General features: G+C 70.4%; 455 protein-coding genes, 7 tRNA genes and 2 pseudogenes (2 of these 464 only partly in view). 240 read left to right on the top strand and 224 right to left on the bottom strand.

What is annotated here, in order from left to right; translation table 11 throughout:
* From QRN49_RS07615 to QRN49_RS07590, 6 genes are all read right to left on the bottom strand, one after another.
* On the bottom strand, positions 1-536 hold the start of the coding sequence (locus tag QRN49_RS07615; protein ID WP_017887899.1) for an ABC transporter ATP-binding protein. 736 nt of this gene lie to the left of the window's left edge; only the first 536 of its 1,272 coding nucleotides appear in the window; its start codon is at positions 534-536; the stop codon falls past the left edge of the window.
* Positions 523-1,170, bottom strand: coding sequence for an ABC transporter permease (locus QRN49_RS07610; RefSeq protein ID WP_284754978.1), 648 nt, complete (start codon positions 1,168-1,170; stop codon positions 523-525). The genes QRN49_RS07615 and QRN49_RS07610 overlap by 14 nt, the downstream gene beginning before the upstream one ends.
* Before the next feature lie 208 nt (positions 1,171-1,378).
* The gene (locus tag QRN49_RS07605) at positions 1,379-2,122 is read right to left on the bottom strand and encodes a DinB family protein (protein ID WP_284754976.1); all 744 of its coding nucleotides are present in this window, start codon (positions 2,120-2,122) and stop codon (positions 1,379-1,381) included.
* Entirely contained in the window at positions 2,119-2,721 is a 603-nt protein-coding gene (locus tag QRN49_RS07600; protein ID WP_194653194.1) for a DUF6197 family protein, read from the bottom strand. Before QRN49_RS07600 ends, QRN49_RS07605 begins: the two co-directional genes overlap by 4 nt.
* Positions 2,722-2,779: 58 nt before the next feature.
* A complete protein-coding gene (locus QRN49_RS07595; protein ID WP_284754973.1) occupies positions 2,780-3,655 on the bottom strand; it encodes an aminoglycoside phosphotransferase family protein in 876 nt (291 codons plus the stop codon).
* A gap of 117 nt (positions 3,656-3,772) precedes the next feature.
* Positions 3,773-4,423 (bottom strand): ScbR family autoregulator-binding transcription factor, encoded by a 651-nt coding sequence (locus tag QRN49_RS07590; RefSeq protein WP_284754971.1) that lies wholly within the window; start codon positions 4,421-4,423, stop codon positions 3,773-3,775.
* Between the two features lie 90 nt (positions 4,424-4,513).
* Here QRN49_RS07590 and QRN49_RS07585 point away from each other — a divergent pair, with 90 nt between their 5' ends.
* Entirely contained in the window at positions 4,514-4,957 is a 444-nt protein-coding gene (locus QRN49_RS07585; RefSeq protein ID WP_111028891.1) for a disulfide bond formation protein B, read from the top strand.
* 18 nt (positions 4,958-4,975) lie between these two features.
* On the opposite strand, the gene QRN49_RS07580 is transcribed toward QRN49_RS07585, so the two are convergent.
* Both QRN49_RS07580 and QRN49_RS07575 read right to left on the bottom strand, forming a co-directional pair.
* Positions 4,976-6,133 carry a GAF domain-containing protein gene (locus QRN49_RS07580; protein ID WP_213201477.1) on the bottom strand — a complete coding sequence of 386 codons (1,158 nt, stop codon included), beginning with the start codon at positions 6,131-6,133 and terminating at the stop codon, positions 4,976-4,978.
* The gene (locus QRN49_RS07575) at positions 6,130-6,906 is read right to left on the bottom strand and encodes a ThuA domain-containing protein (protein WP_027466841.1); all 777 of its coding nucleotides are present in this window, start codon (positions 6,904-6,906) and stop codon (positions 6,130-6,132) included. The genes QRN49_RS07580 and QRN49_RS07575 overlap by 4 nt, the downstream gene beginning before the upstream one ends.
* Before the next feature lie 140 nt (positions 6,907-7,046).
* On the opposite strand from QRN49_RS07575, the gene QRN49_RS07570 reads away from it, so the two are divergent.
* Positions 7,047-8,486, top strand: a complete 1,440-nt coding sequence (locus QRN49_RS07570) for a DUF4832 domain-containing protein (protein ID WP_284754967.1) — start codon at positions 7,047-7,049, stop codon at positions 8,484-8,486.
* Positions 8,487-8,565: 79 nt separating this feature from the next.
* Positions 8,566-9,021 carry a DUF3817 domain-containing protein gene (locus QRN49_RS07565; RefSeq protein WP_163342975.1) on the top strand — a complete coding sequence of 152 codons (456 nt, stop codon included), beginning with the start codon at positions 8,566-8,568 and terminating at the stop codon, positions 9,019-9,021.
* A 163-nt stretch (positions 9,022-9,184) separates the two neighbouring features.
* On the opposite strand, the gene QRN49_RS07560 is transcribed toward QRN49_RS07565, so the two are convergent.
* Positions 9,185-11,395, bottom strand: a complete 2,211-nt coding sequence (locus tag QRN49_RS07560) for an NADP-dependent isocitrate dehydrogenase (RefSeq protein WP_284754964.1) — start codon at positions 11,393-11,395, stop codon at positions 9,185-9,187.
* A 193-nt stretch (positions 11,396-11,588) separates the two neighbouring features.
* Between QRN49_RS07560 and QRN49_RS07555 the strand changes: the two genes are divergently transcribed.
* On the top strand, positions 11,589-11,954 hold the full coding sequence (locus QRN49_RS07555; RefSeq protein WP_284754962.1) for a hypothetical protein: 366 nt from the start codon (positions 11,589-11,591) through the stop codon (positions 11,952-11,954).
* 3 nt (positions 11,955-11,957) lie between these two features.
* On the opposite strand, the gene QRN49_RS07550 is transcribed toward QRN49_RS07555, so the two are convergent.
* Positions 11,958-12,452: a hypothetical protein gene (locus QRN49_RS07550; RefSeq protein WP_284754960.1), complete on the bottom strand. Its 495-nt coding sequence runs from the start codon at positions 12,450-12,452 to the stop codon at positions 11,958-11,960.
* Positions 12,453-12,614: 162 nt separating this feature from the next.
* On the opposite strand from QRN49_RS07550, the gene QRN49_RS07545 reads away from it, so the two are divergent.
* The 5 genes from QRN49_RS07545 (at position 12,615) to QRN49_RS07525 (ending at position 17,732) form a co-directional block, all read left to right on the top strand.
* On the top strand, positions 12,615-13,727 hold the full coding sequence (locus QRN49_RS07545; RefSeq protein WP_284754959.1) for a M23 family metallopeptidase: 1,113 nt from the start codon (positions 12,615-12,617) through the stop codon (positions 13,725-13,727).
* A gap of 160 nt (positions 13,728-13,887) precedes the next feature.
* Positions 13,888-15,162 (top strand): hemolysin family protein, encoded by a 1,275-nt coding sequence (locus tag QRN49_RS07540; RefSeq protein WP_284754957.1) that lies wholly within the window; start codon positions 13,888-13,890, stop codon positions 15,160-15,162.
* A gap of 235 nt (positions 15,163-15,397) precedes the next feature.
* Entirely contained in the window at positions 15,398-16,309 is a 912-nt protein-coding gene (locus QRN49_RS07535; protein WP_071406260.1) for a helix-turn-helix transcriptional regulator, read from the top strand.
* Positions 16,310-16,340: 31 nt separating this feature from the next.
* Entirely contained in the window at positions 16,341-17,081 is a 741-nt protein-coding gene (locus tag QRN49_RS07530; protein WP_284754952.1) for a class I SAM-dependent methyltransferase, read from the top strand.
* 168 nt (positions 17,082-17,249) lie between these two features.
* Positions 17,250-17,732, top strand: a complete 483-nt coding sequence (locus QRN49_RS07525; protein ID WP_194653185.1) for an FBP domain-containing protein — start codon at positions 17,250-17,252, stop codon at positions 17,730-17,732.
* 92 nt (positions 17,733-17,824) lie between these two features.
* Here the strand turns inward: QRN49_RS07525 and QRN49_RS07520 are convergent, their stop codons facing one another.
* Positions 17,825-18,811, bottom strand: coding sequence for an aldo/keto reductase (locus QRN49_RS07520; RefSeq protein ID WP_284754949.1), 987 nt, complete (start codon positions 18,809-18,811; stop codon positions 17,825-17,827).
* A gap of 111 nt (positions 18,812-18,922) precedes the next feature.
* On the opposite strand from QRN49_RS07520, the gene QRN49_RS07515 reads away from it, so the two are divergent.
* From QRN49_RS07515 to QRN49_RS07480, 8 genes are all read left to right on the top strand, one after another.
* Positions 18,923-19,159 carry a hypothetical protein gene (locus QRN49_RS07515; protein ID WP_194622571.1) on the top strand — a complete coding sequence of 79 codons (237 nt, stop codon included), beginning with the start codon at positions 18,923-18,925 and terminating at the stop codon, positions 19,157-19,159.
* Between the two features lie 127 nt (positions 19,160-19,286).
* Positions 19,287-19,832, top strand: a complete 546-nt coding sequence (locus tag QRN49_RS07510) for an acyl-CoA thioesterase (RefSeq protein ID WP_284754947.1) — start codon at positions 19,287-19,289, stop codon at positions 19,830-19,832.
* A 32-nt stretch (positions 19,833-19,864) separates the two neighbouring features.
* Positions 19,865-20,452: a YdeI/OmpD-associated family protein gene (locus QRN49_RS07505; protein WP_111045763.1), complete on the top strand. Its 588-nt coding sequence runs from the start codon at positions 19,865-19,867 to the stop codon at positions 20,450-20,452.
* 74 nt (positions 20,453-20,526) lie between these two features.
* Positions 20,527-21,414 (top strand): aldo/keto reductase, encoded by an 888-nt coding sequence (locus QRN49_RS07500; RefSeq protein ID WP_284754945.1) that lies wholly within the window; start codon positions 20,527-20,529, stop codon positions 21,412-21,414.
* A 178-nt stretch (positions 21,415-21,592) separates the two neighbouring features.
* On the top strand, positions 21,593-22,189 hold the full coding sequence (locus tag QRN49_RS07495; protein ID WP_284754943.1) for a PadR family transcriptional regulator: 597 nt from the start codon (positions 21,593-21,595) through the stop codon (positions 22,187-22,189).
* Positions 22,186-22,914 (top strand): ABC transporter ATP-binding protein, encoded by a 729-nt coding sequence (locus tag QRN49_RS07490; protein WP_111023418.1) that lies wholly within the window; start codon positions 22,186-22,188, stop codon positions 22,912-22,914. Before QRN49_RS07495 ends, QRN49_RS07490 begins: the two co-directional genes overlap by 4 nt.
* On the top strand, positions 22,911-25,733 hold the full coding sequence (locus QRN49_RS07485) for an ABC transporter permease (RefSeq protein ID WP_284754940.1): 2,823 nt from the start codon (positions 22,911-22,913) through the stop codon (positions 25,731-25,733). The genes QRN49_RS07490 and QRN49_RS07485 overlap by 4 nt, the downstream gene beginning before the upstream one ends.
* Positions 25,734-25,831: 98 nt before the next feature.
* On the top strand, positions 25,832-26,377 hold the full coding sequence (locus tag QRN49_RS07480; RefSeq protein WP_284754938.1) for a hypothetical protein: 546 nt from the start codon (positions 25,832-25,834) through the stop codon (positions 26,375-26,377).
* Positions 26,378-26,489: 112 nt separating this feature from the next.
* Here QRN49_RS07480 and QRN49_RS07475 read toward each other — a convergent pair whose 3' ends face one another.
* Positions 26,490-27,161 carry an SDR family NAD(P)-dependent oxidoreductase gene (locus tag QRN49_RS07475; protein WP_027466861.1) on the bottom strand — a complete coding sequence of 224 codons (672 nt, stop codon included), beginning with the start codon at positions 27,159-27,161 and terminating at the stop codon, positions 26,490-26,492.
* Entirely contained in the window at positions 27,158-27,556 is a 399-nt protein-coding gene (locus QRN49_RS07470; RefSeq protein ID WP_071248546.1) for a (R)-mandelonitrile lyase, read from the bottom strand. The genes QRN49_RS07475 and QRN49_RS07470 overlap by 4 nt, the downstream gene beginning before the upstream one ends.
* 110 nt (positions 27,557-27,666) lie before the next feature.
* On the opposite strand from QRN49_RS07470, the gene QRN49_RS07465 reads away from it, so the two are divergent.
* From QRN49_RS07465 to QRN49_RS07440, 6 genes are all read left to right on the top strand, one after another.
* Positions 27,667-28,824, top strand: coding sequence for a PQQ-dependent sugar dehydrogenase (locus QRN49_RS07465; protein ID WP_284754935.1), 1,158 nt, complete (start codon positions 27,667-27,669; stop codon positions 28,822-28,824).
* A 55-nt stretch (positions 28,825-28,879) separates the two neighbouring features.
* The gene (locus QRN49_RS07460) at positions 28,880-29,758 is read left to right on the top strand and encodes a helix-turn-helix transcriptional regulator (RefSeq protein ID WP_111223387.1); all 879 of its coding nucleotides are present in this window, start codon (positions 28,880-28,882) and stop codon (positions 29,756-29,758) included.
* Positions 29,759-29,959: 201 nt separating this feature from the next.
* Positions 29,960-30,889: a helix-turn-helix transcriptional regulator gene (locus QRN49_RS07455; protein WP_284754932.1), complete on the top strand. Its 930-nt coding sequence runs from the start codon at positions 29,960-29,962 to the stop codon at positions 30,887-30,889.
* Positions 30,886-31,089, top strand: a complete 204-nt coding sequence (locus tag QRN49_RS07450) for a hypothetical protein (RefSeq protein ID WP_284754930.1) — start codon at positions 30,886-30,888, stop codon at positions 31,087-31,089. Before QRN49_RS07455 ends, QRN49_RS07450 begins: the two co-directional genes overlap by 4 nt.
* A 60-nt stretch (positions 31,090-31,149) precedes the next feature.
* Complete coding sequence (locus QRN49_RS07445; RefSeq protein WP_284754928.1) at positions 31,150-31,848, top strand: carboxymuconolactone decarboxylase family protein; 699 nt, start codon at positions 31,150-31,152, stop codon at positions 31,846-31,848.
* Positions 31,845-33,038 (top strand): MFS transporter, encoded by a 1,194-nt coding sequence (locus QRN49_RS07440; RefSeq protein WP_284754926.1) that lies wholly within the window; start codon positions 31,845-31,847, stop codon positions 33,036-33,038. The genes QRN49_RS07445 and QRN49_RS07440 overlap by 4 nt, the downstream gene beginning before the upstream one ends.
* Before the next feature lie 9 nt (positions 33,039-33,047).
* Here the strand turns inward: QRN49_RS07440 and QRN49_RS07435 are convergent, their stop codons facing one another.
* Together QRN49_RS07435 and QRN49_RS07430 are read right to left on the bottom strand one after the other, a co-directional pair.
* Positions 33,048-34,019, bottom strand: coding sequence for an NAD-dependent epimerase/dehydratase family protein (locus QRN49_RS07435; protein WP_209080798.1), 972 nt, complete (start codon positions 34,017-34,019; stop codon positions 33,048-33,050).
* Between the two features lie 148 nt (positions 34,020-34,167).
* Positions 34,168-34,653 (bottom strand): DUF4126 family protein, encoded by a 486-nt coding sequence (locus tag QRN49_RS07430; RefSeq protein WP_284754922.1) that lies wholly within the window; start codon positions 34,651-34,653, stop codon positions 34,168-34,170.
* A gap of 136 nt (positions 34,654-34,789) precedes the next feature.
* Here QRN49_RS07430 and QRN49_RS07425 point away from each other — a divergent pair, with 136 nt between their 5' ends.
* Positions 34,790-35,440 carry an NAD(P)H-binding protein gene (locus QRN49_RS07425; protein ID WP_259514506.1) on the top strand — a complete coding sequence of 217 codons (651 nt, stop codon included), beginning with the start codon at positions 34,790-34,792 and terminating at the stop codon, positions 35,438-35,440.
* 116 nt (positions 35,441-35,556) lie between these two features.
* On the opposite strand, the gene QRN49_RS07420 is transcribed toward QRN49_RS07425, so the two are convergent.
* Positions 35,557-36,543 carry a matrixin family metalloprotease gene (locus tag QRN49_RS07420; RefSeq protein ID WP_111045734.1) on the bottom strand — a complete coding sequence of 329 codons (987 nt, stop codon included), beginning with the start codon at positions 36,541-36,543 and terminating at the stop codon, positions 35,557-35,559.
* 121 nt (positions 36,544-36,664) lie between these two features.
* Positions 36,665-37,366 (bottom strand): SDR family oxidoreductase, encoded by a 702-nt coding sequence (locus tag QRN49_RS07415; RefSeq protein WP_284754917.1) that lies wholly within the window; start codon positions 37,364-37,366, stop codon positions 36,665-36,667.
* 95 nt (positions 37,367-37,461) lie between these two features.
* Between QRN49_RS07415 and QRN49_RS07410 the strand changes: the two genes are divergently transcribed.
* Positions 37,462-37,857, top strand: coding sequence for a MerR family transcriptional regulator (locus QRN49_RS07410; RefSeq protein ID WP_071404104.1), 396 nt, complete (start codon positions 37,462-37,464; stop codon positions 37,855-37,857).
* A gap of 59 nt (positions 37,858-37,916) precedes the next feature.
* On the opposite strand, the gene QRN49_RS07405 is transcribed toward QRN49_RS07410, so the two are convergent.
* The 9 genes from QRN49_RS07405 to QRN49_RS07365 all read right to left on the bottom strand — a co-directional run bounded on the left by QRN49_RS07405 (position 37,917) and on the right by QRN49_RS07365 (position 47,297).
* Positions 37,917-39,194, bottom strand: a complete 1,278-nt coding sequence (locus QRN49_RS07405; RefSeq protein WP_284754915.1) for a family 1 glycosylhydrolase — start codon at positions 39,192-39,194, stop codon at positions 37,917-37,919.
* Positions 39,195-39,247: 53 nt separating this feature from the next.
* A complete protein-coding gene (locus QRN49_RS07400) occupies positions 39,248-40,120 on the bottom strand; it encodes a carbohydrate ABC transporter permease (RefSeq protein WP_282819609.1) in 873 nt (290 codons plus the stop codon).
* The gene (locus tag QRN49_RS07395; protein WP_111032137.1) at positions 40,117-41,070 is read right to left on the bottom strand and encodes a carbohydrate ABC transporter permease; all 954 of its coding nucleotides are present in this window, start codon (positions 41,068-41,070) and stop codon (positions 40,117-40,119) included. Before QRN49_RS07395 ends, QRN49_RS07400 begins: the two co-directional genes overlap by 4 nt.
* 25 nt (positions 41,071-41,095) lie before the next feature.
* Positions 41,096-42,361 (bottom strand): ABC transporter substrate-binding protein, encoded by a 1,266-nt coding sequence (locus QRN49_RS07390; protein ID WP_194653169.1) that lies wholly within the window; start codon positions 42,359-42,361, stop codon positions 41,096-41,098.
* 134 nt (positions 42,362-42,495) lie between these two features.
* Positions 42,496-43,536, bottom strand: coding sequence for a LacI family DNA-binding transcriptional regulator (locus QRN49_RS07385; RefSeq protein WP_246520928.1), 1,041 nt, complete (start codon positions 43,534-43,536; stop codon positions 42,496-42,498).
* 134 nt (positions 43,537-43,670) lie between these two features.
* A complete protein-coding gene (locus tag QRN49_RS07380; RefSeq protein WP_071248572.1) occupies positions 43,671-44,315 on the bottom strand; it encodes a response regulator transcription factor in 645 nt (214 codons plus the stop codon).
* Positions 44,312-45,655: a sensor histidine kinase gene (locus tag QRN49_RS07375; RefSeq protein WP_071248575.1), complete on the bottom strand. Its 1,344-nt coding sequence runs from the start codon at positions 45,653-45,655 to the stop codon at positions 44,312-44,314. Before QRN49_RS07375 ends, QRN49_RS07380 begins: the two co-directional genes overlap by 4 nt.
* Positions 45,656-45,784: 129 nt before the next feature.
* Positions 45,785-46,477: a DUF6766 family protein gene (locus QRN49_RS07370; RefSeq protein WP_284754906.1), complete on the bottom strand. Its 693-nt coding sequence runs from the start codon at positions 46,475-46,477 to the stop codon at positions 45,785-45,787.
* 97 nt (positions 46,478-46,574) lie between these two features.
* Entirely contained in the window at positions 46,575-47,297 is a 723-nt protein-coding gene (locus tag QRN49_RS07365; protein WP_284754905.1) for an SDR family NAD(P)-dependent oxidoreductase, read from the bottom strand.
* A 138-nt stretch (positions 47,298-47,435) separates the two neighbouring features.
* Here QRN49_RS07365 and QRN49_RS07360 point away from each other — a divergent pair, with 138 nt between their 5' ends.
* Both QRN49_RS07360 and QRN49_RS07355 read left to right on the top strand, forming a co-directional pair.
* On the top strand, positions 47,436-48,842 hold the full coding sequence (locus QRN49_RS07360) for a hypothetical protein (protein ID WP_284754903.1): 1,407 nt from the start codon (positions 47,436-47,438) through the stop codon (positions 48,840-48,842).
* A gap of 97 nt (positions 48,843-48,939) precedes the next feature.
* Entirely contained in the window at positions 48,940-49,272 is a 333-nt protein-coding gene (locus QRN49_RS07355) for a DUF4190 domain-containing protein (RefSeq protein WP_128780356.1), read from the top strand.
* Between the two features lie 81 nt (positions 49,273-49,353).
* On the opposite strand, the gene QRN49_RS07350 is transcribed toward QRN49_RS07355, so the two are convergent.
* The 4 genes from QRN49_RS07350 to QRN49_RS07335 form a co-directional block, all read right to left on the bottom strand.
* Positions 49,354-49,923, bottom strand: coding sequence for a manganese efflux pump MntP (locus QRN49_RS07350; protein ID WP_027466883.1), 570 nt, complete (start codon positions 49,921-49,923; stop codon positions 49,354-49,356).
* Positions 49,924-50,154: 231 nt separating this feature from the next.
* Positions 50,155-51,009, bottom strand: a complete 855-nt coding sequence (locus QRN49_RS07345; RefSeq protein ID WP_194622622.1) for a LamG domain-containing protein — start codon at positions 51,007-51,009, stop codon at positions 50,155-50,157.
* The gene (locus tag QRN49_RS07340) at positions 51,006-51,890 is read right to left on the bottom strand and encodes a S26 family signal peptidase (RefSeq protein WP_209080785.1); all 885 of its coding nucleotides are present in this window, start codon (positions 51,888-51,890) and stop codon (positions 51,006-51,008) included. Before QRN49_RS07340 ends, QRN49_RS07345 begins: the two co-directional genes overlap by 4 nt.
* Positions 51,891-51,986: 96 nt before the next feature.
* Positions 51,987-52,640: a COG1361 family protein gene (locus QRN49_RS07335; protein ID WP_027466885.1), complete on the bottom strand. Its 654-nt coding sequence runs from the start codon at positions 52,638-52,640 to the stop codon at positions 51,987-51,989.
* Positions 52,641-52,816: 176 nt separating this feature from the next.
* On the opposite strand from QRN49_RS07335, the gene QRN49_RS07330 reads away from it, so the two are divergent.
* Entirely contained in the window at positions 52,817-53,263 is a 447-nt protein-coding gene (locus tag QRN49_RS07330; RefSeq protein WP_071248606.1) for a MarR family winged helix-turn-helix transcriptional regulator, read from the top strand.
* Positions 53,264-53,286: 23 nt separating this feature from the next.
* On the opposite strand, the gene QRN49_RS07325 is transcribed toward QRN49_RS07330, so the two are convergent.
* From QRN49_RS07325 to QRN49_RS07310, 4 genes are all read right to left on the bottom strand, one after another.
* The gene (locus QRN49_RS07325) at positions 53,287-54,243 is read right to left on the bottom strand and encodes an NAD-dependent epimerase/dehydratase family protein (RefSeq protein WP_284754897.1); all 957 of its coding nucleotides are present in this window, start codon (positions 54,241-54,243) and stop codon (positions 53,287-53,289) included.
* 11 nt (positions 54,244-54,254) lie between these two features.
* The gene (locus tag QRN49_RS07320) at positions 54,255-54,815 is read right to left on the bottom strand and encodes an MOSC domain-containing protein (protein WP_282818428.1); all 561 of its coding nucleotides are present in this window, start codon (positions 54,813-54,815) and stop codon (positions 54,255-54,257) included.
* 71 nt (positions 54,816-54,886) lie between these two features.
* Complete coding sequence (locus QRN49_RS07315) at positions 54,887-55,306, bottom strand: DoxX family protein (RefSeq protein WP_027466888.1); 420 nt, start codon at positions 55,304-55,306, stop codon at positions 54,887-54,889.
* A gap of 54 nt (positions 55,307-55,360) precedes the next feature.
* Entirely contained in the window at positions 55,361-55,825 is a 465-nt protein-coding gene (locus tag QRN49_RS07310; RefSeq protein WP_282818429.1) for a hypothetical protein, read from the bottom strand.
* Positions 55,826-55,900: 75 nt separating this feature from the next.
* Between QRN49_RS07310 and QRN49_RS07305 the strand changes: the two genes are divergently transcribed.
* The 3 genes from QRN49_RS07305 (at position 55,901) to QRN49_RS07295 (ending at position 58,821) form a co-directional block, all read left to right on the top strand.
* A complete protein-coding gene (locus QRN49_RS07305; RefSeq protein WP_282818430.1) occupies positions 55,901-57,343 on the top strand; it encodes an ArnT family glycosyltransferase in 1,443 nt (480 codons plus the stop codon).
* A gap of 480 nt (positions 57,344-57,823) precedes the next feature.
* A complete protein-coding gene (locus QRN49_RS07300; protein WP_055964593.1) occupies positions 57,824-58,174 on the top strand; it encodes a putative quinol monooxygenase in 351 nt (116 codons plus the stop codon).
* Positions 58,175-58,239: 65 nt separating this feature from the next.
* Positions 58,240-58,821: a TetR/AcrR family transcriptional regulator gene (locus tag QRN49_RS07295; protein WP_055964596.1), complete on the top strand. Its 582-nt coding sequence runs from the start codon at positions 58,240-58,242 to the stop codon at positions 58,819-58,821.
* Positions 58,822-58,975: 154 nt separating this feature from the next.
* On the opposite strand, the gene QRN49_RS07290 is transcribed toward QRN49_RS07295, so the two are convergent.
* Positions 58,976-59,836, bottom strand: a complete 861-nt coding sequence (locus tag QRN49_RS07290; RefSeq protein ID WP_284754891.1) for a hypothetical protein — start codon at positions 59,834-59,836, stop codon at positions 58,976-58,978.
* Between the two features lie 80 nt (positions 59,837-59,916).
* Positions 59,917-60,795 (bottom strand): SDR family NAD(P)-dependent oxidoreductase, encoded by an 879-nt coding sequence (locus QRN49_RS07285; RefSeq protein ID WP_056261575.1) that lies wholly within the window; start codon positions 60,793-60,795, stop codon positions 59,917-59,919.
* Between the two features lie 51 nt (positions 60,796-60,846).
* Here QRN49_RS07285 and QRN49_RS07280 point away from each other — a divergent pair, with 51 nt between their 5' ends.
* Entirely contained in the window at positions 60,847-61,473 is a 627-nt protein-coding gene (locus QRN49_RS07280) for a TetR/AcrR family transcriptional regulator (RefSeq protein ID WP_284754887.1), read from the top strand.
* A 95-nt stretch (positions 61,474-61,568) separates the two neighbouring features.
* Here QRN49_RS07280 and QRN49_RS07275 read toward each other — a convergent pair whose 3' ends face one another.
* Genes QRN49_RS07275 through QRN49_RS07265 form a run of 3 tightly spaced genes read right to left on the bottom strand, consistent with a single transcriptional unit; the run spans position 61,569 to position 63,456 of the window.
* Positions 61,569-61,775 (bottom strand): tautomerase family protein, encoded by a 207-nt coding sequence (locus QRN49_RS07275; RefSeq protein ID WP_043594869.1) that lies wholly within the window; start codon positions 61,773-61,775, stop codon positions 61,569-61,571.
* Positions 61,776-61,813: 38 nt separating this feature from the next.
* Positions 61,814-62,716 carry an SDR family oxidoreductase gene (locus QRN49_RS07270; RefSeq protein ID WP_284754880.1) on the bottom strand — a complete coding sequence of 301 codons (903 nt, stop codon included), beginning with the start codon at positions 62,714-62,716 and terminating at the stop codon, positions 61,814-61,816.
* A complete protein-coding gene (locus tag QRN49_RS07265) occupies positions 62,716-63,456 on the bottom strand; it encodes an SDR family oxidoreductase (RefSeq protein ID WP_282818434.1) in 741 nt (246 codons plus the stop codon). The genes QRN49_RS07270 and QRN49_RS07265 overlap by 1 nt, the downstream gene beginning before the upstream one ends.
* A 96-nt stretch (positions 63,457-63,552) precedes the next feature.
* Here QRN49_RS07265 and QRN49_RS07260 point away from each other — a divergent pair, with 96 nt between their 5' ends.
* From QRN49_RS07260 to QRN49_RS07240, 5 genes are all read left to right on the top strand, one after another.
* Positions 63,553-64,269 (top strand): TetR/AcrR family transcriptional regulator, encoded by a 717-nt coding sequence (locus QRN49_RS07260; protein WP_055964614.1) that lies wholly within the window; start codon positions 63,553-63,555, stop codon positions 64,267-64,269.
* A complete protein-coding gene (locus QRN49_RS07255; protein ID WP_284754875.1) occupies positions 64,266-64,766 on the top strand; it encodes a VanZ family protein in 501 nt (166 codons plus the stop codon). Before QRN49_RS07260 ends, QRN49_RS07255 begins: the two co-directional genes overlap by 4 nt.
* Positions 64,767-65,506: 740 nt before the next feature.
* Complete coding sequence (locus tag QRN49_RS07250) at positions 65,507-66,586, top strand: MFS transporter (protein WP_502868987.1); 1,080 nt, start codon at positions 65,507-65,509, stop codon at positions 66,584-66,586.
* Positions 66,587-66,643: 57 nt separating this feature from the next.
* The gene (locus tag QRN49_RS07245; RefSeq protein WP_159574035.1) at positions 66,644-67,168 is read left to right on the top strand and encodes a GNAT family N-acetyltransferase; all 525 of its coding nucleotides are present in this window, start codon (positions 66,644-66,646) and stop codon (positions 67,166-67,168) included.
* A 118-nt stretch (positions 67,169-67,286) separates the two neighbouring features.
* On the top strand, positions 67,287-67,688 hold the full coding sequence (locus QRN49_RS07240; protein WP_284754873.1) for an NUDIX domain-containing protein: 402 nt from the start codon (positions 67,287-67,289) through the stop codon (positions 67,686-67,688).
* Between the two features lie 743 nt (positions 67,689-68,431).
* Here QRN49_RS07240 and QRN49_RS07235 read toward each other — a convergent pair.
* The 8 genes from QRN49_RS07235 to QRN49_RS17950 form a co-directional block, all read right to left on the bottom strand.
* The gene (locus QRN49_RS07235) at positions 68,432-68,881 is read right to left on the bottom strand and encodes a hypothetical protein (protein ID WP_214545988.1); all 450 of its coding nucleotides are present in this window, start codon (positions 68,879-68,881) and stop codon (positions 68,432-68,434) included.
* Positions 68,878-69,315, bottom strand: a complete 438-nt coding sequence (locus QRN49_RS07230) for a helix-turn-helix domain-containing protein (RefSeq protein ID WP_214545989.1) — start codon at positions 69,313-69,315, stop codon at positions 68,878-68,880. Before QRN49_RS07230 ends, QRN49_RS07235 begins: the two co-directional genes overlap by 4 nt.
* Positions 69,316-69,349: 34 nt before the next feature.
* Entirely contained in the window at positions 69,350-69,805 is a 456-nt protein-coding gene (locus QRN49_RS07225) for a hypothetical protein (RefSeq protein WP_214545990.1), read from the bottom strand.
* A 246-nt stretch (positions 69,806-70,051) separates the two neighbouring features.
* Positions 70,052-72,136, bottom strand: a complete 2,085-nt coding sequence (locus QRN49_RS07220; RefSeq protein WP_284754870.1) for a TniQ family protein — start codon at positions 72,134-72,136, stop codon at positions 70,052-70,054.
* Entirely contained in the window at positions 72,124-73,290 is a 1,167-nt protein-coding gene (locus QRN49_RS07215; protein WP_284754868.1) for an AAA family ATPase, read from the bottom strand. The genes QRN49_RS07220 and QRN49_RS07215 overlap by 13 nt, the downstream gene beginning before the upstream one ends.
* The gene (locus QRN49_RS07210; RefSeq protein WP_284754866.1) at positions 73,287-75,362 is read right to left on the bottom strand and encodes a TnsB C-terminal domain-containing protein; all 2,076 of its coding nucleotides are present in this window, start codon (positions 75,360-75,362) and stop codon (positions 73,287-73,289) included. Before QRN49_RS07210 ends, QRN49_RS07215 begins: the two co-directional genes overlap by 4 nt.
* Positions 75,349-76,227 carry a hypothetical protein gene (locus QRN49_RS07205; RefSeq protein WP_284754864.1) on the bottom strand — a complete coding sequence of 293 codons (879 nt, stop codon included), beginning with the start codon at positions 76,225-76,227 and terminating at the stop codon, positions 75,349-75,351. Before QRN49_RS07205 ends, QRN49_RS07210 begins: the two co-directional genes overlap by 14 nt.
* 312 nt (positions 76,228-76,539) lie before the next feature.
* Positions 76,540-76,806: a helix-turn-helix domain-containing protein gene (locus tag QRN49_RS17950; protein ID WP_350309129.1), complete on the bottom strand. Its 267-nt coding sequence runs from the start codon at positions 76,804-76,806 to the stop codon at positions 76,540-76,542.
* 409 nt (positions 76,807-77,215) lie between these two features.
* Here QRN49_RS17950 and QRN49_RS07200 point away from each other — a divergent pair, with 409 nt between their 5' ends.
* Entirely contained in the window at positions 77,216-77,764 is a 549-nt protein-coding gene (locus tag QRN49_RS07200) for a hypothetical protein (RefSeq protein WP_214545996.1), read from the top strand.
* Between the two features lie 88 nt (positions 77,765-77,852).
* Complete coding sequence (locus QRN49_RS07195) at positions 77,853-78,548, top strand: hypothetical protein (protein WP_284754860.1); 696 nt, start codon at positions 77,853-77,855, stop codon at positions 78,546-78,548.
* A 255-nt stretch (positions 78,549-78,803) separates the two neighbouring features.
* On the opposite strand, the gene QRN49_RS07190 is transcribed toward QRN49_RS07195, so the two are convergent.
* From QRN49_RS07190 to QRN49_RS07165, 6 genes are read right to left on the bottom strand one after another with little or no spacing between them, the layout of a single operon-like run.
* Entirely contained in the window at positions 78,804-80,024 is a 1,221-nt protein-coding gene (locus QRN49_RS07190) for an MFS transporter (RefSeq protein WP_284754858.1), read from the bottom strand.
* A 39-nt stretch (positions 80,025-80,063) separates the two neighbouring features.
* Positions 80,064-80,459, bottom strand: a complete 396-nt coding sequence (locus QRN49_RS07185) for an arsenate-mycothiol transferase ArsC (protein ID WP_284754856.1) — start codon at positions 80,457-80,459, stop codon at positions 80,064-80,066.
* A 13-nt stretch (positions 80,460-80,472) separates the two neighbouring features.
* Positions 80,473-81,906 carry an FAD-dependent oxidoreductase gene (locus QRN49_RS07180; protein WP_284754854.1) on the bottom strand — a complete coding sequence of 478 codons (1,434 nt, stop codon included), beginning with the start codon at positions 81,904-81,906 and terminating at the stop codon, positions 80,473-80,475.
* Positions 81,907-81,926: 20 nt separating this feature from the next.
* Positions 81,927-82,343, bottom strand: a complete 417-nt coding sequence (locus QRN49_RS07175) for an arsenate reductase ArsC (protein WP_284754852.1) — start codon at positions 82,341-82,343, stop codon at positions 81,927-81,929.
* Between the two features lie 20 nt (positions 82,344-82,363).
* Positions 82,364-83,767, bottom strand: coding sequence for an arsenic transporter (locus QRN49_RS07170; protein WP_284754850.1), 1,404 nt, complete (start codon positions 83,765-83,767; stop codon positions 82,364-82,366).
* Between the two features lie 5 nt (positions 83,768-83,772).
* On the bottom strand, positions 83,773-85,173 hold the full coding sequence (locus QRN49_RS07165) for an FAD-dependent oxidoreductase (RefSeq protein WP_284754849.1): 1,401 nt from the start codon (positions 85,171-85,173) through the stop codon (positions 83,773-83,775).
* Positions 85,174-85,289: 116 nt separating this feature from the next.
* Between QRN49_RS07165 and QRN49_RS07160 the strand changes: the two genes are divergently transcribed.
* From QRN49_RS07160 to QRN49_RS07150, 3 genes are all read left to right on the top strand, one after another.
* Complete coding sequence (locus QRN49_RS07160) at positions 85,290-85,643, top strand: ArsR/SmtB family transcription factor (protein ID WP_284754848.1); 354 nt, start codon at positions 85,290-85,292, stop codon at positions 85,641-85,643.
* A 126-nt stretch (positions 85,644-85,769) separates the two neighbouring features.
* On the top strand, positions 85,770-86,123 hold the full coding sequence (cmtR, locus tag QRN49_RS07155) for a Cd(II)/Pb(II)-sensing metalloregulatory transcriptional regulator CmtR (protein ID WP_284754847.1): 354 nt from the start codon (positions 85,770-85,772) through the stop codon (positions 86,121-86,123).
* Positions 86,120-86,803: a cation diffusion facilitator family transporter gene (locus QRN49_RS07150; protein ID WP_284754846.1), complete on the top strand. Its 684-nt coding sequence runs from the start codon at positions 86,120-86,122 to the stop codon at positions 86,801-86,803. Before cmtR ends, QRN49_RS07150 begins: the two co-directional genes overlap by 4 nt.
* Positions 86,804-86,904: 101 nt before the next feature.
* Here the strand turns inward: QRN49_RS07150 and QRN49_RS07145 are convergent, their stop codons facing one another.
* The 5 genes from QRN49_RS07145 to QRN49_RS07125 all read right to left on the bottom strand — a co-directional run bounded on the left by QRN49_RS07145 (position 86,905) and on the right by QRN49_RS07125 (position 90,261).
* Positions 86,905-87,594 (bottom strand): M23 family metallopeptidase, encoded by a 690-nt coding sequence (locus QRN49_RS07145; RefSeq protein WP_284754845.1) that lies wholly within the window; start codon positions 87,592-87,594, stop codon positions 86,905-86,907.
* A gap of 369 nt (positions 87,595-87,963) precedes the next feature.
* Positions 87,964-88,569 carry a DUF305 domain-containing protein gene (locus tag QRN49_RS07140; protein ID WP_284754843.1) on the bottom strand — a complete coding sequence of 202 codons (606 nt, stop codon included), beginning with the start codon at positions 88,567-88,569 and terminating at the stop codon, positions 87,964-87,966.
* Between the two features lie 104 nt (positions 88,570-88,673).
* Positions 88,674-89,135: a hypothetical protein gene (locus tag QRN49_RS07135; protein ID WP_284754841.1), complete on the bottom strand. Its 462-nt coding sequence runs from the start codon at positions 89,133-89,135 to the stop codon at positions 88,674-88,676.
* Positions 89,136-89,230: 95 nt separating this feature from the next.
* Positions 89,231-89,545, bottom strand: coding sequence for a metal-sensitive transcriptional regulator (locus tag QRN49_RS07130; RefSeq protein WP_284754839.1), 315 nt, complete (start codon positions 89,543-89,545; stop codon positions 89,231-89,233).
* Positions 89,546-89,583: 38 nt separating this feature from the next.
* Entirely contained in the window at positions 89,584-90,261 is a 678-nt protein-coding gene (locus QRN49_RS07125; protein ID WP_284754838.1) for a hypothetical protein, read from the bottom strand.
* Positions 90,262-90,353: 92 nt separating this feature from the next.
* Here QRN49_RS07125 and QRN49_RS07120 point away from each other — a divergent pair, with 92 nt between their 5' ends.
* From QRN49_RS07120 to QRN49_RS07085, 8 genes are all read left to right on the top strand, one after another.
* Complete coding sequence (locus tag QRN49_RS07120; protein ID WP_284754837.1) at positions 90,354-90,611, top strand: heavy-metal-associated domain-containing protein; 258 nt, start codon at positions 90,354-90,356, stop codon at positions 90,609-90,611.
* Positions 90,608-92,809: a heavy metal translocating P-type ATPase gene (locus tag QRN49_RS07115; RefSeq protein WP_284754835.1), complete on the top strand. Its 2,202-nt coding sequence runs from the start codon at positions 90,608-90,610 to the stop codon at positions 92,807-92,809. The genes QRN49_RS07120 and QRN49_RS07115 overlap by 4 nt, the downstream gene beginning before the upstream one ends.
* A gap of 7 nt (positions 92,810-92,816) precedes the next feature.
* Positions 92,817-93,320 carry a DUF4396 domain-containing protein gene (locus QRN49_RS07110; RefSeq protein ID WP_185094187.1) on the top strand — a complete coding sequence of 168 codons (504 nt, stop codon included), beginning with the start codon at positions 92,817-92,819 and terminating at the stop codon, positions 93,318-93,320.
* A 110-nt stretch (positions 93,321-93,430) separates the two neighbouring features.
* A complete protein-coding gene (locus tag QRN49_RS07105; protein ID WP_284754831.1) occupies positions 93,431-93,892 on the top strand; it encodes a DUF4383 domain-containing protein in 462 nt (153 codons plus the stop codon).
* Between the two features lie 178 nt (positions 93,893-94,070).
* Positions 94,071-94,433, top strand: coding sequence for an ArsR/SmtB family transcription factor (locus QRN49_RS07100; RefSeq protein WP_284754829.1), 363 nt, complete (start codon positions 94,071-94,073; stop codon positions 94,431-94,433).
* Positions 94,434-94,597: 164 nt separating this feature from the next.
* A complete protein-coding gene (locus tag QRN49_RS07095; protein ID WP_502868995.1) occupies positions 94,598-95,458 on the top strand; it encodes a cation diffusion facilitator family transporter in 861 nt (286 codons plus the stop codon).
* A 20-nt stretch (positions 95,459-95,478) separates the two neighbouring features.
* Positions 95,479-95,766, top strand: coding sequence for an antibiotic biosynthesis monooxygenase family protein (locus QRN49_RS07090; RefSeq protein WP_284754825.1), 288 nt, complete (start codon positions 95,479-95,481; stop codon positions 95,764-95,766).
* A gap of 501 nt (positions 95,767-96,267) precedes the next feature.
* Entirely contained in the window at positions 96,268-96,495 is a 228-nt protein-coding gene (locus tag QRN49_RS07085; RefSeq protein WP_284754823.1) for a hypothetical protein, read from the top strand.
* 77 nt (positions 96,496-96,572) lie between these two features.
* On the opposite strand, the gene QRN49_RS07080 is transcribed toward QRN49_RS07085, so the two are convergent.
* Both QRN49_RS07080 and QRN49_RS07075 read right to left on the bottom strand, forming a co-directional pair.
* Positions 96,573-97,145 carry a uracil-DNA glycosylase family protein gene (locus QRN49_RS07080; protein ID WP_284754821.1) on the bottom strand — a complete coding sequence of 191 codons (573 nt, stop codon included), beginning with the start codon at positions 97,143-97,145 and terminating at the stop codon, positions 96,573-96,575.
* A complete protein-coding gene (locus QRN49_RS07075; protein WP_284754820.1) occupies positions 97,142-98,308 on the bottom strand; it encodes a TDT family transporter in 1,167 nt (388 codons plus the stop codon). The genes QRN49_RS07080 and QRN49_RS07075 overlap by 4 nt, the downstream gene beginning before the upstream one ends.
* A 63-nt stretch (positions 98,309-98,371) precedes the next feature.
* On the opposite strand from QRN49_RS07075, the pseudogene QRN49_RS07070 reads away from it, so the two are divergent.
* Positions 98,372-98,581: pseudogene (locus QRN49_RS07070) on the top strand (helix-turn-helix domain-containing protein); the annotation flags it as partial.
* 69 nt (positions 98,582-98,650) lie between these two features.
* Entirely contained in the window at positions 98,651-99,304 is a 654-nt protein-coding gene (locus tag QRN49_RS07065) for a LysR substrate-binding domain-containing protein (RefSeq protein ID WP_284755156.1), read from the top strand.
* Here QRN49_RS07065 and eno read toward each other — a convergent pair.
* The 6 genes from eno to QRN49_RS07035 form a co-directional block, all read right to left on the bottom strand.
* Entirely contained in the window at positions 99,289-100,623 is a 1,335-nt protein-coding gene (gene eno, locus QRN49_RS07060) for a phosphopyruvate hydratase (RefSeq protein WP_284754819.1), read from the bottom strand. The genes QRN49_RS07065 and eno overlap by 16 nt on opposite strands.
* A gap of 161 nt (positions 100,624-100,784) precedes the next feature.
* Positions 100,785-101,300, bottom strand: a complete 516-nt coding sequence (locus tag QRN49_RS07055) for an inorganic diphosphatase (protein WP_502868985.1) — start codon at positions 101,298-101,300, stop codon at positions 100,785-100,787.
* Positions 101,297-101,668, bottom strand: a complete 372-nt coding sequence (locus QRN49_RS07050; protein WP_055960823.1) for a fluoride efflux transporter FluC — start codon at positions 101,666-101,668, stop codon at positions 101,297-101,299. The genes QRN49_RS07055 and QRN49_RS07050 overlap by 4 nt, the downstream gene beginning before the upstream one ends.
* Positions 101,665-102,075 (bottom strand): CrcB family protein, encoded by a 411-nt coding sequence (locus tag QRN49_RS07045; protein WP_284755151.1) that lies wholly within the window; start codon positions 102,073-102,075, stop codon positions 101,665-101,667. Before QRN49_RS07045 ends, QRN49_RS07050 begins: the two co-directional genes overlap by 4 nt.
* An 89-nt stretch (positions 102,076-102,164) precedes the next feature.
* The gene (locus QRN49_RS07040; protein ID WP_284754810.1) at positions 102,165-102,908 is read right to left on the bottom strand and encodes a 2,3-bisphosphoglycerate-dependent phosphoglycerate mutase; all 744 of its coding nucleotides are present in this window, start codon (positions 102,906-102,908) and stop codon (positions 102,165-102,167) included.
* The gene (locus tag QRN49_RS07035; protein ID WP_284754808.1) at positions 102,905-103,495 is read right to left on the bottom strand and encodes a universal stress protein; all 591 of its coding nucleotides are present in this window, start codon (positions 103,493-103,495) and stop codon (positions 102,905-102,907) included. Before QRN49_RS07035 ends, QRN49_RS07040 begins: the two co-directional genes overlap by 4 nt.
* A gap of 208 nt (positions 103,496-103,703) precedes the next feature.
* Between QRN49_RS07035 and QRN49_RS07030 the strand changes: the two genes are divergently transcribed.
* Positions 103,704-104,306, top strand: a complete 603-nt coding sequence (locus tag QRN49_RS07030; protein ID WP_284754806.1) for a recombinase family protein — start codon at positions 103,704-103,706, stop codon at positions 104,304-104,306.
* 258 nt (positions 104,307-104,564) lie between these two features.
* On the opposite strand, the gene QRN49_RS07025 is transcribed toward QRN49_RS07030, so the two are convergent.
* From QRN49_RS07025 to QRN49_RS06980, 10 genes are all read right to left on the bottom strand, one after another.
* The gene (locus QRN49_RS07025) at positions 104,565-105,089 is read right to left on the bottom strand and encodes a hypothetical protein (RefSeq protein WP_284754804.1); all 525 of its coding nucleotides are present in this window, start codon (positions 105,087-105,089) and stop codon (positions 104,565-104,567) included.
* Between the two features lie 472 nt (positions 105,090-105,561).
* A complete protein-coding gene (locus QRN49_RS07020; RefSeq protein ID WP_284754803.1) occupies positions 105,562-106,272 on the bottom strand; it encodes a restriction endonuclease in 711 nt (236 codons plus the stop codon).
* Between the two features lie 162 nt (positions 106,273-106,434).
* Positions 106,435-106,716, bottom strand: coding sequence for a hypothetical protein (locus tag QRN49_RS07015; protein WP_284754802.1), 282 nt, complete (start codon positions 106,714-106,716; stop codon positions 106,435-106,437).
* Positions 106,717-106,801: 85 nt separating this feature from the next.
* Positions 106,802-106,939, bottom strand: coding sequence for a hypothetical protein (locus tag QRN49_RS07010; RefSeq protein WP_181819313.1), 138 nt, complete (start codon positions 106,937-106,939; stop codon positions 106,802-106,804).
* Between the two features lie 471 nt (positions 106,940-107,410).
* The gene (gene dnaB, locus QRN49_RS07005; protein ID WP_031260130.1) at positions 107,411-108,775 is read right to left on the bottom strand and encodes a replicative DNA helicase; all 1,365 of its coding nucleotides are present in this window, start codon (positions 108,773-108,775) and stop codon (positions 107,411-107,413) included.
* Positions 108,776-109,344: 569 nt separating this feature from the next.
* Positions 109,345-109,797 carry a 50S ribosomal protein L9 gene (gene rplI / locus QRN49_RS07000; RefSeq protein ID WP_027466901.1) on the bottom strand — a complete coding sequence of 151 codons (453 nt, stop codon included), beginning with the start codon at positions 109,795-109,797 and terminating at the stop codon, positions 109,345-109,347.
* A 14-nt stretch (positions 109,798-109,811) separates the two neighbouring features.
* Positions 109,812-110,069 (bottom strand): 30S ribosomal protein S18, encoded by a 258-nt coding sequence (rpsR, locus tag QRN49_RS06995; RefSeq protein WP_017887834.1) that lies wholly within the window; start codon positions 110,067-110,069, stop codon positions 109,812-109,814.
* Positions 110,070-110,119: 50 nt separating this feature from the next.
* On the bottom strand, positions 110,120-110,689 hold the full coding sequence (locus tag QRN49_RS06990) for a single-stranded DNA-binding protein (protein WP_027466902.1): 570 nt from the start codon (positions 110,687-110,689) through the stop codon (positions 110,120-110,122).
* A 3-nt stretch (positions 110,690-110,692) separates the two neighbouring features.
* The gene (gene rpsF / locus QRN49_RS06985) at positions 110,693-111,076 is read right to left on the bottom strand and encodes a 30S ribosomal protein S6 (RefSeq protein ID WP_027466903.1); all 384 of its coding nucleotides are present in this window, start codon (positions 111,074-111,076) and stop codon (positions 110,693-110,695) included.
* 176 nt (positions 111,077-111,252) lie between these two features.
* Positions 111,253-112,692: a CCA tRNA nucleotidyltransferase gene (locus QRN49_RS06980; RefSeq protein ID WP_284754798.1), complete on the bottom strand. Its 1,440-nt coding sequence runs from the start codon at positions 112,690-112,692 to the stop codon at positions 111,253-111,255.
* Positions 112,693-112,819: 127 nt separating this feature from the next.
* Here QRN49_RS06980 and QRN49_RS06975 point away from each other — a divergent pair, with 127 nt between their 5' ends.
* The 5 genes from QRN49_RS06975 to QRN49_RS06955 all read left to right on the top strand — a co-directional run bounded on the left by QRN49_RS06975 (position 112,820) and on the right by QRN49_RS06955 (position 120,947).
* Positions 112,820-116,983 carry a DUF6049 family protein gene (locus QRN49_RS06975; RefSeq protein ID WP_284754796.1) on the top strand — a complete coding sequence of 1,388 codons (4,164 nt, stop codon included), beginning with the start codon at positions 112,820-112,822 and terminating at the stop codon, positions 116,981-116,983.
* A 94-nt stretch (positions 116,984-117,077) separates the two neighbouring features.
* A complete protein-coding gene (gene trxB / locus QRN49_RS06970) occupies positions 117,078-118,076 on the top strand; it encodes a thioredoxin-disulfide reductase (RefSeq protein ID WP_282818453.1) in 999 nt (332 codons plus the stop codon).
* Between the two features lie 66 nt (positions 118,077-118,142).
* On the top strand, positions 118,143-118,469 hold the full coding sequence (gene trxA, locus QRN49_RS06965; protein WP_017887828.1) for a thioredoxin: 327 nt from the start codon (positions 118,143-118,145) through the stop codon (positions 118,467-118,469).
* Between the two features lie 150 nt (positions 118,470-118,619).
* On the top strand, positions 118,620-119,924 hold the full coding sequence (locus QRN49_RS06960) for an aminotransferase-like domain-containing protein (protein ID WP_284754784.1): 1,305 nt from the start codon (positions 118,620-118,622) through the stop codon (positions 119,922-119,924).
* A gap of 60 nt (positions 119,925-119,984) precedes the next feature.
* Positions 119,985-120,947 (top strand): D-alanine--D-alanine ligase family protein, encoded by a 963-nt coding sequence (locus tag QRN49_RS06955; protein WP_284754782.1) that lies wholly within the window; start codon positions 119,985-119,987, stop codon positions 120,945-120,947.
* 624 nt (positions 120,948-121,571) lie between these two features.
* Here QRN49_RS06955 and QRN49_RS06950 read toward each other — a convergent pair.
* The 8 genes from QRN49_RS06950 to rpmH all read right to left on the bottom strand — a co-directional run bounded on the left by QRN49_RS06950 (position 121,572) and on the right by rpmH (position 126,561).
* Positions 121,572-122,540 carry a ParB/RepB/Spo0J family partition protein gene (locus tag QRN49_RS06950; RefSeq protein WP_111022503.1) on the bottom strand — a complete coding sequence of 323 codons (969 nt, stop codon included), beginning with the start codon at positions 122,538-122,540 and terminating at the stop codon, positions 121,572-121,574.
* Positions 122,540-123,433, bottom strand: a complete 894-nt coding sequence (locus tag QRN49_RS06945) for a ParA family protein (RefSeq protein ID WP_269149421.1) — start codon at positions 123,431-123,433, stop codon at positions 122,540-122,542. The genes QRN49_RS06950 and QRN49_RS06945 overlap by 1 nt, the downstream gene beginning before the upstream one ends.
* A gap of 81 nt (positions 123,434-123,514) precedes the next feature.
* Positions 123,515-124,174, bottom strand: a complete 660-nt coding sequence (gene rsmG / locus QRN49_RS06940) for a 16S rRNA (guanine(527)-N(7))-methyltransferase RsmG (RefSeq protein WP_128780340.1) — start codon at positions 124,172-124,174, stop codon at positions 123,515-123,517.
* A complete protein-coding gene (locus QRN49_RS06935) occupies positions 124,171-124,671 on the bottom strand; it encodes a Jag family protein (protein WP_071248630.1) in 501 nt (166 codons plus the stop codon). The genes rsmG and QRN49_RS06935 overlap by 4 nt, the downstream gene beginning before the upstream one ends.
* A complete protein-coding gene (gene yidC, locus QRN49_RS06930; protein ID WP_111038690.1) occupies positions 124,672-125,640 on the bottom strand; it encodes a membrane protein insertase YidC in 969 nt (322 codons plus the stop codon).
* Between the two features lie 8 nt (positions 125,641-125,648).
* Positions 125,649-126,029: a membrane protein insertion efficiency factor YidD gene (yidD, locus tag QRN49_RS06925; protein WP_017887819.1), complete on the bottom strand. Its 381-nt coding sequence runs from the start codon at positions 126,027-126,029 to the stop codon at positions 125,649-125,651.
* Positions 126,026-126,376 carry a ribonuclease P protein component gene (gene rnpA, locus QRN49_RS06920; protein ID WP_284754777.1) on the bottom strand — a complete coding sequence of 117 codons (351 nt, stop codon included), beginning with the start codon at positions 126,374-126,376 and terminating at the stop codon, positions 126,026-126,028. The genes yidD and rnpA overlap by 4 nt, the downstream gene beginning before the upstream one ends.
* 47 nt (positions 126,377-126,423) lie before the next feature.
* Positions 126,424-126,561: a 50S ribosomal protein L34 gene (gene rpmH / locus QRN49_RS06915; RefSeq protein WP_022889115.1), complete on the bottom strand. Its 138-nt coding sequence runs from the start codon at positions 126,559-126,561 to the stop codon at positions 126,424-126,426.
* Between the two features lie 514 nt (positions 126,562-127,075).
* On the opposite strand from rpmH, the gene dnaA reads away from it, so the two are divergent.
* The 10 genes from dnaA to QRN49_RS06865 all read left to right on the top strand — a co-directional run bounded on the left by dnaA (position 127,076) and on the right by QRN49_RS06865 (position 138,468).
* Positions 127,076-128,530: a chromosomal replication initiator protein DnaA gene (gene dnaA / locus QRN49_RS06910; protein ID WP_071404155.1), complete on the top strand. Its 1,455-nt coding sequence runs from the start codon at positions 127,076-127,078 to the stop codon at positions 128,528-128,530.
* A 407-nt stretch (positions 128,531-128,937) separates the two neighbouring features.
* Positions 128,938-130,083 carry a DNA polymerase III subunit beta gene (dnaN, locus tag QRN49_RS06905; RefSeq protein ID WP_027466916.1) on the top strand — a complete coding sequence of 382 codons (1,146 nt, stop codon included), beginning with the start codon at positions 128,938-128,940 and terminating at the stop codon, positions 130,081-130,083.
* Between the two features lie 71 nt (positions 130,084-130,154).
* A complete protein-coding gene (gene gnd, locus QRN49_RS06900) occupies positions 130,155-131,042 on the top strand; it encodes a phosphogluconate dehydrogenase (NAD(+)-dependent, decarboxylating) (protein WP_110863683.1) in 888 nt (295 codons plus the stop codon).
* A 31-nt stretch (positions 131,043-131,073) separates the two neighbouring features.
* Positions 131,074-132,378 carry a DNA replication/repair protein RecF gene (gene recF, locus QRN49_RS06895; RefSeq protein WP_284754757.1) on the top strand — a complete coding sequence of 435 codons (1,305 nt, stop codon included), beginning with the start codon at positions 131,074-131,076 and terminating at the stop codon, positions 132,376-132,378.
* Positions 132,378-132,878, top strand: a complete 501-nt coding sequence (locus QRN49_RS06890; protein WP_027466919.1) for a DciA family protein — start codon at positions 132,378-132,380, stop codon at positions 132,876-132,878. The genes recF and QRN49_RS06890 overlap by 1 nt, the downstream gene beginning before the upstream one ends.
* Before the next feature lie 133 nt (positions 132,879-133,011).
* Positions 133,012-135,015 (top strand): DNA topoisomerase (ATP-hydrolyzing) subunit B, encoded by a 2,004-nt coding sequence (gene gyrB / locus QRN49_RS06885; RefSeq protein WP_111022498.1) that lies wholly within the window; start codon positions 133,012-133,014, stop codon positions 135,013-135,015.
* A 114-nt stretch (positions 135,016-135,129) separates the two neighbouring features.
* Positions 135,130-137,787, top strand: a complete 2,658-nt coding sequence (gyrA, locus tag QRN49_RS06880) for a DNA gyrase subunit A (protein ID WP_111022497.1) — start codon at positions 135,130-135,132, stop codon at positions 137,785-137,787.
* Positions 137,780-138,187, top strand: coding sequence for a DUF3566 domain-containing protein (locus QRN49_RS06875; protein WP_027466922.1), 408 nt, complete (start codon positions 137,780-137,782; stop codon positions 138,185-138,187). The genes gyrA and QRN49_RS06875 overlap by 8 nt, the downstream gene beginning before the upstream one ends.
* 75 nt (positions 138,188-138,262) lie before the next feature.
* Positions 138,263-138,339: transfer RNA gene (locus QRN49_RS06870), tRNA-Ile, on the top strand.
* A gap of 56 nt (positions 138,340-138,395) precedes the next feature.
* Positions 138,396-138,468, top strand: a tRNA-Ala gene (locus QRN49_RS06865).
* A 414-nt stretch (positions 138,469-138,882) separates the two neighbouring features.
* On the opposite strand, the gene QRN49_RS06860 is transcribed toward QRN49_RS06865, so the two are convergent.
* Complete coding sequence (locus QRN49_RS06860; protein WP_111022496.1) at positions 138,883-139,458, bottom strand: hypothetical protein; 576 nt, start codon at positions 139,456-139,458, stop codon at positions 138,883-138,885.
* Positions 139,459-139,573: 115 nt separating this feature from the next.
* On the opposite strand from QRN49_RS06860, the gene QRN49_RS06855 reads away from it, so the two are divergent.
* Positions 139,574-140,113, top strand: coding sequence for a peptidylprolyl isomerase (locus QRN49_RS06855; protein WP_027466924.1), 540 nt, complete (start codon positions 139,574-139,576; stop codon positions 140,111-140,113).
* A 7-nt stretch (positions 140,114-140,120) separates the two neighbouring features.
* Positions 140,121-140,975 carry a rhomboid family intramembrane serine protease gene (locus QRN49_RS06850; RefSeq protein ID WP_182064143.1) on the top strand — a complete coding sequence of 285 codons (855 nt, stop codon included), beginning with the start codon at positions 140,121-140,123 and terminating at the stop codon, positions 140,973-140,975.
* A 349-nt stretch (positions 140,976-141,324) separates the two neighbouring features.
* Here QRN49_RS06850 and QRN49_RS06845 read toward each other — a convergent pair whose 3' ends face one another.
* Positions 141,325-141,579 carry a cell division protein CrgA gene (locus tag QRN49_RS06845; protein ID WP_071404137.1) on the bottom strand — a complete coding sequence of 85 codons (255 nt, stop codon included), beginning with the start codon at positions 141,577-141,579 and terminating at the stop codon, positions 141,325-141,327.
* An 81-nt stretch (positions 141,580-141,660) separates the two neighbouring features.
* On the opposite strand from QRN49_RS06845, the gene QRN49_RS06840 reads away from it, so the two are divergent.
* The gene (locus tag QRN49_RS06840; protein WP_111022494.1) at positions 141,661-142,305 is read left to right on the top strand and encodes an anthranilate synthase component II; all 645 of its coding nucleotides are present in this window, start codon (positions 141,661-141,663) and stop codon (positions 142,303-142,305) included.
* A gap of 271 nt (positions 142,306-142,576) precedes the next feature.
* Here the strand turns inward: QRN49_RS06840 and pknB are convergent, their stop codons facing one another.
* The 7 genes from pknB to QRN49_RS06805 all read right to left on the bottom strand — a co-directional run bounded on the left by pknB (position 142,577) and on the right by QRN49_RS06805 (position 151,762).
* Positions 142,577-144,397 carry a Stk1 family PASTA domain-containing Ser/Thr kinase gene (gene pknB / locus QRN49_RS06835; protein WP_284754741.1) on the bottom strand — a complete coding sequence of 607 codons (1,821 nt, stop codon included), beginning with the start codon at positions 144,395-144,397 and terminating at the stop codon, positions 142,577-142,579.
* A gap of 121 nt (positions 144,398-144,518) precedes the next feature.
* Complete coding sequence (locus tag QRN49_RS06830) at positions 144,519-146,285, bottom strand: serine/threonine-protein kinase (RefSeq protein WP_111102790.1); 1,767 nt, start codon at positions 146,283-146,285, stop codon at positions 144,519-144,521.
* Positions 146,282-147,736, bottom strand: coding sequence for a peptidoglycan D,D-transpeptidase FtsI family protein (locus QRN49_RS06825; RefSeq protein WP_110863675.1), 1,455 nt, complete (start codon positions 147,734-147,736; stop codon positions 146,282-146,284). The genes QRN49_RS06830 and QRN49_RS06825 overlap by 4 nt, the downstream gene beginning before the upstream one ends.
* The gene (locus QRN49_RS06820) at positions 147,733-149,178 is read right to left on the bottom strand and encodes an FtsW/RodA/SpoVE family cell cycle protein (RefSeq protein ID WP_071248670.1); all 1,446 of its coding nucleotides are present in this window, start codon (positions 149,176-149,178) and stop codon (positions 147,733-147,735) included. The genes QRN49_RS06825 and QRN49_RS06820 overlap by 4 nt, the downstream gene beginning before the upstream one ends.
* Positions 149,175-150,527, bottom strand: coding sequence for a Stp1/IreP family PP2C-type Ser/Thr phosphatase (locus tag QRN49_RS06815; RefSeq protein WP_209080769.1), 1,353 nt, complete (start codon positions 150,525-150,527; stop codon positions 149,175-149,177). Before QRN49_RS06815 ends, QRN49_RS06820 begins: the two co-directional genes overlap by 4 nt.
* 6 nt (positions 150,528-150,533) lie before the next feature.
* Positions 150,534-151,085 (bottom strand): FHA domain-containing protein FhaB/FipA, encoded by a 552-nt coding sequence (locus tag QRN49_RS06810; RefSeq protein WP_111022491.1) that lies wholly within the window; start codon positions 151,083-151,085, stop codon positions 150,534-150,536.
* Positions 151,082-151,762 carry an FHA domain-containing protein gene (locus QRN49_RS06805; protein ID WP_017887797.1) on the bottom strand — a complete coding sequence of 227 codons (681 nt, stop codon included), beginning with the start codon at positions 151,760-151,762 and terminating at the stop codon, positions 151,082-151,084. The genes QRN49_RS06810 and QRN49_RS06805 overlap by 4 nt, the downstream gene beginning before the upstream one ends.
* An 86-nt stretch (positions 151,763-151,848) precedes the next feature.
* Between QRN49_RS06805 and QRN49_RS06800 the strand changes: the two genes are divergently transcribed.
* Positions 151,849-151,935: transfer RNA gene (locus QRN49_RS06800), tRNA-Leu, on the top strand.
* Between the two features lie 87 nt (positions 151,936-152,022).
* Here the strand turns inward: QRN49_RS06800 and QRN49_RS06795 are convergent.
* The gene (locus tag QRN49_RS06795) at positions 152,023-152,502 is read right to left on the bottom strand and encodes a hypothetical protein (protein ID WP_146247542.1); all 480 of its coding nucleotides are present in this window, start codon (positions 152,500-152,502) and stop codon (positions 152,023-152,025) included.
* Positions 152,503-152,592: 90 nt separating this feature from the next.
* Between QRN49_RS06795 and QRN49_RS06790 the strand changes: the two genes are divergently transcribed.
* A complete protein-coding gene (locus tag QRN49_RS06790) occupies positions 152,593-153,279 on the top strand; it encodes an NUDIX domain-containing protein (RefSeq protein ID WP_163343017.1) in 687 nt (228 codons plus the stop codon).
* On the opposite strand, the gene QRN49_RS06785 is transcribed toward QRN49_RS06790, so the two are convergent.
* Both QRN49_RS06785 and QRN49_RS06780 read right to left on the bottom strand, forming a co-directional pair.
* A complete protein-coding gene (locus QRN49_RS06785; RefSeq protein WP_194622646.1) occupies positions 153,262-153,879 on the bottom strand; it encodes a TetR/AcrR family transcriptional regulator in 618 nt (205 codons plus the stop codon). The genes QRN49_RS06790 and QRN49_RS06785 overlap by 18 nt on opposite strands.
* A gap of 20 nt (positions 153,880-153,899) precedes the next feature.
* Positions 153,900-155,435, bottom strand: coding sequence for a PucR family transcriptional regulator (locus QRN49_RS06780; RefSeq protein ID WP_209080767.1), 1,536 nt, complete (start codon positions 155,433-155,435; stop codon positions 153,900-153,902).
* Between the two features lie 92 nt (positions 155,436-155,527).
* Here QRN49_RS06780 and gabT point away from each other — a divergent pair, with 92 nt between their 5' ends.
* The 4 genes from gabT (at position 155,528) to QRN49_RS06760 (ending at position 160,031) form a co-directional block, all read left to right on the top strand.
* A complete protein-coding gene (gene gabT, locus QRN49_RS06775; protein WP_209080766.1) occupies positions 155,528-156,889 on the top strand; it encodes a 4-aminobutyrate--2-oxoglutarate transaminase in 1,362 nt (453 codons plus the stop codon).
* Between the two features lie 68 nt (positions 156,890-156,957).
* Positions 156,958-158,445, top strand: a complete 1,488-nt coding sequence (locus QRN49_RS06770) for an NAD-dependent succinate-semialdehyde dehydrogenase (protein ID WP_209081135.1) — start codon at positions 156,958-156,960, stop codon at positions 158,443-158,445.
* The gene (locus QRN49_RS06765; protein ID WP_209080765.1) at positions 158,442-159,812 is read left to right on the top strand and encodes a flavin monoamine oxidase family protein; all 1,371 of its coding nucleotides are present in this window, start codon (positions 158,442-158,444) and stop codon (positions 159,810-159,812) included. Before QRN49_RS06770 ends, QRN49_RS06765 begins: the two co-directional genes overlap by 4 nt.
* A gap of 60 nt (positions 159,813-159,872) precedes the next feature.
* Positions 159,873-160,031, top strand: coding sequence for a hypothetical protein (locus QRN49_RS06760; RefSeq protein WP_155896911.1), 159 nt, complete (start codon positions 159,873-159,875; stop codon positions 160,029-160,031).
* Between the two features lie 316 nt (positions 160,032-160,347).
* On the opposite strand, the gene QRN49_RS06755 is transcribed toward QRN49_RS06760, so the two are convergent.
* The 9 genes from QRN49_RS06755 to QRN49_RS06715 form a co-directional block, all read right to left on the bottom strand.
* The gene (locus QRN49_RS06755; RefSeq protein ID WP_209080763.1) at positions 160,348-161,712 is read right to left on the bottom strand and encodes an NAD-dependent succinate-semialdehyde dehydrogenase; all 1,365 of its coding nucleotides are present in this window, start codon (positions 161,710-161,712) and stop codon (positions 160,348-160,350) included.
* A 21-nt stretch (positions 161,713-161,733) separates the two neighbouring features.
* Positions 161,734-163,146, bottom strand: a complete 1,413-nt coding sequence (locus QRN49_RS06750; RefSeq protein ID WP_284754722.1) for an APC family permease — start codon at positions 163,144-163,146, stop codon at positions 161,734-161,736.
* A 133-nt stretch (positions 163,147-163,279) separates the two neighbouring features.
* Complete coding sequence (locus tag QRN49_RS06745) at positions 163,280-164,290, bottom strand: agmatine deiminase family protein (protein ID WP_284754721.1); 1,011 nt, start codon at positions 164,288-164,290, stop codon at positions 163,280-163,282.
* On the bottom strand, positions 164,287-165,321 hold the full coding sequence (locus QRN49_RS06740) for a nitrilase-related carbon-nitrogen hydrolase (RefSeq protein ID WP_284754719.1): 1,035 nt from the start codon (positions 165,319-165,321) through the stop codon (positions 164,287-164,289). Before QRN49_RS06740 ends, QRN49_RS06745 begins: the two co-directional genes overlap by 4 nt.
* A gap of 449 nt (positions 165,322-165,770) precedes the next feature.
* Positions 165,771-166,424 (bottom strand): DUF1345 domain-containing protein, encoded by a 654-nt coding sequence (locus QRN49_RS06735; protein ID WP_284754717.1) that lies wholly within the window; start codon positions 166,422-166,424, stop codon positions 165,771-165,773.
* On the bottom strand, positions 166,421-167,788 hold the full coding sequence (locus QRN49_RS06730; protein WP_284754715.1) for a flavin monoamine oxidase family protein: 1,368 nt from the start codon (positions 167,786-167,788) through the stop codon (positions 166,421-166,423). The genes QRN49_RS06735 and QRN49_RS06730 overlap by 4 nt, the downstream gene beginning before the upstream one ends.
* A complete protein-coding gene (locus tag QRN49_RS06725) occupies positions 167,788-169,152 on the bottom strand; it encodes an NAD(P)/FAD-dependent oxidoreductase (RefSeq protein WP_284754713.1) in 1,365 nt (454 codons plus the stop codon). The genes QRN49_RS06730 and QRN49_RS06725 overlap by 1 nt, the downstream gene beginning before the upstream one ends.
* A 2-nt stretch (positions 169,153-169,154) precedes the next feature.
* A complete protein-coding gene (locus QRN49_RS06720; protein WP_111099706.1) occupies positions 169,155-170,612 on the bottom strand; it encodes an aspartate aminotransferase family protein in 1,458 nt (485 codons plus the stop codon).
* A complete protein-coding gene (locus QRN49_RS06715) occupies positions 170,609-171,091 on the bottom strand; it encodes an Lrp/AsnC family transcriptional regulator (protein WP_035809531.1) in 483 nt (160 codons plus the stop codon). The genes QRN49_RS06720 and QRN49_RS06715 overlap by 4 nt, the downstream gene beginning before the upstream one ends.
* Positions 171,092-171,224: 133 nt before the next feature.
* On the opposite strand from QRN49_RS06715, the gene QRN49_RS06710 reads away from it, so the two are divergent.
* Genes QRN49_RS06710 through QRN49_RS06690 form a run of 5 tightly spaced genes read left to right on the top strand, consistent with a single transcriptional unit; the run spans position 171,225 to position 176,922 of the window.
* Positions 171,225-172,679 carry an aminobutyraldehyde dehydrogenase gene (locus QRN49_RS06710; RefSeq protein ID WP_284754711.1) on the top strand — a complete coding sequence of 485 codons (1,455 nt, stop codon included), beginning with the start codon at positions 171,225-171,227 and terminating at the stop codon, positions 172,677-172,679.
* 25 nt (positions 172,680-172,704) lie between these two features.
* Positions 172,705-173,892: an ABC transporter ATP-binding protein gene (locus tag QRN49_RS06705; protein ID WP_111234477.1), complete on the top strand. Its 1,188-nt coding sequence runs from the start codon at positions 172,705-172,707 to the stop codon at positions 173,890-173,892.
* Complete coding sequence (locus QRN49_RS06700) at positions 173,889-175,109, top strand: ABC transporter substrate-binding protein (protein WP_284754708.1); 1,221 nt, start codon at positions 173,889-173,891, stop codon at positions 175,107-175,109. The genes QRN49_RS06705 and QRN49_RS06700 overlap by 4 nt, the downstream gene beginning before the upstream one ends.
* On the top strand, positions 175,106-176,047 hold the full coding sequence (locus tag QRN49_RS06695) for an ABC transporter permease (RefSeq protein ID WP_282819550.1): 942 nt from the start codon (positions 175,106-175,108) through the stop codon (positions 176,045-176,047). Before QRN49_RS06700 ends, QRN49_RS06695 begins: the two co-directional genes overlap by 4 nt.
* Positions 176,044-176,922 carry an ABC transporter permease gene (locus QRN49_RS06690; RefSeq protein ID WP_209049101.1) on the top strand — a complete coding sequence of 293 codons (879 nt, stop codon included), beginning with the start codon at positions 176,044-176,046 and terminating at the stop codon, positions 176,920-176,922. The genes QRN49_RS06695 and QRN49_RS06690 overlap by 4 nt, the downstream gene beginning before the upstream one ends.
* A gap of 433 nt (positions 176,923-177,355) precedes the next feature.
* On the opposite strand, the gene QRN49_RS06685 is transcribed toward QRN49_RS06690, so the two are convergent.
* Entirely contained in the window at positions 177,356-178,645 is a 1,290-nt protein-coding gene (locus QRN49_RS06685; RefSeq protein WP_284754704.1) for a hypothetical protein, read from the bottom strand.
* Positions 178,642-179,358, bottom strand: coding sequence for an ABC transporter ATP-binding protein (locus QRN49_RS06680; RefSeq protein WP_284754701.1), 717 nt, complete (start codon positions 179,356-179,358; stop codon positions 178,642-178,644). The genes QRN49_RS06685 and QRN49_RS06680 overlap by 4 nt, the downstream gene beginning before the upstream one ends.
* Positions 179,359-179,444: 86 nt before the next feature.
* Here QRN49_RS06680 and QRN49_RS06675 point away from each other — a divergent pair, with 86 nt between their 5' ends.
* From QRN49_RS06675 to QRN49_RS06660, 4 genes are all read left to right on the top strand, one after another.
* On the top strand, positions 179,445-182,009 hold the full coding sequence (locus QRN49_RS06675) for a glutamate--cysteine ligase (RefSeq protein WP_284754699.1): 2,565 nt from the start codon (positions 179,445-179,447) through the stop codon (positions 182,007-182,009).
* On the top strand, positions 182,009-183,847 hold the full coding sequence (locus QRN49_RS06670) for an N-acetylglutaminylglutamine amidotransferase (RefSeq protein ID WP_284754697.1): 1,839 nt from the start codon (positions 182,009-182,011) through the stop codon (positions 183,845-183,847). Before QRN49_RS06675 ends, QRN49_RS06670 begins: the two co-directional genes overlap by 1 nt.
* Complete coding sequence (locus QRN49_RS06665) at positions 183,844-185,790, top strand: S9 family peptidase (RefSeq protein ID WP_284754694.1); 1,947 nt, start codon at positions 183,844-183,846, stop codon at positions 185,788-185,790. Before QRN49_RS06670 ends, QRN49_RS06665 begins: the two co-directional genes overlap by 4 nt.
* 192 nt (positions 185,791-185,982) lie before the next feature.
* Positions 185,983-186,900, top strand: coding sequence for a GNAT family N-acetyltransferase (locus QRN49_RS06660; RefSeq protein ID WP_284754693.1), 918 nt, complete (start codon positions 185,983-185,985; stop codon positions 186,898-186,900).
* 21 nt (positions 186,901-186,921) lie between these two features.
* Here the strand turns inward: QRN49_RS06660 and QRN49_RS06655 are convergent, their stop codons facing one another.
* Positions 186,922-187,797: an aminoglycoside phosphotransferase family protein gene (locus QRN49_RS06655; RefSeq protein ID WP_284754691.1), complete on the bottom strand. Its 876-nt coding sequence runs from the start codon at positions 187,795-187,797 to the stop codon at positions 186,922-186,924.
* A 120-nt stretch (positions 187,798-187,917) separates the two neighbouring features.
* On the opposite strand from QRN49_RS06655, the gene QRN49_RS06650 reads away from it, so the two are divergent.
* Together QRN49_RS06650 and QRN49_RS06645 are read left to right on the top strand one after the other, a co-directional pair.
* On the top strand, positions 187,918-188,442 hold the full coding sequence (locus QRN49_RS06650) for an NUDIX domain-containing protein (protein ID WP_284754689.1): 525 nt from the start codon (positions 187,918-187,920) through the stop codon (positions 188,440-188,442).
* 34 nt (positions 188,443-188,476) lie between these two features.
* Positions 188,477-188,845 carry a hypothetical protein gene (locus tag QRN49_RS06645; RefSeq protein WP_282820092.1) on the top strand — a complete coding sequence of 123 codons (369 nt, stop codon included), beginning with the start codon at positions 188,477-188,479 and terminating at the stop codon, positions 188,843-188,845.
* A gap of 410 nt (positions 188,846-189,255) precedes the next feature.
* Here QRN49_RS06645 and QRN49_RS06640 read toward each other — a convergent pair whose 3' ends face one another.
* Positions 189,256-189,540: a hypothetical protein gene (locus QRN49_RS06640; protein ID WP_282820093.1), complete on the bottom strand. Its 285-nt coding sequence runs from the start codon at positions 189,538-189,540 to the stop codon at positions 189,256-189,258.
* A 438-nt stretch (positions 189,541-189,978) separates the two neighbouring features.
* Here QRN49_RS06640 and QRN49_RS06635 point away from each other — a divergent pair, with 438 nt between their 5' ends.
* From QRN49_RS06635 to QRN49_RS06595, 9 genes are all read left to right on the top strand, one after another.
* Positions 189,979-192,177 (top strand): hypothetical protein, encoded by a 2,199-nt coding sequence (locus tag QRN49_RS06635; protein ID WP_282820094.1) that lies wholly within the window; start codon positions 189,979-189,981, stop codon positions 192,175-192,177.
* A 266-nt stretch (positions 192,178-192,443) separates the two neighbouring features.
* The gene (locus QRN49_RS06630; RefSeq protein ID WP_284754685.1) at positions 192,444-192,782 is read left to right on the top strand and encodes a hypothetical protein; all 339 of its coding nucleotides are present in this window, start codon (positions 192,444-192,446) and stop codon (positions 192,780-192,782) included.
* Between the two features lie 106 nt (positions 192,783-192,888).
* Positions 192,889-193,605, top strand: a complete 717-nt coding sequence (locus QRN49_RS06625; RefSeq protein ID WP_017887786.1) for a GntR family transcriptional regulator — start codon at positions 192,889-192,891, stop codon at positions 193,603-193,605.
* Between the two features lie 93 nt (positions 193,606-193,698).
* Positions 193,699-194,721, top strand: coding sequence for a sugar phosphate isomerase/epimerase family protein (locus QRN49_RS06620; protein ID WP_284754681.1), 1,023 nt, complete (start codon positions 193,699-193,701; stop codon positions 194,719-194,721).
* On the top strand, positions 194,718-195,671 hold the full coding sequence (locus QRN49_RS06615) for a 3-hydroxyacyl-CoA dehydrogenase family protein (protein WP_209080737.1): 954 nt from the start codon (positions 194,718-194,720) through the stop codon (positions 195,669-195,671). Before QRN49_RS06620 ends, QRN49_RS06615 begins: the two co-directional genes overlap by 4 nt.
* A 16-nt stretch (positions 195,672-195,687) precedes the next feature.
* A complete protein-coding gene (locus QRN49_RS06610) occupies positions 195,688-196,473 on the top strand; it encodes an SDR family NAD(P)-dependent oxidoreductase (protein ID WP_284754678.1) in 786 nt (261 codons plus the stop codon).
* Positions 196,474-196,593: 120 nt separating this feature from the next.
* On the top strand, positions 196,594-197,985 hold the full coding sequence (locus QRN49_RS06605; RefSeq protein WP_284754676.1) for an MFS transporter: 1,392 nt from the start codon (positions 196,594-196,596) through the stop codon (positions 197,983-197,985).
* Positions 197,982-199,688 (top strand): dihydroxyacetone kinase family protein, encoded by a 1,707-nt coding sequence (locus tag QRN49_RS06600; RefSeq protein ID WP_284754674.1) that lies wholly within the window; start codon positions 197,982-197,984, stop codon positions 199,686-199,688. The genes QRN49_RS06605 and QRN49_RS06600 overlap by 4 nt, the downstream gene beginning before the upstream one ends.
* The gene (locus QRN49_RS06595; protein WP_284754672.1) at positions 199,685-200,446 is read left to right on the top strand and encodes a triose-phosphate isomerase family protein; all 762 of its coding nucleotides are present in this window, start codon (positions 199,685-199,687) and stop codon (positions 200,444-200,446) included. The genes QRN49_RS06600 and QRN49_RS06595 overlap by 4 nt, the downstream gene beginning before the upstream one ends.
* On the opposite strand, the gene QRN49_RS06590 is transcribed toward QRN49_RS06595, so the two are convergent.
* On the bottom strand, positions 200,439-201,281 hold the full coding sequence (locus QRN49_RS06590; RefSeq protein ID WP_284754670.1) for an NmrA family NAD(P)-binding protein: 843 nt from the start codon (positions 201,279-201,281) through the stop codon (positions 200,439-200,441). The two genes, QRN49_RS06595 and QRN49_RS06590, sit on opposite strands and share 8 nt — an antisense overlap.
* Before the next feature lie 79 nt (positions 201,282-201,360).
* Between QRN49_RS06590 and QRN49_RS06585 the strand changes: the two genes are divergently transcribed.
* Positions 201,361-202,113 carry a TetR/AcrR family transcriptional regulator gene (locus QRN49_RS06585; protein WP_284754668.1) on the top strand — a complete coding sequence of 251 codons (753 nt, stop codon included), beginning with the start codon at positions 201,361-201,363 and terminating at the stop codon, positions 202,111-202,113.
* Here QRN49_RS06585 and QRN49_RS06580 read toward each other — a convergent pair.
* Together QRN49_RS06580 and QRN49_RS06575 are read right to left on the bottom strand one after the other, a co-directional pair.
* Positions 202,110-202,781 (bottom strand): response regulator, encoded by a 672-nt coding sequence (locus tag QRN49_RS06580; RefSeq protein WP_284754666.1) that lies wholly within the window; start codon positions 202,779-202,781, stop codon positions 202,110-202,112. The two genes, QRN49_RS06585 and QRN49_RS06580, sit on opposite strands and share 4 nt — an antisense overlap.
* Entirely contained in the window at positions 202,778-203,989 is a 1,212-nt protein-coding gene (locus QRN49_RS06575; RefSeq protein ID WP_284754664.1) for a sensor histidine kinase, read from the bottom strand. Before QRN49_RS06575 ends, QRN49_RS06580 begins: the two co-directional genes overlap by 4 nt.
* 341 nt (positions 203,990-204,330) lie before the next feature.
* On the opposite strand from QRN49_RS06575, the gene QRN49_RS06570 reads away from it, so the two are divergent.
* On the top strand, positions 204,331-205,212 hold the full coding sequence (locus tag QRN49_RS06570; RefSeq protein ID WP_284754663.1) for a manganese catalase: 882 nt from the start codon (positions 204,331-204,333) through the stop codon (positions 205,210-205,212).
* Between the two features lie 81 nt (positions 205,213-205,293).
* On the opposite strand, the gene QRN49_RS06565 is transcribed toward QRN49_RS06570, so the two are convergent.
* The 4 genes from QRN49_RS06565 to QRN49_RS06550 all read right to left on the bottom strand — a co-directional run bounded on the left by QRN49_RS06565 (position 205,294) and on the right by QRN49_RS06550 (position 208,367).
* Positions 205,294-205,620 carry a hypothetical protein gene (locus QRN49_RS06565; protein ID WP_284754661.1) on the bottom strand — a complete coding sequence of 109 codons (327 nt, stop codon included), beginning with the start codon at positions 205,618-205,620 and terminating at the stop codon, positions 205,294-205,296.
* Positions 205,621-205,631: 11 nt separating this feature from the next.
* Positions 205,632-206,090 carry an Hsp20/alpha crystallin family protein gene (locus tag QRN49_RS06560; RefSeq protein WP_284754659.1) on the bottom strand — a complete coding sequence of 153 codons (459 nt, stop codon included), beginning with the start codon at positions 206,088-206,090 and terminating at the stop codon, positions 205,632-205,634.
* Positions 206,091-206,199: 109 nt separating this feature from the next.
* On the bottom strand, positions 206,200-206,853 hold the full coding sequence (locus QRN49_RS06555) for a helix-turn-helix domain-containing protein (protein ID WP_258370710.1): 654 nt from the start codon (positions 206,851-206,853) through the stop codon (positions 206,200-206,202).
* A complete protein-coding gene (locus QRN49_RS06550; RefSeq protein WP_284754656.1) occupies positions 206,850-208,367 on the bottom strand; it encodes an APC family permease in 1,518 nt (505 codons plus the stop codon). Before QRN49_RS06550 ends, QRN49_RS06555 begins: the two co-directional genes overlap by 4 nt.
* A 193-nt stretch (positions 208,368-208,560) precedes the next feature.
* On the opposite strand from QRN49_RS06550, the gene QRN49_RS06545 reads away from it, so the two are divergent.
* From QRN49_RS06545 to QRN49_RS06535, 3 genes are read left to right on the top strand one after another with little or no spacing between them, the layout of a single operon-like run.
* Positions 208,561-210,054 (top strand): APC family permease, encoded by a 1,494-nt coding sequence (locus tag QRN49_RS06545; protein WP_259514385.1) that lies wholly within the window; start codon positions 208,561-208,563, stop codon positions 210,052-210,054.
* 49 nt (positions 210,055-210,103) lie between these two features.
* Positions 210,104-212,125, top strand: a complete 2,022-nt coding sequence (locus QRN49_RS06540; protein WP_284754654.1) for a primary-amine oxidase — start codon at positions 210,104-210,106, stop codon at positions 212,123-212,125.
* A gap of 1 nt (position 212,126) precedes the next feature.
* Positions 212,127-212,687 (top strand): hypothetical protein, encoded by a 561-nt coding sequence (locus tag QRN49_RS06535; RefSeq protein ID WP_284754652.1) that lies wholly within the window; start codon positions 212,127-212,129, stop codon positions 212,685-212,687.
* Positions 212,688-212,743: 56 nt separating this feature from the next.
* On the opposite strand, the gene QRN49_RS06530 is transcribed toward QRN49_RS06535, so the two are convergent.
* The gene (locus QRN49_RS06530; RefSeq protein ID WP_284754650.1) at positions 212,744-213,478 is read right to left on the bottom strand and encodes an alpha/beta fold hydrolase; all 735 of its coding nucleotides are present in this window, start codon (positions 213,476-213,478) and stop codon (positions 212,744-212,746) included.
* Positions 213,479-213,528: 50 nt separating this feature from the next.
* Here QRN49_RS06530 and QRN49_RS06525 point away from each other — a divergent pair, with 50 nt between their 5' ends.
* The 5 genes from QRN49_RS06525 to glgX all read left to right on the top strand — a co-directional run bounded on the left by QRN49_RS06525 (position 213,529) and on the right by glgX (position 217,625).
* Positions 213,529-213,990: a MarR family winged helix-turn-helix transcriptional regulator gene (locus QRN49_RS06525; protein ID WP_284754648.1), complete on the top strand. Its 462-nt coding sequence runs from the start codon at positions 213,529-213,531 to the stop codon at positions 213,988-213,990.
* 70 nt (positions 213,991-214,060) lie between these two features.
* Complete coding sequence (locus QRN49_RS06520) at positions 214,061-214,243, top strand: hypothetical protein (RefSeq protein ID WP_071248776.1); 183 nt, start codon at positions 214,061-214,063, stop codon at positions 214,241-214,243.
* A gap of 18 nt (positions 214,244-214,261) precedes the next feature.
* Positions 214,262-214,798, top strand: coding sequence for a MarR family winged helix-turn-helix transcriptional regulator (locus QRN49_RS06515; RefSeq protein WP_284754628.1), 537 nt, complete (start codon positions 214,262-214,264; stop codon positions 214,796-214,798).
* Positions 214,799-214,932: 134 nt separating this feature from the next.
* A complete protein-coding gene (locus QRN49_RS06510) occupies positions 214,933-215,547 on the top strand; it encodes a TetR/AcrR family transcriptional regulator (RefSeq protein WP_042538020.1) in 615 nt (204 codons plus the stop codon).
* Between the two features lie 59 nt (positions 215,548-215,606).
* A complete protein-coding gene (glgX, locus tag QRN49_RS06505) occupies positions 215,607-217,625 on the top strand; it encodes a glycogen debranching protein GlgX (RefSeq protein WP_284754625.1) in 2,019 nt (672 codons plus the stop codon).
* 134 nt (positions 217,626-217,759) lie between these two features.
* Here glgX and QRN49_RS06500 read toward each other — a convergent pair whose 3' ends face one another.
* The gene (locus QRN49_RS06500; RefSeq protein WP_027466981.1) at positions 217,760-218,875 is read right to left on the bottom strand and encodes a Gfo/Idh/MocA family protein; all 1,116 of its coding nucleotides are present in this window, start codon (positions 218,873-218,875) and stop codon (positions 217,760-217,762) included.
* Positions 218,872-219,672 carry a sugar phosphate isomerase/epimerase family protein gene (locus tag QRN49_RS06495; protein ID WP_181243003.1) on the bottom strand — a complete coding sequence of 267 codons (801 nt, stop codon included), beginning with the start codon at positions 219,670-219,672 and terminating at the stop codon, positions 218,872-218,874. The genes QRN49_RS06500 and QRN49_RS06495 overlap by 4 nt, the downstream gene beginning before the upstream one ends.
* A gap of 215 nt (positions 219,673-219,887) precedes the next feature.
* On the opposite strand from QRN49_RS06495, the gene QRN49_RS06490 reads away from it, so the two are divergent.
* The 4 genes from QRN49_RS06490 to QRN49_RS06475 all read left to right on the top strand — a co-directional run bounded on the left by QRN49_RS06490 (position 219,888) and on the right by QRN49_RS06475 (position 224,183).
* Positions 219,888-221,186, top strand: coding sequence for an MFS transporter (locus tag QRN49_RS06490; RefSeq protein ID WP_051597042.1), 1,299 nt, complete (start codon positions 219,888-219,890; stop codon positions 221,184-221,186).
* 112 nt (positions 221,187-221,298) lie between these two features.
* The gene (locus QRN49_RS06485) at positions 221,299-222,621 is read left to right on the top strand and encodes a carboxylesterase family protein (RefSeq protein ID WP_284754618.1); all 1,323 of its coding nucleotides are present in this window, start codon (positions 221,299-221,301) and stop codon (positions 222,619-222,621) included.
* A 77-nt stretch (positions 222,622-222,698) separates the two neighbouring features.
* Positions 222,699-223,289, top strand: coding sequence for a TetR/AcrR family transcriptional regulator (locus QRN49_RS06480; protein WP_209135919.1), 591 nt, complete (start codon positions 222,699-222,701; stop codon positions 223,287-223,289).
* A 453-nt stretch (positions 223,290-223,742) separates the two neighbouring features.
* The gene (locus tag QRN49_RS06475) at positions 223,743-224,183 is read left to right on the top strand and encodes an NUDIX hydrolase (RefSeq protein ID WP_111045645.1); all 441 of its coding nucleotides are present in this window, start codon (positions 223,743-223,745) and stop codon (positions 224,181-224,183) included.
* 9 nt (positions 224,184-224,192) lie between these two features.
* Here the strand turns inward: QRN49_RS06475 and QRN49_RS06470 are convergent, their stop codons facing one another.
* Positions 224,193-224,561 (bottom strand): VOC family protein, encoded by a 369-nt coding sequence (locus QRN49_RS06470; RefSeq protein ID WP_111045644.1) that lies wholly within the window; start codon positions 224,559-224,561, stop codon positions 224,193-224,195.
* Positions 224,562-224,615: 54 nt separating this feature from the next.
* Here QRN49_RS06470 and QRN49_RS06465 point away from each other — a divergent pair, with 54 nt between their 5' ends.
* Positions 224,616-225,257 carry a nucleoside/nucleotide kinase family protein gene (locus tag QRN49_RS06465; RefSeq protein WP_259514375.1) on the top strand — a complete coding sequence of 214 codons (642 nt, stop codon included), beginning with the start codon at positions 224,616-224,618 and terminating at the stop codon, positions 225,255-225,257.
* Between the two features lie 77 nt (positions 225,258-225,334).
* Positions 225,335-226,168 (top strand): SDR family oxidoreductase, encoded by an 834-nt coding sequence (locus QRN49_RS06460; RefSeq protein WP_284754613.1) that lies wholly within the window; start codon positions 225,335-225,337, stop codon positions 226,166-226,168.
* 1,353 nt (positions 226,169-227,521) lie between these two features.
* Here the strand turns inward: QRN49_RS06460 and QRN49_RS06455 are convergent.
* The 4 genes and pseudogenes from QRN49_RS06455 to nucS all read right to left on the bottom strand — a co-directional run.
* Positions 227,522-228,067: pseudogene (locus QRN49_RS06455) on the bottom strand (ArnT family glycosyltransferase); the annotation flags it as partial.
* Positions 228,068-228,381: 314 nt separating this feature from the next.
* Positions 228,382-229,662 carry an MFS transporter gene (locus QRN49_RS06450; protein WP_284754612.1) on the bottom strand — a complete coding sequence of 427 codons (1,281 nt, stop codon included), beginning with the start codon at positions 229,660-229,662 and terminating at the stop codon, positions 228,382-228,384.
* Entirely contained in the window at positions 229,659-230,333 is a 675-nt protein-coding gene (locus QRN49_RS06445) for an HAD hydrolase-like protein (RefSeq protein ID WP_284754610.1), read from the bottom strand. The genes QRN49_RS06450 and QRN49_RS06445 overlap by 4 nt, the downstream gene beginning before the upstream one ends.
* Before the next feature lie 116 nt (positions 230,334-230,449).
* Positions 230,450-231,145 (bottom strand): endonuclease NucS, encoded by a 696-nt coding sequence (nucS, locus tag QRN49_RS06440; protein WP_017887754.1) that lies wholly within the window; start codon positions 231,143-231,145, stop codon positions 230,450-230,452.
* A gap of 175 nt (positions 231,146-231,320) precedes the next feature.
* On the opposite strand from nucS, the gene QRN49_RS06435 reads away from it, so the two are divergent.
* The 6 genes from QRN49_RS06435 to QRN49_RS06410 all read left to right on the top strand — a co-directional run bounded on the left by QRN49_RS06435 (position 231,321) and on the right by QRN49_RS06410 (position 239,407).
* The gene (locus QRN49_RS06435; protein WP_259570919.1) at positions 231,321-232,709 is read left to right on the top strand and encodes a purine-cytosine permease family protein; all 1,389 of its coding nucleotides are present in this window, start codon (positions 231,321-231,323) and stop codon (positions 232,707-232,709) included.
* A 159-nt stretch (positions 232,710-232,868) separates the two neighbouring features.
* Positions 232,869-234,425: a hydantoinase/oxoprolinase N-terminal domain-containing protein gene (locus QRN49_RS06430; RefSeq protein WP_284754605.1), complete on the top strand. Its 1,557-nt coding sequence runs from the start codon at positions 232,869-232,871 to the stop codon at positions 234,423-234,425.
* Positions 234,422-235,606: an S-methyl thiohydantoin desulfurase family protein gene (locus tag QRN49_RS06425; protein WP_284754604.1), complete on the top strand. Its 1,185-nt coding sequence runs from the start codon at positions 234,422-234,424 to the stop codon at positions 235,604-235,606. The genes QRN49_RS06430 and QRN49_RS06425 overlap by 4 nt, the downstream gene beginning before the upstream one ends.
* On the top strand, positions 235,603-236,727 hold the full coding sequence (locus tag QRN49_RS06420) for an S-methyl thiohydantoin desulfurase family protein (RefSeq protein ID WP_284754602.1): 1,125 nt from the start codon (positions 235,603-235,605) through the stop codon (positions 236,725-236,727). The genes QRN49_RS06425 and QRN49_RS06420 overlap by 4 nt, the downstream gene beginning before the upstream one ends.
* A gap of 65 nt (positions 236,728-236,792) precedes the next feature.
* Complete coding sequence (locus tag QRN49_RS06415) at positions 236,793-237,887, top strand: DUF917 domain-containing protein (protein ID WP_284754601.1); 1,095 nt, start codon at positions 236,793-236,795, stop codon at positions 237,885-237,887.
* Positions 237,884-239,407 carry a helix-turn-helix domain-containing protein gene (locus tag QRN49_RS06410; RefSeq protein ID WP_284754600.1) on the top strand — a complete coding sequence of 508 codons (1,524 nt, stop codon included), beginning with the start codon at positions 237,884-237,886 and terminating at the stop codon, positions 239,405-239,407. Before QRN49_RS06415 ends, QRN49_RS06410 begins: the two co-directional genes overlap by 4 nt.
* Position 239,408: 1 nt before the next feature.
* Here QRN49_RS06410 and QRN49_RS06405 read toward each other — a convergent pair whose 3' ends face one another.
* Positions 239,409-240,692: an MFS transporter gene (locus tag QRN49_RS06405; RefSeq protein ID WP_284754599.1), complete on the bottom strand. Its 1,284-nt coding sequence runs from the start codon at positions 240,690-240,692 to the stop codon at positions 239,409-239,411.
* Positions 240,693-240,807: 115 nt separating this feature from the next.
* On the opposite strand from QRN49_RS06405, the gene QRN49_RS06400 reads away from it, so the two are divergent.
* The 4 genes from QRN49_RS06400 (at position 240,808) to QRN49_RS06385 (ending at position 245,124) form a co-directional block, all read left to right on the top strand.
* A complete protein-coding gene (locus tag QRN49_RS06400; protein WP_284754598.1) occupies positions 240,808-241,941 on the top strand; it encodes a substrate-binding domain-containing protein in 1,134 nt (377 codons plus the stop codon).
* Between the two features lie 223 nt (positions 241,942-242,164).
* Complete coding sequence (locus QRN49_RS06395) at positions 242,165-243,526, top strand: AAA family ATPase (RefSeq protein WP_284754596.1); 1,362 nt, start codon at positions 242,165-242,167, stop codon at positions 243,524-243,526.
* On the top strand, positions 243,523-244,389 hold the full coding sequence (locus QRN49_RS06390) for a DUF4435 domain-containing protein (protein ID WP_284754594.1): 867 nt from the start codon (positions 243,523-243,525) through the stop codon (positions 244,387-244,389). Before QRN49_RS06395 ends, QRN49_RS06390 begins: the two co-directional genes overlap by 4 nt.
* A gap of 279 nt (positions 244,390-244,668) precedes the next feature.
* Entirely contained in the window at positions 244,669-245,124 is a 456-nt protein-coding gene (locus QRN49_RS06385; protein WP_284754592.1) for a hypothetical protein, read from the top strand.
* A gap of 266 nt (positions 245,125-245,390) precedes the next feature.
* On the opposite strand, the gene QRN49_RS06380 is transcribed toward QRN49_RS06385, so the two are convergent.
* A complete protein-coding gene (locus tag QRN49_RS06380) occupies positions 245,391-247,037 on the bottom strand; it encodes a serine-rich family protein (RefSeq protein ID WP_284754590.1) in 1,647 nt (548 codons plus the stop codon).
* 336 nt (positions 247,038-247,373) lie between these two features.
* Between QRN49_RS06380 and QRN49_RS06375 the strand changes: the two genes are divergently transcribed.
* Positions 247,374-247,520 carry a hypothetical protein gene (locus tag QRN49_RS06375; protein WP_284754588.1) on the top strand — a complete coding sequence of 49 codons (147 nt, stop codon included), beginning with the start codon at positions 247,374-247,376 and terminating at the stop codon, positions 247,518-247,520.
* A gap of 472 nt (positions 247,521-247,992) precedes the next feature.
* On the opposite strand, the gene QRN49_RS06370 is transcribed toward QRN49_RS06375, so the two are convergent.
* The 3 genes from QRN49_RS06370 to QRN49_RS06360 all read right to left on the bottom strand — a co-directional run bounded on the left by QRN49_RS06370 (position 247,993) and on the right by QRN49_RS06360 (position 251,014).
* Positions 247,993-248,418 carry a hypothetical protein gene (locus QRN49_RS06370; protein WP_284754586.1) on the bottom strand — a complete coding sequence of 142 codons (426 nt, stop codon included), beginning with the start codon at positions 248,416-248,418 and terminating at the stop codon, positions 247,993-247,995.
* Complete coding sequence (locus QRN49_RS06365; protein ID WP_284754585.1) at positions 248,415-249,620, bottom strand: lipopolysaccharide biosynthesis protein; 1,206 nt, start codon at positions 249,618-249,620, stop codon at positions 248,415-248,417. The genes QRN49_RS06370 and QRN49_RS06365 overlap by 4 nt, the downstream gene beginning before the upstream one ends.
* Positions 249,621-249,703: 83 nt before the next feature.
* Positions 249,704-251,014 carry an MATE family efflux transporter gene (locus QRN49_RS06360; protein WP_284754583.1) on the bottom strand — a complete coding sequence of 437 codons (1,311 nt, stop codon included), beginning with the start codon at positions 251,012-251,014 and terminating at the stop codon, positions 249,704-249,706.
* 238 nt (positions 251,015-251,252) lie between these two features.
* Here QRN49_RS06360 and QRN49_RS06355 point away from each other — a divergent pair, with 238 nt between their 5' ends.
* Together QRN49_RS06355 and QRN49_RS06350 are read left to right on the top strand one after the other, a co-directional pair.
* Positions 251,253-251,828, top strand: a complete 576-nt coding sequence (locus tag QRN49_RS06355) for an RNA polymerase sigma factor (protein WP_284754581.1) — start codon at positions 251,253-251,255, stop codon at positions 251,826-251,828.
* On the top strand, positions 251,828-252,592 hold the full coding sequence (locus QRN49_RS06350) for a hypothetical protein (RefSeq protein ID WP_284754579.1): 765 nt from the start codon (positions 251,828-251,830) through the stop codon (positions 252,590-252,592). Before QRN49_RS06355 ends, QRN49_RS06350 begins: the two co-directional genes overlap by 1 nt.
* Positions 252,593-252,755: 163 nt before the next feature.
* Here QRN49_RS06350 and QRN49_RS06345 read toward each other — a convergent pair whose 3' ends face one another.
* Complete coding sequence (locus QRN49_RS06345) at positions 252,756-254,093, bottom strand: uracil-xanthine permease family protein (RefSeq protein WP_111032453.1); 1,338 nt, start codon at positions 254,091-254,093, stop codon at positions 252,756-252,758.
* A gap of 81 nt (positions 254,094-254,174) precedes the next feature.
* Between QRN49_RS06345 and QRN49_RS06340 the strand changes: the two genes are divergently transcribed.
* The gene (locus QRN49_RS06340) at positions 254,175-256,139 is read left to right on the top strand and encodes a M13 family metallopeptidase (RefSeq protein WP_284754576.1); all 1,965 of its coding nucleotides are present in this window, start codon (positions 254,175-254,177) and stop codon (positions 256,137-256,139) included.
* On the top strand, positions 256,139-257,077 hold the full coding sequence (locus QRN49_RS06335; protein WP_284754574.1) for a serine hydrolase: 939 nt from the start codon (positions 256,139-256,141) through the stop codon (positions 257,075-257,077). Before QRN49_RS06340 ends, QRN49_RS06335 begins: the two co-directional genes overlap by 1 nt.
* Before the next feature lie 81 nt (positions 257,078-257,158).
* Here the strand turns inward: QRN49_RS06335 and QRN49_RS06330 are convergent, their stop codons facing one another.
* From QRN49_RS06330 to QRN49_RS06320, 3 genes are all read right to left on the bottom strand, one after another.
* Positions 257,159-258,484: a hypothetical protein gene (locus tag QRN49_RS06330; protein WP_284754572.1), complete on the bottom strand. Its 1,326-nt coding sequence runs from the start codon at positions 258,482-258,484 to the stop codon at positions 257,159-257,161.
* Positions 258,485-258,543: 59 nt separating this feature from the next.
* Positions 258,544-258,963, bottom strand: coding sequence for a GNAT family N-acetyltransferase (locus QRN49_RS06325; RefSeq protein ID WP_502868982.1), 420 nt, complete (start codon positions 258,961-258,963; stop codon positions 258,544-258,546).
* A gap of 174 nt (positions 258,964-259,137) precedes the next feature.
* The gene (locus QRN49_RS06320; protein ID WP_111022407.1) at positions 259,138-259,332 is read right to left on the bottom strand and encodes a hypothetical protein; all 195 of its coding nucleotides are present in this window, start codon (positions 259,330-259,332) and stop codon (positions 259,138-259,140) included.
* Positions 259,333-259,461: 129 nt separating this feature from the next.
* Between QRN49_RS06320 and QRN49_RS06315 the strand changes: the two genes are divergently transcribed.
* The 3 genes from QRN49_RS06315 (at position 259,462) to QRN49_RS06305 (ending at position 263,630) form a co-directional block, all read left to right on the top strand.
* On the top strand, positions 259,462-260,628 hold the full coding sequence (locus QRN49_RS06315; protein WP_284754567.1) for a sensor histidine kinase: 1,167 nt from the start codon (positions 259,462-259,464) through the stop codon (positions 260,626-260,628).
* Positions 260,625-261,284, top strand: a complete 660-nt coding sequence (locus QRN49_RS06310; RefSeq protein ID WP_111022404.1) for a response regulator transcription factor — start codon at positions 260,625-260,627, stop codon at positions 261,282-261,284. Before QRN49_RS06315 ends, QRN49_RS06310 begins: the two co-directional genes overlap by 4 nt.
* 135 nt (positions 261,285-261,419) lie before the next feature.
* Positions 261,420-263,630, top strand: a complete 2,211-nt coding sequence (locus tag QRN49_RS06305; protein WP_284754566.1) for an MMPL family transporter — start codon at positions 261,420-261,422, stop codon at positions 263,628-263,630.
* A 114-nt stretch (positions 263,631-263,744) separates the two neighbouring features.
* Here the strand turns inward: QRN49_RS06305 and QRN49_RS06300 are convergent, their stop codons facing one another.
* Positions 263,745-264,431, bottom strand: a complete 687-nt coding sequence (locus QRN49_RS06300) for a DUF4232 domain-containing protein (protein WP_284754565.1) — start codon at positions 264,429-264,431, stop codon at positions 263,745-263,747.
* A 99-nt stretch (positions 264,432-264,530) separates the two neighbouring features.
* Between QRN49_RS06300 and QRN49_RS06295 the strand changes: the two genes are divergently transcribed.
* Both QRN49_RS06295 and QRN49_RS06290 read left to right on the top strand, forming a co-directional pair.
* A complete protein-coding gene (locus QRN49_RS06295) occupies positions 264,531-264,806 on the top strand; it encodes a hypothetical protein (protein WP_071404469.1) in 276 nt (91 codons plus the stop codon).
* A gap of 69 nt (positions 264,807-264,875) precedes the next feature.
* Complete coding sequence (locus tag QRN49_RS06290; protein WP_284754562.1) at positions 264,876-266,144, top strand: Fic family protein; 1,269 nt, start codon at positions 264,876-264,878, stop codon at positions 266,142-266,144.
* A gap of 3 nt (positions 266,145-266,147) precedes the next feature.
* Here QRN49_RS06290 and QRN49_RS06285 read toward each other — a convergent pair whose 3' ends face one another.
* Positions 266,148-266,546, bottom strand: coding sequence for an NUDIX hydrolase (locus QRN49_RS06285; protein ID WP_284754560.1), 399 nt, complete (start codon positions 266,544-266,546; stop codon positions 266,148-266,150).
* A 35-nt stretch (positions 266,547-266,581) separates the two neighbouring features.
* Positions 266,582-267,904: a glutamyl-tRNA reductase gene (locus tag QRN49_RS06280; protein WP_284754558.1), complete on the bottom strand. Its 1,323-nt coding sequence runs from the start codon at positions 267,902-267,904 to the stop codon at positions 266,582-266,584.
* Between the two features lie 38 nt (positions 267,905-267,942).
* Here QRN49_RS06280 and hemE point away from each other — a divergent pair, with 38 nt between their 5' ends.
* The 11 genes from hemE (at position 267,943) to hemL (ending at position 277,809) form a co-directional block, all read left to right on the top strand.
* Positions 267,943-269,079, top strand: a complete 1,137-nt coding sequence (gene hemE, locus QRN49_RS06275) for a uroporphyrinogen decarboxylase (RefSeq protein ID WP_284754556.1) — start codon at positions 267,943-267,945, stop codon at positions 269,077-269,079.
* Entirely contained in the window at positions 269,076-270,392 is a 1,317-nt protein-coding gene (locus QRN49_RS06270) for a protoporphyrinogen/coproporphyrinogen oxidase (RefSeq protein WP_284754554.1), read from the top strand. The genes hemE and QRN49_RS06270 overlap by 4 nt, the downstream gene beginning before the upstream one ends.
* 100 nt (positions 270,393-270,492) lie before the next feature.
* Positions 270,493-270,747: a hypothetical protein gene (locus QRN49_RS06265; protein WP_017887727.1), complete on the top strand. Its 255-nt coding sequence runs from the start codon at positions 270,493-270,495 to the stop codon at positions 270,745-270,747.
* Positions 270,744-271,202: a phage holin family protein gene (locus QRN49_RS06260; RefSeq protein WP_071404474.1), complete on the top strand. Its 459-nt coding sequence runs from the start codon at positions 270,744-270,746 to the stop codon at positions 271,200-271,202. The genes QRN49_RS06265 and QRN49_RS06260 overlap by 4 nt, the downstream gene beginning before the upstream one ends.
* Positions 271,203-271,243: 41 nt before the next feature.
* Positions 271,244-271,474 carry a DUF3618 domain-containing protein gene (locus QRN49_RS06255; RefSeq protein WP_027467026.1) on the top strand — a complete coding sequence of 77 codons (231 nt, stop codon included), beginning with the start codon at positions 271,244-271,246 and terminating at the stop codon, positions 271,472-271,474.
* Positions 271,475-271,542: 68 nt separating this feature from the next.
* Complete coding sequence (gene hemQ / locus QRN49_RS06250) at positions 271,543-272,310, top strand: hydrogen peroxide-dependent heme synthase (RefSeq protein ID WP_175330816.1); 768 nt, start codon at positions 271,543-271,545, stop codon at positions 272,308-272,310.
* Positions 272,307-273,539: a ferrochelatase gene (locus QRN49_RS06245; RefSeq protein ID WP_111022397.1), complete on the top strand. Its 1,233-nt coding sequence runs from the start codon at positions 272,307-272,309 to the stop codon at positions 273,537-273,539. The genes hemQ and QRN49_RS06245 overlap by 4 nt, the downstream gene beginning before the upstream one ends.
* Entirely contained in the window at positions 273,536-274,588 is a 1,053-nt protein-coding gene (gene hemC, locus QRN49_RS06240) for a hydroxymethylbilane synthase (RefSeq protein ID WP_284754545.1), read from the top strand. Before QRN49_RS06245 ends, hemC begins: the two co-directional genes overlap by 4 nt.
* A gap of 127 nt (positions 274,589-274,715) precedes the next feature.
* A complete protein-coding gene (locus tag QRN49_RS17945; protein WP_313900615.1) occupies positions 274,716-275,429 on the top strand; it encodes a uroporphyrinogen-III synthase in 714 nt (237 codons plus the stop codon).
* Positions 275,426-276,481: a porphobilinogen synthase gene (gene hemB, locus QRN49_RS06230; protein ID WP_284754540.1), complete on the top strand. Its 1,056-nt coding sequence runs from the start codon at positions 275,426-275,428 to the stop codon at positions 276,479-276,481. The genes QRN49_RS17945 and hemB overlap by 4 nt, the downstream gene beginning before the upstream one ends.
* Positions 276,478-277,809 (top strand): glutamate-1-semialdehyde 2,1-aminomutase, encoded by a 1,332-nt coding sequence (gene hemL, locus QRN49_RS06225; protein WP_259571016.1) that lies wholly within the window; start codon positions 276,478-276,480, stop codon positions 277,807-277,809. The genes hemB and hemL overlap by 4 nt, the downstream gene beginning before the upstream one ends.
* 48 nt (positions 277,810-277,857) lie before the next feature.
* On the opposite strand, the gene QRN49_RS06220 is transcribed toward hemL, so the two are convergent.
* The 6 genes from QRN49_RS06220 to QRN49_RS06195 form a co-directional block, all read right to left on the bottom strand.
* Positions 277,858-278,538 carry a hypothetical protein gene (locus tag QRN49_RS06220; protein WP_284754536.1) on the bottom strand — a complete coding sequence of 227 codons (681 nt, stop codon included), beginning with the start codon at positions 278,536-278,538 and terminating at the stop codon, positions 277,858-277,860.
* Between the two features lie 99 nt (positions 278,539-278,637).
* Entirely contained in the window at positions 278,638-279,435 is a 798-nt protein-coding gene (locus QRN49_RS06215; protein ID WP_284754534.1) for an ABC transporter ATP-binding protein, read from the bottom strand.
* Complete coding sequence (locus QRN49_RS06210; protein WP_284754532.1) at positions 279,432-280,754, bottom strand: GntR family transcriptional regulator; 1,323 nt, start codon at positions 280,752-280,754, stop codon at positions 279,432-279,434. The genes QRN49_RS06215 and QRN49_RS06210 overlap by 4 nt, the downstream gene beginning before the upstream one ends.
* A 3-nt stretch (positions 280,755-280,757) precedes the next feature.
* Positions 280,758-281,426 (bottom strand): GntR family transcriptional regulator, encoded by a 669-nt coding sequence (locus QRN49_RS06205; protein ID WP_209049152.1) that lies wholly within the window; start codon positions 281,424-281,426, stop codon positions 280,758-280,760.
* Between the two features lie 92 nt (positions 281,427-281,518).
* On the bottom strand, positions 281,519-282,496 hold the full coding sequence (locus tag QRN49_RS06200; protein WP_284754528.1) for an MDR family oxidoreductase: 978 nt from the start codon (positions 282,494-282,496) through the stop codon (positions 281,519-281,521).
* Between the two features lie 319 nt (positions 282,497-282,815).
* On the bottom strand, positions 282,816-283,844 hold the full coding sequence (locus QRN49_RS06195; RefSeq protein WP_111022389.1) for a 6-phosphofructokinase: 1,029 nt from the start codon (positions 283,842-283,844) through the stop codon (positions 282,816-282,818).
* A 73-nt stretch (positions 283,845-283,917) separates the two neighbouring features.
* On the opposite strand from QRN49_RS06195, the gene QRN49_RS06190 reads away from it, so the two are divergent.
* Positions 283,918-284,883, top strand: coding sequence for a DNA-3-methyladenine glycosylase family protein (locus tag QRN49_RS06190; protein ID WP_284754524.1), 966 nt, complete (start codon positions 283,918-283,920; stop codon positions 284,881-284,883).
* Positions 284,884-284,903: 20 nt separating this feature from the next.
* Here the strand turns inward: QRN49_RS06190 and QRN49_RS06185 are convergent, their stop codons facing one another.
* Positions 284,904-285,761: an NAD-dependent epimerase/dehydratase family protein gene (locus tag QRN49_RS06185; RefSeq protein WP_284754523.1), complete on the bottom strand. Its 858-nt coding sequence runs from the start codon at positions 285,759-285,761 to the stop codon at positions 284,904-284,906.
* 72 nt (positions 285,762-285,833) lie between these two features.
* Between QRN49_RS06185 and QRN49_RS06180 the strand changes: the two genes are divergently transcribed.
* The 3 genes from QRN49_RS06180 to QRN49_RS06170 all read left to right on the top strand — a co-directional run bounded on the left by QRN49_RS06180 (position 285,834) and on the right by QRN49_RS06170 (position 288,176).
* Positions 285,834-286,166 (top strand): hypothetical protein, encoded by a 333-nt coding sequence (locus tag QRN49_RS06180; RefSeq protein WP_194653033.1) that lies wholly within the window; start codon positions 285,834-285,836, stop codon positions 286,164-286,166.
* A 51-nt stretch (positions 286,167-286,217) separates the two neighbouring features.
* A complete protein-coding gene (locus tag QRN49_RS06175; RefSeq protein WP_284754520.1) occupies positions 286,218-287,582 on the top strand; it encodes a hypothetical protein in 1,365 nt (454 codons plus the stop codon).
* 66 nt (positions 287,583-287,648) lie between these two features.
* A complete protein-coding gene (locus QRN49_RS06170; RefSeq protein WP_284754518.1) occupies positions 287,649-288,176 on the top strand; it encodes an ATP-binding protein in 528 nt (175 codons plus the stop codon).
* On the opposite strand, the gene QRN49_RS06165 is transcribed toward QRN49_RS06170, so the two are convergent.
* Positions 288,165-288,836: an HAD family hydrolase gene (locus tag QRN49_RS06165; RefSeq protein ID WP_284754515.1), complete on the bottom strand. Its 672-nt coding sequence runs from the start codon at positions 288,834-288,836 to the stop codon at positions 288,165-288,167. The genes QRN49_RS06170 and QRN49_RS06165 overlap by 12 nt on opposite strands.
* A gap of 163 nt (positions 288,837-288,999) precedes the next feature.
* On the opposite strand from QRN49_RS06165, the gene QRN49_RS06160 reads away from it, so the two are divergent.
* Genes QRN49_RS06160 through QRN49_RS06145 form a run of 4 tightly spaced genes read left to right on the top strand, consistent with a single transcriptional unit; the run spans position 289,000 to position 292,009 of the window.
* On the top strand, positions 289,000-290,061 hold the full coding sequence (locus tag QRN49_RS06160) for a TerC family protein (RefSeq protein ID WP_194623457.1): 1,062 nt from the start codon (positions 289,000-289,002) through the stop codon (positions 290,059-290,061).
* A gap of 42 nt (positions 290,062-290,103) precedes the next feature.
* The gene (locus QRN49_RS06155) at positions 290,104-290,793 is read left to right on the top strand and encodes a YceI family protein (RefSeq protein ID WP_282819533.1); all 690 of its coding nucleotides are present in this window, start codon (positions 290,104-290,106) and stop codon (positions 290,791-290,793) included.
* Positions 290,790-291,305, top strand: a complete 516-nt coding sequence (locus QRN49_RS06150; RefSeq protein ID WP_071404491.1) for a sigma-70 family RNA polymerase sigma factor — start codon at positions 290,790-290,792, stop codon at positions 291,303-291,305. The genes QRN49_RS06155 and QRN49_RS06150 overlap by 4 nt, the downstream gene beginning before the upstream one ends.
* Entirely contained in the window at positions 291,302-292,009 is a 708-nt protein-coding gene (locus QRN49_RS06145; RefSeq protein WP_111111171.1) for an anti-sigma factor, read from the top strand. The genes QRN49_RS06150 and QRN49_RS06145 overlap by 4 nt, the downstream gene beginning before the upstream one ends.
* Here QRN49_RS06145 and QRN49_RS06140 read toward each other — a convergent pair.
* Positions 292,006-292,485 carry a MarR family winged helix-turn-helix transcriptional regulator gene (locus QRN49_RS06140; protein ID WP_194623459.1) on the bottom strand — a complete coding sequence of 160 codons (480 nt, stop codon included), beginning with the start codon at positions 292,483-292,485 and terminating at the stop codon, positions 292,006-292,008. The two genes, QRN49_RS06145 and QRN49_RS06140, sit on opposite strands and share 4 nt — an antisense overlap.
* Positions 292,486-292,613: 128 nt before the next feature.
* Between QRN49_RS06140 and QRN49_RS06135 the strand changes: the two genes are divergently transcribed.
* Positions 292,614-296,183, top strand: coding sequence for a proline dehydrogenase family protein (locus QRN49_RS06135; RefSeq protein ID WP_284754504.1), 3,570 nt, complete (start codon positions 292,614-292,616; stop codon positions 296,181-296,183).
* Positions 296,184-296,262: 79 nt separating this feature from the next.
* On the opposite strand, the gene QRN49_RS06130 is transcribed toward QRN49_RS06135, so the two are convergent.
* Genes QRN49_RS06130 through QRN49_RS06115 form a run of 4 tightly spaced genes read right to left on the bottom strand, consistent with a single transcriptional unit; the run spans position 296,263 to position 298,380 of the window.
* Entirely contained in the window at positions 296,263-296,460 is a 198-nt protein-coding gene (locus QRN49_RS06130; RefSeq protein WP_071404495.1) for a hypothetical protein, read from the bottom strand.
* 10 nt (positions 296,461-296,470) lie between these two features.
* Positions 296,471-297,013 (bottom strand): dihydrofolate reductase family protein, encoded by a 543-nt coding sequence (locus tag QRN49_RS06125; protein ID WP_111022379.1) that lies wholly within the window; start codon positions 297,011-297,013, stop codon positions 296,471-296,473.
* 33 nt (positions 297,014-297,046) lie between these two features.
* Positions 297,047-297,367, bottom strand: a complete 321-nt coding sequence (locus QRN49_RS06120) for a hypothetical protein (RefSeq protein WP_284754499.1) — start codon at positions 297,365-297,367, stop codon at positions 297,047-297,049.
* Between the two features lie 17 nt (positions 297,368-297,384).
* Positions 297,385-298,380, bottom strand: coding sequence for an SDR family oxidoreductase (locus QRN49_RS06115; protein ID WP_111032426.1), 996 nt, complete (start codon positions 298,378-298,380; stop codon positions 297,385-297,387).
* A 99-nt stretch (positions 298,381-298,479) separates the two neighbouring features.
* On the opposite strand from QRN49_RS06115, the gene QRN49_RS06110 reads away from it, so the two are divergent.
* The gene (locus QRN49_RS06110; RefSeq protein WP_284754497.1) at positions 298,480-299,142 is read left to right on the top strand and encodes a hypothetical protein; all 663 of its coding nucleotides are present in this window, start codon (positions 298,480-298,482) and stop codon (positions 299,140-299,142) included.
* On the opposite strand, the gene QRN49_RS06105 is transcribed toward QRN49_RS06110, so the two are convergent.
* Genes QRN49_RS06105 through QRN49_RS06090 form a run of 4 tightly spaced genes read right to left on the bottom strand, consistent with a single transcriptional unit; the run spans position 299,114 to position 301,537 of the window.
* Positions 299,114-299,875 carry a YqjF family protein gene (locus tag QRN49_RS06105; protein ID WP_259587042.1) on the bottom strand — a complete coding sequence of 254 codons (762 nt, stop codon included), beginning with the start codon at positions 299,873-299,875 and terminating at the stop codon, positions 299,114-299,116. The two genes, QRN49_RS06110 and QRN49_RS06105, sit on opposite strands and share 29 nt — an antisense overlap.
* On the bottom strand, positions 299,872-300,705 hold the full coding sequence (locus tag QRN49_RS06100; RefSeq protein WP_284754495.1) for a nitroreductase family protein: 834 nt from the start codon (positions 300,703-300,705) through the stop codon (positions 299,872-299,874). The genes QRN49_RS06105 and QRN49_RS06100 overlap by 4 nt, the downstream gene beginning before the upstream one ends.
* A 3-nt stretch (positions 300,706-300,708) precedes the next feature.
* The gene (locus tag QRN49_RS06095; protein ID WP_284754493.1) at positions 300,709-301,089 is read right to left on the bottom strand and encodes a hypothetical protein; all 381 of its coding nucleotides are present in this window, start codon (positions 301,087-301,089) and stop codon (positions 300,709-300,711) included.
* A gap of 10 nt (positions 301,090-301,099) precedes the next feature.
* Entirely contained in the window at positions 301,100-301,537 is a 438-nt protein-coding gene (locus QRN49_RS06090) for an Lrp/AsnC family transcriptional regulator (RefSeq protein ID WP_017887694.1), read from the bottom strand.
* 303 nt (positions 301,538-301,840) lie between these two features.
* Here QRN49_RS06090 and ddaH point away from each other — a divergent pair, with 303 nt between their 5' ends.
* Positions 301,841-302,749, top strand: a complete 909-nt coding sequence (gene ddaH, locus QRN49_RS06085; protein WP_071245287.1) for a dimethylargininase — start codon at positions 301,841-301,843, stop codon at positions 302,747-302,749.
* Positions 302,749-303,978, top strand: coding sequence for an ornithine--oxo-acid transaminase (gene rocD / locus QRN49_RS06080; protein WP_259475185.1), 1,230 nt, complete (start codon positions 302,749-302,751; stop codon positions 303,976-303,978). The genes ddaH and rocD overlap by 1 nt, the downstream gene beginning before the upstream one ends.
* 99 nt (positions 303,979-304,077) lie before the next feature.
* Here the strand turns inward: rocD and QRN49_RS06075 are convergent, their stop codons facing one another.
* On the bottom strand, positions 304,078-305,070 hold the full coding sequence (locus QRN49_RS06075; protein ID WP_284754484.1) for an NAD-dependent epimerase/dehydratase family protein: 993 nt from the start codon (positions 305,068-305,070) through the stop codon (positions 304,078-304,080).
* A gap of 58 nt (positions 305,071-305,128) precedes the next feature.
* Complete coding sequence (locus QRN49_RS06070) at positions 305,129-305,773, bottom strand: hypothetical protein (protein ID WP_284754482.1); 645 nt, start codon at positions 305,771-305,773, stop codon at positions 305,129-305,131.
* Positions 305,774-305,978: 205 nt separating this feature from the next.
* Here QRN49_RS06070 and QRN49_RS06065 point away from each other — a divergent pair, with 205 nt between their 5' ends.
* Positions 305,979-306,989, top strand: coding sequence for an aldo/keto reductase family protein (locus QRN49_RS06065; protein WP_194623477.1), 1,011 nt, complete (start codon positions 305,979-305,981; stop codon positions 306,987-306,989).
* 141 nt (positions 306,990-307,130) lie between these two features.
* On the opposite strand, the gene QRN49_RS06060 is transcribed toward QRN49_RS06065, so the two are convergent.
* The 3 genes from QRN49_RS06060 to QRN49_RS06050 all read right to left on the bottom strand — a co-directional run bounded on the left by QRN49_RS06060 (position 307,131) and on the right by QRN49_RS06050 (position 307,414).
* Positions 307,131-307,203: transfer RNA gene (locus QRN49_RS06060), tRNA-Phe, on the bottom strand.
* 1 nt (position 307,204) lies between these two features.
* Positions 307,205-307,281, bottom strand: a tRNA-Asp gene (locus tag QRN49_RS06055).
* 60 nt (positions 307,282-307,341) lie between these two features.
* Positions 307,342-307,414, bottom strand: a tRNA-Glu gene (locus tag QRN49_RS06050).
* 258 nt (positions 307,415-307,672) lie between these two features.
* Between QRN49_RS06050 and QRN49_RS06045 the strand changes: the two genes are divergently transcribed.
* Positions 307,673-308,950, top strand: coding sequence for a M23 family metallopeptidase (locus QRN49_RS06045; protein WP_284754479.1), 1,278 nt, complete (start codon positions 307,673-307,675; stop codon positions 308,948-308,950).
* 34 nt (positions 308,951-308,984) lie between these two features.
* Positions 308,985-310,433, top strand: coding sequence for a C40 family peptidase (locus QRN49_RS06040; RefSeq protein ID WP_284754477.1), 1,449 nt, complete (start codon positions 308,985-308,987; stop codon positions 310,431-310,433).
* Positions 310,434-310,680: 247 nt separating this feature from the next.
* Here QRN49_RS06040 and QRN49_RS06035 read toward each other — a convergent pair whose 3' ends face one another.
* Positions 310,681-311,172, bottom strand: coding sequence for an inorganic diphosphatase (locus tag QRN49_RS06035; protein ID WP_027467055.1), 492 nt, complete (start codon positions 311,170-311,172; stop codon positions 310,681-310,683).
* A 64-nt stretch (positions 311,173-311,236) separates the two neighbouring features.
* Here QRN49_RS06035 and tilS point away from each other — a divergent pair, with 64 nt between their 5' ends.
* The 15 genes from tilS (at position 311,237) to QRN49_RS05960 (ending at position 324,030) form a co-directional block, all read left to right on the top strand.
* Positions 311,237-312,256, top strand: a complete 1,020-nt coding sequence (tilS, locus tag QRN49_RS06030; protein ID WP_284754474.1) for a tRNA lysidine(34) synthetase TilS — start codon at positions 311,237-311,239, stop codon at positions 312,254-312,256.
* Positions 312,257-312,265: 9 nt separating this feature from the next.
* A complete protein-coding gene (gene hpt, locus QRN49_RS06025; RefSeq protein ID WP_017887686.1) occupies positions 312,266-312,817 on the top strand; it encodes a hypoxanthine phosphoribosyltransferase in 552 nt (183 codons plus the stop codon).
* A gap of 158 nt (positions 312,818-312,975) precedes the next feature.
* Positions 312,976-314,964, top strand: coding sequence for an ATP-dependent zinc metalloprotease FtsH (gene ftsH / locus QRN49_RS06020; protein ID WP_027467057.1), 1,989 nt, complete (start codon positions 312,976-312,978; stop codon positions 314,962-314,964).
* Between the two features lie 6 nt (positions 314,965-314,970).
* Complete coding sequence (folP, locus tag QRN49_RS06015; protein ID WP_259491098.1) at positions 314,971-315,939, top strand: dihydropteroate synthase; 969 nt, start codon at positions 314,971-314,973, stop codon at positions 315,937-315,939.
* Positions 315,936-316,325, top strand: coding sequence for a dihydroneopterin aldolase (folB, locus tag QRN49_RS06010; protein ID WP_284754465.1), 390 nt, complete (start codon positions 315,936-315,938; stop codon positions 316,323-316,325). The genes folP and folB overlap by 4 nt, the downstream gene beginning before the upstream one ends.
* Positions 316,322-316,876 (top strand): 2-amino-4-hydroxy-6-hydroxymethyldihydropteridine diphosphokinase, encoded by a 555-nt coding sequence (gene folK / locus QRN49_RS06005; protein WP_284754463.1) that lies wholly within the window; start codon positions 316,322-316,324, stop codon positions 316,874-316,876. Before folB ends, folK begins: the two co-directional genes overlap by 4 nt.
* Entirely contained in the window at positions 316,873-317,364 is a 492-nt protein-coding gene (locus tag QRN49_RS06000; RefSeq protein WP_071404509.1) for a DUF3180 domain-containing protein, read from the top strand. Before folK ends, QRN49_RS06000 begins: the two co-directional genes overlap by 4 nt.
* Before the next feature lie 24 nt (positions 317,365-317,388).
* Positions 317,389-317,910, top strand: a complete 522-nt coding sequence (locus QRN49_RS05995; protein ID WP_110863569.1) for a PH domain-containing protein — start codon at positions 317,389-317,391, stop codon at positions 317,908-317,910.
* A gap of 9 nt (positions 317,911-317,919) precedes the next feature.
* Positions 317,920-319,680 (top strand): PH domain-containing protein, encoded by a 1,761-nt coding sequence (locus QRN49_RS05990; protein ID WP_284754461.1) that lies wholly within the window; start codon positions 317,920-317,922, stop codon positions 319,678-319,680.
* Positions 319,677-320,369 (top strand): Rossmann-like and DUF2520 domain-containing protein, encoded by a 693-nt coding sequence (locus tag QRN49_RS05985; RefSeq protein WP_284754459.1) that lies wholly within the window; start codon positions 319,677-319,679, stop codon positions 320,367-320,369. Before QRN49_RS05990 ends, QRN49_RS05985 begins: the two co-directional genes overlap by 4 nt.
* Positions 320,370-320,440: 71 nt before the next feature.
* Positions 320,441-321,967, top strand: a complete 1,527-nt coding sequence (lysS, locus tag QRN49_RS05980) for a lysine--tRNA ligase (protein ID WP_110863567.1) — start codon at positions 320,441-320,443, stop codon at positions 321,965-321,967.
* A gap of 29 nt (positions 321,968-321,996) precedes the next feature.
* On the top strand, positions 321,997-322,200 hold the full coding sequence (locus QRN49_RS05975) for a hypothetical protein (RefSeq protein ID WP_071245264.1): 204 nt from the start codon (positions 321,997-321,999) through the stop codon (positions 322,198-322,200).
* 58 nt (positions 322,201-322,258) lie between these two features.
* A complete protein-coding gene (locus QRN49_RS05970) occupies positions 322,259-322,420 on the top strand; it encodes a hypothetical protein (RefSeq protein ID WP_209049177.1) in 162 nt (53 codons plus the stop codon).
* A gap of 63 nt (positions 322,421-322,483) precedes the next feature.
* Positions 322,484-322,618 carry a hypothetical protein gene (locus tag QRN49_RS05965; RefSeq protein WP_258320880.1) on the top strand — a complete coding sequence of 45 codons (135 nt, stop codon included), beginning with the start codon at positions 322,484-322,486 and terminating at the stop codon, positions 322,616-322,618.
* 353 nt (positions 322,619-322,971) lie between these two features.
* Positions 322,972-324,030, top strand: a complete 1,059-nt coding sequence (locus QRN49_RS05960; protein WP_035809350.1) for a sigma-70 family RNA polymerase sigma factor — start codon at positions 322,972-322,974, stop codon at positions 324,028-324,030.
* A 191-nt stretch (positions 324,031-324,221) separates the two neighbouring features.
* Here QRN49_RS05960 and QRN49_RS05955 read toward each other — a convergent pair whose 3' ends face one another.
* On the bottom strand, positions 324,222-325,154 hold the full coding sequence (locus QRN49_RS05955) for an NAD(+)/NADH kinase (protein ID WP_284754447.1): 933 nt from the start codon (positions 325,152-325,154) through the stop codon (positions 324,222-324,224).
* A 70-nt stretch (positions 325,155-325,224) separates the two neighbouring features.
* On the opposite strand from QRN49_RS05955, the gene QRN49_RS05950 reads away from it, so the two are divergent.
* Together QRN49_RS05950 and QRN49_RS05945 are read left to right on the top strand one after the other, a co-directional pair.
* Positions 325,225-325,701, top strand: coding sequence for a Clp protease N-terminal domain-containing protein (locus QRN49_RS05950; RefSeq protein ID WP_284754445.1), 477 nt, complete (start codon positions 325,225-325,227; stop codon positions 325,699-325,701).
* Between the two features lie 224 nt (positions 325,702-325,925).
* On the top strand, positions 325,926-328,445 hold the full coding sequence (locus QRN49_RS05945; RefSeq protein ID WP_027467068.1) for an ATP-dependent Clp protease ATP-binding subunit: 2,520 nt from the start codon (positions 325,926-325,928) through the stop codon (positions 328,443-328,445).
* A gap of 297 nt (positions 328,446-328,742) precedes the next feature.
* On the opposite strand, the gene QRN49_RS05940 is transcribed toward QRN49_RS05945, so the two are convergent.
* The 5 genes from QRN49_RS05940 to QRN49_RS05920 form a co-directional block, all read right to left on the bottom strand.
* Positions 328,743-329,762 carry an alpha/beta fold hydrolase gene (locus tag QRN49_RS05940; protein ID WP_284754442.1) on the bottom strand — a complete coding sequence of 340 codons (1,020 nt, stop codon included), beginning with the start codon at positions 329,760-329,762 and terminating at the stop codon, positions 328,743-328,745.
* A complete protein-coding gene (locus QRN49_RS05935) occupies positions 329,759-330,709 on the bottom strand; it encodes a hypothetical protein (RefSeq protein ID WP_284754439.1) in 951 nt (316 codons plus the stop codon). Before QRN49_RS05935 ends, QRN49_RS05940 begins: the two co-directional genes overlap by 4 nt.
* A 4-nt stretch (positions 330,710-330,713) precedes the next feature.
* Positions 330,714-331,169 (bottom strand): hypothetical protein, encoded by a 456-nt coding sequence (locus QRN49_RS05930; RefSeq protein ID WP_284754438.1) that lies wholly within the window; start codon positions 331,167-331,169, stop codon positions 330,714-330,716.
* Positions 331,166-331,609 (bottom strand): hypothetical protein, encoded by a 444-nt coding sequence (locus QRN49_RS05925; protein ID WP_111054751.1) that lies wholly within the window; start codon positions 331,607-331,609, stop codon positions 331,166-331,168. The genes QRN49_RS05930 and QRN49_RS05925 overlap by 4 nt, the downstream gene beginning before the upstream one ends.
* 192 nt (positions 331,610-331,801) lie before the next feature.
* Positions 331,802-332,254: an SRPBCC family protein gene (locus tag QRN49_RS05920; protein ID WP_071245255.1), complete on the bottom strand. Its 453-nt coding sequence runs from the start codon at positions 332,252-332,254 to the stop codon at positions 331,802-331,804.
* A gap of 106 nt (positions 332,255-332,360) precedes the next feature.
* Here QRN49_RS05920 and QRN49_RS05915 point away from each other — a divergent pair, with 106 nt between their 5' ends.
* Positions 332,361-332,903: an amino-acid N-acetyltransferase gene (locus QRN49_RS05915; protein ID WP_071245253.1), complete on the top strand. Its 543-nt coding sequence runs from the start codon at positions 332,361-332,363 to the stop codon at positions 332,901-332,903.
* Positions 332,904-332,967: 64 nt separating this feature from the next.
* Positions 332,968-333,660: a hypothetical protein gene (locus QRN49_RS05910; protein ID WP_111024021.1), complete on the top strand. Its 693-nt coding sequence runs from the start codon at positions 332,968-332,970 to the stop codon at positions 333,658-333,660.
* A 193-nt stretch (positions 333,661-333,853) separates the two neighbouring features.
* On the opposite strand, the gene cspE is transcribed toward QRN49_RS05910, so the two are convergent.
* Entirely contained in the window at positions 333,854-334,063 is a 210-nt protein-coding gene (gene cspE, locus QRN49_RS05905; protein WP_017887662.1) for a transcription antiterminator/RNA stability regulator CspE, read from the bottom strand.
* Positions 334,064-334,343: 280 nt separating this feature from the next.
* Between cspE and QRN49_RS05900 the strand changes: the two genes are divergently transcribed.
* Entirely contained in the window at positions 334,344-334,727 is a 384-nt protein-coding gene (locus QRN49_RS05900; RefSeq protein ID WP_017887661.1) for an SseB family protein, read from the top strand.
* Between the two features lie 4 nt (positions 334,728-334,731).
* On the opposite strand, the gene radA is transcribed toward QRN49_RS05900, so the two are convergent.
* Positions 334,732-336,093 (bottom strand): DNA repair protein RadA, encoded by a 1,362-nt coding sequence (gene radA, locus QRN49_RS05895; RefSeq protein ID WP_284754421.1) that lies wholly within the window; start codon positions 336,091-336,093, stop codon positions 334,732-334,734.
* 10 nt (positions 336,094-336,103) lie between these two features.
* Positions 336,104-337,111 (bottom strand): SGNH/GDSL hydrolase family protein, encoded by a 1,008-nt coding sequence (locus QRN49_RS05890; protein WP_284754419.1) that lies wholly within the window; start codon positions 337,109-337,111, stop codon positions 336,104-336,106.
* A gap of 143 nt (positions 337,112-337,254) precedes the next feature.
* Here QRN49_RS05890 and QRN49_RS05885 point away from each other — a divergent pair.
* Positions 337,255-337,344: transfer RNA gene (locus tag QRN49_RS05885), tRNA-Ser, on the top strand.
* Positions 337,345-337,819: 475 nt separating this feature from the next.
* Here the strand turns inward: QRN49_RS05885 and QRN49_RS05880 are convergent.
* Entirely contained in the window at positions 337,820-339,268 is a 1,449-nt protein-coding gene (locus tag QRN49_RS05880; protein ID WP_284754416.1) for a hypothetical protein, read from the bottom strand.
* 550 nt (positions 339,269-339,818) lie between these two features.
* Between QRN49_RS05880 and QRN49_RS05875 the strand changes: the two genes are divergently transcribed.
* The gene (locus QRN49_RS05875; RefSeq protein WP_284754414.1) at positions 339,819-341,522 is read left to right on the top strand and encodes an acid phosphatase; all 1,704 of its coding nucleotides are present in this window, start codon (positions 339,819-339,821) and stop codon (positions 341,520-341,522) included.
* 51 nt (positions 341,523-341,573) lie between these two features.
* Here the strand turns inward: QRN49_RS05875 and QRN49_RS05870 are convergent, their stop codons facing one another.
* Positions 341,574-342,071 (bottom strand): MarR family winged helix-turn-helix transcriptional regulator, encoded by a 498-nt coding sequence (locus tag QRN49_RS05870; protein WP_284754412.1) that lies wholly within the window; start codon positions 342,069-342,071, stop codon positions 341,574-341,576.
* A gap of 96 nt (positions 342,072-342,167) precedes the next feature.
* Between QRN49_RS05870 and QRN49_RS05865 the strand changes: the two genes are divergently transcribed.
* Entirely contained in the window at positions 342,168-343,094 is a 927-nt protein-coding gene (locus QRN49_RS05865) for an EamA family transporter (protein ID WP_284754410.1), read from the top strand.
* 4 nt (positions 343,095-343,098) lie between these two features.
* On the opposite strand, the gene QRN49_RS05860 is transcribed toward QRN49_RS05865, so the two are convergent.
* On the bottom strand, positions 343,099-343,770 hold the full coding sequence (locus QRN49_RS05860) for an HAD family hydrolase (RefSeq protein WP_194652936.1): 672 nt from the start codon (positions 343,768-343,770) through the stop codon (positions 343,099-343,101).
* Positions 343,767-344,714, bottom strand: coding sequence for an NADP-dependent oxidoreductase (locus tag QRN49_RS05855; RefSeq protein WP_284754407.1), 948 nt, complete (start codon positions 344,712-344,714; stop codon positions 343,767-343,769). The genes QRN49_RS05860 and QRN49_RS05855 overlap by 4 nt, the downstream gene beginning before the upstream one ends.
* Positions 344,715-344,920: 206 nt before the next feature.
* On the opposite strand from QRN49_RS05855, the gene QRN49_RS05850 reads away from it, so the two are divergent.
* The 9 genes from QRN49_RS05850 (at position 344,921) to QRN49_RS05810 (ending at position 352,687) form a co-directional block, all read left to right on the top strand.
* On the top strand, positions 344,921-345,511 hold the full coding sequence (locus QRN49_RS05850; RefSeq protein WP_194652935.1) for an AAA family ATPase: 591 nt from the start codon (positions 344,921-344,923) through the stop codon (positions 345,509-345,511).
* A 32-nt stretch (positions 345,512-345,543) separates the two neighbouring features.
* Positions 345,544-346,311: an ATP/GTP-binding protein gene (locus QRN49_RS05845; protein ID WP_071404743.1), complete on the top strand. Its 768-nt coding sequence runs from the start codon at positions 345,544-345,546 to the stop codon at positions 346,309-346,311.
* A gap of 37 nt (positions 346,312-346,348) precedes the next feature.
* Positions 346,349-347,827: an MFS transporter gene (locus tag QRN49_RS05840; RefSeq protein WP_111094424.1), complete on the top strand. Its 1,479-nt coding sequence runs from the start codon at positions 346,349-346,351 to the stop codon at positions 347,825-347,827.
* Positions 347,828-347,839: 12 nt separating this feature from the next.
* On the top strand, positions 347,840-348,484 hold the full coding sequence (locus QRN49_RS05835) for a thioesterase II family protein (protein WP_071404745.1): 645 nt from the start codon (positions 347,840-347,842) through the stop codon (positions 348,482-348,484).
* A 45-nt stretch (positions 348,485-348,529) separates the two neighbouring features.
* The gene (locus QRN49_RS05830) at positions 348,530-349,378 is read left to right on the top strand and encodes a helix-turn-helix transcriptional regulator (RefSeq protein WP_209080621.1); all 849 of its coding nucleotides are present in this window, start codon (positions 348,530-348,532) and stop codon (positions 349,376-349,378) included.
* On the top strand, positions 349,375-350,202 hold the full coding sequence (locus QRN49_RS05825) for an MBL fold metallo-hydrolase (protein ID WP_284754401.1): 828 nt from the start codon (positions 349,375-349,377) through the stop codon (positions 350,200-350,202). The genes QRN49_RS05830 and QRN49_RS05825 overlap by 4 nt, the downstream gene beginning before the upstream one ends.
* A gap of 130 nt (positions 350,203-350,332) precedes the next feature.
* Positions 350,333-351,304, top strand: a complete 972-nt coding sequence (locus tag QRN49_RS05820; RefSeq protein WP_194652931.1) for an AvrD family protein — start codon at positions 350,333-350,335, stop codon at positions 351,302-351,304.
* Positions 351,301-352,362 (top strand): beta-ketoacyl-ACP synthase III, encoded by a 1,062-nt coding sequence (locus QRN49_RS05815; protein WP_194652930.1) that lies wholly within the window; start codon positions 351,301-351,303, stop codon positions 352,360-352,362. Before QRN49_RS05820 ends, QRN49_RS05815 begins: the two co-directional genes overlap by 4 nt.
* A gap of 79 nt (positions 352,363-352,441) precedes the next feature.
* Entirely contained in the window at positions 352,442-352,687 is a 246-nt protein-coding gene (locus QRN49_RS05810; protein WP_284754396.1) for an acyl carrier protein, read from the top strand.
* A gap of 103 nt (positions 352,688-352,790) precedes the next feature.
* Here the strand turns inward: QRN49_RS05810 and QRN49_RS05805 are convergent, their stop codons facing one another.
* The 13 genes from QRN49_RS05805 to ppk2 form a co-directional block, all read right to left on the bottom strand.
* Positions 352,791-353,504, bottom strand: coding sequence for an NADPH-dependent F420 reductase (locus QRN49_RS05805; protein ID WP_284754394.1), 714 nt, complete (start codon positions 353,502-353,504; stop codon positions 352,791-352,793).
* Positions 353,505-353,530: 26 nt separating this feature from the next.
* Complete coding sequence (locus QRN49_RS05800) at positions 353,531-354,151, bottom strand: TetR/AcrR family transcriptional regulator (RefSeq protein WP_284754392.1); 621 nt, start codon at positions 354,149-354,151, stop codon at positions 353,531-353,533.
* Positions 354,152-354,255: 104 nt separating this feature from the next.
* On the bottom strand, positions 354,256-354,597 hold the full coding sequence (locus QRN49_RS05795; protein WP_111110199.1) for a hypothetical protein: 342 nt from the start codon (positions 354,595-354,597) through the stop codon (positions 354,256-354,258).
* A 49-nt stretch (positions 354,598-354,646) separates the two neighbouring features.
* Complete coding sequence (locus tag QRN49_RS05790) at positions 354,647-355,177, bottom strand: DUF6611 family protein (protein WP_128780237.1); 531 nt, start codon at positions 355,175-355,177, stop codon at positions 354,647-354,649.
* The gene (locus tag QRN49_RS05785; protein ID WP_284754386.1) at positions 355,174-355,755 is read right to left on the bottom strand and encodes a hypothetical protein; all 582 of its coding nucleotides are present in this window, start codon (positions 355,753-355,755) and stop codon (positions 355,174-355,176) included. Before QRN49_RS05785 ends, QRN49_RS05790 begins: the two co-directional genes overlap by 4 nt.
* 85 nt (positions 355,756-355,840) lie before the next feature.
* Positions 355,841-356,434, bottom strand: a complete 594-nt coding sequence (locus tag QRN49_RS05780) for a biotin transporter BioY (RefSeq protein ID WP_284754383.1) — start codon at positions 356,432-356,434, stop codon at positions 355,841-355,843.
* A 30-nt stretch (positions 356,435-356,464) separates the two neighbouring features.
* On the bottom strand, positions 356,465-357,157 hold the full coding sequence (locus QRN49_RS05775) for a TetR/AcrR family transcriptional regulator (protein WP_284754381.1): 693 nt from the start codon (positions 357,155-357,157) through the stop codon (positions 356,465-356,467).
* 26 nt (positions 357,158-357,183) lie between these two features.
* A complete protein-coding gene (gene atzF, locus QRN49_RS05770) occupies positions 357,184-358,935 on the bottom strand; it encodes an allophanate hydrolase (protein WP_284754379.1) in 1,752 nt (583 codons plus the stop codon).
* Entirely contained in the window at positions 358,932-362,633 is a 3,702-nt protein-coding gene (uca, locus tag QRN49_RS05765) for an urea carboxylase (RefSeq protein ID WP_502868978.1), read from the bottom strand. The genes atzF and uca overlap by 4 nt, the downstream gene beginning before the upstream one ends.
* Entirely contained in the window at positions 362,630-363,334 is a 705-nt protein-coding gene (locus tag QRN49_RS05760) for an urea amidolyase associated protein UAAP2 (RefSeq protein ID WP_071404758.1), read from the bottom strand. The genes uca and QRN49_RS05760 overlap by 4 nt, the downstream gene beginning before the upstream one ends.
* Positions 363,334-364,173 (bottom strand): urea amidolyase associated protein UAAP1, encoded by an 840-nt coding sequence (locus QRN49_RS05755; RefSeq protein ID WP_284754374.1) that lies wholly within the window; start codon positions 364,171-364,173, stop codon positions 363,334-363,336. Before QRN49_RS05755 ends, QRN49_RS05760 begins: the two co-directional genes overlap by 1 nt.
* A 15-nt stretch (positions 364,174-364,188) precedes the next feature.
* A complete protein-coding gene (locus QRN49_RS05750; RefSeq protein ID WP_284754372.1) occupies positions 364,189-365,817 on the bottom strand; it encodes an APC family permease in 1,629 nt (542 codons plus the stop codon).
* 169 nt (positions 365,818-365,986) lie between these two features.
* Positions 365,987-366,895: a polyphosphate kinase 2 gene (gene ppk2, locus QRN49_RS05745; protein ID WP_027467245.1), complete on the bottom strand. Its 909-nt coding sequence runs from the start codon at positions 366,893-366,895 to the stop codon at positions 365,987-365,989.
* A gap of 177 nt (positions 366,896-367,072) precedes the next feature.
* Here ppk2 and QRN49_RS05740 point away from each other — a divergent pair, with 177 nt between their 5' ends.
* Positions 367,073-367,432 carry a UBP-type zinc finger domain-containing protein gene (locus QRN49_RS05740; RefSeq protein WP_071404761.1) on the top strand — a complete coding sequence of 120 codons (360 nt, stop codon included), beginning with the start codon at positions 367,073-367,075 and terminating at the stop codon, positions 367,430-367,432.
* A gap of 18 nt (positions 367,433-367,450) precedes the next feature.
* On the opposite strand, the gene msrA is transcribed toward QRN49_RS05740, so the two are convergent.
* Positions 367,451-367,972: a peptide-methionine (S)-S-oxide reductase MsrA gene (gene msrA, locus QRN49_RS05735; protein WP_111024046.1), complete on the bottom strand. Its 522-nt coding sequence runs from the start codon at positions 367,970-367,972 to the stop codon at positions 367,451-367,453.
* Between the two features lie 182 nt (positions 367,973-368,154).
* On the opposite strand from msrA, the gene QRN49_RS05730 reads away from it, so the two are divergent.
* From QRN49_RS05730 to QRN49_RS05720, 3 genes are all read left to right on the top strand, one after another.
* On the top strand, positions 368,155-368,526 hold the full coding sequence (locus QRN49_RS05730) for a hypothetical protein (protein WP_284754367.1): 372 nt from the start codon (positions 368,155-368,157) through the stop codon (positions 368,524-368,526).
* 315 nt (positions 368,527-368,841) lie between these two features.
* Positions 368,842-369,936: a helix-turn-helix domain-containing protein gene (locus QRN49_RS05725; protein ID WP_282818483.1), complete on the top strand. Its 1,095-nt coding sequence runs from the start codon at positions 368,842-368,844 to the stop codon at positions 369,934-369,936.
* Positions 369,933-370,409, top strand: a complete 477-nt coding sequence (locus tag QRN49_RS05720; protein WP_284754365.1) for a DUF4411 family protein — start codon at positions 369,933-369,935, stop codon at positions 370,407-370,409. Before QRN49_RS05725 ends, QRN49_RS05720 begins: the two co-directional genes overlap by 4 nt.
* Here the strand turns inward: QRN49_RS05720 and QRN49_RS05715 are convergent.
* The gene (locus QRN49_RS05715) at positions 370,399-370,977 is read right to left on the bottom strand and encodes a GNAT family N-acetyltransferase (protein ID WP_284754363.1); all 579 of its coding nucleotides are present in this window, start codon (positions 370,975-370,977) and stop codon (positions 370,399-370,401) included. The genes QRN49_RS05720 and QRN49_RS05715 overlap by 11 nt on opposite strands.
* Before the next feature lie 206 nt (positions 370,978-371,183).
* Between QRN49_RS05715 and QRN49_RS05710 the strand changes: the two genes are divergently transcribed.
* The 5 genes from QRN49_RS05710 to QRN49_RS05690 all read left to right on the top strand — a co-directional run bounded on the left by QRN49_RS05710 (position 371,184) and on the right by QRN49_RS05690 (position 374,347).
* A complete protein-coding gene (locus QRN49_RS05710) occupies positions 371,184-371,561 on the top strand; it encodes a hypothetical protein (protein ID WP_284754361.1) in 378 nt (125 codons plus the stop codon).
* A gap of 326 nt (positions 371,562-371,887) precedes the next feature.
* Entirely contained in the window at positions 371,888-372,196 is a 309-nt protein-coding gene (locus tag QRN49_RS05705; RefSeq protein ID WP_284754360.1) for a hypothetical protein, read from the top strand.
* Between the two features lie 160 nt (positions 372,197-372,356).
* A complete protein-coding gene (locus QRN49_RS05700) occupies positions 372,357-373,025 on the top strand; it encodes a hypothetical protein (protein ID WP_111087533.1) in 669 nt (222 codons plus the stop codon).
* A gap of 393 nt (positions 373,026-373,418) precedes the next feature.
* Positions 373,419-373,943, top strand: coding sequence for a P-loop nucleotide/nucleoside kinase family protein (locus tag QRN49_RS05695; RefSeq protein WP_282818479.1), 525 nt, complete (start codon positions 373,419-373,421; stop codon positions 373,941-373,943).
* Between the two features lie 131 nt (positions 373,944-374,074).
* The gene (locus QRN49_RS05690; protein ID WP_282818478.1) at positions 374,075-374,347 is read left to right on the top strand and encodes a hypothetical protein; all 273 of its coding nucleotides are present in this window, start codon (positions 374,075-374,077) and stop codon (positions 374,345-374,347) included.
* A 3-nt stretch (positions 374,348-374,350) separates the two neighbouring features.
* On the opposite strand, the gene QRN49_RS05685 is transcribed toward QRN49_RS05690, so the two are convergent.
* The 3 genes from QRN49_RS05685 to QRN49_RS05675 all read right to left on the bottom strand — a co-directional run bounded on the left by QRN49_RS05685 (position 374,351) and on the right by QRN49_RS05675 (position 376,601).
* The gene (locus QRN49_RS05685) at positions 374,351-375,097 is read right to left on the bottom strand and encodes a M23 family metallopeptidase (RefSeq protein WP_282818477.1); all 747 of its coding nucleotides are present in this window, start codon (positions 375,095-375,097) and stop codon (positions 374,351-374,353) included.
* Between the two features lie 329 nt (positions 375,098-375,426).
* Complete coding sequence (locus QRN49_RS05680; RefSeq protein WP_282820257.1) at positions 375,427-376,026, bottom strand: DUF305 domain-containing protein; 600 nt, start codon at positions 376,024-376,026, stop codon at positions 375,427-375,429.
* A gap of 110 nt (positions 376,027-376,136) precedes the next feature.
* A complete protein-coding gene (locus tag QRN49_RS05675; protein ID WP_282820258.1) occupies positions 376,137-376,601 on the bottom strand; it encodes a hypothetical protein in 465 nt (154 codons plus the stop codon).
* A gap of 197 nt (positions 376,602-376,798) precedes the next feature.
* Between QRN49_RS05675 and QRN49_RS05670 the strand changes: the two genes are divergently transcribed.
* Entirely contained in the window at positions 376,799-377,284 is a 486-nt protein-coding gene (locus QRN49_RS05670) for a DUF4396 domain-containing protein (protein ID WP_284754348.1), read from the top strand.
* A 473-nt stretch (positions 377,285-377,757) separates the two neighbouring features.
* Here QRN49_RS05670 and QRN49_RS05665 read toward each other — a convergent pair whose 3' ends face one another.
* From QRN49_RS05665 to QRN49_RS05655, 3 genes are read right to left on the bottom strand one after another with little or no spacing between them, the layout of a single operon-like run.
* On the bottom strand, positions 377,758-378,579 hold the full coding sequence (locus QRN49_RS05665; RefSeq protein WP_284754347.1) for an aldo/keto reductase: 822 nt from the start codon (positions 378,577-378,579) through the stop codon (positions 377,758-377,760).
* Positions 378,580-378,614: 35 nt separating this feature from the next.
* A complete protein-coding gene (locus tag QRN49_RS05660) occupies positions 378,615-379,013 on the bottom strand; it encodes a hypothetical protein (protein WP_284754345.1) in 399 nt (132 codons plus the stop codon).
* 2 nt (positions 379,014-379,015) lie between these two features.
* A complete protein-coding gene (locus QRN49_RS05655; RefSeq protein WP_284754341.1) occupies positions 379,016-379,534 on the bottom strand; it encodes a hypothetical protein in 519 nt (172 codons plus the stop codon).
* 143 nt (positions 379,535-379,677) lie between these two features.
* On the opposite strand from QRN49_RS05655, the gene QRN49_RS05650 reads away from it, so the two are divergent.
* Positions 379,678-380,409, top strand: coding sequence for an OBAP family protein (locus tag QRN49_RS05650; protein WP_284754340.1), 732 nt, complete (start codon positions 379,678-379,680; stop codon positions 380,407-380,409).
* 61 nt (positions 380,410-380,470) lie between these two features.
* Here QRN49_RS05650 and QRN49_RS05645 read toward each other — a convergent pair whose 3' ends face one another.
* Both QRN49_RS05645 and QRN49_RS05640 read right to left on the bottom strand, forming a co-directional pair.
* Positions 380,471-380,932, bottom strand: coding sequence for a DUF4383 domain-containing protein (locus QRN49_RS05645; protein ID WP_111088312.1), 462 nt, complete (start codon positions 380,930-380,932; stop codon positions 380,471-380,473).
* 78 nt (positions 380,933-381,010) lie between these two features.
* The gene (locus QRN49_RS05640) at positions 381,011-381,643 is read right to left on the bottom strand and encodes a TetR family transcriptional regulator (protein ID WP_163343109.1); all 633 of its coding nucleotides are present in this window, start codon (positions 381,641-381,643) and stop codon (positions 381,011-381,013) included.
* Between the two features lie 88 nt (positions 381,644-381,731).
* On the opposite strand from QRN49_RS05640, the gene QRN49_RS05635 reads away from it, so the two are divergent.
* Together QRN49_RS05635 and QRN49_RS05630 are read left to right on the top strand one after the other, a co-directional pair.
* The gene (locus QRN49_RS05635) at positions 381,732-382,346 is read left to right on the top strand and encodes a GNAT family N-acetyltransferase (RefSeq protein ID WP_284754337.1); all 615 of its coding nucleotides are present in this window, start codon (positions 381,732-381,734) and stop codon (positions 382,344-382,346) included.
* Between the two features lie 85 nt (positions 382,347-382,431).
* On the top strand, positions 382,432-382,788 hold the full coding sequence (locus tag QRN49_RS05630) for a VOC family protein (RefSeq protein WP_027467232.1): 357 nt from the start codon (positions 382,432-382,434) through the stop codon (positions 382,786-382,788).
* An 84-nt stretch (positions 382,789-382,872) separates the two neighbouring features.
* Here QRN49_RS05630 and QRN49_RS05625 read toward each other — a convergent pair whose 3' ends face one another.
* On the bottom strand, positions 382,873-383,895 hold the full coding sequence (locus QRN49_RS05625) for a LacI family DNA-binding transcriptional regulator (protein ID WP_284754336.1): 1,023 nt from the start codon (positions 383,893-383,895) through the stop codon (positions 382,873-382,875).
* 216 nt (positions 383,896-384,111) lie between these two features.
* On the opposite strand from QRN49_RS05625, the gene QRN49_RS05620 reads away from it, so the two are divergent.
* The 4 genes from QRN49_RS05620 to QRN49_RS05605 all read left to right on the top strand — a co-directional run bounded on the left by QRN49_RS05620 (position 384,112) and on the right by QRN49_RS05605 (position 389,403).
* Complete coding sequence (locus QRN49_RS05620) at positions 384,112-386,145, top strand: beta-galactosidase (RefSeq protein ID WP_284754335.1); 2,034 nt, start codon at positions 384,112-384,114, stop codon at positions 386,143-386,145.
* Entirely contained in the window at positions 386,142-387,056 is a 915-nt protein-coding gene (locus QRN49_RS05615) for a carbohydrate ABC transporter permease (protein ID WP_027467229.1), read from the top strand. Before QRN49_RS05620 ends, QRN49_RS05615 begins: the two co-directional genes overlap by 4 nt.
* Positions 387,053-388,003, top strand: a complete 951-nt coding sequence (locus tag QRN49_RS05610) for a carbohydrate ABC transporter permease (protein ID WP_228516621.1) — start codon at positions 387,053-387,055, stop codon at positions 388,001-388,003. Before QRN49_RS05615 ends, QRN49_RS05610 begins: the two co-directional genes overlap by 4 nt.
* A gap of 62 nt (positions 388,004-388,065) precedes the next feature.
* Positions 388,066-389,403 carry an ABC transporter substrate-binding protein gene (locus tag QRN49_RS05605; protein ID WP_111028690.1) on the top strand — a complete coding sequence of 446 codons (1,338 nt, stop codon included), beginning with the start codon at positions 388,066-388,068 and terminating at the stop codon, positions 389,401-389,403.
* Between the two features lie 142 nt (positions 389,404-389,545).
* On the opposite strand, the gene QRN49_RS05600 is transcribed toward QRN49_RS05605, so the two are convergent.
* The 4 genes from QRN49_RS05600 to aztB are packed head-to-tail and all read right to left on the bottom strand — an operon-like array spanning position 389,546 to position 393,739.
* Complete coding sequence (locus QRN49_RS05600) at positions 389,546-390,724, bottom strand: hypothetical protein (RefSeq protein ID WP_284754329.1); 1,179 nt, start codon at positions 390,722-390,724, stop codon at positions 389,546-389,548.
* Positions 390,725-390,750: 26 nt separating this feature from the next.
* On the bottom strand, positions 390,751-391,653 hold the full coding sequence (locus QRN49_RS05595) for a metal ABC transporter solute-binding protein, Zn/Mn family (protein ID WP_284754328.1): 903 nt from the start codon (positions 391,651-391,653) through the stop codon (positions 390,751-390,753).
* Complete coding sequence (locus QRN49_RS05590) at positions 391,650-392,849, bottom strand: YncE family protein (protein ID WP_284754326.1); 1,200 nt, start codon at positions 392,847-392,849, stop codon at positions 391,650-391,652. Before QRN49_RS05590 ends, QRN49_RS05595 begins: the two co-directional genes overlap by 4 nt.
* Entirely contained in the window at positions 392,846-393,739 is an 894-nt protein-coding gene (aztB, locus tag QRN49_RS05585; protein ID WP_284754324.1) for a zinc ABC transporter permease AztB, read from the bottom strand. Before aztB ends, QRN49_RS05590 begins: the two co-directional genes overlap by 4 nt.
* Positions 393,740-393,789: 50 nt before the next feature.
* Between aztB and QRN49_RS05580 the strand changes: the two genes are divergently transcribed.
* A complete protein-coding gene (locus QRN49_RS05580; RefSeq protein WP_284754322.1) occupies positions 393,790-394,434 on the top strand; it encodes a metal ABC transporter ATP-binding protein in 645 nt (214 codons plus the stop codon).
* Positions 394,435-394,545: 111 nt separating this feature from the next.
* Here QRN49_RS05580 and QRN49_RS05575 read toward each other — a convergent pair whose 3' ends face one another.
* From QRN49_RS05575 to QRN49_RS05560, 4 genes are read right to left on the bottom strand one after another with little or no spacing between them, the layout of a single operon-like run.
* The gene (locus tag QRN49_RS05575; protein ID WP_194623570.1) at positions 394,546-395,778 is read right to left on the bottom strand and encodes an MFS transporter; all 1,233 of its coding nucleotides are present in this window, start codon (positions 395,776-395,778) and stop codon (positions 394,546-394,548) included.
* 53 nt (positions 395,779-395,831) lie between these two features.
* Positions 395,832-396,569, bottom strand: a complete 738-nt coding sequence (locus QRN49_RS05570; RefSeq protein ID WP_284754319.1) for a copper homeostasis protein CutC — start codon at positions 396,567-396,569, stop codon at positions 395,832-395,834.
* On the bottom strand, positions 396,566-398,122 hold the full coding sequence (locus QRN49_RS05565) for a M81 family metallopeptidase (protein WP_284754317.1): 1,557 nt from the start codon (positions 398,120-398,122) through the stop codon (positions 396,566-396,568). The genes QRN49_RS05570 and QRN49_RS05565 overlap by 4 nt, the downstream gene beginning before the upstream one ends.
* Complete coding sequence (locus QRN49_RS05560) at positions 398,115-399,299, bottom strand: ROK family protein (protein WP_083404204.1); 1,185 nt, start codon at positions 399,297-399,299, stop codon at positions 398,115-398,117. Before QRN49_RS05560 ends, QRN49_RS05565 begins: the two co-directional genes overlap by 8 nt.
* Before the next feature lie 227 nt (positions 399,300-399,526).
* Here QRN49_RS05560 and QRN49_RS05555 point away from each other — a divergent pair, with 227 nt between their 5' ends.
* The 5 genes from QRN49_RS05555 to QRN49_RS05535 all read left to right on the top strand — a co-directional run bounded on the left by QRN49_RS05555 (position 399,527) and on the right by QRN49_RS05535 (position 405,871).
* The gene (locus tag QRN49_RS05555) at positions 399,527-401,320 is read left to right on the top strand and encodes a peptide ABC transporter substrate-binding protein (RefSeq protein WP_111028682.1); all 1,794 of its coding nucleotides are present in this window, start codon (positions 399,527-399,529) and stop codon (positions 401,318-401,320) included.
* A gap of 96 nt (positions 401,321-401,416) precedes the next feature.
* A complete protein-coding gene (locus QRN49_RS05550; protein ID WP_027467218.1) occupies positions 401,417-402,376 on the top strand; it encodes an ABC transporter permease in 960 nt (319 codons plus the stop codon).
* Positions 402,373-403,266, top strand: a complete 894-nt coding sequence (locus QRN49_RS05545) for an ABC transporter permease (protein WP_111024068.1) — start codon at positions 402,373-402,375, stop codon at positions 403,264-403,266. Before QRN49_RS05550 ends, QRN49_RS05545 begins: the two co-directional genes overlap by 4 nt.
* Positions 403,266-404,951: a dipeptide ABC transporter ATP-binding protein gene (locus QRN49_RS05540; RefSeq protein ID WP_284754309.1), complete on the top strand. Its 1,686-nt coding sequence runs from the start codon at positions 403,266-403,268 to the stop codon at positions 404,949-404,951. Before QRN49_RS05545 ends, QRN49_RS05540 begins: the two co-directional genes overlap by 1 nt.
* A complete protein-coding gene (locus QRN49_RS05535; RefSeq protein WP_284754307.1) occupies positions 404,948-405,871 on the top strand; it encodes an ROK family protein in 924 nt (307 codons plus the stop codon). The genes QRN49_RS05540 and QRN49_RS05535 overlap by 4 nt, the downstream gene beginning before the upstream one ends.
* Before the next feature lie 15 nt (positions 405,872-405,886).
* Here the strand turns inward: QRN49_RS05535 and QRN49_RS05530 are convergent, their stop codons facing one another.
* Positions 405,887-406,603: a type 1 periplasmic-binding domain-containing protein gene (locus tag QRN49_RS05530; RefSeq protein WP_282819219.1), complete on the bottom strand. Its 717-nt coding sequence runs from the start codon at positions 406,601-406,603 to the stop codon at positions 405,887-405,889.
* A 122-nt stretch (positions 406,604-406,725) separates the two neighbouring features.
* Here QRN49_RS05530 and QRN49_RS05525 point away from each other — a divergent pair, with 122 nt between their 5' ends.
* From QRN49_RS05525 to QRN49_RS05505, 5 genes are all read left to right on the top strand, one after another.
* A complete protein-coding gene (locus QRN49_RS05525; RefSeq protein WP_282819218.1) occupies positions 406,726-408,012 on the top strand; it encodes a HupE/UreJ family protein in 1,287 nt (428 codons plus the stop codon).
* A 138-nt stretch (positions 408,013-408,150) separates the two neighbouring features.
* Entirely contained in the window at positions 408,151-410,283 is a 2,133-nt protein-coding gene (locus QRN49_RS05520) for an Ig-like domain repeat protein (protein ID WP_284754305.1), read from the top strand.
* A 335-nt stretch (positions 410,284-410,618) separates the two neighbouring features.
* On the top strand, positions 410,619-411,872 hold the full coding sequence (locus tag QRN49_RS05515; protein ID WP_194652901.1) for an ice-binding family protein: 1,254 nt from the start codon (positions 410,619-410,621) through the stop codon (positions 411,870-411,872).
* Between the two features lie 99 nt (positions 411,873-411,971).
* Positions 411,972-412,373, top strand: coding sequence for an HIT family protein (locus QRN49_RS05510; RefSeq protein ID WP_111094439.1), 402 nt, complete (start codon positions 411,972-411,974; stop codon positions 412,371-412,373).
* A 123-nt stretch (positions 412,374-412,496) separates the two neighbouring features.
* Positions 412,497-415,298 carry an alpha/beta hydrolase gene (locus tag QRN49_RS05505; protein WP_284754304.1) on the top strand — a complete coding sequence of 934 codons (2,802 nt, stop codon included), beginning with the start codon at positions 412,497-412,499 and terminating at the stop codon, positions 415,296-415,298.
* Positions 415,299-415,331: 33 nt separating this feature from the next.
* On the opposite strand, the gene QRN49_RS05500 is transcribed toward QRN49_RS05505, so the two are convergent.
* Positions 415,332-416,069, bottom strand: a complete 738-nt coding sequence (locus tag QRN49_RS05500) for a GAF and ANTAR domain-containing protein (RefSeq protein WP_111024077.1) — start codon at positions 416,067-416,069, stop codon at positions 415,332-415,334.
* A gap of 166 nt (positions 416,070-416,235) precedes the next feature.
* On the opposite strand from QRN49_RS05500, the gene QRN49_RS05495 reads away from it, so the two are divergent.
* The 3 genes from QRN49_RS05495 to QRN49_RS05485 are packed head-to-tail and all read left to right on the top strand — an operon-like array spanning position 416,236 to position 418,675.
* The gene (locus QRN49_RS05495; protein ID WP_284754302.1) at positions 416,236-417,387 is read left to right on the top strand and encodes a fatty acid desaturase family protein; all 1,152 of its coding nucleotides are present in this window, start codon (positions 416,236-416,238) and stop codon (positions 417,385-417,387) included.
* A gap of 57 nt (positions 417,388-417,444) precedes the next feature.
* Positions 417,445-417,621 carry a hypothetical protein gene (locus QRN49_RS05490; protein WP_284754301.1) on the top strand — a complete coding sequence of 59 codons (177 nt, stop codon included), beginning with the start codon at positions 417,445-417,447 and terminating at the stop codon, positions 417,619-417,621.
* 49 nt (positions 417,622-417,670) lie between these two features.
* Positions 417,671-418,675: a diacylglycerol/lipid kinase family protein gene (locus tag QRN49_RS05485; RefSeq protein WP_259531728.1), complete on the top strand. Its 1,005-nt coding sequence runs from the start codon at positions 417,671-417,673 to the stop codon at positions 418,673-418,675.
* Here the strand turns inward: QRN49_RS05485 and QRN49_RS05480 are convergent.
* A complete protein-coding gene (locus QRN49_RS05480) occupies positions 418,672-419,385 on the bottom strand; it encodes a GAF and ANTAR domain-containing protein (RefSeq protein WP_284754299.1) in 714 nt (237 codons plus the stop codon). The two genes, QRN49_RS05485 and QRN49_RS05480, sit on opposite strands and share 4 nt — an antisense overlap.
* 199 nt (positions 419,386-419,584) lie before the next feature.
* On the opposite strand from QRN49_RS05480, the gene QRN49_RS05475 reads away from it, so the two are divergent.
* The 5 genes from QRN49_RS05475 (at position 419,585) to QRN49_RS05455 (ending at position 422,785) form a co-directional block, all read left to right on the top strand.
* A complete protein-coding gene (locus QRN49_RS05475; RefSeq protein ID WP_284754298.1) occupies positions 419,585-420,316 on the top strand; it encodes a S1 family peptidase in 732 nt (243 codons plus the stop codon).
* Between the two features lie 145 nt (positions 420,317-420,461).
* Positions 420,462-421,349 carry an SDR family oxidoreductase gene (locus QRN49_RS05470; RefSeq protein WP_027467207.1) on the top strand — a complete coding sequence of 296 codons (888 nt, stop codon included), beginning with the start codon at positions 420,462-420,464 and terminating at the stop codon, positions 421,347-421,349.
* Positions 421,350-421,406: 57 nt separating this feature from the next.
* Entirely contained in the window at positions 421,407-421,706 is a 300-nt protein-coding gene (locus QRN49_RS05465) for a Dabb family protein (RefSeq protein WP_181435955.1), read from the top strand.
* Positions 421,707-421,913: 207 nt separating this feature from the next.
* A complete protein-coding gene (locus QRN49_RS05460) occupies positions 421,914-422,108 on the top strand; it encodes a hypothetical protein (RefSeq protein ID WP_071404793.1) in 195 nt (64 codons plus the stop codon).
* Complete coding sequence (locus tag QRN49_RS05455) at positions 422,105-422,785, top strand: hypothetical protein (protein ID WP_284754293.1); 681 nt, start codon at positions 422,105-422,107, stop codon at positions 422,783-422,785. Before QRN49_RS05460 ends, QRN49_RS05455 begins: the two co-directional genes overlap by 4 nt.
* A 7-nt stretch (positions 422,786-422,792) precedes the next feature.
* On the opposite strand, the gene QRN49_RS05450 is transcribed toward QRN49_RS05455, so the two are convergent.
* The gene (locus QRN49_RS05450) at positions 422,793-423,641 is read right to left on the bottom strand and encodes a helix-turn-helix transcriptional regulator (RefSeq protein ID WP_284754291.1); all 849 of its coding nucleotides are present in this window, start codon (positions 423,639-423,641) and stop codon (positions 422,793-422,795) included.
* Between the two features lie 86 nt (positions 423,642-423,727).
* On the opposite strand from QRN49_RS05450, the gene QRN49_RS05445 reads away from it, so the two are divergent.
* Together QRN49_RS05445 and QRN49_RS05440 are read left to right on the top strand one after the other, a co-directional pair.
* Positions 423,728-424,510 carry an SDR family NAD(P)-dependent oxidoreductase gene (locus QRN49_RS05445; protein WP_194623299.1) on the top strand — a complete coding sequence of 261 codons (783 nt, stop codon included), beginning with the start codon at positions 423,728-423,730 and terminating at the stop codon, positions 424,508-424,510.
* Positions 424,511-424,547: 37 nt separating this feature from the next.
* Positions 424,548-424,967: a Rid family hydrolase gene (locus tag QRN49_RS05440; RefSeq protein WP_284754287.1), complete on the top strand. Its 420-nt coding sequence runs from the start codon at positions 424,548-424,550 to the stop codon at positions 424,965-424,967.
* A gap of 51 nt (positions 424,968-425,018) precedes the next feature.
* Here the strand turns inward: QRN49_RS05440 and QRN49_RS05435 are convergent, their stop codons facing one another.
* From QRN49_RS05435 to QRN49_RS05425, 3 genes are all read right to left on the bottom strand, one after another.
* Positions 425,019-425,519: a hypothetical protein gene (locus tag QRN49_RS05435; protein WP_284754285.1), complete on the bottom strand. Its 501-nt coding sequence runs from the start codon at positions 425,517-425,519 to the stop codon at positions 425,019-425,021.
* 20 nt (positions 425,520-425,539) lie between these two features.
* Positions 425,540-426,337 carry an L-threonylcarbamoyladenylate synthase gene (locus QRN49_RS05430; protein WP_111054793.1) on the bottom strand — a complete coding sequence of 266 codons (798 nt, stop codon included), beginning with the start codon at positions 426,335-426,337 and terminating at the stop codon, positions 425,540-425,542.
* 269 nt (positions 426,338-426,606) lie between these two features.
* A complete protein-coding gene (locus QRN49_RS05425; protein ID WP_284754282.1) occupies positions 426,607-427,449 on the bottom strand; it encodes a helix-turn-helix transcriptional regulator in 843 nt (280 codons plus the stop codon).
* A 101-nt stretch (positions 427,450-427,550) separates the two neighbouring features.
* On the opposite strand from QRN49_RS05425, the gene QRN49_RS05420 reads away from it, so the two are divergent.
* Positions 427,551-428,234 (top strand): SDR family NAD(P)-dependent oxidoreductase, encoded by a 684-nt coding sequence (locus QRN49_RS05420; protein WP_284754280.1) that lies wholly within the window; start codon positions 427,551-427,553, stop codon positions 428,232-428,234.
* Between the two features lie 66 nt (positions 428,235-428,300).
* Here the strand turns inward: QRN49_RS05420 and poxB are convergent, their stop codons facing one another.
* Positions 428,301-430,025 carry a ubiquinone-dependent pyruvate dehydrogenase gene (gene poxB / locus QRN49_RS05415; protein ID WP_111039725.1) on the bottom strand — a complete coding sequence of 575 codons (1,725 nt, stop codon included), beginning with the start codon at positions 430,023-430,025 and terminating at the stop codon, positions 428,301-428,303.
* A 98-nt stretch (positions 430,026-430,123) separates the two neighbouring features.
* On the opposite strand from poxB, the gene QRN49_RS05410 reads away from it, so the two are divergent.
* Positions 430,124-430,831 carry a phosphatase PAP2 family protein gene (locus tag QRN49_RS05410; protein WP_284754276.1) on the top strand — a complete coding sequence of 236 codons (708 nt, stop codon included), beginning with the start codon at positions 430,124-430,126 and terminating at the stop codon, positions 430,829-430,831.
* A 145-nt stretch (positions 430,832-430,976) separates the two neighbouring features.
* On the opposite strand, the gene QRN49_RS05405 is transcribed toward QRN49_RS05410, so the two are convergent.
* Complete coding sequence (locus QRN49_RS05405; protein ID WP_284754274.1) at positions 430,977-432,230, bottom strand: multidrug effflux MFS transporter; 1,254 nt, start codon at positions 432,228-432,230, stop codon at positions 430,977-430,979.
* A 46-nt stretch (positions 432,231-432,276) separates the two neighbouring features.
* Here QRN49_RS05405 and QRN49_RS05400 point away from each other — a divergent pair, with 46 nt between their 5' ends.
* Positions 432,277-432,717, top strand: coding sequence for a MarR family winged helix-turn-helix transcriptional regulator (locus QRN49_RS05400; protein WP_216852147.1), 441 nt, complete (start codon positions 432,277-432,279; stop codon positions 432,715-432,717).
* Here the strand turns inward: QRN49_RS05400 and soxR are convergent.
* From soxR to QRN49_RS05385, 3 genes are read right to left on the bottom strand one after another with little or no spacing between them, the layout of a single operon-like run.
* A complete protein-coding gene (gene soxR / locus QRN49_RS05395) occupies positions 432,714-433,220 on the bottom strand; it encodes a redox-sensitive transcriptional activator SoxR (protein WP_284754272.1) in 507 nt (168 codons plus the stop codon). The genes QRN49_RS05400 and soxR overlap by 4 nt on opposite strands.
* A gap of 10 nt (positions 433,221-433,230) precedes the next feature.
* On the bottom strand, positions 433,231-434,274 hold the full coding sequence (locus QRN49_RS05390) for a YdcF family protein (protein ID WP_259475276.1): 1,044 nt from the start codon (positions 434,272-434,274) through the stop codon (positions 433,231-433,233).
* Between the two features lie 2 nt (positions 434,275-434,276).
* A complete protein-coding gene (locus tag QRN49_RS05385; protein WP_284754268.1) occupies positions 434,277-434,732 on the bottom strand; it encodes an iron chaperone in 456 nt (151 codons plus the stop codon).
* A gap of 90 nt (positions 434,733-434,822) precedes the next feature.
* On the opposite strand from QRN49_RS05385, the gene mgrA reads away from it, so the two are divergent.
* Together mgrA and QRN49_RS05375 are read left to right on the top strand one after the other, a co-directional pair.
* Positions 434,823-435,866, top strand: coding sequence for an L-glyceraldehyde 3-phosphate reductase (mgrA, locus tag QRN49_RS05380; protein ID WP_284754265.1), 1,044 nt, complete (start codon positions 434,823-434,825; stop codon positions 435,864-435,866).
* Between the two features lie 560 nt (positions 435,867-436,426).
* Positions 436,427-437,668, top strand: coding sequence for an MFS transporter (locus QRN49_RS05375; protein WP_284754263.1), 1,242 nt, complete (start codon positions 436,427-436,429; stop codon positions 437,666-437,668).
* A 77-nt stretch (positions 437,669-437,745) separates the two neighbouring features.
* Here the strand turns inward: QRN49_RS05375 and mnhG are convergent, their stop codons facing one another.
* From mnhG to QRN49_RS05340, 7 genes are all read right to left on the bottom strand, one after another.
* A complete protein-coding gene (gene mnhG / locus QRN49_RS05370) occupies positions 437,746-438,102 on the bottom strand; it encodes a monovalent cation/H(+) antiporter subunit G (RefSeq protein WP_071245814.1) in 357 nt (118 codons plus the stop codon).
* Complete coding sequence (locus tag QRN49_RS05365; protein ID WP_284754259.1) at positions 438,099-438,437, bottom strand: MrpF/PhaF family protein; 339 nt, start codon at positions 438,435-438,437, stop codon at positions 438,099-438,101. The genes mnhG and QRN49_RS05365 overlap by 4 nt, the downstream gene beginning before the upstream one ends.
* Positions 438,434-439,015, bottom strand: coding sequence for a Na+/H+ antiporter subunit E (locus QRN49_RS05360; protein ID WP_284754256.1), 582 nt, complete (start codon positions 439,013-439,015; stop codon positions 438,434-438,436). Before QRN49_RS05360 ends, QRN49_RS05365 begins: the two co-directional genes overlap by 4 nt.
* On the bottom strand, positions 439,012-440,703 hold the full coding sequence (locus QRN49_RS05355) for a Na+/H+ antiporter subunit D (RefSeq protein ID WP_284754255.1): 1,692 nt from the start codon (positions 440,701-440,703) through the stop codon (positions 439,012-439,014). The genes QRN49_RS05360 and QRN49_RS05355 overlap by 4 nt, the downstream gene beginning before the upstream one ends.
* Positions 440,700-441,110, bottom strand: coding sequence for a Na(+)/H(+) antiporter subunit C (locus tag QRN49_RS05350; protein WP_110865552.1), 411 nt, complete (start codon positions 441,108-441,110; stop codon positions 440,700-440,702). Before QRN49_RS05350 ends, QRN49_RS05355 begins: the two co-directional genes overlap by 4 nt.
* Complete coding sequence (locus QRN49_RS05345) at positions 441,107-444,019, bottom strand: Na+/H+ antiporter subunit A (protein ID WP_284754252.1); 2,913 nt, start codon at positions 444,017-444,019, stop codon at positions 441,107-441,109. The genes QRN49_RS05350 and QRN49_RS05345 overlap by 4 nt, the downstream gene beginning before the upstream one ends.
* A gap of 101 nt (positions 444,020-444,120) precedes the next feature.
* Positions 444,121-444,873 (bottom strand): SDR family NAD(P)-dependent oxidoreductase, encoded by a 753-nt coding sequence (locus QRN49_RS05340; protein WP_284754250.1) that lies wholly within the window; start codon positions 444,871-444,873, stop codon positions 444,121-444,123.
* 45 nt (positions 444,874-444,918) lie between these two features.
* Here QRN49_RS05340 and QRN49_RS05335 point away from each other — a divergent pair, with 45 nt between their 5' ends.
* The 6 genes from QRN49_RS05335 to QRN49_RS05310 all read left to right on the top strand — a co-directional run bounded on the left by QRN49_RS05335 (position 444,919) and on the right by QRN49_RS05310 (position 450,058).
* Entirely contained in the window at positions 444,919-445,641 is a 723-nt protein-coding gene (locus QRN49_RS05335) for an SDR family oxidoreductase (RefSeq protein WP_284754248.1), read from the top strand.
* Positions 445,638-446,297 carry a FadR/GntR family transcriptional regulator gene (locus QRN49_RS05330; RefSeq protein ID WP_284754246.1) on the top strand — a complete coding sequence of 220 codons (660 nt, stop codon included), beginning with the start codon at positions 445,638-445,640 and terminating at the stop codon, positions 446,295-446,297. The genes QRN49_RS05335 and QRN49_RS05330 overlap by 4 nt, the downstream gene beginning before the upstream one ends.
* A 67-nt stretch (positions 446,298-446,364) precedes the next feature.
* The gene (locus QRN49_RS05325) at positions 446,365-446,985 is read left to right on the top strand and encodes a DedA family protein (protein WP_071404822.1); all 621 of its coding nucleotides are present in this window, start codon (positions 446,365-446,367) and stop codon (positions 446,983-446,985) included.
* A gap of 40 nt (positions 446,986-447,025) precedes the next feature.
* Positions 447,026-447,892, top strand: coding sequence for an SMP-30/gluconolactonase/LRE family protein (locus QRN49_RS05320; RefSeq protein WP_502868994.1), 867 nt, complete (start codon positions 447,026-447,028; stop codon positions 447,890-447,892).
* 7 nt (positions 447,893-447,899) lie between these two features.
* Positions 447,900-449,051: a 23S rRNA (uracil(747)-C(5))-methyltransferase RlmC gene (rlmC, locus tag QRN49_RS05315; RefSeq protein ID WP_284754240.1), complete on the top strand. Its 1,152-nt coding sequence runs from the start codon at positions 447,900-447,902 to the stop codon at positions 449,049-449,051.
* Between the two features lie 302 nt (positions 449,052-449,353).
* Complete coding sequence (locus QRN49_RS05310; RefSeq protein ID WP_259492116.1) at positions 449,354-450,058, top strand: LysM peptidoglycan-binding domain-containing protein; 705 nt, start codon at positions 449,354-449,356, stop codon at positions 450,056-450,058.
* 74 nt (positions 450,059-450,132) lie between these two features.
* On the opposite strand, the gene QRN49_RS05305 is transcribed toward QRN49_RS05310, so the two are convergent.
* Positions 450,133-450,225, bottom strand: the end of a protein-coding gene (locus QRN49_RS05305; RefSeq protein ID WP_284754236.1) for an LCP family protein. Its footprint extends 948 nt past the window's final position; the window shows 93 of its 1,041 coding nt (coding positions 949-1,041); its start codon lies off the right edge, out of view; its stop codon occupies positions 450,133-450,135.

Raw genomic sequence — 450,225 nt, 5'->3', positions numbered from 1 at the left:
AGCAGGACGGGCGGGTCCGCCGCGAGCGCACGGGCCACGCCGACGCGCTGCTGCTGGCCACCGGAGAGTTCGCGGGGGAACCGGTCGCGGTAGGTGTCGGGGTCGAGCGAGACCAGGTCGAGCAGCTCGTCGACCCGCGCCGCGATCTTCTCCTTCGACCAGCCGAGCATCTTCGGCACGATCGCGATGTTCGCCGCGACCGTCATGTGCGGGAAGAGCCCGCCGGCCTGGATCACGTAACCCATGCGGCGACGGAGCTCGTCGCCGTCGATGCCCGTGACGTCGTCGTCGCCGACGACGATCCGGCCCTGGGTGGGCTCGATCAGGCGGTTGATCATCTTGAGGGTCGTCGTCTTGCCGCAGCCGGACGGGCCGACGAGCATGACGATCTTGCCGGCCGGGATCTCGAGCGTGATGCCGTCGACGGCGGGCTTCGACTGCCCGGGGTACCGCTTGGTGACCTCGTCGAGCAGGATGCTGCGCCCGGTGACGTCCCCGTCGGGCGCGGTGGTGGTGGCGGAGTCAGTGCTGGACACGGATACCTCTCGAGATGGTCAGGCGGCCGAGGCCGATGAGGAGCAGGTCGAGGACCAGGGCGAGCAGGACGACGCCGACCACCCCGACCACGACGGAGAACAGGGCGTTGGCGCCGCCGAGGCGGGACAGCCCGGAGAAGATGAAGCCGCCGAGCCCGGGGCCGAGCGCGTACGCGGCGATGGCGGCGATGCCCATCACCATCTGCGCGGCAACGCGGACACCGCTCAGGATGATCGGCCACGCCATCGGCAGCTCGACCTGCAGCAGGGTGCGGAACCGGCTCATGCCGATGCCGCGCGCCGACTCGACGACGGCAGGCGGGATCTCGGCGAGACCCACGACCGCGTTGCGCAGGATCGGCAGCGCGGCGAAGAAGACGACCGTCACGACCGACGGCAGGACGCCGAAGCCGAGCGGGACGATGAGCAGGCCGATGACGGCGAACGACGGCAGGGTCAGGCCGATGGCCGACACCCCGTTCGCGAACGCGGTCAGGCGCGGGCTGCGGTAGGCGAGTGTGGCGAGCACCACGGCGATGACCGTGGCGAGGACGACGCACTGGACGACCAGTGAGAAGTGCTGCCACGATGCGAACCAGATCTGGTTCCATCGCTCCACGACGTACTGGAACACGGGTGGGCGCTCCCCTTCCGGTCGGCTGAACTGCCCACAGATCGGGGCACGAGCTCGGCCAAAGCTACGCAGCAGCTGGACCGGTTGTACAACGCAACCCCACCGAGACGACGGTTTCCCTTGCAGTTGCGAGGAGGACAACCCCTGATCAGCAGGGGTTCAGCAGGGCGAGCCTGGGAGAACGGTAACGATCGGTCTGCCTGCTCGGCTATGCGCCGAGGCCGCGCAACCCCGCTCGCTCCGCGATGTCGACGAGCTGCTCGCGCCACCGGACCCATTCGTCCGGGGACTTGTCGGCCAGGTTGCCGTCACCGTCGCCGGCCAGGCCGTCGAGCATCTCGCGCACGATGTCGGCGTGACCCGCGTGCCGAGCGGTCTCGTACGCCATGTGCACCAGGATCCGGTGCAGCGTGACGTCCCGGTGCCCCTCCGGCCACCACGGCACGGTCCCGGTGGCGGTGAGGTCGAGCGCCTCGATCGTGGCGTCGGCGTGGGCGGCACTCCGGTGGTGGAAGGCCACGATGTCGGCCATGGTCTCGTCGAGCGAGGCGTACATGTCCTCGCCGTCCTCCGACTCGAGCCAGGCGGGCTGGTCCGGCAACGGCCTCCCGAACACCTCGCCGAAGTAGCCGGCCTGGACCCCGGCGACGTGCTTCACGAGCCCGAGGACGTTCGTGCCCGTCGGCGTCACCGGCCAGCGCGCCTGACGCTCGGCCAGCCCGTCGAGCTTGGCCAGCAGGGCGGCGCGGTGCTTCTGCAGGTACCGGTGCAGCGTCCGCTTCACCGCGGCGTCGGCGGCAGCGGCGTCCGCGTGCGCGCCCGCGCCGTCCGCGGCCGCCGCACCGTCGGGGTTCGGTGCTGCCCCTTCGTCCGACAGCAGGGCGTTGCCGCTCGCGGCCAGGGTGCTGGTGCTCGCGGGGTGCACCTCGGGGACCGCTTCGACGTCGCTCATGCCCCCGATCGTGCCACCCGGAGCTCCTGCAGGCGCGTCGACTCCTGCACGGCGACGCGTTCGGCCGTCAGGAGCAGCCCGGCGACCTCGGCGCCGGTGCGTGCCGGGGCGTCGTTCCAGCTCGTCAGGTCCCGTACCCGCCCCATCCGGATGTCCGGCGCGGGGCACCACAGCACGGGCTCGCCCTCGTCGCGGGCGAGGGCGTGCCACACGACGTCGAGCGCGTGCTGCACCCGGGGAGCGTGCACCGCGTGCGGCCCGCCGGCGGCGGACACGACCGCACCGACCAGGCAGGCGCCGACGAGCGGCCGGCCCTGTACGTCCATCGCGGCGGCACTGGAGGCCTTGCGCTCCCGGCCGTGCTCGTCGAGGTAGGCGAACCAGGCGTGCTGGACCCACCCGCGTTCGACGACCGCGCGGGCGTCGGAGAGCAGGTGGACGAGTTCGCCGAGTTCGCGCACCCGGTCGTCGACCCGTCGCGCGCGGGCGGCGGCGCGGCGGTCCGAGAGACGGTCGAGCAGGCCGCGGAGACCGGGTCGGACGGGGGCGGGGGAGGCGTCGGTGGCGACGTCGTGCTGGACGCGGAGCTCGAGGGTCATGGCGGCCCCTCCGATCGGCTGTGCACGGATGGTGCGGTCACGATAGCCCCGTGGGGACTCAGTCGTCCAGCACCGCGTCGATGCTCCGTCTCGCGACGCTCCGGAAGGCGCGTTCGTCGGCGGTCGCCAGCGCGGACGCGAGCGCGACCACCCACCCGCGTGCGCGCAGCCAGGTGGCGTCCGAGGCCGCGACGCGCGCCCGGAACGCGGAACGCCCCGGTACGTCGAGCGTCAGCCAGGCGGTGGCGAGGTCGACGGCGGGGTCGCCCGCGGTGACGTCCCCGAAGTCGACCACGGCCGACAGTCGGTCGACACCGTCCGACGAGTCGACGAGCAGGTTGAAGGGGTGCAGGTCGCCGTGCACCCAGACGGGAGGCCCGGCGTGCGCGGGCGCGGCGGCTGCGGTCCGCCACAGCGTGGCCAGCTCTCCGGCCCGGTGCACGCCGTGCTCGTCGAGTCGCGTCAGCACGGCGTCGCTCCGCGACACGAGCGGCACCGCACGGAACGGGTTCGCCGGGGCGTCGGCCGGGGCGGGGACGTGCAGGAGCCCGACGAACGCGGCGAGCGCCTCGGCGACGCGGACCCCGGCCGCACGTTCACCGATCGCCGTGCCGGGCAGCCACGGCACGATGCTCCACGACCACGGGTAGCCGAGGGCGGGGCGTCCGGTGCGCACCGCGGCCGGCACCGGGACGACCGATCCGACCCGGGCGGCGATGTCCGGCAACCAGCGCTGTTCGTGCTCGACGAGCCGTGCGGCCAGCTCCCGACGGGGGACCCGGACGGCCAGGTCGTCGCCCAGACGCAGCACGACGTTGTCCCAGCCGTTCGCGACGACCTCGAGCGGGAGGCGCGCCAGGTCGGGGTGCTGGTCGCGCAGCAGGGACCGGACGAGCGGGACGTCGACGTCGACCTCGGCAGCGGGTGTGGGCACCGCGTCAGGCTAGTGGGCCGCCGGACACATGCCCGCGAACTGGGGCCGGTGGCGCGACACCCTTCTCGGTAGTCTCAGAGGCGAGGTGACGTGGGTGTTTCCCTGGGGGGACCCGCGTCACTCCGGAGCGATGAGCGCGACGAGCCGCGGGATCTCCGGACGCAGCCGTTCGGTGACGAACGCGTCCAGCAGGACCGTCCAGAGTTCCCGCAGGCCCGCGAACAGGTCGGCCCGACGGGTCATCACGTCCGAGACGGTCTGCACGCCGGTGTAGGCGCGGACGACGACCCGGCCGACCAGGTCCGGGTCCCACCGCGGGTCGATCTCGCCCGCGTCGACGGCCTGCCGCGCGAAGTCGGCGACCACCGTGGTCCAGTCGGTGTACGGGTCCTGCCGGTCGACGTCGCTCGTGGCCACGTCGGTGGACAGCCGGACACCGGCGCTGACCACCACCTCGGTCGTCATCTGCACGGCCAGCCCCTGTGCCAACCACAGGATCCACTCGAGCGGGGTCGTCCCCTTCGACACCGCCGCCTCGCCGTACCGCCGGGAGATCGCGTGCTGCTCGGCGATCACGGCACCCGCCATGTCGGCCTTCGACGTGAAGTGGAAGTACAGCGCACCCTTGGTCATCCCGATGCGCTCGGCGATGCCGTCCATCGAGGCACCGACGTACCCGCGTTCGTCGAACTCCGCGGCCGCGCCCTCGATGATCGCCGTGCGGGTCGCGAGCGACCGCTGCTGCCGGGTCGGTCGGTCCTGCGCCATGGGGTCCGATCGTAGTCAGCGCACGCTGCCGCCGGGGCCGGCTGGCCGCATTCGGCATGCGTTCGGCCGGGTGCCCTACGGTCTGTCGCCATGGACGGATGGCGGAACCCTGCGCGCTGGGCACGGACGGGTCGGTGGCTGCTGCTGCCGATCGCGGTGCTGGACTGGGTCGCGCTCGCGCCGCAGACCATCGTGGTGCTCGCGTTCCTGATCGCCGTCGTCGGGCTCGCCGGCATGGGTGCGGCCCTCGTGGTGCACATGCTCCGCCGGTCCCGTGGGGCGATGGCCGGCCTCGGCGTGGTGATGCTGCTCGGCGGGCTCGTCGTGTTCGGCCTCGACCCGTTCCCGGGCTCGTTCCCGCTCATCCAGTCGTGGTGGCCGGAGTCGATCACGCAGCCGCAGCACGTCGGCAGCGCGTACTGGCAGCTCGCCGGACTGGGCATCGAGCTCGCCGGGTTCGCCCTGCTCGCCACGCTGCTCGTGGTCTCGCTGACCGGGACCCCGCGCCCACGGCAGGACCGCTTCCGCTCCTGACGCGCGCGGCATGCACGCTCAGTGCCGTGTGAGCACCACCAGCGTGACGTCGACCACGGCGTCCGTGGGGACCGCCGTGCGCACCCGTTCGACCACGGTGGCCCCGTCCGGAGCCGAGCGCACCAGCGCGGCGAGGTCGTCCAGGTGCCGGAGCCCCTCCAGCGACAGGACGCCCTGGGTGCAGATCGCCAGCCGGTCACCGGGTTGCAGGTCGAGCGCGCCGGGCGACCTGGGGATCGACGCCGGCTGCAGCCCGAGCGGTAGGTCGAGCGGGTGCAGGACGCGAGCCGGACCGTCGGCGGGGACGAGCACTGCGAGGCCGTGGCCTGCGTCGCCGAAGTCGACGTGACCCGACGTCGGGTCGAGCCGCAGGTGGAAGAGCGAGCCGACGGCGTCCGCAGCCGACAGGTCGGCGGTGACCTGCGCCTCCAGGCCGACCATCGCGTCCGACATGTCGGTGCCGGTCCGTGCCGCCACGGCACCGCGGACCGCCGCGGCGAGCAGGCCCGACGCCGGGCCGGCGGCGCTCACCCGGCCGACGGTGACGTGCAGGGCAGAGTCCGGTGCGACGCGCCAGTCGGCGACGTCACCCCCGCCGTCGTCGTGCTGGGCCACCAGGACGTCGAGGTCGTACCCCGGCACCGCGACCGGGTCCGGCACCAGGCCGTCGAGCACCCGACGGACCCGCCCGCGGTCGATGGCGACGCCGAGCTCGCGCTCCGCCCACCGGGCCAGGTCACCCAGCAGGGCGACGTCGTCCGGCGAGAACGTGCGCGGAACAGCGTCCATCAGGCACAGCGTGCCCACCCGTGTGCCGTCGACCATGGTCAACGGTGCGCCCGCGTAGAACCGGATGCCGTGCTCGGCCACCGCCGCCGTGTGCGCGAACCGGGCGTCGAGCGACGCGTCCGGGATCACCATCGGTTCGCGGGTGAGCACCGTCGACGCGCAGAACTGCTCGCTGGCGGGGACACTCGACCCCTGGTGCCAGCCGAAGGTCGACTGCGTGGTGACGAGGTCGTGGTGGACGAGGTTGAGGAAGGTCAACGGGACGTCGAACGCCTCGTGGGCCATGCGGGTGATGCGGTCGAAGCGCTCCTCGGGTCCTGATCCCAAGATGGCGAGCGCCTCGATCACCGCGGTGCGCTTGTCCGCACCGTCGAGATGGTTGGTCACCCGGCCTGTCTACCCCCATCGTCCGACAGGAACCAGTCCCGTGGGTGGGGGTCAGCCGTCAGCTCGCGGCGCTCGGACACCGGGGCGGCCCAGGCGGCGGCGTTCGACAGCACGCGCTGGATGTCCGGGTGGTGGTAGACGGGGTACTCCTGGTCGCCGGGCGAGAAGTAGAAGACCTTGCCGAGCCCCCGGCGGTACGCGACACCGGAGCGGAAGACCTCGCCGCCGGCGAAGGTCGACAGGAACACCTCTTCGTCGGGGCGCGGGATGTCGAAGTACTCGCCGTACATCTCCTGCCGGTCGATGACGATCGGGTGCGGGACCCCGGCGGCGATCGGGTGCTCGGGCGCGACGGTCCAGACGAGTTCGCGCTCGCCGTCGTTCCGCCACTTCAGCGAGCAGGTCGTGCCCATCAGGCGCTTGAACGGCTTGGAGTAGTGGCCGGAGTGCAGCACCACCAGGCCCATGCCGGCGTGCACGGCGTCGACGACCAGGTCGACGACGGCGTCGCTCACCTCGTCGTGGGCGGCGTGGCCCCACCAGAACAGCACGTCCGTGGTTGCCAGTCGTTCGGCGGTGATGCCGTGGTCGGGTTCCTGCAGGGTGGCGGTGGAGACGTCGGCCCCGGGCTGCAGCTGCCGGAGCGCCTCGGCGATCACTGTGTGCATGCCGTCGGGGTAGTGCCCGATGACCGTCGCGTCACCGCGGGTCTCGTGCACGTTCTCGTTCCAGACGACGATGTTCAGGGGACGGTTCTCGGTCGACGGCGACATGGGACCCACGATACCCGTGATCGCTTTGCGCAGGTCCTGGCGTTTTCTGATCGTTTGGCCTACCTTCAGATCACAATCGCGCAGGCGGCGGTGCCAGGGGGTGCCGGTCACCGCCCGCGCCGAGGACAGGGGCTCGTCCGATGCAGCACCGCACCATCACCACCGTCGCACTCGCGGCGGTGCTCGCACTCGCCGTACCGACCACCGCGTGGGCATCACCCACCGGTCACCACTCGAAACGGAGCACGACCACCTCGACCGTGACCTACACGGCGAGCGACGCGGTCATCCCGAACCCCTCCCGCGGGTTCGACCACACCACCGAGACGCACTACCGCGCCGACGGCACCGGGTACACGCCGCTCGACGCCGCGACACTCCGGGGCTACCGGGCCGACGGCGTCACGCAGGTCGTCCGGGTGTTCTACATGGAGGCGTTCGTCCAGCAGCGGCAACTCAGCCCGGCCTGGCTCGCGCTCGTGCAGCACGACTACGACACCGCGCGCGCAGCCGGCGTGGGTGTGATCACCCGGTTCGCGTACGTCCAGGGTGGCTCGTACCCGTACTCGGCGCCCTACGGTGACGCCGACTTGCCGACCGTGCTCGCGCACATCGAGCAGCTCACCCCGACGCTCCGCCGGAACGCCGACGTCATCCCGACCCTGCAGGGGGGATTCATCGGGCTCTGGGGCGAGGGCTACTACACCGACCACTTCGCGAGCGACCCGGCGAACCCGGGTGTGCTGACCGAGGCCGACAAGGACGCCCGACGACAGGTCCTGCAGGCCGAACTCGCCGCCCTGCCCTCCAGTCGCTCGGTCCAGGTCCGCACGATGCAGATGAAGCAGGACGCACTCCGCACGCCGTCCGGCACGGCCGGGGCGCTCACCCCGGAGCAGGCGCACGACGGATCGGCAGCGTCGCGCATCGGGCACCACAACGACTGCTTCCTCGCCTCGCCGGACGACTTCGGCACGTTCCTGAGCAACCCGCTGTCGCTCGACCAGGACTACCTGGCGGCGGAGTCGCGGTACGTCCCCGTCGGTGGTGAGACCTGCGCCGTGAACGCGCCGCGGACCGACTACCCGTCCGCCTCGGCCGAGATGGCGAAGTACCACTACAGCTACCTCAACCTCGACTACAACAAGGACGTCCTGGCGACCTGGGGCGCGGACGGCATGACCGACGCCGCGAAGAAGCTCGGCTACCGCTTCACGATGACGTCGAGCACCGCCACCTCGGGCGCGAAGCCGTCGGTGGCGGTGTCGATCCGGAACGACGGCTGGGCGGCGCCGTACAACAGCCGCCCGGTGCAGCTCGTCCTGACCGACGGCGATCGCCGGGTGACCGTGCCCGTGGCCGCCGACGCGTCGTCCTGGCAGCCGGGACGGACCGTGACCGTCCGGGCGTCGCTGGCCGACGTGCCGAACGGGCGCTGGAGCGTCGCACTCGCCCTGCCCGCGCCGGAGGCCTCGGTGGCGGCGAACCCGGCCTTCGCGATCCAGACTGCGAACACCGGCACGTGGGACGCGAGCACGGGTGTGAACCGCCTCGGCCAGACGGTGGTCGTGCGGCACTGAGCGGACCTGCAGCGCGCCCCAGGTCGGACGATCCGGGGCGTTCTGCTGTCTGTCAACCGGGTCCGCCACGATTGACGGCATGACTCCGCGCTCCCTGTTCCGCGCCGCCGCGGTCGCCGAACTCGTGACCTGGACCCTGCTCATCCTCGGGATGGTGCTCAAGTACGGCCTGGACGCCGGCGACTGGGGCGTCCGGATCGGCGGTGGGGTGCACGGCTTCGTGTTCCTGGCGTACCTGGTGGTCACGACGGTCGTCGCGGTGAACCAGCGGTGGTCGTTCGGGGCACTCGTGCTCGGCTGGGCCAGTGCCGTCGTGCCGTACGCCACGGTGCCGTTCGAGGTCGCGGTTGCCCGCCGCGGCATGCTCGAGGGCTCCTGGCGCCGCTCGCCGGACGCCCACTCGGGCTTCTGGGACCGCCTGCTGTTCTTCGTGGTGCGTCGGCCCGCCGTGGCCGTGGGCATCGGGGTCGTGGCCGTTGCCCTGGTCTTCACCGGGCTGCTCGCCGCCGGCCCGCCCGTGCCGTCCCGCGGCTGACGCGACGAGCGCCCCCGCGTCACTTCGTGAGCAGCTGTGGTCGGGTTCGTGGTGCGGACGCGACCATTCCTGCTCACGAAGCGCGGCGGTGGTCGCGACCACGGACGGACGGGAGGCCCAGTGCCAGCTGGCACCGGGCCTCCCGTCCGTCGGCTGGTCGTTGCTAGAGCGCTGCCAGCGCCGCGTTCAACGTGGCGGACGGACGCATGACCGCGCTCGTCTTGGCGTCGTCGGGGCGGTAGTAGCCGCCGATGTCGGCCGGGTGACCCTGCACCGAGACGAGCTCGTCGACGATGGTGTGCTCCTGCTCACCGAGCTTCGCCGCGAGGTCCGCGAACGACGCCGCGAGCTCGGTGTCCTGGGTCTGCGCCGCGAGCTCCTCGGCCCAGTACTTCGCCAGGTAGAAGTGGCTGCCGCGGTTGTCGATCGAGCCGAGCTTCCGACCCGGGGACTTGTCCTGCTCCAGGAACGTCCCGGTGGCACGGTCGAGGGTCTCGCCCAGGATCTTCGCCCGCTCGTTGCCCGTCACACCGGCGAGGTGCTCGAGGCTGACCGCCAGTGCGAGGAACTCGCCCAGGCTGTCCCAGCGCAGGTAGTTCTGCTGCACGAGCTGCTGCACGTGCTTCGGGGCGGAACCACCGGCACCGGTCTCGAACAGGCCGCCACCGCCCAGCAGCGGGACGACGGAGAGCATCTTCGCCGAGGTGCCGAGCTCCATGATCGGGAACAGGTCGGTCAGGTAGTCGCGCAGGACGTTGCCGGTGACCGAGATGGTGTCCTCGCCGCGGCGGATGCGCTCGAGCGAGAAGCGCATGGCGTCCTCGGGCGCGAGGATCTCGATCTGCAGGCCCTCGGTGTCGTGCTCGCCGAGGTACTGGCGGACGAGCCCGATGAGGTTCGCGTCGTGCGCACGGGTCTCGTCGAGCCAGAACACGGCCGGCGTCGCGGAGGCACGGGCGCGGGTGACGGCGAGCTTCACCCAGTCGCGGATGGCGACGTCCTTGGTCTGGCAGGCGCGCCAGATGTCACCGGGCTCGACGTCGTGCTCGATGACGACGTCGCCCGAGGCGGTCGCGACGCGGACCACACCGGCGCCGGGGAGCTCGAACGTCTTGTCGTGCGAGCCGTACTCCTCGGCCTTCTGCGCCATCAGGCCGACGTTGGGCACGGAGCCCATCGTCGACGGGTCGAAGGCGCCGTGGGCGCGGCAGTCGTCGAGCACGGCCTGGTAGATGCCGGCGTAGCTCGAGTCGGGGATGACGGCGAGGGTGTCGTGCTCGTCGCCGTCCGGGCCCCACATGTGGCCCGAGGTGCGGATCATCGCGGGCATCGAGGCGTCGACGATGACATCGCTCGGCACGTGCAGGTTCGTGATGCCCTTGTCCGAGTCGACCATGGCGAGCTCGGGGCCGTCGGCGATGCCCTGCTTGAAGGCACGCTCGATCTCGGCGCCGTTCGGCAGCGCACCGAGGCCGGCGAGGATCGAACCGAGGCCGTCGTTCGGGGTCAGGCCCGCGGCGGCGAGGTCGGCGCCGTATCGCTCGAACACCGACGGGAAGAACGCCTTGATGACGTGGCCGAAGATGATCGGGTCCGAGATCTTCATCATCGTGGCCTTGAGGTGCACGGAGAACAGGACGTCCTCGGCGGCGGCGCGCTCGATCTGCTTGCGCAGGAACGACTCGAGTGCGGCCACGTGCAGCACGGTGCCGTCGACGACCTCGCCCTGCAGCACGGGGATCGACTGCTTGAGGACCTGCTCGCTGCCGTCCTCGGCCACGAAGGTGATCGTCAGGACGTCGTCGGCGGGGGCGATCCAGGACTTCTCGTTCGACCGGAAGTCGTCGACGCCCATGGTGGTGACGTTCGTCTTCGAGTCACGCGACCAGGCGCCCATGCGGTGCGGGTGCTTTCGGGCGTAGTTCTTGACGGACAGGGGTGCGCGGCGGTCGGAGTTGCCCTCGCGCAGCACCGGGTTGACGGCGCTGCCCTGGACGCGGCCGTAGCGGGCACGGACGTCGCGCTGCTCGTCGGTCGTGGCCTCGTCCGGGTAGTCGGGCAGGTCGTAGCCCTGCGCCTGCAGTTCCTTGATCGCGACCTTGAGCTGGGGGATCGACGCCGAGATGTTCGGCAGCTTGATGATGTTCGCCTCGGGGGTCTTCGCCAGGTCGCCGAGCTCGGCGAGGGCGTCGTCCAGGCGCTGCTCGTCGGTGAGCCGCTCCGGGAACTGGGCGATGATCCGGCCGGCGAGCGAGATGTCGCGGGTCTCGACGTCGACACCCGCGGTGCCGGCGAAGGCCTGGATGACCGGGAGGAAGGAGTGGGTGGCGAGGAACGGCGCCTCGTCCGTGAGGGTGTAGATGATCTTGGCCATGCTGGCGGGTACTCCCTTGTTCGACCGTCGGTACGTCCACGGTACTCGTGGCGCAGAATGTCTCGACATCAAGATACATGGCCCCCGCTTCCGCGCGGCAGATGCTCGGCCGACACCCTGGAGGCGCACTGTCGACACATAGGAACGGTGCGTGGACTGGTCTTCCGCAGCACCAGAGCGAGGGAGAGCGCGCATGACCACCACACGGCAGACCCCGGACGACTTCGGCTGGACCGCGGAGGACCTGCGGTCCGCCTACGCCTCGGACGGCAGCGGGCCCTACCGGTACGCCCCGTACGGTTCCGGTCCGTTCTCGTACGACCCCGACGGCTCCGGTCCCTGGCTCGTCGGCCCCGAACCCCGACGGAGCACGAAGCGCTTCGCACCGCGTCAGCGTGGCAGCCGGTCGCGGTTGCGGCGAATCGGGACGGCCTGCACCGCCGGTGCGCTGGCGCTCGTGCTCGCCGTCGGCAGCGTCTCCGTCGTCGCGCACACCGCTCCTCCGCACCCGTCGGTGCAGGCGAGCGCCGCGCAGGGCTCCGGACCCGACGGAGCCTGAGCCTCAGTCGCCGATCGAGACGCGGAACACCCGGACACCGGCGGCACGGAGCCCGGCGAGCCCGAGCCGCATGCGCAGGGGCCGGAAGGGCCGACGGAACCCGGACGACGCCGACGCGGCATCGATCTGGTGCAGGACCTCGGACGTCAGGGTGCGCTCGAGCTTCGGCGCGAGCCGGGTCACCCCGGACACCGTGACGACGATGCGGACGGCGTGCGGCGCGAGCATCGGTGCGATGAGCTCGGCAGCCGCCTGCGCCCGGTGGAACGCGGGGTCGTCCCCGGGGCGACGGATCGCGATGACGGCCAACGCCGCGCCCCACGTCTCCTCGGGGTCCGGCAGGTCGTCGACTCCGATGACCCGCATTCGCGCGGCGTCGATCCCGGCGCGCACCGCCGCGGCCCGGAGCACGGGGAGGAGTTCCTGGGTACCCGCCAGCACGACGTCGGCCGACGCCAGGTCGACCGTTCCGTACCGCTCACGCGGCGATCGGGCCATGGTGCGGGTCCTTCCGTCGCTTTCCCCTGACCGTACCGATGCGGAGGGCCCGGGGGACGCTTCCGCCCGTGGTGATCAGGGGCCTCCCAGCGCACTCGGTAACGAAAAGATCACGAAAGGGCCTGTACAAAGCGACAGAGTCGTGCAGAATGGTGGGCGGCCATGACGACTGCACCCGAACTCGACCAGCACCCGGAGACCCCGGTGGTGCACCTGTCCCGTCGCGCCGCCCTCGAGGCCGAGCGTGCAGCAGCCCGCGGACCGCAGCGTCGCAGCAGGACGGCGCCGGTCGCGAAGGCTGCCAAGGCAGAGAAGCCGGCCAAGGCCGCGAAGGTCGCCAAGCCGGCGAAAGCCGCGAGGCCGGCCAAGGCGCCGAAGGCCGCGAAGGTCACCAAGCCCGTGCAGGCCGTCGTCCTCGCGTCCTCGACCACCGAGCCGGCCGGCCGCCGCTCCGCAACCGCACGCGCCACCACCGAGCACGTCGACGACCGCATCCAGCGCGTCGTCCGTCGCCCCGCGCCCAAGGTGACGCGCGTCGCCAGCGCACCCCGCGCCTCCCGGTCGGCCCGCGCCGGACGCATCACCCTCACCAGCGCCGCCGCCGCCATCGCGATGTTCGCCGCCTCGGCGATGCCCGCCCACGCGAGCGCCGGCACCTCGATGGCCACCTCGACCATCGCGCCCGTCGTGCGCACCCAGGACTACGCCGTGACCCAGGCGGTCACGGCCGCCGGGTTCGACCGTGACGGGTTCACCGTCGGCGGCGGCTCGACCGTCACCACGAAGACCGCTGGTTCCGCCGACACCGCGGCGACCGCGGGTGGCGCCGTGTCGTTCGGCGGCGCGGTCCGCTCGCCGTTCCCCGGCCCCGTGCAGATGAGCTCCGGCTTCGGGTACCGCTCGGCACCGTGCGGCGCGTGCTCGTCGCTGCACCAGGGCCTCGACTTCACCCCGGGCATGGGCACGCCGATCGGCGCCGTCGCCGCGGGCAAGGTCCGGGTCTCGGGCACGTACTTCTCGTACGGCAACGCGGTCATCATCGACCACGTGGTCGACGGCCGTCAGGTCTCCACGCTCTACGGCCACATGATCCCCGGCTCCTCGCCGCTCAAGGTCGGCGACACCGTCGCGGCCGGACAGTTCATCGGGCTCGTCGGGTCCTCCGGCGTCTCGACCGGTGCGCACCTGCACCTCGAGGTCCTGATGGACGGCGTCACGCCGATCGACCCGAAGGCGTGGCTCGAAGCCCGCATCGGTCGCTCGCTCACCCTGTAGCGACTGCCTCTGTGACGATCGCGCCCCGTCGCGAGGTCGGATCCACAGCCGCTGTCGAGCGGCAGCACGGTGATGTCCCAGTCGGCCTGTGCAGACTCACAGGCATGGACGATCCCCACAGACCGCCCGCCCGTCGTCGATCCGAGGCGGCTGCCCGCTGATGGGCGCCGACACCTGGATCGCCTTTGGGCTCGTCATCCTCTTCGTGCTCGTCGGCGGGGTCTTCGCGGCCGCCGAGATCGCACTCGTCTCCCTCCGCGAATCCCAGCTGCAGCAGCTCGAACGCCGCGGCCCTCGCGGGATGCGGGTCGCCGAGCTCGGCCGTGACCCCAACCGGTTCCTGTCCGCCGTGCAGATCGGCGTGACCGTCGCCGGGTTCTTCTCCGCCGCGTACGGTGCGTCCTCGATCGCACCCGACGTCGCACCGCTGTTCCAGGGGCTCGGCCTCGAGCAGGGCACGGCCGAAGCCGTCGCGCTGGTGCTGATGACCCTCGTCATCGCGTACCTGTCGCTCGTGTTCGGCGAGCTCGTACCGAAGCGCCTCGCCCTGCAGCGCGCCGAGGGCTTCTCGATGGCCGTCGCCCCGACCCTGGAGCGCTTCGCGGTGCTGATGCGGCCGGTGATCTGGCTGCTCTCGAAGTCCACCGACACCGTCGTGCGACTACTCGGCGGCGACCCGGACGCCCGCAGCGAGTCGATGAGCACCGAGGAGCTCCGCGGCCTGGTCGACGAGCACACCGGCGTCGACGAGCAGGGACGCCGGATCGCCCGCAGCGCCCTGGACGCCGGTGACCGCATCCTGCGCGAGTCGATGCGACCCTGGTACGACGTCTCGACGCTGGACGCCGGCCTCTCCGTCGCCGAGGCCACCGACCAGGCCATCGCGGCCGGGCACACCCGGTACCTCGTGACCTCCGGCGGGCGCGACGAGGTGCAGGGCTTCGTGCACCTCCGTGACCTGCTGCGTCCGGTCGATCCCTCGGCACCGGTCGCCACGCTCGTCCGGCCGGTGCTCGCCCTGCCCGAGACGAAGTCGCTGTCGAGCGCGATCGCGGACATGCGCACCGACGGCCACCAGATCGCCCTGGTGGTCGACGAGTACGGCGGCAGCGCCGGCATGGTCACGCTCGAGGCGCTGCTCGAGGACCTCGTCGGCCGCATCCGCGACGAGTGGGACTCCACCGAGTACGACGAGTCGGTGCTGGCGCACGACGGCGTCGACGGTGCCACGGTGCTCGAGGACCTGGCTGCGGACGGCGGCCCGGTCCTGCCGGACGGCGACTACGAGACCGTGGGTGGGCTCGTGCAGGTGCAGCTGGACCGCGTCCCCGAGGTCGGTGACGTCGTCCTGGCCGGCGGCCACCGCCTCGAGGTGACCGCCATGGACGGTCACCGCGTCGCGCGGGTGCGCATCGGGGCCGACGCCGCGCCCTGACCGCGCCCCCGCGTCGGACGGGAGGCCCGTGGCGGCCCCGCCACGGGCCTCCCGACCGGCCCTGGTCGCGTCCACCCCGTCGAAGCGACAGAATCCCGCGAACGTTCGGGCACGATCTGTCGCTTTCGCGAACCGGCCGGTAGGGCGACCCGCGAAGTGTCGCTTCTGCGCACCGGGGCTGACGGGTACCGCCCGTGCCTGCCGGACGCACGGCCCGGGCACGTACGCTCGTCGCATGGGTATCGACGTGCGCAACGAGATCCGCGACTTCCTGTCCTCCAGGCGGGCGCGGCTCACCCCCGAGCAGGTCGGCATGCCATCGTTCGGCGGCGGGGTCCGACGCGTGCCCGGGCTGCGTCGGCACGAGGTCGCCATGCTCGCCGGCGTGAGCGTCGACTACTACACGCGGCTCGAGCGCGGCTCGCTCAAGGGCGTCTCGGACAGCGTGCTCGAGGGCCTGGCGAGCGCCCTGCAGCTCGACGAGGACGAGCGTGCGCACCTGTGGGACCTCACGCGGCTGGCGAACTCCGGGGCGAAGGTCATGCACCGGAACGTGCCGACCCGCGTGCGCCCCGGGGTGCAGCGGCTGCTCGACGCCATCACCGGCGCACCGGCCTGGGTGCGGAACGAGCGCGGGGACGTCGTCGCGACGAACGAGCTCGGCCGCGCGCTCTACGCACCGCTCTTCGCCGGCCCCGGACGCCCGGTGAACACCGCACGCTTCACGTTCCTCGACCCGGCCGCCCGCGACTTCTTCCCGGACTGGGCACAGACCGCGAAGGACGCCGTGGCCGTGCTCCGGACCGCCGCGGTGTCGAACCCCTGCGAGCCGGGGCTCATCACGCTCGTCGGTGAACTCTCCACCCGGAGCGAAGAGTTCCGCGGCTGGTGGGCCGCCCACGACGTCCGGATGCAGCGCACCGGCAAGAAGCGCATCGACCACCCGATCGTGGGGGAGCTGCGGCTGTCGTACGAGGCGCTCGACCTGGTCGCCGACCCCGGCCTGACGCTGTTCTCGTACTCGGCCGAACCGGGCAGCGAGTCCGAGCGGTCGCTCGCGCTGCTCGGCAGCTGGGCCGCGACGGAGCGGGCCGAGCAGTACGCGGCCCTGCGCGAGTCGGAGTCCGAGTCCGAGTCGGTCGACTGACCCGGACCCCGCGGGTTCGGAGGGTGGGGACGTGACGAGGACGACGGACGGCTCCGCAGGGGACGCGGACCGTCGGCAGCACCGCCGGCCCGAACCCGCGTTCGCCCGTGCGGTCGCGAAGGCCCTCGGTGACGCCCGGACCGTGCTCGACATCGGTGCCGACGCTGTTTCCTACGCACCGACCGACCGCGACGTGACCGCCGTGGAACCCGCCGGAGACCTGCCCTTCGCCGACGACACCTTCGACGCCGCGATGACGACCTTCTCGCTGCACGAGTGGGACGACCTCGAGCGCGGGCTCGCCGAGGTGCGTCGGGTGACCCGGGGGCCCATCGTGATCCTGACGTTCGACCCCGACCGCATCGAGCGCTCCTGGCTCGCCGAGTACGCGCCCGAGGTGCTGTCGGCCGACGCCCGTCGCCATCCGGCACTGCCGCGGATCGCCGACGCGCTCGGCGACGACACCGTGACGAGCACCCCGTTGCCGATCCCGTTCACGTGCGTCGACGGGTTCGCCGAGGCGTACTACGCCCGCCCCGAGCGACTCCTCGACCCCGGCGTGCGCCAGGCGGACCCGGCGTGGGGCCTGGTCGACGAGTTCACCGTCCGGCGGTCGGTGGCAGCGCTCCGCACCGCGCTCGAGTCGGGGGAGTGGGACCGGCGGCACGGGTCGCTCCGCATCCGCCCGACGTACGAGGGTTCGGCCGTCCTGGTCACGGCGACGCCGAATCGGCCGCGGACGGACCGGGCCGGGCTTGACACCCGGTCGTAGGCTGGTCGGGTGAGCTTCCAGGAGGTGGTCGGCGCCCGTATCGCCGGCATCAGGGCGTGAGGCCCTCGGTCGTGCCCTCGGGTGCGGCCGCCCTCGTCGAACCCTGACCTCCTCCGCCCGGTGCGGTGTGCGTCCGCACACCCCGGGCCCGCACGAAAGCGATCACCCATGCTCCCCATCGTGGAGAAGACCCTCCGCACGTCCTTCGTCAACGCCTCGCGCAAGGAGGTGTCCGACCTCACGCTGCCCGCCGACTTCGAGACGCTCGACTGGGGCGCGCTCGACTACCTCGGCTGGCGCGATCCGAAGATCGGTCGGCGTGCGTACGCCGTCGTGCCGACCCTGGACGGCGACCTGATCGGCATCCTGTTCCGGCAGGCCGAGGCCTCGCCCCGCTCCCGTGCCCAGTGCTCGTGGTGCCAGGACGTCAAGCTGCCGAACGACGTCGCGTTCTACAGCGCCAAGCGATCCGGGCCGGCCGGACGCAACGGCAACACCGTCGGCACCCTGGTCTGCCAGGACTTCCAGTGCTCGCGGAACGTCCGGAAGCTGCCGCCGCCCGCCTACGAGGGCTACGACGTCGAGGCAGCGCGCCTCCGGCGCATCGAGGACCTGCAGGTCCGGGCCGCGTCCTTCGCCGCCGAGGTCTGAGACGGCGTCTCGCGTCCGCTGACGCGACTGACGACGGCCGGGAGGCCCGGTGCCAGCTGGCACCGGGCCTCCCGGCCGTCAACCGGTCGCGTCTACCGACCGATGGTCGACATGTCGGGGTAGCGGTCACCGGTCGGGACCGGCAGCGCCGACAGGCGCGACAGCTGGTCCGCGGTGAGGGTCAGGTCGGCTGCGCCGACGTTCTCCTCGAGGCGGGAGACCCGCTTCGTGCCGGGGATCGGGACGATGTCGTCGCCCTGGGCCAGCAGCCAGGCGAGCGACACCTGCGCCGGGGTGGCCCCGGCCTCGGTCGCGATCTCCTTGACCGCGTCGACGATGCGCATGTTCTGCGCGAACGCCTCCTGCTGGAAGCGCGGGTTCGCCAGGCGGAAGTCGTCGGAGTCCAGGTCGGACGGCTTCGTGATGGCACCCGTCAGGAACCCGCGGCCGAGCGGCGAGTACGGCACCAGGCCGATGCCGAGCTCGCGCAGGGTGTCGAGCACGTCGCCCTCGGGGTCCCGCGTCCACAGCGAGTACTCGCTCTGGAGCGCGGTGATCGGGTGGACGGCGTGGGCCTTGCGGATGGTCTCGGCACCGGCTTCGGACAGTCCGATGTGCCGGATCTTGCCCTCCTGCACGAAGCCGGCGAGCTGGCCGATGACGTCCTCGATCGGGACGGCCGGGTCGACGCGGTGCTGGTAGTAGAGGTCGATGTGATCCGTGCCCAGGCGACGGAGGGAGCCCTCGAGCGCCTCGCGCACGGACTCCGGCTGGCTGGAGAGACCGCGCTGCTGCGTCGGCGTCTCTTCACCGGCCTCGTGGCGGTACAGGCCGAACTTGGTCGCGATGACGACGTCGTCGCGGCGGCCCTCGAGCGCACGGCGCAGGAGTTCCTCGTTCGTGTAGGGGCCGTACGCCTCGGCGGTGTCGAACAGGGTGACGCCGAGGTCGATCGCGCGGTGGATGGTGCGGATCGACTCGTCGTCGTCGGTGCCGGCGCCCGTGTAGAAGGCGCTCATTCCCATGGTTCCGAGGCCGATCGGTCCGACCTCGAGGTCTGCGAGCTTGCGTGTCTGCATGCTGCAGGTCTACTCCCGGTCCCCGTGACGGCGGGAGGCACTGGCTGTACCCGCCTCGGCACCGCTACGCTGCGAGGGACGGGGCAGGCGCCCCGGGCTCGGGGGAGTGTCGTGGTCATCATCTGGATCGTCATCGCCGTGGTCGTCGTGCTCGGCGCCCTGCTGATCGTGCTCGAGGCGCAGAACCGCCGTCGTCGGCGGGCGCTCGAATCGATCGAAGACCTGTCGGATCCGCGTGACAGCGCACGCGCCGCGGCCGAAGCCGATGCGGCGCACTCCAGGACCGAGGGGCTCGCCAAGTCCGCACACCCCGGCATCACGGGCGCCGGCGGCGGCTTCCCCGGCTGAACCGCCCGACTCCGCCGCCTGCCGGTTGTCGGGAGCGGCTGGTCGTGTGTCGGCGGACGGCCGCGCGCTTCGTGAGGTTCCTCCAAGGTGCTCGCACGAGTGCTCCGCGCACTGGTGTGATCGACCCGTGAACCTGTACTTCCGACTGCTCCTGCTACAGCTGCGCTCCCGTCTGCGCGCTCGGGTCGGTGGACGCCGCCGGGCGTCGCTCTGGGACGAGGTCCGGACGCCGTTCCGGGTCGCTCCCACCGACCTCGACCCCCTGCGCCACGTCAACAACGGCAAGTACCTGTCGATGCTCGACCTCGGTCGGCTCGACCTGATGCTCCGCTCCGGGTACTGGGCAGCACTGAGCGAGCACGGCTGGTACCCCGTCGTCTCGGCGCAGACGATCACGTACAAGCGGTCGTTGACGCTCGGGCAGCGCTTCGAGCTCCGCACCCACGTGCTCGGGGTCGACGACCGTGCCGTGTACCTGGAGCAGACGTTCGTGCGACAGGGTGCCGTGATGGCCCGCGCCGTGGTGCAGGCTCGGTTCCTGCGGCGTTCCGGCGGGACGGTGCCGACCGCGGACCTGCTCGAGGCGGCGGGTGGCGCGGACCGCGACCTCACCGTGCCCGACTGGGTGCACGACTGGGCGAGCGCGACCCGGATCAGCAGCAGCGCGGCCTGACCCGCGCGGCCGCCCGGTCCTACGATGACCGCATGGACATCGTCGACCTGGTGCTGCCGGACGTCGCCGCGTGGCGTGCCTGGCTCGACGACCACGAGCACGAACCCGACGGGGTGTGGCTCGTCCTCGCCAAGAAGGGCGTCACGGAGCCGACGACCCTGACGTACGACACGGCCCTCGACGAGGCGCTCTGCTCCGGGTGGATCGACGGGCAGCGGCGCGGGCGCGACGACACGACCTACCGCCAGCGGTTCACCCCGCGCCGGAAGGCCTCGCTGTGGTCGCAGCGGAACCTCGGCCTGGTCGCGGCACTCATCGCCGAGGGGCGGATGCGGGAGCGCGGGCACGCCGAGATCGAGCGCGCCAAGGCTGACGGCCGGTGGGACCGCGCCTACGCCGGTTCGGCAACGGCCACGGTGCCCGAGGACCTGCAGGCCGCGCTCGACGCCGCCCCCGCAGCCGCCGCGCTGTTCGCCGAGCTCGACGCCACGAACCGGTACGCCGTGCTGCACCGCATCACCACCGCCCCGAACGCCACGGTGCGGACGAACCGGCTCACCAAGCTCGTCGGCGGACTCGAACGCGGCGAGACCCCGTACCCGCGGCCAACCCGTCCGTAGACCCTGCGAACCCGGAAAGCGGTCGGGGGACACCGACTCAGCGACCGGCAACGCACCGGGCGTAGACCGGGGTCATGACCACAGCCACAGGCACTGACACCACGAACCGTCCGGCCGCGTCCTCCGGCACCTTCCGCATCGGCGGCGACCTCGAGGTCAACCGGCTCGGCTACGGCACCATGCAGCTCACCGGCCCCGGCGTCTGGGGACCGCCGAAGGACCACGACGAGGCGATCCGCGTCCTCAAGCGTGCCGTAGAGCTCGGCGTGAACTTCTTCGACACCGCCGACTCGTACGGTCCCTACGTCGCCGAGGAGCTCCTCAAGGAGGCCCTGCACCCCTACGGCGACGACGTCGTCATCGCCACGAAGGCCGGCCTCACCCGCACCGGCCCGAACGTCTGGCCGCCCGTCGGCCGCCCGGAGTACCTCCGGCAAGAGGCGGAGATGAGCCTCCGCCGCCTGGGCCTCGAGCGCATCGACCTGTTCCAGCTGCACCGCATCGACCCGAAGGTCCCGCTCGAGGACCAGGTCGGCGAGCTGAAGAAGCTGCAGGACGAGGGCAAGATCCGCCACATCGGCCTGTCCGAGGTCTCCGTCGACGAGGTCAAGGCCGCGCAGGAGATCGCCACGATCGTCTCCGTGCAGAACCTCTACAACCTGCAGAAGCGTGACGCCGAGGAGCTGCTCGACTGGTCCGAGCAGCAGGGCATCGGCTTCATCCCGTGGTTCCCCCTGGCCACGGGTGGCCTGACCGGCGAGGACTCGCCGCTCACCGAGATCGCCGAGCGCAAGGGCGCCACCCCGGCGCAGCTCGCGCTCGCATGGCTGCTCAAGCGCTCCCCGGTGATGCTGCCGATCCCCGGCACGTCGAGCGTCGCGCACCTGGAGGACAACCTCGCGGGTGCCACCGTCGAGCTGACCGACGACGAGTTCGAGGAGCTGGCGAAGCTGGGTCACTGACCCTTCGGACGCGATCGCGGGTCGCGAACGCGACGACCGGTCGGACGGGAGGCGCGGTGCCAGCTGGCACCGCGCCTCCCGTCCGTTTTCCCGCCCTGTCCAGATCCGTGCTTGCGCACGCATACCGGGTATGTGCATACTCAGTATGGCCACGGTGGCCCGAGACAGGGGAAGTGTCATGAGCGTTCGGATGGGCGTACTCGCGCTGCTGGTGGGCGGACCCGGCTACGGGTACCAGCTCCGGGGGGAGTTCGAGCACCGCACCGGCGGGAGCTGGCCGCTGAACATCGGCCAGGTCTACACGACCCTGGACCGCCTGGAACGCGACGGCCTCGTGGCCCGCGGCGACGCCGACGACGACGGACACGTCGTCTACACGGCGACCGAAGCGGGTCGCGCGGAGGTGGCACGCTGGTTCAGCGAGCCCGTGCCCGCGAAGCGCGGGCGTGACGAACTGGCGATCAAGTTCGCCCTCGCCGTGACCGTGCCCGGGGTCGACGTCGCCCGGCTGGTGCAGGTGCAGCGCGGTGCCGCGATCCGGAACCTGCAGGACCTGACGCGGCTGAAACGCACGACCGACCCGTCGACGGACCTGGCGTGGTCGCTCGTGCTCGAGTCGATGGTGTTCCAGGCCGAGGCCGAGGTGCGCTGGCTCGACCACGTGGAGTCGAGTGTCGCGCGGTACCGGCCAGACGAGCACCCGGCGGCGCCTGCCAGTGCCGACGCTGCGGCTACCGCTGCCGCTGCCGCTTCCGCTCCCCGGAGCGCGCGGTGACCGCCGCACCGCTCCTGCAGCTCGACGCCGTGAGCGTGCACTACGGGTCCGGCGCGAAGGCCGTCACCGCCCTGGCCGGCATCGACCTGCGGGTCGAGCGCGGCGAGATGGTGGCGGTGATGGGCACGTCGGGCTCGGGCAAGTCGACGCTGCTCGCCTGCGCCGGCACCCTGCTGCCGCCGACGAGCGGTGAGGTGCTGATCGACGGCGCCTTCGTGTCCGACCGTCCCGCCAAGGAGCTCGCAGCGCTGCGCCGCCGGCTCATCGGGTTCGTGTTCCAGGACTTCAACCTGATCCCCTCGCTGACCGCGGTCGAGAACGTTGCACTGCCGCTCGAGCTCGACGGGTGGAAGGCCTCGCAGGCCCGCCGTGCCGCGGAACTCGCGCTGGACAACGTCGAGCTGTCGCACCGCGCCGACGCCTACCCGGACGACCTGTCCGGCGGGCAGCAGCAGCGCGTCGCGATCGCCCGCGGCGTGGTCGGCGAGCGCCGGCTCGTGCTCGCCGACGAGCCGACCGGAGCCCTCGACTCGCAGACCGGCGAGGTCGTGCTCCGCATGCTCCGTCGGCACGTCGACGCCGGAGCCGGCGCCCTCCTGGTGACCCACGACGCCCGGCACGCGGCCTGGGCGGACCGGATCGTGTTCCTGCGCGACGGTCGGGTGGTCGACGAGACCGTGTACTCGGGCGTCGAGGCCGTACTCACGGACCGGACCGCCTCGTGAGCCGGGGTCGGCGTGCCGGGACCGGCCGGACGCCGTTCGCCCTGAGACCGGCGCTCCGTCTGGGGCGTCGACTGGCGTTCGCGAAGGCGGGCCGTGCGGCACTGATCATCGCGCTCATCGGGATCCCCACCGCCGGGTTCGCCGCGGTCGCCGTCGTAGTGCAGTCCACACAGGCCACCGCAACCGAGCGGCTCGACTACGACCTCGGCCAGGCATCGGCGCAGATGCGGGTGTCCGGCCCGGACCTGCCCGGCATGGTGCAGGACCCGGTGCAGTGGGAGTTCACCGACTCGAAGCGGAACAGCCCCGTCACCAAGTCGGATGAAGACTCACCGTTCACGAACGTCCTGGCCCACGTGCCCGAGGGTGCCCTGTCGATCCCGGTGGGCAGCACGCCCGTCGTGCTCCAGGGTGCGCACGGCCCGGTCGGACTGACCGCCGTCGAGGGCAGCGTCTGGGACCCGTCGCTCGAGGGCCACTGGCACGTGCTCGACGGTTCCACGCCGACCACGCGCAGTGAGCTCATGGTCACGCCGGCGACCCTCGAACGCCTCGGGGTGCAGATCGGCGACACGGTGGACCTGACCGACCCGGTCACCAAGCGCTTCACGATCGCCGGCACCATGACCGACCTGGGCTCCGATCCGGGATCGCAGGGCATCTTCCTGCCCTGGGGCACGACGCTTTCGACGACCGACACCACCGATGACGTGGGGCTCACCGACGTCACCGTGTACCTGCCGTCGGACGCCCCGACGTGGTCGGAGATCCGCCAGCTCAACGCGCACGGCATCATCGTGCAGTCGCGTCCGGTCGTGCTCGACCCGCCGGACGCCCGGCTCCCCGGTGGGCAGCTGGGCTCGACGCTCGGCTGGTACCTCGGGGCGATGGGACTGCTCGGCGTCTTCGCGATGTTCGAGGTCGCCCTGCTCGCCGGGGCAGCGTTCCTGGTCGGCACCCGGGCGGACACCCGCTCGTACGCCATCGTCACGAGCGTCGGCGGCGACAAACGGTTCGTCCGCACGATCGTCGCCGGGTCGGGCCTGGTGCTCGGCCTCGTCGGCGCGGTCCTCGGGGTCGCCGCCGGCACCGGGATCGGCGTGCTCGCCTACCGACTGATCGACAACGGCAACGTGGCGTCGTTCCCCGGGTTGCACGTGCCGCCGCTCCTGCTGCTGTCCATCGCCGCCGCCGGGGTGCTCGCCGGACTCGTCTCCGCGCTCGTCGCCGCACGGTCGGCGACCCGGATCAACGTGCTCGCGGCCCTGCGGGGCTCGCTCCGCCCGGTGCCCGTCAGCCGTCCGGCCCGCCGTCGTCGGCGTATCTGGGGGCCGCTGCTCGTGGTCCTCGGCGCCGTGATGACGTTGGCGTGCGGTGTCGGGGTGCTCATGCTCAACGACCGTCCGGTGCAGCAGGACCGGTGGGCGTACGTCGTCGGCGCCGGCGTCGCGATCGGGCCGTGCCTGATGCAGCTCGGCATCGCCATCTGCTCACCGTGGCTGCTCGCCCTGATCACCCGGCTCACCTCACGGGCCGGTCTGTCCGCCCGGCTCGCCGCCCGCGACGCACGCCGCAACCCGGTCCGCACGGTGCCGGTGCTCGCCAGCGTGATGAGCGTCGTGTTCGTGGCCTCGGTCGTGATCACGTGGAGCGCGTCGAGCCACGCCCAGTACGTCCGCGGGTACGAGTACACGACGGCGGTCGGGGTGGCGACGGCCGAGGTGCAGACCGAGACGAAGGACGGCGGCAGTACCGGTCGCCACGACGCGGAACTGACGGCCCACGCCGCGAAGGTGGTGTCCGGGGTCTTCGACCAGGACCGCATCCGGGTGCTCGGTGTCACGCAGGAGCAGCCGGGCGACACCCCCTCGACCATCACGATCCCGCACCGCTGGAGCGCGTACGACTGCCCGGCGAACGACACGACGAGCTGCTCGTACTACCTGGACACGGCGAGCGCGTCGTCTCCGCACATCTGGACGGGCACCGTCGACGACTACGCCGTGCTCACCGGGCACCGGCCGTCCGCCGCCGTCCGGAGTGCGCTCGAGGGCGGTCGGGCCGTGTCGCTCTGGCCCGAGTACGCCCACGACGGTGCGGTCCGCGTCGACACCTTCCACGACCGGACGTGGGAGAGCGACCCCATCACCGAGCGGAGCCGACCGGCGGCCAGCGTCTCGATCCCCGCCGTGCTCGACGTGCAGACCCCGCGGATCCAGGTCGGCGTCTTCATGACGAAGGCGACCGCCGAACGGTACGGCGTGCCCGTGGTCGACGGCATGCTCGTCACGACGCTGCCCCACGACATCCAGCCGGCCCAGTGGGACGAGCTGAGCTCGGCGTGGCAGAGCTTCGGCGGCGAGGACCGTGCCCGGTGGGGCGGCCCGTCGTTCATGTACGAAGCCGGCCCGATCGACAACGAGGCGATCATCCGGGCGATCGTGCTCGCACTCGCGGCGGCCGTCACCATCGGTGCGACGGCGGTGGCGATCGGACTCGCACGGTCCGACGGCCGGCGGGACGACGAGGTGCTCGACGCCATCGGTGCCGCACCACGCCTGCGCCGAGGGGTGTCGACCTGGCAGGCGGCGATCCTGGCCACGGTCGGCTCGGTGATCGGGACACTCCTCGGACTCCTGCCGATCCGCGCCCTGACCCTGCGGTTCACCGAGAGTCCGGTCGGGGTGAACCACATGCCGTTCGTGCCGGACTGGCCGGTGCTGGCGCTGCTCGCGATCGGCCTGCCCCTCGTGGTGACGGCCGGAGCATGGCTGACCTCGCGAGGTCGGCGGCGGGTGGCGGTGCGACGGGCGCACTGACGCGCGCGCCGCCTCGCGCTGCCTCGTGCGCTCCGCTTCGTTTGGTGAGCAGAAGATGTCGAGTCGCCTGCTCGGACTCGACGTCTTCTGCTCACGAAGTGACCCGCAACGAAGACTCGGAAGCACATTGGCTACCTTTGGCGTCACAACAACCGAACGATCACAGCGCGGACGTCCTTGAGTGGCCACATCAGCAACGGATGGGTGAGATGAGCGAAATTGCACGGCTCGTCGATGCCGGAGCGATCGAAGCCGCGGTCGCTGAAGCTCAGGGGCTGGCTCCCGACCGGGTGGCCGACCTGCTCTTCGCCTCGGGCGGCTTCGCTGTGGACATGGCTCCGTACGACGCGTTCGTCCGGCGCTGGTACGAGCGCCTCGACAGCCCCTATCTGCGCGCGGCGGCGGCGGAACGATTCGGGGATGCCTACCTCACCGAACTCGCGGGGGTGCCCGGGGGCGAGGCGTTCGCGGCCGAGCTGACCGAGGCCGCACTCCGAGCCGTGATCGTGCACACCGGTCGACTGATGCGCGGGCCGGCGATCACCGAATGGGCAGAACCGCACGTCGCGGTGATGAGCACCGCCCGCGCGCGCTCCTGGCGAGACGCGTCGATGGATCTCGCGAAGGTGCACTTGCCGGAGTGACGGACTGGAGGCCCGTGGCGGCGTCGCCACGGGCCTCCAGTCCGTCATGGAGTGAGCAGAAGGCGACGGGTCGGGTTTTCGGACTCGTCGCGTTCTGCTCACTCGATGCCGCTCACGCGAGCTCGGGCAGCGCCTCCGCGTAGGTGCGGAAGTCGCCGCGCTCCGTGTGGATCGCCCACAGGCGGTCGGCGATGGACTCCCCGGAGTGCTCGGGCTGCCCGTCGTCGATGCCGAACGGGATGATGAGCTGGCCGACGTGGACGTCCTCGTCGCGGACGGCGTCGTGCAGCAGCTGCGCGTAGGCGCTCTCGGCGGCGAAGGCGACGGACGTGCCGGTGACGCGGGCTCCCGGTCGGACCGCGCTGCCGCCGTTGACGAACAGGATCGTGCCGTGGCCGATCGCGCGCATGCCGGGCAGCACCTGGCGGACGGCGTTGACCGAGCCGTAGACCGAGAACTCGATCGGGCCGACCAGGTCGTCCGCCGTGGTCTCGAGCACGGGGCGCATGTACTCCTTGGCGGGGAGCGGGCTGTACTGCAGCACCTCGATGGGGCCGAGCTGCTCCGTGGCGCGCTCGAGTGCGGTGCGCAGGGAGTCCCCGTCACGCACGTTCGCGGCGAACCCGGCTGCGGTGTGGCCGCGCTCGCGCAGCTCCGCGGCGAGGCCGTCCAGCCGGTCCTGGTTGCGGGAGATCAGGGCGACGGCGAAGCCCTCACGGGCGAAGCGCTCGGCGACGGCGAGGCCGAGGCCCTTGCCGGCCCCGACGATGGCGATGGTGGTCATGCGGTGTACTCCTCGTCGCTCACGTGCTCGAGCCAGGTGGTGGTCGTCGCCGGGTCGTCGGCGGCCTCGAGCATCGCGAGGTGTTCCATGTAGTCGGTGGGGGTCGCGCCGTGCCAGTGTTCCTCGCCGGCCGGCGTGTAGACGGTCTGTCCAGCCTGCACCTCGATGACGCGGCCGTCCCGGGTGCCCATCCGTGCGACGCCCTCGGTGACGTGCAGGGTCTGCCCCTTGGCGTGCGAGTGCCAGGCGGTGCGGGCGCCGGGCAGGAACCGGACCTTGGCGACGGTCATCGTCTGACCGGGCTCCTTCGGCGAGGCGATGGCGTCGAGGTACACGTCACCGGTGAACTGCTCGGGCGGGTTCTTGACGGTCGGCTGCTTCGGTTCGATCTGCATGCCGACGACGGTAGGCCGCCGTGCGCACCGTCGGGAGGTGCCGACAGACCCCCTCAGGGGTTTCCCGAACGCAGCGTGTGTGATCGACCCACGACCCCGGGAGGATCATCGTGGACACACCCGCCGGAAGGCCCCGCAGCCGCCGCCTCTGGTCGGTGGCCGGCCTCGCCGCCGTCGCGGCGCTGGCCCTCACCGCCTGCACGAGTAGCGACGGAGCAGAGCGCGACGGATCCGACCGGGGCGGCTCGCCGTCGGCGCGCGCGACCGCGCCCGCCGACCTGGCGGCCGGTCAGGTGGCGCTCGACGGTGACACCACCGACGTGGTCACCGGCCTGGAGGCCCCCTGGTCGGTGGTCCTGACGGGTGACGACGGCGACGCGCTGGTCAGCGAGCGTGACTCGGCCCGGGTGCTCGAGCTGCGGTCCGACGGCACCACCCGCCAGGTCGGTACGGTCGACGGTGTCAGCCACGGCGGCGAGGGCGGACTGCTCGGGCTCGCGCTGCACGACGACGACCTGTTCGTCTACTCCACGGCCGACGACGGCAACCGGATCCAGCGGTACGAGCTGACGGGGAGCACCGGGTCGTGGGGGCTCGGCGAGGCGACGACGATCATCGACGGGCTGCCGAAGAACACGTTCCACGACGGCGGCCGGATCGCGTTCGGGCCCGACGACATGCTCTACGCGAGCGTCGGGGACGCCGGCGCGAGCACGGACGCGCAGGACGAGGAGTCGCTCGCGGGCAAGATCCTGCGGCTCACCCCGGACGGCGACGTCCCCGCCGACAATCCCATCGACGGCTCGCCGGTGTGGAGCCTCGGGCACCGCAACGTGCAGGGCATGGGGTGGTCGTCGGACGGCACGATGTTCGCGTCGGAGTTCGGTGAGAACACCCACGACGAGCTCAACGTGATCGAGCCCGGGTCGAACTACGGCTGGCCCGAGATCGAGGGCACCGGCGGCGAGGACCAGGGGTTCGTCGACCCCGTGCAGCAGTGGTCCACCGACGAGGCGTCCCCGAGTGGCCTCGCCGTCGTCGACGACACGGTGTTCGTCGCGAACCTGCGGGGCGAGGTGCTCCGTGCGATCCCGGCCGGCGACCCCGGCACGGCGACCGAGTACTTCGCGGGTGACTTCGGCCGCATCCGGACGGTGCTCGAGGGCCCGTCGGACACGCTCTGGTTCGTCACGAACAACACCGACGGCCGTGGGACACCGTCGAGCGGGGACGACCGGATCGTGTCCGTCCCGTTCACGCGCACGTGAAAGGGGTTCCCGCAGCCCCTCGCTCGCGCCGGACGGGGCGAAGTACCGTGACGGCATGAACCACCGCGACGAAGCGCGCGACTTCCTCTCCAGCCGTCGCGCCCGCATCACCCCCGAGCAGGCCGGTGTCGAGACCTTCGGCACGCGGCGTCGCGTCACCGGGCTGCGTCGCGAAGAGGTCGCACGCCTGGCCGGCGTCAGCATCGACTACTACACGCGGCTCGAGCGCGGGAACCTGCAGGGGGTCTCGGACAGCGTGCTCGACGCCATCGGCCGGGCCCTGCAGCTCGACCCCGCCGAGCAGGAGCACCTGCGCGACCTGTCGCAGCACCAGAACGAGACCCCGCGTCGCGCCGGTCGTGTCGTGCCCGTCGCTGCCGTCCGGCCCGAGCTGCAGTACCTGCTCGACGTCGTCACGGACGCCCCGGCGATGATCATCAACAACCGGCAGGACATCGTCGCCGCGAACGCGCTCGGCTTCGCGATGCACTCGGACCTGGTCGCGGCACCGGCCCGGCCGATGAACTTCTCGCGCTTCATCTTCCTCGACCCGCAGGCGCGGAACTTCTACCAGGACTGGCAACGGGCTGCGCACACGAACGTCGCGATCCTGCGCCGCGAAGCGGGCCGGACGCCGAACGACAAGGACCTCGCCGCACTGATCGGCGAGCTGTCGATGCGGAGCGACGACTTCCGCGAGCTCTGGGCAGCGCACGACGTCCGCCGCCACTACGCCGGCGTGAAGTCCTTCCGGCACAGCGTCGTGGGGCCCCTCGAACTGCACTTCCAGACGCTCGAACTCGCCGAGGACCCGGGACTCTCGCTCACGATCTACCCGGCCACGCCGGGCAGTCCGACGGCTGACGCCCTGCGGGTGCTGGCCTCGTGGGCGGCGACCGAGGGCATCGCGGAGCGGGCGCGCCAACTCGCCTGACGCGGTGGTCGCGACCACCCAGGGCCTGGAGGCGCGGCGCCAGCCCGCACTGCGCCTCCCGGCCGCTCGTGGTCGCGTCAGACCTCCGGGATCACCCGGTCGAACCGGCTCGTGTCCGTCCCGTCCGGGTCCGGGCCGTTCCCTGCTGACGGGTACCAGCAACCCCTGCTTCCGGCACCCGGCCGGCCGTACCGTTGACGCATGGACACCAGAAGCGAAGTGCGCGACTTCCTCCGCACACGCCGCGAGCGCGTCACGCCGCAGCAGGTCGGTCTGCCCGACTTCGGTGGGGTCCGCCGCGTCAAGGGACTGCGGCGCGAAGAGCTCGCGCTGGTCGCGGGGATGAGCGTCGATTACTACGTCCGCCTCGAGCGCGGGAACCTGACCGGGGTCTCCGAGAGCGTCCTCGAGTCGTTGTCCCGTGCGCTGCGTCTCGACGATGCCGAGCACGCGCACCTCTTCGACCTGGCCCGTCTGCAGAACGCTTCGGGTGCCTCGCGCCGGACGATCCCGACGTCGAAGGTCCGGCCGAACGTGCAGCGGGTGCTCGACTCGATCAGCGCCCCGGCCTGGGTCCGCAACGGCCGGTTCGACTTCCTCGCCGGCAACGCGCTCGCCCGCGCGGTGTACTCGCCGCTGTTCCTGTCGCCCTCCGGCACCCCGAACACCGCGCGTTTCGCATTCCTCGACCCGCGCGGTCAGCAGTTCTGGCGAGACTGGGACTCGGTCGCCGGCGACGTGGTCGCCGCCCTGCGCGCCGAGGCGGCCCGCTCGCCGTACGACAAGGGACTGACCGACCTGATCGGGGAGCTCTCCACCCGCAGTGACGAGTTCCGGCGGCGCTGGGCCGCGCACGGCGTGATGCGGCACCGGAGCGGTGTGAAGCGCGTGCACCACCCGGACGTGGGCGACATCGACATGAGCTACGAGACGATGGAACTCGTCACGGACTCGGGGTTGACCATGGTCGTGTACGGCACCGAGCCCGGGTCGGCGTCCGAGGAACGGCTGCAGCTGCTGGCGAACCTCGCGGCGACGAGCGCGACCGGTGCGACGAGTGCGGCGGCTGCGTCGACCGCTTCCGTCGCCGGTGCTGCTGCCGCCGCCGCTGCTGCCGGGGAGGACGCGTGAACGAGACCGAGTCCGTCGAGACCGTCGTCCCGGCTCCGCCGACCGGGTTCCTCGGCCGACTGCGGTTCCGGTGGCGCGCCGAGCAGGAGATCCACGAGCTCACCCGCGACCGTGAACTCGAGAAGCGGGTCCGAGCCGAGGCAGCGGTGCGGCTCGCGCCCGGGCCGTGGCACCTGGGGGAGCTGTTCCGGCGACGGTGACGGCTGAGGGGGGAGGACAGCACCTGTCACGGCTCCGCGGTCGGCCCTAGCGTCGAGGACATGACCTTCGCCGACACCGACCCCGAGTTCGCCCGGTACCATGCCGACTTCGTGGACGAGACCCTGCGGAACGCAGCACTCAGCGAGCACGACCGCGTGGTCGTCCAGCTCGGTGCGACGATCGCGGCCGGGGCGCCGGCGGCGTTCCGCGACCTGCTGGACGAGGCCCTCGACGGCCCGCTCTCGCCCACCGAGGCGAAGGAGATCGTCTACCAGGCCGTGGCCTACGTCGGTTCCGCACGCGTCGGCGACTTCCTGACGATCACCAACACCGTACTGGTCGCCCGCGGGGTCACCCTGCCGTTGGCCGGGCAGTCGACGACCACCCCGGCGGACCGGCTCGAGCGCGGCCGAGCGGTGCAGGGCGCCGTCGTCGGTGCGGACCGCGTCGACGCCATGTACGAGAACGCCCCCGCGGACGCCGTGCACTTCCAGCGGTTCCTGTCCGGCAACTGCTTCGGGGACACCGTCGGCCGGGACGGGCTGTCGCTGCCCACCCGGGAACTCCTGACCTTCGCGCTGCTCGCGGCGCTCGGCGGGGCCGACGCCCAGGTGCAGGGGCACGTGGCCGGCAACCTGAACGTCGGGAACACCCGCCAGCAGATGCTGGACGTCCTGACCGTGCTCGTCCCGCTCATCGGCTACCCGCGCACGTTGAACGCCCTGGCCGCCGTGAACGAGGGAGCACCCGCAGCATGACCACCGACCACTCGATGTCGACGGGCCGGACGCTGCTGTTCGCCGTCGCCGGGGGAGCGGCGGTCGGCAACCTGTACTGGTCGCAGCCACTGCTCGACGACATCGCATCGTCGCTCGGCACCTCGGCGTCGCTCGCCGGGCTGCTCGTCACGCTGACCCAGGTCGGCTACGCCCTCGGCATCCTGCTCGCCGTGCCGCTCGGGGACGTCCTCGACCGCCGGCGCCTGATCCCCTGGGTGCTCGTCGCCTCCGCGGTCGCGCTGCTGCTCGCCGCGATCGCTCCGACCTTCGCGACGCTCCTGGTCGCCCTGGCACTGGTCGGGCTGACCACGGTCGCCGGGCAGCTCCTCATCCCGCTGGCCGGGGACCTCGCCGACCCCGCCCAGCGCGGACGCGTGGTCGGCACGATCGCGTCCGGGGTGCTCACCGGCATCCTGGTGTCGCGGACGATCAGCGGCCTGGTCGCGGACGCGTTCGGGTGGCGCGCGATCTACGTGCTCGCTGCCGTCGTCGCGGTGGTCCTCGCCCTGCTGCTGCGGCGCGCCATCCCGGAGCTCGAGGCCCGCGGCGGGGTGGCGTACCCGCAGCTCATCCTGTCGGTGTTCCGTGCCGTCCGGACCCACCGGACCGTGCAGGTCACGCTCGTGATCAGCTCGTCGGTGTTCGCCGTGTTCACGATGTTCTGGACCGCCCTGACGTTCCTGCTGAGCAGCGACCCCTACGACTTCTCCACCAGCAGCATCGGGCTGGTCGGCCTGGTGGGGCTCGCGGGTGCCGTGGCGGCGCAGCGGGTGGGGCGACTGCACGACCGCGGGCTGTCGGTACCCGTCACCGGGGGAGCGATCGCGCTCCTGCTCGTCTCCCTGGTCGTCGCCGGGATCGGTGCGCACTCGATCGTCGTGGTGCTGCTCGCCGTGCTGCTGCTCGACGTCGCCGTGCAGGCCGCGAACGTGCTCAACCAGACCCGGCTCTTCTCGGTGGACCCGGCCGCGCGGAGCCGGCTCAACACGGCCTTCGTCACCTCGAACTTCATCGGCGGGGCGATCGGCTCCGCGCTGGCGTCGGTGCTGTGGAACGCCGGGGGCTGGACGGCGGTCACGATCGGTGGCGCGGTGCTGACCGGGTTCGCCGCGACTGTTTGGGTCGTGCACCGGAACCGTGGGCTCGTGGTCGAGCCGGAGCGGGCCTGACCCCGGGGCTCAGCAGGCCAGGGGGTTCGTGACCTCGAGCTCACCGTGGTCGACGAGCCAGCGCACGGCGTCCAGCACGGTCTCCTCGGCGGTGAACGCCGGTGCGTAGCCGAGCAGACGACTCGCCTTCTCGGTGCTGAAGACCTGGCTGCGGGACAGGTGCTCCCAGCTGGCGTCAGCGTGCTCTGGAGCCGTGGTCTCGCGGAACCGGTCCCACGTGACGGACTCGAGCCGGGCCTCCTGGCCGAACCACGACGCTGCCAGGTGGGTGTACCCGCGCGCGGTGAGCGCCGTCGGAGCCGTGACGAAGAAGTCCTCGCCCGCCGCCGCATCGCGGTGCTCGACCGCGAGCTGGAACGCCTGCGCGACGTCGTCGGCGTGCACGTGGGCCATCGCCTCGGCGCCGAGACCGGGGACCTCGAGCGGTTCGCCGGCGGACAGCTTCGTCAGCACCGAGGTGTCGAGGTTGCCGAGCGGACCGATCGGCGTCCAGCCCGGACCGCTGATGTGACCGGGGTGCAGCGACGTCGTGTCCAAACCGCCTGATGCGGTTTCCTCCTTGAGCATCCGGGCGATGGCGTCCTTCTGGACGCCGTAGTCGCCGGACGGCGGGGTCGCGTTCTGCTCGGTGATCGGCAGCACGTGCGAGACGCCGGCGCGCCAGATCGAGCCGCAGTGCACCAGGTGCGTACCGGTGCCGCGGAGCGCGTCGACCAGCGCTGCGGCGGAGGACTCGGTGAAGCAGACGAGGTCGACGACGGCGTCGGCACCGAGCGCGGCGATGCGGCTGCCGAAGGTGCCGTCGCGGTCCTCCTGCTCGCGGTCGGCGGTGATCCGCTCGACCTGCTGCCACTCCGAGGCGTCGGCGTACGGGGTGCTCGTGCCGCGGGTGACGGCGACGACCCGGTGACCCGAGCGGACGAGACGGGGGACGAGGAACGAGCCGATGTGGCCGGTGGCTCCGATGACGACGATGTGCATGGATGCCACCGTAGGCCGAGGCGTGCGGATCGTGAGCAGGAATGGTCGGGTGCGGCGGTGCGACCCGACCGTTCCTGCTCACGAAACGCGCCCGCGGCGAGCGCGGCGCCCACGAGCGAGGCGCCCACGAGCGCCGCGCCCGGCACGCTCAGTCGGCGGTGATGACCTTCACGGAGCCGACGATGGTCGCGGCGTCCTCGGCGAGCGCGACGACGGGGTCGGGCAGGCCCGCGCCCCCGAGGGCCTTGCGCGCGCCCCAGCCGACGAAGCTGCCGACGAGGGCACCGACGCCACCGAGGATCGCGCCCTCGATGCGCAGGTCGCGCTTGCCCGTGGTGCCGAGGGCGGCACCGGCGAGGGCACCGGACGCGATCCGTCCGAGCAGTGCGGACGGGGCGATGCGGTTCGGGGTCTTCGGCAGCTTGTCGCCGATGAGCTCACCGATGGCGGAGGCCACGAGCAGCCCACGGCCGACCGGGGTGCTGAAGACCTTCCACTGCTGCCACGAGCCCTTCAGCGAGGACCGGTCGTGGTTCAGTGCGAGGACGGCGAGCGGGGTGGCGCTCCGGCCGCCGCTCATGATGCCGAGGACCAGGGTGCGGACCAGGGTGTGCTGCTCGTGCTGCTTGCTCATCGTGACTCCTGTCGTGTTGCCCCCGACGGTACGCACGGTGCCCCCGGGTGTTCCGAGCATCGCGGGCGACGGGCGGACGTCGGGCGTTCCCCGGGCGTTCCCCGGGCACGGAGCCGCCCCGAGTAGCGTCCGGCCCATGAGCAACGTCATCGTCTTCGGCGGCCACGGCAAGGTCGCACTCCTCGCCACCCGCATCCTGTCCGAGCGCGGACACACGGTCACCTCCGTCATCCGGAACGCCGACCAGTCCGACGAGATCCGGGCGCACGGCGGCGAACCGCTCGTCGCGGACATCCAGCAGCAGTCCCTGAACGACTTCGCCGAACTGATCCGCGGGCACGACGCCGTGGTGTGGTCGGCCGGTGCCGGTGGCGGGTCCGTCGACCGGACCTGGGCGATCGACCGCGACGCTGCGGTGCTGTCGATCCAGGGGGCGAAGCAGGCCGGCGTCGACCGGTACGTGATGGTGTCGTTCTCGGGCTCGCAGCTCGACCACGGCGTCCCGCAGGACCAGGACTTCTTCGCGTACGCGCAGTCGAAGATGATCGCCGACGCCGTGCTCCGCGACTCGGGGCTGCAGTGGACGATCGTCGCCCCGAGCACCCTGACCGACGACGAGCCGACCGGCTCCGTCGACTGGGACGGCTCGTCGACGCAGGTGCCGCGCGGTGACGTGGCGCACGTGGTCGCCGACGTGGTCGAGAACCCCGGCACGGCCGGCAACACGTTCCGGTTCAACACGGGGTCCACCCCGGTCGCTGAGTTCCTGCGCGCCGACGCGGCCTGACCGGGACCGACCGCGCCGACGCGGTCTGAGCAAGACCCACAGACAGACAGACAGACAGACGGGGTCGCGGCGGTTCTCCGCCTCGACCCCGTCCGTGTCCCTGCAGAGCGTCGAGCTCAGTAGAGCGTCGAGATGCCCGTCATGTCTCCACGGCCGAGCGTGCGGCCGTCGAGCTCGCAGTAGCCGCCGGACGGCTCCATGACCTGGCCGGTGCCGGTCTTCACGTGGTCGAGGCCGTACAGGTGACCCCACTCGTGCGTCGCGACGACCTGGGTGTCGAAGCGCGCACCCGAGCAGGTGGCCGTCGAGCTCCACTTGAAGCCGGTGGCGTAGCGCTGATCGGCCTCGCGGGCGTTGCCGTTGCCGTCGAACCAGACGCACGTCACGCCGAGGGTGCCGGTCGGGAGCTTGCCCCAGCCCATCACGTTGTAGCCGTTGTTCCGCGAGCAGCCGCCCTGGTCGGTGAGGTTGGGCTTCTGGGTCGCGAGACGCAGGTAGTCGTTCTTCGCCGTCGACGTGACGGTCCGGTCACACGCCGAGATCGTGCCGTTCCACGCGTTCGCCCCCTTGCGCAGGGCGTCCTTGGCGTACGTCGACTTCTGCCCGGTCTGGTTGTAGTACCACTTGACCGTGCTCGGCCAGGTGTAGCCGGACGCCTTGTACGCCGTGCTCGTGCACTTCGTGGTCGCAGCGGTCGTCGCGGCGGGGGCTGCCTGTGCCGTCGCGGCCTGGCTCTGCGCACGCTCCTGCTGGACGGCGGGGGCCGAACCGGTCCAGGCCTCGTCCACGCGGACGGCGACACCGGCGGAGCCGTTGTTCGCGATGAGGACGTCGGCGAGCTCGGGTGCCCCGGGGGCGGCCGAGCTGCTCGCCATGACGCTCTCACCCGGTGCGGGGAGCGCGAAGGTGCGGCCGTCGGGCGTCACGACCGTGCCGGAGGTCGCCGTGCAGCCGCTCTCGAGCGTCTGCACCGACAGGGTCCCGGGGGCGCAGCTCGCGCCGGCCCCCGGGGTCGCCGCCTGGGCGGGTGCTGCGGTGATGGTGAGGCCGGCGAGGATCGCGACGATCGCCCCGGTGCTCAGCGCGTTCCTGACAGGACGCATGGTTCCCTTCCAGCGGCAGGCGACGTGCCCCCCGCTCCTGATCGGGGTCCATGCTCGCCGATGACCGCGCACCGGGTCCAGGACTGCGCTGCGGGGACACGCCCCCAGTCAGGGGCGACGCTCAGGCCATCTGCGCGTAGAAGCGCTCCGGTGCATCGGCGAGCGACGCCTTCACCATGCGGCTCCAGTCATCGACGAGCACCTCCGCCGCGCCGTGCTCCACGCCGTCGAGTGCCGCTCGGGCCACGTCCGTCGGGTCGGTCTTCGGTCCGTCGTAGTCGCCCATCATGTCGGTGTCCGCCGCCCCGAGGTGCAGCCCCTGCACGCTGATCCCCTTGCCTGCGAGCTCCAACCGGACGGCGTTCGTCAGGTTCCACTCGGCGGCCTTCGCCGCCGCGTACGCGCCGGATCCCGGGTAGACGAACCAGGACAGGGCGGACAGGACGTTCACGATGCCGCCGCCACCGTTGCGCTCGATCACCGGCGCGAACGCCCGGATCATCGCGAGGTTGCCCCAGTAGTGCGTGTCCATCTCGCGGCGCGCATCGGTGAGGTCGTCGGTGAGCAGCGAGCCCGTCGTCGAGATGCCGGCGTTGTTCACGAGCAGGGTGACGTCGCCCGCGGCGGCAGCCGCCGCGTCGACCGATGCCTGGTCGGTGATGTCGAGGGGCAGCGCGACGACGCCCTCGATGTCCACGAGCTCGGGTCGACGTGCGGTCGCGTAGACCTTGGTGGCGCCGCGCTCCAGCAGCTGCAGAGCGAAGCGGCGTCCGATGCCGCGGTTCGAGCCGGTGACGAGTGCGACCGATCCAGCGATGTCCATGGTGTCTCCTCCTGCCGCACGGGTGTCTCCCGCGGCGGCTCGGCTACGCTAAGACCTCACATCCATGTCAGGGGCAAGCCCCGGATCGGAGCACCATGCGCATCGGTGACCTCGCGGCAGAGACCGGCGTCAGCGTCCGCTCGCTGCGGTACTACGAGGAGCAGGGGCTGCTCACCGCGTCGCGCACCGCGAGCGGGCAGCGGGTCTACACGGACGCCGCCGTCGAGCGGGTCCAGCTCGTGCAGCAGCTGTTCGCCGCCGGGCTCGCGAGCCGCACGATCGTGCAGCTGCTGCCCTGCGTCGACCGCGGGGAGTCGACGCCGGAGTCGTTCGCGCTGCTCATCGCGGAGCGGGACCGGATCACCGCGCAGCTGGCCGAGCTCGAGGCGGTCCGGGGGCGGCTCGACCAGGTCATCGCGATCACCGAGCACCCCACCGCCGAGCACTGCCCGGCACTGCGTGACCGGCCTGCGGAGCCGGTCGCGGCCTGAGACGCGGCACCGGGACGGACGGGAGGCGCGGGACCGACCCGCCCCGCGCCTCCAGTGGGTCACGGGGTCGCGGACAGGGCCGCTGCCACGGCCCGTTCCTGTCGGGTGTGCGCAGCGAACGCGTCGGCGACCGGGTTGCGGCGACGGTCGAGGCCGCCGGCGCCGTCCTCGACGAGGTCGAAGAGGCCCATCGTGAGCAGGTGTTCCTGGCGTGGGGCGTCGGTGTGCCGCCAGGTCCACTCGTACATGTCGAACAGCGGCCACCAGGTGTAGCCGACGACCGGCACCCCCTCGTCGCGGAGCTCCCGCACGGCCGTGACCGAGGCGTCCAGCCAGCCGATGCGCTCCTCGACCGAACCCGTGACGCACGTCTCCGTGAGCATGACCGGGGCGCCGTAGCGCTCGGCGTAGGTGGTGAGCACGTCGCGGAGCCCCTCGACGCCGGTGTCCTCGTAGGGCCGGGGGTCGGCGAACCCGCCGCCGTGGTGCACCCCCGCCTCGAAGACCTCGGTGGAGTGCAGCGGGTAGTAGTTGACGCCCATCACGTCGGGCCGGACCGCGTGCTGCCGGAACCAGTCGAGGTCGGCGTCGGTGACGCCCCCGGACCGGAGCCGACCGACCAGGGGATGGGCGTCGTCGACGCCCCCGGTGACCAGGTCCTCGACCAGGAACGTCTGGGCGCGCAGGCGGGCGACCGTGTCGCGGTGTTCCGGGGCGTTGACGTCGCCCACGTACCGGATGCCGGCGTCCACGTGCACGAAGGTGGCGGCGTCTCCGAGCTCGCGGGTGATCGCGTGCTGCGTCGAGACGAACCCCTTGGCCAGGGCGGACGCGATCCGGGCCGACCCCTCCGCGCCGGTCAGGTACGGGGGCCAGTAGCCGTACTCACCCGAGAACAGGGCGTGGATGACGGGCTCGTTGACGGGCGTGTAGTCGGTGGCGACGTCGCCGTACCGCGCCGCGAACCGGGCGGCGTACTCGGTCACGTGCGCGGGGTAGTCGGGGTGGGCGAACTGCCCGTCGAGCCAGAGCGGTGTGCCGTAGTGCAGCAGGTCGACGACGGGCCGCAGGCCGGTCTCACGGAAGCGCTGCATGACACCGTCGACCCACGACCAGTCCCACACACCGGGCTCCGGGGCGACCCGGTACCAGGGCACGCCCCAGCGGAGCAGCTCGGCGCCGACGTCGACCGCCAGCCCGAGGTCGGCGGCGTACTGCCGGTAGTGGTCGGTGAGCTCGTACTCGTCGATGGGCCGTTCACCCGGTCGGGCCTGCGGGACGAAGGTGTCCTCGATGCCCAGGGCGAAGTGCAGCCTGCCGTCGTCGGACCAGTGCATGGTGTCTCGTTTCGTGGTGGGCACGGCCGCTCCGGGCTCGTGCGGTGTCGTCGTCACTTGAGCCCGGTGCTGGCGACGCTCTCGATGAAGCGGCGTTGCACGAGCAGGAACATGACGGCGAGGGGCAGCACGGCGATCAGGGCGCCGGCCATCATCACGCCCTGCGGGATGATCCCGCCGGGTCCGGTCAGCAGGGTGAGGCCGGACGTGATGGTCCCCATGTCCTGGTCGGTGGTGAACACCAGCGGCCAGAGCAGGTCGTTCCAGTTGTTGACGAAGGTGAAGATGCCGAGGGTGAGCAGGGCGGGGACGGCGTTCGGCAGGACGACGCTCCGGAAGATCCGCCACTCCGAGGCCCCGTCGATCCGCGCCGCGTTGTCCAGGTCGCGGGGGAGCGACACGAAGAACTGGCGCAGGAAGAAGATCCCGAAGGCGTCGGCAGCCCGCGGCGCGATCAGCCCCGCGAACGTGTTCACCCACCCGAGGTCGGACACCAGTTGGTAGATCGGGATGAGCGTCGCCTGGAACGGGATCATCAGGCTGGCGACGATCACGATGAGCAGCACCTTGCTGCCCCGGAAGTCGAGCCGTGCCAGGGCGTAGGCGGCGAGCGCGTCGAACGCCAGCGCGAACACCGTCACACCGCCGGCGAAGGCGAAGCTGTTCAGGATGAGCCGCCCGAACGGCAGCTGCGTGAAGATCGCCCGGAAGTTGTCGAGCGTCCAGGTGTGCGGGAACAGCGTCGGCGGGTAGGCGTTGACCTCGCTCGCCGGTTTGAACGCGGTGAACACGATCACGAGCACGGGGAGCAGCACCGCCAGGGTCACGACGGCCACGGCTGCGAAGCCGAGCCACCGCGTCGACGGCTGTCGACGGGCCACGGTGCGACGGCGCACGGCGGTCGCGGGACGGGGGAGCGCGGTCATGATGCGGTGTCCTCTCCGCGCTTCCCGAAGAACAGGAACTGCACGAGGCTGAGCAGCAGGGTCGCGAGGAGGAGCACGTACGCCAGGGCGCTCGCGAACCCGAGGTCGAGGTCCTTGAAGCCGGACTGGTAGATCTGCATGACGATCGTCTCCGTCGACCGGTACGGACCACCGCCGGTCAGGACGTAGATCTGGTCGAACGCCTGCAGCGCGGCGATGAGGGCGACGATCACGACGAACGCCATCGTGTTGCTCAGCATCGGGAAGGTGACGTTCGCGAACCGCTGGCGGCCGTTCGCGCCGTCGAGCTGCGCGGCCTCGTACAGGCTCGTGGGGATCTCCTGCAGCCCGGCCAGGAAGATCACCATGTAGAAGCCGAAGTTCTTCCACACGGCCACGAGCACCACGGTGGGCATCGCGAGCGTCGGGTCCTGCAGCACGTTGCCGAGCCGGATGCCGACGAGCTGCAGCCAGTGGTTCAGCAGGCCGATCTGCGGGTCGAGCAGGTACGACCACGCGAACGCGGCGACGGCCAGGGACACGATGAACGGCAGGAACAACGCCGACCGGAAGAACCCGCGGAACGGCAGGGCCGGGTGGTTCAGCACGAGGGCGAGCACCAGGGCGACGACGATCGCGACGGGGGTGAAGAGCACCGAGTAGAGCGCGGTGTTGCCGATTGACCGCAGGACGTCGGGGTCGGTGAAGACCCGGACGTAGTTCGCGAACCCGATGAACGACGGGTCGCCGAACCCGCTGGCGTCGGTGAACGACAGTCGGAGCGCCGAGAGCATCGGCCAGAGCACGAACGCCCCGAGGATGACGATCGCGGGTGCGAGGAACCCGACGATGGTGGCGCGGCGGCGGAACGTGCCGTTCAGGGGCGATCGTCCGCCGAGCTGGCCCGGTGGTCGGTACCGACGGCGTCGGCCGAGTTGCTGCGTGGTCACGAGGGTCCTCCGAGGGCCGCTGCTGCTACTTCAGGGCCGACTGCACGTCGGCGTCGGCGGTGGCGAGGAGCGATCCGGGGTCCCCGCCCGCCATCGCCTTCTGGGTCGCGGTGTCCACGGCGGTGAGTACGTCAGCGCTGTCGACCACGCCGGGCAGGAGCGGGATCGTGGTGCCCGGCAGCCCGGTGAGCGTCGCGACGGTCGGGTTCTCGTCGACGTCGGCGGCGGTGACGTCGGTGCGGAGCGGCGGCCAGCCGGACCCGAGGGCCCACTTCGTCGCGACGGACTGCTCGTTGAAGTAGCGCAGGAACCGCTCGGCGGCGGCCTGCTTCGTGTCGTCGGTCTGGGCCGTCACACCGAGCGAGATGCCGATGGCCGAGGCCACCTGCGCTTCGGGGCCCGCCGGGATCGCCGCGATGCCGTAGTCGATGTCCGACGCCTCGGCGACGCCGGCCATCCAGGGGCCGCCGATCTCCATGGCGGTCTTGCCGGCCGTGAAGAGCTTGTCCGCGGCGATGCCGTCGACACCGGTCGGCGAGATCTTGTCGTCGCGCACCGCCTTCGCCCAGTACTCGAGCGTCTCGGCGTTCGCGGCGGAGTCGATGGTGGACTTCGTGCCCGCCTCGTTCGTGATCGATCCGCCGTTGCCGGCGAACAGGCTCGGCCAGATGCCGTTGCCGACGGTCTGGTGGTCCGGCAGCACGAGCCCGTACTGCTCCGGGGTGCCGTCGCCGTTCTCGTCCTTCGTGAGCTTCTTCGCGTCGGCGACCCACTCGTCCCAGGTGGTCGGGAAGGAGTCGATGCCGGCCGCTGCGAACAGCTTCTTGTTGTAGATCACGGAGAGCGGGACGAACCCGCTCGGCACGCCGTACTCCTTGCCGTCGACCCGCTCCATCGCGACGGCCTGTTCCTTCAGGTCCCCGGTGTTGTTGGCGTCGTCGGCGTAGAAGTCGCTGAGGTCGACCAGCGCCTTCTTCTGCGCGTAGACCGGCAGCCGGTCGGAGGTCATCGCGACGAGGTCCGGGCCCTTCTTCGCGGACAGGGCGGGGAGCATCGTGTCGTCGATCACGGCCCAGGTCTTCGTCTGGGTCGTGATGGTGACCTTGTCCTGCGAGGCGTTGAAGTCCTTGACGATGCCGTCCAGGACCTTGCCGTCGGCCTCGGTGTAGCCGTGCCAGAACGTCAGGTCGACGTGGCCGCCGTCACCCGACGATCCGGGGGAGCCGGCGCAACCGGCGAGGGAGAGCGACGCCGCTGCTGCGAGCGCGACGACCGCGATGTGCTTCTTCATCGAAAACCTGCCATCCGTCCGGCACGTCGGTGTGCGGACCTCGTCCATCCCGGATTTACACCGGTGTAAATGTGGACAGTAGCCGGTGCTCCACCGCCCGGTCAAGGGGTCGGGGAGCACCCGTGGTCAACGGGTCAGGCAGCAACCGGACGCAACGGTCCGGACGACGCCCGGACGACGAGTGCGTGCGGGGAGCGCAGCACCCCCGGTGTCGCCGGGGCGCCCTCCTCGAGCTGGGCGACGAGCACCCCGACCGCCGTCGCCGCGACGCGGTCCAGGTCGGCCGACACCGTGGTCAGTGCCGGGGTCGAGTACGCAGACTCCTCGATGTCGTCGAACCCGACGACCGCGACGTCGTCCGGCACGGTCCGGCCCGCGAGCTGCAGGGCACTCATCGCCCCGAGCGCCAGCGCGTCGTTGCAGCAGACGATCCCGTCGACCGGCACGCCGGCGTCGAGGAGCTGCCGTGCAGCCGCGGCACCCTCGGCCCGGTGCCACAGCGCGGTCGGCACGACCCGCTCGGGCGCGAACGGTACGCCGTGGTCGTCGAGCGCCTCGCGGTAGCCCCGCAGTCGCTCCTGCGCCGTGCGCACGGGGCCCGACGGGTCGGAGCCGATGAACGCGATCGACCGGCGGCCGGCGTCGAGCAGGTGGGCGGTCGCGTCCCGCAGCGCGTCGGCGTTCGACATCGCGATGAACGGCACGGGGGCGTCCGGGATCGGCTCACCGAGCACGACGAGGGGGAACTTCACCTCGAGTGCGGCGGCGTCGCTCGGCCGGACGGTCAGCGGGCTGTAGATGATGCCGTCGATCGAGTGCTCGCGCATCCGGGTGATCGCGTCCGCCTCGCGCACGCCGCTCGCGGTCTGCTCGATGAGCACCGTGTAGCCCACGGCTCCGGCAGCACGGATGACGGCGTCGGCGAGTTCGGCGAAGTACGCCTGCCGCAGTTCCGGCACCGCGAGCCCGAGCACCTTGGAGCGTCCGGCGCGGAAGTTCCGGGCCGAGACGTTGAGCTCGTAGCCGAGCTCGTCGACGGCGGCCATCACGCGGTCACGGGTGCGGACGGAGACGTGTTCGTAGCCGGACAGCACGTTCGAGACGGTCTTCTTCGAGACACCCGCCACGGCGGCGACGTCGCTCATCGTGGGCGGAGAGCGGTGCCCCTGCGCCATCGGGCGCCCCCTCTCACGTGCGGACTGCGTTCGGCAGGAACCTACCGCACCAGCGTGGTGCGGACCGGACGGGAGGCCCGTGGCGGGCCCGCCACGGGCCTCCCGTCCGGTCCGTCGCCCGTCCAGAGCCCCGCTCAGTCCGCCAGGAACCGCAGGACCGCGAGCACCCGCCGGTTCTCGTTCGGCGTCGCCTCGAGCCCGAGCTTGGTGAAGACGGCGGTGACGTGCTTCTCGACGGTCCCGCCGGACAGGAACAGGGTGTCCGCGATCGCGGCGTTCGACCGGCCCTCGGCCATCAGGCGCAGCACGTCGGTCTCGCGGGCGGTCAGCGAATCGAGCGGACCGCTCGTGGCACGCGGCGCCTGGACCAGTGCGGCCGCCACCTCGGGGTCGAGCACCACGTTGCCCGCTGCGACCTGGTGCAGCGAGTCGATGAAGGTGCCGACCTCGGCGACCTGGTCCTTCAGCAGGTACCCGACGCCGACGGTGGCGACGTCGAGCAGCGCCCGCGCCCACTGCGCCTCGGCGTACTGCGAGAACAGGAGCACCCCGACGTCGGGCCGGACGTCCTTCACCCGCATGGCCGCGCGGACGCCCTCGTCGGTGTGGGTCGGCGGCATCCGGATGTCCATCACCACGACGTCGACCGCGCCGTGCGCGACGGCGGCCACCGCGGCGTCGCCGTCCGACACCGGCACGACCTCGTGCCCGCGACCGCGCAGCAGGGACGTCAGCCCCTCGCGCACGATCGTGTTGTCGTCGGCGACGACGATCCTCACCGTTCGGCTCCGCTCGGCATGCGCATCCGGATGCGGGTCGGGCCGCCGGCGGGGCTGTCCACCTGCAGGTCACCGTCCACGGCGCGCAGCCGTTCGAGGACCCCGGCCAGGCCGGTGCCGTGACCGTCGGGGGTGCCGAGCGCGACGTGGGCCCCGCCGTGGCCGTCGTCCTCGACCTCGACGAGCAGGTCGGTGCCGAGCATGCCGACCCGGACGGCGGTGGCCGAGGCTCCGGCGTGCTTCGACACGTTCGTCAGCAGCTCGAGCACCCCGAAGTACGCGATGCCCTCGACGACGCGGGACGGTCGGACGGGCAGGTCCACCGACAGCGCGACGGGGAACGGGGTCCGGGAGCACGCCGAGGTCAGCGCGGCCTCGAGCCCCTCGTCGAGGACGGGCGGGTGGATGCCGCGGGCCAGGGCGCGGAGCTCGACCAGGGCCTCCTTGGTCGACGCGTGCGCCCGGTCGACCAGCGCGGTGACCGCGTCCGGGTCAGCGCCGGTCTGCAGGCGGTCGCGGGCGTCGCCGAGGGTCATCGCCAGGCCGACGAGCCGGGCCTGGGTGCCGTCGTGCAGCTCCCGCTCGATGCGGCGCAGGGTGGTGTCGGCGTCGAGCACGGCGGCGTCGCGCGAGGCCGTGACCTGGCGGAGCCGCAGGTCGCGGGCGGTGGCACCGAGCAGGGCGCGGATGACCACGCGCTGCAGTGCCGCGAGCCCGTGGTTCACCGCGGGCCAGAGGAACAGCACGATGAGCAGGCCCAGCACCGCGAACGCGACCTGCAGCGGCGGGGTGTCGACGTACACGCCGAGGAACTGCGCACCGCTGTGGAGCTCGCCGTCCGCGCCCCGCTGCGCCGGCAGGAAGTGCCCCCACGCCGCGTGGGTCATCGCGCCCAGACCGCTCACGAGCACCGCGGTCGAGACGGCGAACGTGGTCGTGGTCAGCACGAACCCCGCGAGCAGGTACGCGAACGCCCGCCAGGTCGGGCCGTCCGACAGCCGGGCGAACGCGGTGCCGAGCGGCGTCGAACCTGCACGGGGCGGTGCCGGAGCGACGACGACCTGCCCGAGCAGCGCGGCGGACATCCGGCGGGTGACCGCGGCGAACCAGTGCGACCCACCGAGCAGGAACGCGGCGACGACCAGGCCGACCCAGGTCAGCGACACCGGGATGCCGACGGCCAGCACCACGACGAACCAGGCCAGCGCGGCGATCGCGATCGGCAGGTGCGCGGCGTGGAACGCGAAGGCCCGCCAGGTGCTGCCGTCGGCGACGGCTCGGAACGGTCGGAACCGGGGGACGGTGGTGGGGGCGCCCGGGGTGGCGACGGCGGTGTACATGCGGACCTCTTCGTGTCGGTGACGAGCTTATTGCCCGACACCAGCCTCGCCGCGGGGGTCCGCCCGCACACCGGTGCTGCCCCCCGTGGTCGGTGGGGAAACCCCGCGATCATCGTCAGCCGGGTCGGCTCAGGCCCCGGTCTGCTCCGTCGGCGTGGCCACGGGCTTCGACTGGCTCGACCCTCGTTGCCGCAGGGACACGGTGGCGATCACCATCACCGAGATGACCAGGAACTCCGACTGCCAGTTCTGCATCGACTCGAACCAGAACTGGCTCGTGCCCAGGTAGCCCCACGCCGAGACCACGCTGTCGCCGTGCTCGAGCTGCTCCTCGTTGTAGGCCGCAGCGCCACCGATCACGTGCCCGACGACACTGCCGAGGAAGAGCACCGCGAACAGGATCAGCAGGGAGTTCTCGTACAGCACGAGCACGATCCCGCCCCGGCGCACCGGCCACGGGGCCTTCGGGTCGTCGGCGTACTCCCGGGGGTCCTCGTCCTGCGGGCCCTGTTCGTCCAGGGGCTCGGACTCGCTCGACCCCTTCTGGAACAGGAACACCGTGAACACGATGTACGCGCCCATCTGCAGGAACTCGCTCTCCCAGTTCTCGAAGGTCGCCTCGGCGAAGTCACCGCTCGTCAGGAAGCCCCAGAGCGACACGGCCGCCTCGCCGTGCTGGAGGGCGTCCGCCGCGGACACCCGCCACCCGGCGAACACCATGCCGACGAAGCACACGACGAAGACGGCGACGTTCGCGAGGAGCAGGCCGTGCCGTCGCACGCGCTGCCACCCGCTCGATCCGTTGTGCAGGCCGAGGGTCACCGGGTCCTCCGTTCGTCGTGTCGACGCCATCCTCGTCCGGGCGCGACGAACGCCTTCGCAGGAGCACCCGACCGGTCGCGGCGGTTCCGTCAGCGACTCAGAGCGTGATGCCGGTGGCCTCGGCGAGCGTGTCGAGCAGTTCGGTGCGGAACCGCTGGTCGGCCACCGCCGGGTGCGGTTCCTGCCGCTCCCCGTGGAACCAGTAACCGCCTGTCACGGTTTGGTCCGGGTCGGTCGCGAGCGTCTCCTGCGTGCGGTGTCCGAGCTCGAAGTCGTCCGGAGCGCCGGCCCCGCCCATCTTGGTCGCCACCCAGCCCAGGTCGACAGCGTTGCTCAGCACGCCCGGGCGTCGGAGCGGCACCTCGGCGGCGAGCGCCGTCACGAACAGCTTCGTGTCGGAGTACGATTTCGTCTCCGACGCGCCGGTCCAGTCGACGGTGTCCAGGCGCGGGCGGCCGCCCCGGTGCATCCCGCTGCTCAGGTACACGTGCCGCTCCGGCGAGCGCAGCAACGCGGTGAACAGGTACGGCGCCACGACGTTGACGGGCACCAGGGAACGGCCCGAGATCACGCCGGCGTTGTGCACGACGGCGTCGAGCGGGGTGCCGGCGTCGAGTTCCCGGGCGGTGGCGATCACGGCGTCGCGGTCCGCCAGGTCGGCGACGACGAGTTCGGCGCCGCGCTCCACCAGGTCGGCGACCGCCTCGGCGCGGGCCGTGTTGCGCGCGTGGACGACGACGTCGTGCCCGTTGCGGAGCAGCGAGTCGGCGGTTCCCCGCCCGAGGCCGTCGGTGGATCCGGTGACGAGGATGCGTGCCATCCGCCCATCATGCGCCCGACCGCTGCGGCGGGTCCGGCAGGTGGACCGGGAACGGACGGACGGGAGGCGCGGTGCCGGCCCGCCACGGGCCTCCCGGCTGTTCACGGGCCGGCCACAGGGCCGCGGTACGGTCGCTGCATGAGCAGCTTCCTCGAGCCCATCGACGCCGTCGGCGTCGGTGACGCGACGATCGTGCCGGACGCCACGCGACCGGTCGCGGCGGTCGTCACGGGCGACGACGTGCGGTGGGTGACGTGGCCGGACGCCCCGTTGCCGGACGGTGCGGTCGACGAGGTCGGGGTCCTCGGGACCGACGGGGGTGCCTGGGTCGTCTACGGATCGCGCGAGGAAGTGGGCGACGACCTCGACGAGATGTCCCGGACCGCCGTGCACGTCACGCCGACCGGGGTGACGTGCGCGGTCGACCTCGGTGATCGACGCGTGCTCGGGGCGGACGTCGAGGGGCTGTGGATCGGCGACCCACGTGACGCGTCCATGTGGATGGGCAAGGACGAGGACGAGGGCCCCGAGGATCCGGAGGACGACGAGACGGTCGAGGACGACGACGGGGACTCGGACGACCCGCTCGACGGCGTCGACCCGGAGACCCTGCCGTGGGCGCCGTCGGAGCCGTTCTGGCCGTCGCCGGAGGAGTGGGCGGCGACGCTCGCTGCCGGCGACGAGCCGGAGGACGACGAGCCCGAGCTGCTGGACGACGACGACGACGATGGGCCCCGGTACTGGAGCGTCAGCTTCGGCGGCGTCGAGGGCGGCTTCGTCCCGCCGCCTGAACCGCAGGCGGAACCCGCTCCGCCCCTGCCGACCCCGTCGACTGAACTGGTGCTCGTCCGGACCGACGGCAGCCGGACGACGATCGCCGTCGACCACCTGGTCGAGGACGTCCGCCGTACCGGCTCAGTCCTCACCATCCGGTACATGCCCACCGGACCCCGGCGCACGCCCGATCCGACGGGCGGGTTGACCTACCACTACGACGCTCGGGAGGTCGACCTCGACGTCGCTGCCGGCCTACCCAGCGCCGTCACCACCGATGACCTGCCGTCCCGCCCCGCGAGCGACGAGGACGAGACGTCGTGGGAGGACGAACAGGAACGTCTGGAAGCAGCCCTCGCACCGTGGACGGAGCGCTTCGACCTGACCGACGTCGAGGGCGCGCACTGGCCGCTGCACGACCTGGATGCTGCCGCACGGGAGCGCGCGGTCGCGGACCTCGTGGACGTGTTCGAGGCCCTCGACCAGCCCGGCATCCTGTGGACCCGCGACCACCCGGAGCCCCGCCGGTCGGCGAGTGACTACCGGGCGGTCGAGGTCACCGTCGAGGGGGAGTGGCCGGCGACCGAGCTCGTGGTGTCGTTCGAGCACCGCGCCGTGCCGTACCTGCGGCTCCGTCGGCGCTACCGGGTGTTCGACGACGCCGGGCACGTGGAGGACTGGACCTACGTCACGGTGCACCTGGAGGAGGAGATCGCCACCGGCCACATCGCTGACCGGTCGGACGCGGTGGACGGGGTGCTCGACATCTGACGGGTGCCGTCCTGCCTGATCCCACCGCCCCGTGCGGCTCGCTGGTCCTGTACGTTTCCTGTGTAGACATCCCCCTGATCAGAGAGGACGCGGCGCCATGAGTGACGGCACGCCCCAGTACAACCAGCAGAACCCGAACCCCTACGCCGCCGGGGGGCAGCCCTACGGCGCTCCGATGCAGCCGTCGTCCGACCGCTTCAACGTCATGGCGATCGTCGGGTTCGTCCTGGCCTTCGTGGTGAACATCGCCGGCCTCGTCGTGTCGATCATCGCGCTCTCGCAGATCAAGAAGACCGGGGAGCGCGGCCGCGGCCTGGCCCTCGCCGGCGTCATCATCAGCGCCCTGTCGCTCGTGTTCGGCATCATCTGGATCATCTTCGTGATCGCTGTCGTCGCGAACGCTCCGGCAGGCAGCATGGGCAGTTACTGACGCCCACCAGCACCAGACGGGAGGCCCGTGGCAGCTCGCCACGGGCCTCCCGTCTGTCCGGTGTCGGTTCCGAGCGTGGCCTCAGCCGATGACGCCGGTGTGCTCCAGCACGATGTTCAGACCGATCAGGATCAGGACGACGCCACCCGCGATCTCCGCCGGCTTGCCGAAGCGGGCACCGACACGGCGACCGACCAGGACCCCGACGAACGACAGCACCGCAGTCGTGATCCCGATGAGCAGCACCGCGCCGCCGATCGAGACGGGCAGGAACGCCAGGGTGACGCCCACCGCCAGGGCGTCGATGCTGGTCGCGACCGCCAGCACGAGGAGTTCCCGGACCGGCAGCCGATCGGTGTCCTGCTCCGTGTCCTCGTGCTTCGAGAACGCCTCCCACAGCATCTTCCCGCCGATCAGCGCGAGCAGCCCGAACGCGACCCAGTGGTCGAAGGCCGCGATGTACTGCGCGAACGCCGACCCGAGCAGCCAGCCGAGCAACGGCATCACCGCCTGGAACACCCCGAACGTCAGCGCGATCACGATCGCGTGCCGCACGTCGAAGCGCTTCATGTGCAGGCCCTTGCCGAGGGCGACGGCGAAGGCGTCCGCGGAGACGCCGAGCGCGATGAGGAAGAGGGCCCAGAAGGACATGGGGGTGGCGCCTTTCGAGACGGTCGGATGGAGACTCCGACGTCTCAGGACCTGACGATCCTGGCACGGTCCCGGGCACGAAAAGGCCTGATCAGCGGGATTCGTCGCCCCGAATCCGCGGGTTGGTGGGCCCGGTCCGCCAACCCGGCCCACGTTCTCGACGTGACCAGGGGACGGACTGGAGGCTCGTGGCGGGCACGGCCACGAGCCTCCAGTCCGGCAGTCGGTGCGTCAGGAACCGGCGGCCGCGTGCGCGGCCACCTGGCTGGCCGTCAGTTCGGTGCCGTAGACGGCGGCGTACCGCATCGACCCGGTGAAGTACGGGTTGTTCGTGGAACCCGGCCACCCGCTGACGACGTCGTAGCCGACGCGGAAGTACCCTGTGAAGTTCTCGGGGCTCTTGAAGGCCGCGTTCGACGCGACGAGCGTGCCGTCGACGTACAGGCGCATGCCGTTGGTGGGCGACATCGTCGCCACCGTGTGGTGCCAGGCGCCGTCGTTGACAGCCGCCGGCGAGGTGATGACCTGGGTGGCGCCGTTGTAGGAACCGAACGCGAGCTGGCCGGTCGTGGTCAGGTAGAGCTTCCGGTCGTGCTGGCTCGACGCTCCGGTCTGGCTGCTGCCGAAGCCGATGAGCATGCCGCCGGCGACCGTGGTGCGGAACCAGACCTCCTCGCTGAAGGTCGTGGGGTTGGCGGACGAACGCGGGGTGGAGACGTAGCTCGTGGAGCCGTTGAGCGCGTAGGCGCTGCCGCTGTCACGCGGGCAGGCGTTCGGGCTCGGCGTGGTCGCGGTCATGGTGCCCTGGTAGGTGCCGTTCGCGCCGCGACCCGACCAGTCGGTGGCCGTCTTCGAACCCGAGGCCTCGGTCAGGCGGTAGGCGAACAGGGCGTTCGCGGTGTCCGCGCCGACGGCACCCGTGCACGTGAAGTACGGGGCGGTCGCCGCCGTGTTCGCACTGTTGGTGACGCGGGCGGTGTACGCCGAGCGGGTCGGGGCGAACTGGTTCAGCAGGACGACGACGGCCAGCGCGACCACGAGCAGGACGGCGACGACGCGACCATCGCGCAGGCGACGGAGGATCACGAGGGACGCACCGCCTCGACGCGGCCGACCGCCAGGCACGCCACGAGTGGCACGAGGCAGACGGCGAACAGGGCGACCCAACCCAGGGGGTCGAGGTCGATGTTCGACATGAGCTGGTAGTGCCCGTTCTTCGTCAGCTCGTGGATGACGACCTTGCCCATCTCGCCGTCGACCAGGTGGACGCTGTTGCCGCCGTGGGCATCGACGCGGACCGGGAAGATCCCCGACGAGATCACGGTGGCCTCGACCCCGGTCGGGCTCGAGGTGTTCGTGATCGTCGTCACGTTGACGAACGGCTTGAACACGAATGCCGCGTACGAGACGGTGAGGGCGCTGCCCGCGATCCGCAGGCACGTGCGGGTCACCCGGTCGGTGAACGCGCTGGTCAGGGTCAGGATGATCAGCGTGCCGATGAGCAGGATCGGGGCGGCGCGGAGCAGCCAGCCGATGCGCGGGACCAGGAGCGCGGGGGTGCCGATCACGTCCGCCTGGGTGAGCGTCCACGGGTCGGTCGCGCCGTTGACGTCACCGCGGGTGTGGATGCCGCCGTCCGCGTCGATCGAGACGATGCGGTGCGTGTAGACGACGTCCGGGTTGGCGGAGGTCTCGAACGAGACGATGTCGCCGACGCGGAGCGTGGCGACGTCCGCCGGCAGGTCGAGCACGAGGGTGCCGACCGGGGCGGCTTCGCCCATCGAGGGGGTCTCGACGACGAACCAGCGGCCGCCGGCGGAGAGGAACAGGACGGCGGCGGTGAGGAGCAGTGCGGCGATCGCGGCGACCGACCAGGCGAGGACCGTCTCGGAGCGGGTGACCTGACGGCCGCGGAGGACCGGGCGGTCGAGCATGCCGCTGAGCGGGATCGCTGCGGTCTGGCTCATGGGCGCTGCTCCGGGGATTCAGGGGAATGGCGACGCTCGACCGGAGGGGGGTCGGCCGAGCGTCGCCGGTCTGGGGGAGGGGGATGGGGGGTTGGATCAGGCCGTGAAGGTCCAGGTCATCGGGACCGAGGCGGCGAGGCCCTGGTAGGTGTTGCCGGCCGAGGAGTCGAGGGTCACCGCGAAGTTGAACGGGACGCTCGCACCGGCGGCCGGGGCCTGCGGCATCGTGAAGGCCGACGCCGCCGCACCCTTGAAGCTGGCGAGGGTGCCGCTGAACACGGTGGTGGAGCCGGAGGTGACGACGAGGTTCATCTTGGCGCAGAGGTCGGTCGCGGTGCCGTTGGCCGAGCCGTTCGCCGACTGGGTGCACGTGGCGCCCGGGTTCAGCGTGAAGGTGCTGGCGTTCGCGGTGCCGGTGTTCTTGATCGAGATCGCGGTGTTGACCGTGTTGCCCGGGGTCATCGTCGTGCTGCCGCCGAACTTGTTGATCGTCGAGCAGGTCGCCGAGTTCGTCGAGACCGAGCCGCCGTCGGTGCTGAGGCAGGTGACGGTCGCGCCGGCGTTCTGCTCCTGCATGATCAGCGTGCCGCTGCCGGCGGTGTTGCTGCTGTTGGTGATGCTCGCGGCGAACCCGGAGAGGGTGCCGGTGAGCGAGAGGGAGAGCAGGACGGCGGCGAAGATACCCGCGAGGAGCGCCACGGGGGCGAAGCGGATCCGCTTCAGTGCGGAGGTGCGGAGCTTGGTGGACACGGGGTACCTCTTCGTTCGGTGGTGGTTGCAGGAAGTTGGGGGAAGCAAGGCATTCGGGCTGTTTTGCTTCAATGGTTAAGATAGTCACTGATTCACCAAGTTGACCACTCGTATACTTACCCCAGTGCGGGGGACGCCTCTTGTCCCCCCGGTATCCGACACGGAAGAGGGCCCTCGTGGCAGCAGCACCGAACGACGACGACGCCGCCGATCTCATGGCCGCGTTCACCGCCGTCGTGCGTGCGAACGCGAGCCTGGTGAGTCAGCTCAGCGCCCGGGCGGGCGTGCACGAGAACGCCCTCCGCGCCCTGGTGCTCATCAGTGACACCGGGTACTCCACGCCGACCGAGGTCGCCGGGTACCTGGGGCTCACCTCGGGCGCGGTGACGAACATGATCGACCGGATGAGCACCGCCGGCCTGCTCGAGCGCGCACCGAACCCGGCCGATCGCCGAGGCTCACTGCTGCGGTTGCTGCCTCCGGGCCATGTCGTCGTGTCGGACTACCAGGAGCGGTACGCAGCGATGCTCCGGGCCGTCGACGGGGCGCACAAGGGCGAACTGCACGAGGTGCTCAACGACCTGGCGACGAGTCTGTACGAGCAGGCTGCCGCAGCGTCCTGATCTCGCTCGTGCGGACCGCGCGTCTACCTGGTGGGGATCGCCCGTTCCTCGGTCGAGGTGAGGCCGGCACGGCGTTCCCGATCCGTCCCGCGGGCACGCTCGTCCTCGAGCACGCGCACGACGGTGTCCCGGAGGGGCCGGGTCACCCCGCCGGCGTCAGCGAACGCCACAGTGGATCGCTGTGCGAACCCGGCCTCCGACACCGGGATCCACAGGGGGAGTGATCGCGGTCCGGCCCAGTAGGCCACCTCGTGCGCGAGCAGGACGCCGTCGTCGACCGCGACCAGCTCGTCGTCGAACCCGGTGGCCTCGGCCACGCATCGGAAGAAGTCCTGCATCGGCACCGGAGTGCCCACGGCGTTGACCGTCCCGACGAACCCCTCGCGCCCGGCACGGACGATCCAAGCGGCGAGGTCCGCGACGTCGATCACCTGGACGAACCGCTCCGCCGTCGTCGGCACCAGCACCGGCCCACCGCGGTCGAAGCGTGCCGACCAGTACCCGAACCGGTCACTGGGGTCGCCGGGCCCGACGATCAACCCCGGGCGTGCGATGAGCAGCCGTGACCCGAGCCGGAGCCGCGTCATGCGCTCGGCGAGGACCTTCGCGTCGGCGTACTCGGACGGGTCCTTCGGCTCCACCAGCCGGGCGGACTCGTCGGCGCCCGGTTCGTCGTTGTCCGCGTACACCGAGACCGTCGACACCAGGGTCCAGTGCGCGGCCCGGTCGGCGAGGGCGTCGAGCGCCGGGGCGACGAGTTCGGGGGCGCTGGCGAGCTCGATGACCTCGTCCCAGTTCCCGCTGGCCTGTTCGTACGCGCTGGCCAGGGCTCGATCCGACTGGACGAAGCGCGCTCCCTCCGGAACGGTTCCGGTCGTGCCCCGGGCGAGGCAGGTGACGTCGGCGCCCTCGGACAGCAGCTCGTCGACGATCGTTCGCCCGAGCCAACCGGTTCCGCCGAGTACCAGGACGCGTCGCACGCGCTCGGCCATCAGACGGGCTGGAGGGGTCGTCGTTCACCGTCGGGGAGCTCGACCCGGATGCGATCGCCCGGCCGCACCGTGCCACCGGTGAGCACGACGCTCATCACCCCGCCCTTGCGCTCGACCGTGCCGTCCTCGGCGCGCCCCAACATGGCACGGAGGAGTCCCGGCTCGAAGCCGTTGATCTGCTGGCACGGGTTCCGCAGGCCCGTGACCTGCACGGAGGCGTCGTCGCCGAGGTGCAGCACTGCTCCCTCGGGCAGCCCGAGCAGGTCGATGCCACTGGTCGTGACGTTCTCGCCCATCTGTCCCGGTTCGACGCTGAACCCGGCTTCGGCGACCTCGTCGAACAGCTCGGCGTGCAGCAGGTGGACCTGGCGCAGGTTCGGCTGCGACGGGTCACGCGCGACCCGGGAGCGGTGCTGCACGGTCATGCCGGCGTGGGCATCACCCTCGATGCCCCACCCCGCCACGAGCGTCACCGCGTCGACCAACGGCTTGCTGAACCGGTGCTCGCCGTCCTTGCTCACCGCGACCACGCGCGGCTGGTCCATGTCGTCCCCGCTCATGGGGCCGATTCTGCCCCATGGTCACGGTCGCGCGCCTGCAGCGTCGGTCAGCGGCGCTCGCGCAGGCCGGTTCAGCGGCGCTTGCGCAGCGCGTTCGTCGCCCACAGTGAGACGGCGATGAGCACGGGCTGGAACAGCAGGCGGACGAAGCGCTTGGTGTCGGTGTCCAGACCGAACCCGTCGCGGTGGTGCATCCACTGCGCGATGTTGCCGGGGAAGACCGCGAGGAAGAACACCGCGACGACCCACCCGACCGTCACCTGACGCCGAGCAAGGAGCATCAGCGCAGCCCCGAGGGAGATCTCCACCACACCGGAGGCGATCACCGTGACGTCCGTCGGCAGCGGCACGAACTTCGGCACCTGCGCCTGGAACTCCTCGCGGGCCACCGTCAGGTGACTGATGCCGGCCCAGGTGAGCATCGCGCCGAACAGGATGCGGACGATGGTCCGGGGGCGGGTGGAACGGACTGCGGGGGTGCGGGTTGCCATCGGGGTGGTGCCTTTCACGGTCGTGGTGGGGTTCGGTGGAGTGGGAGGCCGAGGTCAGCGGCTGCGGAGGACGCGGCGTCGGCGTGCGGCCTCGAACGTGATCGCGGCAGCGGCGGAACCGAGCGTGAGGATCCGCGCGACCGGACGGCCGCGGGTCGAGGTGAGCAGCCGCAGCACGCCGGCGAGTGTGAGTGCGGTGGCACCGCCGGTCGTGCTCGTCACCGAGCCGTCTTCGCGGTCGATCACGAGCCGGGTCCCGCCGAGGGCTGTCACCGCGATGGCGGAGCCGGTGCCGACCAGGTCGTTCACGGATGCACGGCGAACCCCCGCGGTGGCGAGTCCGAGCCCGGACAGGACTTCCAGGCCAGGGATGCCGAGCGCGTGTGGGACGCCCGGCTCGAATCCACGTCGCTGCATCTGCCGGGCTCGAGCGCGCAGCGGGGTACGGCGAACCGTGGCGATGCCGTGCCCGGCGAGCAGGCCGCCGGTGAGGAGGTCGATCCAGCTGGTGAGTTTCACGTTGCGCTCCATTAGGTTGTGCACAACCTAACACGTCGATGCCGAAGACGGTCGAAGGGCCAGTAGGTTCGTCTGGTGCCATCACGAGTGTCCGGGTTCGCCGGCGACCTCCGCCTCCGCCTGACGATCGCCTCCCTCGTCGTGATCGCCGCGCTCTACCAGTGCTTCTGGAACCTGGCCGGCTCGAACATCACCGGCGACGAGAACATCTACCTGCAGAGCGGGTGGCAGTACGTCCACGGCGACTTCACCGCGAACCGCGAACACCCGCCGACGGCCAAGTACCTGTTCGGGCTCGTGCAGCTCCTCACCGGGCAGGGTGCGATCGGCCCGCGGGTCCTCGTCGGTGTGCTCACCTTCGCGGTCGGCGTGGTCCTGTACCTGTGGCTGCGTCGCGAGATCGGGTACTGGGGTGCCCTCCTGGCGGCGTCGCTGTGGTGGCTGACTCCGCGTGGTGGTGCGGGCGCCCGGGTCGACCGGCTCGCCCTGCTCGACCCGGTGATGACGGCCTTCGCCGTGTTCGCGATCGTCGCCGCGTGGTGGTGGATCCGCAGCGAGCGGGCCTGGTGGCTCGCTCCCGTGTCCGGCGTGCTCATGGCCGCCTCGGTCACGTCCAAGCTGTCGACCATCGTGCTGCTCCCGGCGTTCCTGCTGCTCCCGGTCCTGTTCAAGGCCTGGCGGAAGGGCCTCGTCGGCGGCGCGCTGTGGGTCGCCGCCTTCACGGTGACGTTCGTCGCCCTGTACGTCCCGATGGGCATCCGTTCCGCGATCCAGTACATGGTCGCGTTCCAGGAGGGGCAGAACACCAACGGGCACCCGATCACGATCGACGGGCAGATCTACACGTTCGCACCGTGGTGGGCGAGCTTCCGGTTCTTGCTCGACGGCACCGGCAAGGGGATGCTCGTCGTCCTCGCGATCGGTGTGCTCGCCGCCCTGGTGGTGCGGGCGGACCGCCTGGTCGCGTACGTCGGCGCATCCCTGGTGCTGCTCGTCGTGTTCTACGTCGTCGTCGCGAAGATCGCGCTGCCGACCTACTACACCGCGTGGATGCCGTTCCTGCTGGTCCTCGCCGCCATCGGCTTCACGCGACTCGCCACCGTCCCCCCGAGGGCCCTGACCGTCCCGGTCGTGCTGGTCCTCGTCGCGACGCTCGTCGTCCCCTCGTTCCGGGTGAGCCAGGCCGTCGCGCGGGCGCACCCGACCGGGATCGCGCTGTTGCCCGGGTACCTCGAGGACCACGATGTACCCGAGGGTCGGATCCTGTTCGTGTCGGCGACTCCCACGCTCTTCCTGCCGTACGTCGGCGACCACGGCACCAACCGACTCGACCGTGGCCCCTACGTCGCCATCGTCGTCGGACGCGACCAGCGGCTCCCCGCACCGGAGGCCGTGACCAACCTGCTGCAAGACGACGCCTCGTCCTTCACCACGGGCAGGCTCGACGGCCTGCGCGTGTGGGTCCCGAAGGACGGCCGCATCCGCGAGGACAACGGGGCACTCACGATCGCCCGCTAGTCGACGCGACGTCGGCGAGGCGTCGCGCGCCCATGTGTCGACAGACTCAGAACTTGTCGCCACCCCGGCTCACGGTTCTCGGCGCCGACGCCCGTGTCTCTCGATTCGACCAAACATCTTGTCGCCGTGCCTTCAGCTCTGCGGCGGTCCCGATAGACGATCGCTCAGCGACATTCGTGGTTCTCGGCGTTATTCGTCCGGTCCGGCGTGTGCGTGGGGGGCCGGTTTAGTGCGGCTGCGTCAGGGGAGGAGTCGCGCCGGCGTGCATGCGCCCCGGTCGCCAGGGATTTAGATGGTGTCGATGATTGTGTCGGCGACGGTTGCGACCTTGAAGAACAGGACGGTGTGCTAACCCTTTCTCGACGGTCACGGGAGCGAGTAGGTAGGGCGCAAAGACCGAGTTATTGACTAACTAGACAATTATCGAGGTACAGTGGCCTGCTGGCCCGGACGGTCCGTGGTCACGGAGGAGAAGGCGCCATGATCTCGCACACCAAGCACAGCCCGACCAGCAAGGTCATCAGCGCGTACTACACGGTCCACCCCGACGATCGACAGGCATTCAGCGACGCCGTGATCCCTCACCTGACCACCACTGCGCACCAAGACGGATGCACGTACTACGTCTTCGCCGAGGATCTCACGGACCCGAACACGATCCACCTCACCGAGGGCTGGCGTGACCAAGCCGCCGTCGACGCCCATATGGCTGATGAGAACTTCCTTGAGGCGGCTACAGCCGTCCTCGGGGGCATCCGCATCCTCGACTACCAGGCCGAGTACTACGACGTGGCCGCCCAGACAGCTGGCGCCCTCCCCAGCGTGAGCTGACAGCACCACTCAGCGACCTGCGGATCGTAGGCCGAGCCCGCCTTGGCCCCGCATAGGATCGCGCCATGCCCCGACCTCGCAAATTCGACGAGGACACCGTCGTCGAAAAAGCCGCCGGTGTCTTCGCTGCCGTTGGCTACGGCGGCACGACGATGGAGGAGCTGAGCCGCGCCACCGGGCTCGGTAAGCAGAGCATCTACAACACCTTTGGGGGCAAGCGAGACCTTTTTCTGCGCGCACTCGAGCGGAGCACCTCCACGCAGGTTGATCGCCTGACTGTCGAGCTCACATCGGGGACGGCCTCTCCGCTCGAGCGGATCAGAGCGCACCTGGATGCACTCGCCATCACTTTCACCTTGGAAGGGCCGTTGGATTCGCTGTTCACGAAGGCCACGGTGGAGCTGGCCGACCGCGATCCGGAGGTCGCCGAAGCCGCTCGTTGCGCCTATCGGCGCCTCGAGGACGAGTACGCCGGGTGCATCGAGCAAGCGCAGACAGCCGGGGAAGTGGACGCGGCTCTCGACGCCCGGGCCCTGGCGACGTACTTCGTGGCGGTCACTCGCGGCATGGAGGTCCTCGGCACTGCCGGCGCCGACCGGTCGGTGCTCCTCGGTGTCGGCCGAGCGGCGTTCACCCTGCTCACTTGAAGCGCGAGGCAACCCAGACCCGGTCAAGTGCTTGTAGCGACCACGCTGGAGGTGACCGACAGGAGGTGGGCCGAAACTCGACGGGAAGCCAGGGCGCTCGTCGAGCGCGACCTCGACTTCGTCCATCGGTGTGCCGTCAGGCCAGGCTCTGGAGCTACCTGTGCTGGTGACGTCTCTGCGCGGCGATGGTCATGAAGCTCATCGCAGCCAGGACGATGGTGACCCCGACTGCCGCGACGGTGATGGCGTCGGGGTGGATGACCGATTGTCCCCGCAACGCCTGCCACAGGGCGATCGCGGTGACGGCAGCGTACGTCGCTCCGGCCGCGACGACGATACGGAGCCGATCGGCCTCACTGAGCGCCCGGGGGAGCGTGATCGCGAGGATCGGCAGCACCTGCAGTGCGTGCATGCCGATGAAGTGGGACACGCGGAGATCTCCGTGGGCGGTGTTCCAGCCGAGGAAGAAGATGCCGCCGGTCGCGTCGTCACCGCCCACGGAGTGGGAGCCGTAGGTCGACGATGTCGGGTCGGCCAGCTGGGCCGCGGTGGGGATCACCATGAGGAAGCCCACGGACAGGCCGACCAGGGCGATGATCAGTCCGAGCCTCAGGGACCACGCCAGCGCCCTGTCCTCGATCCGGGAGAACATGGCCAGGAAGGCTCCGATGACCAGTGTCGCGCAGTACATGAGGGTGACCCCACCGGCCATGAGCTGGTAGAAGAGCTGGTTCGTCGGAGTCGAGACGTTGAAGTGGCTTCCCACGCCGCGAACCACTTGGATCGAGATGACGACGATCTCCAGGAGGGACGCCGCTGCGCCGACGGTTCCGGCCCACCAACCGATCCGACGCAGGACAGGCCGCTGCACCATCGAGAGCATCCACGCAAGGGTGATCGCGTAGAGCGCGAGGGAGATCGAGAACTTGAGAGGTTTGGCCCAGATCGGGTCGTCTGCCAATGTCCGCGGATCGAGGATCAGCCCGACGAGGCACACCACAGCCCAGAGGCACATCACTGTGGTGAAGGCGACGAGAGGTCGGTGCCATCCGCGTACCGCGGTCCAGAGTGCGCGGGAACGGTCCTGGACGAGGCTCACGGGCGGGTGCCCGCTGCTGTCATCCGCTCGGAGATCGACCAGAGTCTCGCTGCGGTCTCCGGGTTCCGTGCCTGCTTCGACTGGCTGATCACCTCAGCCCCGCCTCGCATGTGCATCATCCGCTGGGGTCCGACGAAGGTGCCGCCGGGGAGGTCGGCTGAGGCGGCGAGCAGCGACGGCAGCGCACCGTCTTCCGGCTCCTGCCCCAAGATCGGGACGAGCCGGTCCCAGAGGTTGGGGCGCTGACCGGCCGGCCGGTCGTAGATGGCTGTCTTGACCAACCCCGGGTGGGCGGCCAGCGCCCGCACTCGAGAGCCCGACGTCTGCAGCCGCCGGTCCAGCTCCGACGTGAACAGCAGGTTGGCGAGCTTGGAGTCCGCGTACGCCCGGCTCGCCTGGTACGGGCGTCGGTGCCAATCGAGGTCGTCGAGGTCGAGACGAGCCATCCGTTCCGCCTGGGACGCGACGGTGACGACGCGGTCGGTGATGTGCGGCAGGAGCAGCGTCGTCAGGAGGAAGTGCCCCAGGTGGTTCGTGCCGAACTGGAGCTCGTGACCGTCGGCCGTCCGCTGGAGGTCCTTCGACTCGACGCCTGCGTTGTTGACGAGGATGGCGATCGGTTCGTCGATCCGGTCTGCGAAGTCGGGCACCGTCTCAAGCCGCGCGAGGTCGAGTGGCAGGACGCGGTGCGTTCCCGGAGTGCCGGGGAGGGTCGCTGCCATGGCTTGCCCCTTCTCCTGATTCCGGACAGCGAGGATGATGCGTGATCCGGACTCGGCCAGGGCGACCGCGGTCGCTCGGCCGATGCCGCTGGTGCCGCCGGTGATGATGACGGTCTCGTTGGTCGGTGCCTGGCCTGCTCTGGTGTCGTCCATGCCCCCAATGTAGACACTGGCTACATTGTTGTCAACGTCTACACTGTTCGGATGGCACAGCAAGCACGCTCCTACCACCACGGGTCGCTGCGTGAAGAGCTCGTCCGCGAGGGGCGCGCGCTCCTGATCGAGGAGGGGCAACAGGCGGTGACGGTGCGAGAGCTCGCGCGCCGCGTGGGCGTCAGCCATGGTGCGCCGCTCCGTCACTTCCGTGACCGGGACGCCGTCCTCGCCGCGATCGCCGCGGACGGTTTCGACGAGCTGCGTCGCTATCTCGAGGCCGCGCGGCAGGTGGGCACCCTCGAGCGCCGGCTCACGGAGTACATCCGCGCTCATGCTCGCTTCGCGCAGCACAACGGCCCCCTGATGCAGCTGATGTTCGCGTCGACCGACGACGGCACGAATGCGGGGCGCGACCCCGAGGCGCAGTCCTCGGCCGAGCGCTTCTTCGCGCTGGGCGCGGAGCTGCTCGGGGAGAGAAGTCCGGAGTCGATGGGCCCGATGCCGTTCCTGGTCGCGGCGACGACAGAAGGCATCAGTGCCTTGGCCGCCACCGGCCGGCTCCCCGAGGATCGCGTGGACGAAGTCGTCGTCGCCGCGGTGCGGGCGCTCCTGCCGCAGATCGAGCAGCAGCTCGGAACGGCCGCCCAGGGACCGGTCACCGCCCCCGACGGGTGAACCGGGACCGGCGCGCTCGAGTCGCGGCAGGCTCGGTGCCGCGAACGCGATGAGGGGCCCGGTCGCCCGGGCCCCTCATCCTGTGACATGCGGTACTAGACGCGGCCGAGCATCGCTTCGTTGAGGATGGTGCCGCCGAGCATCCAGCCGCCGTCGGCGACCTCGTCGAGGATGACGAGGGTCGTCGGGCGTGCTCGTTCTCCGTAGACGTCGACGATGGCGTCCGTGACGGCGTCCTGCAGCTTCTTCTTGGACTCAGGCGTGAGGGTGTCCGCGGGGACCTTGAGGTTGGCGAAGGGCATGGTGGTTCCTTTCGGTGGTGGCCCGGACGTTCCGGGGGTCAGAGGGCGGCGTTCGAGGGCAAGAGATCCTCGATGCCGATGCGGCGGTAGAACTCGGCACGGACGCGGTCGGTGACCGCGGACACGACTTCGCTGCCATCGCGGGACGGGTCGACGTGCGACCGGAACGGGCGCGTCCCCTGGGGCAGGCCGACCAGGCGCACGATCTCGTCGGCGACGTCCTGCACGTCGGCCTCGGGCGGCACGATCGCGGCGAGGCGGTGGGTCAGCTGGCGGCGGAGCGTGCCGTACTCGGCGTCGTGGTCGGTCACCCGCGCCTCGTCCGCCGGGGTGGTGGCGTTGGTGAAGTGGTTCGTGCCCGAGGTGAACGCCCCGGGGACGACGATCGAGCTGTCGATGCCGAAGCGGATCGTCTCGGCCGCGTAGCTCTCGGCGAGGGCGTCCATGCCGGCCTTGGCGGCGAAGTACGGGGCGAGGAACGGAGGGTGCCCGCCGCGGGTGGAGGAACTGCCCACCCATACGACGAAGCCCGAGCGCTGGGAGCGCATGTGCGGCAAGACGGCGCGGGCTACCCGGTGGCCGCCGACCACGTTGACGTCGTACAGGTACGCGAACTGTTCAGGCGTGAAAGCCTCAGCGGCACCGAAGGCCATGTGGCCGGCGTTCTGCACGACGGCGTCGATGCGGCCGTACGCCCTGATGACGGTGTCGACCGCAGCGTCCACGGATCCCTGCGACTGGACGTCGAGCTCGACGCCGCCGAGCCTCAGCCCCTCACGAGAGGCGAGGTCGGCCAGGGCGTCGCGATGAGCCGCGTTCCTCCCGTCGACGGCACGCATGCCCGCCGCGACGACGTGGCCTGCGCGTGCCAGCGATTCTGCCGTGAGTCGACCGAATCCTGTGGAGGCGCCGGTGACGAGGATGACCAGCGGCACCGTCATCAGACCATGCCGCCGTTGACACGGATGGTCTGGCCGTTCACCCAGCGCCCGTCCGGCCCTGCAAGGAACGCCACCACGCCGGCGATGTCCTCCGGGGTGCCGAGGCGCTCGAGCGGCGGGACCTTGGCCAGGGCGTCGATCTGCTCCTGCGTCTTGCCGTCGAGGAACAGCTCCGTCGCGGTCGGGCCCGGAGCGACGACGTTCACCGTGACGTCCCGGCCACGGAGCTCCTTCGCCAGGATCAGCGCCATGCCCTCGACCGCGCTCTTGCTCGCGACGTAGGCGCCGTAGGTGGGGAACTGCGTTCCGACGACGGATGTCGACATGCCGACGAAGGCACCCCCGGAGCGCAGTCGACGTGCTGCCTGCTGTGCGACGACGAAGGTGCCGCGGACGTTCGTCCTGTGCAGGTCGTCGAGGGCGTCGAGGTCTTGCTCGGCGATGGTCGACAAGCCGAGGCGTCCGGCCGAGTGCACCACGACGTCGACGCCCCCGAAGTCGTTCGCGACCCTGTCGAAGATCGCCGCCACGGCGTGCTCGTCGGCGACGTCGGCCTGCACGGCGATGGCATGGCCGCCGGCGCTCGTGATCTCGTCGAGGGTCGCGGCGGCCGCGGCACCCCCGCTGGCTGATGCGACGACGACGGTGAACCCGTCACGGGAGAGTCGGGTGGAGATGGCGCGGCCGATGCCGCGGGAGCCACCCGTGACGACGGCGATGCGCTGGGGATCAGTGCTCATGATCTGCCTTTCGTTGCTATTGCTCGGCCGTTTCGCCGATACGCGAGAACTATCACAGATACGAGACGCGATAGCAAGTGCCCTAGGCTGGGGGCCATGATCCGATCCGACGACGACCTCCGGAGCGCGCTGCTCGCGGCGGCCGAGGAACAACTGGTCGCCGCGTCCGATGGCGAGATCGCCACACGAGCGGTCTGTGAGGCTGTCGGTGTGACCCAGCCGGTGCTGTATCGGCTGTTCGGCGACAAGCGGGGACTCCTCGACGCCCTGGCCGAGACGGGCCTGCAGCGCTACGCCGCCCGCAAGGCCGAGCTTGAGGCCACCGACGACCCGGCGGCGGACCTGCGCCGCGGGTGGGGTGACCACCTCGACTTCGCGAGGGAGAACCCCGCCCTCTATCGCCTGATGTTCGCGCCGCGACCCTGGGCGGGCGGTCGCGCAGCGGACGGTGTGAGGGCGCTGCTCGAGCGGACGCTCTCTCGGTGCGCGGCCGCGGGGCTTCTCCGTCTCGAAGTCGACGTCGCATCGGGGATGATCTTGGCGGCCAACGTCGGGCTCGCCCTCGACGAGATGACGACCGTGCGTCCCGCGCGACGGGCGAATGCGGTCGCCGACGCGCTCCGCGACGCCGTCCTCGGTGCCGTCCTCGTCGCGGGTTCCCCGCCGGCGTCGTTCGACGCTGCCACAGCCGCCCGGCGGCAGCTCCGTGCGCAGCTCGCTGAGGGCGGGCCTGGTGCCCTCCTCCCCGAGGAGTCCGCGCTCATGAACGTCTGGCTCACGCGCCTCGACCGAGAAAGCGACGGCCCCCGGTGATCTCCACGTTCCTCGTCGAACACGCGCCCCTCGTCCGCATCGGCTTCTGGGTCGCCGTCGCGGCCGCCACCCTGCTCGCCTGGGTCCTGCACCGGCTCCGGCTCCGGCGTGTCCTCCTCGGCCTCTCGGCTGTCGCGCTCATCGCGGTGCTCGTTCTAACCCTGGTGCCCGACGGAGCTCGGCCCGGCGGTGTCACCTGCACCGTGCAGTTCAGCGTCCCGTTCCAGGGCATCGACACGCTCGCCAACGTCGCGATGCTGCTGCCGCTCGTGCTCTTCCTCGGGACGGCGACGAACCGGCCGCTGACAATCCTCACCGGTGCGGTCGCCCTCTCCGCCGTCATCGAAGTCGTACAGGCCCTCGCGCCCGTCCTCGGTCGCCGGTGTGACACGGACGATTTGGCCATGAACACCGTCGGCGCGGTGCTGGGCGCGGTCATCGCTCTCGTCATCTGCGCGATCGACCGGCGACGTAGGGCCACCGCGTCGTCGGGATGAGTCACTGGCCGCCAGCGGTGCGCCCGACCCGCGGCCAATATGCCTACTGGCGATCAGGGCGTGATGTGCACGGGCTCATCGGCAATGGCGAGGATGGTGGTCTTCCCTCTGCAAGCGGGGGCGCTCGATGTAAGAAGCACCTAGTACGGCTCCTTGAAGGTGTCCGATAGGGGATCGGCAACCGGACGGCACCTCTGTCGCCAACGGCTCGCTAAGCTCCACCCACATCTGGAGTGGCACGACCGATCGATAGGGGTAGCAATGTTGATTCTGCAGTTGCTCGTGCCGGTAGTCCTGGTTGTCGTCGCCGTGCTCATCTTCCTCGCGGCCCGCGGGAGCATGAGTCGAAGCCCGCTGCAGGATCAGCAGGACGCCGAGTGGCGGGCGAGGCGTGACGAGCGACGTCGAGCTCGAGCCGAGCGTCGTTCCAGCGACCGGTAGACGATCGGCTACTGGGACTCGTAGCTCGTCGTCTTGACGACGTTTCACGTACGGTGCATGCATGCGTCCCGGGGTAGTGACCGTGCTCTGTCTCGTTCAGTTCGTTGACGTACTGGGTGTCACAAGCGTCGTCACGGCGATTCCGGCGATCCTGAATGGTCTCGGCGCTGATCCGGCGGCCGCCGGTCCGCTTGCAACGACGTACGCGATGTTCTTCGGGGCGATGCTGATCCTCGGCGCGCGACGGGGACCGCTACGGTCACCGGAGGATCCTTCTCGTCGGGATCGTCGTCTTTGGCGTGGTGTCGATCATCGGCGGTACCGCGCAGGCGCTCCCGCAGGTGCTCATTGCGCGCGCTGTCCAGGGAGCCGCGGCAGCTGTATCTGCTCCGTCAGCGCTCCGGCTGATCCTCCACGCAACGGCTGCTGGACCGGGCCGGTCACGAGCTCTCGCAGCTTGGAGCGCCGTCGGTGCCGCAGCCGGCGCAACCGGGTTCCTTATCGGTGGACTGCTGACGACGGTGCTCGGCTGGCCGTCGGTGTTCTGGGTCAACGCACCGGTCGCTGCTCTCCTATTCGTCGGAGTGGCCCTCGTCGTGCGGGAGGAGCCGGAGCCGGGTCGGGCCGAACGGCTTGATGTCCTCGGTGCCGTCCTCCTCGTCGCGGCCGTGATGCCGGTCATCGCAGGCACGGCCCTGCTCGAGGCACAGGCCACGCAGCCGCAGGGTGTTGGACTGATCCTCCTCAGTCTGGTGATCGCTGGGTTGTTGGCCTGGCGGCTCCGCCGCTCACGTTCACCGCTCGTGCCGCGGGATGCGTTCCGCGACACCAACCTCCGACGTGGGTCGGTGCAGTCATTCCTCAACACCGCGACCACCAGCTCATCGTCGGTGCTGGCAACACTCGTGCTCCAGGACCGCCTCGGGATACCAGCACTGCTGTCCGGGCTGGTCCTCATGGCATTCAGCCTCGCCGTCATCGGCGGATCCGTCGCAACCGGCCAAATCGCTCCCCGACTCGGACCAGACCGGTTGGCCGCAGTGGGGGCTGCAACCATCGCATGCGGTAACGCGGTCCTCGCTGTTCTAGGCCACTCGTGGCCGTGGATCGCGGCCGGCGTCGCCGTGATCGGCCTTGGCCTTGCAGCGGCTTCGGTCGCAGCGACCGGCCTCGGTACCAGCGTCCCGGCAGCCTTGGCCGGCAGCGCAGCAGGCATCGTGAACACCGGAGCGCAGCTCGGAACAGCGATCGGGACCGCCCTCATCATCCTCATCGCAACCGCATCGACCCCATCGGTCGGATGGGCGGTCGCCGCAGGAATCGCACTCATCTGCGCAGGGTGGTCCCGCCTCCGCCACCAGTCCGCCGCCACAACCTGACGACCCGCACCGACATGTCCGGTCACCGATCGGCGAGTGAGACGTTGTGATGCCGCGGTGAGCGTCCTCCAGACTGGTCTGGTGGTGAGTATCCGGCGGGCACGTGTCGATGACGCCGAAAGGGTCGGACTGTTCCAGACGCTGACGTGGGAGCAGACCTACCGTGGCATCGTCCCGGACTCCTTCCTGGACGCTCGGTCCCTCCGTCCAGCGACGGATCGCTGGGCAGAGCGCATCGGCACCGGCAGTCGACGCGTGTTCGTTGCCGAGTCACCCGAGGAACAAGTCATCGGTGTCGCGAGCACGAGTCGCAGTTCCGGCGACTCGAGCAGCTTGCCAAGCCTGGAGCTCTCGACGTTGTACGTAGATCGAGAGGCCCAGGGCACGGGAGTTGCCTCAAGCCTCCTGAATGCTGCGCTCAACGAAGAGGATGCTCACCTCCTCGTGTTCTCGTTCAACAAGCGGGCTCAGCGCTTCTACGCCAAGCACGGCTTCGAGCGCCGAGGAGATCGACAGATCGATTCAGGGACCGGGCTCTACGAAGAACGCTGGGTGCGGGAGACGGGGAGACCGTCTCGGTGAACGGACGTGCGCTCGACCGGGCGGCACCCTGCCGCCGTCTCGGATGGGGATCGTCAATCGAGGCACCTTGATACCGAACGGTGACACTCGGCCAGGCGTTTCGTGGTGAGCTAGCCGGATGCGCATCAGGTCAGCGGCCGTCGTCATCCGAGACGAGAGCCTGCTCGTCATCGATCGGTTGAAGAACGATCGTCACTACTGTGTGCTCCCTGGTGGCGGGGTCGAGGAAGGCGAGAGCCTCCGCGAAGCGTGTCAGCGCGAGCTGCGTGAGGAGACGGGCCTTGATGCGAGCATCGGCGACCTGCTCGACGTACTAGTGGATAGCGCCGTTCCCGCGGCTTACTTCGTGGCGCAAGTGCGTCCTGGTTCGTTGGTGCTGGGTGGCCCAGAGATCGAACGAGCATCAGAACTGAACCAGTACGAGCCGAGGTGGGTGGAAGTGAGTTCGCTCGCGCAGATACCGCTGGTGCCGGACGCGGCCAGGCAAGCGGTGCAGCTGGTCCTCGACGCGCGCCGGTAGCTGATCGGCTACCGGACGGCTCCCGCTGGCGTGTGTACCCACGGTCGTCAAGCGCGCGCGAACCCGCCCCGCGCCGAGCCGCAAGCAACGCCTGACCATCGTCGGGCTCGCAGTGTTGGCGATGGTGGTGGGCGCCGCGGTCCTGCAGCTCTCTCGCTGAGGGATCGGCTCCCGAGACCGCCGTGGAACCGTCGAAACCGCGACAAGATGTTCGGTCAGATCGAGAGACACGGGCGGCGTCGCCGAGACTCGTGAGCCGAGTTGGTGACGAGGAGTGAGTCCGTCGACACATGCTGTCGACGCACTCTTTACTTGTCGCCAACTGCGGCTCGCGAGACTCGCCGTCAGCCCGCCTGTCACTCGACTTGACCGAATATCTTGTCGCCGATTCGCGTGCAGCCGCTCCGGGTCTGGAAGGGCACCCGTGCACGGCGGTATAGGTGCTCAGGCCTTGTGAACGGTTGCCTGCTCGCGTCCGTTCGCGGTGCGTCCGCGCGAAAATCCTGGGCGTACCTTTAGCTGCTGATAACAGCCATCGAGCCGGCGTCATCCCCCCTCATCGCTGAGTGGCGGCCGGGGTGTCACGTCCATAGAAGATTCGCGGGGCCGGCGCGTCAGATTTCCCGCGCCGTGCCGCGACCGCGATCAAGTGAGAGGATGAGCGCTCCCAATGGTGAACCGAGCCCATACCGCTCACGCGGTTCGCCCTTCGGAACGAGCTTTCTCGCGTCGTGAAGGAGCAACTACCTTGGGTCGACGTTCACCGCGATTTGCCCACGTTCCACTGTGGGGAGCTGTAACGGCTGCCCGAACACGCGAGACGTACAGCTGGCGATCGCTTCGCGGAGATACGGAAAGACTGTCATGACACCGACTTCGTTCGTGAAGAGCTGAAGCGTGCGGACGCTGGGTTGGTGCCCGTTGAGGAGCGCGTATTCCCCAGCAACGCTGGCCGTGGCAGAGCCAACGGAGATGGCGACGTTCGCAACAAGGCGTACGCCGAAACTGTCATCGTCCCGGCGCTGTTCGACGGTGATCGACAACTCCGCATCCTCCGGCCCCTCCGACACCTTTGGGGCAGCATCGGCCCGCTGAGCGGACAGCTCGTAGTACTCGACGCTGCGCAACTCGGAGTTCGCGATGAGGTCCTTCACGGCCGCGACGTCGTCCCCGCTCAACTCATTGTCGGTCATCCGACGAGGGCGAAGTCGGTCCGCTTGCTGTTGACCCATCCCGCACCGGCCAGGTTCTTCTCCACCGGCGCGAACTCGGCATGCAGCGACGCCGGCTGGATTTCGACGTTTGACTCCCACCGCGTAGACGACGCGATCCACACGGACTGACCGATGTCGCGCGTGACACGGTGCTCAACAAGGGCTCCGACAGCGTTCGCATACTGACGCAGCGTTGACTGCTTCGGGTCGGCGTCGTAGCGCTCGAGCTTGTGTATGGCTTGCTGCGAAACGCCGACCAAGTCCGCGACCTGTTGCTGGGTCATGCCGGACTCGCGGCGCAGTCTCACGAGAGCAGCACGAAGTTCGCGGTCTTCACGGGCGAGGACCTTCGCGCGCGCACGCGTCAGGCGGAGGTTCAGCGCCGGCAAGACCCGTTCGAGGATCGAGGGCATGTCCGGAACTATAGCCGCACAACCTGGAAGTTGTTCAAGCCCCAGTTTTCGTCCAGGCTGTGGGGCGCCCGGAGTCGTAACGGTCGGCCGCGGCTTCGATCTGAGCTTGCTGGTCCGCGCTGGTCGTCTTGATATGGCGGTGCACAGCTACCAGCTGTAGCGGTAGTTCTGATGGCTCGCCGTGGTAGAACCTCAGTTTTTTCGACAACGTCGTGTGCCGCAGCTCGTAGATCTCCGGGTCCTCGCGAATCGGCTTGATAGGCGTCCGTTCGTCCCCTGAGTCCTCGAGGCCCCCCTTAGCCGCGGCATCGAAGAGGTCGTCGATCTCGCCCTCGGCAACTGCGCGGGCGAAGGGACGCAACGACCCCAACCAGTCCCGTAGATCACTGACCTCTTCATCGTTATCGTCGACGTAGTCCAACCAGGCGTACGGCGCAGCGGAGGGGTCGCAACAGCGAGACTCGGACCCTCGTCTCCAAGCTGCGCTCATGTTCTGATCGTAACTGCCAGAGACGACACTGCAGAGTCGCTCGAGCCTGACTGCTGCGCCTTTGCGTGCCGCGTAGACGAGACCACCACGTGGTGCGCGGACGAACCGTGCGCTTGGGGCTCCCGGTTGCGGCGGGGCGAAGAACACGGCTATGTGCTCGTGACTTCGCCGGGGTGCGCCGCTTTGTGACGGCAATCAACGACGAGGGGCCGTAGGTTGCCGGGCAACCAGAGCCGCAGATGAGTCTTAGTCGTAGAAGCGACGTGCATAGTCAATGCGTGAGTCCCAATCGATTACGGTGCGGGGCCGTCCACTCGGCACGGGATGCGCGGCTAGGGCCCATCGGACGTGACGTGGGCTGCGATGCAAGTCGATCGCCAGATGAGTGAGCGCATACTCGCCTGCACGGACCCGATCGTGGAGCTGAGTCAGGTCGATGTCGTCGAGTTCCGGCGAGAGCGGCGAACCGGCTGGTCTCCATCGTGGTGGCGCCCAGACAACGGGTTCGTCCTCGAACGCGCGAATGTGCCCAACCTCGGGGAACGTGCCCACCATGCGGTGTTTCGGGAGCCAGGCCGTGAGGTAGTCGTCGATCGCGGTTTGGAGCTCCGCGCTCATCGTGGTGAGGAAGCGGGTGTAGTCGGCCGCGTCTGCGGTACCGGGTTCAAACTGGAGGTGCTGCGGAAGGTCACGGGTGCCGGCGGCGGTGAGTCGTAGCCACGCGTAGCGCTGAGCGTTCAGCACCCTTCTGCCTCGGCCGGGGGCCTCTCCGACGCTGCTACTCAGCAGACGCCAGTCCGCCTCGGGGAGCAGCCCGCTCCACCTCAGGTATCGGCGCGCCACGTAGTTGATGGGCGACGGGTTGAGACGGAGCCATCCTGCTAGCTCTCCGAGTTGCCGGAGCACTGCGGTCGCCTGTTCAGGAGTCCCAAGCATCGACGGCCTGAGCTTGCGGCCGATCCCGGCGATTCGCTCGATACCGCCTTCGGCTCCGACGCCGGCGACGCGAAGCGCGTCCGCGAGTCCGCGCTGTAACGCGGAGGGGTCGGTGACGTTGTCGACGCCGAGGGGGTTTGCCCAGGTGGGCCACATCAGAGGTGGGATGAGGACGTCGGTCAGGGGTTGCTCGGTCGCCAGGGCACGGGCGTTCCACGACCATTCGGTGCGCTCGATCCGCGGGTCCGGCTCTGCAAGAGCAACGATGATTTCCGCAAAGCCGGGCGAAACGGCTGTGGCGTGAACGAGCCGTTGCATGTCGGGAAGGTCGCCGTCGAGCGCGCGGAGGACTCTTCCTCGCATGGGCGCGCCGACCCCCGGCCAGAACTCGAGGAGGTGCGATGCGCTGCCGGGGCCCGATAGCTCCTGGGTTGTGCGAACGGGTCGCGAGAACGTGATGCGCCGGATCGTCCTGCTGACCTCGGGCTCGGGGTCAGTTGCGAGGCGGTGCGCGGCGCCGATGAGGGCGCTCATTGCGAGCGCGTCGCGAGGCGGGGTGGTGCCGATCCGTTCGGTGTCCTCGAAGAGCCCCACGAGCGCGTCTCGTGGGATATCCGACAGGCTGCTCACAAGGTCGATATCTCGCGCTCCGAGAAGTGCGATAGCGATGCCGCGAAGCGTGCTCGTATCGATGACACGTCGGCGTCGATCTGTTTCAACCCAGGCCTTCGATAGCGCGATCTGGGCCCGATACGCAGGGCTCGAGTCGAGAACCGGTGCTTCAGTCCAGCCGGCGGTAAGGGTGTGACCGCAGATGCCTCCGAAGGGGAGCGCAGCGTGGCACTGGTTCGGGTTACGGCTCTCGACCTCCATGACGTTGGCTTCGATGATCGGGCTACTGCACGCGGGGCAGTCATCGCGAAGGGGCGTGTGGTGCTTCAGGCAGAGGAAGGCCCACCATGTGCGCCAGTAGGTGTAGTAGACGCCGGGTCGTTCCGCGAGACACTCTGCGCAGTACCTCGTCCCGCCGCCTCGAGTCCAGATATGTGACTGGGAAGGCTTCCCGTCCGGGCGTATCGCGACGAGGCCCGGCGCGAGGTGCGACATCACAGTTGTCTGAAGCAGCTTCGGGTCGCAGTCGAGCCCGGCCGCGATGCCTGTGGTGGCTTTCGGATGGAGCACGTTTGGCAGCCGGTCCCGGAACGTGCGGGGGAGGTCATACAAGCCGCACCAATGGGCAATGACGACCGCCGGCTGACCGTAGAAGTACCCGATCCGGCGGAAGAGGCTCGGCAACCATTCGTGCTCGAACACCGTGATCGTAGTTCCCAGTGGACGGACGTCTTCGGCGCCGATCTTGTAGGGCTGGTTCGGCGCGCGGGTCATACTGCCCATGCCGGCCAGTCGGTGGACCACGAGAGCCGGCCCGACTCCCAGAGCCGAATACGCTCATGTCGGCCCTGCGCTACGCGGTCTTCCACGCCGCCGTCATCGAGCAGCGCCCGTGTGATGCGCTGAGATGGGGTTCGCATCGCCCCGATGCAGGCGTCGGTGACGAGTGTCGCAAGAGAGTTGGCGTATCCAAGCGTGGACACCCAGAGATATTCTTCGAACTGCTGGCTGAGGACTCGTTCCCCGGGTTCGTGACCCTCGAGCCGCAGTCGGTCGTCCAGCCGGCCCAGGAGCGTTCGCCATTCCTTCACCTGTTGCGGCGTCCGGTGCTCGTACCGTGAGAAGTCGATGAACGCCCAGCGCGCCTCTGATTGCATGCGTGCGGCGTTCTGCGCTGCGGTCTTCTGCCGCCGGAACACGCTGCGCATGTTGTGGCCGCCCATCACGAGCCGGAAACCCTGGTTCTGGAGCGCTTTGAGCGCGTCGTGGAGATATCGCCCGTATTGGCCGTCGTAGTTGACCATCTGCATCTCATCAAGGAAGATCCACCGCACTCCGTGACGCTGCGCGGCCGTGGTGAAGGACGCATGCGGGTCGTCGCCGGTGGGGACGCCGAGACTCGAGCAAAGCGTTCGGAAGAGGGACTTCGGTGTGGGGTTGCCCTGCAGCGAGTGCCAGATGACCGGTCGCCAGGTTGACCGGTACGTCGGGTCGGACTCGACGACACCGTCTTCGAGATCGAGCCGACGGTTCCACGCGGACTCGGTTATGGCCCGCGTCGCGACGTGTTTCAGGAAGAAGGTCTTTCCGACGCCTGACTCACCGGTGATGAAGGGGGCTGCGAGGAGGTCGGGTGCTCGTCCCGGTTTCGGTTCGGGGAGGGCCGCGATGCGCCGTTCGGCGAGGCGGTATTGGCCGGTCCGCATGTAGGGCCATGACTGGTACCACTGCTGCATTCGGCGTTCCCGTCGGCGTCGAGCGTCAGCATCGAGGTGAAGGAAGTCGGCCCGGGTCATCCGGCCGGGGTCGGTGCCGGAGCGCAGTGCGATCTGCTCGACGAAGTCCTGATCGACCGGTGCAAGCAGTCGCCAGCTCCTCTCCGGATGTGGGTCATCGCCGAACAGGTCAACGATCTCGTCTGGCAGCGTGCTGCTCACGCGTACTCCTCGAAGAGGTCCGAGTCGAAGTCGTCAGCGCCCTCGGTCAGGAACTCCATAACGGAGTCCGGCAAGTCCGCTTCCGCGTCGGGCAAGGTTTCGATGCCATTACCTGGGGAGGTGGTGCGCTCCGACCGGACGGTGCCGTGATCAGCGGCGAGGAGCCGATCGAACTGAGCGGCGTACATCTCCTCGTTTCGGGTACTGCCTGCTCGGCGGACAGCAAGGAGGGCGTTCTGGTGGCGCCATGTGGTGACGAGTTCGATGAGCCGCTTCTGCGCTTCTCGAGGTGAGAACGAGCCCGGTTGGATGTGTGCGCGAGCGCGGTCCACGGTGAAGTCGCTGAACGGCTCGGTGTCGTCGTCGAGTCCGACCCAGGGAACTTCCCACGCGTTGCCATCGGGGTCGAAGCAGTACATCCGACGCAGGTCCGATGGGTCGTAGAACATGCGAGCGACGCCGCCTGGTGCCGCTCCGGGAACGGCGAGGAGGGTCTCAAGGATCGGGGCGTGGTAGACGAACTTCTTCCTCGTCACGCCGAACGGACTGATGGCGAGCACGTCACTGTCGAGGAAACGGATCCACTCGTTCCGCCAGGCAGGGATCTCGACGCATCCGTACTCTTCCGCGAGTTCGATCCATCGCGCGTTGGGGCTGATTCGGCGTCCGGTGAGAGCGAGGAGGCCACCGTGTACGGACGTGTTGTGCAGGTCCGTCCATTCGCCGTCGCGGTCGAAGAGCTCTTCCCAGGTCAGGCATGCTTCCCGCTCGGCTGCACTCCCGCGGGTGTCGACTGACCCGGACACGTAGCCCGGCTGTTTCGACTCAAACTTGGTCTTGTCGGTGCCGAAATGCCGCTCGAGCGCAGCCTTCATTCGAGGGTCCGTGACACGAGCTGGTTCCACGTCGATGCCAAGTCGGTGCAGCGCAGCGAGGACCAGCCGGTTGAGGAACTCTGTCCCGTTATCGGTGAGCAGTCTTCGCGGGGGGATCGGGAACCGGGTGATCGAACGAGGGATTCCGGCGAGAGCTCTCGGGTGGGGTTTCCCGTCAACGAGCACGGGTCCTTGGTCGTGGACCATGCTGCGGAAGGCGTCCGCGAGGGCAAGATTCGCAGCGAGCCCACCGACGTTGTTACTGATCGCGCGTCCGGTGATGAGCCGGGAGGCGACATCCATGGTCTTCGTCATCGTCGGGCGGAACGTAGAAGCCTTCGGGTCTGGCGCGTAGGGATCCCAGACGGTGACATTAGATGTCGTGCTGTCAATGAACCACAACTCGCCAGCGCGCTTCGGCAGGCGTCGCTGCAGGGCGGGTTTGGGGCTCTTGGACTTCGTCTGCAGCTCAGCAGTCTTACGGCGTTTCAGCCGAAGGTGCGGTTTCCGTCCGAATACCTCGCTCTGGATGCGGTCGTAGACGCTCTGACTTGGGGCGGTTTCGCCGTGCTCCATCTGCAGCCAGGCGGCGAACAGGACGTACTTGCTCTCCGATGGGAGGTACGAGCCGAACTCACCCTCGGTGAGGAACTCCTCTACCCAGTGCTCCATCCGCGGATGAACGCGGTGCCCGCGATCGGCGAACACGCGACTGTCCAGCAGATTGTCCTCACCGAGCGTCGCGTCGCTCAAGGTGCGTGAGATGTAACGCTGCGCACTTTTCAGATCGACGCCGCGCTGTCGAGCGATCTCTCCAGCGATCGCGCGCTTGCGTCGCTTCTCGTCGAACTTCGCCGGATCCCAGCTCGTTTCGATAGGGGTGTCGGCAGCATCGCCTGGGCGCCGGCCGGTCTCGATCCATGCCAGCAGATCCTTCTTGTCTTGGAAGTTTCGCTTCGCGACCTCGGACAAGTTGTCGTGGATCGCGTCAAGGCGATCGCTGACCATCGGCGGGGCCGCGTCGTCGCGCGACATGAGTGCGGCGACCTCTGCTTCGCGCATCATCGGCGGCGTCGTCCCGGCAGCGTCTCTGAGTTGCACCCATCCGCCGCTGCGCCGTTGAATGACGAGCGGTTGTCCCTCGACGACGACGGTCTCGCCGACCTCCACTGATCGGCGCCACTCAGACTTCGACATCAGCACGCCACACGATGGACATCGAGTCAAACGGGCAAAACATGTCAGTCAAGAGCGTGCGCCGCCACAACATCCGTCGGATCAGCATGAGCGCCCACTCGAGGCGGTACCCGGACGCCTCGAGACGCTCCGCGAGCACCCGCGCAGGTATGGGTTCATCGCAGAGCTCCAGTGCTGCGACGCTCCACGGACCGTACGACTCGTCCGCCACCCTCGCTTCGGTGAGAAGCTCGAGGTTCCGCCGGTACCGGCGCGACATCCCTGTCCACAGTAGGTAGCCCATACCCATTGCGTGGACAGCGGCCTCGACGTGCGGCCGCTTCGTCACCCAGTCCTCGCGGGCTGCGTCTTCGGGAGTCTTGACATCGAGGACGAGAGGGATCCTGCCGGGGCTGAGCGTCACAGCATCAGGGGTGTGGCTCCTGGCTGGTGAATTGACCGGCCAGGTGAGGGTGAACGGTTGGCCAGCGACACGGTGCACCGCAGGGTGGAAGTCGGCGACTGTCATCATGGCGCGCTCGTGGTGCGACTCGCAGCCGACATGGTGGCCGTTCGTGTGCAGCCAGGTTCCGACCGGCTTGTTCTCTTGGCCGAGACGGCGCGCAAAGTCGCGCATGGGCAGCGCAGTCCACAGCGCGCCCTGATCGAAATCGTCGAAGCGGTCGGTGATGACCAGCCGACCGTCGAACGTGTACGAGATCGTGACAACGTCCTGGACACCGACGTCTGGGTCGATCTGGAGGCGACGCCGACCCCTCGAGGGGCTTGTCATCCGCGTCTGCCGCGGATGCCATCGCTCGAAGGACGGCTGGAACACGGGCTTCGAGGTAGGGTCTCCCGCTCCAAACCAGTCTGTGAAGACCACCGTTGGGTCCACACCCTCGAACGGATCGGCGGCGTTAGCTAGATCCTTGCTCGCGGTGCGTCGGACAAGCTCCTCGCCATGATCGCCGGCCCAGTCCGGAGGCGACGAGACCGGTACAACCCGCGGGGGAAATCGGCGCCTCACCAAGGTCCGGCCCGCCCCGAAGGGCTGTCCTACACCAGAAGTAGATCTGGCGAGGCGCGCCTCTGGCTCGCTTCGTAGGTCGATGACGGCCGGTTCTTCACTGAGCGGAGGTGTCTGCACCACAGGCAGAACCTACGAGCTATGCTGTACTTTTACAAGCTACTTTTACTACTTGGTGGAGTTGCTATGACCTTGTGCCTCGCGAGCAGCTCGCACCCAGTTCGAGACCGCTGGCTGGCTCACGCCGACCGCCTCAGCGATCTTCGTCGTCGTCAGCCCAATGGCGTGCGCCTCGATGGCCAGCTCAACCCGTCGCGCTGCACTCTCGCGAAAAAGCGCCTCGGCTTGTCGGAGCTCGTCGAGGAGCTGCTCAGCGCGAGCCTCGTCGGTAACGGTCTTCCGAGGCTTGCCGGCCCGTCGTGGCGGCGTAGGCATGATCATCGCTGTGTTCCGATCTGTGAGACGAGCGTCGGAACGGCACTTGCGCAGCCTGTAGGCACGTGGGAAGATCCGACGCGAATCTCGCTCGGACCTCGGTTCCACGGTGTCAACTTGAGAGGCATGGTGTGCGACCGGCAAGTCGCGCCCAGCATGGTCAACGAAGACCGTTGCTCACCATGCTCGCAAGTCATCGTACTCAGCACCCTTCGGTCACCGACGGTCCGGACCGTCGAGTGCACCCAATGTTGTCACTTCTCCACGTCTACGAGGAGAAACCGACAAGTACCCGTTGGCGAATCACCCATGCCGAGCCGGAGGGCTCGAGTGCAACCGGGCGTTAAGCCAGACCGAAGGACGGCGTCGTTGAATCCAACGATGACCCGAGCCGATGCTGAGAACGCCCGTGGCGAGCACTGAACCGGGTTGCGACGAGGCAGACCGCCTGGCGCGCCTGAATGAGATCCGCGACGTGGCGGTACGGCTCGAGGACCAGGAACCCTCCATCGGAGCCCTTGCACCGCCAGATGCACTTCAGAGGGCCGTCGAGCGTATGGACCCGGGTCGTGCGGGCCGAGCAGACGGCGCGGCCACCCTGGACGGACGGGTAGGGCCGTTCTACGACACCGCTGTCCTACTCGAAACGCTTCAAGAGAGCAGTGTCACGCTTGATGCGCTGGTACGAACCGGCGACGTGCTCGAGGTGATCTCCTCGGACGGCTGCCCGCTCTTTCCCGCCTTCCAGTTCGGGCAGGACGCGCAGCCCCTGCCCCGGCTGCGTGATGTGCTCGCTGAGCTCGATCCGGGACAGGTCGACCCATGGGGTGACGCGGTATGGCTGAATGCACCGGCGGAAGAGCTCGAGGGCGTGAGCCCCGCGACGGCGCTGCGGGCTGGCCGAACGGAAGACGTGGTGCGTCTCGCTCGTGCTGCCGGTTCGTTCCGGTTTGGATGATGCGGCTGACGGGCGGGGCCAGCTGGACCGGAACGCACTTCATCGAGGCCCGGCCGAGGGAGGCTCCACACGAGAGAAGGCGCCCAAGATGACGGACCAACCTGCCGACAACTCGTCAGGTTATGAGGGACACAGCGTTTGTGGCAGTGATGACGTTCGTCAGCACATGCCAGCGCGCGTTTCGGATCCGATCCTCAAAGCTCTACTGCGGGCGATCCAGTCAGGCGAACTGCGGCCCTCCGAAGCGATGGACTACGCATCCGAATACATCGACCACAACCGTCCTCAAACCGCTGACCAGCCGTCGGTAACTCGAGCCGCCGCCCTGGCGGACGCTGCCCTTGGCGCCGAGGGGATCACGGTCATCGACCCCTACGCGCGGCAGCTCGCCCGGTGGGTTGCCGAGGGACGGATGAGCGGTGATGAAGCAGTGGTGTTCATCACGGTCCTGACCGACGTCGATGCCTGCCTTGTCGATCTCGATGCACCTTCCGATCCCGGCTACCAGGTGGAGACAGCGCCTTGGGGTGTTGACCTGCAGGGAGCAGTCGACCGCGGCGACACCGCGCAACTCGACGCGACAGCTCGGGCTTCCAGTGCGATGCGGTGCGACAGGGCGTTCCGACGGGCGGTCGGTGCTTCGGGTCTCGATATCAACCTGGAGCTTCGGGATCAGGCTCTCGTGGAACTCATCCGCGATGTGCTGCGTGGCAAGCGATCCGAAGACAATGCGCTCTCCGCGGGCCTTCGCCACATCCACGACGCGCACCGCACCGGTGGCTGACCAAAACGCCGGCGCCCCGGATTCAGTTGCAGGTTGGGGGGGGGCGGGCTGCCGGAACATGCAGGGCTCGAACGCCTCATCGAGCCGCGCGCTGAGCGCGCGGACGTGAAGACAGCACCACGTCCTAGAACAGTGCGTTTGGCGGGTTTCGACCGAATCGACGGACAGCCCTCGACGTTGTCTCGATAGCCGATCGGCGGTTAAGACGGAACTCAGCTAGCGCCGAACTGTGGGCAGCTTCGTTCGGTGACGTCGTTATTGGTGCGTTGGATGTCGGGTTGCGCCCCGCGGATCTCGGTGGGTGGTTGTCCCGAGGAGCAGCGCACTGCCGCCGATCGCCGCCACCGCTGCGCAGAGCAGCGCGGTGGTCGCGCCGCCCGTTACGTGGAGGAGGGCGGCGCCGACCGCTGGTGCGATCGCGGTCGCGATGGTCACCGGGGCGGCGAAGACCCCGGTGAGGTGTCCTGTGTTCGCTGTGCCCCACCGGTCGACCACGACTGAGGCCTGGATCAACGTGAGGGAGCCGCGGGCCGCGCCGGCGAGGACGGCTAAGCCGATGGCCGCGGGGAGAGCGCCGGCCCCTGCGGCGAAGCCGGCCAGCGCGATCACCGCGACCGCCGCAACCGCGGTGACGGCCGGGACGGTCGTGGTGCCGCGTCCGAACGCGAAGAACGCGCGGCCGGCGACCTGTCCGACGCCGACGAGGCCGAAGGCGGTTGCGGCGGCCGCGGCGGCAAGTCCTGCGCTGGTCAGGAGGGGCACGAGGTTGATGGTCAGGGCGTACAGCGCGAGCGCGAGGCCGGTGACGCCGACCTGCAGGAGCAGGAACGGTCTCGATCGTGCGATCCGGCGGACTCTGAACGGATCAGCGCGCGCGCCTGCCTCAGGTACGCCGTCGATGCGTGGCCACCGACGTGGGAGGACGGTGGCGTGGATCGGGCCCACGGTGACGAGCAGGACTCCGGCGAGGACCAGGAAGCTTCCACGCCATCCGAGGCCGTGCGTGAGGGCGACGGCGATGGGCGCGAAGATCGTCGATGCGAGCCCGGCAGCGAGAGTCACAACGGTCAGAGCAGTGCCACGGCGGGCGCCGAACGTGGTGTTGATGACCGTGAACGCCGCCTGGTACAGGGTCGCGGACTGGCCGAGACCGACGACGCACCATGCTGCGATGAACAGTGGAAACGAGGGTGCGACGGCGACCGCCACGAGGCCGACTGCGCCGACGACTGTCCCGACCGTCATCGTCAGGCGCGGTCCCGCCCGGTCCAGAAGCCGCCCGACCGGGATCCCCGCGGCAGCGGAGAGGATCAACCCGGCCGAGAACGCCGTGGTGATGAGGACCACGGACCATCCGGTGTCCCGCGCGATCGCGGTACTGGTGGCGGGGAGGGCGTAGTACAGCGTTCCCCAGGAGATGACCTGCGACACGGACAAGCCGATCAGCAGGAGCGGGTGCCGGGGCTGGTCAGCCACGGAGTGCTCGGTGTGATCCAGCTCCCGCCCGTACCGAGATCACTGCTGGAGGAGCTCGTGCTGGATGCGATCCGCGACGGCGTCGCGCATCGGGCGGACGTCCTCGGGCGACCAGGAGGAAGGGTCGGGGAAGGACCATTCCAGGACCGTGCCTCGCGGCGTGGCTGGCAGTTCTAGGCCGGGCTTCATTAGCACGACGATGTCGGCGGCCTGGAGGAGTTCCGCGGTGACCTTCCGGGGTGTCCGGTCGGTGATGTCGAGGCCACGTTCCCGAACGGTCGCGGCGATCGAGGGGTTCACTGCCTCGGCCGGCGTGACGCCGGCGGAGGTGGCTGTATACCGCTCGGGTGCGGCGAGCTCGAGGAGGGCTGCGCCGAGCTGGGAGCGGCCGGCGTTGTGCTTGCAGATGAACAGGACGGTGGGCTTGGTCGTCATGCGGGCGTTCCCATCAGTTGGCGCAGCACGAGCTGCTGTCAGTGGTTGTGGTGGGCTCGGGGGCTGCGCAGCACGACGCCACTTCCGGAGCTGTCACGTCCATACTCGGGGCAGCGGTGGTGAGGTTCCCTGCGCTGCTCGGGGTGGTGCAGCAGGAGGATCCGCCGAGGTCGGTGGAGCAGACCCCTGTCTCGGGGAGGACGAGTTCGACCAGGCGCGCGGCGGTGTGGTCGCCGGCGAGCTCGGCGGCGATGGAGCGGACCTGCTCGTACCCGGTGAGGAGCAGGAAGGTGGGTGCGCGGCCGTAGGACTTCATGCCGGCGATGAAGAAGTTCGGCTCCGGGTGCTCCAGCTCGGCGACGCCGTGCGGGGGAACGGAGCCGCAGGAGTGAAGGTTCGGGTCGATGAGCGGTGCGAGGGCTCGGGGTGCTTCGACGATGTCGTCGAGGCCGAGGCGGATCTCGCGGAGCATGTCGAGGTCGGGCCGGAACCCGGTCGCGTTCACGATCACGTCGACCGTCACCGTGAACGGTGCTCCGGCGCGGCGGCCGGTGACGGTGACCTGGTCGCCGTCGGGGCGGACGTCGTCGATCTCGAGCGACGCGATCTGCTGCACCTGACCGGACTCGACGAGCCCGTGGACGGTGGAGCCGAGTTGCCCGCGGGCAGCGAGGCCGTCGGCGGCGTCGGCGCCGAGCCGGGCGGTGCCGGCGTTTCGGACAGCCCACAGCACGTCGGTACCCGGGGCCGTCTTGGCGAGGCTGGCGAGCTTGATCAGGGTGTTCGCGGCGGAGTGGCCGGCACCGACGACGAGGACCCGCTTCCCCGCGAACTTGGCACGGTCGGCGCCGAGGACGTCAGGGAGTGCGTGGACGACCCGCTCGCCGAGGTCCGCGGCGGGTGCGAGCCCAGCGGCAGTGAGCGGGTTCGGTGACGTGTAGGTGCCCGAGGTGTCGACGACCGCACGCGCCGTGACGTCGTGCGTCCCGTCGGCGGTGTGGAGGCGGAGCAGGAACGGGGTGTCGGCGCGGCCGGTGGAGCGGGTGCGGTCCATGCCCTGCCGTGACACCGCCTCCACGCGAGTGCCGTACTGGATCACCGATGCGAGCTGCGGAGTCGCTGCCAGGGGTGCCAGGTACGTGTCGACGAGGTCCTGGCCGGTGGGCAGCGATGACGCCCGGGGTGCTTCCCAGCCGGTGGCTTCCAGGAGGCGCTGTGCGGCGGGGTCGATGACGTACTGCCATGGGGAGAACAGGCGGGTGTGTCCCCAGGCGCGGACGCTGGTCCCAACCGCCGGTCCCGCTTCGTAGACCACGACGGGGAGGCCGCGCTCGAGGAGGTGCGCGGCGGCGGCGAGGCCGACGGGGCCGGCACCGATGATCGCGACGGGGAGTCCGGTGAGGCGGTCCGCGTCGGTGCGGGGTGGGACGGTGAGGGTGAGCGTCATGGTCTGCGGCTTCCTGGTCGTTACGCGGTTGCTTCGGTGGGCAGCAGCTCGGCGAGGAGCGTCTGGACGCGGTACTTGATGTCGTCGCGGATGGGGCGGACGTCCTCGATGCCGCGGCCGGCGGGGTCGGTGAGTTCCCAGTCCTCGTAGCGCTTGCCGGGGAAGATCGGGCAGGCGTCGCCGCAGCCCATGGTGATGACGGCGTCGGAGTCGCGAACGGCGTCGGTGGTGAGGATCTTCGGCTGGTTGTCGGCGATGTCGATGCCGTCTTCGGCCATCGCTTGGATCGCGATCGGGTTGATCTGGTCCTTCGGCTCGCTGCCGGCGGAGCGGACCTCGACGCGGTCGCCGCCGAGTGCCTGGGCGTAGCCGGCGGCCATCTGGGAGCGTCCGGCGTTGTGGACGCAGACGAACAGGATCGTGGGCTTGTCGCTCATGGGTGTGTGTCTTTTCGGGTTCAGTGGATGAGGGTGAGCCAGCCGGCGAGGGCGGCGAGGGTGACGGCGAGGACGGGGATGGTGAGGACGATGCCGGTGCGGAAGTACTGCCCCCAGCCGATGTGGATGCCCTTCTTCTCCAGCACGTGCAACCACAGCAGCGTCGCGAGGGAGCCGATGGGGGTGATCTTCGGGCCGAGGTCGGAGCCGATGACGTTGGCGTAGACCATCACCTCGTGGGTGAGCCCGGTCGCGCCGGCACCGCCGATGGCGAGGGCGGCGATGAGGACGGTAGGCATGTTGTTCATCAGGGACGCGAGGATCGCGATGGTGAACCCGACGCCGAGCGCCGTGACGAGGACCCCGTGGTCGCCGAACACGTCAAACAGCGTCGCGAGGTGGTCAGTGAGGCCCTGGTTCTGCAGGCCGTAGACGACGAGGTACATGCCGATGGAGAACAGCACGATCTGCCACGGCGCCTCCCGGATCGTCTTCCACACCGGAATCACCCGCCCCGACGGCGCGCTCGGTCCAGCACCGCTACCACCGGTGCTGACGGTGGCAGTACCGCCGGTGGTGACGAGGACCGGCGCAGCCGCAGTGCGGGCGAAGAGGAACGCGGGCTGCCGGGCGGCGACGAGGACGATGATGACGGCTCCGACGCCGGCGACGGCCGCGAGTGAGACGCCGAGTGGGTCGGCGGCGAAGTAGCCGACCAGCAGCAGCGCCAGGACAACCCAGCCAGCGCGGAACGTCGCACGGTCCGTGATCGCGGCGGCGGGGCTGGTGAGGGCGAGGACGTCGTACCGCTTCGGGATGCTCCTGCCGAAGTAGAGCAGCAGCATGCCGAGGGAGGCCAGGACGGAGACGATGCCGACGGGGATCATGACGGCGGCGTACTCGGCGAAGCCGAGGTGGAAGTAGTCGGCGGAGACGATGTTGACCAGGTTCGACACCACCAGCGGCAAGCTGCCGGTGTCGGCGATGAACCCCGTGGCGAGGATGAACCCCAGCGCCGCCTTCTGCGGCATGTTCAACGCGCGGAGCATGCCGACGACGATCGGGGTGAGGATCAGCGCGGCCCCGTCGTTGGCGAACACCGCTGCGATGACCGCGCCGAGGCCGACGATGAGGACGAACAGCAGCCGTCCGTTGCCGCGGCCCCAGCGGGCGACGTGCAGGGCCGCCCACTCGAAGAACCCGGCCTCGTCGAGGATCAACGAGATCAGCACCACCGCGACGAACGTCAGCGTCGCGTTCCACACGATCCCGACAACGGTCGGGACGTCGGAGAGGCCGACGACGGTGGTGGCGAGGGCGATGACGGCGCCGATGAGCGCGGTGTAGCCGATCGGGAAGCCCTTGGGTTGCCAGATCACCACCACAAGCGTCGCGACGAAGATCGCCGCAGCGACCACAGCCATCACCATCAGTCGGTCGCCCCGGCCTGGTTCGCTGTGGCCTGGTTCGCGGCGGCGGTGCGTTCCCAGCCCTGCGCGGCGACCTGCACGGCGTCCCACGGGGACCCGAGCGGGGGCGTGTAGCTGAGGTCGAGGTCGATGACGTCGTCCACGGTGAGTTCCGCGTGCAGAGCGGTGGCGAACGTGTCTATGCGCTTGCTGATCTCCGCGGTGCGCTGCCCGACGATCTGCGCACCGAGGAGCCGACCGGTGGCCTGGTCGCCGGTGACGCTGATCGTCAGCGGGACGGCGCCCGGGTAGTAACGCTTGTGGTCATCCGCGACCGTCACCCGCGTCAGCGGAGACACCTCCAGAGGGCCGGTCTCGTGCTGGCGGAGGCCGGTGCGGGCGGCGACGAGGTCGAACACCTTCACCACCTGCGTGCCCACCGAGCCAGCGAAGACCTTGCTACCACCGAGCATGTTCTCCCCAGCGACCCGGCCCTGCTTGTGCGCTGTCGTCCCGAGCGGCAACCACGTCGTGCCGAGGAGGCGGTGGTGCGTCACGACGCAGTCCCCGGCCGCCCACACATGCGGCACACCGGTCCGCATGGACGCGTCGACGACGATCGCACCGGCCTGGCCCAGCTGCACGCCGGCAGCGACGGCAAGGCCCGTGACCGGGCGGACACCGACACAGACCACGACGAGCGCGAACGTGCCCTCCGCGTCACCGGACGTGGAGCTGGTGGCGACGCGCCACTGCCCACCGCCTGCCGGGGTGATCCCGGTGAGGGTGGAACCGGTCAGGACGGTGGCGCCGTGTCGGCGGACCTCGGCGGTCACGAGGGACCCGAGTTCCGAGTCGAGTGTGGAGAGCACTTCCGGTCCGCGCTGGATCAGCGTCGTGTCGAACCCGCGGGCGACGAGCCCTTCGGTCATCTCCAGGCCGATGTAGCCGGCACCGACGACCGCGACCCGGCTCCCCGCCGGCAGCAGCTCGAGCGCGTCGACGACCTGCTCGGCGTCAGTCATGGAGTGCAGCAGGTGGATGCCCGGCTCACCGAACGGCACCCCGGCCGGGCGAACCGGCTCGGCGCCAGTGCCGATCAGCAGCTCGTCGTACGCGATCTCCTCGACGCCGGCAGGGCCCGTGACAGTGAGCCGGCGGCGGTCGACGTCGACGGCGGATGCCCAGGTGGAGGAGCGGACAGTCATGCCGGCGGCCTCGAGGTCGGCGCGGGTGCGGTGCGCGAGAGACGCTTCCGTGGCGACGTCGCCGGACACCCAGTACGGGATGCCGCAGATGGAGAAGTTCGGGAACTCGTCCCCGAGCACCACCGTCACATCGGTGCTCGGGTCGAGTTCACGGGCGCGGAGCGCTGCGGCAATGCCGGCGTCGCTGCCACCGACGGCGAGGAGGTGAGTCATCAAGCTGGTCCTTCACGGATCGAGCGGGAGCCGAAAGCCGGCGCATACATCGAAGCACGTCGATATCGACGAACGCAAATATAGACGCGTGTCGAAGTCCGTGGGAGAATGAGCCCATGACGATCGAGCTGCTTCCCATCCAGGACGTCACCGCGTGCCGCTCGCCCGTCACGACGGAGGCGATGGATCAGGCGTCCGCGGAGGTCCTCGCGAAGTCGCTCAAGGCGATCGCGGACCCGGCACGGCTCCGGCTGATCTCGATGGTCGCCGCGCACGACGGCGCCGAGGCGTGCGTGTGCGACCTGCAGCAACCGCTCGGGCTGTCGCAGCCCACCGTGTCGCACCACCTCAAGGTCCTCGTCGACGCCGGGATCCTGCACCGTGAGAAGCGCGGCACGTGGGCGTACTTCTCCCTCGTCCCAGGTGCCCTCGACGCCCTCGCGGGCCTCATCACCGCACCCACGAAGTAGGCAGCGAAGGCGTTCCGGTCGATCATCGGACGGGACGTCACGCGTCGTGGCCACGTCGAGCCACTGCGCAGGACGGGATGTCGTCAGGCCATACCAATGCGTCACCGACGGCTGTATAGTCACCGCATGCTGACCATTGCGCCCCGGCTCGACGTCATGAACCGGCTCGGCCGAGCCCTTGCCGATCCGACCCGGTCGCGCATCCTGCTCCGCTTGCTCGATGGGCCGGCCTACCCGGCTCGCCTTGCGGAGGAGCTCGAGCTGACCCGGACGAACGTGTCGAACCATCTCGCGTGCCTGCGAGGCTGCGGCATCGTCGTCGCGACGCGCGAGGGCCGCAGCACCCGGTACGAGATCGCGGATCCGCACCTCGCGCGTGCGCTCGAAGCGCTTGTCGACGTCGTCCTCGCGGTCGACGACGGCGCTGTGTGCACCGATGCCGATTGTGACATCCCCCTCTGCTGCGGAGCCGTCGCATGAGCACGACCGTTCAGCTGGGAACGCCCACGACTGGTGCGAGGCGTCTACTGCTGCAGCGCCGCGTTCGTTGGATCGTCGCCGCGACCATCACCTACAACGTCATCGAGGCCATCGTCGCGATAGCCGCCGGCACCGTGGCTTCTTCGACCGCGCTCGTCGGGTTCGGGCTGGACTCGATCGTGGAGGTCCTCTCCGCCGCTGCCGTCGCGTGGCAGTTCGCCGGCCGGGACCCGGAGGCGCGAGAGCGCACCGCGCTGAAGGTCATCGCGGTCTCGTTCTTCGCCCTTGCGCTCTACGTCACCGTCGACGCCGTCCTCACGCTGACCGGGATCCGTGAGCCCGAGCACAGCGCTGTTGGAATCGTTCTCACGGCCGTCAGCCTGGCGATCATGCCGTTCCTCAGCCTGCTGGAACGGCGCGCCGGCAAGGAACTCGGTTCCGCATCCGCGATCGCCGACTCCAAGCAGACCCTGATCTGCAGCTACCTCTCCGCAGCGGTCCTCATCGGCCTCCTGCTGAACACCCTCTTCGGCTGGACCTGGGCCGACCCCGTCGCCGGCCTCGTGGTCGTCGTCTTCGCCGTCCGAGAAGGACTTGAAGCGTGGCGAGGCGACGCCTGCAAGCAACCGGTGTCCGCGCTCACGGGTGAGCGCCAGATCGACGCCTGCGACTGCTGCTGAGGTAGCGCTACGGGCAATCTTGCTTGGCGTCGTCGTTCGCCACGGTCTCCACCCTGCGACGGCGGTACTGCCGACGCCGCACGGATTGGCTGGCAGCGCGGTTACAAGGTGCGTCCGGCGTTTGCGGTGAGCCAAGCGATGGGGTCGATCGGGGTGGTGCCGCCGAGCATTACCTGCAGGTGCAGGTGCGCGCCGGTGCTGGCGCCGGTGTTGCCGACGAGGCCGACGAGCTGCCCGACGGCGACGCTCTGCCCGGCGCGCAGCGGTGAGGAGCCGAAGATCATGTGCGCGTAGAGGGTGGAGATGGTTTGCCCGTCGATCTGGTGGTCGATGATGACGTACTGGCCGTACTCCGGGTGGGTGCCCGAGATCCGGACGGTGCCGGCGGCGACGGCGCCGATGGGGGTGCCAGCGCCGGGGGTGATGTCGGCGCCCTGGTGGATCGACGAGCACGCGCCGCACGGGGCGAGGCGGGGGCCGAATGGGGAGCTGACTCGGATGCTGCCGGCGATGGGCCAGCGGATATCGCCGGCGCCGGTGTTCACGATCGTCCCTGTCGGCGCGATCGCAGCCGTGCTGCCCGCCGCTGCCGTGGCGATGTTCGTGGTGGTCTTGGTGATCACCGGCTTCACGGCGGGCTTGGTGACGGTGTAGCCGTCCCGGTTGACGGTCACGGTCAGCCCGGTCGCGGTGAAGCTCTGCCCGGTCGCGGCGGGGGCGCCGCCGGGCACGGTGACGGCGGGGCCGGTGGATGCTTGTGCGGGAAGCGCTGCGGCGGTGAACAGCGCCATCGCTGCCGCAGCTCCGGTTAGGGGGATTGCCGCCAGCGCCCGGGAACGGAGCGTCAGCGTCGGTGCCGGCGCGGTCACCGTCACGGCGGGCAGTGGCGGCCGACTCATGCCAGTGGGGGTGCGGTGGGTGCGGGGTGGCCGCGGGCCGGGAGGTGTGGCGCGTTCGGCTGAGAGGGCTTCGCGGCGCGTCAGCGGCGTTGCGGTGGGGGTGTGGGGGTGCTGCTGGGGCACAGGCAGGCTCCAAGAAAGACGGCGGACGGGGATGACCCGTGAGAAGAAACAGGGCCGCTCGGCGGGGTGCTCGAGCGGGGAAAGGCCGGTCGCGGGCCGCGGCAGGGAGGGGGACACCGCCGCGACCCGCGGCCGGGGTCACATCGACGCGAGCATGTCCTTCATCTGGTTGATCTGCTCGGTCTGACTCGACACGATCGACTTCGCCATCGCGACCGCGTCGGTGTTCTTGCCCTTGTCGACTTCGGTCCCCGCCATGTCGACGGCGCTGGTGTGGTGTTCGACCATCTGCTGCAGGAACAGCTTCCCGGCGTCCGCCGGGGAGGCGCTGTCGAGGGCGTCCATGTCGGAGTCGGACATCATTCCCGACATCGAGGAGTGGTCCATCCCGGACATGCTGGAGGCTTCGGTGGGCTCACCCCACTGCTTCAGCCAGCTGGTCAAGGACGTGATCTCCGGCCCCTGCTCCGCCTTGATCTGCTTGGCGAGGGTGACGACGTCAGCGTCCACGTCGGAGCCCTTGGCCAGGAGCATGTCGCTCATCTCAACGGCTTGCTTGTGGTGCGGCAGCATCTGCTGCGCGAACATGACGTCCTGGTCGTTGTGCGCCGACGCCGACGCCGCCGACGAAGACGAGGAGGAGCTGTCCGAGGAGCCGGCGTCGTTGGTGGAGCAGCCGGCAAGGGTGAGGCCGATGGTGAGGGCGGCGGCGGCCGCGAGGGTGCGCGTGATGGTGGTGTTCATGGATCCGTTCCCGTGAATGCGTCAGGTGTTCCGAGCAGGCGAATACCTGCCCGTGTTCTGGGCATGCGGGAGCTTCCGAAGGGAGCGCTCCCGCCGGGGATGGATCAGATACGGATGATCTGCAGCGCCGTCAGTGATGGCGGCTTGGGTGCCGCGACGCGGCGTGCAACACGGTCCCCGAGGGCGAGGAAGCGTGCGAGGACGTAGAGGACCCCACCGTTCCGAGCGCGCAGCAGCGCCCACGCGAACAGGGCGATCGTCAGCGCGCACGCCATCCCCATCAAGGAGCACATCAGCGCGCACAGGCCGCCATCGCAGCCAGCATCACTGAGCACGCTCATCACCGCGCCAGCCGGCGCGGCCGCGTGGGCACCGTGCCCGGCTGCGTCGCTGTGGGTGTGTTCGGCCGTCATGGCCGACGTGGCGGTCATGGCGTGCTCGCCGGTGGTCGCGTGGCCGAGCATGCTGTGCATCAGGACCGTGAACCCGACCAGCAGCAGCAACGCCAGCACCGCCGTGGCCTGCAGCAGCAGGCGGCGGCGCGTGGTGTTCGCGGTGGTGAGCATGCGGATCCGTACTGATGGCTGGTCGGGGTGCGGGTTCTATGGTGCAGGACGAGCGCTGAGAGGACAACCGCCCCGCCTGGTGGGCGGGGAGCTGGTTAGGCGCGCACGAGGCGGGCGATCGCGTCGGAGGCTTCCTTGAGCTTCACCGCGGCCGCGTCGCCACCTTCGGCGACGGCGTCGGTGACGCAGTGCGCGAGGTGGTCATCCAGCAGGCCGAGCGCGACGGACTGCAGCGCCTTCGTCATCGCGGACACCTGGGTGAGGATGTCGATGCAGTACTGCTCCTCATCGACCATCCGCTGCAGGCCGCGGGCTTGCCCCTCGATGCGGCGCAACCGTTTGAGGTAGTCGTCCTTCACGGTGATGTACCCGTGGTGGTGCTCTGCAGCAGGTGCGGTGGTGTCGGTCATGGACGCTCCTCGGGGTTCACCGTTTACGGTAGCGGCGCTCATGCCGCCGTCGACCAATCGAACGGGGTCGGCGCGATCGGGGTGCCGACGCCGCGGGTGATGACAATGGCGATGTCCTGCTGGTCCTGCAGTTCCAGATCCGGCAGTGGCGTGGTGGTGCGGGTGCCGTTGACGAACACGGCGACGTGCCGGTCGTTCCGCCCGTCGACGTACCCGCCGACCTGCCCGTCGCGCAAGGTCACGTTCCACTCGGTGAAGAGCTGTCCGAGGGTGAACGGCTGCACCTTCGCGGATTCGACATGCACGATGCCGGAGGTGTCGTGGGTGTGCAGTGCGGACATGCCGCCCCGCTGCACGTCGACGCCGATGTTCGCCGGCACCGCCACCGGCTCCCCGTCCACCGATACGGACAGATGCTGATGGGTGTGCAGCGCCGCACCTTCCATCCCCGCCACCTCGAGCCCGGCGGCCTTCGCCCGCGCCGGCGCATCCGCGGGGGCCGGCCACGGCGGGGCCGCCGCCACCCCAGACGCTGTCGGCGCCGTGTCGTCGCCACGGGTCAGGACGGTGACCGTGATCGTGGTGACCGCGGCGAGGACGACGACCACGGCGGCGCCCAGCAGCCACCACCGGCGGGTACGGCTGCGCTGCTGTTCCGCTCTGCGGTCAGCGGCTTTCCGCCGCGCATCTTCGCGCCGATCAGTTCTGCTCGCCATCACGTCCTCTTTCCGGGTGCCGGTTTGGCGGATTAGGAACACATCCACCCGACCGGCGTTACACTCACTACGGTACCCCCCCAGGGTATCTGATGAACGTGAACGACGAAGGGATCACCACGATGAGCGAGCAGCTGACGAACACGTACGGCATCACGGGCATGACGTGCGGGCACTGCGTAATGAGTGTCAACGAGGAACTCGTCGCCGTGCCGGGCGTCACGGACGTGACGATCGACCTCAACGTTGGCGGTGTCTCCACCGCTCGGGTGACCAGCACCCGCGACCTGCCGCAGGAGGAAGTCTCCGCCGCTGTGGAGGAGGCCGGCTACACGTTGGTCGCATCATGACCACGACCAGCACCCCGCCGGTTGAGCTGACGATCGAGGGGATGACCTGCGCGTCGTGCGCGAACCGGATCGAGCGGAAGCTGAACAAGCTGCCCGGCGTGACCGCGAGCGTGAACTACGCCACCGAAAGCGCCTCCGTGACGCTCCCCGCGGACCTCGCCGTCGACGACGCGATCCGCGCCGTTGAAGCGGCCGGCTACGGCGCACACCTGCCCGAACCGGCTGGTGCGGACACCGACGAGCTCGCGCCGCTCCGGCGACGCCTGATCGTGTCCACGGTGCTCGCCGTCCCGGTGGCGGCGCTGTCGATGATCCCGGTCCTGCAGTTCCCGGGATGGCAGTGGGCCGTCCTGGTGCTGGCACTACCGGTCGCCGTGTGGGGTGCGTGGCCGTTCCACCGTGCCGCCGCGATCAACGCCCGGCACGGGGCCGCGACGATGGACACCCTCGTCAGCGTCGGCGTCGCCGCCGCGACCGTGTGGTCCGTCTGGGCGCTGGCGTTCGGCGGCGCCGGGCACATCGGGATGCGGATGGCGTTCTCCTGGTTCCCGCACCCCGGCGCGGCTCCGGAACCGTACTTCGAAGTCGCCGCCGCGGTGACGGTGTTCCTCCTCGCCGGCCGGTACTTCGAGGCCCGCGCGAAGGACCGCTCCGGCGCCGCCCTGCAGGCGCTCCTCGCCTTGGGTGCACCGACTGCCCGGGTGCTCCGAGACGGTGCCGAAACCGAGGTGCCGACCGCAGCACTGCAAGTCGGGGACCGGTTCGTGGTCCGTCCCGGTGAACGCATCGCCACCGACGGAACCATCACCGATGGCACGAGCGCAATCGACACCAGCGTGATGACCGGCGAAGCGGTCCCCGTCGGGGTCGGCCCCGGCGACACCGTCACCGGTGCGACCGTGAACGTCGGCGGCCGACTCATCGTCGAAGCCACCCGCGTCGGTCACGACACGGAGCTTGCCCGCATCGGCCGGCTTGTCGTGTCCGCGCAGACCGGCAAGGCCGAGGTGCAGCGCCTCGCCGACCGGGTCTCCGCCGTGTTCGTTCCAATCGTCATGGGTCTGGCGGTGCTGACCCTCATCGGGTGGCTGCTGCTCACCGGCGACGTGCAAGCCGCGTTCACCGCCGCCGTTGCGACCCTGGTGATCGCCTGCCCGTGCGCCCTGGGGCTGGCAACTCCGACCGCGCTGCTCGTCGGCACCGGACGTGGCTCCCAGCTCGGGATCCTCATCCGCGGACCCCAGGTCCTCGAGGCCACCCGCCGGATCGACACCGTCGTGCTCGACAAGACCGGCACCGTCACCACCGGCAAGATGAGCGTCCACCAGGTGACCGCCGTCGGCGGGGAAACCGACACCCGGGTGCTCGCCCTCGCCGCCGCCGCGGAAGCAGGATCCGAACACCCGATCGCCCGCGCCATCACCGCAGCCGGCACCGACCACCCCACCGCGGAATCGTTCCAGTCCACCGCCGGGCTCGGCGTCCAGGCCGTCGTCGACGGCGCCCTCGTGCTCGTCGGCCGACCCGCGTGGTTGACCGACCAGTGGGCCATCACCATCCCCGAAGCGGTCACGGACGCGGTCCGGACCGCGGAACAGGGCGGCGCGACCGCGGTCGTTGTCGCATGGGACGGCGCAGCCCGCGGCGTCATCAGCGTTGCGGACACCGTCGCGCCGACCAGCCCGGACGCGATCCGTCGCCTGCACGACATGGGGCTGCGCACGATCATGCTCACCGGTGACGCTGAAGGCGTCGCCCGGACGGTCGCCGCCGAGGTCGGCATCGACGACGTCGAAGCCGAGGTGCGCCCCGAAGACAAGTACCGGACCGTCACCCGGCTGCAGCAGCAGGGCCGGTCCGTGGCGATGATCGGCGACGGCGTCAACGACGCCGCCGCTCTCGCCGCCGCGGATCTCGGGATCGCGATGGGTAGCGGCACCGACGCGGCCATGGAAGCCGCCGACATCACTCTCATCCGAGCGGACCTGAGCGCCGCCGCGGACGCGATCGCGCTCGCCCGCCGCACCCTCGGCACGATCAAGGTGAACCTGTTCTGGGCCTTCGCCTACAACGTCGCCGCGATCCCGCTCGCGATGGCCGGCCTGCTGAACCCGATGATCGCCGGCGCCGCGATGGCCCTGTCTTCGGTCTTCGTCGTCAGCAACAGCCTCCGCCTCCGCACCTTCCACACCCGATAGGAGCGACATGGACACCCATGAACACCACAGCATGACCGACCACGACAACCACCAGAACCATGGCGGCGGTCACGCGACGACGACGTGGACGATGGCCGCGCAAGCGACCCTGCACTGCCTCACCGGCTGCGCGATCGGTGAAGTCCTTGGCATGGTCATCGGCACCGCGACCGGCCTGCACAACACCGGCACGATCATCCTGTCGATCGTGCTGGCGTTCATCTTCGGCTACGCCCTCACCATGCGCGGCGTCGTCCGGTCCGGGCTGAGCTTCTCCGCCGCGTTCAAGGTCGCCCTTGCCGCAGACACGGTGTCGATCGCCGTGATGGAGATCATCGACAACACCGTCATCGTCGCGGTTCCCGGCGCCATGGACGCGCAGCTGAACGACTGGCTGTTCTGGGGCTCCCTCGCGTTCTCCCTGGTGATCGCGTTCATCGTGACCACCCCGGTGAACCGGTGGATGATCAGCCGCGGTCTCGGCCACGCCGTCGTCCACGGTCACCACTGACCAGGCCCCTTCTCCAGGGGTTCGGATCGCGCCGCAAACCAGATGCATGTTCACTCCGAACTACCCGGGAAGCACGCGCCATCACGGCACCGGTCGGAGGAGACCCCACCATGACCAGCACCGCAGTAACTGCCCGCACCGGGTACGGCCGCACCCTGACGCAGAAGGGCGCTCTCGTCTTCGGAGTCGTGTTCCTCATCGTCGGCCTCGCCGGCTTCATCCCCGGACTCACGATGGACATGGGCTCGATGTCCGTCGCCGGCCACGGCTCGATGGCGATGCTCCTCGGCCTGTTCCAGGTGTCCGTCCTGCACAACATCGTGCACCTGCTCTTCGGCATCGTCGGCCTGATCGCCGCCCGCACCGCCGTCGCAGCTCGGCTGTACCTCCTGGTCGGCGGCATCGTCTACGCCGTCCTGTTCATCTACGGCCTGTTCACCGCCGGCATGATGGGCGGCGCGAACTTCGTCCCCCTCAACAGCGCTGACAACTGGCTGCACCTGATCCTCGCCGTCGCGATGATCGTCCTTGGCATCGTGCTGCCTCGAGCCGGTGCCACCCGACGCGCCTGATCGATGCATCAGCCGGTGATGGCCGCGTCCCCGCACTGGGGACGCGGCCATTGCCCGTTCCGGAGCCGGAGCCGGAGCCTGCACAGTCCTCGGCCTGTGAGCCCGACGGGCACGACGCTCGTCGGCTCTCCAGCGCATCCGGTGGTGCGCAGCCCGCTCCTTCGCTTACTATCTTCGTGTGCACGTAGATAAGCAGCCCTGCGGGCTTGGCCCGGAGTCGGAGTACGTCGAGCTGGCGGTCGAGGTGTTCGCGATGCTCGCGGACGCGACGAGGGTGAAGATCGTCCTCGCGCTTCGCAGCGCGGAGGAGATGTCCGTGAACCACCTCGCGGACGTCGTGGACAAGAGCCCGGCCGGGGTGTCGCAGCACCTGGCGAAGCTCCGCTTGGCGCGCATGGTGTCGACCCGTCGTGAGGGCACGACGGTGTTCTACCGACTGACCGATGAGCACGCGTCGGAGCTCGTCATCGACGCCGTGAAGCAAGCCGAGCACGCGATCGGTGCGGCCCCGCACCACCGTGTTGAGGCGGCAAGCGCGTGAGCAACCACACCCATCAGCACCATAGCCACGAGCACGAGCACGAGCACGAGCACGACCACGGGCACGACCACGGGCATAGTCATCCTCATGGTGGTGTGAAGGGGTTCCTCTACGACCTGTTCGTGCCGCACACACACGACGCTGCGGACTCGATCGATGACGCGATGGAGGCCAGTACCGCTGGTGTCCGCGCGCTGAAGATCAGTCTGTTCATCCTGCTCGGCACGACCGTGCTGCAGGCCGTGATCGTCGCGTTCACGGGATCGATCGCGTTGCTGGCCGACACGATCCATAACTTCGCGGACGCGCTGACCGCGGTGCCGCTGTGGATCGCGTTCGTCCTCGGGCGCCGCGTCGCCAACAAGCGCTACGCCTACGGGTACGGGCGGGCGGAAGACCTGGCGGGCATGTTCATCGTGTTCGTCGTCGCGCTCTCCGCCGTCGTCGCAGGCTGGCAGGCCGTCGACCGGTTCATCAACCCACGCCCAGTCGAGAACCCATGGCTGCTTGTCGCCGCGGGGGTGATCGGGTTCGCCGGCAACGAGATCGTCGCGATCTACCGCATCCGCGTTGGGCAGAAGATCGGTTCCGCCGCGCTGGTCGCCGACGGTGTCCACGCCCGTCTCGACGGCTTCACCTCGCTTTCCGTCGTCCTCGGCGCGGTCGGTGTCCTTCTCGGTTTCCCGCTGGCGGATCCCATCATCGGCCTGCTGATCGCGGTCTCGATCCTGATGCTGCTCTGGGGCACAGTGAAGTCCATCGGCGCTCGACTCATGGACGCCATCGACCCGGACCTCTACTCCCGCGCCCAGCACGCACTCGAGCACGCCGACGGGGTGCAGGCGGTGCGGGACCTCCGACTCCGCTGGATCGGACACCGCCTGACCGGCTCCGCGACCATCGAGGTCGACACCACCGACCTCAACGCGGCGTCGCACGTCGCGGAGCATGCGTCCGAGCACCTGCACGAAGCGATCGGGAACGTCGACGCGTTCACGATCACTCCGACGAGCCATCACCACTGAGCATCACGAAAGGAAGCAGCATGTCCGTCGTCAAGATCAACGCGATCACCGTCCCCGAGGGCAAGGCGGCGGACCTCGAAGCCCGCTTCGTCGGTCGGAACCACGACGTGGAACAGCAGCCCGGGTTCGAGAGTTTCCAGCTGCTCCGCCCCGTGCACGGCGAGAGCCGCTACTTCGTTGTCTCTACCTGGGCAGACGAGGACGCCTACCAGGCGTGGCGGGCCGGGCAGGCCGGCGCGCACCACGGCGGCAGTAACCCGGTCGCCACCGGTGCCGAGCTGCTTGAGTTCGAGACCGTCGTCCTCTGACACGAGGTGCGCTCGGAGCACCCGGGAGAAGCGCGGCACTTTGCCTACTTCTCCCGGGGCCCGGCCGCCATCGACGCGAGCACGAGCTCCGGCGAAGTAGTACATCGGCACTCGCCAGTGCAAAGGGCTAGCCGAATGTCCGCTGGTCGTGCCAAGATGGTCCTGCGTTCATAGTGCGCGCCCACAGCCGGTCCTCTGGATCGGCTTTTTTCATGCCCGGCCGCTCCGCTATTGTGAGACCGCTCGGCACGCGTCTGCCCGGACTCGCCCGGGTGTCGCATCCGCTCTGTACGCTGACACTCAAGGCAGCACGACGCTGTCTCCGGCCGGCCCTCTCAGGACCGGCCTTTTTCATGCCCTGATCTGACTCGGGCATCCGCAGAGAGCTCTCGACGCTCCTGCCATCCGCCGCCACGCCTCGTTGCGCGCCGGCGGTCCTCATGCCCCCACTCGAGGACGGGTGGGTTCTGGCCGCACCTGGCCAACCCCGAAGGAGGCATCATGCCCATCACCGACACGGTGGACATGCTGACGGCCTCCGGTGGTACTGCTGCCCTGACTGGCGTCATCGCCTTCGTCGGCGGCGTGCTCAGTGTCGTCCTGTCTAAGCAGGTCGTCGCACTGATCCAGCACGTCATCGATGTCATCGACGACCGCACGCTGGCCAGGGATCCCGAGCGCGCTCGCATCGTCGCAGAACTGCGTCGAGCACGCCGCGGACAGAAGTAACCGCCGGTTCAAAAAGCCGTCCCTCATTCGGTGAGGAGAACTCTGTCTTCTGCACGTATCAAAAACCTTCGTATTTGTTACGTCTGTTGCGCTCGCGCGGCGAGCCGGAGTGCTTGCACGGAACGGAGGTGTTGTTCCGAGCGGTGGCGGCCGTTAGCGGGAGAGGGGTGCGGTGCTGCGATGACCGGGATGAGTCGGGGGCGCTCGTCCAGGGTGAGGTGTCGCATGACGCCGTCGAGGGCGACGGCCCCGTACGTGACGATCGCAGTGAGAGCGGGGAGGGCCGCGAGCAGTGTGGCAAGGGCATGCCGCCCCTCGTCGATGTCTGCGAGTCGCACGCGGTCGGGCAGCTCCCATGGGATGAGGTTCCAGCGGACGTACTCGCCGCGTGCGAGTCCGGACTCGATACGGGCTGCTCGGAACGCGGCCGCGGTCGGGCCCGGGTTGTCCTCGCTGCAGATCGCTGCGTGCGCTGCGGCGATGGTCTGGGGGCCGGGCGACTGCATCAGGACCAGGACGCGGCTGGATCTGCCGCCGGATCGTGGGTCGAAGCTCGGGACGAACCGTCGGCTGCCGTTGGCCGCGGTCCGCCACGTCTCCGCGAGACCGTTCAGCGATCGAACGTCAGCGAGTTCCTCGGGGGTGCTCATGCCGGCTGTGGCGGTGCCAAGAGGGTGCCACGGATGACGGAGCCGTGGAAGGTGCGGATCGCGACGATGATCCATGCTGCGACGAGGCCGGCGTAGTAGATGACGGCGAGGACGGCGACGACGGTGAGGCCTGAGTGCAGGGCGAGCCCGTTGAGTCCGGTGACGCAGGTGCCGACGGGGAACGTGAACGACCACCAGGTCAGGCTGAACGGCAGGTGTTCGCGGGCGGTCCGGACGGTGACGGCGAGGGCGATGACGGTCCACAGCAGCGCGAAGCCGAGCATCGCGAACCCGTACACCAGCGCCACGACGAGGAGCGCGTGGGCGGTGGATGTGTCGACGACGGTGGGTGCGTTCGATGCGAGGAGGTTCACCGCCGTGATGGATTGTCCGACGGGTCCGAGGACGATCCACAGGGTCGGCACCATGCCGGCGGCCCCGACCTTGTGCTGCGCGAGCCGGTTCCAGATCAGCGTGATCACGACCAGCGACGTCACGAGACTGAGCCCGAAAAAGCCGTAGCAGGACCACAGCAGCGTCTCCCGCGCCTGTCCGGCGGGAGCGTACGGCAGCAGCAGGGCGCCGGTGGAGGCGGACACCATCGGCGGGACGATCGGCATCAACCAACCGCCGAACGCGGAGTCGGGCTTGTTCTCGTGGCGGGTGAACGCCAGGTACGGCACCAGGACTGCCGTGAGCAGTCCTCCGATGGTGCCGATGGTCCACAGGACCCAGTCGATGGTCACGGCGGCGGGCAGGCCGACCCAGTCCTTGCCGAGCAGGAGTGTCCCGGCGCCGACGGTGAGGAACGCCATCGGTGGTGCGCCGTAGAAGTGCGAGATCACCGGGTTGAGGTGGTGCCCGGCTGCAGTGCTCCGGTAGCGGATCCAGTGCAGCACCGTCGCGGTCGTGAGGGCGACGAGGAGCACCGCGGCGATCGCCCACACGACCGTCGCCGCGAGGCGCAGCCCGGGGAACTGCAGCGGCAGTGACGCAGCTGCGACAGCGACGATCCCCGTGCCCATGATCGACGCGAACCAGTTCGGTGTGAGATTCGACACGATCAGGCCTGGCCGCTCCAGGTCACGGAACAACGCCGTCTGCGGCCGTTGGGGCAGCTGGTTGCCGTTCGCGGGTGCAGGGTCGGTGCGGAGCGTTGTCATGGGCCAAGCCTGCGCGAATCCTGCCTCTGGCGGTACCGGGAACCTCTTGGCGGGGCACAATCAATGATTGTGGCACTACGGCGACTCATGGACCGAACGCTCGACCTCGACACACTCGACGTGCTCGCACGCGTCGCTGAGACCGGCTCCCTCTCCGCTGCCGCTGGAGCGCTCGGCGTCACGCAACAGGCAGTGTCTGCTCGGATCCGGGTCGCCGAGCGCATGGTCGGTCACTTGTTGGTGCACCGCTCGACCACGGGGTCGGTGCTGACCGAGACCGGCCGGCTCGTCGTCGGGCTGGCCGGACCGGTCCTCGACGCGTCTCGCCACCTCGAGGCAGGAGTGGCTGCGCTGCGGGCTCCCACGGGTTCGCTCGTCGTCGCAGCGTCACAGACGATCGCGGAGCTGCTGCTGCCGGGCTGGCTGCTCGAATTTCGCCGCCGCGAACCCGACGTGCGGGTGCGTCTGATCGCGGGCAACTCCGCCGCGGTGACGGACCTCGTGCAGTCGGGTGGCGCGAACCTCGGGTTCACGGAGACCCCGGTGACGGCGGCAGGTGTGTCCGCGCAGGTGATCGCGGACGATGAGCTCGCGGTCGTCGTTGCGCCGGGCCATCCCTGGGCTCGGTCGACCGGGATCACTGCGGAGGTCCTGGCGGCGACGGCTCTGCTCCTGCGGGAAGAGGGTTCCGGGACTCGCGCGACCCTCGCCGCATGGCTCAGGGAGGCCGGTTTGAGCATGTCGGTTCCGGCCGCGGTGCTGGAGACCACGAGCATCATCCGGGCGAACGCGCAGGCTGGAATTGCACCGGCGGTGATGAGCCTTCGCACGGTCGCCGCCGACATCAACGACGGGTCGCTGGTGCGGGTCCCGCTCGCTGGGCCGCCACTTGCCCGGCCGTTGCGGGCGATCTGGTCGGGAGAGCCCCAGCCAGCTGGTTCTGCTTTCCTGCGCGTCGCCCACGAGGTGGCCGGTCGGGGTCAGCGCAGCCCGTAGGGCAGCTCCGGATTGTTCTCCGCGATCTCGGTGAGCCGGTTGTACTTGGCGACGCGTTCTCCGCGGGCGGGTGCGCCGGACTTGATCTGTCCGGTTCCGGTGCCGACGACGAGGTCCGCGATGAACGTGTCGGTGGTCTCGCCGGACCGGTGCGACACCATGCTCCGCATCCCGAGCGAGCGTGCGACGCCGATCGCGTCGAGGGTCTGGGAAACGGTGCCGATCTGGTTCGGCTTGATGAGCGCCGCGTTCGAGAGCCCGTCCTTCCCGCCATCGCGGATGCGCTGCGGATCGGTGACGTAGAGATCATCGCCGACGATCTGGAGCATGTCGCCGAGCGCGAACGACATCGCCTTCCAGCCGCCGTGGTCATCTTCGGAGAAGCCGTCTTCGATGCTCCGGATCGGATACCGGCTGATGAGGTCGCGGTAGTAGTCGACCATGCCTGCTCGGTCGAGCCGGCGGTCCACGACCCGGTAGCTACCGTCACCGAGCGCGAACTCGTTCGCCGCCGGGTCGAGTGCGATCGCGACGGTGGCCACGTCGGGCTCGTAGCCAGCGGCACTGATAGCGGCGACGAGGAGGTCGAGGGCCTCCTCGGGCGCGGCGATCGATGGGGCGAAGCCGCCTTCGTCCCCGAGACCGAGACTGCCGAACCGTTCCCGGACCAGTGCCGCCAGTGCGTGGTAGACGTCCGACCCGATCCGAACCGCGTCGGTCATGGTCTCGGCGTTCACCGGGGCGATCATGAACTCCTGGAAGTCGAGCGCGTTCGCTGCGTGCGCTCCGCCGTTGAGCACGTTGAAGTGCGGGACGGGCAGGCGGGGCGTGCTGCCGGTGACGTCTGCGATCCAACGCCAGAGCGGCAGCTCCGCTGCGGCGGCGAGAGCGCGTGCCATCGCGATCGAGGTCGCGACGACACTGTTTGCGCCGAGCCGGCGGTAGTTCGGGGTGCCGTCGAGGGCAGCGAGGGCAGCGTCGGCCTGCCCGATCGAGGTCCACGACTGGCCGGTGATCATCGGTGCGACGTCCGTCGTGATGAGGTGCAGTGCCTGGCTCACGTCGCGGCCGCCGTAGCTGCTGCCGCCGTCGCGAAGCTCGACAGCCTCATGCGCGCCAGTGGATGCGCCTGCGGGGGCGTCACCGGTGACGACGGTGCCGTCCTCGAGCTCGAGACGCACCTGGATCGTCGGGTAGCCGCGGGAGTCGAGGATCCGGGAGCCGTGCAGGCTGCTGATGGTGACGGGGCGGCTGGCGTGGGTCACGTACTCGCCCTGATGGTGGGTGGTGTGGTGGACGTTGCTGATGTAGTCGTTCATGGCGGTTGTCGCCTTTCGGGTTGGTCGTGCGGGTGTGGGCCGCGGGGAGGCGGAGGGACGACCTCCTGGCGATCACTGGGCGCCAGTTGCCTCCCCACGGCGGTTCAGGGCGCGCACTGGATGGTGTCGGGTGCGCGGGTGCGCGGGTGCGCGGGTACCGGTCAGGGGTGCGGGGTGAACCGTTCCTGTGCGGCGCGGATGATGGCTTCGGCGTCGACACGGTTCGCCCACCCGTTGGTGGTGACGTGCTTGCCGTGCTCGATCTCCTTGTAGTGGGCGAAGAAGTGCTCGATCTCCGCCAGGACCGGCTCGGCGACGTCGGAGATGTCCTGGACGTGGTCGGAGCGGACGTCTCCGGCGGGGACGGTGAGGATCTTGTCATCGCCGCCGTTCTCGTCGACCATGCGGAGCATCCCGACCGGGCGGACGTCGATGACGACGCCGGGGAACGTGGGCCGGGGCAGCAGCACGAGCGCGTCGAGGGGGTCGCCGTCATCGCCGAGAGTGTCGTCGATCGAGCCGTAGTCCTGCGGGAACACCATGCTGGTGAACACCGCCCGGTCCAGGCGGATACGTCCGGTGGCGTGGTCGACCTCGTACTTGTTGCCGCTGCCGCGGGGGATCTCGATCGTGATGTCGAAGTGCATGAGCTGTTCTTCTCCCAGTCGGATGGTCAAGTGAGGGTGCCGAGGGTGACGCCCCCGGCGGCTGCGGCGACGGAGACGACGAGCATCCCGAGCCCGTTCACGGCAGCCGCGGTGGTGCGCCCGGTGCGTGCGAGGCGGACGGTCTCGAAGCTGGCGGTGCTGAACGTGGTGTAGCCACCCATGAGCCCTGTTCCGAGCACCGCGACGGGGGTAGCGCCGAGGTGACCGGCGGCGCCGGTGATCAAGCCCAGCAGGAACGAGCCGGTGATGTTGATCGTCAGCGTCCCGACCGGGAGCCGGAACTGCCGACCCCGGTTGATCGCACCATCCACGAAGAACCGTGCGGCCGCGCCGACACCGCCAGCGACAGCGACGCTGAGGAAGGCCAGGGCGCTCATGAGGTGGCTCCGTTCGGTCGGACCAAGCCCGCGATCGCGAGGCCGCTACCGGTGGCGATCGCGCCGGCGAGGACCGTCAGGAGCCCGTACCCGGTGCCGGACAACCCGCGGCCGGCGAGGAACAACACCGCGGTGCTGGTCGCGAGGGTGCTGTAGGTGGTGAACCCGCCGAGGACACCGGTTCCCAGAAGCAGGCGCAGTGTCCGGCGGCGACCCTCGTCAGGTCCGCGATGCGCGAGGTGTTCCAGCAGCACACCGAGGAGGAGCGCGCCGGCGGTGTTGATCCAGAAGATGGCCCAGGACACTCCGTGCTGAGCGGGGAACGCGGTGCTGAGTCCGTCGCGTGCGGCGGTACCGATGGCGCCGCCGAGTGCGACGACACCGAGGTACCGCCACCGCAGATGCACTGGCCGGGCGATACGTTCCGGGTCGTTGGCGTCGATGTCCGGGTCGGGCGGGAGCTGCCCATCGGGCAGGTCCGTGTCCGTTCGGGAGGTCATGTTCCACCTTCCGCAGCGACCGCTGCCGCTGCTGCTCGTGCTGCCGGATGCAGGTACTCCCCACCCCGCGGACAGAACCCTCCGTCGCCGTCGAACCGGTAGATCAGGGGTTCGCCGGTGGGGAGGTTCAGGTCCGCGAGCTCACGGTCGGTCAGGCCGTCCATGCAGGCACACAGTGCCCGCAGTGAGTTGCCGTGTGCGACGACGAGCACTGTCTGCCCGTCGCGGAGTGCCGGGGTGATGCGGTCCGACAGGACGGGTTGGACCCGGCGGATGACGTCGGAGAGTGTTTCGGTTCGACGAACTGCCGCCCACGGCAGCCCACGAAGCGCCGGCGTCCGCCGGAGCGCCAGCCACGCGCGGATCGACATCCGTGGCGGCCGACCCGTGCGGGTCCGGCGAACAGCGAAGAACTGCTCCGCCCCCAACGCCGTTTGCGCATTCTGCTTGGACATGCCGGTGAGGGCGCCGTAGTTCCGCTCGTTCAACCGCCACGTCGACTCGATCGGCGCATCACGTCCGAGGGCGTCGGTGACGAGCTCCGCCGTGTGGAGCGCCCGCTCGAGCGTCGACGTGAGCACGAGGTCCGTTCGGATGCCGGCATGCAGAAGTAGCAACCCAGCCCGATTCGCTTCGGCGCTGCCCTGTTTGGTCAGCGCGACGTCTCGCAAGCCGGTGAAGGTGCCGGCAGCGTTCGCGGTGCTCTGTCCGTGGCGGAGCAGAACAAGCTGGCCGGTCACGGGGTGTCCCAGGGCAGTGGGGCATCGAACCCGACCGGATCAACGGGCACTACGAGCACTGAACGGTGCTGTCGATGGGTCAGCCGTGCCGCGACCGACCCCGTGAAGAACTCCGCGATTCGACCCGCTCCCGTCCTGGCCCCGACGACCAGCATCGCCGCGTCGCGGTCTTCGGCCACCTGCGACAGTGCCCGGCTCGGATCCCCGACACCCGGGACGAACGTGACGTCGACGCCGTAGGTCGTTGCGGCAGCACGTACTGCCGCCTCGTCACTGTCCGACAAGCCCTGCGGTGTCGTGTCAGCGGTATCAGGGTCGATTGGTTCCACCATCACCGACCCGTCCGAGCGCGTACCGGCATCGATGAGCGATGCATCCACGCTGACGCACACCAGCGTCGTACCGAAGCGGCGCGCGATGGACGACGCAACCTCGATGACCCCCGGCGCGAGGCCGGGTGGGACGCCGACGACGACCGGTCCGGTACCGATTGGTGCTGTCATGACACTCCCTACCTCAGGCGCGCCGAAACGCGACCAGCTGAGATAGGGACTGTTGTCGACAACTGTCGAGGTTGGGTCCGGCAAGCCCCACTACCGGGTCCGAAGACATCACCAGTATGCACCCGAACCCCCAAGTCACGCGAGCCGTCTCGCGCATCCGTGATGTCCCGACACCGAAGGAAGTGATTCCGACGACACGGAGCGAAGCTGCCCACATCTTGTTGCGAAACTCAGTCCCAGAATCTACGTCCCGTTACTGTGCCTGCCGGTCGAGTTTTGCTACGTTCTCCTCATGGGTCACCTCCTCGGGTACGCACGCGTGTCCACAACCGACCAGGACGCGTCGCTGCAGATCGACGCGCTCAACGCCGCCGGCTGTTACCGCGTGTTCGTCGACACCATGTCCGGGTCGCTTCAACTCCGGCCCGAGCTCGACAAGCTCCTCGATCAGCTCCGCCCCGGCGACACTCTCGTCATCTGGCGACTCGACCGGCTCGGCCGGTCCATCCGGCACCTCATCGATCAGCTGCACGCTCTCGCCGAGCGCGGGATCGGGTTCCGGTCGCTGCAGGAGACCATCGACACCACCTCACCCGGTGGCCGCCTCGTGTTCCACGTTTTCGCTGCGCTGGCAGAGTTCGAGCGGGACATCATCAAGGAACGCACCAATGCCGGTCTCGCCGCCGCCCGCGCCCGCGGCCGGAGCGGCGGTCGGCCGACACGGCTCTCCGCAGACCAGGTGCGCACCGCGCGCCGGCTGTATGAGCAGCGGGACATGACCGTCGCGCAGATTGGCGACGTCCTCGGCGTCAGTCGCACCACTATCTACCGGACTCTCGCCCGCCACACTGAACCAGTCGCCGCGAGGCGGTCGAAGCACTCACCGAGCTTGTAGTCAGCGCTGGAGAGAAGCGATGGCATCGACACTCGTCACGGCGATAAGGACGACACAAAGCCAAGCTGCTCACACGGAACAGGCCGTACGGCTCGCCCGTTCCTAAGCCCCCGATCGCCCATCGGACGGTGGGAGCACCAGCACGCACTGCCTCAGACATGGGCGAAGGGGACCTTTCGATATCCCAGACGGTCGCGAAGAACATCAACCAGACGTCTGTGACAGCGGGCTCCGGGACGGGACCTTGGCCAAGAAGGTCTACTCAGCGTCAGCCTCGGCTTCAACGATCAGCTTCTTCAGTACCTCGCGAGCCTCGGCGAGCCGATCGATATGCACTTCTGTTGTCGTTCGTCGGCTGAGAAACTCAGCGATTGAAGCGGAGACGGTGCCGACGAGGTGGCCGACGGGCGCGGGCGCTCGGGACCTCCCGAGCTCCGTCACGAGCCTGATCAGCGCCCGCGCGAAGCGACTGTCGTCGTTATCCATCACTCCGCTGAGAAGATGCAATTCGGCCGTTAGGGCGAGACGGGCCCGCACTGAGTCGGATCCGTCGCGAGCCTCCATTAGTCGAAGGGTCGCTTCGACGCAGCGCACTGACGCTGCACGAATGGTCTGCTCATACTCGTCGCGACGCTGCTTCCGGAGTACCCAGATGGTCACCGCCCCCGCGGCGGCAGCACCTACGAGGGTCGCAATCAGAGTGCTAACGAAACTGTTCCAGTCCCAGCCAGGCGAGTGGTTCAACGCTTCGACTGCCTCGCGAAGCTTCTCAAGTTCGGTCACGCCCCGAACGGTACCGTCCCCTTCGGACCTGGAGCGTACCCACGTCTGAGGGCTGGTGTGACTGCCGACTGGCCATAGGCCGAGATTGGTGATCTGACGTTGGAGGCACTCGTCGGCAATAGGCCCGGTGCGGAGAACGGGCCCGAGTGATGGGCGCCGAGTGAGCGACGCTTGCTACGCGTTCCCGCTCCGCGCTGCCAGCGGAGCGGTCAGTTGGAATTCAACGACTGGCTCCGAGTCGAGGCACGTACGGATCGCTCTCACGAGGACACCGCCCTCGTAGTCGGAGTGCGCTCGGCAGACCAGCGCCTTCTCTTTCCTTCAAGCCCGCCCTCACGAAAGGCCGGTCGGGGACCCTGGGAAAGACACGCTAGTCGTCAGTCGCGACGACTTCCGTTGCAAAACGACAACTTGTCGTTCACTCCACACCGTGGATTGAACTGCGGAGCGCCGCTGAGTTGACCCGAACTCGTCAGCTTCGGTCTTCAAGGTGCGGTAATCCCTCAACGACCTTCTCGATCCGGGTGAGAAGCCTGGAGGCTTCCTCAACGTACTGATCGCGCGTTGCACGCAGCAGCCGTTCGCCGTCATCGTGCCATCCAAATACGGCCGGATTATGCCCCGCTCGCGCCTGCTTGGCGCCGCGCTCCAGAACACTGAGTGAACTCACGAGGCCCAGGTGCCCTGTAGGCCATAGCTCTTTCGGTGGACTCGGCACGTGAGAAGCGAAGCCTGATTCCATGCGATGGTGACTTCCGCGAGCATGAAGTGCGGCCCGAACCGCGTCGATGCGACGACCAAGTTGTTCGAGTTCGAGTTCGCGAACCTCATCGATGCTCGCCGCGCGAAGTTCCTGCAGCGAGGTGACTAAGACATTAGTTCCAGTCGAAGCTGCCACCGCTCCTGACTGGAACCCGTTTTCGGCAAGCAAGACACCACGGTCCGCCCCAAGGTCGTCAACGATCGCACGAAGCGCGAGAACACGATCTTTCGAGACACGTCTGGCGTGGTGTTTGCACTCAACCACCCACAAGAAGTCCATTCCTGCCCTGCGGAAGGAGACAGCGACATCGACGTTGTGGCCAGTCCTCACGCCGACAAGTGAGACATCCGTATCAGCTGTCATGCCGAGGGAGCGAAAGTGTGCAGCCGCTTCCTCTTGATAAGCGCGCCACGGTTCCATCTCTAAAGCATCCCACCGACGAGCGAAGGGGGCGGCTCGGAAGAAGCGCTGGCGTCTTGGCGCCGGCCCCTCCACGGCGAGTCATCGGCTCCTCCTTTTACAGCACAAGCCGCTTGTGCTGCACCCTGGGCCGGGCGTTACTAACCCGGCCCAGGGGTCAGGTCACCAGCGAGTCTGACCCGGTCGGAAGCGGATCTGCACGCCATCGCGGATGGCTTCCGCGTACTTAGTCAGTTCCGGCTCGGTGAGCGAGCCGCCGTCCCTTTGAAATGCGCGACGAAGCGCCGGCTTGATGACCTCGACCGGCTTCCCACCGAACTCGGCCTCCAGCCGCTTCATGTCGGCGTTGCGCTCCGCCGAGATGTCCTTCACAGCGGCGTCGATCTGCTTGCCAACTGCGCGGCGGAACGCCTTCTCGTCGAACCTGAACTTCTCGCTGCTCATCGCAGCTCCTCTCCCCGCGCTACCGCGGGACGAGCAGGGGAAGCAGAGGGGGTGGCGTGCGTGGCCGCACGCCACCCCTGAAGGATTAGCCCTTCCCGAGCGTCGAGCCCGCGTTCGACTTCGCCGTCTTGGACGACCCGTCGGATGCGAGCGTCCGGCCTGCCTTCGACAGGGCCTGCTTCGACGGCTTCGCCGTCCTGCTGGGCTTCCCGGTTTTGCTCATCTGCTTACCTCCTACTGGGGTTGCGCAGAAGCACGCCGTCCGCCGATTAGCGGACTGGCGTAGAGGTCATCGAACCTCTAAGGTCGAGGAGTCTTCCCGGACACCTCAGCCCCGATCTGCGATTTGAGAGCCATTCTCGAACTAGCCGATCGGGGCTCTATTTGTACTCAGGAGTCTACCGATGACGGTCGACATCCCGAGGGTCACTGGCAGTCATCGGTCGCGCTGGAGCGCCGGCGCCGCCCGGGCCATGCCGACGCCATCCGCGTCGCACCGCTCGTTTCGAACCTCGTGTCTCCACTCGGAACGGTACGAGAAGGACCGTTGAACCGCTGGTCGGCCAGTTTGCGACTGTCGAGCCAAAAATCATCCAATCTGCAGAACCAACCCATGGAGTCTCCCCTCCGAGACACCAACCGGCGACAAGTTGCACGCGAAGGAGACAAGTTCTGTGCGTGGCGACACATGCGCCTACTGCGGCATGTCGACGAACCGCGAGAACATCCCGTGGAACGCCACGGTGATGGTGTCCGTCGGTCCGTTACGGTGCTTCGCCACGATCAGGTCCGCCTCACCCTGACGCGGGTTGTCCTTCTCGTACGCCGACTCACGGTGCAGCAGGATGACCATGTCGGCGTCCTGCTCGATGGAGCCGGATTCACGGAGGTCGGAGATCGCCGGCTTCTTGTCGGCACGCTGCTCCGGACCACGGTTCAGCTGCGACAGGGCGATGACGGGGACCTGGAGCTCCTTGGCCATCAGCTTCAGGGCACGCGAGAACTCGGAGACCTCTTGCTGGCGGCTCTCGACCTTCTTGCCCGAGGTCATCAGCTGCAGGTAGTCGATGACCACGAGCTTCAGGTTGTGCTGCTGCTTGAGTCGACGGCACTTGGCGCGGATCTCGACGAGCGTCATGTTGGGGGAGTCGTCGATGAAGAACGGGGCGTCGTTGATGCGGCCGCGGGTCTGCGCGATGGTGGTCCAGTCGCGCGAGTCCACGGTGCCCTTGCGCATGTTCTGCAGCGGCACGCTGGTCTCGGCGGAGAGCAGACGCATGGCGATCTCGGCGCGACCCATCTCGAGCGAGAAGAACGCGGCGGTCTGGTCGTGCTTGATCGCGGCGGCGCGGCACAGGTCGAGCGCCAGCGTCGACTTACCGAGGGCCGGTCGGGCAGCGACGATGATGAGCTGTCCGGGGTGGAAGCCGTTCGTCAGGCCGTCGAGCTGCGCGAACCCGGTCGGCACGCCGGTCATCTGGCCGTCGCGGCCCTTGGCGGCCTCGATCTCGTCGAGCGCGGCCGAGATGGCGTCGGTCAGCGGGACGTAGTCCTCGGTCTGCACACCACCGGCGACGTTGTAGACCTCGGCCTGCGCGCTGTTGACGAGGTCGGTGACCTCACCCTCGGACGCGTAGCCCATCTGGACGATGCGGGTGCCGGCGTCCACCAGGCGGCGGAGCACCGCCTTCTCGGCGACGATGCCGGCGTAGTAGCCGGCGTTCGCGGCGGTCGGCACCATGCTCGTGACGCTGTGCAGGTACTCGGCGCCGCCGGCGCGGGACAGCAGTCCGGTCTTGGTCAACTCGTCGGTGACGGCGATGACGTCGGTGGGCTCACCGTGCGAGTAGAGCGACAGGATGGCGTCGAAGATGACCTCGTGCTTGGGGACGTAGAAGTCCACGCCACGGGCGGTCTCGATGACGTCGGCGACGGCGTCCTTCGACAGGAGCATGCCACCGATGGTCGACTGCTCCGCGAGCATGTCGTGCGGCGGGGTGCGTTCCATGCCGCGCTCCGCGTAGTCCTGCGGTGCGGGCTCAAGATGTGCGATCGACACACGCTCTCCTCTGTTGACGACACGGACCTGGACCGGCGGGACAGCACCCACCGGCCGGAACCCGCACCCCTGTTTCTACCCCCGGCAACCGACATCCTCGAGTCGCTGGGCCAACGTACGGCCCCAGAGTTATCCCCAACAAACGGCCCTGTGGATAACTCTGTGGAGAGCCTGCGGAACACGCCGGAGCGCTGTGTGGAGAACTGTGGACGGACCTGTGGAAAAACACCCGTACGAACACACTTTCGACCGCTTGAACTGGGCTTTCCTGTTTCACACCATGTGTGGAAAAGTGGGGTTCAAGTACCCCTTGAAGGTTCCGATTTGACACGTTTCCACTGTGTAAAACGACTTGACAAGCACCCCTCCTGTGGGAAGAGTTCTCGGCCTGTTCCCAGCCAGCCCGACCCCGTCTGAACCGTAACCAGCCAACCCGAGTCGAGCCGCGCCTCCAGGCCCGTGACCATGTCAGCGACAGTCGTGGGAGAAGCCGCGCGACCGCCCCCGGAACGCAACGACGGGCGGGCCTCCCGGAGGAGACCCGCCCGTCGTGGAGCGGAACGTCAGTGCTACTTGGCAGCGACGACCTTGAGCGAGATCACGGCAGTGATGTCCTCGCGCAGGCGCACGGTGGCCTCGTGGTCACCGACGGTCTTGATGGTCGCGGGGACCTCGACCTTGCGCTTGTCGAGCGAGCCGACGCCCTGCGCCTGGACGGCGTCAGCGACGTCGCCCGGACGGACGGAGCCGAACAGACGACCGTCCTTGCCGGCCTTGACCGACAGGGTGATGGTCGCGTTCTCGAGCTTCATCTTGAGGTCCTGTGCCTCTTCGATGGTGGCGAGCTCGCGCGCGGTACGCGCGGCACGGATCGACTCGACCTGCTTCTCGCCGCCCTTGGACCACGCGACAGCGAAGCCCTGGGGGATGAGGTAGTTGCGGGCGTAGCCGTTCTTGACGTCGACGACGTCACCAGCGGAACCGAGGCCGGAGACCTCGTGGGTGAGGATGAGCTTCGACATGTGTCGACCTCCGATCAGCGGCCGGAGCCGGCGTAGGGGAGGAGCGCCATCTCACGGGCGTTCTTCACGGCACGGGCGATGAGGCGCTGCTCCTGGACGGAGACGCCGGTGATGCGACGGGCGCGGATCTTTCCACGCTCCGAGATGAACTTGCGAAGGGTCGCAACGTCCTTGTAGTCGATGACGCCGACCTTGATCGACTTCGCGGGAGCAGCGTTCTTGCCGCCCTTGCCGCGAGGCTTCCGGCGGTCGCCGGTGCTCTTTCCAGCCATAGTGATTTGTCCTTAGAAGAAAAGTTGTGTGTCCGTCGGAACGCTGAGGATCAGAACGGGGTCTCGTCGTCGAAGTTGCCGCCGGGGGTGCTCCACACGTCGTTCGACTGTGCGTTGCCGCCACCCTGCTGGCCGCCCTGGGGAGACCAGGGCGCGTCCGACTGACCGCCACCGTTGTTGTTCCAGTTGCCGCCGCCGTTGCCCGCGGGGGCGCTGGCGCCGCCGCCGACCTGGCCACGACCGCCGCCACTGCCACCCGCTGCGCGGGTGATCTGTGCGGTCGCGTAGCGGAGCGACGGGCCGATCTCGTCGACCTCGAGCTCGATGCTCGTGCGCTGCTGGCCCTCACGGTCCTGGTAGGAACGCTGACGCAGACGACCCTGCGCGATGACGCGCGAGCCCTTCGTCAGCGACCCCGCCACGTGCTCGGCGAACTCGCGCCACACACTCGCACGGAGGAACAGCGCGTCGCCGTCCTTCCACTCGTTCGCCTGACGGTCGAACGTGCGAGGAGTCGACGCGATGGTGAAGTTCGCCACGGCGAGCCCGTTCTGCGTGTAGCGCAGCTCGGGGTCCGCGGTGAGGTTGCCCACCACCGTGATGACGGTTTCGCCGGCCACGGGTTACTCGGCGCTCGCGGTCGCGGTCGCGGAGGCGTTGGCGGCCTTGCGGGCCGCGCGAGCCTCGTCACGCTGCTTCTGGGCGGCGACCTGCGCGATGCCCTCTTCAGCGCGGAGGACCTTCGTGCGGAGCACGGCCTCGGAGAGACCGAGCTGACGGTCGAGCTCCTTGGCAGCCTCGGGCGACGACGTGAAGTCGACGACGGCGTAGATGCCCTCGGACTTCTTCGCGATCTCGTAAGCGAGCCGGCGACGGCCCCAGACGTCCACGTTGTCGACGGTGCCACCCGCGTTGCGGATCACGGCCAGGAACTTGTCCAGGCTGGGAGCGACGGTGCGCTCATCGATCTCGGGGTCGAGGATCGCCATCAGTTCGTACTGGTGCATGCGGAACCCACCTCCTCTGGTCTCAGCGGCCCCGGGCGGTTCCCGGGGCAGGAGGGTTGATGCATGTGCCCCAGACCACGCAGGTGCGCGAGGGGCAACCTGGGTAGCCTACCGGACTGCCTGGAGGCGCGCCACCGGCCTGTGGAGAGCGGTTCCGCCCGGCAGGCGGTCGCGTCTCAGGCGTCGGTGTCGCCGCGGGCGCTCCACCACTCGCGCAGGCGCTCCTCGGCCGTCTCCGGCCCGAGGGGCCCTTCGTCCATCCGGGCCTCGAGCAGGGACCGGTAGGCCTCGCCCACGGCACGCCCCGGCGGGATGTCGAGGATCCGCATGATGTCGTCGCCGGTCAGGTCCGGACGGATCGACTCGAGCTCCTCCTGCTTGGACAGCACCTCGATGCGGTCCTCGAGGTCGTCGTATGCGAACGCCAGCCGGTCGGCCTTGCGGCGGTTGCGGGTGGTGACGTCCGATCGAGTGAGCTCGTGCAGCCGTTCGAGCTGCGGTCCGGCGTCGCGGACGTAGCGGCGGACGGCGGAGTCCGTCCAGGCGCCCTCGGTGTACCCGAAGAAGCGCAGGTGCAGCTCGATCAGGCGGGACACCGCGGCGATGGTGTCGTTGTCGAAGCGGAGCGCACGGAGTCGCTTCTTCGCCATCTTGGAACCGACCAGGTCGTGGTGGTGGAAGCTCACGGCGCCGCCGGGCTCGAGCTTGCGCGTCGCGGGCTTGCCGATGTCGTGCAGCAGCGCCGCGAGCCGGAGCACGGTGTCCGGGGGATCGCCGGCGTGCCGCTCGGCCTCGTACCCGATGGCCTGCTCGAGCACGGTGAGGGAGTGCTCGTAGACGTCCTTGTGGTGGTGGTGCTCGTCGACCTCGAGCCGCATCTCGGGCAGCTCCGGCAGGAACCGCTCGGCGAGGCCGGTGTCGACGAGCAGCCGGATGCCGGGGACGGGGTCGCTGGTGTTGAGGAGCTTGACGAGCTCGTCGCGCACGCGCTCGGCGGACACGATGTCGATCGACGCGACGAGCTCCTGCATCGCGGCACGCACGTCGTCGTCGACGGTGAACCCGAGCTGGGACGTGAACCGGGCCGCGCGCATCATCCGCAGGGGGTCGTCGCGGAACGAGACGACCGCGGTCTGGGGCGTCCGGAGCCGTGCGGCGAGCAGGTCCTCGACGCCGCCGTGCACGTCGACGAGTTCGCGGTCCGGCAGCCGCAGGGCCATCGCGTTGACGGTGAAGTCGCGACGGAGCAGGTCGTCCTCGATGGTGTCGCCGAACGCGACCTCGGGCTTGCGGGTCTCGCCGTCGTAGACGTCGCTGCGGTACGTGGTGATCTCGACCTGCTCGCCGGCGACCCGTGCGGCGATGGTGCCGAACTGGCGACCGACGTCCCAGGTGGCACTCGCAATGGGCTCGACGATCCGCAGGATGTCGTCCGGCCGGGCGTCGGTGGTGAAGTCCAGATCGGTCACCGGACGGCCGAGGAACGCGTCACGGACGGGGCCGCCGACGAGGGCGAGTTCGTGCCCGGCGTCGGCGAAAGCCCGAGCGAGGAGGTCGACGGGCTCGGTGGTGGCGAGTGCGTCGAGTCGTTCGACGGCCTGGGCAACGGACTGCATGACGGTGCTCATCCTCCCAGATCGAGGCCCCGAGTTCTCCACAAGCCGCGCGCGCACGGGACCTGTTCATGGTCGCGCCTCATACACTCGTGCTCGGCCCGAACCGACCCCGTGGCCCGCTCCCCGTATGCAGATGCTCCGCACCACGCTCGCCGCAGCCGCGTCGACCCTCGTCGCGCTCGGCCTGGTCGTCGCGCCCGTCGCCACCGATCACGCCTCGGCCGCCACTGTGTCCGCAGCCAAGAGCCACGTCGCCGATCCGGCCGCCGCAGACGCGGGCAAGGCGACCATCTCGATCGCCCCCGCGAACCGTGGCGTCGTCCAGCGCGACCAGGACCTCACCCTGTCGGTCACCGTCACGAACGACACCGACGCGGCGCTGCCGGCCGGCACCGCGGAGTTCGACATCTTCCGCTCGGTGAGCACGCGCGACGTCCTGGCGAGCTGGCTCAGCGACACCACCACGACCGGTTACCTCGGCGCCCCGATGGACTCCGTGGACATCCCGGCGATCCCGGCGCACCGTTCGATCACCATCGACTCGGTCGAGATCGTCTCCGGCAACGTGGCGCTCGGCGGGTACTCCTCGTTCGGCGCCCGGCGCATCGCGGCCGAGTACACGGCGGGCGACGCCTTCGCCGTCGACCGCTCTGCGATCACCTGGTACCCGGACTTCGAACAGGCCCCGGTCAGCGTCTCCGTCGCGATGCCGATCACCGTGCCGAAGTCGACCGACGGCATCCTCACCGCCCCCGTGCTGGCCGCGGCGACCTCGGTGGACGGCACGCTCACGCAGCAGCTCGACGCCGCCGAGGACCACAACGTCGCCGTGGCGGTGGACCCGCGGATCATCGCCTCGATCCGGATCCTCGGCGACAACGCCCCGTCGAGCGCGATCACCTGGCTGCAGCGTCTCGAAGCACTGCGCAACGAGACCTTCGCGCTGTCCTACGCCGACGCCGACGTCACCGGTCTGCGCCAGGCGGGGTCCGACGGCATCCTGTCGCCGATCTCCCTCGACCAGTCCGTCAAGTCCGAGAACTTCCCCGGCGCCGAGACCCCGGCACCGACACCGACGGCCACGCCGGGGCAGACCTCGTCGCCGGCCCCCACCGAGGCCTCGAGCGACGGCACCACGACCGACGACGGTGCCGACCAGGCGCAGGAGACGCTGCCGACCACGGAGTCCCTGCTCGACTTCCCGTACTCGATGGACTCGATCGCCTGGCCGACCGAGGGGACGGTGTCCTCCGCCGACCTGCCCGCCCTCGAGCGTGCCGGCACGAAGACCACCATCGTCTCGAGCGGCAACACCTCGGCCGGCGCGGACACCACCATCACCGCTTCCGAGAAGATCGGCGACGACCACGTGCTCGTCTCCGACCAGACGATGTCGTCGATGCTCCGCCGGGCCGCCGCCGCCACCGACCGGCAGACCTGGTCGTCGACGATGTCCGAGCTCACCGCGACGCTGGCCACCTCGGCCCGTGCCGCCACCGCCACGGGGCCGATCCTGCTGACCCTCGGGCGCGAGTGGCCGTCCGACTCCACCCGGCTCAGCCAGGCGTTGGACGCCCTCGAGAGCACCGCCTGGGTCGCCCCGGCCGACCTCTCCACCGCGTCGAAGGCCGTCGCCGGGTCGCTCACGCTCGCCAGCGCGTCCACCGGCGAGGCCCGGATCGACCAGCTGCAGCGACTCGTGCGGGGGGAACAGGGGCTCTCCGCGTTCGCGACGATCCTCGGCGACCCGAACCAGCTGACCGCCCCGGCCCGGCTCCGTCTGCTCGCGCTCGCCTCGAACGCGTGGCGCGACGACGACCAGGGCCTCGCCGCCGCGGTGGAGGCCCGCACGGCCGCCTGGGCGAAGAGCACCACCGAGGTCGGGATCGTCGACTCGAGCAGCCTCACCCTGCTCGGCGACCGGTCCTCCCTGCCGGTGTCCATCCGCAACAGCTCCGCCTACCCGGTCACGGTGCACCTGTCCGTGCAGCCGTCCAACTCGGCGCTGCGGGTGGTCCGGAACGACATCGTCGTCGAGATCCAGCCCGACTCCTCCACCCGTGCCACCGTCCCCGTGCAGTCGGTCGCGAACGGCAAGGTCGAGCTGACGATGTCGCTCTCGAGCCCCACCGGCGTCGCCGTGGCCCAGCCCGCGACCGTCGAGCTGAACGTGCAGGCGCAGTGGGAGACGGTCATCACCGCGGCCGCCGCGATCGCCCTGATCGGCATCTTCGGCTTCGGCATCTTCCGCAGCATCCGCAAGCGCATCCGCCGCCGCAACGGCGAACTCGACGACGAGGACGACGACGACCCGAACCGCCCCCTTGCGGTCCAGCCGACGGTCGGGGGCGCGCAGGCGTCCACCACCCGGCCTGGAGGCACGGATCACCGCTCCGGAGCGGCCCCCGCACCCAGCGTGGCCGCGTCCACGGCCGGCACGGCCACCGGAGCCGCGGCCGCGGTCCCGGCTGCAGCGCCGGCTGCAGAGACGACCACGGCGGTGGACCAGGGCCCCCTGCGGGACGCCATCGTGCGCGCCGGGGCCGAGCCGCGCCTCCCGTCCGACGCCGTACGCAACACCGTCGCGGACGACCGCGACCCCGAGGAGCCGACCATCAGCACCAGCCAGCCCCAGCCCGACGTCGACGCCGAGCCGGTCGCCGAGCGCAGCCTCGGCCGGGCGAGCGCGATGCTGGCCGCCGGCACGATGCTGTCGCGCATCCTCGGCTTCGCGAAGACCTTCGTGCTGGCGTACGCGATCGGGCAGACGCAGTCACCGGCGGCGGATGCGTTCGCGGTGTCCAACCAGCTCCCGAACAACATCTACGCGCTGATCGCGGGTGGCCTGTTGTCCGCCGTGCTCATCCCGCAGATCGTGCGTGCGATGAAGCAGCACACCGACGGTGGCACGGCCTACGTCAACAAGATCGTGACGCTCGGCGGATCCCTGTTCATCGTCATCGCCGTCGTCGCGACCCTGATCGCTCCACTGCTCGTGCAGGTGTACGCGCAGACCGCCTCGGGCGAGGGCAAGGGGTTCACGCCCGGTCAGATCGACCTCGCGGTGGCGTTCGCGTTCTGGTGCCTGCCGCAGATCCTCTTCTACGCGATGTACTCCCTGCTCGGCGAGGTCCTCAACGCGAAGCAGGTCTTCGGCCCGTTCACGTGGGCGCCGCTCATCAACAACGTCATCTCGATCGCCGGGCTCGTCGTCTTCATCGCCATGTTCGGCGGCAGGGCCGCGAACTCCGGCGTCGACGACTGGACTCCGCTCAAGATCGCCGTCCTCGCCGGTAGTGCGACCCTGGGCGTCCTCGCTCAGGCCGCCTTCCTGCCGTTCTTCTGGCGCCGGGCTGGCCTGAGCTTCCGACCTGACTTCCGCTGGCGTGGGGTCGGCCTGAAGTCGACGGGCACGGCGGCCGGCTGGCTGTTCGCGATGATCCTCGTCACCCAGCTGGCCGGCATCGTGCAGTCACGCGTCGCATCGCTGGGTTCCGGTGCCGCGGGCAACGCGGTGCTGCAGAACGCCTGGCTGCTCTTCATGCTGCCGCACTCGATCATCACGGTCTCCATCGCGACGGCGTACTTCACACGGATGAGCCACGACGCCGAACGCGGCGACCTCGACGCCGTGCGGAAGAACCTGTCGCTCTCGCTGCGGATCGTCGGACTGTTCACCGTCTTCGCCTCGATCGCGCTGATGGTCGTCGCCGTGCCGTTCGGACGCATGTTCTCCAACACCTTCGACGGCGCGCTGTCGATCGGCGCGGTCCTGCTGGCCTACATGCCGGGGCTCGTGCTCTTCAGCATGTTGTTCATCATCCAGCGCGTCTTCTGGGCGATGCACGACCACCGGACGCCGTTCCTCATGCAGTGCGTCCAGTCGGTGCTGTTCGTGATCGGTGCCCTCGCGGTCAGCACGCTCCCGAACGAGGCGATCGGCGTCGCGATCGCAGCGTGCACCACCCTCGCGGGCACCGCGCAGACGATCGTCGCCCTGGTCCTCGTCCGCAAGCGGCTCGGTGGCATCGAAGGACCCGTGGTCACCCGTTCGCACGTGCAGTTCGTCATCGCCGCGCTCATCGCGGGCGTCGTGGGACTCCTCGTCGTGAACTTCTTCGGGTCGTTCTCGGCGAGCGGCTTCGCGATGGCCGACTTCACCGGAGCGGCCATCACCCTCGTCCTCGCCGGCGCGGTGATGGCAGCCGTGTACTTCGGAGCCCTCGTCGTCGCGAAGAACGGCGAGATCGGCAACGCCGTCCGGATGCTCCGCAGCAAGCTCGGCCGCTGATCCCAGCCGCGCACCGCACGCTCTCGGGGCGTGTGGAATGCCTCGCCGGTACGATGGGTTGACCCGGTCAGACGCAACGGAAGGGCAATCAGGCATGCGCCAGCTCATCATCATCGGTTCCGGCCCGGCCGGGTTCACCGCCGGCATCTACGCAGCGCGCGCAGAGCTCAATCCGCTCATCGTCGCCTCCAGTGTCGAGACGGGCGGTGAACTCACCAAGACGACCGAGGTCGAGAACTTCCCGGGCTTCCCCGAGGGGATCCAGGGCCCCGACCTCATGATCAAGATGCAGGAACAGGCCGAGAAGTTCGGTGCCGAGGTCCTGTACGACGACGCCGTCTCCGTCGACCTCACCGGCAAGGTCAAGAAGGTCACCGTCGGCTCCGGCGAGACGTACGAGGCCCTCGCGGTCATCTACGCCACCGGCTCGGCGTACCGTCACCTCGGCCTCCCCGACGAAGAGCGCCTGTCCGGCCACGGTGTCTCGTGGTGCGCGACCTGCGACGGCTTCTTCTTCCGTCAGAAGAACATCGCCGTCGTCGGTGGTGGCGACTCCGCGATGGAAGAGGCGACGTTCCTCACCCGCTTCGCCGACAAGGTGACGGTCATCCACCGCAAGGACTCCCTGCGTGCGTCGAAGATCATGCAGGACCGCGCGATGAACGACCCGAAGATCGAGTTCGCGTGGAACAAGGAGGTCACCGGCATCACGGGTGACTCCGCGGTCGAGGGCGTCACGCTCAAGGACACCGTGACGGGCGAGGAGTCCGAGCTCGCGCTGGACGGCCTGTTCATCGCGATCGGCAACGACCCGCGCACGCACCTGATCCACGGCCAGATCGACATCGCGCCCGAGGGCACGATCGCTGTTCAGGGCCGTTCGTCGAAGACCAACCTGCCGGGTGTCTTCGCCGCCGGTGACGTCATCGACCCGTCCTACCGTCAGGCCATCACGGCTGCCGGTTCGGGCACGGTCGCCGCGCTCGACGCCGAGAAGTACCTCGCCGAGCTCGACGACGCACTGACGGACGAGGCCGAGGGCGTCGCCCCGACCGAGCCGGCCATGGTCGACGTCATCGCCGCCCGGGCCTGACCCGCCTCGGAATACCACGACGGCATCGCCGTTGTACCCCCTGAACGACTTCTCGAAGGAGCACACATGTCCAACGCCAAGGCTGTCACCGACGCCACCTTCTCGGACGAGGTCCTCAAGTCCGACAAGACGATCCTCGTCGACTTCTGGGCCGAGTGGTGTGGCCCGTGTCGCGCGGTCTCGCCGATCCTCGACCAGATCGCCGAAGAGCACGCCGGCAAGATCGAGATCGTGAAGCTCAACGTGGACGACAACCCCCAGTCGGCCATGAACTACCAGATCACGTCGATCCCGGCGATGAAGGTCTTCAAGGGCGGCGAGGTCGTCAAGACCGTCATCGGCGCCAAGCCGAAGCCCGCGCTCGAGGCCGACCTCGCCGAGTTCCTCGCGTAGGTCGCCCCACCCGAACGGCCCCGCTCTCCCCGGAGAGCGGGGCCGTTCTCGTCCGGAGCCACCGGATGACGATCGGCCCCGTCGCGGAACCCTGGTTCTCCGGGACGATGTCGTAGTGTGGCGGGAATGTCCCACTGAACGGAGCACTCGATGACGAACGGCAACAGCCTCGACCCCTGGTACGACTCCTACGCCCAGCGCACCGCCGGGCTGAGCGCCTCCGAGGTCCGAGCCCTGTTCGCCGTCGCCTCGCGCCCCGAAGTGGTCTCGCTGGCCGGCGGCATGCCGTTCGTCTCCGCGCTCCCCAGAGAGCTCGTCACGGGCTCCCTGGACCGTGTCATGAGCGAGCACTCCGCCATGGCGCTCCAGTACGGCGGCGGACAGGGCCTGCGGTCCCTCCGCGAGCACATCGTGGACGTCATGAGCCTCGAGGGCATCCGTGCCAGCGCCGAAGACGTCGTGGTCACCACGGGCTCGCAGCACGCCCTCGACCTCGTCACACGGCTGTTCATCGATCCGGGTGACGTCGTGCTCGCCGAGTCGCCGTCCTACGTCGGCGCGATCGGGGTCTTCCGGTCGTACCAGGCCGAGACGGTGCACGTGACGACGGACGAGCTCGGTCTCGTCCCTGAGGCGCTGCGCGAGGCGATCGCGAACCTCCGCACCCAGGGCAAGCGGATCAAGTTCCTCTACACGATCCCGAACTTCCACAACCCCGCCGGCGTCACCATGAGCCGCGAGCGCCGCATCGAGGTGCTCGACATCTGCCGGTCGAACAACATCCTCGTGCTCGAGGACAACCCGTACGGGCTCCTCTGGTTCGACGAGCCGGCGCCGCAGGCGATCCGATCGATCGACGAAGAGGGCGTGGTGTACCTCGGCTCCTTCTCGAAGACCCTCGCACCGGGCTTCCGCGTCGGCTGGGCACTCGCGCCGCACGCCATCCGCGAGAAGCTCGTGCTCGCCAACGAGTCGGCCGTGCTCGCGCCGAACTCCTTCGGCCAGTACGTCGTGAACGCGTACCTCGACGCTGCGGACTGGAAGGGTCAGGTCGACACCTTCCGGGGCATCTACGCCGAGCGCCGTGACGCCATGCTGTCCGCACTGGGGGAGTTCCTGCCCGACATGTGCTGGACCAAGCCGAACGGTGGCTTCTTCGTCTGGCTGACCCTGCCCGAGTCACTCGACTCCAAGGGCATGCTGCCGCGCGCGGTCAAGGAGCTCGTGGCTTACACGCCCGGCACGGCCTTCTACGCCGACGGACGCGGAGGCGGCCACATCCGTCTGTCGTTCTGCTACCCGACTCCGGAGCAGATCCGGGTGGGCGTCAAGCGACTCGCCAACGTCGTCAACGACGAACTCGAACTCATCGAGACGTTCGGCCCGACCACCCGCCCGAACACGGTGGTCCGCGAGACGTCGTCCGTCAGTGCACCGCCCCCGAACATCTCCTGATCAGCGCTTTTCCTCGGTACTGATCGCACAGCACCGCAGTTCCACACCGGAGGACCCCGCATGGCCGAGCTCACCCGTCGTCACGTCGTCGTCGTCGCCGGAGGCATCTCGCACGAACGGGATGTCTCCCTCCGCTCCGGTCGTCGGGTCGCCGACTCACTGACCGGCTACGGCTGGCAGGTCGACCTGCGCGACGCCGACGCGATGCTCCTGCCGGCTCTCACCGAATCACGCCCGGACGTCGTGTGGCCGGCCCTGCACGGCGCCTCCGGTGAGGACGGGGCCCTGCGGGGCATCCTGGAGGCCGTGGACATCCCGTTCGTCGGCTCACGTTCGACGTCGGCCCGGTTGGCATGGGACAAGCCCACGGCGTCAGCGCTGGTCGCCCGCGCCGGCGTCCGTACCCCTCGTTCGGTGACGCTCTCCCACGACGTATTCCGCGAGCTCGGCGCTGTCGGTGTCCTCGAGGCCATCGCGACCGAGCACCCGGTACCGCTCGCCGTGAAGCCGGCGCGCGGCGGAAGTGCGCAGGGCGTGACCCTCGTCGACGACGTCAAGGACCTGCCCCGGGCCATGGTCACGGCGTACACCTACTGCGACGACGTCGTGGTCGAGCAGCTCATCCGTGGCACCGAGGTCGCCGTGGGGATCATCGACACCGGAGACGGCCCTGTGGCGCTCTCCGCCGTGGAGATCGTGCCGCGCAACGGTATCTACGGCTTCGAAGCGCGCTACAACGCGGGGGAGACGACCTTCTACACCCCCGCACGACTGTCCGGCGAGTTCGCCGGAGCAGCCTCGGAGGCTGCGGTAGCCGCGCACGTAGCTCTGGGACTCCGGCATCTGTCCCGCGTCGACCTCATCATCGACGGGGCCGGCACACCCTGGTTCCTCGAGTCGAACGTGCTCCCTGGGCTCACCGAGACGTCTTTGCTGCCGCAGGCGCTGTCCGCGTCCGGTTTCGACCTCGGCTGGACCTACGCCGAGCTTGCCGAGCAGGCCATCCGGGATCACCGCGCCTGACTGCTGCTGACCGATGTTCCACGTGGAACACCGGCACGTGTTCTCTACCTGCCCCTCGAACGGGCCGTGATGTTCCACGTGGAACGGCGGCATGAGGCGACTCTCTTGCTCCGCGAGACGACGTGTTCCACGTGGAACATCTCGCCGTGACGTTCCTCACTCAGCGCCTGTGTTGGCGCTCCGCGCGCTCGGCGGGTGCCGAGGCGCCCGAACCGCGTGAACAGACAATCGGAGAGGCCTTGACCTCAATCTCCACGGGTGCGCGGCCGGACGCCCTTGTGCGCAAGCATCGAAGCGTCGACCCCCTCAACTGGCAATCCGAGATAGCGCGTCCGACCGTCCGCTCTGGACTAGCGGGCTAGCTGAACACGATACCTCGAGAGCGAACTCAGGGAACCTCGGGTCGACCGCTCGAGAGAACGTCCCTCGGATCGCTGGCATGAAGGGGGAGCCGATGGTGGTCACGACACGACCAACTCAGCTGAGTCCGATCGCGTCCGACGAAGGCGTCGTCCCGAGCGCTGCATTGCCGCAAGACCGCTCGACAGGAGTCGCTGGTCCATCAACCCCGGCCTGACCGTCGCAGGGGCTCACAGCGCCGCGCAGCGCCGCATACGGCCTGGTTCAGCCCTCGAGGTCCTCTACCCCGAGCTCACCGAGGATCCGGTTGAGGTCGTCGCCGTTCGCGAAGTCGATCGTGACGGAACTCTTGCGAGCACCGACCGCGATCTTCACCCGCGTGTTGAGGCGATCACCAAGCCGTTCAGCGAGATCGTTGAAGTGTGCCTGGCGCTTCGACGGTTCGGGCTTCGGCTTCGTGGCCGGCGTCTTGGCTGACAGCTGCTGCGCGATCGCCTCAGCAGCACGAACGGACAGGTCCTCGTTGACGATCTTCTCGGCCAGGTACTCCATCGCCTCGGCGTCCGGAGCGGCGAGGATGGCACGAGCGTGTCCGGCAGAGAGCACGCCTGCGGCCACTCGCCGCTGCACGGGGGAGGGGAGCCGCAGGAGTCGGATCGTGTTCGTGATCTGCGGGCGCGATCGACCGATGCGCTGCCCGAGCTGCTCCTGGGTGATCCCGAAGTCTGCGAGGAGCTGCTGGTACGCCGATGCCTCTTCCAAGGGGTTGAGCTGCGCCCGGTGGAGGTTCTCCAGCAGCGCGTCCCGCAGCATTGCGTCGTCGGGGGTGTCCTTCACGATCGCCGGGATCGTGCTCAGGCCGAGTTCCTTCGTGGCCCGCAGACGGCGCTCACCCATGATGAGCTCATATTGCGGCTCGGTGCCCGTCGCGCCGGGGATCGGCCGGACGACGATGGGCTGCAGGACACCGATCTCACGGATCGAGTGCACGAGCTCTTGGAGCTCCTCCTCGCGGAACTCCTTCCGCGGCTGCTGCGCGTTGGGGATCACGTCGAGCGGATTGAGGTTGGCGAGACGGGCTCCCGGCACGGCCACCAACTCGTCTGCCGTCGGAGCGGATGCCGGCGAGCCACCGGTCGGGAAGAACACGTCGACGGGACGGTCCTGCTGATCGGTCGCCGTCGGGATCAGGGCGCCGATGCCTCGGCCGAGTCCGGTTCGCTTCGGTGCCATCAGTGCTTCGCTCCTCGTGCTGCGATCTCGGCGGCCGCTTCCAGGTAGGACAGCGACCCGGTGGAGTTCACGTCGTACGCGACGACGCTCTGCCCGTAGCTCGGTGCTTCGCTCACGCGGACGGAGCGGGGGATCATCGCCTTGAGGACCTGGTCACCGAAGTGCTCCCGGACGTCGTTCGCCACCTGGTTCGCCAGGTTCGTGCGGCCGTCGTACATGGTCAGCAGGATCGTCGAGACTCGGAGGTTCGGGTTGAGGTGTCGCTCGATCAACTCGATGTTCCGCAGCAGCTGGCTCAGCCCTTCGAGCGCGTAGTACTCGCACTGGATCGGGATGAGTACCTCTTGTGCGGCAACGAAGGCGTTGATCGTCAACAAGCCCAGCGACGGCGGGCAGTCGATGAAGACGTAGTGGTACGGCTCGTCCAGCGACTGCAGGTACATGTCGAGCGCCGTCCGGAGACGCTGCTCACGTGCCACCAGTGACACGAGCTCGATCTCGGCGCCGGCGAGGTGAATGGTGGCCGGCACACACCAGAGCGTGTCCGACTCGGGGGAGGCCTGCACGGTGTCGGCCATCGGTGCTTCGTCGACGATCACGTCGTAGATGCTCGCGACCTCGGCCTGGTGATCGACACCAAGCGCGGTCGAGGCGTTGCCCTGCGGGTCCAGGTCGATGACCAGAACGCGAGCACCACCATGGGCGAGGCCCGCGGCCAGGTTGACGGTCGTGGTCGTCTTGCCGACGCCACCCTTCTGGTTCGAGACGGTGATGATCCGTGTCTCAGAAGGGAGCGGGAACTGCTGCGTGGCGATGGCACGCCGGCGACGGTTCAGGTCGGCGATCTCGCGAGCGAGCGGTGTCGACGCGTCGTAGTCGGTCGATGAACTCAACGAGTGCCTCTTCCCCGGTTCGATGTTTCACGTGGAACGCGGAGCCACTGGCGGCCGGATGACCCGGCCCGAGCCGCAGCGTCAGTCAACTGTAGCCCGGAAGACGCGGGTGGTCTCGTCGACCACACCTTCTCCGAGCTCGAGCACCTCGACATCAGAGAGGCGCTTCCGAAGGATGACCTTGCGGGCCTTCTCGATCTCTTCGTCGACCCGCGCACCCTTCATCAGGATGAGCTGGCCGCCGGAGCGGACCAGCGGCACGGTGAGGGGGATGAGCTTCGACAGGGCACTCACGGCGCGTGCGGTGACCTGGTCGACCACGACGTCGTCCGCTACGTCCTCAGCACGGCCACGGAGCACCGTGACGTTCTGCAAGCCGAGCCGGTCAGACTCAGCGCGAAGCCAATCCGTCCGGCGCTCCATCGGCTCGATGAGGACGAACTCGACATCCGGACGGGCGATCGCGAGCACGAGACCCGGCAACCCTGCACCCGAACCGACGTCGGCAACGCGACCCCGGGCCTCCAGGAGGGGCGCGAGCAACGCCGAATTGAGGATGTGTCGCGTCCAGAGGCGAGGCAACTCGAGCGGGCCGATCAGGCCCAGCTCCTCGCCCCGCCGAGCGAGCTCGTTGGTGAACGAGCGCGCAACCTCGATCTGGTCACCGAAGAGTGCTGCAGCCGCCGTGGGCTCAGCCTCGAGCACCGGTGCTGCGTCGGTCGGGACGGGTGCGTCCGTCATCGGGTGACGACCGTGTGGCGGTCCCGACCCTCACCCTCGGACTCCGAGTGGAAGCCCTTCTCAGCGACCAGGTCGTGGACGAGCTTGCGCTCGTACGACGACATCGGGGGGAGCGCAGCCGACGACGAACCGGCTTCGATGCGCTCGACAGCCGTGTCCACGAGCCGCTGGAGCTCGTCAGCACGGGCATCCCGCGAGCCACCGACGTCGAGGATGAGCCGGCTGAACTCGCCGGTCTCCGCCTGCACAGCGATCCGCGTGAGCTCCTGCAGCGCCGTCACGGTGTCGGGCTTCGACAGCACGCGGAGTGCCTCGCCGTCATCGGTGACCGACAGGTAGACGCGACCGGCGCGTTCCTCGATCTCGATGTCGCCGTCGAGGTCGCAGATGTCGAGGAGCTCCTCGATGTAGTCCGCCGCGATGTCCGCTTCGTCGCGGGCATCCTCGGTCTCGGTGTCCGTCGTCTCGACGGCCCCTGCGGTGTCCTGCTCGGTCACTTACTTCTTCCCGTTCTTCTTCTGGCGCTGCTTGCCGACCGGCTGCTGACGCTGGGTTGTGACGCGCACGGGCTCGATCTCCGTCGCACCGGCGCCGGCACCAGCTTCGGCGAGGACCGGGGTGGCGGTCCCGCGACGCTGTGCCTTCTTGGCCAGGCGGGCTTCACGAGCCAGAGCGGCTTCGGAGCCGGGGGTCGGCATGCTGCGGATGACGAAGTACTGCTGCGCCATCGTCCAGAGGTTCGAGGCCAGCCAGTAGAACATGACGCCGAGGGGGAAGCTCAGGCCGGAGATCACGAAGACCAGCGGGAGGATGTACAGCATCATCTTCTGCTGGCGGTACATCGGAGACTCCTTGGTCTCCGGCGACATGTTCTTGGCGACGAGCTGCAGCTGCGTGATGAACTGCGACGCCGTCATCACGACGATCATGAAGCCCGCGATCGCACGGACCTCCCAGCCGGAGGCGTTCGTGAACGTCTCGTGCAGGGGAGCGCCGAACAGGGCCGCGTTGCCGAACGACGCCGCGAGGTCGTTCGTGAGCAGGCCGATGCCCTTCTGGTTGATCTGGGCCTCGTGCAGCACCGAGTACAGCGAGAAGAAGATTGGCATCTGCAGCAGCAGCGGCAGGCAGGAGCTGAGCGGGTTGGTCCCGGTCTCCTTGTAGAGCGCCATCGTCTCGCGGCTCATGGCCTCACGCGAGAACTGGTCCTTCTTGCCCTTGTACTTGTCCTGGATCTTCTTGAGCTGCGGCGCGACCTCGAGCATGCGGCGCTGCGACTTGATCTGCCGGACGAAGATCGGGATCAGCGCTGCGCGGACGACGAACGTCAGGAAGATGATCGAGAGCACCCACGTGATGCCCTCGTTCGGGTCCATGCCGATGTTCTCGAAGATCCAGTGGAAGCCGACGAGGATGGCCGAGACCACCCATTTGAGCGGCCAGAGGACGAATCCGATGATGTCCATGGGGACGGCTACGCCTTTCGAGTGCGCTGGGGGAGCAGGACCGGCCGGGCCGTTCCGACCGCGGGGTGCGGCTGCTGCGGGATCGGCGCGAGGACGAACCCGAACCGGTTGACGACGAACGGGTGACGGCGTTCCTTGACGTCGTCGATGCCACCAGCAGCCCAGGGGTTGCAACGGGCGATGCGCCAGGCGCCCATGGCGGATCCGCGGACGACGCCGTACTGCTGGATCGCGTCGAGGGCGTACCGGGAGCACGACGGGTGGTAGCGGCAGACGTTGCCGTACAGCGGGGAGATCACCGCACGGTAGGCCCGGAGCACGACGACGCACGCGTTGCGTGGGAGCAACGCGATGACCCAGGCAAGCCGGGTCCACAGAGTGCGGTTCATGCTGCCTTCTCCACCCCGCGCGCGAAGGAGCGCGTGACGTCTTCGAGCAGGGTAGGCCATCCGGCCTGCGATGCGGCTGGCAGTACACGGACCACCACGTCGAAGCCCTGGGGGGTCTCGGCGAGCAGGTCGTGCGCGATCGCCTTCAGCCGCCGCCTGATCAGGTTCCGGGTCACGGCGTTCCCCACCGTCTTCGCGACGATGAAGCCGAACCGCGTCGGTCCGTTGCCGTCTGCCGGCTGACGGACCACGGACACGACGACGTGCGCCGTGGCGCTCTTGCGACCACGACGCACGACGTTCCGGTAGTCATCCCCGCGCACGATGCGGTTGGCGCTGGCCAACACTGCGACGCCGGGGTCAGACCGAGGACCGGATCAGGCGATGAGCCTGATCAGGCCGAGAGCTCGGTACGGCCCTTGGCGCGGCGCGCCGACAGGATGGCGCGGCCGGCACGCGTCCGCATGCGGAGACGGAAGCCGTGCTTCTTGGCGCGGCGGCGGTTGTTCGGCTGGAAGGTGCGCTTGCTCATGATGTTCTCCACACGGCTGCTCGCGGCGAGCCGTCACGTATGTGTAGCCGTCCGGGTGTCGAACGACGCAGATGGGCGCGACCAAAGGGCCGCACTCAACTGGTTAACGGTACGTGACAGCGGCGAGCAGGTCAAACCCCGCCCGGACCGGTTGCGACGGCGGCGTCGGGTCTGCCGTCGCTCGAGGCCATTCTCCACATTGGGGACAACTTCCGTTCGGTGGGACTCGGTCCGGTCCTTTACAGTGGTGTGATCGATCGCCCCGATGGCCGGTACGACAGGGAAGTACTCCTGTCGGACGGCTCGAGGTGGTCGTGGACAACACTGTGGACAACCCTGTGGGAACCTCCGCGGCAACGAGGCGTCGACGAAGCCCCCGGAGCCACCGACGATCCGCCGGCGACGACCTGGTCCCGAGTGCGGTCGCCGAGGACGCCACGGCATGTCCGACCCCGCAGGACGCACCCTCGTCCGGCAGCGAACGCACGACACGACCCCTGGAGACGAGCGCGACATGACGATGCCGGCCGACCCCGTCGAGGACCTCTGGTCATCCGTACTCGGACTCCTCGCCGAGGACCCCCGCATCACGCCGCAGCTCCACGGGTTCCTGAACCTGGTCGAGCCGAAGGGCGTGCTCGCCGGCACCCTGTACCTCGAGGTCCCGAACGACCTGACCCGGGGCATGCTCGAACAGCGCATCAGGATCCCGATCACCGAGGCGGTCGGCCGCATCGGTGACGACTCGGTCGCGAACTTCGCCATCACCGTCAACCCGGACATGGCGTCGGAGCCGCGGGTGGACCCGAACGTCCCCGAGTACGCCGAGCCCGTGCAGGAAGCCGTCGAGCAGAGTGCCGCTCCGCGCCAGTACATCGAGGCGCCGTTCGTCCCGAGCCAGATCGACTCTCCCGGCACCAGCGGTCGGCCCGAGTCGCGACTCAACCCGAAGTACAACTTCGACAACTTCGTCATCGGCTCGTCGAACCGGTTCGCCCACGCGGCAGCGGTCGCCGTGGCCGAGGCACCGGCCAAGGCCTACAACCCGCTCTTCATCTACGGGGACTCCGGGCTGGGCAAGACCCACCTGCTCCACGCCATCGGGCACTACGCCGAGAGCCTCTACCCGGGGATCCGCGTCCGGTACGTGTCGAGCGAGGAGTTCACCAACGACTTCATCAACTCGATCGCGAACAACCGCTCGAACCAGTTCCAGCAGCGGTACCGCGACATCGACATCCTGCTGATCGACGACATCCAGTTCCTGCAGGGGAAGGACTCCACGCAGGAGGCCTTCTTCCACACGTTCAACACGCTGCACGACCACAACAAGCAGGTCGTCATCACGTCCGACGTCGCGCCGAAGCACCTGACCGGGTTCGAGGACCGGATGCGATCGCGCTTCGAGTGGGGCCTGATCACCGACGTGCAGGCGCCCGAGCTCGAGACGCGCATCGCGATCCTCCGCAAGAAGGCACAGTCCGACCACCTGCAGGTGCCCGACGACATCCTCGAGTTCATGGCATCGAAGGTGTCGAGCAACATCCGCGAGCTCGAGGGCACCCTGATCCGGGTCACCGCGTTCGCGAGCCTGAACCGGACGGCCGTGGACATGGCCCTGGTGCAGACGGTCCTCAAGGACCTGATCACCCTCGACGAGGACAACGTCGTCGCGCCGACGGACATCATCAACCACACCGCGGAGTACTTCAAGCTCTCCGTCGACGACCTGTACGGGTCGTCCCGCTCCCAGGCGATCGCCACGGCACGACAGATCGCGATGTACCTGTGCCGTGAGCTGACGAGCCTGTCCCTGCCCAAGATCGGGCAGCTGTTCGGCAACCGCGACCACACCACGGTGATGTACGCGAACAAGAAGATCACCGAGCTGATGAAGGAGCGTCGGTCGATCTACAACCAGGTCACCGAGCTCACCAGCCGCATCAAGCAGGACCGCCGTTACCGCTGAGATCGGCCCGTTCCCGGCCCCATCCACCATCTGAGACGGTTCCATGGGCCGGACTTCTCACAGTGTGGATAGCCTGTGGATAACTGTGGAGGACACGCCGCCCGGTTGTACACAGGTGGGGGGTCACCTGTGGAGACTGGGGATGGAAGTGGATAGATGAGATTCATTCATCCCGTTAACGCTCACACACCGCTCACAAGTCACAAGCGTGTAGTTCCCTACTGCGGAGCGGGATGCACAGGGTTATCCACAGTGTGCACAGGCGTTAACACCATTACTCCTGGTTAACGATCAATCTCCGCGGGACAACCTTGTGGACGGCGGGATGACAAGAAATCCGGCCCCCGTCCGCCTGTGCCAGAATGGGGCGGCCGGACAGTCCAAGCCGATCGACAGGGGTTCCAGCTGTGAAGTTCGAGGTCAACCGGGACGTCTTCTCCGAAGCCGTCTCCTTCGCAGTGAAGCTCCTCCCGCAGCGCACGACCCTCCCGATCCTGTCGGGCGTCCTCATCCACGCCGATGGCGATCGTCTGACGCTCTCGTCGTTCGACTACGAGGTGTCCGCGCAGACGTCCATCTCGGCCCAGATCGACGAGCCGGGCACGGTCCTGGTCTCCGGTCGACTGTTGAACGACATCGCGAGCCGGCTGCCGAACGCCCCCGTGTCGTTCACCACCGAGGACGCCAAGATCTCCGTCTCCTGCGGATCTGCGCACTTCACGCTGCTGTCCATGCCGGTCGAGGAGTACCCGACGCTGCCGGAGATCGGCCCGCAGACCGGTGTGATCCCCGGCGACGCGTTCTCCGAAGCCGTGTCCCAGGTCGCCGTCGCCGCCAGCCGCGACGACGTCACCCCCGTCATCACGGGCGTGCAGCTCGAGGTCGGCGACAACGACCTCTCCCTCATCGCCACCGACCGCTACCGCGTCGCCGTCCGCACCATCGCGTGGGACTCCGGCCGAGTCGGCTCGGACCCCCTGCACGCACTGGTCCCGGCCCGCACCCTGCAGGAGGTCGGCCGCACGTTCGGTTCGGCGTCCACGGTGTCGGTGTCGATCAGCGGCAACTCCGACCGCGAGCTCATCGCGTTCCACGCCGACGACAAGACCGTGACGTCGTTGCTCATCAAGGGCAACTACCCGCCGGTCCGGCGGCTCTTCCCCGAGACCGTCAACGACCACGCGGTGATCAACACCGCGGAGCTCGTCGAGGCGGTCCGACGGGTCTCCCTCGTCCTGGAGCGCGAAGCGGCGCTCCGGTTCTCCTTCACGGTCGACGGGCTCACGCTCGAGGCGATCGGATCCGAACAAGCGCAGGCGTCAGAGTCGATCAGTGCGTTGTTGACCGGCGAGGAAACGGTGGTCTCGTTGAAGCCCGCCTTCCTCCTGGACGGGCTGAACGCGGTGCACTCCGAGTTCGTCCGCATCTCCTTCACCAAGACGGAGAACCCCAACAAGCCGGGCCCGGTGCTGATCACCGGCCAGACTTCGCAAGAGGCCGCAGCGACCGATGGATACCGGTACCTGCTGCAGCCGAACCTGCTGCTGCGATAGGCGCAACAGGCAACCTGCGCTGGCGCACACCACCGGCAGCATCAGCGCGACGACGAACAGAAGAGGAAATCATGCACATCGGTCTTGTCGGCCTTGGTCGCATGGGCAACAACATGCGTGCCCGTCTCCGCAACGCAGGGATCGAGGTCACCGGGTACGACGCCAACCCCGCCGTCTCGGACGTCGCCGACCTCGGCGCCCTCGCCGCTGCCCTCCCGGAGGGCAAGCGTCTCGTGTGGGTCATGGTCCCGCACGGCAAGATCACCGACGACGTGATCACCGACCTGGCCGGTGTCCTCGGCGAGGGCGACCTGGTCATCGACGGTGGCAACTCGAAGTGGCTGGACGACACCACGCACGCCGAGCAGCTCGCTGCGCGCGGCATCCGCTACATGGACGCCGGCGTCTCCGGTGGTGTCTGGGGCAAGGACAACGGCTACGGCCTCATGGTCGGCGGTGACGCCGCGGACGTCGAGTTCGCGATGCCCGTGTTCGACGCGCTGCGTCCCGAGGGTCCCCGTGAAGAGGGCTTCTCGCACGCCGGCCCGATCGGCGCCGGCCACTACGCGAAGATGGTCCACAACGGCATCGAGTACGCGATCATGCAGGCGTACGGCGAGGGCTACGAGCTCCTCGAGGCCAAGGACCTGATCACCGACGTTCCCGCCGTGTTCGCCGGCTGGCAGCGCGGAACGGTCGTCCGTTCCTGGCTGCTCGACCTGATGGTGCTCGCGCTGAACGAGGACCCGAAGCTCGACGAGCTCGAGGGCTACGTCGAGGACTCGGGTGAGGGCCGCTGGACGCTCGAAGAGGGCATCGAGCTCGCCGTGCCGATGCCGGCGCTCTCGGCGTCGATCTTCGCGCGCTTCGTCTCGCGCCAGGGCAGCGCCTCGCCGACCATGAAGGCCGTCGCGGCGCTCCGCAACCAGTTCGGCGGTCACGCCGTCAAGAAGTCCTAGGACTTCCCGGGGGAACCCGGACTCGGCCCGCGTGCACGTCGACCATCTCCAACTGACCGACTTCCGGAACTACCGGGAGGCGGACGTCGACCTCGCACGCGGGCCGAACCTGTTCGTCGGGCGCAACGGACAGGGCAAGACCAACCTGGTCGAGGCGATCGGGTACCTCTCGACCCTCGGCTCGCACCGCGTCCCCACCGACGCAGCGCTCGTCCGTCAAGGATGCGACGCCGCGATCGTCCGGGCTCGTCTCGCGCACGAGGACCGCAGCATCCTCGCCGAGGTGCAGATCAACCGCACCGGTGCGAACCGTGCGCAGGTGAACCGGTCGGCGATCAAGCCGCGGGAGTTGCCGCGCTACTGCACGAGCGTGCTCTTCGCCCCGGAGGACCTTGCCCTCGTGCGGGGCGAGCCGGCCGGGCGACGCCGGATGCTCGACGAGCTGCTCGGCCAGATCGCACCGCGGATGCAGGGCGTGCTCGCCGACTACGACCGCACGCTCCGCCAGCGGAACACCCTGCTCAAGTCGGCCCGTGCCGCCGGCGCGAAGGCGAACGCCCTGTCGACGCTCGACGTCTGGGACGACCGGCTCGTCGGGCTCGGCGCCGAGATCGTCGCGGCGCGTGACCACCTCACCCGGCGGCTCGCACCCTTCGTGGCCGAGGCCTACGCGACCGTCGCCGGCGAACACCACGACGCCTCGATCACCGGAGTCCTGTCGATCCGCGGTGGCGACCCCGAGTCCGCGGCGGCGACCGACCCCGTGCTCGGGACCCCCGACGAGCCCGTCACGGTCGCGTCGGCTGCCGAAGCGTTCGCGGCCGCCCTCGAGCGTCGTCGCCGTGACGAACTCGACCGCGGGCTCACCCTCGTGGGGCCGCACCGGGACGACGTTCTGTTCCAGCTCAACGGGTTACCAGCCCGCGGGTACGCGAGTCACGGCGAATCCTGGTCCTTCGCGCTGGCCATCCAGCTCGCGAGCGCCTCGATCCTGCGCGCCGAGTCGAACCTGGGCGACCCGATCATCATCCTCGACGACGTCTTCGCCGAACTCGACGAATCGCGGCGGGAACGGCTGGCGAACGCCGTCGCCGACTACGAGCAGGTGCTCATCACGGCAGCGGTCTTCGGTGACGTGCCCGGAAAGCTGGCGGCGCACACCGTGCGGATCGAGGCGGGCACGATCGTGACCGAAGAGGTGGACGCGACCCGGGCCTCCAGTCCGGCGACGGACGCGACGGACGCGACCGACGTGACCGACGAGGCGGACGCGACCGACGCGACCGAGCCGACGGATGCGGACAGCAAGACGGACCCGACCGAAGCCGACGCCTGATGCCGAAGCCCCGCAAGCCCACCGAACCCTCGCAGGTGTACCGCCACCTGCGCGCGGTGTTCGGCGACCCGTCCAAGCGCGGCACCGATGCCCGCCGCCGCCGTGCCCGCGAGTTCGACGCCGACACCGTGCCGTACGGGCGCGGCCGCGAGCCGAAGGGCCTCGCGGACATCGTCGGTTCGCTCGCTCAGGAACTCGGTTGGACCGAACCCCTCGCCCGCTCCGAGCTCTTCGTGGACTGGCCGAGCGTCGTCGGCGAGGAGCTGGCGAAGCACTCCCGACCGGTCACCATCGAGGACGGCGCACTCGTCATCCGGTGCGACTCGACGGCCTGGGCGACCCAGCTCCGATTGATGCGTGCGACGGTCACGACGACCATCGCGGAACGGCACCCAGAAGCAGGGGTCGAGTCGATCAGGGTTTCCGGCCCGGACGCCCCCACGTGGAAACGCGGCCCCAGGACGGTCCAGGGGCGCGGTCCTCGCGACACCTACGGTTGAGGCGACGAAATCATCCTGGAGTGCCAGAAAAGCCCGTCTGCGGGGCAGATGAGCCCTCGAAAGAGGGGGCTCTGCGGTAGACTGGGAGGTGCAGTGCGCGGGCGTTCCGCGCGCAGGCAGGAGCACGCTCGACATGGCAGCAGAATCTGAAGACGACCGGCAGAACCCGCTCGGTGCGGAGACCCCGCAGAGCGAACCGTCCTACGGCGCAGACCAGATTCAGGTGCTCGAGGGGCTCGAGGCCGTCCGCAAGCGCCCGGGTATGTACATCGGTTCGACCGGCCCTCGCGGCCTGCACCACCTGGTCCAGGAGATCGTCGACAACTCCGTCGACGAAGCCCTCGCCGGGTACTGCGACACCATCGACGTGAGCATCCGTGAAGACGGTGGCGTCCGCGTCGTCGACAACGGCCGTGGCATCCCGGTCGACGTCCACGCGGCCGAGGGGGTCTCGACCCTGCAGGTCGTCCTCACCGTCCTGCACGCCGGCGGCAAGTTCGGTGGTGGCGGCTACGCCGTCTCCGGTGGTCTGCACGGCGTCGGTTCGTCCGTCGTGAACGCGCTGAGCTCCGAGCTCGACGTCGAGGTCCGTCGGCAGGGCCACGTCTGGCGCCAGAGCTACACCGACGGTGTCCCCGTCGCGCCCGTCTCCAAGGACGAAGAGACCGACGAGACCGGCACGACGATCACGTTCTGGCCGAACGCCGAGATCTTCGAGTCCGTCGTCTTCGACTACGAGACCCTGCGCACGCGGTTCCAGCAGATGGCCTTCCTGAACAAGGGCCTGCGGATCAACCTCCGCGACGAGCGCGCCCCGGAAGAAGGGGAAGAGGCCCGCAACGACACGTTCATGTACGAGCGTGGTCTCGCCGACTACGTCGAGTACATCAACGCGCAGAAGAAGGCCGACCTCGTCCACCCGGACGTCATCGGCTTCGAGTCCGAGGACCCGGAGCGCAAGATCGCGCTCGAGGTCGCGATGCAGTGGAACACCTCGTACCAGGAGAGCGTCCACACCTTCGCGAACACGATCAACACGCACGAGGGCGGCACCCACGAAGAGGGCTTCCGTGCAGCGCTCACGACCCTCGTCAACCGTTACGCGCGCGACACGAAGATCATCAAGGAGAAGGACGACAACCTCACGGGTGACGACATCCGCGAAGGGCTGACGGCCGTCATCTCCGTGAAGCTCGGCGAGCCGCAGTTCGAGGGGCAGACGAAGACCAAGCTCGGCAACACCGAGGCGAAGTCGTTCGTGCAGCGCGTCGTCGGCACCGAGCTGACCCACTGGTTCGAGAGCAACCCGACGCAGGCACGCGACGTCGTCCGCAAGGCGATCCAGGCGTCGCAGGCGCGGCTCGCTGCCCGCAAGGCGCGCGAGACCACCCGCCGCAAGGGGCTGCTCGAGTCGGGCGGCATGCCCGGCAAGCTCAAGGACTGCCAGTCGAAGGACCCGACCGTGTCGGAGATCTTCATGGTCGAGGGCGACTCCGCCGGCGGTTCCGCCGTGCAGGGCCGCAACCCGATGACCCAGGCGATCCTGCCCCTGCGCGGCAAGATCCTGAACGTCGAGAAGGCCCGGCTCGACCGCGCCCTCGCCAACCAGGAGATCCAGTCGATGATCACGGCGTTCGGTGCCGGCATCGGTGAGGACTTCGACCCGGACAAGGCCCGGTACCACAAGATCGTGCTGATGGCCGATGCCGACGTCGACGGCCAGCACATCACGACACTGCTGCTCACGCTGCTGTTCCGATACATGCGTCCGCTCATCGAGCACGGCTACGTGTACCTCGCGCAGCCGCCGCTGTACCGCCTGAAGTGGTCGAACTCGGCGCACGAGTACGTGTTCAGCGACCGGGAGCGCGACGCCCTGATGCAGGCCGGCCTCGCAGCCGGCAAGCGCATCCCGAAGGACAACGGGATCCAGCGGTACAAGGGCCTCGGCGAGATGGACTACAAGGAGCTCTGGGACACCACGATGAACCCGGACACCCGCACGCTCCTGCAGGTCACGCTGGAGGACGCGGCTGCGGTCGACAGCACCTTCTCGACCCTGATGGGTGAAGACGTCGACGCACGTCGCCAGTTCATCCAGCAGAACGCCAAGGACGTCCGCTTCCTCGACATCTAACGGCCAGGAGGCGCGGCGTGAGCCGCGTCGACCAGTCCTGACCACCTGTGGTCGCGCCCGGCGCGACCAACGGAACCACAGCCTCCAGGCTGTCCAGAAAGGGAACGAAGCCACATGGCTGACGACAACGAGAACGGCGCCGACGAGCTGCCCGAGATCGTCCACGGCGACAGTGGGGACATCGTCGTCTCCGGTGACCGCATCTCGCAGGTCGACCTGCAGCTCGAGATGCAGCGCTCGTACCTCGACTACGCGATGTCGGTCATCGTCGGTCGTGCCCTGCCGGAGGTCCGCGACGGCCTCAAGCCGGTGCACCGCCGTGTGATCTACGCGATGTTCGACGGCGGGTACCGCCCGGACCGCGCGTTCTCGAAGTGCTCCCGCGTCGTCGGTGACGTGATGGGCCAGTTCCACCCGCACGGCGACTCGGCGATCTACGACGCCCTCGTCCGCCTGGTGCAGCCGTGGTCGCTCCGCTACCCGCTCGCGCTCGGGCAGGGCAACTTCGGTTCGCCGGGCAACGACGGCGCCGCCGCCCCGCGGTACACCGAGACGAAGATGGCGCCGCTCGCGCTCGAGATGGTCCGCGACATTGACGAGGACACCGTCGACTTCCAGGACAACTACGACGGCCGCACCCAGGAGCCGGCGATCCTGCCGGCCCGGTTCCCGAACCTGCTCGTCAACGGCTCGGTCGGCATCGCGGTCGGCATGGCCACGAACATCCCGCCGCACAACCTGCGCGAGGTCGCCGAGGGCGCCAAGTGGGCGCTCGACAACCCCGACGCCACCCGTGAAGAGCTGCTCGCCGCGCTCATGCAGCGCATCAAGGGCCCGGACTTCCCGACGGGTGCACAGGTGCTCGGCACCAAGGGCATCCAGGACGCCTACCGCACCGGCCGTGGCTCGATCACGATGCGTGCCGTCGTCTCGGTGGAGGAGATCCAGGGTCGCACCTGCCTCGTCGTCACCGAGCTGCCGTACCAGGTCAACCCGGACAACCTGGCGATCAAGATCGCCGAGCTGGTCAAGGACGGCAAGCTCGCAGGTGTCGCCGACATCCGTGACGAGACCTCCGGCCGTACCGGGCAGCGCCTGGTCATCGTGCTGAAGCGTGACGCCGTCGCCAAGGTCGTGCTGAACAACCTGTACAAGCACACCCAGCTGCAGGAGAACTTCGGCGCGAACATGCTCGCGATCGTCGACGGGGTGCCCCGCACCCTGCCGCTCGACGGCTTCATCTCGGCGTGGGTCGCCCACCAGGTCGACGTCATCGTCCGCCGCACGCAGTTCCGTCTGCGCGAGGCCGAGAAGCGCGCCCACATCCTGCGCGGCTACCTCGCTGCGCTCGACGCCCTCGACGAGGTCATCGCGCTCATCCGTCGCTCGCCCGACGTCGAAGAGGCCCGCACCGGCCTGATGGACCTGCTGTCCGTCGACGAGATCCAGGCGCGTGCGATCCTCGAGCTGCAGCTCCGTCGTCTCGCCGCCCTCGAGCGTCAGAAGATCCACGACGAGGCCGAAGAGCTCGAGCGCAAGATCGCCGACTTCCAGGACATCCTCGGGTCGGAGAGCCGCCAGCGCTCGATCATCCGCGACGAGCTGAGCGAGATCGTCGACCGCTTCGGCGACGACCGCCGTACCGAGATCATGTTCGGCTACGACGGCGACATGTCGATGGAAGACCTGATCCCCGAAGAGGAGATGGTCGTCACCATCACCCGCGGTGGCTACGTCAAGCGCACGCGCAGCGACCAGTACCGCTCGCAGCACCGTGGCGGCCGAGGTGTCCGCGGGGCCCAGCTCCGCGCGGACGACATCGTCGAGCACTTCTTCGTCACGACGACGCACCACTGGCTCCTGTTCCTCACCGACCAGGGCCGGGTCTACCGCGCCAAGGCGTACGAGCTGCAGGAGGCCGGCCGCGACGCGAAGGGCCAGCACGTCGCGAACCTGCTCGCGATGCAGCCCGACGAGCAGATCCAGCAGGTGCTCGACATCCGCGACTACGAGGTGGCGCAGTACCTCGTCCTCGCGACCGAGCACGGTCTGGTCAAGAAGACCGCGCTCACCGAGTACGACACGAACCGCACCGGCGGCATCATCGCGATCAACCTGCGCGACGGCGACAAGCTCCGCCAGGCGCTGCTCGTCGACGAGCACGACGACCTGCTCCTGGTGTCCCGCCAGGGCATGTCGCTCCGGTTCACGGCGACGAACGACACCCTGCGTCCGATGGGTCGCTCGACCTCGGGCGTGAAGGGCATGTCCTTCCGCGACGGCGACTCGCTGCTCGCGGCCCGGGTCGTCTCCGACGACGGCTTCGTCTGGGTGATGACCGAGGGCGGCTACGCCAAGCGCACCGCGGTCGACCAGTACCGGGTGCAGGGCCGTGGTGGTCTGGGCATCAAGGTGGCCAAGTTGGCGCTCGATCGAGGCGATCTTGTGGGCGCTCTCATCGTCGGCGAGGACGACGAGGTGCTCGTCGTGCTGCAATCGGGCAAGGTGGTAAGGTCTGCCGTGGCCGAGGTCCCTGCCAAGGGCCGTGACACGATGGGCGTCGTCTTCGCGAGGTTCGCGGAGAACGACCGGATCATCGCGGTGGCCCGGAACACCGAGCGGAACCTGGACGACCAGGACGACGCCGAGATCGAGCCCGCGGGCCCGGTGGAGACGGTCAGCCCAGCCGAAGCGGCCCCGGATTCCACTGATCCCATCGACACCGAGCCCGTCGCAGACGAGGCCGGAGAGGACCAGTCAAGCAATGAGTAGTGTCGCCGAGAAGCTCCAGAAGAAGGCGAAGCGACCCGTCGGCACCCGCCAGGTGCGGTTGCGACTGGTCTACGTCGACTTCTGGTCAATGGTGAAGCTGAGCTTCCTCATCGCCCTGGCCGGCAGCATCGTGATCGTGGTCGCCACGGCACTGGTGTGGGTCATCCTCAACCAGACGGGTGTGTTCACCCAGGTCGACGCCCTGTTGAAGGACGTCACCGGGCAGAACAGTTACTCGATCATGGACCAGTTCTCGCTGGGCCAGGTGCTCGGGTTCTCCATCGTCGTGGGCATCCTCAACGTGGTCGTCGGCACCGTGCTCGGCGCCATCGTGAGCGTGCTCTACAACCTCAGTGTTCGGATCACGGGCGGTCTGCTCGTGGGCTTCACGAACAACTGACACACCCGGGCCGGATGGGCCCACTGCTCGATTTCGTTCCGGCGGGATCGTACGGTAGGCTTTCATCCGGTCTGAGGGGCTATAGCTCAGGCGGTTAGAGCGCTTCGCTGATAACGAAGAGGTCCAAGGTTCAAGTCCTTGTAGCCCCACCAGTTCTCCGGAACAGCACGACAATTCCATCCCGTCGCCGATCACCTCGGTGACACTCGGGGCCTTAGCTCAGTTGGTAGAGCGCCTGCTTTGCAAGCAGGATGTCGGGAGTTCGATTCTCCCAGGCTCCACTCGCATCAGCCCCTGGTTGCCGACTCCGTCGTCTGCCCAGGGGCTTCGTTCTGTGCCCATGCGCGCCGCCGCCCCTGCGGCGCGATCGTCGCGGGCGGCTCGGCCCGTCAATCTGCCTGCGGCCGGCATCTTGTTGAGTGGTCGCGACATGCCGCGTGCGGTTCGCCGAGGTGGCTGGAACTGTCGTCTGCGCGTCGTCTGAGCGACAAGTTGCGACCTCTCGGTGGCTGCCCCGGGGCGTGTTGCGCAAGCGCATGGCGGACGGGAGGCGCGGGGTCAGGCCGGTCTGCGCCTCCAGGCAGGTAGGTGGGCGCGCTCCAGGCCGGTCGTCGTGCGCGGGTCTGTGGACGCCAGGCCCGGGGAACGACGAAGGGCCCCGGCAGCAGCCGGGGCCCTTCGTACGAACCGGGAGGTCAGGCGGCGGGCTTCTCCGCCGTGTCAGCGTCGTCGGCGACCCACAGGTCGTCGTCGGCGCGGAGCGTCTGGTACGCGGCGTACGCAGCACCGGCGACGGCGACGACGCCGACGATGATGAGTGCGACTCCGCCGAAGCCGAGACCCTTCTTCTGCTGCGACGGGACGTACTTCGCAGCGGCCTTCTTGGCCTTCTTGCCCTTCTTCTGGGCGTTCTTCACGATCTTCTTGACCCGGGGGTCCTTCGCGAGGTCGGTCACGCTCAGCACCGAGCCAGCGGTCGAGACGAGTCCGGGGACCACCTCGGACTGGAACTTGTGCGAAGCGCTCTGCGCTGCCGAGGTGGCAGCGTGCACGCCGGTCGCGAACGCGGGACGGATCCCGTTGTCGATCGCGTTCTGCACGCGGGGTGCGATGTCCTTGCGAGCTGCGTCCGCGGCGTTCGACCGGGCCTCAGCCAGGATCGCGTTCGCGTGCTCGAGGACCTTGCGCTGCTCGCCGAGGAGCGAGGCGGTCTGGCCCTTGAGCTTCTTGATCTGCTTCCGACGCTTTCGCGGGATCTCGATCGTCGTCATCTGGTACCTCCATCGGATCGGCGTGACCCCATCCTGCCACCACACTGCCTGACAGGTCACGGAACCGCAGCTGTGCAATCCGTCCGCGGTCAGGAGTACATGCGAGAATCGGAACATGTCTCTGCACACCGCTGTCGCAACGATCCACACCAACAAGGGCGACATCCGCGTCAACCTGTTCGGCAACCACGCACCGAAGACCGTCAAGAACTTCGTCGACCTCGCCACGGGCCAGCAGGAGTGGACCCACCCCGGCACGGGCAAGGTCTCGACCGACAAGCTCTACGACGGCGTGATCTTCCACCGCATCATCAAGGACTTCATGATCCAGGGCGGCGACCCGCTCGGCCAGGGCATCGGTGGCCCCGGGTACCGCTTCGACGACGAGATCTCCCCGGAGCTCACGTTCCAGAACCCCTACATCTTCGCCATGGCGAACGCCGGCATCCAGGGCGGCCGCGGCACCAACGGCTCGCAGTTCTTCATCACCACGGTGGCGACGCCGTGGCTGCAGGGCAAGCACACCATCTTCGGTGAGGTCGCCGACGACGAGTCCCGCGCGGTCGTCGACGCGATCGAGGGCGTCCCGACCGACGGTCGTGACAAGCCCGTCGAGGACGTCGTCATCCAGAGCATCGACGTCGAAGGCGTCTGACCCGCACGTGACCGACCAGGCGTACAACCCGAACAACACCTGCTACCGGCATCCGGACCGGCAGAGCTTCGTGCTCTGCCAGCGCTGTGGGCGGACGATCTGCCCGGAGTGCCAGACGCCGGCGGCGGTCGGGGTGCACTGCCCGGAGTGCGTGCGTGAGCAGCGCGCACAGTTCGCAGCGAACCGCCGAGCGTCCGGAGCCCCCAGCGGGTTGACGGTCGCTCGGCGGCGCTTCGCCATGCTCGACCAGAAGGGCACGACCGTCATCGTGGCGATCACGGTGGCGATCTGGTTGCTCGACCAGGTCAGCGGGCGGTTCTTCACGAGCTTGCTCGCCTACAACTCGTTCCTGCTGCCGACGCAGCCCTGGCGTGTGGTGACCTCGCTGTTCGTGCACTCGGGCATCTTCCACATCCTGTTCAACATGTGGGCGCTCTGGATCTTCGGTCGCATGCTCGAGAACATGCTCGGCACCTGGCGGTTCGTGGCTCTGTACTTCATCACGGGGATCTTCGGGTCCATGCTCGTCACCTTCCTGGCGCCGGGGACGACCGTGCTGGGTGCTTCGGGTGCGATCTTCGGGCTGTTCGCCGCGTTCTTCGTGCTGCAGCGCAGCCTGGGGAACAACGCCGTGCAGCTCCTCGTGCTCATGGGACTGAACCTGGTCATCGGGTTCCTGCCCGGCGTCAACATCTCGTGGCAGGCGCACGTCGGCGGGATCATCGGCGGCTTCCTGATGGGCTTCGTCTTCGCCCAGACGCGCAACATCCGGAAGCGTCCGCTGCAGATCGCGCTGATCATCGGCGCGGCGGTGCTCGGCATCGCGCTCACCGCTGTCGGGTACGCGGTCACGATCGGCTGACACCGCCACAACGCTCCCCGAACGCCCCGTCGCACTGCGGCGGGGCGTTCGTCGTTCCCAGGGCTGCCCGCGTCCTGCTCGTCCACAGCTGTCCACAGCGGCACTGGGAGTTATCCACAGGTGTGGAAAAGACGGTGAGTTACACCAGTGTGATTATCCCCACTGTGGAATCGGTTGTGGATAACTCCGGGGTCAGGATGTGGATGACGGTGTGGAGAGTGGGGAAAAGTGTGGAGAACGGCGGGATCCTCGAGGATGTGCGTTCCAGGAGCGCTCGAGCTTGTGGAGAACGACGACGCCCGCCGCACCTTGCGGTGCGACGGGCGTCGGGAGAACAGCGGGCTGGGGGTCAGCGCCAGCGGGTGGTCATGAGGAAGCCGACGAACATGATGCCGAAGCCGACGACGATGTTCCACGAGCCGAGGCTCGGAACCGGCAGCGTGGCGTTCGAGATGTAGAAGACGATCACCCACACCAGACCGATGAGCATGAAGCCGAACATGACCGGCTTGAACCACACCGGGTTCGGGGCGTCCCCCGCGGTGTCGACCGAGTCAGCTCGGGTCGTCCGGGCGGGCTTGGTGCGGTCCTTGTCCTTGGCCATGGCCGGTATCCTACCGTGACCACGTGTGTGGATCGGCCCGCGGACCGCCGCACACATCCCCCACGAGTACGGTGAACCGCCATGACCAGGATCCTCGTCGTCGACAACTACGACAGCTTCGTCTACACGCTCAACGGGTACGTGCAGCAGCTCGGCGCCGAGACCGACGTCGTGCGCAACGATGCCTTCCCCGAGTCCGAGATCGCCGACCGCATCGCGGAGTACGACGGTGTGCTCCTGTCGCCCGGCCCGGGAACACCGGCGGCTGCCGGCGTCTCGATCCCCACGGTGCACGCGGCCATCGCCGCCGAGACCCCCCTGCTCGGCGTCTGCCTGGGACACCAGGCCATCGCGGAGGCGCTCGGCGCCACGGTCACGCACGCCGAGGAGCTCATGCACGGCAAGACCTCCGAGGTCGACCACGACGACAGCGCGCTCTTCGCCGGCGTCCCGCACCCCTTCACGGCCACGCGGTACCACTCGCTCGCGATCGTCGACGGCACCGTCCCTGACGAGCTCACCGTGACCGCGCGGACCGAGGGCGGGGTCATCATGGGCGTCCAGCACCGCGCGCACCCCGTGTTCGGCGTGCAGTTCCACCCGGAGTCGGTCCTGACCGAGGGCGGGTACCGCATGGTCGGCAACTGGCTCGAGACCACGGGACTGTCCGGCGCAGCAGAGCGCGCGGCCGACCTCGGGCCGCTCATCGCGACGCACCGCGCCTGACGAACTCCCGCGGCGGCAGACGCCGTCGTGTCATCGAGACGCCGCCGGATCCGGCGGCGTCTCGTGCGTTCGGGGGCGTCGTGCTGACACGACGGCGTCTCGCGGGCACTGGACCGGACGGTCTGCGTGACGTGCGGTCGGTTGCGGGCGTGCGCCGTGCCTCCAGGCCGTCAGGAGCGGAGGCGACGAGCAGACGTGCCTGTGGGCACGGAGGACGGACTGGAGGCCCGTCAACCGTCCGTCAGGACGGTCCCATCAGGAGACGGTCGGCTCAGCGGCCGTCGTCACCCTGGTCGTCACCGCGATCGTTGTTCCCGCTGTTGCCGCCGCTGTCGTTGTTGTTCGACGACGGTGCCTTCGGCGGCGCCGCAGCTCGTGCGCAGTAGGTGAGCGTGACGGCACTGCCCTGGGCGACGTCTCCGGCAGGGGTGTCCTGCTGGGTGACGAGACCGCCGGTGCACGAGTAGGACGGCGCCGGGGTCACGGTGAGCCCGAGCTGCTCGACGGTGGCCTTCGCCGCCGAGTACTGCTGCTGCGTGACGTCGGGCAGCTGCACCTTCCCGTTGGAGATCGTGAGGTTGATCACGATGCCCTTGGTGTGCAGGGAACCCGACTCGGGGTCGGAGCTCAGCACGGTGCCCTCGGGGACGTCGGCCGAGTAGTCACTCGAGATCGCTCCGAGGCGGAATCCGGCGTCGTCCAGGGACTGTTGCGCAGCCGCTTGCGATTGCCCGTTGAGCTCGGGCACGGGGACGCGTTCCGGGCCGAGGGAGACCACGACGTTGACGTTCTGGTTGCGCCCGACGTTCACCCCGGAGCCCGGGTCCGTCCGGATGACGGTGCCCTTGTCGACGCTGTCGGAGTTCTCCTCGACCTTGACGGGCTTGAGGTCCTTCTTGTCGAGGGCACTGGCCGCGGCGCTGTAGGTCGAGCCCGCGACGTTCGGCACACTGACCGAGGACGACACCGGCGGCTTGCCGGGCTGCAGGTTCGCGACGAAGAACACCACGGCGACGATGACCGCGACGGTGAGCAGGATGCCGACCCAGATCCACGCGACCGGGGGACGGTTCTGCGTGCGCTGCGGTCGGTGCTCGGCGGTGTCGTCGTCGAGTTCGCGGAACGCCGATGCGGCGTTGGTCGTCGTGCGGGGGTCGACGCCGAAGAGCACGGTCGAGGCGTCGTTCGCCGCGTTCTGCTGCTGCTTCTTCGTGGACGCGGGCACCCGGCCGGCTGCGGCCTGCTGCAGGTCCGAGCGGAACTCGGCCGCGTTCTGGAACCGGCGCGTGCGGTCCTTGACCAGGGCGTGGAGGGTCACGGCGTCGAGGGCCGGGGACACGTCGGGCGAGATCGTCGACGGTGCGACCGGCTGCTCGCTGACGTGCTGGTAGGCGACCGCCACCGGGGTGTCCCCGAGGAACGGTGCGCGACCGGTGAGGAGCTCGAAGAGCACGACGCCGGTGGAGTAGAGGTCGGTGCGGGCGTCGACGGTCTCGCCGCGGGCCTGCTCCGGTGAGAAGTACGAGGCGGTGCCGAGGATCGACGTGGTCTGCGCGACCGTCGCCGAGGTGTCGGTGATGGCCCGGGCGATGCCGAAGTCCATGACCTTGACCTGGCCGGTGTGGGTGACCATGACGTTGGCGGGCTTGATGTCGCGGTGGACAACGCCCGCACGGTGCGAGTACTCGAGCGCGGTGAGGATGCCCTCGGTGATGCGCACGGCTTCGTCCGGGGCGACGGCGCCCTCCGCGATGATGTCGGAGAGCGGACGGCCCTCGACGTACTCCATGACGATGAAGGGGACCTGCACCTCGGCGCCCGACGGTTCGGAAACCGTCTCTTCGCCGGCGTCGTACACGCGGACGACGGTGGGGTGCGCCATGCGTGCAGCAGCCTGGGCTTCCTGCCGGAACCGCGTGCGGAAGGCCGGGTCGTTGGCGAGGCTCGGCTTGAGGAGCTTCACCGCGACCTTGCGGCCGAGGCGGGTGTCGTTGCCGAGGTGCACGGTCGCCATGCCGCCCCGACCGATGACGTCACCGATCTCGTAGCGATTGGCGAGGAGCGTGATCCCCGCGGTCACACCTTCTGGCACGTACTCCTCCGTCTGTTCGTCCGGGCTAGTGTACGGCAGCACCACCTGGTGAGACGCTGGTCAGGGAGGGGTCGACCGAACCGTTACCGAACGGTGTCGACAGTCCCCGTCCGGGGGTCGTTCACAGGTCGTCTTGCGGGGTCTCGGTGGGGTTGATCCCGTCGTCCGGGTTCGTCGTCTCCTGGTCCGTGGGCTCGGTCCACTCGACCTGCGCGCCCGGCGAGGACGCGGAGACCACCGAGGAATCGGACTGCGGCGACTTGCAGGTCACCTTGTACGACAGGGTCACCTTGCCGTACTGGGCGCCGGCGACGGTCACCGCGGTTCCGGAGGTGGAGCCGGAGCTGCTGCCGTTCGAGGGGACGGTGCCGTTGTCGATCGTGTACGTGTAGCTGACGTCCGAGTACCCGGCGGGGCAGCTCGTGTACGCGGGCCAGCTGAAGGTCACACGACCGGACTCGCTGACGGTCCCGCCGGTGGCACGCTCGGGTGCCGCTGCGGTCAGCACGTCGCCGAACGCCTTGACGGTGACGAGGGTGCCGGGGGCCAGGCTGCCCTCGGGGCTGAGCGACTCGACGGTGCCGACCTGGTCGGACGACGTGGCGTTCGACCCGGCGACGACCTCGGCCTGCAGGCCCCGGGCGCGGAGCTGGTTCGCGACCTGCTCCGCGTTCTGCCCCTGGTAGTCCGCCGCCGAGACCGTGACGCGGGTCTCGGTCGGCTCGGGGGACGGTGTCTGCGTGGGCGTGCGGGTCGGCTTCGGCGCGCTCGAGGACTTCGTGGGCTCGGGTTCCGGGGCGTTGTTCGCGTTCAGGGCGTACGCGGCGCCGGCGGCGATGGCGAGCACGACGATGATGCCGACGACCCACCAGATCCAGGCGCGCTTCTTCTTCGGTTCCTCGGGCTCGTCGGAGACGGGCGAGCGGGGGGTGCCCGGTCCGCCGGCCATCGCTCCGGCCTGGGTACCGAGGAGTGCGGTCGCGGCGTCGTTCCCCTGGCCCTGGGGCGGGTTGAACGCGACGGTGCCGTTCTGGGCGATCGCGGGGACGGCCACGGTGGCTGCGGCGACGTCACCACGACGGAGCGCCTGTGCGGCGCGGGCGAGGTTCGCGGCCGTCGCGGGACGGTCGGCCGGCTTCTTCGCGATGCACGAGATGACCAGGGCCGAGACGGGCTCGGGGATGTCCCCGGGCAGCGGCGGCGGCTGCTCGTTGATGTGCGCCATCGCGATCGCGACCTGCGACTCACCGGTGAACGGACGACGACCCGCCAGGGCCTCGTACGCGACGATGCCGAGCGAGTAGATGTCGGTCGACGGCGAAGCGGGGTGGCCGCTCGCCTGCTCGGGCGACAGGTACTGCACCGTGCCCATCACCTGACCGGTCGCGGTGAGCGGGACCTGGTCGGCGATGCGGGCGATGCCGAAGTCGGTGATCTTGACGCGGCCGTCGGGCGTGATGAGCAGGTTGCCGGGCTTGATGTCGCGGTGCACCAGGCCGACCGCGTGTGCGGCCTGCAGGGCGTTCGCGGTCTGCGCGACGATGTCGAGCACCTTGTCGACCGGGAGCGTGTGCTCGCGCTCGATCATGGTCGACAGGGCTTCGCCGGGGACGAGCTCCATCACGAGGTAGGCGCTGCCGTCCTCCTCGCCGTAGTCGAAGACGTTGGCGATGCCCTCGTGGTTGACGAGGGCGGCGTGCCGGGCCTCGGCGCGGAAGCGCTCGAGGAAGCCGGGGTCACCGAGGTACTCGTCCTTGAGGATCTTGAGTGCGACGGTTCGGCCGATGACGAGGTCGGTCGCCTGCCACACCTCGCCCATGCCGCCGATGGCGACCCGGGAGGAGAGCTGGTACCGCCCACCGAAGGTGAGTCCGCTGGTGGGTCTCATTTGTTCAGCACCGCCTCCATGACTTTCTTCGCGACCGGGGCCGCGACCGTGTTGCCGACTCCGGACTGCCCGAGCCCGCCGCCGTTGCCGACGACGACCGCGACAGCGACCTCCGGGTCCTTCGCGGGGGCGAACCCCGTGAACCAGAGCGTGTAGGGATCGCCGGTGCCACCTTCGGCCGTGCCGGTCTTGCCGGCGACGTCGACACCGTCGATCTTGGCATTGGTACCGGTCCCCGCGCTCACGACGCTCTGCATGGCCTCGGTGAGGTCAGCGGACTCGGAGGACGACAGCGGATCACTGTACTGCTTCGGGGAGAAGGACTCGACCGTCTTCAGGTCGCTCGTGGTGATCGAGTCGACGAGCGAGGGCTGCATGACCTTGCCGCCGTTCGCGATGCCGGCCGACACCATCGCCATCTGCAGCGGGGAGACCCGGACGCTCGCCTGGCCGAAGGCGCTCAGCATGAGCTGGGCCGTCGAGTCGACGTCGGGGTACTGGCTGGCGGTCGCCGCCATCGGGATCTCGATCGCGTCGCCGAAGCCGTACTTGTCGGCCATGCTCTTGATCGCGTCGTACCCGAGCTTCTGGCCGAGTTCGGCGAAGGGGATGTTGCACGAGTACTGGATGGCCGTGCGGAGCTTGACCTTGTCGCCGCCACCGCAGGTGCCGCCCTCGGCGTTGTTGATGTACGAGCTCGTGCCGGGCAGCTGCAGTCGCGACGGGTTCGGGAACGTGGAGTCGAGGTTGTACTTGCCGCCCTCGAGTGCCGCCGACGCCACCACGAGCTTGAACACCGATCCGGGGGTGTACAGGTCGCCGCCGATGGCACGGTTCTGCAGCGGGGCGGTGTCGGCCCCGAGCAGCGCGTCGTACTGCCGCTTGACCTCGGCCGTGTCGTGCGAGGTGAGCGAGTTCGGGTCGTAGCTCGGCTTCGACACCATCGCGAGGATCTTGCCGGTCTTCGGCTGGATCGCGACGACGGCGCCGCTGTTGGTGCCGAGCGCGTCGTACGCGGCCTGCTGCACGTCCGGGTCGATGGTCAGGTTGACGTTGTCGCCCTGGACGTCCTGGCCGGTGAGGATCGAGTTGAGGTTCTGGAAGAACGAGGCGTCCGAGTTGCCCGAGAGCACGGTGTTCTCGGCGCTCTCGATGCCGGTGTTGCCCTGCCCGATCGTGAAGTACCCGGTGACCGCGGAGTACAGGTCGCCGTTCGTGTACTTGCGCTGGTACTGGTACTGGTCGTCCACCGGGGTCGACTCGGCGATCGGGCTGCCGTCCACGAGGATCGCGCCACGCTTCGTGGAGTAACTGTCCAAGATGGTTCGGGAGTTCCGGGAGTCGGCGCGCAACGAGTCGGCCGCGAAGAACTGGATCGACGTCGTCGACACGAAGAGTGCGACGAACATGAGCACGATGACGGTCGAGACACCGCGGAGCTGTCGGTTCATCGACGACGCTCCTTCCTGGTCGCGCGCGCAGACCGCCCGTTCGCGGCGGGGATCGCGCCCTGCTGGACACGCTGTTCGGCTGGGATGGAATCGGTGAGTCGCAGCAGCATCGCGGCGATGATCCAGTTGGCGATGAGCGAGGAACCACCGGCGGCCATGAACGGCGTGGTCAGACCGGTCACCGGGATGATCCGGGTGATGCCGCCGACGACGACGAACACCTGCAGGGCGATGATGAAGCCGAAGCCGACCCCGAGCAGCTTGCCGAAGTCGTCCTGCGCCATGAACCCGACGCGGATGCCACGCGAGGCGAACACGATGAAGAGGGCGAGGATCGCGAAGACGCCGATCAGGCCGAGCTCTTCACCGAGCGACGCGACGATGTAGTCGGCGTTGGCGACCGGCGTGATGTACGGCCGGCCCTGTCCAAGTCCCGTGCCGGTGATCCCGCCGTTCGCGAAGCCGAACAGGCCCTGCACGAGCTGGTAGCTCGCCTGGGTGTCGCGGCTGAAGACCTCTTGGTTGAACGGGTCGAGCCACTGTTCGAAGCGGCCGCGGACGTACTCCAGGACGCTCTGTGCGACGAGGGCGCCACCGATGAACAGCGTGAGACCGATCGCGACCCAGCTGATCCGTGCCGTGGCCACGTAGATCATCACGAGGAACAGGCCGAAGTAGAGCAGGGCGGTGCCGAGGTCGCGCTGGAACACCAGGACGGCCATCGCGGCGCCCCACATGACGAGGATCGGGCCGAGGTCACGGGCACGCGGGAACGTCATGCCGAGGAACTTCTTGCCGACGATCGACAACGAGTCGCGGGCGGTGACGAGGTACCCGGCGAAGAACAGCGCCATGGTGATCTTCGCGAGCTCACCGGGCTGGAACGAGAACGGGCCGATCTTGATCCAGACCCGCGCGCCACCGATGTTCGTGCCGATGCCGGGCAGCATCGGCAGGAGCAGCAGGACGATGGTCAGCGCCATGAAGATGTAGCGGTACCGCTGCAGGAACCGGTGGTTCCGGACCGCGACGAGCGTGATGATCGCCAGGACCATCGCGAGCATCGTCCAGACGATCTGCTTCACGCCGATGGCGTCCCAGCCGGACAGGCCGTTGTGGACGTCGATGCGGTAGATCTCGGCGATGCCGATGCCGTTCAGGACGAGCGCGATCGGCAGGATGAACGGGTCGGCGTTCTTCGCCACGACCCGCAGCACAACGTGCATGACCAGCGCGAGGCCGAGGATGCCACCGCCGACCCAGAGCACCGACTGGTCGAACAGCCGGCCCTTGGTGCCGAGCTGCACGAGCACCATCGCACCCGCGCAGATGCCGCACGCGATGACGAGCAGGAAGAGCTCGAGGTTCCGCGCGCGGGCGGGCTCCCGGAGCTTGATCGTGATCGCCTGGGTGAAGGACTGGGCGGCCGTGGCGTTGCTCATCGCGCGCTCCGCGTGGGGCTCGGCGACGGCGAACGGGTCGGCGAGGGCGACGGGGACGAGCTGGCGTCGCCGTCCCCACCGGTGCCGGCCTGGTCCTCACCGGTCGCGGCGGCCTTGCGCAGGCGCTCGACGATGTCCCTGGCGTCGGAGAGTGACTGCGCGTTGATCGTCGAGCGGACGTTCTCGCGGGTGTAGTCCGGCAGCGACGAGACTGTGATGTCGCTGTCCTCGTACACGTCCGACAGCGCCAACGGCCCGATCGACTGCTGCACGCCCTTGTAGATCGCGACGGTGCCCCGGTCGGTGCCGACGTAGTAGTGGTCCTGCGTGATCCGCCAGCCGACGAACACCGCGCCGACGAGCACCGCGACCGCGACCACGAGCGCGACGGTCCAGGACACCCGACGACGGATGCGGCGTCGGCGGTCCTCGGCGATGAGCTCGGCGAAGAACTGGTCGGACTCGGGCTCGAAGTGCGAGTCCTCGGGGGCGGTGGTGACCTTGAGCGGGTGCAGCAGGATCGTGGGGAGGCGGATCGGCTTGCGGCCCGTCGACGCCTCGAAGGTGAGCGGTGCCGCGGCGGAGCCGACCGTGGTGGCCGCGTCGTCGTCGTCATCGGGTTCGGTGTCCGTGACGTCCATCACCACGACAGTGACGTTGTCGGGGGCGCCGTGGTCGAGTGTTTCCTTCACCAGGCGCTGCGTGACCTGGTTGGCGTCCATGTTCGAGGCCAGGGCGTGGCGGATGCGCTCTTCGGCCAGGTACGAGGACAGGCCGTCGGAGCAGAGCAGCCAGCGGTCGCCCGGCTGGATGTCCATGATCGCCGTGTCGACCTCTGGAGCAGCGTCGACGTCGCCGAGCACGCGCATCAGCACGGAGCGACGCGGGTGGACCGCGGCTTCCTCCGGTGTGATCCGGCCACTGTCGACCAGCCGCTGGACGAAGGTGTGGTCGGACGTGATCTGCTGCAGCTCACCGTCGCGGTGACGGTAGATGCGGGAGTCGCCGATGTGCGCGATCGCGATCTGCTCGCCGACGCGGATCATCGCGGACACCGTGGTGCCCATACCGGTGAGCTCCTGGTGCTCGAACACGGTCTCGGTGATCAGCTGGTTCGCCGCGATGAGCGCCGACTGCAGCGCGAACTCGGCGTCGTGCGCCGACGGGAACTCGCGGTCGACCTCGCGGATGCGTCGGATCGCGATCGCCGAGGCGACGTCACCGCCGGCGTGGCCGCCCATGCCGTCCGCCACTGCGAACAGGTGCGCCCCGGCGTAGCCGGAGTCCTGGTTGTTCGCGCGGATGCGCCCCACGTGGGACACAGCGGCGCTCAGCGTGCGAGCGGTCATGCCGGGTTACCGCCGCAGCTCGAACGTCGTCGTCCCGATCGTGATGGGCGTGCCCTCTGCCACGAGGACGGGAGCGCTCACCTTCTGACCGTTGACGAAGGTGCCGTTCGTGGACTCGAGGTCGGTGAGGAGCCAGCCGTCGGCGCGGAGGTCGAGGCGGGCGTGGTTGGTCGAGGTGTAGTCGTCACGGATCACGACGTTCGACTCGCTCGAACGCCCGATCGTGATGGGGCCGCCACCCAGCGGCATCTCCATGCCCTCACGCGCACCCTCGGTGATGACGAGTCGGGCCGCGGCCGGCGAGGCGGGCCGCTGCCCACCACCCGGTTGACCGATCACGTCGGTGAAGGCACCGCTCGAGGCGGGCCCGGGGGCCGCCGCAGCGGGGACGGTGGGGGTGCTGGGCCCGGACGGCGCCGACTTGGGATCGGTCGGGATCGTGCGGACGCGCTGGCCGAAGAGATCGCTGCGCAGGGCGAACACGATCACGAAGACGAACAGCCAGAGCACCGCGAGGAACGCGAAGCGCAGGACGAGCAGGGTCAGGCCTGTGGTCATCGAGCACCTCCGTCGTTCTCCGGGATCACCCGGAACACCATACGGGTACGACCGATCTCGATGGTGGAGTCCGGCTCAACGATCGCCTGCTGGAAGTGCTGACCGTTCAGTTTCGAGCCGTTCGTGGAGCCGAGATCGGTGGCCTGGGCGTGCTTGCCGTCCCACAGCACCTCGACGTGCTTCCGGCTCGTCCCGGTGTCCGCGATGGTGATGTCCGCGTCGCTGCCGCGCCCGATCACCGTGCGCCCGCGGTGCAGTCGGTGTCGCTGCGAGCCGATGTCGAGCACCGGGATCCAGGCCACGTCGCGCTGGACGGTGGTGGAGTCGACCTGCAGGATGCCCGTCGAGAGCGTGCCGTCCTGTTGGAGCCGGATGGTGACCGGGCCGGAGAACGAGTAGTTCTGCGCGACGGCGTGTTGGTGCACCATCTGGGTCAGTTCGTCGATGAGTGGGCGACCGACGTCGTTCATGCGCGTGCAGTCCGGCGGCGCCAGGCGCACGGTGAACTCGTTCGGCACGAGGATGCGCTCGCGCGAGACCACCGCGGCCTTCGTGTCGAGCTCACGCCGCAGGGCGCTCGAGATCTCGACGGGCTGCACCCCGGAGCGGAAGGTCTTCGCGAAGGCGCCGTTGACGGCGCGTTCCAACCCTCGCTCGAAGTTGTCCAGCAAGCCCATGCGTCTCCCGTGTCGTCGGTCGTCAACCACTGCATGGTAGTGGTTGGCGTTGACACCCGTCTGTGCGTGGTAGTGTTTCGGGGCTGGCGCGAGTGGCGGAATTGGTAGACGCGCACGGTTCAGGTCCGTGTGCTGGAAACGGCGTGGGGGTTCAAGTCCCCCCTCGCGCACCAGGCGAAAACAGGAAAGGCCCCGGAGGAATCCGGGGCCTTTCCTGTTTCTCGGGCGCGGGCCGGGGACGGCCGTCGACGCGTCCGGCCTCAGGCCCGGTCGGCGTCCGTCGTGTGGTCGGCATCCGGCCTGGAGGCACGGCTCGGCCCCGACACGCCGGTTCCATCGAACCCGTGGTCGGCTCTCCGGGCCTGCTGCGGAGCGAAGAACGGGCGCGCGCTGGGCAGGAACAGCAGGACCGCGGCGACGACCGACAGCGCGATCGTCAGGACCGCGAGTTCGCCGCCGGTGACGCTCAGGAGCGCGCGGAAGGCCGCGACGACGACGAGCACGATGCGCGCGACGCGGGAGCCCGCGGCCATCCGGAACACCGCCCACGTCACCAGGGCCCAGAGCACCAGGGCGACGATCCCGGCGAGGACCGGCGCCTGGCCGACCGCCGCGTCCGTCGCGAAGAACTGGAGCACCGTGGCCGCGACGCAGGCTGCCACCCACACCAGCCACAGCACGAATGACACCGTGACCACCTGCGGTCGGTCCGGTCGTCGGAGGATGAACGTCCTGGTCATGCTGCACCGTCCTCTGCCGCTCCCTGGTGCGGCACGTCGAGCGTACCGAGCGGACGGGGTCCTGCCGAGGTGCCCCGCTACGGTGACCGGGTGACCGACGAACGCACCACCGTCCAGCGTCCCGGAGTGGACGTCCCCGACGACCGTGGTCGGACGGGCCTCGACGCCGTGGGCCGTGCCCTCGACCGCAACCCCGACGTCGTCGTGCGGGACGTCGAGGTGGTGTCGAACGGGTGGCACGTGCTCCGTCGCACGACCCTCGACGTCCGGCGGCGTGACGGTCGGTGGGACCGGCAGCAGCGCGAGACCTACGACCGCGGGAACGGCGCGACGGTGCTGCCGTACGACGCCGAGCGGGGCACCGTCCTGCTCACGCGGCAGTTCCGGTGGCCCGCGTACGTGAACGGACACCCGGACGGCATGTTGATCGAGGCTGCGGCGGGACTGCTCGACGAGGACGACCCCGAGACCGCGGTCCGGCGTGAGGCCGCCGAGGAGCTCGGCATCCGGCTCGGCGCGCTCGAGCACCTGGGCGACGTGTTCATGAGCCCCGGTTCGGTCACCGAGCGGGTCCACTTCTACGTCGGCGCGTACACCCCGGCGGACCGGGTCGAGGCCGGCGGCGGTGTGGAGGACGAGGGCGAGGACATCGAGGTGCTCGAGGTGCAGCTCGACGAGGCGCTCGCGATGGTGGCGGACGGTCGGATCGCCGACGGCAAGACGATCATGCTGCTGCAGTGGGTGGCGCTGCGCCGGGTGTCACCCCGACAGGGCTGATCCGTCCAGGCCCACCGCTCGTGCGATCGTCGTGCGGACCAGGCCCTCGCGGGTCGGCCGGTCGAGGTAGTCGACCAGGGCGTACCCGTTGGTGGCGTCGACGAGCGCGAAGAGCAGGCGTCCGACTCCGTCCGGGTCGTCGGTGTGCAGCACCCCCGCGCGCACCCCGTCGACGACGACCGTGGTGGCGAGGAGCTGCCAGTCGTCCATGACGTCCCGTGCCGCGGTCGCCAGTGCCGCGTTCGTGCGGCCGATGCTCCACGCGTCGGCCCACAGGGTGGCGACGTCGTCGCGGGCGGGATCGGCGATGCAACCGAGCAGGGTGCGGAGACCGGAGACGGGGTCGGGCGCCGCGGCGACGATCGCGCGGACCTCGGCGACCTCGGCGCCCGCGACGGTGCGGAACGTCTCACCGACCAGGTCCTCCATGCTCGGGCGGTAGTGGGCGACGAGCGAGGGCGCGACCCCGATCACGGCGGCGACCCCGCGGAGCGTCACCGCCGCGAGGCCCTCGGCACGCGCCAGGTCGACGGCGGCCGCCGTGATCTGGGCTCCGCGTTCGGCCGGGCTCAGGCGCCGGCGGGCCGGTGTCGACGGCATCGTCCCACCGTATCCGCGCATCACGCGCCCTCGACCACGAAGGCTGCCCAGAGGTCGGCCCGGGTCGAGAAGACGGAGAGGTCACGGTCGAGGAGCCGACCGGCGTGCTCCACCCGGGCGCGGGCGGTGTGCCGGTGGATGCCGAGGACCCGTGCGGTGCGGTCGTACTCGCAGTTCTCCTGCAGCCAGGTCCGGACGGTGCCCGAGAGCTCGGTGCCGGCGGTGCGGTCGTGGTCGAGCAGCGGGGCGAGGAACGCGCGGGCGACCGCACCGGCGTCCATGTCGACGTGGGCGAGGTGGGCGAGCACCCCTTCTCGTGCGAGGTCGCCGAACTCGGTGGTGCCCGGGCGTCCTTCACGACGTCGGTCGAGTGCCTGCACGGCCTCGGTGCGGGCGCGTCCGAACGACCGGTACGCGGCGCCGTCGGACAGGCCGGCGCGCAGGTCGAAGCGGTCGACGAGTTCGGCGACGATCCCGGTGTCGTCCGCGTTCACGCAGAGGAACACGGCGTCGTCGACCGCGAAGAACAGGTGTCCCGGGCGGTCCTGCACCCACAGTTCGAGCAGGTCCACCACGGTGTCGAGTTCGTGGTCGGGGACGTCGACGGCCGCGATCCGGACGGGTTCAGCGGGCAGCGGCCCCCACACCTCGCGGGACGTCGCCTGCACCACCTCGGGTTCGCCGACGGACAGCATGGTCAGGAGTCCGGTGCGCAGGAGTCCCCGGGCACGGGCGAGCTCGCGGTTCTGCTGCAGGGCGAGGCCGGCCAGGGCGATGACGGCCGTGACGACCTCGCGTCCGGCACGGTCGAGTGCGCCGCCGTTCGCGATCGCGAGCACGCCGCTCAGGTGCCCGCCGCTGCCGAGCGTCTGCAGGGTGTACCCGACGCCCCGGTCCGTGGCGACCGGCAGGCTCGCCCGCTGCCCGGAGCGCAGCAGCCGCAGCGCCTCGGTGCGCAGGAGGTCGAGGTCGGCGGCGGGCAGCCCGTCGGCGGGGTGTCCGCGGTCGAGCCGCCCGGAGACGTCGAACAGGCCGACCCACCCGTCGAGCTGGCGGGAGAGCTCGGCGATGGTCGCGCCGAGTCCGTCCGGTCGCATCGCGGCGAGCGAGATGGCGCGCTGCGCGGCGAGGGCCCAGGCACCGCGCGCGTTGGCGTCCCGCGCGACCGCTTCGGCGTTGGCCTGCGCGACCGCGATGAAGGACGTCTCGTAGGGCACCTCGAACAGCGGCAGTCCGTGCCGGGTGCAGGCGGTGACCAGGACGTCGGGGGTGCCGGCGCGGACGACCTCGGTGCCGAACCCGAGCGCCACGACACCGCGGTCCACGAGCCGCCGGACGTAGGCCTCGGCGACGTCGTCGCGCACGTCGGCCTCGGCACCGAACTGCGTGCCGGTCGTGAGCAGCCCCTGGCCTTCGGCGAGGAACGGGGTCGGGTCCTCGAGGTCCGAGCTGTGCAGCCAGGACAGCGGGGCATCGAGGGCGTGCTCGTCCGCGTCGGTGAGCGGGCGCAGGTGGAGTTCACCCCGGTGCAGCAGGGAGCGCAGCGTTGCGGGCATGCCGTCACCCTATCCACCGGGTCGATCCGCCCGGGGGTTGATGTACGCCGTGGACAGTACGAGTGTGCGGTGGTGGCTCCTACCATCGCGGCATGTCCTCCACCGCAGCGTCCGCGACCCGAGCGACCACCGGCGGCCCGTCGCTGCCCCAGGAACGACGGCTCGTCACCGCCGTCCCGGGTCCGCGATCGCAGGAGCTGCTCGCCCGGAAGGCCGGCGCCGTCGCGGCCGGGGTCGGCGTCGCCGTGCCCATCGCCGTCGTCGCGGCCGGTGGCGGCGTGGTGGTCGACGCCGACGGCAACTCGTTCGTCGACCTCGGGTCCGGGATCGCCGTGACGTCGGTCGGCAACGCCCACCCCGGCGTGGTCGCCGCCGTCACCGAGCAGGTCGCGGCCTTCACGCACACGTGCTTCACCATCGCCGCGTACGACGGGTACGTCGCCGTGGCCGAGGCGCTCAATCGTCTGACCCCCGGCGACCACGAGAAGCGGACGGCGCTGTTCAACTCCGGGGCCGAGGCCGTCGAGAACGCCGTCAAGATCGCCCGGAAGCACACCGGTCGGCAGGCCGTCGTCGTCTTCGACCACGCGTACCACGGCCGCACGAACCTGACGATGGCGCTGACCGCGAAGAACCAGCCCTACAAGAACGGCTTCGGGCCGTTCGCACCCGAGGTCTACCGCGTCCCGATGTCGTACCCGTTCCACGACGGGCTGTCGGGGCCCGAAGCGGCGAAGCGTGCGATCAGCCAGATCGAGAAGCAGGTCGGTGCCGAGAACACCGCCGCGGTCCTGATCGAACCGATCCAGGGCGAGGGCGGCTTCGTCGTCCCGGCACCGGGGTTCCTCACCGCGCTGTCCGAGTGGGCCACCGCCAACGGCGTCGTGTTCATCGCGGACGAGGTGCAGACCGGGTTCGCTCGCACCGGCGCGATGTTCGCCAGCGAGCACGAGGGGATCGTGCCCGACGTCGTCACGACCGCGAAGGGCATGGCCGGCGGACTCCCGTTGTCCGGTGTGACCGGGCGTGCGGCGATCATGGACTCCGCCCACGTCGGCGGCCTCGGCGGCACCTACGGCGGCAACCCGATCGCATGCGCCGCAGCCCTCGCGGCCATCGACGCCTTCGAGCACGACGGACTCGTCGAGCGCGCCGAGGCGATCGGCACGGTCCTGCTCGACGCCCTGCGCAGCGCCCAGGCAGACGACCCCCGCATCGGCGACGTCCGCGGTCGCGGTGCGATGGTCGCGATGGAGCTCGTCGACCCCGCCACCGGTGATCCCGACCCCGGGCTCACCGGACGGGTGGTGCGGTACGCGTTCGAGCACGGGGTCATCGCCCTCACGGCCGGCACGTACGGCAACGTCGTCCGCTTCCTGCCGCCGCTCTCGATCGACGACGACCTGCTCCGCGACGGCCTGACCGTCGTCCTCGACGGGCTGGCCGCGTCGTGAGCGCGACCATCCCCGCGACGGCCTGGCCCAGCGTCCCCGACGCCACCGGACCAGCCGCCGAACAGGCGGTGCTCGACCGCGTCCCCACGGGCCTCCTGGTCGACGGTGTCTGGCAGCCGGCGGCCGACGACGCGACCTTCGCCGTCGTCGACCCTGCCACCGGCGAAACACTGCTGCACATCGCCGACGCCTCGCCCGAGGACGGCCGGAAGGCGCTCGACGCCGCCGTCGCCGCACGGCACGGGTGGGCGGCGACGCCGCCGCGGCAGCGCGCCGAGGTGCTGCGCCGTGCCTTCGACCTGCTGCAGGAGCGACGCGAGGAGTTCGCGCTCCTGATGACGCTGGAGATGGGCAAGCCGCTGGCCGAGGCCCGCGGCGAGGTCGCGTACGGCGGCGAGTTCCTCCGCTGGTTCTCCGAGGAAGCGGTCCGGATCGGCGGTTCGTACGGCACCAACCCCGAGGGGACCGGCCGTGCCACCGTCGCGCACAAGCCCGTCGGACCCGCGTTCCTGATTACGCCGTGGAACTTCCCGTTGGCGATGGCGACCCGCAAGATCGCGCCGGCGCTCGCCGCCGGCTGCACCGTCGTCGTGAAGCCGGCCGAGCTCACGCCGCTGACCACCCTGCTGTTCGCCGACCTCCTCGTCGAGGCCGGCGTGCCCGCCGGGGTCGTCAACGTCGTCCCGACCACGCACGCCGCCGACGTCTCCGCGCCCGTGATCGCCGACCCCCGCCTGCGGAAGCTGTCGTTCACCGGTTCGACGCCGGTCGGACGGACGCTGCTCGGCCAGGCGGCACAGAACGTGCTCCGGACGAGCATGGAGCTCGGCGGCAACGCCCCGTTCCTGGTGTTCGCCGACGCCGACCTCGACCTGGCGGTGGAGGGCGCGCTCGCCGCGAAGTTCCGGAACACCGGCCAGGCCTGCACCGCCGCGAACCGGTTCCTGGTGCACGAGGACGTCGCCGACGAGTTCACCCGCCGGGTCACCGAGCGGGTCGCCGCGATGCGGGTCGGCCGGGGGACCGAGGACGGCGTCGCGATCGGGCCGCTCATCGACGCCCGCGCCGTGGACAAGGCGCACCGCCTGGTCACCGACGCGGTCGAGTGCGGGGCGACGGTCCGGACCGGCGGGCACCCGGTCGACGGGCCCGGCACCTTCTACGCACCGACCGTCCTGACCGACGTGCAGCCCGGCAGCGCGATCCTCGACGACGAGATCTTCGGGCCGGTGCTCGCGATCCGCACGTTCCGCACGGAGGACGATGCCGTGGCCGCAGCGAACGACACCGAGTACGGTCTGGTCGGCTACGCGTTCACCGAGGACCCGGCACGCGGGCAGCGTCTGATGGAGCGGCTCGAGACCGGCATGCTGGGGCTGAACACCGGGGTCGTGTCGAACGCCTCGGCACCGTTCGGCGGCGTGAAGCAGTCCGGCCTCGGTCGCGAGGGCGGCGGCGAGGGCATCGCCGAGTACCTCGAGACCATGTACACGCTCACCCCGGACCCGTTCCGGCACACCGACAGCACCACGACCGCACAAGGAGCAGCTCGATGATCGAGAAGGACGTCGTCGTCATCGGAGCCGGTGTCGCCGGTCTCACCGCCGCGAACCGCCTGCGGGCCGCCGGCCTGCGGGTCGCCGTGCTCGAGGCCCGCGACCGCGTGGGGGGCCGCACCTGGACGAACGACATCGACGGGGTGACCCTGGAGATCGGCGGGCAGTGGGTCTCGCCCGACCAGACCGCACTGCTCGAGACCCTCGACGAGCTCGGGCTGCAGACGTACGACCGGTACCGCGAGGGCTCCAGCGTCTACGTCGACGCCGAGGGAACCCGCACCGAGTACACCGGCGACATCTTCCCCCTGCCCGAGGCCACGGCGAACGAGATCGAACGGCTCGTCGCCGTCGTCGACGAGTACGTCGCGGAGGTCGACCCCGCCCGCCCCTGGGAGACCCCGGACGCGGCCGCCCTCGACGAGGTCTCGTTCCGCGCCTGGCTGCACGACCTCAGCCCGGACCGGGTCGCGACCGACAACGTCGAGCTGTTCATCGCCGGCGCGATGCTCACGAAGCCCGCGCACGCGTTCTCCGCACTGCAGGCCCTGCTGATGGCGGCGTCCGCCGGGAGCTTCACCAACCTGGTCGACGCCGACTTCATCCTCGACAAGCGGGTCGTCGGCGGCATGCAGCAGGTGTCCGAGCGGCTCGCCGAGCGCCTCGGCGACGACGTGCACCTGAACGCCCCGGTCCGGACGCTGCGCTGGGGCGACGACGGGGTCGTCGCGCTCGCCGACGGCGGGATCGAGGTGCACGCCCGACAGGCCCTCGTCGCGGTCCCGCCGCCCCTGTACTCGCGGATCTCGTTCGAGCCGCCGCTGCCCCGACGCCAGCACCAGCTGCACCAGCACCTGTCGATGGGCTTCGTGATCAAGGTGCACGCCGTCTACGAGCGCCCCTTCTGGCGTGCGGCGGGCCTGTCCGGCACCGCGTTCAGCCCGTACGAGGTCGTGCACGAGGCGTACGACAACACCTCGCACGGTTCCGAGCAGGGCACCCTGGTCGGGTTCGTCTCCGACCAGCACGCCGACGACCTGTTCGCGCTGTCGACCGAGGAACGGCGGGCCCGTGTGCTCGCCTCGCTGGCGCACTACTACGGTGACGAGGCCCTGTCGCCGGTCGTCTACTACGAGAGCGACTGGGGCACCGAGGAGTGGACGCGCGGCGCCTACGCCGCGAGCTTCGACCTGGGCGGGCTCGTCCGCTACGGTGCCGACCAGCGTGCCGCGGTCGGTCCGATCCGGTTCGCGTCGAGCGACCTGGCCGGGCAGGGCTACCAGCACGTCGACGGTGCCGTGCGCATCGGGCGGGAGGTCGCCGAGGAGATCCTGGCGGTCGTTCCCCAGGCCGCTGCGACGCGGTAACCACCTCGAACAGTCACTGCTGTGTGCTGTGCTCAGGCGCTCGCGCGTACCGTCCGGGCCATGAGTGACGCAGCGAACGGGTCCAGCGACCCCACCAAGGACCAGGAGCAGTACACCGAGGACCTGCCGGACGGGTCGCCCACGGGCGACGCGACGGAGGACCCGCAGCAGGACAGCGACACGGACTCCGGCGGCGAGCCCGCCGACCCGCAGCAGTAGCGGCGACCGCGCGGCGGCGCGGCGGCGTGAGACGCCGGCGTGTTCGCTCGACGCCTCCACGTCGGCGAGACGCCGCCGGATCCGGCGGCGTCTCGCGCGTTCCGCGGCGTCGAAGCGTGACGACGGCGTCTTCCGGTGGCGACGTGGGAGCGGCGACCGACGGACGGACGGGAGGCGCGGTGCCAGCTGGCACCGCGCCTCCCGTCCGTCGTGGGCCGGCTGCAACACACCGGCGTCTTGATCGGACGCCGTCCCGTCAGCGAGACGCCGCCATGTTCGGCGGCGTCTTGCGCAGACACCGGCGTCTCCGCGTCCGTCAGCCAATGCGGATCAGCTTCTTGTTCACGAACTCGTCGGCCCCCAGGGGGCCGAGTTCGCGGCCGAAGCCGCTGCCCTTGACGCCACCGAACGGCAGCTCCGGGCTGTCCGCGCCGACGATGTTCACGTAGACCATGCCGGCCTCGATCCGATCGGCGACCCGGAGTGCCTGGTCGGCGTCGGTGGTGAACAGGTACGAGCCGAGGCCGTACGGGGTGTCGTTCGCCAGGGCGATCGCCGCGTCCTCGTCGGCGACGCGGTACACGGCGGCGACGGGGCCGAAGAACTCCTCGCGGTAGGCGTCGTTTTCCGGCGTGACGTCGGTCAGGATCGTCGGCAGGAAGGCGTTGCCCTGGCGGTCGCCGCCCGTGACGACGGTCGCACCCTGCTCGACGGCGGCAGCGAGCTGCTCCTGCAGCCGGTCGGCCGCGGCCGGTGACGACAACGGGCCGAGTTCGGCACCGGGCACGCTCGGATCGGTCGGTTCGACCGCCGACATCGCCGCGGTGAACTTCGCCAGGAACTCGTCGTACAGGCCGTCGACCACCAGGAACCGCTTCGGGGCGTTGCAGACCTGGCCGTTGCCTTCGAGCCGGGTGGTGACGGCGGACTCGACGACGGCGTCCAGGTCGTCGGTGGACAGCACGATGAAGGGGTCGGAGCCGCCGAGTTCGAGCACCACCTTCGTCAGGTTCCGGCCGGCGATCTCGGCGACCGCGGCACCGGCGCGCGCCGAACCGGTGAGCGAGACGCCCTGCACGCGCGGGTCGGCGATGACGTCGGCGACCTGGTCGTTCGTCGCGAACACGTTCGTGTAGGCCCCGACCGGGAAGCCGGCGTCGTGGAAGATCCGCTCGATGGCCAGGGCGGACTCCGGGCACTGCGGCGCGTGCTTCAGCAGGACGGTGTTGCCGATGACCAGGTTCGGTCCGGCGAACCGGGCGATCTGGTAGGCGGGGAAGTTCCACGGCATGATGCCGAGCACGACGCCGATCGTGGCCTTGCGGATGAACGCCGACCCGTCGGACCCGTCCGCCAGGGTGATCGGCTGGTCCGCCAGGAACGCCTCTGCGTGGTCCGCGTAGTAGTCGTAGATGTCGGCGCAGAAGTCGACCTCGCCCTCGGCCTGGTCGATCGGCTTCGCCATCTCGCGCACGATCGTGGCGGCGAGTTCGGCGTGCCGCTCCCGGTACAGGTCCGCGACCCGGTGGAGCAGGGCTGCACGGTCGGCGACCGTCGTCGTCCGTGACCACTCGGTGTGCGTGCGGTCGGCGACTGCGACGGCGTCGTGCAGCTCGGCGTCCGTGATGGTCGGGTAGGTCTCGAGGGTCGTGCCCGTGGTGGGGTCGGTGACGGCGTACATGGCGTCCTCTCGTGGTGGCGGTCAGGCCTGGTCGGTCAGCTGCTTGTTCACACCGGTGACGGGCTGGTTCTCGTCGAAGCCCTTCGGTGCGACCCGGAAGCCCTTCGTGATGACGAGCAGGTAGACGAACCCGATCGCCGCCCACACTCCTCCTGCGATCAGGGCGTCGGCATGGAGCTGCGACCAGAGCACCCCGGTCAGGAGCATCGCGACCCCCGGCAGCACGATGTAGCGCCAGCGGTCGCCCGCCGTGTGACGGCGCCCGTTCCGGATCGCGAAGTGCACGATCACGGTGGCGTTGACGAAGGTGAACGCGATCAGGGCGCCGAAGTTGATGTAGGCCGCGATCGTGTCGAGGGAGAAGCTCATCGCCAGCAGGGTGACCGCGCCGACGAAGACGACGTTGAACACCGGGGTGTGCGTGCGGGGGTGCACGTAGCCGAAGACCCGCTTCGGCAGCACGTTGTTCCGGCCCATCACCATGAGCATGCGGGCGACGCTGGCGTGCGACGCGAGACCCGAGGCGAGTGCGGCGACGAACCCGGCCGACACCAGGACCGCCTGGAACACCGGGCCGCCGACGAGCAGGCCGATCTGGGGGAGCGGGTCGTCGGTGAACTCGCCGAACGGTGCGTTGGTGGGGAAGCGGAGCTGGGCGAAGTAGGCGGAGACCAGGAAGATCGCGCCGCCGAGCAGGACGGTCAGCATGATCGCCTTCGGCATGATGCGGATCGACTTCGCCTCTTCCGTGTACATCGTCACGGCGTCGAAGCCGATGAACGAGAAGCACACCACCGTCGCCCCGGTGAGCAGGGCCGACATCGTCACGCCGTCGTGCACGAAGGGTTCGGCGCTGACGATCGTGCCCGCACCGGCACCGTGGGTGAGCTCGATGACGGTGAAGACCACGAACGCGATCATCGCCAGGACCGCACCGACGAGCAGCACCATGTTGAGGTTCGACGTGCCGCGCATCGACAGGCAGATCACCGTCGTCACGAAGACCGAGTACACGACGACGGTCACCCACGGCGGCAGCCCGGGGAACACCTGCTCCAGGTAGAGCCGGATGATCAGGGCATTCACCATCGGCAGCAGCAGGTAGTCGAGCAGTGACGCCCAGCCCACCATGAAGCCGAGGTTCGGGTGCATCGACTCCCGGACGTACGTGTACGCGGAACCGGCGGCAGGGTAGACGCGCACCATCTTCCCGTAGCTGATGGCGGTGAGCGCCATGATCACCAGGGCGATGAGGTACGCGCTCGGCACCGCGCCGTCGGTCTGCCCGGAGACGATCCCGAAGGTGTCGAACACGACCGTCGGGGTCATGTAGCCGAGGCCGAGTCCGACGATCGCCCAGAGCCCGAGGCTCCGCTTCAGCGACCCGCCGCGCACCGGTGCTGCCGGCGCGGTGACCGCGATCGGTGATGCCATGTGACTTCCCTGCTCTTCGGGGCCGGGCAGCGTCGCCCGGATCAGTTCGGAGCACCATACCGACGGGTCGGCAGTGGGCGGACCGGCCGCGGTGTACAGGTGATCGGCACCCGCTGTACACCGCGGCAGTGGTTCAGGCCACCGGTTGCTGCTGCGTGATGCAGTGCAGCCCGCCGCCGCGCGCGAACACCTGTCGCGCGTCGATCGAGCGGACCCGTCGGCCCGGGTACGCCTCGGCGAGGATGCCCCTGGCGCGGTCGTCAGCGACCGGATCGCCGAACGAGCAGGCGATCACGGCGCCGTTCACCACGACGTGGTTCACGTAGTTCCAGTCCACCGGTCCACCGTCGTCCGACAGCGTCGAGGGGGCGGGCAACTCGATGATCGTCGCGTCGGTCGCCTGCTCGAGCGCTCGCCGGATCTGGGGCATGACCAGGTGGTCCGGGTGGCCGGCATCCGGCTGGGCGTGCAGCAGGACCGTGCCCGGGTCGGCGAAGGTGGCCACCATGTCGACGTGGCCCCGGGTGCCGAAGCCGTCGTAGTCGCGCGTCAGACCGCGGGGCAGCCAGATCACCCGTGTGGCGCCGATCGTGCGCGCCAGCTCCAGCTCGACGCGCTCCCGGTCGGCGTACGGGTTCCGGCGCGGGTCGAGCTGCACCGTCTCCGTCACCAGGACGGTGCCGGCGCCGTCGACGTGGATCGCCCCGCCCTCGTTGACGAGCAGCGACGGGATCCGCCTGGCTCCCGCAGCACCGGCGACCGTGGTGGCGACCTCGGCGTCACGCGTCCAGGTCGACCACGGGTTCGCGCCCCAGCCGTTGAAGACCCAGTCGACGGCGCCGAGCGCACCGGCCACGTCGTCGACGACGAACGTCGGCCCGGTGTCGCGCATCCAGAAGTCGTCGAGGGGCGCCTCGAGCACGTCCACGCCGGACGACAGCAGGCGACCCGCATCTGCCCGTGCGACCGGGTCCACGACGACGGTCACCGGCTGGTGCTCGCTGATCGTGTTGGCCGTGGTCGCCCACGCCGTGCGCGCGGCCTCGGCGCTCGCCGCGTCGTCGCCGAGCGTCAAGCCGGGGCGCGGGAACGCCATCCAGGTGCGTTCCTGCGGAGCCGTCTCGGGAGGCATCACCCACGTCATGCGCGCACCTCGCGTCCGGTGGTGGCCGGTTCCACGGCCAGGGCTGCGTCGATCGCGTCGCGTGCGCCGTACGCGTGGCGTTCCTCGTCGACGGGGTCGACGAGCCCGGCGTACAGGTCGGGTCGCCGGGTCAGGTAGAAGGGGAACAGCCGGAGCCACTCCGTCCGGGCGTCGAGGTCGAGGTCGGCGACGAGCACCACGCTCGCGTCACGGGGAGCCTCGACGAGCACGCGGCCGAACGGGTCCGAGATGAAGGACGAGCCGTAGAACGTGATGTCGCCCTCGTCGCCCCACCGATTCGGCACGACCATGAACTGCCCGGCCGTGATGCCGTTCGCCACGATCACCCGCTGCCAGATCGGTGCGGTGTCGAAGTCGGGGAAGGTCGGTTCGGAGCCGATCGCCGTCGGGTACACGAGCACCTCGGACCCGGCGAGGCCGTAGGACCGGGCCACCTCGGGGAACCACTCGTCCCAGCAGGTCGGCAGCCCGAGGCGCGCGCCGAGTCCGGCCGGCTCGTACACCGGGAAGGCATCGTCGTCGGTCCCCGGGCGGAAGTACGTGTCCTCGTGGTAGCCGGCGCTGATCGGGATGTGGGTCTTCCGGGTCCGGCCGACCAGGGTGCCGTCGGGGGCGACGAGGACGGCGGTGTTGTAGCCGCGGGGGTCGTCGGGCTGGTCGTCGTCGCCCGGCCGCTCGTACAGCGAGGCGTGCACGAACACCCCGTGCTCGATCGCCTGGGCACGGGCGAAGGCGACTGTCGGGCCGTCCTGCAGCGACTCGGCGAGGTCCTTCGGGGTCCCGGTCGCCGGGGTGTCACCCGGGTAGCGGCGCAGCGTGAGTTCGGGCAGGAACACCGCGGTGGCTCCGTTCGCTGCGGCGGTCGCGATGCCGTCGGCGAGCTGGGCCAGGTGCTCGTCCGGGTCGGGGAGCCACCGCATCTGGACGAGGGCGACGCGGAGCGATCGGGGGGGTGCGCCCGTGTCGGCGTGCAGCGGCGACGGGAGCGAGGGTGCGGTGACGAGGTCCATGCGCCATTGTTGATCACATGGTCAACTGAAGCAAGACCCCGGCTTCGACTCTCGAATATCAGTATGCTGGTCTCGGGCTCCGTGTCGTCGCCGGGACGCGGGCCCGGGCAGAGAAGAAGCCCACCACTGCAGCAACAGTGGTGGGCTTCGATCTGTCCTCCGAGTGGAGAACGAGGGACGAACTGGGTCCCGAGCCTGAAACTCGGAGCCAGTGTAACGCGCTCGTCGAGCGAGTTGCATCCCTCGGCCTGCACTTCTCGTGTCCGCCGGCGCTGACACGAAGGTGGTCCGATGTCGAACGACACCGAACCGCGTCGCGGCCGTCCGGTGCCGTGGCTGGGGATCGCGAGCTTGCTCGTGACCGTGGCCCGGTTCCTGGTCGAGCTGTGGCGCAAGGGCTGAGCCCCAGGGCACCCCGCGCATCTCGCGCGGGGTGCCCGTCGGGTGGGTCAGCTGATGATGTTGACCGCGCGCGAGATGACCAGCGCCAGCAGGATGAACCCGCTGAGCGCCTGGTAGGCCATGATCATCTTCGCCCGGACGGTCATCGGCATCGTGTCCGTCGGGCTGAACGCCATCATGTTCGTCATCGCCACGTAGAGGTAGTCGAGGTAGACCGGCCGCCAGTCCGCGGTCCTCGGGTCGGTCTCCTGCGGGAACTGGAAGTCCGCCTCGGCCGTCGACCACAGTTCGGGGCGCCGCCGTGCCACCGGACCCCCGCGGTCGAGCTCCCAGTAGACGAGCCCGAAGACGATGATCGTGCTCACCCAGACCTGCAGTGCGGTGAGCAGCACCGCCGCACCGTCCGCGTGGCCGCCGAGCAGCTCGGTGATGGTCCGGACGACGGTGAGCTGGCTGGCGACGGTGAGCAGGGCCGCCAGGGCGAACGACAGCCACCGCGACCACGTGGTCTCGCGCGTCAGACGCCGCGGGTTGAAGACGATGAGCGGGGCGAGCAGCAGGACGCCCAGGACGGGCACCACCCACGACGGGAAGAACAGCACCTCGTCGGGCAGGAACAGGCTCAGCGCCAGGTTCACCAGGACCGCGACGGCGACCGGTGCCCGGTGTTCGTGTCGCGGTCGGGTCCTCGTCGGTGTCACGGAGCGAGTGTCGCACGGGCCGACACCGAGGACAGCGGGTCGGCGAGCGAGAGCGGCTCGACCTCGGTGCCGAGCAACCGCCCGGCCGCCCGCAGCCCGGACAGCAGCGCACCGTGCACGGTTGCCGGGTCGTCGCTCCACGTGGCCTCGCCGGCGAGCTGCACCCGGCCGGACGGGGTACCGAGCAGGTCGTGGTCGTCGGGTGACGCCCCGACGTGCAGGTACGAGTACGAGCCCCGTGAGAAGGGGTCCTCGGCCCACCGGGTGATCCGGAACGCCTCGGGCCGGGGGACGGACGGGCCGAACATCCTCCGCAGCGCCGCCACCCCCTCGTCGACGACCATGGCGTCCGGCAGGGTCTCGAGCCGACGGGCTCCGGCGCCACCGACCAGGGCGGCGAGCACCGGCGCACCGGTCACCCGGGACATGTCGTACCAGGAGTGCCAGTCGACCCCGGCGGACCCCTGCTGCCGGACCACCCACGAGTCGCCCCAGAACCGTGTGGGGAACCGCAGGAACACCTTGTCGTAGGTGCCCATCCCGAGCCGGTCGAGCGCTCCGGTCACCGGCGCGGACAGGGGTGGGTCGAAGACCACGTCGCCGGCCTGCAGCACCCCGAGCGGCACGGTGACGACGACCTGCGGCGCGACGACGGTGGTGCCGTCGGCGAGCCCCACCGTCACCGAGTCGTCGGCCTGGGTCACCGACCGCACGACCGACGACAGCCGGACGTCGAGACCCTCGGCCAGCGCGCGGGCGTACTGGGCGTAGCCGCCGGGGAACACCACCTCGTCGCCGGGGACGTGCTCTTCGTCGAGGCCGTGCGCGTCGAGGACGGTGACGGGTGCGCCGCAGAGGTCCTCGGACCGGTGGGCCGTGTACTCGCGGACGCGCGCTGCTCGGTCGCCCTGCCACCGCAGCGAGCGGAGCACGGTGTCGACGGCGGCCGCGTAGGTCGAGGGCGGGGGAGCATGCGCGACGACGGCGTCGAGGGCCGCGTCGACGGTGTGCAGGTCCGCCACGAACGCCGACGTGTCCTCGGCGGAGAGTGCGGCGCCGGACGGGTCGTGCCAGGCGATCGGCCGGCCGTCGAACTGGAAGCTGCCGACCGTGAACTCCACGGTGTCGATGCCGAACCGGGGTGCCAGGGCCCAGAGCGGGTTGCCGTCGACGCCGTGGATCCACGAGGCACCGAGGTCGACCGGCACCCCGAGTGACGCGTCGGTCCAGGTGCGCCCGCCGATCCGGTCGCGGGCCTCGAGCACGACGACCCGCTGCCCGCCCAGTGCGAGCGCCCGGGCGGCGGCGAGCCCGGCGACCCCCGCCCCGACGACCACGACGTCGGCGTCGAGACCGGCAGCCATCAGTGCCCTCCGGTCAGTGGTGCCATGAGCCGGGCCGCCAGACTCGGCCGCCCGGTCAGTGCTTCTTCGCGGTCGGCCAGGTCGGTCGCGACGAGTCCCGCGTTCGCCCCGAGGAACCGCAGCGGCTCGGGCTCCCAGTCGGGCGACCGGTGGTTCACCCACGGCAGTGCGGTCAGTGCCGTCGACTCCCCGCGCACGAGGTCGGCGAGGGTCCGGCCGGCCAGGTTCGTCGTCGACAGGCCGTCACCGACGTACCCGCCGGCGCTGCCGACGTGTCCGTCCCAGGTCACCGAGGCGCACCAGTCGCGCGGCACCCCGAGCGGGCCGCCCCACGTGTGGGTGACCGGGGCGTCCGCGACGACGGGGAACAGGTCGACCAGGGCCTTCCGCAGGTGCTCGAACACCCGCGGCACCCGGTCGTACCCGGGTGTGATCGAGGATCCCCAGTGGTAGCGGGCTCCGCGGCCGCCGAACGCCAGCCGGTCGTCGGCCGTGCGCTGCCCGTACACGAGCAGGTGCCGGTAGTCGGAGAACGTCTGCCCGTGCTCGAGTCCGATGCGTTCCCACGCGGACGCCGGCAGCGGGGCCGTCGCGATCATGAGCGAGTACAGCGGCAGGATCCGCCGCTTCGTCTGCTCCAGCTGGGCGCCGTACCCCTCGACCGCGATCACCACGGTGCCCGCCGTCACGGTGCCGCGCGACGTGACCACACGCCCGCGATCCCAGGACGAGACGGGCGTGTGCTCCGCGATCCGGACGCCACGGGCCTCCAGGGCGGCCGCGAGGCCACGCACCAACGCGGCGGGCTGCACGCGCGCGCAGTCCGGGGTCCACGCGACCCCCGCCGATCCGGCGGCGTCACCCGGTCGAGCGGCCCGCCACTCCATGTCGTCGCCCCATGTCGCGGAGGACGCGACCTCGTCGTGGGCGGCGCGTTCCTGCACGGCGGAGCGTGCGTACAGGACGGTCCCGCCCTTCACGTAGTCGCAGTCGACCTCGGCTTCGGACGCTGCGCGGCCGACCTCGTCGACGGTGTCGCGCATCGCTGCGCGGAGCGCGAGGGCGGCGTCCCGCCCGTGCTCCTCGGCGATCGCCGAGGCAGACCGCGGGAACAGCGCCGAGCACCAGCCGCCGTTGCGACCGGACGCGCCGAAGCCGGCGATCTCGCGTTCCAGGACGACGATCTGGAGGCCCGGGTCGGCCTGGTGCAGGTACCACGCGGTCCAGAGACCCGTCAGTCCACCGCCCACGATCGCGACGTCGGCCGTCGTGTCGCCGTCGAGCGGCGGCCGGGGCGTCAGGTCGTCGCGTCCGGTGGACGCGAGCTGGTCGAGCCAGAACGAGACGCCCCGGTAGCCGCTCACGGTCAGATCTTCGTCCAGGCCTCGGACAGGACACTGCGCAGGATCGACGTCATCTCGCGGAACTCCGGCTGCCCGATGGTCAGCGGCGGTGCGAGCTGCACGACGGGGTCACCGCGGTCGTCGGCCCGGCAGTACAGCCCCGCGTCGAACAGCGCCTTCGACAGGAACCCGCGCAGCAGCCGCTCGGACTCGTCGTCGTCGAAGGTCGTCTTGGTGGCCTTGTCCTTGACGAGCTCGATGCCGTAGAAGTAGCCGTCACCGCGGACGTCCCCGACGATCGGCAGGTCGAGCAGGGTGTCGAGCTCGGCACGGAAGAGCGGGGCGTTCTGCTGCACGTTGGTGAGCAGCCCCTCTTCCTCGAAGATGTCGAGGTTCTCCATCGCGACTGCGGCCGACACCGGGTGCCCGCCGAACGTGTAGCCGTGGTAGAAGGTCGTGTCCCCCTTGGAGAACGGCTCGAACAGCCGGTCGCTGATGATCGTCGCACCGATCGGGGAGTACCCGGAGGTCATCGCCTTGGCGCACGTGATCATGTCCGGCACGAAGCCGTAGGTGTCGCAGGCGAACATCGTGCCGATCCGGCCGAAGGCGCAGATGACCTCGTCCGAGACGAGCAGCACGTCGTACTCGTCGCAGATCTCGCGCACCCGCTGGAAGTACCCGGGCGGCGGGGTGAAGCAGCCGCCGGAGTTCTGCACTGGCTCGAGGAACACCGCGGCGACGGTGTCGGGGCCCTCGAACTCGATCATCTCGCGGATCCGCTCCGCCGCCCAGAAACCGAACTGCTCCTCGGTGCCCCCGGGGAAGCCCATCTCCTCGGCGCGGTACGAGTTCGTGTTCGGCACCCGGAAGCCGCCGGGGGTCAGGGGCTCGAACATCTCCTTCATCGCCGGGATGCCGGTGATCGCCAGGGCGCCCTGCGGGGTGCCGTGGTAGGCGACCGCGCGGGAGATCACCTTGTGCTTCATCGGCTTGCCCTGGAGCTTCCAGTAGTACTTCGCGAGCTTGAAGGCCGTCTCCACCGCCTCGCCGCCGCCCGTGGAGTAGAAGACCTTGTTGAGGTCACCGGGGGCGTGCTCGGCCAGTCGGTCGGCGAGCTCGATCGCGGCGGGGTGCGCGTACGACCAGATCGGGAAGAAGCTCAGCGTCTCCGCCTGCTTCGCGGCCATCTCGGCCAGGCGCTTCCGCCCGTGCCCGGCGGCGACGACGAACAGGCCGGACAGCCCGTCGATGTACTCCTTGCCGTGGCTGTCGTAGACGTGGTGGCCTTCGCCGCGCACCATGATCGGCACGTCGGCGCCGGCCTGGTTCGCGCCGTGCCGGGCGAAGTGCATCCACAGGTGGTCCCGGGACTTCCGCTGCAGGTCGGCGTCGTCGACCGGTGCGAACGGGTCGTAGGAGTGGAGGCGGGCGGCCGGGCCCGTCGTGGTCCGGCCTGTGGCCTGTTCGGAGATGGTCATCGCGTTCCCCAGTCGTAGAGCTGTTTGCGGAGTTGCAGGTAGACGAAGGTCTCGGTGCCGGCGACGCCCGGGATGGCCCGGATGGTGCCGTTGAGCAGTTCGATCAGGTCGTCGTCGTCCTCGCACACGACCTCGACCATCAGGTCGAAGCTGCCGGCGGTCATCACGAGGTAGTCGACCGCCGGCAGCTGTTCCAGGGCATCGGCGACGGTTCGGGTGTCGCCGCTGACCCGGATGCCGATCATCGCCTGGCGGTGGAAGCCCAGTTGCATCGGGTCGGTGACCGCGACGATCTGCATGACGCCGGTCTCGGTCAGCTTCTGCACACGCTGCCGGACCGCCGCTTCACTGAGACCGACGGCCTTGCCGATCTCGCCGTACGGGCGACGCCCGTCCGCCTGGAGTTGCTCGATGATCCGTTTCGAGGTGTCGTCGATCGGTCCCGGACGTCGTGGTGCTGCCGCCATGCCGGACAGCATGGCAGCGAGGTTCGGGGTGCGCAAGGGATTCCGTTGTGAACTCCGTGTTTCGCGACGATTTCCGTTGTTACAGTTCTCCACAACCTCCGGATCCTTCTTCCGCACCGCCGGAATCCGTGTCAGTATCACCGCCATGCTGGACGCACAGAGCACGGCGACGGCGGACACCGACACCCGGGTCCTGTGGAACTTCGTCGGTGGTACCTGGGTCGAGTCGACCGCCGACACCACGTTCGACCTGGTCGACCCGACCGACGAGCACGTCTACGGCACGTCCCCGGTGTCCACCCCCGCCGACGTCGACGCCGCCTTCGGTGCGGCCGCGACCGCGTTCGAGACCTGGCGCCGCACCACCCCCGGCGAACGGCAGCTCGCCCTGTTCCGGATCGCCGACGCGATGGAGCAGCGGGCGTCGGAGTTCGCCGACCTCGAGTCGCTCGACACCGGGAAGCCCCGCGCCACCCTGGTCGAGGACGAGATCCTGCTGTCCGTCGACCAGATCCGCTTCTTCGCCGGGGCCGCCCGGAACCTCGAGGGCCGGAGCGCCGGCGAGTACCTGGCCGACCACACCTCGTTCGTCCGGCGTGAACCCATCGGTGTCGTCGCCCAGGTCACCCCGTGGAACTACCCGCTCAACATGGCGGTGTGGAAGTTCGCGCCGGCGCTCGCCGCGGGGAACACCACCGTGCTCAAGCCGAGCGACACGACGCCCCTGTCGACCCTGCTGCTCGCCGAGGTCGCCGCCGAGTTCCTGCCGCCGGGGGTCCTGAACGTCGTGGTGGGGGACCGCACCACCGGTGCAGCGATGATCGACCACCCCACCCCGCAGCTCGTGTCCATCACCGGGTCCGTCCGCGCCGGCATGGAAGTCGCGCGCGCCGCCGCCGGTGACCTCAAGCGCACCCACCTGGAGCTCGGCGGCAAGGCACCCGTGATCGTGTTCGACGACGCGGACATCCCCTCGGCGGTGGCCGGGATCGTCGCCGCCGGGTTCTTCAACGCCGGACAGGACTGCACCGCCGCCACCCGGCTGCTCGTGCAGGACGGCATCCACGACGAGTTCGTGGCGGCGCTCGCCGCAGAGGCACGGCTCAACGCGAGAACCGGGTCGGACGGTTACTACGGCCCCGTCAACAACGCGAACCAGCTCGCGCACGTGCAGTCGTTCCTGGACACGCTGCCCGACCACGCGACGATCGAGCTCGGCGGCGCACGACAGGGCGACCGCGGGTACTTCCACGAGGCCACGATCGTCGCCGGCCTGCGCCAGGACGACCGGGCCGTGCAGCAGGAGATCTTCGGCCCGGTGCAGACCGTGCAGCGGTTCTCGACGGAACAGCAGGCCCTGACGTGGGCGAACGGCGTCGAGTACGGCCTGGCGAGTTCGGTGTGGACGACCGACCACGCGCGGGCGATGCGCTTTGCCCGTGACCTGGACTTCGGCTGCGTGTGGATCAACACGCACATCCCGATCGTCGCCGAGATGCCGCACGGCGGGTTCAAGCACAGCGGGTACGGCAAGGACCTGTCCCAGTACGGCTTCGACGACTACACCCGCATCAAGCACGTCATGTCCTACATCGGCTGAGGCCGACCACCCCCCTGGAGGCACCATGGCAATGACCGGAACGTTCGCCGAATCGGGAGCCGATCTCCGGCTCGACCAGATCACGAAGTCCTTCCCCGGCCACACCGCGGTGGACAGCCTCGACCTGACGGTGCCCGCCGGCTCGTTCTTCGCGTTGCTCGGTCCGTCGGGCTGCGGCAAGACGACGACCCTGCGGCTCGTCGCCGGGCTCGAGGAACCCACGAGCGGCACCATCACCATCGGCGGCCAGGACGTCACCGACACGAAGCCGTACCAACGGCCCGTCAACACGGTGTTCCAGAACTACGCGCTGTTCCCGCACATGAGCGTGCTCGACAACGTCGCGTTCGGGCTGAAGCGGCGCAGGATCCCGGACCCGATGACGAAGGCGAAGGAAGCGCTGCGGCTCGTCGAGCTCGAGGGGTCGGCGTCGAAGCGGCCCGCCCAGCTCTCCGGTGGCATGCAGCAGCGCGTCGCCCTGGCCCGCGCGATCGTGAACCGGCCGGCCCTGCTGCTGCTCGACGAGCCCCTCGGCGCCCTCGACCTGAAGCTCCGCCACCAGATGCAGCTCGAGCTGAAGACGATCCAGGCCGAGGTCGGGCTCACGTTCCTGCACGTCACCCACGACCAGGAAGAGGCGATGACGATGGCGGACACCGTCGCCGTCATGAACGGCGGTCGGATCGAGCAGATGGGCAGCCCGCAGGACCTGTACGAGTTGCCGCGCACGGCGTTCGTCGCGAACTTCCTCGGCCAGTCGAACCTGCTCGAGGGCGAGGTGCGCGGCACCGACGCCGGCCTGCTCGTCGTCGCGACCGCGGCCGGTTCGATCGCCGTGCCGGCCGACCGAGCCGTCGCCACGACCGGTCGCGTCGTCGTCGGCGTCCGGCCCGAGAAGCTCAAGATCCGCACCGCCGAACCGACCCCCGAGGCCGGCCGGAACATCCTCGGCCCGGGCCGAGTCGTGGACGTCTCGTTCTCCGGCGTCAGCACCCAGTACCTGGTCGACGTGCCGGGCGCCGGGCGCGTCTCGGTGTTCGCGCAGAACTCGAAGGGCGGGCCGCGGATCGCGACCGGCACCGAGGTCTGGCTCACGTGGGGCGTCGACCACGGTTTCGGCCTGGAGGCGCACCCCGCGTCCGACGCGACCGTCACCACCCAGGACGACCCGGGCCTCCAGGCCGTCCCCGCCACGGCAGGATCGCTCGCGTGACCGGCGCGGTGCCCGGTCCGGACCTGCTGCGCGGGCTGACGTCGGCCCGCGTCAGCCGACGCGGCCTGCTGGCCGGCGGCGGGGCCGCCGCACTGGCCGCGCTGCTCACCGGTTGCAGCATCAAGGGCTCCGCCGCCGCCGGCGCCGAGGACACCGTCGACTGGGCGGCGTTCTGGAAGGACGCGAGGGCGACCGGCACCCTGAACTTCGCGAACTGGCCGCTGTACATCGACTCCGACCACGGCAAGTCCGAGTCCCTGGCGCTGTTCAAGCAGAAGACCGGGATCGCGGTCGACTACCAGGCGGTGATCCAGGACAACGCGACCTTCTACGCGACCGTCTCACCGATCCTGCGGGCGCACGGTGCGACCGGCTACGACCTCGTCGTCATGACGAACGGGTTCGAGCTGACCCAGATGATCAAGAACGGGTTCGTGTGCGAACTCGACCACTCGCGGCTGCCGAACTTCGCCGCGAACGCCTCGGACTCCGTGAAGGACCCCATCTACGACCCGGGCAACAAGCACTCCGTCGTCTGGCAGACCGGGTTCACCGGGCTCGCCTACAACCCGAAGTACACCGGGCGGAAGATCACCTCGCTCAAGGACCTGCAGGACCCGGCCTTCAAGGGCCGCATCGGGCTGATGAGCGACAACACCGAACTCGGGTCGCTCGGACTGCTCGCGCTCGGCATCGACCCGGAGACCTCGACGCCCGCCGACTGGCGGAAGGCCCAGGCGTGGCTGCGCGAACTGCGGCCCAGCGTCACCGGCTTCTACGACCAGAGCTACATCAACCGGTTGGAGAACGGCGACACCTGGATCACCCAGGCGTGGTCGGGCGACGTGTTCCAGGCGCAGCAGTCCGGGTTCCCCGACCTGGAGTTCGTCACGCCGGAAGAGGGGCAGATGACCTGGCACGACAACATGCTCATCCCACGGCAGGCCGAGAACCCGGTGTCGGCGCTCGAGTGGATGAACTTCTACTACACGCCGAAGGTCGCCGGGATCGTCGAGGACTGGGTCAACTACGTCTGCCCGGTGCCGGCGGCCGAGGACTACGTGCGGGACGAACTCGACGACGCCACCGTGGCGGACAGCCCGCTCGTGTTCCCCTCTGCGGACGTGCTGGAGCAGTCGCACGAGTTCCGGGTGTTCGAGAACTACGACGAGTACTCGGAGTGGAACGGCATCTTCAACGCGGTGGTGCAGTCGTGAGCGCGGTCGGGGTGGCGCCGGGGGTCGGTCCCGGTGGTTCCGCCGGTCCGTCCGGTTCCGTGCCGGTGCGGCGGGGACGCCGTCGGAGCACACCGTTCTTCCTGGCGCTCGTCGGCACCGCGTACCTCTGTGTGTTCTTCGTCATCCCGCTGGTGTCCGGGCTGATCGTCTCGCTCATGACCGGCAACCCGGACGACGGCTACACGTTCACCTGGAACTTCGGGATCTACGGCTCGCTGTTCGTCGACCCGCAGGTGCCCTACCTGACGTTCCTGCTCCGGTCGCTCTGGTACGGCGCCGCCGCCACGATCGCCTGCATCGTCGTCGGGTACCCGGTGGCGTACTTCATCGCGTTCCGGGTGTCCCCGCGGTGGAAGAACCCGCTGCTCATGCTCGTGTTCATCAGCTTCCTGGTGTCGTTCATCATCCGGACCGACATGTGGGCATTCGTACTCGCGTCGCAGGGGCCGGTCGTCACGACGCTGCAGGCGCTCGGGCTGGCAGGCAAGGACTTCCACATCCTCGGCACCGGCGGCGCGGTGATCTTCGGCGACGCCTACAACGACCTGGCCTTCATGGTGCTGCCGATCTACGCCGCCCTCGAGCGCATCGACCCACGACTCGGTGAGGCCGCGAACGACCTGTACGCCGGCAAGTTCCGGGCGTTCTGGCACACAACGCTGCCGCTGTCCCGCTCGGGCATCTTCGCCGGGGTCCTGCTCGTCTTCATCGACAGCGTCGGCGACCCGGTGAACTCGGCCCTGCTCGGCGGCACGAACACGTACACGATCGGTCAGGCGATCCAGGACGCCTACTCCGGCAACCAGCAGTACAACGTCGCCGCGGCCCTGTCGACCGTGCTCATGGTCGTGCTCGGCATCATCCTGTTCATCTACGCCCGCGTCTCCGGCACCGACGACCTCGAGGACCTCGTATGACCGCCGTCGCACCGTCCCGTTCCGCCGCCGCTCCGGCCTCGCCCGTGACCGGTCCCGTCGCCGGCCGTCCGCGTCGCCACGGGGTGAACCGTCGTGGGCCCTGGCTCGCGATCGTGTACTGGGTGACGATCGCGATCACCCTGGTGCCGATCGTCTACATGATCGCGTACTCGTTCAACGACGCCCCCACCAACCGGCTGTCGTTCGCCTGGAACGGTTTCACGACCTACTGGTACGCGAACCTGGTGAACGTGTCCGGGCTCGGGGCGGCGTTCGTCACCTCGGTGCTCGTCGCGTTCCTCGCCGCGATCATCTCCGTCGCGATCGGGTTGCCCCTTGCGCTGGCCCTGGAGCGGTACCGGTTCCCGGGTCGCGGCGTCGTGAACACCGTCGTGTTCGCCGACATCGCGGCGCCGTCGATCGTCGTCGGTTCCGCGTCGCTCTCCTTCTTCCTGTCGGTGGGGCTCGGCACCGGGTTCCTGACCGTGCTCATCACGCACGTGGCGTTCGACGTCGCCTACGTGGTCGTGGTGCTGCGGGCGCGGATCGCGGGGACCTCGCGTGCACTCGAAGAGGCCGCAGGTGACCTCGGGGCAACACCGTTCCAGGCCTTCCGGCTCGTCACCCTGCCGCTGCTGGCGCCGGGCATGCTCGCCGCCGGGCTGCTGGCGCTCGCCATGTCGATCGACGACTACGTGATCACCTCGTTCGTCGCCGGGCCCGCGGTGACCTTCCCGCTGTTCGTCTACGGCGCCGCGAAGGCCGGGATGCCGCCGCAGGTGCTGTGCTTCGGGACGCTGGTGTTCGCGGTGGGGCTGCTCGTCGCGCTGCTGAACGGGGCGCTCAACCGGCGGTTGGCCCGGACCCGCGGCTGAGCCTTCGTCCCTGAACGTGCCGCACCGATCACGGTCGGTGCGGCACGTCCTTGTCTCAGTCCTTCCGGGCCAGGTCGACCAGGAGCCTGGTGAGGTTCACGAGCAAGCCCGCGACCCCCAGCCAGAACACCCGACGCCTGGGCTTGGGATCGGTGTCGTTCGACATCGAGACCACCTCCGGTGTCAGCGCCGGCGGACACGAGGAGCGGTGGACCGGGACGGGCGTGCAATCGAGCCGGAGCTCGATTACACTGGACCCGAGCGTTACGACTCGGGAACGGCTGTTGCCCGTCCCGGCTTTCCACTCGGAGAGCAAATCGAAGCCCATCACCGTCCTACCGGTGGTGGGCTTCATCGTTGCCCTGGGGTCGCTTCCCGGCGGAGACGCGACCCGTACGGCAAGCCTATGTGGTATTTCAGCCGTCCACCGTGATCAGGACGCAGTGTCGGCGAGCTGCGGGCCGAGTGACCGGCGTCGGGCCTGCAACACGGGGTTGACGGTCGCGACGAGCATGATCACCAGGCCGATCGCGATCACGAACGGCACCGGCCGGAGTGGGTCGGTCCAGCTCGTCAGGGCTGCGGGGATGCTCGCGAGTGCGAACGGCAGTGCGATGAGCACCGAGGTCACGACGAGGGCGACGGCCTCGAGGACGGCCCCGACGAGTGCGGTCCGGAACGTCCCGCCGGCGACGACGAGCAGGGCTACATCGCGCCGCCGGCCCGACGTGGTCATCACGACGGTCGCGGCCCCGGTGAACAGGACGATGAGGACCGGCCCGCCGAAGATCGCCAGGCCGCCGCGGTAGTACGCCGGGGAGTCCCAGACGCCGGCCAGACCGGTGAGGGCGGCGAGCATCACGGCCACGGCGAGCAGTGCGACCGCCGCGTGGCTCCGTGCTGCGTGGAAGCGCAGTGATTCGCGGGCGAGGAACCAGGCGACCGGTGACCCGGGCACCGCCGCGGTCCAGGCCGAGACCAGCCGCTGGCACGACCACGGTGCCGATGCGATGACCACGCCCATCGCCGGGACGAGGAAGAGCATCGACATCCCGCGTTCGCCGAGCAGCGTCGCGGCGTACATCGCCAGGGCGATGCCGCCGAGGGCGTACGCGGTGACGAGTCGAGCGCGACCGGGGCGCGTCGGCTCGAGCTCGGGCTCCCGGACGGCGAGGAGTGCGGGGGTCCTCGAAGCCGCGCGTGCCGCCCCGATGGCGCTCAGCAGGACCACGAGGACGAAGACCACGAGCGCGACCGTGGTCTCGACGACGCCGAGTCGCGGCTGGAGTGCCGCTGCACCCGGATTCCGCAGCGGTGCCGACAGGAACGCCATCAGGGCGCCGAGCACGAGCGGCACGAGTGCGAGGGCTGTGGCGAACGCGACGAGTGCCAGTGTCGCGGCCTGGGCGAGCACCACGCGCTCGACCAGTCCGGGACCGATCCCCGCCAGCTGCCAGCGTGCGTGGTCCTGACGCTGCGTCCGGATCGAGAAGCCGACGAGCACGTTCAGGGCACCGATCACCACGATCGCGTTCATCGCCCCGAACACCAGCGCGTGGTTCCGGAGTCCGGCTGCGTCGACGGGGTCGGTGACGGCGGCGGCGGTCGAGACGTCCCCGGCGCAGACCAGGGCGACGAGGGCCGCGAGGACCATCACGACGAAGGCCGCGGTCCACAGACGCCACGACCGCGCCACCTCGGAGAGGACGAGTCGGGCGATCACCGGGACACCGCCTGCAGCACGTCGGCCGCGGTCGGTGCGACGAGTTCGCGGTGCAGGCGTCCGTCACGCAGGACGAGCACCCGGTCACCACGAGCCGCTGCCTCGAGGTCGTGCGTGACCATCACCACGGAGCGCGATCCCGTGGCGGCGCCCTGCAGCAAGGCGAGCACCCTCGCGCCGGACTCGGAGTCGAGGGCACCGGTCGGCTCGCCGGCGAAGACCACGTCGGGGGCCGTGACGATCGTGCGCGCGATCGCCACCCGCTGCTGCTGCCCGCCGGAGAGCTGCCCCGGTCGCTGCCGGGCCACGTGGGACAGGCCGACGGCGGCGAGGGCGTCGTGGACGGTCGACCGGTCGAGTGAGCCGGACGCCAGGCGCAGCGGCAGGGCGACGTTGTCGAACGCCGTCAGTGCCGGGATGAGGTTGTACGACTGGAACACGAAACCGATGTGGTCGCGGCGGAACCGTGCGAGGGCGTCCCCGCGGAGCGTCGCCAGGTCGGTGCCGTCGATGTGGACCGAGCCGGAGCTGGGGGAGTCCAGTCCGGACAGGCACTGCAGCAGGGTGGACTTGCCCGACCCGCTGGGTCCGACGATGGTGACGAACTCGCCGCGGGGGACGGACACCGTGACGTCGTCGAGGACGAAGGCTTCCCGTTCGCCGGGGCCGCGGAACGAGCGGGACAACCCGACGGCGGAGATGAGAGAGGTCATCGAGCCAATATTTGACATATGTTACGAGCGTGAGTCGGGCGGAGCGGCGGCGGACACGCCACAGGGCACACGCGTAGGTTCCAGCCATGAGTGCAGAGCTGACGCTCGGCGCCGAGGAAGAGCTGCACCTCATCGACCTCGAGTCCGGCCGACTTTCCGCGAAGGCCCCGCGCCTTCTGCCCAAACTGCCCACCGACCGCTTCGGCGCCGAGCTGCAGCGCACGACGATCGAGACGAACACCCCGGTGGTGCGGACCCTCGACGACCTGCGGCGGGTGATCGTCGACCTGCGCAGTGAGCTCAGCGCCGCGATCGCCCCGGCCGGGGTCACCATCGCCGCCGTCGGCACCGCGCCGAGGTCGGAGTACGCCGACTTCGAGCTGAGCTCCGGCGGTCGGTACGGCCGGATGCAGGAGCAGTACCGGATGCTCGTCGACGAACAGCTCATCTGCGGCCTGCAGGTGCACGTCGGGGTGAGCGACCGCGACCTGGCGGTGCTGATCGCCCAGCGGGTGGCGCCGGTGCTCCCGGTACTGCTCGCCCTGAGTGCGTCGAGTCCGTTCTGGAACGGGCAGGACACCGGGTACGCCTCGTTCCGGAGCATCATCTGGCAGCGGTGGCCGTCGGCCGGCAGCTTCGGCCCGGTGGAGGACGCCGCCGAGTACGACCGGGTGCTCGACGACCTGATCGCCTCGGGCGTGATCGCCGACAAGAAGATGGCCTACTTCGACGTGCGGCCGTCGTCGCACGCGCCGACGCTCGAGCTGCGGGTCTGCGACGCGACCCCGGTGGTGGACGACGCCGTGCTCATCGCCGGACTCTTCCGCGCCGCGGTGCGCAAGGCCGAGAAGTCGGTCGTGTCCGGCGCCGAGTGGCACCCGCGCAGCGAACCCCTGCACCGTGCGGCGATGTGGCAGGCCGCCCGCTCCGGGTTGAGCGGGGAACTCGTCGGCCTCGGGCAGCACCCCGAACGGCTGCCCGCCGAGGTCGCGGTGCGCCAGATCGTGTCCCGCCTGCGCCCGGAGCTCGAGGAGCTCGGCGACTGGGGGACGGTGACGGAGCTGCTCGACGCGACCCTGGCCCGTGGCAACTCCACCGACCGGCAGCGCACCGCCTACGCCGAGCGCGGGGAGATGGACGACGTCGTCGCCCTGGTGGTGGAGGACACCGCGGGACTCCCGTCCGGACGCGACGAGGACCCGGTGGTCCCGATCCCCGGGTACCGCGTCCGCGCCGGCGACGAGGCGGTCGGCCCCGGGGCGCGCCCCCGTCCGGCGTTCCGTGACCTGGCGGCGTTCTTCGACGGGTGGGACGCCGAGACCGCGATCGAGCGCTGCACCGCCCGCGACGTCTGGACCCGCGAGCACCACGTCGGCTTCGTGGTGGACGGTGGCGCGCAGGCGTTCGGCTGCGACCTGGTGCCCCGGACGATCAGCGCGTACGAGTGGTCGCAGCTCGAGCGTGGCCTGGGGCAGCGTGCCCGCGCGATCGAGCTGTTCCTGCGTGACGCGTACGGCGACCGGCGGATCGTGGCCGACGGCGTGCTGGACGCGGACCACTTCGTCGGCGCGAAGGGCTGGGACCCGGACGCCACCCGGCTGCCGGCGACGGCGGTCCGTGCTCCGGTGCTCGGGTTCGACCTGGTGCGCAACGAGTTCGGCGGCTGGCGGGTGCTCGAGGACAACGTCCGCTCGCCCTCGGGCGTCGCGTACGGCATCGCCCTGCGCGAGCTGATGGACGACGTCGTGCCGGACGCGCCGCGGCCGGCGCACCTGCGCGACCCGCACGGCGTGATCGACCGGCTGCGCCGGACCCTCTGCGCGAACACCACCGCGGTGACGGGCGCGACCGATCCCGTGATCGCGCTGGTCAGCGACGGCCCGGCCGCCGGCGCGTGGTTCGAACACCGCAGGCTGGCCGACGGGGCCGGGTTGCTCCTCCTGTCCGGGTCGGACCTGGACGTCCGTGACGGACGCGTGGTCGACGCGACGACGGGTGACGTGCTCGACGGGCTGTACCTGCGGATCGACCGCGACGTCAGCGCGCTGACGGCGGAGCACGCTCCCGACCTGGGTGCGCGGATCCTCGACGCGGCGGAGGCAGGACGCGTCTACCTGGCGAACGCGCCGGGCAACGCGCTGGTCGACGACAAGGCGATGTACGTCACCGTGCCGGACCTGATCTGGTACTACCTGGACGAGAAACCCCTGCTGGCATCGGTGCCGACGTACCGCACGAGCATCGAGGTGGAACGGCTGTCGGTCCTGGACCGCGTCGGGGAACTCGTCACGAAGCCGGTCGACGGCGAGGGCGGCCGCGGGGTCCTGATCGGACCGAGCGCGAGCGCCCCCGAGGTCGCGGAACGACGGCGCGAGATCGCGGCCGACCCCGCCGGGTGGGTGGGACAGGAGGTGGTGCAGCTGTCCTCGCACCCGACGATCGGACCCGCCGGACTCGACCCGCGGCACGTGGACCTGCGGGCCTTCGTCTACGCGACGGGGACCGGACCGGACGACGTGCACCTGGCCGACGTCGCCCTGACGCGCGTCGCGCCCGAGGGCAGCATGGTCGTCAACTCGTCGCAGGGCGGCGGCGCGAAGGACACGTGGATCGTCGGGAACGCCCCGGCTGACACCGAGGGAGAGCGCTGATGTGTGGACTCGCGGGTGAGATCCGGTTCGACGGCCGAGCGCCGGACGTCGGGGCGGTCGCCCGGATGACCGGCTGCATGACGCACCGCGGCCCGGACGGCGACGGCCTGTGGGCTCGCGGCCCGGTCGCCCTGGGGCACCGACGGCTGTCCATCGTCGACCTGTCCACCGCGGGCGCGCAGCCGATGGTGCTGGCCGAGGCGGGGCTGACGATCGCCTACAACGGGATGGTCTACAACTACCGGCAGCTCCGCGACGAGCTGCACGGCAAGGGGCACCGGTTCGCGTCGACGTCGGACACCGAGGTCATCGCCCTGGCGTACGCCGAGTGGGGCACCGCGTTCGTCGACCACCTGATCGGGATGTTCGCCATCGCCATCTGGGAGCACGGCAGCGGCCGACTGGTGCTGGCGCGGGACCGGCTCGGCATCAAGCCGCTCTACGTCGCACCCGTCCCGGGCGGCCTCCGGTTCGCGAGCTCCCTGCCCGCGATCCTGGCCGGCGACGCCGGCAGCGGAGGCAACGGCAGCACGAGCGGCAGCGGCGGCACGAGCGCCGGCGGCGTCGACACGTCCATCGACCCCGTCGCCTTCGCCTCGTACATGAGCTTCCACTCCATCGTCCCCGCACCCCGCACGATCCTGGCCGGCGTCGGCAAGCTCCCGCCCGCGACCGTCCGGGTGATCGACCCCGACGGCGCCACTCACGACACCGTCTACTGGGAGCCGCGCTTCGAGCGCGACCCAGCCAAGTCCGACTGGTCCGAGCACGACTGGGAGCAGGCGTTCATCGGTTCGCTCCGCACCGCCGTCGAGCGCCGGATGGTCGCCGACGTCCCGGTCGGGGTGCTGCTCTCCGGCGGGATCGACTCCTCGCTCGTGGTCGGGCTGCTCGCCGAGGCCGGGCAGCAGGACCTCGCCACGTTCAGCATCGGGTTCGACGCGGCGGGCGGCGAGTCCGGCGACGAGTTCGAGTACTCCGACCAGGTCGCGAAGCACTTCGGTACCGACCACCACCGCATCCACATCCCCTCGTCGCGGCTGCTCGACGGCATCGACGGTGCTGTCGCCGCGATGAGCGAGCCGATGGTCAGCCACGACTGCGTCGCCTTCTACCTGCTGTCGCAGGAGGTCTCGCAGCACGTCAAGGTGGTGCAGTCCGGCCAGGGCGCCGACGAGGTGCTCGCCGGGTACGACTGGTACCCCCCGCTCGCCGACGTCCCGCGCGACCAGGCGGCCGAGGCCTACCGTTCCGTGTTCATGGACCGCCGCTGGCCGGCGCTGCAGGGCCTGCTCGGGGAGCGGTGGAAGAGCGACGACGACACCCCGTCGGCCTTCGTGGACCGCCAGTTCGCACGGCCGGGCGCGGAGACGAGCGTCGATGCTGCGCTCCGCAGCGACACCACGATAATGCTCGTCGACGACCCGGTGAAGCGGGTCGACAACATGACGATGGCGTGGGGGCTCGAGGCCCGCGTGCCGTTCCTGGACCACGAGTTCGTCGAGCTCGCCGCCGCGATCCCGCCGTCGATGAAGCTCACCGACGGCGGCAAGGGCGTGATGAAGCGCGCCTCGCGCGGGATCGTGCCCGACGCCGTCATCGACCGCAGCAAGGGCTCGTTCCCGGTCCCCGCCATCCGGCAGCTCGAGGGCCCGTACCTGGAGCGCGTCCGCGACGCACTGCACGCACCCGAGGCGCGGGAGCGCGGGCTCTTCGACCCCGCCACCGTCGAGCGGATGCTCCAGGACCCGAACAGCACCAGGACCGCGATCGGCGCCAACGCGCTCTGGCAGCTCGGCCTGATCGAGATGTGGCTGCAGCAGCAGGGGGTGCGGTGACCGTGGGTTCCGTCCGGACTGGAGGCGCGCAGGGCGTCGCGTCGTCGGCCACCGTCGAGCCGTCGGTCACCACCAGGGCCGCGGCCGACCTGGGTGCGCGGCTCACCGCCGCCTGGGGGTCGTGGGGACCGACCATGACCCGGAACGCCCGGCGCGTGGCGTTCGTGAGCGACCGGCACGGCACCCCCGAGGTCTTCGTGCAGGACGTCGTCGTCGACGGCGAGCTGCCGGAACCGGTGCGGATCGCGTTCTCCGACGACCCCGTGATCCGGGTGTCGTGGTCGTCCGACGGGGAGTGGCTCGCCGTCGCCATCGCGACCGACGGTGGCGTGAAGCAGCAGGTCTGGGTGGTGCGGCCGGACGGCTCCGACGCCGCGCAGATCGCCGGTTCGCGGTACCAGCACGCCGAACTCGGACCGTGGAGCCGCAGCGGCCACCGGGTCGTCATCACCCTGCCCTCGACCGAGCCCGAGCAGCCGGCCCGTGCGTACCTGGTCGACCCGGTCACCGGGGACCGCGACGACCTGGCCGTGGGGGAGCTCATCCACATCCTCGACCTGTCGGTGGAGGAACGGCTCGTCGTGCTGAGCGACGGGCAGCGCGGCCAGGAGTTCGTCGTCGTCGTCGACCGGCTGACCGACGAGAGCCATGCCCTGTTCGCCGACGACCCCGACGGGTCCGCCGAGATCGCGTTCCTGCGGCCCTCGCCCGCGAGCGAGACCAGCCCGCTCGTCGCCTACGTCGCCACCGAGGCCGGACTGCCCCGCCGCGGACTCGTCGCGCAGCCGGTCGGGCCGCACGGCTGGCGCGGCACGCCCCGGCGGATCGTCGAGCGCGACGACGCCGAGCTCGAGTACCTGGACGCTGACGACGCCGGCCGCACGCTGCTGCTCGTCTGGAACGTCGACGGCCGGAGTGAACTCGACCTCATCAACACGCACGACGCCTCGCGCACCCCCGTGCCGGACCTGCCCGGGTACGTCGTCACCGACCCCGTGCTCAGCCGCGACGGCCGGAGCGTGCTGCTCGCCGTCGAGGGACCGACCCGGCCGCGCGAACTGTGGCGGCTCGACACGAACGCGCTGACCTGGAGCCGGGTCACCGACGTGCCGGTGCTGCCGGACGTGCAGCTGGTCGAGCCGACGCTCGAGCGGTTCGCCGCCCGCGACGGACTGGAGCTGACCGGGTGGCTGTACCGGGCCGTGGAGCCGACCGCGTCGGGGACGGGAGCCGACGTCGGAACGCATGTCGTGCCTCCCGGCCGCGCAGCGCTCGTCCACCTGCACGGCGGACCGGAGTCGCAGGAACGACCCACGTTCTCGCCGCAGCACCAGGCGCTCGCCGCCGCGGGGGTGACCGTGTTCGCACCGAACATCCGCGGGTCCAGCGGGTACGGCCACGAGTTCGTGCACGCCGACGACCTGGCGCTGCGGTGGAACGCGCTCGCCGACGTCGTCGACTGCGCGCGGTTCCTGGTGACCAACGGGTACGCCGATCGCTCCCGCGTCGCCGTCGAGGGGCGCTCCTACGGCGGGTACGCGACCCTCGCGTCGTTGGCGTTCACGCCCGACGTGTTCGCAGCCGGGGTCGCGGTGTGCGGGATGAGCGACTTCGCGACCTTCTACCGGGACACCGAACCGTGGATCGCGGCCGCTGCCGCGACGAAGTACGGCCACCCGGTCGAGGACGAGGCCCTGCTCGCAGCACTGTCGCCGATGCGCGCGATCGACGACGTCACGGCGCCGCTGCTCGTCGTGCACGGGGAGCTCGACACGAACGTGCCGATCGGTGAGGCGCACCAGGTCGTCGCGGCGTTGCGGGAGCGGGCGCACGACGTGGAGTACCTGGAGCTCGAGGGTGAGGGGCACGAGTACCGGCGGGCGGCGTCGCAGGCGCTGCTGGTGCGGCGGATGGTCGAGTTCGTGGCGGCGCGGCTGGGGTGAGGCGGGGCGGGGCGCTCGGTCTGGTGCTCGGTCTGGTGCGAGGTTGCGTACTCCGTGCGGTGCACGTGCCCTCGCACCGAGTACGGAACCTCGCTCGGGTTGTGGGCCCCCTCGCACCGTGCGAGCCGCGGCACGGCGTCACCGGGTGCAACGATGCGTCGGCGGCGCTCGCCGCGGGCGGAGAATGGTGGCATGACGACGACTGCGCCGACCTCGACCGCGCTGCCCCGACCGGGAGAGGTCTTCGTGGCCTCGGCAGCGGAGGTCGAGCAGGTCGTCCACCGTGCCACGAACCAGTACGCCTCCGGTGTCGTCGCGGACACCGCCGGGTGGGCGGACGGCGATCGTCGGCGGATCGAGGACCTCGGGTTCCGTGGTGGTGATGCCCGCGGCGAAGCGCTCCGGACGCTCGACCTGACCATCGCCGACGACGGCACCCCGACGCGCATGCTCGACGCACCCGCCATGGCCGCACTGAACAGCCACCATGCGCGGTTCGCCGAGCGGCGCGGCGACGTCGTCCGCTACCAGACCGACGTGTCGGTGTGGACGGGGATCCCCGAGCAGCCCACCGAGCAGGACTGGGAGGACGTCCGGGCGCTGCTCGGGTCGGGCGGGATGCTCGGCGTCGGTGCGGCTGCCGTCCTGCCCGAGGGGTGGGAGCTCGTCGAGGGTGCCGGCGGCGTGCAGCTGACCGGTGAGGCGATCGAGGGTGCGCCGGACGACGAAGCCGTCGTGCTGACGCCCGACGACGTGCCGGAGATGACCGCCCTGGTGGAGCGGACGAAGCCGGGGCCGTTCCTGCCGCGGACGATCGAGCTCGGCACGTACCTGGGCATCCGGCGGGACGGGCGGCTCGTCGCCATGGCGGGGGAGCGCCTGCACCCGCCGGGGTGGACCGAGATCAGCGCGGTGTGCACGGACGACGCGTACCGGGGGCAGGGGTTCGGGCGGCGGCTCGTGCTCGCCGTCGCGCACGGGATCCGGGAGCGTGGTGAGACCCCTCTGATGCACGCGGCCGCCGGGAACACCGGGGCGATCGGGCTGTACCAGCACCTCGGCTTCCGGTTGCGGGACCGTGGGGCGCCGCGGTTCGTGCGGGTGCCGTGAGCTGCGTTCGGGCCTGACTGGTCAGAACGCGGCGAGGGCGTTGCGGAGCATGTCGTGGCCCTGGGCCTCGAAGCCCTCGTCGCCGACCGCGTAGGCCCAGGTCGCCGTCCCCACTGCTTCGCGGAGTTGCAGCCAGCGCCACGCGTCCGGAGTGCGCGGATCGTCGCCGTACCCGTCGAAGAACGCCGCTTCGAGGGCGGGATCGTGCTGCCAGTGCAGCACCGCGAGGCGGGTGAGGTCGAAGGACGCGGGGCGCCAGCCGAACCGGCCGAAGTCGATGACGCGGAGCCTGCGGTCGCGGTCGTCGCGGGCGTCGTCGTCCACGATCCAGTTGCGCGGGTGGAAGTCGCCGTGGGTCGGGACGAGGGCCTGCGTCGCGTGGTCGGTCGGGAGTGCGCGCAGTGCCGCTCGTGCGCGGGCGACCACGTCGTCCGGGATCCGGTGCGGGGCGTCGAGCGCGGCCAGTGCCTTCGCCTGCTCGTGCAGTAGGAACGTCGGGTCGTGGCGGGTGTCCTGGTCGTGCAGCCGTCGGAGCACTGCCCCGGCCTGACGGTGGACGTCGGTGTCGTGCTCGTCCGGGGTCCCGAGGGCGAGGTGCCCGGGGACGCGTTCGAGCACGAGGACGCGGTGTTCCTCGTTCGCGGCGACGAGGGCACCGGTGTCCCCGCTGGCTCGGAGTGCGGCGGTGGCGGTGCGGTGGGCGTCGAGCTCGCGAGGGAAGTGCGTGTTGGTCTGGCTGGAGGCCTTCACGGTGAAGCCGTCGTCGCCAGCGCGGACGTGCAGGACCCTCGTGTCGAGGAGCCCCCACGACTCATCGGCCACGACGACGGCATCGGGGAGCGTCTGCTGCACGAACGCGATCTGGTCGTCGTCGAGTCCGGTGTCCCCCCAGTGCATGGCGGCACGTTACCGTCCTGCTCCGACCACTGGAACCCCTCGTCCACGTCTCGGTAGCCGATCCGCCGCCGGACGCCGCATGTCGACGTTCCGCGTGCCGGTTCGTCCTACGCTGGCGGTGTGGACGAGTGGTGGGATCTTGTTGACGCGGCCGGGGTGCCGACGGGTGGGACGTTCCGGCGCGGTGACGCGGGTTGGCCGGGCAGGGCGTTCCATCTGGTGGTAACGGTGTGCGTCTACCGAGCCGACGGAACCGTCCTGCTCACGCAGCGGGCTCCGACGAAGGAGTTCGCCTTCGGGTGGGAGTTCCCCGGTGGGAGCGCGTTCGCAGGCGAGACTGGTCCTGCAGCTGCGTGCCGAGAGCTGCTCGAGGAGACCAACGTCACCGTCGAGCCCGAGGCGCTGCGCCGCGTCGGCCGCTTCACCGAGGAGACGGCGCTCGTGGACCTCTTCGTCGTGCAGGAGCCGAATGGGTCCGCGGTGCGAGCGGATCCGACCGAGGTGATGGATTCGCGCTGGGTCTCCCTGTCGGAGGTCGCCGCGCTTCGTCAGAGTGGGGTGATGGCAGAACCATGGGGGCCGCGGCTGGATGCGCTGTGGCCAGCGGCGATGGCATCGATCCTCGCTGCCCGCATGGCACTCTGATGACATCCGAGAGACGGACCAGAACAGGAGCCCGATGGCGTCCCGCATCCGACGCGCACCGCTCGGCGACCGCGGCGCGCTGTGGAACCTCGTCCTCATCTGGGTCGTCATCGTCGTCGGGCTGCTCGCCGCGATCGGCTGCGTCGGCTACATCCTGAACGAGAGCCTCATCTCGTACAGCACTTGCGCCGCCCGCACCGTTTCCTGCGGGGATGCCGGCTGGTACAGCAGCATGGGCCTCACCTTCTTCGGCGGCTTCGCGGCAGTCATCACCGGCGGTGCGTTCGGCATCCGCCGCCACCACCGCGCCGGCGGCGTCTGGTACCCCCTCGCCGGCCTCGGCGGCGCCCTCTTGCTGACCGCGGTCGCCGTCGTCATCCTCAAGGCGGCGACGAACACGTAGATCGCTGCACCTTGCCGTCGTGGCAATCAGGATCGAACGGCCGCAGTCCCCGTTTCATTGAGCCATCGGCTACCGGTCACGCTGCGCTGACTCGGCCTGCTGCGGACGTTGCTGTTCTCGACCAGCACGCGGACCCGCCACGAAGAGGACCGACCCAGCCATGGCTGCAGCGACTGCGGCGGCGAGCAGAGGCTCCCAAGCGGTGAAGCCCGTGACCGCGGCGACGACGGTCACGACGAGTAACGCAACAGTCACTGGGCCGAGTATCCAACCCACCCAGATGTGAGCAGCTGCACTTGGTGTCGGTTTTTTCGCCTCGCTCCGCGCCGACGATTTCTCGTGGGTGTGCGCGCACCAGGACGGTCGTGGACGGAAAGACCGACAGCACTAAGCAAGCGGCTTGCTCTGAGCTAGCTCCGTCGCTGGTGGGCGATGGCGTACAGGACCGAGGCAGTAGCAGCAGTCAGTCCCATCAGGAGGATACCGATGGCCGCGAGGGCGCCACCCCATACAAGGGCCGGATTCAGTGCCGAGCACGGCTGCCATACACCAGCGTCAGGCGTGAAAGACCCGACCTCGCATCCGCCGTTCTGAACGAACGCGGCGATCACCCCGCCGAACCCGACAGCAAGGCACACCATTGCGAGAACGCCCAGCACGCTGACCCACGCGCGGCTTCCATTCGACAGCTTCATAGCTTGGAGCGTAACGCCCGTCGGCACCTGTCGTCGCTGAAATCGAAACGTACCTCGATCCCAGCAGTGCGACTCGACGCGATCTGAGACTGCGTTCAGTTATTTTTGTCAGACCTGACTCTGAACTGGGGTTTCTTCTCCCGCCCCCCTTCTAGGGGGCATCACCGAAGCTCAGCTCATTCTTATGCTTTGACAACCAACAGCAAGGGGCTGTTGGCCAGAACTTTAGGGGAATCCGTGCGCTCGTTGATGCACTCTCCGCGGTCGAGGACCAGAGGCATCGGCGCAGCAGCAGCCGTTGTCGTTGCACTCGTCGCGTCCTTGCTAACCGTTGCGCCTGCGCAGGCGCTGAGCGAGACCGGTAGTGGCGGTGTGTTCGTGCCGGCTACCGGCCGTGCCCTCGACACGCTGAAAGGTACGGGCGGGTACAGCACCCCCATGCCTGCCAACACGTGGCGAACCGTGAAGATCGCCGGTCTCCCAGGGATCCCGGACGATGGGTCCGTCGGCGCTGTGTCGCTGAACGTGACCGCAAGCGGCACCACCGGTTACGGCACCGTGTTCGGGCGCCCGGACGCTGACACGTCGCGCACGATGATGATGATCTACAACGGCAACCAGGGCGACTACGTCTCGAACTCCGCCGTCGTCGCAGTGAGCGCAGCTGGCACCATTCAGGTGCAGACCGAGACCGCCGCTCGCCTCATCTTGGACGTACAGGGTTACTACACGGCAAACACCGACGGCACCGCGGCAGGCGGCTTCGTTCCCGTCGCGGGCAAGCGCATCGTCGACACTCGCTCCGGGCTCGGCGCCCCCAAAGCGCTCCTCGCGCCGGGCAAGAGCGTCGACATTCAGGTCACCGGTGCCAACGGCGTCCCCGCTGGCGCTTCCGCTGCAGTCGTGAACCTGCTGCCGATCAACACCGCCAGCTCCGACGGATACCTCACCCCTTACGCCACGGGTGAGACGCGTCCGGCAAACGCGCTGCACTACGCCCCGTCGGCGAACACGTCGATCCAGGCGCAGGTCCCGCTGTCTTCAGACGGGAAGATGACGGTGTACAACGGCTCTTCGACCGCGAACCTCGTCATCGACCTGCAGGGGTACTTCACCGCCGCCGGTAACGACGGCGCGACTTTCACCCCGGGCGTCGGACGGGTGTTCAACTCGCGTGCTGCGGACAGCGCCATCCTCGCCAAAAACGAAACCCGCGCGATCCCCGTCGCCGGTATCGCTGGAGTTCCTGTCATGGGCTCCGGTCTCACCGCTGTTGTCCTCACTCTGACCGCTCTGCATGGCGGCAGTGACGGCCGAGCATCCGTCTGGGCCAATGGGACGACGCAGCCGGACACGACATCGATCAACTTCCTGACCGACGAAATCCGCACCAACACCGTTACCGTCGGCCTTGGCGCAAATGGCAAGATCAACCTCAGCAACATCGCCGACCCCACCAACTACGTCATCGACGTCCAAGGTTGGTACAGCAGCCCCAAGGCCGCGACGATCACGTGTGCCTCACCAGCAGCTGATGGCGCTGTGCTGACCGAGACGCCCAGCGCACCAATCAGCTGCACCGTCAGCGCCGGCCCCGCTCGACAGTCAGACGAAGCTCTCGTCGTTCTCATCGATGGCGGCGTGGACACTGCCACCCTGCCCCTGTCCTCGACTGGCGCCACGAAGCAGTCGTTCAGCATCCCGAACACAACCGGACAGCACTCGATTGCCGTGGATCGCGTCGGCAGCGACGTCACGGTCCCAGCCGAGTACACGTTCACAATCGGCGACTGGCGACAGAATCACTATGACAACTCGGCTGACACACTCCGCGAAACCTCGCTCACACCAGCCCTGTTCATCGACGCCACCGACACTCCATTCCCGGAGGACGCGCAGTACCGGTACTCGGTCTTCTCGGACTACGAAGGGGGCAACCCGATCGTCGTCAGTGACTGGACCGACGACGAATGGGTGGCGCCGACTGGCGTTCTGCAAGACGGAGCAACCTACTACTGGTCTGCAGAGGTGCGTGGAACGTATAACTACGCAGGCGACCAAGACACGATCACGACACCCCGATTTGGACTCTCCCCGTCAGCGACCGTGAACGACGATGTGACTGACCTTCCAGCCGGTGACAACGACTCGGAGCAGTCCAACGTCAACTGCGACCCTGACACGGGAATCTGCTCAATAGCCGAGGCCGACATGGGCTACACCGGCTGGGGACCCGCAAAGCGGACTGTCATCAACAAGACGCTGGTGGAGAAGAAGCACCGGGTCAAGATCAAGGCGATGTACTGCGAGGCGTGGGGTTCGCAGCCTTGCGATACCGATACGAGTGCAACAGTCGGTGTGTCCATCGGCCTCGGCCTGGGCATCTCGCGCAAGACCGTCGCCGCGTCATTGGATATCACTGCCAACGCGTCCGTGACCTTCCACTACGGCTGCCACGCTGGTCCGCATCGCGGGGTGCAGGCATACGCCACGGGGCCGAAGTACAAGTACAAGGTTAAGTCGGTGCGCTACTGGATCGGTGGCGGACGCCAGACCACCCAGAAGGACGTCAGCACGAGCGGCTGGAAGACGGCCTGGGAACCGCAGGGCGTCGCGTGCGTTGAAAGGAAGCTCTGAGGTCAAGAGCTCACAGACGACGCGCGGGGCGGGACAGCGATGAGCTGTTCCGCCCCGCGCGTCGTTCAGCTCAAGTGAACGAGCGGACCCGATGAACTCCAGGTGGTGCTCAACTCCCGTATGAGCCGAGACCGCACGTGTGTCTCGCTTCCTAACGGTCGCGAGACGTCTCGTCAGCGTCGCGGTCGCGTTCGTCGCTTCCCACGAAATCCGGCTAGTGGCGGTCTCGTAACCAGGCCGTTCCAGAGACCGTTGCGGGCTTCGTCGTGAACTTCCTCGGCTGGGGAACCGGTGTCGGTGTCGGGACCGTCGTCGGGGTGGGGCTCGGAGTGAGGGTCGGTTCCGGCGTCGCCTCGTCCAGCGGCGTGGTCGGCTCTGCCTGGACGGTCGGCGCGGCGGTGTTCGGAGCGGACGTCACTGGTGGCGCCGTCGGCGCCGTGGTGGTCTCCGCGGGCGCGGAGGCGGCGTCCGCTGGCGCGCTGGCAGCGAGGACCGTCACCGCCGCCAATGCGGTCGCGGTGAGTGCGAGGAGGAGCCGCGAGGCTCTGCGCACGGTCCGTTCGGGTCGGGCCATGGTGATTCCGTTCTTCGGGTGTCGTCGATGACGCAGCGGGTGCCCGCACGAGAATAGGAGAACTTCGCTCACTTCCGACAGCTTGTAGGAGCCGGTCGCACAGGATCCTCGTTTCATGGATTCTCTAGGATCGACCCATGTCCACGACCATGCCCGGCTTCGGGACGGAGCGCATCACGCAGCTCGGCCTGCGCGACCGCGTCTACGACCGGGTGCTCGAGGTCCTGATGGGCCACGACGTCGAACCGGGCATGCGGCTGTCGATCGACGGCCTGGCCCGCTCCCTCGGGGTGTCCCCGACCCCGGTGCGCGAAGCCCTGGTGCAACTCGAACGCACCGGCCTCGTCACCCGTGAAGCGAACAAGGGCTACCGGGTCTCCCCGCCCCTGGCCGGCGACCAGCTCGAGGCTCTGTTCGACGCCCGGCTCATCGTGGAGAGCGGCGCGGTCGAGCTCGCGGCCCGCGGTGACGTCGACGGCCTGCGCGAGCGACTGGCGGCAGCGCTCGACGAGCAGGCTGCGGTGGCCGCCGAGGTAGCGTCCGTCGGTGCTGCGCACGCGCCGGAGGAGCTGATGGCCCGCTTCTTCCGCAGCGACTGGCAGTTCCACCAGCTGATCTTCGACGCGACACGGAACCCGTTCCTCGAGGAGATGTCCGAGATCATCACGACGCGCGTGCACCGCATGCGGCAGATCGTCGAGGGGGGCGGGGACGACACGGATCGTGCGGTCCAGGAACACCGGGCCATCCTGGAGGCGCTGGCTGCGGACCCGACGTCGGCCGTCGCCGCGATGCGGCTCCACATCGACGCCGTCCGGTTGCGTTCGCGCGCGGACGCGTCCCACACGAGCTGAGGCGGAGGGGTTGCGTTCCGGCGTCGTGCGAGTATCTTTCCTATAGGAAAGAGGTTCACCGCTGAACCACCACGACATGCAAGGGAGCATTCCGTGACCACTCCACAGGACTGGGTCGACCAGGATTGGGACCCCACCACCTGGACGTCGGAGACCTGGCCGATCGCCGCGTGCCTGCACGGGTTCGCGCAGGTCACCCGCGACGGGACGGCCTTCCACGACGCCCCCGCCGAGGTGTGGGACGAGGTGTTCGGGCAGATCGAGGCCGTCGGCTTCTCGCTCGCCGAACTCGCCGACAGTCACATCCGGCCCGCTGACCTCGAAGCCTCGCGACGCGACGAGCTGTTCGCCGTCGCGAAGGCGCACGGCATCGGCATCCCGTCGGTGCACCTGCAGCGCAAGAGCGTCATCCAGCCCGGGCACGAGGACGAGAACCTCGCGTACGCCCACCGCACCATCGACGCGGCGGCCGAGTGGGGCATGCAGGTCTTCTCGACCGGGCTGCACCAGCCGTTCACGGACGCCCAGAAGCGCGCGCTGTGGTTCTGGACGGCGCCGGGCCCGAAGGACCCCGACGACGCCGAGGTCTGGGCCGCCGCGGTCAAGCGACTGCGGGAGCTCGGCGAGCACGCTGCGAGCGTCGGGCTGCCCATGGCGCTCGAGCTGTACGAGGACACGTACCTCGGCACCTCCGACAGCGCGGTCCGCCTGGTCGAGGAGATCGGGCTCGACAACGTCGGCCTGAACGCGGACGTCGCGAACCTCATCCGCCTGCACCGTCCCGTCGAGGACTGGCGGGAGCTCTTCGCGAAGACCATGCCGCACACCAACTACCTGCACGTGAAGAACTACACGCGTGACGAGGCCGGCGACGGCAGCTGGGCGACGAGCGCGCCGAGCACCATGGAGACGGGCCTCATCAACTACCGCCAGGTCCTGCGCGACGCCGTCGCCGACGGGTTCCGCGGGATCGTCATGACCGAGCAGTACGGCGGGGACAGCCTCGGCGTCTGCGCCACCAACCAGCAGTACATCCGATCCGTCCTCGCGACGACGAAGCTCGACGCGACGGCGACCCCGACTGCAGCAACCAGCACCGAAGGAGCAATCCGATGAGCACCCTCGACATCGCCGTCGTCGGGTCCGGCTACATGGGCGGCGGGATCGCCCAGGTCCTCGCCCTCGCCGGCCACACCGTCCGGATCGCCGACGTCTCGGCCGAGATCGCCCAGCAGAACCTGGAGCGGCTGCTCGGCGAGACCGCACAGTTCGTCTCCGACGGACTGTTCCCCGAGGACGCCGTCGAACGGGTCCGCGCACACCTGAGCGCCGCCGAGTCGATCGAGGCCGCCGTCGCCGACGCGGACTTCATCGAGGAGGCCGTGCCGGAGAAGCTCGAGATCAAGCACGCCACGCTGCGCCGCATCAGCGAGGCCGCCCGCCCCGACGCCGTGATCGGCTCGAACACCTCGACGATCCTGATCGAGTCGCTGGCCGAGGCGGTCGTGGGTCCGGAGCGGTTCCTCGGCGTGCACTTCTCGAACCCGGCACCGTTCATCCCCGGCGTCGAGCTCATCCCGCACCCGACCACGAACGAGCACGCGATCGAGGTCGGCGAGACCGTCGTCGCCGCGACCGGCAAGCAGTCGGCGCGGGTGAAGGACTCGACCGGGTTCGTCCTGAACCGCCTGCAGTACGCGCTGTTCGAGGAGGCCACGAAGATCGCCGACGAGGGCATCGCGAGCCCCGACGACATCGACACCATCGTGCGGACCACGTTCGGGTTCCGCCTGCCGTTCTTCGGCCCGTTCGCGATCGCCGACATGGCCGGGCTCGACGTCTACGCGTTCTGCTTCGAGTCGCTGCAGACCCGCTGGCCCGAGCGCTTCGCCACCCCGCCGTCGCTGCAGCAGCACGTCGACGCCGGTGAGCTCGGCACGAAGTCCGGCGCCGGGTACCTCGAGGTGCCGGCCGACCGCACGCCCGAGCTCGTGGCCTACCGGAACAAGGCGTACGTCGCGATGCAGAAGCTCCTCGACGAGCTCGGCCCGGCACCGATCCACTGAGCCCGGAACACGAACCATGAGCACGCAGAACCAGTCAGCCGGCCAGCACCAGGACCGCACCGTCGTCCTCACCGGTGCCGCCTCACCGCGGGGCATCGGCCGCGCCACCGCCCACCACCTGGCCGAGGCCGGGTGGGACATCGGGATCATCGACCTCGACCAGACGGCGAGCGAGCAGGTCGCCGCCGAGATCCGCGAACAGCACGGTGTGCGGGCCGTCGGTGTCGGTGCGAACGTCGCCGACGAGTCCGCCGTCCGTGCGGCCTTCGACACGATCGAGGCCGAACTCCGGCCGATCACCGCACTCGTGAACCTGGCCGGGGTCTCCTCCGCGCACGCCTACCTCGACCTGCCCGAGGGAGAGTGGCACCGGGTGCTGTCGATCAACCTCGACGGTGTGCACTTCGCCAGCCTGCGGGCGGCGGAGTCGATGGTGCGGTCCGGCTACGGGCGCATCGTGAACCTGTCGTCGGTCTCCGCCCAGCGCGGCGGCGGCACCTTCAGCAAGACCCCGTACACGGTGGCGAAGGCCGGCGTGATCGGCCTCACCCGTGGTCTGGCACGCGAGCTCGGCCCACGCGGCGTCACGGTCAACGCGATCGCCCCCGGTCCGATCGACACCGACATCATGGGCGGCACCCTGTCCGAGGAGCGGAAGGCCGAGATGGCCGCCGACGGCGTGCTGCCGCGCATCGGCACCCCGCGGGACATCGCTGCCGCCATCGCGTACCTGATCAGCGAGGACGCCGGGTTCGTCACGGGCCAGACGCTCAACGTCGACGGCGGCCTGTACATGCACTAGGGCCAGCCGCCCACGGAACGCGCGCCGACCGGGCGACGCGATCCGTGCCTCCCGTCCGGACGACCGAACCGACCGCCGGACGCCAGAACGACCGCACCGTGCTCGCAAAGGAGCGAACCCGTGTCACTACCCCCTGCCCCCTCGCTCGGGTCGACGAACGACCCCGGCCTGAAGTCCGCCATCGGCAAGGCGACGAAGCACCTCATGCCGATGCTCGTCATCCTGTACTTCGTCGCGTTCCTCGACCGCACGAACGTCGGTTTCGCCGAAGAGGCCCTGCGCGTCGACCGCGGCATCTCGGACGCCGCCTTCGCCCTGGGCGCCGGCATCTTCTTCATCGGCTACGCGATCTTCGAGATCCCGTCGAACCTGCTGCTCAAGCGGTTCGGTGCGCGCTTCTGGCTCGCCCGGATCGCCGTCACGTGGGGCATCGTCGCCGCACTGTTCGCCTTCACGACGAACGACACGATGTTCATCATCCTGCGGTTCATCCTGGGCGTGACCGAGGCCGGGCTGTTCCCGGGCGTGATCATGTACCTGTCCGAGTGGTTCCCGAACAAGGTGCGCGTGCGCATGTTCGCGATCTTCTACCTGGCGCAGCCGTTCTCGCAGATGATCGGCGCCCCGCTGTCCGGCGGCCTCATCAGCGTCGGCGACCAGGTCACCCCGTTCCACGGCTGGCAGGTCATGTTCGCCGGCGAGGGGATCCTCGCGGTGCTGGCGGGCATCGCGGCCCTGGTGTTCCTGACGAACAGTCCGCAGCAGGCGAAGTGGCTCGAACCGGGCGAGAAGGCGTCGCTCACCGCGGCCATGGAGCGCGAGGACACCGCCCGCAGCGAGGACGGCCCGAAGGGCATCTGGCGCGCGATGGCGAGCGGGCGCGTCTGGTACTTCACGATCATCTACTTCTGCCTGCAGGTCGCCGTCTACGGCACGACGTTCTACCTGCCGCAGCAGGTGTCCTCGCTGCTCGGCCAGGACGTGGGCTGGCAGGTCGGTCTGGTGTCCGCGATCCCGTGGCTCGTCGGGCTCGTCGCCTGCTACCTGATCGGGTCGCGTGCGGACTCCGTCGGACGCCGTCGTCGCTGGGGCACCCTGTTCTACATCACGACCGGTCTGTCGATCCTCGGGTCCGCGTGGGCGGGTGCGAACGGGCAGCCCGTGCTCGGCATCCTGTTCATCACCCTGGCCGTGGCGAGCTTCCTGGCCGTCGGCCCGATCACCTGGGCGTACCCGACGGCGTTCCTGACCGGTGCCGCGGCGGCCGCGGGCATCGGCCTGATCAACTCGCTCGGCAACCTCGGCGGGTTCGTCGCCCCGATCATGCGCACCGCGATCAACGAGGTGGTGCCCACCGACAGCGGTGCGTTCGGCATCGTCTCGCTCGGCGTCCTGGCGTTCGTCGCCGCGGTGATGATCTTCTGCACCAAGTTCTTCCGCGGGGCCAAGGCCGACGAACTGCTCGACACCTCGCACGTCCGCACCACCGACCCGAAGGGCAGCAAGCGATGACCAGACTGTTCAACGACCCGGCGGACTTCGCCGACGAGGCGACCGACGGCTTCGTCGCCGCGAACGAGCGGTGGGTGCGGAAGGTGCACGGCGGCGTCGCCCGCGCCACCACGAGCCCCGACGGCACGGTCGCGGTCGTGATCGGCGGCGGCTCGGGCCACTACCCCGCGTTCGGCGGGCTGGTCGGACACGGACTGGCCGCGGGTGCCGCGATGGGCAACCTGTTCGCCAGCCCCAGCGCCCAGCAGGTCACCGGGGTCGCGAAGGCCGCGGAGCACGGTGGCGGTGTGCTGCTCAGCTACGGCAACTACGCCGGTGACGTCCTGAACTTCGACGCCGCGGCGCGCACACTCGAGGCCGATGGCATCCCGGTGCGGACGGTCCGCGTCACCGACGACGTGACGAGCGCCCCGGCCGACGACCGCGCGAAGCGCCGCGGCATCGCGGGTGACCTCTGCGTCTTCAAGGTCGCCGGCGCCGCCGCCGAGCGCGGGGACGACCTCGACACGGTCACCGCCGTCGCCGAACGGGCGAACGACCGGACGCGCAGCTTCGGCGTCGCGTTCTCCGGGTGCTCCCTGCCCGGCGCCGAGGAACCCCTGTTCACGGTGCCCGAGGGCCGGATGGCGGTCGGCATGGGCATCCACGGCGAGCGGGGGATCGACGAGACGGACGTGCCGTCGGCCGACGGGCTGGCCGAGCTGCTGGTGTCCCGGCTGCTCGACGAACTGCCCGACGGCGTGGCACTCGAGGGCCAGCGGGTGGTCCCGATCCTGAACGGTCTGGGCTCGGTCAAGTACGAGGAGCTCTTCGTCGTCTACCGCTCGGTGCAGCGGCGCCTGGCGGACGCCGGGGTCGTCATCGTGGAGCCCGAGGTCGGCGAACTCGTCACGAGCTTCGACATGGCCGGGGTCTCCCTGACGCTGTTCTGGCTCGACGACGAGCTCGAGGACCTCTGGGCAGCACCCGCGGACACCCCCGCCTACCGCAAGGGCGGTGCCGTCGCCGAACAGCGCGTCGACCCGTCCACCGTGGCGGCGGACGCCGAGGGCGTCGGCATCGGCCCGGCGACCGACGAGTCCCGTGCGGTCGCCGAGCAGGTCGCCGCCGGGTTCGCCGCGGTCCGCGCCGTCCTCGACCAGCACGCCGACGAACTCGGGCGCATCGACGCGGTCGCGGGTGACGGCGACCACGGCATCGGGATGCAGCGCGGATCGCACGCCGCCGACGTCGCAGCCGCCGACGCGGTCCGCCGCGGTGCCGGTGCCGGCACCGTCCTGCTGATCGCCGCGGACGCCTGGTCCGACAAGGCCGGCGGCACGTCCGGTGCGATCTGGGGTGCCGCCCTGGAGGCGCTGGGTCGCGTGGTCGGGGACGACTCGCGTCCGTCTGGCGCCACCGTCGCGCAGGGGGTCCGCGCGGCCACCGAGGCCGTGCTCGCGTTCGGCGCCACCGTCGGCGACAAGACGATGGTGGACGCCCTGGTGCCGTTCGACGAGGTGCTCCGCACCCGGCTCGACGCCGGGGCGGCGCTCGCCGAGGCCTGGGGCGACGCCGTCCGTGCCGCCCGCGAAGCCGCGGACGCCACGGAGTCCCTCGTGCCGAAGATGGGCCGGGCGCGCACGCACGCCGACCAGGCCGTCGGCACCGCGGACCCCGGCGCGCTGTCCTTCGCCCTCGTCGTGGAGACGGTCGCCCCGTGATCACCGTCGGGGTGTCGCTGAAGACGTACTTCTCGCACGCCCGGACGCTGTCGTGGGCGGCCGAAGTCGCCGACATCGCCCGGCGGCACCCCGCGGTGCGCTCGGGTGCGGCGTCGCTCTTCGTGGCGCCGACGTTTCCGGCCCTCGTCCCGGTGCGTGACCTGCTCGCCGGCACCGGTGTGCAGCTCGCCGCGCAGGACCTGTCGTGGGCCGACGCGGGCGCGTTCACCGGCGAGGTCTCCGGCGCCGAACTGCGGGAGATCGGTGTCGACCTGGTCGAGATCGGGCACGCCGAACGGCGCTCCCTGTTCCACGAGGACGACGCGACGATCGCGGGGAAGGTGCACGCGGCGTTCCGGAACCACCTGCGTCCGCTGGTCTGCGTCGGGGAGCCGGACCGGGCCTCCGATCCGACCGAGGCCGTGGCGGCGGTGACCGCGCAGCTCGACCGGGCCGTCTCGACCGCCGTCGCGGACGGTCTCGCCGGCCCCCTGACCGTCGCCTACGAACCGGTGTGGGCGATCGGCGCACCGGCACCCGCGCCGGACGACCACATCGTGGCGGTGCTCGACGGGATCGAGCAGCACCTCGCCACCCGGCCCGAGCTGCACGGCAGCACCGTCCTCTACGGGGGCAGTGCCGGACCCGGCCTGCTCACGCGGGGGCGGGGCCGGATCGGCGGGCTGTTCCTCGGACGGTTCGCCCACGACCCCGCAGCGGTCGAGGCGATCCTCGACGAGGTCGCGGCGCTCAGCTGAGCTGGTCGCGGACCGGCCGTGGGGCGCGACCGAGCAGCTCGCCGAGCAGCGGATCGGTGCCGGCGAACAGGCCCCGCTCGGCGGCCTGGTACATGCCGAGCAGGAACCCGACCATGTGCGGGTCCTGCCCCGCGGCCAGCGCACGGGCACGCCACTCGTCCTCGCCCAGGGCCTCGAACCCGATCGTCCGACCGGACACCTCGGACGCCTGCCGAGCCAGGTCGGCGAACGTCGGCGCGTCCGGAGCGGTGAGCGTCACCGGCCCGTCGAACGGCTGATCGGCGAGCAGGATCGCGGCGGCTGCCTCGGCGGCGTCCTCGCGGGCGGTCCACGACACCGGACCGTCGACGGGGACGGACACCGTGCCGGTCTCCTGCCACGGTCCCGTCATCCAGGCGGCGCTGTGCGCGTAGAAGCCGTTCCGCAGGCTCGTCCACGGCAGCCCGGAGTCGCGGAGCAGGTCCTCGGTGGCGGCGTGGTGCGCGGCGGGCACGAAGGGCGAACCGTGCGCGGCGCCCTGGTGGCTCGTGTACAGGACCCGGCCGACGCCGGCGTCCACGGCTGCGTCGACCGCGGCACGGTGCAGCGCGACGGCGTCGGCGGCCGGGTCGCTCGACGAGACGAGCAGGAGCTGATCGGCGCCCGCGAAGGCCGCCGGCAGGGTCTCCGGTTCGGCGTAGTCGCCGCTGCGGACCTCGACGCCGCGGTCCGCGAACCGCTGTGCTCGGGCCGGATCACGGGTCACCACCGCCAGGTCGGACGGCGCGAGGTGCTCGAGCAGGTGGTCGGCGGTCGCGCCGTTGAGGGCTCCGGTGGCCCCGGTGATGACGATCATGACTTCTCCGTATCGGTGGAAACAGCGCATCGGTATCGCTGGTAACACAGTGATAGCACAGATCCGTTATCGTTGTTCCGTGATCGAGCAGGGAAGCCAGCGCGACGAGACGCGTGCGCGCATCGTCGAGGTCGCCGGCACCATGCTGCGTGAACGCGGCGCCACGGCGGTGACCACGCGGGCGGTCGCGGACGGCGCAGGCGTCCAGGCACCGACCATCTACCGGCTGTTCGGCGACAAGGACGGTCTGCTCGAAGCGGTCGCCGAGCACGCGATGGCGACGTTCTCGGCGATGAAGGCCGACGCCGTCCGGGCTGCTCGTGACGAGGCGACCGACCCCGTCGAGGACCTGCGCACCGGGTGGTCGATGACGATCGGCTTCGGGCTGGCGAACCCCGACCTGTTCGTGCTGTTGAGCGACCCGGAGCGCGGCCGTCGGTCGGCAGCCGCCCGCGCCGGTACCGCGCTGCTCGCCGAACGCATCCAGCGGGTGGCCGAGGCCGGACGACTGGCCGTGCCGGAACACCGCGCGGTCGAGCTCGTGCACGCGGCCGGCACCGGTGCGGTGCTCGCGATCCTTGCTGCTCCGGCGGACGAGCGGGACCCGTCACTCGCCGATGACGTCCTCGACGCGGTGCTCGGGCGGATCCTCGTGCCGAGCGGGCCGACGACGGACGACGGCGGCGCGGCCCCGGGTGGTCAGGGCCGGGGGCGTGACGCCGTGACGAGCGCCGCGATCACGCTCCGTGCCGCAGCGCCCCGGCTCGATCGACTGTCGCCAGCCGAGCGGACGATGCTCGCGGAGTGGCTCGACCGGATCGCCGCGGACTAGTCCTCGCGGGTGCCCGCCAGCCCGTGGTCGTGTGCGTAGACGACGAGCTGCACCCGGTCGCGCAGCGACAGCTTGCCGAGGATGCTCGAGATCTGGGTCTTCACCGTCGACTCGGTCACGTACTCCCTGGTGGCGATCTCGGCGTTCGAGAGCCCACGGGACGCCCACCCGAACACGACGCGCTCCCGCTCGGTCAGGGTCGCGAACTCCGGCGGCTGCGGTGCCGGGGCCCGCGCCACGTCGGTGCCGAACAGCTGCGCGAGGTCGTTCGGTGCGATGACCGAGCTGCCCTCGTGCACGGCCCGCACCGCGGCGAACAGGAACGGCGGCGTGGTGTCCTTGAGCAGGAACCCGCTGGCGCCGAGCCGGATCGCGGTCGCCGCCGCCGGGTCGAGCCCGAAGGTGGTGAGCACGACGACGCGGGGCAGCGGGCCCGGCACGGCACCCGAGTAGAGCTGCCGGACGGTCTCCACGCCGTCCATGCCGGCCATCCGCATGTCGAGCAGCACCACGTCGGGGCGCACCTCGGGGATGAGTGCGAGTGCTTCGGCCCCGTCGGAGGCCTCGCCGACCACACGCATGTCCTCCTGGGCGTCGAGCACCACCCGGAGCCCGGCGCGGAACAGCGCCTGGTCGTCGGTGAGCAGGATCCTGATCGGTTCGGTCATCGGACGGGTCCCCCTTGGACGTCGAACGGGATGCGGGCGCGTGCCGTGAACACGTCGTCCAGCACGGCGGCGTCGAACGACCCACCGAGGGTGCCGAGGCGCGAGTCCATGCCGTCGATCCCGCGGCCCGAGCCGGCGGTGGTGCCGTCTCCGGCGACGTTCTCGACCTCGAGCACCAGGTCGGCGTTCCGCCAGGTCTCCCGCACGACGACCGGGTTGCCGGGGGCGCCGTGGCGCAGGGCGTTCGTGAGCATCTCCTGCAGCACGCGGCGGGCGGCGGTGCCGGTGTCCGGGCGCAGGGCCAGCGGGACCCCGCGCACCGTGCGGTCGACGTCGACCCCGGCGTCGCGGATGCCCTGCACGATCTCCTCGAGCGAACCCGGGCCGGTCGCCTCGGCGGAGCCGTCGATGTGCCCGAGGACCTGTCGGACCTCGACCAGGGAGCTGCGGGCGGTGCTCGCGATGGTGGCGCTGACCGCTCGGATGCGCGCCTCGTCGTCGAGGAACGGCACCGAGTCGGCCTGCGCGATGATGACCGCGAGCGAGTGGCCGACGACGTCGTGCACGTCGCGGGCGATGTCCGCGCGGATGCGTTCGGACTCGGCGACGTCGATGGCGCGGGTGGCGGTGGCCTCGGCCTCGGTGGCGACGGCCTCGGCACGCGATGCTGCGGCCTCGGCATCGGCACGGCGCTCCGACTCGCGGTCGCGGGAGCGGAAAGCCCGGACGGCGACCCCGCCCGCCCAGACCCCGAGCAGCGCGGTCACCGGGGCGGCCATCGCCAGGAACGCCTGGTCGCGCGGGCCGTTGATGAGCACGAGGAACCGGAAGCCGGTCGACGCCAGGTAGACCGTGGCCCCCGCTCCGGCGACGACCGCGAGCACGCCGGAGACGACGACCTCGGTGCGGGTGCCCACGACGGCGGCGGTGCCGATCACGACGAAGAGCGCGAGGTCCACCAGCGACGGGCGCTCGCCGCCGCCGACCTGGATCACCCCGAGGACGACGACCATGGCCATCGCGGCCGACGGGGAGATGCGGCGCAGGGCGATCGCCACCGAGGCCGACAGGACCGCGGCGAGGCTCGCGTGCTCGAGCTCGAGGTCGATGGGCAGCAGGAAGACGAACGCCGCCAGGACCGCCCAGGCCACGTCGATGACGATCGACCGGGTGGCGAGCGGCCGGAGGAACCTGCCCCGTTCGGTCACGAGAGCGATCCTCCCATGCCCCGCCGGCGTCACGCGGGCGGAGCCATGGCCATCAGCGCGATGACGGTGGCGACCACGATCGCCGCGCAGAGCAGCAGGGTGGCGATCGTGTGCTTGGTCGAGGTCTGCATGCTCCCAGCCTGCGCAACCGGACGGCCGACGGCATCGGGCGGCCGACCGAAGGGTCTCGTCCTGCCGGGTGAAGCCGACGGTGGACCCGGAACCGTGGAACGGCGCATCCGGGACGCCCTCTGCGTGATCCGGCCACCTTGGACGGCCGCTCAGTGCCCCCGGCGAACCATCGGCCGTGCAATCGCTCGATCGAGACGAAGGAGCACGATTTGTACTTCCACAAGCAGGAACTGCAGTTCAAGGCAACGCCCGACAAGCCCGACGCGATCTACGCCCGCAAGCTGCAGGAGGTGCTCGGTGGCCAGTACGGAGAGATCTCCGTCGCCATGCAGTACCAGTTCCAGGCGTGGAACATGCACATCCCCGGCAAGTACCGCGACATGGTGTTCGGCATCGGTGCCGAGGAGATGGGCCACGTCGAGATGCTCGCGACGATGATCGCGCAGCTGCTCGAGAAGTCCCCGCTCGGCATCACCGAGGACGCGCTGCAGGACGACCCCACGGTCGCCGCGATCGTCGGCGGCACCGACGTCCAGCACGCGATCGTCGCCGGTGCGGGTGCCCGCCCGGTGGACAGCAACGGCAACCCCTGGCAGGGCTCGTACATCACCGCCAGCGGCAACCTGCTCGCCGACTTCACGGCGAACGAGAACGCCGAGATGCAGGGTCGTGTGCAGGCCGCCCGGCTCTACCACATGACCGACGACCACGGCGTGCGGGACCTGCTGTCCTTCCTCATCGCCCGCGACACCATGCACCAGAACATGTGGGCGACCGCCGCCGCCGAGCTGCGCGAGAAGGGCGTCGAGGGCTTCCCCGTGCCGAGCAACTTCCCGCAGTCGAAGGAGAACCAGGAGGTCAACTACCAGTACCTCAACTTCTCCGACGGTGCCGAGGCGAAGAACGGCCCGTGGGCGAGTGGCCCCTCGTTCGACGGCAAGGGCGAGTACTCGTACCACGACGGCCCGACCACCTCGGTCCCGATACCGCCGCCCACGCACCCCGACGTCCGGCTCTACGGCACCACCGAGCTGCCGAACGTCGTCGAGAAGACGGCCGGCCTGGTGCAGGACAAGCTGAACAAGGAGTAGTCCCGTCGGTCGCCCACGCGACCGACGGATGACAGGAGGCCCGGCGCACGACGTGCACCGGGCCTCCTGTCCGTCAGGTGGTCACCGCACCGACGGGGCGGACCCGCCCACGGTCATCAGCGCCCCCGTCTCGGGTTCTTCGTCGCGCGGTACCTCGAAGATGCCCGAGTAGGCGCGCACCGCGCTCCACCCCGCGATCAGCAGGGCCGTGCCGAGGACCGCCGCGACCCAGGGCGCCAGGAGCGACTGCTCGAACAGCCGGGGCGCGGCGACCCAGGTCAGGAACGTGCCGGTCAGGCTGCCGGTGGCCCCGAGGAGCAGGGCGGTGCGCCGGTCCAGGCTCGTCAGCGCGAGCGCCGCGGTGACGACGAGGACCGCGACCACCGCGTTCAGCAGGACGGACGTCATCGCTCAGCTCCTCACTCGGCGGCGGGGCCGGAACCGGCGGCACCGGAGCCGACCGCGAGCTGCTCGGACGCGCCACCGACGGTGACGGCGATCTTGCGCGGCTTCGCGGACTCCTTGACGGGGATCGTGACGCTCAGCACGCCGTTGTCGTACCCGGCGGTGATGCGCTCGGCGTCCAGGCCGTCGCCGAGCGTCAGCTGCCGGACGAACGTGCCGGGCTGGCGCTCACGCGTGAGCCACTGCGAGCCCTCGGGCGCGCCCAGGGTGCGCTCGGCGCGGATGGTCAGGACGGAGCCGTCCACGTCGATGTCGACGGAGCCCGGGTCGATGCCGGGCAGGTCGACGTCGAGGACGTAGTGGTCCCCGGTGCGGTACAGGTCCATCGGCATCGAGCGCGGACCGGCTGCGGTGCCGAGGAGCGAACCCGCGAGTCGGTCGAGCTCGCGGAACGGATCGAAGTTCATCGTCATCGAAATCAACTCCTTCGTGGTTCTCGTTGAGTCCCCTCGACTCAACTGCCACCGTTTTAGCACTCGACCCTGGCGAGTGCCAAGAGATCGCTCGGAGGACGCCGAGAACTCAGCCGAGCAGGGGCTCGAGCCGCGCGACCGCCGTCCGCAGGTGCACCAGGGCCTGGCCAGGGGACTCCACCCGGGCCGCGGGCGCGGACAACGTCAGCCCCGCCACGAGCTCACCGCGCTCGCCGCGGACGGGCAGTGCCAGGCACCCGAAACCCCGCACGAAGGCACCGACCTGCGATGCCGAGGCGCCGCCGGCCGCGTGCAGCCGCCCCATCGCGCTCGACCCAGGTGCCGATCGCAGGGCGGTCGCGTCGAGGAGCGGGAAGTCCGGGTCGACGTCGACGTCGCAGATCCCGTCGGCGTCGTACCGGGCCAGGTGCACCCCGGCGCGGACCGCCGAGCGCACGTCGGACAGCACGGACCGGACGGCGCGGGGGAGTGGTGGGACCGACGGAGCCGCGGCCGGGGCGACGCCGGCGAGCTCCGAGACCTTGTGCCCCAGTGCGAAGCCGCGCAGGTCCGGCAGCCGCACCAGGTACTCGTCCTCCACGAGCAGCGTGATGAGCCGGTAGGTGGTCGCCCGCGGCATCCCGAGCGCGTCCGAGATCTGCTGGGCGGTGACGCCGGGCCCGGCGTGCGCGACCGCCTCGAGCACCGCGAGGGCGTTCTGGATCGCCTTCGGCTGCCGCGCGCGGAGACCGGGTTCGCTCACCGCACCCCCGTCCCGTGGCCGGGTCCGGCGGACGACCGGGAGGCGCCCAGCAGGTCCGCCTCGACCGGCACGTCGTACACCGCCCGGCTCCGACCCCGTCGCCAGGGTCGCCGACGGGTCGCCACCAGGAACGCGACGACGACCGCGGTGACCGCCCCGACGGCGAGGACGACGGCCGGCCACCGGGGCGATGCGGCCTCGACCCCGGCGTAGGTGAGCAGCACGGCGGTGAGCAGGACACCGGTCGTCACCGCGGTGGTCGCCACCCCGGTCGTCAGCTCGCCGATGCGTCGCAGGAACACCGGAGCCGCGAAGCACGTCATCGCGTACGCCGTCAGGTACCCGAGTGCCGCGACGACGAGTTCGGCCTCCATCAGGGACCAGGTCGGGATGCCGGTGAGGAGCCCGAGGACCGGCAGCGCGGTCAGCACCGAGCACGCCAGCACGCCTGCGACGAAGGGTGTCCGGAACCGGGGCGACGCCCGCCCGAGCGCGGCCGGCAGCACCCCTTCACGGCCCATCGCGAACAGCACCCGGACGAGCGCCGTCGTCGAGGCGATCGCGCACGCGGCGAACGAGGCGGCGATCCCGAGGTCGAGCGCCCACCCGACCCACTGCATGCTGAAGGCCGTGGCGAGCTCGTTGACCGGCGACGCGCTCGTGGCGAGGTCGGCGCCGATCGCGGCGAACCCGGTCTGCTGGGCGGCAGCGCTCACGACGTAGAGCACGCCCGCGACCAGGACGGTCCACGAGATCGCGCGGGGGATCGCCTGGAACGGGCGCCGGGCCTCCACGCCGAGCACCGACGCGCTCTCGAACCCGACGAAGGCGGTGACCGCGAGCGCCGTGCCCACCGCGAAGGGCGCCGGTGCGGTCGGGCCGAGTGCGAGGGCGGACGTGTCGACGGGCTGCAGCCGTGCGACCAGGGCGACGATCAGCACGACGATGACGGCGACGGACAGGGTCTCGACGAGCAGGGTGAGGCGCGTCGACAACCGGACCCCGAGGGCGATGACGGCGAACACCGCGGCACCCATGGCGGTGATCACCACGACCGTGACCAGGGAGCCGGTGCCGGCCGTCGGGACGAACCGGGACAGCAGGTAGTCGAGGTAGTAGCCGCTGCCGGTGAGCGAGAACATCGCGATGAACCCGTAGCCGAGCAGCAGTGCGGCGCCCGCGACCACACCGGCCGCCGGCCCCAGGCCGAGCGAGACGTAGGTGTAGAGCGAGCCGGTGCCCGCCACGCGTCGGACGAACTGGTTCACGGTGCGTCCGACCAGGAACGACAGCGCCATCGCGGCGAGCAGGGACCACGTCGCGCCCTGCCCGGCGACGGTCGCGACGAGCACCGGGATCGTGGTGGCCGCCGCCGACGGTGCGACCGCGGACACCGACTGCGCCAGCACGTCGACCGGGCCGATGCTCCGCCGGGACAGCCCGTCGACGGGGGAGCGCGTGCCGATACCCGGCACCCGTGGCGGGTCGGCGATGGCACGGTCGAGCGCGGTCATGCGGCAACGGTACGGGGGCTGCGTTGCCCCGGTGTCTCGGTCGTGTTTCGCGGTGGTCTCGGGCAAATGAGACGCCTCGCCCGGGCCGTCCCATTCGGGTGCGTGCGGGTTTCACACCCGTGGAACGGGGCCGCAACCCCAGCGCGGGACCGTGGTCCCACCCCGACCCAGTCACCCGAACCGGAAGGCCACGATGTCCAGCATCACGAAGGACCCCGCGTCACTCGGAGCCGTACCCGCACCGCAGCGGACCATGCGCGGCTCGCTCGGCGTCACCGCGATCGTGTTCATGGTCGTCGCGGCCGCCGCCCCGCTCACCGTCGTCGGCGGTGCCGCCCCGCTGGGCATGCTGCTCGGCAACGGCGTCGGGTTCCCGTCGCTCTACGCCGCGTCCGCCGTGATCCTGCTGCTGTTCTCGGTGGGTCTGGCGGCGATGACCCGGCACCTGCCACGACCCGGCGCCTTCTTCACGTTCGTGGGCCACGGGCTCGGTCGTCCGGCCGGTGCGGGAGCGGCCACCCTGGCGCTGCTGACCTACACGACGATCCAGGTCAGCGTGCACGGCTACATCGGGTACCTGCTCGGGGTGACCGTCACGGGCCTCGGTGGGCCGGACATCCCCTGGTACGTGTGGTCCCTGGTCGTCGTGGCGCTCGTCGGGGTGCTCGGCTACCGGCACATCGACCTGTCGAGCAAGGTCCTCGGCGTCCTGCTCGTCGGCGAGGTCGGGATCGTGCTCGTTCTGGTCGCCGCGATCGTGTTCCGCGGCGGTGCCGACGGGCTCTCGCTCGCGCCGTTCGAACCGACCCACGTCATGTCCGGCTCGCCCGGCGTCGGCCTGATGTTCGCCATCGCGGCGTTCATCGGGTTCGAGGCGACCGCGATCTTCCGCGACGAGGCGAAGGACCCGGAGCGCACGATCCCACGGGCCACCTACACCGCCGTCATCGGCATCGGGGTGTTCTACACGCTGGCGTCGTGGGGACTCGTGATGGCCTGGGGCCCGGACGGGGTGCTCGCCGAGGCCGCGAAGGACCCGGGCGCGCTCATCCTCACCACGGCGGCGCAGTACATCGGCACCGCGGGCGAGGCGGTCATGAACGTGCTGCTGCTCACGAGCATGTTCGCCTGCGTCCTGTCCTTCCACAACGTCATCACCCGCTACCAGCACTCGATGGCGAACGCCTCGCTCCTGCCCGGTCGTCTCGGCAGCGTGCACCGCAAGCACGAGTCGCCGCACACCTCGAGCGTCGTGCAGACCGTCACCGCCGCCGTGCTCATGGTCCTGTTCGCCGTCCTCGGCCTCGACCCGGTCCTGCAGGTCTTCAGCTGGTTCGCCGGCGTCGCCACCCTGGGCGTGGCGATCCTGATGGCCGCGACGAGCCTCGCCGTCATCGTGTACTTCCGCCGGAACCGCGCCGACCGCCGCATCTGGAACACCGTCATCGCCCCGGTCCTGGGGTTCGTCGGGCTCGTCGCCTCGGCCGTCCTGATCTGGGCGAACTTCCCGACGCTCGTCGGCGACGTCGACGGTTCCGGAGCGAGCGTCTTCGGTGTCGTCAGCACCGTGCTCACCGGCCTCGTCGTGGTCGTGCCCGCCGTCGGCGTCCTGCAGGCCGTGGTGCTGCGCCGGCGCGACCGCCGCCGCTACGACCAGATGCTCGACCGTCTCGCCAGCGACGGCTGACCGACCCACCCGACCCGTGCCTCCAGACCGAACCGAAGGAACCACCAGCATGACCCTCACCGATCCCGTCACCGCCACCACCCACCCGCTCGCGAACCTGAGCCCGGACGAGTTCACCGCGGTCCGCGACGTCGTCACGGCGCAGCCGGACTGGACCGACACCACGCGCTTCGTCTACGTCGGCCTCGACGAGCCGCACAAGCAGCAGGTCCTGGCCTGGCAGGCCGGCGACGGTCCCCTGCCGGACCGCCGTGCCCGCGTGATGCTCCTCGACATGGCGACCGGACGCTCCACCGACGGCGTCGTCTCGATCACCGACCGGATCGTCCTGTCCACCGACGTGCTCGACGGGTCCCGTGGACAGCTGCCCGTCCTCATCGAGGAGTTCGACGCCGTCGGCGAGATCGCGAACGCGGACGAGCGCTGGGTCGCCGCCCTGGCGAAGCGCGGCCTGACGCCGGACGAGGTGAAGTGCGTCCCGCTGTCGGCCGGGTACTACGACTACCCCGAGGAGGAGGGGCGCCGGATCCTCCGCGTGCTCGCCTTCCGCCAGGACCACCCCGCCGACCACGTCTGGGCGCACCCCGTGGACGGCCTGTCCGTGTACGTCGACGCCGCCAACCGCGCGGTGACCCGCATCGTGGACGTCGCGGAGATGCCCGTGCCCGCCACGTCCGGCAACTTCGACGACCCGGCGGTGCAGGGCGAACCGCTCGACCTCAAGCCGATCGTCATCACCCAGCCCGAGGGGCCGTCGTTCTCGGTCGACGGCGAGTTCGTCGAGTGGGCGAACTGGCGGTTCCAGGTCGGGTTCGACGCCCGCGAGGGGCTCGTGCTCCGGCAGCTGTCGTGGCAGGACGGTGCGCGGCTGCGACCGATCGTCTACCGGGCCTCGATCGACGAGATGCTCGTGCCCTACGGTGACCCGTCGCCGGTGCGGTTCTGGCAGAACTACTTCGACACCGGCGAGTACCTGTTCGGACGCTTCACCAACTCACTCGAGCTCGGTTGCGACTGTGTCGGCGAGATCAAGTACTTCGACGCCGTCCTGGCCGACGAGCTCGGCAACCCGCAGACCATCCGCAACGGCATCTGCATGCACGAGGAGGACTTCGGCACGCTGTGGAAGCACGGGGACATCTACACCGGTTCGCAGGAGGTCCGGCGCTCCCGTCGGCTGGTGATCTCGTTCTTCACCACCGTCGGCAACTACGACTATGGGTTCTACTGGTACCTGTACCTCGACGGCACGATCGAGTGCGAGGCGAAGCTCACCGGCGTCCTCTTCACCTCGTCGTACCCGGGTCGGACGGAGTCCGGTGCGGACTACCCGTACGCCTCCGAGGTCGCGCCCGGCCTCGGTGCCCCGTACCACCAGCACCTGTTCTCGGCGCGGCTGGACATGATGGTCGACGGGCTGTCGAACGCGGTGGACGAGGTCGATGCCGTCCGGGTCCCGGTCGGCCCGGGCAACGAGCACGGCAACGCGTTCACGAAGTCGGTCACCCGGCTGTCGTCCGAGTCGTCCTCCGGCCGTCTCGCCGACGCGTCGAAGGCCCGGACGTGGTTCATCTCGAACACCGAGGAGCGCAACCACCTCGACCGCCCGACCGGGTACGTGCTGTACCCGCAGGACGCCCCGGTGCTGCTCGCGGACGACTCGTCGTCGGTGGCCGCACGCGCCGAGTTCGCGCGGAAGCACCTGTACGTGACGCAGTACGACCCGGCCGAGCGCTTCGCCGCCGGTGACTTCGTGCACCAGAACCCCGGCGGGGACGGTGTCGCCCGGTACGTGCAGGGTGACCGTCCGCTCGACGGCGAGGACATCGTGCTGTGGCACACCTTCGGCCCCACGCACTTCCCCCGGCCCGAGGACTGGCCCGTCATGCCGGTCGACTACGCCAAGTTCACGCTCAAGCCGTACGGGTTCTTCCCGCGGAACCCGGCCCTGAACGTGCCGGCGTCGATCGGGGCGTCGGCCGGGTCGCACTGCTCGCACCACGTCTCCGGCGCCGTCGAGGCCGCGCACGACGCAGCCGAGCACCAGCACGACCACGGGCACGGGCACTGACGTGACCGACCTGCTCGGGCTCGCGGCCATCGTGCCGGCGTCGGCCGGGGCCTGCTGCACGGTCGGGGCGTGGCGCCCCGGCCGTGCGGTCGACGCGGTCGCCGCGGTCGCGATGGTGGCGGCGATGGTCGACGGGGCGTTCGGACCCCGGGTCCTGCCGGGTGTCCTGTGGTTCCTGGTGCTGGCGTTCCTCGCCGTGATGGTCGCCGGGGTGCACCGGTTGCAGTCCACGTCCGCCTGGAGGCGCGGGTCGGCTCAGCCGCCGGGCGCGGCCTCCGCACACGGCCGGTTCGGGCGACTGCACGCTGCCCTGGGCCTCCTCGTGATGGGCGCGATGGGTGTCGGCATGGCGCACGACGCCGGCGCCGCGGGGATGCACCAGCACCTCGGAGTGGTCGCGGTGACGTGGCAGGTGGTGCTCGGCGGGTTGACCCTCGGGTACCTGGTGCTCACCGTCCACATGCTCCGTGACGGCGTCCGGCGACGTTCGCGTCCGCTGCCGCTGGTCGAGACCCTGGCGATGGGGGTCGCGGTCGCGGTGATGTCCGCGGCGATGGTCTGAGGCGCGTGCCGCCTGCCGCCTGCCGCGAGCCGCGTGCCAGTGGTGGTCCGTCCTGCTCAGCGCGCCAGGAACGGGTCGATGACCGCCCACGTCGCGTCGGGGGCCTCGAGGTGGGGCAGGTGTCCTGCGGCCGGGACCTCGGCGAACACCGCACCCGGCACGGCCGCCGCCACCGCGCGACCGTAGGCCGGGGTCACGACCCGGTCGCTCGCGCCGAACACGACGAGCGTCGGCACCCGCACGGCCCCGAGTCGATCGAGCAGGTTCGGGTCGCTCATCGACCGGCCGGCGACGACCGCCATGGTCTGCCCGTTCGAGCGCTGCACCGCCCGCTGTTCCTCGCTGACGGACGCCGGGTCCTGGTAGCCCCGCTCGGGATCGTGCCAGGCGACCTCGGCCAGCCCGCGGGCATAGAGGGCGAAGAAGTCGGCGATCGGTTCACCCTCGACCACCGCACCCACGCCGTCGATGTCGACGACGGCACCGACGACCCCGGCGAACCGGTCGTCGGCAGCTGCCTGCACGGCCATCTCGAGGGCGATCCAGCCGCCGATCGACGACCCCACGAGCACGACGTCCTGCTCCCCGGCGGCGAGGAGCTGCTCGAGGTACGCGGTCGCCAGGGCCGGGACGGAGTCGATGCCGTCCGGGCGCGGGGTGCCGTCCCACCCGGGGTGCGTCGGGGCGACGACGTGGAAGGCGGGTGCGAGGTGCGCGACGATCGGCGCGACGGTCCGGGGGCCGCCGCCACCGTGCAGGACGAGCGCGGTGCGGGTGTGGGTTTCGGTCATGGGTGCTCCGTATCAACATGCTTATGTACGAGTGTTGATACCGTAGCACCATGCCGACCGACCTCGAAGCCCTGGGCCACGCCGTCAAGCGGGCGCAGTACCGCAACCACCGCACGATGGACGCCGCCCTGCGCGACCTCGGCGTGACGCTCGTGCAGTGGGACGCCCTGCGCGCCATCGACCGGATGCCCCACGCATCGGGGCACGACCTCGCCGTCGCGACGTTCCAGAGCGACCAGGCCTTCGGCACCCTGGCGAACCGGATGCTCGACCGGGGGCTCATCACCCGGACCGCCGGCCGGGGTCGGCGGATCGAGCACGCGATCACCGAGGACGGACGGCGGGTGCTCGACGAGGGACACCGCATCGCCGAGGGGGTGCTCGACTCCCTGTTCGCACCGCTCGACGAGCCGCGACGGGCGGCGCTCCTGCAGCTCCTCAAGACCCTGACGGATGCCGCCGAGCCCTTCGGCGCGCAAAACGTACACAGCGCGAATGGTTCGTTGAACTGACCGTTCACTTTGTGAAAGAGTTCAGCCGTCCGCAGAGGACACACGGCAAGCAAGAAGGGCGGGACACGACATGCACAGCACGTACTCCGGGATGCCTCGGACGGCACGGATCGGTGGCAGCCACACCCGCGTCGGTCTCACCGACCCGGCGATCATCGACGCGTACGTCGAGCGTCGCATCCAGGACCCCTCGCTGCTCGCCGGTCGTTCCGAACCGTCCTACGCGGACTTCTTCAGCACGCCTGCCGTTTAGCAAGGAGCGCATGACCCCATGCCGTTGACCGTCGTCCGTCGAGAGCACGTCCACCTCTACGCCCGCGAACCCGAGTCCGGGGTCGCGAAGACCGCCGTCGACGCGCTGCTCCGCCTGCAGCACGCCGAGGACCAGCAGATCGAGTCCGCCCGCATCGAGAGCGGCCTGTCGAAGAACGAGTTCCTCGCCGTCCGGTACATGCTCCAGGCGCACCGGGACGGCCGGACGATGGGGCCGAAGGACCTCGCCGTGATGCTCGCCGTCTCGAACGCCTCGGTCACCAAGATCGTCGACGGGCTCGAGCAGAAGGGCCTGCTGTCCCGCACGGCGCACCCCACCGACCGTCGTGCGCAGGTGCTCGCCCCGACCGACCGGGCCGCCGAGAAGATCGACGCCTCGTACGCGCGCTTCCACGCGGCCGTCGTCGAGGTGCTCGAACAACTCCCCGACACGGACAACGCCGTCCTCGCCGACTCGCTCACGAAGATCGTCGACGCGCTCGCCGCGGGCACGCCCGCGCCGGTCGACGAGTACACGGTCGACGACCAGGACTGACGCGAGCGCGCCCGGCTGACGCGACCCGGCGGGTGCGACGCGACCCCGAGACGGACTGGAGGCCCGTGGTGCGCCCGCCACGGGCCTCCAGTCCGGACGGTGGCGAGAAAACCTTCCAGCGGTAAGTTGGGTGCATGACCCACCCCGCGGACGACGCCGACGCGGCCCAGCCGCGCCGCGGCGGGTACCGAAAGGGCGCCGAGCGGCGCACCCAGATCCTCGACGAGATGATCCGCATGGTCGCGGAGCAGGGGGTCGACGCATCGTCGCTCCGCTCGGTGGCCGAGGCCCTCGGGATCACGCACGCGGCACTCCGCCACTACTTCCCGAGCCGCGACGAACTGCTGCTCGCCGTCTACCGGGAGCACGAGGTCCGCGAGCAGGGCGCGCCCGACCGGATGAAGTCGGCGATCGGCGACATGCGCGAGAGCGCATCGCGCAACCGGGCCGTGCCGGGGCTGGTGCAGCTGTACACGACCCTCGCGGCCGACGCCGTGCAGGAGGGCCACCCGGCCACGCGCGACTTCATGCGCGAACGCTTCGCCCGGCTGCGTGCTGAACTCGCCGTGCTGATCGAGGCGGACCAGGCGAGCGGCCGGATCCGCGCCGACCTGGACCCGGTCGACCTGGCGAGCCTGAGCATCGCGGCGTCCGACGGGCTGCAGGTGCAGTGGCTGCTCGACCCCGACGCCGTCGACGGTGAACGGGTGCTGCGGCTGCTGGAGCAGCTGGTCCCGCCGGTGCGCTGAGCGGCCAGGGGTACGCCCAGACTGCCGGTGGCACAGCGACCGGCCGGTAGAAGGGCAGCATGACCACTTCCACGCGCACCCCGCTCGGCGTCACGCTCGTCGACGGGGGCGCCAACGTCGCCCTGTTCTCGAGCACCGCCGAGCGCGTCGAGTTCTGCACCTTCGACGACGACGGCACCGAGCACCGCACCGAGCTCCGCAACCGCACCGGCTACACCTTCCACGACGTCGTCCCCGGCGTGACCGTCGGCACCCGCTACGGCTTCCGCGTGCACGGCGCGTGGGACCCGGCGAACGGCCTGCGCCACAACGGCGCGAAGCTCCTGCTCGACCCCTACGCCACCGCGATCGACGGCGAGTACGAGTGGGGCCAGGCGCTCTTCGGTCACGACATGAACGAGCCCGAGCAGATCGACGAGACGGACTCGGCCAGCGCGATGCCCAAGTCCGTCGTCGCCGACCGGTCCTTCGACTGGGACGGTGACACCCTGCTGCGGACCCCGCTCGCCGACACCGTCGTGTACGAGGTGCACGTCAAGGGCTTCACGAAGCAGCACCCGGACGTCCCCGAGGAGATCCGCGGCACCTACGCCGGCATGGCCCACCCGGCGGCGATCAAGCACCTCACCGACCTCGGGGTCACCGCGGTCGAGCTGCTGCCGACGCACCAGTTCGTGCAGGACTCGACGCTCCTCGACAAGGGGCTCCGCAACTACTGGGGCTACAACAGCATCGGCTTCTTCGCGCCGCACGACGAGTACTCGTCCTCCGGCACCGCCGGGCAGCAGGTCGCCGAGTTCAAGGCGATGGTGAAGGCCCTGCACGCCGCGGGGCTCGAGGTCATCATGGACGTCGTCTACAACCACACCGCCGAGGGCAACCACATGGGCCCGACGCTGTCGTTCAAGGGGATCGACAACCAGTCGTACTACCGGCTGGTCGAGGGTGACGAGGCGAACTACTTCGACACCACCGGCACCGGCAACAGCCTGAACGTCGGGCACCCGGCGGCCCTCGGACTCATCATGGACTCGCTCCGCTACTGGGTCGAGGAGATGCACGTCGACGGCTTCCGGTTCGACCTGGCCACGACGCTCACCCGCCAGGACGGCGAGGCCGAGAAGCACTCCGCGTTCCTCGACATCATCCACCAGGACCCCGTGCTGCGCGAGGTCAAGATGATCGCCGAGCCGTGGGACACCGCCGGCTACCAGGTCGGCGGGTTCCCGGCCGACTGGTCCGAGTGGAACGGCAAGTACCGCGACGACCTGCGCGCGTTCTGGCGCGGCGACGAGGGTGCGCTCGGCGACGCCGTCCAGCGGGTCCTGGGCAGCCCCGACGTCTACGAGGGCTCACGGCGCTCCCCGCTCTGCTCGATCGACTTCGTGACCGCCCACGACGGTTTCACCCTGGCCGACCTGACGATGTACGCCGACAAGCACAACGAGGCGAACGGCGAGGACAACAACGACGGCGAGAGCGACAACACCTCGTTCAACGGCGGCATCGAGGGCCCGACCGACGACGGCGCGGTGAACGACTACCGCGACCGGCAGCGCCGCAACTTCCTCGGCACCCTGCTGCTCTCCGCCGGCGTGCCGATGATCCTGGGTGGCGACGAGCTCGCCCGGTCACAGGGCGGCAACAACAACGCGTACTGCCAGGACGACGAGATCTCGTGGTTCGACTGGGCCGCCGCCGACCAGGACCTGCTCGCCTTCACCACGGCGGCGATCGCGTTCCGTCGGCAGCACCGGGCGCTGCGTCCGGAGTGGTTCCGCACCGCGCCGGGCGACTCGGAGTCGACGGTGACCGTGCTCCGTGCCGACGCCGCCGGTTTCGAGGACGGCGACTGGGCGGACGGCGGCAACCGGGCCGTGACGCTCGTGCTGCACCAGGGCGACGACACCGTGGCCGTGCTGCTGAACGCGTCGGACACCACGGTGGAGTTCACGCTGCCGGAGCGTCCGGGTGGGGGCAGCTGGTCCCTCGGGCTGTCGAGCGACCCCGACCAGGCCGTGGTGGGCGACGCGGCGACGCTGCTCGTGCGCGACGCGTCCTTCACCGCGCTGGTCTGAGGCGTCGCGCGCGGGCGCTCGCGCGGGCGTTCGCGCTCGCGCGGTTTCGCTTGGTGAGCAGCAATGGTCGGGTCCCCGTTCGGGACCCGACCATTGCTGCTCACGAAGTGGTGCGCGTGGTGCTCGCGGCGCTCCTAGGCGTTCGCGCCCGCGGTCAGCACGGCTGCCGCGGGGTCGAAGTCCTCGGGCAGCGGCGGGATCGCGTCCACGGTCGACGTGATGTCGACGGCGGAACCCGACTCGGCCGCGTCGCGGATGCCGAGCAGCACGTCGAGCACGTGCAGCGCGACGGCGCCGGAGGCACGCTCGGGGCGGTCCTCGGCGATGGCGCGGGCGAGCTCGACGACACCGGTGCCACGGCCCCAGGTGGAGCCGACCGCCTCGAGCGTCTCGGGCTCGTCCTGCCCGTAGCGCCAGAGCTGCGACGAGCCCTCGAACGTGTTCGGGTCCGGCAGCGAGATCGTGCCGAGCGTGCCGTTGATCTCGACGAAGCCCATGCGCGGCAGGGCGTGCTGGAACGAGAACGTCGACTGGGCGGACTGCCCGCCGGCGAACTCGATCAGGGCCGCGTGGTGCGTCGGGACCTCGACCGGGAACGTCTCGCCGGCGCGGGGGCCGGACGCGATCGTGCGACGGTCGAGCGACTTCGACGAGACGGCCTGCACGCGCGAGGCGGTGCCGAACGCGTGCACCAGGGTCGTCACGTAGTACGGGCCCATGTCGAACAGGGGGCCGGCACCGGTGGCGAACAGGAAGTCCGGGTTCGGGTGCCACGCCTCGGGTCCGGGCACGTGGAACAGGGTCGTCGCGGACAGCGGCTCGCCGATGTCACCGCGGGCGATGGCCCGGAGCGCCGTCTGGATGCCCGCACCGAGCACGGTGTCCGGAGCGGTCGCGACGCGCAGGCCCTTGGCCTTCGCCGACTCGAGCACCGCGGCGGCCGACGCGTGGTCGGTCGCGATCGGCTTCTCGCTCCAGACGTGCTTGCCGGCGTCGATGATCTGCTGGTCGACCTCGGCGTGTGCGGCCGGGATCGTCAGGTTGATCACGATCGAGATGTCGTCGCGGGCGAGGAGCTCCTCGACCGATCCCGACGAGGCGACGCCGTACGCAGCCGCCTGCTCAGCGGCACGCTCGAGCAGTACGTCGGCGACGAAGCGGACTTCGACGTCGGCGAACTTGGTCAGGTTCTCGAGGTACTGGGTGGAGATGTTGCCGGCACCGATGATGCCGATCCCGACACGGCTCACTTGTCGTTGTCCTTGAGCCACGTGAGGGACTCGGTGATGCCCTCGAAGACGTCGCCCTTGTACGCGTCGAACTCGACCACGCGGATCGCCTGCGGTGCGGCGGCGAGGATCGCGGCCACGTCGACGTCGCCCTGACCGGCCGGCGTCTGGTTCTCGAAGGCGCGCTGCAGCGCCTCGGGCACGATGAGGGCGCTCTCGGACGAGGGCAGCGCGGTGCGGATGTCACCGTCGACCTTGCCGTCCTTGACGTGGATCGCGACGACACGGTCGCCCAGGCCCTTGAGCACGGCGGGGGCGTCGGCGCCACCGACGGTCGCCCAGAAGGTGTCGACCTCGAGGACGGTCTCCGGCGACAGCTGCGACACGAAGAGGTCGTAGACGGTGCGGCCGTCGACCTTGTTCGTGAACTCCCACTGGTGGTTGTGGTACCCGAACTGCAGGCCACGGCCGGCGGCCTCGGCGGTCAGCTCGTTGACGCGCTCGGCGATCTTCGCGACGTCGTCGGCGGTCTGCCAGCGGTCGGTCGGGATGAACGGGTCGATGACGGTGCGGATGCCGAGGCGCTCGGCGGCGTCCCAGATCGGCGCGGTGTCCTCGGCGTCGATCACGGCGACGTGGCCGGACGGAGCCTTGAGGCCGGTGGCCGCGAACGCACGCTCGAGGTCGGTGGCGCGCTCGACGAACGCGTAGGGCTCGACGTTCTCGTACCCGATCTCGGCGACACGGGCGATGGCCTTGTCGAGGTCTTCGGCGATGGCGTCGCGCAGCGAGTACAGCTGCACAGAAGTGGTGGGCATTGCAGAGGCTCCTTCGATCCTGTCTGGGTGTCGCGGCCCGTCGAGGAGCGATGCTCCGCGGCGAGATCGATGACGACGCTACCCCAAAAACCACCCGGTGTGTAGTTTTTGCTGCCCCGTGTGACGACCCTGGTGTTGCAGACAACACGTGTCGATGTATGCTCGCGTCGGAAAAACCTTGTCAGGCAAGGTTTTCATCGACTCAAGGAGGCGTCATGAGCACACCCGAACCCGGCAGCCCGGCACTGCTCAACCCGGAAGAGGGCATCACCCAGCCCGTCAGCACGGTCAAGGTGGGCATCGGCTACCAGATCGCCCTGTTCCTCGGGCAGTTCGGCCTCTTCGTCGCGCTCATGGCGCCCGTCTACGTGAGCATGCAGCTCAAGGCGCAGGCCCTGGTCGGCGACGACGCTGCGAACGTCATCGGCTCGGTGCTGCCGATCGGCGCGTTCGGTGCGCTCATCATGAACCCCCTCGCGGGTGCCCTGTCCGACCGCACCCGCACGCGCTGGGGCCGTCGTCGCCCCTGGCTGCTCAGCGGTGTCGTGGTCTTCGCGATCGCTCTCGCGTGGATCGCCTACTCGCCCGACGTCCTCAACCTGACGCTGGCCTGGCTGCTCGCCCAGCTCGCCGCGAACGCCACGCTCGCCACCCTGCTCGCGAGCTTCGCCGACAACGTGCCGCAGCTGCAGCGCGGCCGGTCCTCGAGCATCATCGCGCTCGCGCAGAACATCGCCGTGCTCGCCGGCACCTACCTGTCGGTCTTCTTCGTCGCGAACCTGCCCGTGCTGTTCATCGCGCCGGGCATCCTGGCGATCATCCTGGTCGCCGTGTACGCCGTCGTCGCGCGGGACGACCTGCCCACGTACAAGCTCAAGAAGTTCACGTTCCTGAACCTCATCGCGTCGTTCTGGACGAACCCGGTCAAGAACCCGGACTTCGCGTTCGCGTGGTGGTCGCGCTTCCTCATCATCTTCGCGACCTTCATGTTCACGACGTACCGCCTGCTCTACATGGAGCAGCACCTCGGCATCGAGAGCGCGAAGGAGGCGACCGCCGCCGTCGCCTTCGGTGTGCTGCTCTACACGATCGCGCTGCTGGTCAGTGCGGCGCTGTCCGGCTGGGCCTCGGACAAGCTCGGTCGCCGCAAGGTGTTCGTCGGTGGCTCCACGGCGATGTTCGCCGTCGGACTCATCGTGCTGGCGCACGCCGACACGGTCAACGGCTTCTACGTCGCCGAGGTCATCATGGGCTTCGCGTACGGCATCTACTCCGCGATCGACACCGCACTCGTCGTCGACGTCCTGCCGAACGCTGACCGTCCCGGCAAGGACCTCGGCGTCATCAACATCGCCAACGCGCTGCCGCAGTCGCTCGCCCCGGCCGTCGCACTGTTCTTCCTCAAGATCGGGTCCGGGGACGCCGCCGACAACTACACGCTCATGTGCTGGGCCGCCGGCGCGATCGCCATCATCGGCGCACTCGTCGTGATCCCGATCAAGCGGGTGCGGTAGCGCCCGTCGCGCACCGCGACCAGAAGACGGTGTGGAGGCCCGTGGCGACCCCGCCACGGGCCTCCCGTCCGTCTGCCTGGTTGCGTCAGCCGGCCCCGATACCGTGAGCCACATGCTCGCCGCCGCTCCAGCCCCGTTCGACACCCCCGCCGGCCGCATCGTCGGGACGCTCGACGGCGACGTGGTGCGGGTGCTCGGGATCCCGTACGCGCAGGCCGAACGGTTCGCCCCGCCGCAGCCGATGCCACCGTTCGATGGCGAGCTGCACGCGTCCACCCCGTCGCCGGTCGCACCGCAGCCGCACGAGGAGTTCGTCGACCTGCTGCTCAACCCGATCCAGGGCATCGAGGTCGACGAGCACTGCCAGCGGCTCTCGATCACGCTGCCCGCCGACGTGCGGCCGGACGAGCAGCTGCCCGTGATGGTCTGGATCCACGGTGGCTCGTACGTCATCGGCGGCGGCGACCTGCCGATCTACGACGCTCGCGACCTGGTGACCGAGCAGCGCGTGATCGTGGTGTCGGTCACGTTCCGGCTCGGCGTCCTGGGGTTCCTCGGTGACGGCGAGACGATCCCGGCCAACCTCGGGCTCCTCGACCTGGTCGAGTCGCTCCGCTGGGTGCGCGCGAACATCGCTTCGTTCGGCGGCGACCCCGACCTGGTCACCGTCTTCGGGCAGTCGGCCGGCGGGGACGCAGCCGCGCACCTGATGATCAGTGCCGGCGCCGAAGGGCTGTTCCGCCGCGCGATCATCCAGAGCGCTCCGCTCGGGCTGTCCCGCCGTCGGGCACGGATGAACCGCGCGATGGTCCGGGCGGTCGGCACCGTGCACGCCGACACTCCGCTCGAGGACCTGCTCGACCGTCAGGCACTCGGAACCCGTGCCGCAGCGCCGTACGGGCTCGCCGCCGGCATGCCGTTCGGCACCCAGTACGGCTTCGCGCCGCTGCCCGCCGAGCGTGACCTCGACGCCGCGTGGAGCCTGGTCGCCCCCGACGTGGACGTGCTGATCGGGTCCGGTTCGGACGAGGCCGGCATGTACGTGCCGCTCGTGCCCGGCCTGCGTCGGGTCACCCGGTCGCGGGTGCTGCGGTCGGCCCTGCGGTGGTGGGTCGTGCGTCCGCTGTCCGACGTCATCTACGGGCGTGACGCCCGACGGTTCACCGAACGGCACCGACGCGCCGGCGGCCGGGCGACCTCGTACCGACTGCACCGCGGTGTCACGAGCGCCCCGACCGGAGCCGTGCACATGAGCGATCTGCCGTTGCTGCTCGGCGGCCGCGAGGCCTGGGCCGGCACCCGGTTCGTCCCCGAACGCGACTGGCCCGAGGTCGAGCGCCGCGGCCGGGCGTTCCGGGCGATCTGGGCCGACTTCGCCCGTACCGGCGAGGTCCGGGCCCCTGACGACGAGACGCTGACGTTCGAGCGCGGTTGACCGGGAGCCGAGGACGGTGGCCGCGCCCCCTGAACTGGCGGTCGCGGGCCGCTGACCGGCCCCGCACAATCGTCAGCATGCCCACGACCGATGTCGACCTCCGCGCACGCATCGTCGCCGGGGCGATCAGTGCCTACCGAGCCGGGGACTTCCACCGTGTCGGGCCCGACGAGGTCGCCGAGCACGCCGGGGTCACGGCCGACGAGTTCCACCGGGCGTACCCGATGTGGGAACTCCTGGTGGTCGCGGTCATGGACAAGTGGAACAACGGCAGCCGACGCGAGCTCTGGCCGATCGCGGAGCGGGACGGCACGGTCGCCTACCTGCGAGCCCGGCTCGCCGCGGGCGTCGAGGACCCGGCCCTCGTGCGACTCCGGGTCGCCGTGCTCAGTGCCGCCTCGAACCCCGAGCACCCCGCCGCCGGGTGGTTCCGCACGCAGTACACGCGCGCGTTCGAGGACGTCACCCTCGCCCTGGTCCGCGACGTCGTCGCCGGCCGGGAGTCCCGTGGCGCCTCGCCCCGGCACGCCGCCGAGCAGCTCATGGCGCTGTACGAGGGGCTCCAGCTGCAGTCCGTCATCCGTGACGACGGGGAACCGCTCAGTGCCTTCGACCGGGCGGTCGCCCGGATGCGGGTCGGCTGGGCGGCGGCACGCGTCGACGCCTGATCCGGGTCGGGCGCGCACGTCGGGTCCGGTTGCTTGCGCGGCGAGCGGTCACGACTCCCCGCGCGGGCTGCGTCGCGTGGTCACGTTCCGTCGTCTGGCGGTGCCGCAAGCAACGGTTTGTGACCGCTCGGCGGGCAGCCATCGGGGTGTCCTGACCGCGCGCCGGCGTGGACGTCCCGACGGTACGCCGGACGGCCGGGAGGCCCGTGGCGGCGGCGACTCGCGCCTCCCGGCCCGCGGGGTGGTCGCGACACACCGCACGTGCTGCGTCGCGTGGTCACGTTCCGTCGTTTGCGGGCGCCGGGGCCGACGGTCTGTGACCGCTCGGCGTGCGGGCCGCGGGGGGTCGTGACCGTTGGCGGGCTGGTGGAGCCTCCGCACCACCCCGGTCCACGGCCTGGAGGCCCGGCGCGGCTGGCAGACGTCGGTGCACCCACCTGGCATGGTCGGCCCATGGAGTACACGGACTACGACACCCGGCTCGCCGCCTACGGCGTGATCACGGACGGTGACCGCGTGCTCCTGGCGAAGCTGCGTCACCCCGACGCGGGCACGTGGACGTTACCGGGCGGCGGGGTCGAGTTCGACGAGACCGTCGAGCAGGCCGTCGTGCGCGAGATCCGCGAGGAGACCGGGTACGAGGCCCAGGTCGGCGCCCTGCTCGGGGTCCGACACCACATCGTCCCCGCCGAGCGTCGCATCCACGCCAACGGCCGGCCGATGAAGGCCGTGCAGGTGGTGTTCCGGGCGACGATCACCGGGGGAGCCCTGCGGCACGAGCTCGACGGCTCGACCGACGAGTCGCGGTGGATCCCCGTCGCCGAGCTCCCGCACCACCGCCACGGCCTGCTCGTGCCGATCGCCCTCGGCTGGGCGGGCGCCCTGTCCCGCTGACCGCTGGCGTCACTCTTCGATGACGCTGAGGACGTTGCCCGACGGGTCGGTGAACCAAGCGATGAGCGGCCCGCCCTTCCGGTTCACACCCCGGTCGTCGGTCATCCCCTCGTACTGCAGGAACACGACGCCCTTGGTGGTGAGCTCGTCGACCGCGGCGTCGATGTCCGGCACCGGGAAGTTCAGCACCGTGAAGGCCGCCGGTTCGTGACCCGGGCCCTTCGGGTAGACGAGCACCTGGTGTCCACCGCCGAGCTGCAGGAAGAGCATGCCGTGGTCCTCGGTGACCTCGACCCCCAGGACGTCCTCGTAGAACGCCTTCGCCTCGGGCACGTCGCGCACCGAGAACCCGCTGAACGCCTTCGTCGCATCGACCATGCGGCAAGTGAACCACCGCGGCCCGGCGTCGGTGCGCTCTGCGAGGATGAGGCCGTGAGCGACTCCGGCACGACCGTCGACCAGGCCGTCGAGCGCGCCGTCGAACTGGCCCGTTCGAGCGAACGCACGGTGCTCGGGATCGCCGGAGCACCGGGCGCCGGCAAGTCCACGCTCGCCCGTCGCATCGTCACCGCCGTCGACGACCGCCTGGGTGCGGGCACCGCGGTGCAGGTCCCGATGGACGGCTTCCACCTGTCGAACGCGGCGCTCGACGCCCTCGGCCGGCACGACCGCAAGGGCGCGGCGGACACCTTCGACGCCGACGGGTACGTCGCGCTCGTCCGCCGACTCGTCACCGCCGACGAGGACGTGGTGTGGGCACCGGACTTCGACCGTCGCGTCGACGAACCCGTCGCCGGCAGCATCGCGGTACCCCGCGCAGCCCGGCTCGTGGTGTCCGAGGGCAACTACCTGCTCGACGACACCGCACCGTGGTCGGCGCTGCCGACGCTCTTCACCGAGACCTGGTTCTGCGCCGTCGCCGACGACGTGCGGCTCGACCGCCTGGTCGGACGACACATGCGGCACGGCCGCGACCACGACGCCGCCCGCGCGTGGGCGGTGGAGGTGGACGGCGTGAACGCCGCGAGGGTCGCGCCCACGGTGATCCGGGCCTCCAGGACGGTGTGGACGTGACCACCGACCAACGTGACGCGAAACCGAAACCGACATCGACATCGACATCGACACCGACACCGACACGAGGAGCGACCATGACCATCGCCATCACCGGAGCGACCGGCAACATCGGGGGCGCCGTGAGCGCTGCGCTCGCCGCGGACGCCGTGCCGTTCCGGATGCTCGTGCGCGACGCCTCGCGTGCGCCGGAGCTTCCGGGTACCGAGGTCGCCGTCGCGACCTTCGCCGACGCCGACGCGAGCCGGACCGCGCTGCAGGGCGTCGAGGTGCTGCTCATGGTCTCGGCGGCCGAAGCCCAGGACCGCCTCGACCAGCACCGGGCGTTCGTCGCTGCGGCGGCCGACGCGGGCGTGCGGCACGTCGTCTACACGTCGTTCCTCGGCGCGGCTCCCGACGCGACCTTCACGCTCGGACGCGACCACTGGGCGACGGAGCAGGCGATCCGCGAGAGCGGGATGGCGTTCACGTTCCTGCGCGACAGCTTCTACCTGGACTTCGTCGAGGACCTGGTCGGCGAGGACGGCGTGATCCGCGGCCCGGCCGGCGACGGCGCCATGGCCGCGGTTGCCCGTGCCGACGTCGCCCGCGTCGCGACCGCGGTGCTGCACGACCCGGACGCGCACCGCAACCAGACGTACGAGCTGACCGGCCCCGAGGCGATCACCCTGGCCCAGGCGGCGGCGATCGTGTCCGAGGTCCGCGGCCGCACGGTCAGCTACCACCCGGAGACCCTCGACGAGGCGTACGCATCACGTGCGCAGTGGAACCCGGAGCCGTGGCAGGCCGACGCCTGGGTGAGCACCTACACGGCCATCGCCGAGGGGGCGCTCGCGCACGTGTCCGGTGATGTCGAGCGCATCACCGGGCGTCCGCCGATGTCCCTGCGCGAGGTGCTCGCCGCGAGCTGAGCCGTGGTGGCGGTGCGCACCGGGTCCGACGGACGGCCCGGGCAGCCCGCAGTGCCACACGGTCCAGGCGATGCCGTCCGCCCGACGCGGCTGCATCGGCAGGCGTGCGTGCCGGGTGCCGCTGGTGAGTGCTCGGCAGCCCCCGGCCAGTGCGGCGCGCAGGACCGGGTCCGTGCGGGGCGCGTGGGCCTCGACGACGAGGACGCGCAGACCGTCGGCGATCCTCCGGCGGATCTGGTGCGTCGTGAAGACGGGCACGGTGCCCGAGAACCCGCCGTCCGTCAGCACGGGGAGTCCGGTCGCGTCGATGACGGGTGCGGAGATGTGCCACGTGTCCGTCATGAAGAGCGGTTCGTCGTGCCGGTACCCCTCCAGGCGTCGCGCGGTCGCGACGAGTCGGCTGAGGGCACGCGGGTAGGGCGTCGATCCGCCCCACGGGTCCGGGCGCGACACGTGGAAGACGTCCGGGCTGCCGACCGGGATCGGCCAGCGCGCGGGCCACGGCCCGACCGACGCGTCGACGCCGCTGCCGTCGCGGGTCGCGTCGAGGGCCTGCAGTGAGAACGCGGCGGGTCCGGCGACGAGCGCGAGCCCGGCTGCCAGCGCGATGGCCGTCCGGGAGGCCCGGTGCCGGTCCGGTCCGCGCGTCGCCTCCCAGCGGGGTCGCCACCACACCGCCACCAGCGTCGCGACGACGGCGACCGCCGAGACCGTGATCGCGGGCGCGGCGAGCACGCTCGGCATCGCGGTGCCCCGGGCGAGGAACACCACCCAGCCGAGCTGCGCCGCGGCGAGGACGACCGGGAGCGCCCGGAGCCCTCGAGCCTGCGCCCGGACGAGCCCGACCGCACCGCGCCACCCGAGGGCGGCGAGCAGGGCGAGCTGCACGCCGATCGCGGCGACGTAGGCGGTGTGCGGCACGGCGGCCACCGACAGCACGGCCGCCGCGGTGCCGAGCCAGACCACCAGGACGGCCAGGGTGGCGGCGCCGGCACGGGTGTCGAAGGCGTGCCCGAACGGGGAGCCGGGGGCACCGGCCCGCTCCGCACGGCGGCGGACGAGCACCACGGCGGCGACCACCACACCGAACACCGCCGCGGGCAGGAGCCAGGCGACCTGTGACGCCAGGTGCGGTCCGAGCAGCTTGCCGAACCCGGCCGGACCACCGCGCCAGGTGTGCGGGCCGAACGGCACGGCGAACGACCGGACGGACCCGGGCACCGCGCCGGGCAGGAACCGGTCGATGCCGTTGTACCCGAACACCATCGCGAGCGGACTGTCGTCGGTGGAGCCGTCGGCCCAGGGCCGTGAGCCCGACGGGGTGAGCGCCAGCGCCGTGACCCACGACAGGGAGGCCACGACCGCGACGATCCCGAGCACTCCGGCACGGACCACCCGGGTGCCGAAGCGGAAGGGACGGCCGTCGTGCCGGGCCGAGGCCAGCAGCGTGCCGAGCAGCAGCGCCGGCAGGACGAACCAGGCCTGCACCATCTTCGCCTGGAACCCGACGCCGACCGCCAGGCCCGCGGTGACGAGCGGCCACCAGCGCCCGGTCAGTGCCGCGTGCTGCCAGCACAGCAGGGCGACGGCCAGCGCGGCGGTGACCATGCCGTCCTCCATCGGGTGCGCGAACATCGACACGAAGACCGGCGTCGACCCGGTTGCTGCGGCAGCGACGAGGCCCGTCCCGACGCCGGCCCAGCGGAGTCCGACCAGGGAGCAGGCCCACAGCGTGACGAGGCCCTCGACGACCTGGGGGAACGCGAGCGCGGCGGTGGAGTGCCCGAACAGTCGGAGGCTCAGCGCCTGCGGGACGGCGAAGCCGCTGAGCTTGTCGAGCGTCACCGTCGCCGAGGGGTCGAACGCGCCCGAGAACAGCGCCGGCCACGACTCGGACATCGACCGCGCCGACGCCTGGTAGAAGCTGAAGTCCCCGCCACGGCCCAGGTTCCAGGCGAGCAGCACGGTCGTGCCGGCCGCGATCACGAGCAGGGTGAGCCGTGCTGCGAGCGGCTGGTCCCGCCACCGGGCGGGTCGTCGGATGTCCACTCTCCGGACCTTGGCCGTCCGGGATGACGACCGGCCGGGACCGTGCCGCCAGCTGGCCGCGAAGCCGGTCCGCGCGCTGAGGGGTCGTGCGGGTGCGGCCCCCGTCGGTCAGCGCCTCGGGGGTCGAGCCGGAGCGGGGTCTCAGCCGGCGTTCGGGTTCGGGGTCATGACACCCGTCGCGCGGCGAACGTCCCGACGACGCCGAGGGTGAGCACCGCGACGAGCACGACGAGCAGCGGTGCCGTCCAGTTCCCCGTCGCACCGTGCAGGGCACCGGCGACGAGCGGCCCGGCCGACCCGAGCAGGTACCCGCCACCCTGCACGAACGCGGACATCCGGCGGGCGTCGGCATCGCTCGAGACGATCCGCACGATGACGATGAAGATCACGGTGATGCCGCCGCCCTGGGCCGCGCCGCCGAGCACCGACCACAGCAACCAGAGCTGCGGGGCGAACAGCAGCCCGAGCGGCATCGCCAGCCACAGGGTGCCGACCAGGGCGATGATCGCGGCCGGACGCCACCGGGTCGCGAGCAGCGGGACACCGAGCGCCCCGACGACGGCCAGGATCTGGAACACCGACGAGCTCGCGCCCGACGACGCCTTCGAGAAGCCGATCTCGTCGTGCAGCAGCGTCGGGATCCACGCGGTGAGGGCGTAGTACGAGAACGCCTGACCACCGAACGCCAGCGTCAGGCCCCAGGTGATGAGCCGTCGTGCGGGTCGGATGGGCTCGGCAGCGGCGACCCGTGCGGCCTCGGCGGCGCGGGCGGTGCGGATCGCCCCGGTGTCGAGCACCTGGTCGATCGGACCGGTGACGGGCAGCGGTTCGTCCCGCTCGGACGGCAGCGGGCGTCGCCAGGCGGCGCGAGCACCGACCGTGTAGGTCCAGGCCGCGGCGGCGATGAGTGCGAAGACCGCCCAGATCGCGATGGCGACCGGCCACCCCCACAGGGCGGCCAGGGGAGCGGTGCCGAGCGACGTGATCATCGACCCGACGTTGAGCGCCGACGTGTAGACGCCGGTGACCAGACCGACACGCTCCGGCGAGGTGTCCCGCCGGATGACGACCGGGATCACCACGTTGCCGATCGTGATGCCGATGCCGATGACCGCGGTGCCGATCAGCAGCGCCGCCGACGAGGGCATCGAGCGCACGACGGTGCCCGCGAGCACGATGACGAGCGACAGCGAGACCGCGCGCTCGGGGTCGGCCTTCGCGATGACCCAGCTGGCGAACGGCGTCGCGAGCGCGAAGCACAGCACCGGGATCGTCGTCAGCAGCCCGGCGATCGTCGCGGTCAGACCGAGGTCGGCGCGGACGTCCCCGATGACCGGGGCGGTCGCGACGATCGGACCGCGGAAGTTCAGCGCGATCAGGATGATGGCCGCCGGCAGCAGCCAGGCGGCGCCGCGGAGGCCCCGACGTGCGACGTCGCCGCTCATGCGGACGGCGTCGCGGACGGTAGCAGGATCGGCGGCAGGTCGAGCGGGGTGGCGGCACGGGCGATGGTGCCCTCGGCCTCGTCGGGGGAGCCGTAGCCCCACTCGGCGAAGACGACCGGGACGCCGTGCACGGTGGCGCCCTCGACGTCGTGCTTCCGGTCGCCGATCAGCACCGGGCGGCTGGTGTCGAAGCCGTGGGCCTCGAGGCGTCGCAGTGCCTCTTCGACGACGTCGGCCTTGCTCGACCGCACCTCGTCGTCGCTCGCGCCCGTGATGATGTCGATGTCCCCGGTGAGCCCGTAGTGCTCGAGGATGTAGGTCGCCGGGGTCTCCGGCTTGCTCGTCGCCGTCGAGATCGGCAGCCCCGCCTGGTGCAGGGTGCGCAGCACGACGTCGATGTCCGGGAACATCGCGGAGTCGAGCGCCCCGTGCGAGAAGTAGTGCTCGCGGTAGACGGCGAGGGTGCGGTCGGCGAGCTCCTCGTCCATGCCCATCGCGATCCGGAACGTGTCCATGATCGGCGGGCCCACGAACGACATCAGGGTGTCGTGGTCCGGCACCGGGACGCCGACGGTGCGGAAGGTGTGCGTCAGGCTCTCGAGGATGCCCGGCGCGGAGTCGCTGATGGTGCCGTCGAGGTCGAACAGGATGGCGGAGAACGGGCTGGTCATGTCCTGCCCACCCTAGCCGGGACGTGGCGGCGACCATCCGGGATCCGTCGGCGGCGGGGCGGGGCGAGCCGCGCCTCCAGGCCCGACGGCCGGACGGCTGGACGGCCCGACGCGGGTCAGAACAGGCGGGTGTGGCCGCCCTCGATGCCGCGCATCGCGTCGTAGTCGAGCACGAGGACGCGGATCCCGCGGTCCTCGGCGAGGGTGCGGGCCTGCGGTGCCACCGTCTGCGCGGCGAGGACGCCCTGCACCGGACGCAGGTGCGGGTCGCGGTTCATGAGCTCGAGGTACCGGGTGAGCTGCTCGACCGCGTCGATGTTGGCGTTGCGCTTCATCTCGACCGCGACGCTCGCCCCTGCGTCGTCGCGGGCCAGGATGTCGACCGGCCCGATCGCCGTCATGTACTCGCGGCGGACCAGGGTGTGGCCGTCACCGAGCAGCTCGATCTGCTCGGCCAGGAGCTGTTGCAGGTGCGCCTCGACCCCGTCCTTCACCAGGCCCGGGTCGACGCCCAGGTCGTGGGTCTCGTCGGACACGACCTCGTACAGGGAGACGATGAGCTTGTCCTGCGTCTTCTTCTGCGTCACCGTCCACACCTGCGTGATGCCGGCGACCGACTGTTCCTCGTCCGGCTCGGTGATCTCGATCGAGCAGGGCGGGCTCATCCAGTTCAGCGGCTTGTAGCTGCCGCCGTCGGAGTGCACGAGCAGGGAGCCGTCCGCCTTGAGCATGAGCAGGCGGGTCGCGAGCGGCAGGTGGGCTGAGAGCCGGCCCGCGTAGTCGACGGAGCACCGGGCGATGACGAGACGCACCCCGGAAGCCTAACCGGCGTCGTGTGATCGGCCGGACGAGGCGCGCTGCCTGTGCAGCGCGCACGGATTCACATGCCTGTAACGACGTTCTGCACATGTACCGCAATCCGATGCCGTCCTACCGTGGCTGACACCCCGATCGGCCCACGCCGACACCCCTCCCCGAGGAGCCACGATGGCCAGCGAAACCGCAGTGTCAGCACCACGAACCCCCCGTTCCGAGTCGGTCGCTGTCGACGACTACTCGCTCAGTCGGGTCCCGATGTCCGCGCGCTACGGCTGGTTCCAGGTCGCCGTGCAGCGCTTCGGGCAGATCTCGGCCCTGTCCCAGTTCCTGCTCGGTGCGACGCTCGGCTTCGGCATGAGCTTCTGGGACGCCTTCTGGGCGATCACCCTGGGCGCCGTGATCCTGGAGATCGTCTCGGTGCTCGTCGGCGTCATCGGCGTCAAGGAGGGCCTGAACACCTCGGTCATCGCCCGCTGGACGGGATTCGGCAAGGCCGGCTCGGCGCTGGTCGGACTGGCGATCGGGCTGAGCCTGATCGGCTGGTTCGGCATCCAGTCGGGCGTCTCGGCGGCCGGCCTGGTCTCGATCCTGCCGATCCTGCCCGCCTGGGCGTGGTCGCTCGTGTTCGGGCTGCTCGTCACCGCGATCGTCCTGCGCGGGTTCCACTCGATGCAGTGGCTGGCGAACGTCACCGTGCCGCTGTTCCTGGTGCTCGTCGGCTGGGCGGTCATCGTCGAGCTGAGCCGCCACTCGATCGCCGAGCTCGCCGCGCGAGCCCCGGCCGGTCCGGAGCTGAGCTTCGTGGCCGGCACCACCCTGGTGGCGGGCGGGTTCATCGTCGGTGCGGTGATCACGCCGGACATGACCCGCTTCAACCGCTCGGTCGGCGACGTCGTGAAGCAGACACTGCTCGGCGTGACGCTCGGCGAGTACGTCATCGGCCTGGCCGGTGTCCTGCTCGCCCACGCTGTCGGATCCGCGGACATCACCCGCGTGATCACGTCGAGCGTCGGCTGGGTCGGCATCCTCGTGATCCTGCTCGGCACGTTCAAGATCAACGACTGGAACATCTACAGCTCGAGCCTCGGCGTCACGAACTTCATCGACGCGGTGTTCGGCAAGCAGGTGAACCGCGGGCTCGTGACGCTCGTGATGGGCGTCGTCGGCTCGGTGCTCGCCGCGGTCGGGTTCCTCGGGGCCCTGACACCGTTCCTGTCCGTGCTCGGGGTCGTCTTCCCGCCCATCGCCGGGATCATGGTGGCGGAGTACTTCGTCGTGAAGCGCTGGCGCCGCGAGCTGAGCGACGCCGAGAACATCCCGGCGACCTCGCCCACCTGGGTGCCGGCCACCCTGGTCATCTGGGCGGTCGCCTCGCTCATCGGGTACTTCGTCGCCGTCGGCATCCCGTCGATCAACTCGGTGGTCATCGCCTTCGTGCTCTACGTGGTCGCCGGCAAGCTCGGGCTGATCCGCGGCGTCGGTGTCAGTCGGACCGAGGCCGTGCCGGCTGCCACCGAGGCCCCGGTCGCCGAAGCACCGGCCACCCCCGCCGCCTGACCCGGGCGCTCCCCGAACGGCCGGTCGCGTCGCCGCACCCCTGATCCGCGCGACGGCGCGGCCGGTCCCCACTCCACGAACCAGTACCCCCCCCCGCGAAGACCCCGCGAACACCACCGCACCCGCACCACCGCACCCGCACCACCGAAGGGAACCCCCATGCGCATCGGCATCGACGTCGGCGGCACCAACACGGACGCCGTCCTGATGGACGGCAGCGCCGTCCGTGCGGCGGTCAAGCGGTCCACCACCCCCGACGTCACCTCGGGCATCGTCGCCGCGCTCGACGGCCTGCGCGAACAGCACGCCTTCGGCCCCACGGACATCGACGGCGTGATGATCGGCACCACCCACTTCATCAACGCCCTGGTCGAGGCACGCGGCCTCGCCCCCACCGCCGCGGTCCGCCTGGGCCTGCCGGCGACGGCGTCGCTGCCGCCGTTCACGGACTGGCCCGGGCACCTGGTGTCGGCCGTGCACGCACAGCCGTTCCTGGCCCACGGCGGCCACGAGTTCGACGGCCGCGTCATCTCGGAGCTCGACCCCGAGGAGCTCAAGCGGCACGCCGGTGCCATCGCGGCCGCGGGCATCCGTTCCGTCGCGATCTCGTCGGTGTTCTCCCCGATCAACGACGAGTTCGAGCAGCGCGCGCAGGAGATCATGGCCGCCGAGCTCGGGCCGGACGTGGCGTTCTCGCTGTCGTCCGAGATCGGCCGCATCGGCCTGCTCGAGCGCGAGAACGCGACGATCATCAACGCGGCGCTCCGCGAGCTCGCCGACCGCATCGTCGACGGCCTGTCCGGGTCGGTCACGGGCAGCGGCATCGACGCGCCGCTCTTCCTGAGCCAGAACGACGGCACGCTGATGGACGTCGAGTACGCCCGTCGCTACCCGGTCGCGACGTTCGCCTCCGGCCCGACGAACTCGATGCGCGGCGCAGCGGTGCTGTCCGGCTTCGACACCTGCGCGGTCGTCGATGTCGGCGGCACGACGAGCGACGTCGGCGTCCTGACCGCGGGCTTCCCTCGTGAGGCCACCGGCGAGGTCGCCGTCGCCGGCATCCGCACGAACTTCCGGATGCCCGACGTCCTGTCCGTCGGCATCGGCGGCGGCTCCCGCATCCGCGAGGACGGCAGCGTCGTCGGCCCGGACTCCGTCGGGTACCGCCTGACCGAGGAGGGCCTGGTCTTCGGCGGCTCCACCCTGACCGCCACCGACGTCGCCGTCCGCGGTGGCCGCGGTGCGATCGGGGACCCGTCGCTCGTCGCCGGGGTGCCCGTCGAGGTCGCCGCCCGCGCGCTCGACGTCATCGCGGAGCGCGTCGCCGACATCGTCGAGCGGATGCGCACCTCGTCCGACCCGCTGCCCGTCGTGGCGGTCGGCGGCGGCTCGGTGCTGCTGCCGGACACCCTGCCCGGACTCGGCACCGTGCACCGCCCGGAGCACTACTCGGTGGCCAACGCCATCGGTGCGGCGATCGCGCAGGTCAGCGGCGAGGTCGACAAGGTCTACGCGATCAGCGACGGCCGCCGGTCCGCCGTGGTCGACGAGGCCCGGCAAGAGGCCGTCGACCGTGCCACCGCGGCCGGCGCCGACCCCGGCTCGGTGGACATCGTCGACTTCGACGAGGTCCCGATCCCGTACCTGCCGGGCAACGCGACGCGGATCCGCGCCAAGGCCGTCGGCGACCTGGCACTCGGGGCGCTGGTCCGATGAGCGCCACGCAAGCCGCGCCGCGCGCCGCAGCCGCGCAAGCCGCAGCCACACAAGCCGCCCCCACAGCACCCCACCTCACCGCCATCGGCGCCGACTGCTCCGCCCTCGCCCGCGGCGCCGCGATCCTCGGCACCGGCGGCGGCGGTGACCCCTACATCGGCCGCCTGCTCGCCGAGGCCGCCGTCCGCGCCCACGGCCCGGTCGAGATCGTCCAGGTCGAGGACCTGCCCGACGACGCCGTGGTGCTCTCGGTCGCGATGATCGGCGCCCCCACGGTGATGGTCGAGAAGCTGCCGTCCGCCGGCCAGTTCGCCGAGGCCATCCGCAGCCTGTCGGCGTTCCTCAACGTGACCCCGACCCACCTGGCCTGCATCGAGGTCGGCGGCGTGAACTCGACGACCCCGATCGTCGCCGCGGCCGAGCTCGGCCTGCCCCTGGTCGACGGTGACGGCATGGGCCGCGCGTTCCCCGAGGTGCAGATGGTGCTGCCGACCCTGTCCGGGGTCAGCGCGACACCGATGGCCCTGGCCGACGAAAAGGGCAACACCGTCGTCTTCGACACGGTGGACAACCGGTGGGCAGAGCGGCTCGCCCGCACGGCGACGGTCGAGATGGGCTGCTCCGCGATCACGGCGCAGTACGCCATGTCCGGCGCGCAGGTGAAGGAGTCGTTCGTCCGCGGCAGCCTGTCGCTGAGCGTCCGGCTCGGCGAGACGCTGGTCCGCGCACGCAGCGAGAACGCGGACCCCGTCACGGCGGTCACCGAGGTGCTCGGCGGCACGGTCGTGTTCGAGGGCAAGGTCGCCGACATCGAGCGCAAGACCGTCACCGGGTTCGCCCGTGGCACGGCCCGCATCGCCGGTTCCGGCAGCGACACCGGCCTGGAGGCGGTGCTCCGGTTCCAGAACGAGCACCTGCTGGTCGAGGTGGCCGGCCAGGTCCGCACCACGGCTCCCGACCTCATCATCACCCTGGACGCCGAGACCGGCGAGCCGATCACCACCGAGGCCCTGCGCTTCGGCGCCCGCGTCCGGATCGTCACCGCACCGGCCGACGAGCGCTGGCACTCCCCGGACGGCCTGCGCCTGGCCGGCCCGCGGTACTTCGGCTACGACACCCCCGCGGTCCGCCACGACGGCACCACGAGCGCGGGCGAGACGAACACGGGAGCGCGCCGATGAGCTGGATCCTCGACGTCGACGACCTGCCCGACCTGGCTCGTGGCGCCGCGCTGCTCGGCACCGGCGGCGGGGGCGACCCCACCATCGGGATGCTCCTGGTCCGTGCCGCGATCGAACAGCACGGCCCCGTCACGATCCTCGACCCGTCCGAGGTGCCCGACGACGCCCTCGTCATCCCCACCGCGCAGATGGGCGCACCGACCGTGGTGCTCGAACGCATCCCGGCCGGACCGGAACCCCTCGGCGCACTCCGTCGGCTCGAAGCCCACCTGGGCCGGACGGCGACCGCGACGATGCCCATCGAGTGCGGCGGCATCAACTCGATGATCCCGCTGCTCGTCGGCGCCACCGGCGGCCTGCCCGTCGTCGACGCGGACGGCATGGGCCGCGCGTTCCCCGAGCTGCAGATGGAGACCTTCTCGGTCTACGGCGTCCCCGGCAGCCCGCTCGCGATCAGCGACGAGAACGGCCACGGCGTCATCATCGAGACCGGCACGGACAACAAGAAGATGGAGTGGCTCGCCCGCGGGGTCACCATCCGGCTCGGCGGCGTCGCCTACATCGCCGAGTACGCCATGTCCGGCCGCCAGGTGCGGGAGACCGCCGTCCCGCGCACGCTCTCCCTGGCGCTCGCCGTCGGTCGGGCCATCCGGGTCGCCCGCGAAGCCCACCGCGACCCCATCGACGCGCTCGCCGAGGCCCTCGGCACGACGATCTACACGCACCTGCGCGAGCTGTTCGACGGCAAGGTCGTCGACGTCGAGCGCCGCACGGTCGACGGGTTCGCCCGCGGTCGTGCCACCGTGCAGGGGACCGACGGGTCCGAGCTCGAACTCCGGTTCCAGAACGAGAACCTCGTCGCCCGGCGGGACGGCCGCCTCGTCGCCGTCGTGCCCGACCTGATCTGCGTCCTCGACGCCGAGACCGCCGAACCGATCACCACCGAGCGCCTGCGGTTCGGGCAGCGCGTCCGGGTGATCGGCATCTCGACCCCCGACCTGATGCGGACCCCGGAGGCGCTCGCCGTGTTCGGGCCGTCGTGCTTCGGGCTCGACGAGCCGTTCGTCCCGGTCGAGGAGCTGCACGAGCACGTCCGCCCGGCCGCCCCGGCGGTCGGCTGACGAACGGCCGCGCGCCGACCCCGGCGCCCGGCCCCGGGACGCGACCACGGCAGCAGAATGGACCCATGGACCAGGGTGAGCGGCGGGGCGGCGGTGTGGCGGGCCTCCAGGCCGACGACGCGACCGTCTTCGGACGCGGCACCGCCCTGCTCGGGTGCGGCGGTGGCGGCCGTGTCGACCACATGGTCAGCGCGCTCCGATTCGCGCTCGGCGACCGCAGCGTGCCGGTCGTCGACCTCGACGACCCCGCGCTCAACTCGGTGGTGGCCGTCGGGCTGATCGGGTCGACCACCGTGCTCGAGGAGAAGATGCCGAGCGGCGAGGAGCTGCCGGCCGCGCTCGCGGCGGTCGAACGCTGGACGGGCGTCCGTGCCGACGCCGTCGTCGCCGCGCAGATCGGCGGCGTGACCGGACCGGCCGCCGCCCTCACCGCCCACGCCGCCGGACTGCCGCTCGTCGACGCGGACCTGGTCGGCCGCGCGGTCCCGCGCATCGACCAGCTGTCGGTCTTCGTCGGCCCGACCACGACGGTCACGGCAGCCGCGGCCACCACAAGCGGCCTGCGGATCGTCGTCGACGCCCGGCACCCCCACGACGTCGAGACGGTCTGGCGCGAGGCCGTCTCGCACAGCGGCGGCTGGGCGGCCTTCGCGATCGGCCCGGTCCCGGTCGCATTGCTGCGCGAGCGGGCCGTCGTCGGCAGCGTGCAGCGCGCCCTCCGGATCGGACGCGCAGCGGGCGGCGCACGCGACGCGGCGGAACTCGCCGCGCTCATCGGCGGCCGGGTCGTCGCGCAGGGCCGGGTCATCGACGTCCAGCGCGAGGGGGACGCGCTCGCGTTCGTGCGCAGCAGCCTGGCCATCCGCGACGCCGGCACCGGCGCGGTCGCCCGGGTCGAGGCGGGCAGCGAGTACGTGCACTGCCTGGTCGACGGCCTGCCGGTCGCCAGCACCCCGAGCGTCATCACCGTCGTCGACGCGCGTTCGCTCGCGCCCGTGGCGACCGACCGCACGCGGGTCGGCAACGAGCTCGCGGTGCTCGTGCTGCCGTCGGCGCCGTGGTGGTGGGCGGACCCCGACCGCACCGCGCGCATGGGGCCGCGGGCGTTCGGCATCGACGCGGACGTCGTCCCCGAGGCCGTGGGCCAGGTGCTCGCGTGAACGCCGTCGGCGACCTGCTCCCGCTCCTGCCGCCCGGCACCCGCCTGCTCGTCGGCCCCGGCAGCACCGCGGTCCGCAGCGTCCGTGGGGTGGTGGGGACCCCGGACCAGGTCGGCCGGTCCCTGTCGCAGGGCGACGACGTCGTCGTGCTGCTCACCCCCGTCGACCGCGCGGACGCGCGCTTCGATGTGCTGCTGCGCCGGGCGTCCGCGGCCGGCACCACCCTGCTCGTCGTCGACGGGGCACTGGAACTCGGCCCCGGCACCACGACGCTCGCCGACCGGCTCGGCGTCGCCGTGCTCGCCACCCCGGACCCGTGGGCGACCTCGGTCCGCCTGCACGAACTCATCGGCACCGGGATGGGGCCGGCGGCCCGGGCAGCCCTCGACGCCTCCCGCGTCGCGCTCGACGCCGGCCCCGAACTCGACGACCTGTTCGCCCGGCTCGATCGCTCACTCGGCCATCCGGTGCGGTTCCTCGACGCCTCGGGCCTGGCACTCCGCGGAGCCGCGGTCGACGACGCGGCCCGCGCGGTGCTCGTCCGCCGCGCCGGCACGAGCGACGTGCTGACCGCCGAGGGCGTCGACGAGACGCTCGTGGCGATCCCGGTCGGCACCGGCATCGGACCGCGCGCGTGGCTGGCCGTCGGCCTGCCCGTCCCGATCACCGCCGAACAGCAGGTGGTCGCGAGTGCCCTGCAGGTGGCCGCCGTGGCCGTCGGGCACCGGCTGCTGCTCACCCGGCTCGACGACGAGCGCGACGCCCGCTACCGGATGGCGATGCTCGACGAACTCCGCGCGGCGGACGGGGCGCCCGCCCCGCAGCTCGTGCAGCGGACCATCGCTGCCGGGTGGCGGCTGGACGCCTGGCACGTCGGTGCGCGCGTGGTCGCGCGGCAGGGCGTCGACCTGGTCGCGCTCCGCCAGCAGGTCGACGCCGCGGTGCGCGCCGAGGGACTCGACGCGGTCGTCGTCGAACAGGCGGACGGCTGGGTGCTGTGGCTGTCGGAACCCGACGAACCCGGCCGGGAGGCAGTGGCCGACATCGCGGGTCGGCTGCGGCGCGCGCAGAACACGCTCCGCACCACCGTGGAGACCAACGTGGGCGTCGGCAGTCTGCAGGCGGGCCCTGCCGGGCTGGTGCGGACGCTCGGTGAGGCCGGCGACGCCGCCCGTCTGGCCGCCAGCCGTCCGGAGTCGGGGCACTTCGTGCACGTCGACCGGCTCGGGCTCGCGCAGCTGCTGCTCGCGTGGACGCAGACGGACACGTTCCTGCCGGCCTCGCGGCAGTTGCTCGCACCGCTCGAGCGCGGTGGCGGGGCGCTCCTGACGACGCTCGCCGCCTACCTGGACGCGGAGTCGTCGATCGCCGAGACCGCCGCGGTGCTCGGCGTGCACCGGAACACCGTGTCCGACCGCATCGCGCGAGTGGAGCGGCTGCTCGGGGTCGACCTGTCCGACCCGGAGACCCGGCTCGCCCTGCACCTGGCGACGCGGGCGCGGGCGGGCGACGGCGTCTGAGTCAGTTTTTGTTGCTGGACTTCTCGGTCTCGCGCTTCGTGGTCCCGCTCGTCCTGTCGGTCCCGCGGGCGGGCCGGGCGGCGGCACCGGTCTCGCGCGCTGCACCCGAGGCCAGGCCGGCCGCGATGATGAACACGAAGACGATCAGCAGCGCCCCGAGCAGGCCGATCTCCTCACCGAGGAACCCGATCAGCGGCGGTCCGGCCAGGAACGCCACGTAGCCGATCGTCGCGACGGCGCTGACCTTGGCGGCCGCGGTGCGGGGGTCGTCGGCCGCGGCGGACATGCCCATCGGGAAGCCGAGGCTGGCACCGAGGCCCCAGAGCACGACGCCGACGATCGCGAGCGGGACGTTGTCGATGAAGATGAGCATGCCGAGGCCGACCACCGCGACGGCGGCGCTGATGCGCAGGATCGGCACGCGGCCGAACTTGTCGATCAGCGGGCTGCCGGCGACGCGACCGGCGGTCATCGCGGCGAGGAACACCGTCAGCACGGCAGCACCGCCGGCGTTGTCGAGCCCGTGGCCGTCGATCATCGCGAGGGGCAACCAGTCGTTCGCGGACCCCTCGGCCAGCGCCATGCCGAGCACGATCACGCCGATGAGCAGCGTCGAGGGCTGTGCCCAGACCTGCCAGCGGGTGAGCGGGGTCGCGACCGGGCTGGTGTCGGTGGACACCGGCTGCTCGACGAGGTGCTCGTCCTGGAACTTCGCGACGGCGACGAGCATGGCGGCGCTCGTGACGACGACGAGCACGATGAAGTGCCACGAGACCGGGATCTCGAGCTTCTCGGCCAGGGCGCCGAGGCCTGCGCCGGCGAGCGTGCCGAGGCTGAACGCGGCGTGGAACAGCGGCATGATCGTGCGTCCCCCGGCCTTCTCGGCGGCGGCGCCGGAGACGTTCATCGACACGTCGCACAGGCCGTTGCCGAAGCCGAAGGCGATGAGCGCGATCCAGATGGCGGCGAAGCCCCACCCGAGCGTGACCGCCACACCGGCGAAGATCATCCCGACCGCCAGGCACGCCGCAGCCACCTGCACGCCCCGACGGGCACCGAGCTTCGCGACGATGTGCCCGGCGAAGGTCAGACCGCCGATGGAACCGACGGCCATGCCGAGCACGAGCAGACCCATCTCGAACGTGCTCGCCCCGAGGGAGTCGCGGACGCTCGGGATCCGGCCCAGCCACGTCGCGATGTCGAGCCCGGACAGGGTGAACACCACGAACACCGCGATGATCCAGGCCTTGGTGGTCGGGACGGTGCGGGTGGACGGCGTCGTCATGGTGGTTCCCATCGTGCTGCGGCGCGCTCGGTGCTGCGCGTTCTGGTGCGTGTCGGTGCTGGTCTTGCGGCTGTCGAATCGATTCGACTGTTCGTTCCGGCTACGCTAACGGGCGATGGACGAACCGGCAACAGGACCCGGCGCGTCGCCTTCCCGCGGCGGCGTCACCCGTTCGTCGCGCCCGACGCTCGCCGCGGTCGCCCGTGCTGCCGGTGTCGCGCCGTCGACGGCCTCGCTCGCCTTCAGTGGTCTCGGCCCGGTGTCCGAGGACGCCAAGGCCCGCGTGCTCGCCGCCGCTGCCGACCTCGGTTACGGCGGCCCCGATCCCCGTGCCCGTTCGCTGCGCCGCGGTCGTTCCGGCGTCATCGGCGTCGTGATGGACGAGCGCCTGAGCGATGCGTTCCGTGACCCGGTCAACGTCCTGACGCTCGACGGCATCGCCGAGGTCGCCGGTGCCGCCGGTGCCTCGTTGCTGCTCGTCCGGAGTCCGCTCGACGACGAGCAGGGTGCCGGCCCACTGGTGGATGCGCCGATGGACGCCGTCGTGCTCGTCGGGTGCAACGTCCGGATCGACCCGGCCGTCGCCGTGCTGCGCCGTCGGCAGATCCCCGTCGTCGCGATCGAGGCGGACGAGATCGAGGGTGCTGTCCCCGTCCAGCTCGACAACCGCGATGCCTCACGCCGTGCTGCGGAGTACCTGCAGGGGCTCGGCCACCGGGACGTGACCGTCGTGACCCTGCCCCTCGACGCCGCACGCCGTCGAGGCCCGATCGACGCAGCCCGTCAGGACGAGGGCATCGCCTTCACCACGCTCGAACGCCTGCGTGGTGTGCGCCAGGTCTACCCGGACGCCGTCGCCATCGAGACCGCCGGCAGCTCGGTGGAAGAGGGGCGTCTCGCCGGCACGGAGCTCTTCGCGCCGGACGGTCCCCGCCCCACCGCCGTCATCGCGCAGAGCGACCTGATCGCCGTCGGGGTGATCTCAGCCGCTCTCGACGCCGGGCTCCGTGTGCCCGAGGACGTCAGCGTCGTCGGCTTCGACGGCATCACGGTGGACGACAGCCTGCTCCACCGCACCCCGATCCGGCACCTGACCACCCTGGTGCAGCCGTTCGTGCAGAAGGGTCAGGCCGCAGCCCGTGCCGCCCTGGCCATGCTCGAGGGGGCAGAGCCCCAACCGGCGTCGTTCACGTCGGAGTTGCGGGTGCGGGACACGACGGGGCCGCCGCCAGCTCCGAGCCTCGGCTAACGAAAGCACCGCGCCTGGCGGCGTGTGGCATCAGGTCTGGACCCTTGCACGCTTCTGTGGCGAAAGCGATGTGACGTAGCCCAGAACAACACTCGTCGGTGCTTCCGAGGCCGTGGCGTTGAGGTATACCCCAGAGCCCCAGACAGCGCCGCCGGCGCCTCACTCTTGCTGCGTCGGAGAGTCGCCAAGTGCAGTCGGCCCTCCGGGGTGGGATAGTTGGCTCGTGACCAACTCTCAGGTGTCTCTCGTTAGCGCTTCCGCAACGCGTGTTTTGGGGGAGTACGATCACCGTTTTTCCATTGAGGAAGACGGCGGTTTCGCGATCCTTTACGGCCCTAATGGGGTTGGTAAAACGAGGTTTCTCGAAACTATCCACGCCATATCTCGCCTAAATGGAGCGTCTCTGATTCGGCTACCTTTCGAGAAGGCGAAGCTCGTCTACTCCGATGGTTCTAGCCTCGAAGCTACTCGTGACAGCAACTTCGACGCCGCGACTGACGAAGAGTGGCAGAGCTCGGCGAGCGTCGAAATCACGCTCAAACGAAAAGGAGCGAAACCTGTCAAATGGTCGTACGGAGACGACGACTTTGACGAGTGGGTACGGATGTCTCTCCCATACCAGCCTATAGGCGACGGCTTCTGGGAGGACCCGGGTGACGGCGAGATTGTTCATACGGACGAATTAAGAGACAGGTACCGCCGCAGGTCGCCGAACCCCAATAAGGCGCCCGACGTGATGCAGGAGTTTGTGCGCGAGGTGCCCAGCTTCCTGATTGAAACACAAAGACTGCGGATTGAACAGAGTCAGCGTGGAGCTCGGCCTCAAGCTTGGCGTTCGCCAAGTGGCGCAAAGCCCCGACGTCAGCACACCTCAAGGATCACCGAGCAGGCAGCAACGATTCGAAAGCTAGTCAACGACGCTCAAACTGAGCATTCTCGGATCACCCAGCAACTGGATCGAACGTTCCCCAATAGGGTGCTGGAAACCAATGCGGACGAGTTGCAGCTTGACGCGGCCGATATCCGCAAGCGCTACAACGATCAAAACTCGTTCCGCAGCCGCCTAGGACGGGTTGCGTCGGTGGCTCTCGATGATGCTCTGTCTCTTCCCGAGAGGCGCCTCGACGACTGGGAGCTCAAGCTACTGAACCTTTACCTGGACGATGCCGATCTCAAACTAGCCCCGTTCGAGGAGTTGCTGCAGAAGATTGAACTGCTGGAGCAGATCATCAATAGTCGCCTACTCAATAAACAGCTCCAGGTAACTGATGGCGACGGCCTCTTCGTGCAACGCAAGGGCAGCGGTCGATCGATCTCGCTGGACTCGCTATCATCCGGTGAACAGCACGAGATTATCGTGATGATCGACTTGCTCTTCAATGTACCGTCGGGGGCGGTTGTTTTAATCGATGAGCCAGAAATCTCGCTCCATATTGTGTGGCAACTAGCGTTCATCCCGGACGTGAAGCGGATAGCGGCCCTCGCTGGTTTTCGATTCGTGGTGGCCACTCATTCGCCGCAGATTATCAACGATGAATGGGACCGAGCATTCCGTCTGGGGCCCCCGGAGGAAGCCTTCGCGTGAAAGAATACCTGAATTCGCATACCTTGTTCAACACGGTGGCGATGTTCATCAAGGAAAGTTCCTCTCTCCTGCTCGTGGTCGAGGGAGACGACGACTACTTTGTTCTGCGTCAACACACTTCCTCTGATCTGAATGTGCTCGCCGGCATGGGTGGTAGGCAGAACGTTCTGCGAGCTGCGACGATTGCAAGGGAGCGAGGGCTTAAGGGTGTGAAGTTTCTTGTCGATCGTGATTACGATGATCTCAGTGCCAATACAATGCTTTCCGGTGATAACGTGTACGTCAGCGACCAGCATGACGTCATTATGGACTTGCTGGTAAATTCCGGCCACTTGCATCAAGTAGTGAATATTCATACTCGCAAGTCCGGGCGGCACCCGGCAAGCCGATCGAAAGCAGTCGTGCCTGCATCCGGTCAGATTATCGAGGAGGCGTTCGATCTGGCTTCCATCCTTGCAGCGGCAAGGATCGTTAACCACAAGAATTCCTACGGGCTCGACTTCACCCGTTTTTCATTCGGCGCCCTCAAGGTCTCGCAATTCTCCGTGGAGGATGTCGTCGGAGTTGTTATCTCCCGCTGTCAACGGGAGGATATCCTAAGTACATTTCTGATCGACAGCACGAAAGTTCACGAGGAAATTGTGTCAAAGCAGAAGGTCGTCGGAGATCACGACCTTTTCCATGCTCTCGCTCGGGTTCTAAGTAGATATGATCTTAAGGTGCAGGATAAGGCGCTAGTAAACACGTTCATGGCAGGCTTAACCTGTGCGGCGGTGGTGGCCAGTTCCTGGTTCAACCTCATCGAGGAGTGGTGCTCGCGGAATAATCGAGCTGGCTTCAGTTGTCGATTGGCGAAGGTCTGAGTGGGTAGGCGGTTTCCTGACATAAGAGCGCCATATCGGCTCGGTGCTGCGTTCGTTGTTCGCGGTGGCAGATGGGGCTCTGGCACAGCCAGGGTGTTGTGGGCGATCACGCTGTTGGATGCGCGCTGACGCCATCACGCTTTGGGGATGAGGCGGTCGAGATCGGTCGCTCGTGGCTCGGAGTCGAAGGCGGTTTGACATGAGCGGACGTCTCCGAGGGACAGCTTCTGACGCCAGCGGGCCGGCAACATGGACTGGCCACCCGGCGAGAGGACGATGATGACCGGCCGTCGAGCTGATCGCGCGCTGAACGCACCGACAACGGACGCGGTTCGCACACGGGCTCGCGCCGTGGTCCGTTTCGTCGTCCGGATCGGCGTGATCATCGTTACCGGCGTGGCCGGGCTGATCGCTCCGGGCGCGCTGCGCTCGTACGACCTCGGCCACCGGGTCACCTTCCGCTGCCACGTCACGTCGGCCGAGGGCATCACCCGCGGATCGTCGAACCGCGGCATCGGTGGCCAGGATGCGCGGGTCGTCATCACCACGGAGGACTGCAGGAAACTCGTCCTTTGGAAAGGCGTGACGCGGACGAACAACCCGACAATCGCTGGCCGCATCGACATGCCGGCCGAACACGCAATCGAGGTCGGAGCCTGCTCACGGGAGGTCCGCGGGCTGCTGCACGCCATCGGCAGGGGCCCTTCGGCCTTCGGAGTCGCGCCGACGTCCTGACCGACGAGCCACCCCTCCGGTCCGACAGGGGACGGGACCTGCATGGGCCCGGCATTTACGGTTCGTCGTCGCAGGGGTCGCCCACGCAAGCGTCCGAAGCGCGGCGCAGTCACGCTTCGATGGCGATGCCGCAGGCCTGGAAGTCGCGGACGGCCTGATCGCGGCGGAGCCCACCGACCAGGTCGAGCGGGGGCGCGGTTGGACGGGAAACGCCCTGTCTCCGAGCGCGTGGAGACAGGGCGTTTCTTCGGTCCGGTGTTTCGGGTTTAGCCGATCCCGGGGTCGTTCCGCATACCGACGTTGCCGGCGGAAGCGAAGCCGTCCGTGCCGGCGTCGCCGGTCCACGTCCAGAGCGAGCCAGTGTTCGCCTGGACTGCGACGGCGAGGTGGTCGCCCTCGGTCACTGCTGACGGGCTGGTGTCGGTCTTCATACCGACGTCCGCCGAGTGTGCGAACCCGGCATCGCCCGGAGCTCCGTGCCACGTCCAGAGGTCTCCGGTGTTCGCTTGCGCTGCCACGGCGAGTTCCGACCCCACGAGCGTGATCGACGGGCTGGTGCCCGCCTTCATGCCAACAGCGGTCTGCACGGCGAGCCCGGTCGTCCGCGGTGTGCCGCTCCAGACCCAGAGCTTGCCGGTGTTCGCTTGCGCTGACACGGCGACGGTGGACCCGTTGACACGTGTGATCGCCGGGCTTGTCCCGTCCTTCATCCCGAGGCCTGCGCTCTTGGCGGTTCCGGTGGTCGCGGCCGGGCCGTACCAGGTCCAGAGGCCTCCGCTTTCGGCCTGGTAGGCGACGGACACGCCGCTGCCGACGGTGGTGATGGACGGGTTGGTGCCGTCCTTCATGCCCTGTCCGGTGGACTGCGCGTAGCCCGTTGAGCCAGCGGTGCCCTTCCAGGTCCAGAGATCCCCGGTGTTCGCTTGGAACGCGACGGCGAAGTTTCCATCGCCGAGCGAGACGATGTCCGGGCTGGTGCCTGGCTTGACGCCGACTCCGGCCGAAGCGGCGGTGCCGGTCGTGCCGGCCTTGCCCTTCCAGGTCCAGAGCGTCCCGCTGGGGTCGACGTAGGCGGCTGCGGCGTTCGAGCCGTCCCGGGCAAGTGCAGGGGAGGTGCCGTCCTGGATCTGTCGGCCGGAGTTCGCGGCGAAGCCGGGAGTGCCGGCGCTGCCGGTCCACGTCCACAGTGTGCCGGTGTTCGCACGCACCGCCACGGCGGTGCCGTTGGAGTACGACGACGGTGAGATCGACAGCGGGCTGGTCACGTTGCTGAAGTCCACGTGCTGGTGGCTGCAGGGGTCTGAGAACTGGCGGGTGATGTTCGTGAAGGACCAGGTGGACCGGCACTGCACCTGCCCAGCCTGCGTCCCCTTCGGAACGAAGGTGTCGAGGAAGTCCAGCAACTCGTGCGTGCGTGCGTCAGGACCCTGAACAGTGGACCCGCCGACGGAACCAAAGTCGATCGCGACACTCGGGTCGATGCAGTGCAGCGAGCCCTCGTTGCTCGCGCAAGAGACGGGGTGCGTCATCGTCGGGCAACGACGGTTCAGGTCATTGACCCGCAACGATCCGAACTTCTTGGTCACGATGACGAGTGTCTGGAGGACCCGAGTGTCGAGCTGGCAACCCGGCGTCGGGTTCCCGTTCGCGATCGGGAGGATCTCGTTTCGGTACAGATCGTTGGTGTCGCCCGCGCCGTTCGCGGTCGCGGTGAAGGTACCCGCTGTAACGAAGCCCCCGAGCTGCTTCGCGAGCGTTGCCGGGTCGGCAGAGATGTCGTCGCAGGCCGTCCCACAAGCGCCAGCTGCCTCGGCTCGAGGTGGCGACATCGCCACGATCGAGGCGAGTGCAAGCGCGACGACCATGACGATCAGGACGAGCGACCGCCAGAGAGTTCTCGATCTCGGCAGCACAAACGGAGTATTCACTTTTCCCCACTTCACGGACGAGCCACACCGCCCCTCGGTGTGGACTGTCGTCTCGGCTGGAGAGTAGCCGGTCCTCCCGGCGCACCGCGAACCTTGCTGCTTCCACAGAAAATCGCTTCGTCGGCATCAACGAGAACGGCCGGTCACCCGAAGGAACGGCCGGCTGTTTCGTGTCGGGGGTGGCGTCGGTGTGCGGCGTCGTGCGCGTCGCGGACGGCCCGGCGGATGCGGCAGCGCGAGCAGTAGCGGCCGTCGGCAAACGGGTCCGTCCGTCGGGTGGCGTGGCCGCTGCGGTCGGCGTGCGTGGAAGACGAGATTGTCGTGACGGCTCCTCATCGAACTCGACGATCGCTCGATCGCCAACAGCTCCTGCGCGTCGTCACGTTCGTCATCGTGGTCGGTGTGGCGTTGGTGTTCGCGTACTGGCACGTCGGTCTGCAGCGTGTGGACGTCGACGAGGACGTGTAGGTCGTCTCCGGGTGGGAGTACGTCCGCGACGTTTTCATCCGGAACCTCGAGCACCCGCCGACCGCGAAGTACCTGTTCGGGCTCGCCGAACTCGCCCTCGGCGGGCCTGGATCGCTCGGCCCGCGCTACGTCGCAGGGGTACAACATCGTCGCGTGGAAGCCGTACTTCCCACCGCCCCGTGGGACTTGGGAGCGGGACGCCGACGACCTCACCGCAGTCGTCCAGGGCGTGGATGGACGGTTCCCGATGCAACCGTGGGTGGCGTCGTTCCTCCGCACCCACCACGACGAGCTCCAGCACTTCACCGTCGACGAGCTCCAGGTGTGGATCCCCGAGCACGGTTCGATCCGGGAACGTGACGGCGTGCTCGAACTGGCCCCGTGGCGGCGCAGCAGCGACCCCCTGACCGGCGGGGTCGAGGGAACTCGCCGCACCACGGCCACGGGCTCCCGCGCACGAAGCGTGTGCGACCTAGTCGTCGGCGGCGGACAGTTCAGCCTTCATGCTCCACCCCTGACCTTCTGTCCACGACAGCGTGACCCAGCAGTCCTTCGCCCGCTTGTCGGCAGGGTGCACGAAGACGCCGACGATGGTCGTCATCACCGCATCGTTCGAGGTGACCTTCGCACCCGGTGTCAGGAGCGGCTCGCAGACCTTCCACGCCGTGACCGCGCCGGAACGCTGATCCTGTCCCACCGCCGACACGAAGCGGTGTTCGTCGTGCTCCTCGAGACCCTCGACCGCTGCTTGTCTCGCGGCGGTCTCCGAGGCGTCGGAGGGTTCGCCTCCGACGTCGGTCGGGACGTTGTGTCCGGAGCAGCCGGCCAACGCGACCGCGGCGACGATCCCGATGCTCGTGAGCAGCGGGGTCCGCGAGTGGTTCCGTGCGAGCTTCATGCGACATTCCCTACGGATTGTCGAGGCACGGCGCTGGTGCGCACCCCGAGCCCCACCACCGCAACCAGGTTCACCGCACTCCCCACCAAGAAGCCCGTGGTGCCACCGGCGACACCAGCGATCGGTCCGAGCACCGCCATGAGCCCAGCGCCCACGACGAACCCGGCGACCGAGGCAAGGGCGACCTGGCGTGAGCGCCCAGCGGCGAGCAGCAACGCCGCCGGCACGAGTCCGACGGTGAACACCCACACCGCGACCATCAGGTACCGCAGGTCCGCGACGGCAGCGGCACCCTCGGCGGGGTAGACGATCGGCAGGAACCATCCTGCGAGAAGGGCGACCAGGCCGAACACGACGGCGGAGGCAGCAGCGAACCCGACGACGAGCAGCAGCGCCCCGCGAGAGCGCAGCGATCCACCATCGGTCCGGTGCGCGAACGCCGGCACGAGCACCTGCCCCAACGCCTGCCCGAGCATCGACGCCGGCGTCGCCAGGGTGAAGGCAGCGGCGTAGACACCGGCGTCGTGCGCCGACGACGTCACCTGCGCCGAGATCATCGTCAACTGCAGCAACCCGTTCGAGGTCACCACCGCCAGCACGTTCCACGCTGCGAACCCGAGCACCCCGGCAGCGGGCTCGTGGGAAGCCGGCGAGATGCGGTTGCCCCGCGGCCAGCACGCGATCGCGAACACCGTGTACCCGATGGCCAGGGGCAGCAGCACGAAGGGCTCGAGCCGCGCGACGCACGCCACCACGAGCAACCCGAGCGCCAGCACGCTCGTCACGGAGTCCCACAGCGCGACCCGGGGTGCCCGGTCGTAGCCGAGTTGGGCGCCGCGGGCGTAGCAGTAGAGGCAGTAGCCGACGACGACAGCGGCGCCGCCGAGCACCATCCCGGGGCGGTTGCCCCAGGCCAGCGCGATCGGCACGGTGACCGCCGCGAGCACCACGCTCGAGACCAGCATCGACACCCCGAGCAGCCGGTTCACCGATGCGTCCGACCGCCGACCCCGCAGTGCGATCGCCAGGAAGCGTGACGCGGTGTTGCCCGCGGCGTTCGGCCAGAGCAGGGCGACGAACACCGAGAGCGACAGCAGGGCGGTGGTCTGCCCGAGGGTCTCGGTGCCGAACACACGCCCGACGACGACGGTCACGAGCAGCTTCGCGACGCCCTGCACCCCGATGCCGACCGTGGCGAGCACGGCCGACGAGGCCACCGAAGACGACGGAGCCGCAGGAGAATCAGGCCCGGCAGACGAAGCGGGCCCAGCCGGAGACGCCCCGCTCACCGCGCCAACGCCTGTTCCACCCAGCCGCGCCGGTGCGCCCGCACTCCGAGCGTCACCGCCCGGACCCCGATGTACCCGAGGGCGAAGGCCGCCCACAACCCCGCGAGCGTCCCGCCTGCCCACCAGAGCAGCGGCAGGTACACGACGAGGTTCAGGCCTCCGGCGATGGCCAGGTACCGCGCGTCACCGGCGCCGATCAGCACCCCGTCGAGCACGAAGACGTACCCGGCGACGGGCATCCCGACGGCGATGAGCACCAGCACGACGGGCAGGGCGTCCCGCACCGCCTGCGAGTCCGAGAACACCGGCCCGAGCACGCCGCTCACCGCCAGGGTCAGCACCCCGAGCACCACTCCACCGGCGATCCCGAGCAGCACGAGCCGTCGCGTCACCAGTCGCACCCGCTCCGGGTCACGTCCGCCGAGCCCGTGCCCGACGAGCGCCTGCCCGGCGATCGCCAGGGCGTCGAGCGCGAACGCCAGCGTCGAGAAGACGGTCAGTCCGACCTGCGTCGTCGCCAGCCCGGTGGTCCCCAGCCCGGCAGCTGCGCCGACGGTCGCGAGCATCGCGATCCGCAGCGACGCGGTCCGCAGGAACAGCCACGCCCCCGACCGGAGGGCCCGGGCGACGCCCGAGGCACCGGGTCGCAGCGGCGCCCCCGACGACCGAGCGGCCCGCACCGCGATGCGCACGTAGACGACCGCCATCGCCCACTGCACGATGACGGTGCCGGCGGCGGATCCCTCGACGCCCCAGCCGGCGCCGTAGATCAGGACGGCGTTGAGCAGCCCGTTCGCGACGAACCCGATGGTCGCGACGACGAGCGGGGTCTTCGTGTCCTGCAGCCCACGCAGCAGTCCGGTCGAGGCGGTCACAACCAGGATGCCGGGCAGCCCGATCAGCGAGATGGTCAGGTACGCGGTGGCGGCGGCCGACACCTCGGCCGAGGCGCCGAACAGGTCGACGAGCGGCCCGGCGAGCGGCCACCCGACCAGCGCCAGCAGCACCCCCAGCACGAGCGCGAGCCACATCCCGTCGATGCCGGCGTGCACGGCTCCGCGACGGTCGCCACCACCGAGCGCCCGTGCCACGGCCGGGGTCGTCGAGTACGCCAGGAACACCAGCAGCCCGGTCACCGTCGACAGCACGGCACTCGCGAGCCCGACGGCCGCCAGCGGCGTCGCCCCGAGGTGCCCGACGAGCGCGGTGTCGGTCAGCAGGAACAGCGGCTCGACCACGAGCGCTCCGAGCGCCGGCACCGCCAGCCGCACGATGTCGCGGTCGACCGCGCGCCGCTCAGCGGTCACAGCGGGTCGCGTCGGTCGGTGCACCGACCCATTCTGTCGGCGATGCCGACACGTCGTGGTCACCAGGCGGGGGTGGGCGCGACCCCGTGACGGACTGGAGGCCCGTGGCCGTGTCCGCCACGGGCCTCCAGTCCGGTGGTCCAACGTCCTCGGGCTTGCGCCCCGCACGACCTCGTTGCGCGACGAGCCGATCCGCTGGCGTCTGTAACGCTGGAGCCATGACCGGACACTCCAGAGTGTGAAGGACGAACAGGACGACGGCCCGCTGTGGACGCGAGCGGTCCGTGATGACGGGGCTGCGTTCGCCGCGCTGTTCGACCGGCACCGACCACGCATCTACCGACGGGCGTTGAGCCTGACGGAGAACTCGCACGACGCCGAGGACATCACAGCGGCGGCGTTCTACGAGCTCTGGCGCAAGCGCAAGAGCGTCACCCTCGTGGCCGGTTCCGTCGCTCCGTGGTTGCTGGTCACGACGGTCAACCTGACCCAGAACCACCGACGCGCAGCGGCGCGGTACCGGAAGCTCCTCGACGCACTCCCTCGAGACGATCCCCACGCTCCTGCCACGGACGCCGAAGACCTCGAGGCCCGCGAACGCCTCAGGACGACGATCCGGGGACTCGCGCCGCAGGACGCCGCACTGCTGGTGCTCACCGGGGGCGAGGAGATGCCGGTCTGGCAGGCCGCGCAGGCGGTCGGTCTCAAACCGCCGGCGGCACGCGTGCGGTTGCACCGGATGCGGCAGCGCCTGCAACGCGACCTGCACGACCTCCGTCCCAGTGTCCGCAACGCACCGGAAGGCACCTACTGATGAGCATCGACATGAACCCCGACGCTGCTGCGGCGGTCCGCTCGGAGCTGGCCGCCATCGGGACACGACGGAGCGCCCTGCAGCGCCAGCAACGACGTGCACGCATCGGCGTCTCGATCGTCTCCGTCGCGGCGATCGCGGTGACGACGAGCGCCGCCGCCCTGGTCGTCGCCGGGCTCCCGGGGACCACGACGACGGCAGCAGTCGGGCGCACGACCACGGCGACGCACACCGGTCCCGCCCTGATCGACATCGGGCAGGCTCCCGACACCGCGGGTGCCGTGATCGTCGACATCACGTGCCGCAACGACGTCGGCATGGTCCGGGTCCTCACCGTCGGAGGGGGCGCCTCCGGCCTGAGTTGTCGGGACGAAGGGACGATGCGCGTCGTCGACGGCCGGCTCCCGGAGCGAGGGACCACGACGTTCAGCATCGAAGCGTCGTCGGGGACGCGGTGGACGGCGACGCTGCAGTACGCCAACGCGGTCACATCGGACTGGGCGGTCAACGACAAGGGCCAGACCTACGGGGTCCCGAACGCGTCGGGTCACCCGGATCTGGTCCCCGGGAGGGCGGACAACGGTCGCGAGGGCTGGGTCCTGTGGAGCGAGCCGGACGGCGGCGACGTGTACGAGTCCGACGGCACGACCGTCGTCGGGCAGTGGACGGCGGGGGTCGCCGATGAGGTCCCGCTCGATCAGCGGTACATCGACGAGCAGGAGTCCGTGCAGACCGCGACCCCGTCGCCCAGCGCGCCCCGCTGAACCGGGCGAGGGGTGTGCGGACCGGAGCGACCGACTGGGGGGCGTTCCGGTCCGCAACGCACCACGTGACGGACTGGAGGCCCGTGGCCGTGTCCGCCACGGGCCTCCAGTCCGGTGGTCCCACGTCGTCAGGCCGGACGCGCGTTCCGGCCGACCACTCGCGTCAGTCGGCGCGCGGTTCCGCGGGGACGGCGCCGGTGGCGGCGTGCGCGGGGTCGGCGGCCTCGGTCGAGGGCTCGTCGGTGCCGCGGGCCCGGCCGATGACGTCCATCAGGTGGTAGACGACGATCGCGGCGATTGTGCCGACGATGATGCCGCCGAAGCTCGCCTGGCCGAACGTGAACGTGAAGTTCGCGATGCCGATGATCAGGGCGATGCCGGCGGTCAGCTGGTTCTTCGGCTTCGAGAAGTCGACGCGGTTCTCGACCCAGATCCGGATGCCGATGATGCCGATCAGGCCGTAGAGCGCGGTGGTGGCGCCGCCGAGCACGCCCGCGGGCACCGAGGAGATGACGGCGCCGATCCTCGGCGACAGGCCGAGCAGGACGGCCGCGATCGCGGCGACCCAGTAGGCGGCGGTGGAGAAGACGCGGGTGGCGGCCATGACGCCGATGTTCTCGCCGTAGGTGGTGGTGGCGGAGCCGCCGCCGACGCCGGCCAGCACGGTCGAGATGCCGTCGGCGAAGAGCGCGCGACCGGTGAGCGGCGTGAGGTCACGGCCGGTCAGCTGCCCGACACCCTTGACGTGGCCGACGTTCTCGGCGACCAGCGCCAGGACGACCGGTACGAACGCCAGGTAGATCGGGAGCTGCGACGGGTCGAACGCGGGAGCGGTGAAGTCCGGCAGACCGATCCACGGCTTGTCGCCGACCTTCGAGAAGTCGACCTGGCCGCCGATGAGCGCGGCGACGTACCCGACGAGCACGCCGATGACGATCGACAGGCGGCCGATCAGGCCCCTGAACAGGACCGTGACCAGGATGATCGTCGCGAGGGTGATGACCGCGATGACCGGGGCTTCCGTGAAGTTCTTCCGGGCCGACGGCGCCAGGTTGAAGCCGATCAGGGCGACGATCGCGCCGGAGACCACCGGGGGCATCAGCCGGTCGATCCACCCGGCGCCGGCCAGGTGCACGACGAGCCCGACGATCGCGAGCAGGGCGCCGACGACGATGATGCCGGACAGGGCGAGCGGGATGCCACCGATCTTGGTCGCCGCACCGATCGGGGCGATGAAGGCGAACGACGAGCCGAGGTAGCTCGGCAGGCGGTTGCCCGTGATGAGCAGGAACAGGATCGTGCCGATGCCGCTGAACAGCAGCGTCGTCGACGGCGGGAACCCGGTGATCAGGGGCACCAGGAACGTGGCGCCGAACATCGCGACGACGTGCTGCACCCCGAGGCCGATCGTCCGGGGCCAGGTGAGCCGTTCGTCGGGTGCCACGATCGTCGTCGCGGAGACGGTCTTGCCGTCGCCGTGCAGCTTCCACGGAAGTCCCATGCGATGACCGTACCGGCAGCCGTGTGCCGGTGACGACCCGGATCGACCTGCCCCATGGGGTCGGTGGCTATCGTGGACCGCATGACCGACGTCGCACGTGCCTCCGGCATCCACACTGACGAACTCGACCCCGCGGTGCGCCCCCAAGACGACCTGTACCGCCACGTGAACGGGACCTGGATCGAGGCGACGCCGATCCCCGACGACAAGGCCCGGTACGGCTCCTTCACGGTGCTGGCCGAAGCCGCCGAGATCGCCGTGCGCGACATCATCGAGCGCTCGCAGCAGGCCGCCCCCGGCACCGAGGAGCGCAAGGTCGGCGACCTCTTCACCTCGTTCACCGACGAAGCGCGGCTCGAGGAGCTCGGCACCGCACCGATCGAGCACCTGCTCGCCGAGATCACCGCGATCCAGTCCGTGCCCGAGGTCATCGCCGCCGTCGGCCGCTTCGAGCGCATCGGCCTGCCGAGCTTCCTGCAGCTCTTCGTCGACAACGACCCAGGCGACCCCGAGTCCTACGTCGTGTTCCTGGAGCAGTCCGGTCTCGGGCTGCCCGACGAGTCGTACTACCGCGAAGAGCGCTTCGCCGACATCCGCGAGAAGTACCGCGAGTTCGTCGCGGCGATGTTCCCGCTCGCCGGCCTCGACGACGGCGGCGCCCGCACCGAGCACGTCATCGCGCTCGAGACGGCGCTCGCCGCCCAGCACTGGGACAACGTCACGACCCGTGACAGCCAGAAGACCTACAACAAGCTGCCCTGGGCCGAGGTCGCCGCGCTCGCGAAGGGCGTCGACCTGCAGACCTGGTGGCAGGCCATCGACGCCCCGGCCGGTGCGTTCGAGACCGTCGTGGTGCGCGAGCCCTCGTTCATCACCGGCCTGGCCGACCTGCTGAACGACCAGCCGCTCGAGGTCTGGAAGGACTGGCTGCGCTGGCAGGTCATCCGTGGCTCCGCCGCGTACCTGACGAGCGCGTTCTCGGCCACGAACTTCTCGTTCTACGGCACCGCACTCACCGGTGCGCCCAAGCAGCGCGAGCGCTGGAAGCGTGGCGTCTCGCTGGTCGAGGGTGCGATGGGCGAGGCCGTCGGCCGCATCTACGTGCAGGAGCACTTCGACGAGACCTCGAAGGCCAAGATGGACGACCTCGTCGCCAACCTGGTCGAGGCGTACCGGCAGAGCATCACCGCGCTCGACTGGATGACCGACGAGACCCGTGCCCGTGCGCTCGACAAGCTCGACAAGTTCACGCCGAAGATCGGCTACCCGGTGAAGTGGCGCGACTACTCGGCGCTGCCCGTCCTGTCCGACGACCTGGTCGCGAACGTCCGCGCCGTCGCCTCGTTCCAGGTCGACCGCGAGCTCGGCAAGATCGGCAAGCCGATCGACCGCGACGAGTGGTTCATGACCCCGCAGACGATCAACGCGTACTACAACCCCGGGTTCAACGAGATCGTGTTCCCGGCGGCGATCCTGCAGTTCCCGTTCTTCGACGCGGAGCGCGACGCCGCCGCGAACTACGGCGCGATCGGTGCCGTCATCGGGCACGAGATCGGCCACGGCTTCGACGACCAGGGGTCGCAGTACGACGGCGACGGCAAGCTCGAGAACTGGTGGACCGAGGCCGACCGCGCGGCGTTCGAGGAGCGCACGAAGGCCCTCATCGCCCAGTACGACGCCCTGGTGCCGACCGAGGTGCCCGACAGCCACGTGAACGGTGCCCTGACGATCGGCGAGAACATCGGTGACCTCGGTGGCCTGTCGATCGCGTGGAAGGCGTACCTGCTGTCGCTCGACGGCCAGGAGCCCCCGGTCATCGACGGCCTCACCGGTGCCGAGCGCTTCTTCCTGAGCTGGGCCCAGGCCTGGCGCATGGCGATCCGCCCGGAAGAGGCGGCTCGTCTGCTGAGCATCGACCCGCACTCGCCCAACGAGTTCCGCTGCAACCAGGTCGTGCGGAACATCGACGTCTGGTACGACACCTTCGGCGTGACCGAGCAGGACGCGATGTACCTCGACCCCGCCGAGCGCGTCGCGATCTGGTGATGACGGAGCCGGACGCGGCCCGGTCGTCGCGCCGCCGGCGACCGGACGACCGCCCAGCAGGTGGCGGCCGCGGTCGTGGGCGGCACAGCGGCCGGGCCGACGACCGCTTCACCGCCACCACCGAGGCCCTCGGCGCCCTCGCACTCGAGGGCGCCGGGGTCAGCGCCTCGGTGATCGACACCTCCAGCGGCAAGGCCCTGCTCGCGATCGACGACACCCTGGTGCAGCCGGTCGCGAGCCTGGGCCGCGTCCTGCTGCTCATCGAGGTCGCCGCCCAGCTCGAGGACGGCCGCCTGCACGGTGACCGACTGCAGCGCATGGCCCGCGACACCGCGACCGGTGCCGGCCTGTGGCAGTTCCTGCAGGAGCCGACCATGCAGGTGCCTGACCTGGCGACCCTGGTCGGGGCCACCGCCGACGCCTGGGCCATGAACGCACTGCTGTCGACCGTCGGCATCGACGCCGTCCGGGAGCGGGCGGAGTCCCTGGGCATCGAGCGCACGGCGTTGATCGACCGGGTGCGGGACCGCCGCGGCCCGGACGACGCCCCCGACGCCTCCGTCGCACCGACCGGGGAGCTGTCGTGGGTGATGCGCGGACTGGCGCTCGGCGAGGTCGTCGACGAGGCGGTGTCGAACCGGGTGCTCGGCTGGTTGTCCCTGGCGAGCGACCTGAACCTGGTCGCCGGGTCCTTCGGGCTCGACCCCCTGGCGCACCGTTCGCTCGACCACGGGCTGCAGGTCGTCGCGGTCACCGGGTCGAGCACCGGCGTGCGGGCCGAGGCGGGGATCCTGCGGGGGCCCGGGTCGTCGGTCAGCTACGCCGTGACCGTCACGTTCGACGACGCTTCGTTGCAGCGGCGGTTGGCCGTGGTCGAGGCGCTGCGGACCATGGGGACCGAGGTGCTCGAGGCGGTGCACGCCCCGGCTCGTCGCTGAGGCCGCTCGCCGATCGCCGCTCGGCGCCCGCGGGGAGCGTGGACGCCCGGTGTTGTTCGTGGCGGGTGCGGTGTCGCCGGGTCAGGGCCGCGGGACGCAGACCGACTCCGCGCGCAGGCTCAGGCCGTCGACCGTGCCCCGGATGCTCGCCGTGGCTGGATCCGCATCCGTGGACGACGACCAGTAGTCCCGCCCCATCGCCCGGCCGCTGACCTCGAAGCCCTCGGAAGTCCACAGCGCGGTCACGGCGTCGAACGGCCCCTGCGCGTCGTCGACGATCTGGAACACGGGCACGATGCTGAACGCCGTCGCGCGCGTGCCGGTCGCGTCGGGCGACCAACTCGATCCGGGTGGCGCGCACTGTTCGGTGCCCGTGGTCACGGTCGCCGGGACCCCGGCAGCGTCGGCGGAGCGCTCGAGGAACGCCCGGAGCATCGCGGCCCGGTCGCTGACGTCGGCGGCCACCCAGGGGGTCGGCGACGGTCCCGACGTCGGGGTGCCCGGGGCAGTGGCGTCCTGCGGCTTCTCGGCGTCGAGGGGGAGTCCGAGCCAGCCGCTCGTCCCGTCGAGGCCGACGGAGAACGCGGTGCGCGGAGCGCGGTGTGCATCGGCGGCTTCGTCCTTCGTCCGGACGAGGACGTCGGCGACGGCGCCGAGTCGTTCGCCGTCGATCGACAGGGAAGGCCGTTCGGGCTCGGCAGCCGCTCCGTACTCGTCTGCGGGTGCTTGCGCAGCGTCGGCGTAGGTCGTGCCCGGTGAGTAGTACAGGCCCTCGACGTCTTCGTCACCGTCGCGGTCGAACCCGTCGATCGTGCGCAGGAGTGCTCGCCCGGGGTGCGTCGCCGTGATCCCCACCGAAACGTCACCACGGTCCAGCGAGGCCGGGTGGTCACCGACGATCGGACGGGCCTGCGCGACGGCGTCGGTGAAGCTGGCGCCCGGCACGAGCCAGATCGTGGAACGTGACGGGGTCGCCCACAGCCGGTGCACGAAGGGCTCCGCGCGCAGCCGTGCGGCCAGGTCGACGACGTCGGGGTCCATCGGGTCGACTGCGACCGGCGCCGACGCCCGGCCGCGGGGCACGTCCACGGTCACCGACAGCGTCGTGCCGGTGACACCCCTCGCCGCCGTGTGCCGGATCCGTTCGGCGACGGCGAGGTCCGTCGTGTCGGCCTGCACCTCGAGCGAGGTGATCCAGTTCTGCGGGTCGTCCTTCGCGTCGACCTGACGGATCTCGCCCTCAGCCGTGTCGACCCCGGGCAACCGCTCGACCCGGGTGATGAGCTTCGCGAGCGCCGGTTCCGACCCGGCCGGCGGTGGTGGCGACGTGCACGCGGCGAGGGCGAGCACGACGCCGAGCGCGGTCGCGAGGGCTGCCGCTGAACGTGTCCGTGCGCGAGCCCCCATGCGTCCGAGTCTAGGAACGGCGCCGTGCGGGCGGAATCGGTCGCGGGACCCATCCGTGCTCAGCGCAGGAGCACGAAGGAGCGCAGCGGCTGCGGGTCGACGTCGTGGGCCTCCACGAAGCCACGTGACTCGTAGAACGCCCGCTGCCCCGGCTCGTCGTCGGTGAGCAGGACCGTCTGACGAACGCCGGCGTACCGCTGCAGGACGGCGTCGAGCAGTGCGCCGCCGATGCCGGACCGGTGCGCGGACGGCAGGACCAGGACGTCCTGCACGTACACGATCGTCACGCCGTCGGAGACCGTGCGGAGCAGGCCGAGCAGGTGTCCGTCGTCGTCGCGGGCGGTCAGCACGGTGTGGGAGCCGGCGATCGCCGCGGTGAGGGCTGCGGGGTCCTGCGTGTACGCGGTCCACCCGACGGCGTCGTACAGCGCCACCAGCTCGTCGGTGCCCGGTTGTTCGTCGTTGATCGTGGTGGTCACGGTGCCCATCGTGCCCGAGCCGGACGCGTGATGCGGCCCCGGGATCGCACCGGGGCGACCGTCAGCGATCGGCGGAGTCCGCTCCGCCGGACTCGGCCTCGCGCATGAACGCGGTGATGTCGATCGATCGGGTGTCGGGGAGCGTGATGTCCTCGGGGCGGATGGGACGCATGCTCATGCCTCCTCGTGGTCGATCACGCGTCGGGCACCGGCTTCGACGCCCATCGCGACGAGCAGGGTCATGAACCCGGCGAAGCGGACGACCTCGGAGACACCCATCAGGGCGGCCCATGCGGTGAGCTGCGGTGCGCGGGTGAGGGAGTGCCGTCGCGCCGTCGGTGCGGAACGGGGAGCGGTGATGGTCGTCATGGGGTGCCTTCCGGTGGGATTGGTGCCAATCCTCCGGATCGGGACGCGGTGCCTCGTCGTCGTCGCGGATCGTCGAACCTACTGCGTCCGCAGTACGTGTCGGTGGGGTGGAGGCAGGAGACTCGGGGGATGACGAACGACGGCGATCTCGTGCTGCCACCGAACCCGTGGTGGCTCCGGTCCCCGGCGCTCCTGCCCGAGCTGGCCGCGGGCCTCGCCGTGGCCGGTGCAGCGGTGGAGATCGTCCGAGTCATCGTCGCGGGCGCCGGGGTCTTCCCGTTGGTCGGCGTGCTGCTCGGCATCGCCGGTGTGGCCGTGGCTCGTCGCTACCCGTGGCCGGGGGTGCTGCTCACCGTGGTCGGCTGTGCGGTGGCAGCGGTGCAGGGGTGGGACCCGATCGTGGGGTGGACGATCGTGGTGTTCGCGCTGTTCTCCGTCACCCTCCGCGGTGCGGCCCCGTTCCGCATGGTCGTCGCGACCGCGCTGCCGCTCTACCTCGTGGTCGCGGTGGAGTCCGGTGCCGGGCTGGTCAGTCCCGACGCGTTGGCGGCGGTCGCGGCGTGTGCGGCGGCCGGAGCCACGGGGGCCGCGGTCTGGGCACAGCTCCGGTACTGGTCGGCCCTGCGGGAGCAAGCCCGCGAGGCGATCGCGTCACGGGACCTCGAAGCCCGCCGACGCGTGGACGCCGAGCGGCTCCGCATCGCCCGCGACCTGCACGACGTCGTCGGTCACCAGATCGCGGTGGCGAGCATGCACCTGGGGGCGGTCGAGGTCACCGTCGACCGCGACCCGGTGACGGCGGCACGCGCAGCAGGAGACGCGCGAGAGGCGTTGCGGATGGTCACCGCCGAGACGCAGCAGATCCTCGAGCTCCTCCGGTCACGGGATGCCGCTCCCGACCAGACCGTCGCCGGGCTCGGCTCGCTGCCCGCGTTGGTGTCGTCGTTCACGTCGATCGGGCTCGACGTCGTGGCCGACGTCGAGCTGCCGGACGAACCGGTCGCCCCCGTGGTCGAGGTCACCGTGTACCGCGTCGTGCAGGAGGCCCTGACCAACGCGCACCGGTACGGGATCGGCACGGTGACGATCACCGTCCGCGCCGAGCAGGGTCGACTCCACGTGGTCTCCGACAACCCACGCGCGCCGCGGACCAAGCAGACGCAGGGGTCGGGATTCGGGCTCGTGGGCATGCGCGAACGCATCGGAGCTGCAGGCGGGACACTGGACGTCGACGAACGACCCGATCGGTTCGTGGTGCACGCCGTGCTGGCGCTGGACGGAAGGAAGCTGTCGTGACGACGATCCTGCTGGTCGACGACCAGGCGATGATCCGCGTCGGGCTCCGCACCATCCTCGAGGCGCACGACGACCTCACCGTCGCCGGCGAGGCCGGCGACGGCTTCGAGGCCCTGCGGTTCCTCGAGACGACGACGGTCGACGTCGTCCTGTTGGACGTGCGGATGCCGGGGATCGACGGCGTCGAGACCACGCGCCGCCTCCGTGAGCGGTTCTCCGCCGAGCAGCTCCGCATCGTCATCCTGACGACGTTCGAGCAGGACGAGATCGTGGTCTCGGCGCTCCGGGCCGGTGCGAACGGGTTCCTCGGCAAGACCGTCGGACCCCGCGAGCTCGTGGCGGGCATCAACGAGGTCGTCCTCGGTGGTGGAGCACTCTCCGCGGCTGCGCAGGCCGCGGTCATCGCGCAGGTCAGCTCCCAGTCCGACCGCGTCATCGACACCGATGCGCAGGAACGTCTCCGAGCGCTGACCCCGCGTGAACACGACGTGGTGGTGGCGATCGCCCGCGGTGGCGACAACGACCGGATCGGCCGGGAGATGTTCGTCTCGCCCTACACCGTGAAGACCCACGCCAACCGCGCGATGGCGAAGCTCGGCGTCCGTGATCGTGCGCAGCTGGTGTCCCTCGCCTACCGCGCCGGACTCGTCGACTGACCCGGACCTACTGCGGACGCAGTAGGTCCGTCGCTCCGACGGGACGACGGCCGGACGGAGCGTAGCTCGGAGCATTGAGGAGTACCCGCCGCGACGGTCTCCGCGTGGCTTCCTCTTCTTCTCTCCGGGAGCATCATGCCCAAGGTCCTCGCCGCGATCGGACGCTTCAGCGCCCGGCACCGGCTCATCATCGTCGCCGTCTGGTTGGTGCTCTTCGCGGGCCTCACCGCGGTCACCGCCGCCGGCATGGACACCAGTGCCACCGGCTCGGCCGGCAACACGACCGCCGCCGCGAAGGCACTCACCGTCGTCAACGAGAAGTTCGACCTCGGTTCCTCGTCGTCGGGCGACGCCAAGACGCTGCAGCTCGTCCTCCAGGCGCGCGACGGAGCGAAGGTCACGGACCAGGCCACCGCCGCCGAGGTGCAGGCAGTCCTCGCCGACGCGAAGGGCCTTCCGCACGTGCAGACGGTCTCGGACCCGTTCGCCCAGCGGAACCCGATGGTCTCGAAGGACGGCACCACGGTCATCTCCACGCTGACCTTCTCCGGCGTCACCGAGGCGAACCAGGAGAAGACGTACGACACCGTCCTGGACTTCGCAGCCGACCACCGTGCTGCGTTCCACGCCGAGGTCGGCGGGCACCTGTTCGGTGACACCTACGCCACCTTCGGTCCCGGCGAGGTCATCGGGATCCTGGTCGCGTTCCTGGTGCTGTTCCTGACGTTCGGTTCGCTCCTGGCCGCCGGAGCGAACATGCTCGTCGCGATCTCCGGGGTCGCCGTGGGGACGGTCGGTGTCCTCGCGTACTCCGCGATCAACCCGATCCAGGGGACCACCCTGACGCTCGCGACCATGCTCGGCCTCGCCGTCGGGATCGACTACACGCTGTTCATCCTCACCCGGTTCCGCTCGGAGCTCCGCGAGGGACGCAGCGTCGTCGACGCTGTCGCCCGGGCCACCGGCACCGCGGGCACCGCAGTCGTGTTCGCGGGCCTCACGGTCATCATCGCCCTCGTGGGTCTCGTCGTGACCGGCAACGAGGTCATCACCGTGATGGGTTTCGCCGGAGCGTTCAGCGTCCTGATCGCGGTGCTGATGGCCCTCACGCTGCTCCCCGTCATCCTGGGGACCCTCGGGTTGCGCGCCCTGCCCCGGAAGCACCGGGAACTCCTCGCCGCCGGCCAGCCGATCCCGGAGCGTCCCGCGAACCGCAAGAACTTCCTCCGCGGGTGGGCCAGGTTCGTCACCGGGCGCCCGTGGCTCGCACTCTTCGGCGCCGTCGTCGTCCTCGGGCTCGTCGCCGCACCGGTCCTCGACATGAAGACGGCCTCCAACATCCCCGGGGGCTCCGACCCGACGTCGTCCGAGCGGAAGGCCTACGACCTGATCGTCGACGAGTTCGGCGGCATCCAGTCCCCGCTGCTCGTGCTCGTGCAGGGTGACGACGTCACCAGCAGCCTCACCGCGGTCGAGGACGAGATCACGGGCCTCGACCACGTCGAAGCCGTCGTCCCCGGCCAGGTCACGAAGACCGACGACGCCGCACTCCTCACCGTCATCCCGACCGGCGGTCCGATCGCCGAGAGCACGAAGCAGCTCGTCACGGACATCCGCGACGAGACCACGGCGATCAGCGGCGTGCGCGTCGAGGTGACCGGCGAGACCGCGATCGGGCTCGACGACACCGCGCAGATGAACCGGGCACTGATCACCTACATCATCGTGATCGTCGCGCTGTCGTTCCTGCTCCTGATCGTGATGTTCCGATCCCTGCTCGTGCCCCTGTTCGCCACCCTCGGGTACCTGTTCTCCGTCGGGGCGGCGTTCGGTGCATCGGTCGCGATCTTCCAGTGGGGCTGGCTCGACCCGCTCATCGCCGCACCCCAGGGCGACCCGATGTTGAGCCTGCTGCCGATCATCCTGGTCGGGGTCCTGTTCGGGCTGGCGATGGACTACCAGGTGTTCCTCGTGTCCCGGATGAAGGAAGAACACTCCCGTGGGCTGAGCCCGAAGGACGCCGTGTTCTCCGGGTTCACCAAGTCCGGTACCGTCCTCGTCGCAGCAGCCACGATCATGGCCGTCGTCTTCGCCGGCTTCGCCACGAGTGAGATGGCCGTCGCAGCGTCGATCGCCGTCGGGCTGCTCGTCGGGGTCCTCGCAGACGCCTTCCTGGTGCGGATGATGATCATGCCGGCGCTCCTCACGCTCTGCGGAGAAGCAGCCTGGTGGATGCCGCGCTGGATGCAGAAGGTCATCCCGAACCTGGACACCGAGGTCCACGGACTCGACCGGGCTCCCGAGCACGACCGGGGGACCGGGGCCGTCCCGGTGCCGGTCAGCTAGTCGGCCAGCACCTCAGGACCGAAGGAGCCGTCCCGCTGCGATCGCAGCGGGACGGCTCCTTCCGTGGTGGCAGCAGCCCGCGCTCGGGACCCGCTGAGATCGCCCGGCTGACCGCTACGACGTCGCCTGCCCCTCCGGCACGAACGCCTGCACGGACAGCAGCGAGGCATCGGCCGACGCACACGCCTGGTAGTCCGTGTCCTTCACGAACAGGGACTGCTTCGACCCGGGCGGGTACACGCGGAAGCCGTCCGGGGTCTCGGGCGAGCAGTCGCCCGCCGAGTAGTTCTCGGCCCGGACGATCTTGAGCGGCGCGACGGCGGTCTTGCCGGGAGCGAGGGTCACGGTCGGGTGCGGCGCGCTCTTCTCCTGCGTCGCAGCCGCTCCGATCTGCTTGCCGGTGCCACCCCCGACGAACGAGACGCCGGGCCACCCCTGCACCGTGCAGGTCGTCGACCCGGTGTTCTCGAGCACCAGGTGCACGATGACGCTGCCGGCGGCCCCACCGCTGCCGGCCTCGATGCGTCCGGCGAGCGACGACACCGCGCACCTGTCGCCGGACGCCCCGCCGGTGGCACCGGATCCGGCGGACGGCCCAGAACCGGACCCGGCCGACGGTGCCGCCGAGGCGGACTCCTCGGACGACTGCGGCGTGGACGTCGACGCGGACGGCGACGGTGCAGGCGCCGTGACGGTCTCGGTGGCTGCGGGCTGCCCGTCCGAGGCGCACCCCGCCAGGGTCCCGACGGCGACGAGCCCGGTCACGACGAGCAGGAACTTCGATCGGCTGCTGCGTTGCATGGTGCACAGGCAACCACCGAACGCCGCATCCGGTTCGGTCGGCGTCCAGGGACCCCGAGCACACTCCGAGGCAAGCAACCCGAGCAGCGGAGGTCGGACATGACGGGCAAGCACGAACAGGCACGAGGCGACGAGGGTCGCGCGGACGGGGTCGAACCCCGCGCCGGAGCCTTCACGGACAGCGAGATCCCGGGCGAGGAGCACGTCGAGTCGACGGAGCCCGTCGGCGAGTTCGTCTCGAGCGACATCCCCGGCGAGACGCGTCCGACCGGAACCGGACCCGACGGCGAGTACGTCGACTCGGACATCCCCGGCGAGGCCGAGCCGGCCCAGAACGGCGAGGTCGGGGAGTACACCGACACCGACAAGGCCTGACGAACCCGAGTGGAACGCATCCCATGATCAAGGATAGGCAGTCATCCTTGATCATGGGATGATCCATGTATGGCTTCGTACGAGACGATCCGACGCACGGGCGACCCGGCAGCCGCGACACGCGCCTTCCGGATGCCGATGGTCTTCGAGGCCTACGTGCCGGATCCGCTGCAGGGCCGAACGGTCGAACTCGGACCGGCCGAACAAGCGGCCGTACTCGAGGCCACCGCTGCGGTGACCGAAGCCGAGACGAGATCCACCCTGCTCGGAAGCGGAGACGCACTGGGTCGGATGCTCCTCCGAGCCGAGGCTGTCGGGTCGTCGATGATCGAGGGCCTCGAGGTCTCCCCGCGGAAGCTGCTCGAGGAAGAGGCGCGCGGACGGAGCCCGCTCGGGCAGTGGAGCACCGCAACCGAGGTCCTCGGCAACATCGACGCCATGACCTTCCTCACCGAGTCGGTCGGTCCGGGTTCCCCGGTGACCCTCGACCTGCTCCTCGAGGCGCACCGGCGGCTGATGGAGGCCTCGGCGACCCCCGAGGTCGGGGGCACGGTCCGAGCGGTGCAGAACTGGATCGGCGGACCGACGCCTGCCGCAGCGGTGTTCGTCCCTCCCGTGCCGGAGCGGGTGCCAGGACTCCTCGACGACCTGTTGGCGTTCGTGAACTCGAGCACGCTGCCGACGATCGCCATCGCCGCCGTCGCACACGCGCAGTTCGAGACGATCCACCCGTTCGCCGACGGCAACGGTCGCATCGGACGCGCACTGATCCACGCTGTCCTGCGGTCACGGGGGCTGACCATCGAGTCGTCTCCACCGGTGTCCCTGGTCCTGGCGACCCGTGCTGTCGACTACGAAGCGGGGCTCCAGCGGTTCCGGTCCACCGATCCGCCGGCATCGGAGCCAGCGCAGCGGGCCGTCGGGCAGTTCGTCCGGCTCTTCGCCGAGGCGATGGCCGAGGTCGTGGACCGGATGACGCAGTTCGAGCACGAGCTCGTCCGGATCAAGGAGTCCTGGCGATCTGCGCTCGCCGGAGTCCGCTCTGACTCCGCTGCATGGTCGGCGCTCGAACTCGCGCCCCGCATGCCCGTGCTCACCGCGCAGACGTTCGCCGCCGCGACGGGCCGGAGCGAGCAGGCCGCGAACACGGCCTTGGGGGTCCTCGTCGAGCGTGGCGTCCTGACACAACGGTCGGCGGGACGGCGGAACCGTGTCTTCGAGGCAGACGCCGTGATCGGCGCGCTGGCACTGCTGGAACGCCGTCTCGCCTCTCCGGCTGGTGACACCGGCGTCGTGCCGCCGACCAGGCACGTGCCGGCAGCTCCGCCCCGAGCCTGACGGTCAGTCGATGAGCTCCGCCGCCACCAGGCGGCGGAGCGTCTCCACGCCCGCAGGCGGGCAGCGGTCGGCGTCGGCGGAGGTGACCCACTCGACCTCGTCCACCTCGGCGGAGGCGACGGGCGTGGCGGAGTCCAGCGGGCATCCCGGCCGGACCAGGAACAGCGTCATCGCGACCATCGTCCCCGGAGCCTGCCCGTGGGCGGGCTCGAGCACGACGCCGAACGGGTCGACGTCGTCGGCGGTGAGCCGCAGGCCGGTCTCCTCGTAGGCCTCGCGCACGGCGGCCTCGACGTCGGTCTCGTGCGGCTCCGCCTTGCCGCCGGGCAGGTAGAGCACGTCGCGCGCCCGGGCGCGCACCATCAGGACACGTCGGTCACGCACCAGCAGCAGCGCACTCACGCGCAGCGTGGGTGGTTGCGAGCCTGTCTGGAGGCTCAGCTCGCGTCCGCCTGGTCGTCGCGATCCGAGGCGGTCGGGTCCAGTGCCGTGCGGTCGGCCAGCGGGACGACGGGCGACGGCAGCTCCGGCTCGGCCTCCGGCCGGACGCCGTACAGGGAGTCGATCGCCCCGACGAACTCCTCGCCGCGACCGGCGCGACCGAGCTCACGAGCGCGGACCGAGGGACGGTGCAGCAGGACGCCGACCAGGTGCCGGAGCGCCCGCTCGGTGTGCTCCACGGACTCGCCGTCGGCGTCCGCGCGGCGCTTGGCCCGCTCGATCTCGTCGTCGAGGATGTCGAACACGTGCTTGCGGAACGCCACGAGCGCCGGGGTCGTCGACTGCTCCATCGCCTGCGCGCGGAACCGGGACACGGCGTCGTCGACCATCGCGCGGGCCTCGGACTCGGCGTTCAGCTCGGAGATCGGGGCGTGGATGCTGATCGTCTCGAGGTCGAGCAGTTCGACGCCGTCGACGACGGCGGCCGCGGGGTCGACGTTGCGGGGGAGCCCGAGGTCGATGACGATGCGGCGGACCCCGTCGTCGAGGTCGGCCGGCGCGACGACCGGGACCTCGCTCGAGGTGCAGGTGATCAGGACGTCGCTCTCGCCGATGGCCTGGCGCAGGTCACGGGCGGCGACGAGGTCGTGCTTGGCGGCGAACCAGGGTGCCCGGCCCGACGGCGAGAACACCTGGATGTTCGTGGCGCCGCGGTCGCGCAGGGCGGCGATGGTGGTGGCCGCGTAGCTGCCGGTGCCGACGAGCAGCACGCGGGTGCGGGCCCAGTCGGTGACCCGCGACGAGGCGAGCTCGAGGCCGAGGCGCACGAGCGACCGGCCGGCGGCACCGATGCGGGTGCGGGTCTTGACGCCGCGCGAGGTGTGCGCGGCCTCTTGGAACAGGCGCTCGAGGTCCGAGGTGGTGGTGCCGTTCGACCGGGCGTCCTCGAGCGAGCGACGGACCTGGCCGGAGATCTCGGTCTCGCCGACGACGACGGACTCGAGACCGCTCGACACGGCGAACAGGTGCTGCACGACGTCCTTGCCGTCCAGCACGTGGACGGAGTCCAGGACCTCGGTGGCGTCCAGGTCGCTCGCGGCGGCCACGGCCTGCACGGTGGCGGAGACGGCGGACTCGCTCTCGTCGCCCGCGATGTCGAGGTACGCCTCGAAGCGGTTGCAGGTCGCGAGGACCACTGCACCGTCCAGGACGCCGGCATCCGTGACGAGTCGGCTGGCTGCCGCGGGTGCACCGATGCTCAGTCGCTCCAGGAGATCGAAGCTGGCGTTGCGATGCGACGCCGTGAGACAGATGAGCACGTAGTCAATGGTAACGCGCTCGATGGGAGAATCATCCGGTGACCGAAGCGACGACCACATCCCTCCCCGACTCCCACCCCCTGGCATCAGGGCGGACGAGTGGTTCCCGCCTGGTGCGGGCCCTGCGGGGTGACCGTCCGGAGACGCTCCCGGTGTGGTTCATGCGGCAGGCCGGACGGTCCCTGCCGGAGTACCGGGAGCTTCGGATCGGCACAGCCATGCTCGACGCGTGCCTCGACCCGGAGATGGCGTCGGAGATCACCCTGCAGCCGGTGCGCCGGCACGGGGTCGACGCGGGCATCTTCTTCAGCGACATCGTCGTGCCGATCAAGCTCGCCGGTGTGGACGTCGAGATCGTCCCCGGTCGTGGCCCGGTGCTCTCGTCGCCGATCCGGACCCCCGCCGACGTCGACGCCCTCGAGCAGCTCGACCCCGCGGCCCTCGCCCCGATCGAGCAGGCCGTCCGACGCACGGTCGACCAGCTCGGCGACACCCCGCTGATCGGCTTCGCGGGGGCGCCGTTCACCCTCGCCGCCTACCTGGTCGAGGGTGGCCCGTCCAAGGACCACATCCGCGCCCGCACGCTCATGCACGCCGACCCCGAGACCTGGTCGCGGCTGCTCGCCTGGGCCGCCGAGGTGTCCGGGATGTTCCTCCGGGCACAGGTGCTCGCCGGGGCCTCGGCCGTGCAGCTCTTCGACTCGTGGGTCGGGTCGCTCTCCCGCGCCGACTACGTCCGGTCCGTCGCACCGCACTCCGCGCAGGCGATGTCGCACGTCGCCGAGCTCGGGGTGCCGCGCATCCACTTCGGCGTCGGCAGCGGCGAGGTCCTGGCCGACATGACGACCTTCGGCACGGACACCGTGGGCGTCGACGCGGTCGGGGTCGACTGGCGCCTGCCGCTCGACCAGGCGGTCCAGCGCGTCGGCACCGGGGTCAGCGTGCAGGGCAACATCGACCCGGCGATGCTCTCGGCGCCGTGGGGTGTCCTCGAAGCGCACGTCCGCGACGTCGTCCGTCGGGGCGGTGCCGCACGGGCCCACGTCGTGAACCTCGGCCACGGGGTCCCGCCCGAGACCGACCCGGACGTCCTGACCCGCGTGGTCGAGCTGGTCCACTCGCTCGGCGACGGCCGCGCGGACGACGGTGCAGCGCAGGACGGAGCCGGCGCGTGACCGACGTCGTCGTGGTCGGCGGCGGGGTCGCCGGGCTCGTCACCGCCCGTGACCTCGCCAAGGGCGGCGCCCACGTGGTGCTCGTCGAGTCCTCGGGCGAGCTCGGGGGCATGATCCGTCGGCACACCGTCGGCGGGATCGACCTCGACATGGCGGCGGACTCCTTCGCCACCCGCACGGACGCCGTCGGCCGTCTGGCGATCGAGCTCGGGCTCGGCAACGACGTCGTCGCCCCCGACCCCCGCGGCGCCTGGCTGATGACCCGCGACGGCCGGACCTCCCCGATCCCGGCGACCGGGCTCCTCGGCATCCCGAGCACCCCGATGGCCGCCGACGTGCTGGCCGTGGTCGGGCAGAAGGGTGGCCTGCGCGCCCAGATGGACTCGCTGCTGCCGGCACCGGTGGGCGCCAAGGCCTCCTCGCTCGGCGAACTCGTCCGCCGGCGCATGGGGGAGCGGGTGCTCGACGACCTCGTGGTGCCGATCGCCGGTGGCGTCCACTCCACCCACCCCGACCAGCTCGACCCCGACCGGGTGGCCCCGGGCCTGCGCGCCGCACTGCTGCGCGAGGGGTCGCTCGCCCGGGCCGTCCTGTCGCTGCGGGCACGCGCGGCCGCCGGCACCCCGGTGCAGGGGATCCGCGGGGGGACGGTGCGCCTGGTGGACGAGCTCGTCGCCGACATGGCGACTTACGGGGTCGACGTCCGGCTGCACACCCGGGCGACCCGCATCGAGGCGCACGCGGTCGAGATCGTCGGCGCCGACGGTACGACCGAACGGCTGCCGGCCCAGCACACCCTGTCCTCCGTCGCCGATCCGGAGCGCACCGCCGCCCCCGACCGGACGGGCATCCAGCTCGTCACACTCGTCGTCGACCAGCCCGAGCTCGACGCCGCCCCGCGTGGCACCGGGATGCTCGTGCACCCGGACGCGCAGGCCGTGTCGGCGAAGGCCCTCACGCACGCGACGGTGAAGTGGCCGTGGCTGGCCGACGTGGCGGACGGACGCCACGTCCTGCGGCTCAGCTACGCGACCACCGCGACGGACCCTGCGGGCGTCGCCACGAGCCTCCCGGTCGACCCGACCGACCCCGTCGGCAGCCGTGCCCTGCAGGACGCGTCCACGCTGCTCGGTGTGGCGATCACGGCCGACCGCGTCAGCGGCGCCGCACGCGTCGGTTGGTACGGACCGGACCTGGCCGCGGCCGGGCTGGCCGAGGGCGTCGTCGGGATCGGCGAGGCCTCGACCGGACGCGGCCTGGCGGGGATCATCGCCGCCGCTCGGAAGGCAGCCGACGAGATCCTCGGTTCCTGAGCGGACCGCGCAGCCCCTGAGGGCTACTGTTGGTGAGACCGCCGGACGTATTCCGTTCGGTGCATGACCACCGCACAACCAATGCACGGAGGAATCGCACATGCGCGGAAAGCTCCTGTTCGTCGCCGGCGCCGCACTCGGGTACGTCCTGGGATCGCGAGCCGGACGGGCGCGGTACGAGCAGATCAAGACCGTCAGCGGCAAGGTCTGGAACAGCAACGGCGTCCAGAAGGGCGTGCACGTCGCCGAGGACTTCATCGCCGACAAGACCCCGGACGTCGCCGAGTTCATCGGTGAGACGACCAAGAAGGCCGTCCGCAAGGTCGGCCAGAAGAAGGACACCACCACCTCATGACCGACACCCGCGATCGCAAGTCGCGTTCGCTGTTCGGCCTGGTCGGCGACGTCCCGAAGCTCGTCAAGGGCCTGGTCAAGGGCGAGATCGACCTGCTCAAGGCCGAGATGCTCGCGAAGGCGAAGATCTTCGGCCTCGCAGCCGGTCTGCTGGTCGGTGCGCTCGTCGTCGTGCTCTACGCGATCGGCGTCCTGCTGACCGCAGCCGTGATGGGCCTCGCGACCGTGATGCCGGCGTGGCTGGCCGCACTGGTGGTGGCCGTGGTGATGCTGATCATCGCCGCGATCCTCGGCCTGATCGGCTGGAAGCGCCTGAAGAAGGGCCTGCCGATCACGCCGAAGCGCACGATCGCCAGCGTCAAGGACGACATCAACGCGGTCAAGGGCCTCGGCAAGAAGCCGACCCCGCCGACGCAGTACGGCAGCCGCAAGCCGGACGTCGACGGCCGCTCCTGAGTGCCGACAGCCCCGACAGCCGCACCACCGACGGAGGAACCGTGACCGACCCGCACGACGATCTCGCTGCTCGCGTCGCCGCGACCCGCGCCCAGCTGTTCGACACCCTCGACGCGATCGAGGACAAGCTCAACGTCCCGAAGCAGATCGGGATCGCGGCGTCGAAGTTCAAGCGCGGCCTCGACGAGAAGCCGGTGCCGTACCTGGCCGGTCTCGCAGCCGGCGTAGCGGTGGTCGGGGGTATCGTCGTGATGGTGCTCCGACGGCGGTAGACCGCCCGAGCGCGGTCCACCGGATGCGGGGCGGCCAACACCCTGGCAACCGATAGGACAATGGATCCATGAGCTCCGACGCGCCCACGAACACCGGGCCCGTGCCCGCGCACGACCACCCCCACACGGAACCCGCCGAGACCGGTCAGCCGGACTCCGGGATCGACCCGAACCTGCTGACGGCCTACGCCCTCTGGGCAGTGTTCCGCCGGCCCCTCGGCCCGGTCCACCGCGTCGGCGACGACGCCGTGGCCGAACTCGACACCGTGATCGCCAGCGCCGCCGAGCGCGGGGTCACGATCCGTGGCTTCTACGACGTCTCGGCCTTCCGTGCCGACGCCGACGTCATGGTCTGGCTGCACGGCGACGACGCACAGGCGATCCAGGCCGTGCTGCGCGAGATCCGTCGCACCGGCCTGTTCCAGGACGCCGAGCCGGTCTGGCACGTCATGGCCATGCACCGCGAGGCCGAGTTCAACAAGCGGCACACCCCCGCGTTCCTGCGCGGCAAGGACCCCGAGGCGTGGATCACGGTGTACCCGTTCGTCCGCTCCTACGAGTGGTACCTGCTGCCGGAAGAGGAGCGCTCGAAGATGCTCCGCGACCACGGCATCGCCGGCGCGAAGTACCGCCGCGTGCTCACGAACACCATCGCGACCTTCGCCCTGAGCGACTACGAGTGGATCCTGCCGCTCGAGAGCCCGGACCTCGTCGACCTCGTCGACCTGATGCGCGATCTCCGCTACACCGAAGCGCGCATGCACGTGCGCGAAGAGGTCCCCTTCTTCACGGGTCGTCGCGTGACGACCGCCGAACTCCCGGAGGTGCTGTCATGACCGACACCAGCATGATCACGAACGGCCAGGTCCTCGCCGCCACCCCCGCGGCGGCGTCCGGTCCCGAGCACGTCGAGACCCCGACCGCGTACGACGCGATCCTGCTCGCCGGCTTCGGTGGCCCCGAGGGCCAGGACGACGTCATCCCCTTCCTGCGCAACGTCACCCGCGGCCGCGGGATCCCGGACGAGCGTCTTGAAGAAGTGGCGCACCACTACCGCCACTTCGGCGGCGTGAGCCCGATCAACGCGCAGAACCGTGCGCTCAAGGCCGCGCTCGAGGCCGAGCTGGCGTCGCGCGGCATCGACATGCCGGTCCTCTGGGGCAACCGCAACTGGGAGCCCTACCTCGAAGAAGCCTTCACCGAGGCGGCGGACAAGGGCTACACGAAGCTCGTCGCCATCGCCACGAGCGCGTACTCGTCGTTCTCGAGCTGCCGGCAGTACCGCGAGGACTACGCCCGCGTGCTGAACGAGACCGGTCTGATCGACACCATCCAGATCGACAAGGTCCGCCAGTTCTTCGACCACCCGGGCTTCGTCCGCCCGTTCATCGACGGCGTCCGCGACGGCATGGCCCGCGCGATCGCCGAGAACGAGGGCCTGGACGTCGCGACCGAGCTGCAGGTGCTCTTCTCGACGCACTCCATCCCCTCGACCGACGCCGCCCGCTCGGGCCCCGACTACCGCGGGTTCGACGAGCACGGCGCGTACGAGGCGCAGCACCTGGCCGTCGGCGAGGTCGTCCTCGACCAGGCCTGGGCCGAGCTCCTCGAGCAGCCCGAGCACGCCCACCTGCAGGGCACGTCGAAGCCCGCCTGGAAGCTCGTCTACCAGTCGCGCTCCGGCCCCCCGACGCAGCCGTGGCTCGAGCCCGACATCAACGACTACATGAACGAGGACCTCAAGGGCGGCCCGACGCGTGCCGTGCTGATCGTCCCGCTCGGCTTCGTCAGCGACCACATGGAGGTCATGTGGGACCTCGACGAGGAAGCCACCGAGACCGCCGGTGAGCTCGGCTTCTGGTCGCTCCGCACGCAGACCCCCGGCATCGACCCGGCCTACGTGTCCGGTCTCGTCGACCTGGTGCTCGAGCGGGTCAACGGCACGCCGAAGGCCGAGCGTCCGCACATGACCGACATCGGCCCCTGGTACGACGTGTGCCGTCCGGGCTGCTGCGAGAACGTGCGAGCGGGGTTCAAGCCCGCCGCAGCGGGCGTCGCTCCGTGACCGACACGACCGTGAACGACCCCAGCGCCACAGCGCCCGACGGCCCGGTCCCGATCCGGCTCGGCACCCGTGCCAGCCGGCTCGCGGTCGCGCAGTCGCAGGACGTCGCCGACCGCCTGGCGAAGGCGGCCGGCCGACCCGTCGAACTCGTCACCGTCACGAGCGAGGGCGACACGAACCGTGCCTCCCTGGCGTCGCTCGGTGGCACCGGTGTCTTCGCCAGCGCCCTGCGTGAAGCCCTGGTCGCCGGCGAGGTCGACGTGCTGGTGCACTCGCTCAAGGACCTGCCGACCGCGCCGTACCCGGGCCTGACGATCGGTGCCGTGCCGAAGCGTGCGGACGCCCGTGACGTCCTCGTCGCCCGGAACGGTGCCACCGTCGACACGCTGCCCGAGGCGGCGAAGGTCGGCACGGGTTCGCCCCGCCGTGCCGCGCAGCTCCGTGCCGCACGACCGGACCTCGACGTCGTCGACATCCGCGGCAACATCGACACCCGCCTCGGCCGGGTGGACGACGACCTCGACGCCGTGGTGCTCGCCGCCGCCGGCCTCGGGCGCATCGACCGCCTGTCGGCCGCCACGGAACTGCTCGACCTCGGCTTCTGGCCGAGTGCTCCCGGACAGGGTGCGCTCGCGGTGGAGATCCGCACGGACGAGACCGACCGTGGGCTGCTCGCCGCACTCAGCAAGATCGAGCACGCCCCCACCCGCCTGACGGTGACGGCCGAGCGCGAGGTCCTCGCCAAGCTCGAGGCCGGCTGCTCCGCCCCGATCGGTGCGACGGCCGTCGTGGACGCCGAGCTGCTGCTCGTGTCCGCGACCGTCTACCGCCCCGACGGCACCGAGTACCGCACCGCGTCGCACGCGGCCGTGCTCGACGGTTCGGCGCAGGACCGCCTCGACGAGGCGCTCGCGGTCGGCGGCCGTGTGGCGACCGAGCTGCTCGACAACGGCGCCGCTGACCTCGCCGACCTGGCGACCACCGTCGCCGAGGACACCACGGACGGGCCGTACACCGCGGGTCCCGGCCTCGCGACGCCGGCCGAGTAGGCGGTTCACCACGGAACCCTCCACCACCGCGACGGACGAGGCGCGACCCCCGGTCGTCCTCGTCCCGCGTGGCGGTGCGTGGGGGAACCGGGTCGCCGCCGAGGCCAGGGCCCGAGGGCTCGCGCCCGTGGTCGTCCCCCTCATCACGGACGCTCCGCCGTCCGACCCCGCCGCGCTCGACGCTGCGGTCCGCCGCCTGATCGCCTCCGGTGCGGCCGGGAGGCCCGGATCACCGGATACCGTCGGTGACCGGACCCCTGTGGCTGGTTATGCATGGGTGGTGGTGACCAGTGCGACGGCCGTGACGGTCCTGTCGGAACGCGTGGCGGGCCTCCCGGCCGGGGTGCGCGTCGCTGCGGTCGGCGAGCCGACCGCCCGTGCCGCGCGCGCTGTGGGCTGGGTCGTCGACCTGGTGCCGACCGAGACGTCCGCAGCCGGCCTGGTGCAGGAGTTGCCGGACACCGACGGCACCGTGCTGTTCCCCCGCTCCGAGATCGCGGCACCCACGCTCGTCGACGGCCTCCGTGCCCGCGGCATCGACGTGGACGACGTCGTCGCGTACCGTACCGTGGGGACCGGCGACGAGCCGATCACCCTCGAGACGGCGCCCGCTGCGGTGCTCGTGACGAGCGGCAGCGTCGCCCGCGAGATCGCCCGCCGGATGACCCCGCTCGACCCCCGCACCATCGTGGCCTGCATCGGCCCCGGGACCGCGACCGACGCCCGTGCGGCCGGACTGCCCGTGCACGCCGTCGGACGCACCCGGTCCGCAGAAGCCCTGCTCGACGCCGTCGTCGAGGCACTGAACCCAACCACCCCCCATCAGGAAGGTCACCCGTGACTGGACGCTTCCCCCAGGTCCGCCCCCGTCGGCTCCGCGCCACCCCCGCGATGCGACGACTCGTGGCCGAGACCCGGCTCCACCCTGCCGAGCTCGTGCTGCCGATGTTCATCCGCGAAGGCGCGACCGACGCCGTGGACATCTCGAGCATGCCGGGCGTGCAGCAGCACTCCCTCGACTCGTTCCGCCGCGCGCTCGTCGACGCCGCGTCGGTCGGTGTGGGTGGCGTGAACCTGTTCGGCGTCCCGACCACGAAGGACGCTGAGGGCTCCGGCGCGACCGACCCGGACGGCATCCTCAACGTGGCGATCCGCGTCGCTCGCGAAGAGGTGGGGGATGCCCTCGTGGTGCAGTCCGACCTGTGCCTCGACGAGTTCACCGACCACGGACACTGTGGTGTGCTCGCCGCCGACGGCTCCGTCGACAACGACGCCACGCTGCTGCGCTACCGCGACATGGCGGTCGCGCAGGCCGAGGCCGGTGCCGAGCTCGTCTGCATGAGCGGCATGATGGACGGCCAGATCGCCGCCGCACGTGACGCCCTCGACGGCGCGGGACACAGCGGCACCGCGCTGCTCGCCTACGCCGCCAAGTACGCCTCGGCGTTCTACGGTCCCTTCCGTGAGGCCGTGTCGTCGACGCTCGTCGGCGACCGCCGGACCTACCAGATCGACGCCGCGAACGGTCGACAGGGCCTCCGCGAGGTCGCGCTCGACGTCGACGAGGGCGCCGACATCGTGATGGTGAAGCCCGCGATGAGCTACCTCGACGTGCTCGCCGAGACCGCTGCGACCTCGCCGGTCCCGGTCTGGGCGTACCAGATCTCGGGCGAGTACGCGATGATCACCGCAGCAGCGCAGAACGGCTGGATCGACCGCGACGCCGCCGCGATGGAGTCGCTCGTCGGCATCAAGCGCGCCGGTGCCGACGCGATCCTGACCTACTTCGCCGTCGACATCGCGCGGAAGCTCAACGAGGAAGCGGGCCTCCGCACCTCGGGCAGCACCGCGGACGTCGCCGGCATCGCCTCGACCGGGAAGGCCCCCGAATGACCACGAACGACCAGCTCTTCGGCCGTGCCAAGAACGCGATCCCGGGTGGCGTGAACTCCCCGGTCCGCGCCTACGGGTCGGTCGGCGGCACCCCGCGGTTCCTGGTGTCCGCGAAGGGCGCCTACGTCACCGACGCCGAGGGTCGCGAGTACGTCGACCTCGTCGCGTCGTGGGGCCCCGCGATCCTCGGGCACGCCCACCCCGGCACGGTCGAGGCCGTGCAGCAGGCCGCCGCGCGCGGACTGTCGTTCGGGGCGTCGACCCCGGGTGAGACCGAGCTGGCCGAACTCGTGAAGCAGCGGGTGTCGGTGGACGGCGACGGCCCCATCGAGAAGCTCCGCATGGTGTCGACCGGCACCGAGGCCACGATGACCGCGATCCGGCTGGCCCGCGGCTACACCGGTCGCGACCTGCTCGTGAAGTTCGCCGGGCACTACCACGGGCACTCGGACTCCCTGCTGGCCGAGGCCGGCTCGGGCGTCGCGACCCTGGCCATGCCGGGCAGCGCGGGCATCACCGCCGAGACCGCCGCGCAGACCCTCGTGCTGCCGTACAACGACCTCGACGCCGTCCGCCGAGCCTTCGACGAGCACTCCGAGCGCATCGCCGCGGTCATCGTCGAGTCGGCCGCCGCGAACATGGGCGTCCTGGCACCGGAGCGCGGCTTCAACCGGGCACTGGCGCAGATCACCCGGTCGCACGGGGCGCTGCTCATCGTCGACGAGGTCCTGACCGGGTTCCGCGTCGGCGCTGCCGGCTGGTGGGGCCTCGAGGCGTCCAAGGTCGTGCCGGACGGTGCCGGGTGGAAGCCCGACCTCATCACGTTCGGCAAGGTCATCGGTGGCGGTATGCCGCTCGCCGCACTCGGCGGTCGGCGGGAGGTCATGGACTTCCTCGCCCCGCTCGGGCCGGTGTACCAGGCGGGCACCCTGTCGGGGAACCCGTTGGCCGTCGCCGCCGGCATCGCCACGCTGCGTGCCGCGACGCCGTCCGTGTACGAGTCGCTCAACCGCACCGCTGCCGTCATCTCCGCGGCCACGTCGGACGCCCTGTCGGCCGAGGGCGTCGCCCACACCGTGCAGCGCGCCGGCAACCTGTTCTCGTTCGCGTTCACCGAGCAGGCACCGCGGAACTACGACGACGTGCGGGCGCAGGACGTGTTCCGCTACGCGCCGTTCTTCCACGCGATGCTCGACGCCGGGGTGACCCTGCCGCCGAGCGTCTTCGAAGCGTGGTTCGTCACGGCCGCGCACGACGACCGCGCGGTCGGACGGATCCTCGACGCCCTGCCCGCGGCCGCGAAGGCTGCTGCCGCCGCGACCGTGTGACGGGCGCGGAGGCTGCTGCCGCCGCGCCCGCGTGACGGGCGTCGGGGCTCAGGAGCAGTCGGCCTTCGTGAAGGTCGTGTCCACGGTCTTCGACGAGCCCTCGAACTTGTACGTGTACCGCATGTCGACGTCCTCGTCGAGGAGCTTCTTCGTCTCGCTGTTCGAGCAGAGGTTCGGCCCGACGGCGTCGCGGATGGCCCCCTCGGTGATCGAGGCCGGATCGACGTTCGACGACACCGTGTAGTCGTAGTGGATCGCGGCGCCCTCGGCCTCGATCCCGGTCCACGTCGTGACGGAGTCGACCTGCTTGGGCAGGTCGCTCTGCTCGCGGATCTGCTCGACGGCCTTGGAGACCTTCTCTTCCGTGGAGTCGCTGAAGGCCGCGTTGAGGCCCTGGCGGACGAGGAAGGCCACCACCACGGCCACGACGACGCCGAGCACCGAGATCAGGACGCGCTTGCCCCGGGAGGACGACGACGTGGGCGGGGGTGCGTAGGGCGCGGCGCCGGCGGGGGCGGCCTGGGCGTACGGCTGGCCGGCGGGCTGCTGCTGCGCGTAGGGCTGACGGGCGGGCTGCTGCTGCTGCGCGTACGGCTGGCCTGCGGGCTGCTGCTGGGGCTGGCCTGCGGGCTGCTGCGGGTACTGCTGGCCGTTCGGGTGGCCGGCGTTGGGCTGCCCGTCGTTCGGCTGCGGCTCGGACCCCGGGTAGGGCGGCGGCGTGTTCGTCATGGTTCCCCCTGGTGACGGTCCGCGGCGTGACACCGTGGTGCGGTGCCGGGTCCCTCCCCGACACGGGCCGCGGACACTGAACAGCCATTCAAGCACGCGTCAGGCGGATCGGCGTGCCGCCCAGCGCCCTTCCGACCGCAGGATCGCGAGCGGGAAGTCGAACGCGTGCGACACTGCCGACGACGTGATGACCTCGTCCGAGGTTCCCTGGGCCACGACGGCACCGTCGCGGAGCAGCATCGCGTGCGACGTCGAGGCCGGCAGGTCCTCCAGGTGGTGGGTCACCATGACGCTGCCCAGCTCGGGGTGCCGGTGCCGCAGCGCGTCGACGGTCTCGAGCAGGTGCTCCCGTGCGGCGACGTCGAGGCCGGTCGCCGGCTCGTCGAGCAGCAGCAGCTGGGGTTCGGACATCAGGGCCCGGGCGATGAGGGCGCGTCCCCGCTCACCCTGCGACAGCACGGGCCAGCGGGCGTCCCGTCGTGCAGTGAGCCCGACGTCGGCGATGTGCTGCTCGGCCAGCGCGACCTGCTCGGCCGAGGGGTCCCACCGCATCATGAGGTCCGTCGTGCCGGTCAGCCCGGTCAGGACCGTCTCGAGCACCGTGAGCGGCGAGAGCATCCGGTGGCGGGGGTCGACGTGGCCGATGTGCTCCCGGAGTCCGCGGACGTCGACGCGTCCGAGCCGGCGGCCGAGGACCTCGACCGTGCCCGCGGTGGGGTGCCCGGTGGCGCCGAGGACGGCGAGCAGCGTGGACTTGCCGGCACCGTTCGGTCCGAGCAGCGCCCAGTGCTCCCCGCGCCGGACGGTCAGGTCGACGTCGTGCAGCAGGTCGCGGCCGGAGCGCGTGACGCGGACCCCGGTGGCGCGGATCAGGACGTCGTCGTGCGGGTCGGTCATGACCCCATCGTGCCCCACCGGGCCGTGACGTCGTCCACGTGCGCTCGTGCGACGTCGACGAACCGGCGGGCCGCGGCCCGGGCAGCACCGACGTCGCCGCTGCCGGCGGCCGCGTCGAGCGTGAGCCAGAGCGCTTCTGCGTCCCACTGCCGGAACGCGGGTGCCTCGGGCAACGCGTAGGCGAGCCTGGCCATCGCGAGGCGCAGGGCCTCACGCACCCAGCGGTTGCCGGACTGTTCGGACAGGAACCGCGTGACGGCGAACGCGCTCTCCGTGTACCGGTGGTCGCGCACCTGGCCGTCCGCCCGCGCCCGTTCGACGAGCGCGCGGAACTCCTCGAGCGCGGGTCCCTGCAGACCGGGCAGGACGTGGACGGCACCGTGCGTGAAGACGCCGGGGAGCAGTTCCATGGTGTCGCGCCAGGTCGCGAGCGACGGTTCCACGACGCGGCACCGACCGCCGTCGTCCTCGACGAGCCCGAGGTCGTGCAGCCAGCGCAGCCCGTCGAGGACCTGCTCGGGTGGAGCACCGGTCCGTGTCACGAGGTCCTCGAGCGTGTGCCTGGACCCGACCGCCAACGCGTCGGAGCGGACGTCGCGGAGCAGGGCGCGGCCGACCGGGCCGACACGCTGTTCGGTGGTGTCGTCCGCCGAGCGGCTCGTCCGCGGGACCCCGACGTTCCGCCGGTGGATCTCGAACAGCCCGTCGATGACCTCTGCCGCGGTGGTCGCGTCTGCCGGGTCGCCGGTGCCCACGGCACGGCCGGTGGTCACGAACCACGCGTGCACGTCGTGGACCGACCAGGTCTGGGTGGGGACGCGTGCCCACCGCATCCGCTCGAACGCACGCAGGCCCAGGCTGCGCACCAGGGTGTTCGGGGAGTGCTCGAACCAGAACTGGCAGGCGGCGGAGAACGCTGTCGGGTACTCCGGCAGCCGGAGGGCAGCGGTGGTGCGAGCCCGCGCGACCCGGCGATCGAGCTCGGCGTGCAACTCCGGGGTGAGCGCCGGGATCGTCGCGCGGAGGGCCGGGCCGACCAGGGACACCCAGAAGTCCAGTGCGTCCGAGAGGTCGGCGTCCGAGAGCTCCTCGTACCACCACGTGCCGTCCGGGCCCCGGGACAGGATGCCGAGGTCCTCGAGCCGAGCGGCCGCTGCACGGACGCGGCCGCGGGACGTGCCCCACTCCCAGCTCAGTGCTTCGAGGTCGACGGCCACGGGCCCGCGGGGGCCGGTCCGGACGTGGGCGAGCAGGGACGCGTAGGCGTCGTCGTTCGCCGCCGCCCAGGGGTCGGCGTCACCCCACTCGCCGGCGACCACGGGTCAGCCGCGGTCGGCGCGGACCGCCTCGATGTGCTGTTCGAAGTTGCGGGTGAGGGCGCGGCCGGCCTCGGCAGCGCCTTCGCCGTCGCGCTCGGTGAGTGCTTCGCGCAGGATCGAGAAGAACGCCTCGGACCCGTACTGCTCGAACGCCGGCGTGGGGTTGAGCGTGAAGCGGACCCGCTCCATGGCACCGACCGCGGCGTTCTGCACCAGGGGGTTGCCGGAGTGCTCGACCGCGAACTCGATGATCTCGGTGAGGGCGCCGCTGAAGCCGTAGTCCCGCACCTTGCGCATGCGGTCGGCCTTGTCGAGCAGCGCAGTGAGGGCTTCGACGTCCTCGTCGCTGTACTCGGGGACGCCCCAGCGCAGGCTGAGCTCGAAGAACCCGGCGGTCGCGCGGGTCGCGGTGACCCAGTCCTCGAAGGTCGGGGTGGCGACGCGGGTGTACCGGTTCGCCTCCATCTCGACCAGGCCGATGTCGACGAGCTTCGCGATCGCCTCGCGGATCGGGGTGCGACTCACACCCAGCCACTGGACCAGCTCGTCGTCGTTCAGGCGCTCGCCGTGCTGCAGTGTGCCGTCGCGGAGGGCCGCGAGCATCTTGTCGTACACGACGTCACGCAGGAGCTTCCGGGGAGAGCTCTCCACGGTGGACTTGGGGACCGGCATGTCATCTCCTCGAGGACGAAATCGACACTCGAAATCCTAGCGTGCCAATATGCAAACGTTTGCTAAATGAATCGCTCGGAACGCACGCCCACTCAGCCCGCTACGGCGACGACCGTCCGGCCGTGCACGCGTCCCGCGACGACCTCGGCCCCCACGGCGATGGCCTGCTCGGGCGTCACCGTTCGGGTGACGTCGGCCAGCAGCGCCGCGTCGAGGTCGGTCGCCAGTCGGTCCCAGGCCCGACGCCGGAGCTCGAGCGGGGCGTCGACGGAGTTGATCCCGAGCAGCGACACCGACCGCAGGATGAACGGCAGCACGGTCGTCGGCAGTGCGGAGTCCTGCGCCAGCCCGCACGCCGTGACGGCACCACCCCACCGGGTCGAGGCCAGGACGTTCGCCAGCGTGGCCCCGCCGACGCTGTCCACCGCTCCGGCCCAGGTGGCACGCTGCATCGGCTTGCCCGGTTCGGACAGGGTGCCGCGGTCGACCACCTCGGTGGCCCCGAGTCGGTGCAGCGAGTCCGTGTTGGCCGCGCGACCGGTCGACGCCGTGGCCCGGTACCCGCGGGCCGCGAGCAGTGCGATCGCCACGGTGCCGACCCCGCCGGACGCCCCGGTCACGAGCACCGGCCCGTCGTCCGGCGCGACGAAGCGCTCCAACGCCAGCACACTCAGCATCGCCGTGAACCCCGCGGTGCCGATGGCCGCCGCGAACGAGTCGTCGATCGCCTCGGGCAGTGCGACGAGCGACCCGGACGGCACCACGGCCTGCGTTGCCCAGCCGCCGTGCCGGGTCTCACCCAGGCCGGCGCCGTTCAGCACCACCCGGTCACCGATCGCGACCTCGTGCACACCCGGCCCGAGCCCCGACACCGTGCCGACGACGTCGATCCCGGGCACCAGTGGGTCGAGCCGGGCGACGCCGGGGTTCCGCGCGAGGGCCAGGCCGTCCTTGTAGTTGACGCTCGAGTACGTGACGTCGACGAGGGCCTCGCCCTCGGCCGGATCCGGCAGGTCGACGTCGGTGACGGTGGGCGGGGCTGTACTGGACACGAGGACGGCGCGGGTCATGCGCCGGACGCTACCCCGGGCCTCCCGGCCGTCGGTCCGTTCTTTCCCAGAACGTGCGCGATGCCTGGTGGATTCGGGCGTACCGGGTCAGAACAACCGACCAGGTACGCCCGATCTGACCAGGTACGCCCGATTCGACCCGGCGCAGACTCGGCGGGCTCGTCGGCGTGCCCGTTCTTTCCCAGAACGCGCGCGATGCCTGGTGGATTCGGGCGTACCGGGGCAGAACAACCGACCAGGTACGCCCGATCTGACCAGGTACGCCCGAAACAGCCGAGCCGCCCCGGCCGCCCCCGTCGCCCCAGCCGCCACAGCCCACTCAGCCGAACATGATGGCGGCCTCGTCGAAGCGCGCCTGCGGCACCGTCTTGAGCTCCCCGAGCGCCTCCTCGAACGAGACGTGCTCGATCTCGGTGCCCCGGAGCGCCACCATCCGGCCCCAGCGCTCCTCGACGACCGAGTCGATCGCCGCCAGCCCGAGCCGGGTCGAGAGCACCCGGTCGTACGCGGTCGGCGTGCCACCGCGCTGGATGTGCCCCAGGGTCGTGGCCCGCGTCTCGATGCCCGTCATCTCCTCGATGAGCGGCGCGAGGCGCTCGCCGATGCCGCCCAGCCGCGGCCGTCCGAAGGCGTCGAGCCCGCGCTCGGTGTGCGCGGTGTCCTCGTGGTCGGGGACGAAGCCCTCGGCCACGACCACGAGCGGTGCGCGACCGCGGTCGTACGCGGCCCGCACCCACTTCGCGATCTGTTCCATGCTCGTCTTCTGCTCGGGGATGAGGATCGCGTGCGCGCCCGCGGCCATGCCGGAGTGCAGCGCGATCCAGCCCACGTGTCGGCCCATCACCTCGGCGACCATGCAGCGCGAGTGCGACTCACCGGTGGTGCGGAGGCGGTCCATCGCCTCGGTCGCGATGGCGACGGCGGTGTCGAAGCCGAACGTGTAGTCGGTCGCGCCCAGGTCGTTGTCGACCGTCTTCGGCACGCCCACGATCTGCAGGCCGGCGTCGGTCAGGCGCTTCGCGGCGGCGAGGGTGCCCTCGCCGCCGATCGCGACGATGGCGTCGATGCCGTGCCGCTGCAGGGTCGCGGAGATGTTCTCGACCCCGCCGTTGGGGCCTTCGAACGGGTTCGTGCGGCTGGTGCCGAGGATCGTGCCGCCCTGCTTCGCGATGCCCTGGATGTCCTTGCGGCCGAGCGGGACGATGTCGCCGTCGACCACCCCGCGCCACCCGTCGCGGAAGCCGACGAAGTCGTGTCCGTAGATGGCGATGCCCTTCAGGACGATCGCGCGGATGACCGCGTTCAGGCCGGGGCAGTCGCCTCCGGAGGTGAGGATGCCGATGCGCATGGGAACTCCGTCGTCGGGTGGTGGGGATCAGTGCCCATCATGACTGACGGTGGTTCCGCATTACCATCCCCGTGTGTCCCTGCTCGCTTCCGCCGCCGTCGACGCCGCTGGTGCGTCCGGCGACGCGTCTCGCGTCGACACGGTGTACCGGCCTGGAGGCGCGGTGGACGTCGCGTCGACCCTGCGGCCCCTGCAGCGCGGCTCCGGCGACCCGGCGTTCCAGGTGGTCGGCGGCGTCGTGTGGCTCGCGCTGCGCACGCCCTCCGGTCCCGCCTCCGTGGCGATCCGGCGGGCCGGCGACACCATCGCGGTGTCGGCGTGGGGGAGCGGTGCGTCGTGGGCGGTTTCCCACGCTCCGGAGATGCTCGGTCGCGGCGACGACTGGGACGGGTTCGACGTCACGCGCCACGAGTTCCTCGCCGCTGCCCGCCACAAGCAGCCCGGGCTCCGGCTGCTCCGCACGAACACCGTGGTCGCGATGCTCGTGCCGGCGATCATGGAGCAGAAGGTGACCTCGCGGCAGGCGTGGGGCGCGTGGCGGTACCTGCTCCGTCGGCACGGCACCCCGGCACCCGGCCCGGCACCGGCGGGCATGATGGTGCCTCCGGACGCTCCGACGTGGGCGCGGATCCCGAGCTGGGAGTGGCACCGCGCCGGCATCGAACCGGGGCGCTCGGCCACCGTGATGCGCGCCATGAAGCTCGCGCCGGCACTCGAACGGACCCTGGCGCACGGGCGCGGTGGCGAGGTGGTCTCCACGAAGTTGCAGTCGATCCCCGGGGTCGGCCGGTGGACCGCCGCCGAGACCGCCCAGCGCTCCCACGGCGACCCGGACTCGCCGAGCGTGGGGGACTTCCACGTGCCGGCACTCGTCGGGTGGGCACTCACGGGCGCCCCCGTGGACGACGACGGGATGCTCGAGCTGCTCGAACCCTGGCGCGGGCACCGGGAGCGGGTCGTGCGGTTGATCGGTGGCTCCGGGTTCCGGAAGCCCGCGTTCGGGCCGCGGATCACGATCCAGGACCACCGCGGCCACTGAGCGCGGTGGTCCGCGGGGCGTCAGGGGTGGCGGGTGCCCTCGCCGGCCAGCACGGCGCGGTAGCCCTCGCGGAACGTCGGGTACTGGGGTGCCCATCCCGTCGACCGGAGGAGCGCGTTCGACAGGCGCTTGTCGCCGCCGGCCTGCCGCGCGTCACCGTCACCCGTCGACGGCTCGGCGACGTGGAGTTCGTCGGCCAGGAACCGCAGCACGTCGTCCAACCGGCTCGGCTCGTCGTCCGTCCCCAGGTAGAGCGGCGCCGGGTCGGGCAGGGCCGCCAGGTGCACGAGCGCGGCGGCGGCGTCGTCGCGGTGGATGCGGTTCGTGTGCGGTGAGGTGCCCGGCGCCAGCCGTGCGGACCCGGACCGGACCTGGTCGATGAGTCGCTCGCGGCCGGGGCCGTAGACGCCCGACAGCCGGACCAGCACGGCGCCGGGAGCGCGCTCGCGCAGCAGGACCTCGGCCTCGACCAGGACCTCGGCGGTCGGGGTCGCACCGCGCGCCGGAGTCTCCTCGGTGACTTCGCTGCCGTCCGAGACGTCGTACACGGCGGTCGAGGACACGACGAGCACCCGGGGGTCGGCCTCCGAGGCGTCGATGCCGTCGAGCACGTTGCGCAGTCCGTCGACGTAGGTGGCGCGGTACTCGTCGACGTCGCGGCTGCCGGCTGCGAAGGCCACGACGACGACGCTCGTGTCGGCGGGGATCTCGGGGACCTCGTGGCGCAGGTCGACGCTCCGGCCGGTGATCGGTACGGGGACCAGCTCGGCACGGCGGCGGAGTCCGATCACGCGGTGGCCCTGGTCGGCGAAGCGCAGGCCGGCTTCGGTCCCGAGGTCGCCGCATCCGGCGATGACGACTGTCGTGGAGTTCTGCACGGCTCGACCCTGGCACGCCCGGTTGGTGGAAGGCGGGGAAGCGCGCACATCACGGATCACTAGGGTCGGCGCATGGGGCGGCAGCGGCGACGGGTGGTGCGTGACGTCGCGATCGCCCTGCCCCCGGTCGTCGAGATCGTGCTCGTCGTCGCCGGCTCGATCGTCTCCGTCGGAGCCGTGGGGGAGAGCGCGGAGTCGTGGGCGCCGTTGTCGTGGCCGCTGTACGCCGTGCTCGTGACGTTCCCGTTCGCGGTCGTCGCGCTCGTCGCGGCGGTGCGGCTCCGCGGACTGGAGGCCAGGACACCGGCGATCTGCTTCGCTGCCCTGTCGGTGGCCGTGGGTGCCATCCCCTTCGTCGGGATGCTGAGCGTCTTCGTACAGTTCTGGAGCGTCTCGACTAGATGAGAACGGTTATCGTCTAGACGACCGTCATCCGACACGCACCCCAGGAGCCCCATGTCCGCTCGACCTCCACGTCTCCTCCCCGCCCTCGTGCTCGCGGGGCTCGTCCCCCTCGTCGCCACCGCGATCGCCGTCCCCGCGTCGGCTGCACCCGCCGTGACACGGACCGCCCACCACAGCTGGCTCGTGACGGCTGACCCGACGGCGAAGCGCGTGTACGTCAACGACGCCGTGACCGGTCGGCGGACCGCCACCCTGAGCGGGATCGAGTTCGGCACCCACGCGGGGTCCGTGCAGCTCGGCCACGGGCGGATCGCGTTCATGGACGAGTCGAAGCCGCGGCTCGACGTCCTCGCCATCGGCCCCCGCGGCACGGCGCGCATCGCGCAGCACTACGCGATCCCGAACGCCGACGAGCGCTGGGAGCGTGCCGGCTGGCTGTCGACCGACACCGCGCGCCGGCACCTGGCGGTCGGCTCCGACTTCGACGGCTCCGAGCGGCAGCGGGTCACGGTCATCGACCTGCAACGGAAGACGGAGCGCACCGCCCGGATCGACACCTCGGCGGTGCAGCTCGCCACGACGGGCAAGCGCGGCACGGAAGAGGTGGAGACGTTCCTGGTCGGCAGCCCCCTGCGCCTGGTCGTCACCGCGGGCGGACGCCTCGACGCCTACTCCGTCTCCGCGATCATGCGCGGCGCGACGCACCCGCGACCCGTCGCGACCACGCCCCTCGGTGCCTACCCGCACGGCCCGATCGTCAACGCCACCGGGACCGTGATCGGTTCCGACCTGGCCGCCGGTGTGCAGACCGTGCGGGTGACGCGGACCGGCTTCACGGGCTCCCGATCCGTCGCGTACCCGAAGCCGAGCGTGCAGAGCTACCGGCCCCGCATGGCACCGGACGGCACGACCGTGGTCGGCACCCAGGCCGGCAGCACGGCAGCCGGCACCCCGTGGAACGCCGTCCCCGCGTACCTGACCACCTCGTCGACGTCGTCCAGCAGGATCGGCAGCGTCGACCTCGGCACCGGGTCCTTCACCCGGGTCGCCGTCACCGCCCGGTTCGCCGCCGTCGCGCTGACGTCGGGCACCGGGGACTCGCTCGTCCTGGTGCGGAAGCAGGCCGACGGCGTCTACTCCGGCCGCACGACCTCGGTCGCGCTCACGCCGCTCCGGAAGGGCCCCGTCGCCGGACAGTCGGCCGCCGGGGCGTCGGTGCGGTTCACCGCGGCGACCGACGACGGCCGCAGCGTGTTCGTGACACGGGGCGACGAGGGGAAGATCACCCAGATCGACACCGCCGGTGCGAAGCCCTCCGTGCTCCGCACCATCACGCTGCCCACGGCGCTCGCCGGGGGTGGGTACCTGACGACGGTCGACTCGACGGTGGCCCCGTACGACCTCAGCGGTCGCTGACCGTTCGGTCGATCGACAACCAGCCGCCGACCGCCCCTCGGGGTGGTCGGCGGCTAGGGTCCTGGTGTGATCGTCTGGTTGAACGGAACCCACGGGGCGGGCAAGACCACGACGAGCCGACTGCTCCAGCCGCTGCTGCCCGGCTCGCGGATCCTCGATGCCGAGAAGGTCGGCGAGGTGCTGATGGACGTCACTCCCGGGCTGCCGGAGAGCGACAACTTCCAGCACTGGGACCCGTGGCGGCCGCTCGTGGTCGAGACCGCTCGCCGGGTGCACGACTACGTAGGCGGGCCGCTCATCATGCCGATGACGGTCCTGGTCGAGGCGTACTGGCGTGAGATCGCCGCGGGGCTCGCGGACCACGGCATCCCGGTCCGGCACTTCGTGCTGCACGTCGACGAGTCGACGCTCCGCGACCGGATCCAGAACGACCCGATCGTGGGGCCGTCCACGTTCCGGTTCGCGTACGTCGACGCCTACGCCGAGGCGGCTCGCGGCTGGCTGCACGCCGAGGCCGAGGTCATCGACGCGACCGACGTCCCCACCACCGAGGCGGCCCGGGCCGTCGCGGACGCGGTGACGTCAGCGCGCTGACAGCACGAGTGCGCGGAGACCACGGGTCTCCGGCTGCGCGTGGTCGACCAGCACCGCCCGCATCCCGGCTGCCCGGGCACCGGCCACGTCGCGCTCGGGGTCGTCACCGACGAACAGACAGTCCGTCGGGTCGACGCCGAGCTGCCCCGCCAGGGTGTGGAACGCGCGGACGTCCGGCTTCTGGAACCCGATGCGTTCCGAGACGCAGACGACGTCGAACGCGTCGGCCAGGCCGGTCCGAGCGAGCTTGTCGAGCTGCTGGCTCTCCGTACCGTTCGTCAGGAGACCGAGGCGGTGTCCGCTTGCGCGCAGCTCGTGCAGCAGCGGCAGGCTCTCGGGGAAGAGCCGCCAGGCCTCGCGGTACGCGAGCAGGTAGTCGTCGAACACCGCGTCCAGGCCGGCCTCGTCGCCGGGCGCCTCGATGCCCAGGTGCGGCAGGACCGTGCGGAGCCGTGCGCGCCGCTGTTCCCGGAAGCTGATCGCCCCGGACCGCCAGCGCTCGAACTGGTCGTCCTCGGCCGTGAACCAGGCGCCGATCGCTGCCTCGGTGGGCTCGACGCCGAAGCCCTGCAGGAACCGGGTCACGCCCACCCGAGCGGACCCGTGGTGGTCGAACAGCGTCCCGTCCAGGTCGAAGCAGATCGCTCGCGGAGTCGCCACGCGCCCAGGCTACGGCGCGTCCGGACCGCGCGACGGGCACCGAGCGGGACGAGCCTGTCCGCCGCACGCAACCCCCGGGTTCGCCACCGCCCGGATCATGCCGGAGACTGGTGCGGGTCGCTCACGAAGCTGCCCGCCCCACCACCAGCAAGGAAGGCTCCGCATGCCCGAGCTCCCCGTCGTGTTCGAAGTCGGCTCGATGATCGCCCTGGTCGCGATCCTGCTCGCCGACCTGCTCATCGTCGCGCGTCGCCCGCACGTGCCGACGCTGCGCGAATCCGGCATCTGGGTGGGCATCTACGTCGGGCTCGCACTGGTCTTCGCGGTGCTCATGCTGGTCTTCGCCGGTGGCGACTCCGCGGGGCAGTTCCTGGCGGGCTGGCTGACCGAGTACAGCCTGAGCATCGACAACCTGTTCGTGTTCGTCATCATCATGGCGCGCTTCTCGGTGCCGAAGAAGATCCAGCAGGAGGTGCTGCTGCTCGGCATCATCATCGCGCTCGTGCTCCGCGGGATCTTCATCCTGGTCGGTGCGCAGCTCATCGAGAACTTCTCGTGGATCTTCTACATCTTCGGCGCCTGGCTGATCTGGACGGCGATCCAGCAGCTCCGCGGCGAGGACGAGGACGACCAGAAGGACACCTTCATCGTCCGGCTGCTGCGCCGCCGGGTCCGTCTCACCGACACGTACGACGGCATGAAGTTCCGCACCCACCACGACGGTGTCCGGCACTTCACGCCGCTGCTCATCGTGCTCATCGCGATCGGCACCACGGACCTGCTGTTCGCGCTCGACTCGATCCCGGCGATCTTCGGCATCACCGAGAGCCCCTTCATCGTGTTCACCGCGAACGTCTTCGCGCTGATGGGCCTGCGCCAGCTCTACTTCCTGTTGGGCGGCCTGCTCGAGCGTCTGGTCTACCTGAAGTACGGAATCGCCGTGATCCTGGCCTTCATCGGCGTGAAGCTCGTGCTTCATGCGCTGCACGACAACGAGCTGCCGTTCCTGAACGGCGGCCACCACATCGAGTGGGCGCCGGAGATCAACACGTGGGTGTCCCTGCTGGTGATCGTCGCCGCGATGGCCGTGTCGACGCTGGCGAGCCTCGTGCGGATGCGTGGAGAGACCCCCGCCGACGCCGTGACCGCGGACGACACTGCGGTGGACGACGACCGATCCGACCAGGACCGCGCCGACCAGGACCGCGCCCGTACCTCCGACTGAAACCCGTTTGAACGATCCGCCCGGCTGCCTCGTCGTCTGGGTATGGCACTCCGCAAACGCACCAAGGTCATCATCGGGATCTCCGCCGGCGTCGTCGTCGTGGCGGCAGCAGCCGTCATCGCCGGCCCGGTCATCTACGCGAACACCGTCAACGGCCAGGCCGCCGCAGCACCCTCGCTGTCGGCGTCCTCGTCCGGCACCCTCGACGCGAAGGAGGCCGACGGCACCTGGACCAGCACGAGCAGCTCGTACGCCGGGTACCGGGTGCACGAGGTCCTGCAGGGGAATGATGTGAACGTGGTCGGTCGCACGAAGGACGTCAAGGGAACCGCCGTCGTCGACGGCGGGTCCCTCACCAAGGCGTCCGTCACCGTGCAGGTCGGCAAGATCAGCACCCCCGAAGCCGCCCGCGACGAGTACTTCCGTTCCACCGCGCTGCAGACCGACAAGTACCCCACGGCGACGTTCGAGCTGACGAAGCCCGTCGACGTCACGAAGGCGCTCGACGGCTCCACGCAGGACGTCACCCTGACCGGCACGATGGACCTGCACGGCGTCGAGAAGCCGGTCACGGCCGACGCCCAGGTCGCGGTCGGCAAGGGCGGGACCGTCCAGGTCGCCGGCACCGTGCCGATCACCTTCGCCGACTACGGCGTGAAGGCCCCCTCGCTCGGCTTCGTCACCGTGGACGGGAAGGGCTCCGTCGAGTTCTCCCTCGACCTCGGGAAGTGACCGTGACGAGTCGTTCCGCGGACGAGCTGCTCGCGACGCTGTACCGCGAGCACGGTGACGCGCTCACGCGGTACGTCCGGCACCTCACGCGGGACGGCTCGACGGTCGAGGACGTCGTGCAGGAGACGATGGTCCGCGCCTGGCAGCGCCCGGCCGTGCTCGAACGGGCACCCGACAGTGCACGGGCGTGGCTCTTCACGGTGGCGCGCAACCTGGTGGTCGACGACGCACGGTCGGCCCGCAACCGCCGTGAGCACGGCACCGAGCACCAGGTCGAACGGATCGAGTCGGACAGCACTGACGCCGTGCTGGACCGGATCGTGGTCGCCGACGCACTCGCGTCGCTGAGCCCGGACCACCGTCGCGTGGTGGTGGACGCGTACTGGCTCGGGCACACGGTGCCGGAGATCGCACGACGACACGACATCCCGGAGGGCACCGCCAAGTCGCGGCTGCACTACGGGCTGCGAGCCCTGCGGCTCGCACTGCAGGAACGAGGAGTGACCCGATGAGCGACGACAAGTACGCGGAGTGGGATGCGGCGTACGTCCTCGGGTCGCTCCCGGCGAGCGAGCGGCTGGAGTACGAACGGCATCTCGAGAACTGCGACCGCTGTGCGGCCGCCGTCGCGGAGCTGGTCGGTCTGCCGGGGCTGCTCGGCAAGCTGCCGGCCGACCAGGCGATCGAGATCGCGGAACCGGACGGGAGGCCCGACACCCGTTCCGAGAGCGACCTCGCCTCCGTCGCGCACCGCGTCCGACACCGTCGCCGCCGTCGCCGGGTCTGGGTCGCCGCAACCGCGGGGCTCGCGGTGGTCGCCGCCGTCCTGGGCGGGCTCGCGGTCGGCGCCGCGGGCGAGCGCACCACGGTGCAGGCCGGTGCCGCTCCGACCGCAGCCGCCACCGCCGACCGCTACGACATGACCGGCGTGCAGGGACTCGACGTCCAGCTCGCCATCAGCGGCGAGCAGTGGGGCACCCGCTTCGACTGGGGGTGCTCGTACGGCGGCAAGGAGTGGTCGCCGGACGGGTCGATCCTCTACGACCTCGTCGTCGTCCGGACCGACGGCTCGACGCAGACCGTGGGCTCGTGGACGGCTGCCGGTGCCGATGCGCGCGGACTGTCGGCGTCGACGGACATCCCGCGGGACGAGATCAAGAGCGTGCAGGTCCGGCTGCGCGGTGAGCGCGGCGCGCTCGCCGTCGTCACGCTCTAGCCGACGTCGGCCTCGTCCGAGGTGTCGTCGGGGCCGATGGCGTCCTGGACGCGCGCACTGACGGACCGCAGCGTCTCGGCGTCGGTCCCCACGGGCCTCCAGAACAGGTCCTCGAGCGCACCGGTGTGCGCGCGGATGCCGGCGAGCACCGCACGACGGCCGTCCGCGGTCATCACCACCCAGCTGCCGCGGGCGTCGCTCGGGCAGTCCGCCCGCTCGACCAGGCCGCGGGAGACCATCCGCGTGACCTGGTGGCTGACGCGCGACTTCTCCCAGCCGATCCCCGCGGCGATGTCCCGGACGCGCAGACGGTGGTCGGGGTCGCGGTGCAGGCCGATCAGGATCTCGAACTCGGGGACGGAGATGCCGGCGCCCGCCTGGACGGCCCGGTCGAGCGCCCGGTCGAGTCGTCGCCAGGCGTCGTGGTACGCGTCCCAGGTAGCCCAGTCGTGGCCACCGTTGCCCTCCGTCGACATGCCGACCAGCGTATCCACCGGGCGGACGATCGGACCGCGACGCGAGCCCTTTCATCCGCTCGGATGACTCCTGGCCGACGCACGGCGTGCTCCGAGGTCGCGTCGGACGTGCGGCATACGATCGGGGGATGCCGAGCGCTCGCCTCCAGGACACCACCGATGACGCCGTCGCGCTCGTGCGCCGGTGGCTGGCGGCGTCCGCCGGGGTGAAGCCCGACCCGGGTGCGGTCCGTCTGGCCGAGGTCCTGCGCGACGAGCAGGGCCTCGACTTCACGCGGGGGTTCGTGGACAAGGTCATCCGCCCCGAAGACCCCCGGGTGGCGGCACGCAACCTCGAGCAGCTGAGCCGTGACGTCCCCGACTTCCTCGCCTGGTACCTGCGCGGGGCGGTGACGCTCGGCGGTGGGTTCGCCACCATGGCGCCCTGGGCCGTGATCCCGACCGCGCGCCGGATCCTCCGCCGGATGACCGGGCACCTGGTCATCGACGCGAGCACGAGCAAGCTCGGCCCGGCCCTCGCCAAGGTCCGCGGTCCGGGGACGCGACTGAACGTGAACCTGCTCGGCGAAGCCGTCCTCGGCAGCGCCGAGAGCGACCGACGCCTGCAGGGCACCATGGACCTGCTCGCCCGCGACGACGTCGACCACGTGTCGATCAAGGTGAGCGCCGTCGTGCCGCAGACCTCGCCGTGGGCCTTCGACCAGACCGTCGAGCGCGTCGTCGACCGGCTCGTCCCGCTCTACCGCCTGGCCGCGGCACCGACGGCCGCCGGGCGCCCCGCCAAGTTCATCAACCTCGACATCGAGGAGTACCGCGACCTCGACGTCACCCTCGCCGTGTTCCGGGCGCTGCTCGACCGTGACGAGTTCGCCGACCTGCCGGCCGGCATCGTGCTGCAGGCCTACCTGCCCGACGCCGCGGGATCACTCGACGCGCTGACCGCGTGGGCGCAGGAACGCCGGGCGCGCGGCGGTGCCCCGATCACGGTGCGGCTCGTCAAGGGCGCGAACCTCGCCATGGAGCACGTCGACGCGATCCTGCACGGGTGGCCCCTCGCCACCTGGGGCAGCAAGCGCGAGACCGACACCGCGTACCTCCGGCTGCTCGACGCCGCGTTGACGCCAGAGCGCACCGACGCGGTGCGCATCGGGGTCGCCGGGCACAACCTGTTCGACCTCGCCACCGCGTGGGTGCTCGCCCAGCGCCGCGGGGTCACCGACGCGGTCGACGTCGAGATGCTGCTCGGCATGGCGTCCACCCACGCCCAGGCCGTCCGGGCCGACGTCGGGCAGATCCTGCTCTACACGCCCGTCGTGCAGCCGGACGAGTTCGACTCGGCCATCGCGTACCTGGCTCGTCGCCTGCAGGAGAGCGCGAGCCCCGAGAACTTCATCGCCGCCGCGTCCGACATCGACCACGACGCCAGCGTCTTCGAGCGGGAGCACAGCCGGTTCCTGGCGTCCGTCGCCGCACTCGACGAGCCCGTCCCCGCCACCCACCGCACGCAGGACCGCCACCGTGCCCTCGGCGAACCCGTCCTGCGCGACGCGTTCCGCAACGCCCCCGACACCGACCCGTCCATCGCTGCGAACCGGGCCTGGGCGCTCGACGTCCTGCGCCGGGTGCCGCGCTCGCAGCTCGGCGCGCAGACGATCCGCGGTGCGAAGGTCGCCGACCGCTCCAAGCTCGAGCGGATCATGGCGCGCACCGCCCAGGCCGGCGTGAACTGGGGGCGGCAGGACCCGTCCGACCGTGCCGAGCTCCTCGACCTCATCGGGCACGAACTCGAGACCCGCCGCGCCGACCTGATCGAGGTGATGGCCGCCGAGACCGGCACGACCTTCGCCGAGGCCGACGCCGCGGTGACCGAGGCCGTCGACGCCGCCCACTACTACGCCGAGAGCGCCCGCCGCCTCGGGGACATCGAGGGCGCGCAGTACGTGCCGCCGCGGCTGACCGTCGTCGTGCCGCCGTGGAGCTCCCCCGTCGCGATCCCCGCCGGTGGCGTGCTGGCGGCGCTCGCCGCGGGCAGCGGTGTCGTGCTCAAGCCGGCGCCCGAGGCCAAGCGGTCCGGTGCCGTGCTCGCCGACGTGCTCTGGGACGCCGGGGTGCCGCACTCGCTGCTGCAGCTCGTCGACCTGGCCGAGGACGAACTCGGCCGCGACCTCATCGGCCACCCCACGGTCGACCGCATCATCCTGACCGGATCGTCCGACACCGCCCGCTCGTTCCGCTGGTGGCGTGCCGGGCTGCCGCTCACCGCCGGGACGAGCGGCAAGAACGCCATCGTCGTCACGCCGAGCGCCGACCTCGACCTGGCGGTGCAGGACATCGTGCAGTCCGCCTTCGGGCACGCCGGACAGCAGTGCTCGGCGGCGTCCCTCGTGATCCTGGTCGGGTCGGTGGGGGAGAGCGAGCGCTTCCAGCGGCAGCTCGTCGACGCCACCCGCACGCTCCGGGTCGCGTGGCCGGACGACCCCACGGCGCAGGTCGGCCCGCTCATCGCCGAACCGCAGGGCACGCTCCGTCAGGGCATGACCGAGCTCGGCCCGGGGGAGTCCTGGCTCGTGCAGCCCGAGGCGGTCGACGACTCCGGCCGGCTCTGGTCGCCGGGCATCCGCGACGGCGTCCGACCCGGCAGCGACTTCCACCAGACCGCGTACTCGGGCCCGGTGCTCGGCATCATGCGCGCCGAGACCCTCGAGCAGGCCATCGCCATCCAGAACGGCACCGACTTCGGGCTGACGGCGGGCATCCACTCGCTCGACGTCGACGAGGTGTCCGAGTGGCTCGCCCGCATCCGCGCCGGCAACCTCTCCGTCAACCGCGGCATCACCGGTGCCGTCGTGGGACGCCAGCCGTTCGGTGGCTGGAAGGGCTCCTCGGTCGGCACCGGCACCAAGGCCGGCGGGCCCATGTACGTCGCGACCCTCGGCCGCTGGCTGCCCACGCCCCGCACCGTGCACAAGAGCATCCAGCTGCACGGCCTGCCCCCGCGCGTCACCGCGGTGATCGAGGCCGCACGCAGCGGGCTGTCCTTCGAGGAGTTCGACCGCGTCCGCGCCGGGGCCCTGAGCGACGTGCACGCACGAGAGACCCTCTTCCGGTCGCGGGACCTGTCCGGGCTCGTGGTGCAGCGGAACGTGCTGCGCCACCGCCCCCAGTCCGTCATCGTGCGCCAGGCCGAGGACGCCTCGACCGTGGACCTCGTCCGGACGCTCGTCGCCGCGACCTCGGCGCGTGCGCACGTCCTGCTCAGCACGGCTCGGCCGCTGCCCGGCCCGCTCACGCAGCTGCTGGCGGGGAACCGGTCGCCGCTCGACGTCGTCGACCACCTGGTCGAGTCCGACCAGGAGTTCCACGCCCGCGCGTCGTCGGGGGCCGTGTTCCAGGCGGACTGGTCCACCGACCAGGACGACCAGCCCGTCGACGCGCTCGAGGCCGTGTTGTCGCAGGGGCAGGACCGCCCGGCCCACACGGCGTTCGGTGGTCCCGGTGCCCGGATCCGGTTGCTCGGCGGTGACCCCCTGGCCCTCGAAGAAGCCCTGGGTGCGAGCATCGACGTCGCGATCCACGACGCGCCCGTGGTCGAGGCCGGCGTGATCGAGATGCTGCCGTACCTGCGCGAGCAGTCGGTGTCGATCACCGCGCACCGGTTCGGCGACGTCGACAGCGACTTCTCCGAGTTGCGCGTGTAGGCGCTTCCGCTTGGTGAGCAGAAGAGGTCGGGTCCCGTGTGGGGACCCGACCTCTTCTGCTCACGAAGTGCCCCGAGGATCAGTCCTCGGCGTCACCCGCTTCTTCGTCCTCGACACCGGTCTCGTCCATGCGGTCGCGCAGGTGGTCGGCCATCGCGCCGGCACCCTCACCGGCGTGGTCGTGGTCGACCTGCTCGATCAGGCCCTGCAGCTTCTCGTGGTTCGTGGCATCGGTGGCACCGTCCATGACGGGCTCGGTCTGCTCGTTGTCGCTCATGCTCCGGACGCTACGCCGCGGTTGCTGCAGAACGGTAGTGGAGCTCGACCGCCCCGCCGTCGAACTGCGTGGTGCCGACGAGCTCGAACACCGGGGTCGGTGCGGCCACCGGCAGCAGGGGCGCTCCGGCGCCGAGCGCGACCGGCATCACGGTGACCCGCAGCTCGTCGAGGATGCCCGCCTGCTGGTACTGCGCCGCGAGCAGTCCGCCGCCGACGACCCAGACGTCACGGCCGTCGGCCACGCGCTCGAGGTCGGCCTGGTGGTCGCCGACCTCGCCGGAGACGAAGCGCACGTCGGCACCGTCCGGCACCGGCAGGTCTCGCGTGGTGAACACCCACGTCGCCAGGTCCGGGTACGCCCACGTGTCGTCGTGCTCGAGCAGCCACTCGTACGTCGTCGACCCCATCGCGATCGCGCCGACGCCCGCGTAGAACCGGTCGTGGTGCTCCTGGAACGGTTCGAAGCCGAACTGCAGCAGCCAGTCGAGGTCGTCGTCGGGCGCGGCGACGAAGCCGTCCAGCGACGACGCGACGGAGTAGATCGTGCTCATGCCGGGGACGCTACCGAGCACCTCCGACAGGAGTCAGCGACGACCCCCGCGACCGACGACCGCTGCCTCGGCGACCGCGAGCACCACGGCGATCCAGAACTGGTCGACCGCGAACCGGCGTCGACGTGGATCGACGGCGAGCGGCACCATCGTCGCGCCGTGCAGGGCATCCACGACGGCACTCAGGGTGTGCGCGTTGCCGGAACCCACCCGCGCGACGAGGACGGCCTGTGCGAGCTGCCGGACCCCGAGCACACCGTGCAGCACCGCCTGGTCGGACCCTCGGGCCGCACGGCTCAGGTGCCACAGGCCGAGCCCGGCCCGGGTCAGATCGACTACGGCTGTCCCGCTCACGGTCGACGACCGGCGGCTCATCGTCGGCGTCCCGCGACGAGTGCAGCGGCCCCGGCGGCACCGAGCACGGCACCGATGATGCCGTTGCCGACCCGGCGGTGCTCCACCCACCAGGTCTGCGGCGACCAGGCGTGTGCGGACTCGTCGAAGACCCCGTGCGCACCGTGGTCGCCCGGCACCGGCTCGTACAGGTTGTCCCGCATCTCGAGGCCGTCCTTGTCCGGTGCCTGCTGCCCGTCGACCAGGGTCTTGGCGGCGTACCAGTCGGCGAAGCGTCCGCTGATCCGGTTGCCGAGGATCGTGTAGACCGTGGACTCGCCCACCCAGGTGCGGCTGCGCGGTCGTTCGGCGACGGCGGCGATGGCCCGGGCACCGACCTCGGGCTGGTAGATCGGGGCGACCGGCTGCGGGTGGTGCGGCAGCTTCGACTTCACCCACTGGAACTGGATCGTGTTGAGCGCCGGCATGTCCACGCGGGACACCTTGACCTTGCTGCCCTGTTCGCGCAGCTCGGAGACGACGGACTCGGTGAACCCGACGATCGCGTGCTTCGCACCGCAGTACGCGGCCTGCAGGGGGATCCCGCGGAACCCGAGCGCCGAACCGACCTGGATCACGTGTCCACGACCGCGGGGGACCATCCGCGACAGCGCCGACCGGGTGCCGTTCACGAAGCCGAGGTAGGTCACGTGCAGCGCCCGCTCGAAGTCCTCCGGGGCGGTGTCGAGGAACTTGCCGAACACCCCGACCATCACGCCGTTCACCCACAGGTCGATCGGTCCGAGCTCCTGCTCGACCCGGTCAGCCGCGGCTTCGACGGCGTCGCGGTCGGAGACGTCGGCGACCAGGGCCAGCCCGCGGCGCCCGGCAGCCTCGACCTCGGCGACGGCGGCGTCGACGCCCTCCTGCCCGCGGGCCAGGACGGCCACGTCCCACCCCCGTGCAGCGAGCTCCCGGACGGTCGCCCGTCCCAGTCCTGCGGATCCACCGGTCACCACTGCCACTCGAGTCATGGCTCCCTTGTACCTGCGGCCGGCCGTGCACCACTCAGCCGCTGTCCCCCGAAGTCGCCGTCCCGAACGACGCACGCACCGATCGGACATCATGGCCAGGTGGAGACCCGAGACCCCGACACCGACGGCCCCGCCGAGGAGGCGCCGCCCGGTTGGGTGCTCAACACACCGACCCGGCCGCTCGAGGTCTGGACGTACCCGGTGCTCGAGGTGCTCCTCGCCGCCGCACACGTCGCCCTCGGCATCGCGTTCGGGGGCGTGTTCGCGCTCGTCGTCGGCGTCGCCGCTGCGGTCGTGTTCGTGATCGGTTCGATCGCGCTGTTCGTCACGGGCTGGCGCGCGTACGACCAGCAGACTCGCAGCGCGTCGTGGCGCTGCCACGTCACCCGTGTGGTGGTGGCGGTGACCAGCGCGGCCGTCGTCGCGGTGGCGAGCCTGATGGTCGGGACCCCGCTGGGATTGGTGTTCGGCGCGATGGCTGGTGTCCCCATGGCTTTCCGGTTCGCGCGCACCGTCCCACGCGTCGACCACCTCGTCGTCGCATGGGGTTCCGTGTGCGTGGCGGTGACCTGCACCACCCTCGCCGTGATCGGGTTCACCGTCGCTGACCTCCCCGAGTACCGGACCACCGCCTGGGTGTCGGGGTCTTTCTTCGCACTGTTCTCCGCCGTGGTGGCCGTCCACCAGTTCCGGTCTGCTGCCCGAGCACCGCTGGCCGGGCCGGAGTCCCGCCTCAGCGCCCCCGACCGAACCGCGTCGTGACCCCCGGCGAGTAGAGCACCGAGTCCGGCTCGAGCTCCGTCAGCCCGAAGGGCAGTCCGGCCGCTCCGACCAGGTCGTCCCGCAGCGACACCACGGAGGCCCGGTGCAACGGCCACGACTCGTGCTCGTTCGGCCAGAACCGCGTCCGTCCGGCCCGGTGCACGTGCATGCCCCACCGCGCCGTCAGGAACGTCTCGAGGGGCCCCGGCTCGTCGAGTGCCGCACCGATCCGGACGTCGAGCATCGACCGCAGGTGGGTGCCGTGCCGACGCATCGCGTACCCCACGCGGCCGTCACCGCTGCGCGACTCCGCGACCGCCCACCGGTACGGCAGCCCGGTCGCGACGCGTGCGCCGATGGTCGGCAGGAGCTTGCCGGCGTCGAGCGACAGGAACACCACCCCGCGCTGCCCCTGCTCGTCGACCGTGTAGACGCGGACGTTCAGCTCGACGAAGTCGCCGATGCTCCCGGTCGAGAACGGCGGGAACCGCGTGTCCTCGAACCGGAACGCGATGAGGCCCACCCAGGTGGTCACCCCGTCGTCGGTGCCGTCGAGCGCCATCGTGTCGGGCCGCGTTCCGGCCGGCAGCAGCGGGGCCACCGCCGACACGTCGACGCGCCAGTGCACGAAGACGACGTCGAGCCAGTCCTGCGAGATCCAGGGGCGGCCCGGCAGGCCGGGGGCGACGGCCGGGAGGCCCGGGGTCACGTGGGTGGGTCGGGTGTCGGTCACGATGTGGTCGCCTCCGGTTCGATGTGGGCTGCGACGGGTGCGTCGTCCCACCCGCGCTGCGGGGTGTCGCAGGTGCCGCGGAACACGTACTGCGAGGGTCGCTTCCGCTCGCTCGAGGTCCAATCGATGGCCGGACGTCGTCGTTCCGGTGGCAGGTACCCGATCCGGTAGACGGCCATCAGCTCGAGCGACTCGGGCACGCGGAGCAGTCCCTCGACCTCCTCCCACGCGCCGGGGGTCTCCATCGGGAAGGACACGAACTGGATCCCCAGGCCGAGCTCGGTCGTCGCGAGCCAGATGTTCTCCATCGCCGCGCCCATGCTGAACACCGAGTAGAAGCCGGACAGCTCCTCCTTCCGGTACTCGTGGCGGTCGAGCATCACGCCGAGCAGCAGCGGCGACCCGGCGACGAGCTTCCGGTTCTCCTCACCCAGGGTCTGCGGCACCCGGAGCGTGTTCATGAGCAGCTGCCCGCGCTTCGTGAACACCTGCTTCGTGAACGGCCGCAGCGGCCCGGGGAGCTTGTCGAACAGCATCCCGTCGCGCCGCTCGTCCATCTCGGCCTTCGAGAACCGGAAGTACGGCTTGTACCGCTCGAAGAACGTGCCCTCGGCCATGGTGCGGGTCATCGAGCTGCCGCTGATCTCGGCGACGCGGTCGATCGTCTGGCGTTCCTCGATCAGCACGAAGCGCCACGGCTGACTGTTGAGCTGCGACGGCGCCCGGCCGGCGAGCTCCATGAGCAGTCGCTGGTGCTCGTCCGACACCGGATCGGGCAGGAACGGCCCGTTCGTCGTGCGTCGTCGTCGGATGGCCTCGAACAGCTCCACTGCTCACCTCTCTGATCGCCTGCGGGCGAGCACGGCCCCCAGGTAGGACGGTGCGGCGGCGACCGCGACCTTCCAGTGTGCTCCGGAGCGCGGGTCGGTGCGTGGAGCGACCGCCAGGGGCACGAGTGCCGGCAGCAGGAACAGTGCGGTCCGGTCGCGCGTCCACGCGGGGGTCGTCGCGGCGACGCCGGTCAGGGTCGCGGTCACGACGAACAGCCCGTGGTGCACGACGCGGAGCTTCTTCGTGCGGATCAGCCGCACGGCGACCGCGGTGCCCCACAGGCAGTTCGCGACGTAGGCGAGGCCCGCAGCGGTGACCAGCTGCTGGGCCGGACGCGATCCCGTGGGCGGTGATCCGCGCCTCCCGGCCGTCTTCCGTCCCATGCGTGGGACGTTACGCGGTCTCTCGACTGACGAGCTTGGAGAGCACGATCGCGGAGCGGGTGTGGTCGACCTGGGGTGCGAGGCGAACCTTGTCGAGCGCCTCCTCGAGCGCGGACAGGTCCTTCGAGCGCATGTGCACCACGGCGTCGGCGCTGCCGGTGACCGTGCCGGCGTCGATGACCTCGGGGACGGTGTCGAGCAGGGCACGCAGCTCGTCGGGCGAGACGGTGCCGCGGCAGTAGAGCTCGACCCAGGCCTCGGTCCCGCGGTCCTCGACGGCGGGGTCGACCTTGATCGTGAAGCCCTGGATGACGCCGTCACCGACCAGCCGGTCGACACGGCGCTTGACGGCCGAGGCCGAGAGTCCGACCACCGACCCGATGTCGCCGTAGCCGGCGCGGGCGTTGTCCCGGAGCTGATCCAGGATGCGGTGGTCGAGCGTATCCATTTGTCCCCATCGTACGCGGACTTGTTGCGAGGCTGGTGGGTCTCGCGCACGAAACGTGCGTCACCCGAACGGGTGTCACGGTCCCGCAGGCGGGGGACTGCACTCGGTGGACGGTCTGTGCCAGGACCGACTCGGCGTCGATGCTTGAGTGTCACTGTTCCGCTGCGGTGAGTCTGTGGAAGGATCGACTCGGCGTCGACCTGGTCCGCTGCGGTGAGTGAGCCTGCATCTCACCGGAGCTCTTCTCCTCGTTCCGTTTCGGTTCCTGGCAGGCTCGGGCCCCGGTCCCTTCCAGGAGGACTGATGTCGAACACCGCACCCGCCCCCGAGTCCGTCGCCACCCCGGCCCGTGTCGCCACCAAGCGCACGATCCTGATGTGCAAGCCGGACTTCTACACCGTGAGCTACCGGATCAACCCGTGGATGCACCCGGAGGAGCCGACCGACACGTCGAAGGCCGTCGAGCAGTGGGAGTCGCTCGTCGCCGTCTACGAGCAGCTCGGCTTCGACATCTCGTACATCGACCCCATCGACGGCCTGCCGGACATGGTCTACGCGGCCAACGGCGGGTTCGTCCTCGACGGCATCGCGTACGGCGCGAAGTTCCAGTACCCCGAGCGCCAGCCCGAGGGCCCCGCGTACATGGACTGGTTCCGCCAGGCCGGTCTGACCGTCGCCGAGCCGGAGCAGACCAACGAGGGCGAGGGCGACTTCCTGCTCATCGGGGACACCATCTTCGCCGGCACCGGCTTCCGGTCGGACAGCACCTCGCACGACGAGCTCGCGAAGATCTACGGCCGCGAGGTCGTCACGCTCAAGCTCATCAACCCGAGCTTCTACCACCTCGACACCGCCATCGCCGTGCTCGACCCCGAGCCCGCCGTCGACGGGACGAGCAACATCGCCTACCTGGAGAGCGCCTTCGACGAGCCGTCGCTGGCGATCCTGCGCGAGCGCTTCCCGGACGCGATCATCGCCACCGAAGAGGACGCCGCGATCCTCGGTCTGAACTCGTACTCCGACGGGTACAACGTCGTGATCGCCGCCCGGGCTGTTCGGTTCGCCGAGCAGCTGCGCGAGAAGGGCTACAACCCGATCGGCGTCGACCTGTCCGAGCTGCTGCTCGGCGGTGGCGGCGTGAAGTGCTGCACCCTCGACCTGCACCCGGTCGGCACCGGCACCTCGGTCGCGCGTTCGCTCGGGGTCAGCTGATGTCGGCGGCAGCGTCGCTCGGGATCAACACCGCGGCGGCGCTCGCCGTCGAGGACCGCGCCCTCGCGCACAACTACAGCCCGCTGCCCGTCGTCATCGCGTCGGGTGCCGGAGCGACCGTCACCGACGTCGACGGCAAGCAGTACCTGGACGGCCTCGCCGCGTACTCGGCGGTGAACTTCGGCCACGGCAACCCGCGGCTGCTCGACGCCGCACGGGCGCAGCTCGACCGCGTGACGCTCACGAGCCGCGCGTTCGTGAACGACCAGCTCGGGCCGTTCGCGGCAGCACTGGCAGCGTTGACGGAGACCGAGATGGTCCTGCCGATGAACACCGGTGCGGAGGCCGTCGAGTCCGCGATCAAGGTGTCCCGCGCCTGGGGCTACCGGGTCAAGGGCGTGCCGGCCGAGCGGGCGACGATCATCGTCGCGTCCGGGAACTTCCACGGCCGCACCACGACGATCATCTCGTTCTCGGACGACCCCTCGGCCCACGATGACTTCGGGCCGTTCACGCCCGGCTTCCGCACGGTGCCGTACGGCGACGCTGCGGCTCTGCGCGAGGCGATGGACGAGACCGTCGTCGCCGTGCTGCTCGAGCCGATCCAGGGCGAGGGCGGCGTGGTCATCCCGCCGGAGTCGTACCTCCCTGAAGTCCGGGCGGTCTGCGACGAGTTCGGTGCGCTGTTCATCGCCGACGAGATCCAGTCCGGCCTCGGTCGTACGGGGCACACGCTCGCGGTGCAGCGCGTCGGGGTGCGTCCCGACCTGATCACGCTCGGCAAGGCCCTCGGTGGCGGCATCGTGCCGGTGTCCGCGGTGGTGGGCTCGCGCGATGTCCTGGGCGTCCTGCGTCCCGGCGAACACGGGTCGACCTTCGGGGGCAACCCGCTCGCCGCAGCCGTCGGTGCCGAGGTCGTGGCGATGCTCGGGGAGGGCACGTTCCAGCAGCGGGCCCTCGACGGCGAACCGCTGTTGCGCGGGCTGCTCGACGACCTGCTCGGCAAGGGTGTCGTCTCGCACCGGGTCGCCGGACTCTGGGCCGGGATCGACATCGACCCCGCGCTCGGCACCGGCAAGGCGATCTCGAAGGACCTCGCCGACCGCGGGCTCCTGGTGAAGGACACCCACGGGTCAACGATCCGCTTCGCGCCGCCCCTGGTCGTCACCGACGACGAGCTGCGCTTCGCGATCGGAACCCTGGCCGACGTGCTGGCCGCGCGCGCCTGACGCGCTCGCGCGCCCGCGCCGCGGGCCGCGCGCGCTTCGTGAGCAGAAATGGTCGGGTCGCCACACGGCACCCGACCATTTCTGCTCACCAAGCGCGGCTCACACGGCCCAGCGCGCCGCCAGCTCGTCCATCAGGGCATCGAGCCGCTCGTCGACGACCTGCTCCTCGGGGTGCGCCTCGTACCAGGCGATGACCTCGCGGACACCCTGCCGGTAGGTCGTGCGCGGCCGGTACCACGGCACGAGCGACCGGACCTTGCTGTTGTCGAAGACCGAGCTGTTCGCCTTGTCGCCGAGCAGCGCCGCGCCCCACTCGGGGTCCACCGCGTTGATCGCTTCCGCCGGCACGTGCACGATCCGCAGGTCCTCGACCCCGGCCGCCGCCGCGATCTCGTGCGCGATGGCGTTCCACGTCGGGGCTTCGTCGCTCGTGATCGTGAAGGGCTCACCGATCGCCTCGGCCCGGTCGAGCAGCCCCGTGAACCCGACCGCGAAGTCGCGGCTGTGCGTCAGGGTCCACAGCGAGGTGCCGTCGCCGGTGATGATGACCGGCTTGCCGGCACGCATCCGAGCGACCGCGGTCCAGCCGCCGGTCAGCGGCAGCTTCGTCTCGTCGTAGGTGTGCGACGGCCGCACGATCGTCACCGGGAAGTCCTGCTCCCGGTACGCCTCCATCAGCAGCTCCTCGCACGCGATCTTGTCGCGCGAGTACTGCCAGTACGGGTTCTTCAGCGGCGTCGACTCCGTGATCGGCAGGTGCGTCGCCGGCGTCTGGTACGCCGAGGCCGAGCTGATGAACACGTACTGCCGCGTCCGCCCGGCGAAGAAGTCGACGTCGGCCTGCACCTGGTCCGGCGTGAAGGCGATCCAGTTCACGACCACGTCGAAGCGCTGGTCGCCGAGTGCGTCCGCCAGTGCGCTGCGGTCCGACACGTCGGCCTGGAGGCGCGTCACACCCTCCGGGATCGGCCTGCCCCTGGTGGTCCCCCGGTTGAGCACGGTCACGTCGAACCCCTGCTCGACGGCTTCCCGGACGCAGGCGGCGCTGATGACGCCGCTCCCGCCGATGAACAACACGCTCGCTCCGGTCATGGATGCTCCCTCGCTTCCGGCGGCACCGCTCCGTGCCGCAACCCTTTCGATCCTGCACCTACCCGTCGGGGCGGGCACGGAGCACGGCTTCGATCGAAGTGGTGCCCTCAGCCCAGGACGCCGCGTGTGGACTGATCCAGCCGAGCAGTTCGAGTGCGAAGTCGTGGTCCCGCTGCAGGTTCCGCGCGTGGATGGGTTCGTGGTGCGCGGCGCGGTTCCGCACGAAGTGCAGCTGCTGGAGCCGTCGCGCCACCTCGCTCCGTCGGATGCGCAGGTTGTCCGGCCCGTGCGGAAAGGCTCGATGCAGGCCAGGCACCCAGAGCGAGGTGTGGTACCGCGATTCGACGAGGTACCGCCCGAACCCGAAGCTGAGCTCCGCGATGACCCGTCCGTGTACTTCGGGACGTCGACCTTCTCGACCCGCCCGTGCCCGTGCCTTCGCGAGGTCGGCGCGCCCGCGGCTGTCGAGTGGTGCGATGTCGAACCAGGGCGGCCCGGTGCGGCTCGATGCCCACGCGCAGAGTTCACGGTCGAGCGCATTGCGAGCGAACACCTCGACGACGCCGGTGAGCTCCATGACTGCCGCCGCGGCTCGCATGTTCCACTCGTAGAGCCGCAGTGCTTCAGTCGACGACCCCGTCCGCCCTGCGTACGAACGGAGCCGATCGGCTGTGATGAGCCGTTCGAGCTCGTCTTCCTGCATCCCGCCTCGCCTGCTAACGTTGTTCACGAAGACCCCGGAACGATCCCTGGCTCAGGCCACATCGCCGGGGTTTCGTCTTTTTCGATCGTCTCTGAAACATCAGCGTACAGGCGTGCACTCGCAGGCCGAGTGCTCCTTGGGGCGACGGGACTACCGTCACGGTTCGGGTCGCACCGACGCGCCCCACGACAGGAGTGACACGCACATGGAGTACCGCTACCTCGGCAACTCGGGCCTCAAGGTCTCCGAGATCACCTACGGCAACTGGCTCACCCACGCATCCCAGGTCGAGAACGACGCGGCGATCGCCTGCGTCAAGGCCGCCCTCGAGGTCGGCATCTCGACGTTCGACACCGCCGACGTCTACGCCAACACCGGCGCGGAGACGGTCCTCGGCGAAGCGCTCAAGGGGGAGCGGCGCCAGTCCCTCGAGATCGCCACGAAGGTGTTCGGCCCGACCGGTCCGAAGGGCCACAACGACACCGGGCTGTCCCGCAAGCACATCCTCGAGTCGATCGACGGCTCGCTGCAGCGGCTGCAGACGGACTACGTCGACCTGTACCAGGCGCACCGCTACGACCACGAGACCCCGCTCGAAGAGACGATGCAGGCCTTCGCCGACATCGTGCGCCAGGGCAAGGTCCTGTACGTCGGCGTCAGCGAGTGGACCGCGGACCAGCTGCGTGCGGGTGCTGCGCTCGCGAAGGACCTCGGCTTCCAGCTCATCTCGAACCAGCCGCAGTACTCGGCGCTGTGGCGGGTCATCGAGGACGAGGTCGTCCCCACCTCGAAGGAACTCGGCATCTCGCAGATCGTCTGGTCCCCGATCGCCCAGGGCGTGCTCACCGGCAAGTACAAGCCGGGTCAGCCGTTGCCCGAGGGCTCCCGCGCGACCGACGACAAGGGCGGCGCGGACATGATCAAGCGGTTCATGCGCGACGAGGTGCTGTCCTCGGTGCAGGAGCTGCAGCCGGTCGCCGACGAGCTCGACCTGTCGATGGCGCAGCTCGCGGTCGCCTGGGTCCTGCAGAACGAGAACGTCGCCTCGGCGATCATCGGGGCGTCGCGTCCGGAGCAGGTGCACGACAACGCGGGCGCTGCCGGCGTCACGATCCCGGCGGAGCTCCTGTCGCGGATCGACGATGCCCTGGGCGCCGTGGTCGAGCGCGACCCCGCGAAGACGAACGACAGCAGCCCGAAGACCCGCGAGGCGTAGGCAGTCCGCAAAACACCGGTGTTCACTCGTTGAACACGCGCGTGCCACGGTTCGACGCGCGAACACCGGTGTTTTGCGGCCGACGTCACACCGCCCAGACAACGGAAAAGGCCCCCTGCCGAAGCAGGGGGCCTTCACCGGTGGCTGGACACGGCATCGATCCGTGGACCTTTCGATTTTCAGTCGAACGCTCTACCAACTGAGCTATCCAGCCGTGGCGACCCTGACGGGACTTGAACCCGCGACCTCCGCCGTGACAGGGCGGCACGCTAACCAGCTGCGCTACAGGGCCATGTTGTGTTGTGTCTTGCTGTGGTGTTGTTCAGTACTACTTGCTCGCTCACTCAAGGAGTGACCCCAACGGGATTCGAACCCGTGCTGCCGCCGTGAAAGGGCGGTGTCCTAGGCCACTAAACGATAGGGCCGCAAGCAGTGCATCGCGCTACCGATGGACAAGCATACGGATGCCCCCCGGGTTTCACAAATCCGACCCCGCCAACCGTGCATCCCCGGCGTGTCGCGGTGTCAGCGCACGGGTCTCCGATGCTGTCGGTGCGAGCATCGTCGGCGGCCGCACCCCTCGTCCGAGGGGCTGTCGAGCCTGCGACCCGTGTTGTTACTGTTGCACCTGTTAACAGTGTTACGTGCGTGAGCCTTGCCGCGCTGTTACGAAATCGAGATACATGTCGACCTCCATTCCCTTCTCCCTCCGCTCCCGCAGCCGCCTGATCGCCGCCGCGGTCGCCGTCGCGCTCATCGCCGGCACGCTCGCGGTCCTCGCCCCGGCGTCGTCCGCCAGTGCCGCGAGCTACCCCAGCTGGGACGAGGTGCAGCAGGCGAAGTCGTCGACCAGTGCCCAGCAGGCCAAGGTCAGCGAGATCAAGTCGCTCATCTCGTCGCTGAAGAGCGAGGCCGCTGCCAAGCAGAAGGCCGCGCAGGCCGCGGGCGAGGCGTACCAGGCCGCGCAGAACAAGTACGACGAGGCGACGCTCAAGCAGAAGAAGTTCCAGTCGCAGGCCGATGAGGCCAAGCAGACCGCCGCACGGTCCGAGGAGCAGGCCGGTCAGCTCGCCGCTCAGCTCGGTCGCACCAGCGGTGACGACGTGACGACGGACATCCTCACGCACCCGTCCGACTCCGGCGACCTGCTCTACGAGCTCGGCGCGATGTCGAAGCTCAGCGAGCAGTCCGAGGGCATCTACGCGCAGGCTTCGCAGGACCGCGGTGTGGCCCAGGGCCTCGCCGACAAGGCCGACCGCGCCAAGCAGGCCCTCGGGGACCTGGCCGACGCCGCACAGTCGAAGATGCAGCAGGCCCAGGGTGCCGCCGACGCCGCACAGACCGCGGTGGACGCCCAGAACGACAACGAGTCCCGGCTCGAGGCACAGCTGACCGCGCTCACCTCGAAGCAGCGCGGCGTCGAGGCCGACTACCGCAAGGGCGTCGCCGCCGAGAAGGCCCGCCAGGCCCGCCTCGCAGCCGCCGCCGCGAAGGCAGCAGCCAAGGCCGCGGCGACCAGCCAGGGCGGCACCGGTGGCGGCAGCGCCAACCCGGCCGGGTGGGTCCGACCCGCCGGCGGGTTCCAGACCAGCCCCTACGGCTACCGTGTCGACCCCTACACGCACGTCAGCGCCCTGCACGCCGGCGTCGACCTGGCCCCGGCCTGCTACGCCCCGATCTACGCGGCGCACGACGGCACCGTCACCTTCGCCGGCAACGGTGGCGGGTACGGCAACGAGGTCATCCTCGACAACGGCGGCGGCATCTCCACCGCGTACGGCCACGTCGTCGACGGCGGGATCATGGTCACCGCCGGCCAGCACGTCACCGCGGGACAGCAGATCGCCAAGATCGGCTCGACCGGCTGGTCGACCGGGTGCCACCTCCACTTCGAGACCCGGATCAACGGCGCTGCCGTCGACCCGGTCCCCTTCATGGCAGCGCGGGGGATCTCGGTATGAGCATCAGCGCCACCAGAAGGCGTCGACCCACGTCATGACCACCTCCGCTCGCTCGTTCTCCTGCGGGATCGCGACCATCGCCGTGCTCGGCATCGGCCTGTCGGTCGTCATCGCCGGACCGGCCCAGGCCGCACCCTCGGGTCCGTCCTGGGACGACGTCAAGGCCGCCAAGTCCGATGCGGCCGACGCCCAGCAGACGGTCGACGAGTTGAGCGACCGGCTCGGCACGCTGCAGGACGCCGCCGACCAGGCCGGTGTCGCCGAGCAGCAGGCCGGGCAGGCGTACGCCCTCGCGGCGTCGCAGCAGCAGGAGGCGAAGGACACCCTCGCCGACCTGTCCGCGCAGTCGAAGCGCGCGAAGGCCCGGGCGGACGACTCGGCCGGCCAGGTCGCCGGGCTCGTGGTCGAGCTGTCCCGCACGGGCGGCGGTGACCTGTCGACGACCATGCTCATGGACTCGTCGGACTCGAAGGACCTGCTCTACCGCGTCGGCACGATGTCGCACCTGTCCGAGCGCTCCGCGACCGTCCTGGCCGAAGCACGCGCCGACCAGAAGACCGTCGAGTCCCTCGCCGCGCAGCAGTCCGCGGCAGAGAAGGCCCTGCGCAAGGCGACCGAGGCGACGAAGACCACCTTCGCGACGGCCAACGACGTGGCCGCAGGTGCCCAGGCCCGGGTGCAGAAGGAACAGGACCAGCAGGCCGAGGTCCTGCGCCAGCTCGCGTACCTGAAGGGCACGAGCGTCGCGACGGAGACCGCGTACTGGAGTGCGCAGCAGGCGAAGGCCGCCGCGGCGGCCATCGCGAAGCAGACGCGCGACGCCGGCACCGGGAACGCCACCGGCGGCGGCACGAGCGGCGGCAACACCGGCAATACGGGCAACACGGGCAACACGGGCGGCACCGGCAGCACCGGCGGCGGGACCTCCACCCCGGCCGTCCCGAGCACGCCGTCCAAGCCCAGCACGCCGTCGAACCCCGGCACCCCCGCGAAGCCGAGCACCCCGAGCAAGCCGGCACCCGCGCCTGCTCCGGCCCCCGCCCCCGCACCGGCGCCCGCCCCGGCCCCCGCTCCTGCCCCGAGCAGCCCCTCGAAGGCCGCCGGCGCGATCTCCTACGCCCGTGGGCAGCTCGGCAAGGCGTACGTCCTCGGCGGCGCCGGCCCGAACACCTGGGACTGCTCCGGCCTCGTGATGATGGCCTACAACTCGCAGGGCATCGCGACCGGCGGACACAACGTGGTCTGGCAGTACAACTACTTCAAGTCGATCGGCCGCCTCGTCCCGCTGTCCCAGCGCCAGCCCGGCGACATCCTGTTCTACTCGTCGAACGGCACGGCCTCGGGGGCGTACCACGACTCGATCGTGACGAGCTACGGCACCATGGTCGAGGCCGCGCGCCCCGGCGTCGGCGTCGTCGAGCGCGCCATCTGGCTGCCGAACCAGCTCATGCCGTACGTCGCCCGCCCGAGCGGTTCCCTGTAGCCCGCTCCCGGAGCGCCCGTTCTTTCCCAGAGCGGCTGCGGTAGCAAGCGAGATCGGGCGTACCTGCACGGATCAACCCACCAGGTACGCCCGTTCCCACCCGGTACGCCCGTTTCCACCAGGCGCGCCCGCGCACGCCCCGCACACACAGGCCCGCGCACGCCACACCCCGCAGCCACCACGCACGACACAGAACGGCGCCCGCCCTCCGGATGGAGAGCGGGCGTCGTTCGTCGTCAGGGGATCGTCAGTGCGAGCCGGGCACGTACGCGGCCTGACCGGCCTGCACGATGCGCTCGGCCTCAGCGGCGTCGCCCCAGCCCTCGGCCTTGACCCACTTGTTCGGCTCGAGGTCCTTGTAGCGCTCGAAGAAGTGCGCGATCTCGGCCTTCGTCTGCTCCGGCACGTCCGAGATGTCCTGGATGTGCGCCCAGCGCGGGTCCTTGGCGGGGACGACGAGGACCTTCTCGTCGTTGCCGGCCTCGTCGCTCATCTTGAAGACGCCGACGGGGCGGACCTTGACGCCGACGCCGGGGAACGTCGGGAACTCGAGCAGCAGCAGCGCGTCCACGGGGTCACCGTCGTCGGCCAGGGTCTTCTCGAAGAACCCGTAGTCGGTGGGGTAGACGAACGAGGTGAACAGCACGCGGTCGAGGTAGACGCGACCGGTCTCGTGGTCCACCTCGTACTTGTTGCGGCTGCCCTTGGGGATCTCGACGACGACGTCGTACGCGGCCATGTTGCGCTCCTGTGTCTGCTTCGGGGACTGTCGTGTGTTGCGAAAGCGCGGCTAACGTTACCGGGTGAACTCTCCGCGTCCCCGGCTCGACCCCGCCGTCGCCGCGACCCGCCTGGCGGTCCGCGACCTGCTCGCCGCAGCCGTCGACGACGGCGTGGTCGCCGCAGGCGACCTGGTCCTCGTCGCACTGAGCGGCGGACCGGACTCCCTCGCCCTGGCGGCGGCCACCGCGTTCGAAGCGGGCAAGCAGGGTCTGCGGGCCGGGGCGGTGGTCGTCGACCACGCGCTCCAGGCGGGCTCCGAGGCGGTCGCGAGCCGCGCCTCCCGGCACGCATCCGAGCTGGGACTCGACCCGGTGACGGTCCGCAGGGTCACGGTCGGCTCCGACGGTGGCCCGGAAGGCGCCGCCCGGGAGGCCCGCCACGCGTCGATCGCCGAGGTCGCCGCCGCCACCGGGTCACCCCTGGTGCTGCTGGGCCACACCCTGGACGACCAGGCCGAGACCGTGCTGCTCGGCCTGCTGCGCGGCAGCGGGCCGGACAGCCTGTCCGGCATGCAGCCGCTCGCTCGGCGCGACGGCGGTCCGGCCTACGGCCGGCCGCTCCTGTCGGTCCGGCGCCACGCGACCCGGCAGGCGTGTGCCGCAGCGGGGCTCGCGCCGTGGCACGACCCGCAGAACGACGACCCCGCGTACGCACGGGTGCGGGTGCGGAACACCCTGCTGCCGGTGCTCGAACGGGAGCTCGGTGCCGGGGTGCCCGAGGCCCTGGCCCGCACGGCCGACCAGCTGCGCGAGGACTCCGCTGCGCTGGACCACTTCGCCGAGGAGATCGCGGAGGACATCGCCGAGCACTCCGAGGCGGGCATCTCGCTGTCGGTGCGGGCGCTCGGGGCGAACCCGCCGGCGCTCCGGCAGCGACTCGTGCGCCTGGCGGTGGAGAGCGAGTTCGGGGTGACGCTGTCGCGCGTCCAGACGCTCGAGGTCTGCCGGCTGGTCACGGACTGGAGCGGACAGGGCCCGATCGACCTGCCGGGCGTCCGTGCCACGCGGACCGGCGACCGCATCGAGTTCAGCGCCGGTTAGGCTGGCGTGGTGGAACTCTCCGACGTCCAGGCAGACCTGTCCGAAGTGCTCTTCACCCCCGAGCAGATCGACGAGAAGCTCGCCGAGCTCGCGGCGGTCGTCGACGCCGACTACGCGGGCCGCGACCCGCTGCTCGTCGGGGTGCTCAAGGGTGCCGTCATGGTGATGGCGGACTTCTCGCGCCACCTCAAGATGCAGGCGCGGATGGACTGGATGGCGGTGTCGTCGTACGGCTCCGGCACGAAGTCGTCCGGCGTGGTGCGGATCCTCAAGGACCTCGACACCGACCTGCACGGCCGCGACGTCCTGATCGTCGAGGACATCATCGACTCGGGTCTGACCCTGTCGTGGCTCAAGCAGAACCTGCAGTCCCGTGGTGCCGCGAGCGTCGAGATCGTCGCCCTGCTGCGCAAGCCCGAGGCCGCCAAGGTCGAGGTCGACGTGAAGTACGTGGGCTTCGACATCCCCGACGCCTTCGTGGTCGGCTACGGCCTGGACTACGACGAGCGCTACCGCAACCTGCGCGGCGTCGGCGTCCTCGCTCCGCACGTCTACTCCTGACGGGCGGCCCGCCGCGCTCGGGTCGCACTCGGCCGACTCTGGCCCGGGGGTGAGTTCGCCCGCAGAGGACACCCATTCTCGCCACAGAATCGCGGCCGTATGCTGACCTGCACGCAACTTCGGCAGAGAAAGGTGTCGGGCACTCGCGCCCGGATCACATGAACTTCAAGCGCATCTTCCGCGGCCCGTACCTCTACGTGCTGATCGCGCTGGCGGGCATCTTCATCGGCTGGAGCGTCATCAGCCAGGGCAGCACCCAAGAGATCGACACCCAGAAGGGTCTCGAGCAGCTCTCCGATGACAAGGTCTCGTCCGCGACCATCAACTCCACCGAGCAGCGGGTCGACCTCGTCCTGAAGGACGGCGACAAGCAGGAGCAGTTCTACTACTCCACGCCCCGCGGCGAAGAGGTGGTGCAGGCCGTCAACGACGCCAACCTGCCCGACGGCTACAACGACCGCGTCGCCCAGGGCAACTGGTTCTTGTCGCTGCTCGGCATCCTGCTGCCGTTCCTGATCATCGGTGCCCTGTTCTGGTTCCTGCTCTCGAGCGCCCAGGGCGGCGGCTCGAAGGTCATGCAGTTCGGCAAGTCGAAGGCCAAGATCAACAACAAGGAGAACCCGCAGGTGTCGTTCGCCGACGTCGCGGGTGCCGACGAGGCGATCGAAGAACTCCACGAGATCAAGGAGTTCCTCAAGGAGCCCGCGAAGTTCCAGGCCGTCGGGGCGAAGATCCCGAAGGGCGTGCTGCTCTACGGCCCTCCCGGAACCGGCAAGACCCTGCTCGCCCGCGCCGTCGCGGGTGAGGCCGGCGTGCCGTTCTACTCGATCTCCGGTTCGGACTTCGTCGAGATGTTCGTCGGTGTCGGTGCGAGCCGTGTCCGTGACCTCTTCGAGCAGGCCAAGGCGAACTCGCCGGCCATCGTCTTCATCGACGAGATCGACGCCGTCGGTCGTCACCGTGGTGCCGGCATCGGCGGTGGCAACGACGAGCGCGAGCAGACGCTGAACCAGCTCCTGGTCGAGATGGACGGCTTCGACGGCAAGACGAACGTCATCCTCATCGCCGCGACGAACCGTCCCGACGTGCTCGACCCCGCGCTCCTGCGCCCGGGCCGTTTCGACCGCCAGATCGGCGTCGACGCCCCGGGTCTCGCCGGCCGCAAGCAGATCCTCGAGGTGCACGCGAAGGGCAAGCCGCTCGCCGCGAGCGTCGACCTCGAGCTGCTCGCCCGCAAGACGCCGGGCTTCACCGGTGCCGACCTGGCGAACGTCCTGAACGAGGCGGCCCTGCTGACCGCCCGCTCGAACGCGCAGCTCATCGACAACCGTGCCCTCGACGAGGCCGTCGACCGCGTGATGGCCGGTCCGCAGCGCCGGACCCGGATCATGTCCGATCAGGAACGCCTGATCACCGCGTACCACGAGGGCGGCCACGCCCTGGCGGCAGCGGCGATGCGGCACACCGACCCGGTCACGAAGATCACGATCCTGCCCCGCGGCCGTGCCCTCGGCTACACGATGGTGCTCCCGCTCGAGGACAAGTACTCGGTCACCCGCAACGAGCTCCTCGACCAGCTCACCTACGCCATGGGTGGTCGCGTCGCCGAGGAGATCGTCTTCCACGACCCGACCACGGGCGCCTCGAACGACATCGAGAAGGCCACCGGCACGGCCCGCAAGATGGTGACCGAGTACGGCATGAGCCAGGCCGTCGGGTCCGTCAAGCTCGGGTCCGGTTCGAGCGAGCCGTTCGTCGGCCGTGACATGAGCGGTGGCACCGGTCGCGACTACTCGGAGACCATCGCCCAGACGGTCGACGCCGAGACCCGCGCCCTGCTCGAGGCCGCGCACGACGAGGCCTACCAGGTGCTCAACGACAACCGCGACATCCTCGACCGCCTGGCCGGCGAGCTCCTCGAGAAGGAGACGCTCGACGCCCCGGAGCTCGTGGAGATCTTCAAGGACGTCCGCAAGCTGCCGGAGCGCCCGCAGTGGCTCTCCAGCGACAAGCGCCCGGTCAGCAACCTGCCCGCGATCGACGTGCCCGGCAAGGCCGCCTCGACCGCAGCGGACCCGTCGGACTCCGAGTCGACCTCGAAGACCCGTCGTCGCCCGTTCGGCAACCCGGGTATCGCCCCCGCGTAGGCCGGCATGACCGAGCTGCCGACGCGACGAGAGCGTCGACTCGCCGAGGTGAGTCGTGCCCGCGCCGCCGCCGCCGAACCGGCGACGGTCGCGATCGACCTCCGTGCACCCCAGCCGGTGCCGGAGGTCGTGACCGGCCGTCGCCGTGACCGCGGTGGTCCGGCCGAAGAACGCACCCGGGTGCTCGGCATCCTCAACGTCACCCCCGACTCGTTCAGCGACGGCGGGCTGCACCAGGCCTACGACGCCGCCGTGCAGCACGCACGGGACCTCGTCGCGGCCGGCGCGGACGTCATCGACGTCGGTGGCGAGTCCACCCGCCCCGGTTCCGACCGTGTGCCCGTGCCGGTCGAGCAGGAACGGGTGCTGCCCGTCGTGCAGCAGCTCGTCGCCGAGGGCATCCCGGTCAGCGTCGACACGATGAACGCCGCAACGGCCGAGCGCGCCGTGGAGCTCGGTGCCGCCATCGTCAACGACGTCTCCGGCGGACTCGCCGACCCGGACATGGCCCGGGTCGTGGCGTCGACGGGCGTCGGCTTCGTCGTCATGCACTGGCGCGGCCACAGCGATCGGATGTACCGCAACGCCGAGTACACCCACGCGGTCGAGGAGGTCCGGCGCGAGGTCGAGCTCCGGGTCGCCGAACTCATCGTGCTCGGCGTCCGGCAGGAGCAGGTCGTCATCGACCCGGGCCTCGGCTTCGCCAAGCACGGCGTGCAGAACTGGGAGATCCTGGCCGGCTACGAGCGCTTCGCCTCGATCGGCCTGCCGGTGCTCGTCGCCGCCTCACGCAAGCGGTTCCTCGACGGTGTCGGGAGCCCCGAGGGCGCCCCGCCCAGGGAGCGCGACCTCGCCACCGCCGCCATCAGCCTGCTCGCCGCCGAACGCGGCGCGTGGGGTGTGCGCGTGCACGACCCGGCACCGACCCGTGCCGTGCTCGACGTCTGGGACGCCTGGAGGGCAGCTCGATCGTGAACGACACCATCCGACTCACCGGGGTCCGCGCCCGCGGACACCACGGCGTCTTCGACCACGAGCGCGAGGACGGCCAGGACTTCGTCGTCGACGTCGCCGTGGAGCTCGACGCCCGCGCCGCCTCGGGCAGCGACGACCTCGACGCCACCGTGCACTACGGCGTCCTCGCCGAGCAGGTCGTCGCCGAGATCGAACGCGACCCGGTCGACCTGATCGAGACGCTGGCCGAGCGCATCGCCGCGGCCGTGCTCACCCACCGTGCCGCACTCGCGACCGAGGTCACGGTGCACAAGCCGCAGGCCCCGATCACCGTGCCGTTCACCGACGTCTCGATCAGCATCCGGCGCACCCGCGGCGCCACGGTGCCGGACGAGGAAGAAGAATGACCCACCGGGTCGTCGTCGCCCTCGGAGCGAACCTCGGCGACCGAGGGAGCACGCTCCGCGCCGCCGCCGCCGCGATCGCCGCCTTGCCCGGGGTCGAGCCGGTGGCCTCGAGCCGCGAGGTCGAGTCCGTCGCCGTGACCCTCGACGGCCTCGACACGTCGAAGCCCCGCTACCGGAACGCCGTCGTGGTCGTCGACACGGACCTCGAGCCGCAGGCCTTCCTCGACGCCCTGCACGGCATCGAGGACGCCCACGGCCGCACGCGCGAGGTCCGGTGGGGCGACCGCACCCTCGACCTCGACGTCGTCGCGGTGGACGACCTGCGGATCGCCACGGACACCCTGGTCGTGCCGCACCCCCGGGCCGCTGAGCGCGCGTTCGTGCTCGCCCCGTGGCTCGACGCCGACCCCGAGGCCGTCCTGCCCGGTGCCGGACCGGTGGCCGACCTGCTCACCGCCGTGGGGGACGACACCGAGCGCGTCGACGAGCCGCGCCTGTTCGCGGAGCCGGCACGGGCCTCCCGGCCTGCGGGGAGCGCGACCAGCGCATGAAGCCCACCCGCGCCTCCACGCTGATCAGCATCGCCGTCGTGACGGTGGTCGCCGGCTTCGCACTCGACGCTGTCCTGGCGTCGCGCCAGCTGCCGACGTTCCTGTTCTCGATCCCGCTCGGCGTCACGCTCGCGTTCATCGGCGTCGCCGTCGTGCTCATGGCGCGCCCGGTGCGCCGGCACGCGCGCGACGGTGCCGGACGCCAGCGGCCGGTCGACCCGCTCTACGCGACGCGGGTCGTCGTGCTCGCGAAGGCGTCCAGCATCTGCGGCACGCTGCTCGGCGGGTTCGCCCTCGGCCTCGTGCTGTACCTGCTGACCCGTTCCGCGACGCCTTCGCTAGGCTCGACCCTGCCGAACGTGATCGCCGTCGGGGGCGGGATCGTCCTGACGGTCTGCGCACTCGTGGCGGAGCGCATGTGCATCGCACCCCCGGGTGACGACGACGACCGTGACGATCCCCGCAACGGTTCGACGACGGTGAACTGACCGAGCAACCCCAGGAGGCCCGCGATGCCGCGTGAACGACTCGACGAGCCCGGCCTCGGCCTCGGTGGGATCGCCTGGCAGCGGGTGTCCGCGAAGCTCGTGTGGACCGAACTCATCACCACGCTCGTGATCGGTGTCGTGCTCACCGCGGGCTGCGTGCTCATCGGGATCGTCACCGACGGCTTCGGTTCCGGGGCCGGCACGGTCTGGCTGTCCATCGGCATCGTCGTCGCGGTCACCACGGCGATCACCGCCGCGCTCACGCCCCGACGGGTCCGGGCCATCGGCTACGCGCTCCGCGACGACGACCTGGTCGTGCGCCGTGGCCTCATGTGGCAGCGCTTCACGGCGGTCCCGTACGGCCGGATGCAGCTCGTCGACGTCGCCCGGGGCCCGCTCGACCGGGCGCTCGGCATGAGCGAGCTGAAGTTCGTCACCGCCGCGGCCGCGACGAACGTGCGGATCCCGGGTGTCCCTGCCGCGGACGCCGACGAGCTGCGCGACCGCCTCGTCGAGCTCGCCGAGTCCCGTCGCGCCGGTCTGTAGGGGTCGTCCGTGACCTTCCGACCGGGCACCCCGCCACCCGCTCCGCCCGCGCCGCCCAGCCGGGGCAACGCGGCCGCCGCGGCGCCCCTGACCGACGGCGAGTGGCACCGCCTGCACCCGCTCACCCCGCTGCTCAAGGGCGGGATCTTCCTCATCGTCATCCTCGGCTACGTGCTGAACAGCCTGCGGGACCAGCTCGTCGAGTTCTTCATCCCGGGCGAGCAGCAGGAGGACGGTGACCCGGTCCGGTACGTGTACGAGCACGGCGTCGTCGGCTGGGTCCTGCTCGGCATCGTGGTGCTGCTCCTGGTGCTGATCGGCCTGTTCTACCTGTCCTGGCGCATGCACGAGTTCCGCGTCACCGGCGAGATCGTCGAGGTGCGCTCGGGCGTGCTGTTCCGGAACCACCGCAAGGCCCGGCTCGACCGGATCCAGGGCATCAACATCCAGCGGCCGCTCGTGCCCCGGGTGTTCGGCACCGCCAAGCTCGAGATCGCGCAGGCCGGCAACGACGCCAACGTGCAGCTCGCCTACCTCGGGGCCCGCGCCGCCGACGACCTGCGGCAGCGGATCCTGGTGCTGGCGTCCGGCGCGAAGGACGACGACGGCCACGGCGGTCCGTCGCGGCAGTCGCACGGAGCACTGCAGGACCGCGTCGACGAGATGTTCTCGCCGGAGCTGGACCCGGCAGCCGTGCACGCGACCCGCATCGTCAAGGTGCGCCCGGGTCGCCTCATCGCGTCGATGCTGCTGTCCGGCACGACGCTGTTCCTGGTGCTCGTCATCGCCGGCATGATCGTCAGCGTCGTCGTCACCGGTGAGTACGGCCTGCTGTTCGGACTGTTCCCCGCCGTCCTCGGTGCCGGTGGTTACTACGTCCGCAAGTTCTCCCGTTCGCTGCAGTACACGATCGCCGAGACCCGCGACGGCATCCGGATCGGCTTCGGGCTGGTCTCGACGTCGAACGAGACGCTGCCGCCCGGCCGCATCCACGCCGTCAGCGTCGCCCAGCCGCTGCTGTGGCGCCCCTTCGGCTGGTGGGACATCCGCATCAACCGTGCGACGAGCGCCGGCAACGGGGCGTCGAGCAACCAGCAGGTGTCCTCGATCGTGCTGCCCGTGGGCACCACGGCGGACGTCCGCGAGGTCCTCGACATCATCCTGCCCGGGCTCGTCGGCACCGTGGTCGCGGGCCCCGAGGCCTCGCAGGAAGCCCTGCGCGAAGGGGCTGCAGAAGCCGTGGACGTCGTCGACGACAGCCTCACCACCTCGGGCGACCGCGGCGGCTTCGTGCACTCCCCACGCCGTGGCGCCTGGCTCCGTCCGTTCGCGTTCCGGCGCAACGGCTACCGGTTCGTGCAGGGTGCGGTGCTGCTGCGGCTCGGTGCCGTGTGGCGCTCGCTCGTCATCGTGCCGCTGCCCCGGGTGCAGAGCGTCAAGGTCGAGCAGGGCCCGCTCGAGCGTGCCCTGCGGCTCGCAGCCGTCCACGTCCACACCGTGGCCGGCCCGGTCTCGGCCCGCGTCGGCGCGCTCGACGCGCGGGACGCGCAGCGCCTGTGGGCGGAGACGACGCAGCGTGCCGTCGAGGCGGCCGCGGTCGACACGACGCACCGCTGGCGCGAACGGGAGGCCCGTCCCGCGGCCGCCACGCACCCTGCGGCCGGCACCGTGCCCGGGTCCGGAGCCCCTGCCGGGCAGCCGGCGGAACACCGGTCCGGTGCCGTCCCTACCGGCTGGGACGACGTCCCACCGACCGGAGCCGCACGATGAGGGCCGGGCGTCTCGGGGTCGGCATCGTCGGCGCCGGACGGGTCGGACCCGTCCTCGGAGCAGCCCTGGCGAACGCGGAGCACGTCGTCGTCGGGGTGACCGCCGTGTCCGACGAGGGCCGTGACCGCGCCGAGGCGATGCTGCCCGGCGCCCCGGTGCTCGCGACGCCGGACCTGGTGGAGCGGAGCGAACTCGTGCTGCTCGCGGTGCCGGACGACCAGCTCGCCTCGCTCGTGCAGGGTCTGGCGGACGCCGGGATCTGGCAGCCGGGGCAGCTCGTCGTCCACACCAGCCCGGACCACGGCGTCGGCATCCTCGCCCCGGCGATGGCGGCCGGTGCCATCCCGTTGGCGATCCACCCCGCGATGGCCTTCACGGGCACGAGCGTCGACCTGTCCCGGCTGCGCGACGCGTACTGCGCGGTGACCGCCCCGGCGCCCGTGCTGCCGATCGCCCAGGCGCTCGTGGTCGAGATGGGCGCCGAACCGTTCGTCGTCGCCGAGGCGGACCGGCCCGCCTACGCCGATGCGGTGCGGGCGGCCGTGAGCTTCTCGACCGCGATCGTCGACCAGTCGGCGGGCACCCTGTCCGGCATCGGCGTCGAACACCCGGGTCGTGTCCTCGGTGCGCTCGTCCGCTCCGCCGTCGACAACGCGCTCACCGCCGCCGACGGGCAGTCGACGCTCTAGCGGTTCGGGGGCGGGACCGCGGCGCGGGTAGCATTTCCCCCGACCCCCACGACCATCGGAGCCGCACCCGCATGACCGACGAGACCGTCACCCCCGACACCGCGATCGCCGACGCCGCCGCACTGGCCGAGCAGGAGACCAGCGAGCAGCGACAGGTCCGGCTCGACAAGCGGGCGAAGCTGCTGGAGTCGGGCATCGAGGCGTACCCCGCCGAGCTCCCCATCACCACGACGATCCCGGCCGTGCGCGAGCAGTACGCGCACCTGGAGACCGGCGAGGAGACCCAGGACGTCGTGGGCATCGCGGGTCGTGTGGTGTTCTCGCGCAACACCGGCAAGCTCTGCTTCGCGTCGCTGCAGTCCGGCGACGGCTCGCGCATCCAGGCGATGGTCTCCCTGGCCGAGGTGGGGGACGAGTCCCTCGCCCGCTGGAAGGAGTTCGTCGACCTGGGCGACCACGTGTTCGTGCACGGCCGTGTGATCTCCTCGCGCCGCGGCGAGCTGTCGATCATGGTCGACGACTGGGCGATCGCGGCGAAGGCGATCCTGCCGCTGCCGAACCTGCACAACGAACTCAACGAGGAGACGCGGGTCCGCCAGCGCTACCTCGACCTCATCGTCCGCGACGAGGCCCGCGCCACCGTGCGTGCCCGCGCCGCCGTGATGGCCTCGCTCCGCCAGACCTTCACCGCGCACGAGTACCTCGAGGTCGAGACCCCGATGCTGCAGACCCAGCACGGCGGCGCCTCGGCACGACCGTTCGTGACGCACTCGAACGCCTTCGACACCGAGCTGTTCCTGCGCATCGCACCCGAGCTGTTCCTGAAGCGCGCCGTCGTCGGCGGCATCGACCGGGTGTTCGAGATCAACCGCAACTTCCGGAACGAGGGTGCCGACTCGTCGCACTCGCCCGAGTTCGCGATGGTCGAGGCGTACCAGGCGTACGGCAACTACGAGCAGATGGCCGACCTGACGCAGGAGCTCGTGCAGAACGCGACCCGCGCGGTCACCGGTGGTGCGCTCGAGGTCACCCTGCCCGACGGCAGCACCTACGACCTGGGTGGCGAGTGGCCCCGCATCGACATGTACGGCTCGCTGTCCGAGGCCGCGGGGCGCGAGATCAGCCCGGAGACCCCGCTGTCCGAGCTGCAGGCGCTCGCCGAGGCCGAGGGTGTCGAGGTCGCCCACGCCACGCACGGCAAGTACGTCGAGGAGCTCTGGGAGCACTTCGTCATCGACTCGCTCGACCGTCCGACCTTCGTGATGAACTTCCCGGTCGACACCTCGCCGCTCACCCGGCAGCACCGCACCCGTCCGGGCGTCGTCGAGAAGTGGGACCTCTACGTCCGCGGCTTCGAGCTCGGCACGGCGTACTCCGAGCTCGTCGACCCGGTCGTGCAGCGGGAGCGGTTCGTCGAGCAGGCGAAGCTCGCGGCCGGTGGTGACCTCGAGGCGATGCGCGTCGACGAGGACTTCCTGCGGGCCCTGGAGCACGCGATGCCCCCGTCGGGCGGCATGGGCATGGGGATCGACCGCCTGCTCATGGCGATCACGGGCCTGGGCATCCGCGAGACGATCCTGTTCCCGCTGGTCAAGTAGCTCCCGGTCCACCGGGGTACGATGCTCGGGTGCCTGAAGGAGTCGTAAGCGGGATCGTCTTCGCCCTGACGCCGACCATCGTCGTCGGCCTGATCTTCTGGTTCGTGATGCGCGCGATCATGCGTGCCGACCGGACCGAGCGTGCCGCGTACGCAAAGGTCGAGGCCGAGGAACGCGCCCGCTTCGAGCGTGAGCACGGTCGCCCCGCGCCGGCTCCGACGTCGGCCGAGTAGCCGCCCGCGCCCGATCCACTTCACCCCGTGTTCACCGCGCGGTGTGATCCTGTCGCGCATGCCCACCATCCCGGAGTCCGCTCCAGGCGTCGATGACCTCGACGACCTCGACGTGGAGGACGCCTTCGGACACCCGGCGTCCGGGGCGTCCGTCTCGCCCGTCGGCAGCGATGACGGACCCCTCGACGACGAGGGTGACGTCGACGACCTCGACGTCTGAGCGCCGACGGACCGTCACACACCGTTCACCTCGCCGACGCGTGCCGGGGTGAGCATCGTCCGCATGGCAACCACCGCACATCCCTTCACGGGCCGCAGCCTCGTCGGTGACATCGAGAGCGAGTACGACGAGTTCGACCGAGACGCAGACCTCGAGGTCTCCAAGCGCCGGGACGGGTGGCTCGAACCCTCCTGGTGACCCCCACCCATTCGGTATTCGGGGTACGACGACCAGATCGCACTGATCCGGTCGGACGTACCCCTTTTGCATGTCCGGAGTACGCAGTCGCTCGGGGTACAGGGTTGGAAACGCTGGTGAAACACGCCTGCAACGCCGGAAACACGGCGCTGACGGCTTGATCCGGGGCCGGATGGGGGACCAGACTGTCGGTGGGCTGTACCCCGCGGGGGACGCTTTCGATGACGAAGCACGGAGAACCCTGAGAATCGCTCCGAACGATTTGTGGGGTACACCTCCGGGCCGCTTTACTCATCAGCACCCCCCGGCAACGCCCCACGAAGCCATCACCGTCGAACGCAGGGAGAAACACCATGACGATCGCAACGGCTGCACCCAGCACCACCCGCCGCACCGCCACCAAGAAGGCATCGGCATCGAAGACCGCGACCGCCGAGTCCGCCACCACCTCCCTCGACACCGAGGTCGAGGCCGACGAGCAGCTCGCCGGTGTCCGCGGCGCCTCGGTCGACCAGGTCGGCGACTACCTCCGTCACATCGGCCGTCTCTCGCTCCTCACCGCCGAGGAAGAAGCGCAGATCGCACGCCGCATCGAGGTCGGGCTCTTCGCCGAAGAGAAGCTCGCCACCGAGAAGGGTCTCGCGAAGACCCTGCAGCGTGAACTGCGCTGGCTCGTCCGTGACGGTGAGCGCGCCAAGGAGCGCATGATCACCTCGAACCTCCGCCTCGTCGTGAGCATCGCCAAGCGGTACTCGCAGCGTGGCTTGCCCTTCATGGACGTCATCCAGGAAGGCAACCTCGGCCTGGTCCGTGCGGTCGAGAAGTTCGACTTCACGCAGGGCTACAAGTTCTCGACCTACGCCACCTGGTGGATCCGCCAGGCCATCTCGCGTGGTCTCGCCGACAAGGCACGCACGATCCGCATCCCGGTGCACACCGTCGAGCTCATCAACAAGATCTCGCGCACCGAGCGTGACCTGACCGTCGACCTCGGCCGTGCGCCGATGCCGGAGGAAGTGGCCGCCGAGCTGAGCATGAGCGTCGAGGAACTCGTCGACCTCAAGGGCCGCTCGCACGAGCCGGTCTCGATCCACACCGTGGTCGGCGACTCCGACGACAGCGAACTCGGTGACTTCATCGAGGACGAGGACGCCGCGAGCCCGAACGAGCTCACCGAGACGACGCTGCTGCACCGCGACATCCGCTCCATCGTCGCCGAGCTGCCCAGCGACGAGGCGAACGTCATCCGCATGCGCTACGGCCTGGACGACGACAAGCCGATGACCCTCGACGAGATCTCGAAGATCGTGCACACGACCCGCCAGGCCGTCAGCCGGGTGGAGTCGCGCGCCAAGCTGCGTCTGTTCGCCAAGGCGGTCTCGCAGGACATGCAGCTGTACCTGACCGACTAGGTCAGTGGACTTCGGCCGGCACGTTCACCCGTACCGGCGCGGGGAAACCGGGTCGTTCTGTGGGAAGACGATCCGGTGGGGTGATGGGACGGCCCGCTCGAGCACTGCTCGAGCGGGCCATTCACGTTCCCGGGGTCAGGGCCAGGCCAGGCCAGGCCGGACCCGCGGCCACGGCCAGTGCCGACGCGGCGTCAGTCGTCGATCTCGCGCCGGAGCTTCTGCCGCAGGTCACTCGGGATGAGCTCGACCAGCTGGTCGGGCCGCACCGGCAGGTCGAGCAGGCTGAGCTTCACGCGTCCGGTGCGCCCGTGCCGCTCGGCGTCGAGCCGCACCACGCTGCCGGCGTCCTTGCGGAGCCGCATGTCGATCTGCGCCCCGGTGGCCACCTCGCCGACCACGAGCCCGTCGACCTCGAGCGCGGCGCTCCTGGTGCCCTCGGCGATGTCGAACCGGTAGCGCTCCCGCGCGGCGAGCACCACCGAGCGGTCGATCCCGGCCATCGGCGCGACCGGCGTCACCACGGAGCCGGACAGCGCGGGGGAGAGCACCGGTCCACCGGCGGCGTAGTTGTACGCGGTGGAGCCGGCCGGGGTGGCGGCCACGATGGCGTCGGCCCGGTAGTACCCGTACCCGAGGCCCCCGACGCTGAGGTCGGCCGACACCTGCCCGGAGCCCGGCCGTCGCACGATCGTCAGGTCGTTGAACGCCAGGTAGTCGGTGCGGGCACCACCCCAGGACAACCGGGCCTCGAGCGCGTGGTGCGGTTCGAGCTGGTACTCGCCGGCGGACAGCCGCTCCAGAGCACTCTCGAGCTCGGGCGGCTCGATCTCGACCAGGAACCCGACGTTGCCGTAGTTCACGCCGAGGACGGGCACCGGGCGCTTCGCCACGAGCCGCATCGCGCCGAGCATGGTGCCGTCGCCACCGAGGGCCACGACCAGGTCGACACGGTCGGTGAAGTCGTCGTCGTCCACCACGTCGACGCCGCCGCCGATGCGCTGGGCATCCGCACGCCGGGCGAGCAGCTCGCCCTGGCCGGACGCGTTCCAGCGCTGCAGGGTCGACACGGACTCCTGCACGTTCTTGGTCGGGTGGACGACGAGGCCGACGACGGGCTGCTCCATGAGCGGATCGTACCGAGCGGACCTCCGATGCGGGCTGTCCCTTCGGAGAGGCATGCGATATTCTGAATACATGCAGACCGCTCAACTCTCCGTCGCCCTCCCCTCCGTCCGGCACGGCCGCGAGATCGTGCTGCTCGCCGACCTCGAATCCCACGAGTCCGGCTTCGGCTTCGTCGACGCCGAACACCTGCTGCTGGCCGCCGTCACGCTCTGCGCCGGCATGCCCCGCTTCCGCCCCGTCCTCGACGCCCACCGGATCTCCCCGGACACCGTCCGCTCCGGCATCCGCGCCTTCGTCGGCGCCCACACCACCTGCCCCGGCGAACACGACCGGGTCGCGTGCACGCCCGGCGCGATGCGCGTGCTCGCCCGCGCCGCGACGATCGCCGGCCGTTCGGAGCGCATCCGGCCACCGCACGTCGTCCTCGCCGTGCTCGACTCGGTCGACGATCCGCTCGCCGGATCGGCGCACGACGTCCTCGACGCCCTGGGCGTCGACGCGCGCCGCTTCCGACGTGACCTGCGTCGCGCGGTGCGGCGCGCCTGACCCAGCGCGACCGACAAGCGGACTGGAGGCCCGTGGCGGGATCGCCACGGCCCTCCAGTCCGTCTCGTCGTTCGCTCACTGCGCACAAGACGCACCCTGGTCACGCCCACGGCGAACAGGGGCAGCCCCCGGGGGGAGCGCTGGTTACTCTCGAAGTACTTGGCCGGACTCACACGAGACCGGCACAGCGTCGGCTCCGCTCATCAGGGGCCAAGGGAGAGCACATGTTCGAGAGATTCACCGACCGGGCCCGTCGTGTTGTCGTCCTCGCTCAAGAAGAAGCGAAGATGCTCAACCACAACTACATCGGCACCGAGCACATCCTCCTCGGCCTCATCCACGAGGGCGAGGGCGTCGCCGCCAAGGCGCTGGAGTCGCTGGGCATCTCGCTCGACGCCGTGCGCGAGCAGGTCCAGGACATCATCGGGCAGGGCCAGCAGCAGCCGACCGGGCACATCCCGTTCACGCCGCGCGCCAAGAAGGTGCTCGAGCTGTCCCTGCGCGAGGCGCTGCAGCTCGGCCACAACTACATCGGCACGGAGCACATCCTGCTCGGCCTGATCCGCGAGGGCGAGGGTGTCGCAGCCCAGGTCCTCGTGAAGCTCGGCGCCGACCTGAACCGGGTGCGCCAGCAGGTCATCCAGCTCCTGTCCGGCTACCAGGGCAAGGAAGCGGTCGCCGTCGGCGGCGAGCAGCAGCAGAACGCGCAGCAGGGTTCGCAGGTCCTCGACCAGTTCGGTCGGAACCTCACCCAGGCTGCGCGCGACGGCAAGCTCGACCCCGTCATCGGGCGCGAGAAGGAGATGGAGCGGGTCATGCAGATCCTCTCCCGCCGCTCCAAGAACAACCCCGTCCTGATCGGTGAGCCCGGCGTCGGCAAGACCGCCGTCGTCGAGGGCCTCGCCCAGGCGATCGTCAAGGGCGACGTGCCCGAGACGCTGAAGGACAAGCAGCTCTACTCGCTCGACCTCGGGTCGCTCATCGCCGGGTCCCGCTACCGCGGTGACTTCGAGGAGCGCCTGAAGAAGGTCACGAAGGAGATCCGCACCCGCGGCGACATCATCGTCTTCATCGACGAGATCCACACGCTCGTCGGTGCCGGTGCAGCCGAGGGCGCGATCGATGCGGCCTCGATCCTGAAGCCGCTCCTCGCCCGCGGTGAGCTCCAGACCATCGGTGCGACCACGCTCGACGAGTACCGCAAGCACTTCGAGAAGGACGCCGCACTCGAGCGTCGCTTCCAGCCGGTGCAGGTCAACGAGCCGTCGCTGCCCCACGCGATCAACATCCTCAAGGGTCTGCGCGATAAGTACGAGGCGTTCCACAAGGTGTCCATCACCGACGGCGCGATCGTCGCCGCGGCGAACCTTGCGGACCGCTACGTGCAGGACCGCTTCCTGCCGGACAAGGCCATCGACCTGATCGACGAGGCCGGCGCTCGCCTGCGTCTGTCGATCCTGTCGGCACCGCCGGAGCTCCGTGAGTTCGACGAGAAGATCTCGACGGTCCGCGGGTCGAAGGAAGCCGCCATCGAGGAGCAGGACTTCGAGAAGGCCGCGAGCCTGCGCGACGAGGAGAAGAAGCTCCTCGGCGAGCGTCTCCGCCTCGAGAAGCAGTGGCGTGCGGGTGACGTCGCCGCGTCCGGCACCGTCGACGAGGGCATCATCGCCGAGGTCCTGGCCCAGGCCACGGGCATCCCGGTGTTCAAGCTCACCGAAGAGGAGACCTCGCGTCTCGTCTTCATGGAGAAGGCACTGCACGAGCGCGTCATCGGTCAGGAAGAGGCCATCTCGGCCCTGTCCAAGACCATCCGCCGTACCCGTGCCGGCCTGAAGGACCCGAACCGTCCCTCCGGCTCGTTCATCTTCGCCGGCCCCACGGGCGTCGGGAAGACCGAGCTCGCCAAGGCCCTCGCCGAGTTCCTGTTCGACGACGAGGGTGCGCTGATCTCCCTCGACATGTCGGAGTTCGGTGAGAAGCACACCGTGTCCCGCCTGTTCGGCGCCCCTCCCGGGTTCGTCGGGTTCGAGGAGGGCGGCCAGCTCACCGAGAAGGTGCGCCGCAAGCCGTTCTCCGTGGTCCTGTTCGACGAGATCGAGAAGGCCCACCCGGACATCTTCAACTCGCTGCTGCAGGTGCTCGAGGAAGGCCGTCTCACCGACGGTCAGGGCCGCGTGGTCGACTTCAAGAACACCGTCATCATCATGACCACGAACCTCGGTTCGCAGGGCATCGCCGGTGGCCCGGTGGGCTTCCAGGTCGAGGGTGACTCGGCCGTCGGCTACGACCGCATGCGCGGCAAGGTCAACGAGGAGCTCAAGAAGCACTTCAAGCCCGAGTTCCTGAACCGTGTCGACGACACGATCGTGTTCCCGCAGCTGTCGCAGCCCGAGCTGCTGCAGATCGTGGACCTGTTCGTGAAGCGTCTGGCCGACCGCCTGCTCGACCGCGACATGACCGTCGAGCTCACGCTGCCGGCCAAGGAGCAGCTCATCAAGGTCGGGTTCGACCCGTCCCTCGGTGCACGGCCCCTGCGTCGCGCGATGCAGCACGAGGTCGAGGACCAGCTGTCCGAGCACATCCTGCAGGGTGAGCTCAACGCCGGCGACCACGTGAAGGTCGACTTCGTCGACGGTGCGTTCCACTTCGAGACCGGGCGTCAGCCGGGCCGCGAAGAGGTCCTCGCCGGTGCAGCCGCGGTCGAGGCCGCGACCGACACGCCCCAGGGCGAGATCGAGTCCTAGGACCTGACACCCCACGGACAGGAGGCTCGGTGCCAGCTGGCACCGGGCCTCCTGTCCGTTCTCGGGTCGCATTCAGATCCCGCATCGCCGAACTGCGCGTCCTTGCGGCCACGGACCCCCGTCCGGGGGTACTGTGATGACAACGCGCGAGACGTTCCCCCCAACTCCTCGCGCGTCGCGCTCGATCGGTTCCCCCCAACGGATCGAGACGCAGCCGGCCCCGGTCTGTTCGCAGACCGGGGCCGTTGCACGTTCGGGGACGGTGTCGGTCGTCCGTGCGGGCGGGCGCCCGCCGTGTCAGGCGGCGTCGGGCAGCTGTGCGGCGAAGTCGCGGACGGCGCGCTCCCAGCGCTCCGGGTCCTCGTTCCACTCGAGCGTGTGCGGTGCCGTGCGGAACGTGACCGTGGTGGCGCCCTGCCGCGCGGCGTCGGCGACGTCGTCGGCCGCGACCAGGGCGTCGGCCTCGGAGTGGATCAGCAGCGTCGGCGTCGACGAGTCCTGCCAGGTGGTCGTCGTGACGGGAGTCGGGGCCCCGGCGAGCCGCGACAGCACGTTCGTGGTCGCGATGCGGGCGGCGACGGTGCCGACGAACGAGGGCAGGTGCGCGCCCCGGACGGCCCCGCGGAGTGCCGAGGCGACGTCGAGCAGGGGCGAGACCGCCACGAGGCCGTCGACGTCGACACGTGCGGCGGCGACGGAGCAGGCGAGCGCACCGGCGGACCAGCCCTGCAGCACGACGCGCTGAGCGCCGCTGGCCCGGGCGGCGCGGACGGCGGCGACGATGCGGTCCGCTGCACCGGTGTCGAGGGAGCGGAGCGGCAGGTCGGTGGTGTCGACGACCTCGGACGAGGCGCCGAGTGAACGCCACACTCCGACACCGCGCAGGACCTGGCGCGGGCCGAGGGACTGCCCGTGCACGTGGACCACGTGGGTCGTGGCGCCCTCGGGCTCGGTGCCGGGCACGTCGTCCGGTCCGTCGTACCGCAGGGCGTCCCAGGCCCACTGACCGGTCGCCACAGGGACGGTGACGCTGCGGCGGACGGTGTCGCCGTCGCTGCGGGCCCCGGTCGCCGTGCTCGCGGTGGTGATCGTGCCGACCTGCACCCGGGTGCCGTCACGCTGCAGGTCGTAGGTGCCCGGCAGGCGGGTGTCGCGGGTTGCGGTCAGCTCGACCTCGGTGTCCGTGGCGCTGCGGACCGTGGCGGTCGCCGTGTACGGCGTCGGGAACAGCAGCCGCCGTGCGACGAAGGCGCCGAGTCCGAGCGTGCCGACCGCTCCTGCCGCGGTGCCGAGTGCCGTGATGCGTGCGCCGGTCATGTGATCTCCCTGAGTCGTGCCGTGGTGAGCGTCGCAGCGGCCGGCACTGCTTGCCCGGCCTCGCGCGCGCGGTCTTCGATCTCGACGGACAGTCGGTGCTGCCGACTCCGCCACTGGCGACGCTGCCACACGATCGTGAAGTAGAGCCCGGTGTTGCCCGATGCCGTCTCGAGCCGCCGGAGTTCCGGTTCGAGCACGCGGAACCGGCGTCGGGCGGCCCGCCAGTCGCGGAACTCCCGTGCGGCGTCGGGCAGGACGCCGCCGGCCGCGCCGATGGCGAGCAGGACCATGGAGCCGAGGAACACCGGCGTGTAGAGCGTCGACAGGACCCCGACCGCACCGTCCGCGCCGGCGACGTGCACGGCGTCGAGGGCGATCGCGATGCCGGCGAGCAGCACGAGGCCGGCGGCACCGACGACGAAGAGCCAGTACAGGCGGCCGAGCCCGTCGCCGCTCCGGAACCCGCGCAGCACGGCGACGGCCGACCGGGCGATCACGATGGCGATGTAGGTCATCTCGACCGCCGAGTAGAGCGCGGTCGGCAGCTGGTCGCCGTAGGCCACCATGAACTGCGCCGTGGGCGTCGGTGCGTCGATGCAGCTGAACAGCACGACGAGGGCGACGAGCACGAGCACGCAGCCGATGATGCGGCTGGCGCGCAGGAGCTTGGCGGAGCGTGCGGCGGCCTCGACCGACTGCGCGAGGGCGAACATGCCGCACACCATCAGGCAGCGGCCGATCAGGTCGGCGATGTTCGGCACGTGCGTCACACCGGCGAGGAACGTCGTGACGTCGGGCTGGTTGATCGTGAGCCCGACGGCGACGCAGCTGCAGCAGACCATCAGCCACGTGACACTGGCCGACTGGGTGCGCACCAGGAGCAGCCGGGCGACCAGCACCGCCAGGATCAGCCAGACCGGGATCGACCCCCAGACGTGCAGCGTCACCGCGTCACCGGAAGATCCCGGGCTGGCCCTCGGGGTCGAGCAGCCCGATCCGCAGCGCGAGCTGGTCGGCGACGAGCTCGACGGCCTGTTCGTGCGGGGTGTCCAGCGAGCGGGTGAACGCCGTCCGGCCGCTGAGCAGCCCCGTGTACGCCTGGTGGTCGCAGCCGGTGTCGTCCATGAACACGTGGGCGAGTTCGTGCAGCACGCACGCCACCCGGGAGCGCTCGGACAGCCCGGGGCGGGTCTCGAGCAGGGCGTGGTCGGTGCGCTGGATGAGCCGCGCGGACAGGTCGCCCGGCAGCTCCGTGGTGCGCACGTGGATCGGTTTGCCGAGCGCCGCCTCGGCACGGGCGGTCAGCTCCGGCAGGGACAGCCGACGGGGGAGCCCGAGGCGCTGCACGCGGCGACGGGCCTCGGTCTGCCGACGCAGGGCGCCGAAGCGGTCGCGGTACCCGCTCACGGGGTGCCGCCCGATTCGTCCAGGCGACGCAGGTGGTCGGTGAAGTCGCGGATCTCGTCCGCCGAGGCGAACTCGCCCAGACGCCGGGTGGCGAACGCGACGACCTCGCGCTTGCGGAGTTCGAGCACGAGCTCCAGCTGCGCCTGCACCCGCTCCGGCACGTCCGTGTTGCCGGCTGCGTCAGTCAGGTACTCCGCCGGGACGCCGAAGTAGGTCGCCAGGGCAGCCAGGAGTCGCTGGTCTCGGACGGCCGGACCGTTGCCGCCGAGCATGTAACCCCAGCGCGGTCGACTCATCGACGCACCCTGCGTCTCGATCTCGGCGGCGATCTCCTTGTACGGGGGTCGCTGGCCCGAGTTGGCCTCGACGACGTCCATCAGGAGCTGCAGTTTGCGCGACAGTTCCCGACGGTGTGCGTCGTCGTCGTTGTACTCGATCACGTGTCCCCACTCTCACATCTGTCTCAGACATGATAAAACTGATCCAGCGCGTCGGCCGGTGTCACCACTCTGCCAGGCTCGCGCTCGCTCGTCAGGTCGGCATTTCGATGGGGGGATGCCGAACGGGGGACGAACGAACGGGAGGCGCGGTGCCAGCTGGCACCGCGCCTCCCGTCCGTCGTGTGGTGCGGACTACGCCTGCACGTCGCCGCGCCAGCCCGGCTGGGTCGGTGCGTTCTCGACGCGCTCCTTGTAGTTCTGCAGGTCCTTCTTGACGGCGTGGCCGCCGACGCCCACGACCGAGCCGAGCTTCTCGAGGATGCCGGAGGGCTCCCAGTCGATCTGCACGGTGACACGGGTCTCGGCGTCGGAGAGCTTGTGGAAGGTGACGACCCCGGCGTGGTCGGTCTCGCCGTCCTTCACGGTCCAGGCGACACGCTCGTCGGGGTGCTGCTCCGTGATGAGGGCCCGGAACTCGCGCTCCTGGCCGGCGATCTTCACGGTCCAGTCTGTGGTCTTGTCGTCCACCTGGACGATCTTCTCGACCTCGTCGAGGAAGTGCGGGAACTCCTCGAAACGGGTCCACTGGTCGTAGGCCTGGCGGACGGGGACGTTGACGTCGACGGTTTCGATGATCTGAGGCATGCACCGGACGGTAGGCCGATCGACCTGGGCGGCACTCAGCAGCGCTGTCCCCCTGCGGCTTCGGCGGATGCGGGTCCGTCCGTCGCTGCGCAGTAGTGTGGGGCGGATGACAGAGCACGGCAAGCACGCGTTCCACGAGCGCGACGACCACGGGATCCTCGTGCGTCCGGCGCTCGCCTCGGACGTCCCGCACATCCAGCGGCTCATCGCCCCCTACGTCGACCGGCGCATCCTGCTCGGCAAGGAGAACGTCGCCCTGTACGGCTCGATCCAGCAGTTCCGGATCGCCGAGGGGCCCGACGGCACGCCCATCGGGTGCGGCGCGCTCGCGGTGTTCTGGGACGACATCGCCGAGGTGCGCACGCTCGCCCTCGACGAGCAGTGGATCCACAAGCGCGTCGGGCACCGGATGCTCGAAGCGCTCGAGCACGACGCCCGCGAACTCGGCGTCGCCCGGATCTTCTGCCTGACCTTCGAGGTCGACTTCTTCGCGAAGCACGGGTACCTGGAGATCGGCGAGAGCGTCGTGTCACCGGACGTCTACGCCGAACTGGTCCGCTCGTCGGACGAAGGGGTCGCCGAGTTCCTCGACCTCGCCCGGGTCAAGCCGAACACCCTCGGCAACACCCGCATGCTGAAGAACCTCTGACGCTTTCTCGTGCCGCCCGGCGGGGTGGCCGTGTGCGGCCCGCGCCGTTGTCTACCCTGTGCGCATGTCGTCGTTGCGTCACCCCGTCGGGCCCGAGAAGCCGGTCGTCTACTGGCGCCGCCGGGCGCTCGTGCTCGGGGCGCTGCTGGTCGTCGTCCTGGTCGTGGTGCTCATCGTCGTCGGGCGAGGGAGCGGAGCCACGTCGGCGGCGCCGAGTGCGTCGGCCTCTGCTGGGTCTGGTGCCGATGCATCGTCTGCCGGTTCTGGGTCCGGTTCCGGGTCCTCGCGGTCTGCTGCGCCGAAGCCGTCGGCTTCCGCGTCGGCTTCTGCGTCGAAGCCCGCAGCTGCCGACGGTTCGACCTGCACGAAGGACCAGATCGTCCTGACCCCGGTGCTCGACAAGTCGGCCTACGGCCCCACCGAGGACCCGAAGATCGCGATGTCGATCAAGAACTCCGGCACGAACTCCTGCCACCTGGACCTCGGATCGGCGCAGCAGGTGCTGACCATCAGTTCGGGCCAGGAGCAGTACTGGTCGTCGAAGGACTGCCAGACCGGCGGCACGAACCAGGACGTCACGATCAAGTCGGGTCAGACGCTCACGACCCCGGCGATCGCCTGGGACCGGACCCGCTCGTCCACGTCGACGTGCGACTCGTCACGGCCGGCGGTCACCGCGGGAGGCGCGAGCTACCACCTGCAGGTCGCCGTCGGGAACCTCGAGTCGAAGAGCTCGGTGCAGTTCATCCTGCAGTAGGCGGCGGCGGCGGCGGCGGGTTCGCGGTTCGCGGTTCGCGGTTCCGATCCGTTCCGCACAACCGAAGTGCATTCGCGCCAGGTGCGCGCGTGGTTCGGCGTGACTTTGGTTGTGCGAGATGCCGAGCAGGGCGCCGGAAACAGCAACAGGCCCCGTCGTCCGAAGACGACGGGGCCTGTTCAAGCTGATGTGATCAGCCGAGGACGGTGATGTTCTCCGCCTGCGGGCCCTTGCGGCCCTCGGTGATGTCGAACTCCACCTTCTGGTTCTCCTCGAGCGACTTGTAGCCGTTGCCAGCAATCGCAGAGAAGTGCGCGAAGACGTCAGCGCTGCCGTCGTCCGGGGCGATGAAGCCGAAGCCCTTTTCGTTGTTGAACCACTTGACGGTACCGGTAGATGCCATGATGGCGTTTCCTTAGCTTTCTTGCTTCCGCCAAGGTGCAGATGCACCGACGGAGACCCCGACGTACGTCGACGGGGGTGATGCGCCACGCGGGCAGGTGCCGGCGGGACGGGTTCGGGGCCAGGCCTGTCGGCCAGTGACCCTGGGGCCCGGGTTGAGGGGCAAACCACCTCGCCCGGACGTTGAGCGCCGCCGAAGCGGTTCCATCAGGCTAGCGTGCTCTGGGCCGACTGGCTACCCGTGCGTCACGGAACGACGAAAATCTGGTGGAATTGAGCTGATGGCAGACAAGGAACAGCGCTTCCGGAGCGAACAGCTCGAGGAAGCCCTCGCGAAGCAGGACGTCGCTGCGGTGGCGTTCGCGCTCCGCCACGACATCGTGATCGTCCCCCGACTCGTCACCGGCAAGAAGGACATGCAGGTGCGGGTGTTCGGCCGTGAGGGGTCGGACAAGCGCATCCTGCTGCTGTTCTCGTCGGCGGACGCCTACACGGCGATGGTGCCGGACGAGAAGATCCGGCAGGTCATGGTCTACGACGGGCCGCGACTCGAGGAGTTCCTGGCCGCCCACCTCGACATGCTCGAGGGCGTGTTCTTCGACATCGCCGGCCCGCACACCATGCAGGCCGCGCCGGCGGACCTGCTGGCCGCTTTGCGCGCGTAGCGCCTCAGAACGCGCGGTCGAGCTCGCGTTCGCGCGGCGACTGCGTCATAGAGAACGCCACACGCAGGGCCTCGCGCAGGTGCCCGGAGTCCGAGCCGAGCACGGTCGTGAATCCGAGGCGCGTGGCCTCGTTCACACGCTGCTTCGTGCCCGTGGCCGGACGGATCTCGCCGGCGAGGCTGATCTCGCCGACGGCCGCGAGCGTGTGCGGGTACGGACGATCTCGTGCGGCGCTCGCGAGGGCCAGTGCGATCGCCAGGTCGGCGCCGGGCTCCGTGAGCTTCATGCCGCCCACCGTGGACACGTAGACGTCGGCGTCGGACAGCTTGAGGCCGGCGCGGCGTTCGAGCACCGCGAGCAGCATCGCCACTCGCGAGGCATCGACACCGTTCACGACCCGGCGGGGCTGCGGCGCCGAGCTCGGGACGATGAGGGCCTGCACCTCGACCGGCAGCGCGCGGCGCCCCTCGAGTGCGACGGTGACGCAGGTGCCGGACACCGGCGTGGCGTTCTTCGACATGAAGAGGCCGCTCGGGTCGGGGACCTCGTGGATGCCGTCGCCGCCCATGTCGAAGCACCCGACCTCGTCGGTGGGGCCGAAGCGGTTCTTGAGCGCCCGGACGAAGCGCAGCGCGGTCTGCCGGTCCCCCTCGAAGTGACAGACGACGTCGACCAGGTGCTCCAGGAGCCGCGGGCCGGCGATCGTGCCGTCCTTCGTGACGTGGCCGACGATGAGGACGGGCAGGGCGCGGTCCTTCGCGATGCGGATCAGGGTCGAGGCGACCTCGCGCACCTGGGACGTGCCACCCGCGATGCCGTCGATCGAGCTCGACGAGATGGTCTGCACGGAGTCGGCGATGAGCAGGTCGGGCTGGACCTGGTCGATCTGGCCGATGATGACGCCGAGGTCGACCTCGCTCGCCAGGTACAGGTCGTCGTGCATGGCGCCGGTGCGTTCGGCACGGAGTCGGACCTGGTCGACGGACTCTTCGGCGCTGACGTAGAGGACGCGCTTGCCCGAAGCTGCGGCTCGGGAGGCGACCTCGAGTAGCAGGGTCGACTTGCCGACGCCGGGCTCACCGCTGAGCAGGACCGCCGCGCCCGGCACCACGCCGCCGCCGAGGACGCGGTCGAACTCGCCGATGCCGGTCTGCCAGCGCTGCACGGAGGTGCCGCGGGCTTCGGTGATCGGTCGCGCGGCCCGAGCGCCGGTGACGGCGACCGCCGACGTGCCGCGGGTGCTCACCGACGCCGCAGAGCTGTCTTCGACGGTGCCCCAGGTCTGGCACTCACCGCACCGGCCGACCCACTTGATGCTGGTCCAGCCGCACTCGGAGCAACGGTAGAGGGACTGCGGGCGCGCCATGTCGTCGAGGCTAGGCCGTACGGCCGACATCACCGGCGTGGTCGCCCGGCTCGTCTAGTCCGCTTGGTTCGTCCGACCGGTCTCGTTCGTCGGGCACCGCGATCGACCCGGTCATCCGGTGGCGCAGGCGCTCGACCGGCCCCGGACCCTGGCGCGAGGCGTGGTCGAGTGCCTCGGCGCCGTCGGTGTCCTGCTCGGCGCGGGCGTTCGCCACCGCCCCGGCTTCACGACCGAGGTTCTCGGCCTCGCGCACGGACAGGTAGTGCCGGATCGCCGCCACCGTGTCGACCCGCGCGTCGACCGCCGGCTCGAAGGCGCTCGCCCAGACCTCGTAGCCGCGGTCGTTCGGGTGGAACAGGTCGCCGTAGCTGTTGAAGAAGGTGCGGCGGACCCCGACGCGCTTCGTGATGGTGTGCAGCGGCGCCACCGTCAGCCCGAACTCGTCGGCCACCCGGTGCACGATCTCGTTGGCCACCGCCACCTTGCGTTCCCGGTCAGGCACGAACATGCACGGCAGCTCGGCCACCACGGCGTGCGACGGCACCGCGCCGTAGATCGCCCGGATGTTCCGCTCGAACTTGTCCGGGTCGAAGTCGGCGATGTCGTTCGCCCCGATCGACACCGTGCAGACGTCGGGCGCGTAGTGCCGGAGCTTCGGCAGCTGATCACGTTTCGCACCCCACGTGGTCGAGCCGGAGACGCTGAGGTTCACCACCCGCACCGACATGTGGGAACGGTGACGGATGCGCCGCGCGAGCAGCCCCACGTAGCCGCGGCCGGGCGCGGTCGCCCCGACGCCCTGCGCTGCCGAGTCACCGATCGCCACGTAGAGCAGCTGCCCCTCGTGCTGCTGTCGTTCCCGCCACCAGTCGGCGTGGATCGGGAGCATGTCGACGACCCGTTGCGCTGCTGCCCGTTGGCCCTTCACGCCGGCGCGGGCACCGACGGCTGCGGCGCCGACGACGCCGAGGCTGCCGACGACGGAGGTGAGGAGTGCGATGAGCGTGCGGGATCTCATGCCGTGGACGGTACGCCCGCCGGTCTTGCCGGAGACGAGGAGGACCTGTGGGTGTGGGGAGAGCCCTGCAGGTGACCGCCTGTGGAGGGCGATCCGACCAGGGGTGTCATCACGGGCCTCCCGGATCGTGTAAACTCTTTCCCGGTACCGTGTCCGAGCGGCCGAAGGATCATGTCTCGAAAACATGTGTGGGGGCAACTCCACCGTGGGTTCAAATCCCACCGGTACCGCCAGCAACACGACGAAGAGCCCCCGGTTTTGACCGGGGGCTCTTCTGCTTCTCCGGGGCCGTTTCGTGTCGCGTGTCGGCACTCATCGAGGAACTGTGCTCCGGCGCGGGTCGGCCCGCTATGCCAGCAGCAAACCTTAAGGTTCTTCTGCCGATCGGGGACGTTCGTCGACTGGCTGCGGACGCGGTCGGCTTGCTCGCCGGGGGTCGCGTTCTTCTACAGCTCACGGAGCGGGCCAGACGCGGTCGACGGCGGGGCCGCCCAGACGCCGCGTGTGGTCGACATCGATCCGGGACTCTAATACCTTTCTGCCGGTCGAAGTAGTCCTTGACGACAGGGAAATCGTCTCGGAGTTGTGAGTAGGCGCGGTCGAAGCTCAGCCGCGTCAGCTTGTATGCGCGAGCTTCTAGAGAATCGACCCTGGAGTGGGCTTATCCGCTTGTCGCCGAAACTAATATGCCGCTGAGCTCCCTCATGATCAATGCAGTTGATGCAGCAGCTGCCATTCACTGAAACCGACAAGAAGGGTCGCTGTGCCAGTGAGTACTGCTGCACATGCACCCAGGAACGACGCTCGTTTGCCGAGGGTCGGAACTTTCGGGGTGACCCCGAGCGGATTCGTTCCGAAGAGGCTTTCAAGGATCGCGATCCCGGTCGTCGGGGAGGTGAAGTACCGCATGTGCTGGTGGATCCAGTGCCGCTTCTTCGGAAGCGCTACGTAACGCACCACTGCGTTCTCGTTGCTGGTTCCGAAACAGACCGGATCGATCAGGGATTTCACGACCAGGACTGCGCCGTTTGGCTGCTGCAGCACGTCAGCAGGGTGACGGGCCGCTTTCGCCGTCATCAGTCCCATGCCGATCGTGACGGCGCCGAGGGTGAGCTGCGGCAGCGTTGAGGGCCATACCCCGGCCAACAGCGCATCTGATGCCGCCCGCAGGACCTCATCGATTTGTGCGGTCGTCGCGGTCGGATGCGTCAGCAATTCGAGGAAAGCAGTAAATACCGGGGTGAGGAGCTCGAGCGACGCGGTGAACGACCAGGTGAACAGGGCGGGGAAAACGATGAGGTACGGCCACAGCAGGTACGGCAGCAACCGGCTCCGGCGCAACGTCCGCAGCATCCCCAATTGCGCTTCACCCGAACCGACCCACACGTGACCGTCAACCAACTCCGTCAAGGCAACGCGTCGAGCGATCTCCGCACCCTGGGAGTGACCAACCAGCACGACAACATCGGCTGCGTCTCGTTCCGCAGCGACCTCGCCACGCATCGGACCGATTACTTCCTCGTCCAGCTGATCCGACCGGTAGTTCCAAGCGTCACCGATGTACCGCTGGAGAATACGCTGCGCCAATTGTCGTGTGGGCGGCAGGATTAGCGAGGCGCTGAGAAGTGGCAGCCCAATAAGCATCAGTGTCGGCGCGCCGACGATCGCGAGCGCGAGGCCCGCGAATGCCAGCAGCGGGACCGGGAAGCCGTCACGACGACCATGCTTAGCACTTGCGATTGCTGCAAGATCGGTCATCCAGAGCGTCGCCGTCCCCCAAAGCGAGAAGGGGGCCACGCGGAACACCCACAAGAGCACTCGCCACGCAGACGGCATGACAGCGCGCTCATCCCACCAACCGTCCCGGTACCTCAGTCGAAGCGTCATCCCAGCAACAGTGACGACGTCCTCGATGGCGGCAGGAATGCCCTGCACCGGGGTGGCAGTGCTAGGCCGATGTGTGCCACCCAACGCTGTCAGCCCCAGGTGAGTCGCTTCTCGCACTTCTCCCGCGGTCTGTCCATCCGCTTGCATCCCAATGCCGTGGACGCAGAAGAGCGACACGAGAGGAAGGGAGTCGTCGTCGGCAAGGCCGCATTCGTCCTTGATTGTCTGCGGCTCGCCCGCTTCCACGCGAGCAACTCCATCTTCTGACATGCCAACCCCCTAGTGTCGTCGGGATCGCTCCAGGCGCCCCTCCTCGACAGCACCCCAGTCGAGGTCATCAGGTTACAAAGGCGCGTCGGCGGTTTCAAGAACAGGCTCGCGGACGTCCCGCTTAGGACTGCTGGACGTTCAGTTGACTCTGACGGGCCCTACGATCTGGTTAGCCGTTTCACCGTGAACATCAGGGGATAGGCGCTGCGATGAAGCGTGGTTCGTACTCGATGGCTGTGGCGTGTCCGAGTGTCGAGTGTCGTCGTTGGCACAGTGATCGGCAGCAGCGAGTACGGCGGCGGTTCACGCACCTGCCACTTCCGGTTCACGGGGCTGCGCCACGCTGCTGCTCTGTGTCACCGAATCGTGTGACCACGCCCCGAGTGGAGAGAACGCCATGCGCCGGTTCCTGATCGCTGTTCCGAGACGTCGGGCCCGCACGGTGCTGGGGGTCCTGGCGGTGGCGTGCGCCGTGTCCTTGATCGCTCCGGCGGGAGCGTCCGCGGCGACATCGCGAACCGCGCCGCGTCCAGGGGCCTACGGGTACTTCGTGGACACCTACAAGACGAACACCCCTGCCGGCACGACGCCGGAGACGAACGCCGCGACCGGGGTGCTGTCGCAGTTCGGCACCCTGTGGCGCCCGGGATCGTCGTGGGACAACGGGGTCGCCACCAGCGCTGCAGCGCAGCGGATCCTGGACTCGAACATCGCGCAGGCAGCGCGGACCACGCAGACCCGGACGGATGCGCAGGGGCACGAGGCGTACCTGATCGACCGACGGAACCAGAGCTACTCGGCCATCGCGGGGTTCGGTGACCTGTCCGACGCGGTGCGGACCGCAACGAACGCGGGCACGACGATCCCCGACGAGATCCCGGCGGATGCCACGACGAAGCAGTACGTCGACCAGGGCAACGCGAAGGGGTCGTGGGCGGACACCGATTCGGAACTCGGCGACGTCGTCCAGCTGGTGAACACGCTGCGTGGCGACTACTCCTCGGCCAGCAACGCGAAGAAGTACTACCAGTACGCGAGGCCGTACCGGCAGAGCCAGGACGTCAAGGTGCTGCCGCAGCTCGTCCCCGAGAAGTCCCCGACGCCCGCCACCGACGGCGGGTTCCCCAGCGGACACACCAACGCCGGCTACCTGGCCTCCCTGGCGTTCGCGTACGCGTACCCGGAGAAGTACACCGAGCTCCTCGCCAACGGCTCGGAGATCGGCAACAGTCGGATCGTCGCGGGGATGCACTCACCGCTCGACGTCATGGGCGGACGGGTCCTGGCGACTGCGCTGGCGGCGGCCGTCCTGAACGACCCGGCCAACACGCAGCTCGAGCAGCAGGCGCACCAGCAGGCGGAGAAGGTCCTCGCCGCTGCCGGCCCGAGCGCTGTCGATCGGGACGCGGACTACGCAGCGGACAAGAAGGACTACCGCGGGCGTCTGACGTACGGGTTCACGCGGACCGGCACGAAGACGATCCCCGCCACGGTGCCGAAGGGTGCCGAGGCGCTCCTGCGGACCCGCCTGCCGTACCTCAGCGACGACCAGATCCGAGAGGTGCTCCGGACGACCGCGCTGCCGTCGGGCTACCCCCTGCTGGACGACGCGGAAGGGTGGGGGCGCCTCGACCTCTTCTCGGCAGCGTCCGGCTACGGAGCGTTCGACAGCGCGGTGAGCGTCTCGATGGACGCCGCCGAGAAGGGACTGGACGCCGCCGACACCTGGCGCAACGACATCGGCGGGACCGGGTCACTGACCAAGCGGGGCACCGGCACCCTCACCCTCGCCGGCTCGAACCGCTACACCGGCGACACCGTCGTCCGCGGTGGGACGCTGATCGCGGACTCCGCTGCTGCCCTGGGCAAGGGGTCGGTGACCACGGTCTCGGGCACGCTCGCCGAGGCCAGCACGAGGGTGATCCGCATCGGCGGCGACCTGACGCAGCGCTCGCACGCCGCACTGTCGCTGAGTGTCTCCGGACCCCGTCCTGCCCTGCGCGTCGAGGGCACGGCGTCGTTCGGCGGGACGCTGCGGGTGCGCGTCGCCAAGGGCGCGGCCGTGGCGAACGACCTGGTCCTGATCACGGCGGACCGGATCGCGAAGGGTTCGAGCTTCAGCAGGGTCCGCGTCGCAGGCCTGCCCGCCGGGTACGAGCCCGTGGTGGTGCGCCACGGCAACGAACTGCACCTCGTCAACGCCAACGCGACGAAGCACGGCCACGGGCACAGCCGGGGCCACGGCGCCGCCTGAAGCGGAGCGCGTCAGGTCGGCCCCGAGTGCGGCCGACACGACGGGCTGTGCTCAGGCCGCCCCGTCACCGAGGCCGAGCAGCAGCTTCCGGAGGAGCCCGGCCAGCTGCTGCTCCTCGTCGCTGCTCAGGGTGCCGAGGAGCGCCCGTTCGTTCTCGACGTGCCGGGCCAGCGCCGCGTCCACCACCTTCAGGCCGTGATCGGTCAACGTGACCAGCACGCTCCGTCGGTTCGCGGGGTCGGTCTCCCGCGTGACGTAGCCCTTCGCGACGAGCCGGTTCAAGCGGTTCGTGACGGCGCCGGAGGTCACCATCGTGGCGGCGAGCATCTGTCCGACGGCCAGCCGATGTGGTGATCCCGAACGTCGGAGGGTCGCGAGGAGGTCGAACTCACCCGGCAGCAGGTCGTGCTCAGCGAGGACGGCACCGACCTTCCGGTCGAGGATAGCTCCGGCGCGCCCGATGCGCCCGATGACGGCCATCGCGCGGACGTCGAGGTCCGGCCGTTCCCGGCCCCACTGGGCCAGGACTCGATCAACTGCATCCTCCATCGGGCCACTCCTTCACGCTGAACTGTTTGACGCGAGCCTATCGTGGCCGTAATGTCTCAACGTTGAGAAGTTAAGCATGAAGGAATCGAGGCTCCGATGACCGATCGCCCACTGTCCACGTCGACGACGGCCGGCCTCACGCTCAGCGCGGCAGTGGCGCCGATCGTGTGGGGGTCGACCTACGTGGTCACCACCGAGCTCCTGCCCGCCGATCACCCGATGACGGCGAGTGTCCTCCGTGCGCTCCCCGCAGGCCTGCTGCTGCTCGCGCTCCGGCCGGGAGTCCCACCGCGGGGCTGGCGCCTCCGGACGTTCGTGCTCGGCATGCTCAACATCGGGTGCTTCTTCCCGCTGCTGTTCGTCGCGGCCGACCGGTTGCCGGGTGGCCTGGCGGCCATCGTCGGTGCGCTCCAGCCGCTCGCCGTCGTGGCACTGACCCTGGCGCTGCGGTGGGGACGGCCCGCGATCACCCACGTGGTGTGGGGAGTCGTGGCCTTGGTGGGCGTCGCGCTCGTCTCCCTCAGCGGAGGTGCCGTGTTCGACGTGCTCGGGCTCGCGGCCGCGGCGCTCGGGACGGTGTCCATGGCACTGGGGCTCCTGCTCACTCGTCGGTGGGGCACCCCGGAGGGCACACACCCCCTGACCTCGACCGCGTGGCAACTCATCGTCGGGGGCGTGGTGATCGCCCCGCTCATCCCGATCGTCGACAGCGGGCCGTGGCAGCCGTCCGCCGCCGGGTACGCGGGGTACGCCTGGCTCACGCTGGTCGGTGGTGCCCTGGCCTACAGCGTCTGGTTCCGAGGCGCACGGGCGCTGCCGTCGGCCCGGATCGCGTTGTTGGGCGTCCTCAGTCCGTTGACCGCTGCGGTGCTCGGGTGGGTCGTCCTCGGCCAGGCGCTGTCGCCGCTGCAGATCGTCGGCTTCGTCGTCGCGCTCCTCGGTTCCCTGGGTGGGCAGCTCGGACGAGCGGTGTCTCGGCGGCCTTCCTCCGAGACGCTGAGCCGTCGAACGCCTCGGTCGTGATCCGTCAGTCGTCCAGGAGCAAAGTCGCCCAACCCCTTCGCTGTGCCAAGCACCACTCGGTGCTGCCAGGCACGCCACAGATCACGGGCTCGCCGACGAGTTCCAGGAACGGCACGTCCGACAGGTGGTCGCCGTAGGCCGCCGACGCGGTCAGGTCGATGTGCTCCTCGTCCGCGAGCTGCTGGATGGCATCCGTCTTTCGGCTGCCGATCATCGGGACGTCAACGTCGCCGGTGAAGACCCCACCGGCCACGGACATGCTGGTGGCGAGCACGTGGACGGCTCCGAGCTGTTCGGCGAGGTCGTCGAGCAGCAGCGGCACGGAGCCGCTGACGAAGACGACGAGGTCGCCTCGTTCACGGTGCCGATGCAGCTGCTCGAGCGTCGACCGATGGAAGTACGCGGCTGCCCGTTGGGCACACCAGCGCGCGATGAGGTCCGCGAGCTGGTCGCGGGAGCGGCCGCGCCACCATGAGAAATAGTGGCGGTTCGCCGCTTCGCGAGAGACGCCGTCCTCGACCTGCATCCGCCGGAGTGCGTCGATGAAATCGTCGGCACGCTCGCCGCTGCCCTGCTCGATGGCGTCGAAGTGCAGGAGGTCGAACATCGTGGTGGTGCGCGTGAGCGTGCCGTCGACGTCGAAGAACGCGGCACGACGCAAGAGTCGCTCGGTCACGCCAGGGCGGCGAAGTCGAGGACGATGCGCCCCCGGACCCCGCCCAGTCCGAGCCGCGTGTGGGCGTCGTGCGCTCGCTCAGCCGGGACGACGTCGGCGATGCGCGCGGTGAGCACGCCGGCGTCGATGTGTTCCGCGATCTGCCGCAGCTTCTCCGACTCCTGCGTGTAGTCCGAAACCATGATCGGGTGGGCGACGATCCCGCGCGGGATCGGTTCGTCCCACCCCCTGAGCGGGACGAAGTGTCCGCCGTCGCGGATCGCGGGGAACACCGCGCTCGTCTGGACCGCAGCATCGACGACGGCGTCGACACCCTGGGGGACGAGTGCTCGCACCTCGGCGGCGAACTCGTCGCCGCGGGGGACGACGTAGTCAGCGCCGAGGGACTTGACCAACTCGACGTCCTCGCCGCGGGCGTCCGCGATCACGGTGAAGCCCTCGTGCTTCGCGAGCTGCACCGTGAAGCCGCCGGCCGCACCAGCCGCGCCGGTCACCGCGAGTGTTCCGTGGCGCAGCTCGGGCAGCGAGTCCAGCGCGAGTCGTGCCGTCAAGGCGTTCATCGGGACAGCCGCTGCTTCGTGCAGGCTCAGTCGTTCCGGGCACCGCGTCACCGACCGTGCGGGGACGACGACGAACTCGGCGTACGCGCCCGAGACCAGAGGGGCGTCGACCACCGCCATGACGCGATCTCCGGTGTTCCAGCCCACGACGGACTTGCCGACCGCGTCGATGATGCCGGCGGCGTCCATGCCGGGAACGAACGGCGGGGTGCGTTTCTGGAGGACCGCGCGGTAGAAACCTGCCCGGAACGCGAGGTCCGTGGGGTTGACGGCGGCCCCGTGCACGCGGATGCGCACTTCGTCCGCTGCGGGGTCCGGGCAGGGGACCTCGTGCAGTCCGAGGACCTCTGGTCCGCCAAAGGAAGTGGTGCCGACGAGCTTCATGCGTCCATCCAACCCGGGGAAGCCGCTCCGAACCAGGTGCTCTCACCACCAGTCGACGCGAGCCGGGACGCATGAACCGGGTGGTTGCACACCCCGGATAACGCAGCGCTGTCGGGGGAGCGCGGAGGTCGTTGACCATCGGAGTGCGGACCGGCGAGGGGGCCGGTCCGCACCCACGACGATTCGACCTCGACGACAGGAAGTGCATGCGACTCGCGATCACCGGTGCGTACGGCTCGGGCAAGTCCACCCTGGCCAAGGCCGCCGCGGAGCGCTTCGGGCTCCAGGCCGAGGCACTGCCCCCGATGCAGGACCCGTTCGGCTCCCGCAAGGCGGCGACCGGCTGCAGCCCGGCACAGCTCGTCGAGTTGGTGGTGCGACGCCTGATCGAGCGCAGCGCACGCGAGTCCGGTGACCTCTGGGTCTCCGACGGGTCGCTGGTGCACGACTGGGTCTTCGCGAAGACGCTGCTCCTGCACGGGGCCGACCCGGATGCAGCACCGCGCCCGACGATCGCGGGTCGCGGTCTCGTCAACGGGCTCCTCGAGCCGTCCCGGCGAGCCGTGCGGTCCTCGCTGCACGATCGTTACGACGTCGTGGTGCACCTGCCGATCGAGTTCGCCATGACCGAGCCGGCACCGCCGGTGTCCGAGTCGTTCCGGACACGGTCGGAGGAGTACCTGGCCGAGGAGCTCGCTCTTGCGGGGCTGCGACCGAAGACCGTGACCGGCTCCGTCGAGGACCGCCTCGAGCAGATCGCGGCGCTCGTCGCCGTGCCCACCGCCACCGCCGCCTAGTCCGCATCCACCCCTCACCGAACGGAACCCTCATGCAAGAGAACCTGAAGCTCGCCATCTCCGGCACCTACTCGACCGGGAAGAGCACGACGACCGAGGCCCTGTCCATCGCGACGGGGCTGCCGAGGACCCATGCGATGACGTCCCGGGAGATCCTGATCGACCTCATCCCGGGCAAGACCGTGATGGACCTCAACGCCATGGAACTCATCAAGCTCGGGCTCCGGCGGTTCGAGGAGCGGGTCCACAACGAATCCGGACCCGGCCCGTTCATCTCCGACGGTGGGGTGTTCCACGAGTGGGTCTACTTCGAGGCACGCATGCGCGTCGGCATCAACCCCGGCGCACCGAAGTGGTTCCAGGCGGTGAAGAAGGTCACCGGCCTGCCCGTCAAGCACTTCTACCAGCGGTACACCGACACCCTCGGGGACGTCACCCGCTCCCGGGCGAAGCGGATCTACGACGCGTACGTGCACCTGCCCGTCGAGTTCGACATGCACAAGGACGGTCACCGCCCCGTCTCCGAACCCTTCCGTCGACTCTCCGACGATCTGCTCATCGAGGCCCTGCAGGACCTCGGGATCCCGTACCACGTGGTCGGTGGTCCGATCCCGGAGCGGGTGGACCGGATCATCGAACTCTTCGACATGCCGCAGGTGGTTCCGACGGCCGAGGCGATCGAGCTCGCTCAGGCCCGGGTCCGCGCGGCGACCGACGTGCTGGAGCAGGACGCGCGCTTCCACGAGGCACAGCGGCAGAAGACCTTCGGCCGCCAGCTCAAGTACGCCCTCCGCTACTGACACCGCCACCAGCTCGCACCCCTCGAAAGGACCGACCATGCTCACGACCGCGGAAACCGTCCGGAACGGCGCACGGGTGACGAGCCCGGCACTGCTGCTCGCACTCCTCGCCTTCGCTCAGCTCATCATCGCGCTCGACTACAACATCGTGTTCGTCGCCCTGCCCGTCATCGGAGAGGGACTGCACTTCTCGGAGTCCGCCCTGCAGTGGGTGGTGAGCGCGTACGCCGTCGCCTTCGGGGGGTTCCTGCTTCTGGGGGGCCGTCTCGCGGACCTCATCGGGAAGCGGCGGGCGTTCGTGATCGGCCTCGCGCTCTACGCCGTGGCGTCGCTGGTGGGTGCCGTCGCATCCGATCCACTCGTCCTCGTCATCGCGCGCGCGTTCCAAGGACTCGGCGGGGCGTTCCTGTCCCCGGCCACGCTGTCCCTGGTGACGACCAGCTTCCCGGAAGGGCGCTCCAGGAACACTGCGATGTCCGTCTGGGCCGCCGCCGGCAGCACCGGCATGGTCCTCGGCTCGCTGCTCGGCGGTGTCCTGACCGGCAGCCTCGGTTGGGAATCCGTCTTCACGGTCAACGTGGTCCTGGCCGCGGTCGCGATCGTGGGTGCGTTCCTGCTCATCCCCGCCGATCGGCGATCGGTGGCCGCTGGTCGGCCTCGACTCGACGTCCCGGGTGCCGTCACCGGGACGATCGGTGTCCTCGCCGTCGTCTTCGCGCTGGTGCAGGCACCCGAGTCCGGGTGGGCGGCGCCGGTGACCTTCGTGCCCGGCGTGGTCGGCATCGTGTTCCTCGTGGCGTTCGTCCTGGTGCAGCGTTCGACGCGTGAGCCGCTGGTGCCCCTGACGCTGTTCCACTCCGGCAACCTCGGCGTCGGAACGTGGGTGACGTTCCTGTTCATGGCCACCTTCGGTGCCATCCCGTTCTTCCTGACGATCTACCTGCAGCAGCAGCTCGGTTTCTCGCCGCTGGTGACTGGGCTGGCGTTCATCATCCCTTCGGCGTGCGTGCTGATCGGGGCGACGTGGGCTGGTCGGCTCGGCAACTCCCATGCCCCCCGGTCCGTCCTCGCCGTGTCCTTCACAGTCGGTGCCGTCGGGACGGCGGCGCTGGCTGCCGGGTTCGCTGCGGGGCTGTCCCCGTACGTGCTCGTGGTGCCACTGGTCGTGCTCAGCATCGCTCAGGGCGTCGTCTTCACCACCATGTTCACCCTCGCGACGAGCGGCGTGCCCGGGGAACACCAGGGCACTGCGTCCGGAATCGCCACGGCTGGGCAGCAGGTCGGCGGCGCCGTCGGACTCGCGCTCCTCGTCCTCGGGTCGTCGGCCGTGGCCGACGGAGACCTGATGGGGCAGATCGTGGTCGCTACCTTCCTCATCGCCGCCGGGCTGGTGATCGGTGTGCTCGTGTCGCTGACGGCGTCACGTCGACGGTCCGTGGTCGCGGCGGAGGACGCAGCCGCGGACGGCATCGCGGCTTCTCCGGTGACCGCGGGTGGACCCGCGGCCACCAGCTGAGGCCGTCCGCACGTGGGGGCTGCGTCGGGCCGTTCGCTGCTGTACTTCCACCACGCCGGCGGTCTGGCCACCGTGCCGAAGGGAGTCCGGGCAGCGGCGACCGCCGCCGGACTCGAGCAGGTCACCGCGGTCGGGTTCGAGCGCGCTGCCCTCGGCACGACCTGGGCGACGATCGAGATGCTGGCGGCGCTCTCCGTCCGCGCTGTGCAGGAGGCGCTTCCCGGCGCCCTCCTGTACGGCCACAGCATGGGCGGCCTGATCGCGTTCGAGGTCTGTCGGCAACTCGCCGCGGTCGGGTCACCGATGCCGTCCGCGCTCGTGCTCGGCGCGACCGCACCGCCTGGCGTGCTCCCCGCGACGAAGGACACGTGCTCGATCCTCGGGACCGAGTCGTCCGGTCGCGCGGCCAGCGTCCGGACCCGAGCCGGCATCGACCGGTCCCGCGCCTACGCACCACGGCCCGTACCGATCGGCGTCGCGGTGCACGTGGTCTGTGGGAGGGACGACGAGATCGTGACGCCGGAAGCCATGGAACGGTGGTCGGATCTGGGATGTGAGACGCTCGCCGTGCACGCGATCGACGGCGCCCACCTGTTCCACCAGGCCGCGCACGAGCAACTCACCGAGGTCCTCGTCGCGATCGCCCGATCCGGTTAGAGTTGCCCGTCGCAACACCATTCGTCGACCATCAGGGGGGTCTTCATGCAGGATGACGCGGGCGTGATCGTCGCGGAGAGTGAACACGGGCAGGGGCGACGGGCGTGGTTGGGGGAGTTCCTCCGCGCTCGACGAGAGGCACTGCAGCCCGAGGACGTCGGGCTCCCGCGTTCGGCCCGCCGTCGGACTCCCGGACTGCGCCGCGAGGAGGTCGCCGTGCTCGCGAACGTCGGCGTGAGTTGGTACACGTGGCTCGAGCAGGGGCGGGACATCGGTGTCTCGACGGTCGTCGTCGATGCGATCGCCAACGCGCTCCGGCTCGAGGGCGCCGACCTCGAGTACTTCTACGAACTCACCGGCAAGGTGCCGGCGTCGCGCCGAGCCGCGGCCGACGACCTGAAGGGCTCGCTCGAGCGCATGCTGTCGAGCATCCAGGACATGCCTGCCTACGCCGCCGACCGGTACTGGAACGTGTTCGCGACGAACGAGCTCGCGGCGAAGACCTTCCAGACGCAGGTCGGCACCAACTGCCTCATCCGGTACTTCACCGACGAGGACTACGCGACGCACTACCCGCATCGGGACCTCGCGGCCCGGATGATGGTCTCGCAGTTCCGTCGGCAGGCGACGGCCTTCGCCACCGATCCGATGTTCGAGTCGATCGCCACCGACCTCGCCGAGCGCTCGCCGGAGTTCCGACGGCACTGGGGGGAGCACTCCGTCGGGCAGGAACCCCACGTCGCGACGGTGTTCGACCATCCGCTCGGCCGGATGTCCTTCGAAACCGTGGTGCTCACACCCGCTGTGGGTGGAGACGACCTGATGCTCTTCCTGTACTCGCCGTCACCGGCCACCGCGCCGGCGACGATGGCCGTGCTCGAACAGATCCGATGATCGACGAGCGGCGCCGGGCCCCGGCCCGGGTGCGCTCGCTGGAGGTCGGTGACGTCCGGGTGACCTCGGTGCCGGACGGCCGCATCCAGTTGCACCCCGCCGGCTGGTACGGGCGATCGGAGCCGCCGAGGCCGGCCGCTGAGGTCCGACCACTCCTCGACGTCGACGGGTACCTGGTCGCATCCGTCGGGTCGCTCGTCATCGAGTCCGGCGACCAGGTCATCGCGCTCGACACCGGACTCGGCCCCGTCGACGTGCCGCGTGGCCGAGGGCGCCCAGCGATCGGCCGGATGACCGGCGGGACACTGCCCGTCGAGTGGCAGGCCGCTGGCTTGCCCGAGCCGACGCAGGTGGTCATCACCCACCTGCACGAAGACCACAGCGGCTGGTGGAGCAGCGATGCCCCGTTCGGTACCCGTCTCCGGAGCCTCCCGACCACGGCCGGTCGCCTCGACCTCGAACGGAGTGCCCTGGCGGAGCGATCTGACCGGTGGCAGCCGGCGGACGGCGGCGAGCAGTTGGCACCCGGTGTGACCGTCGTCCCGATGCCCGGCCACACGCCAGGGCACATCGGGCTGCGGATCGAGTCACGGGGCAGGGTCCTGATCGCCTTCGGTGACGCCCTGCACAGCCCGCTGCAGGTCGGTGACCCCACGATCAACGCCTTCGTCGAGCACGACCCCGTCATGGCGATCACAACGAGGGCCGCGTTGCTCGACGAGCTGGAGCGTGACGATGCTCTGGCCTACGGCAACCACTTCGCCGACGTCGTGTTCGGACGGGTCGAGCACCGGCGATGGGTCCCGGTCGGCGAGTCAGGCTGATCGGTCGGGACGCGGCGACCGCATGACTGGTGGTGTTGCTCCCACCATAACCGACGCCTGGTCACGTCTTCCGTCACGGTGGATCGTGGTCCTGCAGGACGCCACTCCTCCACCGACAGGAGACCGAACCGTGACACCCGACACCATCGAACGCCACGAATCCATCGACGACCTCCTCGGCCCGGCAGCCGGACGGTTCTTCGGACTCGGCTACCGACTCACGGACCCACGACTCCGCGGCGCCGTGGTGCGGGCGGATGACACGACGTGGCGGCTCTCCGCCACCGCCGACGCGACCGCCGGCGCGGCCTGGTCGCGCAAGGGCGACGACGTGCAGGAACCACACCTCAGCACCACAGACCTGATGGTGTTGGGCATCGCGAGCGCCTACGAACTCATCGCTCAGGAGCTCGATGCCGAGTCGATGACCGCGTGCTCGATCGCCAGCATCGACATCCGGTCGCCGCGTCGCCCGATCGAGGGGGACCTCGCGGTGCTCCCGGTGACGGGACATGCACCCCGGGGCGCCGCGGCAACCGGCGGGGACGTGCCGATCACGGTCGACGTCGCCGGTTTCACGATCGCACTCGTCGTGCGCCGGTCACGCACCGTGCCACCCGTCGCGGGCCAGGCGCGGGTCGAGGACCGCCCGGGCGACGGTGTGTACTGCGGCGTGTACCGCAGCCGCTCCCCGTTGGTCGAGGAGGTCGAGCTCGCCTGGGACGAGGCGCGCGCGACCGTCGTCGTGCCTCCGCTCGGCCGACGTCCCGCCGAGGAGCTGTGCGGCTTCGAGGCGGCGTTCCAGCCCGGCCTCAACCTCGTCGACACGTTCGTCGCGACTCTCCAGCTCGGACAGGTGCTGCTCTACCGACTGGACACGCTCGCCCGAGCTGAGAGCGACACGCTCTGGATGCGCCGGACGGTGATCACGGTCCCGGGGTCGCCGCACCCCTCGGTGCGGAGCGACGCGCGTGTCCGGTTGGACCGCGCACGCACGCTCGAGCAGGATGGGCGCTCCTGGCGCCTCGCCGACATCGTCGGGACCTTCGACACCGGTGTGCACGTGTCGTGCTCCGTCGCGCACGTGGTCGGTGCCGCATGACCGCCCTCGACGAGATCGTCGTCGACGCGACGCCGGGGCGTGACCCCCACGCGACGACGACCCGGACGGTGCTGCAGGGCCTCGGAGGTGCTCTCCCGCGCCGGGTGGTGACGAACGACGACCTCGCCGCCACGCTCGACACGACCGACGAGTGGATCCGGTCGCGAACCGGTATCGGCGCGCGGCACCAGGTCGACCCGGGTACCTCGACGAGCGACCTCGCGGTCGCCGCCGGCCGACGGGCCCTGGAGAACGCCGGCGTCGACTCCGTGGACATGGTGATCGTCGCGACGTCGACCCCTGACCATCGGTGTCCCGCCACCGCACCTGACGTCGCGGCACGCCTCGGCCTGGGCACGGTGCCGGCGTTCGACCTCGCCGCCGTGTGCTCGGGCTTCGTGTACGGGCTCGCGCAGGCCGACGCCCTGATCCGATCCGGCGCGGCCAGGCGGGTCCTGCTCATCGGAGCGGACACGTTCACGACCCTGGTCGACCCGGGTGACCGGGCCAACGCCGTCATCTTCGGGGACGGCGCCGGTGCGGTCGTGCTGGGTGCCGGTCAGGCATCGGACGCCGGCGCGCTCGGGTCCGTCACCCTCGGCTCGGACGGCACCGGACTCGATCTGATCCGGGTGGAGGCCGGCGGATCACGCCGGCCCGTCGTCGACCGGGGGGACCCGACGGCGTGGTTCGCGATGCAGGGCCGTGCGGTGTTCGCTGCCGCCGTGTCCGCGATGGCGGACTCGTGCCGCTCTGTCCTCGACGCCGCCGGATGGGCCGTGGACGACGTCGACCACCTCGTGGCGCACCAGGCGAACCGGAGGATCCTGACCATGGTCGCCGCTTCGATCGGCGTTGCCGCCGACCGAGCCGTCCTGCACCTCGACCGCGTCGGCAACACCTCGGCCGCGTCGATCCCACTCGCCCTCGCCGCGCATGCGACCGAGATGCGGACGGGGGCCCGGGTCCTGCTGACCGCGTTCGGCGGTGGGGCGACCTGGGGTGCCGGCACACTCACGTGGCCGACCCTCACCGCGCCGGTCATCGACCTCGTCTGAGGGGTCCGACCACGACGTTCCACCCCATCGGCTCCTCGCGCAGCGGGGGCCGGCTCACCCGACCAGGAAGGCCACAGTCATGACCGCAATCGTCCCCTCTGCCGAGACCCTCGTCGAACTCATCCGAACGAGTGTCGAGGAACTGTCCCACGTCAGCGGCGTCGACAAGACGTTCGAAGAACTCGACCTCGACTCGCTCTCGATGGTCGAGATCGCGACCATCGTCGGGCAGACCTACGGTGTCCCGCTCGGCGAAGAAGAGGTCGTCGAGGCCGGTAACTTCATCACGCTGACCGAACTCGTGCAGGCGCGCGTCACGGCGTAGCCCTGACGGAGAGACCGCCTGATCGGATCAGGCAGGCGGACGGCCTCGCGTACACCCCCTGTGCGCGAGGCCGCTGCACGCGGTCATGCGTAGCGGTGACGACTCAGAACTGCCGGTTCGCCACATCCGCCCGGTGCGACACCGCCAGTATGTCCCGCAGCCGCTCGGCGGGCAACGGTGCTCCCTGATCCGCCAGGTAGTCCGCCGCGAACCCCTCGGCACTCGCCGCGTAGATCCCCGTGTACGCCCCGGACTCCGGCTCGAAGCGCCACGACTCGGCCAGGGTCCCGGCGTCCACGGTGTCGAACCCGAGCAGCTGCACGAGCTCGGCGACGACGGCCTTGGCCCGCTCGTCGTCGCCCGCGATCGGCAGCGCGGTGCGGGGGGCGGAGCCGGCGAGGTTCGGGATGTGGTGCGCGACGATGTTGTTGAACGCCTTGACGATCCGCGTGCCGGGCAGGAGCGTCTGCTCGTACTCCGCCGTGGTCGTCGCGAGGGTGTCGAGCTGCTCGATCCGGCCGTCGCGACCGGGGTAGTAGTTGCCCGTCGACAGCACGGTCCGCCCGGCGAAGGCGTCGAGGTCGGGGGCGAGTGCCGGGTAGGCGGTGAGCGGGATCGCGAGGACGGGCACGTCGCCGAACTCGACGGCCTGTCGCACGGTGCCGGCCTGGGCGTGCGGGCCGAGCTCGGCGACGAGGTCCTGCAGCGACTCGGGGCCGCGCGAGTTCGCGATGAGGACGTCGAGGTCGGCGGCGACGGCCAGGCGTGCGATCGCGGTGCCGATGGCGCCGCTGCCGATGATGCCGATGCGGTTCATGTGGTGCCCTCTCAAGGAGGTGGACGTCAAGGGAGGATCGGGGCTTCCCAGCCGCGCCGCGACAGGGCGGAGAGCGCGGCGGAGGACGAGTCGTCGGCCATCGCGGCACCCCGGACCCAGCTGGTCGCCAGGGCGGCGAGGAACAGGTCCCGCGCGCGGACGTCGGCACGCGCACGACCGGAACGCTGGGCGGCGCGGAGGAACTCGTCCGTGGTGGTGATGAACCCCTGGCACGTCAGGGCGAGCGGCGACGAGTCGGACGACGCGGCGGCACGGAGCGGTTCGGGCAGTCCATCGAACGTGCCGGCCCACTCGGTGACCGCGTCGAGCCAGCCGTGCAGGGCGTCGCCGGCGTCGACGGAGCCGTCACGCAGTGCTTCGCGACGGGCCACCAGGTGCTCGTCGCGCACGGCGAGGAGTGCGGCGAGCAGGGCCTCGCGCGTGGGGAAGTGCCGGTACAGGGTGCCGGCGCCGACGCCGGCCTGCTTGGCGATCGCGTCGAGCGAGCCGGTCACGCCGTGCTCGGTGAACGCGCGCTCGGCGACCCGCAGGATGTGGTCCCGATTCCGCAGCGCGTCAGCGCGCGCGCGACGCGGGGAGTGCAGTGAACGCGGTGCGCGCCCGGCGGGAGCGGTCTGCTCGGGCATGGCGGGCCTCCAGGCTGTGGCGTCGAGTACCGGAGAGGCTCTCCGGAATCACCACTGTACAGGAGACCCTCTCCGTTTCGTCGCTGCAGCGCGACGCCCGGGCGTCAGTGCTCCTCGGCAGCCTCCGCCGCGTCCGCCAGGTCCGACCGCGTGTTCGCGTGGATCGGCTCGCTGTGCCCGAAGGTCTTCGCGGCGGCGCGCAGCCGTCCGACGAACTCCCCGTTGTCCATCTCGAGTTCGTCCTCTTCCGCGTCCTCGATGACGATCTCGCTCGAGGGTCCGATGAGGATCTTCGTGGTGGTCATCGTCCCGTCGTCGGCGACGGCGGGCACGTCGACGGTGTCCGCTCGGTCCCCGCCTGCGAGGGCCGCGGCGTACTCGATCACGGCGTCGGCGACGTCGTCACCGACCAGGATCGTGGTGGCGTCGTAGTGGATGTGCTTCATCGCGTACTCCTTCCCGGACCCATACAAACGCGCGGCGCGGGAACCGGCTTCAGGATGACCGCTGCACGCGGTGGTCCGGGGCCGGGGACTCCAGGGCGTTCCACACGTCGCCCCAGATCAGCTCGAAGTCGACGGGGCGGATGCGGTCGGCCCGGAGCGCCTGCTCCAGGATCGACAGCGCGTCCAGGGAGCCGGTGAGCAGGCGTTCGTCGCCGTGGACCTCGCGGCGGCCGTCGCCCAGGAACGTCGTCACGGTGACGGACCGCACCCGCGGTCGCAGCGTGCGGGTGGCGCGGGCGAGGACCGCGAAGCCGCCGCCGTAGACGAGCAGCGCGGTGGTCGTGCCGACGGCGGGGACCGAGACGGCGAGCACCAGGGCGGCGAGGGCGACGACCGCCCCGACGGCCGGCCAGACGTGCCAGGCACGCAGCAGCAGGCGCTCGCCGGTGGTCGTGCCGGGCGGGAACACGACGAGGGTCCGCGAGCTCCACAGCGTCCGCCCGACGGGGCGGATCGTGTACCGGCCCCACAGGTGGGTGCCGTCGAGCAGCCGGGTGCGGACCGGCAGCGCGACGGTCATCGACCCACCGGCGCGAGTTCGGTGCGCACCGGCGCGAGTTCCGCCCGGACCGGCGCGAGTTCCGCCCGGACCGGCTCGACGACGTCGCGGTGCCGGACGGTCGCCAGGCACGGGAAGCAGACCAGGTCGCCTTCGCGGACGTCGGCGGGCAACGGAGCCGGGAGGCGGTGGAACGGACCGTCGGCCTGACCGTCACAGCGGGTGACGACGTACATCGGGGAGAGGGGAGCGGTGCTCCGGCGTCCGATCAGGCGCACCTGGTCGAGCACGGCGCAGGTCGGCAGCACCGCGTCCAGTTCCAGGAGCACCACCCCGGTGCGCGGTCGCCGCACCCGGGTGACCGACGCGACGGCGACGCTCACGTCGCGGGGTGTCCAGCCGCGCGGACGGTACCGGGGCGGGGACTGCTCGGCGGTGTGCACGGTCGGGGTGCCGGTGAGGTCGGCGAGCCGGACCATCGAGATCGCCGAGACCAGCAGGTCGTCGGTGGTCGCGACGGTGTGGGCCGGCCAGAGGAACGGGTCCATCGGATCGGGGAGCGACGCGCGGAGCGTCGGCATGATCGCAGTCAGTGTCACGACCACACGCTCTCGCGCGCTCGAGCAGCGCGGAAGGCCTCCTGACGGAACCCCTACGGTCGGCGGCGGAGTCCTGACGGAGCGCTCACCGGCGGGTGGCCGAGCGCAGGGCTGCGGTCCACCCGAGGGAGATCATGCCGGCACCGATCAGGGTCTTCACCACACCACCGAGGACGAACGGGTACAGCCCGTACTGCAGGGTCTGCTGCAGGTCGAGGCCGAGTGCCACCGCGAGCCAGGCCATCCCGGCCACGAAGGTGACGACGGTGCCGAGGGCGAAGGACAGCAGCGCGTTCCGCAGCGGGCGGTCGCCGAAGCGCTCAGCGACCCAGCCGACCAGGGCCGCGGCAGCGACGAAGCCGACGATGTACCCGCCCGAGGGGCCGACGAGCACGCCGACCCCGGCCGAACCGTCCGCGAAGACCGGCAGCCCGACGACACCGAGCAGCGCGTAGACGAGCATCGACAGGGCACCGCGACGGGCACCGAGGGCACTGCCGACGAGCAGCACGGCCAGGGTCTGCCCGGTGATCGGGACGGGCCAGATCGGCACGGACACCTGCGCGGCACCGGCGGTCAGCAGCGCACCGCCGAGGACCAGCGCGGTGCTGACGACGGCAGTGCGGGGGAGCAGGGCGTCGGCGAGCGGACGGTGTGCGGCGGGGGTGATCGTGGTCATGGTGACTCCTTGCAGAGGGGAGAGGGAGGGTCAGACCGCGACGGCGGCCAGCAGGGACTCGGCGTCGCGCCGGGCCTCGGCCACGGCGGCGGTGTCGAGGCCGCAGGCGCGCAGGCAGGTCGCCACGAGGGCATCGCGGTCGGCGTCCTGCACGGGGCCGGACCGGCGGAGCTGGATGACGGTCTCGGTGATCTGGATGAGCACCGCACCGAGGCGCGACGGCGAGACACCGGCGGCGACGTCCGGGGTGGCAGCGCGCGAGCCGAGGCGCCCGTAGGCCTCCTGGAGTTCGACGCGCTCGGCCCGGAACCCGTCGTAGCGCTCGCCCTGCACCTCGGGCAGCAGGTAGAGCGTGCCGATGTTGTGCGGCGTGCGGGCGAGGGTGTCCACGTCGGCGACGACCAGCGCGGCGAGGGCCCCGGCTGCCGAGGCCGACTCCGGCACGAGATGCTCGAGGCCGCGGACCAGCTCGAGGCTCGGGCGCACCGAGGTCGTGAGCAGCTCGACGAGCATGTCGTCCTTGCCGGCGAAGTGGTAGTACAGCGAGGCCTGCCGGATCCCGACCCGTTCGGCGATCGCCCGGGTCGAGGTCGCGCTGATGCCGTTCTCGACGAACAGCGCGGCGGCGGCGTCGAGGATCTGGTCGCGCGGGCTCAGCGCGGAGTCGGCGTTCGGCACGACCCGCGGTCGGCCGGGGCGCACGGGCCGGTCGTCGGGGGACATGCCCCCATCCTGACAGCCGGTGTCCGTCACGACTGCTCCCGGTACGCGCGCCAGCCGCCGTGGTGGGTGATGTCCTCGGCGCCCTCGACCGCGAACGGCTCGACCAGGAACCCGGTGACCTCGGTGCCGTCGTCGAGCGCCACGGTGCCGATCGCCATCGGTGCCGGCAGGGCCGCGACGAAGGTGCCGAAGCCGGCGGCGGGCAGGCGCCAGACCTCCCCGACGATGCCCGAGCCCGAGCCCGAGCCCGAGCCCGACCCAGGCGCAGCAGCGCCGGACGCGACCGGACCCACGCGGACCAACCCGGGCTTGGGCGGCACCGTGTCGAGGGCGTACAGCCGGTAGTCGGACGCGGTGCGGGCCTCCCGGACGAACGATCCGCCGGACGCGACCAGCTGTCCGTTCAGCGGCTGCCCGCGCAGGTGCGCCCCGACGACCAGCAGGTCGACGGTCGGGGCGGCGAACGCGGCGGCCAACGCCGCCAGGCGCCGGTCGCTGAACGCCGGGCCGGTGAGCATGACGCCGAAGGGCAGGCCGTCGACGAAGCCGGCGGGCACCGCGAGCGAGGCCATGTCGAGCAGGTTCGCGAAGTTCGTGTACCGACCCATCCGGCTGTTCGCGCCGATCGGATCGGCCGCGACCTGCTCGAGCGTCGGGTGCCACGTCGTCGTCGGGGTGAGCAGGGCGGTCGTGCCCTCGAGTGCAGCGCGACCCGCTGCCCCGAACGCGTCGAGCCGTTCCTGGTCGGCGAAGAGCTCCGCGGCGGTCGGTCGTGCGCCACCGAGCACGATCGCGGCGACCGACGGGTCGAGGTCGGCACCGACCTCGTCGCGGTGGGCCTCGATGTGGGCGCCGACGGCCGCGTACCGCTCGGCGACGAACGCGCCGTCGTAGAGCAGTGACGCGGCGTCGAGCAGGGGTGCGATGTCGACCTCGACCACCTGGTGTCCGAGCGCACGGAACCGGTCGACGGCCGCGGCGAACGCCTCGGCCCAGCCGGGTGCGAGTCCCTCGAGCTGCGACGGCAGCGGCACCGCGATGCGCGGGACGGCCGGCAGGTCGGCGAGGGCGAGGTCGGGCCGCGCGAGGGGGTCGACGCCGTCCGGACCGGCCATCAGCTCGGCCGCCGTGCGCGCCAGGTCCAGCGACCGGGCGAACACCGTGACGCAGTCCTGCGAGCGGCAGGCGGGGACGACGCCCGTGTTCGGCACGAGCCCCTTCGTCGGCTTCACCCCGACCAGGTTGCCGAGCGCGGCGGGCACCCGGCCGGACCCGGCGGTGTCGGTGCCGAGCGCGAAGTCGACGATGCCCAGCGCGACCGCCGTGGCGGAACCGCTCGACGACCCGCCGGAGATCCGCGTCGGGTCCCAGGCGTTCCGGACCGCACCGAACGGCGACCGGGTGCCGACCAGGCCGGTGGCGAACTGGTCGAGGTTCGTCTTGCCGACGACGACGGCGCCGGCGGCGCGGAGCCGGGCGACGGCGGTGGCGTCGGCGGCGGGGTCGTGGGCGTAGGAGCGGGCGGCTGCGGTGGTGGGCAGGCCGGCGACGTCGATGTTGTCCTTCACGGCGAACAGCAGGCCGGCCAGGGGCAGGGACGGGTCCACGGCGAGGGCCTCGGCCAGCACGTCGGTGCGGTCACGCAGGGTGATCCAGACCTCGGGGCGGTCGACGGCGTCGATGCGGGCGAAGGCGTCGCGGACGCGGGCCGCGGCGGACGTCGTGGCGGCCGCGGTGGCGGCGGTCGGGCCGGCGCTCGCCACGCCGATCCCGCTCACGCTGCCGCTCCGATCGCGGCGAGGACCTGGCCCGGCGCGACCTGGTCGCCCGGCTTGATGTACACCTCGAGCACGTGGCCCGGCACCGGTGCGTGCACCATCGACTCCATCTTCATCGCCTCCACGGCCAGCAGCTTCTGCCCCTCGTCCACACGGTCACCCGGGCGGACGTCCACCTGCCACACGGTCGAGGTGAAGGGGGCGTACACGGCGGTCGACCCCTCGGGCACGGTCACGGCGTCGGCCACCACGGCGGCCGGTTCGTCACGGACGTCGAACTCGCCCGATGCCCGCCACCGCTCCTTCTCCTCGCCGAACGCCTGCGCCTGCTGCGCTCGGAAGTCCGCGATGGACCCGGCGTTGTCGGCCAGGAACCGGTTGTAGGACGCGATCGAGAACTCGCCCTCGACGGTCTCGAACGAGCCCCGTCCGGCGTCCGTCTCGGCGCGCAGCTCGAGCAGTTCGTCGGCACCGACCGGGTACCACTCGATCCGGTCGAAGAACCGCAGCGCCCACGGGTTCTCCTGGAACAGCCCGCCGCGGCGGAACCGGTTCCAGATCTGCACGGTGCGGCCGACGAACTGGTAGCCGCCGGGACCCTCCATGCCGTAGATGCACAGGTACGCGCCACCGATGCCGACGGAGTTCTCGGCGGTCCAGGTGCGGGCCGGGTTGTACTTCGTCGTGACCAGGCGGTGCCGGGGGTCGAGCGGGGTCGCGACCGGGGCACCGAGGTACACGTCGCCCAGGCCGAGCACCAGGTAGCTCGCGTCGAACACGGTGCGGAAGACGTCGTCGACGCTCTCGAGCCCGTTGATGCGACGGATGAACTCGATGTTCCACGGCGTCCACGGGGCGTCGTTCCGGACGCCGTTCATGTACCGCTCGATCGCCAGGCGGGTGGCCGGGTCGTCCCACGACAGCGGCAGCCTGACGGTGCGTGACGGCACGACGAGCTGGTCGGTCGGCGGGATCTCGTCCTCGAGCTCGCGGAGCAGCCCCGCCACGTCGCGCGCCTTGAGCACGGAGGCGTCGGTGTGCACCTGCAGGGAGCGGATGCCCGGCGTGATGTCGAGGATCCCCTTCGGCGTGTGCTCCTGCAGCTTCGTCATGAGCGCGTGCACGCGCATCCGCAGCGCGATGTCGAGGGTCATGTCGCCGTACTCGACGAGCACGTTGTCGTCGCCGTCGCGTCGGTACGCGACGCTCGGCCGCACGTCGGTCGTGTCCAGGCGGGCGATCACGCCGTCGTCGCCGTCGCCTCCGGTGCGCGGCACCGTCCTGGAGGCCCGGTGCGCGTCGAGCGCGGCGGCGTCGGCTTCGCGGACGGGGACGAACCGGACCGTGTCACCCGGTCGGAGCTGGCCCAGCTTCCACAGGTCGCCGCTGGCGACCACGGCGGGGCAGACGAAGCCGCCGAGCGACGGCCCGTCCGGGCCGAGGATGATCGGGGTGTCCCCGGTGAAGTCGATCGCACCGACGGCGTACGGGGTGTCGTGGATGTTCGACGGGTGCAGACCGGCCTCGCCGCCGTCGGTCCGTGCCCACTCCGGCCGCGGGCCGATGAGTCGGATGCCGGTGCGTGCCGAGTTGTGGTGCACGGCGTAGTCGGTGGCGTAGAAGACGTCGAGGTCGTCGCGGGTGAAGAAGTCCGGCGCCGCGTGCGGCCCCTCGGTGACGGCGATCTCCCACGCGTCGGTGAGCGCGGTGCGGCGGTCGGCCGGGGTCGGACCGCCCACCAGGCCCAGACGCGTGCCGGACGGGAACGCCGGGTGCGGGGCGTCCGAGTCCGGGGAGCCCGGGCGCAGGACGTCGCCGGCGAGCAGGGCCCGACCGGCGTGACCGCCGAAGCCACCGAGCGTGAAGGTCGCGGTCGAGCCGAGGTACGTCGGCACGTCGAAGCCGCCCCGGACCGCCAGGTAGGTGCGGAGGCCCGGACCGGGTGCCGTGCCGATCGCCAGGGTCTGGCCGGCGCCGACCTCGACGGGCTCCCACAGCGCCACGGGTTCACCGTCGAGGGTGACCGGCGCCGGCGAACCCGTGAGCGCGACCACCGCGGCGGCCGAGAACCGGAGCGTCGGGCCGGTGGCGGTGACCTCGAGCGCGGGGGCACCCTCCGGGTTGCCCACGGCGCGGTTCGCCTCGGCGAAGGACGCCGCGTCGAACGGGCCGCTCGGCGGGACGCCCACCTGCCAGTACCCGACCCGGCCCGGCAGGTCCTGGATCATCGTCATGGTGCCCGGTGCGACGACGTCGATGCGCGGGTCCGGGTCCTCGGTCGCGTCGAGCGTCGAGGTGGAGTGCGTGGCGGTGCGGAGCTCGAGGTCGTCGGTCAGCGCGCGGAGCAGCCCGGCGTTCGTGACGATGCCGTCGATGCGGGTGGCCGCGAGCCCGTCGCGCAGCAGGTCGAGGGCGTCGTCGCGGGTCTCCCCGGTGGCGATCACCTTGGCGAGCATCGGGTCGTAGAACGCGGACACCTCGGAGCCGGTCTCGACCCAGCCGTCGACGCGGATGCCGGTGCGCTCGCCGGATGCCGTGGTCGCGCTCGGGAACACGGCCTGGGTGACGAGGCCGCTGGAGGGCAGCGAGCCCTTCGCCGGGTCCTCGGCGTAGACACGGGCCTCGACGGCGTGGCCGTTCGGGGTCCAGGTGCGGTCGAACACGTCGGGGTCGATGCCGGCGGCACCGTCGCGGGCCAGGCGGAGCATGAGCTCGACGAGGTCGACACCGAAGACCTCTTCCGTGACCGGGTGCTCGACCTGCAGGCGGGTGTTCACCTCGAGGAACGACGCCTCTTCGCGCACCGGGTCGTAGACGAACTCGACGGTGCCGGCGCTGCGGTACCCGACGCTCTCGGCCAGGCGGCGTGCGGACGCGTGCAGCTCGGCGCGGACGTGCTCGGGGAGCGCCGGTGCCGGGGCCTCCTCGATGACCTTCTGGTTGCGGCGCTGCAGGGAGCAGTCGCGGTCGCCGATCACCGCGACGCGGCCCTCGCCGTCGCCGAAGAGCTGGACCTCGACGTGCCGGGCCGGCCGCACGAGTCGTTCGAGGAAGATGCCGGCCGACCCGAAGTTCGCAGTCGCCAGGCGGACGACGCTCGTGTAGGCCTCACGGACCTCGTCGAGGGTCGAGCACGCCTGCATGCCGATCCCGCCGCCACCCCCGGTGGCCTTGAGCATGACGGGCAGCCCGATGCGCTCGGCCTCGGCCACGGCGTCGTCGACGCTGGCGAGCAGTCCGGTGCCGGCGAGCATCGGGACCCCTGCCGCGGCGGCCAGCTCGCGGGCGGTGTGCTTCGCGCCGAACCGGACGATCTGGTCGGCGGTCGGCCCGACGAACCGGATGCCGGCGTCCTCGCAGGCCTGGGCGAACTCGGTGTTCTCGGACAGGAACCCGTAGCCGGGGTGCACCAGCCCGGCGCCGGTGTCCTTCGCGGCCTGCACGACCGCGTCGATGCGCAGGTACGAGTCGCGGGCGGGTGCGGGACCGAGCCGGACGGCGGTGTCGGCCTCGCGGACGTGGGGTGCCGCGCGGTCGGCGTCCGAGTAGACGGCGACGGTGCGCATGCCGAGCGCCTTCGCGGAGCGGATGATGCGACGGGCGATCTCACCGCGGTTCGCGACGAGGACGGTGTCCGTGCTGAGGGCGGGGGTCTGGTTCACGGTGGCGGTCCCGGTGGGGTCGGGCGCGGCGGTCACGGCTGGACCACGATCATGCGCAGCGGTGTGCAGGAGAAGTCGTTGCAGGGGTTGTTCATCTGCGGGCAGTTCGAGACGACGACGAGCACGTCCCGCTCGGCACGGATCGCGACCCGCTTGCCGGGGGCGCTCATGCCGTCGACGATCCCGAGGGCGCCGTCGGCCTCGACCGGCACGTTCATGAACCAGTTGAGGTTCGACACGATGTCGCGGGCACCGAGTCCGTGGCGGCCGGCCTCGGCCAGGAAGTTCTCGCGGCAGCCGTGCTGGTACTGGGTGTGGTGCCCGTACCGCAGGGTGTTCGACTCCTTCGAGCACGCGCCGCCGATGGTGTCCTGCCGGTCGATCTCGTTCGCGACGACGGTCATCAGCGGGCGGCCCTCGTTCGACATCAGGACGGTGCCGGTCCGGACGTACGCGTTGCCCTGTGCGGCGAGGGTGTCCGGCACGCTGTACCGCTCGTCGGGGTCGTGGGCGTCGTAGAGCAGGCAGTCGGCGCTCTGGTTGCCGCCGACGTCGACGATGGTGAGCACCTCGCCGGCGCGGACCACGGCGGACCACGGCGCCAGCGGGGCGACCCGGTCGTCGCGGACCACGGCGCCCGGCACCAGGGACTCGCTCCAGTCGAGGGCGACGTCCGGGTCGTGGACGGCTCCGACCGGGACGGTGGAGGTGGGGGTGTGGGTCGTCGTGTCGGTCATCACAGGCCTCGGGCTTCCGCGTGGTCGATCGAGTTCAGGTAGGCGCGGGTGAGTTCCGGCGTCGCGGTGAACCGCTCGTCGGCCGCGGTCGTCGGGGCCCCGCGCCATGCGTGCACCCGCAGTGGTCCGACCGCGTAGTCCGGGCGCGGGTCGATCGGGTGCGCGACGTTCGCGACCAGGACGAGCAGCGGCAGCTCGGCGACGAGCGTGACGTGGGTGCCCGCGCCGGCCGAACCGGTGAAGGTCATCGCCCCCTCGGCGTCGATCCGCACGCCCTGGAAGAACGAGATGCTCGGCGGCAGGTCCCGCTTGGTGAGCCCGTGCTTGGCGGCGGCCTTCGCGAACAGCGACCGACCGCTCGGGGTGCGCCCCTCGGGTGCCGCGTCGCCGTACTTCCGCTCGTTCCAGGCGTCGGTCGAGGTGCCGCAGAACGCGTCGTGGTGCCCCGAGGTGTCCTCGAGCACGGTCGCGAGCGCTCGGCCGTCCCCGCTCAGCAGGGGCGAACCCTGGCCCAGGTACGCCTGCCACGGGATCTTCTGGGTGTCGGCGACGTTGAGCCGTTCCCACGGTTCGAGCGCGTTGAACACCAGGACGTTGGCGCAGGCCTGACCCGTAGGGTCGTCGAACCGCAGCCGTGACCCGCGGGCCAGCACCTTGTGCGTGTACCCCCCCGGCGCCACCGTCTCGGCCCAGACGAGCTGAGCGGGGTCGACGCCATGGGGGGCGAACGGTGACGACGACGCCGGCAGGTACGGCATGTACTCGGACTGCGAGCCGGCCTGGGCACGTGCGTCGGACCGGGAGGCGAGCACGCTGTCGGTCTGGTGGAGGTCGCGCATGGGGTTCCTTCCGGATCAGGCTTCGACGGAGGCGGCGGTCGGGCTCGCCGCAGTCGCGGCTGAGGGGACGGGCACCGCCGCGGTGGTGGGGACCTCGGCCAGGGTGATCGGCCCGTGTGTGCGGTGCCGCCAGCTCGACCACGCCCAGCCGACGAGCAGCACGCCGCCGATGAACAGCAGGGCGCTGTACTGCAGCCACCACGAGGTGCCGGTCAGGTCGTAGATCTCCGGCCGGGGCCAGATGAGGTTGATCGCCATGCCGATCTGGAACGCCACGGCCAGGGCGTTCAGCGGGATGCCCCAGCGACCGAGGGTGAACAGCGGCTTGCCGTCCTCGTCGACCCCGGTCGGCAGCCCGGTACGACGGAGCTTGATCCGCTGGACCAGCAGCGGCCCGGTGACGCCGAGGTAGGCCAGGTAGAGCATCGCGATGCACAGGCTCGACAGGGCGGTGAAGATCGCGGACTGCCCGATGTTGACGGCGAGGGCCAGCCCGGCGCCGACCCCGACGACGATCGACGCGGCGATCGGGGTGCCGGTGCGGGGCGAGACGCGGGCCAGGGTGCGGTGGAAGGGCAGCGCCTTCTCGCGGGCCATCGAGTAGACCATCCGGGCACCGGCGGTCTGCACGGCGAGGGTGCAGGCGAAGACCGCGACGGCGACGGTGCAGAGCAGGAGTCGACCGAAGACGTCGCCGAGGGTCGAGGTGATCACCCAGGCGAGTCCCTGCGTGGCGAGCTTGCCGTCGGTCAGGCTCGGGGCGGCGACGAGGGCGCCGATGATGAGCAGCCCGCCGCCGAGGCCGGAGACCGTGAGCGCCCGGACGATCGTCTTCGGGGTGGTCCGGCGCGGGTTGTGGGTCTCCTCGGCGAGCTCACCGGCCGAGTCGAAGCCGACCATCACGTACGCGGCCATCAGCGAGGAGGCCAGGAACGCCCACACGTACGGCTCGGTGCTCGTCGACCCGGTGGTCGTGAACACCACGGAGGCGCTGCGGTGCGGCAGCAGGAACAGGGCGCCGATGAGCACGACGACGCCGATGATCTCGATGAGCACGCCGAAGCTCGTCACGCGGGCCATCAGCCGGACGCTCGTGATGTTCACGATCGTCGTCACGGCGAGCATCACCAGCCCGAGGACCACCGCGTTCGCGGCACCGGTCGGCGACGCGACGGACGGGTCCGCGCCCGGACCGCCGACGACCTGGAACCCGTCCCAGATCGCGGGGAGCACGGCCTGCACGGCGATGGCCGCCACCGCGACGGTGAGGATCTGGCCGATGATCATCGTCCAGCCGGTGAACCAGCCGAAGCGGGCTCCGGCCAGGCGGCTCGACCACTGGAAGATCGCGCCGGAGATCGGCCAGCGGGCCGCGAGCTGCGCGAAGTTCAGCGCGACGAGCAGCTGGCCACCGAAGACGAGCGGCCACGCCCAGAAGAACGCAGCACCGCCCAGCCCGAAGCCGAGTCCGAACAGCTGGAAGACCGTGGTGAGGATCGAGACGAAGGAGAAGCCCGCCGCGAAGGAGGAGAACGAGCCGACCCCGCGGTGGAGTTCCTGCTCGTAGCCGAGGCGGGCGAGCCCCTGGGTGTCGACGTCGGACGTGGCGCGCGGTGCGTGGAGCGGTGCTTGCGGAGAACGCATGACTGCAGACCTTTCGCGGAGTACCTGTCGGGTGACAGGTAGTGCGACAAGTGTCTTGCGGCCCTGTGTCGGCGCCGTTGCCCGTCTGTTTCGAGTGCGTGACGGCAGGCCCCGGCGTGTAAATGTTCCGAGTCGGCGGGCGGATCAGCGGTGGGGGATCACCGGGGGGTCACTCGACGTCCACGTCCCGCTTGCCGCGGCGGACGATGAGCGGGTCCGGCTTGCCGATGACGTCGGCGGCCTTGTCCGGGTAGTCGAACTGCGTCAGGAAGTACCGCATCGCGTTGAGCCGCGCGCGCTTCTTGTCGTTCGACCGCACGATCGTCCACGGCGCGTAGCGCTTGCTCGTCCGGGTGAACATCGCCGTCTTCGCCTCGGTGTAGTCCTCCCACCGGTCGAGCGACAGCAGGTCGATGTCGGACAGCTTCCACCGTCGCACCGGGTCGAGCTGTCGCATCGCGAACCGGGTCCGCTGCTCGCGCCGGGTCACCGAGAACCAGAACTTCGTCAGGTGGATGCCGGAGTCGACGAGCATCCGCTCGAACTGCGGCACCTGGGTCATGAACGACTCGTACTCGTCGTCGCTGCAGAACCCCATCACCCGTTCGACGCCGGCACGGTTGTACCAGGAGCGGTCGAACAGGACCATCTCACCGGCGGCCGGCAGGTGCTGCACGTAGCGCTGGAAGTACCACTCACCGCGCTCGCGCTCGGTCGGCTTGCTCAGCGCGACGACCCGCGAGGTCCGGGGGTTGAGGTGCTCCGTGAACCGCTTGATCGTGCCGCCCTTGCCCGCGGCGTCACGCCCCTCGAAGAGCACCACGACCTTCTGGCCGGTGTCCTCGAGCCAGTACTGGCACTTCAGCAGCTCGATCTGCAGCAGGTACTTCTGGTACTCGTACTCGTCCCGCGGCAGGCGCTCCGAGTACGGGTAGTCGTCCTGCCAGGTGAGCACCGGGTTGCCGTGCGGGTCGATCAGCTCCGGGTCGGCCGTCTGACCGTCCGCGACGCTGTACCCCTCGGTCCGCAGCTGTTCGATGTACTCCCGCAACGGCTGCGAGTACGGCGCTGTGTCCACGGTGTCCTCCCTCTGCGAGCCGATCGGCTGTCGGCCCCAGGGCCATCCTGGCCCGGCCACCCGCACGACCGCCCCACGCCTCGCCCTGGACGCGACCCGATGACGGCCTGGAGGCGCGGTGCGGGCCCGCCCCGTGCCTCCCGACCGCATGTGGCCCTTCACAGGCATGATGGGGCCATGACGGACCAGGCCGAGATGATCCACCCCGAGATCGCACCGAGCGGAGACGGGTGCGTCGAGTGCGACGCGACCGGCTCGTGGTGGGTGCACCTGCGCCGCTGCGCGGCGTGCGGCCACGTCGGCTGCTGCGACGACTCCCTCAACACGCACGCGACGCGGCACTGGGAGGAGACCGGGCACGCGGTCATCCAGAGCTACGAGCCCGGCGAGACCTGGGCGTGGGACTACCGCGACGACACCCGTTCCGAGGGGCTCGAGCTCGCTGCCCCCACCAGCCACCCCGTGACGCAGGCAGTCCCCGGGCCGGCGGATCGCCTTCCCGGGGACTGGTTGGAACTGCTCGGCGGATCGCGCTGATCCGCGGCGGTCGTCAGGTCAGACGGCCGCGGTCGCCTCGTCGCGGTGCGGGAGCTTCCAGCCCGGACGCACGAAGTGGCAGGTGTAGCCGTGCGGGTTCTTCTCGAGGTAGTCCTGGTGCTCGTCCTCGGCCTCCCAGAACGGGCCGGCCGCGGTGACCTCGGTGACGACCTTGCCGGGCCAGATGCCCGACGCGTCGACGTCCGCGATGGTGTCGAGTGCGACCTGCTTCTGCTCGTCGGTCGTGTAGAAGATGGCCGAACGGTAGCTGCGACCGATGTCGTTGCCCTGGCGGTCCTTCGTCGACGGGTCGTGGATCTGGAAGAAGAACTCCAGCAGGTCCCGGTACGAGATCTGGGACGGGTCGAAGACGATCTCGACCGACTCGGCGTGGTCGCCGTGGTTGCGGTACGTCGCGTTCGGCACGTCGCCGCCGGAGTAGCCGACGCGGGTGCTGACGATGCCGGGACGACGACGGAGGAGCTGCTGCGCTCCCCAGAAGCATCCGCCGGCGAGGATGGCGGTCTCGGTGGTGGTCATGGTGGCCTCCTGGGCTCTCGTGTCACTGGCTGCGACACCGTGTGGTGCAACCGGCAACAGGGACGATCTGTTCCCGTCGTCAGGTCCGCTGTGGGGCACGGACCCACCCGGGTGTGCGGTCGGTACGACTCGACCCTACGAGTCCGTGCTCCGTGTCACCCCTGCGGTACGGTCAGCCTCACATGAAGCGGTCATCCATCGACGAAGTCCAGCGCCGTCCACGTGGTTGGTGGCTGCTCGGACTCGCGTTCTGTTTCCTCGTCTTCCTCGAGGTGTTCGTGGCGATCGGCTCGCTGCCGGGGATGCTCGCCGCGCACCTGCAGTACACGCCGTGTGGCTCCGACGAGACGGTGCGGTGTTCGTACGTCGTCGGGGAGACCGCACAGTTCCTCGTGCCGCTCCTCGCACTCGTCGTCGCGATCACGACCTGGGTCATCGGGGCGTCCGGTGCTCCCACGGTGCGGCGACAGGTGCTGATACCCACGATCGGCCTCGTGGTCATCGTCCTGATCTTCGTGCTCGGTGTCGTCGCGATCGATCTGTCGATCCGATGACGGTCGTGAACCGAACTCGCCGCCACACGCTCCCGAGGAGCTGATGCCGTTCACTCCAGCTCGGTTTCGAGACAGGGTCGACTGCGAGGTGGATCACGTCGTCGACGGACACAGGAGCGCTGGTCTCGGTGCCCTATAGCCGATCGGCTTTCGGACACGTCATTCGCGGGAAGATTGTCCTACCCACTTGTGTGCTGGACTCCCTCCGCAGCTCATCCCTGCCGTCGACAGTCGTGGTCGCTAGTGTCATGGCAGGATCGACCCACACAGAATCCCTCCGGAGTTGACATGAGCGTGCGCGTGCCCATACGTGGGGTGACCCTCGAGTGGGCCCGCACCGCGATGGGTATCAGCGCCGAAGAGCTCGCCCGGAGCGCTGCCGTGAAGCCGACGCAGGTGGAGCAGTGGGAGGCCGGTGACGTCGCTCCTACCCTTCCGCAGCTGCGGAAGGTGGCGCACCATCTCGAACGCACGATCGCGTTTTTCCTCACCGACCCGCCGGCGTCTACCGGGGTGCCCGCCGTGGTCGACTTCCGCGGCGCAACCGCCGGCACCGTCCCAAGCGTGGTGCGGCGCGAGACTAAACGTGCCGAGCAGTACCGCGACACCACCCTCGAACTCGACGGTCCGCCCGCTGCGCAGCTCCGACTCGAGCCGTTCGAACGCCGCACCCTCGCTGCTGCCGCAGCCGCGCTCCGGCGGCAGCTGCTCGCCGTCCTCCCGGAAGGCAAACCGCGGACGCCGGGGGAGGGGTTCAACCGGTGGAGGGAGGCTCTCGAGGCGCTTGGGGTGCTGGTGTTCCAGAGCACCGGTGTGCCGCGCAGCACCTACCGGGGGCTGTCCGTGTTTCACGAGCAGTACCCGATCATCCTCGTCAACGGCGCCGACGCCGCGAACGGGAAGATCTTCACCCTGTTCCACGAGCTAGGCCACCTCAGCAACCGGTCCAGCGGTGTGTGTGTTGAGCAAGAAGACGGCCGTGAAGAGTCCCTCTGTAATGCGTTTGCAGCCGAGGTCCTGATGCCCGCCTCGGACGTGCGCCGCCGCGTCACGCGCGGCGGTCGGGCCGACATGGTGCGCCAGGTCGTCAGCACGTACGGGGTGAGCACGCTCGCGGCCGCGATCCGCCTGCACAGCCTGCAGCTGATCGAGACGGTGGACCTGGAACAGGTGCGGCAGGAGTCCGATGACGTTTGGCAGCGCGAACGCGACCAGCTCAGCGCCGCCGACGGCCACCCGCCGTACGCGACGCTGCGATACCGCGACCTCGGTCCGACCTATGTCGGCCGGGTGATGCGAGCCCTGCATCAGAACCGCGTTGACTACCTCGAGGCCAGCTACATGCTCGGCGCGAAGATCCCCACGGTCGAGAAGCTCGAGCAGGAGTACCAACGACGAGGTAGCCAGTGACCGACTACACCCTCGACACGAACATCCTCATCCTGCTCAACCGGCACTACCCGCGCGACATCTTCCCCGGCCCCTGGGCTGAACTTGAAGCGCTCATCGACGCCCGGCACGCGTGCATCTGTCGGGAAGTCCTCGACGAACTTGCCCGCGGCGGCGACCAGCTGCACAGCTGGGCGAAGAACGAGACCGGGTTCGTCTGCGAGATCACAGCTGAGGAAATTCCGATCGTTGACGCGATCAGCACTGCGCACCCCGGCTGGGTGCAAGGCACTGCCAACGCTGCCGATCCATGGCTGATCGCACACGCGGCGGCTGGGGGCCGAACGATCGTCACCGAGGAACGCCGCGCTGGCGACAACGTTCAAGATCACAACCAGAGGATCCCCAACGTCGCCACCGAACATCAGGTCGACACGTTGAACTTCTTCGCGCTCGCTCGCGCTGAAGGATGGCAGTTTTCCTCTAACGGGTGATCCGTGTTGGACCGTATGCGGTCCCGGTTGAGGATCGGTCGGTGCGAAGCGAGCCCGATTCGAACAACTCGTATTCCGCGTCGTAGTAACGAGTCGTCCGTCCCTGGCTCGTCAGCCCGAGACGCAGACAGACTCGGCGCGACGCAGCGTTCTCGACGTGGGCAACCGCGATGATCCGGTCGAGCCCGGATGCTGAAGCGTGCCGCAGCAGCAGCTGCGCCGCCTCGGTTGCGTATCCGTGGCCCCACGCATCTGGATGGAAGTGCCAGCCGATCTCGACCTCGGCGGAGGGTTCACGCGTTCCCGAGAGCCTGATGGGTTGCAACATGACCGTGCCGACGGGTGTACCAGTTGCAGTGGCTTCGACCGCCCAGTACCCCAGCACCGGGCCGCTGCGTGCGCGGAGACGACCGATCAAGGCGTGAGCTGCGTCGATGTTCTCCATGACTTTGGGCTCGTGCCCGAGGTAGCGCTGAACGTCCCACCGTGCGTACATGTCAAACACGAACGCAGCGTCATCGGCCGTCCAGGGACGCAAAAGAACACGGCTTCCGGTCAAGTTCGTCACCCGCGAAGCGTACCCACCTGCTCATTACTGGCCGTCTCGATAGCCGATCGGCCACCGGACGCTTTGGCTACTGGTTGGAAGTGATCGCGCAGCGAGGCGCGCAACAGCGGGTCGGGAGTACGTCCCTGCTACAGGTATCCATGGTGAACGTCGGACCCTGCCACTACTGTTCCGAGTACTTGTCACTTCGTACAAGGCGTGCTCTCATGACCACAAACACGTGGCCTCGCAACCGCTACACCGGCATCGGCGGTGGGCTCTACACCGGCGTTGGGGGCGGTCTGTACGCCGGCGTTGGCGGCGGTGCCTACACGGGCGTTGGCGGCGGTGCCTACACGGGCGTTGGCGGCGGTGCCTATACCGGTGTCGGTGGCGGTGCCTACACGGGCGTTGGCGGTGGGTTGTACACCGGGCCTGGCGGTGGGTTGTACACCGGCCCGGGTGGCGGGCTCTACACCGGACCCGACAGCAACGTCTACCGGTCGAACCAGCCCCCGATGCGCGTCCTCATCCCCTTCCATCGCCGGCACGGGAAGAACCGTCAAGCGGATGTGCTCGCAAAGGCCCATCGTCTGGATCTCTAAGCCAGCTTCATCAGATCGTCAACGTCGACGAGCTGGCGGCCGAGTGGGTGCGAGATGGCGGTCCTCGAGCGGGATCTCCGACAATTTCGGGGGACACGCGACACGCGGGCGTCGAACTGTGAGCAGCCTCGCTCTGTGTCGTGATCGCGTCCCGGTAGCCGATCCTCCACCGGAAGCGCTCCTCGCTTGGAGCACCAGAATGGCCCTTCGTGGCAAGCTTGCGGCCAGGTTGAGGAGGGATCGCAATGGATGAAGCTGTCTTGTACGACCTTTGCAGTCGCGCTCGACTCGTTCAGGTCCGGATCGTCTCAACCGAAGCAGGGCTCTTGGGCCTCACCGACTTCATCGGTCGTGCTGCTCGCTGCTCGGAGAATTACTCGCACGCGCATCTGCTGCAGCTGATCCAGGCTGCGCCGCGGCCAGTCGGCCTCCGCTACGGCTTCCGTCGGCTGGAAGCCGTCAGCGCGAGTCGGACCGTAGCCCCGGACTCGTTCACCGACATCGAACGCGGCGAATACGAGGCTGCGCAGAGTGCGCTCCTCAAGAGCGTCGGACGCGACTCTGGGGAACCGGCGCCCGGAGCGGTAGGAGTGATGCGGAACGTACTCGAGCAGTTCATTCTGCGCTGGTTCTGAGGGAGAGATCGGGTCGAACGCCACCTCGTTTGACGATCGGCTGACGGACGGTTCTTTGACCCGGAGTGAGGCGGCCGCTCGAGGCGTCGGTGGACCGTGTGAGGATCACCGCGTGGCACAGAGAACAGGGGCACCCACGGCGGACGTTCGAAGGGCGCGGATGCTGAAGTTCCTCGCGCGCGCCGATTGGGTGCTGAAGGGGCGGATATTCGACGCACGCCCGATGGACGCGCAAGGGTGGGAGATGCGCTTCCGGGTACAGCCCATCCCCGGCACCGACCGAGTACAGATCGTCGGCCTCGATCTCGGCGTACCTGACCTCGACGACGATGTCTTGCAGGCCAATGCGGCCCGCTGCCGCGTCTTCTTCGCGATGAAGGAGGACAGCTATCTTCCGACGGTCGTCTCACTGCTGCGACAGTCGGTCGGCGCGCACCGCCGCGCAGAGCTCGATGGGCTGAAGCGCTTCGTCAATGCGAGAGTGAAGAACGGAGATCTCGTTGGCGCCCACATGTACTCCGGCCGAGTGCTCGGTGATAACGGCGAGAACGCTGGCCAGATGCACGGCAACGACCAGATCGCGATGGACTACATCTATGGCCGACTTCTGCACGAGACGCCCGACGCACTGAAACGACTCGACGACGTCACGACGGACGCCACGGTCCGTCACGCAGTCGTCTCGAAGCTGCACGACCTCATGCAGGCGGTGTACTGGACGCGTGCCGAACTGCTACGCGCAGCAGCTGCAAACGACCTCGACTTTGAGCTGCCGGGGGAGGTCCGGAAGGGGCGCGATTCCTTCGGCGGAGTCCTGCCGCAACCTTGAAGAAGCCGGGCGAACTTGTCCCGATAGCTGATAGGCAACCGGACGGCACCTCTGTCACCAACGGCTCGCTAAGCTCCACCCACATCTGGAGTGGCACGACCGATCGATAGGGGTAGCAATGTTGATTCTGCAGTTGCTCGTGCCGGTAGTCCTGGTTGTCGTCGCCGTGCTCATCTTCCTCGCCGCCAGCGGGAGCATGAGTCGAAGCCCGCTACAGGACCAGCAGGACGCCGAGTGGCGGGCGAGGCGTGACGAGCGACGTCGAGCTCGAGTCGAGCGCCGTTCCAGCGATCGGTAGACGATCGCCTATCGGGCACCTAAGAACGGTACGCGCGGGCGTACCCACTTAGCTTCGTCGCGCTCACCGGCATCGACAGTTGTAGTGTCCGGAGCATGGCGCTGGTGCTGACGTGTGGGTTGTCGTTCTCGGGAAAGAGCACGTTCGCTGCCGGGTTGTCCCATGCGTTAGATGCCGAGTTGCTGACCCTCGACCGGATCAACGAGGATCGCGGTCTTCACGGAGGGCAGGGCATTCCGTTGGAGGAGTGGGCGACCACGAACCGGATCGCGCACGAGCGTGCCGGTGGGCTCCTTGCCGCTGGCCGCCACGTCGTCGTTGATGACACTGGGTCGCCGCGCTTCATCCGTGATGAGTGGCGGGCGACCGCATCAGCGGCAGGGGTTCCCTTCGTGCTGGTGTGGGTACAGGTCAGCCCGGAGCTGCAGCGTCAACGAGTCCTAGCCAACAGGGAAAAGCAGGTGCGGCCCGACGTCACAGACGCGGTGCTCGCAGAACACGGCGCGAGCTTCGAAGCACCGGTGGAGGAAGACCCGTTGGTCATCGACGCGACTTCCACGAGTGACCCAGCGATCATCGCGGCCACCGCCGAGGTAATCGAGGCCGCCACCGTCCGGTAGGCGATCGTCAACCGGACGCTCGAGGACCAGAACCGGATCTCGGTGTCGTCGTTTCCGCACCGCTCCGTGTCGTGATCTCGCCTCGGTAGCTGATCGACTATCGGACGAAGGTCAGGTAGCAGAATCAAGGCATGACCCCACCTCCCGCAGGCTTGTCCTGGATCGGTTTCACTAAGGCGCAGCATGACCTCCTCGAAACCTTGCACTTCATCGGCAACAACGGGTGGGATCGGAACGGACAGACCGACGAGATGATGCCGGCACTGCTCGGACGCGCGGCCGCTGAAGAGCTCTCAATCGCGCGGATCAAGGAGGCCATGGCGGCTGTTGGCCACTCTCGTACCGAACTGCACCAACTCGACCGGTGGGAGTCCAAGCGCACGACCGGGAAGTTCGGGCGCTGACACTCACACGCTGCGGCCCGCGTTCGCAGTAAGCCAGGCGATCGGGTCGACTGGTGTTACGCCGCCGAGCATCACTTGCAGGTGCAGGTGCGCGCCGGTGCTGGCGCCGGTGTTCCCGACGAGGCCGACGAGCTGTCCCACGGCGACCTGCTGCCCGGCGCGCAGTGGGGATGAGCCGAAGATCATGTGCGCGTAGAGGGTGGAGATGGTCTGCCCGTCGATCTGGTGGTCGATGATGACGTACTGGCCGTACTCCGGGTGCGTGCCGGAGACGCGGACGGTGCCGGCGGCGACGGCGCCGATCGGGGTGCCGGCGCCGGGGGTGATGTCCGCGCCCTGATGCATGGACGAGCATGTCGCGCACGGGGCGCTGCGTGCGCCGAAGGGTGAGCTGATCCGGATGGCGCCGGCGACGGGCCAGCGGATGTCGCCCGCCCCGGTGTTCACGATCGCACCGGTCGCGGCAGTCGGTGTGGCCGCTTCGCTGTCGGCTGCGGTCGCCGTGCTGGCGGGCTTGGTGGTGGTGATGGTCGGTTTCGGTGCGGGCTTGGTGACGGTGTACCCGTCCCGGTCAGCCGAGATGGTCACGCCGGCAGCGGTGAAGCTCTGCCCCGTGGTGACCGGGCTGATGCCGGGCACCGTGGAGACCGGCCCGGTGGTGGCTTGGGCGGGTAGTGCTGCTGCGGCGAACAGCGCCATCGCTGCGGTGGCTCCGGTGACGGGGATCGCTGCCAGCGCACGGGACCGCAACGTGCGGCCACGGGACGGTGACGCGGGACCGGACGGGGCCGGCAGCGGCCTGACGGCGACTGGGTGGACGCCAGCTCGGGCCGCCGTGCTGGTACGGCGGGGGTGGATGCTCGCTGCGGCGCGTTCCGCGGCGAGAGCTTCCCGGCGGGTCAGCGGGGTGGGAGTGAGTGTCTGGGGGTGGTGCGGGGGCACAGGCATGCTCCAAGAACGAGGACGGTCCGGACGGACCGAAGGAAGAGGGGCTCGACCGGAGTCAAGCGTGAAAAGAAGAAGGGGCCGGTCGCGGGCCGCGGCAGTGAAGGGGGGCACCGCCGCGACCCGCGCCGGGGTCACATCGACGCGAGCATGTCCTTCATCTGGGTGATCTGCTCGGTCTGGCTCGACACGATCGACTTCGCCAGGGCGATCGCGTCGGAGTTCTTGCCCTTGTCGACTTCGGTCTTGGCCATGTCGACGGCGCTGGTGTGGTGCTGGACCATCTGCTCGAGGTAGAGCTTCCCCGCGTCAGCAGCGGAGGCCTTGTCGAGGGCGTCCATGTCGGAGTCGGACATCATCCCGCCCGACATCGAGGAGTGATCCATCCCGGACATGCTCGAGGCCTCCGTGGGCTCACCCCAGGCCTTCAGCCAGCCGGTCATCGTCTTGATCTCCGGCGCCTGCTCCGCCTTGATCTGCTTGGCGAGGGTGACAACATCGGCGTCAACGTCGGAGCCCTTATCGAGGAGCATGTCGCTCATCTCGATCGCCTGCTGGTGATGCGGCAGCATCCCCTGCGTGAACATCACGTCCTGGTCGTTGTGCGCCGACGCCGCCGACGTCGACGAGGACGAGTTGTCGGAAGATCCGGTGCTGTTGGTCGAGCAGCCGGCGAGGGTGAGGCCGATGGTGAGTGCGGCGGCGGCCGCGAGGGCCCGCGTGGTGGTGTGCATTAGAGGTTTCCGTTCCCGTGGATGCGTCAGGTGATCCAGGCAGGCGTGTGCCTACCCGGGGTTTCCGGGCATGCGGGAACTCCCGAGGTGGGGGATCCCGCGGGAAGGAATCAGATGCGGATGATCTGCAACGCCGTCAGTGACGGCGGTTTCGGTGTCGCGACGCGGCGCGCCACCCGGTCAACCAGCGCGAGTAGCCGCGCCAGGACGTAGAGGACCCCGCCGTTCCGGGCGCGCAGCAGCGCCCACGCGAACAGGGCGATCGTCAGCGCGCACGCCATCCCCATCAGCGAACACATCAGTGCACACAGGCCGCCGTCACAGCCGGCATCGCTCAACGCCGTCATGACGGTGCCGGCCGGTGCAGCGGCGTGCTCAGCGTGGCCGGTGGGTGCGCTGTGGGCGTGCTCCGCACTCATGGCGCTCGACGCCGTGGTCATCGCGTGCTCGGAGCCGGTGGTGTGGCCGAGCATGCTGTGCATCAGCACCGTGAATCCGATCAACAGCAGCAACGCCAACGTCGCCGTGACCTGCAGCAGCAGGCGACGATGCGGAGCGTTGGCGGTGAGGAGCATGCGGCTTTCGTGAGTCCGACGGGTCAGGGGTGCGGAGTCCATGGTGCGACAGCAGCTCAAGCGGAAGCAACCGGCGGAGCGGATTCACGGCCACACGGATCGACTTGGGAACACATCACAGGGATCGGCGTTAGACGTCTAGGGTACCCCCAGGGGGTACCAGAACGAGACGTTGACAGCGACTGACGAGGAGCACCATGGACGCGCACGAGCACCACAACATGACCGAGCACAGCGGGAGTCGCGGGACGACAACCTGGTCAATGGCCGCGCAAGCGACGCTGCACTGCCTCACCGGCTGCGCAATCGGTGAAGTCCTCGGCATGGTCATCGGCACCGCAACCGGCCTGCACAACACCGGCACGATCATCCTGTCGATCGTGCTCGCGTTCATCTTCGGCTACGCCCTCACGATGCGCGGTGTCATCCGCTCGGGCCTGACCTTCTCCGCCGCGTTCAAGGTCGCCCTCGCCGCCGACACGGTGTCGATCGCGGTGATGGAGATCATCGACAACACCGTCATCGTCGCTGTCCCCGGCGCGATGGACGCACAGCTGAGCGACTGGCTGTTCTGGGGCTCCCTCGCGTTCGCCCTCGTTGTCGCGTTCATCGTGACTACCCCCGTCAACCGGTGGATGATCAGCCGCGGCCTGGGCCACGCCGTCGTTCATGGCCATCACTGAAGGAGTCGTGCCGCAAGGCTTCTGTTGACTACGCCCTCGTCGCACCGGCACGCACAAGTGGATAGGTCCCAACAATCGCTGAACCGGTCGCGTCTGCTTGTCCGATAGCCGATGGATCACCGCTAGACGACAGCTGTCACCTTCGACGCCGTCCGTTGTCTACTGCCGCCTGACCAGGGGTATTTCCGTATACCTGTCCCGCAAAAATGCCCGGTGAAGGGGCGCTAAACGCTCCACGCCACCCCGGGCGACGAAGGCTAAGGAACCCGCGCCGACATCCTTCTCGACACCGGCATCGCCGTGACGGTCACGGACGCCCCCCGACGACAACCTCGAGCACGAGGACCGGCACTTCGTAGCCGAGATCACGGTGCGTCCGCACGGTGGCGGAGCCTCGCCCGTGACTCGGCCGTGTACGGACCGGAGGCGCGGTGCCAGTCGGCACCGCGCCTCCCGTGCGGGGTGGGGCCGCGTCAGCTCGCGGTGTCCTCGAGCGCGTCGAGCGCGGCCACGTCCTCGGCGGCGAGCACGAAGTCGACGTCGGCGTTCTCGGCGATGCGCGACGGGGTCGTGGACTTCGGCAGCGGCAGGACGTCCTTCTCGAGCAGGTAGCGGATGGCGACCTGGGCGACGGTCTTGTCGTACTTCGCCGCGATCTCGGCGATCTGCTCGTTCTCGAGCAGGCCTCCGGTGGCGAGCGGGGAGTACCCCTCGGTCAGGATGTCGTGCTCGCGGTCGAAGGCGGTCGTCTCGTCCTGGGTGTTGCCGATGAACCAGCGGATCTGGTTGGCGTGCGGGACGACGTCCGTGCGGCCGAGCAGGTCCTCGAGGTCGGTGACGGCGAAGTTCGAGACGCCGATGCTCTTGGTGCGGCCGGCGTCGTAGAGCTCCTCCAAGACCTTCCACACCTCGACGTTGCCGTCTCGGTGGTCGGAGCCCATGTCGCTCCAGGGCCACGGCGCGTGGATCAGGTACAGGTCGACGTGTCCGAGGTCGAGGTTGCGGCTCGACTCCTCGAAGGCGTCGCGGGCGCCCGAGGCCGTCTTGATCTCGGCCGGCAGCTTCGTGGTGATGAAGAGTTCGTCGCGGGGGATGCCGCTGTCGCGGACGGCCTCGCCGACGCTCGCCTCGTTGCCGTACGCCAAGGCGGTGTCGATGTGGCGGTAGCCGAGGTCGAGAGCGGTCTTCGTGGCGTCGTACGCGTCGGAGCCGGACGGGATCTGCCAGGTGCCGAAGCCGATCTTCGGGATGTGCAGACCGTTGGACAGGGTGAACGTGTCGATGAGTGCGGGCATGCAGCGGACAGTACGCCGGTCGGGTTCAGCCACGGTCACGGTGGGGAACCCGAGTGTCCTCGGGCTTGCGCGCACTCGGGGAGGAAGTGCCGGTACTCCTCCTTGCGGGCAGCGGTGCTCACTGCGCCGTCGAAGTCCCTCTCCGGAACAACCCCGACCGCGACGTCCCCGTGGCCACTCCCATCGCAGACGGCGACGATGACGCCGTCCGCTCCGTCGGCTTGAGACAGTGTCGCCGGGCGATGGAGCACCTGTGGAGACAGGTCGTACCAGACGAACGCGTCACCGTCCGGGATGAGGGCACCGGCTTCGGTGACCGTCATCCCGACCGTGACATCCGCACGGGCCGGGTGACCTGCTGTGGAACATCCCGCCAGCAGCAAGGCGCCGACGGCAATGCTGACCGCGCTGATACTCAGGCGCAGGGCGGACATGTTCAGCGGTACCGGATGATGTCGCACGTCACGCGTGCACTGCCCGGGTTGAAGGCGTACAACCAGCCGGAACGACCTGTGACGTAGTCCTTCCCAGCGCCGGTCATGTGCTTCTCGATCTTGTACTTGTAGCGGTTCCCGACCGGGTAGGCGACGAGCATCCGTCCCTTGGGGACACGCTGCCTGCTGCAGGTCACCGAGACGCTCTGTGTGCGGGAAGCGCTGAAGTTGAGCTTGCCCGCGGCCCACTTCCTCGTCGCACCGAACTCCAGACCGATCGTTCGTGTTGCTGCGCGGCCCTTCGTGAGGCCGCAGTTCATCGAGGACGTGCGGGACCCGCAGGATGCGAGGATCTGCGAACCGGTGTGGTGGGACTTCTTCGACTTGTTGACCACCTTGTTGTAGTACCCCCACGCGGCTCGAGGTTCGCGCGGTTGCGTCGCTTCGGCTGCGGTACCGCTGGCGAGCAACAGGGAGATGGTGGCGGCAGCTACGAGGGCGCTCTTGACGGAGGTATTCATGAACGTCGAGCCTGGCCGAGAACTTGCAAAATATGTAGAACATCAAACTTCGATGCAAAGTCGTTACCTGACCTCCGACGTCAGGAAGGGCGTTCCGGGTTGCATGGCGCCCACCTCGAACGGACGGAAGGACGCCCCCCCCCATGCCCCTGAACCCCACCGTGCACGACCGGAAGACCGGTGTCACCCCACCCGGAGAGCCCGGCGGCTTCGAGCTCGCCCTGCTCGACCGCGGCGCCGCCGTGCTGCAGACCTCGGCGCCGCTGCGGGGCTTCGACGTCTACGTGGTCGGGTTCCACTGCGTGAAGGGCGAGCCCGACGTGCAGATGGAGGCGCACCACTTCTGCAAGGTGGTGAACGCCGAGGTGCTGCAGTGCGTGCTCTTCGACGGCAACACCGCCGACGCGAACCTGATCGGCATCGAGTACATCGTGTCCGAGCGGCTGTTCGACTCCCTGCCCGAGGACGAGCAGGCGTCGTGGCACCCGCACAACCACGAGGTGTTCTCCGGTGAACTCGTCGCTCCGGGCCTGCCGATCGCGGTGGAGACCGAGCTGATGGGGCACCTGGTGAACTCGTACGGCAAGACCTGGCACACCTGGCACAGCACCCCGATGGGTTCGCAGCCCGCACACGACCTGCCGGTCGGCGACCCGATGCTCATGTGGTCGTTCAACCGCGAGGGCGAGGTGGACAGCGCGCTGCAGCAGGACCGGAACCGGGCGATGCGCACCGATCCGGAACCGCGCAAGGAGTCGCGGGCGAAGTACCTGGACCGCGCCCACCCGCAGCGCGGTGTCGGCACGATGCGCGACGCCTTCACGGGCACGACCCCGACCCCGGGTGTCGTCGACGCGGACGACGGACGCCCCTGACGACGGACGGGAGGCCCGTGGCGGTGTCGCCACGGGCCTCCCGTCCGGTGTGTGCTGCGGTTCAGCGCGCGGTGCGCGTCCCGATCCGCGGCAGGACGAAGCCGAGCACGATCATCGCGACCGCGAGGAACGCGTGCAGGACGTTGTCGGCGCTGTTGAGCGGCACGAAGTTCGCGCCACCGGCCATGCCCGCGGTGAAGAGCCCGTAGACGAAGAGCACCGCGTAGACGATGCCGCCGGCGACGAGGTACAGGCGTGCGGAGGCTGCACGGCGGGCGGCGAGCAGCCCGACGATGCCGAAGAGCAGGTGCACGATGTTGTGCAGGACGGACACCTGGAACAGGCCCAGGAGCAGGGCCATGGAGCCGTGGCCGGCCATGGACATCGAGCCCATGTCCATGGTGAGTCCGGGGATGAACCCGGCGATGCCGACGATCAGGAAGACGACACCGAAGACGAACGCGCCCCGCTGGGTCCACGTCGAACCGGAGGCGGTGCGTGCGGTTGCTGCGCTGCTGGTCATGATCAGCCCTCTTTTCTGTATGCGCCGCAGTGTGCGGCACACATGACATTCGGAGCGCTTCCCCGGTCGGTTTGCAGGTCAGTGCTCAGCGATCACGGCGGCGGTCACCGCGGTGGTCAATCCGCGCACCAGCAACGCCCGCGATCGGGCGGTCGCGGTGCCGTCCGGATCGCTCCAGGCGGCGCGGGCGAGCCCGTCCACCAGGGTGATCACGGCGTCGGCGACGACGGGCACCGGCTCGGACGGCGTCGCCCCGTGCCGTGCGGTCCAGCGCTCGATCCCGGCGACCACGCCGTCGCGCCAGAGCCGTCGTTCGGCGTCGAGCAGGTCCCCGTCGCCGTCCGGGGAGAGGGCCGTCGCGCTGAGGGCCTCGAGCACCCGGAAGCGCTCGGGCTCGCGCCGCACCAGGTCGAGGTACGCCGAGATCCCCGCCTCGAGCGCCGCGGCGAGGTCGTCGTGCTCGTCGGCGGCCGCGAGCACCGGCGGCAGGACCGCACGCGCCTGCCGTTCGAGCAGCGCGACGACCAGGTTGCGCCGGGCGCCGAAGGCGTAGTGCACGACACCGTGGGCGACGCCGGCGCGAGCGGCGACGGCCCGGGTGGTGAGGCCGCGCAGGCCGTCGTCCCGCACGACCAGGGCCGCGGCGTCGAGCAGTTCCGCACGGCGGTCCTGTCGGCTGCGGTACCCGCGCGACTGCTGGTCCTCGGTCATCACAGGAAGCGTACGGGGCGCGTGCAGGACCGGCCGCGAAGATGAAGTCGGCCACGTGGCCAAATCATCGAGCACCCGAGGAGTCAGCATGGAGACCGTCGTCCGAGCAGCAGGACCCGCCGAGCTCGAGGCGGCCGCGGCCGTCCTCGCCGAGGCCTTCGCCGCCGACCCGGTCCTCGCCGAGTTCCGGCCGCCGCGACCCGGCGAGGACCGCCCCGCCGTGCTGACCCGGCTGTTCGCCGCACTCATCCGGTCGGTGCCGACGTCCGCCCGTCGGGTGGACGTCGCCACGATCGGTGACCGCGTGGTCGGCGCCGCCTTCTGGCAGGCACCCGGTCGGCAGCCCGGAGGCGTCCGGGCCTTCGTGCGGCAGGTGCCGGCGTTCCTCCGGACCCTGGGGCTCGGCGGAGCGCTCCGTGCGGTGGCGCACCTGCGGCGCATGGAGCGCGCCCGACCGGTCACCCCGCACTGGTACCTCGCCGAGATCGGGGTGTCGGCTTCAGCACGTGGTCGGGGCATCGGCGGACTGCTGCTCGGCCACGCACTCGAGCGCGCGGACCGGACGTCGGACGGCGCGTACCTGGAGTCCTCCACCCCGGTGAACCGCCGGCTGTACCGACGGCACGGGTTCGCGGACGGCGCACCGATCGCGGGGTTCCGGGCGGCGACCCCGATCAGCATGTGGCGTCCGGCCGCCGGGTGACCCGACCCCGGGGGACACCGACCCTGTACCGGCGTGCACGAGCGCTGCCTACCGTCCACGGCACACCACGACGAGAGGAAACACCATGGCAAGTGGAGTCGCAGCAGTCTGGGTCCCGGTCAGCGACATGGAGCGCGCCGTCGCGTTCTACCGCGACACGCTCGGTCTCACCGTCAAGGACCAGTCCGACGACTGGAGCGAGATCGACGCCGGCGGCCTGATGATCGGCCTGAACGGGCGCGAGTCCGCCAGCCAGGCGAGCGACGGCGGCGCCGTCGTGTCGTTCCAGCCGGACGGCAGCATCGAGGACGAGGTCGCCGCGCTCAAGGAGCGCGGTGCGGACATCCAGGGCGAGATCAGCGAGCACCCGTGGGGCAAGATCATCCCCTTCAAGGACAGCGAGGGCAACGACCTGCAGCTCTACTCGCCGCCGCAGGGCTGACCCAGCGGGTGCGGGACGCACCCACGGACGGACTGGAGGCCCGTGGCGACGCCGCCACGGGCCTCCAGTCCGTTCTGCGGCCGGCTACGCGGACCCGCGCCAGACGACCTCCGTCGGCAACAGCAGACCGCGTGGACCGTCGTCGGTGCCGCCGATCTGCTCGAGGACCTGGTGCGCCGCCTGCTCGCCGAGCAGGCGCGCCGGCTGCCGCACCGTCGACAGCTGCGGGTCGCACCGCAGCGCCCAGGCGCTGTCGTCGAACCCGACCACTCCGACGTCACCCGGCACGCTCCGGCCGCTGCGCTGCAGGACGTCCATCGCACCGGCCGCGACCGCATCCGACGCGGCGAACACCCCGTCGATGTCCGGGGCTCGCTCGAGCAGCTCGCGCATGCCCTCGGCGCCGGCGGTGTAGCTGAACAGGGGGTTCCGGGCGACGAGGTCGGAGTCGAAGCGCTCGCCGAGTGCCGCGGTGAACCCCGCCAGACGGTCCTGGCCGGAGTCACGGTCGAGTCCCGACGCCAGCATCCCGATCCGGCGTCGACCGGTGTCGACCAGGCGCCGGGTGATCTGCTCGGCGGCGGCGCGGTTGTCGATGCCGATGTACGAGATGTTCGCGGCGTCGGACGGGTGCCCGACGAAGCACGCGGGCATGCCGATCTCCTCGATCGCGCCGGTGATCGGGTCGCCGTCGCGGGCGGACAGCACGATGGCTCCGTCGACGAACCCGCCGCGCAGGTACTCGACCACGCGCTCGCTGTCGCGGGCGGAGTCGACCATGATCGTGACGAGCTGCTGGTCGGCGTCGGACAGGACGGCGTTCGTGCCGATCAGGATGTTGCCGATGTTGGGGTCGTCGAGCACCACGACCGAGGGTTCGTGGACGATGAGCGCGATCGCCCCGGACCGCCGGGTGACCAGGCTGCGGGCGGCGGCGCTGCGCACGTAGCCGACGCGTCGGACGGCGTCCTGCACGGCCTCGCGCGCCTTCGGCGACACGTACGGCTCGTCGTTGAGCACCCGTGAGACGGTGCCGCGCGACATCCCCGCTTCGTCGGCGACGTCCTGGATCGTGGCGCGCTGACGAGCGGATCGGACCTCGGACATGGGGCAACCATATCCGCCACTGAGGAGCCCTCGGAACGCCTCGCAGTTGACAGGGTGCAGCCGCTGGTGTTTGATCTGGGAGCGCTCCCAGAAACATCCGGCCCCGATCGCCCGGTGTGGACTGGGAGCGCTCCCAGAACACTGGGTGGCCTTCGCCGTCGAAGGGGTCGCACGCGACCGAGGCGGCCGGGGTCGTCCCGATCAGCGAGGATCCCCGTGACGACCACCACCCTGCCGACGACCGCCACCGGCGCGCTCGGCCTCGGCTCGACGGGCCTCGCGTTCGGGTGCGACTACAACCCCGAGCAGTGGGACCCCGAGGTGTGGGTCGAGGACGTCCGGCTCATGCGCGAGGCCGGCGTGAACCTCGTCGCGATCAACGTCTTCGGCTGGTCGCACGTCGAACCGCGGCAGGGCGAGTACGACTTCGCCGCGCTCGACACCGTCATCGAGCTGCTGCACGGCGCGGGCATCGGGGTCGACCTGGGCACCGGCACCGCCTCGACCCCGCCGTGGCTCACCACCCGGTACCCCGAGGTCCTGCCCGTCGTCGCCGACGGCACCACCCGCTGGCCCGGTGGCCGCCAGGCGTTCTGCCCGAGCTCGCCGATCTACCGCGAGCACGCCCTCGCCCTGGTCCGCGCCACCGCCGAGCGCTACGGCGACCACCCCGCCGTGCGGCTCTGGCACGTGTCGAACGAGCTCGGCTGCCACAACGCACACTGCTACTGCGACGTGTCCGCCCAGGCGTTCCGCGGCTGGTTGCAGGCCCGGTACGGCACGGTCGACGCGCTCAACGCCGCGTGGGGCACCTCGTTCTGGAGCCAGCGCTACTCGGCGTGGGAGCAGGTGCTGCCGCCCCGCGCGACGCTGTCGTTCACGAACCCGGCGCAGACCATCGACTTCGACCGGTTCTCGTCCGACGAGCTCCTCGGCCACCACCGTGCCGAGGCCGCCGTCCTGCGCGAGCTGAGCGACAAGCCCGTCACGACGAACTTCATGGTCGCCGCGCACATCACGGCGCTCGACTACTGGTCGTGGGCCGGCGACATGGACGTCATCGCGAACGACCACTACCTGGACCACCGCCTGCCCCGGCCGCACGTCGAGCTCGCCTTCGCCGCCGACACCACGCGAGGCCTGGCCGGCGGTGCCCCCTGGCTGCTCATGGAGCACTCGACGGGTGCCGTGAACTGGCAGCCGCACAACGTCGCGAAGGCCCCGGGGGAGATGCTCCGGAACACCGCGGCGCACATCGCCCGCGGCGCCGACGGGGTCTGCTTCTTCCAGTGGCGCGCATCCGTGCAGGGCAGCGAGAAGTTCCACTCCGCGCTGCTGCCGCACGCCGGCACCGAGTCGGGGACCTGGCACGACGTGGTCGCGCTCGGCACCCTGGTCGAGCGGCTCGGCGAACTGCGCGGGTCCCGCGTGGTCGCCGACGTCGCGCTCGTCTTCAGCTGGGAGAACCAGTGGGCGGCCGACCTGGAGGCCCACCCCAGCACCGCGCTCCGCTACCTGGAGCAGGTCCACGCGTTCCACGCCGCGCTCTGGGACCTCGGCGTGACCGTCGACGTCGTCGCCCCCGGGGCACCGCTCGACGGGTACGCGCTCGTCGTCGTCCCCGAGCTGTACCTGGTGCGCGACGAGCACGCGGCCGTCATCGCCGACCACGTCGCCGGCGGCGGACACGCGATCGTCAGCTGCTTCAGCGGCATCGTCGACGAGCGCGACCGGGTCCGCACCGGCGGCTACCCGGGCGCCTTCCGCGACCTGCTCGGCGTGCGGGTGGACGAGTTCCTCCCGCTCGCCGCCGACGCCACGATCGCGCTGTCCGACGGCACGACCGGCAGCGTCTGGTCGGAACCGGTCGAGCTGCTCGGTGCGACGAGCGTCGTCGACTACGCCGAGGGCTCGCTCGCCGGCCGTCCGGCCGTCACCCGCAACGAGCACGGCGCCGGGACCGCCTGGTACACGTCCACGGTGCTCGACACCGGTGCGCTGGGCGGGTTCGTCCACCGCGTCCTCGACGAGGCCGGGGTGCGCGCCGACCCCGCAGTCCGCCCCGGACTCGAGGTCGTCCGTCGCCGGGACGACACCCACGAGTGGGTCTTCCTGCTGAACCACTCCGACCGCACCGTCGAGCACCACGAGGCCGGCCACGAGCTCGTCGCCGACCGCCCCGTCACCGGGACCACCGCCATCGCCCCCGGCGGGACCCAGATCATCCGCACCGACAGGAACCGCTCATGACCACCACCGCACAGTCGCCCAGCGCGACCCGACGACGCCGGGGCGGCGGGTTCCGCTACCGCCGGGCCATCGCGATCTTCGTCCTGCCGTTCGCCGTCCTGTTCACGGCGTTCTACCTGGTCCCCATCCTCTACGCCGTGTGGGAGTCGCTGCAGAAGATCGAGCGGCAGGGCACGTTCGGCGCCCCGACGCAGGTCTTCGGCGGCCTGAGCCAGTACGCCCTGGTGTTCCAGGACGGCGAGTTCTGGAGCTCGGTGCTCCGCGTGCTGCTGTTCGGTGTCGTGCAGGTGCCGGTGATGCTCGGGCTCGCGCTCCTGTTCGCCCTGCTGCTCGACTCCCCGCTGCTGCGCGGCAAGCGGTTCTTCCGCCTGGCGTTCTTCGCGCCGTACGCGGTGCCCGGCGTCATCGCCGCGATCATGTGGGGCTACCTCTACGCCCCCGACCTGTCGCCGTTCTCCGCGGTGACCTCGCGGGTCGACCTGCTCGGCGGCAGCACCGTGCTGTGGGCCGTGGCCAACGTCGTGACCTGGGTCTACGTCGGCTACAACATGCTCATCATCTACTCGTCGCTCCTCGCGATCCCCGCCGAGGTGTACGAGGCGGCGAAGCTCGACGGTGCGTCCCAGCTCCGGATCGCCCTGTCGATCAAGATCCCGCTCGTGGTGCCGGCCATCGTCCTCACCGCGGTGTTCTCCGTCATCGGCACGCTGCAGCTGCTGACCGAGCCGACCGTGTTCCGCCAGTTCACCTCGACCATCTCGTCGACGTTCACGCCGAACATGCTCGTCTACTCGACGTCCTCGGTGCCGAACTTCAACCTCGCCGCGGCGTTCTCGGTCGTCCTCGCCGTCGCCACGTTCGTCCTGTCGATCGGGTTCCTCCGACTGACCCAGCGGAAGGCCGCCGAATGACCGTCAACGCCCCGTCCCAAGGTGACCTCGTCCGCGACGTCGGCCGACCGCTCGAGCCGAACCGGGCCTCCCGTCCGCACCAGCGCGGAGCGCGCGGTCCCCGTGAGAGCGTCATCTCGCGCAGCGCCGCGATGATCGTGATGGGGGTCTTCACCCTCTACTTCCTGCTGCCGATCTTCTGGCTGCTGGTCTCGTCCACCAAGACCGCGGCGAACTTCAACTCGACGTTCTCGCTGTGGTTCAGCGCCACCTCGGTGCAGGACTTCTTCGGCAACCTCGTCGAACTGTTCACGCGGCAGGACGGCATCTACCTGCGCTGGCTCCTGAACAGCATCGCCTACGCCGGGGTCGCCGGCCTGCTCGGCACCGTGCTCTCCGCGATGTGCGGGTACGCCCTGGCCAAGTACCGGTTCCGCGGCCGCGAGGTCCTGTTCAACGTGTTCCTCGGCGGCGTGCTCGTGCCGGCGACCGCCCTGGCCCTGCCGCTGTTCCTCATCTTCAGCCAGGTCGACCTGACCGACACGTTCTGGTCGGTGTTCCTGCCGAGCATCGTCAGCCCGTTCGGCGTCTACCTGTCACGGCTGTTCGCGGCGTCGAGCGTGCCCGACGAGATCATCGAAGCGGCCCGCATCGACGGTTCCGGCGAGGTCCGGACGTTCTTCACCGTGGCCGTGCGCCTCATGTCGCCCGCGCTCGTGACGATCTTCCTGTTCCAGTTCGTCGCCGTGTGGAACAACTTCTTCCTGCCGCTCGTGATGCTCCGCGACTCGTCGCTGTTCCCCGTCACCCTCGGCCTCTACACGTGGAACTCGAGCGTGAACCAGTACCCGGACCTGCGCACCCTCGTGCTCATCGGGTCGTTCGTCTCGATCATCCCGCTGCTCATCGCCTTCCTGAGCCTGCAGCGCTTCTGGCGCTCCGGCCTCGGCTCCGGCGGCCTGAAGTAGCCCCTCGACCCGCACCCCTTCCCGCACCAGCTCTCCCCACACCACATCCGAACGGAAACAGCATGAAGACAACGAAGTTCCTCAGCGTCGCCGCGATCGCCGTGGCCGCCACCGTGGCCCTCGCCGGCTGCAGCACCGGTGGCAGCAGCAGCGGCGGTGGATCCGACACCGCGGCCGCCAGCTGCAAGCCCTCGGACGGCAAGGTCACCCTCGACTTCACGACCTGGGTGCCGAACATGGACAAGGTCGTCGCGATCTGGAACAAGGCCAACCCGGACATCCAGGTCAAGGTCTCGATCGTCGCGAACGGCAACAGCGGCACCTACCAGAACTTCTTCAACCAGCTGAAGGCCAAGCAGGCGCCGGACATCGGCCAGGTCGAGTACGACACCCTGCCGGCGTTCCGCGTGCAGGGCGGCCTCGAGGACATCGGCGCGTGCGCCGGCATCAGCGACGCGAAGAAGGACTTCTCCGACGGCCTGTGGAACCAGGTCACCTTCGGTGAGTCGAAGTCGGTCTACGCCGTGCCGCAGGACTCCGGTCCGATGGCGCTGTACTACCGCAAGGACCTGTTCGAGAAGGCCGGCCTCGACGCCCCGAAGACGTGGGAGGAGTACGCCGAGGACGCCGTGAAGATCAAGAAGCTCGGCGGCAACATCACCAACTTCGCCAAGGGGGACGTCAACCAGTTCGCCGGGCTCGTCTCGCAGGCCGGTGGCCAGTGGTTCGAGAACTCGGGCCAGGACTGGAAGGTCAACCTGGACGACGCCGCGTCGAAGAAGGTCGCCGACTACTGGCAGGACCTGATCGACAAGAAGCTCGTCAACACCCTGCCGAGCTTCACCGACCAGTGGAACAACGCCTACGACAGCGGCAAGGACTGGACCTGGGTCTCCGCGGTCTGGGGTGCGAACACCATCTCGAGCGGTGCGCCGTCGACCTCGGGCAAGTGGGCCGTCGCCCCGATGCCGCAGTGGAAGTCCGGCGAGACCAAGTCGGCCGCCTGGGGCGGTTCGTCGAACGTCGTCTTCGCGGGCAGCAAGCACCCGGCCGAGGCGTCGAAGTTCCTGGTCTGGCTGAACACCTCGACCGAGGCGCTGTCCGCACTGAACAAGGAGGCCAACCTGTACCCGGCCTCGACCACCGGCGCCGACCTGCCGGCCCTGACCGAGGGGCTCGACTTCTACGGTGGCCAGAAGATCTACGAGGAGTTCGCGACCGCGGCGAAGGACATCCAGCCCTTCACCTGGGGTCCGACGATGACGCAGACCTACTCGGACGTGTCCGACGGCTTCGGGCAGGCGGCGTCCGGCTCGGGCACCCTGAGCGAGGCGCTCGAGTCCGGGCAGTCGAAGACCATCGCGGCGCTCAAGGCGCAGTCGATCCCGGTCAAGGGCTGACGGACGGCGGCTGACGTCGCGCGGTCCACGCGCTGACAGCGGACAGGAGGCCCGTGGCGGGATCGCCACGGGCCTCCTGTCCGTCTCGGGGTCGTGTTCCGGACCCCGTCGCGCGCTCGCAGCGCGCTCGTCTTGCTCGTCGCTACGCGACCGCGATCTCGTTGGGCACGCCCGGCAGCTCGTCGCTCGAGGCGATGACCTTCCCGGTGGTCAGGTCGACCGCGTGGATCTTCTGCTCGGCGGGGTCGGTGACGTAGGCGATGTCACCCTCGACCTTCAGGGCCGGGTGGGCGTCCTGCCACTCGGCCGGGCCCTCCCACGCGTCGATCACCGGGTACGACTCCAGCTGCTCGCCGGTCGTCTCGTCGAAGGTGTGCAGGGCACCGTCGTCGCCGAGCACGACGGCCTCGTCACCGGGGCCGCGGGCCAGGTCGCGGAACGTGAAGCCGACGCCGTCGGGCATGTCCGCGACGGTGTACTTCCCCGAGGCCGCGTCGATCAGGGCGATCTGGTCGAGCAGGTAGCCCTCGCTGTCGGGGTCGTCGTTGTAGTCGCCGACCGCGACGGACGAGTCCTCGGTGGTGAACAGGTTGCCGGTGCGGCCGTACTCGGTCGGGGCGTCGATCTTCTCGAACGCGCCGTTGTCGTAGACCAGTGCGCCGTCGGTGCAGCCGAACACCGCGACCTCACCCTTGACCGCACCCTCGCCGTGCACGTCGGGGCACTCCTCGGACCGGGTGATCTCCTCACCGTCGGCGTCCAGGGCGCGCACGCCGGAGCGGCTCTCCTCGGTGCCGATGGTCGTCAGGAGCGTGCCGTCCTCGAGCTCGATCGCGACGCCGTGGTGGGCGGCCTCGGACTTCGTCGTCTCGACCTTGGGCAGGTCGGCACCGTCGAGCTCGGTGTGGTCGAACGTCGTCACGTCCCCGGTACCGTCGGCGAACAGAGCGGTGCGGTCACCGTGGACGACCGCGTGGCCGCCGGTGTCGGCGGGGAACACCGCGTCGGTCAGGGCCGGGTCGGCCTGGGTGTCGAGGACCCGGAAGCCCTCGGGCACGGTGACGAGCACGTGGCGTCCGTCACCGGCGGGGTTGACCCGGGTGAAGCCGTCGATCGCGTCGTCGGCCACCACCTGCAGGTCCTGGTCGAGGACGAGCAGGCCGCCGTCGTAGGTCAGGGTGATGCGGGTCCCGTCGGCCTTCGGGGTCGCAGTGGTGTCGGACCCGGCGTCGGTGTTCGTGGCGCACCCGGTCAGGGCCAGGGCGGCCGCGCCGAGCAGGGCGGCGGGCCACGCGGCCCGGAGCGTCTTCGTGTTCGTCATGTCGCTCACTGTATTGATTCTCATTCTCAATTACCAGTCGACAAGCCGTCGACGATGGCCTCGGTGTTCGAGCGCATCATGCCGAGGTAGGTGGAGGCGTCGCCGTCCGCGGTGAGGGACTCCGTCGCCAGCGGGCGGATCTCGACGTGCAGGTCGACCTCGTCCGCGAGCACCTCGGCCAGTCGCGCGGGCTGCGAGGCGTCGGCGAAGATCGTCCGGACCCCCGCCTCGTCGATGGCATCGGCCAGGTCGCGCAGGTCTGCGGCGCTCGGGGAGGCCAGCGTGGTCCCGCTCGGGATCACCGCCCCGACGACCCGGAACCCGTAGTGGTCGGCCAGGTAGCCGAACACGTGGTGGTTCGTGACGAGCGCCCGGCGTTCCTCGGGCACGGTCCGGAACGCCGCCGTCATCGTGTCGTCCAGGTCGCGGAGCTCGTCCAGGTAGGCATCGGTGCCGGTCGGCTCGATGCCGGCGTCGCGCAGGTCCTGGTCGAGGGCCTCGACCACGTCGACCATCCGGGCGGGGTCGGTCCAGAAGTGCGGGTCGGGGCCGCTGTCGTCCTCGGTGGTCCACTCCAGCGGGTCGAACGCGTCCCCGGCGGTGGAGACCGGCACGCCGTCCTCGGCTGCCGCCGCGACGTGACGGGCGACCCCTTCTTCGAGCCCGAGCCCGTTCTCGACCACCAGGTCGGCGCTCCGCAGTCGTGCGGCTTCCTGCGCGGAGACCTCGAACGAGTGGGGGTCGGCGCCCGGGGGCATGAGGACCATGACGTCGGCCTGGTCCCCGACGACTTCGCTGACGACGTCGCCGAGGATGGTCGTCGTCACCGCGACGAGGGGTCGGTCGGAGCCGGCGGTGGTGCACCCCGTGGCGACGAGGGCGACGGCTGCGGCGACCAGGCCCGCGATCAGGGCCCTGGTGCCCGTCACAGTCCGACCTCGGCGAAGGCGACGGGGGCGACGGGGAGCTCGATCGTGCGGGCGACCCGGGCGCCGTCGGCGAAGTCGATCTCGTGCACGGTGCCGTCCGAAGGGTCGGCCACGTAGGCGCGCTGGGCGTCGAGCTGCAGCATCGGCGCGGGGCCGTCTACGCCGGTGTCGATGAGCGCCTTCGTCGTGGCCACCTTCCCCGTCGAGGCGGTCACGACGACCACCCGCCCGGAGTCGTCGACCCCGACCACGTGCTCGTCCTCGTCGTCCACCGCGACCACGGCGCGCAGGGGCCGATCGGTCGGCACGAGCCGCCAGGAGCCCTGTCGCACGTCGAGCAACCAGAACCCGGTGGTGCCGGCCAGTCCGGCGACGGTGGGCCGGCCGGCGCGGGCGGCGAAGGCCGTCGGACGCTCGGCGCCGTCGGGCAGGGCGACGAACGAGGCCTCGCCGGCGTCGTCCACCACGACCGCTCCGTCGGCGCAGCCCACGACGGCACCGGCGCGGGTGACGATCCCGCCGGCGGGGTCGGTGCAGGTCTGTGCGGTGTCGGCGGAGTCGGTCGCCTCGCCGTCCGGGTCGAGCACGCGGACCGTGTCGCCGTCGGCTGCCACGAGCTGCTCGCCCATCGGTAGCAGGACGCTCGCGTCGATCCGTGCGGTCTCGTCGACCTCGCCCTGGCCCAGCGCCTCGCGGTCGAGCACGACGGCCTCGGCGCGGTCCGGCCAGGTGATCGTCGTCATGGTCTCGGACGAGTGCACCTCGACCCGGCCACCGCCGTCGATCGTGCCCACGACCCGCGGCTCGGCGGCGTAGTAGTGCGTGTGGTCGCCGTGGTCGACGGTCCAGGACCCGCCGTCGACGATCGTCGTGCGGTCGGTGTCGCTGGTCACGAGGAACCGGCCGTCGGTCGCCGAGTGCTCCGGTGCGTCCACGTCGTCGAGTTCGGTGGTCTCCTCGGTGAGCAGGTCGTGCAGTGCGGTCGCGCCGGATGCCGACACGGCCAGGAGGCGCACCTGGGGTTCCTGGGACTCGCTCGCTCCCGCCACGTAACCGTGGGGACGGGCGGTGCCGGTCGAGCCGTCGGCCGACGGGGTGTCCGTGGAACAGGCGCTGACGGTGAGGGCCAGGCCGGTGGCGAGGCCGATGGTGGACAGGAGGCGCGCGGGGGCGCGGCTGGTGGTCGAGTGCTTCATGCTCCCTCTCGAGACGGTGCGGCGGATCGTGGTGCTGCCGGCGCGGCCACGCGCGCCGGTGTGGGGATCGGTGTGTGCCGCAGGACGACGGCGGCCAGGGCGCGCGAGACCACGACGCCGCCGACGGCGACCGCGGCGATGCTCGCGCCGGCGGCGGTGCCGGCGTGCCAGGACACGAGCAGCCCGACGAGCACGGCGGCGGCACCGATGCCGGCGCCGAGGAGCATCGTCGAGGCCACGTGCCGGGTCCACGCGCGGGCGGCGGCCGCCGGCGCGAGCAGCAGGCCCACGACGAGCAGGGTGCCGACGGCCCGGTACGAGGCGACGACCGCCAGGGTGACGAGCCCGATGAGCACGACCTCGGCCAGGCGTGGGTGCAGTCCGAGCGTCGTGGCCTTCCGGGTGTCGAACGCCAGTGCGGTGAAGGGCCGGTGGAACGCCACGGCGACGGCCAGGGCCACGGCTGCGGCGATCGCGAGGCCGCCGACGTCGGCCCGGGTTACGGCGAGGACGTCGCCGAACAGGATCGCGGTGACATCGGTGGCGAACGACCGCGAGGACGAGACGATGATCACGCCGAGTGCGAGCATCCCGACGAAGAGCAGGCCGATCGAGGTGTCGTACGACAGTCGGGCACGACGACGCAGTGCCCCGACACCGAGCACCATCACGCCCGCACTCACCGCGGCACCGAGCACCGGCGGGATCCCGGTCAGGGTGGCGATCGCGACGCCGGGCAGCATGCCGTGCGAGAGCGCCTCGCCCAGGAACGCCATGCCCCGGACCAGCACCCACGTGCCGACCACGGCGCAGAGGACCGCCGCCAGGGAGCCGCCGACCAGGGCGCGCACCATGAAGTCGACGGAGAACGGATCGGTCAGCCAGGTCACGATCCGAGACGCTACATGAAAACGAGTATCGATACTGATAGCGTGCTCAGGTGCCTGCGACCGAGCCGACCGACCCCGCCGCGCCCCGATCCGCCGTCCACCTGGACCGGGTGACGGCCGTCCTCGGCGACCGGACCGTCCTCGACATGCTCGACGTGACGTTCCCCGCCGGGGTCGTGACCGCGCTCACCGGACCGAACGGATCCGGCAAGTCGACGCTGCTCGACGTGGTCGCGGACGTCGTGCGGCCGACCGCCGGGCGGGTGACGGGCCTCCCGTCCGACGGCGTCGCCTACGTGACCCAGTCCGTGCCGCCGACCACGCTCCCGCTCACCGTCCGCGCGGCCGTCACGATGGGGCGGTGGCGGCACCGCGCGTGGTGTCGGCCGCTCGGACGCGCCGACCGGGCGATCGTCGACGCGCAGCTCGAGCGGATGGCGATCACGGACCTGGCCGACCGGCCGGTCGAGGAGCTCTCGGGCGGGCAGCGTCAGCGTACGCTCGTCGCGCTCGGGCTGGCCCAGCGGGCCGGGGTGCTGCTGGTCGACGAACCGACCGCCGGCGTGGATACCGAGTCTGCGGCGCTCGTGGTGGCGGCGCTCGCCGACGAGGCCGCGGCCGGGGTCGTGGTCGTGCACGCGGCCCACGACCCGGCAGCCATCGCCGCAGCCGACCGCATCGTCACCCTGACCTGACCCCGCGTCCGTCGGGTCGATTCCGCTGAACACCGGTGTTCACCCGTTGAACCGCGGTTCTCGCGTGTTCAGAGCACGAACACCGGTGTTTTGTGGGCCCCGGAACGGCGGTCAGGGGCACGCGACGGCCACCGGGACGGTCGGCGTCGGGTCGGCCGCGACCGGCTCGACCGCCGGCACGGCGCTCGACTTCCGCAGCCCCATCGCGACGAGCACGACGGCACCGACGATCGCGACCCCGCCGGCCAGCCAGAAGTCAGCAGCCAGACCGAACGACGACACCGCGGCACCACCGAGCACCGAACCGGCGGCGATCGCGAGCTGGATCGTCGTGACGAAGAGCGCGAGCCCGGTCTCGGACCCAGCTGGCGACGCCGTCGACATCCACGTCTGCATCCCGAGTGGCAGCGCACCCCACACCAGACCCCACACGACGAGCAGCACGAAGACCCCCACGACGGAGTGGGCGAGCAGCGGCAGCAGCACGACGGCCGCCGCGAGCACGAACTTCGACGCCCCGATGGTGCCGAGGACACTGCGGTCGAGCGTGAAGCCCGCGGCGAAGTTCCCGACGATGCCCGCGACGCCGAACACCAGCAGCGCGATCGTCACGGTGTCCGGGCCGACGCCGACGAGCTGCTGCAGGTACGGCGCGATGTAGGTGTACGCGGCGAACTGGGCCGCGAAGACGAAGGCTGCGGCGATGAGCCCGACCCGGGCGCGGGGCACGCGGAGCAGCGACCCGAGCGTCGCGAACCGCACCCGCTGCTGCGCGGGGATCCGCGGCAGCATCGCCAGTTGCAGGACGAGCGCGACGAGGCCGAGCGCCCCACCGATCACGAAGCCGAGGCGCCAGCTGGCGAGCGACGACACCAGGGCGCCGAGCGGCAGGCTCACGACGGTCGCGACGGAGACGCCGGCCGTGATGAGCGAGGTCGCGCGGATCGTCAGCTCCGGCCGGACGAGTCGCCCGGCGATCCCGGCGCCGATGGCCCAGAAGCCCCCGATGCCGACACCGAGCAGCATCCGTGCGATCAGCAGCACCCAGAACGAGGGTGCGATCGCGGCGAGGCCGTCGGCGACCACGAGCAGCACGGTCAGGGACACGAGCACCACCCGGCGGTCGAGCCGCGAGGTCAGGACGGTGACGACCGGTGCCGCGACGGCGCCGACGAGTCCGGTGGCGACGACCATCAGGCCGGCGGTGCCGATGCCGACGTCCAGGTCGTCGGCGATGGCGGGGAGCAGCCCGATGGGCAGGAACTCGGACAGGACGAGCACGAACGACCCGAGTGCGACGGACGTGACGCTGAGCCACCCGCGGCGCGCTGCTGACGATGTCATGGGGGCGTCAAGCGGGTTCCGACGGCCGCCATTCCCGTGTGACGGCGAGCGGGTCAGGCGTCGAGCGCGCGCCGCGCGGCCGCGACGACCTCGGCGTCGGTGACGAAGTGCGCGGAGCCGTCGTCCCCGGCGCCCATCGGCACCCCGGTGTGCGTGCTGTCCGCGGCCGGACGCTTGGCCGACAGGTGCACGGCGGCGGCACCGGTGGCGAGCAGTGCGCGGACGTCGGCGGGGGTGACCCCGGCGCCGGCCATCACCTGCACCGGCCCGGCGGCCTCGACCATGCGGGCGATCGTCTCGGCACCGGCGACCGCGGTGGGGGCGGCGCCCGAGGTCAGGACGCGGGTGAACCCGAGCGCCGCGAGCGACGCGGCAGCGGCGACGGGGTCGGTCGCGTGGTCGATCGCGCGGTGCAGGGTGACCTCGGCGGTGGCGCTGACCGAGCGGGCGGCGTCCACGAAGCGGCGGAGGGCGTCCTCGTCCAGGGTCCGGTCGGGGCGCAGGGCACCGACCACGACACCGGCGGCCCCGGAGCGCAGGACCGTGCGGACCTCGCGCACCATGAGCTCGACCTCGTCGGGGGAGTGCACGAACCCGCCCGGGCGGCAGCGGACCAGCGCGTGCGCCGGGATCCCGGTCTCGTGGGTCGTCTCGACCAGTGCCTGCGAGGGGGTGAGCCCGCCGAGCTCGAGCCCGACGCAGAGTTCGACGCGGTCGGCGCCGCCGTCCCGCGCGGTGATCGCACCAGCCGGAGAGGTCACGGCGATCTCGAGTGCGGCGGTGGTGCTCATGCAGGGGCTCCGAGCGGTTCGTTGGAGGCGGGGACGATGCGGGCGCGGAGGTCCGGTGCCGTCGGGAACACTCGATCGTAGGGGAACATCGGCCGCTCGATCCTGTGGTGCCCGAGGCGCAGCAGGTCCTGGTCGACACCGCCCGGGGTGAGCGCGAGCATCCAGTCGGCGGACATGTCGAACAGCTCCGGTTCGAGGTACCCGATCTTCACGATGACGACGTCCGCCTGCCGCGGCGTCAGGTCGAGGTCGGTGAAGTCGTGCTCGTGGTGGTACGGCTTCCGCAGCTTCGTCAGGATCGCGAAGACGCTGCCGACCTGCAGCACGACCTCGGTCTCGGCGTCCCGGTCGCCGTGCTTGATCGCGTGCACCCGCCCGGTCATCGTGATCGGGCCGGCATGCACGTGGTCCACCGACGCGCCGGCGGTCACGGTGATCGTCGCACCGACGCCGGCCTCCACCGCCGCGGCGACCGCGGCCGGTCCGGGCACGCTCGCGTAGATGACGGTCGGGCCGGACGGGTCCTGGAACTCCGGGCGGGCGAGCACCTGCGTCAGGCCCCAGGTCATGTCCCCGGAGCCGCCGGCCGTGGGGTTGTCGCCCGAGTCCGAGACGAAGTACGGCTTCGCGGCGCCCGGGGCGAGCGCGGCGTCGAGGCACTCCTCGAACGTGCCGGTGGGGGCGACGAACACGAAGTCCTCGCGGACGTCCCAGAACGCCGCCGCGAGTCGCTCGGCACCGGCGGCGACGGCTGCCTCGTCCCACCCGGTGACGACGGTGACGGCCTGGTCGCGGGGCTGGTCGGCCCAGGCGTACCCGACCCAGATCGCGGCGTCGAGCACGCCCTCGGTCTGCTCGACGAGCGGGACCTGCGCGTACAGGGACTTCGCCGGCTCGAGACGGGTCGAGGTCTGCTCGCCGGGCAGCAGGACGGGGATCGGGATCCACGCCTTCACGGGTCGCTGCGCACCGACCGGGCGTTCGGTGAGCACGTCGACGAGGTTCCGGACGGCACGCTCCTTCGTCTCGAGGGTGTCCTCGTGCGGTGCCATCCGGTAGCAGGTGACGAGGTCGACCTGGTGGGCGAGCTCACGCGTGACGTTGCCGTGCAGGTCCATCGACGCGGAGACGATGACGTCGGGGCCGACGACCGCGCGGATGCGGCCGAGCAGGTCCGTCTCGGCGTCGTCGAGCCCCTCGACCACCATCGCACCGTGGATGTCGTACCAGAGGCCGTCGACCGGACCCATCGCACCCAACCGCTCCACGATCTCGTCGGCCAGGGCTTCGTACGACGCCCGGTCGACGATCCCGCCGGGCAGCGCGTGCCCGATGAGCGCCCCGCGGAAGTCCGCCCGGTCGGCCATGGTCGCCAGGAACGGGTACCGGGCGACGGCCTCGTCGCCGCGGTCCGGGTGGAACGCGGGGGCGTGGGTCCGGGTCGGCGTGAACGTCGACGTCTCGATGGCGAGCCCGGCGATGGCGATGACCGGGCGACGGGCACCAGCGGTGCTGGCGGGGGCGGCGGGGGTGACGGGACCGGTCTCAGACACGGACGCTCCTGTTCCTGGTGGTGGACTGGGGGATGGGCGCGGAGAGCTCCTCGAGCGAGGCGGCGAGACCCCGCTGCAGGGCGAACTGGCCGGCGCCGACGAGCCCGGCATCGGCACCGAGCGACACCGGCTCGATGGCCAGGTGTTGGGTCATCAACGGGTGGCAGCTCTCGTAGAGCTGGCTCCGCACGGCGGCGATGAACGGGTCGAGGGTCGACAGGATGCCGCCCAGGTAGACGGCGTCCGGGTTGAAGAAGTTCACGTTGGCGGCGAGCACCTCGCCCAGGTACTTGCCCGCCATCCGCACGGCACGGGTGGCCTCGGGGTGCGCGTCCGAGGCGAGCCGGACGACGTCGGCGGTCGAGGCGACGTCGACCCCCGCGTTCGACAGGATCCGGACCAGGGCAGCCCCGGACGCCACCGTCTCGAGGCACCCGGTGTTGCCGCACGAGCACGGGGTGTCCCCGGCGGCGTCGATCCGCACGTGCGTGATGTCCCCGGCCGCCCCGGTCGACCCCCGGTAGAGCCGACCGTCGATGACGATGCCCGCGCCGATCGCCGAGCCGGCCTTGATCGTGATGGTCTGGCGTCGAGCGGGATCCTGGACGGTCTGCTCACCCGCCGCCATGCAGTTCGCGTCGTTGTCGACGATCGCCGGCAGGCCGAACCGGTCGCTCAGCCACGCGGCCACGGGGAACCCGTTCCACCCCGGCATCCGGCTCGGCAGGTCCACGACCCCGGCGACGACGTCGACGGGCCCGGGCAGGCTGAGCCCGACGCCCCGCAGCCCTTCGCGACCACGGTCGTCGGCGAGCCGCTCGAGCAGCGCGGCCAGGCGCTGGAGCCCGGCGGTCGGACCGTCGGAGAGCGCGAACGGGACGTTCGCGACCGACTCGAGCGCGCCTCCAGGCAGGACCACGCCGATGCGCGCGTGCCCGCCACCGACGTCCGCGGCGACCGCGTACTCGTCGACGCCGCCGATGCGGAGTACCTTGCGGGGTCGCCCGCCGGTCGAGACGTCGGTGCCTTCCTCGGCGAGGATCCCGTGCTCCAGGAGCTGGCCGACGACGTGCGAGACGGTCGAGGGGGCGGCTCCGAGCACCTTCGCGATCTCGGTCCGGCTGGCGGCCTGCCCCGATGCGACGAGCTCGAGGACGCGGGCGCTGAGATCGGCCACGACTTTCTCCAATCCGGGCGGAACGGGAGCGGAACACCGGTCGGTGGTCCGTTCTGCCGCGAGCCTACGGGGCGGATCGAGCGGTCCACCCTTTCGTCCGTTCCGCAGTAACGCAGTTTTTACATCGAGATGTTTGTTTTTCCAATTGCTTTGGTCCTTGACTGTCCTCGTGCCGCTCGGCACCCGTGCTCCACCTCCCCGAAGTCCCTCGCACAAGGAGACACCGCATGTCCAAGCCCCGTCGCTGGGCGCTCCTCACCGGAGCTGCGATCGCCGTGAGCGCGCTGCTCGCCGGCTGTTCCGGAGGCGGCAACGCCTCGCAGGGATCGACCGACGAGATCGACTACGCGCTCCCCGCCAACTTCACGCCGAACTGGATCCTGCCGATCGGCACCGCCGCGCACCTCAACACGAACAACGGCTCCATCGCCCAGTCGCTGTACGAGCCGCTCGTCGCGTACGACGGCTCCACCGGCAAGATCGCGTGGAACAAGGCCGGCTCCGTCGCCACCGACGCGAAGTTCGCCGACGACGGCAAGAGCGTGACCATGACGCTCGGCGACCGGCACTGGTCGGACGGCGAGGCGATCACGAGCCGTGACGTCGGGTTCTGGTTCAACCTGATCAAGGCGAACAAGGACCAGTGGGGTTCGTACTCCAAGGGCAAGGCGCCGGACAACTGGACGTCGTTCAAGGCCGTCGACGACACGCACTTCACCATCACGTTCGACAAGGCCTACAACTCGGACTGGATGCTCGCCAACCAGCTGAGCCACATCATCCCGCTGCCCCAGCACGCGTGGGACAAGACCAGCGCGACCGCGAAGGTGACCGACGCCGACGAGACCACCGCCGGCGCGAAGCAGGTGTGGAAGTACCTCAACACCGCCGCCGGCAAGATCTCCGACTACGCCACCGACGACCTGTGGAAGACCATCTCCGGCCCCTACGGCGTCAAGACCTTCACCACGGCCGGCAAGGTCACCCTGACGGCCAACAAGAAGTACGACGGTGGTGAGAAGCCGTCGATCACCACGGTGAACCTGCTGCCCTTCACCACGGCCGACGCCGAGGTGAACGCCGTCCGCTCGGGCGAGGTCGACTACGGCTACATCAACGCCACCGACATGGACCAGAAGGCGTCCTTCACCGGGAAGGGCTACGAGGTCGAGCCGTGGACCGGCTGGGCCATCACGTACATGCCGTACAACTTCAACAACCCCGACATGGGCGCCGTCTTCAAGCAGCTGTACGCCCGTCAGGCCGTCCAGATGTCGATCGACCAGACGTCGCTGTCGAAGGTGGTCTTCAACGGCACCGCCACCTCGACCTACGGTCCGATCCCGCAGGCACAGGAGTCCGACTACGTCTCCGACGTGCAGAAGTCGAACCCGTACCCGTTCAGCACCTCGAAGGCCAAGGACCTGCTGACCAGCCACGGCTGGGAGGAGCAGGGCGGCACGATGGTCTGCACCGACCCGGGCACGTCCGCCAGCCAGTGCGGCGAGGGTGTCAAGGAGGGCACGAAGTTCTCGATGCAGGTGCTGTCGCAGTCCGGTTCGACCGTGACCGACAACATGATGAGCGCGATCCAGTCCTCGCTCGCGAAGACCGGCATCGACTTCACCATCAAGACCGCGCCGGTGTCGAGCGTGCTGTCGCAGACCCCGACCTGCACCTCGGACGAGGCCAGCTGCGACTGGGACCTGTCGTTCTTCGGCACCGCGGGCAGCTGGTACTTCCCGGCCTACCCGACCGGTGAGTCGCTGTTCCAGACCGGCGGTTCGGCGAACTTCGGCAGCTACTCGAACAAGGAGGTCGACTCCCTGATCGACGCGACCACCACCTCGACCGACGCCACCGCCGTGCAGGACTACAGCGCCGCGGTCGCGAAGGACCTGCCGGTGATCTGGCTGCCGAGCCCCGACTACCAGATCTCGGTCGTCAAGAAGGGCCTGTCCGGCTTCGACCAGGACTCGCTCGCCAACTTCCACCCGGCCCAGTGGAAGTGGACCAAGTAGGTCGCTGACGCGACCACGGCCTGGAGGCGCGGTGCGGGCCCGACCCGCACCGCGCCTCCGCCCCGGCTCACGCAAGAACCGACCATCGGAACCCGCATGACCACAGCTCTCTACCTCACCAGGCGCGTCCTGCAGGCACTCGCGGTGATCCTCATCGTCACCGTCGTGGTGTTCTGCCTGCTGCACGCGCTGCCCGGCGGCCCCGCCCGCGGCGTGCTCGGCGTCTCCGCGACCCCCACGCAGATCGCCCAGTTCAACCAGGCGCAGGGGCTCGACCAGCCGCTGCCCGTGCAGTACCTGCGGTTCCTCGGTCGCCTGCTCACCGGCGACCTCGGCACCTCGTACACGCTCAACGAGCCGGTCTCGCAGCTCATCGCCGAGCGCCTGCCGAAGACCCTCGTGCTCACCGGCATCTCCGCGGTGCTCGGACTCGTCGTCGCGATCCCGGTCGGGATGCTCCAGGCGGCCCGCCGCAACGGTGCGGTCGACTACGCCGCCACCGCCCTGGCCTTCGTCTTCTACTCGACGCCCGCGTTCTTCCTCGGCCTCGTCCTGATCATCGTCTTCAGCCAGCAGCTGCCGTGGCTGCCGTCCCAGGCACCGAGCGGCACCACCCTGGCCGAGGTGTTCCAGGACCCCGCCGGACTCGTGCTGCCCGTGGTGACCGGAGCCCTCGCGATGATCGCGGTGTTCAGTCGGTACATGCGCGCGTCGACGCTCGAGAACCTGCAGGAGGACTACGTCCGCACCGCCCGTGCCGGCGGCGCCTCGACCGCGACGATCCTGCGGCGGCACGTGTTCCGGAACTCGCTGACCCCGGTCGTCGCGATGCTCGGGTACTACCTGCCGGTGCTGTTCGGCGGCGCCCTGGTGACCGAGCAGCTGTTCAACTACCCCGGCATGGGGCTGCTGTTCTGGAACGCCGCGCAGTCCTCCGACTACCCGACGCTGCTCGGCTGCGTCCTCGTCATCTCCATCGCGACCGTCATCGGTACCCTGCTCGCCGACGTCGCACAGTCCCTCATCGATCCCAGAGTGAAGGCGAGCCGCGCATGACCGCCGTCCAGATGGCCCCCGAAGCCCCGGGCGCCCCCGTCACCGTCGCGGCCACCGGGTTCCGGCTCGCCGCCCGCCGGTTCCGGAGCAACACCCTCGCCGTGATCGGCCTCGCCCTGATCGTCGTCATCGTGCTGTTCTGCTTCGTCGGCCCGTTCGTGTACCCGACCGACCAGACCCACACGCTGCTCGAGCAGGCCAACCAGGGCCCGAGCGCCGCGCACTGGCTCGGCACCGACGCCGTCGGCCACGACGTCCTCGGCCGCCTGATGTACGGCGGCAAGGTCTCCCTGATGGTGGGCATCGCCGCCGGGGTCCTGGCCACCGTCGTCGGCACCCTGTGGGGTTCCGTCGCCGGGTACGTCGGCGGCTGGGTCGACGCGCTGATGATGCGCGTCGTCGACGCCGGCATCGCGATCCCGGCCCTGTTCATCCTGCTCGTCATCTCGGCGATCACGAACCCCGGCGTCGGCGGCCTCATCGTCATCCTCGGCCTGGTGTCCTGGCTCGTGCCGTCCCGCCTGATCCGCGCCGAGACCCTGACGCTCAAGAACCGCGACTACGTCCTGACCCTGCGCGCGATCGGCGGCTCGCACGCCCGCGCCATCGGTAAGCACCTGCTGCCGAACTCGGTGTCGACGATCGTCGTCGCGGCGACGTTCCAGGTCGCCGACGCGATCCTGCTGGTCGCCTACGTCTCGTACCTCGGGCTCGGCGTGCAGCCGCCCGCGACGGACTGGGGCGGCATGCTCTCGGCGGGTCTCACCGCCGCCTACTCCGGACGCTGGTGGCTCATCGTGCCGCCGGGTCTGGCCGTGATCCTGGTCGTCTGCGCGTTCAACGCGGTGGGCGACGGACTGCGGGACGCCTTCGACGTACGGGGCCGCTGATGACCAACGAACCGATCCTGCGGACGACCGACCTCGGCGTCTCCTTCAGCACCGAGTCCGGCACCGTCGACGCCGTGCGGGGGGTGTCCCTGTCGGTCGCCCCCGGCGAGACCCTCGCCCTGGTCGGCGAGTCCGGCTCCGGCAAGTCGACGGTCGCCCTCGCGGCGATGGGCCTGCTCTCCGGCAACGCGACGGCCTCGGGCAGCGCCGTCGTCGCCGGACACGAGGTCGTCGGCGCCGCCGAACCCGCGCTGCGGGCCCTGCGCGGCTCGACCGTCTCGATGGTCTTCCAGGAGCCCGCGACCGCCCTCGACCCGCTCACCCGCGTCGGTGCCCAGATCGCCGAGGTGATCCGGAACCACCGTGACGTCTCCGCGTCCGCCGCCGCGGCCGAGGCCGTCGACCTGCTCCGTCGCGTCGGCATCCCCGACCCCGAGTCACGTACCCGGTCGTTCCCGTTCCAGCTGTCGGGCGGGCAGCGCCAGCGCGTGGTCATCGCGATGGCGATCGCGAACGCCCCGAAGCTCCTCATCGCGGACGAGCCGACCACCGCCCTCGACGTGACCGTGCAGGCCGAGATCCTCGAGCTCCTCCGCGCGCTCGCCGTCGAGACCGGCACCGGCGTGCTGCTCGTCACGCACAACATGGGTGTCGTCGCGGACTTCGCCGACCGGGTCGCGGTCATGCTCCAGGGCGAGATCGTCGAGACCGGTGGCGTCGAGGACGTCCTGCTCCGCCCCGAGCACGAGTACACCAAGCGGCTCCTCGCCGCGGTGCCGCGGCTCAACGTGGCGGGGGACCGTCCGTCGGCTCCCGTCACCGACGCGGAGACCGAGCCGGCCGGGAGGCCCGGTGCGGCCCCGGTGGTCGACCTGCGGGACGTCTCGGTGACGTTCGGGCGCGGGGCGCGCGCCGTCCACGCGCTCGCGGGCATCGACATCGCGGTGCACGCCGGTGAGACCGTCGGCCTGGTCGGCGAGTCCGGCTCCGGCAAGTCGACCGCGGCCCGGGTGGCGCTCGGGCTCATCAAGCCGACGTCCGGCACGGTGTCGCTGTTCGGGCAGGACCTGCGGACCGCGAAGGGCCGTGACCGCCGTGCACTCCGCTCCGGCATCGGCGTCGTGCTGCAGGACCCGGTGGCGTCCCTCGACGCCCGGATGTCGGTGGCCGAGTGCATCGCGGAGCCCCTCGCCGTGCACCGTCGCGGGATGTCCTCGGCCGATCGTCGTCGTCGCATCGACGAGGTGCTCGACGCGGTGCGGCTGCCGCGGACCCTGGCGTCCCGTGCTCCGCGCGAGCTCTCCGGCGGGCAGCGCCAGCGGGTCTCGCTCGCCCGGGCGCTGGTGCTCGAACCGCGGTTGCTCGTCGCCGACGAACCGACGTCGGCGCTCGACGTCAGCGTGCAGGAGACCGTGCTCGAGGTCCTCGGCGAGCTGCAGGACGATCTGGGGTTCGCGTGCCTGTTCGTCTCGCACGACCTGGCCGTCGTGCAGCACTTCGCCGAGCGCGTCGTCGTGATGCGCCAGGGCGTCGTCGAGGAGCAGGGCACCACCGGCACGACGCTGCTGCACCCCACCACCGACTACACCCGTCGCCTGCTCGCCGCGGTGCCGGTGCCCGACCCCGTGCTGCAACGGCAGCGTCGGACGGAGCGCCTCGCCTCACTCGCGGCGGTGACCGCGTGACCCGGGCCCTGGCCGGGGTCGACGTCGGCGGCACCAACACGAAGGTCGTCCTGACCACGCCCGACCTCGAGGTCATCGACCGCCTCGACCTGCCGACGCCCGCCCACGCGGGCGGGGCGGCGATCGTGACGGCGGCACTCGGGGCCGTGACGGGTCTGCTCGACACGCACCGGGCCTCCTTGGCGGGTGTCGGGGTGGGCGCGGCCGGCGTCGTCGACCGGACCACGGGGACCGTCCTGGTCACCGGCAACTCGTTCACCGGGTGGGCCGGCTACGGCGTGACCCGGGCGGTGACGGACGCCCTCGGCGTCCCCGCGACGCTGGACAACGACGTGAACGCGTTCCTGCTCGGCGAGATCGCCACCGGCGCGGTCGTGGGGGAGTCCGACGTGCTCGGCATGACCCTCGGCACCGGCGTCGGCGGTGCGCTCGTGCTCGACGGACGGCTCTTCGCCGGCCCGCGCGGAGCCGCCGGCGAGATCGGCCACGTCCCCGGCTTCGGCGACGCCCGGTGCACCTGCGGGCAGACCGGGCACCTGGAGACCATCGCGGGCGCGCGCGGCATCGCCGACCGCTACGCCGAACGCTCCGGGCGGATGCTCTCGGCACGGGACGTCGCCGTCGCCGCCCGCGGCGGGGACGCCGACGCGGTCGCCGTCTTCGCCACCGCGGGGTGGGGCCTGGCCCGTGCCGCACTGCTGACCGCGGGGATCCTCGACGTCACCACCGTCCTGATCGGCGGCGGGATCGCACGGTCCTGGGACCTGCTCGAACCGGCCATCTCGGCGGCGATCGCCGCGGAACCGCCGGTCAGCGGGGCGACGATCCGGCTCGCGCAGTCGACGCTCGGCTCCGACGCCGTGGCGCTCGGCGCAGCGGCGCAGGTGCGAGCGCGCGTGCTGGAGCCGGAGACCGCGTAGCGGGGGACCGCCCGGTCAGGGCACCCAGACGACGATGCCGCGTAGGTCGTGGAGCACGGCGGCGAGTCCGGCGCGCAGGCCGCGGGCCGCGCGGTCCTCGGTGAAGGTCTCCGGGTCGTAGTGGCTCGACGGGCCGAGGCCTTCGCCGCGGAACCCGCCGCCCGTCCAGTCCGCCGCCGTGACGTTCGACGTCGGCTCCGCGATCTCGGCGCCGACGACCAGGAACTGCTGGTGGAGCGCGGTCGGTGAGACCGCCGCGAGCGGGTCGACCATGTGGTTGCCGACGGTGATGACCAGGTCGGGCTCGGCGTCGACGGCGCGCAGGACCGCGGCGATCCGGTCGTCGGGGCCCTTCGCCGAGACGGGGGTGACGGTGACGTCCTCGTCCGCGGCCCACGACTCGACGGCGTCGAGCAATGTCCGGGTCGGGGTGTCGGCGGCGTCCCCCGCGTCGGAGAGGAGCACGACGTCGTAGCCGGTGGGGGCGTGCACCCCGGACCAGGAACCGGGCTCCGGGTGGATGGTTGCCTCGGGCGCCGGCGGCTGGTCGGGGTCGGAGAACCCGGTGCCCAGGACCCCCGCCGAGGCGTGCGCCGACGCGGTCGCCGTCGGGCCGGTGCCGCCGGTGGCGCTGTCCGACGCCCCGGAGCAGCCGGCCAGCAGAGCGGTGCCGGCCGTGGCGAGGGCGACGGCGGTACACAGGACGGTCGTCCGGGTGGCGGGGCGGATCACGGCACCATGCAAGCACGCCCGACAGCCGCGCCGGGCCGGTCCGGGGACCTGTCCGACCGCCGTCCCGTTGCTGGTCACCGGTTGTTCACCTGCCGGTCGTCTGCGGGCCGGATCGTCTGCGCGTGCCCTCCGGAACCACCGCCGCGCTCCTGCGCGCCCGCCCTGCCCGCTCCTTCCCCCTGTTCGCGCTCGTCGCACGCGTCGTCGCCGCGCTCGTGCTGCTCGGGGTGGTCGTGATCGGCGTGCTCGCGGGGGCGTCACCGGCGTCGGCGCACGGCTTCAGCTCGGTGGTCCACGCCGACGTCACGTCCACGAAGCCGACCGTCGTGCAGGCGAAGCTCGGGCTCGAGTACGACCTGATGCTCGTCTCGGTGGCCACGAGCGAGCACGACGACGCGCTGCACGAGCGGGGGCAGCGGGCCTGGGACGACGGGGACTTCCCGGGGATGGTGACGGCTGCCGAGGCGCACACCGACGCGATCGGGAAGTACGTGTTCGACCGGTTCCGGGTGACCGGAGCCGGCGGGCAGGCCTGCACGGGCACGCTCGACGACACCGTCACGGTCGACCTGCAGGACGAGGTGCCGTACGCCCACGTGACCGCGGACTTCACCTGCCCGGAACCGTCCGAGACGCAGTCCGGGCACGTGGTGTCGTCGGAGCTGTTCCCCGACGACGAGACCTTCGTGCGCGACACCAAGACGATCGTCACCTACGACGTCGACGACCGGACGGGTTCGGCCACCCTCGACGCCTCGCAGCGCACGTTCTCGACCGAGCAGTCGGCGGGTGAGCGCTTCTGGGAGTTCTTCCGCCTCGGCGCCGAGCACCTGCTGACCGGGATCGACCACATCCTGTTCCTCGTGGCGCTCATCGCCGGGTCGCGTCGCCTGCGCGAGGTCGTCTACACGGCGTCCGCGTTCACGATCGCCCACTCGATCACGTTCATCCTCGCCGCCCTCGGTGTGGTGAGCCCGCCCGCGATCGTCGTCGAGCCGCTCATCGCCCTGTCGATCGCCGCGGTCGCCGGCTGGTACCTGTGGCGGCTCTGGCGTCGTCGATCGCGGGCCGACGAACTGGTGGTCGGTGAGCACGGACACTTCTCGCTCGACCGCGCCGGGTGGACCCGCCTGGCCGTCGTCTTCGCCTTCGGGCTCATCCACGGGCTCGGGTTCGCCGGGGCCCTCGGTATCCACGAGGCGTTCTCGTGGCAGCTGCTCGTCTCGCTCCTCATCTTCAACGTCGGCATCGAGGCCGTGCAGCTCGCGATCATCGTCATCGTCTTCCCGCCGCTCTCGCTGCTGCGGCGGAAGGCGCACCGGGTGTCGCTCTGGGTGACGGGCGCCGTGACCGCCGGTGTGTTCGTGATGGGGATGATCTGGTTCGTCGAGCGGCTCGCGGCGGGCTGACGCTCGCCACGGACCCGCTGACGAGTCGCGTTCGTTCCTGAACAGCGACGAACCGTCACTCAGCGTTTACCAAGACGTTTTGCAGTGCATGCAGAGTCTTCCGTGCTGCACCATCCCACGTCTGAGAAACGGACCAACATGAGTCTCCTGTCCGGCGCCACTACCCGGCGCAGAACCACCACCCTCCGCGTCTGCGGAGCCGTCCTCGGGGCCGCGCTCATCGCCGGTGCCTCGATGGTCGGCACGAACGCCGCCACCGCCGCGACGAACACCCCCACCACCAACATCTCGACCGGTGGCCCGATCCACATCCTGCTCGGCGTCGGCGCGACCGAGAGCCAGCGCATCGCCTCGTGGTACTTCCCCACGAACGTCGCGCAGTCGCTCGAGATCCAGAAGACCGCGTCCATGACGGACGGCGTCTTCACGGACGCCAAGCAGACGGTCGCCGCCTCGGAGGCCGCGAACACCGCAGCCGACTCGAGCGCGACCGACTCGAACACCAAGAGCATCCCGGGCATCGCCGCCGAATCGGGCTACATCAACGCGCACGCGACGATCTCGGCCCTCGAGCCGAACACCTCGTACACGTACCACGTCGGTGCGGCGGACGGCTCGGCCTGGTCCGCGTCGTACACCTTCACCACGAAGAGCTTCTCCGGCGACTTCGACTTCCTGTTCTTCGGTGACCCGCAGATCGGTTCGTCCGGCTTCACGGACGACGACGGTGCCGGCTGGGCGGACACGCTCAAGTACGCCACGTCGACCGAGCCGGACGCCGAGCTCCTGGTCTCCGGTGGCGACCAGGTCGAGCACGCCAACAACGAGTACGAGTGGGGCGCGTTCGCGGACAGCAGCGACGTGCTGAAGCGTTACCCGTGGGCCTCGACCATCGGCAACCACGACGTGGGTGGCAAGGCCTACGAGCAGCACAACCAGGTGCCGAACTCCCTCAAGGTGCCGGACTTCTACCCGGGCGGCAACACCACCGCGAACTCGGGTGGCGACTACTGGTACATGTACAAGGGCGTCCTGTTCATCGACATCAACTCGAACGCCTACGCGGCCGGTTCGGACGCTGCCCACGTGAACTACGTGCGCGACGTCATCAACCGCTACGGCGACGACGCGAAGTGGACGACGCTGGTCTACCACCACTCGATCTACTCGCCGGCCGACCACGCGAACGACCGTGACAACCAGCAGCGCCGGTTCGACTTCACGCGTTCGTTCTCGGACATGGGTGTCGACCTCGTCCTGCAGGGCCACGACCACTCCTACTCGCGCAGCTACGCGATCAAGAACGGCAAGAAGGCCAACGTCAACGAGCAGCCCGCTGCTCCCGAGGTCTTCTCCGGCCCCGGCGGCGTCATCTACATGACGGCGAACTCGGCCTCCGGCTCGAAGTACTACGACCTCACCGCCCCGGACGCCACCCAGGGCTACGGCGCGGACCCGCTCGACCCCAAGGGTGAGCGGCACTTCGCCAACTCGGTCGAGAACCAGGAGCACGTCCGCACCTTCGTGAAGGTCTCGGTCACCGACGACAAGCTCGCCGTCGAGAACATCCGCGCCAGCGACTGCACGACGCTCAACTCGGCGGTGCAGCACGGCAAGGTGGACAGCTGCGGTGTGACCCTCCAGCCGACGGCCACGGCCGACCCGGCTGCGATCGGTTCGACGGTCGACAAGTTCAACCTGCACGCCACGCTGCCGACGACGACCACCACGCTCACCGCGTCGGCCGCCGAGCAGACCTACGGCACCGCCAAGCCGGCCACGGTCACCGCGACCATCGCCGGTGGCATCGGTACCCAGCAGGGCACCGTGACGTTCAAGGACGGCAGCAAGGTCCTCGGCACCGCCCCGGTCAAGGACGGCGCGGCGAGCATGACGCTGCCGAAGACGCTCGCCATCGGCAAGCACGCGGTCACGGCCTCGTTCGTCAACGCGGACCCGGTGTACTCGGGAACGAACTCGAAGACGGCGAAGGCCATGACGGTCACCGTCGAGAAGGCCCCGTCCCGCACCGCCATCAAGTACAGCGGCGGCAAGGCGACCGTCCAGGTGAAGGCCACCGGCTTCAGCGTCGACGGCACCGCCCGGATCTACCAGGGCTCGAAGCGCCTCGCCACCGTCACGGTGGAGAACGGCGTGGTCACGTCGAAGCTCCCGCTGAAGAAGGGCACGCACAACCTGCACGCCGTCTTCGCCGGGACCTCGGAGCTCACCACGAGCACCAGCCCGACCATCACGGTCGTCATCAAGTAGCACCCGGCACCAGCAAGGGCCCCGCGATCCCGATCGCGGGGCCCTTCGCCGTGTGTCCGGGGGTGGGCGACCGGTCCTACCCGGGACCGGCGCCGCACCGGCTGACGGGAGACCCGAACTCCCTACCCGTCCGCTGGTGAGAGCGGCCGGTCAACCTGTGGTGATCATGCGCCTGCGTCCCCCGATCCGGCTGGGATCCGGGCCGATTGCCAGGCTTTGACCGGATGTGCAGACATTCCTAGGTCCTGGCTGTGCGGAAGCGCATACTTCGAGTCTCCGAGAATGCGCGCTCGTCGCCGACGACCCCTCGCCTCTCCTGCAGGCAGAGGCTGGCCGTGCACACTCACCAATCCCGACGAGGCTCGATCCTCGTCATCTCGGCGGCTGCCGTCGCCGCGCTGATCACCCTCGGAACCGGTGGCGGAGCATCCGCCGCCACGGTCATCGACGGTCCGGTCAACCTCGGAACCGCATCGACCTACGGCGTCCTCGGCGCGAGCGCGGTCACGAACACCGGCCCCTCCGTGATCAACGGCGACCTCGGGTTGTCACCGGGCACGTCCATCACCGGCTTCGGCGGCGCACCGAACGGCGTCGTCAACGGCACCACGCACCAGACCGACGCCGCGGCGGCACAGGCCCAGCGCGACACCACCACCGCGTACAACGTCGCCGCGTCGCTCTCCCCGACCCAGACCGGTCTCACCGAGCTGAACGGCCTCTCGCTCTCGCCCGGCGTGTACTCCGGCGGCGCCCTCGCCCTGGCGAACAACGGTGCGCTGACCCTGGCCGGCAGCGCGAACTCCGTGTGGGTGTTCCAGGCCGCGTCGACCCTGACCATCGGGTCCGCCAGCCAGATCGTGATCACCGGCGGTGCCAGCTCGTGCAACGTGTTCTGGCAGGTCGGCAGCTCCGCCACCGTCGGCACCGGCGCCCAGTTCCAGGGCACCGTCCTGGCGCAGCAGTCCGTGACCGCCACCACCGGCGCGACCGTGCAGGGCCGCCTGCTGGCCCGCACCGGCGCCGTGACCCTCGACACGAACACGATCACGGCCTCCAACGGCTGCCCCGCACCGGGCACGCCGTCCGAGTCGCCGACCATCACCTCGGGCACCCCGTCCGACGGCACCGTGGACGTGCCCTACTCGTCCACCGTCACCGCGACCGGCACCCCGAACCCGACGTTCACCGCCACGGGCCTGCCCGACGGCCTGACGATCGACAGCACCACCGGCGTCATCTCCGGCACCCCGACAACCCCGGGCACCTCGACCGTGACGATCACGGCGTCGAACGGCACCAGCCCGGACGACACCCAGACGGTCACCATCACGGTCCGTGCCCCGGCACCGGTGCCCACCGCGACACCCACCCCGACGGCACCCGCAGTGGTGCCCACCGCAACCCCGAGCGGCCCAGCAGGCGCCGGCGGTGGCGGTGGCGGCGGAACCGACCAGCCCACCGGTGAGCTCGCGTTCACCGGCTCGGACCCGACCGTCCCGCTGAGCATCGCCGCGGCACTCCTCGCCGCGGGTGCAACGCTCATGGTCCTGCTGCGTCGTCGTCGCCGCACCGTCGGCCGCATCTGATCGACCCGCACGATCGACGGCCCCGCGACCCTGGTCGCGGGGCCGTCTGCATGCGTCACCGGCCTTGCGATCGGTCCACGTGCCCGATTGCATGGGGGCATGCCGACCGATTGTGTCTTCGACGACGTGCCACGGGCCTCCCGGCTCGTCGAGGACGACCTGGTCGTCGCGCTGCTGGACGTGAACCCGGTCTCGCCCGGGCACAGCCTGGTCGTCCCGAAGCGTCACGTGGTGTCGTGGTTCGAGGCCACCGCGGACGAAGTGGCCGCGATGACGCGGCTCGTCCGCGCACTCAAGCTGGTGCTCGACGACCGGTACCGACCGGACGGGTACAACGTCGGGTTCAACGACGGCTCGGCAGCCGGGCAGACGGTGTTCCACGCCCACCTGCACGTGATCCCGCGGTACGGCGGCGACGTGCCGGACCCGGCCGGCGGCATCCGGCACACGGTGCCGGGCCGGGGGTACTACTCGCCCGGCACCCGGCCCTCGCACCCGTGAGGACCCTCAGGTACTGAGCCGCCACCTCATCCTCCAGGACGATCCGCGGCGAGCAGCGCGCTCCCTACTGTTGGCGACGGAGCGTGCGGTGGCGCATGCCCGTCGCACCAGGGGAGATCCGACGTGAACCGTTCGCCGAGACGCCGTTCCACCATCGCGCTGCAGATCGCGTGTTCGACACTCATCGCCGGGGCGCTCGCCGTCTCCGGCACGATCGCGGCGTTGCCGGCCACGGCCGCGCCGGGCGACGGGTCAACCGCCGCGACGGGGACGACCACGATCACGACGCCGGGCACGCCCGTCGCGCAGGGTGACGACTGGACGGTCACGCCGACCGACGGCGGGTACACCGTCGTCCTGACCCTCGCCGACCCCCTGCCGCTCCGGGCGGCGGCCCCCGTCCTGCTCGTGGACGGCACCGACATCGGCGTCGCGCAGACGAGCCTCGACCAGCGGCAGCTGACGGTCACCACGACCGACCCCGCGGTCGCCGATGCCCGCAGCGTCGAGCTTGGCTGGACGGGCGAGACCGACCTGCAGGGCAACCGGCAGGCCGCCACCGCGCCGCAGACGGTCGCGCCGAGCGAAGCCCCGGCACCGCTGACCGACGACCCGGCGTCCGCAGGCCAGTACGCGGTCACCCGGGCCGACTACGACCTGGGCAACGAAGCCGAGACGATCAAGGGCTTCGGGCGCAAGGGCGAGATGCGTGCCGCCGTCTTCGTGCCGAAGGACGCCCCGGGCAAGCGCCCGGTCGTGGTGTTCCTGCACGGCCGCCACGAGGCCTGCTCCGGCGGCACGTACAACCCGAAGGCGTGGCCGTGCGGGAAGGGACAGACCGACATCCCGAGCTACCTCGGCTACAACGCGGCGGCGACCGCGCTGGCGAGCCACGGCAACGTCGTCGTGTCGATCTCCGCGAACGCGATCAACGCCCTCGACGGCAGCTACTCGGACGACGGCGGAGCGGTGGCCCGCGGGCAGCTCGTCCTCGACCACCTCAGCCTGCTGCAGCGGGCGGACGCCGGACAGGAGCCCCGGCTCTCGCCGCTGCTCACCGGCAAGCTCGACCTGCAGGACGTCGGCCTCATGGGCCACTCACGCGGCGGGGACGGCGTGGTCCGCGCGGCCCTGCTCAACACGCAGCGCACGAACCCCTTCGGCATCCGTGCCGTCCTGCCCCTGGCACCGACCGACTTCGGGCGCATGACCCTGCCGGACACCAACACGGCGGTCGTCCTGCCGTACTGCGACGGCGACGTGTCCGACCTGCAGGGACAGCACTTCTACGACGACTCCCGCACCGCCTTCGGGGACGACGTGCTGCGCTCCTCGGTGCTGGTGATGGGTGCGAACCACAACTTCTTCAACACGACGTGGACGCCCGGCAAGTACGCGAAGGCGTCGTCGGACGACTGGTACGACGAGTCCGACGCGGTCTGCGGTGCGAAGGCGAAACACACCACGCGGCTGTCGTCCGACCGGCAGTACGCCATCGGCACGAGCCTGATCAGCGGCTTCTTCCGCCTGGCGCTCGACGGCGAGCAGCAGTTCCTGCCGATGTTCGACGGCACCAACCGCCAGCCCGCCGCCCTGGGCGCGGCCGACATCCGGGTGAGCGCTTCCCAGCCCGGCGCGAGCCGGCGCGACCTCGCCCTGTTCGACACCGCGAACCCGGCGATCACCACGACCGGTGCCCTGACGGCGAAGACCTGCGCGAGCACCGACAACCTGCCCGCGAAGCAGATCCTGCCGGCGTGCGTCTCGATCTCGTCCAACGCCCCGGACTACACCCCGGCTTACCTGGCGTCGTCGGTGCCGGCCACCCCCGCCCTGCACGTCTCGCCCACCAAGGCGGCGACCGGCGGCCAGGTGCACGTCCCGGTGGCTCCGGCGGCCGGTGACTTCACGGGGTTCCAGGCGCTGTCGCTCCGCCTCACCCCGGACGACACCGCGACGACGAACGCGAACGTCTCGATCACCCTCCGCGACGCGACCGGTGCCGTGGCGACCCGACGCCTGTCCGACACCAGCCGTGCCGGACAGCTGCTCCCCGGTACCCGGATGGCCCCGCGCAAGACGATCCTGCAGCAGGCGCGCATCCCCCTCGACGCGTTCACCGGCATCGACCTGACGTCGGTGCGCGAGGTGACCATCGACGTCCCGCAGAAGAACAGCGGGGTCCTGCTGAGCGACCTGTCGCTCGTGCCCGCTGCGACCCTCGGTACCCCGGTGGTCACGAAGCGTCCCGCCGCACGCATCGCGGACCGGTTCGTCGACGAGGGCCGCACGCGCACGGTGGTCCGGGCAGCGGTCGTGCTCTCCCGACCTGCCGAGCAGGCCACGACGGTGTCCTTCGACCTCGACCAGGCGTACGACGGGCGCATCCGCCCGGCGGTGCAGCCCGTCACGTTCCAGCCCGGCGAGGTCTGCCGCACGGTCGCGGTCTCGGTGAACGGTGACCGCACCCCGTCGTTCTCGCGGACGTCGGACTACGCGATGACCCTCAGCAACACCCAGGGCGGTTCGGTGATCGGTGACTCGGTCGGCACGATGCGCATCCGCGAGGACGACGGCGTGCGCAGCGTGAACGGACGGCCGACCGCGTCCGCTCCGGCGGTCGGGACGCCGGGTGACGCGTGTGCCGAGGCGCAGGCGTCCAGCACGGCCATCGCCGTCACGCCGACGAGCAGCCGGAAGGGTGCCAAGGTCGCGATCTCGGCGACGGGGTTCCGTGCCGGGGAGTCGGTCACCGTCAGCATCGACGGCGGTCGGGCCACCCGCACGACGGCCAACGCCGACGGCAAGGTCCGCCTGAAGATCACGAAGGCCGTGGCGGCGCTGGCGCCGGGCACGCACGTGGTGCACGCGCGTGGCTACGGCTCGGACCAGCGGGCCCGGGGCACCTTCACGACGACGAAGTAGCCGTGCGCGGTCCGGAGCGTCCCGAGCGAACCCTCAGGACGCTCCGGCCCCGATCAGGTCAGCGAGCGGGACGTCGTCGCGCGCCACGGCGGCGGCGACCTGGCTCAGCGAGCGCTGGGTGGCACGTGCGTAGCGACGGATCATCCCGAAGGCCTCCTCGACGTCGACCCCGGCCGCACGTGCGAGGTACCCCTTGGCCTGCTCGATGGCGACCCGGCTGTCGAGCGCACGCTGGAGCTGCTCCGCGGTGAGGGTCGCGTGCTCGAGGGTCCGTTGCTGCAACAGGCTGATGGTCGCGACGTCGGCGAGGGCCTGCGCGGCTCGGGCATCGGCTCCGTTCAGCGCCCCCTCGGTCTCGCGGAACAGGTTCAGCGACCCGACCGTGGTGTCCCGCAGCCGGAGCGGGATGGCGTGGACCCCCGCGTAGCCGCGAGCCCGCGATGCCTCGGCGAACCGCGGCCAGTGCTGCCGCAGGTCGTCCGCGTTCTCCGAGGTCACCAACCGGCCGGTGGTCACGGCGGTGATGCAGGGCCCCTCGCCGGCGTTGAGCTGGAGCAGACCGATGAAGCTGCTGCGCTCGCTCGTCGAGGCGACGACCCGCAGCTCGTCGTGCTTGTCGAGCAGGTGGATGGCGCCCGCGGCGGCGTCGAACAGCTCGACGGCCCGGTCGACCAGCGTCTGCAGGACGTCGACCACGTCGTAGTCCGCCACCAAGCTGTCGGTGAGGGTCACGAACGTCTCGACCAGTCGTGCTTCGCGTACCTCGGTCATGTGGGGAGCGGTCCTTCCGTCGAGCAGGCGGGACAACCGTAGTCGAGCAGCAGACACGCGGACCTGTGGCTTGCACCGAGGAGCGCGGCGGCTCTAGCGTTGGACCAGCAGCCCCAGACCCCGGCCGCCGGAACGTTCCTCCATTCCGATGACGACCAGGGAATCCATGACCACGCAGCACGCCGGTACCAGCCCGCAGCGGGAGACCAGCTCGAAACCCCTCACCGGCGGCTACCGGAAGACCGGCTCCCCGGCCGGGCCGCGGACCGGCGGCACCTCGTCCTACTCCGCGCTGTTGGCGCAGGTGAAGGAAGCCGGGCTGCTCGAGCGCCGTCGGGGGTTCTACTGGGCGCTGTTCTCCGCGCTCGTCGTGGCGACGGCCGCCTGCTGGGTCGCGTTCGCGTTCCTGGGTGACTCGTGGTTCCAGCTGATCGTGGCCGGTGTGCTGGGTGTGCTGTTCACGCAGTTCGCGTTCCTGTCGCACGAGGCCGCGCACCGTCAGGTGTTCGCGTCCCAGAAGTGGAACGACCGTGCTGGCCGCTGGGTCGGGACGTTCCTGGTGGGCCTCAGCTACTCGTGGTGGATGAACAAGCACACGCGTCACCACGGCAACCCGAACACCGTCGGCAAGGACCCGGACATCGCCCCGGACGTGATCCGGTTCCTGCCCGAGGACGCCGCCGCCGTCAAGAACGGGCCGCTCCGGGTGTTCGTGCAGTACCAGGGCTGGTTGTTCTTCCCGTTGCTCACGCTCGAGGGCATCAACCTGCACCGGGCCGCCGTCATGTCGGTGCTCCGCGGGACGGGTGGGCGCAGTGACGTCCGGGGGCGGGTCCTGGAGGGCATCCTGCTGGTGGCGCGGTTCGCGATCTACCTGACGGTGGTGTTCTGGTTCCTGCCGTTCGGGATGGCGTGTGCGTTCCTCGGCGTGCAGCTGGCCGTGTTCGGCGTGATGATGGGCGCTTCGTTCGCCCCGAACCACAAGGGCATGCCGACGATCGCGCACGACGCGAAGGTCGACTTCTTCTCCCGCCAGGTGCGTACCTCGCGCAACATCCGTGGCGGCTGGTGGGTGTCGTTCCTGATGGGTGGCCTGAACTACCAGGTCGAGCACCACCTGTTCCCGTCGATGCCGCGTCCGGCGCTGAAGCAGGCCCGCCTGCTCGTCCGTGACCACTGCGACACCCTCGACGTGCCGTACACCGAGACCACGTTGCTGCGCTCCTACGGCATCGTCGTCCGGTACCTCAACCGCGTCGGCCTCGGCGCCCGCGACCCCTTCGTCTGCCCGATGGTGTCCGAGCTCCGGATCCACTGACACGCCCCACCCCGCCCCACCCCGCACGCACCACACCCCGCCGAAGGAACCACCACCGTGAAGACCGTCATCGTCCTCGTCGTCCTCTGGGCAGTCCTGTCCATCGTCGGCTTCGCCCTGCAGGGCCTGATCTGGCTCGGCATCATCGGCATCGTCCTGCTGCTCGGCACGATCGTCTTCGGCGCCGTCCGCCGCAGCGGCAACAAGGCCCGCAACGCCGGCCGGACCAACTAGTCCGCCACTGGCGAAGCGCACCACCAGCAGGAATCCCCGCACCGAACGCATGCCGACGCCCCCGAACGAACCCGGCCCGCCGCGCGCCGCCGTGGTCGTGAACCCGACCAAGATCGACCCAGCCCGGCTCCGGGCCGTGCTCCGCACCGAGGAGCGCGCACATGGATGGGCCGAGTCGCTCTGGTTCGAGACGAGCGCTGACGACGACGGACGGGCGGCTGCCCGGGCCGCGCGCGACGCCCACCCGAGCGTCGTCCTCGTCGCCGGTGGCGACGGCACGCTCCGGGTCGTCGCCGCGGAACTCCGCGGCACCGGGACGCCGGTGGCGCTCCTCCCCAGCGGCACCGGCAACCTGTTCGCGCGGAACCTCGGTCTGCCCCTCGGCGACCTGGTGCGATCGGTTCGAGCGGGCTTCAGCGGGACGGACCGCCCGATCGACGTCGGGCTGGCCGACCTGACCGACCCGGCGGGCACCACGACGTCGCACGCGTTCCTGGTGATGACCGGCATCGGGCTCGATGCGAGCATGGCCGCGGACACGAACGCGTGGGTGAAGAAGCGGTTCGGATGGGTCGCCTACTCGGATCCCATCGCCCGGTCCGTGATCGGCAACCGGCAGATCCCGGTGCACTACGGGATCGACGACGGCCCGCTCCGCAGCATGAGCGCCCACACGATCATCGTCGGGAACTGCGGCACCCTGACCGCGGGCATCCTGCTGCTCCCCGCGGCGCGACCGGACGACGGCATCCTCGACGCCGTGGCGTTCCGGCCGGCCGGGTGGTTCGGCTGGACCAAGGTCGGGTACGCCCTGACGCTCAACCGCTTCTTCGCGCGCACCCGGTTCGGGCGACTCCTGGCCCGGGTCCTGCCGGCATCACGTGCGCTCCGGTACACGCGGGCGAGGACGCTGCGGCTGACCGTCGACACCCCGGAGCGTGTGCAGCTCGACGGCGACGCGTTCGGCGAGGTGGTCGCGGTGACGCTCACCACCGACCACCACGGCCTGGTGCTGCGGACGGAGCCGGACGGGCCGCGGACCCGACGGGCCTAGCCGGTGCTGCCGAGGTCGGCGCCCCGGTGCACGACGTCCTCCGCCATGGCCCGGATCCCGCGGCCCGCACCGGCAGCAGCACGTCGCAGGATCTGGAACGCCTCGTCCATCCGGATGCCCCGTCGGTACGCGAGTGCACCCTTGGCCTGTTCGAGGAGTTCCCGGGCCTCGAGCGCGTCCTCGACCTGTTCCTCGATCGTGGTCGACACCCCGCGGTCGCGCTGTCGCACGAGGGCAGCCGAAGCCGCGTCGGCGAGCAGCTGCATCAGCACGACGTCCTGGTCACTGTGCCCGCGGGTGTGGTCGGCGAAGACGCACAGCGAGCCGATGGTCCGGTCCCGCAGGCGGATCGGCTCGGCGAACGTGCCGTGCAGCCCGTGTTCGCGCATCGTCTCCGAGAACGCCGGCCACTCCGCATGGTGGGTCGACACGTCGGGCACGTCGATGGTCTTCCCGGTCCGGTAGCAGTCGAGACACGAGCCCTCGTCCGTCCCGAGCTGCGCTTCCTCGGCCTCGCTGCTGCGCTCGCTCGTCGAGGCGACGACCTGCAGCACGCCGGACCGGTCCGCGAGCACGACCCCGGCTTCCGTCGCCGAGGTCCCCTCCACGCACGCCGCGATGACCCGGTCCATGGCGTCGAGCACCTCGAGGTCTGGGTCCAGAGCCGGCATCAACCGATCCGGCAGGCTGATCGCGTCACTGGTCGTCATGCTTCGACGCTACGACCAGACGGATGGCGCACGGCCCAGCCAGTTCGCGTAGCGGACGACCGCCAGCAAGCCCGCGACGGCTCTTCCGGGAGCCGCGTCCGTCGAAGTGCGGACTGGTGCGACCCCTGGCCAGGGGGTCAGGATGACGCATCAGTTGCACAGAGCAACTGGCAGGTGCTTCACCGACAGAGGAGTCGTCATGAAGAAGTCCATCGCAGCCGCGTTCGCCGCGGTCGCCGTCATCACCGCCGGCGTGTTCGCCGCTTCGCCCGCGTCCGCGCTGCCCGTCAGCACGAAGGTCGTCGGCGGCGAGAAGGCCCCCACCACCTCGTGGGCGGTGCAGCTCGAAGCCTCCGGCGGGAGCATCCCCTCGGGCTACGTCAGCAACTGCACCGGCGAGCAGCTCAACGCCTCGTGGATCCTCACCGCCCGGCACTGCATCGACGGCATCGGTGCGATGAACGTCTACCACTCGAACTCCACCCTCAACCGCGGTACGGCCGTCGCCGTCGACCGCGTCAGCGCCTCGCCGGCGGGTGACATCGCGCTCGTGCACCTGCGGACCGCCTACTCGCTGTCCACCTACGCACCCCTCGACCTCACCGCGACGGCCAAGTCGAGCGGCACCGGCACCATCCAGGGCTACGGCCTGCGTGCCAACGCGACCCAGTCCGACGGCCTGTACCAGGCCACCGTCTCGCTCACCGGCGCGAGCACCGACGCCTTCGGCGGTCGTGCCCAGCACCTCACCGGCGTGACCGGTGCCTCGAACCACGGCGACTCGGGCGGCCCGCTGCTCGTCAACGGCAAGGTCGTCGCCGTCTGCTCCACCGGCGACAGTGCCGACCCCGGCGCGAACACCAAGGCCGGCTCGAACTACGCTCTGCTGTCGCAGGCCTCGTCCTGGATCAAGACCACGGCCGGCGTCTGAACCACCTGACGGACTGGAGGCGCGGTGCCAGCTGGCACCGCGCCTCCTGTCCGTCCCCACCCGTCTCCAGGGCGTTGCTCGCCTGTTCGGCCTCCGTCAACCACCAGCTGAGCGCCCGTGCGGGCGCCGCGACGACAGTGGAGCCATGAGCCAGTACGAGAAGCGCGATCCGAACACCCTCTACCCGGCACCGCCGTACCCGAAGCAGGAGCAGTCGCTGCCGGGCGCCGCGTGGAAGATGGACCCGAAGCCCGACCACGGCGAGGAGAGCTACACAGGGCTCGGACGGCTGAAGGGGTACCGCGGCATCGTCACCGGTGCCGATTCCGGCATCGGCCGTGCCGCCGCCATCGCCCTGTCGCGCGAAGGTGCGGACCTGGTGCTCTCGTACCTGCCGGACGAGCAGGAGGACGCGGAACAGGTCCGCGACCTGCTCGAGTCCGAGGGTCGACGGGCCGTGCTGTTCCCCGGGGACATCTCCGACGAGCAGTACTGCACGGACCTGGTGCAGAAGGGCGTCGACGAGTTCGGCGGCCTCGACACCCTGGTGATGGTCGCGGGGCGCATGGAGAGCAACGAGGACATCCTCACGCTCGACACGTCGATGTTCGACTCCACCTTCAAGACCAACATCTACTCGCTGTTCTGGCTGACCAAGGCCGCCGTGCCGCACCTCGAGCCCGGGTCGACCATCGTGACGACCGGCTCGATCCAGGCGTCCACGCCCTCGCCGGACAAGATCGACTACGCCGTGTCGAAGGGCGCGATCAAGCTCTTCACCGAGGCCGTCGCGCAGCAGCTCGCGCCGAAGGGCATCCGTGTGAACTCCGTCGCACCGGGGCCGGTGTGGACGCCGCTGCAGCCGGGTTCCGACGACGCCGAGACGGTGTCGCACTTCGGTGAGAGCTCGCCGTTCGGCCGTCCCGGGCAGCCCGCTGAGCTCGGTGCCGCCTACGTGCACCTGGTCAGCCCGGAGTCGAGCTACCAGTCCGGGTCGACGATCACGATCGCGGGCGGGACGCCGGCGTTCTGATCTGCCGTTCTGGGCTTTTGGCGTTTTCGAGTTCTTGCGTTCGAGGAAGGGGACCACGTGTCCGGAGTGACGCACACCGTGCTGGTCGAGTGGGACGGGGAGGACCGGTCGTCCGAGGCCTCGGCCCTGTCGCGTGAGCACCTGCCACGGGTTGAGGGGGTCGAGTCGGTGCAGGCCGGCACGAGCGTGAGTACCGAGGGGCTGGAGGGCGGGTTCCACTGGATGCTCGTCGTCCGGTTCCGCGATCGTGCAGCGCTCGCCGGGTACCTGCCGCACCCGGAGCACCGGCCGGTGGCCGAGTTCATCGGCGCGGCGAGTGCGCGGGTCGTCGTGTTCGACGTCGAGGACGCCGACTGATCGCTGCGTCGGAAGCTGTGTAACGCTCTGGTTGCGATGGCGGACGAGGGGTTCCGTTCTTCGTGGAGGCTCGACGTACGGTGGATCGGCCATCGCAACGGCGCGGGGGTCGTCGGCCGGCGCTGCGGCTCTCCGGAGCCCGCGCCGGTCGGGTCCCCGCCTGCGGGCGGGGACCGTTCGACATCCGCCGACGGAGGGAAACAGACGATGCCCGGCAACCCGAACCCGTTCGTCCACGACGGCGCGAAGATCCTGCTCGGCGAGGCGGGAGCGGCGCACTGCGACGAATGCGGGGACGCCGTCCGGCTCGACCCGCGGATCGGCAGCTGGAGGACCGTGCAGCAACCCGGCCCCCAGCTCCCGCCTGACCGGCAGCGGCGCAGTGCGGCGGGGGCAGCGTGAACGGCACCGCCCGGACCGCCGGGGTGGCCCTCGGGCTCATCGCAGCGATGGCGCTGACCGCCTGTTCCGGCTCACCGGCCGCGACGCCGACCCGGACTGCGACTGCGACTGCGACCGCGACCCCGGAGGCGCCGGGTGACCCCGACAACGCGACTCCAACTGCGACCCCGACCGCGACGGACACGGCCTTCAGCCTGTCGGACCCCGCGACGTGGACCATCTCGACCGACGAGGTCGGACCGATCGCCCTCGATGGTCCGGTGCAGGGCGAGATCGACGACCTGGCTGCTGCATACACCCGGAGTACGGATGCGTGTCCGGCCAGCCCGGAGACGACCTTCTGGGAGCGGTCCGACACCCCCGGCCTCATCGTCATCCCCCGCGACGGCAAGGTCGCCGGGGTGACCATCGGTGGGGTGGGGTCGGACCCGGTGACGACGAACTCGCCCGAGACCGACGCCGGGATCGGCATCGGAGCGCCCCTGACCGAGGTGCGCTCCGCGTACCCGGACCTGCAGTACACCGGAACCTACGGTGAGGACCAGGGGCCGTACTCGATGTGGAGCGTGCAGGCCGACGGACGCTACATGACGTTCCAGCTGGGGACGGACGGCACCACCGTGGGTGCGATCTGGGTGGGGTCGGTCGCGATGTTGCCGTACGAGTACTGCGCCTGACGCTGCGCTACCTGCTGACGGGTTCGGCTCCGAGCACGCCGAGCAGGGCCAGGGCGTCGGCGTCGGGTGAACCGACCGGGGCCGTGTAGAGCACCAGGTGCTGGTCGCGGTCGGTGAGCGCGAGGCTGTCGCAGTCGACCGTGACCGATCCGACCGACGGGTGCCGGAAGGTCTTGGTGAGCACGGGTGTCATCTGCACGTCGTGCTGGTCCCAGAGCCGCCCGAACTCGCTGTCGCCCGCACCGAGCTCCTCGATCAGGTCGCCCACGGCGGGGTCGTCCGGGTACCGGGTCCGAGCCGCTCGGAGCTGCATGACGACGTGGCGCCGGAACTCGGCGCCGTCGGAGATCCCGTAGGGCGGCGGAGTCTCCGGCCCGGGGTGTGCGGGGAACGCCCGCCGGGCCAGGTTCCGCTCGGCCGGATCGAGCTCCGAAAAGTCCTCCATGAGCGCTGCGGCGAGGGGGTTCCACGCGAGCACGTCGAAGGTGGCGGACAGGACGATCGCAGCGGTCTGCGGCAGCCGGTCCACGAGCGCGAGGATGCTCGGCCGGACGTCACGGCGCACCCGGCCCAGCTGCAGTGCGGCCGTGCCGGCCAGTGCGTGCAGGTGGTCGGACTCCGCCGGGGTGAGCAGGAGCGCCCCGGCGATGCCCGCGAGGACCTCGGCGGAGGGTCGGGGCGCGCGGCCCTGCTCGAGCCGGACGTAGTACTCCGTGGAGATGTGGGCGAGGACCGCCACTTCCTCACGACGGAGCCCCGGCGTCCGACGACGTGGCCCCGACGGCAGCCCGACGTCCTCGGGGCGCAGGCGTTCGCGTCGAGAGCGGAGGAACGCGGCGAGTTCCGGCTTGTCCATGGCACGAGTCTCCACCGGTTCGCGGCTCGGATCCTGGTACCGCTCGTACCTGTATCCGGTCGGTGGTCCGGCGTGACGCTGATCCCATGAACAACGACACCACCACCAGTCCCATCGGCCTCCTGTCCGACAAGGTCGTCCTCATCACCGGCGCGAGCCGCGGCATCGGTGCGGCGGCCGCCCGACTCTTCGCTCGGGAGGGGGCTCGGGTCGTCCTGGCCGCCCGCAGCACCGACGCACTCGACACCGTCGTCGCCGACGTCCGAGCGGCTGGGGGCACCGCCGATGCCGTCGCACTCGACCTCGCCGACCCCGCCAGCATCCGTGCAGCGGTGGCTCGCGTCGACGAGCTGCACGGTCGGCTCGACGGGGCCTTCAACAACGGCGCGACCATCCAGCAGCCCGGGCCGCTCGACACCACCAGCGATGAGGACATCGACACCCAGTTCGCGGTGAACTTCCGCGGACACTGGGTGGCGATGAATGCCGAAGCCGAACTGATGCGTCGCGGCGCAGGCGGCGCCATCGTCAACACCTCCAGCATCGGCAGCCGCCGCGCCAACCCGGCGCTGCCCGCCTACGGTGCGATGAAGCGTGCGCTGAACAGCATCACCGAGACCGCGGCCGTCACCTGGGCTCCGGCGCACATCCGGGTGAACGGCATCACCCCCGGCGGCACCGCGACCGAGATGATCGACGCATGGGAGGCGGCGACGCCGGGCATCGTCGACCAGATCAACGCCACGGTGCCGCTCGGTCGGATGGCCGAGCCCGAGGAGGTCGCCGAGGTCGCGGCCTGGCTGCTCAGTGATCGCGCGTCGATGGTCACCGGGGCGATCGTCCCCGTGGACGGCGGTGCGGGCGCCTGACGCCGAACGCTCCGGGCCCCCTGGCAGGATGACGGGCATGGCCAGCGCAGTCCGTCTCATCCGGTCCGACGTCCTGAGCGACGCGGCGCAGTACGCGTACGCGTCCACCGTGCCGGCCGGGACGCGGCTCGTGTTCCTCGCCGGGGCCTGCCCGCTCGCCGCGGACGGGTCGACCGTCGCGCTCGGCGACTACGCGGGCCAGGCTGCCCGGTGCATCGAGACGATGCAGGAGGCGCTGCGTGCCGCAGGTGCGTCCATCGAGGACGTCGTGAGCACCCGGGTGCTCGTGGCGTCCTCACGGCAGGCCGACCTCGTCGCCGCATGGCAGGTGGTGCGCGATGCCTTCGGCGCGCACGACGTGCCGAGCACCCTGCTCGGGGTCACGGTGCTCGGCTACGACGACCAGCTGGTCGAGATCGAAGCCGTCGCGGCCGTCGCCGACGGTCAGCCCACGTGACGACGCGAGGTGTCGAGGTTCCCGCGCTCCCGCGCCTCGCGCACGCTCGCCTCAGAAGCCCGGACCTGCTTTGACCAGGGCGATGCCGACACCGACGAGCGCGAGGACGAGGCCGGCCACGAACGTCCGCGGGGACGGGTTCTCCCCGCGGAGTCTGGCCACGACGGGCCCGAGGAGGGCGAGCCGGACCACGAGGTACGCGATCGCGATGATCTCGGCCGCGAGCCCGGACGTGCCGGTCAGCCAGGCGTAGGCGAGGACGGCAGCCGGCAGGAGACCGGAGGTGAGGATGGGCAGCGAATCTCGCAGCTCGGCGCGGACGGTCTCCCCGGTGAGGCGGTGGTCGCTCCGCGCACGTCGTCCGACCGATTCGGCGAAGGTGTGTGCGAGGAAGGTCGAGAACGCGGTGGCGAGGACGTACCAGAGCCCCCGACCGCTCTCGGCGGTGTCCGGGACCATGGGTGCGATCGTGCCGAGGATCACGATGTTGCCGTACACGAACGCGGTGATGCGGCTCGAGGCGTCCTCACGCGACAGGCGGTTCCGGCCCACGGAAGTCCTCTCGTGCGGGCTCAGTAGTACTCACCCTGCCGGTAGTCCCAGCTCGTGAACGTGTCCGCGAGCAGCCCCATGATCCGGTCGACGTCGAGCCCCTTGCGGATCAGCGTCGGTGCGGGGACGACCGATCGGCGTCCGTCCTGCAGCGGGATCAGGGTCCCCGTGCTGTCGACCATCGACACCATGACGCCCTGCTCGTACCGCGTCTCGGCACTCTGCTCCGGCTGGATGGACGCGACGTAGTCGTCCGCCTCGACGATCACGTCGGCGCGCTCGGCGATGCGCTCGCCGATGCCGTCGACCACGCCACGGTTGCCGGTGCCCGACGGGTTGGCCGAGCTCGCGAAGGCGAACTTGCCGTGCTCGGTCCAGAGTTCGCGGGCGGCGAGCTCACCGGGGACGCCGAACTTGATGACGAAGCAGGACGTGCCACGGGTGTCCATCATGAGTTCGTCGGAGCCGTCCGCCGGCAGTGCCGCTCGGCCCTCGTCACTCCAGGGCAGGATGCACCCGAGCAGGATGTCCTCGTCCCAGCACCGCTGGTACAGGGCGTCGATCTCGGGGGTGAGCTGCGCGATGCTGCGGAGCATCTCGAGCGAGCTCACGAGCACGACGCCCGGCTTGTTGCGGTTGCGTTCCTTCGCGTCGAACTTGCGCTCCAGACCCGCGCGGTCCGAGGTCATCAGGATGTAGCCGACCTTGGTCGGGACCACCGCCAGCCCGCCGTCGTGCAGCAGCGCGTCCACCGCACTGCGCGGCACGCCACCGTCCCAGTGCACCCGGTTCATGCTGACCTGCGTGTCGTCGTTCATGCCCGTCCTCGTCCCACTCTGGAGTCAGACGATCGTCTGACAGCGGGAGCCTATGGACGGTGTCCGAGCCGGACAAGGGCGAAGGGCGCGACCTGTGGGCCTTCTCCGAAGGGTTCAGGCGGGCTCGCAGTGAACGGCCGAGGTCAGTCCGCGCCGAGCCGCGCCCAACCAATGAGTCGCGCACAACCAAAGCGCCCCCGCGCCACGTGGTCGCGCGGTTCGAGGACACTTTGGTTGTGCGAGGCACACAGAAATCGCCTGCCCCCGCCTCACTCCACCAACGACTGCGTCCCCACCACGATCGCCAGCGCCAGCCGCTCCGCGTCCACCGACCCGGGCTCGGCCGTGTACGCCAGGATCCGCAGGTCCTCGGGCCCGACGACCAGGGTGTCGCAGTCGAGCGTGATCAGCCCGACGTCCGGGTGGTCGATCACCTTCCGGCGGGCGGTCTCGCCGAGCGCGGTCGCACCCGAGTCCCACAGCTCGACGAACCGCGGGCTCGCCGCCCGAAGGTCCCGCACGAGCTGCTGCAGCTGGCGGTCGAGCGGGTAGCGCGCCGCGGTCATCCGGAGCCCCGCCACCAGGTTCGCCTCGAACGCCGCCTGCTCCTCCGGCGTGTGCACGGCTCGGCTGCCGGATCCGACCAGGTGCCGCCACGCGGTGTTCCGGTCGTTCCCGCGCAGCGCGCCGATCGGCCCCATCAGTGCGTCGTACGGGGCGTTGGCGACGAGCAGGTTCCCCGCGGCGTCGAGGACCGCGACCGGGGTGTCCGCCAGCCGGTCGAGCAGTCGCTGCACGCTCGGCGGGATTCGCGACGGGACCACGTCGGCACCGGGGAGCGCGTGCCCGGCGAGCCGGTAGAGCAGCTCGCGGTCGGCATCAGCGACCCGCAGCGCCCTCGCGAGCGCCTCGACGACCTGGGCGGACGGCGTGGTCGCCCGCCCCTGCTCGAGCCGGGTCAGGTAGTCGGCGGAGATCCCTGCGAGCCCGGCCAGTTCCTCTCGGCGCAGACCGGACGCACGCCGACGCGACCCGACGACCACTCCCGCCGCCTCGGGGGAGACGTGGTCGCGCAGTCGCCGCAGGGTGTGCCCGAAGTCCGTGTCCGCCATGTTCCCAGTCTGCGCGCGACGGTCGACCGGGTCCTGGCCCTGCCGGTCCTACGACAACCGGGCGACTCCCTGCGGTCGCCGCCGAGCACGACGCTGGAACCATGACAACGACACTCATCACCGGGGCCACCCGCGGCCTCGGCAAGGAAACCGCCCGCCAGCTCGTCGAAACGGGCCACACCGTCTGGATCGGGGCCCGCGACGCCGACCAGGGCGCCGCGGTCGCCGCCGAGATCGGCGCCCGCTCCGTCCAGCTCGACGTCCGCGACGACGACTCGGTCGCCGCGGCCTTCGCCCACGTCGACGCGAACGGCGGACTCGACGTGCTGGTCAACAACGCCGGCATCGCCGTCTGGGGGCAGAGCGGGCCCGAGGCGCTCGCGGTCTTCGACACGAACGCCGTCGGCACGATCCGCGCGACCGAGGCCGCGCTGCCGCTCCTGCGTCGCTCCGCGAACCCGATCGTGGTGAACCTGTCGAGCGCGCTCGGCTCCTTCACCGCCACCCACGACCCGTCGAAGCCGGCGTTCAGCGTGCCGGCCGTGGTCTACGGCGCGTCCAAGGCCGCCGTCTCGATGCTGACGGTGCAGTACGCGCGCGTCGTGCCCGAGGTGCACTTCGTCGCGATCGAGCCCGGTTACACGGCCACCGAGTTCGGTGGCATGCCGAACCCGCACGGTCGCCCCGTCGAGGTCAGCGCTGCGACGATCGCGGCCGCCGCGAGCGCGGGCCCGGAGGGCCCCACCGGCGTGTTCCTGGAGGACGGCCAGACGCTCGGGTGGTGACGCCGTGACGGCCTGGAGGCCCGTGGCGGCGCCGCCACGGGCCTCCAGGCCGTCATCCGCTCGCGTCTACAGCAGCTGGCGTGCGTTGGTGGACGCGAGGTCCAGCAGCTCGTCACCGCGACCCGACAGCACCGTGCGGATGGCGTAGAGCGTGAAGCCCTTCGCCTGCTCGAGCGTCACCGCCGGGGGCATGGAGAGTTCCTGGCGGTTCGCGCGGACCGACACGAGCGCCGGGCCGTCGTGCGCGAGCGCGGCGGCCATCGCGTCCTCGAAGTCGTCGGACACGTCGACGTGGAACCCCTTGATGCCGATCGCCTCGGCGACGGCGGCGAAGTCCGGGTTCTGCAGCTCGGTGCCGTAGTTCACGAAGCCGGCGGCCTTCATCTCGAGCTCGACGAAGTTGAGCGACGAGTTGTCGAACACGACGATCTTCACCGGCAGCTTGTTCTGCACGATCGTGATGAGCTCACCGAGGAGCATCGTCAGCCCGCCGTCACCGGCCAGGGCGATCACCTGCCGGTCCGGGAACGCGGTCTGCGCACCGATCGCCTGCGGGACGGCGTTCGCCATCGTGCCGTGCACGAACGAGCCGATCAGCCGGCGCTTGCCGTTCATGGTGAGGTAGCGCGAGGCCCAGACGACGGGGGAGCCGACGTCGGGGATGAAGACGGCGTCCTCCGCGGCGAGCCGGTCGAGCACCCGGGCGACGTACTGCGGGTGCAGGGGCTTCTTCTTCCCGGCGGGGACCGCCAGGTCGTCGAGCTTCTCGCGGGTCTTCCGGTAGTGCTTCAGGGAGTCCTCGAGGTGCTTCGTCGGGTGCGAGCCGGTCAGCAGTGGGATGAGGGCGAGGGCGGTGTCCTTGACGGTGCCGACCAGCCCGATGTCGACGGGGTGCCGTCGGCCGAGCTGCGAGCCGCGGATGTCGACCTGCACGTGCTTCGCCTTGGCCGGGAAGAACTGCTGGTACGGGAAGTCCGTGCCGAGCATCAGCACGACGTCGGCGTCCTCCATCGCGCGGTAGCCGGAGGCGAAGCCGAGCAGCCCCGTCATGCCGACGTCGTACGGGTTGTCGTACTCGATGTACTCCTTGCCGCGCAGCGCGTGCACGATCGGGGCCTGCAGTCGCTCGGCCAGGGCGACGACCTCGTCGTGGGCGTCCGCGACGCCGGCTCCGGCCAGGATCGTGATCCGGTCGGCACCGTTCAGCAGGTCGGCGGTGCGCTGCAGCTCGGCCTCGCTCGGCACGATGCGCGGGGTGGCCCGCTCGATGCGGGTGGTGCGGTCGTCCTTCGCCTCGGCGAGCAGCACGTCGCCCGGGATCACGAGCACGGCGACGCCGCGCTTCTCGATCGCCTCGCGCATCGCGATCTCGAGCAGGCGGGGCATCTGGACGGGGTCGGCGACGTACTCGACGTAGACGGAGCACTCGCGGAACAGCTCCTGCGGGTGCGTCTCCTGGAAGTATCCGGAGCCGATCTCCGCCGTGGGGATGTGGGCGGCGATCGCCAGCACCGGCACCCGCGAACGGTTCGCGTCGTACAGGCCGTTGATCAGGTGCAGGTTGCCGGGCCCGCAGCTGCCGGCGCAGACGGTCAGGTCACCGGTCAGGGCGGCCTCGGCAGAGGCGGCGAACGCGGCCGCCTCCTCGTGCCGGACGTGCTCCCACCGCATCGTGCCGTCCTTGCGCAGGGCGTCGGTGAAGCCGTTCAGGGAGTCCCCGGGCAGGCCGTAGACCCGGTGGATGTCGTTGGCGCGGAGGGTGGCGACGATGTTCTCGGCAACGGTTGGCATGCGTCCTGTCTACTCCCGACCGCCGCGCTGAACGCTTTCGGAGTTTTGTGAGGCTCACTCGCCCTGGGATGCCGGGGTCGTGCTGCGACGATGGCGGGATGACCGACGACGCGCCGCTCCTCCGTCCCCGCCGACGGGAGCCCGCCGCGTACGGGATCCTCGAGCGCTCGCCGTACCCGCTCGTCTCGGTGGCGATCGCCGTCATCGCGGTCGTGGTCATCACCATCGTCGGGTTCACCCTCGGCACCGTGGACCTCGGGCTCTCCAAGGCCCTCAACGCGCTGCACACCGGGTTCATCGGTGCGTTCAGCACGGCGGTCTACCACGTGATCAGTCCGGCACCGGCGATCGGGATCACGGTCGTCGCCGTCGCCGTGATCTGGTGGCGCACGCGAGATCTGCGACCGGCCCTGGCGTTCGGCGGCACCATCGCGATCACGTGGGTGCCGTCCGCGATCGTGAAGGAGATCGTGCACCGCGCCCGGCCCGACGTGGCCGTGCTGCCGCACCCGTTCCCCGTGCAGCCCGACCCCGGGTACCCGAGCGGGCACACGGTCTACATCACGGCGTTCGTCATCGCCCTGATCTGGCTGCTCCGCGAGACGCGGTGGCACCGGCTCGCCCTGATGCTCGGGGTCGTGGCCATCGTGGTCGTGTTCTTCGCGGTGTCGATCGACGCGGTGCACTACCCGACCGACGCCGCTGCGTCGATCCTGTGGGCGCTCGCCGTGGCGCCGGGGGTGCGGGTGGTGTGGGTCGACTGGCTCATGCCGCGGGTGCCGTTCCTGCGGCCGGGGCGGGGCTGACGCCGGCTGGTTGGGCTGGGGGCGGGGCGGTCACAGGTGGTCTGGTCGACGCGGAACGACACTGTCGATGTCGTACGACGTCGACAGTGTCGTTCCACGTCAGCGGGCGGTGTCGTTCCGGGTCAGCGGGCGGCGCTGGTCCGGGTCAGCGGAGCGTGCTGGTCCGGCTGGTCCGGCCCCGCGCCGCGAGCAGCGCCACGACGGCCACCACGGCGGCGGCGAGCATCACGATCGCCAGCGGCACCGCGGTGTCCGAGCCGCCGATGCTGACGAGCGGGGACACGAGCGCCGCGAGCCCGAACTGCAGGGCACCGAGCACGGCCGAGGCGCTGCCGGCGGCCGAGGGCACGGCACCGAGGGCGAGTGCCGTGGCGTTGCCGAGCACCAGACCGAGCGAGCCGACCGCGGTGAACAGCGGCACGGCGAGCCAGATGACCGGCGCCCCGGAGACGACGAGCAGCGCGAACGCCACGGTCGAGGCGAGCACCAGCACGATGCCGAGCGACAGCACGCCCGTGACCGAACGGGTCGCGGTGAGCTTGGCGGACAGGATGCTGACGCCCATCAGTGCCAGGGCGTTCAGCCCGAAGGCCAGGCCGTAGCCGACCGTGCCGAAGCCGATCATGTCCTGGTAGAGGAACGGCGACGCGGAGATGTAGGCCATCATCACGGCGAACGCGAAGCCGAACACGGCGGTGTACCCGAGGAACGTGCGGGAGCGCAGGGCACGCAGTGCCGAGCCGGAGCCACGGCGTTCCTCGCGCAAAGCGTCGCGGTGTTCCTTCAGGTGGGTCTCGCGGATCACGGCGAGGACCGCGATGAGCATGACGACCGACAGGCCGAGCACGATCGAGAGCAGGCCGCGCCAGCCGATCGGACCGGTGAGCAGGCCGCCGAGCAGCGGTGCGACGACCGGGGCGACCCCGCCGACGATCATCATGAGCGAGAACGCGCGGGCGGCGGACTTGCCGGTCGCCAGGTCGGAGATGACCGCACGGCTGATCACCATGCCGGCCGCACCGCCGAGGCCCTGCAGCAGGCGGGCCGCGATGAGCACGCCGATGTTCGGCGCGAGCACCGCAGCGATGCTCGCGAGCACGCACACCGCGGCACCGGCGATGAGCGGCGGCACGCGGCCGAACCGGTCGGACAGCGGACCGAACACGAGCTGGCCCGCGGTCACGCCCACCAGGAACGCGGTGAGGGTGAGCTGGACGGCGGTGGCGCTCGCCCCGAGCTCGGTGGTCATCTGCGGGAACGCCGGCAGGTAGAGGTCGGTGGCGAAGGGGGCGACGGCACTGAGCAGGCCGAGCACCAGGAGCAGCGCGGTCGTGATGCCCTGCTGCTTGGTCGTGGGTGTCGCGATCGTCGCGCGGATGGTTCCGGTGTCCGTGGTCATTGTTATGAAAGCATAACTCATCGCCGGAGATCGGTACAGTACGGTCATGCACTCCGCCGTGTCCGACCACGTCCTCGCCGAGTTCGCGGACGTCCTGCTCCGGATCGCGCGTGACATCGACCCGCACGGCTCGGAGACCCTCGACATCGTGCCGCTGACCGGCACCGAGGCGCTCGTGATGCGGTGGATCAACCGCAACCCCGGCACCTCGCCCAGTGCCACCGCCGAGGCCACGGCCCTGCAGCGCAGCAACCTCAGCGTCGCGCTCCGGTCGCTCGTGGCGAAGGGCATGGTCGAGCGGCGCCAGGACCCGGCCGATGCCCGGACCGTGCAGCTGCACTCGACCGCCCTGGCCCAGGAGAGCGTCGACCGGCTCTACCGGCACTGGTCGGGCAAGCTCCGCACGGCCCTCGGTGGCGACGAGCGGGGTGCGGTCGAGGCGCTGGAGCTGCTGCAGCGGATCGACGACGGACTGCGCGCGGGCTAGGCGACAGCGTCGGCGGCGGCGGCATCGTCGGCCGCATCGTCCTGGATCGGCAGCAGGCGACGCGCGCCGTGCCCCTCGTCGCCCAGGGCGTCACCCGGGTTCACGACCGAACACGCTCCGAGCGAGACGCACCCGCAGCCGATGCACTGCGTCATCTCCTGCTGCAGGCGCTCGAGCTCGAGCTGGCGGGCCCGCAGTCGTGCGCGCCACCGCTCGTTCAACCGGTTCCAGTCGCGCAGCGAGGGCATCCGGTCGGCGGGCAGGGCCTCGAACTGCTCGGCGACCTCGCTGAGCGGGATGCCGAGGCGTTTGGCCACCTGGATGATCGCGATCCGCCGTTCGACGTGCCGGGGGTACATCCGTGTGCCGCCGTCGGTGCGCTCCGGGTGGATCAGGCCCTTGCGCTCGTAGAAGTGCAGGGCCGAGGCGGCGACGCCGGTGCGGCGGACGATCTCGCCGATGGGCAGCAGGTCGGTCGGCCGCGGCGCCGGGATCTCGACCATGGTGGAGATCCTACTGCTGGAACGACTCCCAGAGCAGGAACCCGGTGAACAGCACGAACGGCGTGCAGGCGACCACGTTGAGCCAGCGGTGCTCGACGATCACCGCGGCGAACTCCCGCAGGAACGCACTCGGGACGTAGTACGCCGCCGTGCGGGCGCCGACGACCTGAGCGGGCAGATCGAGGCGGCGGGCCAGGGTCGCCGCCCGCAGCACGTGGTAGTTGTTCGTGACCACGACCATCTGGCCGTCCCGGCCGGCGGCCGTCTGCACGTCCCGCGAGAACCGCAGGTTCTCGCGGGTGTTCCGCGACGCGGTCTCCGCGACGACGTCGTCCGCGTCGGCACCGTGCGCCACCAGGTACTCGGCCATCGCGGTGCCCTCGGGGCGGGGCTCGTCGTCGCCCTGTCCGCCGGACGGCACGAGGAGCGGTCGGCGTCCGGCCGCCCGTTCGGCCCGGTAGACGCCGAGCGCCCGGTCGAGCCGGCTCTGCAGCAGGGGCGGGACCTCGCCGTGCACGAGCCCGGAGCCGAGGACCACGATCGTGTCGGGGACGATGCCGTGCCGCGTCCGCCCGTAGACCACGGAGTACAGGGCGAACGCGACCAGCGACAGCGCGAAGTACCCGCAGACGAACACCATCAGGACGGCGACCGCGATCTTCGTGCCGTCCCACAGTGTGAAGCCCTCGCCGCTGCCCGAGACGAGCAGGGCGATGGCGACCGCCGGCAGCACGAACACCGCCACCCCGGCGGCGAGCGACAGCAGGTTGCCGACGCTGCGCCCCTCGGCACGGAGCATCTGCAGGCCGTTCGCGACCAGGGCGACGCCGAGCACCACCACGGCGAGCGGCACGAGCAGCAGCACCACGGCGACGAGCAGGCTGAACCCGGGGACCACTCTGGTCAGCACGGCCACGACCGTCCCGAGCCCGAACAGCACGGCCGCCGTCAGGAACACCCCGTTGCGGAGCATCCGAGGGTCCCGTCGCCGCCCCAGGACGTACAGCACCAGGAACAGCAGGGCGAAGACGGGAGCGGCGCCCAGCCCGAGCACCGTCAGCCGACCGCGCGACGGATCAGGTCGGCCACCCGTGCCTCGTCGGCCTCGGAGAACTCGGGGCTGATCGCCCACGACGTCGGCCAGAACGTGCCGTCGTCGAGCGCGGCCGAGTCCTGGAACCCGAGCGTCGCGTAGCGGGCCTTGAACTTCGCGGCGTCCTGGAAGAAGAACACCGCCTTGCCGTCCCGCGCGTAGGCGGGCATGCCGTACCAGAGCTTCGGCGCGAGCTCGGGGGCGACCTCGAGCGCGAGGCGGTGGATGCGCTCGGCCAGCCCCCGGTCCGGCTGGGGCATCTCGGCGATCTTCGCCTCGACCGCAGCGGCGTCGGCCGCTGCCTTCTCGGCCTTGGTGCCCTTCGTGCCGCGAGCACGCTTGACCTCTGCGGCGTGCTCCTGCATCGCCGCGCGCTCCTCGTCGGTGAAGGTGGTCTCGGTCTTCGTCGTCCGTGCCATCGTCGTCTCCTCGTGGTCTCGTGCACCCATCATGGGTCCGCGAAGCGAAGCATGCGAGGGCAGAGCCCGAACGAGTGCCAGGCTCGTCCCATGACCTACATCGCCAGTGACGACCGCTACGACTCGATGACGTACCGCCGGACCGGCCGCTCGGGCCTCGACCTGCCGCTGCTCTCCCTGGGGTACTGGCACAACTTCGGGGACGACATGCCCTTCGAGAACCAGCGCGCCATCAGCCGCCGGGCGTTCGACCTCGGGATCACCCACCACGACCTCGCGAACAACTACGGCCCGCCGTACGGTGCCGCCGAGGTGAACTTCGGCCGCCTGATGCGCGAGGACTTCCGGCCCTACCGCGACGAGCTGGTCATCTCGACGAAGGCCGGCTGGGACATGTGGCCGGGGCCGTACGGGCAGGGCGGCGGCTCGCGCAAGTACGTGCTCGCCTCGCTCGACCAGTCCCTGCAGCGCACAGGCCTGGACTACGTCGACGTCTTCTACTCGCACCGTCTCGACGCCTCGACCCCGCTCGAGGAGACGATGGGCGCCCTGCACACCGCGGTCCAGCAGGGCAAGGCGCTGTACGTCGGCATCTCGTCGTACGACGCCGAGCGCAGCCGGCAGGCGGCCGAGATCCTCCGCGACCTCGGCACCCCGCTCCTGATCCACCAGCCCTCGTACTCGATGCTCAACCGCTGGATCGAGACCGAGGGGCTGCTCGACGCCGCCGGCGAGCTCGGCTTCGGCGTGATCGGCTTCACCGCGCTGGCGCAGGGGCTGCTGACCGGCAAGTACCTGAACGGTGTCCCCGAGGACTCCCGCGCGGCAGCGGGCAAGTCCCTCGATGCGTCGAGCATCACGCCCGAGGTCGTCGAGCACCTCCGCGCCCTGAACGACGTCGCGGCCGCGCGCGGACAGTCCCTCGCGCAGCTCGCCCTCGCCTGGGCACTCCGCGACGAGCGGGTGACCTCACTCGTCATCGGTGCGTCCCGGGTGTCGCAGCTCGAGGACAACGTCGCCGCGCTGTCGAACACGTCGTTCACCGACGAGGAGCTCCGCGTCATCGACGAGCACTCGGTCGGCATCACCGACGTCGACCTGTGGGCGGGAGCCCGCGCGGGCGAGGTCTCCTGACCCGAGCCCCACGCCGCACCAGTCCCTCGGCCGGTCGGATCTCGTTGCTCGGCTGGCCCCGTCGGCTGGTCGCGACACGTCGCGGGTCGCCCGGCGACCGGTCACGAACCGTCGGCTGGCCGCGCCGCAGGCGACGGTCTGCGACCGCACCGCGCACGGCCGGCGGGTTGTCGTGACCGCTGCGGGGCCCTGGGCGCGGGGCGCGGCGGCCGGGAGGCACGGGGCACGCCGCCACGCGCCTCCCGTCCGTCGTCCGGTCGCGTTTCGTCGCGTGGCCGGCATGCGCCGACTGGTCAAGACACGTCGCGGGTCGCGCGCCGACCGGTCACGACCTGTCGGCTGACGGCGCCGCAGGCGACGGTCTGCGACCGCGCCGCGGCTGACCGCCGGGACGGCGCCCGGAGCGAACTCCTCCGGGGCGCGGCGGCCGGTTGGTACCATCGACAGCGTTCGACAACACGCAGTGTGTATCTACCGGCCGCCGGCATCCCGGCGGACAACGGCGGCACCCGATGGGTCCGCCGCCACCGAACCGGGCGGGCCGAGAAGGCACAACCCCGATGCTCCAGACCCGCTCAACCGACGCCCCGCCCGCTCCGGACCGCTCACTCGTCTCCCTCGCCGGACGCTGGTACTTCCCCGTGGCGTTCATCGCCCGGCTCCCGTTCGCGATGATGGTGGTCGGCGTCCTGACCCTCGTCGTCGCCGCCCGTGACTCCGTCGCCCTCGGCGGCATCAACTCCGCCGCCGTCGGCATCGGCTCCGCGATCTTCGGCCCGATGGTCGGCGCCGCGGCCGACCGCTACGGCCAGCGGGCGGTGCTCGTCCCCGTCGGACTGGTGAACGCGGCGCTGCTCGGGTTCTTCCCGTTCGTCGTCGGCGGCACCGCGCCCGACCTCGCCGTCCTCGCGGTCGCGTTCTGCATCGGTGCCTCGGCCCCGCAGGTCGCCCCGATGTCCCGCACCCGGCTCGTCGCGATCATCCGGCAGCGGATGGCCCCGGCGCGGCGCGAGAAGACCCTCAGCGGCACGATGGCCTACGAGTCCGCCGCCGACGAGACCGTGTTCATCATCGGCCCGTTCCTGGTCGGCATCCTCGCCAGCGCGATCGCCCCGTGGGTGGCCGTCGCCGGCGCCTCGGTCCTGACGTTCGTGTTCGTCACGGCGTTCGCGCTCCACCCGACCGGCAAGCTCGTGGTCGGCCAGCACGCGGAGTCGACGCAGGCACCCGCACGGCAGCTCCTGCGTCCGCGGCTCGTGGTCGTGGTGGTCGGCATCCTCGGCATCGGCCTGTTCTTCGGCTCGACGCTCACCTCGCTGACGGCGTTCATGGAGACCCACGGCGAGGCCTCGCAGGCCGGCCTGCTCTACGGCCTGATGGGCATCGGGTCCGCCGGGCTGGCACTCGGGTCGGCGGCATTCCCCCGGGCCTTCGGCCTCGGGTGGCGCTGGCTCGTCTTCGGCGTCGTGCTCCTCGCCGGTGCGGTCGCGTTCGCCAGCGCCGACTCCGTCGTCGCCGCGGGCGTCGTCCTCGCGATCATGGGCATCGGGATCGGGCCGACGCTGGTCGCCCAGTACAGCCTCGGTTCAGACCGCTCACCGGTCGGCCGGTCCGCGACCACGATGACGATCCTCGGGTCGGCCGTGATCGTCGGGCAGTCGATCGCATCCGCCATCACCGGGGACGTCGCCGAGCACCACGGCACCGCCGCAGCGATGCTGTTGCCGGCGGTCTCCGCCGCGATCGTCGTGGTCGCCGCGGTCGGCAACCTGCTGCTCCCGCGCCGGGTCGCGACCGCCTGACCGCGAACGTGACCACCTGACGGACCGGAGGCCCGTGGCGACGCCGCCACGGGCCTCCGGTCCGTCAGATCGGTGCGTCAGGACTCCGTGTCGTCGACGAGCAGGTCCTCGTGCCGGTAGTCGTCGGCGCGCAGGCCGGCGCGGGCGATCATGTGCGTCGACACGGGCACCAGGAACAGCTGGAACACCATGATCGGCAGCACGACCCAGAACGCCGTCCACGTCCACACCGCGACCACGATGGCGGCCAGCGCGAGTGCGAGCCCGAGCACCTGCGGCTTCGCCATGGCGTGCAGGCGGACGAGCGGGTCCGGGAACCGGACGATGCCGACCCCGGCGCCGAGCGACAGCAGCGACCCGACGAGCAGCAGCCCGATGGCGATCCACGCCCGGATGCCGGCGTCGTCGACGAACGACTCGATGATCTCGATCACGACTTGTCCTCCTCGGCGCGCTCGGGGGTGGTGACGGTCAGCCCCTCGTCGGACGGGTCGGCCGAGGGCGTGACGGCCCGGGCGACGGCGACCGTGGCGAAGACGCTCGTCGCCGAGATCACCACGAGCACGGGGATGCCGGTCAGGTCCTGGCGGATGACCATCGCGGCGGCGATCACCACGAGCACGGTGGTCAGCACCATGTCGGAGCCGATCATGCGGTCGAGGATGGTCGGGCCGCGCACGATGCGGAACACCGCGAGGGCGAACGTCGCCCCGAGGAGCGCGAGCACGAGCGCGACGGCGATGCCCATCACGACGACGACGGGGCTCATCGGGTCACCTCCGGCAGGGGCCCGGACAGCTCGGAGACGTCCTGCTTGGATCCCAGTGCGCGGATGACCATGGCCTCGATCCGGAGTGCGACGCGGCGTTCGTCCTCGACCTGCTCGTGGCGCTCGGTGTCGAGTACGTGGAGCAGCAGGCGACGGCGCCGCAGGTCCACGTCGGCGACGTACGAGCCGGGCACGAGCGAGATCGCGAGGGTGGCCAGCGTGAAGGTCATCTCGGAGGTCGAGTGCAGCTGCACGAGCGTGATCGAGCTCCGCCGCACACCGCGAGGACGGAACGCGACCCAGGCGACCCGGAAGGACGCCACGACGACGAGCCCGGACCACACCACCAGGAACCGCAGCACGTGGACGATCGAGAACCGTGCGGACAGGGGGACCGGCGGGAGCGGCAGCGCCTGGGTGACGAGGAGCGCCACGACGATGCCGCACAGCAGCGTCAGCGGGGTCCACGATCCCCAGAGCAGCGCCCAGAGCACGGTGAGTCCCGCGACGAGGGGCACGTCGTAGCGCCACGCCAGCGCGATCCGCCTGGCGTTCGAGATGCGGCGGACGTCGGTCATCGCTCACCTCCGAGCACGGCCTGCACGTAGCGGTCGGGCGACTCCAGCGACTCCGCTGCGCGGGTCGCGTAGCCGTAGAGCGGGCCGGCGACGACCGTCAGGGCGACGGACCCGAGCACCGCGACGGTCGTCACGCCGACGAGCATGCGCGGCAGGCGCACCTTCTCGGGAGCCTCGCCGACCGCCTCGGTCGCGCCGGTGGTCGGACTGGAGGCGGTGGCCGCGTGCGGTGCGTCGGTGACCGTCACCGAGCCTCCCGGGTGGTACGCCTCGCCCGTCTCCTCGGAGACGGTCAGGGGAGCCGGTTCCGGCGACCGCAGGTGGGCGTGCGGTTCCGCGCTCGTCGTGTGCGGGGCGGCGGCCTCGGCCGCCGGCTTCGGCCGCCAGAAGGCGGCGTCCCAGACCCGCATGAGCGCGTACAGGGTGAGCAGCGATGTGACGACGCCTGCGCCGATGGTGACGTAGGCCATCGGGGAGCCGTCCTCGGCGGCGGCGCGGAACAGGCCGAGCTTGCCGATGAAGCCGGAGAACGGCGGGATGCCACCCAGGTTGAACGCGGGGATCAGGTACAGGGCGGCCAGCAGCGGTGCGGCCTTCAGCAGTCCGCCGAGCGACCGGGTCGAGGTCGTCCCGCCGACGCGTTCCATCAGGCCGGACACCAGGAACAGCGTGGTCTGCACGACGATGTGGTGCACCGTGTAGAACACCGCTGCCGCCGTCCCCGCGACGGTGCCGAGTCCGACGCCCATCACCATGAAGCCGATGTGGCTGATCAGCGTGAAGGACAGCAGCCGTTTCACGTCGGTCTGCGACACCGCGCCGAGCACCCCGACCACCATCGTCAGTGCGGCGACGACGAGCAGCACCTCGTTGAGCTGTGGTCGTGGGAAGATCACCGTCTCGAGCCGGATGATCGCGTAGATGCCGACCTTCGTCAGCAGGCCCGCGAAGACCGCGGTGACCGGCGCCGGGGCCGTCGGGTACGAGTCCGGCAGCCAGAACGCCAGCGGGAACACGGCCGCCTTGATGCCGAACCCGATCAGCAGCATCGTGTGCAGGAGCAGCTGGACGTGCTCCGGCAGGTCGGCGACGCGCTCGCTGATCTGGGCGATGTTCACCGTGCCGGTGGCGCCGTAGACCAGCCCGATGGCGGCGAGGAAGATCGCCGACGCGATCAGGCTCGTGACGATGTACGTCGTGCCGGCCCGGACGCGCTGTTCGCTGCCACCCAGCGTGATGAGCACGTAGCTCGCCACCAGCAGCATCTCGAACGCGACGTACAGGTTGAACAGGTCACCGGCGATGAACGAGTCGAGCACACCGGCGGCGAGCACCAGGTACGTCGGGTAGAAGATCGTGACCGGGGCGTCCTCGTCGTCGGCGGCCAGGCCCTGCCCGATCGAGAAGAGCAGGACGAGCAGCAAGACGCTCGCGCTCACCGTGAGCAGCAGCGCGCTGAGCCGGTCGACGACGAGCGAGATGCCGTAGGGGGCGTCCCAGCCGCCGACCTGCACCACGATCGTGCCGTGCCGGTCGACCAGGACCATGAGCGTGGCGGCGACAGCCAGGGCCACGACGAGCACCACGACGGTGATCGCACGCTGGAGCTTCTGGTGGCGGAGGAGTCCGAGCGCGACCGCGGCACCGAGCAGCGGGACGAGGACGAGGAGCGGGACGAGCCAGGTCATCGGGTCGCCTCCTGTTCTGCGTCGGTGGTGGTCTCCGGGTCCTCGTCGGCCGCCTCGTCGCGGTCGCGGCCGATGGCGGCGTCGGCCTCGTCGACCTCGACCTCGTCGGCGCGGGACAGCTGCCACGACCGGTGGATCAGGGCCAGCAGGAACGCGCTGACGGCGAAGGTGATCACGATCGCGGTCAGGGCGAACGCCTGGGGGAGCGGGTCGGTGATGCCCTCGGCGCTCTTGCCGATCGGCGGGTCGCCCGCGGCCCCGGACATCACCAGCAACAGCAGGTTGAGCGAGTTGCCGAGCAGCAGGAAGCCGAGGAGCATCCGGGTCAGGGAACGTTCGAGCAGCAGGTAGACGCCGCACGAGAACAGCACCGCCATGGCGATCACGAGGACGAGGGTGACGGTCACGTGGCGCTCCCTTCCGGGGTGGGGGCATCGAGGGCATCGCTGACGGACCCCTCGGTGGTGTCGCGGGTGGGGGTCGAGGCGTCCTCGAGGCGCTGCCGGTCGACCTCGGCACCGAGACTGCGGAGGACGTCGAGCACCAGGCCGACGACGACCAGGTACACGCCGATGTCGAAGAACGTGGCGGTGACGAACTCGACGTGCCCGAGGATCGGGACCGTGGCCTCGAAGAACTCGGAGTACAGGGCTTCGCGACCGAAGAACAGCGGCACGATCGCGGTGATGGCTGCCGTCGCGACCCCCAGGCCGAGCAGACGACCGGCACGCACCGGAGCCGCTGCACCGAGTTCGGCCGGGCCGCCGGCCAGGTAGCGGGCCGCGAGCGCGATGCCGGCGACCAGGCCACCCGCGAACCCGCCACCGGCCGAGTTGTGCCCGGCGAACAGCAGGTACACCGACAGCACGATGAGACCGTGGAACAGCAGGCGGACGACCACGTCGAGCAGTGCCGAACGGCCGGTCGGGATCGCGGCGCTCGTCGGCAGCCAGGCGCGGGGCTCGCCGTCGGTGCGCTCGCCGTTCGCGGTCAGGGTCTCGGGCAGGTCGCGCAGCCGGGGCAGGGTGTCCTCGCGCGAGTTCACGAAGATCAGGCTCGCGACGCCGGTGGCCGCGGCGACCACGACCGTGAGCTCACCGAGGGTGTCCCAGCCGCGCAGGTCGACGAGGGCGACGTTCACGACGTTCAGACCGTGCCCGAACGAGCTCGTCAGTGCGGGCAGGTCGGGCCAGAGGGGGCGGGCCGTGCGGGCCGAGGCAGCAACGACGACGACGATCGCCAGCGTCAGCCCCGCCAGCCCGGCGAAGAGCGCCCGCACGACCCGGAACCGCGACGGGTTGGTCGTGGCGATGCGCGGGGGCAGTCGTCGGAGCACCAGGACGAAGGCGATCAGGGTGACCGTCTCGACCACGAGCTGCGTCAGGGCGAGGTCGACGGCGCCGTGCAGGACGAACAGCACCGAGAGGCCGTAGCCGGTGACGCCGACCAGGACCGCTGCGGCGAACCGGGTCTTCGCCGTGAGCACCGCGATGCCCGCGATCGACATCACGATCATCACAGGGATCTGGCCCCACGAGTCGGCGAACCGGACGTGGAACTCCCACGGCCCGCCGAGCACCAGGTTGGCGAGCGCCCCGGCGACGAAGACCGACAGGATCACCGTCAGGTAGTAGGGGAGCGAGCCGCGCTGCAGGCTCGCGGTGAGTCCGGTCGCTCCGCGGTCGAGCAGTCGCATGCCGTGCCGGTACGTGCCCGCGGCGCTCGGGAACCCGGCGAGCCGGTGCTGGAGCGCTTCGACCGGACGGCGCAGGGCGAACAGTGCGAGGCCGCCGACCAGGGTGATCGCGGACAGGCCGAGTGCGGGTTCGAGGCCGTGCCAGAGCGCGAGGTGCGGGACTTCCTCGCCGGGGAGCGAGGCCACCGTCGCCGCGGGCTCGATGCCGTGCGCGACCACCGGGGTCAGCAGGCCGAGGGCCACGCCGGTCAGTGCCAGGATCGACGGCACCACACCCAGGCCGTGCAGGGCGTGCGGCTCGGTGGTCGCGACGCCGGGCTTGCGGGCGAACGCTCCCCAGAAGAAGCGGAGCGAGTACGCCACGGTGAGCACCGAGCCGAGCGTCACACCGACGAGGGCGAACCAGGCCCAGCCGGCGTCGGGGCCGTGCAGGGACTCGGTGAAGCCGGTCAGCACGGCTTCCTTCGCGACGAAGCCGATCGTCGGCGGGATCCCGGCCATCGACAGCAGCGCGAGCACCGCGACGACCGCCAGCCACGGGCGGGCGCGGCCGAGCCCGCTGAGCCGACCGAGGTCACGCGTGCCGGTGACGTGGTCGATCGCGCCGACGACCAGGAAGAGCGTCGACTTGAAGGCGGCGTGGGCCACGAGGAGCGCGACCCCACCGAGGGCGACCGCGGGGGCACCCCAGCCGGCGGCGAGCACGAGGAACCCGAGCTGGGCCACGGTGCCGTAGGCGAGCAGGAGCTTGAGGTCGGTCTGCCGCAGGGCCCGGTACCCACCGACGAGCATCCCGGCGACGCCGAGCAGCGTGATCGTCTCGCGCCAGCCGTCGAGCAGCGCGAACGCGGGGGCGAGCCGGGCCACCAGGTAGATGCCGGCCTTCACCATCGCGGCGGCGTGCAGGTACGCGCTGACCGGGGTCGGTGCGGCCATCGCGGCGGGGAGCCAGAAGTGGAACGGCACGATCGCCGACTTCGTGAGCGCCCCGAGCAGCACCAGGACCACCGACACCGAGACGACCGTGCCGCTCGGGGGATCGGCGACGATCGCGGACAGCGAGGTCGTGCCGGCCGTGACCGAGAGCATCACGAGGCCCGCGAGCATCGCCAGACCACCCGCGGTGGTGACCACGAGCGCCTGCATGGCGGCGGCGCGACTGGCACGCTTCGCGGCGTCGTGCCCGATGAGCAGGTAGGAGAAGACCGTCGTGGCTTCCCACAGGACGAACAGCACGATGACGTCGTCGGCGATCACGAGCCCGTACATCGAGCCGGCGAAGGCGGTCAGGACCCCGGCGAACCGACCGAGCCCGGGTTCGTCCCGCTCGAAGTACGAGGCGCAGTAGACCAGCACCAACGCGCCGACGATCGACACCACGAGGGCGAGCACCCACGACAGGGCGTCCATCCGCAGCGTGACGTCGAGGTCGAGCTGGGGGACCCACTGGTGCCGTTCGACGACGCTGCCGTGCAGGGCGGCGTCGGTCTGGGCGATCGTCAGCACCGCCGCCGCGGCGGGGGCGAGGGCCGCCACGTAGAACGCGCGGCGGCCGAGGACGGGGGTCAGAGCGGGGACGATCAGGGCGACGATCGCGAACGCGACGAGGACGAGGACCATCGGGCACCTCCTCGGGGTCGGGCGGCAGTCCGGCTCACTGGGCTTTCACAGCCTACGGAGAGGGCCATGTGGAGAACCTGTGCGGCCGGACAGCAGTCCGCTCAGGTCCGGCCGTGCGCGCGGGCGGGGATCTGGGTCGCGAGCTTGCCGCCGGAGACGTCGAGCAGGGTCCCGGTGATGTACCCGGAAGCGTCGCTCGCCACGAAGACGAGCAGGTCGGCCACGTCGTCCGGCGTCTCCCACCGACGGAGCGACAGGGTGTCGAGCAGGCGGTCCTGCGCCTCGGCCGGCATCGTCGCGAAGCCGTTCATCGCTGTCGGGACCATGCCCGGCGCGTAGGCGTTGACAGTGATGCCCCACGGTCCGAGCTCCGATGCGAGCACCCGGGTGAACGAGACGACCGCGGCCTTCGACGCCGCGTAGGCCGCGCTCCCGACGCTGGGCACGATCGCCGCGAACGATGCGGCGTTGATGATCCGACCGCACCCGGCCGCCTGCATCACCGGAGCCACGGCTTGGCTCATCAGGAACGTGCCGCCGAGGTTGACGTCCATGCAGCGGCGCCAGGCGTCCCACTCCAGTTCGGCGACCGTGCCCGTGACGTTGATGCCGGCGTTGTTCACCAGCACGTCGATCGTGCCGTGCCGCCGGACGACCTCGTCCACGGCCTCGCGCACCGACCGCGGGTCGGCGACGTTGCACACGACGTGGTCGAGCGGGAAGTCCGGCTCGAAGGCCAGGTCGAGCGCGACGACGCGGCTCCCCTCGCTGACGAAGCGGTCGGCGAGCGTGCGGCCGATCCCGCGCGCTGCGCCGGTCACGACCACCACGCGGTCGGTCAGGTCGAGGTGCATCGTTGCTCCCGTCGTCGGTGCCTTGAATAGGCATACTATTCGAGCATGACGGATCAGCGTGTGCTCTGGGTCACGGGTGGGGGCAGCGGTATGGGGGCCGCGAGCGCCGAGGCAGCGGCGCGGGACGGCTGGAGGGTGGTCCTCAGCGGGCGCCGTGCCGACCGGCTCGAGCAGGTCGCCCGCACCGTCCGCGGCGCCGGGGGAACCGCGGACGTCCTGCCCCTCGACGCGAACGACCCCGACGCCGTCGCAGCCGCGCGGGACACCGTGCTCGAGCGGCACGGGCGGCTCGACGGGCTCGTGCTGGCGGCCGGGCTCAACGCCCCGAGGCGCCGGTGGGACGACCAGTCGCTGACCGACTTCCGCGCGATCGTGGACACGAACCTCACCGCCGTCGTCTCGCTGGTGGACGCCGCGCTGCCGGCACTCCGCGCGGCCGGCGGCGTGGTCGTGGTCGTGTCGTCGTACGCCGGGTGGTCCTTCCAGCCCGGGGCGGGTGTCGCGTACTCGGCGAGCAAGTCCGCGCTCGCGTCGGTCGTCCGGACGCTCAACCAGCAGGAGGCCGAGCACGGCGTCCGTGCCACACACCTGTGCCCGGGTGACGTCGCGACGGACTTCCTCGACCAGCGGCCGGAGGTCCCCGACGCGGCCGCACGGCAGCGCATGCTCCAACCGGAGGACATCGGGCGGACGGTCGCCTTCGTGCTCGGGTCGCCGGCACACGTGCGCATCGACGAGCTCGTGCTGTCGCCGGTCTCGCAGCGGTGACGAGCACCTTCGAACGGGTCCTCGACCAGGTCGGTGCCGCCGTCGTCTCCGGTGCGGTCGCCGTGGGCAGCCGCCGGAGCGTCGACGACCTGGTGACCTGGACGGGTGCCAGTCGCAGCATCGTCCGCGAGGCCGTCCGCGTCCTCGTCGCGCTCGGCCTGCTCAGCGCGCGGCGCCGGGTCGGCGTGACCGTCCTCGACGTGCGGGAGTGGGACGTCCTGGACCCGCGTGTGGTGCGGTGGCGTCTGCGGGGCCCCGACGGTGACCGCGTGGCGGCCGAGCTCCGCGAGCTGCGCGCGGCGGTCGAACCTGCCGCCGCTGCCGCAGCGGCCCGGCGAGCGGCGCTCGACGAGTGCGCGGACCGACGGGAGGCCCTCCGCACCACCGCGGACGAACTCGCCGCCGCCGCGACCCGCGACGACCGCCCCGACTTCGTGGCCGCGGACGTGCGGTTCCACGCGCTCGTGCTCGACCTGTCCGGCAACGCCCTGTACCGACGCCTGCACCAGGTGGTCGGCCAGGTACTGCGCGAACGCGGGAGCATCCGCCCGGACCGGCACGACGTCGGCCTCCACCTGGCACTCGCCGACGCCGTCCTCGACGGCCGCCCGGACGACGCGGCCTCGACCATGCAGGCGATCGTCGACCGCACGTGAGCGGAGCGCGCCGGACCTGCGAGGATGGACCCCGGCGCGCCCCTCCGGTGCCCGTGGAGGGTGAGTCGTGGACGCAGCACAGGACCTGGTCGTCCAGCTCGTCGGCACCCCGTGGGCGTTCTTCGTGGTCGGCCTCGTGCTCGCCGTGGGCAGCGTCGCGGTCTTCCTGCCCAGCCAGGCACTCGTCGTCGCGATCGGCACGCTCCTGGTGGGCGGTGACGGCGGTCTCCTGCCGGTCCTCTTCCTCGTCGTCGCGGCGTCGATCGGGATGGTCCTCGGCGACCTCGGGCTCTACCACCTGGCGCGGTCGGTCGACCTCGGCTCGAGGTCGTGGTTCGCGCGTCCGAAGGTCCGCGCGGCCCGGGACGCCATCGACGGCCGCTACCGTGCCGCTCCCGGGCGCATCGCGGTGCTCGGACGCTTCATCCCGATGGGTCGGTTGACGACGAACCTGGTCGGCGCGGACAGCGGGCTCGACCTCCGGCGGTTCCTGCTCAGCTGTGTGCTCGCCGACGTCGTGTGGGCCGCGTACTGCGTCGGCATCGCCTCGGCCACGGGGCGCTGGAGCCGCGAGCAGCCCTTCCTGGTCACGACCCTCGCGGTCGTGGCGTCGATCCTGCTCGGCCTCGCGATCTCCGCGATCGAGAAGGCCGTGCGACGCCGGAGCGAGGCTGCGGCCGCGGCCTGACGAACGTAGGCTGGGCAGCCCGTTCGAAGGAGAACCCGTGCTGCTCGACGACCTCGTACCGGACCCCGCCGCGCTCGAGCGCATCGCCACCGGCAGCACCTGGGCCGAGGGGCCCTGCTGGATCCCGTCGACGCGCACGCTGCGGTGGTCCGACATCCCGGGCGACCGCATCCTGCAGTGGCACGCCAACTCCGGCGAGACCTCCACGTACGCCGAGGGCGTCGAGTTCACCAACGGCCGGACGCTCGACCGGGACGGCAGCGTCGTGCAGTGCTCGCACGGGCTGCGTCGGGTCGAGCGGGACCGCGACGGCGTCGTCACGTCGATCGTCGACACGTGGGACGGGGGCCGGTTCAACTCCCCGAACGACGTGGTGGTCGCGCGGGACGGCGGCGTCTGGTTCACCGACCCCGCCTACGGCATCACCCAGCCGCGTGAGGGACATCCTGGCTTGCGTGAGTACGGCGACCACTGGGTGTTCCGGTGTGGCCCGGCGGGCGAGGACCTGCGACCAGTGGCGACCGACCTGGACGAGCCGAACGGCCTGGCCTTCGACCCCGACGAGCGGGTGCTGTACATCGCGAGTTCGTCGGGCGACGAGCCGGTCATCCGCGCCTACGACCGCCGAGGCGACCTGCTGAAGAACGGCCGGGTGTTCGCGCGGCTCGAGCCCGGAGAGGGTGCGCCGGACGGCATCCGGGTCGACGTGCACGGCAACGTCTGGTCGTCCTCGCACCGCGGCGTCGTCGTGTTCGACCCGTCCGGCGAGCGGATCGGTGAGGTGGCGGTCCCCGAGGTGACGTCGAACCTGTGCTTCGGCGGCGACGACGGCACGACGCTGTTCCTGACCGCGACGACGTCGGTGTACCGGATCGCCACGACGACGCGGGACGCTGCCGTATCCTGACTCGGCCATGCAGTGCGACTACTTCGACCGCGGGGTGTGCCGGTCGTGCACGCTCATGGGCCAGCCCTACGCCGACCAGGTCCTCGACAAGGAACTCCGCACGCGCGAGCTCCTGCACGCCGCGGTCGAGGCCGCCGGGGGCCCCGGAGCGGTCTCCTGGTCGCCCGCGATCACGAGCCCGGAGTCGGGGTACCGGAACAAGGCGAAGATGGTCGTGGGCGGGACCGTCCAGCACCCCACCGTCGGCATCCTCGATCACCGGCAGCGCGGGGTGGACCTGCGGCACTGCGGGATCTGCACGCCCGGCATCCGGCACGCGTTGCCCGTGCTGGCCGAGTTCGTCTCGACCGCCGGGCTGATCCCGTACGACGTCGCCGCGCGCCGGGGCGAGCTCAAGTACGTCCTGGTCACCGAGTCGCCCGACGGCGAGCTGATGATCCGGTTCGTGCTGCGTTCCGAGGGGCAGCTCCCGCGGCTCCGCCAGCATCTCGACGCCCTGCGTGCCGCACTGCCGAACGCGGCCGTGGTGACCGCCAACCTGCTGCCCGAGCACAAGGCCGTCACCGAAGGCGACCGCGAGATCGTGCTGACCGAGCAGGAGACCCTGCCGATGCGGCTCGGCGGGATCACGATGCACCTGCGGCCGCAGAGCTTCTTCCAGACGAACACCGGTGTCGCGACCGAGCTGTACGCGCAGGCGACGGCCTGGATCGACGAGCTCGACCCGGCGTCGATGTGGGACCTGTACTGCGGCGTCGGCGGGTTCGCGCTGCACGCTGCCCGTCCCGGCCGCGTGGTGACCGGCATCGAGACGAGCGCCGAGGCGATCCGCTCCGCCAAGCAGTCCGCTCGCGAGGCCGGCCTCGAGGGCCTCCGGTTCGCCGCCGACGACGCGACCGAGCACGCCCTCCGGGCCCGTCCGGACGCGGTCCCCGAGCTCGTCGTCGTGAACCCTCCGCGTCGCGGGATCGGGGAGCGGTTGTCGACCTGGCTCGAGGAGTCGGACGTCCAGCACGTCGTCTACTCGAGCTGCAACCCGGTGACCCTGGCGAAGGACCTGGCACGCATGCCGTCGTTCCGGCTGCGGCGGGCCAGGGTGCTCGACATGTTCCCGCAGACCGGCCACCTCGAGGCCGTGACCCTGCTCACGCGCGCCTGATCCCGACCGCCGATCGGCATTGCCAGGGAATTGCCAAGGACACGTACCCGGGTACGCCTCGATCACCATGGCCATGGGCATCGAGCCGTTCAGGTTCTGGGGCGGGGTACATAGCATGCACGGGTAGAACCGTTTGTCTCGGTTTGATAACGGTCAAGAGTTTCCTATGGTTGCCGACCGAGGTGCCGCCGGCCCGATGACCACTGCCCCCGGTGGCGCACCCCCACAACTGACCGCGATCGGTCGGGGTGGGCAGTGGATTCCGCAACAGATGCGGCTCGTGACCCCGGTGGAGCAATCACATGAAGAAGCTTTCCCGTACCCGCACCATCGTCGGTGGCCTGGCGTTCGCCGGCATCGCCGCGACCGGTGTCGGCCTCGCGGCAACCCCCGCGAACGCAGCGTCCGGTTCGACCTGGGACCAGCTCGCGCAGTGCGAGTCCGGCGGCAACTGGGCCATCAACACCGGCAACGGCTACTACGGCGGCCTGCAGTTCAACCTCGGTACCTGGCAGGCCAACGGTGGCGCGGGCAACCCCGCCTCCGCCAGCCGCGAGGCCCAGATCGCCGTCGCCGAGCGCGTCCTCGCCTCGCAGGGCTGGGGCGCATGGCCCGCCTGCTCCGCCCAGCTCGGGCTGAGCGGCACCAGCGGTGCAGCGCCCGCCGCGGCGGCTCCGGCCCCCGCACCGGCTCCGGCGCCCGCACAGCAGGCTGCCCCGCAGCCCGCCGCTCCGGCACCGGCTCCCGCCGAGCAGGCCGCCCCGCAGCCGGCCGCGCCGAGCACGACCGAGTCGACGCCCGCCCCGGCAGCGACGACGCCGAGCAAGCCCGCCCCGGTCAAGACGAGCGGCAAGACGTACACGATCGCCTCGGGCGACACGCTCGACACGATCGCGACGAAGCTCGGGATCGACGGCGGCTGGAAGCAGCTCTGGGCCGCGAACACGTCGACCATCGACGACGCGAACCTGATCTACGCCGGCCAGGAGCTCCAGCTCCCCGCCTGATCTCTCCGCAGACCGAACACGACGACGCCCCACGACCTCGAGTCGTGGGGCGTCGTCGTGCGTGCGGAGCCGGGCTACTGCGGGTTGTCCGCGAGCCAACCGGCGACGTCGTCGGACCGGAGCGCCTGGGACAGGGACCCGACCGCGAGCTGGTTCAGCGTCACGAT

Origin of the sequence: Curtobacterium sp. ME-Dv--P-122a (assembly GCF_030209645.1) — a bacterium.
Taxonomy (GTDB): Bacteria; Actinomycetota; Actinomycetes; order Actinomycetales; family Microbacteriaceae; genus Curtobacterium; species Curtobacterium flaccumfaciens.
The sequence above is the reverse complement of the archived record's forward strand: the minus strand, read 5'-3'. Positions and strand labels throughout refer to the sequence as shown.

Bases quoted from the DNA above. Each gene is read 5' to 3' on its own strand.
- QRN49_RS07135 (WP_284754841.1), bottom strand. From the start codon at position 89,135: ATGCTCACCACCGCGAACACCACGCGCCGCCGCCTGCTGCTGCAGGCC.
- eno (WP_284754819.1), bottom strand. From the start codon at position 100,623: ATGAACGACTACATCAGCAACGTCCACCACACCACCCACCATCAGGGC.
- QRN49_RS06195 (WP_111022389.1), bottom strand. From the start codon at position 283,844: ATGCGCATCGGCATCCTCACCTCCGGAGGCGACTGCCCCGGCCTGAAC.
- QRN49_RS05670 (WP_284754348.1), top strand. From the start codon at position 376,799: ATGGACGCGCACGAGCACCACAACATGACCGAGCACAGCGGGAGTCGC.
- QRN49_RS06470 (WP_111045644.1), bottom strand. From the start codon at position 224,561: ATGGTCGATGCGACGAAGGCGTTCAGCGGGTTCTCGGTGCGCGACGTG.
- QRN49_RS06065 (WP_194623477.1), top strand. From the start codon at position 305,979: ATGGAGTACCGCTACCTCGGCAACTCGGGCCTCAAGGTCTCCGAGATC.
- QRN49_RS07125 (WP_284754838.1), bottom strand. From the start codon at position 90,261: ATGGCGAGCAGAACTGATCGGCGCGAAGATGCGCGGCGGAAAGCCGCT.
- QRN49_RS05575 (WP_194623570.1), bottom strand. From the start codon at position 395,778: ATGACATCGTCAGCAGCGCGCCGCGGGTGGCTCAGCGTCACGTCCGTC.
- rpsF (WP_027466903.1), bottom strand. From the start codon at position 111,076: ATGCACCAGTACGAACTGATGGCGATCCTCGACCCCGAGATCGATGAG.
- QRN49_RS07075 (WP_284754820.1), bottom strand. From the start codon at position 98,308: ATGACAACGCTCCGCACCGACCCTGCACCCGCGAACGGCAACCAGCTG.
- QRN49_RS07390 (WP_194653169.1), bottom strand. From the start codon at position 42,361: ATGAAGAAGCACATCGCGGTCGTCGCGCTCGCAGCAGCGGCGTCGCTC.
- QRN49_RS05690 (WP_282818478.1), top strand. From the start codon at position 374,075: ATGACCCCACCTCCCGCAGGCTTGTCCTGGATCGGTTTCACTAAGGCG.
- QRN49_RS06755 (WP_209080763.1), bottom strand. From the start codon at position 161,712: ATGTACGCCGTCACCGACCCCACCACGGGCACGACCCTCGAGACCTAC.
- QRN49_RS07085 (WP_284754823.1), top strand. From the start codon at position 96,268: ATGCCCATCACCGACACGGTGGACATGCTGACGGCCTCCGGTGGTACT.
- QRN49_RS07455 (WP_284754932.1), top strand. From the start codon at position 29,960: ATGGACACCAGAAGCGAAGTGCGCGACTTCCTCCGCACACGCCGCGAG.
- QRN49_RS06220 (WP_284754536.1), bottom strand. From the start codon at position 278,538: ATGACGAACACGCCGCCGCCCTACCCGGGGTCCGAGCCGCAGCCGAAC.
- QRN49_RS07115 (WP_284754835.1), top strand. From the start codon at position 90,608: ATGACCACGACCAGCACCCCGCCGGTTGAGCTGACGATCGAGGGGATG.
- QRN49_RS07015 (WP_284754802.1), bottom strand. From the start codon at position 106,716: ATGAGCAGCGAGAAGTTCAGGTTCGACGAGAAGGCGTTCCGCCGCGCA.
- QRN49_RS06550 (WP_284754656.1), bottom strand. From the start codon at position 208,367: ATGACCGCGCTCGACCGTGCCATCGCCGACCCGCCACGGGTGCCGGGT.
- QRN49_RS05635 (WP_284754337.1), top strand. From the start codon at position 381,732: ATGGAGACCGTCGTCCGAGCAGCAGGACCCGCCGAGCTCGAGGCGGCC.
- QRN49_RS05840 (WP_111094424.1), top strand. From the start codon at position 346,349: ATGCTCACGACCGCGGAAACCGTCCGGAACGGCGCACGGGTGACGAGC.
- QRN49_RS06830 (WP_111102790.1), bottom strand. From the start codon at position 146,285: ATGAGACCCACCAGCGGACTCACCTTCGGTGGGCGGTACCAGCTCTCC.
- QRN49_RS06980 (WP_284754798.1), bottom strand. From the start codon at position 112,692: ATGCAGTCCGTTGCCCAGGCCGTCGAACGACTCGACGCACTCGCCACC.
- QRN49_RS07175 (WP_284754852.1), bottom strand. From the start codon at position 82,343: ATGAGCGACAAGCCCACGATCCTGTTCGTCTGCGTCCACAACGCCGGA.
- QRN49_RS07110 (WP_185094187.1), top strand. From the start codon at position 92,817: ATGGACACCCATGAACACCACAGCATGACCGACCACGACAACCACCAG.
- msrA (WP_111024046.1), bottom strand. From the start codon at position 367,972: ATGACCACCACCGAGACCGCCATCCTCGCCGGCGGATGCTTCTGGGGA.
- QRN49_RS07475 (WP_027466861.1), bottom strand. From the start codon at position 27,161: ATGACCACCATCGCCATCGTCGGGGCCGGCAAGGGCCTCGGCCTCGCC.
- QRN49_RS06510 (WP_042538020.1), top strand. From the start codon at position 214,933: ATGACCCACCCCGCGGACGACGCCGACGCGGCCCAGCCGCGCCGCGGC.
- ddaH (WP_071245287.1), top strand. From the start codon at position 301,841: ATGTCGAACACCGCACCCGCCCCCGAGTCCGTCGCCACCCCGGCCCGT.
- QRN49_RS06480 (WP_209135919.1), top strand. From the start codon at position 222,699: ATGCCCACGACCGATGTCGACCTCCGCGCACGCATCGTCGCCGGGGCG.
- QRN49_RS06760 (WP_155896911.1), top strand. From the start codon at position 159,873: ATGAGTGACGCAGCGAACGGGTCCAGCGACCCCACCAAGGACCAGGAG.
- QRN49_RS07415 (WP_284754917.1), bottom strand. From the start codon at position 37,366: ATGGACATCGCTGGATCGGTCGCACTCGTCACCGGCTCGAACCGCGGC.
- QRN49_RS05405 (WP_284754274.1), bottom strand. From the start codon at position 432,230: ATGACCACGGACACCGGAACCATCCGCGCGACGATCGCGACACCCACG.
- cmtR (WP_284754847.1), top strand. From the start codon at position 85,770: ATGCTGACCATTGCGCCCCGGCTCGACGTCATGAACCGGCTCGGCCGA.
- QRN49_RS06265 (WP_017887727.1), top strand. From the start codon at position 270,493: ATGCGCGGAAAGCTCCTGTTCGTCGCCGGCGCCGCACTCGGGTACGTC.
- QRN49_RS06890 (WP_027466919.1), top strand. From the start codon at position 132,378: ATGCCGAAGCCCCGCAAGCCCACCGAACCCTCGCAGGTGTACCGCCAC.
- QRN49_RS05900 (WP_017887661.1), top strand. From the start codon at position 334,344: ATGGCAGACAAGGAACAGCGCTTCCGGAGCGAACAGCTCGAGGAAGCC.
- QRN49_RS06370 (WP_284754586.1), bottom strand. From the start codon at position 248,418: ATGAAGCTCGCACGGAACCACTCGCGGACCCCGCTGCTCACGAGCATC.
- QRN49_RS05825 (WP_284754401.1), top strand. From the start codon at position 349,375: ATGATCGACGAGCGGCGCCGGGCCCCGGCCCGGGTGCGCTCGCTGGAG.
- QRN49_RS06425 (WP_284754604.1), top strand. From the start codon at position 234,422: ATGAGCGCCACGCAAGCCGCGCCGCGCGCCGCAGCCGCGCAAGCCGCA.
- QRN49_RS05700 (WP_111087533.1), top strand. From the start codon at position 372,357: ATGCTGAAGTTCCTCGCGCGCGCCGATTGGGTGCTGAAGGGGCGGATA.
- QRN49_RS06090 (WP_017887694.1), bottom strand. From the start codon at position 301,537: ATGGATACGCTCGACCACCGCATCCTGGATCAGCTCCGGGACAACGCC.
- QRN49_RS05945 (WP_027467068.1), top strand. From the start codon at position 325,926: ATGTTCGAGAGATTCACCGACCGGGCCCGTCGTGTTGTCGTCCTCGCT.
- QRN49_RS07080 (WP_284754821.1), bottom strand. From the start codon at position 97,145: ATGAGCACCCCCGAGGAACTCGCTGACGTTCGATCGCTGAACGGTCTC.
- QRN49_RS07365 (WP_284754905.1), bottom strand. From the start codon at position 47,297: ATGGCACGCATCCTCGTCACCGGATCCACCGACGGCCTCGGGCGGGGA.
- QRN49_RS06815 (WP_209080769.1), bottom strand. From the start codon at position 150,527: ATGACCGCTCGCACGCTGAGCGCCGCTGTGTCCCACGTGGGGCGCATC.
- QRN49_RS06400 (WP_284754598.1), top strand. From the start codon at position 240,808: ATGGACGAACCGGCAACAGGACCCGGCGCGTCGCCTTCCCGCGGCGGC.
- QRN49_RS05665 (WP_284754347.1), bottom strand. From the start codon at position 378,579: ATGCCCGCACTCATCGACACGTTCACCCTGTCCAACGGTCTGCACATC.
- QRN49_RS06805 (WP_017887797.1), bottom strand. From the start codon at position 151,762: ATGGGCTTGCTGGACAACTTCGAGCGAGGGTTGGAACGCGCCGTCAAC.
- QRN49_RS07555 (WP_284754962.1), top strand. From the start codon at position 11,589: ATGACCACCACACGGCAGACCCCGGACGACTTCGGCTGGACCGCGGAG.
- rpsR (WP_017887834.1), bottom strand. From the start codon at position 110,069: ATGGCTGGAAAGAGCACCGGCGACCGCCGGAAGCCTCGCGGCAAGGGC.
- QRN49_RS05355 (WP_284754255.1), bottom strand. From the start codon at position 440,703: ATGACCTGGCTCGTCCCGCTCCTCGTCCTCGTCCCGCTGCTCGGTGCC.
- QRN49_RS06135 (WP_284754504.1), top strand. From the start codon at position 292,614: ATGCCGAGCGCTCGCCTCCAGGACACCACCGATGACGCCGTCGCGCTC.
- QRN49_RS06660 (WP_284754693.1), top strand. From the start codon at position 185,983: ATGACGACGACTGCGCCGACCTCGACCGCGCTGCCCCGACCGGGAGAG.
- QRN49_RS06070 (WP_284754482.1), bottom strand. From the start codon at position 305,773: ATGCAGGAAGACGAGCTCGAACGGCTCATCACAGCCGATCGGCTCCGT.
- QRN49_RS06590 (WP_284754670.1), bottom strand. From the start codon at position 201,281: ATGATCGTCATCACCGGGGCCACCGGAGCCCTCAACGGCGCGACCGCC.
- QRN49_RS06495 (WP_181243003.1), bottom strand. From the start codon at position 219,672: ATGCCCACCACTTCTGTGCAGCTGTACTCGCTGCGCGACGCCATCGCC.
- QRN49_RS07275 (WP_043594869.1), bottom strand. From the start codon at position 61,775: ATGCCCTTCGCCAACCTCAAGGTCCCCGCGGACACCCTCACGCCTGAG.
- QRN49_RS07575 (WP_027466841.1), bottom strand. From the start codon at position 6,906: ATGTCGCCGTCGACCGAGAACCGTCCCCTGAACATCGTCGTCTGGAAC.
- QRN49_RS05910 (WP_111024021.1), top strand. From the start codon at position 332,968: ATGTCGTCGTTGCGTCACCCCGTCGGGCCCGAGAAGCCGGTCGTCTAC.
- QRN49_RS05440 (WP_284754287.1), top strand. From the start codon at position 424,548: ATGGCCAGCGCAGTCCGTCTCATCCGGTCCGACGTCCTGAGCGACGCG.
- QRN49_RS06125 (WP_111022379.1), bottom strand. From the start codon at position 297,013: ATGAGCACGATCTACTCCGTCGCGTCGTCGCTGGACGGCTTCGTCGCC.
- QRN49_RS07320 (WP_282818428.1), bottom strand. From the start codon at position 54,815: ATGAGCGGGGACGACATGGACCAGCCGCGCGTGGTCGCGGTGAGCAAG.
- QRN49_RS06490 (WP_051597042.1), top strand. From the start codon at position 219,888: ATGAGCACACCCGAACCCGGCAGCCCGGCACTGCTCAACCCGGAAGAG.
- QRN49_RS07295 (WP_055964596.1), top strand. From the start codon at position 58,240: ATGCCCCGACCTCGCAAATTCGACGAGGACACCGTCGTCGAAAAAGCC.
- QRN49_RS05615 (WP_027467229.1), top strand. From the start codon at position 386,142: ATGACCACCACCGCACAGTCGCCCAGCGCGACCCGACGACGCCGGGGC.
- QRN49_RS05400 (WP_216852147.1), top strand. From the start codon at position 432,277: ATGCACTCCGCCGTGTCCGACCACGTCCTCGCCGAGTTCGCGGACGTC.
- QRN49_RS05865 (WP_284754410.1), top strand. From the start codon at position 342,168: ATGACCGATCGCCCACTGTCCACGTCGACGACGGCCGGCCTCACGCTC.
- QRN49_RS05795 (WP_111110199.1), bottom strand. From the start codon at position 354,597: ATGAAGCACATCCACTACGACGCCACCACGATCCTGGTCGGTGACGAC.
- soxR (WP_284754272.1), bottom strand. From the start codon at position 433,220: ATGGTCGAGATCCCGGCGCCGCGGCCGACCGACCTGCTGCCCATCGGC.
- QRN49_RS05780 (WP_284754383.1), bottom strand. From the start codon at position 356,434: ATGACCACGATCACCCCCGCCGCACACCGTCCGCTCGCCGACGCCCTG.
- QRN49_RS06430 (WP_284754605.1), top strand. From the start codon at position 232,869: ATGCGCATCGGCATCGACGTCGGCGGCACCAACACGGACGCCGTCCTG.
- QRN49_RS05995 (WP_110863569.1), top strand. From the start codon at position 317,389: ATGCCGCGTGAACGACTCGACGAGCCCGGCCTCGGCCTCGGTGGGATC.
- QRN49_RS05985 (WP_284754459.1), top strand. From the start codon at position 319,677: ATGAGGGCCGGGCGTCTCGGGGTCGGCATCGTCGGCGCCGGACGGGTC.
- QRN49_RS05730 (WP_284754367.1), top strand. From the start codon at position 368,155: ATGAAGCGGTCATCCATCGACGAAGTCCAGCGCCGTCCACGTGGTTGG.
- QRN49_RS06115 (WP_111032426.1), bottom strand. From the start codon at position 298,380: ATGACTCGAGTGGCAGTGGTGACCGGTGGATCCGCAGGACTGGGACGG.
- QRN49_RS05890 (WP_284754419.1), bottom strand. From the start codon at position 337,111: ATGAGATCCCGCACGCTCATCGCACTCCTCACCTCCGTCGTCGGCAGC.
- QRN49_RS06445 (WP_284754610.1), bottom strand. From the start codon at position 230,333: ATGACCAGCCCGTTCTCCGCCATCCTGTTCGACCTCGACGGCACCATC.
- QRN49_RS05555 (WP_111028682.1), top strand. From the start codon at position 399,527: ATGTCCAAGCCCCGTCGCTGGGCGCTCCTCACCGGAGCTGCGATCGCC.
- QRN49_RS06580 (WP_284754666.1), bottom strand. From the start codon at position 202,781: ATGACCGAACCGATCAGGATCCTGCTCACCGACGACCAGGCGCTGTTC.
- QRN49_RS06095 (WP_284754493.1), bottom strand. From the start codon at position 301,089: ATGGGACGGAAGACGGCCGGGAGGCGCGGATCACCGCCCACGGGATCG.
- QRN49_RS06750 (WP_284754722.1), bottom strand. From the start codon at position 163,146: ATGGCATCACCGATCGCGGTCACCGCGCCGGCAGCACCGGTGCGCGGC.
- QRN49_RS05655 (WP_284754341.1), bottom strand. From the start codon at position 379,534: ATGAATACCTCCGTCAAGAGCGCCCTCGTAGCTGCCGCCACCATCTCC.
- dnaA (WP_071404155.1), top strand. From the start codon at position 127,076: ATGACGATGCCGGCCGACCCCGTCGAGGACCTCTGGTCATCCGTACTC.
- QRN49_RS05475 (WP_284754298.1), top strand. From the start codon at position 419,585: ATGAAGAAGTCCATCGCAGCCGCGTTCGCCGCGGTCGCCGTCATCACC.
- QRN49_RS05340 (WP_284754250.1), bottom strand. From the start codon at position 444,873: ATGCACCTCGACCTGACCGACCGCGTGGTGGTCGTGACCGGCGCAGCG.
- QRN49_RS07385 (WP_246520928.1), bottom strand. From the start codon at position 43,536: ATGGCGCAGGGGCACCGCTCTCCGCCCACGATGAGCGACGTCGCCGCC.
- QRN49_RS07105 (WP_284754831.1), top strand. From the start codon at position 93,431: ATGACCAGCACCGCAGTAACTGCCCGCACCGGGTACGGCCGCACCCTG.
- hemL (WP_259571016.1), top strand. From the start codon at position 276,478: ATGACCACGAACGACCAGCTCTTCGGCCGTGCCAAGAACGCGATCCCG.
- QRN49_RS05610 (WP_228516621.1), top strand. From the start codon at position 387,053: ATGACCGTCAACGCCCCGTCCCAAGGTGACCTCGTCCGCGACGTCGGC.
- QRN49_RS06295 (WP_071404469.1), top strand. From the start codon at position 264,531: ATGACGGGCAAGCACGAACAGGCACGAGGCGACGAGGGTCGCGCGGAC.
- QRN49_RS06205 (WP_209049152.1), bottom strand. From the start codon at position 281,426: ATGCCGGTCCCCAAGTCCACCGTGGAGAGCTCTCCCCGGAAGCTCCTG.
- QRN49_RS05570 (WP_284754319.1), bottom strand. From the start codon at position 396,569: ATGAGCACCACCGCCGCACTCGAGATCGCCGTGACCTCTCCGGCTGGT.
- ftsH (WP_027467057.1), top strand. From the start codon at position 312,976: ATGAACTTCAAGCGCATCTTCCGCGGCCCGTACCTCTACGTGCTGATC.
- QRN49_RS07030 (WP_284754806.1), top strand. From the start codon at position 103,704: ATGGGTCACCTCCTCGGGTACGCACGCGTGTCCACAACCGACCAGGAC.
- QRN49_RS06855 (WP_027466924.1), top strand. From the start codon at position 139,574: ATGTCTCTGCACACCGCTGTCGCAACGATCCACACCAACAAGGGCGAC.
- QRN49_RS07340 (WP_209080785.1), bottom strand. From the start codon at position 51,890: ATGAGCCAGACCGCAGCGATCCCGCTCAGCGGCATGCTCGACCGCCCG.
- QRN49_RS07460 (WP_111223387.1), top strand. From the start codon at position 28,880: ATGAACCACCGCGACGAAGCGCGCGACTTCCTCTCCAGCCGTCGCGCC.
- QRN49_RS05550 (WP_027467218.1), top strand. From the start codon at position 401,417: ATGACCACAGCTCTCTACCTCACCAGGCGCGTCCTGCAGGCACTCGCG.
- QRN49_RS06615 (WP_209080737.1), top strand. From the start codon at position 194,718: ATGAGCACCCTCGACATCGCCGTCGTCGGGTCCGGCTACATGGGCGGC.
- gyrA (WP_111022497.1), top strand. From the start codon at position 135,130: ATGGCTGACGACAACGAGAACGGCGCCGACGAGCTGCCCGAGATCGTC.
- QRN49_RS05630 (WP_027467232.1), top strand. From the start codon at position 382,432: ATGGCAAGTGGAGTCGCAGCAGTCTGGGTCCCGGTCAGCGACATGGAG.
- QRN49_RS06000 (WP_071404509.1), top strand. From the start codon at position 316,873: ATGAAGCCCACCCGCGCCTCCACGCTGATCAGCATCGCCGTCGTGACG.
- QRN49_RS05710 (WP_284754361.1), top strand. From the start codon at position 371,184: ATGACCACAAACACGTGGCCTCGCAACCGCTACACCGGCATCGGCGGT.
- QRN49_RS05810 (WP_284754396.1), top strand. From the start codon at position 352,442: ATGACCGCAATCGTCCCCTCTGCCGAGACCCTCGTCGAACTCATCCGA.
- QRN49_RS07020 (WP_284754803.1), bottom strand. From the start codon at position 106,272: ATGGAACCGTGGCGCGCTTATCAAGAGGAAGCGGCTGCACACTTTCGC.
- QRN49_RS05540 (WP_284754309.1), top strand. From the start codon at position 403,266: ATGACCAACGAACCGATCCTGCGGACGACCGACCTCGGCGTCTCCTTC.
- QRN49_RS07430 (WP_284754922.1), bottom strand. From the start codon at position 34,653: ATGAGCAAGCAGCACGAGCAGCACACCCTGGTCCGCACCCTGGTCCTC.
- QRN49_RS07400 (WP_282819609.1), bottom strand. From the start codon at position 40,120: ATGACCGCGCTCCCCCGTCCCGCGACCGCCGTGCGCCGTCGCACCGTG.
- QRN49_RS07195 (WP_284754860.1), top strand. From the start codon at position 77,853: ATGACGGACCAACCTGCCGACAACTCGTCAGGTTATGAGGGACACAGC.
- QRN49_RS06140 (WP_194623459.1), bottom strand. From the start codon at position 292,485: ATGTCGACGGAGGGCAACGGTGGCCACGACTGGGCTACCTGGGACGCG.
- QRN49_RS07170 (WP_284754850.1), bottom strand. From the start codon at position 83,767: ATGGCTGTGGTCGCTGCGGCGATCTTCGTCGCGACGCTTGTGGTGGTG.
- QRN49_RS06525 (WP_284754648.1), top strand. From the start codon at position 213,529: ATGCCGACCGACCTCGAAGCCCTGGGCCACGCCGTCAAGCGGGCGCAG.
- QRN49_RS06610 (WP_284754678.1), top strand. From the start codon at position 195,688: ATGAGCACGCAGAACCAGTCAGCCGGCCAGCACCAGGACCGCACCGTC.
- QRN49_RS06330 (WP_284754572.1), bottom strand. From the start codon at position 258,484: ATGGGGGCTCGCGCACGGACACGTTCAGCGGCAGCCCTCGCGACCGCG.
- QRN49_RS06730 (WP_284754715.1), bottom strand. From the start codon at position 167,788: ATGGCTGCCGGTCTCGACGCCGACGTCGTGGTCGTCGGGGCGGGGGTC.
- QRN49_RS06625 (WP_017887786.1), top strand. From the start codon at position 192,889: ATGTCCACGACCATGCCCGGCTTCGGGACGGAGCGCATCACGCAGCTC.
- QRN49_RS07280 (WP_284754887.1), top strand. From the start codon at position 60,847: ATGGCACAGCAAGCACGCTCCTACCACCACGGGTCGCTGCGTGAAGAG.
- QRN49_RS06315 (WP_284754567.1), top strand. From the start codon at position 259,462: ATGACGAACGACGGCGATCTCGTGCTGCCACCGAACCCGTGGTGGCTC.
- QRN49_RS06335 (WP_284754574.1), top strand. From the start codon at position 256,139: ATGACGGAGCCGGACGCGGCCCGGTCGTCGCGCCGCCGGCGACCGGAC.
- QRN49_RS05545 (WP_111024068.1), top strand. From the start codon at position 402,373: ATGACCGCCGTCCAGATGGCCCCCGAAGCCCCGGGCGCCCCCGTCACC.
- QRN49_RS07120 (WP_284754837.1), top strand. From the start codon at position 90,354: ATGAACGTGAACGACGAAGGGATCACCACGATGAGCGAGCAGCTGACG.
- QRN49_RS07185 (WP_284754856.1), bottom strand. From the start codon at position 80,459: ATGACGACCAAGCCCACCGTCCTGTTCATCTGCAAGCACAACGCCGGC.
- QRN49_RS06955 (WP_284754782.1), top strand. From the start codon at position 119,985: ATGGCCGAGCTCACCCGTCGTCACGTCGTCGTCGTCGCCGGAGGCATC.
- QRN49_RS05750 (WP_284754372.1), bottom strand. From the start codon at position 365,817: ATGCGTTCTCCGCAAGCACCGCTCCACGCACCGCGCGCCACGTCCGAC.
- QRN49_RS06950 (WP_111022503.1), bottom strand. From the start codon at position 122,540: ATGGCACCGAAGCGAACCGGACTCGGCCGAGGCATCGGCGCCCTGATC.
- QRN49_RS06860 (WP_111022496.1), bottom strand. From the start codon at position 139,458: ATGACGACGATCGAGATCCCGCGAAAGCGTCGGAAGCAGATCAAGAAG.
- QRN49_RS06175 (WP_284754520.1), top strand. From the start codon at position 286,218: ATGTCCGCTCGACCTCCACGTCTCCTCCCCGCCCTCGTGCTCGCGGGG.
- QRN49_RS05645 (WP_111088312.1), bottom strand. From the start codon at position 380,932: ATGACCAGCAGCGCAGCAACCGCACGCACCGCCTCCGGTTCGACGTGG.
- QRN49_RS06655 (WP_284754691.1), bottom strand. From the start codon at position 187,797: ATGCACTGGGGGGACACCGGACTCGACGACGACCAGATCGCGTTCGTG.
- QRN49_RS06565 (WP_284754661.1), bottom strand. From the start codon at position 205,620: ATGACGTCCGTCCTGCTGAACGCGGTGGTCGCGGTCCTCGTCGTCACC.
- rocD (WP_259475185.1), top strand. From the start codon at position 302,749: ATGTCGGCGGCAGCGTCGCTCGGGATCAACACCGCGGCGGCGCTCGCC.
- QRN49_RS07160 (WP_284754848.1), top strand. From the start codon at position 85,290: ATGACGATCGAGCTGCTTCCCATCCAGGACGTCACCGCGTGCCGCTCG.
- QRN49_RS06405 (WP_284754599.1), bottom strand. From the start codon at position 240,692: ATGACGACGCCGTCCACCCGCACCGTCCCGACCACCAAGGCCTGGATC.
- rpmH (WP_022889115.1), bottom strand. From the start codon at position 126,561: ATGAGCAAGCGCACCTTCCAGCCGAACAACCGCCGCCGCGCCAAGAAG.
- QRN49_RS06670 (WP_284754697.1), top strand. From the start codon at position 182,009: ATGTGTGGACTCGCGGGTGAGATCCGGTTCGACGGCCGAGCGCCGGAC.
- QRN49_RS07550 (WP_284754960.1), bottom strand. From the start codon at position 12,452: ATGGCCCGATCGCCGCGTGAGCGGTACGGAACGGTCGACCTGGCGTCG.
- QRN49_RS06245 (WP_111022397.1), top strand. From the start codon at position 272,307: ATGACCGACACCAGCATGATCACGAACGGCCAGGTCCTCGCCGCCACC.
- QRN49_RS06300 (WP_284754565.1), bottom strand. From the start codon at position 264,431: ATGCAACGCAGCAGCCGATCGAAGTTCCTGCTCGTCGTGACCGGGCTC.
- QRN49_RS06810 (WP_111022491.1), bottom strand. From the start codon at position 151,085: ATGACCACAGGCCTGACCCTGCTCGTCCTGCGCTTCGCGTTCCTCGCG.
- QRN49_RS07420 (WP_111045734.1), bottom strand. From the start codon at position 36,543: ATGCGTCCTGTCAGGAACGCGCTGAGCACCGGGGCGATCGTCGCGATC.
- QRN49_RS06780 (WP_209080767.1), bottom strand. From the start codon at position 155,435: ATGCCCGCAACGCTGCGCTCCCTGCTGCACCGGGGTGAACTCCACCTG.
- QRN49_RS05880 (WP_284754416.1), bottom strand. From the start codon at position 339,268: ATGTCAGAAGATGGAGTTGCTCGCGTGGAAGCGGGCGAGCCGCAGACA.
- QRN49_RS05375 (WP_284754263.1), top strand. From the start codon at position 436,427: ATGCTCCAGACCCGCTCAACCGACGCCCCGCCCGCTCCGGACCGCTCA.
- QRN49_RS07260 (WP_055964614.1), top strand. From the start codon at position 63,553: ATGATCCGATCCGACGACGACCTCCGGAGCGCGCTGCTCGCGGCGGCC.
- QRN49_RS07350 (WP_027466883.1), bottom strand. From the start codon at position 49,923: ATGTCCTTCTGGGCCCTCTTCCTCATCGCGCTCGGCGTCTCCGCGGAC.
- QRN49_RS06960 (WP_284754784.1), top strand. From the start codon at position 118,620: ATGACGAACGGCAACAGCCTCGACCCCTGGTACGACTCCTACGCCCAG.
- QRN49_RS07225 (WP_214545990.1), bottom strand. From the start codon at position 69,805: ATGAGCGCAGCTTGGAGACGAGGGTCCGAGTCTCGCTGTTGCGACCCC.
- QRN49_RS06720 (WP_111099706.1), bottom strand. From the start codon at position 170,612: ATGACCATCTCCGAACAGGCCACAGGCCGGACCACGACGGGCCCGGCC.
- QRN49_RS07050 (WP_055960823.1), bottom strand. From the start codon at position 101,668: ATGAGCGCCCTGGCCTTCCTCAGCGTCGCTGTCGCTGGCGGTGTCGGC.
- QRN49_RS07585 (WP_111028891.1), top strand. From the start codon at position 4,514: ATGGACGGATGGCGGAACCCTGCGCGCTGGGCACGGACGGGTCGGTGG.
- cspE (WP_017887662.1), bottom strand. From the start codon at position 334,063: ATGGCATCTACCGGTACCGTCAAGTGGTTCAACAACGAAAAGGGCTTC.
- QRN49_RS05430 (WP_111054793.1), bottom strand. From the start codon at position 426,337: ATGAACGACGACACGCAGGTCAGCATGAACCGGGTGCACTGGGACGGT.
- QRN49_RS07220 (WP_284754870.1), bottom strand. From the start codon at position 72,136: ATGGGCAGTATGACCCGCGCGCCGAACCAGCCCTACAAGATCGGCGCC.
- QRN49_RS06040 (WP_284754477.1), top strand. From the start codon at position 308,985: ATGACCACCTCCGCTCGCTCGTTCTCCTGCGGGATCGCGACCATCGCC.
- QRN49_RS06820 (WP_071248670.1), bottom strand. From the start codon at position 149,178: ATGAGCAACGCCACGGCCGCCCAGTCCTTCACCCAGGCGATCACGATC.
- QRN49_RS07435 (WP_209080798.1), bottom strand. From the start codon at position 34,019: ATGCACATCGTCGTCATCGGAGCCACCGGCCACATCGGCTCGTTCCTC.
- QRN49_RS05960 (WP_035809350.1), top strand. From the start codon at position 322,972: ATGACGATCGCAACGGCTGCACCCAGCACCACCCGCCGCACCGCCACC.
- QRN49_RS06345 (WP_111032453.1), bottom strand. From the start codon at position 254,093: ATGGGACTTCCGTGGAAGCTGCACGGCGACGGCAAGACCGTCTCCGCG.
- QRN49_RS06450 (WP_284754612.1), bottom strand. From the start codon at position 229,662: ATGAGCGGCGACGTCGCACGTCGGGGCCTCCGCGGCGCCGCCTGGCTG.
- QRN49_RS05460 (WP_071404793.1), top strand. From the start codon at position 421,914: ATGCCCGGCAACCCGAACCCGTTCGTCCACGACGGCGCGAAGATCCTG.
- QRN49_RS05970 (WP_209049177.1), top strand. From the start codon at position 322,259: ATGCCCACCATCCCGGAGTCCGCTCCAGGCGTCGATGACCTCGACGAC.
- QRN49_RS06160 (WP_194623457.1), top strand. From the start codon at position 289,000: ATGCCCGAGCTCCCCGTCGTGTTCGAAGTCGGCTCGATGATCGCCCTG.
- QRN49_RS07165 (WP_284754849.1), bottom strand. From the start codon at position 85,173: ATGACTCACCTCCTCGCCGTCGGTGGCAGCGACGCCGGCATTGCCGCA.
- QRN49_RS05695 (WP_282818479.1), top strand. From the start codon at position 373,419: ATGGCGCTGGTGCTGACGTGTGGGTTGTCGTTCTCGGGAAAGAGCACG.
- QRN49_RS07440 (WP_284754926.1), top strand. From the start codon at position 31,845: ATGACCACCGACCACTCGATGTCGACGGGCCGGACGCTGCTGTTCGCC.
- rplI (WP_027466901.1), bottom strand. From the start codon at position 109,797: ATGTCGAAGCTCATCCTCACCCACGAGGTCTCCGGCCTCGGTTCCGCT.
- QRN49_RS06795 (WP_146247542.1), bottom strand. From the start codon at position 152,502: ATGACCAGGACGTTCATCCTCCGACGACCGGACCGACCGCAGGTGGTC.
- QRN49_RS06290 (WP_284754562.1), top strand. From the start codon at position 264,876: ATGGCTTCGTACGAGACGATCCGACGCACGGGCGACCCGGCAGCCGCG.
- QRN49_RS07410 (WP_071404104.1), top strand. From the start codon at position 37,462: ATGCGCATCGGTGACCTCGCGGCAGAGACCGGCGTCAGCGTCCGCTCG.
- QRN49_RS06845 (WP_071404137.1), bottom strand. From the start codon at position 141,579: ATGGCCAAGGACAAGGACCGCACCAAGCCCGCCCGGACGACCCGAGCT.
- QRN49_RS07180 (WP_284754854.1), bottom strand. From the start codon at position 81,906: ATGACGCTCACCCTCACCGTCCCACCCCGCACCGACGCGGACCGCCTC.
- QRN49_RS07265 (WP_282818434.1), bottom strand. From the start codon at position 63,456: ATGAGCACTGATCCCCAGCGCATCGCCGTCGTCACGGGTGGCTCCCGC.
- QRN49_RS07235 (WP_214545988.1), bottom strand. From the start codon at position 68,881: ATGACCGACAATGAGTTGAGCGGGGACGACGTCGCGGCCGTGAAGGAC.
- QRN49_RS05480 (WP_284754299.1), bottom strand. From the start codon at position 419,385: ATGACGACCAGTGACGCGATCAGCCTGCCGGATCGGTTGATGCCGGCT.
- QRN49_RS06475 (WP_111045645.1), top strand. From the start codon at position 223,743: ATGGAGTACACGGACTACGACACCCGGCTCGCCGCCTACGGCGTGATC.
- glgX (WP_284754625.1), top strand. From the start codon at position 215,607: ATGACCACTTCCACGCGCACCCCGCTCGGCGTCACGCTCGTCGACGGG.
- QRN49_RS05680 (WP_282820257.1), bottom strand. From the start codon at position 376,026: ATGCACACCACCACGCGGGCCCTCGCGGCCGCCGCCGCACTCACCATC.
- QRN49_RS05470 (WP_027467207.1), top strand. From the start codon at position 420,462: ATGAGCCAGTACGAGAAGCGCGATCCGAACACCCTCTACCCGGCACCG.
- yidD (WP_017887819.1), bottom strand. From the start codon at position 126,029: ATGAACCGCACTCTGTGGACCCGGCTTGCCTGGGTCATCGCGTTGCTC.
- QRN49_RS06840 (WP_111022494.1), top strand. From the start codon at position 141,661: ATGACCAGGATCCTCGTCGTCGACAACTACGACAGCTTCGTCTACACG.
- QRN49_RS06520 (WP_071248776.1), top strand. From the start codon at position 214,061: ATGCACAGCACGTACTCCGGGATGCCTCGGACGGCACGGATCGGTGGC.
- folK (WP_284754463.1), top strand. From the start codon at position 316,322: ATGACCCACCGGGTCGTCGTCGCCCTCGGAGCGAACCTCGGCGACCGA.
- gabT (WP_209080766.1), top strand. From the start codon at position 155,528: ATGTCCTCCACCGCAGCGTCCGCGACCCGAGCGACCACCGGCGGCCCG.
- lysS (WP_110863567.1), top strand. From the start codon at position 320,441: ATGACCGACGAGACCGTCACCCCCGACACCGCGATCGCCGACGCCGCC.
- QRN49_RS05915 (WP_071245253.1), top strand. From the start codon at position 332,361: ATGACAGAGCACGGCAAGCACGCGTTCCACGAGCGCGACGACCACGGG.
- QRN49_RS05410 (WP_284754276.1), top strand. From the start codon at position 430,124: ATGACCGACGACGCGCCGCTCCTCCGTCCCCGCCGACGGGAGCCCGCC.
- QRN49_RS05650 (WP_284754340.1), top strand. From the start codon at position 379,678: ATGCCCCTGAACCCCACCGTGCACGACCGGAAGACCGGTGTCACCCCA.
- QRN49_RS06785 (WP_194622646.1), bottom strand. From the start codon at position 153,879: ATGCCGTCGACACCGGCCCGCCGGCGCCTGAGCCCGGCCGAACGCGGA.
- QRN49_RS05365 (WP_284754259.1), bottom strand. From the start codon at position 438,437: ATGAGCCCCGTCGTCGTCGTGATGGGCATCGCCGTCGCGCTCGTGCTC.
- QRN49_RS06260 (WP_071404474.1), top strand. From the start codon at position 270,744: ATGACCGACACCCGCGATCGCAAGTCGCGTTCGCTGTTCGGCCTGGTC.
- QRN49_RS07605 (WP_284754976.1), bottom strand. From the start codon at position 2,122: ATGAGCGACGTCGAAGCGGTCCCCGAGGTGCACCCCGCGAGCACCAGC.
- QRN49_RS06975 (WP_284754796.1), top strand. From the start codon at position 112,820: ATGCAGATGCTCCGCACCACGCTCGCCGCAGCCGCGTCGACCCTCGTC.
- QRN49_RS05950 (WP_284754445.1), top strand. From the start codon at position 325,225: ATGCAGACCGCTCAACTCTCCGTCGCCCTCCCCTCCGTCCGGCACGGC.
- QRN49_RS06350 (WP_284754579.1), top strand. From the start codon at position 251,828: ATGAGCATCGACATGAACCCCGACGCTGCTGCGGCGGTCCGCTCGGAG.
- QRN49_RS07130 (WP_284754839.1), bottom strand. From the start codon at position 89,545: ATGACCGACACCACCGCACCTGCTGCAGAGCACCACCACGGGTACATC.
- QRN49_RS05600 (WP_284754329.1), bottom strand. From the start codon at position 390,724: ATGACGAACACGAAGACGCTCCGGGCCGCGTGGCCCGCCGCCCTGCTC.
- QRN49_RS06320 (WP_111022407.1), bottom strand. From the start codon at position 259,332: ATGACGACCATCACCGCTCCCCGTTCCGCACCGACGGCGCGACGGCAC.
- QRN49_RS05345 (WP_284754252.1), bottom strand. From the start codon at position 444,019: ATGGTCCTCGTCCTCGTCGCGTTCGCGATCGTCGCCCTGATCGTCCCC.
- QRN49_RS05445 (WP_194623299.1), top strand. From the start codon at position 423,728: ATGAACAACGACACCACCACCAGTCCCATCGGCCTCCTGTCCGACAAG.
- QRN49_RS07565 (WP_163342975.1), top strand. From the start codon at position 8,566: ATGACTCCGCGCTCCCTGTTCCGCGCCGCCGCGGTCGCCGAACTCGTG.
- folP (WP_259491098.1), top strand. From the start codon at position 314,971: ATGACCGAGCTGCCGACGCGACGAGAGCGTCGACTCGCCGAGGTGAGT.
- QRN49_RS07470 (WP_071248546.1), bottom strand. From the start codon at position 27,556: ATGCAGATCGAACCGAAGCAGCCGACCGTCAAGAACCCGCCCGAGCAG.
- QRN49_RS07405 (WP_284754915.1), bottom strand. From the start codon at position 39,194: ATGCACTGGTCCGACGACGGCAGGCTGCACTTCGCCCTGGGCATCGAG.
- QRN49_RS05920 (WP_071245255.1), bottom strand. From the start codon at position 332,254: ATGCCTCAGATCATCGAAACCGTCGACGTCAACGTCCCCGTCCGCCAG.
- QRN49_RS05800 (WP_284754392.1), bottom strand. From the start codon at position 354,151: ATGCCCGAGCAGACCGCTCCCGCCGGGCGCGCACCGCGTTCACTGCAC.
- QRN49_RS06640 (WP_282820093.1), bottom strand. From the start codon at position 189,540: ATGAAGCTGTCGAATGGAAGCCGCGCGTGGGTCAGCGTGCTGGGCGTT.
- QRN49_RS06215 (WP_284754534.1), bottom strand. From the start codon at position 279,435: ATGACCGACCCGCACGACGACGTCCTGATCCGCGCCACCGGGGTCCGC.
- hemQ (WP_175330816.1), top strand. From the start codon at position 271,543: ATGAGCTCCGACGCGCCCACGAACACCGGGCCCGTGCCCGCGCACGAC.
- QRN49_RS06340 (WP_284754576.1), top strand. From the start codon at position 254,175: ATGACCGACGTCGCACGTGCCTCCGGCATCCACACTGACGAACTCGAC.
- QRN49_RS05790 (WP_128780237.1), bottom strand. From the start codon at position 355,177: ATGACCGTCGCGCTGCCGGTCCGCACCCGGCTGCTCGACGGCACCCAC.
- QRN49_RS06200 (WP_284754528.1), bottom strand. From the start codon at position 282,496: ATGACCCGCGCCGTCCTCGTGTCCAGTACAGCCCCGCCCACCGTCACC.
- QRN49_RS07500 (WP_284754945.1), top strand. From the start codon at position 20,527: ATGACCACAGCCACAGGCACTGACACCACGAACCGTCCGGCCGCGTCC.
- QRN49_RS06560 (WP_284754659.1), bottom strand. From the start codon at position 206,090: ATGACGATGAACTTCGATCCGTTCCGCGAGCTCGACCGACTCGCGGGT.
- mgrA (WP_284754265.1), top strand. From the start codon at position 434,823: ATGACCTACATCGCCAGTGACGACCGCTACGACTCGATGACGTACCGC.
- QRN49_RS07240 (WP_284754873.1), top strand. From the start codon at position 67,287: ATGCGCATCAGGTCAGCGGCCGTCGTCATCCGAGACGAGAGCCTGCTC.
- QRN49_RS06460 (WP_284754613.1), top strand. From the start codon at position 225,335: ATGACCATCGCCATCACCGGAGCGACCGGCAACATCGGGGGCGCCGTG.
- QRN49_RS06435 (WP_259570919.1), top strand. From the start codon at position 231,321: ATGGCCAGCGAAACCGCAGTGTCAGCACCACGAACCCCCCGTTCCGAG.
- QRN49_RS05425 (WP_284754282.1), bottom strand. From the start codon at position 427,449: ATGGCGGACACGGACTTCGGGCACACCCTGCGGCGACTGCGCGACCAC.
- QRN49_RS05605 (WP_111028690.1), top strand. From the start codon at position 388,066: ATGAAGACAACGAAGTTCCTCAGCGTCGCCGCGATCGCCGTGGCCGCC.
- QRN49_RS06765 (WP_209080765.1), top strand. From the start codon at position 158,442: ATGATCGAGAAGGACGTCGTCGTCATCGGAGCCGGTGTCGCCGGTCTC.
- QRN49_RS07525 (WP_194653185.1), top strand. From the start codon at position 17,250: ATGCTCCCCATCGTGGAGAAGACCCTCCGCACGTCCTTCGTCAACGCC.
- QRN49_RS05450 (WP_284754291.1), bottom strand. From the start codon at position 423,641: ATGGACAAGCCGGAACTCGCCGCGTTCCTCCGCTCTCGACGCGAACGC.
- QRN49_RS07600 (WP_194653194.1), bottom strand. From the start codon at position 2,721: ATGACCCTCGAGCTCCGCGTCCAGCACGACGTCGCCACCGACGCCTCC.
- QRN49_RS07145 (WP_284754845.1), bottom strand. From the start codon at position 87,594: ATGGCGCTGTTCACCGCCGCAGCGCTTCCCGCACAAGCATCCACCGGC.
- QRN49_RS06420 (WP_284754602.1), top strand. From the start codon at position 235,603: ATGAGCTGGATCCTCGACGTCGACGACCTGCCCGACCTGGCTCGTGGC.
- QRN49_RS06045 (WP_284754479.1), top strand. From the start codon at position 307,673: ATGTCGACCTCCATTCCCTTCTCCCTCCGCTCCCGCAGCCGCCTGATC.
- QRN49_RS05335 (WP_284754248.1), top strand. From the start codon at position 444,919: ATGACGGATCAGCGTGTGCTCTGGGTCACGGGTGGGGGCAGCGGTATG.
- QRN49_RS05385 (WP_284754268.1), bottom strand. From the start codon at position 434,732: ATGGCACGGACGACGAAGACCGAGACCACCTTCACCGACGAGGAGCGC.
- QRN49_RS05940 (WP_284754442.1), bottom strand. From the start codon at position 329,762: ATGACCGGCGCACGCATCACGGCACTCGGCACCGCGGCAGGAGCGGTC.
- QRN49_RS05775 (WP_284754381.1), bottom strand. From the start codon at position 357,157: ATGTCCCCCGACGACCGGCCCGTGCGCCCCGGCCGACCGCGGGTCGTG.
- QRN49_RS06635 (WP_282820094.1), top strand. From the start codon at position 189,979: ATGCCTGCCAACACGTGGCGAACCGTGAAGATCGCCGGTCTCCCAGGG.
- QRN49_RS06130 (WP_071404495.1), bottom strand. From the start codon at position 296,460: ATGAGCGACAACGAGCAGACCGAGCCCGTCATGGACGGTGCCACCGAT.
- QRN49_RS05805 (WP_284754394.1), bottom strand. From the start codon at position 353,504: ATGAACCGCATCGGCATCATCGGCAGCGGCGCCATCGGCACCGCGATC.
- QRN49_RS05845 (WP_071404743.1), top strand. From the start codon at position 345,544: ATGCAAGAGAACCTGAAGCTCGCCATCTCCGGCACCTACTCGACCGGG.
- QRN49_RS05520 (WP_284754305.1), top strand. From the start codon at position 408,151: ATGAGTCTCCTGTCCGGCGCCACTACCCGGCGCAGAACCACCACCCTC.
- QRN49_RS05495 (WP_284754302.1), top strand. From the start codon at position 416,236: ATGACCACGCAGCACGCCGGTACCAGCCCGCAGCGGGAGACCAGCTCG.
- poxB (WP_111039725.1), bottom strand. From the start codon at position 430,025: ATGCCAACCGTTGCCGAGAACATCGTCGCCACCCTCCGCGCCAACGAC.
- QRN49_RS07095 (WP_502868995.1), top strand. From the start codon at position 94,598: ATGGAGGCCAGTACCGCTGGTGTCCGCGCGCTGAAGATCAGTCTGTTC.
- rlmC (WP_284754240.1), top strand. From the start codon at position 447,900: ATGCAGTGCGACTACTTCGACCGCGGGGTGTGCCGGTCGTGCACGCTC.
- rsmG (WP_128780340.1), bottom strand. From the start codon at position 124,174: ATGACGGACGCACCCGTCCCGACCGACGCAGCACCGGTGCTCGAGGCT.
- QRN49_RS06680 (WP_284754701.1), bottom strand. From the start codon at position 179,358: ATGACCTCTCTCATCTCCGCCGTCGGGTTGTCCCGCTCGTTCCGCGGC.
- QRN49_RS06155 (WP_282819533.1), top strand. From the start codon at position 290,104: ATGGCACTCCGCAAACGCACCAAGGTCATCATCGGGATCTCCGCCGGC.
- QRN49_RS05510 (WP_111094439.1), top strand. From the start codon at position 411,972: ATGCCGACCGATTGTGTCTTCGACGACGTGCCACGGGCCTCCCGGCTC.
- QRN49_RS06745 (WP_284754721.1), bottom strand. From the start codon at position 164,290: ATGACGTGGGTGATGCCTCCCGAGACGGCTCCGCAGGAACGCACCTGG.
- QRN49_RS07285 (WP_056261575.1), bottom strand. From the start codon at position 60,795: ATGGACGACACCAGAGCAGGCCAGGCACCGACCAACGAGACCGTCATC.
- yidC (WP_111038690.1), bottom strand. From the start codon at position 125,640: ATGGACATCATCGGATTCGTCCTCTGGCCGCTCAAATGGGTGGTCTCG.
- QRN49_RS05830 (WP_209080621.1), top strand. From the start codon at position 348,530: ATGCAGGATGACGCGGGCGTGATCGTCGCGGAGAGTGAACACGGGCAG.
- QRN49_RS06515 (WP_284754628.1), top strand. From the start codon at position 214,262: ATGCCGTTGACCGTCGTCCGTCGAGAGCACGTCCACCTCTACGCCCGC.
- QRN49_RS06710 (WP_284754711.1), top strand. From the start codon at position 171,225: ATGCTGGACGCACAGAGCACGGCGACGGCGGACACCGACACCCGGGTC.
- QRN49_RS07300 (WP_055964593.1), top strand. From the start codon at position 57,824: ATGATCTCGCACACCAAGCACAGCCCGACCAGCAAGGTCATCAGCGCG.
- QRN49_RS05870 (WP_284754412.1), bottom strand. From the start codon at position 342,071: ATGGAGGATGCAGTTGATCGAGTCCTGGCCCAGTGGGGCCGGGAACGG.
- QRN49_RS05420 (WP_284754280.1), top strand. From the start codon at position 427,551: ATGACAACGACACTCATCACCGGGGCCACCCGCGGCCTCGGCAAGGAA.
- QRN49_RS05740 (WP_071404761.1), top strand. From the start codon at position 367,073: ATGACGGACCAGGCCGAGATGATCCACCCCGAGATCGCACCGAGCGGA.
- QRN49_RS07140 (WP_284754843.1), bottom strand. From the start codon at position 88,569: ATGAACACCACCATCACGCGCACCCTCGCGGCCGCCGCCGCCCTCACC.
- QRN49_RS07540 (WP_284754957.1), top strand. From the start codon at position 13,888: ATGGGCGCCGACACCTGGATCGCCTTTGGGCTCGTCATCCTCTTCGTG.
- gnd (WP_110863683.1), top strand. From the start codon at position 130,155: ATGCACATCGGTCTTGTCGGCCTTGGTCGCATGGGCAACAACATGCGT.
- gyrB (WP_111022498.1), top strand. From the start codon at position 133,012: ATGGCAGCAGAATCTGAAGACGACCGGCAGAACCCGCTCGGTGCGGAG.
- QRN49_RS06875 (WP_027466922.1), top strand. From the start codon at position 137,780: ATGAGTAGTGTCGCCGAGAAGCTCCAGAAGAAGGCGAAGCGACCCGTC.
- QRN49_RS07445 (WP_284754928.1), top strand. From the start codon at position 31,150: ATGACCTTCGCCGACACCGACCCCGAGTTCGCCCGGTACCATGCCGAC.
- QRN49_RS07290 (WP_284754891.1), bottom strand. From the start codon at position 59,836: ATGTGCCTCTGGGCTGTGGTGTGCCTCGTCGGGCTGATCCTCGATCCG.
- QRN49_RS06180 (WP_194653033.1), top strand. From the start codon at position 285,834: ATGGGGCGGCAGCGGCGACGGGTGGTGCGTGACGTCGCGATCGCCCTG.
- QRN49_RS05660 (WP_284754345.1), bottom strand. From the start codon at position 379,013: ATGTCCGCCCTGCGCCTGAGTATCAGCGCGGTCAGCATTGCCGTCGGC.
- trxA (WP_017887828.1), top strand. From the start codon at position 118,143: ATGTCCAACGCCAAGGCTGTCACCGACGCCACCTTCTCGGACGAGGTC.
- QRN49_RS06825 (WP_110863675.1), bottom strand. From the start codon at position 147,736: ATGAACCGACAGCTCCGCGGTGTCTCGACCGTCATCGTGCTCATGTTC.
- QRN49_RS06385 (WP_284754592.1), top strand. From the start codon at position 244,669: ATGACCGGCCGTCGAGCTGATCGCGCGCTGAACGCACCGACAACGGAC.
- QRN49_RS07355 (WP_128780356.1), top strand. From the start codon at position 48,940: ATGAGTGACGGCACGCCCCAGTACAACCAGCAGAACCCGAACCCCTAC.
- QRN49_RS05500 (WP_111024077.1), bottom strand. From the start codon at position 416,069: ATGACCGAGGTACGCGAAGCACGACTGGTCGAGACGTTCGTGACCCTC.
- QRN49_RS06415 (WP_284754601.1), top strand. From the start codon at position 236,793: ATGGACCAGGGTGAGCGGCGGGGCGGCGGTGTGGCGGGCCTCCAGGCC.
- QRN49_RS06485 (WP_284754618.1), top strand. From the start codon at position 221,299: ATGCTCGCCGCCGCTCCAGCCCCGTTCGACACCCCCGCCGGCCGCATC.
- QRN49_RS07090 (WP_284754825.1), top strand. From the start codon at position 95,479: ATGTCCGTCGTCAAGATCAACGCGATCACCGTCCCCGAGGGCAAGGCG.
- QRN49_RS06715 (WP_035809531.1), bottom strand. From the start codon at position 171,091: ATGCTGTCCGGCATGGCGGCAGCACCACGACGTCCGGGACCGATCGAC.
- QRN49_RS07545 (WP_284754959.1), top strand. From the start codon at position 12,615: ATGACGACTGCACCCGAACTCGACCAGCACCCGGAGACCCCGGTGGTG.
- QRN49_RS06600 (WP_284754674.1), top strand. From the start codon at position 197,982: ATGACCAGACTGTTCAACGACCCGGCGGACTTCGCCGACGAGGCGACC.
- QRN49_RS07520 (WP_284754949.1), bottom strand. From the start codon at position 18,811: ATGCAGACACGCAAGCTCGCAGACCTCGAGGTCGGACCGATCGGCCTC.
- QRN49_RS05815 (WP_194652930.1), top strand. From the start codon at position 351,301: ATGACCGCCCTCGACGAGATCGTCGTCGACGCGACGCCGGGGCGTGAC.
- QRN49_RS06145 (WP_111111171.1), top strand. From the start codon at position 291,302: ATGAGCGACGACAAGTACGCGGAGTGGGATGCGGCGTACGTCCTCGGG.
- QRN49_RS06690 (WP_209049101.1), top strand. From the start codon at position 176,044: ATGACCGCCGTCGCACCGTCCCGTTCCGCCGCCGCTCCGGCCTCGCCC.
- QRN49_RS07505 (WP_111045763.1), top strand. From the start codon at position 19,865: ATGGACATCGTCGACCTGGTGCTGCCGGACGTCGCCGCGTGGCGTGCC.
- QRN49_RS06705 (WP_111234477.1), top strand. From the start codon at position 172,705: ATGGCAATGACCGGAACGTTCGCCGAATCGGGAGCCGATCTCCGGCTC.
- QRN49_RS06675 (WP_284754699.1), top strand. From the start codon at position 179,445: ATGAGTGCAGAGCTGACGCTCGGCGCCGAGGAAGAGCTGCACCTCATC.
- QRN49_RS07495 (WP_284754943.1), top strand. From the start codon at position 21,593: ATGAGCGTTCGGATGGGCGTACTCGCGCTGCTGGTGGGCGGACCCGGC.
- QRN49_RS06035 (WP_027467055.1), bottom strand. From the start codon at position 311,172: ATGGCCGCGTACGACGTCGTCGTCGAGATCCCCAAGGGCAGCCGCAAC.
- QRN49_RS05310 (WP_259492116.1), top strand. From the start codon at position 449,354: ATGAAGAAGCTTTCCCGTACCCGCACCATCGTCGGTGGCCTGGCGTTC.
- QRN49_RS06305 (WP_284754566.1), top strand. From the start codon at position 261,420: ATGCCCAAGGTCCTCGCCGCGATCGGACGCTTCAGCGCCCGGCACCGG.
- QRN49_RS05590 (WP_284754326.1), bottom strand. From the start codon at position 392,849: ATGAAGCACTCGACCACCAGCCGCGCCCCCGCGCGCCTCCTGTCCACC.
- QRN49_RS07590 (WP_284754971.1), bottom strand. From the start codon at position 4,423: ATGGCGCAGGACCGACCGACCCGGCAGCAGCGGTCGCTCGCGACCCGC.
- radA (WP_284754421.1), bottom strand. From the start codon at position 336,093: ATGGCGCGCCCGCAGTCCCTCTACCGTTGCTCCGAGTGCGGCTGGACC.
- QRN49_RS17950 (WP_350309129.1), bottom strand. From the start codon at position 76,806: ATGCCTACGCCGCCACGACGGGCCGGCAAGCCTCGGAAGACCGTTACC.
- QRN49_RS06740 (WP_284754719.1), bottom strand. From the start codon at position 165,321: ATGGACCTCGTCACCGCACCCTCGCTCCCGTCGCCGCTGCACGCCGAC.
- QRN49_RS07360 (WP_284754903.1), top strand. From the start codon at position 47,436: ATGAGCAGCTTCCTCGAGCCCATCGACGCCGTCGGCGTCGGTGACGCG.
- QRN49_RS06530 (WP_284754650.1), bottom strand. From the start codon at position 213,478: ATGACCGAAACCCACACCCGCACCGCGCTCGTCCTGCACGGTGGCGGC.
- QRN49_RS07210 (WP_284754866.1), bottom strand. From the start codon at position 75,362: ATGTCGAAGTCTGAGTGGCGCCGATCAGTGGAGGTCGGCGAGACCGTC.
- QRN49_RS07230 (WP_214545989.1), bottom strand. From the start codon at position 69,315: ATGCCCTCGATCCTCGAACGGGTCTTGCCGGCGCTGAACCTCCGCCTG.
- QRN49_RS05955 (WP_284754447.1), bottom strand. From the start codon at position 325,154: ATGGAGCAGCCCGTCGTCGGCCTCGTCGTCCACCCGACCAAGAACGTG.
- QRN49_RS05625 (WP_284754336.1), bottom strand. From the start codon at position 383,895: ATGTCCGAGGTCCGATCCGCTCGTCAGCGCGCCACGATCCAGGACGTC.
- QRN49_RS05675 (WP_282820258.1), bottom strand. From the start codon at position 376,601: ATGCTCCTCACCGCCAACGCTCCGCATCGTCGCCTGCTGCTGCAGGTC.
- QRN49_RS07560 (WP_284754964.1), bottom strand. From the start codon at position 11,395: ATGGCCAAGATCATCTACACCCTCACGGACGAGGCGCCGTTCCTCGCC.
- QRN49_RS05855 (WP_284754407.1), bottom strand. From the start codon at position 344,714: ATGAAGCTCGTCGGCACCACTTCCTTTGGCGGACCAGAGGTCCTCGGA.
- QRN49_RS06540 (WP_284754654.1), top strand. From the start codon at position 210,104: ATGACCCTCACCGATCCCGTCACCGCCACCACCCACCCGCTCGCGAAC.
- QRN49_RS05640 (WP_163343109.1), bottom strand. From the start codon at position 381,643: ATGACCGAGGACCAGCAGTCGCGCGGGTACCGCAGCCGACAGGACCGC.
- QRN49_RS05360 (WP_284754256.1), bottom strand. From the start codon at position 439,015: ATGACCGACGTCCGCCGCATCTCGAACGCCAGGCGGATCGCGCTGGCG.
- QRN49_RS07270 (WP_284754880.1), bottom strand. From the start codon at position 62,716: ATGACGGTGCCGCTGGTCATCCTCGTCACCGGCGCCTCCACAGGATTC.
- QRN49_RS06545 (WP_259514385.1), top strand. From the start codon at position 208,561: ATGTCCAGCATCACGAAGGACCCCGCGTCACTCGGAGCCGTACCCGCA.
- QRN49_RS06645 (WP_282820092.1), top strand. From the start codon at position 188,477: ATGGCGTCCCGCATCCGACGCGCACCGCTCGGCGACCGCGGCGCGCTG.
- QRN49_RS07315 (WP_027466888.1), bottom strand. From the start codon at position 55,306: ATGGCAACCCGCACCCCCGCAGTCCGTTCCACCCGCCCCCGGACCATC.
- trxB (WP_282818453.1), top strand. From the start codon at position 117,078: ATGCGCCAGCTCATCATCATCGGTTCCGGCCCGGCCGGGTTCACCGCC.
- QRN49_RS07535 (WP_071406260.1), top strand. From the start codon at position 15,398: ATGGGTATCGACGTGCGCAACGAGATCCGCGACTTCCTGTCCTCCAGG.
- QRN49_RS07570 (WP_284754967.1), top strand. From the start codon at position 7,047: ATGCAGCACCGCACCATCACCACCGTCGCACTCGCGGCGGTGCTCGCA.
- QRN49_RS07375 (WP_071248575.1), bottom strand. From the start codon at position 45,655: ATGTACACCGCCGTCGCCACCCCGGGCGCCCCCACCACCGTCCCCCGG.
- QRN49_RS06075 (WP_284754484.1), bottom strand. From the start codon at position 305,070: ATGACCGGAGCGAGCGTGTTGTTCATCGGCGGGAGCGGCGTCATCAGC.
- QRN49_RS05850 (WP_194652935.1), top strand. From the start codon at position 344,921: ATGCGACTCGCGATCACCGGTGCGTACGGCTCGGGCAAGTCCACCCTG.
- QRN49_RS05760 (WP_071404758.1), bottom strand. From the start codon at position 363,334: ATGACCGACACGACGACCCACACCCCCACCTCCACCGTCCCGGTCGGA.
- QRN49_RS05485 (WP_259531728.1), top strand. From the start codon at position 417,671: ATGCCGACGCCCCCGAACGAACCCGGCCCGCCGCGCGCCGCCGTGGTC.
- QRN49_RS07425 (WP_259514506.1), top strand. From the start codon at position 34,790: ATGAGCAACGTCATCGTCTTCGGCGGCCACGGCAAGGTCGCACTCCTC.
- QRN49_RS05755 (WP_284754374.1), bottom strand. From the start codon at position 364,173: ATGCGCGACCTCCACCAGACCGACAGCGTGCTCGCCTCCCGGTCCGAC.
- QRN49_RS07150 (WP_284754846.1), top strand. From the start codon at position 86,120: ATGAGCACGACCGTTCAGCTGGGAACGCCCACGACTGGTGCGAGGCGT.
- QRN49_RS07010 (WP_181819313.1), bottom strand. From the start codon at position 106,939: ATGAGCAAAACCGGGAAGCCCAGCAGGACGGCGAAGCCGTCGAAGCAG.
- QRN49_RS05965 (WP_258320880.1), top strand. From the start codon at position 322,484: ATGGCAACCACCGCACATCCCTTCACGGGCCGCAGCCTCGTCGGTGAC.